At 51.2% G+C, this 440,657-nt stretch carries 309 protein-coding genes and 1 pseudogene (1 of these 310 only partly in view); 122 read left to right on the forward strand and 188 right to left on the reverse strand.

Going from position 1 to position 440,657, the window contains the following annotated elements:
- The 7 genes from ACYVH9_RS15510 to ACYVH9_RS15540 form a co-directional block, all read right to left on the reverse strand.
- On the reverse strand, positions 1 to 1,492 hold the 5' portion of the coding sequence (locus ACYVH9_RS15510) for an ABC transporter permease (RefSeq protein ID WP_460637274.1). Its footprint begins 890 nt before the window's first position; only the first 1,492 of its 2,382 coding nucleotides appear in the window; its start codon is at positions 1,490 to 1,492; the stop codon falls past the left edge of the window.
- Positions 1,493 to 1,555: 63 nt separating this feature from the next.
- Positions 1,556 to 3,973: an ABC transporter permease gene (locus tag ACYVH9_RS15515; RefSeq protein ID WP_460637275.1), complete on the reverse strand. Its 2,418-nt coding sequence runs from the start codon at positions 3,971 to 3,973 to the stop codon at positions 1,556 to 1,558.
- Between the two features lie 164 nt (positions 3,974 to 4,137).
- Entirely contained in the window at positions 4,138 to 6,489 is a 2,352-nt protein-coding gene (locus ACYVH9_RS15520; protein WP_460637276.1) for an ABC transporter permease, read from the reverse strand.
- A gap of 162 nt (positions 6,490 to 6,651) precedes the next feature.
- Positions 6,652 to 7,674 carry an OmpA family protein gene (locus ACYVH9_RS15525; protein WP_460637277.1) on the reverse strand — a complete coding sequence of 341 codons (1,023 nt, stop codon included), beginning with the start codon at positions 7,672 to 7,674 and terminating at the stop codon, positions 6,652 to 6,654.
- 166 nt (positions 7,675 to 7,840) lie between these two features.
- Positions 7,841 to 10,219 carry an ABC transporter permease gene (locus tag ACYVH9_RS15530; RefSeq protein WP_460637278.1) on the reverse strand — a complete coding sequence of 793 codons (2,379 nt, stop codon included), beginning with the start codon at positions 10,217 to 10,219 and terminating at the stop codon, positions 7,841 to 7,843.
- A 124-nt stretch (positions 10,220 to 10,343) separates the two neighbouring features.
- The gene (locus ACYVH9_RS15535) at positions 10,344 to 12,782 is read right to left on the reverse strand and encodes an ABC transporter permease (RefSeq protein WP_460637279.1); all 2,439 of its coding nucleotides are present in this window, start codon (positions 12,780 to 12,782) and stop codon (positions 10,344 to 10,346) included.
- An 11-nt stretch (positions 12,783 to 12,793) separates the two neighbouring features.
- Positions 12,794 to 13,015: a hypothetical protein gene (locus ACYVH9_RS15540; RefSeq protein WP_460637280.1), complete on the reverse strand. Its 222-nt coding sequence runs from the start codon at positions 13,013 to 13,015 to the stop codon at positions 12,794 to 12,796.
- Positions 13,016 to 13,024: 9 nt separating this feature from the next.
- Here ACYVH9_RS15540 and ACYVH9_RS15545 point away from each other — a divergent pair, with 9 nt between their 5' ends.
- A complete protein-coding gene (locus tag ACYVH9_RS15545; protein WP_460637281.1) occupies positions 13,025 to 14,323 on the forward strand; it encodes a M20/M25/M40 family metallo-hydrolase in 1,299 nt (432 codons plus the stop codon).
- 48 nt (positions 14,324 to 14,371) lie between these two features.
- Here the strand turns inward: ACYVH9_RS15545 and ACYVH9_RS15550 are convergent, their stop codons facing one another.
- The 5 genes from ACYVH9_RS15550 to ACYVH9_RS15570 all read right to left on the reverse strand — a co-directional run bounded on the left by ACYVH9_RS15550 (position 14,372) and on the right by ACYVH9_RS15570 (position 25,245).
- Positions 14,372 to 16,837 carry an ABC transporter permease gene (locus ACYVH9_RS15550; RefSeq protein WP_460637282.1) on the reverse strand — a complete coding sequence of 822 codons (2,466 nt, stop codon included), beginning with the start codon at positions 16,835 to 16,837 and terminating at the stop codon, positions 14,372 to 14,374.
- Between the two features lie 173 nt (positions 16,838 to 17,010).
- Positions 17,011 to 17,610 carry a hypothetical protein gene (locus ACYVH9_RS15555; RefSeq protein WP_460637283.1) on the reverse strand — a complete coding sequence of 200 codons (600 nt, stop codon included), beginning with the start codon at positions 17,608 to 17,610 and terminating at the stop codon, positions 17,011 to 17,013.
- Positions 17,611 to 17,712: 102 nt separating this feature from the next.
- Positions 17,713 to 20,067, reverse strand: coding sequence for an ABC transporter permease (locus ACYVH9_RS15560; RefSeq protein WP_460637284.1), 2,355 nt, complete (start codon positions 20,065 to 20,067; stop codon positions 17,713 to 17,715).
- Positions 20,068 to 20,278: 211 nt separating this feature from the next.
- Positions 20,279 to 22,684 (reverse strand): ABC transporter permease, encoded by a 2,406-nt coding sequence (locus ACYVH9_RS15565; RefSeq protein ID WP_460637285.1) that lies wholly within the window; start codon positions 22,682 to 22,684, stop codon positions 20,279 to 20,281.
- Between the two features lie 101 nt (positions 22,685 to 22,785).
- Positions 22,786 to 25,245 carry an ABC transporter permease gene (locus ACYVH9_RS15570; RefSeq protein WP_460637286.1) on the reverse strand — a complete coding sequence of 820 codons (2,460 nt, stop codon included), beginning with the start codon at positions 25,243 to 25,245 and terminating at the stop codon, positions 22,786 to 22,788.
- Between the two features lie 798 nt (positions 25,246 to 26,043).
- On the opposite strand from ACYVH9_RS15570, the gene ACYVH9_RS15575 reads away from it, so the two are divergent.
- The 5 genes from ACYVH9_RS15575 (at position 26,044) to ACYVH9_RS15595 (ending at position 36,636) form a co-directional block, all read left to right on the forward strand.
- Positions 26,044 to 29,160 (forward strand): SusC/RagA family TonB-linked outer membrane protein, encoded by a 3,117-nt coding sequence (locus ACYVH9_RS15575; RefSeq protein WP_460637287.1) that lies wholly within the window; start codon positions 26,044 to 26,046, stop codon positions 29,158 to 29,160.
- A gap of 13 nt (positions 29,161 to 29,173) precedes the next feature.
- Complete coding sequence (locus ACYVH9_RS15580) at positions 29,174 to 31,036, forward strand: RagB/SusD family nutrient uptake outer membrane protein (RefSeq protein WP_460637288.1); 1,863 nt, start codon at positions 29,174 to 29,176, stop codon at positions 31,034 to 31,036.
- Positions 31,037 to 31,127: 91 nt separating this feature from the next.
- On the forward strand, positions 31,128 to 31,835 hold the full coding sequence (locus ACYVH9_RS15585) for a hypothetical protein (RefSeq protein WP_460637289.1): 708 nt from the start codon (positions 31,128 to 31,130) through the stop codon (positions 31,833 to 31,835).
- Positions 31,836 to 31,860: 25 nt separating this feature from the next.
- Positions 31,861 to 35,229 carry a VCBS repeat-containing protein gene (locus ACYVH9_RS15590; protein WP_460637290.1) on the forward strand — a complete coding sequence of 1,123 codons (3,369 nt, stop codon included), beginning with the start codon at positions 31,861 to 31,863 and terminating at the stop codon, positions 35,227 to 35,229.
- A 108-nt stretch (positions 35,230 to 35,337) separates the two neighbouring features.
- Positions 35,338 to 36,636: a vanadium-dependent haloperoxidase gene (locus ACYVH9_RS15595; RefSeq protein ID WP_460637291.1), complete on the forward strand. Its 1,299-nt coding sequence runs from the start codon at positions 35,338 to 35,340 to the stop codon at positions 36,634 to 36,636.
- 2 nt (positions 36,637 to 36,638) lie between these two features.
- Here the strand turns inward: ACYVH9_RS15595 and ACYVH9_RS15600 are convergent, their stop codons facing one another.
- Positions 36,639 to 37,559, reverse strand: a complete 921-nt coding sequence (locus tag ACYVH9_RS15600; protein ID WP_460637292.1) for a bestrophin family protein — start codon at positions 37,557 to 37,559, stop codon at positions 36,639 to 36,641.
- A 242-nt stretch (positions 37,560 to 37,801) separates the two neighbouring features.
- Between ACYVH9_RS15600 and ACYVH9_RS15605 the strand changes: the two genes are divergently transcribed.
- The gene (locus tag ACYVH9_RS15605; RefSeq protein WP_460637293.1) at positions 37,802 to 38,815 is read left to right on the forward strand and encodes a LytTR family DNA-binding domain-containing protein; all 1,014 of its coding nucleotides are present in this window, start codon (positions 37,802 to 37,804) and stop codon (positions 38,813 to 38,815) included.
- Positions 38,816 to 39,131: 316 nt separating this feature from the next.
- On the opposite strand, the gene ACYVH9_RS15610 is transcribed toward ACYVH9_RS15605, so the two are convergent.
- The 5 genes from ACYVH9_RS15610 to ACYVH9_RS15630 all read right to left on the reverse strand — a co-directional run bounded on the left by ACYVH9_RS15610 (position 39,132) and on the right by ACYVH9_RS15630 (position 44,033).
- Positions 39,132 to 39,986, reverse strand: a complete 855-nt coding sequence (locus ACYVH9_RS15610; protein ID WP_460637294.1) for an alpha/beta fold hydrolase — start codon at positions 39,984 to 39,986, stop codon at positions 39,132 to 39,134.
- 19 nt (positions 39,987 to 40,005) lie between these two features.
- Positions 40,006 to 40,839 (reverse strand): hypothetical protein, encoded by an 834-nt coding sequence (locus tag ACYVH9_RS15615; RefSeq protein WP_460637295.1) that lies wholly within the window; start codon positions 40,837 to 40,839, stop codon positions 40,006 to 40,008.
- A 256-nt stretch (positions 40,840 to 41,095) separates the two neighbouring features.
- Positions 41,096 to 41,896, reverse strand: a complete 801-nt coding sequence (locus tag ACYVH9_RS15620) for an NYN domain-containing protein (protein WP_460637296.1) — start codon at positions 41,894 to 41,896, stop codon at positions 41,096 to 41,098.
- 198 nt (positions 41,897 to 42,094) lie between these two features.
- On the reverse strand, positions 42,095 to 43,264 hold the full coding sequence (gene lepB, locus ACYVH9_RS15625) for a signal peptidase I (RefSeq protein ID WP_460637297.1): 1,170 nt from the start codon (positions 43,262 to 43,264) through the stop codon (positions 42,095 to 42,097).
- Positions 43,265 to 43,409: 145 nt separating this feature from the next.
- Positions 43,410 to 44,033 carry an RNA polymerase sigma factor gene (locus ACYVH9_RS15630; protein WP_460637298.1) on the reverse strand — a complete coding sequence of 208 codons (624 nt, stop codon included), beginning with the start codon at positions 44,031 to 44,033 and terminating at the stop codon, positions 43,410 to 43,412.
- A 225-nt stretch (positions 44,034 to 44,258) separates the two neighbouring features.
- Between ACYVH9_RS15630 and ACYVH9_RS15635 the strand changes: the two genes are divergently transcribed.
- From ACYVH9_RS15635 to ACYVH9_RS15650, 4 genes are all read left to right on the forward strand, one after another.
- Positions 44,259 to 45,353 carry a FecR family protein gene (locus ACYVH9_RS15635; protein ID WP_460637299.1) on the forward strand — a complete coding sequence of 365 codons (1,095 nt, stop codon included), beginning with the start codon at positions 44,259 to 44,261 and terminating at the stop codon, positions 45,351 to 45,353.
- 261 nt (positions 45,354 to 45,614) lie between these two features.
- Entirely contained in the window at positions 45,615 to 48,890 is a 3,276-nt protein-coding gene (locus ACYVH9_RS15640) for a TonB-dependent receptor (protein WP_460637300.1), read from the forward strand.
- A 34-nt stretch (positions 48,891 to 48,924) separates the two neighbouring features.
- The gene (locus tag ACYVH9_RS15645; RefSeq protein WP_460637301.1) at positions 48,925 to 50,589 is read left to right on the forward strand and encodes a RagB/SusD family nutrient uptake outer membrane protein; all 1,665 of its coding nucleotides are present in this window, start codon (positions 48,925 to 48,927) and stop codon (positions 50,587 to 50,589) included.
- Positions 50,590 to 50,614: 25 nt separating this feature from the next.
- Positions 50,615 to 52,480 (forward strand): glycoside hydrolase family 97 protein, encoded by a 1,866-nt coding sequence (locus tag ACYVH9_RS15650; RefSeq protein WP_460637302.1) that lies wholly within the window; start codon positions 50,615 to 50,617, stop codon positions 52,478 to 52,480.
- Between the two features lie 64 nt (positions 52,481 to 52,544).
- Here the strand turns inward: ACYVH9_RS15650 and ACYVH9_RS15655 are convergent, their stop codons facing one another.
- The 4 genes from ACYVH9_RS15655 to ACYVH9_RS15670 form a co-directional block, all read right to left on the reverse strand.
- Positions 52,545 to 54,950 carry an ABC transporter permease gene (locus tag ACYVH9_RS15655; RefSeq protein WP_460637303.1) on the reverse strand — a complete coding sequence of 802 codons (2,406 nt, stop codon included), beginning with the start codon at positions 54,948 to 54,950 and terminating at the stop codon, positions 52,545 to 52,547.
- A 204-nt stretch (positions 54,951 to 55,154) separates the two neighbouring features.
- Positions 55,155 to 57,575, reverse strand: coding sequence for an ABC transporter permease (locus ACYVH9_RS15660; protein WP_460637304.1), 2,421 nt, complete (start codon positions 57,573 to 57,575; stop codon positions 55,155 to 55,157).
- Positions 57,576 to 57,637: 62 nt separating this feature from the next.
- The gene (locus tag ACYVH9_RS15665; RefSeq protein ID WP_460637305.1) at positions 57,638 to 58,549 is read right to left on the reverse strand and encodes a winged helix-turn-helix domain-containing protein; all 912 of its coding nucleotides are present in this window, start codon (positions 58,547 to 58,549) and stop codon (positions 57,638 to 57,640) included.
- 102 nt (positions 58,550 to 58,651) lie between these two features.
- A complete protein-coding gene (locus ACYVH9_RS15670) occupies positions 58,652 to 59,137 on the reverse strand; it encodes a hypothetical protein (protein WP_460637306.1) in 486 nt (161 codons plus the stop codon).
- 406 nt (positions 59,138 to 59,543) lie between these two features.
- Here ACYVH9_RS15670 and ACYVH9_RS15675 point away from each other — a divergent pair, with 406 nt between their 5' ends.
- Together ACYVH9_RS15675 and ACYVH9_RS15680 are read left to right on the forward strand one after the other, a co-directional pair.
- On the forward strand, positions 59,544 to 62,666 hold the full coding sequence (locus ACYVH9_RS15675; RefSeq protein WP_460637307.1) for a SusC/RagA family TonB-linked outer membrane protein: 3,123 nt from the start codon (positions 59,544 to 59,546) through the stop codon (positions 62,664 to 62,666).
- Between the two features lie 51 nt (positions 62,667 to 62,717).
- Positions 62,718 to 64,295 (forward strand): SusD/RagB family nutrient-binding outer membrane lipoprotein, encoded by a 1,578-nt coding sequence (locus tag ACYVH9_RS15680; protein WP_460637308.1) that lies wholly within the window; start codon positions 62,718 to 62,720, stop codon positions 64,293 to 64,295.
- Positions 64,296 to 64,416: 121 nt separating this feature from the next.
- On the opposite strand, the gene ACYVH9_RS15685 is transcribed toward ACYVH9_RS15680, so the two are convergent.
- From ACYVH9_RS15685 to ACYVH9_RS15770, 18 genes are all read right to left on the reverse strand, one after another.
- On the reverse strand, positions 64,417 to 64,713 hold the full coding sequence (locus ACYVH9_RS15685) for a hypothetical protein (RefSeq protein WP_460637309.1): 297 nt from the start codon (positions 64,711 to 64,713) through the stop codon (positions 64,417 to 64,419).
- Positions 64,714 to 64,811: 98 nt separating this feature from the next.
- Positions 64,812 to 67,235 carry an FtsX-like permease family protein gene (locus ACYVH9_RS15690; RefSeq protein WP_460637310.1) on the reverse strand — a complete coding sequence of 808 codons (2,424 nt, stop codon included), beginning with the start codon at positions 67,233 to 67,235 and terminating at the stop codon, positions 64,812 to 64,814.
- Between the two features lie 27 nt (positions 67,236 to 67,262).
- Positions 67,263 to 69,683: an ABC transporter permease gene (locus tag ACYVH9_RS15695; RefSeq protein WP_460637311.1), complete on the reverse strand. Its 2,421-nt coding sequence runs from the start codon at positions 69,681 to 69,683 to the stop codon at positions 67,263 to 67,265.
- 69 nt (positions 69,684 to 69,752) lie between these two features.
- Entirely contained in the window at positions 69,753 to 72,197 is a 2,445-nt protein-coding gene (locus ACYVH9_RS15700; protein WP_460637312.1) for an ABC transporter permease, read from the reverse strand.
- 54 nt (positions 72,198 to 72,251) lie between these two features.
- Entirely contained in the window at positions 72,252 to 74,705 is a 2,454-nt protein-coding gene (locus ACYVH9_RS15705) for an ABC transporter permease (protein ID WP_460637313.1), read from the reverse strand.
- 149 nt (positions 74,706 to 74,854) lie between these two features.
- On the reverse strand, positions 74,855 to 76,045 hold the full coding sequence (gene fdhA, locus ACYVH9_RS15710) for a formaldehyde dehydrogenase, glutathione-independent (RefSeq protein ID WP_460637314.1): 1,191 nt from the start codon (positions 76,043 to 76,045) through the stop codon (positions 74,855 to 74,857).
- A 254-nt stretch (positions 76,046 to 76,299) separates the two neighbouring features.
- Positions 76,300 to 78,759, reverse strand: a complete 2,460-nt coding sequence (locus tag ACYVH9_RS15715; RefSeq protein ID WP_460637315.1) for an ABC transporter permease — start codon at positions 78,757 to 78,759, stop codon at positions 76,300 to 76,302.
- A gap of 110 nt (positions 78,760 to 78,869) precedes the next feature.
- Entirely contained in the window at positions 78,870 to 81,245 is a 2,376-nt protein-coding gene (locus ACYVH9_RS15720; RefSeq protein ID WP_460637316.1) for an ABC transporter permease, read from the reverse strand.
- 81 nt (positions 81,246 to 81,326) lie between these two features.
- Positions 81,327 to 83,735, reverse strand: a complete 2,409-nt coding sequence (locus tag ACYVH9_RS15725; protein WP_460637317.1) for an ABC transporter permease — start codon at positions 83,733 to 83,735, stop codon at positions 81,327 to 81,329.
- Between the two features lie 10 nt (positions 83,736 to 83,745).
- Positions 83,746 to 86,112: an ABC transporter permease gene (locus ACYVH9_RS15730; protein WP_460637318.1), complete on the reverse strand. Its 2,367-nt coding sequence runs from the start codon at positions 86,110 to 86,112 to the stop codon at positions 83,746 to 83,748.
- A 45-nt stretch (positions 86,113 to 86,157) separates the two neighbouring features.
- Entirely contained in the window at positions 86,158 to 88,569 is a 2,412-nt protein-coding gene (locus ACYVH9_RS15735) for an ABC transporter permease (RefSeq protein ID WP_460637319.1), read from the reverse strand.
- 77 nt (positions 88,570 to 88,646) lie between these two features.
- Positions 88,647 to 91,127 carry an ABC transporter permease gene (locus ACYVH9_RS15740; RefSeq protein WP_460637320.1) on the reverse strand — a complete coding sequence of 827 codons (2,481 nt, stop codon included), beginning with the start codon at positions 91,125 to 91,127 and terminating at the stop codon, positions 88,647 to 88,649.
- 94 nt (positions 91,128 to 91,221) lie between these two features.
- Positions 91,222 to 93,594, reverse strand: a complete 2,373-nt coding sequence (locus ACYVH9_RS15745; protein ID WP_460637321.1) for an ABC transporter permease — start codon at positions 93,592 to 93,594, stop codon at positions 91,222 to 91,224.
- Positions 93,595 to 93,630: 36 nt separating this feature from the next.
- Positions 93,631 to 96,027, reverse strand: coding sequence for an ABC transporter permease (locus ACYVH9_RS15750; RefSeq protein WP_460637322.1), 2,397 nt, complete (start codon positions 96,025 to 96,027; stop codon positions 93,631 to 93,633).
- Between the two features lie 119 nt (positions 96,028 to 96,146).
- Positions 96,147 to 98,564, reverse strand: coding sequence for an ABC transporter permease (locus tag ACYVH9_RS15755; RefSeq protein ID WP_460637323.1), 2,418 nt, complete (start codon positions 98,562 to 98,564; stop codon positions 96,147 to 96,149).
- Between the two features lie 26 nt (positions 98,565 to 98,590).
- A complete protein-coding gene (locus ACYVH9_RS15760; protein WP_460637324.1) occupies positions 98,591 to 98,788 on the reverse strand; it encodes a hypothetical protein in 198 nt (65 codons plus the stop codon).
- Positions 98,789 to 98,836: 48 nt separating this feature from the next.
- Positions 98,837 to 99,514 (reverse strand): ABC transporter ATP-binding protein, encoded by a 678-nt coding sequence (locus tag ACYVH9_RS15765; RefSeq protein WP_460637325.1) that lies wholly within the window; start codon positions 99,512 to 99,514, stop codon positions 98,837 to 98,839.
- A 102-nt stretch (positions 99,515 to 99,616) separates the two neighbouring features.
- Positions 99,617 to 100,864, reverse strand: a complete 1,248-nt coding sequence (locus ACYVH9_RS15770) for an efflux RND transporter periplasmic adaptor subunit (RefSeq protein ID WP_460637326.1) — start codon at positions 100,862 to 100,864, stop codon at positions 99,617 to 99,619.
- A 333-nt stretch (positions 100,865 to 101,197) separates the two neighbouring features.
- Here ACYVH9_RS15770 and ACYVH9_RS15775 point away from each other — a divergent pair, with 333 nt between their 5' ends.
- Together ACYVH9_RS15775 and ACYVH9_RS15780 are read left to right on the forward strand one after the other, a co-directional pair.
- On the forward strand, positions 101,198 to 102,577 hold the full coding sequence (locus tag ACYVH9_RS15775) for a sigma-54-dependent transcriptional regulator (protein WP_460637327.1): 1,380 nt from the start codon (positions 101,198 to 101,200) through the stop codon (positions 102,575 to 102,577).
- A 3-nt stretch (positions 102,578 to 102,580) separates the two neighbouring features.
- Positions 102,581 to 103,909 (forward strand): sensor histidine kinase, encoded by a 1,329-nt coding sequence (locus ACYVH9_RS15780; protein ID WP_460637328.1) that lies wholly within the window; start codon positions 102,581 to 102,583, stop codon positions 103,907 to 103,909.
- 259 nt (positions 103,910 to 104,168) lie between these two features.
- Here the strand turns inward: ACYVH9_RS15780 and ACYVH9_RS15785 are convergent, their stop codons facing one another.
- From ACYVH9_RS15785 to ACYVH9_RS15810, 6 genes are all read right to left on the reverse strand, one after another.
- A complete protein-coding gene (locus ACYVH9_RS15785) occupies positions 104,169 to 104,621 on the reverse strand; it encodes a DinB family protein (protein ID WP_460637329.1) in 453 nt (150 codons plus the stop codon).
- Between the two features lie 45 nt (positions 104,622 to 104,666).
- Positions 104,667 to 107,663 carry a glycoside hydrolase family 3 N-terminal domain-containing protein gene (locus ACYVH9_RS15790; RefSeq protein WP_460637330.1) on the reverse strand — a complete coding sequence of 999 codons (2,997 nt, stop codon included), beginning with the start codon at positions 107,661 to 107,663 and terminating at the stop codon, positions 104,667 to 104,669.
- 45 nt (positions 107,664 to 107,708) lie between these two features.
- On the reverse strand, positions 107,709 to 108,869 hold the full coding sequence (locus ACYVH9_RS15795) for a trans-sulfuration enzyme family protein (protein ID WP_460637331.1): 1,161 nt from the start codon (positions 108,867 to 108,869) through the stop codon (positions 107,709 to 107,711).
- Positions 108,870 to 108,966: 97 nt separating this feature from the next.
- Positions 108,967 to 110,292, reverse strand: coding sequence for an APC family permease (locus ACYVH9_RS15800; protein WP_460637332.1), 1,326 nt, complete (start codon positions 110,290 to 110,292; stop codon positions 108,967 to 108,969).
- 12 nt (positions 110,293 to 110,304) lie between these two features.
- A complete protein-coding gene (locus tag ACYVH9_RS15805) occupies positions 110,305 to 110,475 on the reverse strand; it encodes a hypothetical protein (protein ID WP_460637333.1) in 171 nt (56 codons plus the stop codon).
- Between the two features lie 83 nt (positions 110,476 to 110,558).
- Positions 110,559 to 111,794 carry a nucleoside recognition domain-containing protein gene (locus ACYVH9_RS15810; RefSeq protein WP_460637334.1) on the reverse strand — a complete coding sequence of 412 codons (1,236 nt, stop codon included), beginning with the start codon at positions 111,792 to 111,794 and terminating at the stop codon, positions 110,559 to 110,561.
- Positions 111,795 to 111,967: 173 nt separating this feature from the next.
- Here ACYVH9_RS15810 and ACYVH9_RS15815 point away from each other — a divergent pair, with 173 nt between their 5' ends.
- Positions 111,968 to 112,633 (forward strand): M15 family metallopeptidase, encoded by a 666-nt coding sequence (locus tag ACYVH9_RS15815; RefSeq protein WP_460637335.1) that lies wholly within the window; start codon positions 111,968 to 111,970, stop codon positions 112,631 to 112,633.
- 4 nt (positions 112,634 to 112,637) lie between these two features.
- On the opposite strand, the gene ACYVH9_RS15820 is transcribed toward ACYVH9_RS15815, so the two are convergent.
- The 3 genes from ACYVH9_RS15820 to ACYVH9_RS15830 all read right to left on the reverse strand — a co-directional run bounded on the left by ACYVH9_RS15820 (position 112,638) and on the right by ACYVH9_RS15830 (position 114,690).
- On the reverse strand, positions 112,638 to 113,174 hold the full coding sequence (locus ACYVH9_RS15820; RefSeq protein WP_460637336.1) for a 3'-5' exonuclease: 537 nt from the start codon (positions 113,172 to 113,174) through the stop codon (positions 112,638 to 112,640).
- Between the two features lie 143 nt (positions 113,175 to 113,317).
- Positions 113,318 to 113,899 (reverse strand): porin family protein, encoded by a 582-nt coding sequence (locus ACYVH9_RS15825; RefSeq protein WP_460637337.1) that lies wholly within the window; start codon positions 113,897 to 113,899, stop codon positions 113,318 to 113,320.
- A gap of 233 nt (positions 113,900 to 114,132) precedes the next feature.
- The gene (locus ACYVH9_RS15830) at positions 114,133 to 114,690 is read right to left on the reverse strand and encodes a YqgE/AlgH family protein (RefSeq protein WP_460637338.1); all 558 of its coding nucleotides are present in this window, start codon (positions 114,688 to 114,690) and stop codon (positions 114,133 to 114,135) included.
- Positions 114,691 to 114,898: 208 nt separating this feature from the next.
- On the opposite strand from ACYVH9_RS15830, the gene ACYVH9_RS15835 reads away from it, so the two are divergent.
- Positions 114,899 to 116,188: a DUF5690 family protein gene (locus tag ACYVH9_RS15835; protein ID WP_460637339.1), complete on the forward strand. Its 1,290-nt coding sequence runs from the start codon at positions 114,899 to 114,901 to the stop codon at positions 116,186 to 116,188.
- An 89-nt stretch (positions 116,189 to 116,277) separates the two neighbouring features.
- Here the strand turns inward: ACYVH9_RS15835 and pyk are convergent, their stop codons facing one another.
- Both pyk and treF read right to left on the reverse strand, forming a co-directional pair.
- On the reverse strand, positions 116,278 to 117,714 hold the full coding sequence (gene pyk / locus ACYVH9_RS15840) for a pyruvate kinase (RefSeq protein ID WP_460637340.1): 1,437 nt from the start codon (positions 117,712 to 117,714) through the stop codon (positions 116,278 to 116,280).
- A 144-nt stretch (positions 117,715 to 117,858) separates the two neighbouring features.
- The gene (gene treF / locus ACYVH9_RS15845) at positions 117,859 to 119,382 is read right to left on the reverse strand and encodes an alpha,alpha-trehalase TreF (protein WP_460637341.1); all 1,524 of its coding nucleotides are present in this window, start codon (positions 119,380 to 119,382) and stop codon (positions 117,859 to 117,861) included.
- A gap of 240 nt (positions 119,383 to 119,622) precedes the next feature.
- On the opposite strand from treF, the gene treS reads away from it, so the two are divergent.
- Positions 119,623 to 122,934 (forward strand): maltose alpha-D-glucosyltransferase, encoded by a 3,312-nt coding sequence (gene treS, locus ACYVH9_RS15850; RefSeq protein WP_460637342.1) that lies wholly within the window; start codon positions 119,623 to 119,625, stop codon positions 122,932 to 122,934.
- 199 nt (positions 122,935 to 123,133) lie between these two features.
- Positions 123,134 to 125,350, forward strand: a complete 2,217-nt coding sequence (locus ACYVH9_RS15855; protein ID WP_460637343.1) for a bifunctional alpha,alpha-trehalose-phosphate synthase (UDP-forming)/trehalose-phosphatase — start codon at positions 123,134 to 123,136, stop codon at positions 125,348 to 125,350.
- A 69-nt stretch (positions 125,351 to 125,419) separates the two neighbouring features.
- Here the strand turns inward: ACYVH9_RS15855 and ACYVH9_RS15860 are convergent, their stop codons facing one another.
- Positions 125,420 to 126,124 carry an MIP family channel protein gene (locus tag ACYVH9_RS15860; RefSeq protein ID WP_460637344.1) on the reverse strand — a complete coding sequence of 235 codons (705 nt, stop codon included), beginning with the start codon at positions 126,122 to 126,124 and terminating at the stop codon, positions 125,420 to 125,422.
- Positions 126,125 to 126,301: 177 nt separating this feature from the next.
- Positions 126,302 to 126,985 carry a 3-keto-disaccharide hydrolase gene (locus tag ACYVH9_RS15865; RefSeq protein ID WP_460637345.1) on the reverse strand — a complete coding sequence of 228 codons (684 nt, stop codon included), beginning with the start codon at positions 126,983 to 126,985 and terminating at the stop codon, positions 126,302 to 126,304.
- A 51-nt stretch (positions 126,986 to 127,036) separates the two neighbouring features.
- On the opposite strand from ACYVH9_RS15865, the gene ACYVH9_RS15870 reads away from it, so the two are divergent.
- Positions 127,037 to 127,396 carry a hypothetical protein gene (locus tag ACYVH9_RS15870; protein WP_460637346.1) on the forward strand — a complete coding sequence of 120 codons (360 nt, stop codon included), beginning with the start codon at positions 127,037 to 127,039 and terminating at the stop codon, positions 127,394 to 127,396.
- Between the two features lie 59 nt (positions 127,397 to 127,455).
- Here ACYVH9_RS15870 and ACYVH9_RS15875 read toward each other — a convergent pair whose 3' ends face one another.
- Complete coding sequence (locus ACYVH9_RS15875) at positions 127,456 to 129,147, reverse strand: discoidin domain-containing protein (RefSeq protein WP_460637347.1); 1,692 nt, start codon at positions 129,145 to 129,147, stop codon at positions 127,456 to 127,458.
- Between the two features lie 547 nt (positions 129,148 to 129,694).
- Here ACYVH9_RS15875 and ACYVH9_RS15880 point away from each other — a divergent pair.
- The 4 genes from ACYVH9_RS15880 to ACYVH9_RS15895 all read left to right on the forward strand — a co-directional run bounded on the left by ACYVH9_RS15880 (position 129,695) and on the right by ACYVH9_RS15895 (position 133,277).
- Positions 129,695 to 131,323 carry a sensor histidine kinase gene (locus ACYVH9_RS15880; RefSeq protein WP_460637348.1) on the forward strand — a complete coding sequence of 543 codons (1,629 nt, stop codon included), beginning with the start codon at positions 129,695 to 129,697 and terminating at the stop codon, positions 131,321 to 131,323.
- Positions 131,320 to 131,892, forward strand: coding sequence for a Crp/Fnr family transcriptional regulator (locus tag ACYVH9_RS15885; protein ID WP_460637349.1), 573 nt, complete (start codon positions 131,320 to 131,322; stop codon positions 131,890 to 131,892). The genes ACYVH9_RS15880 and ACYVH9_RS15885 overlap by 4 nt, the downstream gene beginning before the upstream one ends.
- A 63-nt stretch (positions 131,893 to 131,955) precedes the next feature.
- A complete protein-coding gene (locus tag ACYVH9_RS15890; RefSeq protein WP_460637350.1) occupies positions 131,956 to 132,495 on the forward strand; it encodes a hypothetical protein in 540 nt (179 codons plus the stop codon).
- A 35-nt stretch (positions 132,496 to 132,530) separates the two neighbouring features.
- Entirely contained in the window at positions 132,531 to 133,277 is a 747-nt protein-coding gene (locus ACYVH9_RS15895) for an SDR family oxidoreductase (protein ID WP_460637351.1), read from the forward strand.
- Between the two features lie 31 nt (positions 133,278 to 133,308).
- On the opposite strand, the gene ACYVH9_RS15900 is transcribed toward ACYVH9_RS15895, so the two are convergent.
- Complete coding sequence (locus ACYVH9_RS15900) at positions 133,309 to 133,665, reverse strand: MmcQ/YjbR family DNA-binding protein (RefSeq protein WP_460637352.1); 357 nt, start codon at positions 133,663 to 133,665, stop codon at positions 133,309 to 133,311.
- 118 nt (positions 133,666 to 133,783) lie between these two features.
- On the opposite strand from ACYVH9_RS15900, the gene ACYVH9_RS15905 reads away from it, so the two are divergent.
- The 3 genes from ACYVH9_RS15905 (at position 133,784) to ACYVH9_RS15915 (ending at position 135,908) form a co-directional block, all read left to right on the forward strand.
- Positions 133,784 to 134,599 (forward strand): helix-turn-helix domain-containing protein, encoded by an 816-nt coding sequence (locus ACYVH9_RS15905; RefSeq protein ID WP_460637353.1) that lies wholly within the window; start codon positions 133,784 to 133,786, stop codon positions 134,597 to 134,599.
- A 75-nt stretch (positions 134,600 to 134,674) separates the two neighbouring features.
- On the forward strand, positions 134,675 to 135,301 hold the full coding sequence (locus ACYVH9_RS15910) for an NAD(P)-dependent oxidoreductase (RefSeq protein ID WP_460637354.1): 627 nt from the start codon (positions 134,675 to 134,677) through the stop codon (positions 135,299 to 135,301).
- Positions 135,302 to 135,467: 166 nt separating this feature from the next.
- A complete protein-coding gene (locus tag ACYVH9_RS15915) occupies positions 135,468 to 135,908 on the forward strand; it encodes a VOC family protein (RefSeq protein ID WP_460637355.1) in 441 nt (146 codons plus the stop codon).
- Between the two features lie 24 nt (positions 135,909 to 135,932).
- Here ACYVH9_RS15915 and ACYVH9_RS15920 read toward each other — a convergent pair whose 3' ends face one another.
- Entirely contained in the window at positions 135,933 to 136,694 is a 762-nt protein-coding gene (locus tag ACYVH9_RS15920; protein ID WP_460637356.1) for an SDR family NAD(P)-dependent oxidoreductase, read from the reverse strand.
- A gap of 93 nt (positions 136,695 to 136,787) precedes the next feature.
- A complete protein-coding gene (locus ACYVH9_RS15925; RefSeq protein ID WP_460637357.1) occupies positions 136,788 to 137,699 on the reverse strand; it encodes a helix-turn-helix domain-containing protein in 912 nt (303 codons plus the stop codon).
- Positions 137,700 to 137,933: 234 nt separating this feature from the next.
- Between ACYVH9_RS15925 and ACYVH9_RS15930 the strand changes: the two genes are divergently transcribed.
- A complete protein-coding gene (locus ACYVH9_RS15930) occupies positions 137,934 to 139,259 on the forward strand; it encodes a hypothetical protein (protein ID WP_460637358.1) in 1,326 nt (441 codons plus the stop codon).
- A 27-nt stretch (positions 139,260 to 139,286) separates the two neighbouring features.
- A complete protein-coding gene (locus ACYVH9_RS15935) occupies positions 139,287 to 139,745 on the forward strand; it encodes a GNAT family N-acetyltransferase (protein WP_460637359.1) in 459 nt (152 codons plus the stop codon).
- A 23-nt stretch (positions 139,746 to 139,768) separates the two neighbouring features.
- Here the strand turns inward: ACYVH9_RS15935 and ACYVH9_RS15940 are convergent, their stop codons facing one another.
- The 4 genes from ACYVH9_RS15940 to ACYVH9_RS15955 form a co-directional block, all read right to left on the reverse strand.
- Entirely contained in the window at positions 139,769 to 140,767 is a 999-nt protein-coding gene (locus tag ACYVH9_RS15940; RefSeq protein ID WP_460637360.1) for a dienelactone hydrolase family protein, read from the reverse strand.
- A 98-nt stretch (positions 140,768 to 140,865) separates the two neighbouring features.
- Positions 140,866 to 142,209: a Gfo/Idh/MocA family protein gene (locus tag ACYVH9_RS15945; protein ID WP_460637361.1), complete on the reverse strand. Its 1,344-nt coding sequence runs from the start codon at positions 142,207 to 142,209 to the stop codon at positions 140,866 to 140,868.
- A gap of 335 nt (positions 142,210 to 142,544) precedes the next feature.
- A complete protein-coding gene (locus tag ACYVH9_RS15950; protein ID WP_460637362.1) occupies positions 142,545 to 142,916 on the reverse strand; it encodes a hypothetical protein in 372 nt (123 codons plus the stop codon).
- A 122-nt stretch (positions 142,917 to 143,038) separates the two neighbouring features.
- Entirely contained in the window at positions 143,039 to 144,181 is a 1,143-nt protein-coding gene (locus tag ACYVH9_RS15955) for a putative sensor domain DACNV-containing protein (protein WP_460637363.1), read from the reverse strand.
- 289 nt (positions 144,182 to 144,470) lie between these two features.
- Here ACYVH9_RS15955 and ACYVH9_RS15960 point away from each other — a divergent pair, with 289 nt between their 5' ends.
- Positions 144,471 to 147,581: a PAS domain-containing sensor histidine kinase gene (locus ACYVH9_RS15960; RefSeq protein WP_460637364.1), complete on the forward strand. Its 3,111-nt coding sequence runs from the start codon at positions 144,471 to 144,473 to the stop codon at positions 147,579 to 147,581.
- A gap of 3 nt (positions 147,582 to 147,584) precedes the next feature.
- On the opposite strand, the gene ACYVH9_RS15965 is transcribed toward ACYVH9_RS15960, so the two are convergent.
- From ACYVH9_RS15965 to ACYVH9_RS16070, 22 genes are all read right to left on the reverse strand, one after another.
- Complete coding sequence (locus ACYVH9_RS15965; protein WP_460637365.1) at positions 147,585 to 147,974, reverse strand: response regulator; 390 nt, start codon at positions 147,972 to 147,974, stop codon at positions 147,585 to 147,587.
- Positions 147,975 to 148,106: 132 nt separating this feature from the next.
- Positions 148,107 to 149,648, reverse strand: coding sequence for a carboxylesterase/lipase family protein (locus ACYVH9_RS15970; RefSeq protein WP_460637366.1), 1,542 nt, complete (start codon positions 149,646 to 149,648; stop codon positions 148,107 to 148,109).
- Positions 149,649 to 149,854: 206 nt separating this feature from the next.
- Positions 149,855 to 150,202 (reverse strand): aspartate 1-decarboxylase, encoded by a 348-nt coding sequence (gene panD, locus ACYVH9_RS15975; RefSeq protein ID WP_460637367.1) that lies wholly within the window; start codon positions 150,200 to 150,202, stop codon positions 149,855 to 149,857.
- Between the two features lie 612 nt (positions 150,203 to 150,814).
- Entirely contained in the window at positions 150,815 to 156,055 is a 5,241-nt protein-coding gene (locus ACYVH9_RS15980; protein ID WP_460637368.1) for an amino acid adenylation domain-containing protein, read from the reverse strand.
- An 8-nt stretch (positions 156,056 to 156,063) separates the two neighbouring features.
- On the reverse strand, positions 156,064 to 162,717 hold the full coding sequence (locus tag ACYVH9_RS15985) for an amino acid adenylation domain-containing protein (RefSeq protein ID WP_460637369.1): 6,654 nt from the start codon (positions 162,715 to 162,717) through the stop codon (positions 156,064 to 156,066).
- A 411-nt stretch (positions 162,718 to 163,128) separates the two neighbouring features.
- A complete protein-coding gene (locus ACYVH9_RS15990) occupies positions 163,129 to 164,379 on the reverse strand; it encodes a glycosyltransferase family 4 protein (protein WP_460637370.1) in 1,251 nt (416 codons plus the stop codon).
- A 148-nt stretch (positions 164,380 to 164,527) separates the two neighbouring features.
- Positions 164,528 to 165,415 carry a glycosyltransferase family 2 protein gene (locus tag ACYVH9_RS15995; RefSeq protein ID WP_460637371.1) on the reverse strand — a complete coding sequence of 296 codons (888 nt, stop codon included), beginning with the start codon at positions 165,413 to 165,415 and terminating at the stop codon, positions 164,528 to 164,530.
- 12 nt (positions 165,416 to 165,427) lie between these two features.
- A complete protein-coding gene (locus ACYVH9_RS16000; RefSeq protein WP_460637599.1) occupies positions 165,428 to 165,952 on the reverse strand; it encodes an LbetaH domain-containing protein in 525 nt (174 codons plus the stop codon).
- Positions 165,948 to 167,078 (reverse strand): glycosyltransferase family 4 protein, encoded by a 1,131-nt coding sequence (locus ACYVH9_RS16005; RefSeq protein WP_460637372.1) that lies wholly within the window; start codon positions 167,076 to 167,078, stop codon positions 165,948 to 165,950. The genes ACYVH9_RS16000 and ACYVH9_RS16005 overlap by 5 nt, the downstream gene beginning before the upstream one ends.
- A 12-nt stretch (positions 167,079 to 167,090) precedes the next feature.
- Entirely contained in the window at positions 167,091 to 168,266 is a 1,176-nt protein-coding gene (locus ACYVH9_RS16010) for a glycosyltransferase (RefSeq protein ID WP_460637373.1), read from the reverse strand.
- A gap of 3 nt (positions 168,267 to 168,269) precedes the next feature.
- Entirely contained in the window at positions 168,270 to 169,463 is a 1,194-nt protein-coding gene (locus tag ACYVH9_RS16015; RefSeq protein WP_460637374.1) for a glycosyltransferase family 4 protein, read from the reverse strand.
- 1 nt (position 169,464) lies between these two features.
- Entirely contained in the window at positions 169,465 to 170,514 is a 1,050-nt protein-coding gene (locus tag ACYVH9_RS16020; RefSeq protein ID WP_460637375.1) for a CgeB family protein, read from the reverse strand.
- Positions 170,515 to 170,522: 8 nt separating this feature from the next.
- Complete coding sequence (locus ACYVH9_RS16025; RefSeq protein WP_460637376.1) at positions 170,523 to 172,145, reverse strand: hypothetical protein; 1,623 nt, start codon at positions 172,143 to 172,145, stop codon at positions 170,523 to 170,525.
- A 5-nt stretch (positions 172,146 to 172,150) separates the two neighbouring features.
- Entirely contained in the window at positions 172,151 to 173,305 is a 1,155-nt protein-coding gene (locus ACYVH9_RS16030; RefSeq protein ID WP_460637377.1) for a glycosyltransferase family 4 protein, read from the reverse strand.
- Between the two features lie 2 nt (positions 173,306 to 173,307).
- Entirely contained in the window at positions 173,308 to 174,852 is a 1,545-nt protein-coding gene (locus ACYVH9_RS16035) for a lipopolysaccharide biosynthesis protein (protein ID WP_460637378.1), read from the reverse strand.
- A gap of 60 nt (positions 174,853 to 174,912) precedes the next feature.
- The gene (locus tag ACYVH9_RS16040) at positions 174,913 to 175,818 is read right to left on the reverse strand and encodes a hypothetical protein (protein ID WP_460637379.1); all 906 of its coding nucleotides are present in this window, start codon (positions 175,816 to 175,818) and stop codon (positions 174,913 to 174,915) included.
- Positions 175,819 to 176,116: 298 nt separating this feature from the next.
- The gene (locus ACYVH9_RS16045) at positions 176,117 to 176,785 is read right to left on the reverse strand and encodes a sugar transferase (RefSeq protein WP_460637380.1); all 669 of its coding nucleotides are present in this window, start codon (positions 176,783 to 176,785) and stop codon (positions 176,117 to 176,119) included.
- A gap of 69 nt (positions 176,786 to 176,854) precedes the next feature.
- Positions 176,855 to 179,188, reverse strand: coding sequence for a GumC family protein (locus ACYVH9_RS16050; protein ID WP_460637381.1), 2,334 nt, complete (start codon positions 179,186 to 179,188; stop codon positions 176,855 to 176,857).
- Between the two features lie 4 nt (positions 179,189 to 179,192).
- On the reverse strand, positions 179,193 to 179,990 hold the full coding sequence (locus tag ACYVH9_RS16055) for a polysaccharide biosynthesis/export family protein (protein WP_460637382.1): 798 nt from the start codon (positions 179,988 to 179,990) through the stop codon (positions 179,193 to 179,195).
- Between the two features lie 905 nt (positions 179,991 to 180,895).
- Positions 180,896 to 184,105, reverse strand: coding sequence for a putative Ig domain-containing protein (locus ACYVH9_RS16060; protein ID WP_460637383.1), 3,210 nt, complete (start codon positions 184,103 to 184,105; stop codon positions 180,896 to 180,898).
- Between the two features lie 375 nt (positions 184,106 to 184,480).
- Entirely contained in the window at positions 184,481 to 185,167 is a 687-nt protein-coding gene (locus ACYVH9_RS16065) for a 4'-phosphopantetheinyl transferase family protein (protein ID WP_460637384.1), read from the reverse strand.
- A 44-nt stretch (positions 185,168 to 185,211) separates the two neighbouring features.
- A complete protein-coding gene (locus ACYVH9_RS16070) occupies positions 185,212 to 187,776 on the reverse strand; it encodes a glycosyl hydrolase family 28-related protein (RefSeq protein ID WP_460637385.1) in 2,565 nt (854 codons plus the stop codon).
- A 648-nt stretch (positions 187,777 to 188,424) separates the two neighbouring features.
- Between ACYVH9_RS16070 and ACYVH9_RS16075 the strand changes: the two genes are divergently transcribed.
- Both ACYVH9_RS16075 and ACYVH9_RS16080 read left to right on the forward strand, forming a co-directional pair.
- Positions 188,425 to 188,709, forward strand: a complete 285-nt coding sequence (locus ACYVH9_RS16075) for a hypothetical protein (RefSeq protein ID WP_460637386.1) — start codon at positions 188,425 to 188,427, stop codon at positions 188,707 to 188,709.
- Positions 188,709 to 189,047, forward strand: coding sequence for a LytTR family DNA-binding domain-containing protein (locus ACYVH9_RS16080; protein WP_460637387.1), 339 nt, complete (start codon positions 188,709 to 188,711; stop codon positions 189,045 to 189,047). The genes ACYVH9_RS16075 and ACYVH9_RS16080 overlap by 1 nt, the downstream gene beginning before the upstream one ends.
- A 7-nt stretch (positions 189,048 to 189,054) precedes the next feature.
- On the opposite strand, the gene ACYVH9_RS16085 is transcribed toward ACYVH9_RS16080, so the two are convergent.
- The 3 genes from ACYVH9_RS16085 to ACYVH9_RS16095 all read right to left on the reverse strand — a co-directional run bounded on the left by ACYVH9_RS16085 (position 189,055) and on the right by ACYVH9_RS16095 (position 194,069).
- Positions 189,055 to 190,206, reverse strand: a complete 1,152-nt coding sequence (locus ACYVH9_RS16085; protein ID WP_460637388.1) for an N-acetyl sugar amidotransferase — start codon at positions 190,204 to 190,206, stop codon at positions 189,055 to 189,057.
- Between the two features lie 59 nt (positions 190,207 to 190,265).
- Positions 190,266 to 191,525 carry a hypothetical protein gene (locus ACYVH9_RS16090; protein WP_460637389.1) on the reverse strand — a complete coding sequence of 420 codons (1,260 nt, stop codon included), beginning with the start codon at positions 191,523 to 191,525 and terminating at the stop codon, positions 190,266 to 190,268.
- A gap of 213 nt (positions 191,526 to 191,738) precedes the next feature.
- On the reverse strand, positions 191,739 to 194,069 hold the full coding sequence (locus tag ACYVH9_RS16095; protein ID WP_460637390.1) for a GumC family protein: 2,331 nt from the start codon (positions 194,067 to 194,069) through the stop codon (positions 191,739 to 191,741).
- A gap of 799 nt (positions 194,070 to 194,868) precedes the next feature.
- Between ACYVH9_RS16095 and ACYVH9_RS16100 the strand changes: the two genes are divergently transcribed.
- Positions 194,869 to 195,669, forward strand: a complete 801-nt coding sequence (locus tag ACYVH9_RS16100; protein WP_460637391.1) for a TerC family protein — start codon at positions 194,869 to 194,871, stop codon at positions 195,667 to 195,669.
- Between the two features lie 48 nt (positions 195,670 to 195,717).
- Here ACYVH9_RS16100 and ACYVH9_RS16105 read toward each other — a convergent pair whose 3' ends face one another.
- Positions 195,718 to 196,377 carry a hypothetical protein gene (locus ACYVH9_RS16105; RefSeq protein ID WP_460637392.1) on the reverse strand — a complete coding sequence of 220 codons (660 nt, stop codon included), beginning with the start codon at positions 196,375 to 196,377 and terminating at the stop codon, positions 195,718 to 195,720.
- A gap of 134 nt (positions 196,378 to 196,511) precedes the next feature.
- Here ACYVH9_RS16105 and ACYVH9_RS16110 point away from each other — a divergent pair, with 134 nt between their 5' ends.
- From ACYVH9_RS16110 to ACYVH9_RS16120, 3 genes are all read left to right on the forward strand, one after another.
- A complete protein-coding gene (locus tag ACYVH9_RS16110; RefSeq protein ID WP_460637393.1) occupies positions 196,512 to 198,023 on the forward strand; it encodes an NADH-quinone oxidoreductase subunit N in 1,512 nt (503 codons plus the stop codon).
- A 75-nt stretch (positions 198,024 to 198,098) separates the two neighbouring features.
- Positions 198,099 to 199,208 carry a family 20 glycosylhydrolase gene (locus ACYVH9_RS16115; protein WP_460637394.1) on the forward strand — a complete coding sequence of 370 codons (1,110 nt, stop codon included), beginning with the start codon at positions 198,099 to 198,101 and terminating at the stop codon, positions 199,206 to 199,208.
- Positions 199,209 to 199,636: 428 nt separating this feature from the next.
- A complete protein-coding gene (locus ACYVH9_RS16120; RefSeq protein WP_460637395.1) occupies positions 199,637 to 201,529 on the forward strand; it encodes an amidophosphoribosyltransferase in 1,893 nt (630 codons plus the stop codon).
- Positions 201,530 to 201,593: 64 nt separating this feature from the next.
- Here ACYVH9_RS16120 and ACYVH9_RS16125 read toward each other — a convergent pair whose 3' ends face one another.
- Positions 201,594 to 202,994: a vanadium-dependent haloperoxidase gene (locus tag ACYVH9_RS16125; RefSeq protein WP_460637396.1), complete on the reverse strand. Its 1,401-nt coding sequence runs from the start codon at positions 202,992 to 202,994 to the stop codon at positions 201,594 to 201,596.
- A 95-nt stretch (positions 202,995 to 203,089) separates the two neighbouring features.
- Here ACYVH9_RS16125 and dnaG point away from each other — a divergent pair, with 95 nt between their 5' ends.
- Positions 203,090 to 205,072, forward strand: coding sequence for a DNA primase (dnaG, locus tag ACYVH9_RS16130; RefSeq protein ID WP_460637397.1), 1,983 nt, complete (start codon positions 203,090 to 203,092; stop codon positions 205,070 to 205,072).
- 84 nt (positions 205,073 to 205,156) lie between these two features.
- Here the strand turns inward: dnaG and ACYVH9_RS16135 are convergent, their stop codons facing one another.
- Positions 205,157 to 205,582, reverse strand: coding sequence for a helix-turn-helix domain-containing protein (locus ACYVH9_RS16135; protein ID WP_460637398.1), 426 nt, complete (start codon positions 205,580 to 205,582; stop codon positions 205,157 to 205,159).
- Between the two features lie 322 nt (positions 205,583 to 205,904).
- Here ACYVH9_RS16135 and ACYVH9_RS16140 point away from each other — a divergent pair, with 322 nt between their 5' ends.
- Complete coding sequence (locus ACYVH9_RS16140) at positions 205,905 to 206,603, forward strand: LuxR C-terminal-related transcriptional regulator (RefSeq protein ID WP_460637399.1); 699 nt, start codon at positions 205,905 to 205,907, stop codon at positions 206,601 to 206,603.
- Between the two features lie 45 nt (positions 206,604 to 206,648).
- Here the strand turns inward: ACYVH9_RS16140 and ACYVH9_RS16145 are convergent, their stop codons facing one another.
- A complete protein-coding gene (locus tag ACYVH9_RS16145) occupies positions 206,649 to 207,629 on the reverse strand; it encodes a LytTR family DNA-binding domain-containing protein (RefSeq protein ID WP_460637400.1) in 981 nt (326 codons plus the stop codon).
- A 217-nt stretch (positions 207,630 to 207,846) separates the two neighbouring features.
- Here ACYVH9_RS16145 and ACYVH9_RS16150 point away from each other — a divergent pair, with 217 nt between their 5' ends.
- Positions 207,847 to 208,047, forward strand: a complete 201-nt coding sequence (locus ACYVH9_RS16150; RefSeq protein ID WP_460637401.1) for a hypothetical protein — start codon at positions 207,847 to 207,849, stop codon at positions 208,045 to 208,047.
- Positions 208,048 to 208,059: 12 nt separating this feature from the next.
- Positions 208,060 to 209,193: a lysophospholipid acyltransferase family protein gene (locus ACYVH9_RS16155; RefSeq protein WP_460637402.1), complete on the forward strand. Its 1,134-nt coding sequence runs from the start codon at positions 208,060 to 208,062 to the stop codon at positions 209,191 to 209,193.
- Positions 209,194 to 209,771: 578 nt separating this feature from the next.
- Here ACYVH9_RS16155 and ACYVH9_RS16160 read toward each other — a convergent pair.
- A complete protein-coding gene (locus tag ACYVH9_RS16160) occupies positions 209,772 to 210,101 on the reverse strand; it encodes a transposase (RefSeq protein WP_460637403.1) in 330 nt (109 codons plus the stop codon).
- A gap of 394 nt (positions 210,102 to 210,495) precedes the next feature.
- Here ACYVH9_RS16160 and ACYVH9_RS16165 point away from each other — a divergent pair, with 394 nt between their 5' ends.
- The 11 genes and pseudogenes from ACYVH9_RS16165 (at position 210,496) to ACYVH9_RS16215 (ending at position 223,455) form a co-directional block, all read left to right on the forward strand.
- Positions 210,496 to 211,284 (forward strand): polysaccharide biosynthesis/export family protein, encoded by a 789-nt coding sequence (locus tag ACYVH9_RS16165; protein ID WP_460637404.1) that lies wholly within the window; start codon positions 210,496 to 210,498, stop codon positions 211,282 to 211,284.
- A gap of 60 nt (positions 211,285 to 211,344) precedes the next feature.
- The gene (locus ACYVH9_RS16170) at positions 211,345 to 213,696 is read left to right on the forward strand and encodes a GumC family protein (RefSeq protein ID WP_460637405.1); all 2,352 of its coding nucleotides are present in this window, start codon (positions 211,345 to 211,347) and stop codon (positions 213,694 to 213,696) included.
- A gap of 68 nt (positions 213,697 to 213,764) precedes the next feature.
- Entirely contained in the window at positions 213,765 to 214,421 is a 657-nt protein-coding gene (locus ACYVH9_RS16175) for a sugar transferase (protein WP_460637406.1), read from the forward strand.
- Between the two features lie 14 nt (positions 214,422 to 214,435).
- Entirely contained in the window at positions 214,436 to 215,599 is a 1,164-nt protein-coding gene (locus ACYVH9_RS16180; RefSeq protein WP_460637407.1) for a hypothetical protein, read from the forward strand.
- Positions 215,589 to 216,845, forward strand: coding sequence for an O-antigen ligase family protein (locus ACYVH9_RS16185; protein WP_460637408.1), 1,257 nt, complete (start codon positions 215,589 to 215,591; stop codon positions 216,843 to 216,845). Before ACYVH9_RS16180 ends, ACYVH9_RS16185 begins: the two co-directional genes overlap by 11 nt.
- Positions 216,842 to 218,017 carry a glycosyltransferase family 4 protein gene (locus ACYVH9_RS16190; protein WP_460637409.1) on the forward strand — a complete coding sequence of 392 codons (1,176 nt, stop codon included), beginning with the start codon at positions 216,842 to 216,844 and terminating at the stop codon, positions 218,015 to 218,017. Before ACYVH9_RS16185 ends, ACYVH9_RS16190 begins: the two co-directional genes overlap by 4 nt.
- A 50-nt stretch (positions 218,018 to 218,067) precedes the next feature.
- Positions 218,068 to 220,296 (forward strand): polysaccharide pyruvyl transferase family protein, encoded by a 2,229-nt coding sequence (locus tag ACYVH9_RS16195; protein WP_460637410.1) that lies wholly within the window; start codon positions 218,068 to 218,070, stop codon positions 220,294 to 220,296.
- 662 nt (positions 220,297 to 220,958) lie between these two features.
- The gene (locus ACYVH9_RS16200; RefSeq protein ID WP_460637411.1) at positions 220,959 to 221,153 is read left to right on the forward strand and encodes a hypothetical protein; all 195 of its coding nucleotides are present in this window, start codon (positions 220,959 to 220,961) and stop codon (positions 221,151 to 221,153) included.
- Between the two features lie 275 nt (positions 221,154 to 221,428).
- Positions 221,429 to 221,620, forward strand: coding sequence for a transposase (locus tag ACYVH9_RS16205; protein WP_460637600.1), 192 nt, complete (start codon positions 221,429 to 221,431; stop codon positions 221,618 to 221,620).
- An 826-nt stretch (positions 221,621 to 222,446) separates the two neighbouring features.
- A complete protein-coding gene (locus ACYVH9_RS16210) occupies positions 222,447 to 222,920 on the forward strand; it encodes a winged helix-turn-helix domain-containing protein (RefSeq protein ID WP_460637412.1) in 474 nt (157 codons plus the stop codon).
- Positions 222,921 to 222,969: 49 nt separating this feature from the next.
- Positions 222,970 to 223,455, forward strand: a pseudogene (locus tag ACYVH9_RS16215) (IS630 family transposase).
- 220 nt (positions 223,456 to 223,675) lie between these two features.
- Here ACYVH9_RS16215 and ACYVH9_RS16220 read toward each other — a convergent pair.
- The 8 genes from ACYVH9_RS16220 to ACYVH9_RS16255 all read right to left on the reverse strand — a co-directional run bounded on the left by ACYVH9_RS16220 (position 223,676) and on the right by ACYVH9_RS16255 (position 232,929).
- Positions 223,676 to 225,310 carry a right-handed parallel beta-helix repeat-containing protein gene (locus ACYVH9_RS16220; RefSeq protein ID WP_460637413.1) on the reverse strand — a complete coding sequence of 545 codons (1,635 nt, stop codon included), beginning with the start codon at positions 225,308 to 225,310 and terminating at the stop codon, positions 223,676 to 223,678.
- Between the two features lie 36 nt (positions 225,311 to 225,346).
- The gene (locus ACYVH9_RS16225; protein WP_460637414.1) at positions 225,347 to 226,897 is read right to left on the reverse strand and encodes a capsule assembly Wzi family protein; all 1,551 of its coding nucleotides are present in this window, start codon (positions 226,895 to 226,897) and stop codon (positions 225,347 to 225,349) included.
- 146 nt (positions 226,898 to 227,043) lie between these two features.
- Positions 227,044 to 227,823: a WecB/TagA/CpsF family glycosyltransferase gene (locus ACYVH9_RS16230; protein ID WP_460637415.1), complete on the reverse strand. Its 780-nt coding sequence runs from the start codon at positions 227,821 to 227,823 to the stop codon at positions 227,044 to 227,046.
- A gap of 46 nt (positions 227,824 to 227,869) precedes the next feature.
- A complete protein-coding gene (gene gmd, locus ACYVH9_RS16235) occupies positions 227,870 to 228,982 on the reverse strand; it encodes a GDP-mannose 4,6-dehydratase (RefSeq protein WP_460637416.1) in 1,113 nt (370 codons plus the stop codon).
- Between the two features lie 29 nt (positions 228,983 to 229,011).
- Positions 229,012 to 229,950, reverse strand: coding sequence for a GDP-L-fucose synthase (gene fcl, locus ACYVH9_RS16240; RefSeq protein ID WP_460637417.1), 939 nt, complete (start codon positions 229,948 to 229,950; stop codon positions 229,012 to 229,014).
- 45 nt (positions 229,951 to 229,995) lie between these two features.
- Complete coding sequence (locus tag ACYVH9_RS16245) at positions 229,996 to 231,327, reverse strand: UDP-glucose dehydrogenase family protein (protein ID WP_460637418.1); 1,332 nt, start codon at positions 231,325 to 231,327, stop codon at positions 229,996 to 229,998.
- A 404-nt stretch (positions 231,328 to 231,731) separates the two neighbouring features.
- Complete coding sequence (locus tag ACYVH9_RS16250) at positions 231,732 to 232,472, reverse strand: tyrosine-protein phosphatase (RefSeq protein WP_460637419.1); 741 nt, start codon at positions 232,470 to 232,472, stop codon at positions 231,732 to 231,734.
- 31 nt (positions 232,473 to 232,503) lie between these two features.
- Positions 232,504 to 232,929 (reverse strand): helix-turn-helix domain-containing protein, encoded by a 426-nt coding sequence (locus ACYVH9_RS16255; protein WP_460637420.1) that lies wholly within the window; start codon positions 232,927 to 232,929, stop codon positions 232,504 to 232,506.
- 285 nt (positions 232,930 to 233,214) lie between these two features.
- On the opposite strand from ACYVH9_RS16255, the gene ACYVH9_RS16260 reads away from it, so the two are divergent.
- The 6 genes from ACYVH9_RS16260 (at position 233,215) to ACYVH9_RS16285 (ending at position 237,963) form a co-directional block, all read left to right on the forward strand.
- On the forward strand, positions 233,215 to 233,895 hold the full coding sequence (locus tag ACYVH9_RS16260; protein WP_460637421.1) for a hypothetical protein: 681 nt from the start codon (positions 233,215 to 233,217) through the stop codon (positions 233,893 to 233,895).
- 90 nt (positions 233,896 to 233,985) lie between these two features.
- Positions 233,986 to 234,696 carry a PD-(D/E)XK nuclease-like domain-containing protein gene (locus tag ACYVH9_RS16265; protein ID WP_460637422.1) on the forward strand — a complete coding sequence of 237 codons (711 nt, stop codon included), beginning with the start codon at positions 233,986 to 233,988 and terminating at the stop codon, positions 234,694 to 234,696.
- Between the two features lie 105 nt (positions 234,697 to 234,801).
- Entirely contained in the window at positions 234,802 to 235,164 is a 363-nt protein-coding gene (locus ACYVH9_RS16270; protein WP_460637423.1) for a hypothetical protein, read from the forward strand.
- 204 nt (positions 235,165 to 235,368) lie between these two features.
- Entirely contained in the window at positions 235,369 to 236,067 is a 699-nt protein-coding gene (locus ACYVH9_RS16275; RefSeq protein WP_460637424.1) for a pentapeptide repeat-containing protein, read from the forward strand.
- A gap of 123 nt (positions 236,068 to 236,190) precedes the next feature.
- Complete coding sequence (locus ACYVH9_RS16280) at positions 236,191 to 237,387, forward strand: DUF748 domain-containing protein (protein WP_460637425.1); 1,197 nt, start codon at positions 236,191 to 236,193, stop codon at positions 237,385 to 237,387.
- Between the two features lie 54 nt (positions 237,388 to 237,441).
- Positions 237,442 to 237,963 (forward strand): acyl-CoA thioesterase, encoded by a 522-nt coding sequence (locus tag ACYVH9_RS16285; protein ID WP_460637426.1) that lies wholly within the window; start codon positions 237,442 to 237,444, stop codon positions 237,961 to 237,963.
- 87 nt (positions 237,964 to 238,050) lie between these two features.
- Here ACYVH9_RS16285 and ACYVH9_RS16290 read toward each other — a convergent pair whose 3' ends face one another.
- Positions 238,051 to 241,602: a carboxypeptidase regulatory-like domain-containing protein gene (locus ACYVH9_RS16290; protein ID WP_460637427.1), complete on the reverse strand. Its 3,552-nt coding sequence runs from the start codon at positions 241,600 to 241,602 to the stop codon at positions 238,051 to 238,053.
- A 70-nt stretch (positions 241,603 to 241,672) separates the two neighbouring features.
- On the reverse strand, positions 241,673 to 241,972 hold the full coding sequence (locus ACYVH9_RS16295; RefSeq protein WP_460637601.1) for a putative quinol monooxygenase: 300 nt from the start codon (positions 241,970 to 241,972) through the stop codon (positions 241,673 to 241,675).
- An 86-nt stretch (positions 241,973 to 242,058) separates the two neighbouring features.
- On the opposite strand from ACYVH9_RS16295, the gene ACYVH9_RS16300 reads away from it, so the two are divergent.
- The gene (locus ACYVH9_RS16300) at positions 242,059 to 243,030 is read left to right on the forward strand and encodes an aldo/keto reductase (protein WP_460637428.1); all 972 of its coding nucleotides are present in this window, start codon (positions 242,059 to 242,061) and stop codon (positions 243,028 to 243,030) included.
- A 58-nt stretch (positions 243,031 to 243,088) separates the two neighbouring features.
- On the opposite strand, the gene ACYVH9_RS16305 is transcribed toward ACYVH9_RS16300, so the two are convergent.
- Both ACYVH9_RS16305 and ACYVH9_RS16310 read right to left on the reverse strand, forming a co-directional pair.
- A complete protein-coding gene (locus tag ACYVH9_RS16305; RefSeq protein ID WP_460637429.1) occupies positions 243,089 to 245,650 on the reverse strand; it encodes a TonB-dependent receptor in 2,562 nt (853 codons plus the stop codon).
- Positions 245,651 to 246,081: 431 nt separating this feature from the next.
- Positions 246,082 to 246,756 carry a hypothetical protein gene (locus ACYVH9_RS16310; protein ID WP_460637430.1) on the reverse strand — a complete coding sequence of 225 codons (675 nt, stop codon included), beginning with the start codon at positions 246,754 to 246,756 and terminating at the stop codon, positions 246,082 to 246,084.
- 259 nt (positions 246,757 to 247,015) lie between these two features.
- Here ACYVH9_RS16310 and ACYVH9_RS16315 point away from each other — a divergent pair, with 259 nt between their 5' ends.
- From ACYVH9_RS16315 to ACYVH9_RS16340, 6 genes are all read left to right on the forward strand, one after another.
- Entirely contained in the window at positions 247,016 to 247,579 is a 564-nt protein-coding gene (locus ACYVH9_RS16315) for a Crp/Fnr family transcriptional regulator (protein ID WP_460637431.1), read from the forward strand.
- Between the two features lie 146 nt (positions 247,580 to 247,725).
- A complete protein-coding gene (locus ACYVH9_RS16320) occupies positions 247,726 to 248,790 on the forward strand; it encodes an AI-2E family transporter (RefSeq protein ID WP_460637432.1) in 1,065 nt (354 codons plus the stop codon).
- A gap of 147 nt (positions 248,791 to 248,937) precedes the next feature.
- Positions 248,938 to 249,342 carry a hypothetical protein gene (locus ACYVH9_RS16325; protein WP_460637433.1) on the forward strand — a complete coding sequence of 135 codons (405 nt, stop codon included), beginning with the start codon at positions 248,938 to 248,940 and terminating at the stop codon, positions 249,340 to 249,342.
- 64 nt (positions 249,343 to 249,406) lie between these two features.
- The gene (locus ACYVH9_RS16330) at positions 249,407 to 250,441 is read left to right on the forward strand and encodes an efflux RND transporter periplasmic adaptor subunit (protein ID WP_460637434.1); all 1,035 of its coding nucleotides are present in this window, start codon (positions 249,407 to 249,409) and stop codon (positions 250,439 to 250,441) included.
- 8 nt (positions 250,442 to 250,449) lie between these two features.
- Positions 250,450 to 253,560: an efflux RND transporter permease subunit gene (locus tag ACYVH9_RS16335; protein WP_460637435.1), complete on the forward strand. Its 3,111-nt coding sequence runs from the start codon at positions 250,450 to 250,452 to the stop codon at positions 253,558 to 253,560.
- A complete protein-coding gene (locus tag ACYVH9_RS16340) occupies positions 253,547 to 254,902 on the forward strand; it encodes a TolC family protein (protein ID WP_460637436.1) in 1,356 nt (451 codons plus the stop codon). Before ACYVH9_RS16335 ends, ACYVH9_RS16340 begins: the two co-directional genes overlap by 14 nt.
- Positions 254,903 to 254,908: 6 nt before the next feature.
- Here ACYVH9_RS16340 and gldD read toward each other — a convergent pair whose 3' ends face one another.
- The 9 genes from gldD to ACYVH9_RS16385 all read right to left on the reverse strand — a co-directional run bounded on the left by gldD (position 254,909) and on the right by ACYVH9_RS16385 (position 263,536).
- Positions 254,909 to 255,490, reverse strand: a complete 582-nt coding sequence (gene gldD, locus ACYVH9_RS16345) for a gliding motility lipoprotein GldD (protein ID WP_460637437.1) — start codon at positions 255,488 to 255,490, stop codon at positions 254,909 to 254,911.
- Positions 255,491 to 255,603: 113 nt separating this feature from the next.
- Positions 255,604 to 255,894: a hypothetical protein gene (locus ACYVH9_RS16350; RefSeq protein ID WP_460637438.1), complete on the reverse strand. Its 291-nt coding sequence runs from the start codon at positions 255,892 to 255,894 to the stop codon at positions 255,604 to 255,606.
- 113 nt (positions 255,895 to 256,007) lie between these two features.
- On the reverse strand, positions 256,008 to 256,787 hold the full coding sequence (locus ACYVH9_RS16355) for a TIGR00266 family protein (RefSeq protein WP_460637439.1): 780 nt from the start codon (positions 256,785 to 256,787) through the stop codon (positions 256,008 to 256,010).
- Between the two features lie 49 nt (positions 256,788 to 256,836).
- The gene (locus ACYVH9_RS16360; RefSeq protein ID WP_460637440.1) at positions 256,837 to 257,076 is read right to left on the reverse strand and encodes a hypothetical protein; all 240 of its coding nucleotides are present in this window, start codon (positions 257,074 to 257,076) and stop codon (positions 256,837 to 256,839) included.
- A 93-nt stretch (positions 257,077 to 257,169) separates the two neighbouring features.
- Positions 257,170 to 258,705, reverse strand: coding sequence for a glutamate--tRNA ligase (gene gltX / locus ACYVH9_RS16365; RefSeq protein WP_460637441.1), 1,536 nt, complete (start codon positions 258,703 to 258,705; stop codon positions 257,170 to 257,172).
- An 86-nt stretch (positions 258,706 to 258,791) separates the two neighbouring features.
- Complete coding sequence (locus ACYVH9_RS16370; RefSeq protein WP_460637442.1) at positions 258,792 to 259,163, reverse strand: Rid family detoxifying hydrolase; 372 nt, start codon at positions 259,161 to 259,163, stop codon at positions 258,792 to 258,794.
- A gap of 146 nt (positions 259,164 to 259,309) precedes the next feature.
- A complete protein-coding gene (glmS, locus tag ACYVH9_RS16375) occupies positions 259,310 to 261,151 on the reverse strand; it encodes a glutamine--fructose-6-phosphate transaminase (isomerizing) (protein ID WP_460637443.1) in 1,842 nt (613 codons plus the stop codon).
- A 206-nt stretch (positions 261,152 to 261,357) separates the two neighbouring features.
- Positions 261,358 to 262,704 carry a DUF4270 family protein gene (locus ACYVH9_RS16380; RefSeq protein WP_460637444.1) on the reverse strand — a complete coding sequence of 449 codons (1,347 nt, stop codon included), beginning with the start codon at positions 262,702 to 262,704 and terminating at the stop codon, positions 261,358 to 261,360.
- Between the two features lie 22 nt (positions 262,705 to 262,726).
- Positions 262,727 to 263,536: a glycogen/starch synthase gene (locus tag ACYVH9_RS16385; RefSeq protein WP_460637445.1), complete on the reverse strand. Its 810-nt coding sequence runs from the start codon at positions 263,534 to 263,536 to the stop codon at positions 262,727 to 262,729.
- A gap of 200 nt (positions 263,537 to 263,736) precedes the next feature.
- On the opposite strand from ACYVH9_RS16385, the gene panC reads away from it, so the two are divergent.
- The 14 genes from panC (at position 263,737) to ACYVH9_RS16455 (ending at position 274,818) form a co-directional block, all read left to right on the forward strand.
- A complete protein-coding gene (gene panC, locus ACYVH9_RS16390) occupies positions 263,737 to 264,579 on the forward strand; it encodes a pantoate--beta-alanine ligase (RefSeq protein ID WP_460637446.1) in 843 nt (280 codons plus the stop codon).
- 113 nt (positions 264,580 to 264,692) lie between these two features.
- Positions 264,693 to 265,040: an aspartate 1-decarboxylase gene (gene panD, locus ACYVH9_RS16395; RefSeq protein WP_460637447.1), complete on the forward strand. Its 348-nt coding sequence runs from the start codon at positions 264,693 to 264,695 to the stop codon at positions 265,038 to 265,040.
- 97 nt (positions 265,041 to 265,137) lie between these two features.
- Entirely contained in the window at positions 265,138 to 266,175 is a 1,038-nt protein-coding gene (locus tag ACYVH9_RS16400) for a lysylphosphatidylglycerol synthase transmembrane domain-containing protein (RefSeq protein WP_460637448.1), read from the forward strand.
- A 44-nt stretch (positions 266,176 to 266,219) separates the two neighbouring features.
- On the forward strand, positions 266,220 to 266,699 hold the full coding sequence (gene rfaE2 / locus ACYVH9_RS16405) for a D-glycero-beta-D-manno-heptose 1-phosphate adenylyltransferase (RefSeq protein ID WP_460637449.1): 480 nt from the start codon (positions 266,220 to 266,222) through the stop codon (positions 266,697 to 266,699).
- Between the two features lie 154 nt (positions 266,700 to 266,853).
- Positions 266,854 to 267,540, forward strand: coding sequence for a zinc metallopeptidase (locus ACYVH9_RS16410; protein ID WP_460637450.1), 687 nt, complete (start codon positions 266,854 to 266,856; stop codon positions 267,538 to 267,540).
- A gap of 690 nt (positions 267,541 to 268,230) precedes the next feature.
- Positions 268,231 to 269,610 (forward strand): F0F1 ATP synthase subunit beta, encoded by a 1,380-nt coding sequence (gene atpD / locus ACYVH9_RS16415; protein WP_460637451.1) that lies wholly within the window; start codon positions 268,231 to 268,233, stop codon positions 269,608 to 269,610.
- 4 nt (positions 269,611 to 269,614) lie between these two features.
- The gene (locus tag ACYVH9_RS16420; RefSeq protein WP_460637452.1) at positions 269,615 to 270,013 is read left to right on the forward strand and encodes a F0F1 ATP synthase subunit epsilon; all 399 of its coding nucleotides are present in this window, start codon (positions 269,615 to 269,617) and stop codon (positions 270,011 to 270,013) included.
- A gap of 7 nt (positions 270,014 to 270,020) precedes the next feature.
- On the forward strand, positions 270,021 to 270,350 hold the full coding sequence (locus tag ACYVH9_RS16425) for an AtpZ/AtpI family protein (RefSeq protein ID WP_460637453.1): 330 nt from the start codon (positions 270,021 to 270,023) through the stop codon (positions 270,348 to 270,350).
- Positions 270,334 to 270,645, forward strand: a complete 312-nt coding sequence (locus tag ACYVH9_RS16430; protein WP_460637454.1) for an N-ATPase subunit AtpR — start codon at positions 270,334 to 270,336, stop codon at positions 270,643 to 270,645. Before ACYVH9_RS16425 ends, ACYVH9_RS16430 begins: the two co-directional genes overlap by 17 nt.
- A complete protein-coding gene (locus ACYVH9_RS16435; protein ID WP_460637455.1) occupies positions 270,629 to 271,294 on the forward strand; it encodes a F0F1 ATP synthase subunit A in 666 nt (221 codons plus the stop codon). Before ACYVH9_RS16430 ends, ACYVH9_RS16435 begins: the two co-directional genes overlap by 17 nt.
- Positions 271,295 to 271,320: 26 nt before the next feature.
- A complete protein-coding gene (locus ACYVH9_RS16440) occupies positions 271,321 to 271,590 on the forward strand; it encodes a F0F1 ATP synthase subunit C (RefSeq protein ID WP_460637456.1) in 270 nt (89 codons plus the stop codon).
- A 19-nt stretch (positions 271,591 to 271,609) separates the two neighbouring features.
- The gene (locus tag ACYVH9_RS16445; RefSeq protein ID WP_460637457.1) at positions 271,610 to 272,368 is read left to right on the forward strand and encodes a F0F1 ATP synthase subunit delta; all 759 of its coding nucleotides are present in this window, start codon (positions 271,610 to 271,612) and stop codon (positions 272,366 to 272,368) included.
- A gap of 24 nt (positions 272,369 to 272,392) precedes the next feature.
- Positions 272,393 to 273,934: an alternate F1F0 ATPase, F1 subunit alpha gene (locus ACYVH9_RS16450; RefSeq protein ID WP_460637458.1), complete on the forward strand. Its 1,542-nt coding sequence runs from the start codon at positions 272,393 to 272,395 to the stop codon at positions 273,932 to 273,934.
- Positions 273,931 to 274,818, forward strand: coding sequence for a F0F1 ATP synthase subunit gamma (locus tag ACYVH9_RS16455; RefSeq protein ID WP_460637459.1), 888 nt, complete (start codon positions 273,931 to 273,933; stop codon positions 274,816 to 274,818). Before ACYVH9_RS16450 ends, ACYVH9_RS16455 begins: the two co-directional genes overlap by 4 nt.
- Positions 274,819 to 274,827: 9 nt before the next feature.
- Here the strand turns inward: ACYVH9_RS16455 and ACYVH9_RS16460 are convergent, their stop codons facing one another.
- Positions 274,828 to 276,495, reverse strand: a complete 1,668-nt coding sequence (locus ACYVH9_RS16460; protein ID WP_460637460.1) for an amino acid permease — start codon at positions 276,493 to 276,495, stop codon at positions 274,828 to 274,830.
- 9 nt (positions 276,496 to 276,504) lie between these two features.
- Complete coding sequence (locus tag ACYVH9_RS16465) at positions 276,505 to 276,939, reverse strand: lysozyme inhibitor LprI family protein (protein ID WP_460637461.1); 435 nt, start codon at positions 276,937 to 276,939, stop codon at positions 276,505 to 276,507.
- A 220-nt stretch (positions 276,940 to 277,159) separates the two neighbouring features.
- Here ACYVH9_RS16465 and gldA point away from each other — a divergent pair, with 220 nt between their 5' ends.
- A complete protein-coding gene (gldA, locus tag ACYVH9_RS16470; protein ID WP_460637462.1) occupies positions 277,160 to 278,110 on the forward strand; it encodes a gliding motility-associated ABC transporter ATP-binding subunit GldA in 951 nt (316 codons plus the stop codon).
- Between the two features lie 54 nt (positions 278,111 to 278,164).
- Here the strand turns inward: gldA and ACYVH9_RS16475 are convergent, their stop codons facing one another.
- From ACYVH9_RS16475 to ACYVH9_RS16530, 12 genes are all read right to left on the reverse strand, one after another.
- Positions 278,165 to 278,701: a DUF4136 domain-containing protein gene (locus tag ACYVH9_RS16475; RefSeq protein WP_460637463.1), complete on the reverse strand. Its 537-nt coding sequence runs from the start codon at positions 278,699 to 278,701 to the stop codon at positions 278,165 to 278,167.
- Positions 278,702 to 278,828: 127 nt separating this feature from the next.
- A complete protein-coding gene (gene aroB, locus ACYVH9_RS16480) occupies positions 278,829 to 279,854 on the reverse strand; it encodes a 3-dehydroquinate synthase (protein ID WP_460637464.1) in 1,026 nt (341 codons plus the stop codon).
- A gap of 138 nt (positions 279,855 to 279,992) precedes the next feature.
- A complete protein-coding gene (locus tag ACYVH9_RS16485) occupies positions 279,993 to 281,141 on the reverse strand; it encodes a pyridoxal phosphate-dependent aminotransferase (protein WP_460637465.1) in 1,149 nt (382 codons plus the stop codon).
- A gap of 124 nt (positions 281,142 to 281,265) precedes the next feature.
- Positions 281,266 to 281,745 (reverse strand): hypothetical protein, encoded by a 480-nt coding sequence (locus tag ACYVH9_RS16490; protein WP_460637466.1) that lies wholly within the window; start codon positions 281,743 to 281,745, stop codon positions 281,266 to 281,268.
- Positions 281,746 to 281,782: 37 nt separating this feature from the next.
- Entirely contained in the window at positions 281,783 to 283,249 is a 1,467-nt protein-coding gene (locus ACYVH9_RS16495) for a SusD/RagB family nutrient-binding outer membrane lipoprotein (RefSeq protein ID WP_460637467.1), read from the reverse strand.
- Between the two features lie 20 nt (positions 283,250 to 283,269).
- Positions 283,270 to 286,443 (reverse strand): SusC/RagA family TonB-linked outer membrane protein, encoded by a 3,174-nt coding sequence (locus ACYVH9_RS16500; protein WP_460637468.1) that lies wholly within the window; start codon positions 286,441 to 286,443, stop codon positions 283,270 to 283,272.
- Positions 286,444 to 287,074: 631 nt separating this feature from the next.
- Positions 287,075 to 287,650 carry a DUF4870 domain-containing protein gene (locus ACYVH9_RS16505; RefSeq protein ID WP_460637469.1) on the reverse strand — a complete coding sequence of 192 codons (576 nt, stop codon included), beginning with the start codon at positions 287,648 to 287,650 and terminating at the stop codon, positions 287,075 to 287,077.
- A 168-nt stretch (positions 287,651 to 287,818) separates the two neighbouring features.
- Positions 287,819 to 290,077 carry a S9 family peptidase gene (locus ACYVH9_RS16510; protein ID WP_460637470.1) on the reverse strand — a complete coding sequence of 753 codons (2,259 nt, stop codon included), beginning with the start codon at positions 290,075 to 290,077 and terminating at the stop codon, positions 287,819 to 287,821.
- Positions 290,078 to 290,155: 78 nt separating this feature from the next.
- Positions 290,156 to 290,947, reverse strand: a complete 792-nt coding sequence (locus ACYVH9_RS16515; protein WP_460637471.1) for a molybdopterin-dependent oxidoreductase — start codon at positions 290,945 to 290,947, stop codon at positions 290,156 to 290,158.
- Between the two features lie 25 nt (positions 290,948 to 290,972).
- A complete protein-coding gene (locus ACYVH9_RS16520; protein ID WP_460637472.1) occupies positions 290,973 to 291,659 on the reverse strand; it encodes a cytochrome b/b6 domain-containing protein in 687 nt (228 codons plus the stop codon).
- Positions 291,656 to 293,818 (reverse strand): S46 family peptidase, encoded by a 2,163-nt coding sequence (locus ACYVH9_RS16525; RefSeq protein ID WP_460637473.1) that lies wholly within the window; start codon positions 293,816 to 293,818, stop codon positions 291,656 to 291,658. Before ACYVH9_RS16525 ends, ACYVH9_RS16520 begins: the two co-directional genes overlap by 4 nt.
- 138 nt (positions 293,819 to 293,956) lie before the next feature.
- A complete protein-coding gene (locus tag ACYVH9_RS16530) occupies positions 293,957 to 295,303 on the reverse strand; it encodes an NAD(P)/FAD-dependent oxidoreductase (RefSeq protein ID WP_460637474.1) in 1,347 nt (448 codons plus the stop codon).
- 129 nt (positions 295,304 to 295,432) lie between these two features.
- Between ACYVH9_RS16530 and ACYVH9_RS16535 the strand changes: the two genes are divergently transcribed.
- The 6 genes from ACYVH9_RS16535 (at position 295,433) to ACYVH9_RS16560 (ending at position 305,849) form a co-directional block, all read left to right on the forward strand.
- Positions 295,433 to 297,850 (forward strand): TonB-dependent receptor, encoded by a 2,418-nt coding sequence (locus ACYVH9_RS16535; RefSeq protein ID WP_460637475.1) that lies wholly within the window; start codon positions 295,433 to 295,435, stop codon positions 297,848 to 297,850.
- 6 nt (positions 297,851 to 297,856) lie between these two features.
- Positions 297,857 to 298,825 carry a DUF4249 domain-containing protein gene (locus ACYVH9_RS16540; RefSeq protein ID WP_460637476.1) on the forward strand — a complete coding sequence of 323 codons (969 nt, stop codon included), beginning with the start codon at positions 297,857 to 297,859 and terminating at the stop codon, positions 298,823 to 298,825.
- 105 nt (positions 298,826 to 298,930) lie between these two features.
- The gene (locus ACYVH9_RS16545; RefSeq protein WP_460637477.1) at positions 298,931 to 301,357 is read left to right on the forward strand and encodes a TonB-dependent receptor; all 2,427 of its coding nucleotides are present in this window, start codon (positions 298,931 to 298,933) and stop codon (positions 301,355 to 301,357) included.
- A 5-nt stretch (positions 301,358 to 301,362) separates the two neighbouring features.
- Entirely contained in the window at positions 301,363 to 302,337 is a 975-nt protein-coding gene (locus tag ACYVH9_RS16550; protein ID WP_460637478.1) for a DUF4249 domain-containing protein, read from the forward strand.
- 114 nt (positions 302,338 to 302,451) lie between these two features.
- Entirely contained in the window at positions 302,452 to 304,938 is a 2,487-nt protein-coding gene (locus ACYVH9_RS16555) for a TonB-dependent receptor (protein ID WP_460637479.1), read from the forward strand.
- Positions 304,939 to 304,943: 5 nt separating this feature from the next.
- On the forward strand, positions 304,944 to 305,849 hold the full coding sequence (locus tag ACYVH9_RS16560; protein WP_460637480.1) for a DUF4249 domain-containing protein: 906 nt from the start codon (positions 304,944 to 304,946) through the stop codon (positions 305,847 to 305,849).
- 54 nt (positions 305,850 to 305,903) lie between these two features.
- On the opposite strand, the gene ACYVH9_RS16565 is transcribed toward ACYVH9_RS16560, so the two are convergent.
- Complete coding sequence (locus ACYVH9_RS16565; RefSeq protein WP_460637481.1) at positions 305,904 to 307,007, reverse strand: chorismate mutase; 1,104 nt, start codon at positions 307,005 to 307,007, stop codon at positions 305,904 to 305,906.
- Positions 307,008 to 307,252: 245 nt separating this feature from the next.
- Between ACYVH9_RS16565 and ACYVH9_RS16570 the strand changes: the two genes are divergently transcribed.
- Together ACYVH9_RS16570 and ACYVH9_RS16575 are read left to right on the forward strand one after the other, a co-directional pair.
- Positions 307,253 to 308,464, forward strand: a complete 1,212-nt coding sequence (locus ACYVH9_RS16570; protein WP_460637482.1) for a proline dehydrogenase family protein — start codon at positions 307,253 to 307,255, stop codon at positions 308,462 to 308,464.
- A 97-nt stretch (positions 308,465 to 308,561) separates the two neighbouring features.
- A complete protein-coding gene (locus tag ACYVH9_RS16575) occupies positions 308,562 to 309,320 on the forward strand; it encodes a lipoprotein signal peptidase (RefSeq protein ID WP_460637483.1) in 759 nt (252 codons plus the stop codon).
- A gap of 77 nt (positions 309,321 to 309,397) precedes the next feature.
- Here the strand turns inward: ACYVH9_RS16575 and ACYVH9_RS16580 are convergent, their stop codons facing one another.
- The 10 genes from ACYVH9_RS16580 to ACYVH9_RS16625 all read right to left on the reverse strand — a co-directional run bounded on the left by ACYVH9_RS16580 (position 309,398) and on the right by ACYVH9_RS16625 (position 322,455).
- Positions 309,398 to 311,023, reverse strand: coding sequence for a hypothetical protein (locus ACYVH9_RS16580; RefSeq protein WP_460637484.1), 1,626 nt, complete (start codon positions 311,021 to 311,023; stop codon positions 309,398 to 309,400).
- Positions 311,024 to 311,252: 229 nt separating this feature from the next.
- Positions 311,253 to 311,906 (reverse strand): OmpH/Skp family outer membrane protein, encoded by a 654-nt coding sequence (locus ACYVH9_RS16585; RefSeq protein ID WP_460637485.1) that lies wholly within the window; start codon positions 311,904 to 311,906, stop codon positions 311,253 to 311,255.
- 9 nt (positions 311,907 to 311,915) lie between these two features.
- On the reverse strand, positions 311,916 to 312,557 hold the full coding sequence (locus tag ACYVH9_RS16590) for an OmpH/Skp family outer membrane protein (protein ID WP_460637486.1): 642 nt from the start codon (positions 312,555 to 312,557) through the stop codon (positions 311,916 to 311,918).
- 116 nt (positions 312,558 to 312,673) lie between these two features.
- Entirely contained in the window at positions 312,674 to 315,313 is a 2,640-nt protein-coding gene (bamA, locus tag ACYVH9_RS16595; protein WP_460637487.1) for an outer membrane protein assembly factor BamA, read from the reverse strand.
- 3 nt (positions 315,314 to 315,316) lie between these two features.
- Positions 315,317 to 316,057, reverse strand: coding sequence for an isoprenyl transferase (locus tag ACYVH9_RS16600; protein WP_460637488.1), 741 nt, complete (start codon positions 316,055 to 316,057; stop codon positions 315,317 to 315,319).
- A gap of 265 nt (positions 316,058 to 316,322) precedes the next feature.
- A complete protein-coding gene (locus ACYVH9_RS16605; protein ID WP_460637489.1) occupies positions 316,323 to 317,072 on the reverse strand; it encodes a LytR/AlgR family response regulator transcription factor in 750 nt (249 codons plus the stop codon).
- Positions 317,073 to 317,593: 521 nt separating this feature from the next.
- Entirely contained in the window at positions 317,594 to 318,361 is a 768-nt protein-coding gene (locus ACYVH9_RS16610) for a LytR/AlgR family response regulator transcription factor (RefSeq protein WP_460637490.1), read from the reverse strand.
- A gap of 11 nt (positions 318,362 to 318,372) precedes the next feature.
- A complete protein-coding gene (locus ACYVH9_RS16615; RefSeq protein WP_460637491.1) occupies positions 318,373 to 319,554 on the reverse strand; it encodes a sensor histidine kinase in 1,182 nt (393 codons plus the stop codon).
- A gap of 23 nt (positions 319,555 to 319,577) precedes the next feature.
- A complete protein-coding gene (locus tag ACYVH9_RS16620) occupies positions 319,578 to 320,222 on the reverse strand; it encodes a hypothetical protein (RefSeq protein ID WP_460637492.1) in 645 nt (214 codons plus the stop codon).
- Positions 320,223 to 320,286: 64 nt separating this feature from the next.
- The gene (locus tag ACYVH9_RS16625) at positions 320,287 to 322,455 is read right to left on the reverse strand and encodes a TonB-dependent receptor (protein WP_460637493.1); all 2,169 of its coding nucleotides are present in this window, start codon (positions 322,453 to 322,455) and stop codon (positions 320,287 to 320,289) included.
- Positions 322,456 to 323,104: 649 nt separating this feature from the next.
- Here ACYVH9_RS16625 and ACYVH9_RS16630 point away from each other — a divergent pair.
- Positions 323,105 to 326,554: a SusC/RagA family TonB-linked outer membrane protein gene (locus ACYVH9_RS16630; RefSeq protein ID WP_460637494.1), complete on the forward strand. Its 3,450-nt coding sequence runs from the start codon at positions 323,105 to 323,107 to the stop codon at positions 326,552 to 326,554.
- A gap of 18 nt (positions 326,555 to 326,572) precedes the next feature.
- Positions 326,573 to 328,135 (forward strand): SusD/RagB family nutrient-binding outer membrane lipoprotein, encoded by a 1,563-nt coding sequence (locus ACYVH9_RS16635; protein WP_460637495.1) that lies wholly within the window; start codon positions 326,573 to 326,575, stop codon positions 328,133 to 328,135.
- A 326-nt stretch (positions 328,136 to 328,461) separates the two neighbouring features.
- Here the strand turns inward: ACYVH9_RS16635 and ACYVH9_RS16640 are convergent, their stop codons facing one another.
- On the reverse strand, positions 328,462 to 329,064 hold the full coding sequence (locus ACYVH9_RS16640) for a 3-keto-disaccharide hydrolase (RefSeq protein WP_460637496.1): 603 nt from the start codon (positions 329,062 to 329,064) through the stop codon (positions 328,462 to 328,464).
- Positions 329,065 to 329,246: 182 nt separating this feature from the next.
- Here ACYVH9_RS16640 and ACYVH9_RS16645 point away from each other — a divergent pair, with 182 nt between their 5' ends.
- The 3 genes from ACYVH9_RS16645 to ACYVH9_RS16655 all read left to right on the forward strand — a co-directional run bounded on the left by ACYVH9_RS16645 (position 329,247) and on the right by ACYVH9_RS16655 (position 332,310).
- Positions 329,247 to 330,233, forward strand: a complete 987-nt coding sequence (locus ACYVH9_RS16645; protein ID WP_460637497.1) for a fasciclin domain-containing protein — start codon at positions 329,247 to 329,249, stop codon at positions 330,231 to 330,233.
- A gap of 8 nt (positions 330,234 to 330,241) precedes the next feature.
- A complete protein-coding gene (locus ACYVH9_RS16650) occupies positions 330,242 to 331,300 on the forward strand; it encodes an MBL fold metallo-hydrolase (RefSeq protein ID WP_460637498.1) in 1,059 nt (352 codons plus the stop codon).
- 146 nt (positions 331,301 to 331,446) lie between these two features.
- Positions 331,447 to 332,310 carry an FKBP-type peptidyl-prolyl cis-trans isomerase gene (locus ACYVH9_RS16655; RefSeq protein ID WP_460637499.1) on the forward strand — a complete coding sequence of 288 codons (864 nt, stop codon included), beginning with the start codon at positions 331,447 to 331,449 and terminating at the stop codon, positions 332,308 to 332,310.
- Between the two features lie 43 nt (positions 332,311 to 332,353).
- On the opposite strand, the gene ACYVH9_RS16660 is transcribed toward ACYVH9_RS16655, so the two are convergent.
- The gene (locus ACYVH9_RS16660) at positions 332,354 to 333,166 is read right to left on the reverse strand and encodes a class I SAM-dependent methyltransferase (RefSeq protein WP_460637500.1); all 813 of its coding nucleotides are present in this window, start codon (positions 333,164 to 333,166) and stop codon (positions 332,354 to 332,356) included.
- 139 nt (positions 333,167 to 333,305) lie between these two features.
- Here ACYVH9_RS16660 and ACYVH9_RS16665 point away from each other — a divergent pair, with 139 nt between their 5' ends.
- Both ACYVH9_RS16665 and trxA read left to right on the forward strand, forming a co-directional pair.
- Positions 333,306 to 333,440, forward strand: coding sequence for a hypothetical protein (locus ACYVH9_RS16665; RefSeq protein WP_460637501.1), 135 nt, complete (start codon positions 333,306 to 333,308; stop codon positions 333,438 to 333,440).
- A gap of 79 nt (positions 333,441 to 333,519) precedes the next feature.
- A complete protein-coding gene (gene trxA, locus ACYVH9_RS16670; protein ID WP_460637502.1) occupies positions 333,520 to 333,846 on the forward strand; it encodes a thioredoxin in 327 nt (108 codons plus the stop codon).
- On the opposite strand, the gene ACYVH9_RS16675 is transcribed toward trxA, so the two are convergent.
- Positions 333,843 to 334,703 (reverse strand): DMT family transporter, encoded by an 861-nt coding sequence (locus ACYVH9_RS16675; RefSeq protein WP_460637503.1) that lies wholly within the window; start codon positions 334,701 to 334,703, stop codon positions 333,843 to 333,845. The two genes, trxA and ACYVH9_RS16675, sit on opposite strands and share 4 nt — an antisense overlap.
- A 92-nt stretch (positions 334,704 to 334,795) precedes the next feature.
- Between ACYVH9_RS16675 and ACYVH9_RS16680 the strand changes: the two genes are divergently transcribed.
- Both ACYVH9_RS16680 and ACYVH9_RS16685 read left to right on the forward strand, forming a co-directional pair.
- Positions 334,796 to 336,220, forward strand: coding sequence for a glycoside hydrolase family 30 protein (locus ACYVH9_RS16680; protein ID WP_460637504.1), 1,425 nt, complete (start codon positions 334,796 to 334,798; stop codon positions 336,218 to 336,220).
- 144 nt (positions 336,221 to 336,364) lie between these two features.
- Positions 336,365 to 337,621 carry an asparagine synthetase B gene (locus ACYVH9_RS16685; protein ID WP_460637505.1) on the forward strand — a complete coding sequence of 419 codons (1,257 nt, stop codon included), beginning with the start codon at positions 336,365 to 336,367 and terminating at the stop codon, positions 337,619 to 337,621.
- Positions 337,622 to 337,702: 81 nt separating this feature from the next.
- Here the strand turns inward: ACYVH9_RS16685 and ACYVH9_RS16690 are convergent, their stop codons facing one another.
- The 4 genes from ACYVH9_RS16690 to ACYVH9_RS16705 all read right to left on the reverse strand — a co-directional run bounded on the left by ACYVH9_RS16690 (position 337,703) and on the right by ACYVH9_RS16705 (position 343,413).
- Positions 337,703 to 338,341, reverse strand: coding sequence for a carbonic anhydrase (locus tag ACYVH9_RS16690; protein ID WP_460637506.1), 639 nt, complete (start codon positions 338,339 to 338,341; stop codon positions 337,703 to 337,705).
- A gap of 239 nt (positions 338,342 to 338,580) precedes the next feature.
- On the reverse strand, positions 338,581 to 339,189 hold the full coding sequence (locus ACYVH9_RS16695; protein ID WP_460637507.1) for an RNA polymerase sigma factor: 609 nt from the start codon (positions 339,187 to 339,189) through the stop codon (positions 338,581 to 338,583).
- A gap of 503 nt (positions 339,190 to 339,692) precedes the next feature.
- A complete protein-coding gene (locus tag ACYVH9_RS16700; protein WP_460637508.1) occupies positions 339,693 to 343,142 on the reverse strand; it encodes a ThuA domain-containing protein in 3,450 nt (1,149 codons plus the stop codon).
- Positions 343,143 to 343,206: 64 nt separating this feature from the next.
- Positions 343,207 to 343,413 carry a hypothetical protein gene (locus ACYVH9_RS16705; RefSeq protein WP_460637509.1) on the reverse strand — a complete coding sequence of 69 codons (207 nt, stop codon included), beginning with the start codon at positions 343,411 to 343,413 and terminating at the stop codon, positions 343,207 to 343,209.
- A gap of 114 nt (positions 343,414 to 343,527) precedes the next feature.
- On the opposite strand from ACYVH9_RS16705, the gene gloA2 reads away from it, so the two are divergent.
- On the forward strand, positions 343,528 to 343,920 hold the full coding sequence (gene gloA2 / locus ACYVH9_RS16710) for an SMU1112c/YaeR family gloxylase I-like metalloprotein (protein WP_460637510.1): 393 nt from the start codon (positions 343,528 to 343,530) through the stop codon (positions 343,918 to 343,920).
- On the opposite strand, the gene ACYVH9_RS16715 is transcribed toward gloA2, so the two are convergent.
- From ACYVH9_RS16715 to ACYVH9_RS16740, 6 genes are all read right to left on the reverse strand, one after another.
- Positions 343,917 to 344,474 (reverse strand): hypothetical protein, encoded by a 558-nt coding sequence (locus tag ACYVH9_RS16715; protein ID WP_460637511.1) that lies wholly within the window; start codon positions 344,472 to 344,474, stop codon positions 343,917 to 343,919. The two genes, gloA2 and ACYVH9_RS16715, sit on opposite strands and share 4 nt — an antisense overlap.
- Positions 344,471 to 345,613 carry an efflux RND transporter periplasmic adaptor subunit gene (locus ACYVH9_RS16720; protein WP_460637512.1) on the reverse strand — a complete coding sequence of 381 codons (1,143 nt, stop codon included), beginning with the start codon at positions 345,611 to 345,613 and terminating at the stop codon, positions 344,471 to 344,473. The genes ACYVH9_RS16715 and ACYVH9_RS16720 overlap by 4 nt, the downstream gene beginning before the upstream one ends.
- On the reverse strand, positions 345,610 to 348,837 hold the full coding sequence (locus ACYVH9_RS16725; protein ID WP_460637513.1) for an efflux RND transporter permease subunit: 3,228 nt from the start codon (positions 348,835 to 348,837) through the stop codon (positions 345,610 to 345,612). The genes ACYVH9_RS16720 and ACYVH9_RS16725 overlap by 4 nt, the downstream gene beginning before the upstream one ends.
- 8 nt (positions 348,838 to 348,845) lie before the next feature.
- Complete coding sequence (locus tag ACYVH9_RS16730) at positions 348,846 to 350,297, reverse strand: TolC family protein (protein ID WP_460637514.1); 1,452 nt, start codon at positions 350,295 to 350,297, stop codon at positions 348,846 to 348,848.
- Positions 350,298 to 350,408: 111 nt separating this feature from the next.
- Positions 350,409 to 351,710 (reverse strand): hypothetical protein, encoded by a 1,302-nt coding sequence (locus ACYVH9_RS16735; protein ID WP_460637515.1) that lies wholly within the window; start codon positions 351,708 to 351,710, stop codon positions 350,409 to 350,411.
- 147 nt (positions 351,711 to 351,857) lie between these two features.
- The gene (locus ACYVH9_RS16740; RefSeq protein ID WP_460637516.1) at positions 351,858 to 352,451 is read right to left on the reverse strand and encodes a Crp/Fnr family transcriptional regulator; all 594 of its coding nucleotides are present in this window, start codon (positions 352,449 to 352,451) and stop codon (positions 351,858 to 351,860) included.
- Positions 352,452 to 352,612: 161 nt separating this feature from the next.
- On the opposite strand from ACYVH9_RS16740, the gene ACYVH9_RS16745 reads away from it, so the two are divergent.
- The 3 genes from ACYVH9_RS16745 to ACYVH9_RS16755 all read left to right on the forward strand — a co-directional run bounded on the left by ACYVH9_RS16745 (position 352,613) and on the right by ACYVH9_RS16755 (position 355,154).
- Positions 352,613 to 353,029 (forward strand): OsmC family protein, encoded by a 417-nt coding sequence (locus tag ACYVH9_RS16745; protein WP_460637517.1) that lies wholly within the window; start codon positions 352,613 to 352,615, stop codon positions 353,027 to 353,029.
- Between the two features lie 176 nt (positions 353,030 to 353,205).
- On the forward strand, positions 353,206 to 353,883 hold the full coding sequence (locus ACYVH9_RS16750; protein WP_460637518.1) for a response regulator transcription factor: 678 nt from the start codon (positions 353,206 to 353,208) through the stop codon (positions 353,881 to 353,883).
- Positions 353,880 to 355,154 (forward strand): sensor histidine kinase, encoded by a 1,275-nt coding sequence (locus tag ACYVH9_RS16755; RefSeq protein ID WP_460637519.1) that lies wholly within the window; start codon positions 353,880 to 353,882, stop codon positions 355,152 to 355,154. Before ACYVH9_RS16750 ends, ACYVH9_RS16755 begins: the two co-directional genes overlap by 4 nt.
- Before the next feature lie 11 nt (positions 355,155 to 355,165).
- On the opposite strand, the gene ACYVH9_RS16760 is transcribed toward ACYVH9_RS16755, so the two are convergent.
- Positions 355,166 to 356,224 carry a winged helix DNA-binding domain-containing protein gene (locus ACYVH9_RS16760; protein ID WP_460637520.1) on the reverse strand — a complete coding sequence of 353 codons (1,059 nt, stop codon included), beginning with the start codon at positions 356,222 to 356,224 and terminating at the stop codon, positions 355,166 to 355,168.
- A gap of 96 nt (positions 356,225 to 356,320) precedes the next feature.
- Entirely contained in the window at positions 356,321 to 356,848 is a 528-nt protein-coding gene (locus tag ACYVH9_RS16765; RefSeq protein WP_460637521.1) for a DinB family protein, read from the reverse strand.
- 133 nt (positions 356,849 to 356,981) lie between these two features.
- Between ACYVH9_RS16765 and ACYVH9_RS16770 the strand changes: the two genes are divergently transcribed.
- The 4 genes from ACYVH9_RS16770 to ACYVH9_RS16785 all read left to right on the forward strand — a co-directional run bounded on the left by ACYVH9_RS16770 (position 356,982) and on the right by ACYVH9_RS16785 (position 360,388).
- On the forward strand, positions 356,982 to 357,851 hold the full coding sequence (locus ACYVH9_RS16770) for an arylamine N-acetyltransferase family protein (protein ID WP_460637522.1): 870 nt from the start codon (positions 356,982 to 356,984) through the stop codon (positions 357,849 to 357,851).
- Positions 357,852 to 357,976: 125 nt separating this feature from the next.
- Complete coding sequence (locus ACYVH9_RS16775) at positions 357,977 to 358,654, forward strand: response regulator (RefSeq protein WP_460637523.1); 678 nt, start codon at positions 357,977 to 357,979, stop codon at positions 358,652 to 358,654.
- Between the two features lie 102 nt (positions 358,655 to 358,756).
- Positions 358,757 to 358,957 (forward strand): hypothetical protein, encoded by a 201-nt coding sequence (locus ACYVH9_RS16780; protein ID WP_460637524.1) that lies wholly within the window; start codon positions 358,757 to 358,759, stop codon positions 358,955 to 358,957.
- Positions 358,958 to 359,011: 54 nt separating this feature from the next.
- Entirely contained in the window at positions 359,012 to 360,388 is a 1,377-nt protein-coding gene (locus ACYVH9_RS16785) for a sensor histidine kinase (protein ID WP_460637525.1), read from the forward strand.
- 26 nt (positions 360,389 to 360,414) lie between these two features.
- On the opposite strand, the gene ACYVH9_RS16790 is transcribed toward ACYVH9_RS16785, so the two are convergent.
- Positions 360,415 to 363,081, reverse strand: coding sequence for a DUF7133 domain-containing protein (locus ACYVH9_RS16790; RefSeq protein ID WP_460637526.1), 2,667 nt, complete (start codon positions 363,079 to 363,081; stop codon positions 360,415 to 360,417).
- Between the two features lie 374 nt (positions 363,082 to 363,455).
- Here ACYVH9_RS16790 and ACYVH9_RS16795 point away from each other — a divergent pair, with 374 nt between their 5' ends.
- Together ACYVH9_RS16795 and ACYVH9_RS16800 are read left to right on the forward strand one after the other, a co-directional pair.
- Positions 363,456 to 364,844 carry a chloride channel protein gene (locus ACYVH9_RS16795; RefSeq protein WP_460637527.1) on the forward strand — a complete coding sequence of 463 codons (1,389 nt, stop codon included), beginning with the start codon at positions 363,456 to 363,458 and terminating at the stop codon, positions 364,842 to 364,844.
- Positions 364,845 to 365,110: 266 nt separating this feature from the next.
- The gene (locus ACYVH9_RS16800) at positions 365,111 to 366,817 is read left to right on the forward strand and encodes a tetratricopeptide repeat protein (protein WP_460637528.1); all 1,707 of its coding nucleotides are present in this window, start codon (positions 365,111 to 365,113) and stop codon (positions 366,815 to 366,817) included.
- A gap of 146 nt (positions 366,818 to 366,963) precedes the next feature.
- Here the strand turns inward: ACYVH9_RS16800 and ACYVH9_RS16805 are convergent, their stop codons facing one another.
- Positions 366,964 to 367,293 carry a thioredoxin family protein gene (locus ACYVH9_RS16805; RefSeq protein WP_460637529.1) on the reverse strand — a complete coding sequence of 110 codons (330 nt, stop codon included), beginning with the start codon at positions 367,291 to 367,293 and terminating at the stop codon, positions 366,964 to 366,966.
- Between the two features lie 219 nt (positions 367,294 to 367,512).
- Here ACYVH9_RS16805 and ACYVH9_RS16810 point away from each other — a divergent pair, with 219 nt between their 5' ends.
- Together ACYVH9_RS16810 and ACYVH9_RS16815 are read left to right on the forward strand one after the other, a co-directional pair.
- Positions 367,513 to 368,730, forward strand: coding sequence for a PAS domain-containing sensor histidine kinase (locus ACYVH9_RS16810; protein ID WP_460637530.1), 1,218 nt, complete (start codon positions 367,513 to 367,515; stop codon positions 368,728 to 368,730).
- On the forward strand, positions 368,708 to 369,763 hold the full coding sequence (locus ACYVH9_RS16815) for a response regulator (RefSeq protein WP_460637531.1): 1,056 nt from the start codon (positions 368,708 to 368,710) through the stop codon (positions 369,761 to 369,763). The genes ACYVH9_RS16810 and ACYVH9_RS16815 overlap by 23 nt, the downstream gene beginning before the upstream one ends.
- 13 nt (positions 369,764 to 369,776) lie before the next feature.
- Here ACYVH9_RS16815 and ACYVH9_RS16820 read toward each other — a convergent pair whose 3' ends face one another.
- From ACYVH9_RS16820 to ACYVH9_RS16865, 10 genes are all read right to left on the reverse strand, one after another.
- Positions 369,777 to 370,679: an SMP-30/gluconolactonase/LRE family protein gene (locus ACYVH9_RS16820; RefSeq protein WP_460637532.1), complete on the reverse strand. Its 903-nt coding sequence runs from the start codon at positions 370,677 to 370,679 to the stop codon at positions 369,777 to 369,779.
- Between the two features lie 56 nt (positions 370,680 to 370,735).
- Positions 370,736 to 371,842: a bile acid:sodium symporter family protein gene (locus ACYVH9_RS16825; RefSeq protein WP_460637533.1), complete on the reverse strand. Its 1,107-nt coding sequence runs from the start codon at positions 371,840 to 371,842 to the stop codon at positions 370,736 to 370,738.
- Positions 371,843 to 372,011: 169 nt separating this feature from the next.
- Positions 372,012 to 373,292 (reverse strand): amidohydrolase/deacetylase family metallohydrolase, encoded by a 1,281-nt coding sequence (locus ACYVH9_RS16830; RefSeq protein ID WP_460637534.1) that lies wholly within the window; start codon positions 373,290 to 373,292, stop codon positions 372,012 to 372,014.
- A gap of 140 nt (positions 373,293 to 373,432) precedes the next feature.
- The gene (locus ACYVH9_RS16835) at positions 373,433 to 374,896 is read right to left on the reverse strand and encodes a PQQ-dependent sugar dehydrogenase (protein ID WP_460637535.1); all 1,464 of its coding nucleotides are present in this window, start codon (positions 374,894 to 374,896) and stop codon (positions 373,433 to 373,435) included.
- Positions 374,893 to 375,333 (reverse strand): c-type cytochrome, encoded by a 441-nt coding sequence (locus tag ACYVH9_RS16840; protein ID WP_460637536.1) that lies wholly within the window; start codon positions 375,331 to 375,333, stop codon positions 374,893 to 374,895. Before ACYVH9_RS16840 ends, ACYVH9_RS16835 begins: the two co-directional genes overlap by 4 nt.
- 35 nt (positions 375,334 to 375,368) lie before the next feature.
- A complete protein-coding gene (locus ACYVH9_RS16845; protein ID WP_460637537.1) occupies positions 375,369 to 377,111 on the reverse strand; it encodes a PQQ-dependent sugar dehydrogenase in 1,743 nt (580 codons plus the stop codon).
- Positions 377,112 to 377,146: 35 nt separating this feature from the next.
- Positions 377,147 to 378,400, reverse strand: coding sequence for an amidohydrolase/deacetylase family metallohydrolase (locus tag ACYVH9_RS16850; RefSeq protein ID WP_460637538.1), 1,254 nt, complete (start codon positions 378,398 to 378,400; stop codon positions 377,147 to 377,149).
- Between the two features lie 4 nt (positions 378,401 to 378,404).
- Entirely contained in the window at positions 378,405 to 379,625 is a 1,221-nt protein-coding gene (locus ACYVH9_RS16855) for an aminotransferase class V-fold PLP-dependent enzyme (RefSeq protein ID WP_460637539.1), read from the reverse strand.
- 73 nt (positions 379,626 to 379,698) lie between these two features.
- Positions 379,699 to 380,163 (reverse strand): RidA family protein, encoded by a 465-nt coding sequence (locus ACYVH9_RS16860; protein ID WP_460637540.1) that lies wholly within the window; start codon positions 380,161 to 380,163, stop codon positions 379,699 to 379,701.
- A 159-nt stretch (positions 380,164 to 380,322) separates the two neighbouring features.
- A complete protein-coding gene (locus tag ACYVH9_RS16865; RefSeq protein WP_460637541.1) occupies positions 380,323 to 381,450 on the reverse strand; it encodes a FecR family protein in 1,128 nt (375 codons plus the stop codon).
- Between the two features lie 495 nt (positions 381,451 to 381,945).
- On the opposite strand from ACYVH9_RS16865, the gene ACYVH9_RS16870 reads away from it, so the two are divergent.
- The 3 genes from ACYVH9_RS16870 (at position 381,946) to ACYVH9_RS16880 (ending at position 385,648) form a co-directional block, all read left to right on the forward strand.
- On the forward strand, positions 381,946 to 382,722 hold the full coding sequence (locus ACYVH9_RS16870) for a ThuA domain-containing protein (RefSeq protein ID WP_460637542.1): 777 nt from the start codon (positions 381,946 to 381,948) through the stop codon (positions 382,720 to 382,722).
- Between the two features lie 73 nt (positions 382,723 to 382,795).
- Positions 382,796 to 384,007, forward strand: a complete 1,212-nt coding sequence (locus tag ACYVH9_RS16875) for a heparan-alpha-glucosaminide N-acetyltransferase domain-containing protein (RefSeq protein WP_460637543.1) — start codon at positions 382,796 to 382,798, stop codon at positions 384,005 to 384,007.
- A 114-nt stretch (positions 384,008 to 384,121) separates the two neighbouring features.
- Positions 384,122 to 385,648, forward strand: coding sequence for a T9SS type B sorting domain-containing protein (locus ACYVH9_RS16880; protein ID WP_460637544.1), 1,527 nt, complete (start codon positions 384,122 to 384,124; stop codon positions 385,646 to 385,648).
- 35 nt (positions 385,649 to 385,683) lie between these two features.
- Here ACYVH9_RS16880 and ACYVH9_RS16885 read toward each other — a convergent pair whose 3' ends face one another.
- Complete coding sequence (locus ACYVH9_RS16885) at positions 385,684 to 387,309, reverse strand: S8 family peptidase (RefSeq protein WP_460637545.1); 1,626 nt, start codon at positions 387,307 to 387,309, stop codon at positions 385,684 to 385,686.
- 373 nt (positions 387,310 to 387,682) lie between these two features.
- Between ACYVH9_RS16885 and ACYVH9_RS16890 the strand changes: the two genes are divergently transcribed.
- The 3 genes from ACYVH9_RS16890 (at position 387,683) to ACYVH9_RS16900 (ending at position 391,515) form a co-directional block, all read left to right on the forward strand.
- Positions 387,683 to 387,874: a cold-shock protein gene (locus ACYVH9_RS16890; protein ID WP_038120070.1), complete on the forward strand. Its 192-nt coding sequence runs from the start codon at positions 387,683 to 387,685 to the stop codon at positions 387,872 to 387,874.
- 236 nt (positions 387,875 to 388,110) lie between these two features.
- Positions 388,111 to 390,030: a histidinol-phosphatase gene (locus ACYVH9_RS16895; RefSeq protein ID WP_460637546.1), complete on the forward strand. Its 1,920-nt coding sequence runs from the start codon at positions 388,111 to 388,113 to the stop codon at positions 390,028 to 390,030.
- 81 nt (positions 390,031 to 390,111) lie between these two features.
- Entirely contained in the window at positions 390,112 to 391,515 is a 1,404-nt protein-coding gene (locus tag ACYVH9_RS16900; protein ID WP_460637547.1) for a cellulase family glycosylhydrolase, read from the forward strand.
- A gap of 62 nt (positions 391,516 to 391,577) precedes the next feature.
- Here the strand turns inward: ACYVH9_RS16900 and ACYVH9_RS16905 are convergent, their stop codons facing one another.
- From ACYVH9_RS16905 to ACYVH9_RS16945, 9 genes are all read right to left on the reverse strand, one after another.
- Entirely contained in the window at positions 391,578 to 393,500 is a 1,923-nt protein-coding gene (locus tag ACYVH9_RS16905; RefSeq protein WP_460637548.1) for a glycoside hydrolase family 2 protein, read from the reverse strand.
- 54 nt (positions 393,501 to 393,554) lie between these two features.
- Positions 393,555 to 396,044 (reverse strand): glutaminase family protein, encoded by a 2,490-nt coding sequence (locus tag ACYVH9_RS16910; RefSeq protein ID WP_460637549.1) that lies wholly within the window; start codon positions 396,042 to 396,044, stop codon positions 393,555 to 393,557.
- Between the two features lie 350 nt (positions 396,045 to 396,394).
- Positions 396,395 to 397,558 (reverse strand): galactonate dehydratase, encoded by a 1,164-nt coding sequence (dgoD, locus tag ACYVH9_RS16915; protein WP_460637550.1) that lies wholly within the window; start codon positions 397,556 to 397,558, stop codon positions 396,395 to 396,397.
- A gap of 17 nt (positions 397,559 to 397,575) precedes the next feature.
- Positions 397,576 to 398,328 (reverse strand): SDR family NAD(P)-dependent oxidoreductase, encoded by a 753-nt coding sequence (locus ACYVH9_RS16920; RefSeq protein ID WP_460637551.1) that lies wholly within the window; start codon positions 398,326 to 398,328, stop codon positions 397,576 to 397,578.
- Positions 398,316 to 399,608: a DUF4380 domain-containing protein gene (locus ACYVH9_RS16925; RefSeq protein WP_460637552.1), complete on the reverse strand. Its 1,293-nt coding sequence runs from the start codon at positions 399,606 to 399,608 to the stop codon at positions 398,316 to 398,318. The genes ACYVH9_RS16920 and ACYVH9_RS16925 overlap by 13 nt, the downstream gene beginning before the upstream one ends.
- Complete coding sequence (locus ACYVH9_RS16930) at positions 399,595 to 400,845, reverse strand: MFS transporter (RefSeq protein ID WP_460637553.1); 1,251 nt, start codon at positions 400,843 to 400,845, stop codon at positions 399,595 to 399,597. Before ACYVH9_RS16930 ends, ACYVH9_RS16925 begins: the two co-directional genes overlap by 14 nt.
- The gene (locus ACYVH9_RS16935) at positions 400,845 to 402,998 is read right to left on the reverse strand and encodes a DUF6259 domain-containing protein (RefSeq protein ID WP_460637554.1); all 2,154 of its coding nucleotides are present in this window, start codon (positions 402,996 to 402,998) and stop codon (positions 400,845 to 400,847) included. The genes ACYVH9_RS16930 and ACYVH9_RS16935 overlap by 1 nt, the downstream gene beginning before the upstream one ends.
- Before the next feature lie 32 nt (positions 402,999 to 403,030).
- Positions 403,031 to 404,509: a RagB/SusD family nutrient uptake outer membrane protein gene (locus ACYVH9_RS16940; RefSeq protein WP_460637555.1), complete on the reverse strand. Its 1,479-nt coding sequence runs from the start codon at positions 404,507 to 404,509 to the stop codon at positions 403,031 to 403,033.
- Positions 404,510 to 404,520: 11 nt separating this feature from the next.
- Positions 404,521 to 407,598: a SusC/RagA family TonB-linked outer membrane protein gene (locus tag ACYVH9_RS16945; protein ID WP_460637556.1), complete on the reverse strand. Its 3,078-nt coding sequence runs from the start codon at positions 407,596 to 407,598 to the stop codon at positions 404,521 to 404,523.
- Positions 407,599 to 407,793: 195 nt separating this feature from the next.
- Between ACYVH9_RS16945 and ACYVH9_RS16950 the strand changes: the two genes are divergently transcribed.
- On the forward strand, positions 407,794 to 408,828 hold the full coding sequence (locus ACYVH9_RS16950; RefSeq protein ID WP_460637557.1) for a GntR family transcriptional regulator: 1,035 nt from the start codon (positions 407,794 to 407,796) through the stop codon (positions 408,826 to 408,828).
- Positions 408,829 to 408,837: 9 nt separating this feature from the next.
- Here ACYVH9_RS16950 and ACYVH9_RS16955 read toward each other — a convergent pair whose 3' ends face one another.
- Positions 408,838 to 410,622 (reverse strand): ABC transporter ATP-binding protein, encoded by a 1,785-nt coding sequence (locus tag ACYVH9_RS16955; protein WP_460637558.1) that lies wholly within the window; start codon positions 410,620 to 410,622, stop codon positions 408,838 to 408,840.
- A 172-nt stretch (positions 410,623 to 410,794) separates the two neighbouring features.
- Here ACYVH9_RS16955 and ACYVH9_RS16960 point away from each other — a divergent pair, with 172 nt between their 5' ends.
- The 3 genes from ACYVH9_RS16960 to ACYVH9_RS16970 are packed head-to-tail and all read left to right on the forward strand — an operon-like array spanning position 410,795 to position 414,293.
- Positions 410,795 to 411,865 carry a DUF1611 domain-containing protein gene (locus ACYVH9_RS16960; RefSeq protein WP_460637559.1) on the forward strand — a complete coding sequence of 357 codons (1,071 nt, stop codon included), beginning with the start codon at positions 410,795 to 410,797 and terminating at the stop codon, positions 411,863 to 411,865.
- Positions 411,855 to 412,928 (forward strand): mandelate racemase/muconate lactonizing enzyme family protein, encoded by a 1,074-nt coding sequence (locus ACYVH9_RS16965; protein ID WP_460637560.1) that lies wholly within the window; start codon positions 411,855 to 411,857, stop codon positions 412,926 to 412,928. The genes ACYVH9_RS16960 and ACYVH9_RS16965 overlap by 11 nt, the downstream gene beginning before the upstream one ends.
- Positions 412,929 to 412,931: 3 nt before the next feature.
- Positions 412,932 to 414,293: an APC family permease gene (locus ACYVH9_RS16970; protein ID WP_460637561.1), complete on the forward strand. Its 1,362-nt coding sequence runs from the start codon at positions 412,932 to 412,934 to the stop codon at positions 414,291 to 414,293.
- Positions 414,294 to 414,378: 85 nt separating this feature from the next.
- On the opposite strand, the gene ACYVH9_RS16975 is transcribed toward ACYVH9_RS16970, so the two are convergent.
- Complete coding sequence (locus ACYVH9_RS16975) at positions 414,379 to 415,221, reverse strand: helix-turn-helix domain-containing protein (protein WP_460637562.1); 843 nt, start codon at positions 415,219 to 415,221, stop codon at positions 414,379 to 414,381.
- A 152-nt stretch (positions 415,222 to 415,373) separates the two neighbouring features.
- On the opposite strand from ACYVH9_RS16975, the gene ACYVH9_RS16980 reads away from it, so the two are divergent.
- Positions 415,374 to 416,351 (forward strand): phytanoyl-CoA dioxygenase family protein, encoded by a 978-nt coding sequence (locus ACYVH9_RS16980; protein ID WP_460637563.1) that lies wholly within the window; start codon positions 415,374 to 415,376, stop codon positions 416,349 to 416,351.
- A 188-nt stretch (positions 416,352 to 416,539) separates the two neighbouring features.
- Positions 416,540 to 417,643, forward strand: coding sequence for a 3-oxoacyl-[acyl-carrier-protein] synthase III C-terminal domain-containing protein (locus tag ACYVH9_RS16985; protein ID WP_460637564.1), 1,104 nt, complete (start codon positions 416,540 to 416,542; stop codon positions 417,641 to 417,643).
- Positions 417,644 to 417,712: 69 nt separating this feature from the next.
- On the opposite strand, the gene ACYVH9_RS16990 is transcribed toward ACYVH9_RS16985, so the two are convergent.
- Together ACYVH9_RS16990 and ACYVH9_RS16995 are read right to left on the reverse strand one after the other, a co-directional pair.
- Positions 417,713 to 418,396 (reverse strand): LytR/AlgR family response regulator transcription factor, encoded by a 684-nt coding sequence (locus ACYVH9_RS16990; protein WP_460637565.1) that lies wholly within the window; start codon positions 418,394 to 418,396, stop codon positions 417,713 to 417,715.
- A gap of 48 nt (positions 418,397 to 418,444) precedes the next feature.
- The gene (locus ACYVH9_RS16995; RefSeq protein WP_460637566.1) at positions 418,445 to 420,232 is read right to left on the reverse strand and encodes a histidine kinase; all 1,788 of its coding nucleotides are present in this window, start codon (positions 420,230 to 420,232) and stop codon (positions 418,445 to 418,447) included.
- Between the two features lie 185 nt (positions 420,233 to 420,417).
- Here ACYVH9_RS16995 and ACYVH9_RS17000 point away from each other — a divergent pair, with 185 nt between their 5' ends.
- Entirely contained in the window at positions 420,418 to 422,811 is a 2,394-nt protein-coding gene (locus tag ACYVH9_RS17000) for a mechanosensitive ion channel family protein (RefSeq protein WP_460637567.1), read from the forward strand.
- A 49-nt stretch (positions 422,812 to 422,860) separates the two neighbouring features.
- On the opposite strand, the gene ACYVH9_RS17005 is transcribed toward ACYVH9_RS17000, so the two are convergent.
- The 4 genes from ACYVH9_RS17005 to ACYVH9_RS17020 all read right to left on the reverse strand — a co-directional run bounded on the left by ACYVH9_RS17005 (position 422,861) and on the right by ACYVH9_RS17020 (position 431,253).
- Positions 422,861 to 425,485, reverse strand: coding sequence for an ABC transporter permease (locus tag ACYVH9_RS17005; protein WP_460637568.1), 2,625 nt, complete (start codon positions 425,483 to 425,485; stop codon positions 422,861 to 422,863).
- A 56-nt stretch (positions 425,486 to 425,541) separates the two neighbouring features.
- Positions 425,542 to 428,151, reverse strand: a complete 2,610-nt coding sequence (locus ACYVH9_RS17010; protein WP_460637569.1) for an ABC transporter permease — start codon at positions 428,149 to 428,151, stop codon at positions 425,542 to 425,544.
- 81 nt (positions 428,152 to 428,232) lie between these two features.
- Positions 428,233 to 430,833 carry an ABC transporter permease gene (locus ACYVH9_RS17015; RefSeq protein WP_460637570.1) on the reverse strand — a complete coding sequence of 867 codons (2,601 nt, stop codon included), beginning with the start codon at positions 430,831 to 430,833 and terminating at the stop codon, positions 428,233 to 428,235.
- Between the two features lie 84 nt (positions 430,834 to 430,917).
- Positions 430,918 to 431,253: a PadR family transcriptional regulator gene (locus ACYVH9_RS17020; protein WP_460637571.1), complete on the reverse strand. Its 336-nt coding sequence runs from the start codon at positions 431,251 to 431,253 to the stop codon at positions 430,918 to 430,920.
- 268 nt (positions 431,254 to 431,521) lie between these two features.
- Here ACYVH9_RS17020 and ACYVH9_RS17025 point away from each other — a divergent pair, with 268 nt between their 5' ends.
- Complete coding sequence (locus tag ACYVH9_RS17025) at positions 431,522 to 432,952, forward strand: glycoside hydrolase family 125 protein (protein WP_460637572.1); 1,431 nt, start codon at positions 431,522 to 431,524, stop codon at positions 432,950 to 432,952.
- A 137-nt stretch (positions 432,953 to 433,089) separates the two neighbouring features.
- Here ACYVH9_RS17025 and ACYVH9_RS17030 read toward each other — a convergent pair whose 3' ends face one another.
- From ACYVH9_RS17030 to ACYVH9_RS17055, 6 genes are all read right to left on the reverse strand, one after another.
- Entirely contained in the window at positions 433,090 to 433,659 is a 570-nt protein-coding gene (locus tag ACYVH9_RS17030) for a hypothetical protein (protein ID WP_460637573.1), read from the reverse strand.
- 101 nt (positions 433,660 to 433,760) lie between these two features.
- Positions 433,761 to 436,187 (reverse strand): TonB-dependent receptor domain-containing protein, encoded by a 2,427-nt coding sequence (locus ACYVH9_RS17035; protein ID WP_460637574.1) that lies wholly within the window; start codon positions 436,185 to 436,187, stop codon positions 433,761 to 433,763.
- Positions 436,168 to 437,511, reverse strand: a complete 1,344-nt coding sequence (locus ACYVH9_RS17040) for an HTTM domain-containing protein (RefSeq protein ID WP_460637575.1) — start codon at positions 437,509 to 437,511, stop codon at positions 436,168 to 436,170. Before ACYVH9_RS17040 ends, ACYVH9_RS17035 begins: the two co-directional genes overlap by 20 nt.
- On the reverse strand, positions 437,511 to 438,680 hold the full coding sequence (locus tag ACYVH9_RS17045) for an imelysin family protein (RefSeq protein WP_460637576.1): 1,170 nt from the start codon (positions 438,678 to 438,680) through the stop codon (positions 437,511 to 437,513). Before ACYVH9_RS17045 ends, ACYVH9_RS17040 begins: the two co-directional genes overlap by 1 nt.
- 163 nt (positions 438,681 to 438,843) lie before the next feature.
- Positions 438,844 to 440,025, reverse strand: coding sequence for a DUF4856 domain-containing protein (locus ACYVH9_RS17050; protein ID WP_460637577.1), 1,182 nt, complete (start codon positions 440,023 to 440,025; stop codon positions 438,844 to 438,846).
- 201 nt (positions 440,026 to 440,226) lie between these two features.
- Positions 440,227 to 440,657, reverse strand: a 431-nt coding sequence (locus ACYVH9_RS17055; protein WP_460637578.1) for an FG-GAP repeat domain-containing protein, incomplete at its 5' end; no start/stop codon positions are given.

A 440,657-nucleotide genomic window follows, 5' to 3' on the forward strand; every position in this document is an offset into this window, starting at 1 on the left:
TGAGTGCAAAAGCTACGTTTTTTATTTCCGGATGTTGAAGTAATTGCTGCCGCAATCGTTCCCGCAATACTGCGTTGCCCCGATCCGGTATGTCCACCGTCACAACGGCTTTTTTATCAAATCCCAGGTCGGTTTCGTAGAAATAACGAATCTGTTTAGTACCGATCAACATGCAGATGACCAGCACCTGGGCCAGCACGAATTGAGCCACTACCAGTGAGGAACGCAACGAAATACCGTTGGGCCGAGCCACCAAAAACCGCCCTCGCAACACCTTCACCGGCTGAAATCCGGAGAGCACCAGCGCCGGATAAAAGCCCGCCAAAACCGTAACAGCTACGCCCAGCAGCAGCAGAAACACGACCGTGCTGCTGTCCCAGACGTTCGATTGCGTAACCTGCGTATTCAGCATTTGGTCGGCGTAGCGAATGAGCTGGGTAGCCAGCACACTGCCCAGCCCGATGGCAACCACCACCAGAAAGGCCGTCTCGCCGAAAAACTGCGCCATTAGTTGCCTCCGACTACTGCCCAGCACTTTCCGAACGGCAATTTCACGGCTGCGCCGAACCGCCTGAACCGTAGCCAGATTGACGAAGTTGATACAGGCAATGACAATTAGAAACAGGCCGACAGCTGCCAGCGTGTTCAGCATCCACTGTGGAACAACATAATTGAACGGATCGGGGTCACTTTCCGTATTGCGATGAACCTCCGTTATGGGCAGCAGGCTATAGCTACTGATTGCCGTTTCCTTTTCGCGGTCCTGCGCCCGTTTCGTTAGGGCGGCTTCAACGGCCGCTGGCGAAGCCCCCGGTTTCAAAACCAGGTAGCCGTGGTGCATCGAGTCGCCCCCGCCCCAGTATTCTTCATTTTTGAACTCCTGCCGGATGCGTTTCAGCGTTTCGCGGGAAGACACCACCTGAAACTGGAATTCGGTATTGGTGGGCATTTTCCGGATGATGCCTGACACCACCAGATCAATCTGGCTATTCAGCCGAATGGTTTTCCCCATCGCGTTGCCAGTATTGAAAAACCGCCGGGCCGTAGGCTCGTCCAACACCACCTGACCAGGCTGGCTGAGCGATGACGTAGCCGATCCGGCAACCCATTCCACATCCATCATCTCCAGAAACTGTTCGGGCAAAAAGAAGACATTCTTTACATTAAAAATGGTTTGCCCGACCCGTAAGCCGCTGGACTCGGTACCGTAAACATTGGCCGCGTCTTCTACCCCAGGAATCTGCTCCTTCAGCGCTTTAATGACGCCCTGCGGAACATACGTGCTCTGCTCGTTGTAGCGATTCTTCGAAATGATCCGGTACAACCGATCGGCTTTTGCGTGATACCGATCAAAGCTATACTCAAACCGAACAATCCAAAACAACACAATCGCTACGCCCAGTCCCAGCGTCAGACCGGTGAGGTTGATAAGCGCATAATTCCGGTTCCGGAGCAGGCTGCGCCAGGTAGTTTTAAGGTAGTTGCGAAGCATAGACGAGCGAAACGTTAAGAATGAAGCGTTAAGAGGACTAGACACTCTTAACGCTTAACTACTTTATTCTGAGCGCAGTGAAGTCACCGGATTCATCAAGGCCGCCCGGATGCTCTGGAAGCTCACCGTCACCAGCGCAATGGTACCCGCCAGCAGACCCGCAACGCCAAACATCCACCACTGAATATCAATTTTGTACGCAAAATCCGCCAACCATTTGTCCGTGAAATACCAGGCTATAGGGGCCGCCAGCACCAGGGCCACCAGCACCAGTTTCAGAAATTGTAGGGAGAACAAGCCAAAGATGTGCGTCGCGGAAGCCCCCAGCGCTTTTCGGATCCCCACCTCTTTTGTGCGCGATTCGGCCATGAAAGCCACCACCCCGTATAAGCCCAGACAACCGATGAAGATGGCAATGCCCGACAGCAGCCGAAACAGGGCATATTGCCGCTCCTCGGTGGCATAGAAATTCGCCAGTGTTTTATCCAGGTATTCGTATTTGAACAGAAACTCCGGAAAGGTTTGCGACCAGGCCGTACCCACTTCCGCGAGCGTTTTGCTAACCTGCGCCGAACTGCCGGTTACCCGAATGCCCAGATTTCCGTACATGTTCCGGTGGGTAGTCAGCACACAGGGTTCGGTTGCTTCATGCAGCGAAAATGTGTTAAAATTTTTAACAACGCCCACAATCGGCAACCGGCGTCCGTTCACCAGAATCGTTTTATTCAGAATTTCATTCGGCTGTCGAAAACCAAGCTTGGCTACAAACCGCTCGTTCACAACCGCTTCCCGCATGGTATCGGCGGGCAGGTAGCCCCGCCCGGCCAGCAGTTTCAACCCGTACGTATGGATGTACGACGTATCGGCGGGGCGCATCACAATCGCGTACTCTTCCTCTTTCTCCCGGTTTTCGTACCGGAAGCCGGTCCACCAGTTGCCGCGCGACGAAGGCGACGAAAGTCCGAAACTCATCGACTCGACTCCGGGCAAACCGGTTAATTTGGCCCGCAGCGATTCCAACTGCCCCGGATTTTTCTCCGGAATGGGCACCATCACCACGGATTCTTTGCGAAAGCCCAGATCGGCATTCCGGAAATAATCCATCTGATTGTACACGATAACCGTACCGATAATCAACGTCTGCGAAATGGTAAACTGAAGAATGATCAGGCTCCGGCGAAGCGCCAGCTGACCGCCCCCCATGCCTTTCATTTTTCCTTTCAGGGCCAGCACCGGCTGATAGCCGGACAAAACAAGGGCCGGATAGAAACCCGCCAAAATCGTCGTAAAACCGGCCAGCGCCAGTAAAAACACCAGCACCAGCGGATCGGCAAACAGGTTCGTCGGGATTTTTACGTTCAGGAGTTCAGCCAGCGACGACAACGAGAAATTGGCGATCAGCAACGCCAGCATTACCGCCAGGCCCGTTAGAAAACCGGTTTCGCCCAGAAACTGCCGCACCAGCTGCATCCGCGAACTACCCAGCACCTTCCGGACGCCCACTTCTTTCGACCGCCGGATGGCCTGCGCCGTAGCCAGGTTCACGAAGTTTACGCAAGCTGTGATCAGCAAAAACAGTCCGATCAACGCCATCGCCCAAATCATCTGTTTGCTGATGGTTCGTTCGGCATAGTTAGTCATCTCGGTTTGGTAGTGAATTTCCGTCAGCGGTTGCAGGACGTACGCCTGATCGCGAGATCCTTCTTCGCCCACGTATTTCCGGAGAAAAGATATCAGTTTCTTTTCCATGGCTGCCGCCGTAACGGTTTTTGGCAACGTCAGATAGAGTTGCGCACCGCTGTACGACGACCCCCAATCGTCCCAGTTCGTATTAGCCCCGAATTGTTTCAGAGAAGCCAGCGAAAACAGCATTTTAAACGGCACACTGGTCGTTACGGGCGGATTCTGCACTACGCCGGTCACCATAAAATCCATTTTGTTATCCACCCGAATGGTTCTTCCCACCGGCTCCGTATCACCAAAATACTTATGCGCGATCTCGTCCGAAATGACCACCGTGCCGGGCCGGTTCAGTGCCGTTGCCGGGTTTCCGCTCACCCATTCGTAATCAAACAACCGGAAGTATTCAGGTTCGGCAAAGGCTGCGACCCCTTGCTCTTCCTGAAACCGGCGCACATTGCCTTTTACCTGTACGTCTTCCGTTGCTATGACCGGATTACGCATGTCATTGATTAACGTCACCTGCTGTTTCAGTTCAGGAAAATCGTTGCGCATTGCGGCCAGAACCGGTAACGGCACTCCTACATTGTAGCCATCTTCTGGTTTGGTGAAGTGCCGGACCAACCGATACGTCTGATCCGCATTCGCGTGGTGCCGGTCAAAACTCAGCTCGTACCGAATGACGACAAAGAGCAGCAGGCAGCACGACAAACTGAGGGTCAGGCCGATGACGTTGATGATGGAATAATTCCAGTTGCGCCGGAAGGCGCGGAAGGCTGTGAGGAGATAGCTTTTTAGCATTGTTGTTTATGGTATAGTCCTGAATGTGAATGGCACCGACCAAGGAATCACCGGCTCGCCTACCGGCAAGGATGATCGCTAACTCAATCAAAGGCGAATCTTTTATTCCCGGTTGATTCTTCAACCTGCACAATTTCACGGGGCTGCCCGGCGGTTCATCGTATTTATTCACTTCTCAAACTCTTCACCGGATTGGCCAGTGCAGCCTTAACGGACTGATAACTAACGGTTATGAAAGCGATCAGGACGGCCAATACACCCGCCGTTGCAAACAGGCTCCACGACAATTCAATGCGGTATTGGAACGTCTCCAGCCACTTTGAAATGGCCCACCACGCCAGGGGCGACGCCAGCACCAGGGCCACCAGCACCAGCTTCAGGAAATCTTTAGAAACCAGGGTCACCAGACTGGACACCGAAGCACCCAGCACTTTCCGGACCCCAATCTCCTTCATCCGCTGTTCGGCCGTGAATGCCGCCAGCGCAAACAACCCCAGACACGAAATCAGAATAGCCAGCGCGCCAAAATAGTTGATCAGCGTATTGACCTGCTGTTCGCTGCGGTACATCCGCTCATAGGCTTCATCCAGAAAACGGTATTCAAAGGGATAATCGGGGTTGAATTCCCTCGTAATCCGTTGCAGTTCCGTAATCGCTTCGTCGGTTTTCCCTTTTTCTGTACGGATGAGCAGGTAGCTGGTATTCACCGGAATCAACGTCAGTACCAGGGGCGTAATGGGGCTGTGCAGCGATTGCAGATGAAAGTCTTTCATGATGCCGATAATTGGCCCTTTGCCCATCCAGAAGCCAACCTGCTGGCCCAGCGGGTTTTTCATTCCCATCATTCTGGCCGCGGCTTCATTGATGATATACGAAGCCGAATCAGCTTTTCGATTGCTCGAAAAATCCCGGCCTTCCACCAATTTGATGTTCATGGTTTTAAGAAAGTCGTACCCTACCGACATAGTCGAGACTCCTTCGTAATGAACATTCGGTTTTTTGCCAGCCCAGGTCAGGTCGCCCGATGTTGCCTGGATGTTCATGGGAAGGCTCATCGTCACCGAAGCCGACGCAATGGAGGGTGTACGAATAAGCTCCTGCCGGAAAGCCTCCATACGGTTGTAGGTTTCGTTTTCCAGCGGTACGAACAACACATTTTCGCGGTCAATACCGAGGTTTTTGGTGCGGATATAGTCCATTTGATACGCCACGGCCAGCATACCAATGATCAGAAAAATGGACAGCGTAAACTGGAAAATCACCAATGCCCGACGGAACCAGGCGGCTCCGGCCCCAAATTTTAGCGATCCTTTCAGAATCCGGATCGGTTGTAAGGAAGACAGAAACAACGCCGGATAACTGCCCGACACGAACCCGGTCATCAAGACCAGCAGGAGAATACCAACCCACAGCCCGGGATTGGCCAGATTTAGAACGAGCTGTTTGGCAAAAACAACATTGAACGTCGGCAGAATCAATGCCACAAACCCCAGTGCCAGAAAAACCGCCAGCAGGCTCGTCAACACCGACTCACTCATAAACTGCCCGACTAATGACGACCGGAGTGCTCCAACGACTTTCCGAACGCCCACTTCCTTAGCCCGCAACGCCGATCGGGCCGTGGCCAGATTCATGAAATTGACGCAGGCAATCAGCAGAATAAACACGGCCACCAGCGCAAAAATCCGCACGTATTCGATGCGACCGCCAACCGCTTTGCCATCCTCGTATTCTGCGTATAGGTACATGTCCTTCAGTGGTTGAAGGACGGGCGTAGGAACCTCCTTCCAGTCGGTATTCCGGCGGTAAATAGTTTTCATGTTGGCTTCGGCCTTGGCAGCTATGGCCTTCGGATTTAGCCGTACGTACGTCATAAATGAATTGTTGCCCCAGTTCTTCTTCCAATCCTGCTCCTGCACATCGTAATTGATGAGCCAGTCGAACCGAATCGATGCATTGCCGGGAATGTCTTCCAGTACGGCTCCAACGGTGTAATACGTCGTGTTATCGAAATGAAGCCGCTGGCCGAGCACATCAACCCGTCCAAAAAACTTCTCCGCTACCTTCCGGGTAATAACAATCTGGTCAAGTCGCGAAAGCGCCATGATAGGGCTACCTACCAGAACCGGATAATCAAATACCAGAAAGAAGTCTTTGGTAGCGTAGAAACCGCTTTCTTTCGTTGATTTATCGCCCACCTTGACCAGCTTTTCTTCCGGAAACTGCACTTTGGTTGCGTACATTACCTCTGGCACATCGCGCTTCAGAACACCAGCCAACGGGCCGGGCGTCAGGGTACCGGTATAGGTTTTGCCTTCATACGTGCTGCTCGTCCGGACGAAATAGATATCATCCAGGTACGGAAAAAACCGGTCATAGGTCAGTTCATCGCTCACCCACAAACCAATAAGCAGACTGCACGACATCCCTAATGCCAGACCAAAAATGTTGATAAACGAAAAGAGTTTGTTTTTCAGCAAACTCCGCCAAGCTATCTTGATGTAATTTCTGAGCATAGGTTTAGAAAGATAAAAGCGACTCCCGGTATGCAACCAAATGGTATACCAGAAAAACCAACCAATTGTATACCAGCAAACTAACCAAATGTTGATAAAATAGAATGTCCGCAAACGGACGGTTTCCCGGCCATTTGCGGACAACGGTTTTCCGCCGGATTTTTAGTTCACCACAAACTCGACCCGGCGGTTTTTCGACCGGCCACTCTCGGTTGTATTCTCCGCTACGGGGCGTGTGCCCCCATAGCCTTTGGTCGTAATCCGGCGGCTTTCAATACCGTTCCGAATCAGGTAGGTTGCAATGACATTAGCCCGGTTTTCGGACAGCGCCCGGTTCAGCCGCGGATCACCCACGTTGTCGGTATGCCCGCTGATTTCGATGGTCAGCGCCGGATTCTCCTTCATAGTTCGCAGCAACCGATCCAGTTCCGCGAATGATTCCGGCAGCAATCGGTATTCGCTCTGAACAAAAAAGACCTGATTCATCACCACTTTATCTCCGGTTTTCAAGCCTTCAAACCGCTCCGGCAATTTCACGGGGGCGCTGGCTGCCACGGTATCTTTCGGCGGCTTTGAAGGTTTTGGGGCCTGCCCGATCACCACCACCCGGGGTCGGGGTTTGGCGGGCACTGGCTCTTCAAACTTTTTGACCGCAACGGTTTTGGGCAACCGAAAATCGGGTCTGAATAAAAACGTGCCATCGATAAACGCGGGGCTGGTTTCGCGGGGCGGTGTCCAAAAGAGTCGGATGCTGCCCCCCCGCACATCGTTGAAGTAATCAACCCGAAACTCGTAGTATTGCCCCCCTTTTAAGCTGATTTCGCCTTTAAACGTCTGAGAATCGTTCAGCGTCCATACATCAATTACTTTTTTGCCATCCACCCACAACCGGATACCGTCGTCTACGGTGGCGTTAAACTTATAAATCCCGGTCGTTGGCGCATACAATTTTCCAGTCCACCGAATCGAGTAAAACGAATGACCGATTCCGGGGCCTGGCGTCCCTCCCCGCTCCCAATCAAAATTGATTTGTGGGTCGATTCGGGTAAAGACTTTGCGTTCGTAATTTGTGCCTTCGTAGTAATCTCCTTTCAGCCCGTTACCGGTCTTCCCCTTCGACTGGCCGGTTGCGGTTTGGCCCACCAGCAACCCCAGGATTATTCCTATCAACCAGCGTGCCACCATATGCTATCAATTATCAGATCCGGAAGGCCTAAAGATAACGATTAGCCCGCTTTGTTGACGTTTTTTTAGGGCAAGATTGAATGCTTATGGGCGTAGGAAGAGTGATGAGAGGCTGCAACTGGTAACGACCCATTCCTCCACCCCTCTAGCCTACGCCCAATGTTTTTCACTCCGAACGTAGCGAAGTCACCGGATTTGTTAGCGCGGCTTTAATGCTTTGAAACGAAACCGTCAGCAACGCAACCAGGATAGCCAACCCACCGGCCAGTACAAATACCCAGGCATTCAGGCTGATCCGGTAGTCGAACTGCTGAAGCCAACCGTTCAGAAAATAGGCCGCCAGAGGTGATGCGAGCACACAGGCAACCACCACCAGCCCCACAAACTCGCGGGAAAGCAAGGCCCACAAATTGGTCACACTGGCACCGAGCACCTTTCGGATTCCCACTTCTTTGGTCCGCTGTTCGGCCAGAGAGGCTGACAGGCCAAACAGCCCCAGGCAGGCAATAAAAACCGCCAATACCGCAAAGATGCCCGCGAGTTCTCCAATCAGTTCCTCCTGCCTGAACTTGCGGTTGTACTCATCATTGACAAATTGATAGTCGAACGGATAGGCCGGATTAGCCTTCTGAAAAATCGGTTCAATGCGCGTCAGGGCTTCGGCGGTGTTGACGTGCGGGGCCAACCGGAAAATAAGGTAGCTTTCAAACGGAAGCCCCGTCAGCAACATCAGCGGATGAACGGGCGAATACGGCGAATCAATGATCGAATTTTCGACGACCCCCACCACCCGCAATTTCCGGCCGGGGTCCCAGACCAGGCTCATTTCCTGGTTCAGCGGTTCGTTGAGTCGCATGGCCCGCACGGCAGCTTCATTCAGAATCACCGACAACGAATCGGCACCAGTTGGACTAAAATCACGTCCACTTTTGAGCCGGATGCCCATCGTTTTCAGGTAGTCCGGCGAAGCCGAAATCAGGTTAAGCCGCATGATTTCGTCAGGTGCCCGGCCCGACCAGTCTACCCGCGTGTCGCTGGTGATGGTTGTGGCCGGACTTGATGCTTTGGTTACACTTTCAATCGCTCCTGACCGCAGCAGTTCGTTGCGCACAGCCTCGTAATTACGCTCTAAATCACCGGTCAGCTGAACCGTCAGCAAGCGATCCGGGTTATAGCCCATTGGGCGGTTTTTGGCATACCGAATCTGTTGATACACCAGAATCGCGCTAACAATAAAGGCAATACAGATGGTAAACTGCGCCACCACCAGCACTTTTCGCGGCCAGTTGGCGCTTCGTCCAACGTGGACCCGGCCCTTTAGCACACGCACGGCCTGAAAAGCGGACAGATAAAACGCCGGATAGCTCCCCGCCAACACACCTGTAAAACCCGTAAAGCCTAAGGTCAACAGCCAGAAAACGGGCTCCTGCCACGGAAAAGTAAGTTGTTTCTGGGTAAGCTGATTGAAACCCGGCAACAGAATCAGCACCAGCAGCAGCGACAGAACCAGCGCCAGGCCCGCAATCAGCAGCGATTCGCTCAAAAACTGGGCGATGAGCTGCGACCGCAACGATCCTACTGATTTTCGGACCCCGACCTCTCTGGCCCGTTTTTCGGAACGGGCTGTGGCCAGATTCATGAAATTGATGCAGGCAATCAGCAATACCGCCAGCCCCACAATCCCGAAAAGCCGAACGTACCGGATAAAGCCGCCCGTGTTTTTGCCGTTTTGAAACTCGCTGTACAAATGCCACTTCGCCACCGGATGCAGAAAAGCCTCAAAGATCGATTCCGGATTGTGGCGCTTGATAATTCCCTTTAGTTTGGCATCCACCGCGGCCGGATTAGCGTTCGGGTACAGTTCAACCCGGTACTCAATCAAATTGTTATTCCAGTCGGTGCGGCTGCTCTGCACCCAGGGAAAATTCTGTTCGAGATGCCGGAAGGGAACCAGAAAATCGAAATCCCAGGCCGTGTTGCGGGGCATTTTTTTCAAAACCCCGCTCACTTTCAGGTCAAACTGGTTGTCGAGTCGCACGATCTTGCCAACCGGATCGACTTCGTCAAAAAGCGCCAGAGCCGTTTCCTCGGTTAGCACCACCGAATTCGGGTCGTGCAGGGCCGACTTCCAGTCGCCCGACCGCATCGGCAACTGAAACATCGCCAGAAACTCCTCGCCAACGTGCTGCGCTTTCCGCATTACTTTTCGTTCGCCCACCTGGAGGGCCGTTCCATTCTGCATCCTCGCCGGCAGGCTTTCCACCACCCGTTTGATTTCCGGCACCTCGGCTCGTAACACATCCCGCAGCGGCAAGGCGGCATTGGATTGGGTCGTGGTTTCGCCGTTGGCCGTCCGGTGCTGCATGATCTGGTACAGATTGGCTTCATTTTCGTAAAACCGGTCGAAGGTTAGCTCATCCCAGACCCAAAGACCGATCAGCGTAGCCACGCTCATGCCAACGGCCAGGCCGAGAATATTGATGAAACTGAATCCTCTGTTTTTCCGCAGGCTGCGCCAGGCAATTTTCAGGTAATTTTGAAGCATGGATGTCCCTCTTGATTTGCGGTCCAAGGTACATACAACCGTCAAATCCAGGACGTTAAAAAAAGTTAAGAGTGAAGTATCCGGCAGTTGGCCGACGAGGTCTCAACGCTTCCCTCTTGACTTATCATTCTGAGCGTAGCGAGGTTACCGGATTGGCCAGGGCCGCTTTGACGCTCTGGAAGGCAATGGTAATCAGCGCTATCAGGGTAGCCAGCAGATCCGCTCCGGCAAATAGCCACCAGCTCAGGTCCGTTTTGTAAGCAAAATGTTGTAACCAGAACTGGCTCGCGTACCAGGCCAGTGGTGAAGCGATCAGAAAACCGATGACAACCAGTTTCAGAAAATCCGTTGAAAGCAACGCGACAATACTGCCTACCGAAGCGCCCAACACTTTCCGAATACCGATTTCCTTGTTGCGTTGCTCCGTCATGAACGTGGCCAAACCGAACAGCCCCAGGCAGGCAATGAAAATGGCAAGCAGTGAAGCCGCTATGAAAATGGTGCCGTACTGCTGTTCCGTCTGGTACTGCCGGTTGTAGTTTTCATCCAAAAAAAAGAATTCGAACGGATTACCCGGATAAGCCGCTTTATAAAGCCGTTCCAGTTCCGCCATGTTGGTCTGAATCTGATCCGTTGTGAGTTGAATCGTTAGCCAGCTTCCGTGATTCTGGGGCAAAAAAATAATGGGGGCAATGGTTTCCCGCAACGACTGGTGATGATAATCCTTTACAACCCCGACAATCTCAAACGGTTTTCCCCAGTTGATCGATTTCCCCACCGCGTCGGTTGCCGAGGCAAAGCCCAATTGCCGGGCTGCCGTCTCATTCACCAGCAGTTTATTATTTTTATCCCAGCCCACTTCCGCTTCAGGGGCGGTAAAATTCCGTCCAACAGCCAGCCTGATCCCGTAGGTGGCCAGAAAACGGTGATCAATAAACCCCATCGAATACAGCTTTTTGTCGTCGCCCGGCTGCGGGTTTGACCGGGTAATACCGTCGGTTGAGAAGTTGTAATACTTGCCCGGCACGGTTCCCGTAGTACAGTAGCTTTTGATGTACGAACGCTGCTCCAGTTCGTGTTCAAATGCCGCCATTCGCGACGAAAACGATGCATCTTTTCCTAACTCCGGCCCTTGAATCACCACGCGCCGTTCCAACTCCAGACCAAGCGCCTGATTTTGCATAAATTGCAACTGGCGGTACAATACAAACGTACCAATCAGAAGAACCGTAGAAATCCCAAACTGAAAGACAACCAAAGCTTTACGCAACGACCCACCTTTGGCACTTTTTCCGAAGGCCCCTTTCAGCATCTGAAGTGGCTGGAACGACGACAACGCAAAAGCGGTATAACCACCTGATGCCAAAGCGCCGAAAAGCAGCAAGACCAGCCCCACCAGCCAGAAGCGATCCGTCAGTAGTATACGCAGCGAAAGCTCTTTTTTAACCAACTCATTAAAAACCGTCTGAAAGCCGTTCACCAGCAGCAGCGCCCCGCCCAAACCGAGCCCATTCAGCAGCAGGGATTCACCCAGAAACTGCCCAATCAATTGCCCTTTTCCGGCCCCGACGACTTTGCGAACCCCAACCTCTTTGGCCCGTTTCAAAGCACCCGCCGTCGATAAGTTGATGTAGTTGAACCAGGCAATCACCAGAATCAGCCCGGCAATACCACCCAACAGGTAAATCAGACCCAGATTACCGGTAGTTGGGTACGGGTCACTCAGCGAAGCAGCCAAATGGATTTGCGCAGCCGGTTGCAGCCGCATCCGGTTTTCGTCTTCGGGCCGGGTTATTTTTTTCAACTGGTCAAACTTTTCTTCCAACGCCCGCAAATCAGTGCCTTCCGGAAGTTGCAGAAAGGTGGTCAGATAAGCCCCGTCAAAACTATCCAGCCGCGCCCAGTCATTGCCGTTGAGATTGGCCGGATTCGCCAGGGTCTGCAACGAAAACACCATCCCAAACTGTAAATCCGAATTTTGGGGCATATCGACATACACCGCCGTAATGGTATACGGTGTCTGGCCAAACTGATTGTTCAGCGTCAATACCTTACCAATAGCTTGAGTACCTCCGAAATATTTTCGGGCATAGGATTCTGATAGAGCGACGGTATTCGGGCGGATCAGAGCCGTAGCGGCATTGCCCTGAAGCAACGGGAATGTAAAGAGTTTAAAAAAACTGGCGTCGGCCAACGCGATATTGGTTTCCCGAAAAGCCTTGGGATTCTGTGGGTTATTCGGATCAGTAACACTGACGATGCCGGAGATGGAATTGTCGACAATGCGGCAGAAATCGGTCACTTCCGGAAACTCCCGTTTCATCAGCGTCGCCACCGCCGGGGGCATATCTGCCCAGGCATCGCCGGTTTTATTTTGCCACACCATCCGGTAAAGCGTTGGCAGGTTGTGGTGAAAACCGTTGACGCTTTTTTCGAAACTAATGTATTCCAGAATCAGCAGAAACGCGGCAATACCGAGCGCCAGCCCCGCCATGTTGACCCCGGAGAAAAGCTTGTTTTTCAGGAGGTTTCGGAACGCAATTTTAAAATAATTGTGAAGCATAGAACCTGGGGCTAAAGACCGATAAATGCATAGGGCAAATGGCGCACCAAAAAACGTAATTCATTCTCTTTCAAATCATTAATCACATGAACAAAACCCACAATGTCCGCCAGCGGACGGAAAGTCTCCTGCTGGCGGACAAACGCAGCAGAAACGTATACAGGTCCACCTGTTGGTATCTTTTCCGGTGAAATCGCTATTTTTAACGCTTCATCAGCTTGGCTTTTCTTCATCAAACTTTCATGACTCACCTGTTCAAATCAGCGATTTTAGGCTTACTACTGGGGTGTTTTTCAACCTCTTTCCTGTACGCTCAGGAAACCGCATCCATCGATAAACGCTACATGGACGAAATCAAGGCGCTGGCGAATCGTCCGGCGGTCAAGACGGTTTTTCAAACCTTCACGGAACTGGAACCGCAAACCAAACAGGATTTGATTACCCTTACCGAAATACCGGCTCCGCCTTTTAAGGAAGAAGCCAAAGCCCGGAAATATGCCGCTATGCTGAAAGAAGCCGGAGCGGATTCGGTCTGGATCGACGAAATTGGAAACGTGATCGGTAAACGAAAAGGCCGCTCCGGCAAGAAAGCCGTCGTGGTCGAAGCCCATTTGGACACGGTTTTTCCGGAAGGCACCGATGTGAAGGTAAAGCAAAAAGGCGACACGCTGTACGCGCCCGGCGTGGGCGACGACACCCGCGGCCTGGTGGCGCTCCTGACGGTTTTGAAAGGCCTGGAGAAAGCAAACATCGAAACCGATGCCGACGTCTGGTTTGTGGGTACGGTGGGTGAAGAAGGGTTGGGCGACCTCCGGGGCGTCAAACACCTGTTCAAAACGAACGGTTCCAAAATCAATTCCTACATCGCCGTCGATGGCGACGGCATCAGCGAAATCGTACACCGGGGGCTGGGTTCGTACCGCTACCGGATTACGTTCAAAGGGCCAGGCGGGCATTCCTACGGCGCATTCGGGATTGTCAATCCGCACAGTGCGCTGGGCAAAGCGATTCATTACTTCACCGACGAAGCCGACAAATTTACCCGCCAGGGCATCAAAACTACCTACAGCGTCAGCGTGGTTGGGGGCGGCACGTCGGTAAACGCCATTCCGTTTGAATCATGGATGGAAATTGACATGCGCTCCGAAAGCCCCGAGCGGCTCAACGGCATCGATCAATTGCTAAAAACCGCCATTCAGCGGGCTTTACAGGAAGAAAACCGATTGAAGCGCAGCGGCCCGGATTTAACGGTCGATGTCAGGAAAATCGGGGATCGGCCCTCCGGCAAAATCGAACCGACGGTTCCGCTCGTACAGCGGGCTATGGCAGTTTCTACCTTTTTGGGTGCCAAACCGCGGCTGGACGTTTCCTCGACCAACGCCAACACGCCTATTTCGCTGGGCATTCCGGCCATCACCATCGGTAGCGGAGGTACAGGCGGTAACGTTCACGCGCGCAACGAATGGTGGCTGAACGACAAAGGAGTTTTGGGCTTACAAAATGTTCTGCTGGTGCTGCTGGCCGAGGCAGGAATGAAATAAGCAAAAAGGCCATAAAGAATCAGGCCTGATTTTTTATGGCCTTTTTGCTTACTCCGCCCGCAAACTCTTCACCGGGTTCATCAGGGCCGTTCGGATGGAATGGTAACTGACAGCGGCCAGCGCCACCAGAAAGCCGAGTGCTCCCGCCAGGGCAAAGATGGTCCAGTTCAACTCGATGCGGTAGGCGAAATTAGCCAGCCAGCGATTCATCAGCCAGGTCGATAACGGAATGGCCAGGCCAAACGCCACCGCAACCAGCGTAAGCGTCCGGCGGTTCAGCAACAGCCACACCTGCCCGACCGTTGCGCCCATGACTTTCCGGATGCCCACTTCTCTGATCCGGTTGATGGCCTGAATCCCCGCAAGCCCGAACAACCCCAACGCAGCAATCAGCAGAGCGATGCCGGTGGCTAGCTGGGTCAGCGTGGTCCAGCGCTGGTAATTACGGTACCGGGCCGCCAGATCCTGATCAAGAAACGAATATTCAAACGGCTGCCCGTCGGAGAGTTGAGGCCAGTCACGGGCAATGCGGGCTACTTTATCCGACAGGTTGCCGGGACTCAGTTTCAGGTAAAATACGCCCTGATACCAAAGTCCGAGTTTGTAGTAAGCGGGCAGAATGGCTTGGGTGAGCGGTTCGATGTTGTGATCATTCACCACGCCAATAATCGTTCGTCCATTCAGCGTCTCCATCGGTTTGTTAAAGGCCATTTCGTCGCCCAGCAGCTTTGCCAATGTCTCGTTAACCACCACTGCTTTGACGTTTTTAGCCGTATCCGAGCTAAATTTTGGCAGAAAATGTCGTCCCTGCCGGAGCTTAATGCCCATGAGGTCAAAGAAGTTATAATCAACGGCCTGCTCCAGCGCCCAGTATTTTTGTCCTTTGATGGTGGTTCCGTTCCGGTTAAAACCGTCTTCGCCGTAGCCGCCGGCACTGCTGGCAACCAGCAGCACATCCGGATTGTCCACCTGATAACGCAACAACCGCTCATAAAGCGGGGTCCCGGTTTCCGAGACAACGGGCTCCATGTTTTTGATTTTGAGCACCGGATCTTTCGTCAATCCCAGGTCTTTTTCCTGCATAAACGTCAACTGCCGGTGCATCGTGATTCCCGAGATAACGAGCAGCAGGGAGAGCACAAACTGTACGCCCATCATGCCCTGAATGACCAGCGGATTGATTTTGTAGGTACGGTTTTGCCCCAGAAATAACGTGGGCCGAAACCGTGCAACTAGCAGAGCCGGGTAAATGCCGGCCAGCAGGCTCATCGCCCCGATCATGGCGAGTAAGCCCAGCAAATTGCCGGTTTGTAGCACGTCCAAAACCGTCAGGGTACGGTCGGTCAAGGCGTTGAACGTGGGCCGTAGAACAAGCGCCAGCAGCAGGCTGATCACCGCAGCCAGCCCCACCACCAGCACGGTTTCGAGCCAAAGTTGCACGGCCAGTTGCTGCGGAGCCGCCCCAACCACCTTCCGAACACCCACTTCCTGCAGCCGACTCGCCAGTTTCGACAGTGAAATAATGATGTAATTCAGGCCCGCAACGAGCAGAATCAGCAAACTGATGGAAACCAGCAGATAGACGTTCGTGGGTGAAACCGTCCGGTTCCAGCGCTCGTTGAACGAGAAATGCGTATCGGCCAGTGGCCGAACCGTGAGCACAAATGGCTGGTTGCTCAGGCGGCTTTTCTGCTCGGGCGAAGCGTATTTTAGTACAGTGGTTAGCATTTCCCTGAAAAGCTGCGGACCCACTACCGCCAGTTTGGCGTTGGCCTGCGGCAGTGAAGCCGTGGAGCTCAACTTGCCGAGCGTGTAGACATTGCTGGTGTTATACCGCCGTTCGAGCTGATCGCGGTACGACGGATCGCTCTCCAGCCGTACCACCAGTTCCCCACTCAGGGTGGTGTTCGACGGTGGATTCTGCATCACGCCCGAAACCGTATAGAGCCGCCCGTCGTAATGAATGGTTTTCCCAATGGGGTTGGCATCTGCAAACAGCTTTTGCCGCAACCGTTCCGAAATCACCGCATTGTGCAATCCGGCCAGTACCTGCTCCGGGCGGCCCAGGGTTAGCGGAAGCGAGAAGAAGGTAAAATAATTGGCGTCGGCGTGGAGAACGGTCTTTTCATACACCGACGTGATACCGTATTTGACCACACTCTCGCGCTGCCGGGTCATTCGGATAATTTCCTGAAATTCGGGCACATGCTGTTTTATTTCCAGTCCAAAAATCACTGGAAAAACAAAGCTGCGGTGCGTTTCTGCCGCAAAAAAGGGCAGGTTCAGCGGACGTTGGCCCGGTTTGCCTTCAAAATCAAATAGATCTGTGGTTTCAAACCGGTAAATCCGGTCGGCGTCGGTATGAAAACGATCGAACGAGCGTTCGTGGTTGACAAAGGCGTAGGTCAGCAAACCAAAAGCCAGCGCAACCGACAAACCGGCCAGGTGAATGGTGGAGTAAACGGGGTCGCGACGAAGGCCGCGCAACGCCACAGTAAGGTAATTTTTGAGCATGGTTCAGGAAGGGGGTTACCCGTTTTAAGAATCGTACGAAGGCAACTTTCTGAATAGACACGCTTCGGAAAGCGATGTTGCATTATGGTCTTCTCTCAAAAAAGAAAACCCCGCGGAAAGCACAACAACTTTTCCGCAGGGTTCTTCATATCAACCTGATTCGGTGTTCTTCTTTATTTACGGGCGTTCGATAAACCCAGACTTCGCTCGGTGTCAGCAATCAGCCGCTGCCGCTCGGTTTCGGATTTTCCCTCGACGTTGAGCGTTCGCTCAAAAACGTGCTCCTCGCCGTCGAGTTTGTATTCATATTTGAGCTTCAAACGGTTATTCTCCCGATCTTCAATGATGGTTTTGGTGTAAGGCGTCCCGTCCGGGGCCACAATCACATTTTTCGGCAACTGGCCATCGTCATTTTTCACATGATTGCCGGTTGTGCGGTTGTTCACGGCGACGGCCACCTCGCCCGATTCGTAGCGGGGCGGTTTGGTGTTTCGGGAAAATGCGGGGGCTTTCGGGGGGCGGGGCGGACTCACCGCTACGTGTACACCCAGCGAATCCTGGATGTGGCTCACCAGATAATCCTTCTCTTCCTTGCTCATTCCCGTGGCATCAAATTCTTCGTCGTAATGAACTTCCCGGCCGGGTTGTTCGACGTCGATCTTTATACGTACGGTCTTGCCATTATCGCTAATGCTCCGGCTGACCGACGAGCGCTCCTGCGCGACGGCCACGACACTGATTCCTAAAAGTGCGAGGGTAATTGCTGTTTTCATGTGTGTTTACTGTTATGGGAACGGTCAGAGCCTGTATGACGCAGATTAAAGGACTAACTAAGATTATTTTTCATCCTGGTTAATCCTTTGCGTCATCCAGGTTCAAGAATCTTTTATACTATTCACCGGATTCATCAACGCGGCTTTCACCGACTGGAACGATACGGTCAGCAGCGCAATTAAAACGGCCAGGCCGCCCGCCAACGCGAAAATCCATCCTTCCAACCCCACACGATACGCAAAATCCTGCAACCAGCGATCCAGTGCATACCAGGCAACCGGCGCAGCAATGAAAATAGCAATGAGAACTAACTTGAGAAAATCTTTGGAGAGCAATAATACCACGTTAACGACCGAAGCACCCAAAATCTTGCGTATCCCAATCTCTTTTGTTCGCTGTCCGGTTGTAAAGGTAACTAATCCAAACAATCCCAGGCAAGAAACCAATATGGTTAATGCTGCAAAACCGTTAAAAACCGTCGTCATCAGCCGATCTTTCGTGTATTGGGCTTCCACCGATTCGTCCAGAAACTTATAATCGAACGGTGAACCCGGATAGTGCTGCTGCCAAAGCGCTTGTACCACCGGCAGGTACTCGGGTTTGACGTTCACCATCAGGCTACTAACCGGAAACGTATTGTAAATCATCACCAGCGGCTCAACCAGGTTGTGCAAAGACCGATAATGGAAGTTCTTGACTACACCCACCACCTTGCCCTTATGACCAAATCCATCGATGCTTTGCCCCACGCCTTCTTTCCAGCCCGCCATTTTTACGAAGGCTTCGTTGACAATAAAACCGCCTTTCAGATCCGCTTTCGCATTTGACGACAGATTGCGGCCCAGTTTTAGCGGAATGTTCAGCAGCGGCAGAAACTGGTCATCCACAAACAGGTAATTGCTCATCAGTTCCCGCTTCTGTCCGTTGCTTCGAATCGTCGTGGACGCCATCGGCAACAGCCCTTCTGTCTGCAACCCCGACCCCAGCGTCACCCCGCCAATTTCGCTTCGGTTTTTCAGGCTGTTGGCCAAAGCCGTAGCCCCCGCCCGGGCCGTCGAATCATCGGGCAGGTAGAGGCTCAGGATTCGTTCTTTGGTAAAGCCCAGATCATGATTTTGCATAAAATTCATTTGCCGCCGGATCACCAGCACACCCGCAATCATTCCGACAGCCAACACGAACTGAAAAATAATCACGGATTTGCGCAGCCAGGCCCCTTTACCATACGTGCCAAGCCGTCCCTTCAGTACTTCAACGGGGCGGTAATTCGACAGGACAAAAGCCGGGTACAGCCCCCCCGCCAGCGTGATAACCACCCACGAGAAACCGACCAGTTCCATCATTTCCGCTACCGAAATCGGCAACCGGATGCCCAGCAGCTCATTGAAAAAAGGAGCCGCCGTCAACACCAGAAGCACGGCAATACCAACTGATAAGCCGCTCAGCAACCCCGACTCAAACAAAAACTGTCGGATCAGCTGGCCTCGCCTTGCTCCGTTGGCTTTTCGAACGCCCACTTCCCGGGCACGTTCGGTGGCTTTGGCGGTCAGCAGGTTTACGTAATTCAGCAGGGCAATGACCAGCACAAAAACCGCCAGAAACGCGAACAGGTAGCCGTACTGTTTGTTGCCTTTGGGCGTGTCGGCCATCTTGCCTTCGCTGTAATGCACGTCTTCCAGGCGTTCCACCGGAAAGCTGATTGTATAGCCCTCGGCCCCCATTTTTGCCAGTTCAGGATTGGCGTATTTCCGGGCAAGCTGCTCCAGCTTTTTGCTAAAAACCGGCAGATTGGGTTCATCCCGAAAAAGAACGTAGGTGTAACACGGAAAATCATCTTCCACCCACGACCGAACGCCCGGAAACTCCTTCGACAACAGGGCCTTTACCACCAGATCGGTATTGGTCGGCAGATCGGCCATCACGCCTGTCACCTGATACCGCTGCTTTTCAAACGCAACGATTTGTCCCAGCACATCCGTCTTCCCGAAGTATTTCCGGGCAAGCTGTTCGGTCAGGACAACGCTGTTCGGGTTGGCCAAGGCCGTGGCCGGATTGCCCACCAGCAAGGGGTATGAGAAAACCGCAAACACCTCTTTATCGGCGTGGTAGATACCCGGCTCTTTGAACAGCTTTTCGCCCTGCCGCACCAGGCCCTCATACGGCGTCAACCGAATGGCGTTTTCCACTTCCGGGTAGTCGCGCCTGAGCGTTGGCGCGAGCGGCACCGGACTGGAAGCCAGCACCAGGGGCGATTCCTGCGTTTTCATGATGGTGGTAATGCGCGCAATCCGGTTGGCATTGGCGTGAAAACCGTCGTACGAAAATTCGTGGTTCACATACAACGCCATCAGCAGGCAGGCCGCTAATCCAATGGCCAGCCCACCAACGTTCAAACCGGTATACAATTTATTGCGCCAAAGGGTACGCAGGGCAATGTTGAGGTAGTTGCGAAGCATGAATTATGGTGATAAGTTTGAATAAAACGCGCTGAATTACGTACTTTCCTCCCGTCAACCCTCCCTCTATTGTCAATAAAGAGGGGAGCATTGGGCACCCGCTGCACACCAACGAGTTATCGCCAAACTGACCGTTGGGCTCGGTATGCTCTTTTTACTGCGAACAAGCGATCCGCCTGAAACTTTCTATAAGCCCCAACCGTACGCCCATTTATTCGCTTCGCAAACTCCGCACCGGGTTGGCCAGGGCCGCTTTGATGCTCTGAAACGAAACCGTTGCCAGGGCCACCACAATCGCTAAACCGCCTGCCAGCCCAAACATCCACCACTGCATGGCAATTCGGTACGCAAAATCGTCCAGCCATTGGCTCATGGCATACCCCGCAATTGGCGCAGCAATTACCAGGGCAATAACCACCAGCTTCAGGAAGTCTTTCGAGAGTAGCGCAACAATGCTGGCCACCGACGCACCCAGCACCTTCCGAATACCGATTTCCTTCGTCCGCTGTACTACCACCAGCGACACCAGACCGTACAGACCCAGTCCGCAAATCAAAATGGCCAGCCCTGCGAACGTATTGACCAGCCGGAAAAGCAGGTTTTCGCTTTCGTAAAACCGGGCCAGCTGCTCATCCAGAAATTCATATTCAAAAACCTCATCGGGGTAAATTTTCTCCCAGACTTGCTGAATGCGCTGCACGGTCTGTTCCGGATTATGGCCCGAAATCCGGATGCCCACCCGCTTGTAAAGCTCGGCATAGCTGGCAATGAAACAAGGCTCAATGGGGTCGCGCAGTGAACGCATGTGAAAGTCTTTCACAACGCCCACAATCGGCAACGGAACCGGCGACAGGTGATACTGCAAGGTTTTCCCGATGGCTTTTTGCGGGTCCCGAATGTTCATTTTCCGCAACAGCGCTTCATTGACCAGATACTCCCGAATCGTGTCACTTTCGGTAATATCGCGTCCCGCAATGATCTGCAACCCGTAGGTTTTTACGTAACCAGCGTCGCCGATGCGCTCCCGGAGCGGGAAGGCCATCCATTCGGCCTGACCGCCAAATTTGAAGGAGCCACCGTTCATCATCTGCGCCGAGGGCGGGCGGTAGCTGGCACTAACGGTTTTTATGTCGGGGTATTGCAACAACTCATTCCTGAAGGTTTCCCGCAACGCTTTCTCCGGTTTGGGCAGCGGCACAACAACGACGTTCTCTTTGTTCAGTCCCAGATCGGCGTTCTGAATGTACCGCACCTGGGTAGCCACCACCAATGAGCCAATAATGAGCGCCTGACACACCACAAACTGCGTAATAACCAATGATTTCCGCACCACCGAACGCCCGCTGGATCGGGTCGCCAGGGCTCCTTTCAGAGCCGCCCAAGGACTGAACCCCGACAAAACCGCAGCCGGGTACCCGCCCGCCAGTACAACGACAACCCCCATCAGCAGGATGGTAAAACCGATCGTTGCGCCATCAAGATGCAACGATAACGGCAGGCCCGACCACCGGTTTAGCAGTGGCAGGCTCAGCAACGCCAGCAGCAGCGCAAAAACCGTCGCTGCCAGCACGATTAAGGCGGTTTCGAGCAAAAATTGGCGAACCAATTGCGTCCGCGAGCTGCCCAGTGTTTTCCGAATGCCCACTTCCTTGCTCCGGCGTAATGCCTGCGCCGTGGCCAGGTTGACAAAATTGATGCAGGCTGTCAGCATCAGAAAAACACCCACCAGACCCAGCGACCAGAGCAACGAAGGCCGGATGGCCTTGGCACCGGTCGCCAGGCGCCGAACATCGAAATGAACCTCCCGCAAAGGCTGAAAATGAAAATGGAAATAGTGTGCTCCTTCTCCAAAATGCTTTTTCGACAGAGCGGGCATAGCGGCTTCCAGATCACCGACGGTTTCTGGGTTTTTCAATGTGCAGAAAAGCCGGTAATTGCTGTTGAGCTGTCCCCAATCCGTTTGATTAAACTGCGAATCGAGCGTTTTAAGCGTCGCCATAGAAATAAACAGGTGGACATCCACGTCGGTGGTGCGGGGTGGATCGGCCAAAATACCGGTGATACGGGCGTCGGTGCGGTGATTCAGGGTCAGGGTCTGCCCCATCGGATCGGCATCACCGAAGTATTTTTTAGCCCACGATTCGGTAATAACCACGGTATTGGGTTCGTGCAGCGCGGTTTTTGGATTGCCCCGCAACCAGTGGTAATCCAGAATATCAAACAATTCCGGTTCGGCCAGCCCGGTTCCGCTATGCTCCTGAAAACGGAGGGGAACGGTTTTTCCAGGTTGCCGGTGGCTGACGATCAGGTCGCGGTTCATGATCAGAAATGCAGCCTGCTCGACCTGCGGATAATCCGTTCGCAAGGTACGGGCCATTGGCAAGGGCGCTTCCGGATAGTATTCAATTGCTCCGTCGTCGAGGTGTAAATCCGTTACGACCCGGAATATACGGTCGAATTTGGCATGGTGCCGGTCCGTACTGAGGTGATACTGAATAAACAGGAATAGCAACAAACCGCCCGCCATCCCGACCGATAAGCCGAGAAGGTTAAGGAGGGTGCTACTCCGATGCGTGGTTATATTCCGCCAGGCAATTTTGAAGTAATTTTGTAGCATAAGTTCCCGGTCTGCAACTGGTTAAGGTTGCGCCAAAGGTACTCCCTATTGCGGTTGAACGGTTTTTCAGTTCTGTTAATAAAAGTTAATCTGAACTCCTATTACTCACTGCGTAACGATTTCGCCGGATTCATCAAAGCCGCTTTGATGCTCTGGAAACTGACCGTTGCCACCGCAATCAGGAGCGCTAAAACGCCCGCCAATGCAAACACCCACCACTCGATGCTAATTTTATAGATAAATGCCGATAGCCACTGATTCATGAAGTACCAGGCAAGCGGTGAAGCGATGACAATTGAAATGGCGACCAGCTTCAGAAAGTCTTTGGAGAGTAGGGCAACAATGCTGCTCACCGATGCGCCCAAAACCTTCCGAACCCCGATTTCCTTCGTTCGCTGCTCGGCGGCAAACGTTGTCAGGCCAAACAGCCCCATACAGGCGATGAAAATGGCCAGAGCCGTAAAGGTGATAAACACCCGGCCAGTTTGCTGCTCGGTGCGGTATGCTTTCGCAAATTCATGGTCCAGAAAGGTATAATCGAAGGGAGTGTCGGGGCTAAACCGTTTCCAGTTTGCTTCGATTTTTTTCACCGCCGTTTCGGTTGCTCCGGGTCGGATGCGCACCAGCACGTTTGAACCGGGCTCCTCAAAACTTTTAGACGAGGTATGAAACAGCGCAAAAGGCTGCATGGCCGTCCGAACCGACTCCGTATCAAAGTCCTTCATCACCCCAATGACCTTAAATGCCTGCTGCCGACCGCCGGGATACACCAGCGACTGACCAATCGGTTTTTTCCAGCCAATCTGTTTCACGGCGGTTTCGTTCAGAATCACCGACAGCGAATCGGAGAATTCCGGCGAGAAATTTCGGCCCTGCGTCAAGTTAATTTTCAGCGTTGGTACCAGCTCATAATCCGTCAGAAACGAGTACATCAGCAAATCTTTCGCAATCTGTTTTTCGCCAGTCTGCACCGGATTATAGAAATCGCCAAAAGCGCCATTCAGCGGAGTACTGGTCGAAATACTGGCTTTGGCTACTTCGGCCAGCCGCACCACCTCCTGCCGAAAAGCCTCCTGGTTCTGCGCCAGACGATTAGCGTTGCGCACCACGAGCACGTTTTCCTTGGTAAGACCCAAATCTTTATTCTGAGCATACCGCAGTTGAGCAAATACGACAATGGTGCCGATGATGAGCGCCGTTGAAACCACAAACTGAAAGACCACCAGCCCATTACGCGTCAGTTGCTGCGCTAGCGAGGTTTTCAGCATCCCGCTCTTGAGCGTTTGTACCGGGTTAAATGCGGTGAGGTAAAAAGCCGGATAACTGCCAGCCAGCAAACCGATAAACAACGCCAGAACCCCGGTTATAGCCAGCACATCTGCGGTAAACAGCAAATCCACCGAGAAGGTCTTGCCAGCCAGCTGATTGAAAAACGGCAGTAGAATGGCCACCAGCCCCAGCCCTAACCCCGTAGCAATGACGCTATACAGCATCGATTCGGTCAGAAACTGCCGGATGAGCATGCTGCGATACGAACCCAGCACTTTCCGAACGCCCACTTCCTTCGCCCGTTTGACCGACCGGGCCGTAGAAAGATTCATGAAATTGACGCAGGCCAGCACTCCAATAAAAATGGCAACGATTGCGAATGTATCAATCTGGCGGTAATCGCCCAGATTCTGGTGATGGGCCGAGATCTCGGTCGAGCGCAGGTGAATGTCGGTGAGTGGCTGGAGCTGAAATTGCCAGCGCCCGCCGTTTTTCAGAAAATCCGGTTGCCCAATGCGCTGGAAGGCGGGTTCGGCGTGTTTGGCGACCATCCCGGCAAAGCGGGCTTCCAGCGCCCGGACGCGGGCGGGGTCACTGGCAACCTGTTCATTAAGCCGAATGTAAGTCGCTACGTTCAGCCACACCCAGCTCCAGTCGAAATACTGCACCACCCCGTAGTTTTTCATGGGTGTCAGAAAATCGAACTGAATTGATGATTGCGTTGGCAGATCGGCCAGCACGCCCGTGATTTTATACGGATCGTTGTTAATTTTAAGCACCTGCCCCACCACATCCGGTTTTCCAAAATACTTCCGGGCCATTTTTTCGGTCACCACCAGCGAATTGGGCTCGCGCAAACAGGTTAGCGGATCACCCGCCAGAGTTGCAAACCGGATGACTTGGAAAAAGTTCGAGTCGGCCGCCATAATGCGCTGCTCGGTAAACGAGCGATCAACCCTCCCATTCTGTTCTCGCTGCACAACCGCATCCATCGCCTTAAACATCCGCGTATACGCTTCTACTTCAGGATATTCGCGCAAAATCGTTTTGCCAACCGGAGGAGGAGTACCGCTGGTCGTAAAATCACTGCCACCGAAATTTCCGGAGGTGTTAACCTGATACAGTCGGTCGGCATCCGGTAAAAACCGGTCGAACGCCAGCTCGTCCCGCACAAACAACACAATCAGCAGGCAACTTGCTACTCCAATTGCCAGACCCAAAAGGTTGATAAACGAGTAAACCGTATGGGTACGTAGGTTACGGAATGCGATTTTGAGATAATTGAGTAGCATCGGAGTCGGGAAAAGTAGAAGACATTACTTAATAAGCAGCAACTCAGCATGATCGTATCCACCAAGGTCGTGCCATATCTATAATCAATTGATTTACAGAAAACTAATCAGGTGAACACAAAAACCTGTCCGTATGCGGACAGGTTTTTGTACGGCAGCGGACATAGACCCTTCTAGCAGCAAGTACGCTGGCACGGAAAACCGCTTCCATAACCGCGGTATTGACTACTTTTTAACTGTTTTCGACTTCCATTTAACCAATTTGTTTTAATATTTTAATAATTAATATTCTATTCTTAATTTAACGTTACGAATCTGGAAGTAGTCGCACATTTAATGGTATTATACAAAGCCTGTTCTTTAAATAATACCAACTGTACTGACTTTTTGACAAGTTTATTATTTATCAGAATTTTGGGCTAAAAAGCAGAAAGACCCGTTTATCAAGCCATTTGATAGCACGTTTGCCTAAACCGGGCAAGTACCTGCGCCACCTTGTCTGATCTTTTAGAAAACCATCTCTATTAATTTTTATGAAGAACACCTACTGTCTGCTTAATACATGTCTCAACGGCCTAATTGCAAATTCCATTTCCAGCCGTTTTTTGGTCTCCGTTGGCTAGTGAGCTACCGTTGCTATTTGTCTTTCTCGGTTCGCGTTTTCTACTGGCGAATGCTTTGTGCTGTTGAGTCAATGCCAATACAATTTCCTTAATTAAACCAATCCTTCTTATCTGTATGAAAAAGTCTACTCATCAGGTACCTCCCAACAATAGGTATCTATTAGTACTTTATCTAATGCTTGTTTCCGTAACCGGAGTACTGGCCCAATCAACCGTAAAAGGGAAAGTCACCGGCGGACAGTCGGATGTTTTACCCGGGGTCAGCATCGTGTTGAAGGGAACGACTCAGGGAACGACAACCGCAGCCGACGGTACCTACTCCCTCAATGTACCCAACAAAAATGCAACCCTAATATTTTCATTCATCGGTTATGTTACGCAGGAAGTTGCCATCGGTGGGCGGTCTAACGTAGATGTTAAACTGCTGGACGACGTTAGCCAGTTGAACGAAGTAGTGGTGGTGGGTTACGGGGTGCAAAAGAAAGAAACCGTAACGGGATCGGTTGTTTCGGTCAAAGGAACTGACTTGGTAAAATCGCCCACCACCAACCTTTCCAACTCCATCGCGGGTCGGCTGCCGGGCGTAGTGGCTGTAAACCGTTCCGGCGAACCCGGTTATGACGGCTCCGCCATTCGAATTCGGGGTACCAACACGCTGGGTAACAACAACGCGCTGGTCGTTGTCGATGGTGTACCGGCTCGTTCAGGGGGTCTGGAACGGATTAACCCGGCCGATATCGAAAACATCTCGGTTTTGAAAGATGCTTCGGCCGCTATCTACGGATCCCGGGCCGCTAACGGCGTTATTCTGATCACGACCAAACGGGGTAAAACCGGAAAACCACAATTGTCGTATTCGTTCAACCAGGGCTTTTCACAGCCAACGGTGGTGCCGAAGCTGGCCAATGCGGCCGAGTATGCCCACATGCTCAACGACCTGAATATTTACGAACTTCCGGTAGCAGAATGGGCAGCAGCCACCCAGGCGTATAAGACTACCGGTAGGTACACCCGCCCAGACGGAACCGTTCGTACGGCCCCTTACTCGCCGGACGATATTACCAAATACAGTGACGGTTCGGACCCCTGGGGACACCCGAATACCGACTGGTATAAAGCAACGCTGAAAACCTGGTCTCCGCAACAACAGCACAACCTGCAGGTGACGGGCGGTACCGAAGACTTCAAGTATGTCGCGTCAATGGGTTATCAAAACCAGGATGCTTACTACAAACGCTCGGCAACGGGCTATAAACAGTACGACTTGCGGGTTAATCTCGACGCCAATATCAACAAATACGTTCACCTGGCGGTCGGGCTGTTGGGGCGTGAAGAATTCCGGTATTACCCAACGCGGGGAGCGGGTGCTATCTTCCGGATGCAGATGCGTGGCAAACCGAACCAACCCGCATTCTGGCCCGATGGACGTCCGGGACCGGATATCGAAAACGGCGAGAACCCGGTTGTTATCACAACAAACGATACCGGTTATGACCGGGAAAAACGGGATTATTTTCAGACCAATGGCCAGTTGGACATCAAAATTCCGGGCGTTGAAGGTCTGAAATTTTCGGGAACGGCCGCCATCGATAAATACATTCGGAACCGCAAACTGTGGCAGACGCCCTGGACGCTGTACGAACGCGGCACGGGCGTTGACGCCAACGGTATTCCGAATCTGATTGCCAGCCGACGCGGCCCCGCCGAACCCCGCCTGAACCAATACAATGAAAATCAGCTCAATATTTTGTTGGGAGGTATTGCCACCTACGAACGTAAATTCGAAGACCACGGCCTTACCTTGCTGGCGGGGGTGAACCGGGAAACCATCAATAATGACAACTTTGAGGCTTTCCGCCGGTATTTTATCTCCACGGCCATCGACCAGATGGGCGCCGGGGGTGAGCTGGAAAAGAACAACAACGGAAATGCCTTCAACCGGGCGCGGATTAACTACTTCGGACGGGTTGCCTACAACTACAAGGAAAAATACCTGGCCGAGTTCCTCTGGCGGTATGACGGATCTGACATGTTCCCGGAAGAAACCCGGTATGGCTTCTTTCCTGGCTTCCTGGCAGGCTGGGTTATCTCGGAAGAGAGCTTTCTTAAAAACTCCATTCCGTCTATCAATTACCTGAAGCTGCGTGGTTCGTGGGGTCAATTGGGGAACGATCAGATTTATTTCCCAAACACCGAAACGCTGGCTACCTACCAGTACCTGCCCACCTACAACTTCAACACGTATATTATCAATGGCATCCAGCAGAAAACCCTGACGGAAGCCCGTATCCCGAATCCCAGCATTACGTGGGAAGTGGCCAACAACGCCGACATCGGTTTGGAAGGGCAGTTGTTCAACGGTAAAATCAACTTTGAATTCGACTACTTCAACAACCTGCGCACCTCGATTCTCTACCCCCGCAATGCATCCATTCCGCGGACGACGGGTCTGGTGTTGCCGCCCGAAAACATCGGGAAAGTACGAAACTCCGGCTTTGATGGTCAGATCGGTTACAACGGCCAGGTTCGGGATCTGAAGTTTACAGTCAGTGTGAACGGAGGGTACGCGCAGAACAGAATTATCTTCTGGGATGAAGCACCGGGCGCTCCCGAATGGCAGCGGACCACAGGGATGCCGATCAACGGCTACATTGCCTATCTGTACGACGGCGTATTTAAAGACCAGGCAGAAATCGACGCCAACACCCTCGACTACTCGGCCATCGTAAAAACCCTGCGTCCGGGCGATATGAAGTACAAGGACTACAACGGCGATGGTAAAATCACGCCCGACGACCGCGTTCGGAACAAACGTACGAACCTGCCGCTGTTCCAGGGAGGAATGAACATCACGGCAACGTACAAAAACTTTGACCTGACCGTGCTCTTCCAGGGCTCAGCGGGGGCTCAGCAGTATATTAGCCTGGGTGAATCGGGGAACATCGGAAACTACCTGCAAGAGTTTTACACCAACCGCTGGACGGTCGAAAACCCGAGCAGCGTGCACCCCCGAATCGCCAACCGCAGCGACCAGTACTTCTCGAATAACAACACCTACTGGTTGCGTTCGGCCGATTACATCCGGCTGAAAAACTTTGAGATCGGTTATACGCTTCCAGACAACATCGGCAAAAAGGTCGGACTCAGCAACCTCCGTATCTACGCCAATGGCCTCAACTTGTTCAACATTATCAACAAGTTGGGCTCTTTTGATCCGGAATCCAGCAACTCAACCGGACAGTATTATCCACAGGCGCGAATTATCAACACGGGTGTAACGCTTCGCTTCTAATTCATTACTTGACATGCTACGAAAATTTAAAACCATAAGTTTAGCAATCGGATTAACGGCTTTTGCCGTAACGGGTTGCAATGACGATTTCATGAATACCCAACCGCTGGATCAGGTACCTGGCTCGACTGTATGGTCGGATGCTGCCTTGGCCGAAGCCTTCGTGACGGGTATCTATGCCGGATTGGGACAGGGTGGACTGAACGAACAGCAACTCTCGTCGCTGACCGATGAAGCCCTGTTTACGCACCCCGGTCGGAACATCACGACCATCACCGAGGGCCGTTCCAACCCCGCCGATCCGGGCTGGATTAACGAAACCATTGACTGGAACCAGATGTACCTGCGCATCCGGGCCGTCAACCTGGCGCTGGATAACTTAGCCAAACCGAACTTTGCCAACTCGAATAAAATCGCGGAACGGCTGATCGGAGAAGCGAAGTTTTTGCGGGCGTATTACTACCACCAGCTGGTACGGTATTACGGTGGAGTGCCCATCATCGACCGCCAATATGAATTGGGGGAAGCCGATTACCGGGTGACGCGTAATACGATGGAAGAATGCATCAACTTTATCGTAAAAGACTGCGACGACGCAGCTGCCGCGCTAAAAGGAATTGTGATGGCCAAAGGCCGCGCCAACGAAGCGTCAGCCCTGGCCCTCAAAGCCCGTATTCTGACGTATGCCGCCAGTGATTTGTACGATGCTGCTACGGCCAAAACAAAATCAACCGTACACGCGGCCTATGCCAATCCCGCACTGCTCGGTTATGTCAGCGGCACCCGGGCCGACCGGTGGACCAAAGCGAAGAACGCAGCCAAAGCCGTACTGGATCTGACAAACTACGGTTTTCAGTTGAACCTGACCGCACCGGTTTCGAAAGAAGTGGGTACCGCCAACTACATGAATATCGCCTTGTCACGCAACGGGGGTGATGTAGACGTTTTGTTCTCGCGCTCCTTCAATAACGACAAACCGGAAGCCGGTGGGCAAGTCGGTCTGCACAACGGCCCGAACGGCTACCACAACTGGGCGGGTAATACTCCGGTTTCGCTGCTCGTCGATGACTACGAAATGATGGACGGCACCAAGTTTAGCTGGAGCGAACCGGCCAAAGCCAGCGCGCCTTACACCAATCGAGACCCGCGTCTCTACGCCACCATCATGTACGACGGTGCCCCCTGGAAACCCCGCACAGCCGACGTAGCCGCCAAAGATCCGGTTAACCAGATTCAGACGGGCACCTACGAAATTGTGAACGCATCCGGCGCCAAAACGATGATTGCTGGTCTGGATACCCGCAAGAGTTCGGTGGAAGACTGGAATGGCAGCTACACGGGTTACTACCAACGCAAGTTTACGGATCCCAACCCGGCTATTGTTGACCAAAACACGTACCAGCAGGTTCCCTGGCCGTTCTTCCGCTACACAGAAGCCGTTTTAAACTACGCCGAAGCCTGTATTGAACTGGGCCAGGATGCCGAAGCCAAAACGTGGCTGAACAAAATCCGCTTCCGGGCCGGTATGCCAGCCATTACCGAAACCGGCGATGCACTTCGGCAACGGTACCGCAACGAACGCCGAGTTGAACTGGCCTTTGAAGAACACCGCTACCACGATGCCCGGCGCTGGATGATTGCCCCAACCACCCTGGGCCGGAAAGCCAACGGTATTACCATTACAGGGATGCTTAAACCCGGCAAATCGGTTACGTTGTACAAATACGACCCAACCAGCTACGATTATACCTACAAAGTTACCGAGATTGATCCGGGGAAAGAAAACCGGAACTGGGCCGATAAGCAGTATTACCTGCCCATCCACCGGGATGAAATAAACCGGAATAGCAAGCTGGTGCAAAACCCGGGTTATTAACAGTACCTATTTTGTTACGTTCAATCAGTGATCTATGCCAGCCCGAATGGAGCTGGCATAGATTTTTTGGTGGTACTCAGCCTGCAACGTCATGAGAATTAGCCTTGTAATCCTGGGAATCGGTTTGTTCAACGTCACCCTGTTGCGGGCGCAGGATTTCGGCGTTGTTCGGATCAAGGGCGGACCGAACTGGCAGCAATCGGTTCCACTTCAGGATCGGTACCGTTACGCGCAGTTCCGCCCGGGAACTATCGCGTACGTCAACGGACAGCGGGCTACCGGGCCGCTTAACTATAACATCCTGATTGGCGAAATGCAGTTCATTGGTCCTAGGGGCGATACACTGGCGGTAGCGAATGAAAGTACCATTCGGGCAATTCAAATCGACGAAACCAGCTTTCGGTATGATCCCCGATACGGTTTTGTAGAAATCCGGGCCGATTACCCAACGGTTTTGCTGGCGTTCAAGCCCCTTTTCAAAACCGTTCGGGCCGAGAAAAACGGTGGCTACAATCAATCGTCCGGTACCTCATCCATTACCCAGTATAAATCGTTTGTGGGCAGCAGCGGCCAGCTTTCCCGGCTCGAGCAGGAAGGCGACCTGCTGTTGGAAAAGGATGTTCTCTACGGCTTGATTGACCAGAACAACCGCTTTCATAAGATCACCAAAAGCACGGTTTTAAAGCTATTCTGGAAGCACAAACCGGCCATTGAAGCCTACCTAAAAACGGAAGTGATTGATTTCAAGAAAGAAGCCGATTTAAAGAAGTTGCTTCACTTTTGCAGTACCTTGTTCTAACTACCGTCTCTTGTTCGATTCATCCATGCAATTCCCTCCCTTTTCGCTTTTCGTCCTCAACCTCTTCCTCCTTGCTCTAACCCTGACCAGTTGCCGGGATTCGTCGTCACAGGAAGCAAAAACCGCCGTCGAAAATACGGGTCCTCCGCTGTTTACCTTGCTGACTCCCGAAGAAACCCAGGTCGATTTTACCAACACCCTGATCGAAGGTCTGAACACCAACGTGTTGATGTACGAATACTTTTATAATGGCGGAGGAGTGGCCGTGGGAGACATCAACAACGACGGCCTGGACGATCTGTATTTTACCGGAAACATGGTTCCCAACAAGTTATACCTGAACCGGGGCAATCTGAAGTTTGATGACATAACCGACTCGGCAGGCGTCGCGGGCCGCGAAGGACCGTGGAAAACCGGCGTCACAATGGCCGATGTGAACGGCGACGGTTTGCTGGATATCTACGTCTGCTATTCCGGCAATTTATCTCCGGAAAAACGGGTGAACCAGTTGTTTATCAACGATGGGAAACCGGCCAACGGCATCCCGCATTTTACCGAAAAAACCGTTGAGTATGGCCTGAATCACCCGGTGAATGCAACACAGGGTTTCTTTTTCGATGTCGATAAGGACGGCGACCTGGATTTGTTTTTACTCAATCATAACCCCAAGTCGCTGCCGGTGCTGGACGAAGCCAGCACCGCCGATCTCCTGAAAAAAAACGACCCGCAAACCGGCCTTCGGCTTTTCCGGAATGAGCCCAAAAACGGAAAGCCATACTTTCTGGAAATTACCCGGCCGGCCGGACTGCGCAACACTCCGCTGTCGTACGGCCTGGGGGCGGGCATTGCGGACATCAATACCGACGGCTGGCCGGATGTATACGTTTCCAATGATTACACCATTCCCGACTATTTATACATCAACAACGGCCGGAAAAACGGGCCGAACTTTTCGGATAAAATTCAATCCAGCCTGGGCCATTTTCCGCATTTTTCGATGGGCAACGACGTGGCCGACATCAACAACGACGGATTACCCGATATTTTTGTGCTGGACATGCTGCCGGAAGATAACCGTCGCCAGAAGCTGCTTTTCGCGCCCGATAACTACGAGAAATTCGACCTCAATCTCAAAACCGGCTTTCATTACCAATACATGCGGAACATGCTGCAAATCAACAACGGCGATGGCAGTTTCAGCGAAATTGGTCAACTCGCCGGCCTTTCCAATACCGACTGGAGCTGGGCTCCGCTCCTGGCCGACTACGATAACGATGGCTGGAAAGACCTGTTTGTCACCAACGGTTTTGTGCGGGATTTCACGAACATGGACTTCATGAAGTACATGAACGATTACCTGCAAAACAACCAAAGCAACGTTCGACGCCAGAACATTCTGGAACTGGTCTACCAGATTCCGTCGTCGGAGGTGAGCAATTACGTGTTCAAAAACAACGGTAACCTGACGTTTGCGAATGTCAGCAAAGCCTGGGGCATCGCCTTGCCATCGAACAGCAACGGAGCCGCCTACGCCGATCTGGACAACGACGGCGATCTTGATCTGGTGGTTAATAACCTCAACAAACCGGCGTTCATTTACCGGAATGATGCCAACAGGCTGCTCAAAAACCATTACCTGAACGTCAAACTGGAAGGGCTGGACGCCAACCGATTTGGACTCGGCGCCAAGGTGACCGTCTACCGGAAAGGCCAACAACAGTACCTGGAACAAATGCCTTCGCGGGGGTACCAGTCGAGCGTGTCGCCCATTTTGCATTTTGGACTGGGCAAAGACCCAAACATCGATTCGCTGCGGGTGCTCTGGCCGGGCGGCAAACAGCAGCTGCTGACGAACGTCAAAACCAATCAGAAGCTAACCCTTTTCGAAAAAGATGCCCGGGCGGTCCCGAACGCGCACCCCATTGCTCCTCCCCTCTTTACCGAAACCAAATCGCCGGTGGTCTACCAGGCGGCCCGCACCGCCATCAACGATTTCAAACGCCAGCCACTGCTGATCAATCCGCAGTCGTTCGTCGGGCCGTGTCTGGCCAAAGCCGATGTGAACGGCGACGGTTTGGAAGATATTTTTGTGGGCGGTGGCAACGGTCAGGCCGGTATGTTGTACGTCCAGCAGGCGACGAACCAGTTTCTGCCCAAACCGCAACCGGCCTTTGAAGCCGATAGAACGTGCGACGATGCCGACGCGGTTTTCTTCGATGCCAACGGCGACGGTTTTACGGATTTGTACGTGTGCAGCGGTGGATACGCCAATTTCCTGCCCGATGATCCAAAACTTCAGGATCGGCTTTACCTGAACGATGGGAATGGTGCTTTTGCCAAAAGTCCGGCGGCTTTGCCCGCCATGCGCACCAGCAAGAGTTGTGTTCGGGTGGCCGATGTGAACGGCGACGGAAAACCGGACCTGTTCGTGGGTGGCCGGGTTGTTCCGGGCCGTTACCCCGAAACGCCCCCGAGTTTTCTGCTCATCAACGATGGTAAGGGTACATTCCGTGATCAAACTGCTACGTTGGCCCCGCAGCTTCAGCGCATCGGAATGGTAACTGATGCGGCCTGGGTGGATCTGAACAACGACAAAAAATCGGAACTGGTGGTCGTTGGGGAGTGGATGCCCGTAACGGTTTTCGGCAACAACGGCGGCACATGGGAAGACCAAACCAACCGCTATTTCGACAAAGCCTACCGTGGCTGGTGGAACAGCCTGCTAGTCGACGACCTGAACGGCGACGGGAAACCGGACCTGGTCATTGGCAATCAGGGCTTAAACACGCAATGTAAAGTAAGCGAAGCCGAACCCGCCGAACTGTTTTTCAAGGATTTCGACGACAACGGCTCGGTTGATCCGATCCTCTGCTTTTACATGCAGGGCAAAACCTATCCCTACGTTTCGCGCGACGAACTGCTCGACCAGCTCAGCATCATGCGGACGCGCTTTCCGGATTACAAGAGTTATGCCGACGCGACCATGAAGGATATTTTCACGGAAGAAGAGCTAAAAGATGCCCAACGGCTGGAAGCCAATTACCTCAAAACCGCTTATTTCGAAAGTACAGGCCAGGGAAAATTCCGGGCAAAAGACTTACCCATCGAGGTGCAGGCATCGCCGGTTTTCGCCCTGACGGTACTCGACTACGACCGTGACGGCCGGAAAGATTTGCTAGTGGGCGGCAACGTCAACCGGGCGCGGCTACGGTTTGGCAAGTCCGACGCCAATTATGGGATACTGCTGAAAGGCACGGGCAACGGCCAGTTTACGTACGTTCCGCAGCGCGTTTCCGGTTTCCAGCTCAAAGGCGATGTGCGGAGCATCCTGCCCGTCGGCAGCACGGTTTTGTTCGGAGTGAACCAGCTGGGAATCAAGGCGTATAAATTTTAAAAAGCGATTGTTTCGCAGAGTTAAGCGGAGAAAACCAAAGGAACGCGGAGGCTCTTCTTTCCTCCTATTATCTCCGCTTAACTCTACGAAACAACATTATTCATAAAGATGAAAAGGCTTACCTTCCTTTTTCTTTTAATCGTCATCGGTTGCAAGCCGGAAAAAACACCGGGACTCAGCAGCCGGGAGATTACGAAAGTCATTGACGAGATGACCGAAGTGATGATCCACGACGTAACGAATCCACCGCTGGCGGCCCGGTTTTTCGCCTACGCCTGTCTGTCGGGCTACGAGGTCGTAGCTCAGCACGATAAAAGCGTTCGGAGCCTGCACGGCGTGCTGAATGACTATCCGCTGATTGAAAAACCGAAAGACATTGCTGGATATTCGCCCGATCTGAGTGCGGTATTGGCGATGCTGAAAACCGCTCAGAAAATTCAGCCGTCGGGTAAACGACTGGAAACGCTGGAAAAGACGTTGCTGGACTCGTGCCGAAGCGCCGGTTTTTCCGATGATGTGATTGAACAGTCGGCGAATTACGCCCAGCAGATCAGTCAGCAAATGCTGAAATACGCCAAAACCGACCGCTACAACAAGATCAGCAACTATCCCCGCTACACGCCCTCCGGAAAAGCAGGTAGCTGGTACCCCACCCCACCGGGTTATTTCGCGCCCGTCGAGCCGTATTTCAATACCGTTCGGCCTTTTACCCTGGATTCGGCTGCGCAGTTTAAACCCGCTCCGCCGGTGCCCTTTTCCAAAGAACGGAAATCCGCGTTTTACCGGCTGCTTGTGCAGAATCACCAAAACGGTGCCAGCGCGCTCAGCGAAGAACACCGGCTGATTGCCGCTTTCTGGGACTGTAATCCCTTTGCGCTCGAAAACAACGGCCATATGCTGGTTGGGCTGAAAAAGATTTCCCCGGGTGCTCACTGGATGGGCATCACCGGGATTGCCTGCGCCAAGGCAAAGAAAAGTTTCGCGGAATCGATGCACATTCATACAGCCGTGGCGGTGGGATTGATGGACAGTTTTCTGGCCTGCTGGGATGAAAAATACCGCAGCGACCGCATCCGGCCCGAAACCGCCATCCGGCAATTGATGGACCCGACCTGGAAACCGTTCCTTCAAACACCCCCATTTCCGGAATACCTGAGCGGTCACTCCACGGTTTCGGGGGCTTCGGAAATCATTCTGACCCATTTTTTTGGCGATAACTTCGCCTATACCGATACCGTTGAGGAGCGCTACGGCCTGAAAGCCCGCTCGTTCGGCTCGTTCCGGGAAGCGTCCATCGAAGCCGGACTGTCGCGGTTTTACGGCGGCATTCACTTCATGGACGCCATCGACAACGGCCGGACGCAGGGCCTCCAGGTGGGCAAATGGGTGGTGGGCAAGCTGAAATAGCCTTAATCCAGGAACGGCGGATTGCTTATTCCGGCAGCATCGGGAGCCTTTTCTCCAATCATTTCGAGCAACGATATTTCAATAGTCCGGCACATATGGTTAAGAGCCAGGTCGTTCGGCTCAGTCCCAAACGGTTCTTCAATCTCATTACCAATGGCTTCCAGCGCAATAAACGTATAGGCAATAAAAACCACAATGAACGGAGTCATCCAGCCAATGCTGTCGACCAGCCCGAATGGCAGCAAAAAGCAATAAATGTAAACGGTTCGGTGCAACAGAACACTATATGTGTACGGAATGGGCGTATTGGCAATTCGCTCGCATCCGCCCAAAACGCCCGAGAGTTGATTCAGATTCTGGTCAAAAGCCAACAAGGTCGGCGTGTCAATGCGCCCTTCCTGCTGTCTTTTTTGTAACCAGCTACCCATTTCAACCAACAAGCGAACGGGTTTGAAGCGGGTTTCCTGCAACGGTTTTTGTAAAGACGAAGGGAGCAGCCTCTCTAAATCTGCGGCTGGTTCGGTCTGACGCAACTGATGTTTCAGGGCATAGGCAAAGGCTATCAGCAACTTAACAAAATGGGTAACCTCGGGCGAACTGGCCGGCAAACCGCTCATGGTAATAGCCTGCCGGGTCAGTGATCGCGAGTCAATCACCAGAGAGCCCCAGAGCTTACGCCCTTCCCAAAACCGTTCGTAGCTTGCATTATTCCGAAAGCCCAGGAAAATGGCCAGCGCAACACCCATGAGGGTAAAAGGTGCGGGCGTAAGCGGAATTTTGTACTCAAATACCTGTCCTCGCAGGTAAACAATCAGAAAAGACAGCAGGAATAAAGGAATAAGGCGGGGGATCAACGCGGGCAAAACCGATCCTCGCCAGACAAAAAGCATCCGAAACCAATTGTATTTAGGGCGTATAACCATTTCTGCACTGTTCCGTCTTTCCTAAAACCAAATCGGGTACAAAGTAGGAAAGGAAATCAAGAATCCCAGCGAACAGGATTCATCCTGAAGAAATGTTAAAAACGGTTTGTGGCGAAAAATAGCGCAACGGAGAATCGAATTTTGGGCCTTTTTCTTTCTTTCATGCGGTGGCGTGTAAACCAGGCTATTTGTATTTTTGTCGTCAATCGCTTGTGCGACCAATGCTCCAACCCCGACGCGTGATGCAACTTCCTTTATCACTGAGGCCCGAAACCAAAAAACCTGGGGGGCAACTCGTGCCGGTAACGTTTGAAACCGGCCGCCGATTTGGATACATGACTTTGTTGCTGGTTGCGGTCTATGTTTTCTTTGCAAGCATCTATTTCATTAGCCAATTTGAATTTAAAAAAGCATTAGCCAACCGGCTGGGAGGCTGGGACGCCCTGTTTTTCTACGAGGTATCGTCTATTCTGCCAGAACTGGTGACCCTGTTTGGGCTTCAACAACTGGTCTGGCTGGCCCACCGGCTGATGCGCCTTAACGCCATTCGGCTTACTCCGCTGGGTGTTGCTCAGTATTATTTGGCACTGCTGCCGGTTTTGCTCCTTACTTTTTTTGTCGTCAGCCCGTTTACGCAAACGGTGCGCTTCGTAATTGAAACCATCATTTTGTACGGATCAGACGCCCTCACCGTTGATCGCTACTGGCAAGCCTACATCGTGGGGCCCTACGTACGTCCGACTGTTATTGTACTTTATTTATTTCTGATTTCGGTTCTGGGGTATTGTATCATCACGGTTTCACTGGTTCGGGATTTGTTTGTCTGGCGCTCCCGGCAACCTGATCTAAAAAGCCCCGCGCCGGCACAACCCGTTGTCCGGAATTTTGCGAGCAAGCTGGCCGTGTTGTCAAACAAGGGGCAAACGGTTATCAGTACGTCCGACATTGCGTTTATTACCGTCGACAGCCCGAATTGCCTGGTCCATCACCGCCAGGGTATTTACAAAGTCTGCAATAAAAACCTGACCGAAATGGAAGCCGATCTAGAACCGGAGTTGTTTTTTCGGGTTAACCGGGGTTGCTTGGTCAATCGGGAGTTTGTGGAAGGGTACGTCCATGTCGGCAATAACAACTATATTGTTAACCTCAAAGACATTCCTCATTCCCAGACGGTTACCTTGTCACGAACACGTTTGTCGGAGTTCCGGAGCTGGCTGCAAATATCCGTCCGGACAACGGTGATCAAGACGAACTAATCCACTTGTCTGTTCGACAATTCGCCCCTATTTTTCATCATTTCATTTCGTACCCATTGCTCAGACTACCGCAATCGGTGTAACTTTAACCTATTGTTTTTACTCAAAAACGGCCTCCCTGAACCATTCAATCCGTCAGGAACCATGCCGTTGGCTGTACTGAAAATTCTCTGTCTTCTTTAACTGCATCTTTGTGCAATTACGTAGTACAGCAATCCTACCGCTCAGTTTTTACGCTACGTAAAACGGACGAGCGGTAGATTCTTTTTGGGCTGGGCCCAAGTCGCCAGCCCAAAGAGCAAGCGCAACTTTGCCGCTACGAATGGCTTCCCAGCCAGCTTATCAACTCCTGCGTAAACCGTTCAGGCTCCTCCAATTGGGGCGTGTGTGCACTTTTTTCAAAAACCGTTAGGGTCAGATTGTTAAACTGGCCTTTTACGTCATCCCACAGAAAAGGCAAACCCGTCAGGTAATCGTACCGCCCCAAAGCCAGCCAGACGGGAATCTCCAGCTTATCGAGCCCGGCGGTAATGTCAATGTCCCTAAAAACCGTTCCCCAGACGTAATCAAATACCTGCATGTTGGTGTAGACGCCCTCCCACAAGGCGCTGGCATCGTACCGGTAATCATACCAGCTCGCGGGACCGGCACACAGACATAGGTGAACAAACCGGCGCTCCGGCTCGGCGGCAATGCGTTCCGGCAGTTGCACCATGCTCGATTCAAAGGCAGCTTTGCGCTCCGGCGTGGTATCTTTTTCAAAGAAGGTCCACCGGCGTTGAGCGGTTTCCAGACTGTAATCCGGGCTCGCGCCGATCAGCACCACCCGCGAAACATACTGCGGATACCGCTTGGCGTATTCCAAAGCCAGAAATGCGTGCCCCGAATGGCCAATGACGACAAACTGCTCCAGCTTTAATGCCCGGCGAATCGTTTCTATATCGGTCAGTAACACGTCCAGCGCAAAGTTCTCATTCTTCCAATCACCGGGCGGTGGCGGCACAAACCCTCGGTGATCAATGAAAATGAGTTGCAGGTATTGCCGGACAGCGCCCGCAAACGTACGCGGATAATAAACCGTACTGCCAATTACCAGCGCCGGAAATCCGTCGCCTTCGATCCGATAACCGAGTTTAAACCCCTGAATATTGATACTGCCTTCACGTTCCATTTTCGTAAAAATCTGTATTTTATTTATAATGATATTCGACCGTCGTAGGGGGTAGTGGCTTCGTTGTGGTCACCCGCTGGGTCCTTCCGATTGGATAACCCTGGTCGTTGTACACGTACGCATAAGTCTCTTCCACCAGAATGGTTTTATCATCCGCCCCTACAGCGGTAATTTTCCCCGGATTATTGACCATAGTGTGTATTTGGGGCAGAAATGGGTAATTGACTTCCGGATGCTGCGGATTCTTCTTGTCATCATACCCTTCATAGTAAATGGTTTGCCAGGCTTTTGCAGCCGAATCGCCTATTCGTCGGGTGAATAACTGCACCCGTTGTACATTTCCGCGATTATCGTAGTCATAGCGCGACTTTAGGTACGTGGTCGGATCGGTGGTCGGTTCATCGGGATCATGAATCAGATCAAGCAGTTCAACAATCCGCCCCCCGGCATCGAAAAGATAGTTATGGGTAATCACCCGCCGACCTCTGTGGTCATATTCCTCCGCCCGATCCAGCAAATTTCCTTCATAGTAAAACTTCACGTACGGTTTTCCATTGCTGGTTATCTGGCTCAATCGATGCTGATTATCATATATCAATTCCGCATTTTGCCTGGAAACCGTACCTGCACTATCGGTATGTATCCAATACGATTGAAAATTAGCAAGTTGCCCCTGAGCGTTGTAGTCGAAACTTTGGAAGCTCTTTTCACCTGAAGTTATTTTTTGCAAACGAAGCGTTGCTGGCACCGGTTCGGGTGCTGGCAAACTATGGGTGCTGGTCTTACAAGACGAAAGGAGGCCCGCCAAAGCAAGGTTCAGCGAAAGGACTAGATAAACTACCGACTTTTTCATGTTGATTGTTATACGCATATCCGGCAGCCTCCGGAAAGACTCAACGGAATAGCTGATCGTAAAACAGCAACGTGATGAACCTGCCCAGAAATGGCACCAGATCAAAGGTATTCGCAGCGGACCGGCCGTCCAGACGGTTTTGTCATCAACAGCAAATTGGGGAGGGTGAAAGTGCAGAAAGCGTGTTTGAATAGTTGCCCTGATCCGGTCCAGGCTCATTGGAGCAATGGGGCTGCGTCAATCAATAAAGGTGCCGTTATTTTACGCGTACGTACACCAATTTCATGTTGCCTTTGCCCGTTTCCCGTTCGTCAACCTCGAATTGTCCGATACTTTTCAGCAGCGGAACCAGCTTTTTAAATCCATAATTGCGGGGATCGAAGTCAGCCTGTTTTTTGGGCAGTAGATTCCCAAGTTCGCCCAGGAACGTCCATCCGGATTCGTCGGCCAGGTCGTTGATGCTGTCGGTGATCATCTTGATTACTTCTGTCGTCAGATTTCCGATTGCTTCCGGCTCTTTTGTGGGCTTGGCAGGCACTTCAACTGGTTTGGCTGCGTTTTTTTTCTTCGAACGGGTCTTGGTCGCGGCCGGAACGAGCACCGGCACCTCTTCATTCTTTTTGAGAATTTCCAGATAAATAAATTTATTACAGGCGGAAATGAAGGGCGTTGGTGTTTTTTTCTCACCAATGCCGAATACCTTCATCCCGGCTTCGCGCAGGCGGGTGGCCAACCGGGTAAAATCACTGTCGCTTGAAACAATACAAAACCCATCGACCCGGCCGGTATACAGAATGTCCATCGCGTCGATGATCATGGCCGAGTCTGTGGCATTTTTGCCCGTCGTATAACTATACTGCTGTATGGGTGTAATGGCATTTTCCAGCAGGACGGTTTTCCAGCCGACAACCGTCGGTTTGGTCCAATCGGCATAAATCCGTTTGAACGTCGGCGTTCCGTATTTCGCAATTTCTTCCAGCATCCCCCGGACGTTGGAATACGGAACATTATCGGCATCAATCAATACCGCAAGTCTCAGATCGGTGGCGGTTTCCATATGGTTTTCGGGTAGAAAATCGGGTGGATTATCCGGCAACTTTACCGAAAATTACGCAGAACTCAATTTATCTGTTTAGAAAGCGAACCCTTCTGCAGCCAATCCCATTCCATCGGTTACGCGTTTCCTGATTGGGTTCAGCGTTGCGGATCATGGCGGCAGACTTCAACATGTGTCCCGAATGAAACTGGCACCGGGTCATTCGATTACCCGAAACAGCCGGTTCCAGCGAATTTTGGCCCAGACCGTGGCCGGGGTTGGATCGATGGACATCCAGACAAAAACCGCTTTGCCCACAATATGATCTTTGGGCACAAAACCCCAGTACCGGGAGTCGTCGGAATTGTGGCGGTTGTCGCCCATCATGAAGTAATAATCCTGCCTGAAGGTGTACGATTGAATAGCTTTTCCGTCGATTTTAACGCTCGTCGGGGTCAACTCCACGTTGTCATTCCCGTCGTAACGACTAATGATGGGACCATAAACCGCAATGGTTTGGTCATTGATCGGAATCGTCGTGCCTTCTTTCGGAATGGTAAGTGGCCCAAAATTATCGCGGTTCCAGGCGTGGGCCGCTCCACCGTAAATTCCCGGTTCCGGCTGGCTTGCGGGTTCCGTCAGCACGACCACGGTTTTGATCCAGTCGAGTTCTTTGATTCGGGCGATGGTTTCGGCGGTTGTTGTCACCTGATACCCCATCAACACCGAGGTTTTGACCGCTTCGTTGTATTCTTCAACCGGCTGCCAGTTGATAAACGGCCCTTCGGCCGACACGTAGTCATTCACGATGTTATACTTCCGGAAAAATCGTTCGTTCAATACTTCCGACGTGCGGATAAAATAGGTGGTCTGGGCGCGAGCCGGCGCTGGAAACGGCTTCCCGTTGATATAGACCATTTCCTGCCGAATCTCCAGCTGATCTCCCGGAATACCGATGCAGCGCTTGATCAGGTTGGTGCGCAGATCAACCGGATGGTCGGGTTCGCCGGGCTTGGGGGGCGGAAAATTGAACACCACAACATCACCGTTTTTAACCGTTGTAAAACCGGGCAACCGGTACGACGGCAACTGGATCAGATCGCTGTACGACGGAATTTTGGTTCCCCAGATAGTCTGGTGCGTGAGCGGGACCTGCAACGGCGTTTTGGGTGTCCGAATGCCGTAATGGAGCTTGCTGACAAACAGGAAGTCACCCACCATCAAACTATTTTCCATCGATGGTGTCGGAATGGCGTAGGCTTCAAACGTCAGAAACCGGATTAAGGTAGCAGCAACAACCGCAAACAGAAGAGAATCAAACCACTCCCGAAAAAACGACTTTTTGGTTTTTGACGGTTTGCGAACCGAATCAGACGAAGTTTTGTGCATAATCAAGGAAAACTAGATGGTCAGGAAGCCAGCCCGGCAAAAGACCGTAACCGTTCCGCAAAATAGAACTTCGTCTTGCAGCGGAAACCGAATTTTGTAGGAAAGGCCGTTGCCTATGCTGAATGGCAGGCAGCCCCCTTTTGCTTCACGGTTTAAGCAACATCCAGAGGATAAGCAACGAGTTGAGGCCCACATACCAGTAGTCTTTCAGTTCCCGCAGGGTTCGCCACAGGAGATTGGCCACTCCCTGACGACTGAGTGACATCAACTCCGCAATGGCCTGATTATCGAGGTTTTCGTAAAAACGCAGGTAAATGATTTCCTGCTGCCGCCGGGAAAGTTTGGGAATCAGCAGCTGGAGTTTGCGGATGTAATACTGGCTGGCCTCGTCTTCGATGATGGCGGTTTCGATGGGAGATGTACCCACCAGATCGGATTCAAAAGGAAGCTCTTCCCACTCTTCCATCCACTTCAGCTCGCTCCGTTTGCGCTGCATTCTCCGCCGAAGCGAAATCAGCAGATAGAGCTTTACCGAGTCCGGCACGCTCAGGTTATGGCGCTTGTCCCACAGGTCCAGAAACAAATCCTGAATGCAGTCTTTGATGAACTCCCGGTCTTTGGAGAACTTGCTGCCGTAGCCGTACAACCGTTTGTAATACCGTTCGGCCAGCATTCCAAATGCCAGTTCATCATCATCCCTGAATTGCCGCCATAGCTCCGCATCGGTCTGAAAATCAAACCCTGCATCGGAAAGTGAACGATCGGCCATACGTGCGAAAAAGAAGGAAAATTGATACCGATCGACCGGTTTAGCGATTTGCCATAAACCGGTCGATTGGTTCTTGCCAGCTCCTTTATAAAGAAACGTTAACCGTATAATATACTGCCTGCAGGCGAATAAGACCGGGTCAGTTGAAAAATAAAATGTTTTTTTTTGATTATTCCGCTTGACAACCTGTCTCTCCCTATACAAAAGGCATCGTGTTGTACAGCCATGAAGCACTACCAAAAAATAGAAGATTTTCTGCTGGATGATTCGTTTCACGCCTGGATCGAGGGCGACCCGGAAGCGGCCACCTTCTGGCAGAATTGGCGGAGACAGCATCCGGACCGGGAGGAGATGCTGAATCAGGCCAAAGCGTTGGTATATACCCTGAAAAAACAGCCTACTTCGATTTCGGATGGTGAAATGCGGCTGGAAGTGAGTAAAATGGTGCAGGAAGCCCGGCGCCGAAAAGAAACCGAGCCGCTGATCGAAACGCGCATTAACTGGGCTTCGTGGCTGGCCGTGGCGGCATCGGTTCTGCTGGTACTGGGTCTTGGTATGGGCTGGCGTTATTACCGAACCACGCAAGGACCAGCTACTAGCTATCACCAGCAGAAAGCTCAGGCACCAGTCGCGCTGCTCGAAAAAGTAAACCGCTCGTCCAGCCCCCAGACCCTCCTTCTGGCCGACGGTTCGGCCGTGCGCCTGGAAAAAAACAGCCGCATCAGCTACCCGGCGAAGTTTTCGGGTGATTTCCGGGAAGTGTACTTATCGGGAGAAGCTTTTTTTGAAGTGGCTCCCAATCCCCGAAAACCGTTCCTGATTTACGCCAACGAAACCGTTACGAAGGTATTGGGAACCAGCTTCCGGATTCGGGCTTTCGATAACGACACCAAGGTGGAAGTGGCGGTACGAACCGGCAAAGTGTCCGTTTATACCCAAAAAACCTTTCGGAAAGGACCGGCCGCCGACCACGAAGGCACGGGTGTGCTCCTGATCCCGAATCAGGAAGTGGTTTACAACCGAAAAACGGAAAGCTTACGAAAGAGCCTGGTGAAAATGCCGGAAATGGTGACCCCCAAACCGGAAGAAGCGCTGATGACCTTCGACGATCAGCCGGTGACGGAAGTGCTGCAACGACTGGAAAAAGCCTACGGCATCGATATTGTCTACAACGAAGAATTACTACGCCACTGCCCGATTACCGCCGAATTTATGGATGAGACGCTGTATCAGAAGCTCCGGTTTATCTGCCAGGCGGTGGGAGCCAGTTACGAAGTACTGGACGGGCAGATCGTCATTAGCAGCACCGGTTGCCGCTAACCAACAAACCAACTAAATCCTTAAACCCTTAACCCTTGCTTATGATCCACTAAGAGACCTCTACATTCTCCCAATTCTTCTGCAAAAGCAAGTCGGTGATGGGCCTAGCATCACCGACTCCATGCAAGCCTCCTCACCGGAGTAAGACGCCGTTGCCGGACGTCGAGAGGCTATTTTTTGCCCATTTCCCCTAGAAACGAACCAAAAACAAGCCAAGTTATGAAAAATCCAGACCGGATTTCACTCTTTCTGATTAAGCTTATGAAACTTTCACTGTTGCAGGTCCTGCTGATGGCTGGCCTGGCGAGCTTTTCCTTCGCCCGGGATAGTAAGGCGCAGGAACTACTCCATAAGAAAGTGACCATACGAATTGTCGATCAGGACGTTAAATCGACCCTGAAACACCTGAGCCGAACGGCCCAGGTTCGCTTTCTTTATAGCTCCCTGCTCATTCAGGCCGACCGCAAAGTAACCCTCAACGCCGTTGACGAACGCCTGGAAAGCGTACTGAACCGCCTTTTACTACCCTTGAAAATCAATTATAAAGTTGAAGGTCGCCAGATTATTCTGGTAACGGCTCCGTCCGAAAACTCCAAACCGTTGCTACCCGACCAATCGGCCTTACCAGCCCCCGTTGATCAGACCGTCGCCGGACAGGTTACGGATGATAAAGGGGAACCGCTGCCGGGCGTTAACGTGGTTGAAAAAGGAACCAGCCGGGGGACAACCACTGACAATAACGGTGCTTACCGGTTTCAGATTTCGAACGGCAATGTGGTGCTGGTGTTTAGCTCCATCGGCTTCACGACGCAGGAAGTAACCGTCGGCAACCGCCAGACGCTTAATGTCCGTCTGGAAGCGGATACCAAAACACTGGGCGAGATCGTCGTGGTGGGGTACGGCACGCAGGCCCGGCGCAATGTGACGGGCTCGGTGACCAAAGTGGATCTGAAAGTCACTGAAAACCTGCCAAATACCAACGTAGCCCAGTCGCTGCGGGGTCGAGTAGCCGGTGTACAGTTTATCGATAATGGCCGACCCGGTCAGGGAGGTACCATCCTGGTGCGGGGCCGACGCTCCATCAATGCCAGCAACGACCCGCTGATCGTGCTCGACGGTATTTTTTTCAACGGCAGTCTGGCCGAAATCAACCCAAACGACATTGAGTCAATGGAAATCCTGAAAGACGCCAGTGCCGCAGCCATTTACGGTTCTCGGGCGGCCAACGGGGTGATTCTGATTACGTCCAAGCGGGGAAAAAGCGAAAAACCGACCATTCGGGTGAACAGTTATTACGGCGTATCGGGCTGGAGCAACCGCATCAAACTCCTGACGCCTGAACGGTATTTGGAGAAAACACTCGACTATCGTCGGCAAAACGGACAGGAGGCCGATCCAACCCAGGTGGCAACGTACCTCCAGAATACGGAAGCCGAAAATTACCGCAACGGCAGAACCATCAACCCCTGGGACGAAATTTCACAGAAAGCCGGTATCCAATCTTACGATGTGAGTATTTCAGGACAGTCGGGCCGAACGAACTACCTGGTTTCGGGCGCTTTCGTGGATGAGCGCGGACTCATGCTCAACGACATTGCCAAGCGGATTACGCTCCGGAGTAACCTCGAAAACCGCGTCACCGATTGGCTGACCGTGGGCGTAAACGCTACCTACGCGCGCCGGGACCTGTCGGGGGCCGATGTGGCCATCAACTGGGGGTCGATGCTGAGTCCGTATGCCAAAATGTATTACGACGATGCCCAGACCGACCCGGTTCGGTTTCCGCAGGATGCCCAACTCGTTCCGAACCCCATTTTCAATACGCTCCGCCGGCAGAACGAGGAGGTCTACCACAACCTGTTTTCCAACTTTTACGCCACCATTAACTTTCCGTTCCTGAAAGGCCTGAGTTACCGGATCAACTATTCGCCCAACTACCGCTGGCAACACAACTATACGTTTGAACCAGCTTATCAACGCAACGGCGACAATATTCTGGCCAACGTTACCAAGTTCAACCGGGAGGATTTCGATTGGGTCCTGGAAAACATCGTGACCTACAGCCGACAGTTCGGGCAGGATCACTCGCTAGATGCTACGCTGCTGTACGGTCGTAACCATTTCGGCTGGGAATCAACCACGGCCACCGCTTCCAACCTGTTCAACGGAGCCAACGGCTGGAACAACCTCGGCATTGCCCAAACCCAGCAAACGCAGTCCAATGCCTCCGCCATCGAAGGGATTTCGTCGATGCTGCGGCTCAACTACCACTTCAAAAACCGGTATTTGCTCACACTGACCGCCCGCCGGGATGGTAGTTCGGTTTTTGGCGCCAACAACAAATACGCCACCTTCCCGTCGGCGGCCCTGGCCTGGATCGCGTCGGACGAAGCCTTCATGAAGTCACTCACGTTCATCGACTTGCTGAAAGTGCGCCTTTCCCACGGTTCGGTCGGTAATCAGGCCATTTCGCCCTTCCAGTCGCTGAGTCGGTCGGGAACAAACCAATACGTGTTCGGCGACGGCAGCGCCACGTACACCGGCACCTTTCCGTCGGGCATGGCCAACACCTCGTTGAAGTGGGAAACCACTACCTCGACCAATGCTGCGGTGGATTTCGAAGTGCTGAAAGGCCGCATCGGCGGTACGCTGGAGTATTACAACATGAATACCAAAAACCTGCTCCTGCTCCGGTCACTGCCGTCGGCAACGGGTTTTGCATCGGTTATCACCAACCTCGGCGCCACCAACAACCGGGGTTTCGAATTGACCCTCAACGCACTGGCGATGCAGCGGGGCGCGTTTGAGTGGAACGCCAACGTGGTTTTCTCGACCAACCGCAACCGGATCGTTCATATTTACAACCGGGATTTGAACAAGGATGGCCGCGAAGACGATGACCTCGGAAACCGCTGGTTCATTGGTCAACCCGTACAGGTGGCTTTTGACTACGTTATTGACGGTGTCTACCAGGATGGCGAACAACTGCCTACTGGCTACAAACCCGGTTTTTACCGCCTGAAAGACATCAACAACGACGGCAAAATCACCACCGACGACCGCACCATCATCGGGCAGCTCGAACCCAAATACCGCTGGGGATTTACCAACAGTTTCCGCTACGGCAATTTCAGCCTGACGGTTTTTCTGAACTCGATGCAGGGCTGGATCAAGAATTATAACCAGATGATTCCCAGCAACAACTATCCGGGCAGTGCCGCCAACTTCCCGGACAACGGCTGGTGGACGCCCGAAAACCGATCCAATACAATGGCGTCGCTGGTGTATACCAATCCGTACGGACACAGCTACTACGTTAGCCGCAATTTCGTGCGGGTGCAGGACGTGGCGCTGGCCTACGAATTTCCAAAAAACCTGCTAAACCGCTGGAAGATGGGATCGATCCGGGCTTACATCAGCGGCAAAAACCTGCTGACATTTACCAATTACCCCGGTTTTGACCCCGAAATCGGTTCGGAGGCTTCCGGCTATCCCATGCCCCGCTCGTTTACCGGCGGTTTAAATCTCAGTTTCTAATCGTGACCCCTCTATCTTGAACATAACGACAGCTATGAAAGCCATTTTCTTCTTTTTTCAACGCCGGTGGTCGGTACTGGGCAGTCTGATTTTTTTGCTGTGGAGCAGCAGTTGCAAAGAAAGCGTGCTGGACGAAAAACCGCTGGCTTTTCTGAACCCCGATGTGGTGCTGGTCGATAAAACCGGTTTTGAGACGGCCATCGTCGGTATTCACATTGCCGCCCGGGAGGAGTTGTTCGGTACTGACACGGAAAACCTACATGCCATGAACATCGGTACCGACGCCTACATGGGAGGTGGCGTTTCGCCCCTCCTCCGGGATTATAACGTCTCTCTGACCCCCACGCTGGCACCGGTCGATTACTGGTGGGAGTGGGCTTATTTAAAAATGCTTCCCCGCGCCAACAGCGTCATTGAATACGCCGAAAAACCGACGGCCAAATGGACCAGTGAAGCCGAAAAGAACACCATTGTTGCCGAAGCGCGCTTTTTCCGGGGCTATACCTACAACATCCTGGCAAATCTGTACGGCGGAGTTCCGCTGGTATCGAAAGTCGAAACTGGCCCCAAAACCGATTATACGCGGGCTAGTCGCCAGCAAGTCCTCGACTTCGCCCGGGAAGACCTGGAATTTGCCTCTCAATGGTTACCCAAAACCGCTCCGGCACCGGGCCGGATTGTCAAAGCAGCCGCCGACCATGTGCTGACGGAAGTGTACCTGGGGCTTGGCCACAACGATAAAGCCATTGAGGCTTCTTCCGCCGTGATTAACGACGGTTTGCACAAACTGATGACGGCCCGTTTCGGCAGCAAGCTGGCCCAGCCGGGCGATGTGTTTTCGGACCTTTTCCGGGATAAAAACCAGAACCTGGCAGCCAACACCGAAACCATCTGGGCCATTCAGTTTGAGTACCAGACGCCCGGCGGGGTAGCTTATTCAAACGCGACCAACCCGACGGCTTTCGGGGGCAACAGCAGCATGCGGGCCTGGGGGTCGGCCTATCACAACATCAAAGATCCGGAAGGCAAAGTCGGGATGCTGGTTTGCGACAGCCTGGGCCGTCCCGTTGGCTGGGTAATGGGCACCCCCTACGCCAGCTACGACATCTGGAAGGAAGACTGGAACGACATGCGGAATTCGTCTTACAACATCCGCCGGGCTTTTTATTACAACAACCCGGCTTCCAGCTTTTTCCAGAAGCGCGTCGATCCGGTGGCCGCCAAAATTGATACGCTTAATTCGGGTTGGTATTATCCTTACACCCGCAAGCTGGAAGGCGATCCGCTAGCGGGTAATACCGCAGGCCGGACGTTCGTCGAATTCTATAAAATCCGGCTGGCCGAAACCTATCTGCTCCGCGCCGAAGCGTACCTTCGCAAGGGCGATAGTCAGAAAGCCGCCGATGATCTGAACGTACTGCGCAGCCGGGCCAATGCCAAACCCGTAACCGCCAGCCGCGTGACGCTCGATTACATCCTGGACGAGCGGGTTCGTGAACTGATCATGGAAGAACCCCGCCGACGCACCCTGATCCGGTTCGGTTTTCTGGCCAACAAAAATTTGCTGGTGGAACGGGTGAAAAAATATAATCCTAAAACAGGCAATAACATCGTGGATAAACACGAACTTTTCCCGATTCCGCAAAAATTCATTGACGCCAACCTGGATGTTCAGATTGAACAGAATCCCGGGTATTAATTTCCGTATTGACCCTTAACCCAGTATGAAGCATCCAACACTCCGTTCGTACGTATTTCTATTGTGTTCAGTTCTTTTCAGCACCGGTTTGATCGCCCAGACGCCCGATTCGTTACAGGTTCGTTCGCCCAATGGCCGGTTGCGGTTTGCCTTTTCCATTCGGGCGGAGGGCATACCGACGTACGAGATTCAAAACCAGAATCAGCCCGTCATTCTGCCGTCTGCGCTGGGATTGAGCCCTAATCCGAACGGCCGAAATACCCGTTGGGATCAGAACCTGCGCGTCGTTTCCGTGAGCCGAAGTCGCCGGGATACCACCTGGAAACCGGTTTGGGGGGAACGCGCCAGCATTCCCGACCGGTACAACGAACTGGCCATCACGTTGCAGCATACCGACGGAGACCGGGGCCAGTTGCAGGTCATCGCCCGGGCCTACGACGAAGGCGTGGCGTTCCGGTATTTTTTCCCGGAAAACATACGGACGCAGGTGATGGATCTGGGTCAGGAGCAGACGCATTTTACCCTGCCCGCCGGTACCAAAGCTTATTTTACCAGCCACGCACAGGGAAGCTATGAAGAACGGACTCCCGAAAACTGGACGCAGGGTGCCGAACTGCCCGTAACGCTCCGGCTGAGCAACGGTTCCTGGGCGTCTATCGCGCAGGCCGAGCAAACCAATTACCCCCGCATCCGGCTGCACACGGCCAGTCCGGGGCAACTGGTTAGTCGATTGTTTGGGGAGGTAACCGAAACCTCGCCCTATGCCCTGCCCTGGCGAGTGGTGCTGGTCGGCGAACGACCGGGGGATTTGCTGGAGCGCAATTACCTGATTCAGAACCTCAATCCACCCACTGCCCTGAAAGACGTAAGCTGGATTCAGCCGGGGAAAGTGATGCGGGAAGTGACGCTTTCCACCAGCGGAGTCAAAAAGCTGGTCGATTTTGCCGTTGAACAGAACATCGACTACATCCACTTCGACGCCGGTTGGTACGGCCACGAGTACGAAGTAAGCTCGGATGCCACTACCGTTACGGTCGATCCGCGCCGGAATCCGAAAGGCGATCTGGATTTGCCGGAAGCCATCCGGTACGCGCGTTCCAAAGGCAAAAAAGTGATTCTGTACGTCAACCACCGGGCGCTCGAACGGCAGCTCGACACCCTGTTTCCGCTCTACAAAAGCTGGGGCGTCAGCGGAGTAAAGTTCGGGTTTGTGCATACCGGTTCGCATCGTTGGACGGTCTGGGTTCATGAAGCCGTTCGCAAGGCCGCTCAGCACCAACTGGTGGTGGATATTCACGACGAATACAGCCCGACCGGTTTTAGCCGGACATACCCGAACCTGCTCACGCAGGAAGGCATCCGGGGCAACGAAGAGTTTCCCAACGCAACCCTGAACACGGTTTTGCCGTTCACCCGCTTCCTGGCCGGGGCTGCCGACTACACCTTCTGCTTCAACGAACCCCGCCTGAAAAACACCAAATGCCATCAACTGGCGCTGACGGTTATTTACTTCAGTCCGCTGCAATACCTCTACTGGTACGGCAAACCCGAACACTATCCAGATCGGGAAGAAATCTCTTTCTGGAAAAACCTGCCGACGGTTTGGGATGATACGAAAGTGGTGGAAGGCACACCCGGCCAGTGGGTTTCGGTGGCCCGGCGAAAAGGGAATGACTGGTATCTGGGCACGATCACCAATACGGAAGCCCGGAAAATCTCCGTTCCGCTAACGTTTCTGGAATCCGGTAAAACGTACACGGCCGAATGCCACGAAGACGACGGTATGGGCAAGGTTCGCAAAACCGTCCGTAAGGTAACGGCGAAGGATCGGCTAACGGTTCATCTGCAAGCTTCCGGCGGCCAGGCGGTTTTTTTGAAAGTGATGCAGTAAGAGTTAACCAATAAGGAGTTGGCTGACGCAAGCTAAAAAAGAGTGCGTCAGCCAACTCATCACTCTATTCTGAGCGTAGCGATTTCACGGGGTTCATCAAGGCGGCTTTGATCGACTGAAACGAAACCGTCAGGAAAGCAATCAGCAGGGCAATAACGGCTGTACCGATAAAAACCCACGGACTGATGTTCGTCCGGTAAACAAACCCTTCCAGCCATTGAGTCATGCCCCACCACGACACCGGCGACGCCACGACCAGGGCAATAACGACCAGCCGCAGCAAGTCTTTGGAAAGCAACGCAACCAGCCCCGGCGTCGTGGCACCCAGCACCTTCCGAACTCCGATCTCTTTCGTTCGTTGTTCGGCCATAAACATCGATAAACCGAACAGCCCCAGGCAGGAAATCAGGATGGCGACCCCGGCAAAAATACCAAACAGCGTCTGCTGCGTTTGCTCGGTGGTATACAGTCGCCCAAACCGTTGATCCAGGAATTCGTACGTGAAAGGGTGCTCCGGAAAACGCCGTTTCCAGACGGATTCGATATGAGCCAGACCTTTTTGCAAACCAGCCCCGCCCGCTATGTGCACGGAGAGCCAGTTGTATTCTGGTTCCAGAAAAATAACGATGGGCGGAATGGACTGCTTAAGGGATTCAAAATGAAAATCTTTAGTAACACCGATAATGTGTCCGCGCCGTGGCCCGTAGCCAAACGCCTTGCCAATGGCCTGATCCGGATTCTTCCAGCCCAGCATGCGGGCCGCAGTTTCATTCACAACAAAGGCGGCAGTATCGTCCGTGGCATACGAGCGGGAAAAGTTACGCCCGGCGGCCATTTTCATTCCGTAGGTCGTAATAAAGTCATGATCAACCGCCAGAGATTTCAGAATTACCTTGGAAGGAGCCATGCTATCGCCCTTGGCAACATACGCATCCCAGGAGTCCAGCAAGCGCCCCGACGGCACCCGCGACGACTGCCCCACGGCCAGCACCGCGCTGTTGCGCTTCAATTCCTGCTTGATGGCTTCGTAATCGGCCGTCGAATCGCCGATTGTGCGCAGTAAAACAATCTGGTCCTTCTGGTATCCCAATTTGTAATTGCGGATATAATCCATCTGGTTGTAGACCACCACAGTGCTGATAATCAACGCAACGGCAATGGCAAACTGCGTAACCACCAGCACAGACCGAAGTTTGCCCGTCCGCATCGCCGACGCAATTTTACCTTTCAGCACACTGACAGGCTGAAACGAAGTCAGGAAGAAAGCCGGATAACTGCCCGATACCAAACCGGTCAGCAGCGTAACCCCCACTACAATACTCAGAAAAATCGGATTAGCCAGCTGAGAAACCGTCAGCTGTTTCTGCGTAAAATCATTCAAATACGGCAAACACGCCACCACCAGCACCAGCGCCAGCCCTAATGAAAAAACCACCAGCAAAAGCGATTCGCTCAGAAACTGGCCGACCAATTGTCCCCGAAATGCACCGACTACCTTCCGCATCCCAACTTCCTTGGCCCGCAGCGCCGACCGTGCCGTGGCCAGGTTCATGTAGTTGATGCAGGCAATCAGCAGAATAAACAACCCAATGGCCGAAAACAGGTATACATAGCGAATATCGCCCTCGGCATCCAGCGTATCATCCGTATCCGAACGCAGGTGAACATCCGTCAATTTTTGCAGATTCAGGACCGAATAGGTCGAGGCTTTGGGTTCGATCCGACGGTTTTGAAACGCCGGAAACGCCTTCACCAATTTATCCGGATTGGCCCCTTTCGCCAGCAATACATACGTCAGAAACGAATTATTGGCCCAATTGGTCCGTAAGCCTTCCGCTCCGTAAACGCGGTCGTCGCTGAGGGTTTTAAACGAGGCCAGAAAATCTGGATGAATATGCGACTGCGCCGGCAACGGTTCAAAAACGCCCGTCACCATAAAATCAAACTGGTTGTTTAGTCGAATACTCTTGCCCATCGGCGATTCTTTGCCGAAGTATTTCTCGGCCATTGGCTGCGACAGCAGGATCGAGAAAGGGTTGACCAGGGCCTGATCCGGATTGCCAACGACTACCCGAAAATCCAGTACCTTAAAAAGGTTTTCTTCGGCAAAAAGGACGTGTTTTTCGTTGTAAACGTGTTCGCCGTGCCTCACCAGGGTACTATAATTGAGCGTCCTGACCACCTGCTCAGCTTCCGGAAAATCCTGCTTGATCAGCGGTCCAAAAGGTGGAGCCACCGTGCCCAGTTTCAGCTCAACGGTGCCGTCGTTGGCATTTAGAAACGTCCGCATCACCCGGTACGTCCGATCGGAGTGGGTGTGAAAACGGTCGAAACTCACTTCATCACGTACGTAAAGAGCAATCAATAGGAAACACGCCAGCCCGATGGCCACACCGACAATGTTGATAAAGCCGAATGTTTTGTGTTTCAGCAGGTTCCGAAAAGCGATTTTTAAGTAATTGCGTAGCATAAGGTTCGTCGTTCACTGTCCAGTCGAGGTACGGTTTCGATGGCTCAAACAACATACCAACCTACATAACCCACTAAAATACAACCATTTAAATAAAAAGATTATCACTTATTTGTCCGCAAACGGACGGTTTTTCGTTCACTACCGGACAACAGAGCGTGAAGAAGTAAGCGTTAAAAGTGAAGAATTACAACGCTTACTTCTTCACTCCGACCGCAGAGAGGCAACCGGATTGGTAAAAGCCACTTTTGCCGATTGAATTGAAACCGTTAGCAGGGTTATTCCAACCGCGACCAAACCGGCCAGAACAAAGAGCCACCATGAAAGATCAACGCGGTACGCAAAACCCTGCAGCCAGCGGTCCATCGCCCACCCCGCCGTTGGGCCGCCCACCGCAATGGCCAGCAACACGGGTTTCAGAAAGTCTTTCGATAGCAGAGCAATAACGTTAAAAACGGTGGCGCCCAATACCTTCCGAACGCCGATCTCGCGGGTTCGTTGCTGAGCAGCCAGTCTGGCCAGGCCAAAGACGCCAAGACTGCAAATCAGGATGGCCAGCGCCGTAGCGTACCCGATAATCTGTTGCCATTTCTGCTCCTGCTCATATCCTTTGGCGTTCAGCTCGTCCAGAAAACCGTAATCCATTTCAACCGCCGGATAGGCTTTCTGATAAGCTTTCGCTAAGACAGCAACAGCCTCTTCCTGCCGGGTTTTGTCAATTTTCACCCAAATACCCGCCGACTGTTCTTCGTTCATAAACAACACCATCGGTTGTATCCGCTCCCGCAACGATCGGAAGTGGAAATCATTCACCACCCCAACAATGAGCAGCGGTTGCTGGCCAAAGTTCTCGTGCAGGCGGATCATTTTACCAACGGGTTTCTCCAGACCGGCGGCTTTCACAAACGTTTCGTTGACCAGTACGGATTCGGTTTTATCCGTCGGAAACGCAGCCGACAGATTCCGCCCGGCTTTCAGCGTGATGCCGAACACCGGCAGATAATGGTCGTCAATATAGCGGTACCAACTCTCGATTTTCCGATCTCCCACGCGCGTTTCGTACGTTCCGGCCAACTCATTACCAAACGAAAGATGCCGGATCGACGGCTCATTTGCCAGCTCGTTTCGCAGAAAGGCCTGGTCAGCTTTCAGATTTTGACTGGAAGCCATGTAGGAACCGATCACCGGGTATGGATCATAGCCCAAGTTTTTGGTCCGAACGTAGCTCATCTGATCATAAAAAACCGTGGTAGCGATCACCAGGAAAACCGATAGCGCGAACTGAATCATCACCAGCATTTTCCCAAACCAGCCTGGCCCGGCCAGATGCGGTTTTCGGTAGAGCACTTCCGTGGGTTTAAAGCGGGCCACCACAAACGCTGGGTATAGACCCGCCAGGAGGGTATTAATAATCAATAACAGCAGCAAATACAGCAGCAACTCACCATCCAGCATTTCGCCAAACACGATGGATTTCGTGGCTAGTCGGTTGAAAACCGGTAACGCCAGTCGCGACAGCAACATCGCCAGGCCAAAAGCCCCCAGGCACAGGGTAGCCGATTCGCCCAGAAACTGCGCCACAATCATCCACGGGCTACTGCCGGAAACTTTCCGAATTCCGATTTCCTTCGTCCGTTTCAACGAGCTGGCCAGACTGATGTTGATAAAATTAATGGACGCCATCAGCAAAATGAAGGCCGAAATTCCCAGAAAGAGATACGAAAAAACCGGATTGCTACCGTTGGTCACTCCGCCCTCCCGATTGCCTTCGCTCCGGTACAGCGGGTTCAGGTGCAGATCGGTGATGGGTTGCAGGCCGTAGCGGACGGAGGGATCAAATCCGTAGTTTTTCCGGTTGTCGGCCACCTGCTGCCGGGCGTGTATAGCGTAGACTTCGCCCATCTTCCGAACAACGGTTTCTGGATCAGCGCGGGGTTGCAATACCACAAACGTACTCAGGTACGCATTCAACCAGGCGGTATCGTCGAACGACGCCTGCATAAACCGGAACGGAAACAGCAAATCAAACTGAAGCGAGGAGTTTTTGGGCGGGTCCTGCACCACACCCGTGATAATCGACGCCCCCAGCCGCCGACCGGAAGGCCCGTCTTCGAGCAACGTTTTGCCAACCACATCGAGGCTGTTGAACAGTTTCCTCGCCGTCCGTTCGGTAATTACGACCGTTCCTGCGCCTTGCAAAGCGGTTTTGGGATTGCCACTCACCAACTGAAACGAAAACACGTTGAAAAAGGTGGAGTCCACAAAAAAGGGGTGCAGGATAAACGATTTGTTATTGGCCACAAACACGCCCTGAATGTCACCGCCCATGACCCGCGTATACGTCTGAATCTCGGGAATCTGGGCTTTAAAAGCGGGGCCCTGCACCTGCCCCGTGCCGCCACTGGTAGTAGCTTTTCCACCCTTAGTTTCGGTGATCGTTGTGGTAATCCGGTAGAGATCGGGACTGTTGGCGTGAAACCGGTCAAAACTTCGCTCGTCTTTGATGTAAAGGATCGCCAGCACCATACAGGCAATACCAACGGCCAGACCAGTGACGTTGATCACCGAATACAACCGGTTTTTCCACCATTGACGGAAAGCAATACGCAGGTAATTACGAAACATAGGCGTAGCGGGACAGGCTGACCTCAACCTGCTTTGAAGGATTTAGTATTGATTGAGTGATTTTACACTGATTCGGGAGAGCGGATTTCCAGCCGGTAACCGACCCCGTGCACTGCCACAATACGCACCGTTGGATCATTTTGGAGGAATTTGCGAAGCCGGGACACGAAAACGTCCACACTCCGGCCAACAATGACGCCCTCATCCTGCCAAACCATTTTGAGAATCACATCCCGTTCCAGAACCTGATTGGGATGATTGGCAAAAAAACGCAGCAGTTTGGCTTCCCGATAGGTCAGGTTGTGGGTTTGCAGGCCTACCGTCAGCGTTTGATGAGTCACGTTCAGGTTCGAATTGCCCATCATCACAGTTTCGTCCTCGTTTGGTTCGGTATCCGGCAAACTTATCCCGTTCTGAGCCTGATCAGGGCGACGCCAGGTTACCCAAACCAGCGCCGTCAGCACGCTACCGGCCGCCAGCAGCCACCATACCGCAGTGGTTGGCGTGGACCGCTCGGGCGCTGAAAACCGTACTTGCAGATCGAAGCACCCTTTCGCCTGTTCGCGACCGCGGCACGGTACCTCCTCATTTTTGGTCACATCCAAAACCGTATAGCCTAGTTGGATCGACCCATCGGTGCAGTTCAGAACTGCCACTTCGTACGGTTTTTCGATGCCGTACAGAAGTAGCGAATGGTGTAGCAGGCTGGGCAATTGGCTGTAATCGAACGCATGATTCAGGCGAATCCGGAAGGTAGTGGCATCCGGCTGCTGAACCGGTGCAATGCGAGACGTAGAATCCCCCGCCGTCTTCAGCAAATGGTGGGCCGTCCGGCGAAGCGCCAGATTTACATTATCCAAAAACCGCTGGTTTACGTCCTGCGCCGGTGCGGGAGCTGATCGATTAAATTGAATAAACAACAGAGCCGTCAGCAAAACGGCAGCGAGCGCGATCAGTCGGCTGATTCTTCCCATTATCGTTCCTGGTGTACCCATAGGCAGTAAGTTACACCCGTTTTTCCATTCTCCTTCAACATCCGGAGAATCGATTCCGGCCGGAATCGATCCAAAATTCGATCAACAGCCCTCGTCTTTACCGCTAGTAAGCGAGAGAAACCAGAAAAGTTTCAAACGAATGACACGCCGGGCCAGGGCATCTTCGCTCCGGAGCGGCTCAATCACCAGCTCATCACCCACCGCAGCCAACGCCATTACAGGCCCCAGATCAACTGTAACCCCTTGCCAATCGCAATGCTCTTTGGACGGGCGAATCACGTTTCCGCTCCGTTTCAGATAAACCTGGAACGGTATTTTGACGGATCTGGGCGAAGAAGGGTCACCTTTTACAACCGCCAGTTTTCCGCGGCTGTTGATGGAAAAAAACGCATGATCCAGCGCGATGCCGTTTAGCAAGATCGGATTCCTAAAAAACGTCTGTTCTTTTTCGCCAACCGTTATCCTTCGGCTTTCTGGAGTGTGGGTTCGTTGGGGTGTTTTTTCCCAGACAACGGCGGAAAAATTAGTATAGAACAATACGGCGAAAATACTTAATTTTGCTAACATAGTGGTTATCAGTTAAGATAAATGATAAGCCAAATGTATCCGCCCAATTCGTCCACGCCATGAATCATCGGTAAAAGATTGTAAACGAATTGTAAAGTTTTGCATTATTCTCTAAAAAACAACTTTTCTTCTCCGTTACCTACCTTTTCATAATACAACGTATTTTCAGACATCACTTGCCTGTGCTTCAAATTGTTCTATTTAGAACCATTCTTTAAAAAATTAAAAAAAGGATTATTTACACTAATATTTTTCAGAATAACCGAACTAAATACTAATTTCAGCCCGAAATGGGAAATTATATATATCAATATAACTCCCCTCAAGTACTAGTACCCTATCTGTATCCCCCCCCACTTAACGACTAACTTAACCAACAATTACCATTTCTAACTCAATTATTCTCATGCAAGAACCAGTACTCTTTTCAACCCGGAAAATGCCGAATGCCCACTGGCTGCGTCGTTGTACGCTGCTGGCGCTGGCAGCTACCAGCACGGCATTTCTAGCTCCTCATGTGCCGGCTTACGCAAAACCGGGAACGGGTGAAGTAACGGCTCCGCTCGCGAAAGACATTACGGGAACGGTTAAAGATGCAAACGGAGCCGGAGTACCCGGTGTGAACGTAGTAATTAAAGGAACCACGCGCGGCACCACCACCAACAGCGCGGGCCAGTACTCGCTCACGGTCGACAACAGTGCTACGGTATTGATTTTTTCCTTCATTGGCTCCATCACACAGGAAGTAGTAGTGGGTGATCGGTCGGTCATTGATGTTGTGCTTCAGGAAGATTCGAAGCAATTGAACGAGGTGGTTGTAACAGCCCTCGGTATCGAACGGAACGCCAAAACACTGACCTACGCCACCCAGCAGATCGACGGTAAAAAGCTGGTAGACGTGCGGGATGCCAACTTTGTCAACACGCTTTCCGGTAAAGTAGCCGGGATGGTGGTAACGCAGGGTTCGTCGGGCCCGGGGTCGGCTACGCGGGTGGTTCTGCGCGGAAACCGGTCCATTACGGGTAACAACAACGCCCTATTCGTTATTGACGGGGTGCCGGTAGATAATACGGTTCGGGGCCAGGTAACGGGTGACTTCGGGGGTATCAACGGAAGTGACGGGGCCAACAACATCAACCCGGACGACATTGAATCGATGAACGTTCTGAAAGGACCCGCAGCTTCGGCGCTGTACGGTTCGCGGGCGGCCAACGGGGTTATCATGATCACCACGAAAAAAGGGAAAGCCGGTAAAGTAGCGGTGGATGTGAACTCCGGCGTACAGATGGAAACGCCGTTCATGTTGCCCAGCCTGCAAAATACGTACGGACAGGGTGCCGGGGGCAAATCCAGCGAAAATGCCGCTGGTAGCTGGGGCGCACCCGCCACGACATACCCGAACAACATTCGGGACTTTTTCCGGGATGCGGTTTCGACCAACAACTCGGTAGGAGTAGCCGCCGGAACGGACAAAATCCAGTCGTACACGTCGTATACGCACAACTACAACCAGGGGATTTTGCCTAACAACGACCTGGTTCGCCATACGCTGAACCTGCGCCTGAACTCGCAGATCTCGAAGCGGTTCTCTACCGATGCCAAAATCACGTACATCAACCAGAAAATCGCCAACAAACCGCGGTCGGGTGAGGAAAGCTCCGCCACGATGAACCTGTACAAAGTACCGCGCAGCGTGGATCTGATCGGAAAGTACAGCACGTTTGAAGACGCGAACGGCAAACCGACTTACTGGACCAGCTCCGGGATTTACATGAATCCCTACTGGACCATCAACCGGACGTTCCAAAGCGAACAACGGAACCGGGTGACGGCTCTTGGATCAGCTAAATACAACTTTACCGACTGGCTGAATATTCAGGGCCGGATCAGCTACGACTGGTACACCGACCGGAACAGCCAGGCGTATTCCAACAACACGCTGCTATTCGCCGGAGCTGGTGGCTCGTACCAGGAGTTTACACTCGACCAACTGGAGCGCAATATGGATGTGATTGTCTCCGGGAACAACAAAGTGAGCAACGATTTTGGCATTACGTACAACGTTGGAGCGGGTCAGACCTACAACCGGTTCTCGCAGGTAGGTGCCAGCACCAACGGTTTGTCGGTCGCCAACCGGTTCGACCTTTCGTTCGCGTCGGCGCTGACCCAGATCACGGGCTTTAGCCAGAAAGAATTGCAGTACGTCTTCGGAACCGCTTCGGTTTCGTTCCGCGATTACCTGACGGTTGATGCGTCGGTTCGGAACGACTGGTCGTCTACGCTGCCGAAACCTTATTCTTACATTTACTCGGCCTTCGGTGCCAACTTTATTCTGTCGGATGCCGTAACACTGCCGACCTGGATGAGCTTTGCCAAAATTCGGGCATCCTGGGCGCAGGTGGGGAACGATGCAGCTCCTTACAGCTTGTTGCAAACTTACTCTTTCGCACAAGGTGGAACGGGCGGTTTTATTTCGCGCAGTACCCAGCGTCCGGCTGAAAACCTGAAACCCGAGATTTCATCATCTACTGAATTTGGTGCGGATCTGCGCTTCTTTGGAGGTCGGTTAGGACTTGATTTCACGTATTACAACAGCAACACGGTTAACCAGCTGCTGTCTTTGGGCCTGGCACCGGCATCGGGTTTTGCCAGCCAGTTTATCAACGCCGGGAAGATCAACAACAAAGGTTTTGAGTTGACGCTGACGGCCTCTCCGCTGAAAGGAAGCGGTTTAAGCTGGGATGCTTCGTTCAACCTGGCGCGTAACGTCAACACGATTGTTGAACTACACCCGAGCGTAAAACGGGCAACACTAGGTGGTAACACCCGGACGACGACCGCCGTTGTTGTAGAAGGCGGCTCTTATGGTGATCTGGAAGCCTACAGCTGGGCGAAAGATGAACAGGGACGTCGGCTGGTCAATGCCAACGGTTTACCAGTTGTAAGCGCATTCGGTATCATCGGAAACTTCAACCCGAAATTCACGATGGGCTTCAACAACACCTTCTCGTACAAAAACTTTGTGCTGAGCTTCCTGGTTGACGGCCGCGTGGGTGGTACGATGGTATCCGGAACGGATGGTAACCTGGCGTATGACGGAACCGCCGACTACACCCTCGAACACCGCGAAGGTGGCTGGGTATTGCCGGGTGTAACAGCAACCGGTGAAACCAACACCAAAGCCATCAACGCCGAGCAATTCTGGCAAACGGTTTCGCAGGGTCGGTATACCTGGGGTGATTTCTTCGCGTATTCAACCACCAACATCCGGTTGAGAGAATTGTCGTTTGGGTACAATATCCCCTTCCCGCAAAACTTCTTTATTAAAAATGCCCGTCTGTCGCTCACGGCCCGTAACCTGTTCTTCCTGTACCGTGGCAATGCCAACATGGACATTCCTGGTCTGAAAACTCGCAAACTGCCGTTTGACCCGGATGTCAACCTGAGCGCAGCCAACTACCAGGGTTCTGAATACGGCGCCCTGCCTTCTACCCGTACCGTAGGTCTTAACTTGAAATTAGGATTCTAAAAAATGCCGACAAGGCGTATTCTGGAATCCAAAAACGTGATTAAAAGAACCATGAAATTACCCGTAAATAAATTCATTAAATTATCGGCGGTTGGGCTACTGGTCGGTTCCGCTGGAATCTGGAGCGGTTGTACGAGCGATTTTGAAGAAATCAACACCAGCAAAACCGCTATTACCACGCTAACCCCAACCGAACTACCGTATTTGTTCGCCCGGGCTCAACAGCAGGCTTCCTACGCGGCTGGTACATACCAGACCGCCCAGAACCTGTACGCTGACTTGTTTGCGCAGTACTTCGCGACGACGACACCCAACTTCCAGTCGGATCGTTACTTTATGCACCCGACCTGGATCAACTCCCACTGGAACCCGATCTATACGCAGGTGGTGCCGCAGTTGAAGACCCTGTTCGAACAAACCGACAAGGCTTCGTCTCAGTATGCGTTGGCCAATATCTGGTGGGTATTTTCCTTCCACCGCCTGACGGATTACTACGGCCCGGTTCCCTATTTCGACGCGGGTATTCCGGCCAACAGTGTCAAGTACGATGCGCAGGACAAAATTTACGATGACTTTTTCAAGCGGCTGGCCGAAGCTACTAGCGTTCTGAAAGGAAAAACCGCCGAAAAACCGTACGGTACTTATGACATCATCTACGCTGGCGATGTCAACAAGTGGATCAAATTTGCCAACACGCTGCGGCTGCGGCTGGCGCTGCGGATTTCGAAAGTAGACCCGGCCCGGGCCAAAACCGAAGCCGAAGCTGCCATTGCCGGTGGTCTGCTGACGGCCGTTTCCGACAATGCTTACATGGTTAAAAACCTGGCCGGTGGCGATAACAACGGTTTGGCAACGATTTCGGGCTGGGGTGAGTTCCGGATGAGTGCCGCCATGGAATCGGTTCTGAAAGGCTTCGACGATCCGCGGATTGGTGTTTATTTCCAACCGGCCTTCACCACCAAAACGTACGAAGGACTGCGGAATGGACTCGGCCCCACGGAATTGACCGATCCATTGAACACCAACGACAACAACTCCAACATTGGTACGCTCTGGATCCGCAATACAGGAGCCGGTTCGGCCTGGGATCGCCAGTTGGCAGTTCGTCAGGATATTATGCACACGGCTGAGGCTTATTTCCTCCTGTCCGAAGCCGCTCTGAATGGCTGGAACACGGGCGGTGTGACGGCGCAGCAGGCGTATGAAAGTGGTATCAAAGCTTCCATGGAAGGTTGGGGCATTACCGGTGCAGCAGTCGATACGTACATCGCCAGCACCAAAACGCCTGTTGCTCCGCAGGATCAGCAGAAATCGCCCGCGTTGACCAATATTACGGTGAAATGGGGTGCTACGGCAGCGGTTCAACGGGAACAAATCGGTACGCAGAAATGGCTGGCCCTCTACCCCGACGGTATTGAAGCCTGGGCGGAAGTTCGCCGGAGCCGTTTCCCGAAGCTGTACCCGGTTGTCAACTCGGTGAACACGGATGTACCGACGACTTCGTATCCCCGCCGAATTCCATTCCTGCTGCTGGAACAACAGTCGAATACCGAAGCCACCAAAGCTGCGGTCACTTTGCTGGGTGGTCCGGACAAGGCTTCAACACCGTTGTGGTGGGATAAGAATTAAGAGACGAGAGTTGTTGTAAAAAGGGTTGTTACACAGAGTTAATCAGAGGCCATCAGGGTGATCAGAGTTTTCTCGGATTACCCCTGATAATCTCTGATTAACTCTGTGTAACAACCCTTGTTTATGATTCTTCCACCAGCAATTTCCGCTGCTTCGCCAGGTCCTCCCGCTTCACAAAGGTGATGGGCACAAATTGCTCGGTAGGCGAGCCAATGTAATAGAGCGTCCAGTCCTGATCATAACCCGCCAGCATCTGCCGGATGCAGTCCACGCGGTCGATGGTCGGAATGTTGCAGTCTTCCCAATAAAACAGCTCGACGCGGTAGTGCAACTCCTGCCGCTTGCCGTTGATGGTAACTTCAATCTCGATGTCCTGTTTGCCAGGCATCGTCGGAATGGGAATAGCAATATGTGCCATAGTTATAGGAGATTTAAGAAGATTGGTAGAAATTAAGAAGGGAGGTACGGAAGAAGGAACGAAGGCACTTTATTCCCCTGTTCTTCTCCCTTCCTTGATTATTCATTTTTCAAACTCTTTACCGGATTCATCAAAGCCGCCCGGATGCTTTGGAAGCTAACCGTCACAAACGCAATCAGAATGGCCATCGCAGCACCGGCAACAAAAATCCACCAGTCGATGTCAATCTTGTATGCAAAGTCCTGCAACCATTTGTCCGTAAAATAATACGCAACCGGCGAAGCAATCAGGATGGCAACCAGCACGAGTTTCAGGAAATCCCGGGTCAATAAGCCGACGATGCTGAGCACCGTTGCACCCAATACTTTCCGCACGCCGACCTCTTTAACCCGCTGATAGGCAATCAGGGTAGAAAGCCCGAACAGCCCCAGGCAGCTGATAATCACTGCCACCGCCGTGGCCAGGTTAATGATCCGGGCGGTATTGCGTTCGCTGGCGTACATTTCTTCCAGCGTGCTGTCATAAAACTTGTACTCAAACGGTTCGGTTGGGTAGAACGTCTTCCAGACGGGCTCCATCTGCCGGATTGCGGCCTGCCACTGCTCGGGATTCGACGATTGAAGTTTGATGTTGAACGTCCTGAGGCTTTGCTTTTCGTTGGTCAGAATGAGCGGCTCGATCTTCTTGTAAAACGTACCCGTGTGGAAATCCCGCACCACGCCCACCACCGGAATCGCTTTGCCTTCAAGTTTTTGAATAAATTTCCCAATCGCTTCCTGCGGTGACCGAAACCCGAATGCGTGCAGGGCGGCTTCGTTGAGGATGTATTCCCGAACGGTATCGGCTGCCGCCAGGTTTCGACCCGCCAGCAGCGGTATTTTATAAAGCGAAAGCAGCGTTGTATCGATGGTTTTGAAGAAAACCGATCGCTCCATAATCTGACCCTGGTTGTTTTTATACTGAAAATTATCGCTGCTAAACGAGGTATTCATCGGCGACTCCCCCAAGGCAACGCTGGCGATACCAGGTTGTTTGGCCAGTTCCTGCTGCATCGTAAACTGCCGGTCTTTGTACGCCGGATTATTCCACAGTTTCCAGGGTACCTGAACCAGCAAAACCGCTTCCCGGTCAAACCCCAGATCCTTGTTAAGCAAATAATGCAATTGCTGCCCTACCAGCAGCGTTCCGACAATGAACAACTGCGCGACCACAAACTGAAACACAATCAGGCTTTTGCGCAGGGTCAGACGGTTTTTCCCGACAGATACCGCACCACGCATAATGCTCACGGCCTGCACGCGGGTGATCAGCCAGCCTGGATACCATCCTGACAAAACCGTTACGCTCAGCATCAGTCCCAACAGAAAAACCGCCATTTTCCAATAATTTCCGTATTGCGCCATCTCTTCCGGAATCAACTCCCGAAACTCGGCCATCACCCAGATTGACAGCAGATACGACACCAGAATGGCCAAAACCGTAATGACCAGCGTTTCGCCCAGAAACTGCCGGATCAGGTGCCAGCGCGAACTACCCAGCGTCTTCCGAATGCCGATTTCCTTGGTCCGCTGCGGGACCTGCGCTGTGGTGAGGTTGATGTAATTGATGCAGGCCAGTAGCAGCAGAAAAGCCGCAATGCCCATCAAACCGTACAGCACGTTTGGGTTGGCCTTCCGCATGTTCTCGCCGTATTCCGTCGAAAAGTGAACCTCCGACAAAGGCATCATGATGTGCCACCGCTGGAAGTGGTATTTCTTCATATTTTCAGCACCGTGCCGGTACGAAATCGCGTTGATTTGCTTCAGCACCGTCTGCGGAACCACCTGCGCGGCCAATTGGAGATACAGACGATTGTTGGAGCTTACCCCGCCCCACTGCTCGTTGATATCACCTTTGGTTTCGAGCAGGAAGATTTCCTGAGCGTTGAAACTACTCGGAAAATCCAGGTCGGCCACCACCCCGGAAACTCGTACGGCCACGGTATCGTCGTACACAATCGTCCGACCCAGCACCTTCGCAGCCTCCACGCCCGGAAAATACCGTTCGGCCCGGCTTTGGGTCAGCACCACCTGGTTCGGCGCATCGAGGGCTGTGGCCGCGCTCCCCGCCAGCCACCGGTACGGCACCAGGTCAAAATACTGGCGATTGGTCACGATCTGGTTTTTCGGTTCTGAAAACTGGTCGGCACCGACTGCGGCTCCCGGTATCCGCACCGACTGTTTCCAGTGATCCCAAACCGGCACCGCCTGCTCTACCCCCGGAACCTGCTGCCGAACCGCTTCGAACAACGGTTTTGGCACCCCGGCATTGCCGCTCTCGACACCGTCGTATTTAAAGCGGCTCACCACCCTGTAAACCCGTTCGCGGTTGGGGTGTTGCTGATCAAAGCTGAACTCATAGCTCACGATCCGATAAATGACCCAGCAGCCGCTGATGCCAATCGACAGACCAAGTACATTCAAAACCGTAAACAAACGGTTCCGCCAGAGGTGGCGCAGGGTGGTTTTCAGGCAGTTATTCATCATTCATAATTCATCATTCTTAACTCTTCACTCCGAACGCAGTGAGCGAACCGGATTCATCAAGGCGGCTTTGATGCTTTGCAGTGAAACCGTTATCAATGCAATGGCAAGAGCCAGCATACCAGCGATGATAATGATCCCGACCCCGATGGACGTACGGTAGGCAAAACCACTCAGCCAATCGTTCATCAGATACCAGGCAATCGGTACGGCAACGACAATGGAAAATACCACCAGCCGGATAAAATCTTTCGTCAGCAAAAAGACAATGGCCGAAACATCGGCACCCAGCACCTTCCGAATCCCGATTTCGCGCGTCCGGCGGGCCACCGTGAACGAAATCAGCCCAAGTAGTCCCAGCGACGCAATGAAAATAGCCAGACCGGCAAACAGCCCGAAAACCGTTCCGAATTGCTCATCGGATTGGTATTGCTGGTTAAAAAATTCATCCAGAAAGAAATATTCAAACGGATTGCCCGGAAACGCCTGCAAAAACTTGCGCTCCACGGCGGCAATGGTGCGGGGCAAATCAGTCGTCCGGATTTTCAGCGAGTAATAACTCAGGTTGCGCAACCGATCCGGGCGACGGTAGACCGACAGAAAAACCATCGGATCTTTGGCCCGTCGCAGGCCCTGCTGGTGGAAGTCTTTGACCACGCCTACCACCCGTAGCGGGTTATCGCCCGATAGGATGTCTTTGTTCAGGGCATCTTCCGCCGACTTGAAACCGAAGGTACTCACGGCGGTTTCGTTCAGAATAACCGCCATCGAGTCGGTACCGAAACGAGGGCTAAAATTCCGACCAGCAGCTAGTTTAACTTTGTAGCTATCCAGAAAGTCGTTGTCAATGGAAGTGATAAACATCGTACTGACCTTTTCATCGCGCTGGTCTTTCCGCCGAAGACTGCTCGTCCAGATAATTTCAATGCCCGGCACATACGCCGAACCCGTAACACTTTCGGCCAGATTCTGCTTCACCAGCTGCTGTTTGAACGTTTCCGAGCGCGTCGAAAACGTCGCATCGGTGACGCGGGGCGCCTGCAAAACCAGCGTCTGCTCCCGGTCAAATCCTAGGTCCTGCTGCTGCATGAAACGCAGTTGCTTGTAAACCGTCAAAGTCCCGATAATGAGTGCAACCGAAGCCGCAAACTGCACCACAATCAATCCCTGCCGTAATCCCACGCCTTTTGTTGTTTGGGTGAACCGTCCCTTCAACACCGCAATGGGCTGGTAGTCGGACAGGACAAACGCGGGGTAGAGACTCGACAAAACCGTACCTGTAAACAACGCGATCAGGCCGGTTTTCCACAGATCCGTGTGAACGATTTGCACAAACTCCAACGGTTTGCCGGTCAGTTCGTTAAACAACGGCAACAGCGACCACACCAGGCTTATGGCCACACCGAATGCCAGCAGGTTCAGCAACAGCGATTCAAAAATAAACTGCCCAATCAAACCGGCCCGCAGCGCGCCCACCACTTTCCGGATGCCCACTTCCTTCGCCCGGTCGAGCGCCCGCGAGGTGGCGAGGTTGATGTAATTGATCCAGGCAATGACCAGAATGGCAAACGCCACCCACACCAGGAACTCCACGGTTCGGCCGTCGCCATTCACCTCTGCTTCCTGGTTGAGGTGCGACTCCAGGTGAATGTCGCGGACCGGTTGCAGCAACAGCACGTTCATTTTGCCCGATTTTCGGTACCAGTCGCCGTTGTACTTCATCATCATGGCGGGTAGTTTAGCTTCCAGCCCTTTCGGGTCAGCCGGTTCGCCGTTGCGACCGGGGCGCAGTTTGACGTAAGAGAAGAAATCGTACCATCCCCAGCTGGTTTGCGCGTCCGGATCTGTCAGGTACGAGAACAGAAGATCAATTTCGAGGTGGGAGTTTTTGGGATGATCCCTGAATACGCCCGTCACCACGTACGAATCCTTATCCAGTTTGATGGTCTGATTCAACGGGTCAGCCGCGCCGAAATACTTCCGGGCCGTCGATTCCGACAACACTACCTTCCTGGTTCCGACCAGCGCCGTTTTCGGATCACCCTTGAGCAGCCCCATGTTAAAAAACGACAGGGCGTTGGAATCGGCATAGAAGAAATTCGTTTCCCGAAAATGCTTGTCGCCAAAGCTCACCACGCCGTTGTTGGCATCGTACAGCCGGGTAAAATCCTCCACCTCAGGGTAGTCTTTCTTCATCGTCGGCGCGATGGCCGGAAAGGAAGTGGCCGACCGCCAGGCCAGCTTTCCGTCCTGATAAGCATCGAGCTGAATGCGGAACGTCCGGGCAGCGTCGGGCAGAAAGTTGTCGTAACTTTTCTCGAACGTCACGTACAATCCGATGATCATGCAAGCCGCCATCCCGACGGACAGCCCCAACAGATTAATGAGTGAGAAAAACCGTTGATTACGGAAGTTTCGCCAGGCGATTTTGAGGTAGCTTCGGAACATAATTTTATAGTTATGAGTGGGCTAACGCACGCTTAATTCTTCACTTTTAACCGCGCGCGCGGCCCGTCTTTATTCGGAACGAAGTGATTTTACCGGGTTCATCAAAGCCGCTTTGATGCTTTGAAAACTGACCGTCAGCAACGTTACCGCAACCGCCAGCACGCCGGCCAGTGCAAACATCCACCACTCGACGTCGACTTTATACGCAAACTCGGCCAACCATTTGTTCATGGCCCACCAGGCCAGGGGCGAAGCAATCAGCAGTGCCACAACAACCAGAATGACAAAATCCCGTGACAACAGCCCGACGATGCTGCCCACCGACGCGCCCAATACTTTCCGAATACCGATTTCTTTGATTTTCTGCTGCGTCACGAGCGCGATTAAACCGTACAGGCCCAGGCAGGAAATCAAAACCGCCAGCCCGGCAAAATAGCCGATGAGTTTGCTCAGGCGCTGCTCGCGTTCGTACAACTGGGCGATGCTCTGATCCAGAAACTCGTACGCAAAGCTTTTCTCCGGAAAGTACCGGTCCCACTCCTGCTGAATGGCTTTCAGGGTTTCAGCCTTGTTTTCCGAATTGATCTTGATGGAAAAAATCCGCAGGAGTGGCTGATCAATCGTCAGCAACATGGGTTCGATGGGTGCCTGCAACGAGCGGTTATGAAAATCCTTCATGACGCCGATGATTTTACCCTGCTTGCCTTCCAGATTAATCGATTTGCCGACGGCCTCCGACGGTTTCCAGCCCAGCAGTTTCACCCCACTTTCGTTGGCGATAAAGGCCGACGTTTTATCGGTCTGGTAGCTTTCGGAAAAATCCCGCCCGGCCACAAATTTCAGCCCGTACATATCGGCAAAATTGAAGTCAACGCCAACTGTACCGATAAAAAGCGGTTCCTGCGTACGCCCTTCCCGAACGACATTCCGCTGGACAGCACCAAACCCCATGCGCTGGGTAGCCATCGTCACCTGCCGAACGTTCGGATTTCGGAGCACGATTTCCCGGAATGTTTTCAGGCGTTGGTACGAACTATCCGTTGGAGCCGCAAAGACGTTCGTTATTTTCTCGTTGCGAATATTCGCCGTAATAATCAGGTCTTTCTGGAAACCCATCGGCCGATTCATCAGAAACTGCAATTGCCGGAAAGCAACCAACGTACCGATAATCAGGGCGATGGAAGCCACAAACTGAACCCCCAGCAGCAGTTGCCGAACGGCCCCGCCTTTCGCCTTTCCGCTCATGAAACTCCCTTTCAGCGTAGCAATGGGCTGGAATCGCGACACGAAAAAGGCCGGGTAACTTCCCGACAGCAAACCGGTGAACAGCGCAATACCGACGAACGCCAGCAAGAGCCAGCCTTCGGACAATACGTAATTAACGGTCAGATGCTTGCCAGTCAGGGTGTTCAAAACCGGTAGCAGCACGCCGATTAACAGCAGCGAAAACGTCAGGGCAATCAGACTCAGCAGCAGCGATTCGCCGAGAAACTGCGCCACCAGTTGCGCTTTCTGACTGCCCATCACTTTGCGAATGCCCACCTCCTTGGCGCGTTTCAGCGAGCGGGCGGTTGACAGGTTGACAAAATTGATGCAGGCAATCAGCAGTGTCATCACGCCAATTCCGATGAACACGTAGATATACGTCAGGCTGCCAGTAGGCTCGTAACCGCCTTCGATGTTCGGATTCAGGTGAATGTCCCGCAGCGGTTGCAGTTCATACACAATGTCCTTTGCGATGTCCTTATGGGCGTGATCGAGCAGAAATTTCGGAAACCGGGCATTGACTGTTGCCGCCGACCGACCGGGACGCAGCAGGACGTACGTCGATGAATGCGTAATGACCCAGTTCTGGGGCAGGTTTTCCCGGGCCGACTCGCTCTCGGTGGCAAACATCGTCTCGTAGCTGGACAGCAAATCGAGGTGAATGTGCGAGTTATCCGGAAACTTCTCAACCACGCCGGTCACCCGCAGCGGGTGCTTGCCTTCGTAGAGCAACGTCTGCCCCATCGGGTTCTGGTTTCCGAAATACTTGGCCGCGATTTCGTCGGTAATCACAACGGTGTATTTATCCTTCAGGGCTGTCCGGGGATTTCCTTGCCGGAACCGGAAGCTGAAAATATCGAGCAGGGTCGAATCGGCGAAGAAAAACCGTTCTTCGTCGTATTTGACCGGCGCATGCTGGCTGGTTTTTGGGACACCAATGGTGGCGCTGCTTTGGTAAATCCGGGCAGTTTTTTCAATTTCCGAAAAGGTACTGGCCATCAGGGGGCCTGCCGGGGGTGGTGTGAGGGCCAGCGGCCGGTCGATGTTGGCAAATTTGGGTAAATACGTCAGGCGGTAAATGCGGTCGGCTTTCTGCTGAAAGGTGTCGTAGCTCAGCTCGTGCCGAACGAATAGCAGAATCAGAAAGCAGCAGGTCAGGCCCACAGTCAGGCCGATGATATTGATCAACGAAAAACTCTTCTGCCGGAGCAGGTTTCGGTACGCAATTTTCAGATAATTTTTAAGCATAACTCATAGGATAGGTTTGGATAATACTTCTGAACGGGACTGTCCGCACGGATTTTATTCACTCCGCAACGACTTTACGGGATTCATCAGGGCCGCTTTAATACTTTGAAATGACACCGTCAGCAGGGCAATGCCGACCGCCAGCAGGGCCGCCAGGGCATAGACCCACCAGGCTACCTCAATGCGATAGGCAAAATCCTGCAACCAGCGATTCATGGCCCATCCCGCAATCGGAAAGGCAATCAGGACCGCAATCAGGACGAGTTGGAGGAAATCTTTCGACAGCAAAAGCACAATACTGGACGAGGTAGCGCCCATCACTTTCCGAACGCCAATTTCTTTGGTACGCTGCTCGGCGGTGAAAGTGGCCAGACCAAACAAGCCCAGGCAGGCAATTACGATGGAGATGCCCGCAAAAACCGTAAACAGCGTGCCGGTCTTTTGCTCGGCTTCATAAAGAGCCGCAAACCGATCATCCAGAAATGTATACGTAAACGGAGCCGGTGGATTGAAAGCAGCCCACTTTTCTTTCATGGCTGCAACCACGCCAGCCACATCATCGGCTTTTACTTTCACCTGAACCGCTCCCGAATTATAGCCCAGCAACAGCATCAGCGGGGCAATTTTCTGCCGGGCCGACGCGTAATGAAAATCCCGCACCACGCCCACTACCGTAAACTCTTTCCGCCCGGAACGGACAATCGTTTTACCGATCGGGTTGGTTTGCCCCCACCCCAGCTCCCGCACCGCAGCATCGTTGAGAATCACCGCCGAAGAATCGGACGGAAAGGCCGGGGAGAAATTGCGCCCCTGCCGGAGTTTGATGCCCAATGTTGGCAAATACTGGTCGTCGATGCGGTAGATCGTCGTTTGAATTTCTTTGGTCGTCTGCTTTTTGAGGGGGTCTTTGCCGTAAATCTGCGTTCCTTCCTCGGTGTCATTGCTCAGGGGGACACTCCGTGAAAGACTCGCCTGCACAATCCGGCTATCCTGCCGCAACTGCTGTTTGAAAACCGTTTCGTTTGTGCCCAGCGTGTAAGTGTCGTGAATCACCATCACCTGCTCTTTATCAAACCCCTGCGTCTTGGTTTGCATAAATTTTAACTGCTGATACGACACAAGGGTAGCAATAATCAGAATGGCGGAAACGGCAAATTGAAAAATTACCAGGCCGCTGCGCAAACTATTGCGCCGACCGGTCTGGAGAACCGACCCACCTTTCAAAACCGTTGTAATTTTCGAAAACGCCAGAAAAAAGGCCGGATAGATTCCCGCCAATAACCCCACCAGCAGGCCAAAACCGAGCAAAACCGTCAGGTTATCGCCCGTAAAGAAACCCGCCAGCTCGATCTGTTTGCCCGCCAGTGCATTGAAGAAAGGCAGCAGCGCGGTAATCAGCCCCAGCGACAGTAGCAAGGATAAAAACGTGATAACAACCGATTCAATCAGAAATTGCCCCACCAGCTGCACGCTGACCGACCCCATCACTTTGCGAATACCGATCTCCTTCGAGCGTTTGGCGGCCCCGGCGGTTGATAGATTGGTGAAGTTGACAATCGCTAACAGCAGGATAAAAACCGCCAGAATGGCGAACAGGTAGACGTAGTTGATGTTGCCGTTTGGTTCCAGTTCGTACTTGGTGGCCGAGTATAAATGAATATCGGTAAGGGGTTGCAGAAAGAACCGGAACGTATCAACCGACTTCTGCGCTTCGGACAGGCTAATGCCCATGTCGCGCTGCACCTCCGGCACAACGTGTTCGGCCACCAGCTGAGGCAATTTGGCTTCCAGCTTCTGCGAATCGGCCCCTTTCTTAAGCACCAGATACGTATACGAGCCAACATTGCTCCAGTTCTGCCGCTGCGCGAAGGCTTCTCCAACCGAAGACAGGAAGATGTCGAAGTGAAAATGGCTGTTTTTCGGAATAGCGTCGATAACGCCCGTTATCTTGCGGGCCTGCTGATCCTGCCCAAAAGTCAGAATTTTGCCCAGAGCCGGTTCGGAACCAAAAAACCGTTCGGCAAAAGCCGCTGTCACCACCATCGAATTGGGGTCCCGCAAAGCCGTTTTCGGGTCGCCTTCCCGAAACGGAATCGAGAATATTTCCAGAAAGTTTGAATCGACAATGGCCACAGATTTTTCTTTGCTGGTTTTCTCTCCGTAGCGCACAAAAATCTGATTCCACCGAAACAGGCGCGTGGAAGCCTCCACTTCGGGAAAGGCCCGCTGAATGCCCCGCCCAACGGCTACGTCGGCGTTCGGAAAATCTGTCACCGTACCGTTGCCCACCAATCGGACGCCCACCCGATAGATCTGCTCCGCCCTGGTCGGATACCGGTCGTAGCTCAACTCGTCTTTTACAAAAGCCGCAATGAGAATGCAGCAAGTGAGTCCAACCGATAAACCGACGCTGTTGATGAAAGAGAACACCTTGTTCTTCATCAAATTTCGCCAGGCGATTTTGAAGTAATTGCGGAGCATATCGACGAAAAAACGGAAAAGAGCCACGTATCACTTTTTGCCCGACCAAACGACATACCAGTTTTACAACAAATTGATAATCAATTTTATATGTACACCAAATAAAATAAAATGTCCGTAAACGGACGCCGGGCGTACATTTACGGACAAGATTTAAAAACGGTATTCTATGCCGCTCAATTCGGAATCATACCGTGCGGGTCAATCACAAATTTTTTGGCTGCTCCCTTATCAAAATCCTGATAGCCCTGGGGCGCTTTGTCCAGGCTGATCACTTCCACGTTAACGGCTTTGGCAATCTGGATTTTATCGTACAAAATGGCGTTCATCAGCTGCCGGTGGTATTTCATCACCGGACACTGACCCGTGTAGAACGAGTGCGACTTGGCCCAGCCCAGACCAATCCGGATACTAAGGCTACCTTCCTTGGCGGCATCGTCGGCGGCCCCGGGGTCGCCCGTTACGTAGAGTCCCGGAATGCCCAGTGCACCCCCAGCCCGGGTAACGCTCATGATGGCGTTCAGAACCGTAGCTGGACGCTCAACACCGGCGTCAGAACCGTGGCCGCGCGCTTCAAAACCAACGCAATCGACGGCGCAATCGACTTCTGGTACGCCCACGATGGCGGCAATCTGGTCAGCCAGTGGCGTATCTTTTCGCAAATCAACAATTTCGCAACCAAAACTTTTCGCCTGTTCCAGCCGCTCCGGAATCATATCACCGACGATGACAACAGCCGCGCCCAGCAAATGGCAGGAGGCCGCGCACGCCAGTCCTACCGGCCCTGCTCCGGCCACGTACACAATGGAACCGGGTCCGACGCCCGCCGTAACAGCACCGTGGTAGCCCGTTGGGAAAATATCCGACAGCAGTGTCAGGTCCCGGATTTTAGCCATCGCCTGGTCTTTGTCCGGAAACTTCAGCAGGTTAAAATCGGCATAAGGCACCATGACGTATTCGGCCTGGCCGCCAACCCAGCCGCCCATATCAACGTACCCGTAAGCTGCGCCAGGCCGTGACGGATTGACATTCAAACAGATGCCGGTCTGCCCCGCCTTGCAGTTGCGGCAACGTCCGCAGGCAATGTTGAATGGCACCGACACCAGATCTCCCGGTTTGATGAACTCCACATCGCGCCCGGCTTCGATCACCAGGCCGGTAATTTCGTGGCCCAGCACCAGCCCCGCCGGAGCCGTGGTTCGGCCCCGCACCATGTGCTGATCGCTGCCGCAGATGTTGGTGGATACAATTTGCAGAATAACGCCGTGTTCGCATTTGCGGTCGCCAAGCGCCAGTTTGGGGTATTCGATGGATTGTACTTCGACTACACCGGGTTTGATGTAGGCTACGCCGTGGTTTTGACACATACGATTTGAGGATTTAGGAAGTTGGAAATTCAGCACAGAAACGCATGGACGCCATATTCTGAAATCCGCGCATTCAAGAGTGAAAGGCCTATTTATACCAAAATACCATCAAATCCTAGTTTTATCCATTTTTCTTACCGTCTTGAACTTGGATTACGCGGATTAAACCGGGCCGCCGGAGCGGGATTGGCAGGATAAAAAGATTGCGGCAGTGATCTTAGTTAATCCATTAATCTGTGTAATCTAAGTTCAGACTATTCACTCTTTAAGCTCTTGACCGGATTCATCAACGCGGCTTTGATGCTCTGGAACGAAACCGTGACAAAGGCGACCCCGATGGCGGCCAGGCCGGCCACGGCGAACATCCACCATTCGACATCAATTTTGTAGGCAAAATCCTGTAACCAGCGGTTCATGCCGTACCAGGCCACTGGTGTAGCCAGTACGATGGCGACCAGAATCAGCTGGAGGAAATCTTTTGACAGCAAACCGACAATGCTGGCAATTGATGCCCCCAACACCTTCCGAACGCCAATTTCTTTGGTACGCTGGTTGGCAGCCAAGGTGATCAGTCCAAACAGGCCCAGGCAAGAAATGAAAATGGAAATGGCCGCAAAAATCCGGAACGCATCGAAGACCAGTTGCTCGATCAGGTAATTTCTCGCCAATGCTTCGTCCAGAAACGTGTACTGGTATACATCACTCGGAAAAATCTGCTTCCACGTTTTTTCAACCTCATGGAGCGCCTGCCGCAAGTTCGGTTCGGTGCCTGTGTGCGTAGCGAGTTGCAGATGAATCTGTCCGTAAAAACCGACATTCCAGCACACCATCACACAGGGCTCAATGGCGTTTTGCAATGAGCGGTTATGAAAATCTTTGACCACCCCCAGAATGGGCGCTTCTCCTTCGTTAATGGCTACGGTTTTTCCTATTGCCGTTTCGGGCGTTAACCCCAGCATTTTCACCATCGTTTCGTTGACCACAAACCCGTTGAATGGCTGACCGCTGGGCACCCTATTTGATGACGTAAACCAATGGCCGCTCACCATCCGAAGGTCAAAAAGAGATTGGTACAGCAGATCCACCACCTTCAACTCGGCTTGCCGTTTCATCTGTTCCGACTCCGATTTCAGCCGAAAATCAGTCCCCAACGTATTGGCAGTCAGAGGTGCTCCCGACGAAAAGCTAACTTCTTTCACGGCGGGATTTTGCAGCAAACGCTCCCGAAAAACCGTCATTTTGCTATCCTGCTGATTGCGCGGACTGTTGACGGTGATCACCGCGTCTTTCGTAAAACCGAGTTCCTTGTTCTGGAAAAACGCCATCTGCCGCGATACAACCAGCGTGCCGACCAGCAGCCCGTAGGTGATGCAAAACTGAAGAACAATCAATCCCTGCCGCAGCGAAAATCCACTTTTCGGAGCAGAAAACGTATTTTTCAGGGCTTTGATGGGCTGGAACCGCGCCAGCACCAACGCCGGATACGAACCCGCCAGAAGAGCAACCAGAATCACTAATCCGGCACCGAACAACCAAACCGTGTGGTCAACCTTCAGCTCGAGTTCGATCAGCGCCGACGACTGGTTGATAAGGGACAGTAAACCGCTCAGGGCACCCATCGACAGCATTCCCGCAAAAACCGCAATCAGCAGACTTTCGCCAATAAATTGCGCGAACAACTGCCCCTGCGAGCTACCTACCACCTTCCGGACGCCCACTTCTTTTCTCCGCTGAATAGACTGCGCAATGCTCAGGTTAATGAAGTTGAAAGAACCAATCAGAATTAGAAAAACCGCCAGGCTCGCCAGACCGCCCAAAACCGTACGGCTGATGGCGTAGCTACCGATATTGTCGCCATAGAGCGTTTCAGTATGCACATCCGCCAGCGCCTGCAACACGTAGGTTTTGCGCCGAATGTCCTCCGCGTTCATGTATTTCTTCTTCAGTGAAATCAGTTTGCGTTCAAACACCCTGGGATCGGCCCCAATCGGCAGGGTAACATACGTCGTGCCTTGGTAATTGCCCGACCAGTTGGTGGCCTGGTAGGGGTTGTTGGCTTTAAAAAACCGGTAATTGATGAGAATATCGAACAGCAGATTGGTGTTTCGGGGCGGATTTTCGATAACGCCCGAAACCACCAGCGGATCGGTATTATTGAGCATCAGCGTTTTGCCAATCAGCTTTTCGTATTGATTCAATGATCCGGCAAAATATCGCTCGGCCATTTTCCGGGTCAGTACCACCGCATTGGGTTGCCCAAAAGCCGTGTTGGCATTGCCCGCCAGCCAGATGCCGTCCGGCGAAATAGCTTTGAAATCGAACGTTTTCAGGTAATTTTCGTCGGCAAACATCACCCGTTTTTCGTCAAATCGGGACACATTTCCTTTTTCGTCCGTCGAGCTGATGATGCGGCTGTCGGGTCCGGCGGTTTGCGTCACGCCTACCTCCGGAAATTCCCGCCGGATGGCTTCCGCCAGCGGATACGCCGTGGCCGACCAGTGTTGCACGCCATCGGCTTTCTGGTTGTGTTCCACGATTCGGTATGTCTGCTCCGCCTTTGAATGGAAGCGATCGAAACTTACTTCATACCGGATGAACACGTAAATAACCAAACAGCACGTGATTCCCAGCGATAACCCCAGAATGTTGATCAGGCTGTACGAGCGGTTTTTCCAGACATTCCGCCAGGCTATTTTGAAATAGTTTCGTAGCATAATTTTACAGGTAAGAATGTAGAATGAAGAGTTATGAATGATGGACGATGAATGGGCTAACGCACGATTTACTCATCACTCCTAATTCTTAACTCTTAATTTTACACTGATTATTCCGAGCGTAGCGAGCGAACCGGATTCATCAAAGCCGCCCGGATGCTCTGGAAACTGACGGTTAAGGTCGCCAGCACCACGGCAAAACCGCCCGCCAGCGCAACCATCCACCACTGGATCGCAATTTTATATTCGAATTCCTGCAACCACTTGTCCATCACATACCACGCCACGGGCGCGGCAATCAGCAGCGAAATACCAATCAGTTTCAGAAAATCCTTTGACAGCAAAGCCACAATACCGGATACCGATGCCCCCAGCACCTTCCGAATCCCAATTTCTTTCGTGCGGGCTTCTACCGAGAATGTGATCAGACCCAACAGACCCAGACAGGCTACCAGCAGCGTCAGTCCCGTAAAACCGTTGAACAGTCGCATGAGCTGCTGCTCTTTGGCGTATAGTTTGTCATAAGCATCATCCAGGAAGTAGTAATCAAAGGGAGCCGGTGGTGAATGGCGGTTATAAATTGCTTTCAATTCGCCTAGAGCCTGCTCGACGTTGGTATGCGGCTGGAACCGAACCAACAGGTAATTCCCCCGCTCAACCAGTGCTTTAGCCGTATCGCTCACTACGGATAAACGCAGGGGCGACACCGGGCCGTGCAAACTACCAATGTGAAAATCGGCCACCACACCGTCGGTTTGCATGCCTGGGAAGGGGGGCGCTTGGTGCTGCGGATTGCCTTTGATGTCAGCCGCTTTCATCACGGCTTCGTTAAATATACTCAGCGGTTCGGTTACCGCTTTTTTCTCCCAGCCTACCGGTGGATATTTCCAGCGAATGCCCATCATCCGGAAAAAGTTTTTGTCGACCGTCAGCATCTGCACGATCACCTGCTTTTTGGTCTTTTCGGTATTCAAAAACCACATGGAAATGTCATTCGTAAAAAGAGCCGAGTTCGAAACCGCCACGTTTTCCGGTCCCGCCCACTGACGGATGGCATCGCGCAGCACCGGAAACCGGGACGCCATTTCGGCATCCACCGCCAGCGCAACAACCTGCGCCCGGTCGATGCCCAGATTTTTCGTCCGTAAAAACCGCATCTGGGTGTACAGCACAATGCTGCAAATCAGCAAACCAATCGAAGTTGCAAATTGTACAGTCGTAAAGAACCGTCGAACCGTGGCCCCGCTCCGTCCGGCGCTCATCGTACCTTTCAGTACCTCCTGCGGCCGGAACCGGGATAGCAACAACGCCGGATAACTGCCCGCCAGCAACGAACAGCCCAGCCATAAAGCCAGCATCAGCAGCCAGTAGGGGCCCTGACGCAACACCCGATTGTCCATGTGCAGATCCAGCGCCTGATTAGCCCACGGAAACAGGGCTTGCAAAACGCCCAGCGACAGCCCAAAAGCCACCGTTGTGGTGAGGAAGGACTCGGTGAAAAACTGACCGATCAGCTCGTTTCGCTGTCCACCCACGGCTTTCCGAACGCCCACTTCCCGGGCACGCTTGGTAGCCCGGGCGGTGGTCAGGCTGACGTAGTTGATCACGGCCAGAACCAGGATCACCAGCGCCACCGTCAGGAAAATATAAAGCGTTTGACGAGCGTTTTTCGGTGCCATCCGGCTATCGAGGTGCAGCGACGGCAATGGCTCCAGGATATAGTTCGCTGTCATGTCCTTGAACACAAGACCCGCCACTACACTCTTCAACTTCTTTTCCACCAGACTTGCGTTAGCCTCCGGACGTAATACGAGATAAGTGGTCAGAAACCCACCGGCTTTAAACATATTCTGCCGGTTCGGTCCCAACGTGGGCAGGGAGCTTACCGACACCAGGGCGCGGAATTGCAGTACGGAATTGGTCGGCAACTCCTCCAGCACGCCCGAAACCGTCAGCGGATACTGCTTATCGTATTGGATCGTACGCCCGACGGGATTGCCACTGCCAAAATACTTTTCGGCCAGCGCCCGGGTCAGAACAATGCGTCCGGGTTCACTCAGGGCGGTTTTTGCATCACCCCAACGCAACCGAATAGCCATTACCGAAAGGATCGAAGCATCCGCAAAGCCGATTTTTTCTTCTTTGAAACGGCGGTTCGCATCGGATTGCAGCACCACGTCGCCCAGCCCTTCCGACATCCGCACGGTGGCCTCCACTTCCGTAACCTGCCGCTTGGCTTCGGTGCCAAAAGCTTCGTGCAAGCCCGGAATAGAAACCTCTTCGCCCCCGTACTTGACTACCGACAGGACTCGGTACGTCCGATCCGCAAAGGGATGATGGCGGTCGTAGTGGAACTCATGCCAGACGTACAGTGCAATAAACGTACTGACAGCCAGCCCAACGGTTAATCCGAGGATGTTTAGAAAACCGAACAGCCGATTCGTCCACAACTGGCGAAAAGCGATTTTGAGATAGTTCGTTAGCATAGGGCTGGGGGTTTAGACAAAGGGATCAGGACGCAGGCAGCGGGCCATTCACTTTCCCTACATCCTGATACCTTCTTACACTTATTCCGAGCGCAGTGAGCGCACCGGGTTCATCAAGGCCGCTTTGAGGCTCTGGAAACTCACCGTCAGGAAGGCAATACCGATGGCAATGAGAGCCGCGACAGCAAACACCCACCAAACGATATCAATGCGGTAGGCAAAATCCTGTAACCATTGGTTCATGGCCCACCACGCCAGCGGTGACGCCAGCACAATGGCGACGAGCACCAGTTTCAGAAAATCCCGGGAAAGCATCAGAACAATGTTGGTCACCGAAGCGCCCAGCACTTTACGAATTCCGATTTCTTTGGTACGCTGTGCTGTTGTATACGCCGACAGGCCCAATAAACCCAGGCAGGCCAGCAAGATTGACAAAAAGGCAAACACCCCGAAAATCCGCCCCGTACGGGTTTCAGCGGAATACATGGCGTTAAATTCCTGATCCAGAAATTCGTACTCAAAGGGCCGCGATGGCACGATAGTCTTCCATTTTTCTTCCAGAAACTGAAGCGTATTGGGCAACCGGTTTCCCGATAGTTTTACCAGCAGTACGTGACCGCCGTCTTCCGGAAACAGCACCAGCGGGGCGATTTTCTGCTTCATGGAAGCAAAATGAAAATCTTCGACCACGGCCCCTACGTCTCCGAACCGACCGTAACCCAAATCCATTTTCTGACCGATTGCTTCCCGGGCCGATTTCCACCCGAGTTCTTTCACCGCCGATTCGTTCAGGATGAAGTGAAAATGCAGCAGGCTATCGCTGCCAGGCGTCGTAGCCCGTTCCAGATCGTTTGCTGTAAGGTCACGACCGGCAACAAGGCGCAGATTCATGGTTTTGACAAAGTCATCATCAATTGGCAACGCCGTAACGGATTTATACGGCTGCTGGCTTTTATCCAACCGGCGCATGCTGTACCCTCCTTGAATGAAGGTCGGGGATTCGTACGAGCGGGCTACCTGCTGCACCTCCGCATTTTGCCGGAATTCGGACTTCAACGCCCGGATTTTTTCGTTCACCTCCCGATCGGCAGGCAGCATCAGAACGTGGTCTTTATTATAGCCCAGCTTTTTATCCTGAATATAAGACAACTGTTTATTAACCAACAATGTACAGACGATCAAAAAGGCTGTAATGGCAAACTGAAATACGATTAATACCCGCCGAAACTGCCCGGCACCGCTGGTTTTCAAATGGCCTTTCAACACACGAACCGGCTCAAAACGGGCCAACACCAGAGCCGGATATCCACCCGCAATCAAACTGACCAAGGCACTAATGCCCACCAGTCCGAGTACATGGTCCGGCTCTGTCAGCACTCCAAACGAAAAGGATCGGTCAGACAGCGCATTAAAAAACGGTAAACTCAGATAAACCAGCACCAGACCCAATCCCAATGCCACGAATGTTACGATGAGCGACTCCCCCATGAATTGCCCAAACAACTGCGTCCGCTGGGCACCCATCACCTTCCGAACGCCCACCTCCTGCGCGCGCTCCACCGCCCGCGACGTGGCCAGGTTGATGTAATTGACACAGGCAATCACCAGAATCAGAATCGCTACCGAACCGAAAATGTAAATGTAGAGCAGGTCGCCGTTGGGCTCGAAGTTTCCTTCCACATCAGAATACAGATGCACTTGCCGCAAGGGTTCGAGAAAATACGTGAGGTAATTTCCGCCCGTCATTTCTTCGGCGCTGAACTGGGTTTTCATAAATCCCGGAATTTTGGCCTGCAAATTGGCAATCGACTCCGGCTTCCGCAGCAAAAGGTACGTAGCGTAGTTGGCCGAAAACCATTCTTCCTTTTTCGACGCTGAAAGGCTGGAAAAAGACGCCAGCAAGTCGTATTTGATCTGGGAGTTGGCCGGGCAATCGGCCACCACGCCAGTGATGGCATACTCCCGATCTCCGCCCCCGGCGTTGATGCGTACGGTTTTGCCCACCGGATTTTCGTCGCCAAAGTATTTTCGGGCCGCTGATTCTGACAAAACCACCAGATTAGGGCCAGCCAGTGCGGTTTTGGGATTGCCCTGCTTCAACGGAAACGAGAAGATATCAAACAACGCCGAGTCGGCATAGACGACCCGTTTTTCGCTGAATTGCCGGTCACCGTAGCTCACCACGGCCCGACGGTTTTCCAGCCGCACGCCCGATTCAACGTCCGGAAACTGCCGCCCGAACTCCGGGGCCACTTTGGTACCCGTTTGCTGCACCCGGCTCACCTGCCCTTCCATGCTGTATTCCATTACAACACGTACAATTCGGTCAGCTTTCTGGTGGAATTCATCGTAACTCAGCTCGTGCGAAATATAGATAAACAGCAGTAGGCAGGACGCCAGCCCCACGGCCAGTCCGAATACATTGATCCCGGAGAAAACCTTATTTCTCCACAAATTCCGGAAGGCTATTTTGAAGTAATTTCGTAGCATAGGATGAAAGTTATTCTCCACGTAAAACATCAGCCGGTTTAATCCTGCTGGCCCGGATCGTCTGCGACAGGACCGTTGCGCCCCCCACCAATATAACCAGCCCAAAACCAACCAGCAGACTGGCCGGGTTCAGATCAGCGCCAGTGGCCATTCGGTCGCGAAGCAGCGTACCGCAAAACCAGCCCACCGGCAGCCCCAGGCCACCCGCCCACAGCAACAGTTTCAGAAAGGCTTTTGATAAGGTCCAGATTACTTCGCTGGCGCTGGCCCCCAGTGTTCGGCGAATCCCGATTTCGCGCGTGCGTACTTCCACGGCGTAAGCCGAGATACCTAATATCCCCAAACAAGCCACCAGCATAACCAATCCGCAGAAGAAGCCAAAAAAAGTATTAATCTGGCCAAAACCATTCTGAAAATCATCCTGGATTTTCTGGTCGTACCGGTAGATTTCGGGCAAACGGTCAGGGACCTGCTGCTGCCAGATTCGGCGGCTGGCCTCCAGCACGGCGGCTTCGCTACCGGGTTCGGTTTGCAGCGCCAGCAAGGTTGCCTGATGGGGCCGGTACCGATACACCGTGGCCGATGGTGGTGACAGGTGCGCAGCCGGTTCTGCCACAACACCCGCAATGCTGACTTCGGCCGAATCGACGCGGATGCGCTGCCCCACGGCGGTTTCGGGTTTATTTCCGGATACTTGCCGCGCCAGAACCTCATTCACCAGCACATATTGCTCCTGCGTTGTCGAAAGATTGGGCGGCAGGTTTTGGCCCGCGCGTAGCGTCAACCCAAAAACGGAAAGATAATTTTCGTCGATGGCTTTTGAATACACCATCCGGGGTGAAGTGCCAGCGATCTGCAAGGTACAGGGTTGCGTAGCGGGGTAGATCGCTACCTGGCTGGATGCCGTTACCCGCCGAACTTGGCTTAGCTGCTCCAGCGGCTGTCTGAGCTTTTCCGCCGATTCGCCCCGGAGTGTGAGCAGAACCACGTTGGCTGGCAACACCGCCCGTAAGTCATCGCTCGTATGAATCCCCACATCGCGCAGAACAACCAGGAACACCATCAGCACGGTCGTAACGGCAAATTGAATCACAATCAGCACCCGGTAAAAACCAACGCTTCGAAACAGCCGGATGGTTTGCAGATTGCGCAACACCTGCACCGGCTGGAAACGGGCTAGAATCCCCGCCGGAACCGCTCCGGCGACCAAGCCGGTCAAAACCGCATAGCAAAGAAACCAGCCCATCAACTGACCACCCGGCCAGTGGGCTCTGGCTTCGGATTGGGGCAACCACCCCGAGTTAATTACCGTATACCAGACAACGAACCCAACCAGCAGCGAAAACAGGGCAATAATGGTTGATTCGGTCAGAAACTGGCTCAAAATCTGTCGGCCCAGCGCCCCGCTAGCTTTTCGAATGCCCACCTCCTTCGCCCGCGTGAGCGACCGCGCCAGCGAAAGACTCGTGTAGTTGAAAGCCGCCAGCAACGTCAGGGCCGCCACCAAAAAGAGATTGAGTCCAATCCCCTTCCAGTTGATGCCCGCGTGTAGATCATTCTGGATAGCCGGGTCCCAGGGGGTGATATTCTCAATCGGTTGAGCAGAGAACGACAGAACAGGCTGCTGCGATTCTGCTTTCCGATGGAGTCGATTCAGCAATTGTTCAAAAGCCGGCGCGTCGTTCTCCGAACGCAGCAGTGCGTAGGTGGCCGTACTTTTGTACGTTTCCCACTGATCTGACAGCACGGGAATTCGCCCAGCTTTTTCCAGGCTCCGGGCCGCTTGCAGTGAGAAAACTGCTTCGACGGGTAGGTGCGTTCGTAAGGGCGGCTGTTCTATAATACCCGCAACGGTAAACTGGCCCAAGCCATCGAACAAAATCGTTTGCCCCAATGCATTCCGGTCACCAAAAAGCCGAAGCGCAACCGACTGACTCAACAAAACCGTCTGCGGTGCCTGCAGGGCCGTGCTGGCGTTCCCCGCCAGTAGTCTAAAACCAAAGACGTTGAAAAAAGACGGCTCGGTAAAAACCGTATTGACGCTGATCTCGCCCTTGTCTTTGATGACCCGAACGGCACCGCCCTGCCGCACCTGCACTACCTCTTCCACCATGCTCATCTGTCGGATGGACGTGGCAATCGGTTGGGGGGTGGTAGCCCAGCGCGTTTTGCCTTCGGGGGCTGAGACGTCCGTCAAAATACGAAACGTACGGTCTAGATACGGATGAAAATGATCCGTATCAAAATTGGCTTTCAGGCCGGTCAGCAGCCCAATTCCGACGGCCATGCTCAACGACAATCCAATGATGTTGACCAGCGAAAAGAGCTTGTTCCGCCAGAGATTGCGGATGGCTATTTTAAGATAATTCGTTAGCATGCCTGTTCCATTAAAATGACCGACGATGAATGCGCAGCCCGCTCCTCATTCCGAACGCAGTGAAGCAACCGGATTCATCAGCGCGGCTTTGATGCTCTGGAACGAAACCGTTGCGAAAGCGATCAGAACCGCTGCGGCTCCCACAATGGCAAACACCCACCACTCAATGTCGATGCGGTAGCTAAACTCACTCAGCCAGCGTTCCATCACGTACCAGGCAATCGGCGTGGCGATGAGCAACGCGGCCAGTACTAGTTTGAGAAAATCTTTTGCCAGCAGGGTTACAATACCGGTTATCGACGCCCCCAGTACTTTCCGCACGCCGATTTCCTTCGTTCGCCGTTCAATCACGAACGACGCCAGCCCCCACAATCCCAGGCAGCAAATCACCAGAGCCAGCCCCGCAAAAACCCGCAGAAGCGTAAACTGCCGCTGTTCGTTTTCGTACAAGGCCTGTAAACTCTGATCAAGAAATTTTGCCTCGAACAGCGCGTTCGGGAAAACCTTTTTCCAGCTTTTTTCAATGGCTGCCAGCGTACCGGCATAGTCGCTCGTTCGCAGTTTTAAGCCCGCCGAATAGTAGAATGGCGGAAAATTCATCATCACCATCGCTCGCATTGGCTCCCGCAGGGAACTGGTGTGAAAATTCCGGACGACGCCAATGATTTCGCCATCGATGTCGTACAGGCCCACCCGAATTTTGCGCCCCAGCGCCTGCTCGGGCTTCGATAAGCCGAGTGCCTTGACGGTATTTTCGTTGACCACGTAGAAAAACCTCCGCTCCGCCTGCGGAATTGTATTGGCAATGGCCAGCGTATCATGATGTTCGAAAAAACGCCCCGCCAGCAACCTGAGTCCGTAGGTTTGGAGGTAATCGGCATCAGCGATCTTGAGCGAAATACCCACTTTTTTAGTCGGATCAGCCCGATCAATGTGTATGGAGGTGTTGAAGTTGTTGGTTGACGTCGGTGCTCCGATAGCAAACGAAAGCTGTTCGACGCCCGGAATCTGCCGCAACGATCGGCCCAGTTCCTGCAAACCCTTTGCTTCGGGCAACCCGACTTCCACGATGGCTTCCCGATCAAAACCGAGGTCTTTGTCCCGGAAGAAGTTCATCTGACGGTATACAACCACGACCCCCACGGCCAGCACGAGTGATATCGTAAACTGAAAAACCACCAACCCCTGCCGCAACCAGGCCGTACTGCCCCGCCCCGGTTCGGCCGCCGTTTTCAGCACCCGAATAGGCTGAAAACGCGCCAGAAAGAACGCCGGATACAACCCCGCCAACAAGCCCGTCAGCAGGGCGAAGCCCAGTAGCAAGGCTGTTGATTCACCCCAGACGAAGGCAATCTGTTTCTGCATGAAGTCATTGACCAGCGGCATGGCCTGGTACGTCAGCAGCAAAGCCAGCCCCGCCGAAAAAGCCGTTACCCAAAAAGCTTCACTCAAAAATTGCGCAACCAGTTGCCCCTGCGTAGCACCGATTACTTTCCGGACGCCCACTTCCCGGGCGCGGATCATGGCGCGGGCGGTCGACATATTGATGAAATTGACGCAGGCAATTAGCAGCACGAACAACCCCACCACCCCAAACACGTAGAGATACGTTGGCGAAATGGCCGGAGTCAAAACCGTTCCTTCAAAAGCCGGATTGAAATGAATATCACGCAGCGGCTGCATCACCAGTTCGGAAGTTTCTCCGGGCCGGTAGGAAAAGTATTTCTTCCCGGCCTGACGCAGCCGATTGGCGTACTCTTCGGGCGAACGCCCCTCGGGCAATACGGCATAGACGCTACCACCCGACCGCAAACCCCATTGTTCAATTCCAAACTGAAAATAGGTTTTCATCGACGAAAACGACACCAGCATACTGGCGGGCAGGTTCGACTGTGCCGGCACATCCTGCATGAGGCCTTTCACCACCACTGTCAGGTCATTGCCCAGACGAAGTGTTTTGCCGATGGGAGAAGCCGTACCGAAGTATTTTCGGGCTGTACGCTCGTCCAAAATCACCTGATTAGGCTGGTTCAAAATGGCCCTGCCATCACCGGTCAATAGGTTAAAATCAAACACATCCAATAGCTCCGGTTCGGCAAAAACCACCTTATCTTCCTTAAAAAGTTTTTCCGGTGAAACCACAACGGTCGCTTCTTCCTCCGCGTGAATTCGGGCAATTTTCGACCAATCGGCAAAATCCGTGCGCAGTGCCGGAGCCAAAGGATACGGCGTAACGCCCCATTGTTCCACATTTTCGCCAGCGGTTCGAATCATCCCGACGCGGTAAATACGGTCCTTTTTCGTATGATAATTGTCGTAACTGAGTTCGTTGCGAATGAACAGCCCGATCAGAAGGCAGGTTGCCAGGCCCATCGTCAACCCCGCAACATTGATGCCGGTTGTGGTCGGGTATTTGATTAAGTTACGCCAGGCGATTTTCAGATAGTTTCGTACCATATTCTTTCAGTAAGATGCAGCCTGAAGCGGTCTGAGTGAATGCCATTTTTATTTTAGTCATACCTCTTTACACTTCCCTATTCACTTTTTAAGCTCTTGACTGGATTCATCAACGCGGCTTTGATGCTTTGGAAGCTAACGGTAACGAAAGCAATGAGCAGCGCCAGTCCGCCCGCCCCCACAAACACCCACCACGGAATGGTAATTTTATAGGCAAAATCCTGTAGCCACTGATTCATGGCCCACCAGGCGATCGGCGACGCGATCAGAATGGCCACCAGAACCAGTTTTAGAAAGTCTTTGGAAAGCATCAGAACAATGGCGGTGACCGACGCGCCCAGCACTTTCCGAACGCCAATTTCTTTCGTCCGCTGCTGGGCCGCAAAAGCCGCCAGCCCAAATAATCCCAGACACGAAATCAGGATGGAAATGGCCGTAAAATAGCTCACCAGTTGCGAAGTGCGAGCTTCGGCCTGGTAGTTCTTCTGAAAATCTTCGTTCAGAAACGTATACTCAAACGGATCTTCAGGGCGCAGGCTCTTCCACTTCTGCTCCAGAAAACCGATGACGTTCGTCATATTATCGGTATTGACGTGAACAATCAGGTAATTGTAGTCTGGTCGGCTGTTGAGCAGAAATGCGTACGGCTCAATCGCCTGGTGCAGGTTTTCAAAATGAAAATCCTTCAGAACGCCCACAATTTCGTACTGATGCGTCTGGCCCTGCCAGTCAAAATTCAGTTTCTGCCCAACGGCTTTTTGCAGCGGAATCTGGAATTTTCGCAACGTGGCCTCGTTGACAACAAGTCGGTTATTGGTATCGCCCGGAAACTCGCGGGAAAACAACCGACCGGCTTTGAGTTTGAACCCCATCGTCTGGAGGTAATCAACATCAACCCAGTTGGTTTTGGTGTTGTGGCTCTGTTTTACCCCCTGCTCGGGTAAATACAATCCAAAATCGGTGGGGTTGTTGATGCCGGGATAGTACTGCGTTCCGGCGGCAGCCACCACCTGATTGTTCCGGAGGATTTCCCCCCGTAACGAGGTATAAACCGCCCGCGAATCGCTATTTCGTAACGGGATGACAACCTGTTGATTTTGCGTGAACCCCAGCGACTTGTTCCGTAAAAACCGCATCTGCTCCTGAATAACGAACGTGGCCAGTACCATTCCGATTGAAATGACAAACTGAAAAACCACCAGCCCCCGGCGCAGAGTCACCACCGAGAAGCTGTTAGAATAGTTGCCACTCGTGGCGTAGCCCTTCAGAACGTGGACCGGGTTAAACATCGACAAAAAGAACGCCGGATAACTACCCGCAAACAACCCCGTCAGCAAAGCCAGGCCCAGAAAAGCCAGAGCAACCTGCGGCTCAAGCAATTCAGAAACCGTCAATGATTTGCTGGCAATCTGATTGAAGACCGGTAGCAGCAGCGAAACCAGCGCCAACGCAATGCCCAGCGCCAGCAGCGACAACACCAGCGATTCGCCCAGAAACTGCCCGATCAAGGCCCCCCGTTCGGCACCCATTACCTTCCGTATTCCGACTTCAGCCGCCCGTTTAGCCGAACGCGCCGTGGACAGATTCATGAAATTGATGCAGGCGATCAATAAGGTAAAAACCGCGATGGAACCTAGAATGTACAGATAAGTCCGGGAGTTGGTGGGCGTTATCACACGCTTGAACGCGCTAAACAGGTGCAGGTCCGGAATCGCAACTAAAAACAGCTTTTTGTCAAAACCGACGGCTTTCAGATCGCCCCGGGCGTATTTTTCCATGAACGCAGGCAGCTTCTTCTCCAGCTGCTTCGCATCCGCGCCGGGCCTCAGCTTCAAGTATGTAGTAAACAGGTTGTTACAGCAGAAATCGAGCTTTGCCTCCCGCAGGTAATTGCCAACCCAACCAACCGACATGGGCACCAAAAACCGCGCATCGATGTGCGAGCGGGCAGTTTCGTCGCGGTATACACCGGTCACTTTAAAATCTTCTCCGTTGCCGGTGGTTCCGTTGATGCGGACCAGTTTGTTCAGCGCGGGCGTCTTGCCAAAAAGCTTCTGCGCCACCTCTTCCGACAACACCACGGCGTTTCGGTCGGTTAAGGCCGTGCGGGGATTGCCTTCGGTGAATTCATACGAAAACAGTTCAAAAAATGTTGAATCAACCTGATAACCGCGGGTTTCGTAAAACGATGTCACCACTTTACCGTCCTGCCGAACCTGCAACAGGGTTTTATCATCAAAAATGTTAAGAAATAGCCGGGTTACCTGTTCAATCTCCGGGAATTCTGATTTCAGGGCATACGCATAGGGCGCCGAAGCGCTGCTGCTCCGCTCGTTACCCGAGCCATTGTCTTTTCCGCCTATGATCAGTTCCTGTCCAACCAGGTAGAGGTTATCCGCGTGTTCCTGGTGCTTATCAAACGACAATTCGCTGCGAATGTAGAGCAATAACAGCATGCAACAGGTCATTCCAACCGATAAGCCAAGAATGTTGATCGCCGAGAATGATTTACTTCTCAGTAGATTTCGAACGGCAATTTTCAGATAGTTCGTCAGCATACTCAATCAGAGGATTATAAGTGATGAGTTGAAAATCAACTGATCCGCCAACCGATGCCCGACTGACCATGCCCCACTCATCACGTTTATTTCTTCATTCCGAACGCAGTGAGGTAACCGGATTCATCAGCGCGGCCCGGATAGACTGGAATGAAACCGTCAATAGGGCGATGGCTACCGCCAGCAAGCCCGCCAGCGCAAACACCCACCACTCCAGGTCGATCTTATACGCAAACGCCTGAAGCCACTCGCTCATCGTCCACCAGGCAATGGGCGACGCGATCAGAATCCCGATCAGCACCAGTTTCAGAAAATCCTTGGATAATAGCGCAACGATGCCTGTTACCGATGCGCCCAGCACTTTCCGTATCCCGATTTCTTTCGTTCGTTGTTGTGCGGTGAACGTTGTCAGCCCGAATAATCCCAGGCATGACACCAGAATGGCAATACTGGCAAAAAAGTTGAACAGTTGCCCCGTCCGCTGCTCCGATTTGTACATTTCGTTGTACTGCACATCCATAAACTGGTAATCGAACGGATAATCCGGGCTGTATTGTTTCCAGAGCTTTTCGGCCGCAGCCACGGCTTTGGAGGCATCGCGCCCCGTGGTTTTGATGTAAATTCGGCTAAAATTGTTGTCGGGCCGGTAATAAAAAACCGCTGGTTCAACCTTCTGCCGCAGGGAAGCAAAATGAAAATCCTTCACAACGCCAATGATAATTCCTTTGGTCTGCCCCAGTGTAAAACTCTTGCCAATTGGGTTCTTGATGCCCGTATTTTTGACGGCGGTTTCGTTCAGGATGTAATGCATCGAATCGGCTTTCGACCCTGAAAACGTGGTACCGTACGCCATTTTTAGCCCGAACGTAGAAATAAAGTCTTTTTCCACCCGCATCCGGGCCACGATAAATACGCTGTTTTTCGGCTTGTTATCCCAGTCCGTATCCCCGGTTGTGTTGCCAATGCCCAACAGGTTATTGTTGGAAGCCGTTACGCTGCGAACACTCGGCTCCCGCGACAATTCGGCTTTCAGGGCATCGTAATGCTTCGACATTTCTTCGGTCAGCCAGAAGGCAAAGGTATTTTCGCGATCGTAGCCCAGATTCCGCTCCCGCATAAACCGCAATTGGTTGCCAATGATGATCGTTCCCACAATCAGAGCCGTGGAAAAAGCAAACTGAAGCACAACCAGCGTCTGTCGGAAGTTCACACCCCGTCCGCCGGTCGTCACCTTGCCGCGCAGAATTTTCAGCGGTTCAAACGATGAAAGGACCAGAGCCGGGTAAATGCCCGCGATGACCAGTGTGAAGACCAGCGCTCCCACCAGCACCAGCCAGACCTGCGGATCGGCCAGTGAGAACGGTTGCGTCTTGCCGGTCAATTCCTGATACGTCGATTCCAGTCCCTTGATCAGACCGATGGCTACCACCAGCGCAAGCAGAAAGATCAGGAGTGATTCAGCCAGGAATTGCCCGATCAGGTGTTCACGCCCGGCCCCAACGACCTTCCGAACGCTCACCTCTTTTGCGCGTTGCGTGGCCCGGGCCGTGGCCAGGTTGACGTAATTAATACAACCGATCGCCAGCAGGATCAGCGCTACAATACCCATCATTTTTACTTCCTGCATAGTGCCCGGCGATCCGTCGGCGCGGTACAGGTGAATATCTTTCAGCGGTTGCAGCCGGTAAACCGTCACCTGATCATACTTGTTGCTGGCGTGATGCACGTCCGTCAGCATTTGGGCGATGCGATCCAGGTTGGCCCGCGGATCTACCCGAAAAAAGGTTTGGGCGTACCAATTGCCCCAATCCGAATCCATCGACTTCCAGTAATCGTTGGCCTGATAGCTTTTTGCAACGATCTCCAGCGGAAAAAACACATTGCCCCGGATGCTGGAGTTGTCCGGAAAATCGCGCACAATACCGCTTACGACGTAATTCTGTTTTTTGGGAATTGAGTAGAGCACCTTGCCTACGGCTTCGGATTGCCCGAAATATTTCAACGCGGCCGACTCGGTCAAAATCACCGATTGAAGATCGACAAACGGACGTTCGCGGTTTCCTTTGATCAGTTCAAAGTCGAAAAAGCTGAAAAACGACGGATCGACGTACACGGCCCGTTCTTCCACCAGCGTTTTATCCTGGACTTTGAAAGGCGACATGTCGTAGCTATTCACCACCCGCACAGCATCTTCCACATTTGGCATCTGCTGCCGGGCGTAGGCCGCAACCGGTGCCACAATATTCCCGGAAAAATTCTGTGAATCACCCGAGCCAAAACCGCCGTTCACGCGGTAAATCCGGTCGCTGTGCTGATGAAACCGGTCGAAACTCAATTCGTCTTTGACCCACCAGAGCAACAGGATGCCAACCCCGAGCGCCATCGCCAATCCGCCAATGTTAATGACAGAATACCCCTTGTTGCTGAGCAGTCCGCGCCAGGCGGTTTTGAAGTAGTTACGTAGCATAAGTATGGGTTTAATCTGCGTAATCTTGAACCAAGATTATTCAGTTTTCAAACTCTTCACCGGGTTTGTCAAAGCCGCTTTGATGGACTGAAACGAAACCGTCAGAAACGCGATCAGAATGGCCAGTACGCCCGCCAGTACCAGCACCCACCACTCGACGTTGATCCGGTACGCAAAGTCCTGCAACCAGGTGTCCATCGCCCACCACGCCAGCGGTGACGCCAGCATCACGGCAATCAGTACCAGTTTTAAAAAGTCTTTGGAAAGCAACAGCACAATGTTGGGCACCGACGCGCCCAGCACTTTCCGCACGCCAATTTCTTTCGTCCGCTGGGCCGTCGTGTAGGAAGTCAGGCCAAACAGCCCCAGGCAGGCAATAAAAATAGCCAGCTCCGAAAAGTAGAGAAACAGCTTGCCAAACCGTTCTTCGGCCCGGTATTGCTTATCGAAAGCCTGGTCAAGGAAATAATAATCGAATGGGCGCTGCGGCACGGCGGTTTTCCAGAAGCGCTCCACCCCCCGGATCGTTTCCGTCACATCGGCTCCTTTGACTTTCAGGGAAAAAAGCGAAAAGTCGCCCGGTTCTATGCGCAGGGTAAGCGGCCCGATTTTTTCTCGTAACGAACTGGTATGAAAATCCTTGACCACACCAATAATCCGCCCGTTTCGGCCCCACTGCGAAAACCGTTTGCCAATAATCTGATCGGGTGAATGATAACCCAGCGCTCGGGCCGCGGCTTCGTTAATAACCAATGCCTCCGTTGAGTCGGTTGCGAACTCCGGCGAGAAAACCCGTCCGGCCACCAGTTTCACTCCGTATTGCGGCAGAAAATCGAAATCGACGGAATAGAGTCCCATGTTGGCGGCCTGCATCTCGCCCAGCTTGTTTTCAATTTCGGTGTATGCGCCCAGACTCCCACCACCGGGCAAGTGCGACGAAACCGCCACGCCCTGCACACCGGGCAGGGCCGCCAGCTGGTTTCGAAGTATGCGCTGGTTTTTGGTCATAAAATCCTGATCGGGCAAACTTACCACCAGCGTCTGGTCTTTCTGAAAACCCAGCTGTTGGTTACGCATAAAATTCAACTGGCGGTAAGCCACCAGCGTCCCGATCGTTAACGCCACCGAAATCATGAACTGCACGACCACCAGCGTCCGGCGGAGTAAAATGCCCTGTGAACTGCTGACAAAACGGCCTTTCAGCACGGCAATGGGTTTGAAACTGGACAAAAACAGCGCCGGGTAGATCCCGGCAAAACCGCCCACCAAAGCCGCTAGCCCCAGCAGCGTCAGCCAATAAGTACCATCGGTAAACAGACTGTGGCTGATGACTTTGCCCGAAAGCAGGTTAAAAGCCGGCAGCAACAGTTCGCACAGAATACCGGCCAGCACAAAAGCAATGAGACTCAGCAGAACCGATTCGCTCAGAAATTGCCCCGTCAACTGACTCCGAACAGCACCCACCACTTTCCGGACGCCCACCTCTTTAGCCCGCTCCGACGACCGGGCGATCACCAGGTTCATGAAGTTGATACAGGCAATCAGCAAAATAAAACCGGCAACAATGGAGAAAATGTAGATATTGGTGATACTGCCGGCTTCGGACCCCTGCGTGTGTCGGGTGGAGCGCAGGTATACATCGGTCAGCGGTTCCAGAAACAAGGTATAGTACATTTTATTCTTCTCCATGAACGACCCGGCCCGGCGTTGGACCAAATTCGGCAATTGAGCTGTCAAGGCCGCGGAGTTGGTTCCCTCTTTCAGCAGCAAGTACGTAATTGGGCCGAAATTGCCCCATTGTTCGTCAAAGCCCGGCGCCAGCGCCTTGGTCATGGTCGACATGGAAGCCAGGATATCGAATTTAATCTGGGAGTTGTCGGGCACATCGGCCACCACTCCGGTAACGGTAGCGCTATTCCGCCCATCGAGCATCAGCGCTTTTCCAATGGGATCTTCGTTGCCGAAATATTTTAAAGCAGCCTTCTCAGTAAGAACAAGGCTAAAGGGAGCCACCAGCGCCGTTCGTGGATTGCCTTTGAGCAACGGAAAAGAGAATACCTGAAAGAAAGCCGAGTCGGCAAACACCAGGCCATCTTCCTGGAATTTGTGTTCCCCCCGTTGCACCAGCATTCCCCCGTTCAGTAGCCGAACGGCCTGTTCCACTTCGGGGAATCCGGTCTTGACGGCATTCGCCGTTGCAAAGGACGTCGACTCGGTGTTGATGGTTTCCGTTGGCGTTTTGATATCTGTAACAAGCCGGTATACGCGACTGGCTTTTTCGTGAAACCGGTCGTAACTCAGTTCATGCCGTACGTACAGACTGATGAGCAGGCAGGCCGTTACGCCAACCGTCAACCCCAACACATTAATAGCCGAGAAGCCCCAATTGCGCAGTAGGTTTCTCCAGGCGATTTTCAAATAGTTCGTTAGCATATGCCGTTGTTTTGAACGTAAGAATTAGCCGTCCTGAATCCGCCGGGTCTGGCGAGTCTTAAAAATGAACGAAAATGCTTCTGCAACCTTTGATCTTGGGTCAGCCCCACTTCAGCTGGCTACTCGGTTTTCAGACTTTTTACCGGATTCGTCAGCGCGGCCTTAATGCTTTGGAAGCTGACCGTTACAAAGGCAATCAATACCGCCAGCAAGCCCGCCAGCGCAAAAATCCACCATTCGACCGTGATCTTGAAGGCGTATTCTTCCAGCCATTGTTCCATCATCCACCAGGCAATCGGCGTAGCGAGGGCAATGGACACCAGCACCAACTTGAGAAAATCCCGCGAAAGCAGGGCCACAATACTGCCCACACTGGCGCCCAGCACTTTGCGCACGCCAATTTCTTTCGTCCGCTGTGCCATCACCATCACCGCAATGGCAAACAAGCCCATGCAGGAAAGCAAAATGGCAATGGTGGCGGCACTGATAAACATCTTCGACATCCGCTCTTCCGACTGGTACTGCCGGTCGGTATTTTCATCCAGAAAACTGCCCTGAAACTCCGATTTGGGCGCGACCTCTTCCCAGGCTTTTTTCAGCATGGCCATCGTTGCCGGAACGTTGTCGGGGGCAATTTTGACGAGGATGTAACCAATGGGCCAGTCATGACTAATCAGAAGCGTATTCGGTTGAATCGATTTTTTCAACGATTCGTGGTGGTAGTCTTTGACCACCCCGATGACCTGCATCGGAGGGGCATTTTCTTCGACGTTTAGCAGGGTGCCAACCGGGTTTTTCTCGCCCAGTTGTTTCGCCATTGTTTCGTTGATGATGACGCTAGCCGTCGTGTCTGTTGCATACTGCCGGGAGAAGTCCCGACCGGCGATCAGCTTGATGTCGAGCGTTTTCAGATAATCATAATCGACGGGTTGCCAGTGCGAACGGACCGTACGGTTTTTATGATCAAAGCCAATGATGGACGTGTAGGTCGAGCCATCCAATCCTCGCCCAAAGTTCTTATAAGCCCCCGTAATACTCAGCACACTAGGCTGTTGAACGAGTTTATCGCGAAACAGATTCAGTGCCTGCCGACCGTTGATTCGGTCGCCCACCGGAATGCTAATTACCTGACTTTCGTTGTACCCCAGCGGCATGTTCCGCAAAAAGGAAACCTGTTGCCACGCAACCAGGGTGCAGCCCATCAGAAACGTAGCGATGGCAAACTGCACGATCAGCAGGGTGTTCCGAACCACGCCGGTTTTGCCCAGCGAAACCTTGCCTTTAAGAACCTGGATCGTACTAAGCCGGGAAACAAACAGGGCCGGATAACCACCCGCGACGAAGGTAATGAGCAGAAAGATCGCCAGCATGGCAAGCGTCAGCCCGGGCGTAAATAAGTCGCCAAACGCCACCTTACTGCGAAAAATGGCGTTGAACTGGTTCAGCGTGGAGAGGGCAAGCAGACTACCCAACACCAGTGCCATCAGACACAGGATGAAGGCTTCCCCCCAGAACTGGAACACCAATTGCTGTTTCAGCGCCCCCAGTACTTTCCGCATTCCAACTTCGCGGGAGCGCGTCATGGACCGGGCCGTGGAGAGGTTGATAAAGTTGATGCAGGCAATCAGGACGATAAAACCGGCCACTATCAGCAGCAGAATCGGATACGATCGCTTGACGGGTGAACTGTTGCCCCCTCCTACTTCCGTATCGAAATGCAGATCCCGGAACGGCAACAGCCGCAAACTGGTCAGGTCACCGTTTTCATCGGGCTGTCCCCCGTCACGCTTCAGGTTCCGGATAGCGTTGTCGTAGTATTTCAACACAAACGGCCGCAATCGCTGCTCCAGGGCAGCTTCGGTTACGTTCGGATCGATCTGAACGTAGACATTATGGTACTGATTGTCCCACCGATCTTTGTTTGCCTGATATTCCGAATAGGCTTCAAACCGGGCCAGAATGTCGAACTTGATGCTGGAATTTTCCGGGGCGTCGGCCACCACACCCGCTACCACGAACGGTTTCCAGGCTTCTTCCTGGCGCAGCAACAGCGTTTTTCCGATGGGTTCGGCTTTTCCAAAAATGGCTTCGGCCGTTTTTTCGCTGATCACTACATTACTCAGGCTGTTTAGAGCTGTTGCCGGATTGCCTTTCTGCATCGGAAACGAAAACATAGCGAAGAAGTCGGTATCCACAAACTGGACGCTCTTTTCAAATTCCTGATTTTGGTACTGAACCAGACCGCCCCCGTTGACAATGCGGGTAACGTGCTGAATCTCCGGCAGCTCTTTCCGCAGCGCGGGCGTCAGCGGGGCCGGCATCGTCGCCGATTTGTTTACGGGCCCCGATTGTTCGAAGACCATGTACAACCGATCGCGGTGCACGTGGAAATCGTCAAACGTCAGCTGATTCCAGGCGGTCATAAACAGCAAAAGGCAGCTGGCAAAAGCTACCGACATGCCAATAATGTTGACCAGCGCAAACGTTTTGTGTTTCCACAGATTACGTAGCGCAATTTTGATGTAATTGAGCAACATGGAAAGAAAATCAGAGGATGAAACCGCTATGTCATCAACGAGCGGACGTACTCAATCAGCGTCCGTTTCGGAAGTCGACAAGCTGACCGAAGGGATTCCTTGCCTTTCGGCGCGTATTGTTTCACCTTTTGGTGGGCCGAAAACAGGTTATGAGGATGGCCCATTGCCGAAGCTGACAACCGTCCTGCACAAACCAACAACAAAAAAATGATCAGCTTTTTCATGGCAATTTGTCTGAACCGGGATTACGCGGATAATCCCGGTTCAGACGATTATACGTGGAAGTTCTCCGTCACAATTTTTCCGTCAAACAGGTTGACGATGCGGTGCGCAAAACCGGCATCGTACGGAGAGTGCGTTACCATGATGATGGTTGTGCCTTCCGTATTCAACTGGTTCAATAATTTCATTACTTCTTCGCCATTCGTGGAGTCGAGGTTCCCCGTCGGTTCATCGGCCAGGATCATCTTAGGTTTGGCCACCACAGCCCGGGCAATGGCTGTCCGTTGTTGTTGACCACCCGATAACTGCTGGGGGAAGTGGTTGCGACGGTGCATGATGTTCATCCGTTCCAGTACTTCCTCCACGGCCTTTTTACGATCATCGGCGGGCGTCTTCAAGTACAACAGCGGCAATTCGACGTTTTCATAAACCGTCAGTTCATCGATCAGGTTAAAGCTCTGAAAGACAAACCCAATAGAGCCTTTCCGCAACTGCGCCCGCTGGCGTTCCGACATCTTCGATACCTCAGTCCCGTAGAAGTGGTATTCGCCATCCGACGGATTATCGAGCAACCCGAGGATGTTCAGCAGGGTGGATTTCCCGCAGCCCGAAGGTCCCATCATGGCCACGAATTCGCCATCCTTCACATCCATGGAAATACCGTGCAAGGCGGTGGTTTCGACTTCTTCCGTCGCAAAAACTTTTTGTAGGTTAACAGTGCGTATCATATTGTCTTGAACTGTGATTACACGGATTAAAAAGAGGTTCTGTTTTGGTTGCTAAGAGCGAATCGTTTCCTTCATCCTTTGCGCCATCGTAGCGCACGGCGGTTAAAACTCCAGCACTTCGTTGTCACCAAAGTTTTCGTACGACGAAGTAATCACCTGATCGCCCGGCTCCAGACCGGTCAGCACTTCAAAGTATTCAGGATTTTTGCGGCCCAGCGTAATGGTCCGTTTCACCGCCCGGTTGCCGGCTTTGTCGATGACGTACACCCAGTTGCCGCCCGTATCCGAGAAGAAACCGCCCACCGGCAACAGCGTGGCTTTCGAAGCCTTGCCCAATTCCAGCTGAATCGGGGTTGACTGCCCCCGCTTGATGCCCGCCGGAGCGCCTTTGGTGAAAATCATATCGACTTCAAACCGTCCGTTACGTACTTCCGGATAGACGCGGGTAATCTGCAAAGCGTGCTGCGCGCCGTTGTATTCAAACGTTCCTTTCAACCCGGCAAAAATCCGGCTGTTGTAATGTTCATCGATGCCCACGCGCATTTTAAAACCGTTCAGGTCGTCGATCTGACCAATATTCTGACCCTGATTGATGTTGGACCCCACCTCCACGTCCATCGACGACAACTGGCCTGAGACTGGGGCTTTCACCACCAGGTTGTTCAGCGTTTGCTGCCAGAGTGCCACGTTTTTCTGCGTCCGTGCCAGGGTTTCTTCCAGTTGCTTGATCTGAATCAGGGAGTTTTCCTGCTGGTATTTCTGTGATTCCACTTCAATTTTCCGCTGCTCCACCAGCCGGTCATAATCCCGTTTGGCAGTCAGGTAATCCTGTTCGGGGATGGCTTTGTCTTTATACAGCTTGGACTGACGTTCGAAAGCGTCTTTGGCTTTATCCAATTGAAAATCCAGGTCCGATAGCGATTTTTGCAAAGTATACCGTTCTACCCGCAGCCGTTGCCGGGTGTTTTGCAGATCGTTGACCAACCGGTTGGCTTCCGTTTCCGATTGCAGAAAGTTCAGCCGCAAGTTCTGGTTTTCCAGCCGCAGCAGGGTTTCACCTTCTTTCACCATGGCACCCCCTTCCACCAGCTTATCGGTTACGTATCCGCCAGCGATGGCGTCAAGCCGGATGGTTTTCAGTGGTTGCACCACCCCGGTTACAACGATGAAGTCGTCAAATGTCCCCGTCGAAACGGTGGAAATCGTAATTTTATCCTTCTCGACATTCAGCTTCGAACGGTGATCGGCCCATATAAAATTGTACACCAGCAATCCCATAACGGCTACTCCTCCTACGGCAAGCGCAATCCGCTGGTTTGTCCAAAATCGTTTTGGTAATACGCGATCCATTACTTCAATGTAGTTGATTGGTAGAATAATAAAAAGGTGGATTTCCGGTTAGGCTGGTCATCCCTCTGCCTTCAGTAATGCCAATTGACGTGCCAGTAATTTAACCTAACTGAAAGTCAATTACTTGCGTCCACTTTATCGCAAAAATCCTGTCCACATGCGGACAAGTTTTGTCCGAAAGCGGACACGCCTAAAAATGCCGTATATTGCCACCATAAACCGTCGGCGTAAGTCACTTTGCAGCCTTGCATCGGACTGCCTATCTTTAGGCTAGAAAATGGCTGTTCTGCTATATAACCCCCTACGGTTTTTTCCACCGTTCTGACTGATTTTATGTCCAAAGTTCTGATTATTGACGACGATGTCGATGTGTTGAGCGCGGCTAAATTGCTGCTCAAACGCCATTATCCGCAGGTGGATATTGAGAAAAATCCCGAAAAGATTCCTTTCCTGATTACGAACGGAAGCTACGATCTGGTACTGCTCGATATGAATTTCCAGCGCGACAACAGCAGTGGCCGAGAGGGTTTTTTGTGGTTGGACCGGATCCTGGATATTAAACCGACCACCGCCGTTGTGCTGATTACCGCCTACGGTGACGTCGAAATGGCGGTACGAGCCATCAAATCCGGTGCGCGGGACTTTGTTCTCAAACCGTGGGAAAATGATAAACTACTGGCCACACTGCACAGCGCCCTGGAAGGAACCTCGGGACAGGCAGCAGCGGGGCCAGGGCCAAACGGTTCTGCGGGCCAACGGCCAAAACCCACCGCCCAAAGCTCTTCCTACATTGCCGTCAGCCCCGCCATGCGGCAGGTTTTTGCGACGATCGAACGCGTGGCTGAAACCGACGCAAACGTGTTGATTCTGGGTGAAAACGGAACCGGAAAAGATGTAGTGGCCCGGGCGCTGCACCAGCGGTCGCTCCGGCGCGAGAAACCGTTTGTCAGCGTCGATCTGGGGGCTTTGAGCGATAGTCTGTTCGAAAGCGAATTGTTCGGACACGTTAAGGGAGCTTTTACGGACGCTCGCGAAGACCGGGCCGGACGGTTTGAGGAAGCGCAGGGGGGCACCATTTTTCTGGATGAAATCGGAAACATTTCATTGCCCCAGCAAGCTAAACTGCTGACGGTTTTGCAGCAGCGGGTGGTAACCCGCGTCGGTTCCAATAAGTCGAAAAATATCGATGTACGCTTGATCTGCGCGACGAATTCGCCGATTTATCAGCACGTCAGCGACCGCTCGTTCCGACAGGATTTGCTGTACCGGATCAACACCATTGAAGTGCATATTCCGCCCCTGCGCGAACGCCCTGAAGATATTCTGCCGCTGGCGGAGCATTTTCTGAAGCAATACCGTAAGCAATACAACCGCAAAGTGGCCTCCATCAGCCCGGCGTTGGCACGGCAGCTCCAGCAATACCGCTGGCCGGGCAACGTACGGGAACTGCAACACGCCATCGAACGGGCGGTTATTCTGGCGCAGGGCAATGTGCTCGAACCCGAAGATTTTTATTTTGGCACCAACGCTCCCGCAGCCATTCCGACGGATCGGGATTTGCCTTTCCAGGAAAACCTGCAGATCGAGGATATGGAGAAGAAAATGATTCAACAGGCCATGCAAAAGTACCACGGCAACATCACGGACATTGCCCGGGAGCTGGGGTTATCACGGCAGGCTTTGTACCGGCGACTGGAGAAATACGGGCTTTAAGGTATGAAACGATTCTCCGCCGGGCTTTTTATACGAATTACGATTATTCTGATTACCTGTCTGCTGATTGCGTACGCGTGGTGGACCCTTCCGACCAGCCGTTCGCTGCTGGTCGGGGTCGGAATCATTATTTTGACCGCCCAGACAGCCAACCTGCACCGGTATATCACTAGCCTGAACCGCAAACTGACGCGTTTTATGGAATCGGTGCGGTATTCGGATTTTGCCGTTGCTTTCAAAGCCGACAACGAACTGGGGCCCAGTTTTAAAGAGTTGAACCAGCAGTTCAACGAAGTGCTGGAGGCCTTCCGCCAGGCCCGGGCCGAAAAAGAAGCAAACCTCCATTACCTGAATACCATTGTTCAGCAAGTGAGCGTTGGGCTAATTTCGTTCGATGTAGCCGGTAATGTCGAGATGAGCAACCAGGCGGCCCTGCGGTTGCTGGGTATTTACCGGCTTCGCAATCTGGCGGATTTGCAAACCGTTCATGCTGGTTTATACGAAATTCTGACGGCTCCCCCCAGCAGCACCCCCGCCATTTACCAGACCAGTTTCGAACAGGAACTTTCGGTCCGGTGCGCCACGGTTAGCCTGCGCGGTCGGCCAATTACGGTGGCTTCGATTCAAAACATTCGTACGGAACTCCAGCAGAAGGAACTGGAAGCCTGGCAAAACCTAACCAAGGTGTTACGGCACGAAATCATGAATTCGGTTACGCCAATTGTGTCCCTGGTGGGTACGATGCAGCAGATTGTCAACACCGAACTGGCGGGCGCCGACGAAGAAGCGGTTAATGACCTGCGGGAAGCTTTGACCACGATTGAGCACCGCGGCCGGGGTATCATGCGGTTTGTCGATGCCTACCGCAATTTTACCGCCATCCCGCAACCACGCCTGGCGGAGATTTCTGTTGAAAATCTACTACGGAACGTCATTGCACTGGTTCAGACCGAGTTGCAGCAACGGCATATCATTTTACTGGCTCCTCCTGTGCCCTCCTACCTGATGATTTTTGCCGACGCGGGTCAGATTGAAATGGTGCTGATCAACCTCATCAAAAATGCGATGGAGATTCTGGAAGGACACCGCAAACCAAAGCTCAAAATCGAGGTAAAGTCGCAGGATAACCGCCTGATTATCTACGTCATCGACAATGGACCTGGCATTGAACCAGAGGCTATTGAGAAGATTTTCATTCCGTTTTACACCACCAAAAAAACCGGCTCCGGCATTGGCCTCAGTCTTTCCCGCCAAATCATGCAACTGCACAATGGACAGTTGAAAGTGACGTCTACACCGGGGCAGGGCAGCACGTTTTCAATGATTTTCTGACAGATTTACGGTTTTATTTTCACCGTAATGATTATCGCCGGTTGGTACACTGGCCGTGTCATTGCCGATTTTAAAAAGTCCGTGCCTGCCGTTTTTATCAACAAATTCAACTACCCGCCCAACCGCAACGTCGCTGGTACGGTTTGTGACATCTGCGCTCCCGTACTACTACTCGGCTTAGGAATCGTACTATACACCAAATTACCTTATTGTACCTTTTGACTATGAGCCATTTAGCAAACGGCAAGCACAAAAACCGTTAGCTACGAGCCCAAAAAATAAAATCCGTCATGGGTACTTCGACCAGCTGGGGCCGGAGGAGTTGAATAATCTGCCCCCGATGATAGGCCGCATGGTGGCTCAATTGCGTCAGAATATCAATAGCCATACTGGTAAAAGGCTGACCACCCGAAGTTTTATACGAAATCAGCCGGTTTAAACTTTCATCCGATTCTGATGCCAGAAAATCTTTTAACCGGTGGCTATTCCGGTCGGACGTTTCGCCCATCCACGCAATCGGAACGTCCTCCCAAACCGCCACGTAACTGACCTCTCCCGTTAGCCGCGACAGCCAAACCTGTTGCGCCGACAGCACATGTCCCATCAGCGCAATAGCCCGCTGGGGTGGATTAGAAACGCGCTCGAGCGCGTCAATTACCGTTCGGTTGGCCCATTGCTCATACTCAATCAGGCGAATCAGGTAGTCTTTCATGGTAGCTAGCAACTCAGCGGGTGGCAAAAAAGTCTATTGAAAGCCTTACGGGGTTGCTAAAATACTGGCCAGATTGGACCCAGGGCCCCGGCGAATCGCTTCGTATAACACGTCAGCAACATTGGTCCGGATGTTCAGCGTTGTCAGTTTGGTGTGGGTGCGACTGGGATACACCCGGTTCGACATAAACACGTAGGAAATGTTGTACTGCGGATCAATCCAGGTAAATGTTCCGGTAAAGCCCGAGTGCCCAAAACTCTGCGGACTGGCGTATCTGGGGGCGTTTCCGGAGTATTTGAACGTGGGCTTGTCGAATCCCAACCCGCGCCGACTGCCTTTTTCCGGAAATTGATACCGCGTAAATTCGGTGATCGTCTGCGGACTAACAAACTGTTTCCCACCGTAATACCCCTTCTGCAAGTACATCTGGACCAGTTTCATGAGATCATTCGAAGAGCCGAACAAGCCAGCATGGCCCGAAACACCGCCGAGCATAGCCGCCGTTTCGTCGTGAACCCGTCCCCAGACCAGCGTCTTCCGGAATACCGAATCGTATTCCGTCGGAACCATGCGGGGCAAGGGGTAAAACCGGCGCGGATTGAACGTGAGGGTGGTTGCTCCCAACGGTTCGTAAACGTTTTTCTTCAGGTAGTCCTCAAAATCGTCATCCGTCATTTTCTCGACAATCTGCGGATACAGAATAAACGACAAATCACTGTAAACGTAATCTTTCTTGGCACTGACCGGCGAATCCCGAATCTGGTCGAAGATGGTTTTTCGGTACCGCCGGCGCATAAACAACTGATCCGTAATCTCTACCTTGTAGTTGCCGTGTTTTTCATCATCAAACGTCTTTTCCTTCCACGTTCCGTCCGGATTTTTGGTATCCATCCAGAACGCAATCGACGCTTTCAAACCCGCCTGGTGCGTCAGCACATCCCGCCAAACCAGATTGGCTTTGTTCGAGTTTTTGAAGTCCGGCAGGTAATCCGCCATGGTTTTATCGAGGTCAAATTTACCCTCATCAACCAGGCGCATTAATGCCAATGTCGAAGTACTGATTTTGGTCACCGAGGCCAGGTCAAACAAATCGTCTTCTTTGGTTGGTGTCAGTCCTTCGTAGGTATGTGTGCCGTAGGCTTTCCGGAAAATCACCTTGCCATCTTTCGCCATCTGCACAACGCCACCCGGCGTCGCTTTCTGGGTGATGGCTACCTGCATCAGCGAATCGACCTTCGCCGTCAGAAAATACGAATCCACACCCACTTCTTCCGGGATGGTGTATTTCAACCGACCAATCGATGAGGTCGCGATACCATCGTTTAGTTTATACTGTTGATTAACCGTTACGGGCAATTTGCCCTTTGCCGGAATCGCACCAAAAATCAGCTGGGCAGCCAGCTCTTCCGTGTATTGGGTTAACTGATAGGCCATTACCACACCCCGGGCCTTGTCCATTCCTTCCAGTTTTGCCAGGGCATACGGATTCCCGAATACCGAAACAATGGTTTTGCCGGTCTCGCATAGCGTTTTTAATACCGCAACGGTTTTGGGTGTGACGCCGTACTGCGTGGCCGGACGAATGTTGCTCAGATGAACGCCCACGAGCAAAACGTCGTATTCCTTCAACTCCTTCTGAATGCGTTCAAGCGTTGTATCGGCGGTAGCCGCGGAAATGTTGTAATGCTGGACCGCCGTGTAATTAGCGAGCATTTTTTGAAAGTTCGTTTCCTGGGCCGCATCCAGCGAAACGGAAGCAATCTTCTTGGTTCCCAGATTCAGCAACGGAATAAAGGGCTCACCGGATTCTTCCGGGTCGTTTTTCAAAACCGTCAGTGCTTCTTCCGTCAGCAATCGGTTGATGAGGTTGGATTCGGGTTCGTTCAAATCACGAACCAGGTTCATCAGGTTAACCGGCTGGTAACGATCCAGGCCAACCCAGGCTTTGGCCGCCAGCACTTTCCGGCAGCGAGCGTCGATATCGGCCTGCGTCATCCGCCCTTCGGCAATGGCCTGTTTCACTTCGGCAATGGCCCGCGGAATATCGAGTGTGTATTCCAGCACATCCATTCCTGCTTCGAGGCCCATGCGATCGGCTATTCCGGACGGATAGTATTTCGTCACACCCTTCATGTTCATCGCATCAGAAAAAATCAGGCCACCGAACCCCAGTTCATTTTTCAGCAGATCAGAAACGATCCGGCGGGAGAGCGTACTGGGCAGATTCGGCGTGGCATCCAGCGCCGGAATGTTCAGGTGGGCTACCATCACCCCAGCCGCTCCGGCATCGATCAGCTTCCGGAACGGATACAGTTCCAGATCGTCCAGTTGCTGACGGTTTTTGGAGATCAGTGGTAAATCATAGTGAGAATCCGTGCCGGTGTCGCCGTGGCCGGGAAAGTGTTTCAGGGAGGTCAGCAAACCGTTGTCCTGCATCCCTTTCATGTACGCCAATGCCTTGCGGGCCACCGCTTCCTTGTCTTCGCCAAACGAGCGGAAGTTGATGACCGGATTGTTGGGATTGTTGTTCACGTCGGCCACCGGAGCAAAATTGACGTGGATACCCATCCGGCGACTTTGGCGGGCCACCGAAGCACCCATTTTATAAATCAGGTCGTCACGCCCCTGAATGGCACCCATCGTCATCTGGTACGGAAACCGGACGGTGCTATCCAGCCGCATCCCCAGGCCCCACTCGCCATCAATCGCAATCAGCATCGGCACTTTGGCAACGGTTTGCAGGCGATTGACCAGCCGCGCCTGCCGAATCGGCCCGCCCTGGAAAAACACGACCCCACCCACCTGGTATTTCTGTACCATCGCCATCAGTGAATCTTCGTAGCCCCTGGTCCGGTTCGAAAACCCCGCCACCATGATCAACTGAGAAATCCGCTGATCGGGCGTCATCGCATTGAAAACCGAATCAACCCAGCGCGGATTTGCCTTCAAAAACGACGGGACGATTTGAGCGTGAGCCGTATGAAGAGACACTATAAGACCGAAGGCAAAAGCCAACTGACGCAAACGAACTGGCAAAAACATAGGTAGCAGATACAATGGTTACACAAAAATAACAAAATTGAAGGGCTAAATGTGCTCAAAAGCCTGTTTCAAATCTGCAATTAGTACGTCTGGTTCTTCCAGGCCGATGTAAAGCCGAATCAGGTTGAAGCCCGTATCACCGGGTTTTGCGGTGCCATCGGCGTAGCCCGAACTGGCCGGAAACGCCAGCGACTCATGCCCGCCCCAGGAAACGCCCAGCAAAAACCGTTTCAACGAATTGGCAAACCGGTCCACTACCTCAATCTGATCGGTTTCGAGAGAAATAGTCAGCAAACCACCACAACCCGTCATCTGCCGTTTGGCCAGTTCAAGCTGCGGATTGGTTTTCGAATACGGGAAATATACGCGCCGGACCTTCGGATGGTTTTCGAGATACGCCACCACTTCGGCGGCTGTCCGGGCCGAGCGCTCGAGCCGGAGCGGCAGCGTGCGCAGACCGCGGATCATGAGCCACGCATTCATGGGCGAAATGATGCCGCCCAGGGTCATGTATTCGGAATAGAAGATTTTCCGCATCATTTCCTTTGTACCGCAGATCACACCCGCCACCAGATCACTATGCCCGCCAATGTATTTGGAAGCCGAATACAGTACCAGGTCAATGCCCAACGCAACCGGTTTCTGATACAACGGTGTCGAGTAGCTGTTGTCGATCATTGTTACGATGCCGCGTGATTTCGCCAGCTCGGCTACTGCTTCCAAATCCTGCAACTCAAAGGTGAACGTGTTGGGCGACTCCAGAAAGATCACTTTGGTATTGGGCTGAATAGCCTTTTCAAACTGGCTCACGTCCGTGCCATCCACGAAGGTGGTTGTAACACCAAACCGGGGCAGAAAATTCTGCATCAGCTTAACCGTCCAGCTATACGGTTTAGCCACCGATATGATGTGATCGCCCTGGTTCACGTTGGCAATCACCGCCGTAGCAATGGCTGCGCTCCCACTGGCCAGCACGAGCGCATCTTCGGACCCTTCCAGCGCGGCCAGCTTTTTACGCAAAATCTCGACCGTCGGGTTATTGCCCCGCGTGTAGATCGGCAGCTCGTATTCGTGGGGAAACATCCGGCGCATCGTTTCGACGTCCGGAAACATGAAATTACTGGTTTGAACGATGGGGGGCGCAACGGCATTAAAATACTGGTTGTGCTCCTCCCCCAATTCGTTAAGAATATACGAAATGTCCACGGGCAATTGGCGTAGCTAACGTGACGAATCTGGAACGGTCCGTCGTCGCGGTTGAAATTCAAAAATAAGTAGATTCAGATTTCAAATCCGAATCCGATCAAAAAACCTTTTTGAGCAGCCAGTACAAAGGTGCACCGCTGAAAAACAGGCCCCAGCCAATAGCCGCCGGAATCGGGTCGCTCACGATCACGTTGACCGAAACCGCCAGCAGGAACAGGATAAAAATCAGCGGAACCCACGGATAAAACCGGATCTTGTAGCCGTTGTGCGGATCGTTCTCCCGAACCCGGTACCGGAACACGAAAATCGATGCGGCCGCACTCGCCAGCGCCAGACTATCAATCGACATTACGTAATTGACGATTTTTTCGAACGTGCCCAGCACCAGCAACGACGCCAGCACGATGGTGGTAATGAAGATCAGCGTAAACTCCTGCACCTGCGTCCGCTCGTTGACCTTCTTGAAAACCGGCGGCAGCACCCCGTCGTCGGCCATGGCGAAGAACACGCGAGGTAGTGACAGCAGCGTCGCGTTGATGTAGCCCAGTACCGAAATAAATATTGCGATTGAGACAAACGTAAACCCCCACTCTCCGAACAACGCCCGCGCCAGATCGGCGGCAATTAGGTTGGAATTGGCCAGGCCGCTAAATCCTAACTGATGGTAATACGCGTAATTGATGCACAGATACAGACCAATAATAATGGCCATCCCGATCAGGATTCCGCGCGGGGTATTTCGAACCGGGTCTTTGATATCCGCCCCAAAATTCAGGGTCTGTTGGTAGCCGCCATACGTATAAAAAACCGCAATCAGACTGACCGCAAAAGCCGAAAAAGCGTTAAGCATTGCGGCCTTGCCGCCAGGAGAGGGTGCGTGAAGAGCTGGCTCCGCCCTGATTTCGGGCGAAAAGAAAACACCTAGACAGAGCAGGGCCATCAGAACGATCTTCAGGCTGCTGAGGATATTTTGCAGCCGGGCGCTGGACTTGATACCGAGGTAATTGATACCGAAGAAAAAGAGCACTGTTGCAATAACCGTTCCCTGAACACCGGTTCTGGTTTGCAGCGCCACCGGCAACAAGGGATTGATGTATTCGGCCCCAATCAGGGCAACTCCGGCCAGGCCCGCGCCGTACGTCAGCACGATCACCCAGTTGAGCATGAAAGCAAAAACCGGGTGAAAAGCCGTAGAGATCAGCTTATAAAAACCGCCCGGGAAGTGATAGCGCGCCCCGATTTCGGCGTAGGTCAATGCACCACACAAACTCACAAAACCACCGGCCACCCAGGCCGCAAAGAACACACCCGCTGAACCCGCCGACTGCGCTACAATGGCCGGAGTTCGGAAAATGCCCACGCCAATGACCAGACTAACGACAATCATCGCCACGTCAAAAACTGAGAGTTTGGGCTGGATCATCGGGGCAGTTGGTTATTTTTTGCGGTTTTTAGCGGCCTGTGCCTTTTCGCGCTGCTCTTTCTCGTAGGCTTCGCGGTGGCGTTTTTCGGCGGATAAATTGCGATAAAGGCCGTTCAGAACGTAAATATCATCCACCTCGTCGATGAGTCGGTGCAGTTGTTCGCGGATTTGCTCAATGTTCATAGTAAATCGGTACGTATGATAAGCCCAACGGGCCTGACTAGGGATAACCCCGAATCTCCATGCCGGGTTTATCGAAAATGAGGTTAATGAAAAAAGAAGTACCCCAGCGCAATTCCGGCAATGACTCCCGCCAGATCAGCAATCAATCCGGCCACGATGGCGTAACGGGTCTTCTTGATCCCCACGGAGCCAAAGTACAAGGCAACGATGTAAAAGGTTGTATCAGCAGCTCCCTGAAAAATGCAGGAAAGTCGGCCGACGAACGAATCCGGCCCGAACTCTTTCATGGCGTCGATCATCAGCGCCCGCGATGCACTTCCGCTCAGGGGCCGCATCAGCGCCACCGGCAAGGCATCCGTAAAATCCGTATTAACACCCGTCAAACCAATCAGGTACTTCATGCCATCGACCACGTAGGCCATGGCGCCCGAATTTCGCAGTGCGCTGATTGCCACCAGCATTCCGACCAAATATGGAATAATCCGGATGGAGGTTTCAAAACCACCTTTCGCTCCTTCGATAAACGTGTCAAAAATATCGACTTTCTTCCGCATCGCCCCAAGCAGAAAAGCCACGATGATGACGAACAACGTAACATTGCCCACCACTTTCGACACCTGTTCAATTTCTTCTTTCGGCAGCGACGACAAATACCACAAAGCCAGTACCAGAAAAGCCGTTATGCCGCCCAACCAACCCATTACCAACCCGTTGAACAGATTGATCCGTTGTTTCAAAGCGACAATAAACATGCTAAAAACCGTGGCAACGTAGGTTCCGATCAGGCATGGAATAAAAATATCCGATGGGTCTTTTGCCCCCAGGATGGCCCGTTGCGCCATAATTCCGAGCGGTATGATGGTCAGCCCCGAAGTGTGTAACACCAGAAACATAATCTGGGCATTGGAAGCCGTCTCTTTTTGCGGATTGAGTTCCTGCAAACTCTGCATGGCTTTCAGACCAAACGGGGTGGCCGCGTTATCCAGCCCGAGCATGTTGGCCGAGAAATTCATAATCATCTGCCCGTTGGCGGGATGATCTTTGGGTACCTCCGGAAACAATTTATTGAAAAACGGCCCGATGATCCGGGCCAGGAAATTGATGGCACCGGCTTTTTCGCCAATATTGAGCAAACCCAGGAAGAACGTCATCACACCCGCCAACGGCAGGGCAATATCCATAACGGCCACTTTCGAGGAATCAAACAAGCCCTCAACGATGGTCTTGAAGATTTCGGTATCGCCCAGAAAAATCAGTTTAAAGAGCGCAATTAGAAAGGCAATCAGAAAGAAAGCTACCCAGATGTAGTTAAGGGCCATGTTACGGACACACGTTATTCGTAGCAAAATAGCGGGTTTTTCGTTATTTCGCAACGAACCAGGCTACTCTCCGCTCAACGGAGCTTTATCTTCGCTCAACTCCGCAAAACAACAAAACGAGTTGGCTCAGGGAGTTGAGCGGAGGACTTTAGAGTTCAGCAGCCATTTATGCCATGAAATATACCCTTTTATTCTTTTTTGTCTGGCCGCAACTTCTTTGCGCGCAGGGAAAACTGGAACAGGCCATGATCCGGCAGGGATTGGTAGATGTTCAGCAAGTTGACCCGACGGTTTTGGTGGAACTGAAATACTCGACCACGGATAATTTCGTCGGCAAGGATGTGTACGGCGATCTGACACGGGCGTATTTGCAACCGATGGCGGCCCGTAAACTGGCCAAGGCCAGCACATTGCTTCGGCAAAAGCACCCCGAACTCCGACTGCTGGTGTACGACGCCACCCGGCCCCGGTCGGTGCAGTGGGATTTGTGGAATACACTGAAGCATTTACCGCCCGCAGAGCGCGGTAAGTATGTTTCCAATCCGCGCAACGGCTCAGTACACAATTACGGCTGTGCTGTCGACCTGACGCTGGCGATGCCGGACGGAAAACCGCTGGATATGGGTACAAAATTTGATTATTTTGGTGAGCTGGCGTATCCCGAAAAAGAAGATCAGCTGCTCCGACAAGGAAAACTAACCCAAAAACAGGTCGGAAACCGGCGGTTGTTGCGTTCGGTGATGCAGAAGGCCGGATTTTCGTATTTAAAAGCGGAGTGGTGGCATTTCAACGCCGTATCGCGGGCCGAAGCCAAACGGTTGTATCCAATTGTCGAATAACAGGCTATTCGTGCAGGTCTATTTTTCGGGTTCCAATCAGCCCTTGCGAATCATTTCTCAACAGCCGTTCGAAAAGTTGTACGGTGGCAGCGGCATCGCCGTGAGCGCGGTGGCGGTTATCGAGCGGAATTTGCAGGGAGCGGCATAACTTGCCCAGGCTGTACGACGGTAATCCCGGAAAAATCCGGCGGCTCAGCTGAACCGTACAAAGGCGGTGGCGCTCGAAAGGCAGCCCAATCCAGGAAAATTCTTTTTTCAGAAAACCGTAGTCAAAGGGCGCGTTGTGAGCAACAAAAACGGCACCTTCCGTGACCCGGGCAATGGCGTCGGCAACATCGGCAAAATCGGGCGCCGATTGCACCATTTCATCCGAAATACCGGTCATCCGGGCTATAAAGGGAGGAATGGGACAGTGTGGATTCAGCAGCGAGTGAAAACTATCCACCACCTGCACACCATCAAACCGAAAAACCGCTACTTCCGTCAGACGGGTTTGTCCACCGATTCCCCCCGTCGTTTCTACGTCAACAATCGAAAACATCGTTTTGCAAGATACGGTTTTTTCCCTGTCCAGTACGTTTTTGCGGGAAAATAACGTTCTCTGGGTGAGCGGCCTGCTGGTAGGGCAACCGCCAAGCGACCTCTGCAAAATGCCCTGGTGAAGTCCCTTAGTGGTTCTGCCCGTTACTTCTTTTTGTAGAAATTATAAATAATCGATACCTGAAACGTACGGTTTCGGTACTCCACAATGGGATTGCTGGAGACGTTGTTTAAACCGTGGATGTAGCGCAGGTGTAAGCTGAACTGTTCGGCCATGTCCAGAAAATCGTAATGAGCACCGACGGCAATACCAGTATCCTGTTTTTTGCCGGGTCCATACGGGGTCTCGATAGCGTAGCTGAATTCGGGGCCCGCCTGCAATACCAATCCTTCCGTCGGAACCCACCCCAGCATGATCGGTAAACTGATGTAATTGAAGTTTTGCCGAAGGGTTTGTTCATTCGCGCCCAGTCGCCGGAGCGATCCGCCTTTTACCGAATACAGCAATTCGGGCTGAGCAACGAAGTTTTTGTAGCGTAGCCGATAAATACCTCCAAAGTGGAAAGCCGTTTTAAAACGTTCCAGAGAATACGGCGTAACGCCTTCCTGGGCGGTTTTGGACGTACTAGCCCCGGCTTTAAGGCCAAATACTCCCTGAATCTGAGCAAACGAAGAGAACGATGCGCACAAAAACGCTACGAGTAGAACTAATTTAACTTTCAACATGCCTATTGGGGTAAAAAACCGTGCGGTTCGTTAGCGTAACTACGAACCGGCAGACAAATAACGGGAGAATTTGGGTTATCTTACGGCTGCCCCCCAAAGTTTCAGAGGATTTTCACAAAAATTAAGAGAAAAGACAAAAGAGCTTAGACAAGCGAATTAAGACTTTTGTCGTTTAGCTACCGGTATACAACTTGCCTGTTTTCTCTTGTCTACGCTCTCTCGTCTACACAAAATCAATTCAGCCGCGGATCAACGGGGTAGTGCGAAAGAACCCGGTACTGGCCGCCCATCTGGCGAAGGATTCCCCGCCAGAACTGGTCCGATGGTGTATCAAAAATGTAGTTCGAATCAGCCTGGCTCACAATCCAAGCATTCTGGGCCATTTCATCGGCCAATTGTCCGCCCGACCAGCCAGAATAACCAACAAAGAAACGAACATCGTTTTCTTTCACCGCGCCGGCATTGATCAACTGCCGCAGCCGGTCAAAATTACCACTCCAGAAAAGTCCATTCGGCAACTCGATGGATTCTTCCAGAGCATGGCCCAGTCGGTGAATGTAATGCAGGGTATTTTGCTGAACGGGTCCGCCGACATACAGTGAATAATCGTGGTACATCTCATCGGTCAGCACATCATTGAGTTTAACCTGGGCAATTTGATTCAGCACCAGGCCGAACGTCCCTTCCTCGTTATGATCGCACACCAGCACGACGCTTCGTTCAAAATTGGGATCGCCCAAAAACGGCTCCGCGATCAACAGACATCCATTGGTGATAGTATGTGCGCTCATATCGGTTGTATTCGGGTTATGGTAAACATAAATTTAAGTGACTCGTACGAACGCACATCCTGTTCGCACGAATTGTACTCTATTTCCGTAACACAATCTTAATACCAAAAGTCTACTTTTATAAGGAAACCGTTTCGAAATTTGATTTTTAGGGCCTCGCGTACATCCTATTCCTAAAACTGTGTAATTTGTAAGCAAACCGACACAAATGCCAAACAAATCTATCCTGCGCAACCCCATTATCTTTGTAATCTTCGGTGCAGTAGCCGCATTTTGTACATATGCCTGTATGTACGCATTTCGCAAAGGCATCACCGCCGTTGTTTTTGAAGGCATGAGTTACGCCGGAATCAACTATAAAATCTGGCTCATCACCGCGCAGGTGCTCGGTTATGCGGTTTCCAAGCGAATCGGAGTCAAAGTGGTATCGGAGATGAAACCGGGTCAACGGGCCATGTATGTGTTGCTGTTCATCGGTTTGTCCGAACTGGCCCTGCTCGGTTTTGCGGTGGTGCCTCCGCCCTACAACATTGCCTTTTTATTCTTAAACGGTTTACCGCTGGGGATGGTGTACGGCATTATGCTGGGATTTCTGGAAGGCCGACGGCAGACCGACGCGCTGGTGGCCGGGCTGACGGCTTCGTTTATCTTCGCGTCGGGATTTGTAAAAACCGTTGCCCTGACCGTTCGCAGCGCCTGGGGTGTTTCGGAATTCTGGCTTCCTTTTGTCACAGGCCTTCTGTTTGTCATTCCGTTGCTGATTTCAGTCTGTATGATGACCCTGTTGCCTCCGCCCTCTGCGGAAGACCAGCGGCTCCGCACCCAGCGCCGACCCATGAATCAAACCGAGCGCCGGCATTTTTTGCGTACGTTCTCCGCCGGCCTGACCACCCTGATTATCTCTTACGTCCTGCTTTCGGCCTTCCGGGATTTCCGTGACAATTTTGCGCCCGAAATTCTCTCAGCCGTCGGCATTGCTAACCCGGCGGTTTTTACCAAAACGGAAACGACCGTGGCCGTCGGCATTCTCATCGTGATGGGAGCCCTGCAACTGGTGAAAGACAACTTCCTGGCGTTCCGGCTGATCAACGTCGTGATGCTGCTGTCGGCGGTGTTGATCGGCATCAGTACCTGGTTTTTTCAACAGGGCGTTCTGGCACCGGGCACCTGGTTTACGCTCGTCGGCCTGGGGTTGTACGGTGCCTACGTACCCTGCAACGGCTTGTATTTCGAACGGTTGGTGGCTTCGTTCCGGTACGTCAGCACGGTCGGTTTTATTGTCACGCTGGCCGATTATTACGGCTATATGGGCAGCGTGGCCGTGGTGCTTTATAAGAATTTTGGTCAGCCCAACATCAGTTTTCTCGACTTTTTCGTGTACTCGGCCTATGTAATTTCCATCGCCTACAGTGCACTGGTCATCGCGTCGTTCGGCTATTTTCAGCGGGAGTACAAACGGATAACGTCGCAGCGTTTAGCGGAGCGAATCAGTGCTTAGCCGCTTTCTTTAAAAGAAAAAGCGTTGAACAGAATTCTCTGCTCAACGCTTTTTCTGTTGTGTTTCTGCGCGAAACAAACTATTTTTTCTTATACCACACTCAACTTCACGGTATTCGTATGCAGGTGTTCTATCAACGGCATGCTGAGCGTGTTGATGAAAATGTCACCTGGCTCCAGCACTCCCTGCTTCACCAGCAGATCTTTGATCTCCGACACGGTTTGATCAACGGTGTTCGCCGGATTGGGTTCGTACGGTAACACATTCACTCCCCAGTACAACGCCAGCGTACGCATCATCGCCTTGTTGGCCGTAAAGACGTACAATCCTGCTTTCGGACGGTGGTGTGACAGACGGAAGGCCGTATAACCTGATGTGGTAATTCCGATAATGGCTTTGGCCCTGGTATCCCGTGCCAACCGACAGGCGCTCATCACCACGTTGTCATTCAGGACGTTCTTACCCGGATTTTCGTTGACGTAAGCGTGGTAACGGTAGTAAATCGTATTGCTCAGTTCTTCAACTTTCTGAATGGTATGCGTCATGTTTTCGACCGCCAGGATGGGGTATTTTCCTGACGCCGTTTCGGCGCTGAGCATCACAGCATCGGCCCCATCCAACACGGAATTGGCAATGTCGTTGATTTCGGCACGAGTCGGGCGAGGGGCATCGATCATGCTTTCGAGCATCTGCGTTGCTACAATAACCGGTTTGGCGGCTTTGTTGGACTTCTCCACGATCATCTTCTGAATCATTGGAACATCCTCGGCGGGCAACTCAACGCCCAGGTCACCACGGGCCACCATCACGCCGTCTGTAGCGGCAACGATTTCGTCAATGTTCAGAATGGCTTCGGGCTTCTCGAGTTTGGCAATCACCCGGGTCGATTTCCCCCGTGCCCGAATGTATTCCTTGATTTCCAGAATCTCGGATGCCTGCCGGACGAACGACAATGCAATCCAGTCGACATTCTGTTCCAGACCGAAATCCAGATCATTGAAGTCTTTCTCGGTTACCGAAGGCATCGAAACCTTCGTGTTGGGCAGGTTGACACCTTTTTTGGATTTCAACGGACCACCGTACACGACTTCCGTAATGACATCGGTTCCTTCCGTTCCGATCACCTTCACTTCCAGTTTGCCATCATCCAGCAAAATACGTTCACCGTTCCGTACGTCGCGGTACATGCCTTTGTAGGGCGTACTGACGCGCTCCGCCGTTCCGACAACCTCTTCGTTAGTAAAGATCAGCTTGTTGCCGGGCAGAATCATCACCCCGTTATCATCTTCAACTTTACCAATTCGGATTTTCGGGCCCTGCAAATCCTGCAAAATAGCGATATTCAGGCCGTATTCATCGTTTATCTCCCGGATGCGCTGAATGCGAACCAGGTGTTCTTCGTGGGAGCCGTGGGAAAAATTCAGCCGGAAAACATTGACACCGGCACGAGCTAAGGCCAACAGTTTTTCTTTGCTCTCGGACGCCGGACCGACCGTGGCAACAATCTTGGTTTTTTTCAATGACATAAATTTTGACAGAAGTCGGTAGACCAAACAGGTGCAAAATAAGCAACCCTTTCCGACATATCAGCAAATTTTCTGTAAAGAGTTGTTTAATTATCCGTAAAACATCACTTTTCAGCAACTCATTTTGTCAATATAATCAGCTGGTTAAGCTTTTTTACCTTCTTTTTCGGCCATCAGTTGCAGATAAACCCCGTTGGTCCAGCCAAAACCGTCCTGATTCGGGTAAGCGCCCCCGCTCGCGGTCAGCGTATCATCCATAACATTATATTTTTCCGTCAGCTTACCCGTTGCCCGAAAAATCCGATCGTTCAGCGCCAGCCAGCGGTCACGGCCCTCATGGGCGGTTGCCGTAAATCCGTAATTCATCAATCCTTTGTAGACAATCCACTGCAAAGGCGCCCAGCCGTTGGGTGCATCCCACTGCTGGCCGGAACGAATCAGCGTGGTGACCCAGCCCCCCGGTTTCAAAAAATCTTCGCGCAGCCGATTATGAACCTGCTCCGCCTGCTCAGGGGTAGCCAGCCCGGCAAACAACGGAAAGGCGGCCGCCAGCGTGAGTGAAGTCGTGGGCCGGCTGGTTACCAGATCATGGTCAAAATAAAAATTTCGGTGGCTATCCCAGAAAACCGCATCGATGGCTTTTCGGCGGGCCAGCGCCAGTTCTTCAAACCGTTGCTCCTCCACCCGATTGCCCGCCTGTTGGTAAGCCGCCTGTAATGTCGTTTCCAGGATATACATCAGGCAATTCAGGTCGACCGGCAAAATATGCCCGGCGCTGGTGGTAACCAAGGACTCCCCGTCGCGAAACCAGCGGCTGCTGAAATCCCAACCCGATTCACAAGCCGCCCGCAGATGGCCGTACAACTCGACGGCTTCAATACCGACGGCATGGGCTACCTCGGTCAACTCCACTTCCTTTAGGTAGGCTTCAGGCCGGGGTCGGGGCGTCGGATCGTAGTACCGGTTCAGAACCTCTCCTTCCGGCAATCGCACTGCCCGGCTTTCGGCTCCCTCCTTTTCCCTCATCCAGAACGTGTACTCCTGCCGCAACTGGGGCAAATAATGCGACAAAACCGCCGGCCCATCGATTTCGGCCAGCAATTGGACCATGAGTGCAAAAAAAGGTGGCTGCGATCGACACAGAAAATAGGTACGGTTGCCATTCGGGATAAAACCGTATGTATCAATGAGGTACGAAAAATTGTCGACCATATTCCGAACCAGATTGACCCGCCCAGCCTGCTTCAGGCCCAGCAATGTGAAATAGCTATCCCAGTAAAAAATCTCGCGAAAACGCCCCCCCGGCACGATGTACGGATACGGCAGGGGCAAGCGTGAACTGCCTTCCACCGGCGAATCCGCAGCCCGCGTCAGCACATCCCACAACGTGTCGATGTGCGCCGTCGTGGTCATGGAAGAATCGCTCGAAAAACCAGACGCGGGCGAGTCTGGCAGTGTAAAATGCTGGCTAACAAACGCTTTTAGAAAAAAATCGGGTTTATCTTTTTGCGCTTCGTACAAGGCCAAAATCGCCTTGGGGGCCATGCGGGGCACACAATCAACGAAGGTTTTTGAATCAGGAAAAATGCGGCTCAATTGAACTTCCAGAAAAAAATCGCCGAACAGCTCATCCGGCGCCAAGGGGGCCTGATAGACGGGTGGGTGCATTTTACGGTTTTTTACAAGGTTATCTCTTTTCAACTCCGGAAGCACCCCGGAGGTTTCGCGAACTTCCGCCCAGTCCGTATTCGCCCCAACGTACCGGTTGCCGGTTTTTTCGGGTTTCCTATCTACGGTGCCATTTGCCGGATTCCTAAACATCTGGCAACAATCCGCGTTAGAATTAATAACGACTCATCCAAATTGCGATAGAACCCTTCATTGGCCCGGAATTTTGACGAACGAATTATGGCAACGAAGAAAATAGCCTTAGACGATAACCTCCACTGGTACAAAGATGCCATCATCTACGAATTACACATCAAAGCCTTCCGCGATCACAATGGTGACGGTATTGGCGATTTTCAGGGACTGTTAGAGAAGCTGGACTACCTCCAGGACTTGGGCGTTACGGCCATCTGGGTCCTGCCGTTCTATCCGTCTCCGCTGCGCGACGACGGGTACGACATCGCCGATTATTACAGCATCAACCCCTCTTACGGCAACGTTGAGCAATTTCAGGAATTCCTGCAGGAAGCCCACAAACGGAATCTGAAAGTCATTACCGAGTTGGTGATCAACCATACCTCCGATCAGCATCCGTGGTTTCAACGCGCTCGCAAAGCGCCCAAAGGATCGCCGGAGCGGGATTATTACGTCTGGACCGACGATCCGAATCAGTACAAGGATGTTCGGATTATTTTTCAGGATTTTGAAGCCTCCAACTGGACCTGGGACCCTGTGGCCCAGCAGTATTACTGGCACCGTTTTTTCCACCATCAGCCCGATCTGAATTACGACAATCCATTGGTGCAGGAAGAGATTTATAAAATTCTGGACTACTGGTGCGAGATGGGCGTCGACGGTTTCCGGCTTGATGCGGTTCCGTATCTCTACGAACGCGAAGGGACCAACGGTGAAAACTTGCCCGAAACCCACGCCTTTTTGAAAAAACTCCGCAAACATGTCGATAAGAAATTTCCGGGAACGGTTTTTCTGGCCGAAGCCAACATGTGGCCCGAAGATTCGGCGTCGTATTTCGGCGACGGCGACGAGTGCCACATGAACTACCATTTTCCGGTTATGCCGCGTATGTTCATGGCCGTTCAGATGGAGGATCGCTACCCGATTACGGATATCTTCGACCAGACGCCCGAAATTCCTGAAACCTGCCAGTGGGCCATTTTCCTGCGCAACCACGACGAGCTGACCCTCGAAATGGTGACCGACGATGAGCGGGATTACATGTACAAGATGTACGCCAAGAACCCGAAAGCGCGCATCAACCTCGGTATCCGGCACCGGCTGGCTCCACTCATGGACAACGACCGCCGGAAAATTGAGCTGCTCAACAGCCTGCTGTTTTCGCTGGCCGGCACCCCGGTACTCTACTACGGTGACGAAATCGGGATGGGTGACAACGTGTACCTTGGCGATCGCGACGGGGTTCGGACCCCAATGCAGTGGTCGCCCGACCGGAACGCGGGATTTTCCACAACCAATCCGCAGAAATTATACCTGCCCGTCATCCTGGACCCGGCTTACCATTATGAAGCCGTCAACGTCGAAACGCAGTGGCAGAATACGTCCTCGCTGCTGTGGTTTACCAAGCGAATGATCAACATGCGGAAACGGCACAAAGCGTTCGGGCGGGGCGATCTGAAGTTTCTGAATGTTGAGAATCCCAAGGTGCTGGCATTTACCCGAACCTACGAAGAAGAGACGCTGCTGATAATCGTCAATTTGTCTAAGCATTCGCAACCGGCAGAAGTCAATCTGGCCGATTACAGCGGCTACCGGCCCGTTGAAATGTTCAGCAAAAACCGCTTCCCACCCATCAAAGATAATAGCACCTACCCATTTACGCTGGCGCCGTATGATTACCAGTGGTTTACGCTTCAAAAGACGCATCCAAACGTTGATCCGGCCAGCGAATTGCCACTGTTGAAAATAGCGAAATGGGAAGATTTGCTTCAATCCAAAACGCGAAACATTCTCGAAAGCGAGGTTCTGCCGAATTACATCACCAAAGAAAACTGGTTTATCGGCAAAGGCCGGGAAGTCGAGAGTTTTGCGATTGCGGATCAGGGCGTCATCGATCTGGATGCAAAAAAAGGTCTGTTGCTGCTGGTGGAAGTAACGTATGAGCAAGGACAGCCCGAATTGTATCAGGTACCGGTAACGTTCGTGCAGGGGGATCGTGCCAATGAGATCAGCCAAAGCCATCCGCAGGCCATCCTGGCCCAGATGCAGCTGGGCAACGAAATTGGGTTGCTCTGCGATGCCTTTTTTACCGACCGTCTGCACCAGCTGCTGTTTGCCAAACTGGTCGGCAACCAGTCGATCAAGGCGGCTAATGGTAAACTGGTTTTCACGAGCGACCAATCCCTCCAGGAATACCATCAAGAAGTCAGTGAGATCAAATCCAAAGTACACACCGCCGACCGGGACTACACGTCGATCACCTACGGCAATCGGTTCTTCCTGAAAATGTACCGGAAGATCGACTGGAATATCAATCCGGATATTGAATTAAGCCGCTACCTCAGCAAGGAAGCTCAGTTTGAATACATTCCGGAATTTCTGGGTACCATCGAATGGCAATCGGAGAAAGGCACCATTGCACTCGGTATGCTGGAAGCTATGATCGAAAACCACGGCGACGGCCATAGCTTCATGCTCGAACGGATTCATAATTACATCGAGCGTATTCTGGCCCGCAGTAAGGAAACGCTGGCCACCATTTGTCGTCAGGGCAGCCTGGGCGATCCGAAAGGATTTGATGAATTATCGCCCAATTGCCGCGAATTGCTCGGCGGTTCGGCATCGGAAGAGGCTCGCCTGCTCGGTATCCGAACGGGGCAGATGCACCTGGCGCTGGCAGCATCTAATCACAAGGATTTTGCCCCCGAAGAGTTTTCCCTGCACTACCAGCGCTCGCTGTTTGCCGGCATGCAGTCGCTCGTTCGCGAAAGCTACCAGCGTCTGGATCGAAACATGGAAACTCTGCCGACGGAAATCCAGTCGGAGATTAAGGACATTGTCGGCAAAAAACAGGCGGTCTTAGATGCGTTGAAACGGATTTACGACCATAAACTGGATGCCCTGAAAATCCGAATTCACGGCAATTATCATTTGGGGCAAATTCTGCTTACGGGCAAAGATATCGCGATTCAGGATTTTGGCGGCAATCCGTTGCGGACGTTCAGCACCCGGCGCATCAAAAGATCGCCGTTGCGGGATGTAGCCGCCATGATTCGTTCGTTTTATTACGTTGCCTACGACGGTTTTCAGTCGACCAGCCAGGTGCCCAAAGAAGACGTTTCCGGTCTGTTGTCGTTCGCTGATTTGTGGGCTTATCAGATGGGTGAAATCTTCCTGAAAGCCTACCTTGAAACCGTTTCAGAAAAGGAATTCTACCCAAAAAAGGAATCGGATTTGCAGCTTATGCTGGAAACGTACTTACTGGAAAGAGCCATTTTTGATCTCAACTATGAACTTTCTAACCGTCCGGATCGGGTTCTGGCCCCCGTCCGAATCATAAAAACAATTGTCGATTAATGCGCCGGAATTTGGTATACAGTTATGTCAGAAAAGTTCGCTCACAGGGCTGTATACCAAAAACTTAAAAACAGATTAACGCTATACTTTTCACCGTCAAAAATGGCATTAGTTTTTTCAAATTCCATTTTTATCCGAACCATTCTCCACCAAATGGTCTTGTTTAATTACCCAAGGTGATTAGTATAAACCATTCGTCATGAAGAATAATAGACTTGTCATCGTATCGTATCGTTTACCATTTTCCTTCGAAACCGTAGCTGGCAATACGACCGTAAAAGCCTCGGCCGGTGGTTTGGTAACCGCCATGAAATCGCTGGATTTTAGTGGAGCCAAGCAGAAGCCCGTTTGGATTGGCTGCGCCGATTTCTCCCGCCGAACGTGGGAAAAAAACCAACACCTGGTCAACGAAGATTTCGAGTATGTACCGGTTTTTCTGGAACGTAAAATTCAACAGGATTTTTACAACGGTTTTTCGAACTCCGTACTGTGGCCCCTTTTTCACTACTTTTCTACGTACGTTGATTACCAGGAGCGCGATTTTATAGCCTATCAGAAAGCTAATGAAGCCGTTAGCGAAGCCGTTGCGCAACTGTTGCAACCCCAGGATATCGTCTGGGTGCACGATTACCACTTTATGGGATTACCCAAACTGATTCGTGAAAAACAGCCAGCGGCTACTATCGGTTTTTTCCTGCACATTCCGTTTCCTTCTTACGAAATCCTTCGAATTCTTCCCCAAAAATGCAAGGAATATCTACTAACGGGCTTACTAGGAGCTGATCTAGTCGGTTTTCATACCAATGACTACAACATCCACTTTTTGCAATCCATCCAGATTAATCTTGGCGTGCAACACAAAATCTGGAAGATCAGTTACCAGGACCGGCTGATTCAGTCGGATTCATTTCCTGTTGGCATCAATTATTCCCTGTATCACGACGCTTACGATGACCCGGACGTGGTTACGGAGCGGGAAGCATTGCTGGAAGCGTATAAAAACAACAAAATCATTTTCTCCGTCGACCGGCTGGACTACACCAAAGGGGTCATGCAACGGCTTGACGCACTGGAGGCTTTTTTCAAGAAATACCCCGAATGGGCTGAGCGACTGACGTTTATTCTGGTGGTGGTGCCTTCCCGGGATGAAATCCTGAAGTACGGCGAACGCAAGGTCATGATCGAACAAGCCGTTGGACGCATCAACGGCAAGTATGGTACGCTCATTTGGCGGCCAATTGTTTACCGGTACGGATCGGTGCCGTTTCCGCAATTACTTGCGCTTTATACCGCCTGTGACGTTGCCCTCATTACCCCCATCCGCGATGGCATGAACCTGGTAGCGAAAGAGTTTGTGGCTGCTCGCAAAGACCATCAGGGTGTGCTGATTCTCAGCGAAATGACCGGAGCTGCCAACGAACTCAGTACCGCGCTGCACATCAACCCAATGGACGAAAATGAAGTGGCGGACAAAATGAAACTGGCGCTCGAGATGGAACCCGAAGAGCAAGCCCGCCGGATCGCCATCATGCAGCGCCGACTCAAGGATTATGATGTCAAACAATGGGCGAACAGCTTTGTCGAATCCCTACTGAATATGCAGAATACACAACATAAAGAACCTACCCCGCTGGTCTCCCTGCTAAAACCAGGCATTGATTTCTCACTTCAGGAACGGTATGCCCAGGCCCGCTCCCGTTTGTTACTGCTCGATTACGACGGGACTTTGGTTAATTATAAAACCAAACCTGACCAGGCTTCCCCTACTCCGGAAGTTATCAATGTGCTGGGCCGGTTGGCCAGCCGCCGGGAAAATTATGTCGTGATCATCAGCGGCCGCGATCAACAGACACTCGATGAATGGCTGGGCTTCCTGCCCATCGACATGGTGGCCGAACACGGTTCGTACATCAAACAGCAGGGGTTGTGGCGACGTGATATTCTGGACGACGGTTCCTGGAAACAGATTGTCAACCCCGTTCTGGTCGATTTCGTCACCCGTTGTCCGGGTTCGTTTATTGAGGAGAAAAGCCACTCGCTGGCCTGGCATTACCGTAGCGCCGAATCGGAAACCGGTTTTGTGCGCTCCCGCGAGTTGATCAATACGCTGGAAAATCTGTTGCCCTACCAATTGCGGGTTATTGATGGCAATTGCGTTGTCGAAATCAAGAGTACCGAAACCGACAAGGGCAAAGTTGCCAAGCAACTCTCTCTGGCGCGGCCCTACGATTTTGTGCTGGCAATTGGCGATGACCGCACGGACGAAGACATGTTTTCGGCACTGACCCTCGAAAATCAGTATACCGTCAAAGTTGGCCCCGGTACCACCAATGCAGCCTACCGGCTCGAAAATGTCCAGGATGTATTGAGTTTGTTGAAAGACTTTTCCGCAGATTCTGCCAACGCTCCCTGGTAATTTTAGCCACTAGCTTATAAACAACGGGGGCGGATGTCAATATCCGCCCCCGTTGTTTATAACTAAATTTTATACCGTTACTGCATCTTCAAAAACGCCTTTCCAAACCAAAGCGGCTACAATTCCGCCCAGAACGGGCGCTACAATGAACAGCCACAGCTGCTGCATCGCCAATCCTCCCGCAAAAATTGCGGGTCCAAAACTACGCGCTGGATTCACCGACGTTCCGGTAATAGGGATAGCTACCAGGTGAATCAGCACGAGCGTCAACCCAATGGCTAAACCGGCCATCGTGCCATTGCCCCATTTAGCGGTTGTTTTGAAAATGACTAGTAAAAACAGAAACGTCAGCACGGCTTCCGTCACAAACGCTGAAGTCGTATTATAGGCTGCCAGATACCCCGGCCCCCAGCCATTGGCTCCCAACGCCCATTCTTTCATCATAAAACCAGGCGCTCCACTTTCGATCAGGTATAACACCCCGGCCGCCAGCGTAGCCCCCACAAACTGGGCCACGATGTACTGAACAGCCTCGCCGGTTTTTATCTTACCAGCCACCAGCATCGAAATCGTAATTGCCGGATTGATGTGGCAACCCGAAATCGGGCCGATGGCATAGGCCATCACAACCACGGCTAGTCCAAACGCCAGCGAGATGCCCAGAAGGCCGATCCCTGCCGGGCCGGTTGCCGAAATACCCGAAATACCGGCAGCTCCGCATCCAAAGAGTACTAGAGAGAACGTGCCGATCAACTCGGCCAATGACTTTTTCATACGTAGCTTTTTTAGTTGAAGAGAAAGGGTTTGTTTTCCCTCTCTTTTGACCGGAAAAACCGTACAAAGTCACAGGTAAGAATGTCGTCAGTTCAAGAAGCGGTTCCGGACTTGAACGAGGTCGCCGGCACTCCGAAACCAAACAGCCCGAAATTTAACGTTCCGGGCAGCGTGCGGCTATTTCAGCTCCTTAATTTTCATATTCCTGAAGTAGATCGGAGCACCCGCGTGTTTGCCCTGAAACCCAACATGGCCTTCATTCGGCAGGGTTGCCCACGGTTTATTGAGCCAGTTCGGAATGGCCGAACCATCAGGATTTTGACTGCCGGACGTCCACTGGCTCATATCGATTTCGTTGACCACTTGGCCGTTCAGCACCACCTTGATGTGTTTTCCCTGGCAGGTGATGGTATACCGGTTCCATTCGCCAGCTGGCTTGACGATTTTGGGCGCCAGCGCGGGTTTGTGGCCAAAAAATGCGCCACACTGCCACGAAGCCGGCGCTTTTGACCATTGATCGCTGTAATCGTCCGCAATCTGAATTTCTACTGAATTCGGGATAAAGTTGGCCGTATCGCTGCAATACACAAAAACTCCGCTGTTGGTGCCGGCAGCATTCTTGAACTCCAGATCCAACACAAAATTTTTGTACGTTTTTTTCGTCCAGATCGGAATATCCTGCGTAGCCGTCAGGATACCGTTTTCAGCGTACCAGATGCCTTGCGGAAAACCGGCATCGGATAAATCGGCCGCAAAAAGCGGTTTCCAGTCTTTTCCAGACGTGTTGGGATGTTTCTGGGGGGATTGGGCCAAAGCCAGGCTGGTCAGCAAACAGCCGACCAGAAAGAGAATCTTGTTCATAAAATGGACTCGTTTCAAAATAGATTAGCACTGCGAAGTTGCCGGACTTTTATGAAAAAGAAAAGCTTTTCGCAAACCATCCAGGCTGGTCCTTGTTTACTTACTAACCAATCAACGTTTGAAAACATGGACAAGGCACAGAAATTTGATTTGATGAATAAAATTGTTCGTGAATTGGAAGACCTTCAGAACAGCCAGACGGCGCTGATCAACAAAATCAGTCAAATTGAGGTCGACAATATGAACCTGAACGATTCATACCTGGAAAAACAACTCGGCGACATGCACGCTAAAATTGCGGACAATGTTGATGCTGTGAATGATATTTTTAGCCATTTTGAAGGAACTCGCGACGATTTTGCAAAAGCCAACAACCTCGGCGTGGAAACAGAAACTGAGGACATCAGCTAGTTAACCTAAAGTGAGCCAACCGACAACGAGCCGCCCCGAGTAAGGGCGGCTCGTTGTTTTTACCGGGCACCCACAACCTCGCTCACCGTTGAAACCCCGTTTTCATTGAAGGCTTCGATCGCGAAATAGTACGGAACGCCTACATTCAATGCCCGCAATTCCAGTTGGTTTGGCTGGTCGTGCCAGATTTGGTAGGTTTGATAGAGCTTGTCTTTGGCAATACCCCAAAGAATATTGTAGCCGATGGCGCCCGGTACTTTCTGCCAGTTAATATCGGCATTTCGCTGGTCTTTCTGACGAACGACGGTCAGTTTGGCGGGTGTGGCCGGGATCTTTCCCAGACCGTTGCCAAATACCCGAAAACCGTTGATGGCTACGTAGGGTCCGGCCGTATACACATGCTCATAGCGAACATACCTGGCCCGAACGGGTGCAGGCAGCTCCACATACGCACAGGCCCGGTCGCGCCGGGGCTCGGTGGTCAGATCGGCGATTTTATCCCACTTCCTGCCGTCTTTCGATGCGTACAACCGAAACTGGGTATAAACCGTCGAATCACTGTCAAAAACGGTATTTTTGTAATCGACATAATTCACCTGCACCGCCCGAACGTTCTGCTCAGCGCCCAGATCCGACGTCAGGGTTTCACCGGTTTTGTTGCGGGTTGGAACCCAAAAGGTGCGCGGGTTTTCGTCAACCGTCAGCTCAGCCCGCAGGGTGTCGAGCGTCGACGAAGCGGTAACGGGTTTCTTGTAATTCAGCAGCATCCAGCCCGTAAAGAGCTCGTTGCTGTTCTCCCATTTCTGCGTCGGCAAATGATGCGGAAAATCCCCGAAACGGGTGTTGGCATAAAGCTGATCGTCTTTGTCAAACCCAGCCGGATGCATCACAATCCGGCGTTCCATCCCCCAGACGATGCCCAGCCAGGTTGTGCCCGTGTTCCAGTAATTGCCAAAATTATCCTGAAACGTATTTCCATGACCGGTACCGGTTGCGTACCCTCCCGGTTTGTAAGCAATCGGATTGTAGGGAGCGTATTCAAAGGGGCCCAACGGGTCCTTTCCCACATACGTCCCATTGGCGTAAACGTTGAATTCGGTGCCCGGAGCCCCGTACTGAAGATAATATTTACCGTTGTATTTGGTCATCCACGCCCCTTCCGTGAACGGTTTGATGGGGTCCGAATGGTTAGGACCAAACCGTTCCCAGCCGTGTTGCCAGGGATCGAGCCAGAACATGGGCTGGTACGCTTTCGACGGTTCCGGATTTTTATACGTCAACCGGCGACTATGGTCGAGTTCGGCCCCAAAAATCGGGTAGACATTCGAAGAACCCCAGTACATATACCACTTATCCATATCAGCATCGTGAAAAAGCGCCGGGTCCCAGGGACCAATATCTTTCGGCAGCCGGGGCAACCAACGGTTGTAGAATTTCAGCTTCCCCTTTCCCGGTTCGGTGGAATAGAAAATGGGGCGTTGTTCAAACGTCGACTGAAACAAAAACAACGTGTCGCGCACCGATAGCGCGGCTGGCGCGCACATGTCCTCCATAGGCCATTTGTCCGGCACCACATACTGCCAGCTCACCAGATCTTTTGATTTCCACCACCCGCCCGAAATGGTCACAAAGAGAAAGTACTCGCCCGGTTGATTACCGACCTTATGATTGATGATCACCGGATCGGCACCGGAGCGGTATGAAATTCGCTCGTTTAGTTGCTCGAAATTGTATCGATAACTGATATCCATGGGATTGCAGTATGTCCGCTGCTGTGCGTAGGCTGACGTAACCGCCAGAAGAGCCAACCAGCACCCTACTGTATTTTTTAACCAACGCGTCGTCATGTATGTCTTTATTTTATTTTTTTCGATAAGTCAGGCTTTATTTTTCAACCCAAAGATTTGAATGCAAAATCACGGCGTGCAGCCAAACCAGCGCCATAACGAACACGCAAAGGCTTCTCCAATTCACAAAAAAAGAAAAATAGTTTCAAATATATTCCTATCCGCACTAATCTTCCTTTCGGGTCCTTGCATGGTGGAAATCAGAACAAAGCCTATCTTTGCATTGTTTTAACAGACATAAAATACATATATCAGTACATTAATATTTTCATAACTTTTCTTTTTTGGCCTTCAGAAAAGATAGCCCCGGTTGGTAACGCCTGGTTGCTAAACCCAACTGCTAAGGGACTGGCTCTCGCCAAGTTGATGAAATTCAGGAACGTGTTGTTAGTAGTAGGGTGCTATGTACGAACTGGCTAATCTGTCCTTAGATACCGAACAAAGCCTACTCATGGCCCACAAAAAGGCTATGAAGCTAGGCGAAATGGTGGGTCTTTCGCTGGCAGCTCAATCCACGTTTGCCACGGCGGTTTCGGAGGTTCTGCGAACAGTTGTTCAGCAAGGCACCCCGGTTTCACTAACCCTTGGCATCAGTTGCAGCAATGAGCCACACCAATGCCTGATGGCAAAAGTCAGAAACTGCCGGGCCAAAATTATCAGACACCTAAACGAAACGTTTAAGTCGGTCAGCCAGTTGGTCGACGATTTCAACGTTTCGGAATCGGAAATAAGCCTGGGAGTTCGATTTCCGTTCAACCAGCGCGTCAGTAATGCCAGAATGGAAGAATGGAAAAATCAGTTCGGCGCAGAATCTGCCGAATCACCTTACGATGAAATCATCCGTAAAAACCATCAATTGCAGGAACTAACCAACCAGCTTCGTGTCCAGGAACAGCAGTATCAAATGCTGGTCAGTTCGCTGCCGCTTATGATTTTTACGGCCTCCAGCGAAGGCTTGCTCTTGTACGCCAATGATTGGTTGACCCAGTATACCGGGCAGTCACTCGAGGCCCTGAACCAAACCCGATGGGCACCCGTTTTTCACCCGGACGATGCGGCCTCCTACTGGGAACACTGGCAGACGAACGTGCCCACAGAAAAACCTTTCCGGCACCAGCTCCGCATCCGCAACGCCGAGACCGGGCAGTATGTCTGGCACCTGATTACCGCCACCGCCCTGCGTGACGAAAAAAATAAAATCTTGTGCTGGAGCGGTTTTTTCGTAAATATCCAGGCGCAAAAAACCGCCGAGCAAACGCTCCAAGCTCAACAGGAACTAACGGAAGCCAAACAGCAACTCGAACAATACCAGCACGAACTGAAGATGAACATTGGGGAGCTTCACCGGAGCAATCAGGAGCTGTCTGAATTTGCCTACATGGCCTCCCACGACTTGCAGGAACCCCTCCGGAAAATTCAGTCAATCAGTATTCTTCTCCAGGAACAGTTTGCGGCTGAAATGCCCCCGAAAGCCTACGACATGGTTCAGCGAATGCAGACCGCTGCCGAACGGATGCACGTGCTGATCCGGGATCTGCTCTCCTACTCCCGTCTGAATACCCAGCATTCTTTCCGCCCCGTCGACCTCAATAAGCTGGTTGGCGAAGTGCTGGAAGATATGGATACAACCCGTGAAAAAGGGGGTGCCCAGATCCAGATCCAGTTGCTTCCGACGCTGAACGGCAACCCGCTGCAACTGCGCCAGTTATTCCAGAACCTGCTCTCCAACGCCCTCAAATTCATTCATCCGGGGCAAACTCCCCACGTACAGATCCGTTCACAAATTGTGAATATCTTTGATATTCCGGTTCCGGTTCGTAACCGGGCCCCTTCCTACCTCGCCATCAGCGTGGAAGACAATGGCATTGGTTTCGACGAGCGGTATCACGACCGCATTTTCCAGTTGTTTCAACGGTTGCACAGCCGGGATCAATACGCTGGCACGGGCATTGGTTTAACGATTTGCAAGAAAGTGGCGGAGATGCACGGCGGAGCCATCGCGGCCCGCAGCCTTCCCGGTCAGGGTGCTACCTTCACAGTTTATCTGCCCATGAATGTGGTGAAGGAGAAAGCCCGATGAACCTGACCCGCCATGCAGCCGCCCTGCTGCCCGACCTGACCGAAGAAGACCTGTCTGTCGGACAAGCCCTGTTCACGGCTCATGCATACAAAGCGGGCGAAACCCTCTTGCAGCGTGGCCAGATTTGCCGGTCGTTGTTCTTTCTGGAAGAAGGCCTGGTTCGCTGCCACGCTTTTGAAGATGACCGGACGCTCTGGTGCGAGTTTGAAAACACGTTCTTTCTAAGTCCCCGGAGCTTTTTTCAGCAAATTCCTTCCCGGGAAGTGCTTACCTTTCTCGAACCCAGCCGGGTGTATGCCATCAGCCATCAGGATTTAAACCGCCTTTACCGAACAAATCCGCGCTGGGCGCTGTGGGGCATTCGATTTATGGAAGCTGAATACCTCAAACTGGAGTCGATCTACCAGGCGCTACTTTACAGCGATGCGTCCGAACGATATGAACAATTACTGGCGGCCCGGCCCGATGTAACCCAGCGCGTTCCGCTGCACTACATCGCTTCTTTTCTGGGCGTAACCCCTATTTCGCTGAGCCGAATCCGGGCGGGTCGGCAGAAAAAGCGAATTTAACATTTGTTAAGGCGTTTTTCCGTTTTCAGAGCCAGTTTTGCCCAAACCAACTGAGCTACTGCGATGGCGACTTTTCCGGCCCCCAAAACGGTTTCCGTTCCTACCTTTCTGCACAAACTTCACGGCGAAAAAACCACCCTGCCCGTTCTGACACTCACCTACCTGGCGGCATTGCTGCTGGCCTTCGTTACGGTTTCTGATTATTCCGCCTGGAGCTGGAAAACCGCGCTGCTGGCACTCCTGGCTTTCGACATTGGCGGGGGCGTGGTTGCCAACCTGAGCGAAGGGACATCAGCTTATTACCGTACGCACCCCAACCGACGATGGGCTTTCGTGGGTATTCACAGCCTGCAACCCGCTCTGCTCACGCTGGTTTTTCCGGCCCAAACCGGCGTCATTCTGCTTCTTGGTTTCTTTCTGCTGGCCACAACGGGTTGGGTCAATCTGATCTCGACGGTCGCCTGGCAACGGGTTGTGGCCGGTTTTACCACGGTTCTGATGCTACTTTTGAGTTATATTCTGGTCCCGGAACCTATGATTCGTTTACTAATCAATTTACTAACGATTAAATTACTGCTCGCCTTTGCCATCCGATGGGCGTAATTCAACGGCAAAAACCGTTAGACTCTCTTTCAGCCATGCAAAAAACCGTATTGATTACCGGCGGTAGCCGGGGTATTGGAGCCGCCACCGCCCGGCTGGCGGCCCAAAAAGGATACACGGTCTGTATCAACTACCTAAGTAACCAACAAGCTGCCGAAACGGTGGTCGGTTCGATCCGGCAAGCGGGGGGAAAAGCCGCAGCTTACCAGGCCGACGTTTCGCAGGAATCGGACGTCACGGAGCTATTCCGGGCCATCGACCGGGATTTTGGGCCGCTACACGGTTTGGTCAATAATGTAGGTATTCTGGAAACCCAAATGCGGGTGGTAGACATGGATGCAGACCGGTTGCAGCGCATTTTCACCACCAACATTGTAAGCAGCTTTCTTTGCGCCCGGGAAGCCGTCAAACGCATGTCGACCAAACGCGGGGGCGCGGGTGGAGCGATCGTGAACGTTTCGTCCATTGCTTCCCGAACCGGCTCGCCCGGCGAATACGTCGATTACGCGGCTTCCAAAGGCGCGATTGACAGCCTGACACTAGGATTATCGAAAGAAGTGGCCGAAGAAGGCATCCGGGTCAATGCGGTCCGACCGGCTTTTATCTACACCGATATTCACGCCAGCGGTGGCGAACCCGGACGGGTTGATCGGGTGAAAGCAAGCGTGCCACTGCAACGAGGAGGGCAACCGGAAGAAGTGGCACACGCCATTTTGTGGCTATTGTCCGACGAATCGTCGTATTCAACCGGTATTTTTATCGACGTGACGGGCGGGCGTTAAAACCGTATCAGCCGATTGACAAAATGAATAATCAGCTGTTCGTCACAGGAGCTGGCCGAACCAGCCCGGCCAGCCGCTTCGGAGCCACGGCACAGTAGGCCGCGGTTAGTGCGTCGCGCAGCATTTCCTCGGGCACTTTCTGAAGTTCAATGAATGTCCAGCCTTGCTTGCCCCATTTGTTAGGAACTGGGTAAATAACGGTTTTATCGAAGACCGAAAAAAGGTCCTGATCGCTTTCCGACAGTTTCAAACAAGCCCGCAGATTGGGCTCATCGAGCGTCGCTACAATCTTCCTGGCCACCCGAAAGGACGTTTTTTCAAAATGCGGCTGTTCCACCGCTTCAGGAAGTGCAAGAGCTAGTTGCCGGAACGTTTCGACTGCAACCATCGTACGAAAGTTTATAAAACTGAAAAATACGCCAAACGTCCGAAAATTCCCGTTCAACAACTATTCATTGCACGAACGGTTTGGCTGAGGTAGTTTTGGAAAGATAGAGAGAGAAACCATGCTTCCGACCCTCCTCAACCGCCATCCGGCTCTACGACCGTACCTGAAAAATATTCTGGTGCTGGAAGGTTGTGAGCAGGTTCTTTCGTCCAATTCCTTCCGCTTTTTTGCCGACGGCTGCCCGGGCATCATTTTCCACCAATCGGTGCAGGGAATCCTGTTGAACGAGCATCCCTATCCGGACACATCGGTTTTTCTGTACGGCCAAACCCTCAAACCGGTTCAGATTACCACCGGCAAACGGTTTCGGATCATCGTTTTTATGCTGTACCCACATGCCATCCGGCCCTTGCTGGGCATCAACGCCGATGCGCTGACCGAAACGTGTTTTGATCTGAGTCCGCTGCCGACGCTAGCCGGTCTTCCTCTGCTGGATCAGCTTTTCAATTCCGATTCGGTCACCGAGCAAGCCGACTTGGTCTGTTCCTGTTTGCTCCGGCTGCTGCAATTGAATTATCCCAAAGCCGACTCCATGCTGGACTTCGCCGTGAACCGGATACTGACCAACCACGGCGCCGTTTCGCTGGGCGAATTGCAACGAACCCTGCACATCTCTGAACGCACGTTCGAACGACGGTTTGAGCAATACGTAGGTATCTCACCCCGGCTGCTGGCGCGGATTTGCCGGTTTCAGTCTACGCTGGAGCAGTTGAAACGCCGGAATTACAGCAAACTGTCCGATGTTGCCTTCGACAATGGCTACGCCGATCAATCGCATTTTATCCGCAACTTTAAGGAATTCACCGGTTTTTCCCCGCTCAAACTGCATCGTCTTCCGGATCCTTTTGTTGAAAACCGGGCCTGGGTTTATTAATGAGCCCGTGTCGGTTTCATTCTATTTTCGCCCCTGCGGTGCCCGTAGTTTTGTCTCAACAAAAAGACAACAACTATGAAGCTCATCATTTTTGGTTCAACAGGAAGTATTGGACGCCCGCTTGTTGCGCAGGCTCTGGCCGAAGGCCACACCGTAACCGCTTTTGCCCGCCAGCCGGACGCCTTTCGAGATTTGCCCCACGAACGGCTGCAGGTTCACCAGGGCGATGTTTTAGACCCGCTTTCGGTCGAAAAGGCCGTCCGTGAACACGATACGGTTCTGGTGGTGCTCGGCGCCGGGAGCAAGGGCACGGTTCGTTCCCAGGGGACCCGCAACATCATTTGTGCGATGGAAAAAACCGGTGTAAAACGCCTGATTTGCCAGTCGACGCTGGGGGCTGGCGATAGCAAAGGCAATTTGAATTTCTTCTGGAAATACATCATGTTCGGGCTTCTGCTGAAAAACGCCATGAAAGACCACGAGTTGCAGGAACAATTTGTCCGACAAAGTAACCTCGACTGGACCATCGTGCGTCCGGCAGCTTTCACCGACGGGGTTGCAACGGGCCGTTACCGGCACGGTTTTTCAGCGGATGCGCAAGCCCTGACGTTGAAGATTTCCCGGGCCGATGTTGCCGGATTTCTGCTACGGCAATTATCGACGAACGAATACCTCAAAAAAACGCCGGGACTTTCGTACTGAGCATGAGCAAACGGCTGGCATTCGTCGGGCTTTGGGGTTCCTGAAAAAGCCAGCAAATGCCAAGCCGTTCGCTCATTACCGCAAATGAGCAGCCACAAAGGAGTGCATCTGTCGGCGGATCCCGTTAACTTCACGCGTTACTGGTTTTCCCGTTACCAACAAACTGATGGAACAACGACTAAGCGTTTTTACCCTCGCAGCGGATAATCTGGCCGCCATGCGCACGTTCTACGTGGATGCCCTGGGCTGGCAACCCATTGCCGAAAACAAGGACATCATTTTTTTCCAATGCAACGGTTTTCTCTTCAGCATCGGAAAGAAAGAACAACTCGCCCCCATGATTGGCGTCAAGCCCGATGGCAGCGGTTTTCGCTCGTTCACTTTTGGGTACAATGTACCGACCAAAGATGAAGTTGATGCGTGGTTTGGAAAGCTAAACACGAAGGGCGTAACGATCCTTCAACCGCCGACGGAAACCGCTTTTGGCGGGTACTTTTTCTACTTTTCCGATGTGGAAGGAAATATTCTGGAAATCGCCTATAATCCATACACCCCGTTGGATGAAGCGGGTAATGTCATAACACACCACAACATTGATAATTTGTAACGCGCTACTGAACAAACATCCGGCTTACAGATTCATGCCACCCGATACTTCAATACGCTGTCCATTGATCCAGCGGGCGTCGTCCGTACACAGAAACGCAACCACCCCGCCAATATCGTCTGGCTGGCCGGTTCGTCCCAAGGCCGTAACACTGGCGATAGCCTGGTTGTACTGCGGATTGTCACGCACTACACCACCACCAAAATCGGTTTCGATCGCACCGGGTGCTACCACGTTGGCAGTAATGCCGCGTTTGCCCAATTCCTTCGCCTGATACCGGGTCAGGGTTTCGATGGCTCCTTTCATGGCCGCATACACCGCGTAACCAGGACTTGAAAAACGGGCCAGGCCGGTTGATAGGTTAATGATTCGCCCTCCGTCGTTGAGCAATGGCAGGGCTTTTTGCGTCAGGAAAAAGACCCCTTTCAAGTGAATATTCACCAGCAGGTCAAACTGCTCTTCGGTAGTCTGCTCAATGGGAGCGTGAATGCCGATTCCGGCATTGTTGATCAGGAAATCAAACCGTTCCTGTCTGAATACCTCCTGTAAAACCGTGGTAAGCCGGGTAACAAATGCGTCGAAGGTGGTTACCTCGGCGGTATTGAGTTGCAGGGCTACGGCTTTCTGCCCCAGTTGCTCGATCTGTTCAACGACGGCCAGCGCGTCGTCTTTCTGGTTGTTGTAGGTTAAAATGACATCAATACCTTTCCGGGCCAGACTCAGCGCCATATTTTTACCCAGGCCACGGCTGCCACCGGTTACAATTGCAATTTTACTAGTGCTCATCGTTGTGTTGATTTGTGATGAGACAAAAGTAGCGCGTTGACTCGCCGGACGGTTTGCAAGCATCAATCCATCCTTTGCAAAAATCAAATTATTCTATCCCCGAAAAGCCAGGGGAGTCAATGAGGTCTGTTTTTTGAAGAAATTCGAAAAGTGAGCCACCTCCTCAAATCCGAGGGAATAGGCAATCTCCGAAATATTCCAATCCGTTTGTTTGAGCAGAATTTTCGCTTCCTGCACAATCCGCCTGCCAATCAGGTCGGTGGTGGTTTTACCGGTGTTTTCCTTGAGCACTTTGTTGAGGTGGTTCACGTGCACGGCCAGCCGATCCGCAAAATCCCTGGCGGTCCGAAGCCCTAGCTTCTGATGGGGCGATTCGATGGGGAATTGCCGCTCGAGTAATTCAATGAATAACGACGACACCCGCGCTGATGCGGTATGCGCGGGATACAAAGCCGTTGCGGGTTGTAGCTTTTGACCGTAATGAATCAACTCCAGCACGTAATTGCGCAACAGATCGTACTTATAGGCATAATTGGAGGCCAATTCCCGGTACATTTTTCGGAAGATGTACGTAATTTCTTCGGCTTCTTCGTCAGACAGCTGAAAGATCGGGTAGCCGCCGGGATGATAAATCGGGAGTTCATCCAGCACCACGCCACTTTTGCTCGGCACCAGAAAATCACCCGTAAAAATGCAGAAATAGCCAAACTGATTATCGTCCTGCGGAACGTAATGGTAAGGAATTTTGGGCGTTGCAAACAACAGGGCGTTCTTCTCGATGTCAATCACTTTATCGGCGTACTCCGCCCGGTTTCGCCCGCTGATCAGGCTGATTTTGTAGTACGCCCGGCGGTTGTAGGGCATCTCCGGCTTGGGATTTTTCCGATTCTGCGCGTGCAGCTCATCAATTTTGAACACGTTGAAATGCCCGATTTCCCGATTGATGCCTTCGGGCACCAGCGTAGCGGTTTCCTGATAGAACCGTTCCAGCGTAGTGATTTCCATAACCGATGTGATTTGTAAAATTCAAATGTAGGCAAATTTAATACAGTTGGCGCAGAAACGAATGCCAAACAGATTCAACCCAGCCCGCACTTACAAATCGCGTCGCTGCTGACGCAGTTCGTACGGAGATTTCTGCAACCCGGTCATCTTCTGGTAGTAAACGCGACAAGGGCGACGCAACTTTGTCGCAACGGGTAGCCAATCCCGACACGCTACACAACAGTAAACAACATCATGAAACTACATCGTTACCTGCTGATCGGCTGGGGGCTGGCCCTTTGCCTGACGTCCTGCAAGAAAGACCCCGAAACCGTTACGCCCGAGCCGGTTGTCGAACAACCCGACGAATCCGGAACCGCTACGAAAGTGGGCCAAGCACAGGGTGCAGCCACCCGCAAAACCATCGGCCCCGAAGGCGGCACCATCAGCACGCCCGACGGCAACGTACAACTGGTGTTGCCCGCCGGAGCAGTCAGCAAAGCAACCGAAATTTCCATTCAGCCAATCACAAACGAAAATCCGCACGGGCTGGCGCAGGCTTACCGGTTTTCGCCCGAAGGACTGAAGTTCAATAAACCGGCCACGCTGACGTTTCAGTACGACCCCCAAACCGTATCGGTTCCAAACGCCGAAAATTTTGGCATCGCCTACCAGCGGGAAAACGCCGTCTGGTACGATGTAGCCGGGGCTTCGGTCAATACCAGCAAGCACGAAATCAGCGTTCCGATGGAACACTTCAGCGACTGGACGCCCTACGAACTGGCGCAATTTGATTTTGCCGTCATCAACCCGGGCGGTAGCTTGAGCAAAGGGTTTACGGTGCAATGCGGAGAGTCGATCGACCTGTACGCCGGGCTGCTCACCTATAATTCAAACTACCCGAAAGACGCTAAAGAAAAACCGCTCAAACAAACCAAAGGCTTCGGCAAAAACTGGCAATTGATTGGGGAAGGAAAATTGGTAGAACGTCCCAGTAACGGCGCAACTTACACGGCCCCGGGCAAGGTACCGAAGCAAAATCCGGTGCTGGTCACCACGGAACTCACCTTTGAAGGGAAAAAATTTAAACTGATTCTGACGCAGAAAATTTTCATTGGCCTCGAAACGTACTTCGATCTGTCGGTCCACAACATCCCCCAGGAAACAACCGCTTTTGCCTGCGCCCGGATTGCGGGTAAAACCTACCTGACCTGCGGTGCCGGCAACAACGCCCTATCGCTTCAGGTCAACACGGATGAGCTGGCGCCCGGCAAATACGTTTTCTTCAGCGGCAATTCGAAAGAAGGCGAAAAGGATAAAGTGGTCGGCGTCTACGGCTCGGCCGACCCGAATGTTGCCAAACGCTGGCTGAGCTATTACCACGATAGTTGTACTGGCAAAGCGATGGCCTCGCCCGGCAGTGTGCAGATCAAAACCGTGGAAATTAAAAACGGCATCAAATACGTAGAAGGGACCTTTGTCGCCCAGGTTTACATGACCGAAGGCGTCTGCAACAAAGGCTGGAAGCTCGAAAGCATGCCCATAACCGGTTCTTTCCGAATGGAAGTATTGAAACCGTAAGGTATATTGCCGGAAAAACCGCTACCGATGGCACTCACATACCGACTCGCAACCGAAAATGACCTGGTTGAAATGATCAGGATGCTCGCTGACGACAAACTGGGCGCTCAACGGGAAAACTTTCAGCTACCGTTGCCGGATTCGTACCGGAAAGCCTTTCAGATTATTGCTGACGATCCGCATCAGGAGTTGACGGTTGCCGAGTCGAATGGCGAAATAGTGGGAACGTTTCAACTGAGTTTTATCCAGTACCTGACTTATCAGGGCGGTATCCGGGCCCAGATTGAAGCTGTACGCGTTAAATCGACTTACCGAAACCAGGGGCTTGGGAGGGAAATCTTTCAGTATGCCATCGAACGGGCCCGGGCCAAAGGCGCGCATCTTCTTCAATTGACAACCGACAAAAAACGCCCGGAAGCAAAGCGGTTTTACGAAGCCCTTGGTTTTGTTGATTCGCACGAAGGGATGAAGTTACACTTGGCGTAACTCCCTTAAACCGTTTGGATCGCCTAAAGATGTTGGGCAAAAAACGCTTTCGCGCGCTCCCACATGGCCGGTGTCAGCACATGTCCCTGCCCCGGTTCGATAAATGAGGTGAATTTGTCGGCGGCTCCGGCTTGCTGATAAGCAGCTGCGATGCGCGGCAAGCCCGCCCGGACAAAGTCGATGGGCGAGCCCGAATCCAGCTCACCGAAATTCAGGTGCAAGGCGCGCGGAGCAATCAAGGCGGCAATGTCGGGGGTATCCCCAAACTGCAGCCAGCCCGGCACAAAGTTCGGAAAGCAATGCAGGAGGTGTTCGTGTTCAATGGCGGCATAAGTAGGCAGACAACAATTGCCAACGATGCATTTCAGCCGCGGTTCCAGCGGCCCCGCCAGCCAGGCATGCGTTGAACCCATCGAATGGCCATAACAGCCAATTCGGTCGGGAACTACTTCCGGCCGGGAACAGAGAAGGTCAACGGCACGACGCATTTCCAGGACATTTTTCCAGGCCATACTCCGCCCCCGCACCACCTGACGCAGAAACTCAAACCGTTCATACTCGCCTTTTTTCAGCTTTCCGGTCGGGTCCTGACGTTCTTCAAAACAGAGCGCATCGGGGCAGAGCACTACGTATCCCTCGCGTACCAGCGCCACGGCGGTATGATGCATGGGATTTCCGGCCAGCCCCGCCGGTTCCGACTTCCCCAGATGGTACTCGCCATTGTGCTGGTGCCAGACCGCAATGGCCGGAGCGGGTCGTTGGGCCGTTGCCATATCCGGAATCAGCAACAAAGCCGGAACGCGGTCGCCCGGTTCGGCTTCGTAGGTGAGCGACTCAATCCGGTAGCCGTCTTTCCGAATGGTTTCCCGCCGTTGCGGCTGGAGCGGAGCAGCGTTTGGAAACGGACCACCCAGGCAGGTCTGGTAGTGGGACCGCAAGGTTTCGGGCGCAGACGGGTCCGGTTGAAATGCGGTACCGGCACTAGCCAGCGCCCCCAGTCCCCCCATCAGTTGCGTCTTCATGAAGCGTCGTCGATTGTGTTTCATTGCTCCGAAAAAGCGTCCGGTTCGTTATAAATTTCCTTCGGGTGTTTTGCAAAACACCCGAAGGAAGTAAAAAATCAAATCGGTGGCTCCCAGCCTTTTTCGTACTCACGGGTCCAGAGTTTCATCGCTTCCTTGTCGCGGATATGGCCGTTTTTCGTATCAATGTCCAGCGACTTATTGGTGCGGTAAGCAATGTTAGCCAGGTGGCACAATAGCGTGCTTTTGGCACCTTCGTCGATGGTCGAGTTCTGTTTTTCTTTACCGCGAATTGCATTAAAGAAGTTGACCACGTGCCGGGTCGACATATCACCCCCTCCGCCCAGGGCGGTTCCGCCTTCGGAGCCCTGCGATTTGCTGTCCTTGATCATTTTGCCTTCGCGGTTGAAGAGCTTGTAACCGTCGCGGTCGACGTACACCGTTCCCGTGCTGCCGTAAATAACCGTGCCCCGGTCCGTGCCGTAGGTTTTATAACCGCTCCGGCTTTTGCCGTCCCACTTGATGATTTTGTTGCCTGGGAAACGGAAGGTAGCGTCCATTGTATCGTACATGGTCCAGCCGTCATCCAGGAAATGGCGCTTGGCGGCTTCCACCGAAACCTGCTCCGGAAACTCGACCTGCAAGGCCCAACGCGCAACGTCTAGCTCGTGGGTGGCGTTGTTGCCACTTTCAGCCGTACCGTAGTTCCAGCCGTACCAGTGCCAGTTGTAATCCCAGGTATCGTGCATGTAAGGCGTGCGGGGGGCCGGTCCCTGAAACAGGTCCCAATCCAATCCGGTTGGCACAGGTGCTTTCTTCGGAATGGGCACTTCGCCCCGGGTAGCGCTGTAGAACGCCACGGCTTTGTAGGGCGTTCCGATGGCCCCGTTATGAATCTGCTTGATGATGTCAATGGACTCCAGCGCCGAACGTTGCTGGTTGCCCATCTGAATCACCTTACCGTATTTTTTCTGGATCTCCACCAGGATTTCGCCCTCGCGTGGATTCTGGCTACACGGTTTTTCAACGTATACGTGTTTGCCCCCCAGCACCGCCAGCCAGGTTCCCGGCGCATGCCAGTGATCAGGTGTGGCATTGATCAGTACATCCACGTTTTTATCGGCAATGACTTTGCGGATGTCGTTTTCCAGCTTTGGTTTGTAGTCGATAAACTTCGAAAATTTCTTCAGCGCTTCTTCCCGCTGTTTTTGCATGACATCACACAAATACACCAGTTCTACGTTGCTATCTTTCTTCGCAATCGGATCGTAGTAGGCCCCCAGCCGCCGACCCAGCCCCGCAATAGCCACATTCAGACGTTCGTTGGCACCCACGATTTTGGCGTAGCTTTTCGCCGACATACCCGTCGCCAGCCCGCCAAACGTAATTCCAGCCGTACTTAAAGCGGCTTTTTTGATAAAATCTCTTCTGCTGTTTTCCATTGAAAATAGATTACGAAAGGGTTTCCCGATGCTAATTTCCCTATCAACTGCCCTGCGACGACGCCATTGCCGTCGGGTATTGGAAGAAGCAAAATCGCGGATAAAAATACTGTCGCCGACACCAATTTTCAGCAAATGGCAGGCGATTTCCGGTGTGGTTGGCTCAATGGCAAAAGCAGGGCATTGCACGAGCACCAAGCCCGGAAATTCAAAACCGTACGGGAAGAAGTGAGAACCGTTAGCCGTAGTTATCCCTTTCCCTTAACAGAAAGAGCACGGAGGACGGTTTTGAAATGGATGCAGAAGTTACGGTGAGTACGGATGCCGGTGCGGTGTTAAACAACCGGCTTCGAATGATTCATGCGAACGGTCGGCAGGTAAATTTTGGACGGTTCCGTACGCAACTGTAATTCGGTGTACTGATATTCTTCTTCAAACAAATCCTGAAGCTCGTGAACATACTGGATATAACGCCGGGTCTGTACGCACAACCAGCAATTCATGCCCGGAACCAGCCGGGACTCTTCATACGTCCAGGAGTTAGCCGATGGATCCGGCCAGTAACCGAAAGCCAGTAACCAGGGCTTTGTCAGCTTAATGGGCTGCGGTCGATTGGGCGCTTGAAGTGTCTTTAAAAGATGTTCGGTTAGTAGAACAGGCTCGTTGTGGATGAGGTAATAGCGATTTGGTTTAAATTGACGGTACATTGTGCGGATATAAAAGGGTTTTACTAAAATACAGACGAAAAATAAAATGCAAGCAGTTGTCTTGTAAATCCGCACAGAAGTTTAGTTACCGGTACATAATCATGGTAACATCGCCATTTTTTTTATAACAAAAGCGCATCAACCCGATGGGCATGAACCATTTGGTCGATTGCTGACCAGGCAAAAATGGTGAACCGACCGTCCTGGGAAGCGACCAGCGCCACGGCATCACGCTGATCAAATACAAACTGGGCAGCCGACAGATGCCGGGTACCACCGGTTTGGGCCGGATGTACTACCAGCGCTTCGTTTCCAACCACCGGCTCGGTTACGATAATCTGCTCGACCCGATTGCTGGCATCGGAGCGGCCAATTTTGGCACCAAACGCCAGCACTTCATATTGATCGTTGATAATCGTGGCCCCATCCACCGCCGTCAGCCCGGCCACCGCTTCCACGGCCAGATTGACGCCCCCACGCCATACATTCTGTTCAACCTTATCCGTTATGCGCTGCACCAATTCCGTTAGCTGCGAAAAGACGGGCACCACCGGATACGAAATCGGTTGAATGATCGACTCCCGCCAGGCCTGACTCCCCGACGGAACTACCAGCAACGAACCGCCCCGCCCGTGAGCGCGCATGGATACTGCCAGCTGAACCAGAATATTCATGGAGTTATTCCAGAAGGAAGGCAGTCTAAAACCCAGCATGGAAGTAACCACAAACGGGCAGTCGGGAGTGCGCGCCATGCCCTCGTCAACAATCTTGACCTGATCGCCTTTCAGGATCGCTACATTGACAAATTTACCAAAACCGTCCATCCGGCGGTGTTTGACCACGAGCAAACCCGGCTCAATGACTTCCAGTACAAAACAGTTGACCGGAATATCCCGGGTTGTACCCCAGATGTACAACGCATCCTGATCGTACCAGACCCCGAGGTGAATCCCGGGCCGTTCAACGGCGGGTGCCAGTTTGGTCAGTGTCGTGGGCGTCAATCGCAACGGGTGGCCAAAAAGCAGCGGACTTCCGGCCTGTTCCGGTGGTAAAAGCGCCAGCGAAACGTTCGGAGATACGCCTTCTTCGTGCCGCAGACTCGCCCAAAAAGCCGTATCGATTACGGCTTCAATGATGGGCGCGTGCGGTTGATGCGCTGTATCAGGCTCACCGTTCAGCGTGGCCGTCGCAAAATGGTGAGCAAAATATTCTTCCACGGTTCCGGCCACCGCCCGGGCCGCCTGATAGGTTGATGCAACGTACATAGTGAAGTAAGCCAACGCGTTTGTATTGGTAAAGGAAAGTCGCCCCGCTTTAAGTTCCACGATCCGATCGTGGTTTGCAGCTTTCTGTTTGTGGCTGTGCCTATAATGGCAATTAGTACAACTACAAATACCTAACTACCAACTCGTTAACTCACCACACCAGCATACTCAATAAAACCGTAACCTGTTAGCCCCTGCTATCCTCTTGCTTCTTCTGGCACACTAATTTTCTTATTGACATTCAATTGGGTTTCATTATTTTTAAAGTTGCATTGTAGTAGGACAGCCTGTGAATACGGATTTAGGAAAGGCCAACGAGTTATTTGATTTACTGACCAAGGCAACCCGGGATGCCGTCTGGAACTGGGACCTGGAAACCAGTACGGTCTGGTGGAGCCAGGGCTATACCATTTTGTTCGGGCACGAAATTCCTCCGGAGGGTTTTGGGCCGGAATCCTGGTACGACCACATCCACCCAGACGACAAGGACCATATTTTAGAAAGCATCCATCACACCATCGACCAGGCGGGTACCAACTGGTCGGCCGAATACCGGTTTCGCCGGGCAAATGGGTCATACGCCACCGTTTTTGATCGGGGCTACATCCTGCACCGCGACGGGAAAGCGATCCGGATGGTTGGTGCTATGCAGGACATCTCCGAACGGGTTGCGTTGCAGAAAGCCCGGACCGAGAGTGAAGAGCGGCTCCGGCTCGCCCTCCAGTCTGCTCAGCTAGGAACCTGGGATTTTGACCCTGTTCAACAGGTTGTCAACTGGGATTCCCGCGCCCAAATGCTCTTTGGGCTGACGGATGAAAAGCAAGTGACTTATGCACAAACGCTCGACCTCATTCACCCGGATGATCAGGATCGGGTGCACCAATCCGTCCAGTGGGCGCTGAACCCACAATCGGGAGGAAATTACGACATCAGCTTCCGAACCATCGGCGCCAATGACCAGAAGTTACGCTGGGTGCGTTTCATCGGGCAGGCTTATTTTACCGAAACCGGGCAGCCTTACCGGTTTTCCGGCGTCGCCCACGATAGTACCGCCGAAGTCCTGAACCGGGAGAAATCTGCCCTGTTCGAGCAACAAGCCCGTCTGGCGCTCGAAGGCTCTGGCTCCGGCTCGTTTTCGGTTGACTTCAAAACCGACGCTATTGTATACTCACCGTCACTGGCCCGCATTCTGACCGGCCAAGAAAACGTGAGCCTAACGCGAGATGACTTTGTCAAGCATCTTCACCCGGAAGATCATTTGATCCGTAACCAGGCATACCGCGAAGCCCTGCGCACCGGTACCCTGAGCTTCGAAGCCCGTTTCATCTGGTTGAATCAGGAAGTTCACTGGATCAAAGTTCTGGGGCAATACTTGTACAGCACCACCGGCGAACCGCTTTCGTTTTCGGGCATCGCTCTGGACATCACCCAACAGCGGGAACAGGAAACCGTAAAACGAAGGGCCGACGAGCGTTTTGGAAACATGATTGCCCAGGCCCCGGTAGCCATCGGCCTCCTGAACAGCCAGACCCTGGTGGTGGAAACCGCCAACCGGGCCATGCTGGAACTGTGGGGCAAAGATGCCTCGATCATCGGGTTACCGATCCTGGAAGCGCTGCCCGAGATTGAGCAACAAGGCTTTGTAGAAGAGCTGATTAAGGTGCGCGAGACCGGTAGTTCGTATTATGGTTTTGAAAGCCTGGCCCGCCTATACCGCAACGGCCAACTGGAAGACGCTTATTTTAACTTCATTTATGCACCCGTGCGGGAACACGGCAATACCATCACCGACATTATGGTCATTGCCACCGAAGTGACGTCGCAGGTACACGCCAAACTGGCACTGGCAGAAAGCGAACAACGGTTTCGGAACCTCATCGAGGAAGCTCCGGCGGCCATGTCGCTGTTCATCGGCCCGGATATGATCGTTGAATTGCCCAACGAAACGATGCTAAAATTCTGGGGAAAAGACGATTCTGTGATCGGAAAACCGTTGCGCGAAGCCGTTCCTGAACTGGTCGGGCAACCCTTCCTGCAAATTCTGGATGAGGTATATGCTACCGGTGTTTCGTATTCGTCGCAGGAATCACAGGCAGAACTGGAAGTGAATGGCAAACTGCAGACTTACTACTTCAATTTTACGTATAAACCGTTGTTCAACGCAGAGGGCGAAGTTTACGCCATTCTGGACGTTGCCATAGATGTGACAGAACAGGTGCTGGCCCGCCGGAAAATCGAAGAAAGTGAAGCCCAGTTCCGAACGCTCCTGGAAGCCATCTCGCCCATGACCTGGACGCATACCCCGGAGGGCGAAATCAATTTTTATAACCAGCGCTGGTACACGTACACCGGACTGGATTACGAGCTAAGTAAACAACTAGGCTGGCAGGCTGTCGTTCATCCTGATGACCTGCCCGCCATGCTGGGAGCTTATGCCAGCGCCCTGGAAGCCGGGGACGTTTTTGTGGCCGAAACCCGCTATAAACGAGGCTCTGATGGCCTGTATCGCTGGCACCTGAACCGCGTGATTCCCGTTCGGGACGAAACAGGTGCGATAACGCTTTGGGTCGGAACGGCTACCGATATTCACGAGCAAAAGCGAATTGAAGCCGAACTGGAAAGCCAGGTACAGGCCCGGACGCAGGAATTGAACGAATCAAATCAGGAACTACGCCGATCCAATGAACACCTGACACGTTTTGCTTACGTAGCCTCCCATGATTTGCAGGAGCCTTTGCGCAAAATTCAGTCGTTTGGCAGCATCCTGCAAAACCAATATGCTCCGGGGCTGGGCGAGGTCGGCGCAGACCTGATCAGCCGAATGCAGTCGTCGGCCGAACGCATGTCAGATCTGATCAAGGATTTGTTAGCTTATTCGCGGATTTCTACCCGGCAGCAGGTGTTCGATCCGGTTTCCCTGACCGAGGTAGTGACCAAAGTTCTTGAAACACTTGAACTCCAAATTCAGCAGTCGGGTACAACCATCCAAGCCGACGAGTTACCCACCATCAACGGCGACCGGTCGCAACTGGGACAACTTTTCCAGAATTTATTGTCCAACGCCATTAAATTCCGACGTCCCGATGTACCTCCAATGATTCAGCTTACCTACGATAAACTGGCGGCCAGGCAGCTTCCCGAGTCGGCCCGAGCCGTACGGCCAGCCAGTTATTACCACCTGATTAGTATTACTGATAACGGCATCGGTTTCGACGAAAAATACGCCGAACGCATCTTTGAAGTGTTTCAACGGTTGCACGGAAAATCGACCTACAGTGGTACAGGAGTGGGACTGGCCATTTGTCAGAAAGCTGCCGAAAACCACGGAGGCATCATCACCGCCCACAGCCAGCCAGGAAAAGGCAGCACCTTTAAAATCTATCTGCCAGCGGAGAAATAGGGCTCACGGTATCATTGCTTTGCAGAGCCGATCCATGAACGATTGCCAGTCCGTATAATTATTAGGTTTGATCCAGCACCAGGCAACATCCAATTCGCGGCAATGTGACTCCCAGGCGGGATCGATTTCGGAACTCATCCAGGCCACCGGAACCGTCCGGAAAGTCGGTTTGGCTCGAAGACTTGTGGTTACTTCAAGGCCATCCATACGGGGCAGGTGGTAATCGATCACAATCAAACTGGGAATAATCCCGGAACTGTCGAGATGACGCATTAAACTGGCTCCATCGCTGAACGGATTAAGCTCGCACATTCCCCCGATTTGTAACATGGCCTTCTGCATGAGCCACAAATCATCCTCATCGTCGTCTACTACCAATATAAGTGGCTTCATAATAACTGTTAACGGGCTAGAGCCTGTAAAACAGGGCTGTATTCTGTATGTTCGGACAGAGCAAGGCTGTTCTGCTATAAACATTGTTAGCGCCCGTTTGTTTGAAATTACGAAGAAAAGGCCCACTGGTGCCTAGTTAGTTCGGTAATATGCTTCCCAGAACGCCAGTTGTGGCTTGGTTGGCAATGGACGGTTTTCAATCGCTTTATCAATCACCTGAACGGTTTCGGCCTGCGGTTGGTAAGCCTTCCAGACCGGGAGACTCGTACCGTTCGGATCGCCGGTGCGGACGAAATTGACCCAATACGACGACATCGCTTCCGCGATCTGCCAATCGACGGGTTCCCAGGGCCGGTCTACGGTATGCAGGTTCTGGTAGGCATACGGCACCTCTCCGGTATGAAAAGCTCCGAATTGGGTCTGGGGGGTATGGGCGGGCACTTTTCGATTGAAATTGTACAGAAAAACCGGTGCGCGCCCGGTTTGGCTTTGCAGGCGGGCCCAGGTATAATTCTGAATGGCAAATAGTTCATCCCGATTGCTGTAGCCCTGCGACCGGGCGGCCTCCTCTTCTGAACGGGCCGGATACAGGGCCAGAAAAGCCTCAGCCCGGCTGCCAAACCGCTTGGCAACCTGCTCCCGAAACTCCTCGGCTTTGACCGGCGCTCCCGTCACTTTATCGTCTTCGTTCCAACCCATCAGCAGCGGAACGTCGTTTTGGCGGGCTTTTGCGTACAGCTGGTCAATGCTTTCGGGCAGCAAATATCCATCAACAATGGGAGCGCTCAGCCCTCCACTGGCGTTTAGAATTTCTTCGGCGGGTCTGGCCCGCAATTCACGCAGAGAACTTGCACCAAGTTGTTGGGCAAAAGCCGCGCCCTGCTGTTCGGCCATTGACAGCGTCAATCGGGGCCGCAGCGAACTCGCCAGCACACTTCCTCCGCTTTCGGCAATGGCGCGGTGAAAAAGACCTTTGGCCAGCGGAGAAGCCGTCAAAAAGTTCACGGCGAAGGCCCCGGCTGATTGACCGGCAATCGTAACCAGCTCCGGATCACCGCCGAAAGCTACGATGTTTTTCTGCACCCATTTCAGGGCAGCAATCATATCCAGTAGCGCATAATTCCCCGAAGCCTTATAGCCCGATTCCCGGGATAATTCGGGGTGGGCCAGAAATCCGAACACGCCAACCCGGTAATTGATGGTGACAAAAACGATCCCTTTTTTCGCCATCGCTTCCCCGTCATAAATCGGGCAGGCTCCTCCCCCACTCCGAAACCCTCCCCCGTGAATAAAAACCAGCACCGGGCGTTTCTCGGCTGCCGATTTCGCTCCCGTCCAGACGTTCAGGTACAGACAATCTTCGCTGATGGGCTGCGCAGGAATCAGAAACTCCGACGACCAGTACATAAACGGTGCCGGTTTGGCCTGCATCGCACTCGGTCCGAACGCAACGGATTTTCGCACGCCCTGCCAGCTTTTTACGGGTTGTGGTGCTTTCCAGCGGAGACTCCCAACGGGTGGGGCGGCAAACGGAATTCCTTTAAAAACCCGTACATCGCCGGTTTTATTCATCGTTCCTTCAAGACTTCCGGATGCGGTTTTGACCAGCAACGATTGTCCGACGGCGGTATGTGCAACGGCCAAGAGCAGAAAAAAAGCAACGAAATTTTTCAACGGAAAAGCGATTTGGGATGATGACGGAAATCGTTTAAAAATAGCTATTTCCCGTTACATTCCTGCCATCCAGCAAAACCATTCCAGCCTGCTCCATGCGCTCGTTGGCCCAAAAGGCATAAAAAAGCCCCGGCAAGACGGACTTGCCGGGGCATCATATAGCTCATTAAAAACCGTGGCAGCCGGATGGAAAGAATCACCCCGGGTTACACCAGCCGGTTGTTGCCATCCGGAAAAACCACCACGGGTTTATGCGTCTTTGCTTCATCGGCCACCAGCATACCATAAGCAATGATAATAATAATGTCGCCCACCTGCGCACGCCGGGCAGCCGCTCCGTTCAGGCAGATAATGCCGGAGCCGCGTTCTCCTTTGATCACATAAGTGATAATGCGTTCACCATTGTTATTGTTGACGATGTGAACCTGCTCGTTTTCGAGCATACCGGCGGCATCCATCAGGTCCTCATCAATGGTGATGCTGCCGACATAATTCAGCTCGGCCTGCGTTACCCGGACCCGGTGAATCTTGGACTTCATTAGAGTAAGAAACATACGTTGAACGATTAGATAGGATGAGAGTCTATTGTTTTTAGATAAGAGGGTAGGACAGATTATTAAAACAAGATTTCGCTAAACCTAATTTTTCAAAACAATCTATTTTCAAAATTCCTAAATGAAGGATTTTGGAAAATATAACAAATAAAATGGGTGGCTATTACTTGACACACCAGTAAAACGCATCGGAACTATTCCGTATTAATCAAAACATTCGATACGTCTTTATTATAATCTTTGTGTGCCTATAAGAGAAGAAATCTGAATCCAAAAATAAGGTTAAATTCTCGAACCAAGAAAAAAAGTAACAAAAAAAAAAAAAAACAATAAAATATTCTCAGTTACAAATTACTGATGGAGACTTTATTGCCTATACAATTTAAATTTATTAGCAATTCCTTCTATAATCTTTAAAAAATTGATTACATTAAAATAAATAACCTTAGATCGCTCGTATTATTTGCCTTCTTTACGATCAGAATAGACAAAGATCGCGTTCGACGAAAAACAAAAAGCTGATTGAACGCCAATTATGTAATCAATCGGCATACAATCAGCTTTTATCACTCAAAACAATACAGTCTACTTTCAGACTAGATCAATTTCTTTTTAAGAACAATTATCTAGCACTTGCTGCAGTATTCTCGCAAACTCCTTATCATTCGGAGCGGTAAACAAGTTAAAGTGATCTCCAGGAACTTCATGGATATTTACACCTTTTAGCGCTAACGGTTTCCAGCCAAGAAACTCAAAATCTTTCTTGTAAGCTACCTGTTTTTTAGCCCGAAAAAGTGTAACTGTAATATCTTGTGGCTCCAGACGGTATTTCTGGGCCGCTATAATATTCATCTCGTTCACCTTATAATAGTTACCATGAAATACTTTAAGATAATCTTCATTGTAACGGATCCGGCGGTATAACTGGTTTACTTTTTGCTTTACTGAGTTCACTTTTTCCCGAATTGTATCGCCCGGATACTTGCGTAATAAAGTGAATATATACAACCGCTCTTTCAGCAACATTGTCGAGTCGCTCCACACACGTTTCAGCCACGGATCATAAGCATTAGACTGGTCGGCGTAGGAATCGAACATGGCCAGCATTTTCACCTCTTTGCCCTTTGCCTTGAGCTGTTTACTCATCTCATACGCGATGGTTCCGCCAAACGAGTAACCCGCCAGTGCGTAAGGTCCATCCGGATTTTTAGCCATGATGGCGTCGATGTAATAAGCGGCAATGGCCTCAATGCTGTCCAGCGGCTCGTCATCGCTATTGATCCCCTTCGCCTGGAGTCCGTATACCGGCTGATCGGGGTGCATGTTGATGGCCAGCGTGTTAAACAGCAGCACGTGCAGCCCCGCACCGTGGACGATATACAACGGCGTTTTGGTTCCCTGCGGCTTGATCGGCACCAGCGAATCCCAGGTAACCGACCGGCCATTCATGTGCAGCGTCGACGCCAGCTTTTCAACGGTGGGGTATTCAAACAGCATCGAGAGCGGCAGGCGTTTTCCGGTTTTTTTCTCCAGACGGGTCATTACCTGAACCGCGATCAGGGAGTGCCCGCCCAATTCAAAGAAGTTGTCGAGCACACTGATTTTCTCCAGCCGTAAACACTCCATCCAGATATCGGCAACCAGTTTTTCAACATCGGTCCGGGGAGCCATGAAACCGTTGCGGTTTTCGTCGGCTTCCAGCATCGGATCAGGCAGGGCTTTGCGGTCGATTTTTCCATTGGGCGTCAACGGCAGTTTCGCCATCACCACAAAATTGCTCGGAACCATGTAGTCCGGCAGGTGCTGCCGGATGTGATTTTTCCATTCCTGCAGCTGTTCGGCGGGCACCACCAGGTTATGCTTGAACGGATTGCGCGCAAAGTCATTCAGCGAAGCGTTCTCCAGCGTGATGGCCGCTGGTCGGGCTGGCACTTGCTGACTGCGGCTGTTCGGAATAAAGACAACATCCAGCAGGTTGTCGGCCCCGTCACTCGCCCAGCGTACGTGGGCGTTGAAGTTGTGCTTTTCGCCAACAGCCCACAACGTTGCCGGATTTACGTTAATCGGAGTAGCCGGTATACGGAACTTGGCATCCTTTAAAAGCGTCTCATCGCTCAGTCCGTCGATCATCTGGATCAGCGTGTGGTCGTCGGCTGTGCGGCTGTTGAATACGCTGCGCAGCTGCAAAACCGCCTGGGGCTGCTCAGCCAGTTTCCGCTCCAGGGCTTCCGGGGTCAGATCGGGCCGCCAGTCAATAACGATATCGGCTTCGGCAACTTCGGGCGACTGCCCAACATACAGCCAGATATCGTAGTGGTGCTTGGTCGTTTCGTTCAGGTATTTACCCTCCCGCAGCTGAATATCGACGCCAGAAATGGCAGGAATCGCTTGTGGCAGCGCGTAGAAGTAAGCCGGATCGGCCATGAATTCGTCCTCAATAAAGAGACGCCGGTCGACAATTTTTTTGAAATCAGCTACGGTATTTTCCGGTGATGAGCGCGGGAATTGATCGAAGGTATGGTGCATCCGGAGCGTACCTTTCCCTTGCATGTCACCAATGAAAATACAGCCACCGGGGGCCACCACCTTAACGGCTTCCTCAATTACCCGCTGCAAATAAGCGGTATCCGGAAAATACTGCGCCACACTGTGAATCAGCACCAGATCCAGCGACCCCGCCGGCACAGCGCTGAAGTCGTCGGCATTAGCCACGGCGGTTTTTACATTCCGCCATTTGGTTTTGTTCAACGCCAGCTTTTCCCGCAGGTTTTCAATGGCCGTCGGTGAATAATCGGACCCCACGTACAGGCTGGCTTCCGGAGCCAGTTCAAAAAGTAGCTGCCCCGCTCCGCAGCCCACTTCCATAATGCGCTGGGGCCGTAAGCGTTTGATCCGCCGGATGGACTGCTGAACCCAGTCATCAATCTCATCTTTGACGTCTTTTTTACCGCTCAACTGCTCGGCAATGGCCAGTTCCAGTACCTGCTCCGACGTTTCGCTGTCGTGGTCCACACCCACGTTGTAAATCATATCCCAGCGTTCCTGCCAGCTGGGGGCTTTATCGTTTGTGGCAATGGCTTCGGGAACCACATACGCCACCAGGACATTATCACCCGACCGGGTTTCGCGGGCAATCACCGCGGTTTCCTTGATGTCTGGAATGGTGCCAATGGCGTTTTCAATTTCACCCAGTTCAATCCGATGGCCCCGAACTTTCACCTGATGATCAATCCGGCCCAGGCACTGGATTTCGCCATTTTCCAAAAACCGTCCCAAGTCGCCGGTACGATACATCCGGCTGCCGGACGTTTGGCTGAACGGATTCTTCAAAAACCGCTCTTCGGTCAGATCCGGTCGATTCATATACCCCCGAGCCACCCCGTCACCGGCAATGAAGATTTCGCCCACCGTGCCGACCGACACGGGTTTCAGAAACTCATCCAGAATATAAACCTGCGTGTTGTGAACCGGCCGGCCTACCGTGATGAGTTCGCCCTTCGTAACCTTTTTAATCGTCGACCAAACCGTTGTTTCCGTCGGGCCGTATACATTCCACAACTCCGCGCATTTGGTCGTTAGTTTATCCGCCAGATCATCCGAAAGGGCTTCACCACCGGTCAATGCCTTTAGGGGCAAGGGTTGATCCCAGCCAATATCAAGCAACATCCGCCAGGTCGAAGGTGTCGCCTGCAACATGCTCACGTTTTCGGACCGAACCAGATCCAGCAACAGACGACCATCGCGGGTTACGGTCAGATCCACCAGCAGGATGCTGGCTCCAGCAATCAGGGGGAGGTATAGTTCCAGTCCCGCAATATCGAACGAAATCGTAGAAACCGCCAGCAACACATCGTTCTTGTCGATACCGGGTGCCACCTGCATACTCCACAGGAAGTTGATCAGGTTCCGGTGTTCGATCATCACCCCTTTCGGTTTTCCGGTCGATCCAGACGTGTACAGCACATACGCCAGATCCTGGCCCGAAACCCGGGTATCGGGTTGTTCAGCCGACTCGCCTTCCGACTCCTTGAGGGCTTTTTCAATCAACATTTCGGACGCCTGTCCCCGTAAGCGCCCTTTGTATTTTTCCGAGGTAATCAGCAGGTTGGCCGACGCATCGTTCAGCATAAAGGTAACGCGCTCCTGCGGATAAGCCGGATCCAGCGGCAGGTAAGCGGCCCCAGCTTTCAGAATCGCCAGCAGCGTAATGAGCATTTCCGGCGTACGATCCAGGGAAATTCCAACGATATCGCCTTTCTTGACGCCACTCCGGATCAGGTGATGAGCCAGCTGGTTCGCCGTTGCGTCCAGGGTCCGGTAACTGATCTCTTGTTTATAAAACCGTACCGCTGTTTTGTCCGGATACGTGGCAACGGTTTGGCTAATCAGTTCATGCAGCGGAATGTGCGCAGGATACGTAGCTTTCGTATCGTTCCACTGCGCCAGTTTCTCGGAAAGGCTATTCTCCGACGCAAATTTGATTTCACTAATCACCACCGCAGGATCAGCGACAACGGTTTTCAGGAGATTCATAAAATCGCCCATCATCCGGTTGATCGTCTCGGCGCTGAACAGCTGCGTATTGTAAGCACACTCCAGCGTCAGGGCTTTCTCCGAACCGGTGGCATTGAAGAAAATTTCGAAGTTTTCGTACTCTTTGGGGTGGCTGATCAGCTCGTGCGTCAACCCGTGAAACTGAACACCGTCGTTCATCCCCATATCAATGTTGAACACAATCGGCACCAGCGGAATTCGCGAAGCGTCGCGTGGGATATTCAATTTTCGCACCAAGTCGCTGAACGTTAGCCGCTGGTGTTCATAAGCATCAAACACCGATTGACGGCATATTTTCAAAAAGTCAGCAAACTTTTGGTTTGGCTCCAGATGGCTCCGCAACGGCAACAGGTTGACGCAGTGCCCCACCAGCCGGTTGTTGCCCGTGATGGATTGGCCAGCCGCCGGTAAGCCCACCACAATATCCTCCTGTCCAGACAACCGGTGCAGCAGCACTTCAAAAGCCCCCAATAAGGTTGTCACAAAACTGCACCCCGCCTTCAAGCCCATTTTTTTGATGGCCTGCACAAATTCGCTGTCCATCGGAAAATCCAGGCGCTGGCTCTTGAAAGTGCGGGCTGCGGGCCGCGGAAAGTCCGTCGGAAGGTCAAAAACCGGTATATTATCCTTGTATTTGTTGATCCAGAAGTTTTCAACGCGCTGGTATTCGGCACTCTGGGCAAACTGGAGTTGCTCAACGGCATAATCCGCGTAAGAAGGCGCGTCGGGCAACAAGACGGGCAGGTTCTGGGCATATGCTGAATACAATGCACTTAAATCGAGCAATATGGCTCCCATCGACCAGCCATCCCGCGTGCTGTGGTGCGACGTTAAAACCAGCCGAAACTCGTCTTCCGCCAGCTTAAACAAGGCCGTCCGCAACAGGGGACCGTTTTGCAGATCAAATACATAACCCGTTTCCTGTTGTACATACTCGGCTATCAGGGTTTCTTTTTCCGTAATCGTTTGGGCAGAGAGATCCTGATAGGCCAGCTTGATGGGCAGTTCTTTCAGAATGCAGAGGCTTTCACCGTCGGCACTGAATAGCATCCGCAGCGATTCGTGCCGATTCACCAGCGTCTGGATAGCTCGCTCCAGCGCGGTCCGGTCAAGAGCACCCCGGAAGCGCAACGAGGTAAGCATGTTATACGACCGGGTGGCCTTATCGCCCCCCAGCAAACAGGCTGTCCATATTTCTTTTTGCGGCTCCGTAGAGGGAGCAACACGGACTATTTCCGGTCCGGCAAAGGGATCAAAATCAACGGTTGTTGCGTTGGGGATAGGTAGAGTTTCAAGCATCACATCTATTATCGTTTTAACTGTAAATATTTCCCCGGCTGTTCGGGATCAGCAATGAACCAGGCCGGATTACCATCCCGGTCGCGGCCCAATCGAGCATCCGGTACAGGTGGTTCGTTAAAAGAATACGAAACGTTGGGGGTCTCGTTGACAGGTATGGCTTTGGGTATTGATGTAAAGATTTCGGCCTCGATCATTTCCTGAATGCTCTCGTAGAACAATTTGATGACCAGCTCTACTTCTGCATCCGTGTGGGCTTCGGTGATGAAACACGGAAAACCGTCCCAGATGTGAATGCCTTTTTCGCGCATCAGTACGAAGATCAGCTCACTATACGGTATTTCTTCCTTTGGTTTAATTTTCCAGAGAGAACCAAACTGGGCCACATACAACGGGATCTGGTGCCGTTCGAACTCGGCGTTCAGGGCGTTGGCAATTCGTTCGGCTTTGCGGGTAAGCCCTTTCTGCAATTCCGGGCCCGCTTCTTTCAGGTGAAGCAGCGACGCTTTGGCCGTGGCCAGCGCCAACGGATGCCGCACAAACGTACCGGCAAAATAGGTCACACCTTTTTCGGGAAACGAATTATCGCCGTATTGCCAGAAACCGCCGTCGAGCACATCCAGATAGTCTTTGTCACCGGCAATGATGCCAATGGGAATTCCACCGCCTACCACTTTTCCGTAGGATGCCAGATCGGCTTTGATGCCAAACATGGCCTGCGTACCACCGGGGTGCATCCGGAAACCCGTGATCACCTCGTCAAAGATCAGGGCTGTACCGGCAGCCGCCGTAATTTTCCGGACTTCTTTCAGAAACTCAACTGGCACAAATTCCGGCCGACGGCTTTGGACGGGTTCAACCAGCACAGCGGCTAATTCGTGCGCCCGCTCCCGGATAATTCGCAAGCTTTCATCCGTCCCGTAATCCAGAATCAGCATGTTCTGCACCGACTCCGGCATGATGCCCGGAGCAGCCGGGAACGACTTCAGTTTCTTGGTTCCACGCACGATAACTTCATCCACAATACCGTGGTAGGAGCCCGTAAATGCCACAATCAGCGACCGGCCCGTTACCGTTCGGGCAATCCGCATGGCCCCCAGCACAGCCTCCGATCCCGTGCTGCACAAAGCCGCCCGCTCGAAGCCGGTAAACTCACAGATCAAGCGGCTCACCTCGCCCGCCAGCACATGCTGCGGCCCGATTTCGAACCCGTTTTCGATCTGGTTGTATAGGGCTTCTTTGACAAATTCGGGCTGGTAGCCGAACATGTTTGAGCCAAAACCGTTGAGCATGTCGATGTATTCGTTGCCATCGAGGTCCCACAGGCGGCTGCCTTTTGATTTATTGATAACAATGGAGTAAACCAGTTCTTTGGTCAACGGTTTGAAGCCCGTGACCACCCGTGGGTCGGCCATGTGGGCCCGGTTTTCCTGCGTATAGTTTTTGCTGCCGGCGGTTTTCTGATTGTACCGTTTCGTGAGTTGTTCCAAAAACGCTTTTTGTTTCGGGCTCATCTCAGTAACCTGCCGTTCGATCCGGGCGCTGGCTCCAAACGGTTTTTTGATTTCAACCTCTTCTTCCGGCGTTAAATCCGGTTTTTTGATGGCAACGGTTTTGCCATTGACAGCGGCCGGAACCGTCGCTGGGGCACTAACCGGCAGGCTCGCTGGTTGCCCATCCTGCATCAGCGCAATCTGTTTGGCCAGAATCTGCACCTGCTGAGCCATCAGATCCAGCACCGATGCGTTCGTAACATTCCCCATCGCAACAACGGGCGGAGCTGCAACAACGGGCATCGGTTGCGGGGCTACGGGCTGGGGCTGGGCTGCGGGTTGCGGCTCGTAAGCACCGGCGGGCAGGTTCTGATCGAGATACCCCACAACCGCATCAATCGTTGCGTATTCTTCGTTCAACTGCCGGAACGTAATGGGTAACCCGAACTCTTTCTTCAGCGTCAGCGATACTTGCGTCAACAGCAACGAATCAAGTCCCATTTCCAGGAAGCTCATGTCGGGCGTTACACCCTCCATCTCAACGCCGGAAGCATCTTCCAGCATTTCTCTGACTTTATTCAGCAGGACCTCTTTTCTCATGATACGATTAATAGGATGGGGAAGACTCTCGGCCGCCCTCTCAGGCACGTCCTGAGCCACCGGCGCATGTAATGGATAGGAATTTGACGCCACCGGAACGATCGGATCGACCCAGTAACGTTTTCGGTCAAAAGCGTAGGTTGGCAGCGTCAGCTTAACGCGGGGCTGGTCTTTGTGAAGCGCTTTCCAGTCTGGCGTCAGGCCGCTGATCCATAGCTGCCCCAGGGCATTCAGCACGGCCTCGTATTCGGTCTGAGCTCCTTTTTTATCCAGACTCGTTACGATATTCGCCGACCGAGACGCAACCTGCTGGCGCGCAAACGTCGTTGTGGCATTACCGGGTCCAACCTCCATCAAAATCGGTTGATGGTGCGCAGCGATGGTTTCCAGTGCATCGGCAAACCGCACGGTCAACCGCAGGTGTCGTGCCCAGTAATTCGGCTCCGTCGCCTGTACTTCGGTCATCAATTCACCACTAACGGTTGACACTATACGCATAGACGGTTTTGCCAGGCTGACCTCCTCGACCACCTTCTTGAACTCCGCTACAATAGGCTCCATCATCACCGAATGGAAGGCATGGCTCGTCATCAACACCCGGTTCGGAATGCCTTGGGCGTCCAGCACGGATGCGAAGGCCGCAATGTCTTCATCATGTCCGGCCACCACGCACAACTTCTGGCTGTTGATGGCCGCAATGGACAGCGGTTCGGGCATCAGCGCCCCAATTTTTTCGGCTTCCAGCCGGACGGAAAGCATGCTTCCGCGCGGTAGCTCGCTCACCAGCCGCCCCCGAACGGCGATCAGTTTCAGCGCATCGGCCAAGGAAAAAACACCCGCCAAATGAGCCGCCACAAATTCACCAATGCTGTGCCCTACCAAGATGGTGGGCCTAACACCCCAGCTCATCCACAATTTCGCCAGCGCATATTCTGTAACGAACAGAGCCGGTTGCGTAAAGCGCGTATTCTTTAAAATTTCTTCGGCTTTAAAATTGGTATCTTCCGGATAGATGATCTGCCGAATGTCGGCTTCGAGGTGCGTAGTGAGCAATTGGGCACATTCATCAATCGCCTGTCGGTAAACGGGTTCCTTTTCATAAAGCTCACGGCCCATGTTCAGGTACTGCGATCCCTGTCCAGGAAACATGAAAACCACCTCACCTGGCAAGTCCCGAATTGATTTGGCTTCCGCTGCGCCCCCTTTGTCAACCCCTAATTTTTCTACCAACCCTTCCGGCGTGGAGGACACGGCAAACCGTCGGTGGGCAAAAGCGGCCCGCGTTGTTTGCAGTGTAAAGGCAACGTCGGCCAAGTCCAGCTGGCGGTTTTGCGCCACATGATTCGCCAACAACCGCGCGTATTGCTCCCGGCTGGTTGTCGACTTGGCCGACCAGGTAATCAATTGGGGAACACGGTTTTCTGACCCTGTCATCTCAACGGCCTCGGCAACCGGATATTCTTCCAGCACGACATGGACATTGGTACCGCCCACACCGAAAGAACTGACGCCCGCCCGGCGCAGACTAGCCGTTGATGACCAGTCGGTTAGCTCCGTGTTAACAAAAAACGGACTGTTCCCAAAATCAATTGCGGGGTTCGGCGCGGAATAGTGGATCGAAGCCGGAAGCTGCCGATGATGCAGGGACAACACGGTTTTAATGAATCCAGCCACCCCAGCCGCCGTGGTTAAATGCCCCATGTTGCTTTTAACGGAACCAATGGCGCAAAACTGCTGCGTAGCCTGGTCACCAAACGCTATTTTCAATCCTTCGATTTCGATGGGATCTCCGATGGGGGTGGCCGTTCCGTGGGCTTCCACGTAGCTGATGGTCGACGGAGCTACCTGCGCATCCTGAAGCGCCATCGCAATGGCACCGGCCTGCCCTTCGGCATTCGGCGCGGTAAAACTGCCTTTGCCGCTGCCATCGTTATTGACGCCGACCCCCCGGATGATGGCATAAATGGTATCGCCATCCTGCTGGGCAGCCTCCAGGCTTTTCAGCAACACAATGCCAGCTCCATCGCTGAACACTGTTCCCCTGGCATCAGCACTGAAGGGACGGCAATGCCCGTCGTTACTCAGCATGGCTCCTTCCTGATACAGATAGCCGCTGTTGATCGGTTGTGCAATGGCTACACCACCGGCCAGCGCCATATCACACTGCCCACTCCGAATGCTATCAACCGCCTGCGCAATAGCCAACAGTGAGGTTGAACAAGCGGATTGAACCGTTACTGCCGGCCCACGCAGGTTGAGCGCATAAGCTGTACGGGAAGCAACGTAATCTTTCTCGTTGGCGGTCATCACCTGAAAGGCGCCCACCTTTTCAATCCGTTCAGTATGGGGTAAAACGTTGGTATAATAGTAGGTGTTATTGCGACAGCCGCCGAAAACGCCAATTGAACCATCGTAGGTCTGTGGCTCATACCCAGCGCTTTCCAACGCTTCCCAGGCAATTTCCAGAAAAATCCGGTGTTGCGGATCCATCAGTTCCGCCAGGCGAGGGTTGATCGAAAAAAATGCCGGATCAAACTCAGCGGCATTATTGATGATTCCCCGCGCTTTTACGTAATCCGGATCATGGCGCAAACCGTTCGGAATGGATTGATCCAATTCCTCTTCTGTGAAAAAATGTGTGGTTTCGCGGCCATTTTTCAGAATGTTCCAGAACGCGTCAATCGAATCGGCACCCGGAAAACGACCCGCCATGCCGATTACCGCAATCTCCTGGTTACCTATTCCTTCTTTCACTTTCAACGGTTTTCGAACCGTCTGATTTTCCGTTCCCAGAAAAGCAGCCAATCTTTTTACGGTGGGTTGTTGATACAATTGGGTGATCGAGATCGTATAACCAAACCGTCTCTTCAAAATCGTGATGGCTGAAATTGCCAGTAACGAATTACCACCTAGTTCGAAGAAATTGTCCTCCGCTCCTACTTTGTCCAGTTGCAGCAATTCAGCCCAGACTCCCGCTATATTTCTTTCGGTCTGTGAGGTCGGCGCCAGGTACAATGTTGACAGTGATGACCGCTCAATTTCCGGTTTCACCAAAGCTTGCCGGTCAATTTTGCCGTTGGCAGTTAAGGGCAGTTCCGGCAATTGAACCAGCAACGAAGGCAGCATGTACTCCGGCAACCGGGCGGCCAGGTAACCCTTTAAAACCGCTTGGTCAACCTCTTTATCGACCACTACATAAGCGATCAGCCGTTGCCCCGCATTCTGGTCGTCCTGCGCCAGCACAACACCCTGACGAACGAGCGGGTGCGTTTCCAAAACCGTTTCAATTTCACTGAGCTCAATCCGATGTCCCCTGATTTTTACCTGGTTATCCAGCCGCCCAATGAATTCGATGTTGCCATCGGCCAGGTACTTGCCCGAGTCGCCGGTTTTGTACAATCGGTCACCGGGCAGCTTGCTGAACGGATTGGCCATAAATTTCTCCGCCGTTAACTGCGGATTATTAAGATAGCCCCGGGCGACGCCCACACCACCAATGCAAATTTCGCCGGTAATGCCGGTGGGTGTCTGGCTCCCGTTTTCGTCTACGATGTACACCTGTGCGTTGCCAATGGGCTTTCCGATCGGCACGGGTTGTTCGGGGGCCAGCTCTTTCGAGTACCGGTATTGAACCGCGCTTATTGTAGCTTCCGTTGGGCCATATTTGTTATAAAACTGCACCAGCGGAGCCCAGGCTTTTGCCAGTTCGGGCGGGCAGGTTTCGCCGGCGGCTACTACACGCTTCAAAAATCCGTACTGAGCGGCCGGAATAAACCGCAACAGGCTGGGCGTTGTATGAAGGTGTGTTATGTTTTGTGTTTGCAGCAAGTCGGCCACTTCATCCGGATTGAACAAAGCCTCTTTCCGAATCAATACCAGGGCAGAACCGTTACAGAGTGCCAGAAAAATCTGCTCCGTGGCGGGGTCAAAGGCATAATTGCTCGTCTGAAGGATGGCGTCGTTCGGCTGAATGTCAAATTCCTTCGACTGATGTTGGATATAATTGCTTAGGCTGTGGTGCTCAATCATCACCCCTTTCGGGCGGCCCGTCGACCCCGACGTGTAGATCACATAAGCCAGGCTATCGGGAGCAATCAAATCAGCTACGGGCATCTTCGATTCGCGGTCAATCAGCGCCCAATCATCGGACAGGCAGATCAAAGTCTGGCCATCGGCTATTCCAGCCAGCATCTTTTTAGTCTGACTGTCTGTAACCGCTACCCGGCTCCCAACGTCCGACAACATATACCGAATTCGATCAGCGGGATATTCAGGATCAATGGGAACGTACGCTCCACCAGCTTTCAGGATGGCCAGAATCCCGATAATCATTTCCAGTGAGCGATTGACGCAAATGGGAACGAGCACTTCCCTATGGACCCCACGGTTTTTCAGATAGTGCGCCAACTGATTCGCCTTCTCGTCGAGCTGTTGGTAGCTAATCTGCTCACCATTAAAAGTAATGGCTACCCGTTCAGGGTTCTGCTGGACCTGCTCCGTAAACAAGCCAATTACGGATTTGTCGGTCCAAACCGATTGGGTATTCGTATCGTATATCGTTCCCATCATGATCAATTCTTCGTACCCGTAACGATACGTTTATTAATGCTATTGAAACCTAAAAAAGCTATTACGCTGAAATAAATTTAAAAAGTTTCAATACTAACGTTGGAGTATATACGACTCTGTTTTAAAATACCTTTTGGAATACTAATCAGTAGCTGGCGCCAGTAATAAGCAGCATCTTCAAGTTTGTATAGCTTAGCAAAATAAAGAATGTCTGCTAAACGTAGTATTGTTCACAAGTAGGTAATCTTAATAGAGCATCTAAATATACGCTACAATCCAACATTATTTACTTAAGAGACACAACTTTGTTTTCTTAATTTAGTAAATGGTAGAAACCAAGTAATTATTTAAGAATTATTTACCAACACAGCGCTTTACCAGTGAGTTAACTTCTATGTCAACCCACTATTCTCACGCTGTTACAGTCTGATAAACACCTTCAAAAAATAACTCGTTTATTTCGTGAAACAAGGCTCCTAACACAACTTCGCGATCGAATTGATGCACATAAGCAACCGCATTTGCTTCGTACTGGGCAAACCGTGTTTTGTCCTGTAAATAAGAATCTAATAGGGTCTGCATCAGACCGATATCCGTAATATCCGATGACATCCCCAATTCATTCTCCGTGACGACTTTATAAATTTCCGATTCACTACCCGCAGCAACGAAGATCAATTTCCGTTTTGCCATTATACCCAGTAATTTTGACGGAAAATAAGCATCGCCGGAATCTTTTTTCTGCGATAGAAAAACAATGTCAACATCGCACAGAAAGCTATAATAATCGTCCTGAGATAAAAAATCAATGAATTGGACATTTGTAGCTCCTTTCTGTTTCGCGTATGATTTCAGATTATTACGGTCGCCCCCTGAACCGATAATTAGAAAAATAACATCCTCTCTATCCTTGTATTTTTCGCTTAGATCAACCAAGGACGACAGACTTTGCTTAACCCCCACATTGCCCGCATATCCTATGATTGTCTTGCCTTTATACTGAGGAAACTTCCGGTAAAAATCTCCGGGAATACCTTTACTTTTGGCATCTTTAACATCAATCCAGTTAGGCCATAAGTACACTTTGTTTTCAGAAGCGTCTTTTTGCTTAATAATGTCAACCATTGCCGTTGATATGGAAGTTACCAAATCGGCTTCCCGGTAAGTATACCGCTCGGCTTTATCCATGATCTTAAAGATTGGTGATTTACTAAGCATGCCCAATGATTGGGCGGCATCCAGTTGTAAATCCTGAACGTTAATAATTAGTTTACTTTTCCATATTTTCTGAAAAAGTACACCGATAAGGCCTAGGTTAATTGGGGTCGTAAACAACACAATAACATCGTGGCGGCCTGCACGCAAAAAATTAAAGAAAACAAAAATTAAAAAGGTTATTTCCTGCAGTATTCTGGTTAGAGCCGTTACCTTTTTAGGGATGTACAAATAACCCCTCAGTACTTTTATATTTTTGTAAAAATCCGTTCGGAATAATTTGCCTTTATCTTCTGGTCTTTTTTCCCATTTTGGATACCACGAAAAGCCGGTAACCACAGTAACTTCATGCCCCTGTTCTGCGGCATAGGTAGCAAAATCGGTTGAGTATAACGAAATACCACTATGATCGGGGGCAAAGGTCATACTGCTTACTAATACTTTCATGGTCTTGCAATTAAGATTATGGGACACAACTCACTGCCTGTACAAAGCACGTATTGGAAAGCCGATGATTGAATGTCACCCATCAGCTCCGTTTGGTTAGTAAAAATTGAATTTATTGCCGAAGAGCCGGACCCTGATCCGATCAGGATTACTCCAGCACCTCCGATGTTTCTGGGTTTGGCAACGGCAAAACGGTATTTTTCTCCGCCTGCATCTCCCGGATTTTACAATACATCTGGGTAAAATAGGACATCTTTAGAATAGCAAACGCGAGTCCCCGGCTGCCATCCCGAAAACCACCCATGAGAAAAAAGCTGACGAAAAAATAGATGGGTCCCAGAAAGGGCGTACGCATTAACCCGTATTTAATCCGTTGCATCCAGGTCCATTGCTGGACGGATTTTGTGTCACTCGTCAGCTTCAGAAAGCGGGCCGCTTCCCAACTTGAATACTCATTGTGTTTCGTAACGTAATACGAAACTCCCCGATAATCCTGGTGATCGATTTTGCTCCGGATGGTGCCGATTGGCCCGTTCAAAACCGGATGTTCGTGCACTTCCATATCCAGTTTGCTCCACTGCTCCTCGTCTATTTTTTCGTATTCACCCGCCCCCACCTGAAACAACGCCAGCTTGTGCAGAAAATAGCCGCCTTTATTTTCTTTGCCCATGAAGTAGATGGTGTACCGCAGCCAATAACCGACGGTGCCGTCGTTCTGCTGCAGTTTTTGCCGCAGCTCTTCCTTAAAAGCAGGAGTCAGAAACTCGTCGGCATCCAGAAACAACACCCATTGCGTAGTAGGCGTATGATTCCGAAGGTACCAGTTTCGCTTCTTGGGAAATCGTCCATTCCAATCAAAGGTAATGACTTCTGCCCCGTAGGTCTGCGCAATTTCCTGGGTGCGGTCGGTGCTGCCCGAATCGATGACGACCACGTGTTTTGCCAGATCAGAGCCAATGGCAGCCAGACAGGTCGGCAGGTTTTTCTCTTCGTTCCGAACGGGAATAGCGATGGTTAAATCAAGAGGCATTGTCATGATACGAACAGATTAGTGGGCCGGATTACCTTTGACAACTGTGTGAGCGGCTACATTTTTGGTTACTACACTGCACGCACCGACGATGGCATGTTCGCCAATTGTAACGCCCGGCATCAGGAAGGCACGTGCTCCGATAAAAGCATGCGCATCAATGGTTATGGGCATCGTTATCAGGTTTTTTGCGGGTTGGTCAAACGCATGGGTGCCGGTGCAGATATACACTTCCTGCGCTACCGTGGCATGCTCTTTTATTTCGATTTTCCCCAGCGAATACGCGTTGGCGCGATCCCCCAAACAGGCCCGGTCGTGCATAATCAGATTCCAGGGAATCTGAATGCGGGCCCGCTGGTGAACAAAGGGACGACCCGTTAGCCGAGCACCGAAAGCTTTCAGCCAGAAAAGCCGCCAGGGGTTGGCAGGTTTGGGGGTCCATGAACACAAGATAAGCCAGCAGTATTCCCAAACGAGCAGCTTGATCCGGTCGCTCAACGCCCAGGGACTATCGTATGCTGATGCCTGTTTATGAATGCTAATCATTTTCCTGAAAAGACAGTTTATTGAAATCCCCTAAAAGCTGCCGGGCCACTACCGGCAGCGAGTAATCGACCGAAACTCCTTTCGCTTCCTGCGACAGTGATTGCAGCAAGTCGTCGTTCATCATCAGTTTCGCAAGCGATTGCCGCAATTCATCCGTCTGATCAACCGCTTCGTGATCATAACAAAGCCCGTTCTTTCCATCGACGATAAAATCATTGAAGCAGTCCAGTTTCGACACCACCGGGACAGCCCCGTACGCCATTGCTTCTCTGGGTGCAACCGGGGCGGCATCGCCACTGCCCTGCTGAGCCGGATAGCAGAATACGCTCGCCCGGGCGTAGTAATCCTTTAGCTCGTCTTCATCATAAACAGAGCCTACGAACTCAACAGCCGAATTTTTCGCCAGATTCAGTAATTGGTTATAATACCCCTCTCCTCCGCCCCCGGCTTTGTATTCAAACGGCCCGACAATCACCAATTTCCAGTCGGCAGTCAGCGTCTGATCCATTGCCAGGAAGGCTTCGATCAAGACGTGGACACCTTTTTCGGGGTGAATTCGTCCAACAAAAAGAACCATTTTTTCCCGCCGGGCCGGAATTGCTTTTATGGTGAATGGAATTGGATTAGGGATGTAGGAAACGTTAGCGTGAAAAGCAGCCGGAATTTCCTCCTTTATAGCGTGACAAATGGCTGGCGAACATCCTCGTAACAGTCCTACTCCCGCTTTTACATAAAATTTCATTTGCCCTTTCGGCACCCGCTGCACGTCGATGTACGTTTTTTTACGCCGACTAGTGGGCAACAATAAGGGGGCCCAGAAGGTATTCGTAACGATCACGTCGATATCGCGGGGAATTTTCTGCACCGCCCGCAGGGAATACAGCAAATCCAGGTATTTCAGCTTCAGAAGCGAAGCCGGTGTATCATATCCCGGAATCCGAACATAATTAACGCCTTTTTGCTCTTCGCGATCCGGTAAATCGGCGTGCGAACGGCTGATATGAGTAACCTCGTGCCCCATCTCCGCAAACTCCTGCCCGATCTGATACCAGATTTTTTCAACGGCTCCCCCCTGGATAGCCGGAACCGGCAGAAAGGCTCCCTGTATAATGGCAATGCGCATCTTGAAAACTAGCTAGTTGGTAATCGGTGTAGATTGAGAAAAAACGCTTACCATGTTTTCGGCGGCCTGCGATACCGTAAAATAATGGTCGAATGTTCGTCGTGCCCGTTCGCTCATTCGCTCCTTTTGCAGGGTAGTTCGCGAAACCCACTGTTTCAGCAGTTGATAAGCACCTTCCTCCGTATCCTTTTCGACGAGCCCGGCGTTTTCCTGGACAATTTCCCGCCAGATATTGACCTGATTTGAAATCAGAACCGGCTTCCCACAAGCCAGGGCCTCAACCACGGCAATTCCGAAATTTTCCTGATGACTGGGCAGCACAAAGGCTTCACTGGAATAGAATGCACCCCATTTTGCATCGCCACTCAGCATTCCCGGAAACAGAATATTCTGATCGGCAGCAGCCAGCGTCACAACGTCCTGTCCAAAAGGGGTCTCCAGTTCCGGACCGGCAATCACCAGTTGGGGTAGATTTACGCCTTCCGCCTTTAGCCGGAGATAAGCTTTTACCAGCAAATCCACTCCTTTCTTTACGTGGATTCGGCTGATAAACAACAGAAAAGGTCCGGTTAACCCCGGGCACTTTTGCAAAAAAGCCTCCTGCATCCCGGCAGTAAAAACCGGAGGATTTTCAACTCCGAGACCAACTACTTTTTCTGATTTGGGCGCATACGGCTTAAACGGTTCGCGCGCCAGCCGCTTTTCAGTTTCCGACGTAAACAGCAACCCATCGGCACTGTTTACGATCCGGCGCTCGGCAAACCGCCAGAAAAACCGATTCCGGAGGGCTTTCAGCCGACGCCCGGTCGCCCGCTGAAACCACGGGTCCAGCATCCCGTGGGGCATAACGTACAGCATCGGCTTCTCGGTTTTCAATTCGTTCCAGACGTTGTAAACCGCGTACGTATGGTAGTGCCAGAGACCGTGCACCACAACCGCATCGTACTGATGCAGGTGCGCTTTCAGCCAGGTCCACAGAGCCGGTGAATATTGCCAGGGCGTTTTGGCAGGCCCGGTTGCATAAACCGGAAAAGGGAGCTCGCGCAGATAATCCGCTTCAGGATCGGCTAGGCACACCACCTCGTTCACTACGGCCCGCTGCGAAAGCCCTTCTATGATGGTTTTGAGTGCCTGACTCGTTCCCCCAATTTTCGGATCCAGACCGGATATAACGTGTAGGATACGCATCGCTTAAATAATTATCGCCCTATTCCTGATGACATGCTGATTTACAATGGATTCATATATTTTTTCAATACGATCCGTTGTCATCTCGATGTTATATTTTTTTGCGGTTTCCAATCCTTCCAAAAGGAAAGCATCCCGTTCTGCTGCCGACTCATTCATGATCTTCTCGACCGACGCTGCGGCCTCCGTAGCCCATTGCTGACCGGCCAGGTCCACCGACGGTTTCCGGGGAATAAAGGCAGCGGCCTTACCGGCAATTTCCGTCATGGGTGCCTCATTGGTGGTGACGACCCGGCAACCGCAGGCCATAGCTTCGATGATGGGCCAGCCGAACCCTTCGGCCAAAGAGGGAAACAGAAAGACGGCCGCACCCTGATAAGCTTGAACAACCTGCTGATCGCTAACGCCAGAAAGAAAATGAATATCCGCCCTGAAAGCCGATGACGCGGCCAACTGCGCCAGTTCAGCCGACGGTTTTTCACCGATTAGCAGCAATGGCATCGGATGGTGATACAACTTCCGCCAGGCATCGTACACTTCAATAACGCCCTTGCGGTTTTTGTACCACTGATTTCCGCCGACGTGCAACCAATAACCCTTTTCCAGCTTAATCCCGAATTGCTCGGTCAAAAACCGTCGTGCGCATTCACCGTCTCCCGGTGTATACATCGGATTGAGCCCGTTATACACAACGTCAGAGAACGAGGGGGCGGTTTTCAGAAAAGTGTGCAGGTCGTTCTGCGTTTTTTGAGAAACGGATATGAAGTTTTTACCTTTCGAGTACCCCCACCGAATGTAGCCTTGGTACTGTTTCCCAGTCCAGCCCGTTAGGTTCTCCGGTATGTCGCCCAACGCAGACCGTTGTGCCAGAAAGTCGTGGCAGTGAATGACGTGCGGTTTTCCGGTCGTTAGCGGAACCCAGGGGCCCAACGCGTGATCCGTAAAAACGAAGAGCGTTCGCTGGGGCAATGTTTTTATTTTCCGTCGGGCCTGCCAGGCAAACAACACATATTGATCAATATAACCCAGCCATTTTTTCAGGCTGTTGAATACGGGCAGACTGAACAGAACCGCTTTCGGTTTCCACAATTCCACCTCATGGCCGCGCGCGCGCATGCCATCCGCCAGCCAGGAAGCATAACGGGGCATGCTCGGAGAAACCGTGAAGTCGGGATGAGAAAAAAAGACAATTCGCATACTACACCAGCTGATAACTCCCTAATTCTTCGATGATGGCATGGCAGATATCTTCATTGCCCACTTTGTTAGCGCGCACCCGTTTCATACCCGCCAGCCGAATTCGCTCCCTTGTCGACTCATCAGCCAGTAACGCCCTGCATTTTTCCGCACACTCGTTGGCATCCTTCCAAAAAACCGCTTCTTCGTCTTCGATGTACAGCGCTGCGTGCTCAACTGTGCGCTCGGCGCAGAACAACCCACCGATATAGGGTATTTCCAGCGACCGTTGCGTATGCTGATCCCGGTTGCCTTTGGAAAGCATTCCGAGGCAAATTTTAGCGCCCTGAATAGCTGCTACGTAGTCTCTGCCCCCCAGCGCTCCTCCCCGATGGTGCGATTTCAACTCGTTCCAATACGGTGATTTATGCCAGCGGTCTCCCCAAATGCTAACCGGCAGGCCTTTCCGAATGAGGGTCAACAAAAACTCATCGCGTTTTTCGTGCCGCATCCAGGTACCAATAAAGGCGATGTCAGATAAAAACGGCGACGGCACCTCGTTGCGGGTGGGATACGGTTCGTGGGCTTCTTCGTCATAGCTACGGTACACCAACAAGGTCCGGGCGGCCCCGAGTTTTGTGTATTCCTGCGCCGTCTCCGGCCGAACGGCAACCACCAGATCATAAAAAGGCAGGGCTTTCAACAAGGATTTAAAGCGGTTTCCGTCCCGGTTGCCCGTAGGATCATCGACGTTATACAGAACCACCGGAACATGGAGAGCTTTTACGATTTCGAGGCATTTTTTCCCAAGCAGTTCGCCACTATCCACCCAAACCATATCCGGCTTATCAGGACCGGCCAGGATATCCATTAACCACTTTTCAACGTTTCCCTGCAAAAACCGGTAGCCGGTTTCAAAGTGTAGTTTATTCAATACCGGATTCCGCAACTGCCCACGACAAGCAAGAAAAGGATCCTGTACAGTTACAGCATGCCCCAACCGCTTCAACGCCAGGGCGCGGTGAAAGGAGGTGCTTGAGGGAGCGCTATCTCCAATGTATAGAATCTGCATACCTGACATTAAAAACTCAATTTGCGCGTAACAAAAAAGACGACCCAGTATAAAGCAACGGACTGAATCCAACCTCTGATCAGATACATGTAAATGTTTATTACGCTTTCCGAATCGTTGGAAACAGAAAAGAAAGTAAAGTAGGAAGTAATTGAAATAAGACCCGCCAGACTCAAATAGGTGCTTTTATTACCGGCTAAGTAGAGGACGAACAGATCAACCGAAAAAAAGAAGGGAATGACACCGACTCCTAAAATCAATAAATACCACCAGCCGAAGGCCGCCATACCGGTTCCGGCAAACTGACCCGTTCGAAAGGCTCCTAACGCATTTTCCCCGCCCGAACGGTAATACATGTAATCACCAAAAGAAAAAGAGCTTACCAGTAATTTATCGACTTTAACATTGAAAAAATCCAGGACCGGTTTGGGAAACGTTGCCCAGAATTTATTAACCGTATACTGGTACACATTTTTGTCGACTTTCCCCAATTTATGGGCAATCTCCAAGCTAATGTCATTGTACTTCAAATTGCAAAACCGGGACAGGAAGATATTATCAAAATATTCTTCATCCCAATCTTCAGTGGGTTCGGCATTGTCGACTTTATGTTTCTGAATCGCCTTCTTATTCTGATACGTAATTAATGTCTGCGATAACAGTTCTGAACCTGACGCCTGACTACGCTGGGAACGAACAATAACCATAGCCGTACCAAGATCCGATAAAGGGCCTGTAATGATCCATAAACCGATAATGGCCAGAAAAACATTCTTCGCATTAAAGATTTTATAATCAAATTTACCCAATAATAAACCCACAAAATAAGCAATACCAATAGCCGTCAACCCCCGCATAAATAAACCACGGCTATTGCTGGCTACCCCAATACCGAGTAAAAGAAAGATATAAAGAACAACTTTAATGGTTGTATTACGGGAAAACCGAATACGGTTTGACGAAAACAAAGGTTTCAGCAACAGAAACAACGGCGCATTTGCATAAGGCACCAATCCCTGTAAAAACTTCACAAACGAGCTCCTGTACTCGGCCGTTCCATCGTGGTAATTTCCAGTTAGGTAAGTAACAACCATCCCGGCAACACCTACCAGACCAATCAACCAAATCTGGAAATCAGTGGGTGGAGTAAAAAACTGAAACCGCATTAATAAACCCCATACCTTATTAAAGATTTTACCGCCCCACCCTTGCCGAAACACTACGTATAAATAGTGTGCGATGATAAAAACAAACAGAGCCAGTGCGGAATGAATAAAAACGCGATACGGAAGGTTTAAATTATAAGTTAATGCTTTCCCTTCCAGAAGAGTAAAAATGATAGGGAGGCAATATTGCGTTATCGAGTACCCTACAATGATCAGTGTCGAAAGCGTGTACTCGGCTAAGTTGGCGGGCGTCATGATGACTCTTTCCGTTAGCCGCCAGCAAAACAGCACGCAGACCACCGCAAAGATATTCTCCGGCGTAAAAAAGAAAGCGCACTGAAGAAACGCTGCTACCAGAACAGCTGTCCACATCCAGCGTTTAAAAACATCCAGAAATTGGTATTGCTGTGGCACCTGATACCAATGCAGGATATCCTGATAAGCTTGTTTCTGCTTGAAAACCATACTAACTAGGATAGGCTAGTGATTAGTTTTTTGAATCCTTCGCCGTACTTATTCCAGCCCCCGATTGCTTTAACTCTATCCATCGCAGCCAAAGACATCTTTTCTCTCAAGGCAGGTTCATCCGCCAATTGCTGGAGCCGGTCCGTAATTGTTGCCGAATCACGTATGGGCACGATAAACCCTTCTTTGTTATTTTCAAAAAGATCTTCTGCTCCCGTATTCACGCTGGCAATGACCGGGCATCCACAAGCCAGTGCTTCACCTTGTACCATCGCTAGGCCTTCTTCCAAACTTGGTATAATGAAAACCGTTGCCGTACTGTATTTACTAGGCAAATCGGCATTAGGTAGTATACCGGAAAAGTTTATACCATCCAGGTTTTTGCCAATCAATAAACGCTTTATGCTAGCATCGACTGCACCAATCACTAAAAATTCTTTATTCGGATGCTTGAGCTTTTGAAACGCTTCTAACGCATACATAAAACCCTTGCGTATACTGACTTGCCCGACCCATAAAACCGTAAATTTATTAGCAACAGGATCAGCCATTTTGTAAAACCGTTCCAGACGTGCTCCGTACGGTATCTTCGAAAGTTTACTTTCTGGAATTCCTTTATCAACAAATGTTTTTTTTACGAATTCAGAAGGAACGGTTATTCGATCTGCCTGTTGATACTCGGCTTCTTCTTTTTGAATAACCCTCGGATCGATTCCTTTAAAACTTATTCCCCAGCGCTGATACTCCTCCAACAATATTTCATTTTGAAATTGAATGTGAGACGAACCTCTGTCACATACATATAATCCATCGCGTTCTTTTGCTTTCTTACCAGCATATAAACCCGTACCGGATAGCGCTATTAAAATCGTAGGTTGCTTTATGCGAGAAGCTACATAACGGTCTATCGACTGGATATCAACCCACTCCCACTCTTTATCAAACCAATCCCAATTATCCAGTCCAAGTAGTCCCCTTTTCATAAATAGAGTATGAATCCAGGGGAAAGTCTTTACTTTATCTTTCGGAATACCCTGCTCATCTTTTAGTTTAAACTTGGGGTAACCGGTATAAATGTTATCCAATAGCTTGAAGCGTTCTAGTTGGCGGGCTAGATGAAAGTGGTGAAATCGGCCGATTGATAACTGAGTAACTTTCATATTTACGCAGTTTTATCGTAATATAATTTACCTAAAAATGGCACATAACGGATAAAAGAAGCCACTTTTTCAATAGAAACGATGGATAGTGTTTTCCAGTACTGCGTTATATTCCAGACGAGCACAATAAGGCATACAAGTAAGGTTAACCATTGATAAAGGGGAAAAGTAGTCATTACAACCATACCAACAGCCGTTATAAGGATAGATCTGACTGCAATCATAAATGAAGTGTGCGGCCAATCCATCCCATGAGAGTACAGCCATTTTTTTGCGTAATATTGAAATCCAAATGTTGCAGCTATTTCTGCTATTAATAATGCAATCCCGGCTCCTACAATCGATATATAAGGAACAAGAAAAAATATGCCTGATACCACAATCAAAGATGACAATAATGAAATCATCATTTGTACTTTAAGCAAATTATTGCCCGTGGCAATAGCCGTTGCAGGTTGAGCGATCCCATAGACCAGAACGCCCAATGAAAGGGAGGCAAATAAGTACGGGTCATAGGTAATTTTACCTTTTGTCCACAACGTAAATAGATAGGGAGCAACTGCCTGGAGAAACAACACACAAGGTGAAAGTATAGCGACCACAACCAACCAAATACTATCGAATGCCATTTGCATTTTTTGCTGCTCTTTTTGATGCAAAAAACGCATCAACTCAGGCATTAAGGGATTGGTTATCGTCGATAATCCCTGCAGTGCAACATTAGCCCCTGTGCGGGTTGTAACAAATGCCGCTAAACTAACCGCTCCTACGAGTGGGGCCAGTAATAATCGAACGCCTTGCTGCTTGAAGTTTTCCAGAAAATACCGCGCCGATAAAGTAATAGATGTAATATAGGCCTTAACTCCCTCCTTAATTGAAATTGAGTACGTATTTAAACGCTCTTTATTCATGGCTCTGTGTATACCTATGTACTGAATAAGCATCAATGAAGAATACACGATTAATGAGCTAATATTTACACCTAACAGCCCCGCACCATTACTAATAACAATAACTGTAGCAACAGAGCTAATTATTCCTTGCGCAACATTCCACCATTCCATTCTTGGATAGTACCCAAAGGGACATAAGGCACGATAAAAGAGACCAATGATGTTCGCAAATATCCAGATGACCCATTGAATCATCAATGACCATGCAACTTCCTGTCTGAAAAGCTCATTGCTAATATTTTCAGTATCAAACAGGGAGTTGATATTTGAATGAAAAGCGATAAAATATAAGATGATTAACTCAAGCAAACTGATGATTACCACCACACTCATTCCAGACCAGAGCAAAGACGCCACCTTCTTCCGGTTTGTAACGCCTAATTTTAAAAATTCAAACTGTAAATAATCGCTATATCCCCTGTCCAATGTGCTCAATACATTCACCAAGGCCTGAATAGCAATCCACATACCATAAACGCCTATATTCCAGTAACTTAACACAATAGGCACCAATGCTATTTGCGTAAGCATGGTTACTCCAATTCGTGCCCACGAAGCTGCTGTACCAGAAATTAGCCGTTTAGTTGTTGACATTTTTAATTAAAGAATTACTTTACCGAATCATCGGTTTTATTTACGTTCTATCTATAATGATTATAGTTTTAATCCCTTTTGAATTAAAGGCAATAAATCCCCCGCTATTGCTTTCTGACCTTTAGTATTTAAATGAATTTCATCATCGAAACAGGAATAATCTAATTTGTTAACCGTTACAGGAATATTCCGTTTTTTGCAAAATTCCACAATCATTTTACCTCCTAAGTCTATTTGATTTTTTGCTAGTTCAGATTGAGCCTGATGCAAATAGATATAAAAAGGGATTCCTAGCTTTTGCGACAAACTGTCTAATTCGGCAAAGCCATTAATAAATGAATAAGTCTTTTTATCCGGCTCTGGAATAGACGAAGAAGTGGACTCTATAAGTGAAAATTTATCTTCGATGATTGGCCAAGCCTTTTCAATAATTTTCTCCCAGGCAAATACAGCATTCTTACTGGGATGGGTTGAAGCAACACCAACAATTGGTTTAAAAGTCATTGGGTCGAATGCATCTCCACTATTTGCAACCAACAGAAACATATCTGCGTTGAAAACCCCAAACTTTTTCAGATAGGCAACAATATTATCAGGTGACCACGTCTTATCACTTATATTCAGTACCCTAATGGGTTTATGATATGTATTCAATAGCTCCTTCTCCAGTATGGTGGATGCCAAACTATCCTGATCTATCAAATTCCCACCGTTTAATACTGAATCACCTAGTAATAAAACTATTATTGTATCGCGGGCAGAAATTGGTGCACTCCGCATCGAAAATGCATTTGTAACAAAATGATTTCTATATATTCTAACATCTTGGTTTGGCTTCAATAAATACTCAAATTCATCACTAGAGTTATACAGTGGAAAATCCGTTAATCCGTAATAACGACCAACCAACTCTCCCATTAGAATAACACCAGTGAATACCAGTAAGAGTATTTTTATTTTTTTCATTTATAGAATTGAAAACTGATTATTTTCCGCCAACATCTGGTATGTTTCTGGCATAATAATTGCTACAATTATAGTAATTCCTTTTCACGGCTTCGCCCTTTCAGTCCCATTATTAGAAGACTTATAAGGAAAAATACAGACTGTCTATTTTTTCAGGCAATAAGAACCCTTACCCAACCACCATGCCGATGGTTTATTGAAGGCTGTATCTGTATAAATTGCCCGAAATACGCTGGAATTAATTTATACGATTGTAGTTATAAGTGTAGTCAATGCTGACTTTTTGACACGTACTATTTTACCAAACGTTTTCATTCCCACCAAGCATTGCTTTTATGGTCATCCAGCAAATCCACATATCAAATTGAACTGACTTTTTTCTGCAATAAAACCGATCATATTTGACACGATGACGCATTTGCATAATATGATCAATTTCCCCCCGATAACCACTCACCTGAGCCAAACCGGTAATTCCCGGCTTGACCCGATAGCGTTTTCGGTATTCTGGCATTGTATTCCAGTATTTGGCACTGTGTTGAATGGCATGGGGCCGCGGTCCTACAATACTCATGTCGCCAATCAGTACGTTCAAAAACTGAGGCATTTCATCCAGATTCGTTTTGCGAAGAAACCGACCTACTGGCGTAACCCGCTTGTCATTCCGCGAAGCTTGTTTGAAGGGCGCATCGGGGTTGTGCGTCATAGTCCGGAACTTCAGGCAATTGAATGTGTTACCCCGAAAACCGGTACGCTTTTGGATGAATAAGATTGGCCCCCGGGAAGAGAGTCGAATTACTATCCCAATTAATGGAATCAACCAGATCAAAATGCATGTGATAACCAGCAAGCTTACGCAAATATCAATAATTCGCTTTCCGACGTATGTATAAGCAGAATCATTGCGCAGCTTCCTTTCGTCAGAATACACATAGACAGTCTGGTATTGTGAGTTAAGGCTTAGCATAATCTTCAGTATAAACTAATTCGACTTCAATCGGTAGAACGGGGTCTCACTCCCATTCAGGTAAACTCCCTACACCCTTTTACTCGCTTTGAGCCCTTTGACATCCGGGGCTCCGTAATACTCTCCGTAACTATAATTGTAGTAATGGGCTTCTCCTTCACCAATTGCATTCAGTACAATGCTTAAGTTTTGGAAACGCTGTTCTCTGTATAATGCGTCCACCATTTTAAGCTTGTTTTTGGGTGTATGATCATGCCGTATCATGAACAGCGTCACGTCCGCAAACGGAGCAATTAACTGTGAATCAGTCACTAATCCTACCGGCGGAGAGTCAACCAAAATGCAGTCAAAACGCTGGCGTAATTCGGCAAAAAGCCGCCCCAGCTGAGGTGAACTCAATAATTCTGCGGGGTTTGGCAGGATGGGGCCAGCCGTGATGATGAAGTAATTGGTATAACCCAGGATCGGTTGCAGTATTTCATCGAGCGTTACCTCACCCATCAGATAATTGCTAATACCCAACTGGTTTTCGATATGGAGGCTTTTGTGCAACTGAGGTCTACGAAGGTCCATCTCCAGAATAACCGTAGGCCGGTCAACCATGGCCATACTGGCTCCCAGATTCAGGGATATAAAGGATTTCCCCTCGCCACTGATACAGGAAGTAAAGAGCATGACCTGGCTTTTCTGCGTCTCCTCCCGCAGAAAAGCCAGGTTTGTGCGCAGGGCCCGGATTTGTTCACCAATTACAGAGCGAAGCCTTGGTTTAAAAACCAGGTTATCCGTCGTTACCTGATTCCCCTTGACAATTTCTCCCACAATCGGAATCTGCGTTGCATCTTCTACATCAGCCCGGCGCATCACCCGATCATTGAATGCATCTTTCAGTTCCACAAATCCGATGGGCAATAGCAAACCCAGGCAGCCAAAAATGAGGAAAATAGTGGTTTTGACGGGAGCAACGGGTCTTTCATCGGTACGTGCTACGTCAACGACACGGCTATCCGTAACGGTGGAAGCTGCCGACAAAGCAGCCTCTTCCCTTTTTTGAAGCAAATAAGTATACAGGCCATTTTTGATCGCCTGCTGCCGGGTTATATCGAGCAACGTCCGTTCTTTACCCGGCACGGTACGGATCATGTTTTCCATCCGCCGGTTATTGGCCTGCAAATGCTCCCGGCTGCTGATCAATTGCTGCCGCATCGTTTGAATATTCTCACCAATGCTTCCTTTGATGGTTCGGATCTGGCTGTCAACCGACTGGAGCATTGGGCTATTGCCGGCCATAATCCGCGACATTTCGTCCCGCTTCAGTTCAAGTTCCGACATTTTGGCCAGCAACCCGTTTAAGGTAGGGTCATTCAATCCAATTGTTGCCGGGGCTACGCTTTTATCACCCGGTTGTTTAGCCAGATACTTTTCGATATCCGCCAAACCGCTCAATCGAATGTTGACTTCATTCAGTTGAGCGTCGTTTTCTTTAACCGTCATCAGAAAGGTCTGGGCCTGCGTGCTTAAGTCCGTGATCCCCTGAGTCGATTTATAAGACTCCACTTCCTGCTCCACTTTCGACAGCTCTCCTGCAATCAGGCTAAGCCGTTCTTCAATAAAGTTGAGCATATTGACGGCATCTTTATTTTTGTCAAAAACCGCTTCCTTACTGTAAACATTGACCAGCTGGTTCAACAGCGCTTCGCCCTTGTCGGGCACGTTTTCTTCCAGACTTAATTCCAGAACATTTGATTCCTTGGCAGCGGGTTCTACGTTTAATTTCTCCAGGTAGCTGTTAACGGCTCTTGAGTGGGTAGCTACTTTTACCAGAAGCGGCTCGGTAGAAGGTGACAAGGATGTAAGGGAGAAAAACCGCAAAATCCCGTACGGGGTCTTGACACTCTGGTTAAACGGATAGGTGTAGCCGTTTAACAACACGGTTTTGTTATCGACAAAGGTGAAATTCAGATCGGTCGTATATAGGTTCGGATTGGCCTTCTCAATCATCAAACGGATGGGCGACTCCCCGTATATTTCCTGCTTGTACGTCTTTGTCTGATGAAAGTACTGCACATCCAGTCCCAGGTTTTTCACCACCCGATCCATCAAGGTGTAGGACTTGAGGATTTCGATCTGATCATCGACACTGACATTTTTGTTAAAAAGGTAGAGCTCCTTCATCAGGTTCTCGGCAGACAAGCCTCCTTTTTTCTCATCCTTGATCAGCAAACTGGCATGAACCCGGTACACGGGGGCCTGGTATTGCAGGTACACGTACGCGGCAACAACCGTTATAACCACTGAAAGCAGGAACCAGGGCCAGAACCTCAGATAACGCAGCAGCATCGTCTTCAGATTCGGCTGTGGAGCTATTTCATAAGCCTGATAAGGCGTGTATGAGTTATTTGCCATAACATTAGCGGGTTACAATAATTGCGACAATAGAAAGCGCACTCATGATTATAGGAACCAACTGAAAGGTGCGGTCAGCGTTGGCGATCCGGGCCTTACCCGGTTCAACGTACACAATATCGTTTGGATGAAGATAATAGTAAGGCGACCGAAACACATCGCGTTTGGTTAGATCAACCTGGTTGAAGGTGCGCTGCCCGTTTTCTTCCCGAATCACCAGGATATTTTTACGTTCCCCAAAAATGGTAATATCACCCGCCAGGCCCAGTGCCTCGGGCAACGTAATTCGCTCATTGGGAATGGAGAAAAGCGAAGGACGAGTTACTTCACCCGTGACGGTTATCTGGAAGTTTAAATTCCGGACATTCACCGTTGGTTCTTTCAGGTAACTCAGGAGTTTTTGCCGGACCTGTTTGGCCGCCTGTGAATTGGTCAATCCCTGAACGGCAACCTTTCCAATCAGGGGCAACTCAATATTTCCTTCTTCATCCACCTGATAACCAACAATCGACGGAAGAGGAGTGGTGGAGGTATTCAGATTTACATTGGCCGTACTCGCATTGAGGGCCGTATAAGGGTTAAATAGCGCCGTTGCTTCCGCACTTAGACTGCCCACCTGCACCGATAAAACATCGCCGGATTTGATAGTCGGGATATACCGCTCAGCAACCTTAATCGCATTTGCACCATCTTTATCTTTCTGATAAAGGACAAGCTCTTTACTCGAAATGCAACCCGTCAGATAGACACAAAAACCAATAAACCAAATCCCCCCCCGGGTAAACAGTGTACCAAGATTCATACTATTATTTCAATAATTTAATGATCCCGATCCTGCAGTTCTTATGTAGTCTACTACCGGATAGCGGATACGGTTTAACAGGTAATTATGGAGGCTTAACTGACGTTTCCGGTTGATAAGTAATTTTACTCAGCAAAAAAAGTAAAATTATTCTATATAAACAAAAGAACTACGTTGTCAAAATGGACTTCATTTTATATCAAGTTGAGATATTAACTATAAAAAAAGGGCCAAAACAACGTGACTACAGGGCAAAAATAATACTTACTGGGGTAATCAAAAATAGAATTTAATTCTGCAAACCTGGTAAGTAATCATTACAACGGCATTATCAGACAACTGTTCAAAAAAAAACCGAAATTGGTAGCTATTTAATGCAGAATCTACTTTTTATTATAGTAATCCAACGGCCCGCCCAAGTTTTCAGGAGAATATAATTTCTAACAATTGTACTAATCAAGGCACTATATACAGCTTACGTTATGTTTTTGTTTTTTTGTACAAAAAAACATTATAAATCTATTTCTTGTCTGTTAACTTCACATTTAACAGACACAAAACAGTAGAGGTTTAAAAGGCTGGTTTCAGGGTTATTTTATTATATGGTGGCAAAACTTTTGCCAGACAAAACCCTTAAATGTTGACAATAGCGATTCGGGCCTGTTTGGGTTCTGCCTGCGGGGGCGGGTCATCTGGGGAAGTGGGCGACAGAATAAGGACTGGTGCGACGGATAGCCAGGAGCTCCCCTGCCGGACAATTCATGGCCTCCTTAATCTAAAAACAGCCAAGAAATTTGAGCATCAACTTATTAGGGTAAAGAGTAGCCTGGTCCGGCAAAACTGTCACTTATTCCTTATGTCTGGTAACAACTAATTTACCACTCTACGCCTGGGTGACACCCCAATCACTTCGCAGCCATCACTTTCACCGTTTTGAATTGTGTATCCGTGTTCACGCGAAGCCATAACATTCCAGTTGGCCGTTTATTGACCGACAACCGCAGCTGTTCTGCCGAACCAGCTTGCTGAACGGATTGCTCGGCAAGCATACGGCCTTGAGCATCGATTAACTGAATCCACACGGGTTGCCCCTCTGCCCCTCTAATTTCAATTTCTACCACATCATTAACGATAGGATTACCTAGCACAATTACGTCAAATTTTAAGTCGTCTTGGGCTGCCTGGCGAGCCTTTGCACACTGATAAGCTTTCGGAGACCCCATCAGAACGTATGCACTTCCCAACACGCGTGCACGCACCATTGTCCCATTTTTTAAACTGGATGGAGCCGCAAAATTGTAAGCGTGGATGCCATTGCCCTTTTGTGCATCCTTTAAATCCTGCCGATAGATGTTTGCTTCTGCACGGCCTAAAACCGTAACCGTGGCAGGAGATCCGGTTTCCAGGTAAAACTCAACGGTGAACGGGGTATTGGGCTTGTTTCGATCCCACACCCAGCCTCGGATACTCCCGCACTCCAACTTATCCAGAAACCCTTCAAAATTACCATTTACAGCGGGTGGAACGGGAGCTGATGGCGCTGCGCTGACCGTTATTGTAAAGTTGACGCTGCCAGTTGCCCCTTGGTTGTCCGTAGCGGAATACGTTATCACAAATGTTCCTGCCTTGGTCGGTGTCCCTTTAAGGACAGGCCCGGGCACCGAAACGCCCTGACCAGCAGTCGTCCAGCTTAGACCCGCCGGTAATTCACTCACTTTATAGGTTAGTACCCCTCCTTCCGGATCGGTAAATGCCACCAATGTCCCCGAAAAAGGCATGCCCACCTGAGCCGCCAGGGGAGCAAGCAGAACAGGCGGAGCCGGAGGCTGAGGTGGCTTGTTGGCGGGGGCCGCCACGTTACACAGCGATGTGGCAACGGAAGCGTGATTGACTCGCTCCAGGTACGCTTCTTTTACAGCATTGGGGGTCTTTTCCAAACGCATATTACACACCAGGGTGTTGTAGGAACCCGTGTTCAGATACAGCCCGTTGTCACAGTTGATGGCGGTATTGTTTTCGAAGATGCTGCCCAGCACTGCCGGAATCTGTTCATCCTGGTAAAACTTCATCTGATGGTATTCCAGGTAATTTAGGTACCCCTCCGGGAAATCCGCATCCACCACCGCAGGTACGTTCGGCGTTCCCCCCCGAACCGTGTTGCCTCGAACCTCTAACCCGATCACCGCCGTCCCAAACGTCCGCTCCTGCACGTGCTGGACGGGATGAACCCCAATAAAAACGCCATTGCGGCCATCGGTATTCGACACCGAGTTATTGAGGATCTGGTTGTTGTACATGGGAATAAACTGCTGACGGCCATTGTACTGCTGCTGAATCGGTGTCAGATCAATCGAGCCACTGTTGACCAGCGTGTTGCTCACAATCGCCACCTGAGTGCTGGCCGTGTGGTACAACGTGATGCCCCGCCGGTTGCCCTCCATGCGGTTGCCCTGCACCAGCCAATTCTCGGCCCCCCAGTTGAAAACCGCATAGTGACTGCCCACGCCCGGCTCCACCTCCCACGCCCGATCCACCTCCAGGGTGTTACCCTGCTGACGCACCACCCGACGCCATTGCCCCATGCCCTTCCCACTCACAATGGCCACCACCGGCTGACGGCGGAAGCCCTGCCAAGCCCTGGGCGCATCCTGCAAGGTCGTCGCGGTGGCGGCACTCACCGTCCCGGTTTCCTCATCGATCCGATCCGTCCCGCCCCCTTCACTAATGATCGTTTCTCCATCGTTGCTGTTCTGGGCGGGTCCGTTGACGACCCGAAACTCGTTGTTGAGCACGGCCAGGTTGCGGGCAAAGTTGACGATCAACACATGGTGAATGGTGTTGGTGGGGTAGCGCGCCGAACCGTCCCGGTTCACCCGGTTGTTCTCGAAAACGCTTTCGTGGGTATCATTGAGATTCAGTCCATCAACGGCATAGTTGACGACATTGTCACGCAGCACCAAATTGCGACACCCGTTAAGCTGCAAGGGTCCCCGATACCCAAACTCGCTATCAACTCCCTGATTGATCTCGGAGTTGGCAATGACCAGCTTGTCGCTGTTGGCCAGCCACAGCCAGTCACTGCGGTTGAGCCCCAAGCGCACCCGCTGCAAAAACAGTTCGGTGCCCTGCCCCCGGCTGTTGTTGAGCTGGCTACTGCCGGTTTCGTCAATATTGAGCAGCGACAAATCGGCCAGCCCCGTCTGGCGAACTCCTTCGGGCCAGTAAAGACCCAGGTGAGAAACCGTCGGTTCGTAACCGTACTGGATTTTGGTCTGGTCTTTTCCGGCCCCCTGCAGCACCACCCGGTTTCGCAACCGCAGGTACTCAAAATAATGGTAAAGCATCTTATAATTTCCGGCGGGTAGATACACAATGCCACCCCCGGCGGCAGCCGCTCGGTCAATGGCCTCCTGAATAGCAGGCTGGTCATTGGCCACTCCGTCGCCGACGGCCTTCACCCGCAGCCGGGTATCGGTTTTGACGTTGTAGACATTGCGGTAAAAGTCCAGCTTGGCACCCCAGCCCACGCCCAGCTGAAAGTAGTCGGTACCGGGCGCAATGGCCGCCAGCGTTAGCGCCATACGACTCTCGCCCAGGGAGCCACCAAAACCGTTGGATATCCAAACCTGATAAACTGTCCCCGGCTGGAGAGTCGTAGGTAGGGTCAGGCTTATTTTGTACGCATCACTCTGATTTACATTAACCTGCGCCTGGTGAACGGTATTGGAGCCTTGAGCAACCAGCCTTACACGGGGAGTGGCCCCAGGCAGCAGCAGGTTCCGGCCAAAGATGCGAACCGAGCCCCCCGCACTCACCTCCGGCGAATCGAAATGCAGCCCCTGCGCCTGATTGATAAACACCACTGGGCTTTTTTGGCCCTGATCCTCCACCCACACCCGGTACACATCCAAACTCAGTTGACCCGGCAGCTGAACCGTGGCGTGGTTGGCGCTCTGCACCAGGATGGGCAACACCGTTGAGGCCCCCGCATCACCTTTCGAGCAGTAGATTTTCGCATTGGCGCTAAAATGCCCCTGCACATTCACCGCTTCGCCCGGCCGCACCGAAGCACTGGCGTTGAAAATACGAACCTGAGCAATAGCGGTATGCTGCATACCTACCAGAAGAAGTACAGCAAAAAGTAAACGATGGATCATAAAACCGGCTATAATACAATGACTTATTTCAGTAAACCGGACAGAACCATCTCGCAAGCGACATTCGATCAGCACCAATTGATCGCTCTGGCGTAACTAGCCATCTGCTAAATCTGTGCCAACTCATGAAAATGTTAGTTTTTAAGAATTGTAAAACCGCTCATGCCACCGGCAGACAATCTTACTGTGAATTGGGAGGAGAATGACCCGGCAAGAACTAAACTTTGGGATGCCAGCGCATCAACCGATGGTACCGAACGGTTTTAAGAATAACGAGAAGATGAAAATGAAAGCGGTAGAAGGATGTAAAAACCGCATCAAAGCTAAAATCCGTTACGGGCAGGAGAATGAATCGTCAAACCGGAGCTCTTCAAAGCGAATGTCGTCCCTACCCACCAACTGGCTGCCAGCCATAAAGCCAGAGTAGCCTTTCCAACGGGTTAATTCGGTAACATACCAACGGCGCTGATCGAGCTGGGCCACGGTCGCATCAATTGTGATTTGGTCAAGTGGCAATCCTATACCCCGGCCATCGGCCTTGGCAATGGCCTCTTTGACAGTCCAGAAACGCCAGAATTCGGCTAGTGGGTCCGCCGAGCTGTTGATCTGACGCCATTGTACAGATGACATAACGGATTCAAAATCGGCAAAATCAACCTGTTTCCGGTACTCAATGTCAATCCCGACTTCGATTGTCCGGCTCCCTACACACACAATCTGATGCGCCGAATGAGCAATATTGAAATAAAAATCGTGTTCAATGTACGGTTTTCCGTACCGTCCCGCTTTGACATGGTGCAGTGTTTCCTTCGAAAAACCGTACCGACGTAAGACATGGCCTAGCAGTAAGCGCCCAACTACGGAACGCTGCTTATCTTCCCAGTTCCGGTAAGCATTCAACCGGGTGTGCAACGTGTCGGGAATTTGCGCCATATACAACTGGCAAGTTTGATCCGACCAGCGTTGGCCCAGGGCGGCTGAAGCCACCAATACAAGCGGTTCTTTTTCCCAATAACTCATAAAACGGGGACTACGTTTTTGGACCGGTCAACGATAGTAAGCGCTCAAAATTTAATAAAACACTCGCTAACCACCTCTCCCAGATCGGATTCGACTCGCAGAAGGTAAGGCCCAATGGGTAACCGTTGCAGATCCAGACGAGCTTCGTTTGCAGCGGTGCGTGTATCCAGCAACAAAGCCCCAATGATTGAAAAAACCTTAAGGCGCGCCCCAGCTGCCGACAACAGAACATGCAATTCCGTACTAACCGGATTGGGGTAGATTTTTACCACAACCTGCGACTGCCCGCTGCCCTCGTCGAGGCACGAAGACGTTGCTACGGAGGCATGGTTCACCTGCTCCAATCGGTCATCTTTTACGGCATTGGGTGTATTGTCCAAACGCATATTGCACACCAGGGTGTTGTAGGAACCCGTGTTCAGATAAAGCCCGTTGTCACAGTTGATGGCGGTGTTGTTTTCGAAAATGCTGCCCAATATCACCGGAATCTGCTCGTTGCGGTAATTTCTGGTCGGGTGGTATTCTAAATAGTTCAGGTAGCCCTCCGGGAAATTCGCATCCACCACCGCAGGCACGTTCGGCGTGCCCCCCCGAACCGTGTTGCCTCGAACCTCCAAGCCGATCACCGCCGTCCCAAACGTCCGCTCCTGACGGTGCTGCACCGAATGAACTCCGATGAACACACCGTTCGAATTATCGGTATTCGACACCGAGTTATTGAGGATCTGGTTGTTGTACATGGGAATAAACTGCTGACGGCCATTGTACTGCTGCTGAATCGGTGTCAGATCAATCGAGCCACTGTTGACCAGCGTGTTGCTCACAATCGCCACCTGAGTGCTGGCCGTGTGGTACAACGTGATGCCCCGCCGGTTGCCCTCCATGCGGTTGCCCTGCACCAGCCAATTCTCGGCACCCCAGTTGAAAACCGCATAGTGACTGCCCACGCCCGGCTCCACCTCCCACGCCCGATCCACCTCCAGGGTGTTGCCCTGCTGACGCACCACCCGACGCCATTGCCCCATGCCCTTCCCACTCACAATGGCCACCACCGGCTGACGGCGGAAGCCCTGCCAAGCCCTGGGCGCATCCTGCAAGGTCGTCGCGGTGGCGGCACTCACCGTCCCGGTTTCCTCATCGATTCGATCCGTCCCGCCCCCTTCACTAATGATCGTTTCTCCGTCGTTGCTGTTCTGGGCGGGTCCGTTGACGACCCGAAACTCGTTGTTGAGCACGGCCAGGTTGCGGGCAAAGTTGACGATCAACACATGGTGAATGGTGTTGGTGGGGTAGCGCGCCGAACCGTCCCGGTTCACCCGGTTGTTCTCGAAAACGCTTTCGTGGGTATCATTGAGATTCAGTCCATCAACGGCATAGTTGACGACATTGTCACGCAGCACCAAATTGCGACACCCGTTAAGCTGCAAGGGTCCCCGATACCCAAACTCGCTATCAACTCCCTGATTGATCTCGGAGTTGGCAATGACCAGCTTGTCGCTGTTGGCCAGCCACAGCCAGTCACTGCGGTTGAGCCCCAAGCGCACCCGCTGCAAAAACAGTTCGGTGCCCTGCCCTCGGCTGTTGTTGAGCTGGCGGCTGCCGGTTTCGTCAATATTGAGCAGCGACAAATCGGCCAGCCCCGTCTGGCGAACTCCTTCGGGCCAGTAAAGACCCAGGTGAGAAACCGTCGGTTCGTAACCGTACTGGATTTTGGTCTGGTCTTTTCCGGCTCCTTGAAGCACTACCCGGTTTCGCAACCGCAGGTACTCAAAGTTTGAATGCAATAATTTATAGGTACCGGCGGGCAGGTACACAACTCCCCCGCCATCGGCAAAAACCCGTTCAATGGCCTCCTGAATAGCAGGCTGGTCATTGGCCACTCCGTCGCCGACGGCCTTCACCCGCAGCCGGGTATCGGTTTTGACGTTGTAGACATTGCGGTAAAAGTCCAGCTTGACGCCCCAGCCCACCCCCAGCTGAAAGTAGTCGGTACCGGGCGCAATGGCCGCCAGCGTTAGCGCCATACGACTCTCGCCCAAGGAGCCACCAAAACCGTTGGTCAGAAGCACTGAATAAGCAACGCCCGGTTGCAGCGTTGCTGGCACTTTAATACTCAATTTGTAAGCATCACTTTTGGCAAGGTCGATTTCTGCTTCGTGAACCGCTTCAGAACCCTGGGTCATTAGCCTTACACGGGGAGTGGCCCCAGGCAGCAGCAGGTTCCGGCCAAAGATGCGAACCGAGCCCCCCGCACTCACCTCCGGCGAATCGAAATGCAGCCCCTGCGCCTGATTGATAAACACCACCGGGCTTTTTTGACCCTGATCCTCCACCCACACCCGGTACACATCCAAACCCAGTTGACCTGGCAGCTGAACCGTGGCATGGTTGGCGCTCTGCACCAGGATGGGCAACACCGTTGAGGCCCCCGCATCACCTTTCGAGCAGTAGATTTTCGCATTGGCGCTAAAATGCCCCTGCACATTCACCGCTTCGCCCGGCCGCGCCGAAGCACTGGCGTTGAAAATACAGGGTTGCGCAGTGGCAGTTTGTAGACTCGAAAAGCTACTCAGCAGAACAGAAAACCAGAAGAGAAAACGGTGGATCATCGAGTTTAGTTTAAGTAAGCTCACTTATCCAACGAGCTTATAAATGTAATTTATAATTCCTTAAAATGCTACCGCTCTTCACAAAGCAGTCCGTCTGCTTGCACACACGAAATTTACTCATAAACAAGCAATTGAGCGCAAATACCGTCACTCCTACAGCCAATGACACCAAGCGTTTCAAGTCAGCACCCGGCTAAAGCGCTTCCCAAACGCCCTTTTCTTTTCGGAGCAGCCCACTGGACAATTACTGTGCCAAAGGTTCTATTTTTTTGCTGAAACCGTCAGAGTGATTATTCGGTAACCGATTTCAGCGAATTGGTAACCAATTCCCCGTTTTTTAAGAAAAATTCATCAATAGAACTATTTGGCCCATAAAATGGCATTGAAATTGGATGAATATAGCTGTACGTTAATTCCTCACGAGTTATTATTCATCTGGTTGGTCTTCCGGGACGCATAAGGTGGCTTTGTACGAGTGAGTTAGCTCCCCTGAAAATGTCTTTCTGGTTTACTCAACGCCACCAAATTCAAACCGAAGTTGCAGTACCTTCTAACCGGATCCTTCCCTCTCCTGGTTATGAAACTGCCAACATTCCTATTACAACCATTCAAAACCATGTTCGGGCATGGGAGCAGCAACGGCTTTCTGTGTCACAGATCATGGCGCAGGCTCGGTGGTTTATCCTCTGGCATCAGCCTTCAAATAATTTTACGCCCTACGGTTTTGCCGTACTGGCCGAGTGTCCTAATGCGGTTTACGGCTACAGCTTATGGGCTCGCCAGAGTGGTCGGGTTCAGGCCATTGCCACCGCAACCGCGAAGCCCCTCTTGGATGATTTTTTACAAGCCGAACAGTGTGAATTGACAACGGAACCCGCCCGCGTTCGCTTGTTTTTACAAAACGTTACCCAACAACTGATGATTGCCTCCTAATGCACCAAAAAACTGGGTCTTTACAAATAAGAGGCTATAAAGTTCCCCTGGTACTCTCCGACCTTATTTGGCTGGAGGGAAATAGTAATTACAGTCTATTGCACCGGCACAATGCTCCTAACCTGATGACTGCCAGAACGCTGGTTCGGTGGCAAAAACTTCTTCCTGGATTTATTCGCATCAGCCGGGGTGCCCTCGTCAACCCGATTCATATTACCCGTATGCAACGACTTTCGACGTATCAGGTCGAAATTACACTAACCAATGGGACGGTTTTGCAAGTGGCCCGCCGTCGCATCGCGGAAGTCTTCCGAGCGCTCAAGTCAACCGAAAATTAAGACGCTGCTAACTGGCGTATTTCAGGTAAAGAATGTGCGGTAAAATACGCAATTGGCAAGCCAGCCAGATCGGCAAACGCAGGAACCGGATCAATGGCAAATAAGTCTTGAAATCCTTGTGTGATCGGGGAGGCCGGTAGTACAGGTTTTCCCATTCTTCCAGTGTCCAGCCCAATTTCGAAATAGCGTACGTTACCACCGACCGGTCGTACTGGTACGAACCCGCAGCCAGCTCCGCTATAGCCTCCTCCCGGCTTACTTGTCCCGAACGAACCAGCGCTGACAATTCCGTTTTTCGCTTGTCAATATTGAATTTATTGGGCAACAAAAACGATTGGAAGAATTTGGTATACAGATTTTTATGGTGATATCCACCGTAATACTCCCAATCTAAATCGTGGATCAGCACTTTATCTACGCTCTTCTTGTCATATTCAATGTATTCCGGCAACCGAACCTCTTTGATTCTTTTTACAAAAACACAATAGAGCAGATACGACAGGCTCATTATTTTAAAGCTTTTAATCCTGCCGCTACCAAACCGCCGGTGGACATCCCGGATGTAGCGCCCGTCCATGTAAGTCCAGCTGATGGGGGAAGTGCCTTCGGTCCGGAACGAGTGCCCGTGCAGAATATAGCCAATATTTTTCTCGGCGGCTGTTTCATACAATGCCGACTGGACGGCATAAACCGTGGGAATATCAGCGTCGGATACCGATGCTTTCAGAAACGCGCGCTGCAAATCCTTAAATTCTTCGGGATCAGCCACGACCGTGCGCAAGTCTACCCGCAACAGCTCCGTTGCTTTCCGGATGTTTGAAATCGCGATTTCGGTATTCCAGCCATTATCGAAGTAAACGGCCAGGGGACGCAACCCCATCTTACGCGCCAGATAGAGCGTATAGATGCTATCCCGGCCTCCACTGACACCTATCACACAATCATGGGCTTTGTTTCGGCCCTCTTGTTTTATTTTTTTGAAAATCTTGCGCAAACTTTCTTCCTTGTCCTTCAAAGGATGAAGCCGCTCCATTTCATCGTGAATGTAACAATATTTACAGACGCCCTTCTCATCGAACCAAATATCTCCTACGGTTGTGTCGAACACACAGCGAGTGCATCGCTGATAATCGGTCATTGCCGTGAACTTCAAAGGCATCGTCATCATTTCTAGTTAGGACAGCGTATTCGTACGTAATAAACCTTCAGTAATTCTGGCTATACTTTGCTGCGGCTCAGGCGAACCCGCGGCCGTCTGATGTTCTTCTCCGAAAACGTACCGGTCAACCGATCGGCCAGAAAAAGCAACGCCAGCAAAACCGGGCGATCGAAAATAGTCTGCGAAAAACCGGACAATAACACGGATAAAAAAGCAAAAACCGCAAACAGTGTGGCAAAACCGTAAAATTGGCAATAGAACCAGAAAAATAAGAAAAGCATGGCTAGATACAGCAACGCAGCCGGAATACCATACGTGACCAGCAAAGCAATAATGCCGTTATTTCCCTGAATGAATGGGGCCTGATTACGCCCTGCTTGCCCGACACCAACCAGTGGACTTTTTAACAACATGCTCAGATCGAGGTATGCGCTGTTCAAACGGGGATTTTCGTCGGGCTGTGTAAGGCTGATGCTTTCCTGCAGGGGCATTCCTGCCCGGTTCATCTGCACAACAACCAGCAACGCAGCAAAAAGTACGGCCAGCAAACTCGTTTGCCGGATCCGCCTGGCCGTCACCTGCTCGGTCAGCAAATACCCCAAACAAATAAGGAGCAATGTTACGCTGCCGACGGTTGAGAAGGTGGTGATCTGCACCACAGCCAGCCAGGCGTTTCGCTTGTTAATCATTGTTTTTTTCCGGATGATGTTAAAAACCAGTGCCAGATTGATCAGCGCAGCAAAAGTATCTGGCCCCCAGAAAGGCCCGCAATTTCGATTAAGCAGGAAACCGCCCAGCTGATCGACGGCAAACGGATTAAACGTATACACCAGTATCGTTGGACTGGCGAGTCCCTCTCCGATTGAAAACAAAGGCTTGAAATAGACTTGGGCGACGTTCTGAACCAAAAACCGTTCTGCCTCCGGAATATACGTCAAGAAATAAATTGGCAGGCTGATTACAGCGGAGTAGAAAATAATTTCGACGAACCACTTAATGGTGTTTAAACCGCAGATATGCGTGATCAGGTAAACAACGGCTAGCCGGGTGAGGAGGGGTAGCAACGATGCCGGCACAAAATTATTAAACTGGATGGCCTGAAGCAGTTGCAGTAAGAAAACCACCAGAATAATCACCAGCGGGCCGAATGTAAAGCGGGTTTTTCGAACGATAGCGACTAGACAGGCCGCCAGCAACAGCACGATGACATACTCCTGGTTATGGTAAAAGTATTCTATTCCCGATACCGCAATCAAACCGTAAACGAGTAGACGCTCCGGCCAGAATGTTGGTTGAGAAACGGTATTCATCTTTTCCATGCTTCTAAATCGCCCACCGGTGCGCCCCTGCTCTGCTATCACTTGTCCCTATCGGCGCGAACCGAAATATCCTTTTTGCTGCGATACATACCGAGGAACAATGACCCTATTTATTCTAAAACGATCCGCTCAACGTCCAGCGCGTCGTCACCGGTCATACAGGCTATTGTTTATAGCCGGACCGACTAGTTCAAACGGCGAATAGCGGTTACGTCAATGGAGCAAATACTTTCGCAATAGATTTGGCTTGTCGTTCTTTGAACTCCGGTAGTAGTAGTACCGGTAATCGTACGAAAACCGGTTTTTGACGGAATTCAGGACGATGTTCAAGTTGGGAAAGCGTTTGTCCCGGTATAGTTGATCGACAAATTTGAGGTGAGCCCGATTCGTAATATTATGCCGAACCGCATAAATCGTCACATCGGAATACGCCCCCACCAGTTGCGCATCGGTCACCAACCCGATCGGTGGTGCGTCAATGATAATATTATCGAAGCGGGCCCGCAGTTCTTCAACCATCTCACCCAGGCGGGGGCCGCTGAGTAATTCCGATGGATTGAGCGGAATCGGGCCGCAGGAAATAATAAAAAGGTTATCAAAACCGGGCACCTGCTGCAATACATCATCCAGGTTTGCCTCGTTTTTCAGGTAACTGCTACTGCCCCGGAAATTAAGCATATTAAGGGCTTTGTGCAGCTTGGGCCGGCGCAGGTCCATATCAACAATAACCGTAGGCCGACCAACCAGAGCGATACTCACCGCCGTGTTGAGTGACAAAAACGATTTTCCTTCGCCACTCAGGCTAGAGGTAAACAGCAACACCTGCGTATCTTCGGGTTTGTCGCGCATGAACTGCAGATTGGTGCGCAGCGCCCGGATTTGTTCAGCCGCTACCGAGCGTTTTCTGCCATTGACGATAATCGGGAATTCGTGCCGCACGTAAGCAATCTCCCCAATAACGGGCGTAGCGGTTGCTTCATTGATTTCGGCCCGGCTGGAAACGCGTTCGTTAAAGAACTTCCGCACCCGGATCACCAGGATCGGAATCAGCAAACCAATTATTCCAAATACCGACAAGATCAGCAGCTTAATGGGTTTCACCGGCTCCGGACTTCCGCTGGCTGTATCAATGACCTGGCTATTGGTATCCACCGAAGCGTACGAGAGCGTAGTCTCTTCCTGCTTTTGTAATAAATAGGTATACAGATTGTTTTTGATGGCCTGCTGACGCGTAATGTTCACCAATTCACGCTCCCGGGCCGGTACCGCCCGAACCTGAGCCTCATACTGCTTATTCGTTGCCAGCAATTGGTTGCGCGACCGGATCAAAACACTACGCTGCGTAGCAACGGCCTGCGCAATACCCCCTCTGATGGCCGCAATCTGATCGTCGATAGAACGGAGCATGGGAGCTGAGTCCGACGAAGAGCGGAGCAGTTGAGTCCGTTGCTGATCCAGATCCGCCAATTTAGTGATGAGCGTCGTCAGAGCCGGATCGTCAAACCGTGTGATCGCCGGTACTGCCCCCCGGTTTCCGGGCTGGGCACGAACGTATTTTTCCACATCAACCAGCGTGCTGAGCTGGATGGCTACCTGGTTGAGTTGTGCATCGTTGGATTGCAGCTTGTTCAGCAGTGTCTGCGCCCACGCGCCAACCCCCGAAATCCGGTTGGTGGTTTTGTACTCCTCGATGCTTTTTTCCAGCGCGGCCAGTTCGCCAGACACCAGTTTCAAACGTGACCGGATACCATTCAGGGCGCTCGTAACCTGGCGGTTTTTCGCATCGGTGGCGGCTGAATTGTAATTGGCAATAATCTGATTCAGAATAGCTTCGCCTTTTGAAGGAACGGCATCCTCAATGGTCATCACCAAAACCGTCGACGCCTTGCTGCTCGGTTCTACGGTAAGCTGGCTCAGATAATAGCGAATGGCCTGTGCTTCGGTCATCACCTGTACCACCAGGGGTTCGTTTGAGTAGACCACCGGCTGCTTGATAAAAACCTGCAACCGTCCAAAGGGCGTGTTGATCAGCTGATTGGCCGGATACACCCAATCGTTCAACCGAATTGTTGTTGGGCTGATAATGCCAATTTCCAGATCAGCCCGGTACAAATTGGGCGTCGGTTCATTCAGCACAATCCGGATTGGCGACTCTTCGTAAATTTCCCGCTTGCCAAAAGGGGTGCTACGGAAGTAGCGAACCGTCAGATCGAGCGAATCGACCACCTTTTTCATCAAGGTGTTCGACTTCAGAATTTCGATCTCATTTTCGACTACTTTACTCGGGCTGTACAAATTCAGCTCTTTCAGGACGCCATTATCTGCAGTGCCCTTTGGCTCGTCTTTCACCAGTAGGCTGGCCTGAACCTGGTAGATGGGTTCCGTAAACCAGATATAAACAAAGCCGGCCACAATCATCGCGATCAGCGATATCAAAAACCATTTCCAATATTTAAGGTAGTCCCGCAACGCTCCTTTCGTATCGGAAGGATTAATTTCCCCCTGAGGATACGTAGGATAAGTATACATGTTCGATGACTTCATAAAGCAAACAATAGGACTAGATATATATGGGCACTCGTATTCGTTGCTTACGACGGCTTTTCGCTACCAATTTACGAGATTCGCCAAAAAGCCGTAGCAAGTTAGCACTTATTCACCGTCATTCTGGAATGATCAAAAGAGGAGGTAGTAACGACAAGCAGTATAACTGAGTATTTTTACTTTTTTTTCATAGTTTCAATGCCTTTTATGGAACGTATATAGCACCTCTACGCATATGTAAAATGTACAAAAAAACTCGGACTATAATGCCTCCCACGCGCACCATTAACTAAAAACTTTAATTTAACAACAGCAAATCTACTATAAATAGGCCGTATCAAACAAACTGATAACACTAAACTTATTATGTGGCAGCAAAAATAATTTACAATTTCTTTTTGAGCATACAAATATTTATTTTCTTTACAACGAAGAAATGGCCGTTTTCTTTAACCTGCCGGAGAATGAGAAAATGAGCGACGCAAAACACAAGCATCGTATTGTCAGCACGTTATCAAAGACCCGGAACGGAGTACCTTTTCTTATCCAGCGCCAAACAGCCCGGCTCCTATTTGCTAATTGCGACTCGTCATAATTTAATAGCTACCCGTTTGTTTCTACCTAACATGAGTAAAATCATTCAGGAAAAATTTTGCCTTTTGCCCGGAAGGGTTTTCAAGCCAATCAACTGGTCTGCAAACCTTTTGTCCATGCTGTAGTTCATTCTGATAAAATTTTACGTTGACCTGCCGCAAAGCAGATAAATTCGACCCATTCAACTCCAATTATCACACGCAGAATGGCACACCTGTTTTCCGCTGAAAGCCTGATCAGTTTGCTTACATTGACCTTCCTGGAAATCGTTCTGGGAATCGACAACATTATTTTTATCTCCATCGCAGCCAATAAACTTCCTTTGTCCGAACAGCCCCGGGCCCGCAACATGGGCTTGATTCTGGCCATGATTTTTCGCGTATTGCTTCTATTTGGCATTTCCATCCTGATTTCACTCAGCAAGCCGTTCATGCATTACGAAAGTGATTGGTTCGATGCGGCTTTTACCGGGCAAAGTATTATTCTGATTATTGGAGGGCTATTTCTGCTATACAAGGCAACGTCGGAAATTCACCACAAACTGGAAGGGGGGCCGGAAGACACGGCTTCGACGACCGGGAAAGCAACGCTGATGGGCGTAGTGACACAAATCGCCATCATCAATATCGTTTTCTCCATCGACTCTATTCTAACCGCCGTCGGGTTGACGCAGAACATAACCGTGATGATTATTGCGGTGGTGCTGTCGGTCCTGATTATGATGTTCTTTGCCGGGCCGGTGGGCAAATTTGTCAATGAGCACCCCAGTATTCAGATCCTGGGGCTGGCATTTCTCATTATGATTGGCTTTATGCTCATCGCCGAAGGGGCCCATCTCGCCGAAATTGTGATCTTCGAAACCGAAATTGGGGCCGTTCCCAAAGGTTATCTTTATTTTGCCATTGCCTTCTCGCTACTAGTGGAGTTTCTGAATATGCGCCTGCGGAAGAAGAAACAACCTGTGCAGCTCCGGGGCTATGAAGAGCGGACCAAACAGGTATACTAGTTTGATAAGCGGCCATCGGGGAATCAGGTCGTACCGATTCCCCGATGCTCATTTCGCATTATAGCCTTCCAGCAGCGTAATCAGGCTCGCTTCGTTGCTCAGATTTAAATCCTGCTCCTTGATGAGTTTCTCCACCCGATCCTTTTGATCGGCCAAAGCAGCCAGCACCGATTTCTTATTTTTCTGAATTCGTTGCAGGCTACCGTCCGCTTTAGCAATAAAGTAATAGTCCTGTTTTTGAAATTCTTTCGTAACCGTTGCCGAATTAAACGGTTTATTTTCCATTATATTGATTTTCATCTGTTTTAATAGCTTGGTGGGACCATCCACCAACACTTGATAAAAGGTTGTCGGCGTGTTATTGTTGACCGCAGCAAAACCGTTCCGGAATATCATCTCGCCGTTGTCGACAATCCGAAACTCCTTCATCGCGGCCGGGCTCAGGCGATAAGGTTGGTTGTTTTGCATATACTCCAGTTCACCGGCGTACACATCGTAGCGCACTTTTAAATTCGGGTACGATTTGCTGTTGGCCGCCGTTACCGTTCCCTCCTTCCACGCTTCATTTAAGTAAGGAGATCCCTGCACATCGACGTACTTGTTGGCCCGGATAATCTGACCATTGACATCCGTCAAAAACACACCCTGAGCACGGGCACAGGTCATCAGCCCCAAAACGAGAAGATTCAAGATAAAAATCGCTTTCATTAGAAGTTATTGTTTAAAGCGTCTACTAGTCAGTCATATGACTTACAATTGTACAAGATAACGAAGCAATCCAAAAACCAGTACGCTTTTTTTGTACCTTTACCGCCATCAAAATACGCCTATCCGTTTTTGCTTTGCAGCTCATTGATCAACTAACTGATAGCATAACGAGTATATCCGGCTTCTGGCCGGAGATTGCACTGGTTTTAGCCATCTTTCTAATTGTTATATCGGATTTACTGTTCCGGCCCCGATCAGGGCCGCTACAACGCACGGCGCTTTCCGATGTCGACCCGGCCGCTTTGGCCAAAAACCGTTCGATTCAATACGGTCTCTCCCTGCTGGCCATTCTGGGTACAGGCCTTTTCGTGATCGGGCAATGGACGCAGGAAAAGGGATTTCTTTTCAACGCCATGCTCTTGCTGGACAACCAGGCCGTCTTTTATAAGCTCATTGCAACGTTGGCGGCCTTTCTTGCCGTGCTACATGCCTGGCTGGTCAATCGTTCACAAGACGGGTTGCCCCTCGACTGGCTTCCCATTTTGCTTGGGCTCCTGCTGGGCCTTTACCTAATGACGATGTCGGTCAACTTGCTGACCATTTACCTGAGCATTGAACTGGTGTCAATCAGCTCGTACCTGCTGACGGCCCTCTCGACGGACCGTAAAGCATCCGAAGGCGGCCTCAAATACCTTCTTTTTGGGGCGGTTAGTTCGGCCATCATGCTCTACGGGATGTCACTTCTCTATGGTTTGGTGGGTACACTTTCCCTCTCCGACTCCTTTGAGCAACTAACCCGAAACGATTCGTTTGTTCTCTACGTAGCGGGCTTTCTGACCCTGGCCGGAATCCTGTTTAAGTTATCACTGGTGCCTTTTCACATCTGGACACCCGATGCCTACGAAGCCGCCCCCACACCCGTTGTTGCCTTTTTTTCCGTAGCGCCCAAAGCCGCAGCCTTACTCGTTTTGATGCGCGTACTCACGGTTTTACCGTCTGATTTTCAGACTCCACTGGCGGTTATTGCAATAGCCAGTATTACACTTGGTAATCTGTCGGCACTTTGGCAGACCAACGCCAAACGGCTGCTGGCCTACTCATCGATTGCCCACGCCGGTTTTCTGCTGGTAGGCGTTGTGTCCTTCAACGAAACGGGCTTTGAGGCCGCAACTTTTTACGTGGCCACGTATGTGTTCATCAACATGGCAGCCTTCCTGCTCATCGACCTCCTGTCGCACCAACGCAATGATACACTCACGCTCAGCGATTTCAGCGGTTTAGGTACTAGCCAGCCTTTCCTGGCAGCCGCCATCACCGCCGTTATGATTGCTCTGACGGGGTTACCGCCGACGGTAGGTTTTACGGCCAAACTTCTGGCATTCTCGGCCCTGCTCGAAGCGCACCAGACCAACGGAAATCCCTGGTTACTGGCGCTCTTTGCCATCGGCTTGTTAAACGCCGTTATTTCCCTCTTTTACTACCTCCGGATTCCTTTCCTGCTGTATTTCCGTCCGGCCCCCGCCGTCAACTACCCAGACAAAAATCTCAGCAATCCCCAGCTTATTCTGGCCACGGTTCTGACCGCTCCCGTACTCCTGCTTTTTTTTAAACCGGACTGGGTGCTGCGCTGGATCGAGGGGTTGTAAAACTTCCTATAGCCGACATTGAGCGTCCTTTTGTACATTTGTTCATAGCATGCTGATCACCTTTTCCGTTCACCTATGAAAAATGTCTTTTCTACACTCCGCCTTTTCTGTTTACTTCTCTTTTTTACGCCGTCAATGGCGCAGATGCCGCTCGATAGCCTGATGCCGGTCCGCGGTTTCTGCATCGGTTCACCCAAGCCTGATCGGGTTGACGAATTTGTAACCTTCATTGAGAAAGAGCTTGCTCCCCGACAGGTTAACACCCTGATTCTCCGCGTTGATTTCAATTACGAATTCAAAAGCCATCCCGAACTGCGCGATAGCGTTGCCTTATCAAAACGTGATGTACGGAAAATGCTGAAGGCCTGTCAGAAGAACAACATCCGGCTAATTCCGCAAATCAATTTGCTGGGCCATCAGTCGTGGGCTAGTCAAACCCATAACCTCCTGCGCGTTTACCCCCAATTTGACGAAACGCCCCAGGTCAAGATGCCGGAAAAATACCAGTGGCCCAATGCCGACGGTTTGTATTGCAAAAGCTACTGCCCGCTCCATCCAGACGTTCACAAAATCGTTTTCGAACTGGTTGACGAAATCTGCGATGTTTTTGAAGCAGATGCTTTTCACGCCGGAATGGACGAAGTATTTTACATCGGCCACGAAAAATGCCCCCGTTGTTCGGGGCATGACAAAGCGGAATTATTTGCCGGTGAGGTAAAAGTAATTCGCGATCACCTGGCCCAGAAAAACCGTACGCTCTGGATCTGGGGCGACCGGTTGCTGGACGGCAAAACCACCGGCCTGGGCATGTGGGAAGCCAGCATGAACAACACGCACCGGGCCATTGATCTCATTCCGAAAGATGTGCTGATTTGTGACTGGCACTATGAACGACCGGACCAAACGCCGGTTTATTTTGCAATGAAAGGCTTAAAAGTGATGACCTGTCCGTGGCGAATGCCCAAAAACGCGGTTTTGCAGGCTCAGGATATGGTTAAGTTCCGCACAACGGCCACCAAAGCCATGAAAGACAATTTTCACGGAATGATTCAAACCGTCTGGTCGGATGCCGGTTCGTTTCTGGATGAATACTACGGTCGGAAAAAAGCCGATGAATCGGGTAATACCGCTTCCAATTGCTTCCGCGCCCTGTACGACGAAATCAATAAAACCGCTTCCCGCTGATCAATAAAACCGTGCCTGGGGTACAGGCACGGTTTTATCTGATTCCAAAAAGCCTTTTCCAGGTCGGAAATCACGGCATAATCCCGTCTTTCTAGCCTTTGCATTCCTCATTGTTCGCCATCCAATGTCAGCAAAGACGCAGGTCAAATTTGCACTAAACAAATAATCTCTTCACCCAGCCAATTGGAAGTTCAAGTCTGTCAACAAGGCCCAAAGTCCTGATCTAAAGCAATTATCACCTAAACTAAAAACCGGATAATATCATTACGTTTACTGCGTTATCGATAGAAAGTAGATTGGACTGCGGGGATGAATAAAAAAGTCTTGTGAACGATAGAGCTTCACCTTTTTCCTTTTCGTAACTTTGTCTTGAATTGAACGAAAAGCATTCTTCGGAAGTTACCTTCATAACAACTAAAGCACCAGGCATGAGCGACGCCATTAAGCACGAGTGCGGTATTGCCCTGATAAGGCTCCGCAAGCCATACCAACATTATATCGATAAGTATGGCACTCATTTATACGGCATCAATAAATTGTACCTGCTGATGGAGAAACAGGTAAACCGGGGTCAGGATGGCGCCGGGGTTGCCAACATCAAAATTGACGTACCACCGGGCCACCGTTACATCAGCCGCTACCGCTCGGTAGCCAGCCAACCCGTCGCCGACATCTTCCAGAAGATCAACAAGAAATTCCGCAAAGCACTCAAAAACAACAAGGAAAAAGCCCGCGATGCCCGCTGGCTTCAGGAAAACCTTGCGTTTACGGGTGAGGTTCTGATGGGGCACCTGCGTTACGGCACCCACGGAGCCAACGAGATTGAAAACTGCCATCCGATGCTCCGCCAGAACAACTGGCGCAGTCGCAACCTGGTGATTGCCGGCAACTTCAACATGACGAATGTTGATGAGCTGTTTAAAAAGCTCGTTTCGCTGGGGCAGCACCCGAAAGATGAAGTCGATACCGTGACGGTAATGGAAAAAATCGGCCACTTTCTGGACGAAGAAAACCAACGCGTGTTCGACCGCTTCAAGGGAATCTACGAAAATCCGGACCTGTCGGACATCATTGAAGATAACATGGACCTGCAACGGGTTCTGCACCGCTCCTGCCGGGATTTTGACGGTGGGTACGCCATGGTGGGCATGACGGGTTTTGGGGCTTCTTTTGTGGCCCGCGACCCGGCCGGAATTCGCCCGGCTTATTATTACGCCGACGATGAGGTGGTGGTAGTCGCTTCCGAAAAACCCGCTATCAAAACGGCATTCAACGTTGAGTACGATCAGATTCAGGAGGTAAAACCCGGTCACGCCCTGATCATTGACAAATACGGTGAATATGGCGAACATGAGTTCGTCCAACCGATCGAAAAGCGCTCCTGTTCCTTCGAACGGATTTATTTCTCCCGGGCTTCTGACCCCGATATTTACAACGAGCGTAAACAGCTCGGTAAATTGCTGATTCCACAAATTCTTCAGGAAATCGACTACGATCTGGAAAATACGGTTTTCTCCTACATTCCTAATACCGCCGAAACCGCTTTCTTCGGCATGGTGGAGGGAATTGAAGAGCACCTGGCAAAACAGCGGAAAAAGGCCATCATGGAGGGCATTCTGTTTGAACAGGATCTGGATCGCCTTCTATCGTTCCGCCCCCGAATCGAGAAGTTGGTTTCCAAAGACGTCAAGCTTCGGACGTTTATTGCCGACGATTCCCAACGGGATGAGATGGTTTCGCACGTGTATGACACGACGTTTGAAGTCATTCGGAAAGGCGTCGATAACGTAGTGGTCATTGATGATTCCATTGTCCGGGGAACGACGCTTGAAAAAAGCATTTTGAAAATGCTCGACCGACTGGGTCCGAAGAAAATCATTATCGTCTCATCGGCTCCCCAAATTCGGTTCCCCGACTGCTACGGGATTGATATGTCGAAAATGAAGGAGTTTGTGGCATTCCGGGCAACCCTGCAACTGCTCAAGGAAAGTGGTCTGGACAACCGGGTTGATGAAATTTACGCCCAGTGCGTCGCTTCCATCGAGTCGGGCAATGCGGCCAGTACCAATTACGTTAAAGCCCTGTACGAGCCATTTACGCACGAGCAGATTTCTGAGAAAGTAGCGGAGATTGTGACGCCGAAAGATCTGAAAGCCGACGTATCCGTGATCTTCCAGACGGTTGAAAACCTGCGCGTAGCCTGTCCGAACCATTCTGGCGACTGGTACTTTACCGGTAACTACCCAACTCCGGGGGGCAACAAAGTCGTCAATAAGTCTTTCGTCAATTTTATGGAAGGCAAAGGCGTTCGGGCTTATTAAACGAGTTAAGAGTTTACCGATAAGTAGAAGCCGCCTGGTTGGGTTATTCCTGCCGGGCGGCTTTTTATTTTGCCCAATTGAGTTCGTTAATGTTCTGGCCAACGGTTTTTCCGGTGCTCAAACCAATCTCGTTATCCTGACGGGTATGAATTCCGCCCAGGTAGCGGGAATAAGCCGACTCCTCCGCGGCTTCCCAGAAGGATTTGAAATGCCGGGCTTTGAAATCGGTTCTCCGTTTTTCATCCCGCACGCGATTGAGGTGTGAATCGTCCGTAAAGGCAAACGCATCGCCGTAAACCTCATTCAATACAATAGCCGCAGCCGCCGACTGGGTAGAGTGGCCAGAACTATACCCCGGAAAAGGCGGAGCGGGCCAAAACGGTATCCAGGACGGATCAATGGTCCGGCGCACAAAGGTGTACGGTCGTTCGTTATTGAAGATGTATTTGCATTTCCAGCAAATCGTAAAGGCATCGGCAACGGCAATGCCCGTGCGCGCCAGGGCTTCAGCCGCTTTTCCCAGATCAGCCTTCGCCACGCCCGTCGCAATTCGGGCTATGTTGTAGGAATGGCCCGGCGGGGTAAAGGTATCACTCGGATCGTCGGCCCACCAGATTGAAATTTCTTTCTCCGTCTGCGTTAGCGATTTATTTTTCGTATAAACTTCCAGATACTGCGAAAAATACTGCGATTTCACATCGGCCGAAATCGGCAGCGGCTTCGGAATGGGCATGCTCGAATTGCTGGCGACAAACGTACGGTTTTTACCCCAGTAAGGCTGCATCGGTATTTTTCGCCCATTTTCAGTCGTTTGCCAGCAACCATTAAAAAGTGGCACTTTGTAATCTGTCGGAAAATTTCGATTGTACCCCTCGTGGCCCCCGTCGGTTTTCGACCATTCAAAGATGGCATCCGCTATTTGTTTACCAAACGCCACCGATCGGTCCAGCACGTCGCTGGCAACGGATTCAGTGGCAAAGCTCGCCCGGATGCGGTTTTCCAGTGAGTCAATTTTTGCCTTGTTAGCCTCACTGGTGTTGGCGTAAAGCTTCCGCAGAATCTGGGCCTCGGCCGCATTGGCTGAGGCAGGCCAATGGTAGGCATCCTTTGCATTGATACGGGGCAAACTGGTGAGCCCATTCAACTGCCCGGCCAACGACCGACGCGTCGGTATACCGGGTACGACGGCTTCGTACAGTGCCACTCCACCATAGCCCAAAGCACGGGAAGCCACCGGTGGTGTAAAACCGTTCGTATGCTGAATTAAATACAATTGCATGCCAGACCATTGCAGTGCTACCTCCGCACTGAACCGATCGGCGGTTTTACCGTGGGGCTGAACGCTTCCTTCTTCCGACGGTTTTGTACAGGCCTCCAGCGCAGCCACCAGCGAAAGAAAAAAGATTGCATTCGTTGCTTTTACAAGCAACTTTTGTAGTAATTCCTGGGTAGTTATATCGATCATAATCTGAACTTTTCAACCTGAAAAACAGGGAACGTTGCGTAATTCCTCTTGCAAAAACGTTGCCAAAAGCGGGCGGAGTTATGTACCTTTGAAGTATGCGTATTCCCGAGGAAACCATTGACCGCATCCGCCAATCCGCCGATATTATCGACGTGGTCAGCGATTATGTTTCGCTTAAAAAGCGGGGACAAAACTGGATTGCCTGCTGCCCGTTCCACAACGAAAAAACGCCCTCGTTTAACGTCTCTCCCGTTCGCCAGATCTACAAGTGTTTTGGCTGCGGCAAGGCGGGTGACCCGGTGCGTTTTGTCATGGATATCGAAAACATCGGCTATCCGGAAGCCTTACGGCATCTGGCCAAAAAATACGGTATCGAAATTGCCGAAGAACAGCTCACGCCCGAGGAATTGATTAAGCAGAATGAGCGCGAGAGCCTGTTCATTGTGCTGAACTTTGCCAAGGATTACTACCACTCCCATTTATTGACTTCTGACGAAGGGCAGAGTATCGGATTGAGTTATTTCCGCGAACGCGGCTTTTTGGATAATACCGTTCAGTCCTTCGAACTAGGGCACAGCCCGGACCAGTGGGATGCCCTGTTGCAGGAAGCCAGTCGGCGGGGCTATCGCTCCGAGCTGCTGGAAAAAGCCGGGTTAGCCTTATCCAAAGAAGGAGGCAAACCGTACGACCGTTTTCGGGGCCGGGTTATTTTCCCGATTCATAACGTAGCGGGCCGCGTTATTGCGTTTGGAGCACGGATTCTGAAAGCAGATAAGAACCAACCCAAATACATCAACTCGCCCGAAACCGAGGTTTACCACAAAAGTCAGGTTCTCTACGGTATTTTTCAGGCCAAAAACGCCATCCGCCACGAAGACATCTGCTACCTCACCGAGGGCTATACCGACGTCATATCCCTGCACCAGGCTGGCATCAAAAACGTAGTGGCCTCGTCGGGCACCTCATTAACAATTGAACAGATCCGTTTGATCAGCCGATTTACGCAGAATGTCACCATTCTGTACGACGGCGATGCGGCCGGGATCAAAGCTGCTCTGCGCGGTCTGGATATGGTGCTGGAAGAAGGGCTCAACGTCAGTGTTGCCACCTTTCCGGACGGCGACGATCCCGACAGCTACGTTCGTAAAGTGGGCGCGGAGGCCTTCAAGGCCTATCTTAGCCAGCACTCCAACGATTTTATTACCTTCAAAACCGACATTTTGCTGAAAGATGCCGGTGACAATCCGTTCAAGCGGGCCGAAATCATCACGGAAATTATCCAGAGTATTTCCAAAATACCGGATCCGATCAAACGACAGGTGTTTTTCCAGAAAACCGCCCGCCAACTCCAGGTCGATGAACAAACCCTGATTTCGGAAAGCAACCGGATGGTGCTGAATCAGCAGAAACAGCAACTCAAACAGCAGTCTGAAAAGACAAAACCAGCCGCAGCTCACCCAGAGTACCCCTCCTTTCCGGAGGAGCTAACAGAAATTTTAAACGATTTTCCGGTTGCTGCCCCGTCGGCAGAACGGGCTCCCGGGCAGCGCACTCCGCAAACCCGCACCCCACTTTTTTATCAAGAGGAAGAATGCGTTCGGCTACTGGTCAACTACGGAGCGCACGAACTGGAACCAGATATCTCCGTTTGTCATTATATGCTTAGCGAACTGGGCACAATGGAATTTGAAACACCGGTGCTCAACCAAATGCTGACGGAGATTAGGGAAGGATTTCTGGCCAATGAAATTCGTACAGCCGATTATTTTTTGCGGCATGCGAACCAGGAATACCAACATCAGACAATTGGCCTGGTAACGGTTCGTCACCAGTTGAGCGAAAACTGGCAGAAACACGAGATTTACGTGCCTACGGAGGTGGATAAGCTGGCCGATGCCGCTTACACGAATATACTGCGCCTGAAAAAGCTGGTAGCCGAACAGCAGATGAAGGACTTGAAGCAATTGATCAGTCAAACGACGGACCCGGAAGAGAGTGATCGGCTAATGATGGATTACATGCACTATAAAAAAATAGATATCGAAATCGGGCGACTATTAGGAACCGTTATTTCCTAAGAATAGCCAGAAAGGGAAATGACGAGTTAGCTTAAAACGCCCTGGAGGTGACATCACTAAGTTAACTCGTCATGTTTATGAGTGTCAGGCAGCCAGGCTGTCCATTCTCGATATTTTCTTTACAAAGCGACGCAGAGTATCCTGACTGATAGGCTGTGGCAGCTGATGGTTGATCTGCTTCAGTGCCTGACGCGGTTCTTTCGGATAGGTCATCATGGCTTTCATGACCTTTTCAACGTGCTGTTTGTTTTCTGGATTCAGTTTTGGCTTCAGGCCGCGACCGGGTTTATCCTGTAAACCTTGAACGCCATCTTCCTGCCAGCGATTCATCCAGTTATAAATACTACGACGATCTACGGCGAACATTTCCATGAGTTCACTGACGGTCAATCCATAGTAACTGTAAAGTACACATTGGCAACGTTTCTTTAAAACACTGCTCTGGCTTTCCCGAATTGTCTGACGGAGTAGTTCGACTTGTTGTACAGTTAAGTTTTTAACGTTCCGCATTGTTATTGAAATTAATAGTTCTGTTCCTTGTTTTCTCGTGTATTACAAGTGAAAACTACATCGCTATTTTCTATCAAAAAAGTCATTTTGCGCAGAATAACTACTTTTTCGTGTGAAATAACCAAATTTGCAGTATCTAGCGTTCGATTTTCTCAGTCCACTTCTACGTGTTTCTCGATTACAATGTTTCCTGGAAAGGAAGGCACTGAGCTATTTCCTATTTTGGTTATTTCACACCAAAAAGTATTGATTTCAATTCACTCCATGGATCAACAGGCAAACTATAGTGTAGCTTTAAAAGTGAGAGCTACCATCCATTAACATGAACAACACAAATTTGAAATCGGAATCGTCTGCATCCTCGTTTTCCCTGCGACGGAAAGACTTTTCTATCCTGGTAGCTCAGGCAGAATTGTTCACCTGTGAAGTCCTATGTCAGTTACTGAAGCAGCAAGGATATAATGTAGTTGGGAAAGCCGTTGAGATGGAAGACACCATTCAACAGATTCGGATCAAGCAGCCACAGTGTGTTATTCTGGAATCTGAAATTTCGGGAAGGCGGAGCGTCGATATCGTTCAGCAGGCTCGCGCCGATAACCAGCGGACCAAGTTTATCCTCTACACGAGTAAACCGGATCTGAAACTGGTGGCCAATGCCATGCAGCAGGGCTTCTACGGTTTTCTGTACGCGAACGACGGCCTGGATGAACTGTACAAATGCTTTCAGACCATCAGCAATGGCGGTTATTATTACAGTCCCGGCTTTTTGTTGTTGCTGAAGAATTACGGAATGAACGTCATGTCCGACGAGACGAAGGAGCAACTCGGTCGGCTCACCGGACGTGAGCTTGAAATCCTGCGGTTGATTGCCCAAGGCGTGACAGGGCACGAAATCGCGGATCAGTTGCACATCAGTTACCGGACACTGGCCAATCATAAAACCAATATCGCGCAGAAGCTGGAGCTAGGAAGTTGCCGGAATCTGGCCCGGTACGGGATTTCGGTTAAAGATTACTTATAAATGTATTTGAAGCAGCAATACGAAACCCAGCTTGGTTCGTAGATTTTACAGAATCTCGCTTTTGGGAGGAGAGGTGTATTCAACCTCCTGGACCGAGAAGCGAACCAGACGGTTTTTGAAGTCCTGCAAACGGGCGCGCGGCATGTCCGTTTCGTCGTTGTTAGGAGTCTGCATCCGAATGCTGTATTTGCCATTTTCCCAGTAGGCATAACTCGCCACAAAGCTGAGGTTGATGATGCAGTTGCGCTTGGTTCGGAAAAAGAGTTCCGGATTCAGCTCATTGGCCAGCTCATTCATCGTCTTGCTAATGGCCAGGCGGCCCGTGGGGTGAACCGCGTAGTAATACCGGTCTTCGGTTTCGAACCAGTAGCAGTCCTGAACGGCAATGATCGTTTCGCCAAATGCATTTTTGACTTTCAGGTGAGTCAGGTAAGAACCCGGCTGTGGCTCCAGTGATTGAAAGGGTTTGGCGGCTTCCGCATTCTTTTTCCGTTGCCGGCGCTGCTCCAGAATATCAACCAACAGAGAACCGTTGACGGCACCATAACCCATGATCAGGACCGGAATCAAATAAAAAAAATAGAGTCGAAGGGTATACGTGCCCTGGATGTACTTTTCAAGGTACACTTCCAGGTCATAATGCGGAAACTGAACCAGCAAGTAACGAACGGTTTGTGTGACCGGATTGAACAAGAAGAAGGCCAGCAGCATGACGGGTAAAATTTTTACCTCGTAATTCATGATGTTCTTTGGCGTGAGTTCAATCTGTTTGATTCGGCAGGCTTCGTGGTAAATATTCAGAAGCATCAGCAGGATAATAAGGGTACAGATCTCCGGCAGAATACCGCCCCGGAACAGGATCCAGATGTACCCCAACACTCCACCGTACTCCTTTACTTTCAGGATTTTCTTTTCAAACGCAAAAAGCCAGTTGAACGCTTCGAAAGTCAATACCGCCAATAGCAATATACTCAGACTCTTGAAGGGCCTTTTTATATACTTCAGATTTAGCGATACTTCAGTCATTGCTACTCCATTCACTCTTCAACTTCTTGAACTGTGCTAAGTTACTAACAAAAAATAGTAATTAGTTACTAAAGCTGCATAATATTTTAGACAAAAGTTGCCATTCTTTTGGCGGGTGCCGGCCGGTAATTTTGTATCAGTCAATCGGCAGTAATAACCCCGGGCAAAAGCGATCGATTGATGACCAACTAATATCATTCAAACATCATCTATCGTCATGAAAAAGAACTTTGTTATCAGCTCTGCAAAACAATTGTTGAATTCTGCTACTACCAACCTGAACGTAATAGCAAAAAACGAAATCAATGACAACGCTCGTCTGGCAAAAGGCAAAGACGACACCAAAGAGTGCTGTGACTGGTGGCCATCCTTCCACGGTTTGCAACCCAACAGTCTGGATCAACTGGCTCTTTCTTAAGCTAACTATTTTATGAGCAACTTTGTGCATCACTATCAAAGAGAATTGGATCGTTGTCGTCAACAATTCGAGTCTCTGGATCTTCGGAAAGAAAAAGGATACCTCTTCAAGTTCACGACGTTCTCGGCGAGTGTCCAGAACATTCTCCCCGAGATCCCGATCGAGAAGCACGAGGACCTCTTCCGGAAATTGCTACTTCAGCAGGTTTATACCACGTTTGACCAGCAATTTCTGACCGCTAATGACCTGATTCAAACCAAAGGTCCGGTTAAGGAACTGATAAACAGCCCACAACCGAACATCTATTGCACTTTTCATCTGGGATCTTACCGCCTGCTGACCACGTATCTGTATCGAAACGGTGTCGATGTAGCTCTACTGGTCAGCAGGGGTACCTACCAGGAACAGGGGCCTTCCATTATGGCCACGATCCAGGGGCTCCAGAAGAAACACAAGCTCACCAATTCGTTCCAGTTATTGGATGCCGAGCAGACGTCGTCGACGCTCCACGTCCTCCGCGAATTACGGGCGGGTACCTCTTTGGTTATCTTTCTGGATGGCGTCACCAGCACGACGGGCATTGATCGTCAGGAGAATAAAGAAGTTCAGGTGCGTTTTGGCACAAAAAATGTATGGGCCCGCAAAGGTGCCGGCTTCCTGTCGTATGTCACCAAAACGCCGATTATTCCGGTAATCGGTTACCGCGACCGTAACCTGAACAACGTTTTATCTTTCCTCGATCCCATTGCCCCGCAGGCTAGTAATGATCGCGAAACCTACTGCCAATACAGTCTTCAACGAATTTATGACTCCTTTTGGCAGTACCTCAATCAGTACCCCGAGCAGTGGGAAGGCTGGAATTACATCCACAAATTTCTGGATCAGCACGAGCTGGAACAGCAAGCTGTCCAGCCCCTCCCCCACCGGCAGCGGCCCCAAAAAAGAATTGCATTCAACCAAGAACGCTATTCAATTTGCGACCTGGAAGATGCTCCCATCCTTTTTGATCGCCGACTGTACGTTACTTACGAAATTTCACCTGATCTGCGCGATTTTCTGCTGCAGCTCGGCACAATCGAGTCACCTGAAGATGTTTTAGGCACCGACATGTACCTCGATTTATTATCCAAACAAATTATTGCCTAACGATTTAGGCAGTAAGAAGTTGAGTTCAATTTTGTTTTCTCTGTATTTCGAGTCGGATCACGGAACATCTGTTCTGATCCGACTTTTTTATTGCATTATACCCACAATACGCTGTATTTAAACGTTGGTGGCATAAATTTTGCGTTTATCTATCCGGCCAATTATCGAACAAAGTGTCTGATAATATGGCGCATGAATTTAAGATGAATATTTAATTATATAGAGGTTAAATAATAAAAATCCAATTTACCATTTATTTTACGTGCAGTGTTCTTGTTTTATAACAATTTAATTTATCTTTGAATTATCGTTTTCAGGCAGTCCTCCAGGGGAGTGCCCAAATTTTTGACTGATAATTCGGGCACTCCAAGGCAAAAAGGGTGTAAACTGTATGAAATAGCTTAGGAATGTCCTTTTATCATTTCCGTAACTTCTTCTTAGCCTCTCTGTCACATCTAAAAATACTCCAACACGAGTGAGCTGGAGTAATGAAAAGGAAGTAACTGTTTTAGCGCATGGCTTAAACGCCGTCAATCAACACACGGCGCGGCTTGTCTACCCGGTTTGCTGGGTCTGGCTTACGATGAGCTAACGGTTGACATACTTTGCTCCGCCGTGATCGGAGTATAATTTTCGGAGGCTGTTACAGCGGGGAAATTTAATTGCAAAAGGGTTAAGATTTTTGCTAACGTTCCATCCCGCTGCCAACGACGAAAACGATCATAAATGGTTTTCCAGGAACCGTACCGCTCGGGCAGATCACGCCAGGGAGCGCCGGAATTTAGTATCCAGAGAATACCATTGATGGATTGACGATGGGAGCGCCACGGGCGACCGGGACGGTTGTTGGAAGGCATCATATCCTTTAGCTTCTCCCATTGTGAGTCGGTTAATTCATACTTACGCATGGCAAAATAGAACAGCGATAGAAGGTAAAAATTAGTTAATTTAACTTAAGTAATTGCAAAAATAAATTCAAAATCGGTTGATCAGTGCGATGATTTTAGGAAGAGCAGTCCTCTTTCAAAAGTGGGTAAGAAGTCTGATAACTAAATCGCTGGCGAAAAATGAGAAAATATTTTTGCAATTCCTACAGAATCCGACAATTATTTAGAATCCGGTACCAATTTTAGTGAAAATCGCGAATGATTAAATGTGAAATTATTTATGCAACTCGTTAAAAACCGTGAATAGATCCATGAAAAACCGCTTATTTTTCACACCAGGCAGACCATACTTATCATAATCCTTGTCGAATAACTCTGTCTAGCTAGTCATCTGTATACTCTTATATTGCATCACATGAAGATTTGGAATTGGGTCGCATTTTGCATCGTAGCCATTGGTTTTTCATCCTGTATTTCGCAAAAGCAGATTACGTATTTTCAAACACCTACCCCCGACAGTACGGTTGTAGCCGAAACCATTACCAATCGATTCACTCCCACCATTCAGCCGAATGACATATTAAGTATCAATGTCAATAGTTTGAATCCGGAAGCCAGTGCATTTTTTAACCCATTCACTGGCATGGATCGTGTTGCTACTTTCCAAACTTTCCAGGGACAGGTTCCAGTAACGTCGGCCATTGGATACCTTGTTGACTCGGCCGGTACCATCCAGTTGCCGATGGTTGGGAAAATAAAAGTATCCGGTCTGACATCCGTAGCTGCCCGGGACGTTATTCAGGAAAAATTGAAAAACTATTTAAAAGAACCGACCGTAGCAGTCCGATTCCTGAATTTTAAAGTATCTGTATTGGGAGAAGTAGTTCGCCCATCTATGTTTAGCATTCCGAATGAGCAGATGACTATTACGGAAGCTCTCAGCTTGGCTGGTGATATTACGATTTATGGTCGCCGGGATAATGTATTAATCATCCGGGAAACCAACGGTAAGCGTGAATTCGGCCGGATCAATATGAACCAGCGCGACCTATTTAAGTCCGCCTATTACTACTTACATCCGAATGATGTAGTCTATGTAGAACCTGGTCGGGCACGAGTTGCGTCATCCGATAATTTTTACCGGATTGCTCCGCTGATTATCAGCACGCTCTCTATCCTTGCTTTAGCCTTGTCTCGACTCTGATAGTAAAACCATTTCTATATTTTATTAATAAATAGTTATACAATACAGCAATTACTCATTATGATCAACAATCCGTACGTATACGCTCAACAAGAGGAAAAAGAGCCCGATCTGCGGGTCATTCTCTTCCGCTATCTGAAAAACTGGAAATGGTTTTTGCTTTCGCTGGTCATTGCGTTGGCACTGGGGTACGCGTACTTACAGTATCAGGTGCCGCAGTACAAAGTGCAGTCAAGCATTCTGATCAAAGACGAGAAGAAGGGTATCTCGGGGGAAAGTATGCTGAAAGAAATGGATTTGTTCACCTCCTCTAAAGTGGTAGAAAACGAGGCCGAAATCCTGAAATCATATTCGCTCATGGAGAAAGTGGTCGGTGAGCTGGATCTTGATGTTACCTACTTCCATGATACCAAAGTAGGCGAACGCGAAATCTACACCGAATCGCCCATCCGGCTCATTGTCGAAAAGGCCCAACCTCTCCTTTACGAAGAAGGCATGACGGTGGAATTTGCCGATGCCAAAACTGTTCGGGTCAACGGGAAAACCTACCAAGTCAACCAAAGCCTGGACACTCCTTTCGGGCGACTGCGATTTTTCCCCAAGCAGCCTATCAATGCAGCAACCGAACCAGTCATTGTTCATGCATTACCGGCTCAAGAAGTGGCACAGGAGTATTTGGAAAAGCTCAAAGTAGAACCCACCAGCAAGCAGTCAACGGTGCTCCAGCTGGCACTGGAAGAACCCGTTCCGCAAAAAGGGAAAGACATTCTAAATAAGCTGGTCGAAGCTTACAACGCAGCGTCCATCAACGACAAGAACTTGGTGGCATCGAATACCCTGAAATTTATTGAGGACCGGTTAGAATTAATCTCCGGCGAACTGGCTTCGGTAGAAAAAAATGTTGAATCGTATAAGTCAACGCAGGGTATTACCGACATCAGCACGGAATCGCAAATATTTCTGCAAAGTGTTCAACAGAATGACACCCAATTGAGCCAGGTCAACATTCAACTGGGTGCGCTGGAAGACGTAGAACGGTACATCCGCCGGAAGGCAGGAGAAACCGGTGCGACACCCTCTACTCTCGGACTAAATGACCCCACCCTGCTGGGCCTGATTACGAAGGTATCGGAGCTGGAACTCCAACGGGAAAACCTGGTGAAAACAACCTCGGAAAATAACCCGATGCTCCGCTCGGTCGATGATCAGATCCGATCGACCAAAGCCAATATTTCCGACAACATTCAGACGATGAAAAGCATTCTGACCGGTACTCGTCAGAAATTAGTGGGGCAGAACCGAAAATTTGAATCGATGATCCGTTCCGTTCCTCGCAAAGAGCGCGCCTTGCTCGACATTACGCGTCAGCAGGCTATCAAAAATAATTTGTACACCTACTTGCTCGCCAAACGAGAAGAGACCGCCCTTTCCTACGCGTCGGCTATTTCCGACAGCCGGACCATCGATGCGGCCCGAAGTACTAGCAAACCGGTAAAACCTAAAAAGCCGTTGATTTTCATATTATTTGGAGCAATTGGTTTACTGATACCTATCGGCGTAATTGCTGGGCGTGATTTGATGAACAACCGCATTGCTAAGCGCACCGATATTGAGGAATTGACCAGTACACCAATTATCGGTGAAATTGCGTACGCGAAGCATAAATATCCATTGGTTGTCACATCCAACAGTCGTTCGATTGTGGCGGAGCAGGTGCGTGCGCTCCGGACTAACCTGCAGTTCCTGCGTTCGAACAACGAGAGCCTGGCCATCCTGTTCACATCCAGTATCAGTGGAGAAGGTAAATCGTTTATCTCCATGAACCTGGGAGCTAGCTTGGCGCTCATTGACCGCCCCACGGTTATTCTAGAGATGGACTTACGCCGACCCAAACTTCATTCCATGCTCGACATCCCCAATACCGTAGGTATCAGTAACTACCTGGTAGGCCAAGTCACGCTGGATGAAATCATTCAACCCGTACCAGGTATGGATAACTACTTCATACTAACCAGCGGCCCCATCCCTCCGAATCCGGCGGAGCTGCTATTGAGTGATAAAGTCGATGACCTATTCCATCAATTGCGGGAGCGCTTTCAATACATCATCGTAGATTCTCCGCCAGTCGGTCTGGTAACCGACGCCCAAATTCTGGCCGAAAAAACAGATGCTACCATGTACGTAGTTCGGCATGAGGTGACGCCCAAATTGCACATGAAAATGGTGGATAACTTATACAAAGAGCAGCGCTTTCGGAAACTAAGTCTTGTTCTTAATTCTATCAACGAAAGTGGTGCTTATGGGTATGAATACGGCTACGGATATGGATATGGATACGGTTCAGGAGGCTATTATGATCAAGCTTCTGATAAGAAAAAACCGTTTTTCAAAAAAATGCTACCTGGTTCGTAGTACATAAATAGCCCCGAAAAAATTCGGGGCTATTCTAAAGCTTTTCTTTTAAGATATACTCAACTGATATGCTCAACCTGTTACAACCGAACTCCACGTACTACGAAGTACAGGAGCCCGCTAAAGGTATATCCTATTCCATAACGAAGCGGGCAACAGACCTCATTATATCGATAATAATAACAATTCTTGTGCTGTCCTGGCTAATTCCATTAATCGGTTTATTAATTCGATTGGAATCCAGAGGTCCCATTCTCTTTATTCAGCTTCGGAGTGGAAAGCATGGTCGTCATTTTCCATGCTTAAAATTTCGAACTATGAAATATCAAAAGGAAGACATTTTTAAACAAGCTCAAAGACATGATCCACGCGTCACACGTATAGGTAGAATATTACGTAAAACGAACCTAGACGAGTTACCGCAATTTATAAATGTTATTGCAGGCCATATGAGCATAGTAGGCCCACGGCCACACCCTATACCACTAGATGCAAAATATTTATCTATCATCCCAGAATATAAATATCGATTTGCTGTGAAACCAGGCATTACTGGATTAGCACAATCGAAAGGTCTAAGAGGTGAAACATCAGAATTGAGCCAAATGAGACATAGAGTACGATATGATGTATGGTATTCCAAGTATAACTCAGTATATCTTGACTTGAAAATATGCTGGTGGACCGCACAAAATATGTTAAATGGAAATAAGAACGCGTGGTGATGATTTTAAAAATTATGTTCAATACAGTTCCAACTTTAGAAAAAAAAATTGGAATAAACAATTTAAAGAACAAAGTAATAAATTTTTCTGAATTTGGCTTATTCTCGCTACAAAGCTTTTTGGTTGGAATTATATTATCCTTTAAACTAAGTGAAGAAGATTACGCATCATTCAGTGTATTTCAAAGCCTAAACAACTTATTTTCAGCTATATACTCAGTAGGAATAGTAGATGCAATAATTTATAAAAATAAAGAAAACTTAAACATTAAAGTCAATAGAGATGATTTCAATGTAATTTCAATATTATATATACTATTTATCTTCCTTGTGATGCTAATATTTAAAGACTCTGAAATCACATCTTTAAATAAATTACTAATAGGAATAAGCTTATGTATTTATCAAAATGTTTATTACTTAAGGAGGAAAAATTTATTTTTGAATACACAGAAAAACACAATCGTTTATTCTATTGTAAGTTTTATAATATTATTAATTGTATTGTTTGTAATTCCAAACCAGTATTATATATTTTTTTTAATTGTTGGCCTATATCCTATTTGCATTTTAATAAAAGATTATTATCCAACAAAAAGCTTGAAAAATAACATAAACTACTCTACTTATTTTTTCTCAAGCATTTTGTTTTGGTTACCTATAAATTCAGCACCATTGCTATTTTACTTGAATGGACAAACAGACAATACGGTAACATATAGATATATCTTAAACGTATACTCTCCTATTCATCAAATTAGTTCAGCTATGTGTGCATTCTATTTTATACCTATGTTAAAAATAGGTAATAGTGCCGACAGATTAAAATACTTTAAAGCGAGTATTACAGGAAATGAATCAAAAGTATTACTAGGACTATGCCTAATTTGCTCAATAGTTGGTTACTTTTATGTAGCTAGTCTAACAAATATAAGTATACCTAAATATATACTTATATGTATTCCTTTAATACTATACACATATATACCATTCTTTAACAATTATAATAAATCAAGAAACTCATTAAAAGAAAGTATACTAATATATTTTATATCATTTATTCCTGCAATTTTAGTATACATTTTCAGTACCTCTATATATAATTCTTTATTTATTTTTATGGTATTTATTTTTTCAATTTTCGTTTTTAAGATAATGTCTGCGTCAAATGAAAACTAAAATTTTTAATTGGTTAACATTTGTTTGTATTGGCTTATTAGTACTTGATAAGACATTTGCATATTTAGGTGTAACAGGAGCTTACATCACAGAAATAACTGTACTAGTGTCATTAACTTTATTTCTACCTAATGTATTATATCAAAAAAAGGGATTCGGCGAGTATCTTATATTATTAATATGGGTATATACATTATTAGGAGTGACATTGATTGATTCTTTTCGATACATACCAACTGAAATACTTAGAGATGTATTGATTGTTTTATACCCTGCAATTTACATTATCATACAACGTAACAAATATATTGACCAACAAACTATAGTTGTAAGTTTATCGAATATACTCAAGTATCTAACTATATTCAATTTTTTATATCCAATACTATTTGTAGTTTTTAGAGTATTTCAATCTTATTTACCCGAAATCAATGGAGTAAAACTCTTTCATTTAAAGCCTGGAGATGTTGCTGTAACTTTGTCAATATACATTATTTTAAGAAGTTGTTTAAATAGAGCAAAAAACAATTCACTAGAAAATATATTTTTAACTATAAATATCATTCTATTATTGTCGATTAGTAGAGCAAGTATATTAGTTGTTGGCATTGCTCTATTTTATGTCTTTGGAAATAAAATAACACAAAAAAAGTTGGCTTTTAGTGTGTTATCAATTATATTATTAATTACAGCTTCTTATTTTTTAAACAATGTTGAAATTAATTTGGGTTTAAATCGTACTATAAGTATAAATCAAATTACGGATAACATTATATCAATTTTTATAGATAATAATAAAGAAGGATTAAGCGGATCTAGGGCTTGGAGAATAGAATGGTGGACACAAATTATCAATAATAAATTATCAATAAGCCGATTATTTTATGGTGATGGTTTTGGTATCAGTTTAGCAGAGTTGGATGGCTTCCAAGTATTAGAAGATAATAGTCTGAGAAGTCCGCATAATTTTGTTTTAAATATACTAAGTAGAGGTGGTATTGTGTATACAACTCTTTGGCTCATTTTATTTATGTATTTGCTAACTAAAAAACCAAAATCTGAAATTTCAAAATCTATATATGTTATATTGGTAGTATTTATAATAAATTCATTATTTGATGTGTATTTTGAAGGGCCAATGGGTGCTTATCCTTTTTGGTATTTTGCTGGGCTTTACAATAAAATGATATTAACGAAAGTTAAAGAAATCAATTCATATAGTATGCAATTTGCTTTGGAAAAATGAAGGTACTAATTATACATAATCAATATAAATATAAGGGTGGTGAAGACAGTGTTGTAAACAATGAGGCAGCACTTTTAAAGTCAAAAGGAATTACAGTTGAAATTCTTCTTTTTTCAAATGAATCGTTTAAGAATTCGTCTTCTAACATCTTTAAAACAATTACTAACACAGTTTACAATTTAGATTCAAAAAAAGAAATTGAAAAAAAGATCGAGTCTTTTAATCCTGATGTTATACATGTTCATAACTTATTTTATTATGCCTCACCATCTATTTTATTTCCAGCGAAAAAAGCAAATATTCCTGTAGTTATGACTATACATAATTTCAGATTGATATGTATTGGATCAACCTTATTAAGAAATAATGAGATATGCGAAATATGTGTCAACAAAATAATACCTTTAGGCGGAATAATTAATAAATGTTTTCAAAACTCCTTATTAAAATCGTTTCAGCTTACATTAGTAATTTCATTACACAAATATTTTAAGACATGGAATCTTTATATTGATCGGTATATATTTTTAACAGATTTCACAAAAAGGAAATTTATTGACTCAGCACTTAAAATTAGCCCAAAAACTGTAACTGTTAAACCAAATTTCATTGAAGATTTGGGATGTAATATTGACAGAAAACGGGAAAACTTCTTTTTATTTGTTGGAAGATTAAGTAAGGAAAAAGGAATTGAATTACTCATTGAAAGTCTGAAAAAGAGAACTTATAATATTGAAATCATAGGCGATGGGCCATTGGCTTCTGATATAGAAAAAATAAGTAATGAACTGCCAAACGTAAAATATCTTGGTAAAAGAGATCTAAAATTTATAAGAGAAAAAATGATGGTTTGTCAAGCTTTGTTATTTACCTCAATTTGGTATGAAGGTATGCCTATGACCATACTGGAATCATTCTCGACAGCAACTCCAGTTATTGCAACTGATTTAGACAACATTAATGAGATAGTAGTTGATGGATTCAATGGACTGTTATTCACTAAAAATAAGCCTGAAGATTTAAATGAAAAAATTAAAAAGTTTTTAAAATTAGACAAAACAGAAATGTATAAAAACGCCAGACTCGACTATGAAAATAAATACAACTCTGAGGCTAACTTTCATCAATTATATACTATATATAATGATGCTATTTCAAATAAAAATAACTAGTTTTTTGTTTGAATTTTGAATATAATTTTCCTCATCAGAATTTTGTAACCATGAAAGAACTGAAATACATTGCAAACTACTATTTCAAAAGAAGTCGTTTTTGGGGTCAAGTCTCTTTACCTGAAAATGTAAATTTCCCTGTTACCGACAATTGCAATTCTCAATGCGTGATGTGTGATGTTTGGAAAGAAAGCAGTGAAAATGACATGAGTATCTCAGAAATAGAACAACTTTTTTCAAGTAAACTGTTTAGCAAAGTAAAGCACATCGGCTTAAGTGGAGGAGAACCTACTTTGAGAAAAGATTTAGTTGAAATAGTTGAGATTCTTAAACAACAACTTCATAAGTTACAAACTTTAAGTATAACCACACATGGATATCACAGCGATAGATGGGCTCAGTTTTTGCCTAAAATTTTAGAAATTCTTGACAAAAAGAATATACATTTTACCTTAAATGTATCAATTGATGGTAAAAGAGATATACATAATCTTAACAGGGGAATTTCCACTGCCTATGATAAGGCTACTGAAACAATTAAAATCGCTAAAGCCCTTGGAATTAATGTTCAAGTACAACACACTGTTACACCTTTGAATTTTAATTATCTTAATTCATCATTTAAAACCTTATCAAATTTAAGTAATAATTTTATTGTCAGAAGATCTGTTGAAGTTGCTAGGTTAGACAATAAAGAAACAATAAACAAATTAGGCAGCTATGAAAGGTTAGATTCTGTAATGAGTGACTTTTTAAGTTACAGTGATCTTAAACAGTCAACTCTTAATCCCGCCAGACGACTCTTTTATAAAGATTTAGCAAATAGATTAGCTAACAATACTGAAAGAAAAGCTCCTTGCTACTATAAAAATGAGGGTATTGTCGTTTCAGCATCTGGTGATTTATTTCATTGCAGTATTAGCTATCAAAGTATTGGTAACGGACTAAAAGTAGACCCTATTGATCTATACTTCAGCAAAACCAGTATGGATATAAGAGAAAAAATTATTGAAACACAATGCCCTATATGCTTGCATGACCAAAGTGGAGCTTGGTCACCTTTCGCTCTATTTTGGGAAACATTTAATTCTAAATTCCCTTCTTTTGTAAAAAATTATAAGAAAATTAGTAAACTCTTACAGGTATTTAACAGCTATGTTAAGTCAGAATTTAAAATTTTATTTGATAAGAAGAAAACTTTTGAAAATATTTCACCTGAATTAGGTGTAATTGTGGGTGCATACGGTGGAGAGCATGTTGGAGATAGTGCCATATTAGGAGGTGTTATTCTGAGGACTAAAGAGAAATATGGAACTAAAAACTTCGTTGTTTTATCTTCACGCCCAGATAGGACTAAAATCTGGATAAAGGGCTTAAAGTTTAGTTCGGATATAAATATATCAGTTGTTCATAGAGAAAAATATAATATTGTTTCTAAGCACTCCTTGTTCCATAAATCTGCTGTAATTTATGGAGGTGGCCCAATAATGGAGTTGTTTGAGGATATGATGTTTAATCTTAAAATTATTAACTATTTTATCAAAAATAAATTACCTTTTTTCATTGAAGGATGTGGTTTCGGTCCATTTAATTCGAAGTTAGGCAGATATTTAGGTAAAGAATTTTTCCGAAAAGCTGATCAAATAACTTTAAGACAAAATGTCAAAATTGATAAACCTTATATTTTGAAAGTTGATCCTGCTTTTGACTATTTATTTGCAAATAAACCGCTTCAAAAAGTTATACCTAACGAATTAGTTAATTTCACTTCAAAATATGAAAAAATAGTCATTTTAAATTTAAGACCTTTATGGTCCAAATATGCTAAAGGTGCTAACCTTAAATCACTCCATGATAATGTAATTGCCGCTCTTAGTATGCTAATTAAAAGCAATTCAAACATTGGCTTTTTATACATCCCTTTTAATTTCGATCACTATGGATTTTCTGATGTTAATCCTGCTTTGGATATTTTGGATAAGGTTGAATCAGCAGAAAACTATTGTATCGTTGAAAAAGAACTTACATTTAAAGAGATAATTAATTATATAACTCTGGCTGAAAGCGCTATTTGTATGAGGTTTCATGCTTGTATTTTCGCTTCTGCTCTTGGACTGAAGACAATGGGAATAGATTATTCAGGTAGTGGAAAAGGAAAAGTTAATGGTTTATATGAAATGGGTTTGATAAATGCATCTCTGAATTTAAACAATATTAACATTGACATTCTCAACAATTTTGTTTCATCAGCAGATGTTAGTACAGTAGGCATTTCTTAACTGACTCTCATAAATAGAAAGGTTAACTACAAGCCTCAACCTTCGAGCGGCACGTTTTAGGAGTAATTTTTAAGATGTGGTTTATCTCAGATAACAACTTGCGAATAACTTAATTGTTCCCGCTTGAAAATCATCTAATGAAAATTCATTTAACAACATTCTTTATTATTAAATGAATAAATAATGCTACCCGTCAATAAGTTTATTTGTATAAGTAGATCAGTTAATTTGCTTATATCACATTTAGAAAGGAGACTATTATATTAATTGTGTCAGATGTAAGGCAAATGTTTGCCTTACATCTGATAGCTATAGTTTAAAGACTGGAGACCGTTTATTAGGCTGTGATGGCGTCTTATATGATTCCAGAGTTCAAGATCTTTTTAGAACAGAAATTGAAAGATAAATTACACTAATCAGTAAAAAGACTGCGACTAAATTAGGTGTTTTCGTTTTCTTTACTTCTGATGCTAGTGACCTTAACCGATAACTAATGCCATTTATTGCGCCAACTCCAACTCACGGAGCCGGCCAAGCGACTATGTTAAAATCACTATCATCCTTATGCTTGATTAAGGGTTCGACCCCGATCAGGTAGAAGCGGTTTTGGGCATCGACCACACGACGGTGTACTGCTATGACCATAATTTTGTAGCCTAGGTATGAAGGATTCCTGGGCAGTGCCTACGCAGGCTGGTGGAGATGGACTCTACTCGGTACAATTGGGGCAACTCCAGGCTCAACTTTGCCTAGGCTTCTACCACTCAGCGACCGAGATAGCCGCCTGTATTCAAACTACCTTTGCCGTTAGCTATCACCCGCAGGGACTCGTCAAACTCTTATACCAGTTGGGCTAGGCTTACAAGAAAACCACGCTGGTAGCCCCCAGGCGGATGCTGACCAGCAATGCGCCTTCGTAGCGGGCTTACACCGGCAGGTTGATCAACTACCAGCCGATGAAGTAGTTTATTTTGCTGATGTGGTCCATGCCCATTAGAATATGCGCTCCGCTACGGCTGGATCGAACGCGGTCAGCAGCGCTCCACAGCCTGTAATTCGGCCCGCTACTGTGTCAACATCAATGCTGCACGCCCTAAACTCCTGTGAGGTCATCGCCCGCTAGGATGTCACCATCAACTCCGACTCGACGATTGCGCTGCTGGAACAGGTGCAATCAGCTAATCCAGGCAAATGGTTGATTCACGTTTACTTTGAATCGGCCCTCTATTATGGCAGCCGACAGGTCAAGGCCTGGCTGGCAGAAAAACCCTTACAACTACACTTTTTTCCGCCTTATTCGCGCAATCTTAACCCCATTGAGTGACTATGGAAATTTATGCGGTAGAAGGTTGTTGATGCGATTTACTACTCCACAGCGTCTCAATTTCGGCAAGCCGTGCTGAGTTCCTTAAGCCAGCTTAAGCCTTATCGTAACCAGTTAGAGCGCCTGCTGGTGCTCAAATTTTCGATTCTCCAAAATCGCCATTTATTCGCGATTTAAAGAAACTCGAGTATAGAAGCTCATCTTCAATAATACGAAGATTCAAATCGCAAGAATGACAAAAAAAGTCATAAACTTCGCTATGACCTGTCGAAATGGCCACTTCCCGCGACCTTGATGGTAATCTTCAGCAAGAATATGTATGTGCTGGAAGCTTCAAAGACTACTATTAGCCGAGTTACTAACAAAATTTTGCAGCTGATCCATGAATGTTGTAGTCGACCACTCGAACGCATTTATTTCTTTGTATAGTTAGATGCTATCCATAGAAAAAACCGAGTGGTATTTGGATCAATTGGAAAGTAATTGGGCTTACGGTATCCCAAAGTCATTGAGTCCTGGCGTCGCAATTGCCGCACCTGTCGAACTACTTTCAGTATAACTATAACAAGGAGATCACAAATCATATATACCAATAATACTATTGAAGTAGTGCACCGCTAGATCCGTACAGTTACTAAATCAAAAGGCACTTCTCAATCCGAGTATGTCTTAATGAAATTGCTGCTTTTAGGGCAAGAGCCATTCAATATTGAATAGAATAAACCCACGCAGAACCAGATATTGGCTCAACTTCCATTATCTTTGGTGATCAGTTTAAACTTATTGATTCGTGAGTAGGCTTGTAAAGTTTGATTCTTTGCCAATCATGGCAACTTACAAACCATCTGACTATGAACTACTGCGGAAGCGATGTGCAGCCCTAAAAGATCAGGGCTGGAAACAAACCAAGATTGCTCAGGCATTGGGCCTAACGGAGGGCTGGGTTAGTCGAACCCTGAAAAAATATCGTCAGGATGGCCAAGCCGCTTTAGTTTGGCGTAAGCCCACTGGACCAGCCTGCCGCTTAACCGACGTGCAACTGACTCAGTTAATTGAGAAATTGAATAAAGGAGCTGAATATCAAGGATTTCCAGGTCATATCTGGACAAGGCCTCGTGTCAATGAAGTTATTAAGCGACTCTTTGGTGTTAGTTACGATCCCTCACAAGTGGGACGTTTACTGAAAAAGGTCGAGTGGACTCGCCAGAAACCCCAACCCAAAGCGCGCCAGCAGAATCCCCAACGGGTTGAGCAATGGCGAAACGAGCGTTTACCCGAACTCAAAAAAAGCGCAAGTTGAGCAACGGGTAATTCTGTATGTCGATGAGTCGGCCTGTTACTTGTTGCCCATGCTAGGTTTAACTTGGGCACCACGAGGTCAAACGCCTGTGTTAGTAGAACAGGCAGGTCGGGATCATCTCAGCTTGATTGCTGCGATTGCGCCCAATGGCCGCATTTATGTGGCTGGTCAGGATCAATCTTTCACTGGGGAAGATGTAGTCTGGTTTTTAGGCAAACTGTGCAGCCGTTACCGCAAACGCGATTTGCTTATTATCTAGGATGGGGCTTCGATTCACCGTGGAGAAGCCGTTAAAGCGTTCTTAACAGAGCGTCCGGGTCGCGTTCATTTAGAACGTTTGCCAGCTTATAGTCCAGGGCTAAATCCTACGGAGTTAGTGTGGAATCAGATCAAACAGCGATTGAAAAATCGCGTGTTTCTTTCACTGGACGATCTAACCTTAGCGATTTTAGAGCATATTAGTTTATTAGAGGCTAATCGCAAACTTGTTCAGGTCTTCTTCCATAAGAAGGAAGTAGCTTTCTTTACGGATTAATTCACGGGTCAATAATTTACAACCTTGAAACACTTATTATGATACATCCTAAAAAAGGAATTATAAAAACTTCAAATACTATCAATTTATTTTTCATAATAACAACTAAAACTTATGGACTATTTCTGCTTAAATTTTATATATTTTAATAAATAGAACTTCGGCAGCTTGAATTTTTACCTAAAAAAGTCAAATTTTAGAAAAACTATTCTCAAAATTATTAGAAATTATCTTTGAAAACTGTACTGGTGATATTATATTTTACACCTCCCGTATTTAGGCCTACATTCTTTGAATTATTATTGTAAATTTTACAATAATTACTTCCTATTGTAGGAGAATCAATTGCATATTTCAAATAGTTACTTATAAAATTATGGCTAATAAACCCTTCTGATTTATTACCTACATATATACAGCTAGCATTCATCGGCTCTAAAGTTAACGCTTTTCTTCCATCAAATTTATTTCCGCTAATTGTAAAATTATTAGATAAATCTACCCACACTCCCATCACTCCGAAATCTCGATTTTTTTCTGATATCTTAGGCATACATACATTATTTTTAATGGTAACTTTTGTGGTTTTATATAAGTATACGCATATCATATTGCCATATTGCGTTCCAACAATAAAACGACAATTACTAATCATACCTCTATTTCCTCCATTATTGTAAAAGATAGCGCGCTCGCCTGAATTCTCAAATATCACACTATCTATAATTACTAGCTTTCCATTAATTGCTTCTACACCATATACAGATTTGTATGAAGACGCTTTTGCTACCACTCCCTTTTTTATACTTATATTATATGTTCGGTTTTTTGAAATTGAATAACCTCTTTTTGTGTATCCAAAAGCATAGTTGTTTTTAAATATAATATTTTTGCAAGCAGCTGCCTCATAGGCATATTTTACACCATATTTTACTTTATTATCTATCACTAGAGTTTCATCTGTATTATCCAAAGATATACCCCATATGTCCGCAGACCCAATTACTTTGCTCCCAATAACTGTATTACCACGAATAAGATGATTATTTGACAAACTCTCTGGATATAAGTCACCGCGCCAAATCTCAATACCTAGACATTCTTTTTCTAATTTAACATCAGAAAAATCGATAATGTTATCAACAATTGTTATATTCCTAGAAGCAGAATTTTTAATCACCCCATCATGGCTATGTACTTTTATTCCATCTTTTAATGACTTTTTAATTTCGTTTCTTTCTATTATGAAATTATTGCACCCGCCATGTAGGAAAATACTTTCTCCATTTATATTTCTGAATACACAATTTTTAATTTTTCCATTGTTTGATCTTTTTACATAAATAGCATTACAATCGGCATTCAAAAATTTAACACTAATAATTTTTATTGAATCATAATCAACAATATTTAGACAACCATATCCAAATGCCGACTTATTGTTATTATAGTCTAAAGTAATATTCTTAATTACAATATTACTTTTAGCAACTTTTAACATAATATTATCTTGATTTTCAGCAAATTTAATTATACCATCTCCGTATATATCAGAAATAACATTAATACTTTTAATTTTATATACTTTACCCTTTAAAATTATTACTTTTTTCGATTTGCTTCCAGCATAAATAATTGCTTTCTGAATTGGGTCAGTATCATCTATTAAGCCATCACCAACTGCTCCGAAATCTTCTGGATACACATTGTCATCTTCGTTAATTTCACACTTTTTCAATTCAATTAAAGTCTTGCATTTATCATCAATATCTTTATTTTTTAAAAAAAATTTTTCACAATTTACATTAAGGTTGTTGATTAACGTTAAAATAGAAAAAATAACAATCGTGACCATTAATAAATTCCATTTAGTTGCTAGATATTATATTTATTACTTAAACCAATCTTTCTTAATTATACTAATCGCACCAGCTACTCCAGGCTTTAACCAATCTCCTTTATCTATCGACATACTCAATTTAAATTCTAAACCATTTATTCGATTAATTGGTATTGTCGCGCTTGTTAAACTCGAAAATTGCTTAATCGAATTTTTGGGTTCTTTGCTGCGAGGTCTTCCATAATTCCAACTTTGTGATAGCAAAATTTCAATCTTAACTCCTGATTGAAAAGAGCCGTACATCCCCATATGTATTAGCTTTAATTTATTGTTACTAATCATTGAAAAATTGTTAAATGGCCCTCTTAATCCATACCACTTTGGATCGGCATCCATCCAGCGGGTGATAAATGGTGTACCAATTACGCGTCTCTGATGGGTCCACCCATCAATATATTGGTAATTATGAAAATAGTCGTCATTACCTCTCGGATAGTTTGGGCCGCTTTGATTCATGGTACTCATCAACTCCATAGTGAATTGCAAAATTCGGAAACTATGATAGGGTTCGGTAGAGCGATTTTGCCAACGAAAACCGTAGGTACCATCTGGCATATTTCCTCCATCAAGACCTGACTGATCTTCCCAAGGATGCTGATAGTAAAGAAGGACGTTGTTTTTTTTCAGCTTTATTTCCATTGCAAAATCAATTGATCCTAAATGATTACCATATCTATTGATTGTATCGAAAGGAGTAAATTGACCATTGTTTGATGCTTTTCCTGGTAACACTACTTTTGAATAAGCCAACCATGAAACTGGAATTCTACCATTGAAAGAATGATTATTTGTAAGATATTTTGAGTATCCTCCCCATTGTACATAATGTGATACACCTCCGTAAAAGCGTATTTTCCAGGATGGTTTGCCAATGCGTAAGTACAGTGCTTTGGCATGTAAATAAGAGTTTTTCATCGAATCAGTATCCGTAAACCATCCGTGGCTATAAAAAGCCGAAACCGCCAATAAGTTTTTCGTAAACTTCAGGGGAGCGAAATCACGAGTTCCTAATCGGATCTGGGTAATCGGTACGGCATTCCCGGACCAGGCGTAGGAACCTGATGTTAATAAGGTATCCGTTATTCCCGTTATCTCACGCCGACGTCCTACCATCAACTCACCATGTCCTAACCGCACCGCTGCGTAGGCTTCCGGTAAAACCAATCTTGAAGCACGGGTTGCATTACCAACCACCTGTACACCCGCTCGGATATACGGTTTTCGGTTTTGCGTGGCATCTCCCCAGAGGCCAGATGCGCTTAGGCTGGCAATACCGGCGGGGGCCTCCAGGGGAATGGCTCCAAATTGATTCGACCGCAACCAGAATGGTGTTCGGTTACTGCTTGAAACAATTCCTCCCAGACTAGCTTGGTAATACACCCCCCTCGTTATAAGTGTATCTGTGGTAGGACGGTCAAATTGGGCTACTGTCCGCTGTTGGAATAAGAGCACAAAGAGAGGTACCATAATAACCTGCCAACTTAATGATTGACGATTGTACCAGTCAGGAATTCGTTTGTTAAGAGCTAGCCGAGTAATCATAGAAATTAAGACGATTCTACTATAAAAGAATTGCTTTGAGATAAACGGATTCTGTTTATCTCAAAGCAACTACGCTAAGAATGCTATTTTCTGGTTATAATTTATCAGTCTTCCGGTATTCTGAAGTTTAAGACAGCTGGTTCCATCTAGGAAGTCGTCTCAATTCGAGCTTTTTCCACAGGGCTTATCAACTGTTTCAGCAAATACCAGGTATACAGACTGTTCGTCACCGCATACCGCTTGAACAGGCGTTTGGGTTCCTGGGCAAACCGGAATAACCATTCCAGTCCGGCCCGCTGCATCCATTCCGGCGATCGTTTCACATCACCCGCCAATACCGGTAATGCTCCACCAATGCCTAACAAAACCGCGGGAATACGCCCTCGCATTTTACCCATCCAGAGCTCCTGTTTCGGGCAGCCTAGCGAGACAAATACCAACCCAGCTCCCGATTGGTTAATCGCTTCAATTACCTGTTCGTCTTCTTCTGGGGTCAACGCTCTGAAAGGAGGAGATAATGTTCCGGCGATGGCTAGCTTCGGGTACTTCTGAGCACATACCTCAGTCGTCTGTTGAAGGATTTCGGGCGTGGAACCGTAAAAGAACACCGAAACACCAGCCTCTTCGGCGGATTTCAGTAAATCCGGTAGCATATCCAGACCGGTAGCCCGGTTTTGCTTCACACCGTATAACCACCGTAGGCTCCACAATAAGGGCACTCCATCGCACAACACCCAATCAGCGCCATTAACGGCCTGGGAAATGCTGGCGTTAAATTTTGACTCGATGGTCATGTGAACATTGGCAAAACAGACGGATCCCGCCTGTTTTACCTTTGCTGCGGCCATAATTTCTTCTTGAAATTGCTGGTAATTACCCAACGAAAGATCAAGGCTAATAACCGTAGCACGTTGTTTCAAGGTCATGTTGCAAAAACTGAATGATTGATTTATACTACCAGTCCGCTTATTTTTATTCAAAATAATTCAGCACCAGATGCCCTCCCTCAGCCAGCAACTGATCGCGCCGGAACAGATCGATATCGGCATTCATCATGTCTTTTACCAAAGCGGCCAGGTCATATTTCGGCTTCCAGTTCAGTTTGGTCATGGCCTTGGTTGGATCACCCAACAGCAAATCCACTTCCGTCGGGCGGAAATACCGTTCGTCGATGCTCAGCACTTCTTTGCCGACTTCAACCGGGAAATCAGGATTCGAGGCACTCACCACGTACGCTTTTTCGTCAACGCCCTCACCCCGGAACTCGAGTTCAACGCCGATCTCCCCAAACGCCATTTTCACAAAGTCGCGGATTGTCGTCGTTACGCCGGTCGCAATCACAAAATCTTCCGGTTTTTCCTGTTGTAGAATCAGCCACATGGCTTCTACGTAATCTTTGGCGTGGCCCCAGTCGCGGAGCGAATCAATGTTTCCCAAGAAGACTTTGTCCTGCAAACCCAGACCAATCCGGGCGACGGCCCGCGTGATTTTCCGGGTTACAAAGGTCTCACCCCGCAGCGGTGATTCATGATTGAACAGAATACCGTTGCAGGCATACATGTTGTAGGCTTCGCGGTAGTTCACCGTGATCCAGTAACCGTATAATTTGGCCACCGCGTACGGAGAGCGCGGATAGAAAGGCGTGGTTTCAGACTGCGCGTGGCCCTGCACCCCACCGTACAATTCGGAAGTGGATGCCTGGTAAATCCGCGTTTTTTCGGTCAGGCCCAAAAGCCGTACGGCTTCCAGAATGCGCAGCGTTCCAATCCCGTCCACCTGAGCGGTGTATTCCGGTTCGTCAAAGCTCACCCGTACGTGCGACATAGCACCGAGGTTGTAAATCTCGTCGGGTTGCACTTCCTGAATAATCCGGATGATGTTGGTTGAGTCGGAAAGATCACCGAAATGGAGTTTGAACCGCACATTTTTTTCGTGCGGATCTTCGTATAGATTATCGATTCGTTGGGTATTGAATAAAGAACTCCGGCGCTTGATGCCGTGCACTTCGTATCCTTTTTCTAATAATAATTCGGCCAGATAAGCGCCGTCCTGACCGGTAATCCCAGTAATAAGTGCTTTTTTCATAACTATTGATTACAATATTTTTATTTCTTTTAAACGTATACTTCCTGATTGCTTAAGAAATCCTGGTAAGTGGCCGCAACACCCGCCGACAGCTCCGTCTGATGTTTCCACCCGAGTTGGTGCAAGCGCGAAACATCCATCAGCTTGCGTGGAGTGCCATCGGGTTTGTCGGTATTCCAGCGAAGTTCTCCTTCAAAACCCACGGTTTCTTTGACCAATTCCGCCAGTTCGCGAATGGTCACATCCTCGCCCGTGCCAATGTTGACAAAACCCTCGTCGTTGTAGTTTTCCATCAAATACACACAGGCGTCGGCCAGGTCGTCGGCATGCAGAAACTCCCGGCGGGGTGAACCTGTACCCCATACTTCAACCACCGGTTGGTTCTCGATTTTGGCCTCGTGAAATTTCCGGATCAGAGCCGGTAGCACGTGTGATCCCTGCAGGTCGTAGTTGTCATTCGGTCCGTATAGGTTGGTCGGCATGGCCGAGATAAAATTGCAACCATACTGGCTGCGGTACGCTTCGCACAGCTTTATCCCAGCAATTTTGGCAATGGCATACGGTTCGTTGGTGGCTTCCAGATAACCGCTCAACAGGTATTCTTCCTTCAGGGGTTGCGGAGCCAGTTTTGGATAGATGCAGGACGAGCCCAGAAACAGCAACTTTTCCACTTTTTGCTGGTAGGCACTGTGGATAATGTTCGCTTCAATCAGCAGGTTATCGTATAAGAATTCGGCCCGGTAGATGTTGTTGGCCCAAATCCCTCCTACTTTGGCAGCCGCCAGAAAAACGTAGTCCGGGCGCTCGTCAGCAAAAAAATCTGCTACCGCAGCCTGATTTCGCAGGTCCAGTTCAGACGATGTCCGGGTGATGATGTTTTGATACCCTTTGGCCTGCAAGGCCCGAACGAGGGCAGAGCCTACCATACCCCGATGGCCAGCCACGTAGATTTTAGAAGTTTGATTCACAACAATAGAGCGTTTTTCTGAAGACGTTTTATGAAGCTACATTGGTTAAGCCAGTTGATTAATCTCAGCCCCAATCGTCTCCCGACCAATGCTGTAGTAGGTGTAGCCGAGCTCTTTCATCTGCTCCAGTTCGTAGAGGTTCCGACCGTCGAAGATGACTTTGTTTTTCAGCAGCAGGTTCATTTTGCTGAATTCCGGGGTGCGGAACATCGGCCACTCGGTCATGATCACCAGCGCATCAGCATCGTCCAGGGCCGCGTACGAAGTGTGGGCGTACGTAATTTTGTTGCCCAGTACGTTTTTCACGTTGTCCATCGCTTCCGGATCGTACGCCGTTACTTTCGCACCGGCGTCCAGCAACGCCTGAATATTTTCCAGCGCCGGGGCTTCCCGAATGTCATCCGTGTACGGTTTAAACGCCAACCCCCAAACCGCGATGGTTTTTCCTTTCAACTCACCGTTGAAATGCTGGTTGATCACCGGCAGCAACTTGGTTTTCTGTTTGGCGTTTACGTCCATCACCGATTTCAGGATCTTGAAATCGTAGGCGTATTCTTCGGCGGTTTTCGCCAGTGCCTGTACATCTTTCGGGAAGCAGCTTCCGCCGTAACCGATTCCGGCGAACAAAAACCGTTTGCCAATCCGGCTGTCGGTTCCGATGCCTTTCCGAATGTCATCCACATCGGCCCCCGCTTTTTCGCACAGGTTGGCAATTTCGTTCATGAACGAAATCTTCACCGCCAGAAAAGCATTGGCGGCATATTTGGTCATCTCGGCCGAGCGTTCGTCCATGAAAATCACCGGATTACCCTGCCGTACCAGCGGAGCATACAGCTTGCTCATGACGGTTTTGGCCCGTTCGGATTTGGTACCCACCACCACGCGGTCGGGCTTCATGAAGTCTTCGATAGCAACGCCTTCACGCAGGAATTCCGGATTCGATACCACATCGAATTCGACCTGTGCACCCAGGGAAATATAGTCCCGTACTTTTTCGGCGGTACCCACCGGCACGGTGCTTTTGTCGACGATGACTGCGTACTGTTTAAGGAGCTGGCCCAGATCACCGGCCACTTTGAGAATGTATTTCAGGTCGGCAGAGCCGTCTTCGCCAGGAGGGGTAGGCAACGCCAGGAAAATAACCTCGGCCCCTTCGATACCTTCGGCCAGGCTGGTCGTAAACTTCAGGCGACCTTCGGCGGTATTCCGGTTGAAAAGCACATCCAGACCGGGCTCGTAGATGGGAATAATACCATTAATCAGCTTCTGCACTTTGCGCTCATCCACATCAACGCAAGTAACCTGGTTACCGGTTTCGGCAAAACAAGTTCCCGTTACGAGCCCAACGTAACCGGTACCAACAACAGCAATTTTCATAACGTCAGGTATGTAATAATGATCAAAACCTATTTATCGCTTTATTTCAAATACTTACTAACTAATTTCAATCTGGCTAGAGTAGCCGGGAGCTAAGGATACTAAAATAGAAATCGTTATATAAAATAGACAGAGAGCGTCTCTTTCGGGAGATTAGGAGTTAAACCTAAAAAATTGAAAGAACATAAACTATACATTCTTCAATCTTTCTTTGTGTAAGCGGCAGAAATTCTTTAAAAAATTCAATAAATACTACCTAAGCGTCTACTCTACTCCTATTCCCGGCAAAGTTATTTTCACTTTTATCAGACAAACCAGCAAATAGTATGCCGAAGGGAGCTCGGTTGCATAAAGCATTCAGCATGACCGTGCTACCAATCGCCACCAAGTAGCACAGGGGTGTGTTACAGCAACGAAGCGTTTTGAAACTGGTGCTGATCCAGCAGGGCCATCTCTTTTGATTCCAGCAAGTGGGTCAGTTTCTCGGCATCCCGGATTCGGTGGAGATCTGATCCGAGGAAATCAATAATGGATGCATCCAGCAATTGCTTGGCCTGCTGCTGGACCCGGCCGCCGTATTGGCCCATCAGCGAGAGCAGGTTCAACTGAAACAGGCACCCTTTTTCTTTCAACTGCTGGAGTCGTTCGGTCTGATCTCTCAGGTAGCCATACCGCTCGGGATGCGCCAGAATGGGCCGGTAGCCCTTTGTCTGGATTTGAAAGATGATCTCGTCGAGGTTCAGCGGGGCATTGGCAAAAGACAATTCAATCAGCAGGTAGTTCGGCCCAAACGTCAACAGATCGTTGGTTTCCAGCAAAGTCACAAAATGGTCGTCGATGAGGTACTCGGCGGCAGCTTCCACCTGGATGGTCAGGTCGGTTTCAGCTACGGCCTGGCGCAACTCGGCCAGCCCCTGGCGAATCGACTCGCTGGTGTTGGGATAATAATCCCGCAGCACGTGGGGCGTCGTGATGATTTTCTTATACCCCAGTTCTTCAAAAGACCGTAGGCAGGTCAATGCGGTTTCCATATCCGGAACACCGTCGTCGATGCCCGGTATCAGGTGAGAATGAATATCTACGCCCAGAAATCCGTAATCCGTATGGGAGGATTTTTCCTGGCGACGCTTAAAAAATGAGAACATAGGTTACAAGGAGGTCGTAAGCCCTGAGCCGTCAGCCTTTTGAAGATATATCGGAACGGCGACTGACGGATGCAAGACGGATGACCTTTTTTTGTCCAACGGCTTCTTCCAGTTCCTGCCGGAGCAAGTCATTGGTTTGTTGCAGTAAAGCTACACGTTCATTTAACTGAAACAAAAGAAACTCCATATTTCGCAACCGCTCGTCTAAGGTGGTGGCCGCCAATGGCGTTTGCGGCAAGGTACGAAACATCATTCCTTCTCCCCGCAACAACCAGTCGGCGTTGACGCTTGGATACGTCTGGACGATCTTTTGCAGGGTTTCGTAGCGCGGCTTCAGGCGACCGTGCAAAATATGATATACTTTTTCACCCCGCTTCTCCCCCAATTGCCGGGCAAACTCCAGAACACTGATATCCAGGGCTTCAATTAGCTGCTGCAAACGGGCTCCGATGGACATAGAAACGAAATCATTTACACAAAACTATGTATTTTTTGAATACGTATCTTTTAGTTCCAATAGTAAATCTCCGATTTAACACCCCGATTCCCGAAGATAACGTAGTAAAAAAGTGCGCAAACAACGGAATCGGCAGGGTACGCTAACTTTTCGGAAATCTTTTTATGTACGATTTTGTATCATACACAAAAGTGAGTATATTTAAACTCAAATACAAACCCCCATAAAAAGGCAAAAGGGATCGCATAGCGGTCCCCCTGTCCGAACAGTAAACAACAAATACTAATGAACACACAAAAAAACAACACTGACACAACAAATCAAAATGGTTTGGAACTGAAACTTTCCCAGAACGTTACCGAAACGCCGGACGAAGTCACGACAACACGGGCGTCCGGTCGCTTTAAATACCTGGAAGGCCATCCGCGCCAATACCGTTTTGACGCAAAGGAGGGCATTTTTAACATCAACGGCACCGAAAAACTGGGGGGTTCCCAGAATGGTCGGTCCCTGACGTTCCAGCCCATTGCGTGGCGTATTTTCACCGATAATATTTTGAACATGGGCACCAAAAATTGGGCCGAGATCTTTTTTATCGATGATAAAAACTGCGTTTCGGCCATTTTGTTCCACGGTTATTCGGTCGATAACATCTTCCGCCTAATCGAGCCCCTGTTTTACGACGACCTCACGTTGGCCGATGTGGTGATTACCGCCGTGGCCGAAAAAAAGGAAAATACCAAAATTCAACCCAAAGGGGTTTATTACATTGCCACCTTCAGCTACCAGCTGGCCGACCCCGAACACTCGAAAGTGCTGAAAGCGTTTGGGCAGGAAAACCGGATCTTCCGCCAGGAAACGCTGACCGACATCGCCAACGTGAAAACCGCCTATAACTATTACAACCCGTTTAACAATCCCAGCGAAGAATCGCTGACCGAAAACGGCATTCATCTTCTGCATTAAACCCGCGTTCCTTCTCCCAAAGAGACTTCGCTACAGCCTTCGAAGCGCTCTTGGGGGATGGGGCCGGTTTTCATCAAACGTCTCTTCGTTATGGTTACCGAACTCATCGATTATCGTTCCATTCCGCGGGTTTCCAACTCGGATCTGACCCGCCTGAAAGAAGAATGCCTGGGATACTCCTCATCCTCCCGGTTTATTCCGCAGCGGGCTATGCAGTTTGGCCGGGCGTTTCACTCCCACCTGCTGGAACCCGAAAGCGTGGGCAGCATCATCGAGCAGCTACTGCCCGACATGAAACCGGTTGAATCCGGACGGCTTGAGTACCTGACCGAACAGGTCCGGCGCGACTCTTTCTGCAACCGCTATCTTCGGAAATCGGAGCGCGAGCGCGTGGTGCTGTTTACCGACCCAGCTACCGAGCTGGCCTGCAAAGCCCGGCTGGACGTGGTGTATACCAGCCCCAAAAACCGCAATGCCCTGATTCTGGACTTCAAAACGACGTCGGCACGCACGCAGAGTCAGTTTTTGCAAAGCTGCTACGACTATGATTACGACCGCCAGGTTGCTTTTTATATCGATAGCCTGCGCCATGCCGAAAGTGCCGAGTGGGCCGACACCCACCGATTCCGCTTCGTGCTGATCGGCGTCCAGAAACAAAAACCGCACCGGCTCTTTGCCGTCGATGCCACTTCCATTCCGGACTTTGTCGAATACGGTCGAAAAAAATACCGTTTCTGGTTGCGCAAGTGGAAAGAACAACAGACCGAAAATACCGGCTTCTGGTTGCGGCAGGCATCGTAAGAGCTAAACCTGCCCCGTCTGGGCGACCCCGAAGATCTGGCAGGTTTAAAACCGCACTAACCCGGAACAACTTACTTGTGATCAACGTTTTACTAATGTATGATGATGACTCACCCCAACAAGTTAACAAACCCTTCTGACCGCCCATCTGCCCTGCCGTTATTCGACTGGGGAACCGATGGGCTGGTCGTCTGGATCGAAGAATTAGATGGTTTTGGTAGCCTGATGGCGTATATCGACGAAGCCCTGGCGCAGATTGCGTTCGCCATCGAACTGCAGACGGGCTGGGATCACCGCACTGATAGCCATACCTACCATCCGCTATACGGTTACCGGCTGTTGCTCCGCGACGCAACGGGGCTGTGGTATGCCATCCGTCTGGACGAAGCCGGGAAGTTCGCCGATTTCGTTCCACTGGAAGAATTTGATTACGATACAGCTTACGAAAAAGCCCTCTGGATTCCCTGATGTAACCCCGGATTTTAGTCCGTGCATAATTGCCTGCTAAGTCAATTTCTAAAACACGGACTAAAATCCGTGGGTACGTCGGTGCAACCTTTGGCGCTTGTTTTTCATCTTTAGGAAAAACAACTCCTATCTTCCGATGAAAACCGTATTGACCGCCCTGTTGCTCCTGGTTGCCTTTCTCCCCTAGCCCGTGCACAACGTACGGTGGATGCCGCCGACATTCTGGCCAAAATCAATCGAAAAGAGGTCATTTCGTACCAGAACGCCACCATCACCGGTACGCTGGACTTAACGGAGCTTTCTAACAAAAAACGCGTCAGCGATAACCGCTGGGCCGACGGCGAAGCGTACGAAAGCGTGGTTGAGACGCCAGTCACGTTTCAAAACTGCGTTTTCAAAGGCGATGTGATTGCTTACAAAAACGTGGAGGTTAAAAACCGCCGGTGGAACGGTGTGACGTACGTAGCCCATTTTTCCGAAACCGTAACGTTTGAAAACTGCACGTTCGAACGGAAATCGGAATTCAAATATTCTGACTTTAAACAACGGGCGGTTTTTGCCGGTAGCGGTTTTCGGGACGAAGCGAATTTCAAGTACGCCAAATTCCGGGCAGCCGCCAACTTTGGCAGTGCTCGATTTGGGCAACTCGGCAATTTCAAATACGCGCAATTTGGGGAAGAGATTGCCTTTCAGAAAGCCCGCTTCGACCAGTATGCCGACTTCAAATACACGAAATTTAGCGAAGGGGTAAATTTTCGCAGTGCCCGCTTCGACGGAATGGCCGATTTTAAATACACCCACCTGCCGAGCAAATCCAGTTTTGAAGAAACGGTTTTTGACGGCCCAACTGATTTTAAATACGCCACCCTCGACGGACGGAAATTCTCACCCTCCCGGCGGTAAGGGACCGGCCAAACAGAACAGAATACGCCCGGATCAACCTCCTTTTAATCAGTTTCAGACAATAACAACGTATAACCCTTGCCGCATTTTTCAGTTGTATAAGCAGCATTAACTCTTGTTGCTTTGAAACGATCCACAAAAATTATTCTGGCGATTGTCGTTGTTATCATCGTCGCCAGGTTATTGCTGCCGTACTTTGTTCTGCGCTATGTCAATAAACTGATGGCCGACATGGGGTCGTATACCGGCCACGTGGAGGATGTAAACATTGCCCTGATTCGAGGCTCGTACCAGATCAAGGATTTGCGCATCCGTAAGATCAACGGTAAAATCAAAGAACCGTTCCTGTCCGTGCCGACCATCGATCTGTCGGTTGAATGGCGGTCGTTGTTCAAGGGTGCACTGGTAGCCGAAGTCGAGTGTTACCGCCCTGAGTTGAACTTCGCATTCAGCAATAACGAACAGGCCAGCCAAACCGGTAAAGAGCTTGACTGGACCCAGCTGGTCAAGGATTTATTGCCCATCAAGATTAACCGGTTTGCGGCTTATGACGGGAAAGTGGATTTGGTCAACCTTTTCGAAGCCACCAAAACGGACCTTTCGCTGCAAAATTTTGCCGTTGATATTCGCAACATCCGGAATGTGGAGGACAAACAAAGCCGCCTGCCATCACCCGTGACGGCTTCGGGCAATGTGCCGGGCTGGGGCGGCACCATGAAGTTTGAAGCGGGCATGTTTCTGCTGAAGCAGATTCCGGATTTTAATTACAACCTGAGTTTTAACGATCTACAACTGGTCAAACTCAACGATCTGGCGCGCAAGTACGGCAACGTCGATTTCGAGCGCGGCACGGTCAGCGTGATCAGCGAAATGGCCATGTACGATGGTCGGCTGGTGGGTTATTTCAAACCCCTGACCAAGAACATGAAGATTTTCAAGCTGGAAGAACCCGGCGAGAAACGAACCATCAGCCGTTTTTTCACGGAACTGCTGGCCGAAGCCGGTAAAGAACTCCTCAAAAACCACAAGCGTGATCAGGTCGCTACCCGCATTCCGTTGCGCGGCACGGTCGAAAACACCAAAACGGAGGTATGGCCCATCATTATCGGTGTGCTGCGCAATGCGTACGTCGAAGCCTTTACCAAAGAATTTGACAATACCGTCACGTTTAAGGATGCGGTTGAAGTCTTGAAAGAGGATTACAAGGAAAAGCGGGCGGAAAAGAAAGCAGAACGAAAAGAACGACGTCAGAAGCGCAAAGAAGAGCGCCAGCAGAAACGGGAAGAACGAAAGAAAGAGAAACAAAATGCAGGAAAGTAGCAAAAACCGTAGTTTAGCACCGTTATGGAACAATTCCACCGCTTCTGACTCACTATGCCGCAACCCAAATACGCCCGCGAATCCTTAACGACCATGACGGAGATGGTCTTGCCCAACGATACCAACACCCTCAACAACCTGATGGGGGGACGCCTGCTGCACTGGATGGACATTTGTGCCGCCATTGCCGCCCAAAAGCACTCAAACCGTATTGTAGTGACGGCTTCGGTCGATAATGTGTCGTTCTCGGAACCGATCAAACTCGGCAACATTGTAACGATGCAGGCCAAAGTGACGCGCGGCTTCAATTCGTCGATGGAGGTCAACATTGAAGTTTGGGCTGAAGATATTCCGGCGGGAACGCGGGTCAGCACCAACCGGGCATTTTATACGTTCGTTGCCGTCGATCAAAATGGCCGCCCGATTGAAGTGCCGCCGGTTGTAGCCGAAACTGCCGAAGAACAACAGTTATTTGAAAGTGCCCTGCGTCGTCGGCAACTCCGCCTGGTCCTGGCCGGACGAATGAAACCGCAGGAGGCCAAGGAACTGCGCGCGTTATTCGGTGACGCAGCGTAAAACGGTGCACGGTTTTGGGTTTACGGTTGCTGACGCAGGGGAATAAGAATGTGTTAGCCAATTGCACCAAAAACCGTAACTGAAGACTTACTGCACGCTGATTTTTGCGATGCCCACGACGGGGCGCCCTTCGGTTGTAATACCCTGCACCACGACCCGGATGGTCCGCACCACATCCGACAGCGGAAAAGCCAGGTCGGTAGCGCCTTTCGAATCGGTCTGCATCAGTGGTTTCCAGTACAATACATCCCGTCGGTCAATGGGTGCGTTCGCTTCGATCGATTCTTCGTAGCGGGGAACGTAAAAGGTACGCTGGGGCAGAAAACCGATAAACGGCAGCTGATTCAACCCCGGACTGGGGGCGGTTTTGCGCTGATTAAACCCGCGCTTGGTGTATAACGCAATGACGCCATTTCCCCCGCGTGCCCCGTAAATGGCAGCTGTACTGGCATTTTTTAATACTTCAATGCGTTCAATATCATTTGGACTGATGTTGAGCAGGGCCATGCCGTCAGGATCGGGGTAATACGATCCGTCTAGGATGTACAGGGGCGGCTGACTTTCGACCGAATTCCCAGCCCCGAATGCAAAAGAACCCCGGATGTTGACGACATACCCTCCCTGGTTTTGCACCACATTAACGCCAGCCACCTTGCCCCGAATCATCTCGTATACATTCGGATACGGCATCGAGTTGTTATCAAACGTAATCACCGCATCGGGCTCGCCGTGCAGGCTCATTCGCCGGACGTGCTCCGGGCGGCTATCATTGCGTTGCCCTCTGACGGTTACTTCTTTCAACAGTTTGGTTTGTCGATCGCGGTAGATGCCCGGATCAGCTTCCTGGCGTTGCCGGGCCGCTTCGAGTTGCTGCTGAAACCGATTCCAGTCAGGCGATGAGCTGATTGTATTCGTTGCCTGTTGCCAAACCCGACCGGCGGTATCGGGTTCAACTTTTCCTTTGATCGCTTTGAATTGGTTGTTCATGACCTGCACCAGCAATTGCAGGGTATCCGTCACGCTTAGGCCCGCCATCCGAAACCGTCCGTACCGATCCGTGCCAATGGAGTGCGGCATGGCCTGGGTCGAAGTCGGGGCCGCAACCAGCAGCTCGGCATACGGAATTGGCTGGCGCTTTTCATCCACCACGCGCCCGCTGAAGACGATCCCACCCAACGTATCCGCCCGGGATTCTGGCTGACGCAGGCCGATCCGACGCCAGCCTTGCGTCAACAGCAGATCGTCAAGCGCCCGGCGGGTTGCCTGCGTGGTGTCTTTGAAGAAAAAACCGGGCTGCTCAACGCGCCCGCGCAAGTCGCCCGTCAGCAGCAGGTGCGTCCGAATGTCCGCAGCCGTCGAATCGTCCGGAACCTGATCGGCATCCGTAACCGCAGCCGACAAGGTTGCTACGGGCGGTATTTCCGGCTGATCGGTTAGTTTCAGGTTCAGCACAACGCGCTCCCGGGACTTATACCTTTGTTTTTCGCTGGTGATCGCCAGCCGAACCGGAGCAAGCGGCTCCCGGACATACACCAGTCGCTCGGCACGCGGTTTTCCGTAGGCATCGTAAAGCGTCACCTGACAAAGACCAGGCGGCAATACCGTCATGGGCAAATTCAAACGGGCTTTGCCATTCTGTAACTTCATTTTCATCCGCTGCACCAGCTGACCATAACTCTGGAACGTCAGGTACACGACCGATTCGGGGGCGGGGCCATTGGCCAGTACCCGCACCGTCAGTTCGGTGGTATCGCTCACCGCGTCGGCTGTCAGCACAAAGCCCTCCGGTTCAACCGGGGGCAAAGCGATCCGCTGTGTTTGTCCGCGGTAAGCCACCTCCGCCCGATACACCTGCCCAACTTGCGGATTGAGCACAACGCTACCCATGCCCAACGCATTGCCCGCAAAGCGAGCCACCTCCTGCCCTTTCCCATCAACAAGTCGGCCCGATACCGCCTGCCCCCGCCCATCCGGCCCAACGGCTTTAAAGGCAACCCGGTTTGGTACGCCAGCCACCCAATAACCGCCCTCCGGCAAAAACTGAACATCCAGTTCCGCGGCACGATCGGGACCCTGTTCCTGCGTGCCACGCAGCAGGTTATAAACCGTTACCGGGCGTTCGAAAGCAGGCCGGGTCGACGCGTAATCCTCATCCGTATACGCCCGCAGGCGGTAGACGCCCGTGGCCAGGGTGTCCGAAAACCGAAAATCCCCCATTGCCCGCCCATCCCGGATTCGTACCCACTGGTGCTGAATTACCTTGCCACCCGGCGTCAGCAGATCGACATGCAGCGCCCCTTCGCCAAACAAAACCTGCGTAGTCGTTGGCTCCAGCACATAGGCACTTAGCCAAAGCCGGTCGCCCGTCAGGTAAAACGGTTTATCAATCTGCGCAAAAACCGTTGGCGCCTGATACGGATGCGCCTTTTTCCAGTGCCGAACCAGGGAATCGAGCCGGTAGTCTGCGGCCAGAATCTGCCCTTCCGTTGGAGCGGTCAGTACAGAATCCGGTTTTCCGGCAGCGGTACTCACTTGCCAGTCGGCGGGGAGCAACACCGAAAACCGGTCATTGCCCAGATACCCCAGCGCCAGCATCCCCAACGGAACCGTCACCCGGCCATCGACGGTGATTTCGCTCAACCCCTGCGGGAAACGGAATTCGGTATACGCATACGGCGCATCCCGGTACGGAGAGGTGTTTGACGAAATTGTCCGGCTGTACAAAACTTTTAAAGGCATTGCCGTAATGAGCTTCCGTTCAAACGGCAGAAGTCCCGGCCGAATCAGAGAATCGGTATCAATGGGTAGTAAATGCCGACCCAGATCCGAATACAGGTCGGCGTTGGCACTCATAGGATATTCCGGATTGACCCGGTACACCATAAAACCTTCCTTTTCATAGGTTCCGGCCACCAGACTGGCCATTAGATGACGCGTCGATCCCTGGTAAGCCCGCTGCCGGTTGCTTCGCCAGCGTTCCGCCTGTCGGTTGTCCGTTGGTTTCAGCTCTTCAAAGCGAGTAGTGCCGGCGTAATACAAAGCACCATTATGGGTCACTTCAAAAAACTGCATATCGTACCGAATCCGGTAGCCCAGCGCCCGGTTTTCGATGATCACCGGCTCAGTTGCCGTGGCCCGAAGTCGGTGGTTCTCATTCGTAAACTGCAACACATTTGGGTTGACGACACTGCACTGATTGCGGAAGGGCGTGTTGCCGAGCAGCTCCCGCTGAAACGTTCGGAAGTGACGCTCCCAGGTTTTATCCCGCTTCGCTTTTACGGTCACATCGGCGAGTGTCACTTCCGAGTTCTTCAATTGCAGATTGACAACGCGCGGCTGATCGTTTTCGAGCCGAATCGACTGGCGGGCGGGCTGGTAGCCCACAAAAGAAGCCACCAGTTCAATGGTTCCCAACGGAACGTGGGTCAGACGATAGTGCCCTTTTTCGTCGGTGGTGGTGCCCTGGGTGGAGTTGTTGAGGTAAACGTTGGTGTAGGGCATTGGCTGGCCCGTTCGCTGCTCGGTCACCCGGCCCGTTATTGTCGTATGCCGCTGCGCAACGACAGCGGTGGTGAAAGCGTTCATGAAAAGCACAAGAACGATCACCTGGCAGGTACGGACACGAAACAGGGCATTCATAAGGTTCGGTCGAGGAATCCTTAAAAATACCAAATTCTTAGTAAAATGCTACAAAATACGTAAGATATCCCTACCCTTCCACCGTTTCCAGGCGCTCTACCGAAAACGCAAGGGGCCGATCCGAAAACAACGGTTTGGTAACCGCCCAGGTAGTTTTGAAAAGCTCTGAATGACGGTACCGTTCCAGCGACTCCGGCGAATCCCAGTGGCTATACGTTACATAAACCGCTGGCTGGTCGAGATCGCGCAGCAACTCCAGATGAAGACAACCCGGAAAGGCCCGAATCTGTTGTTTGGACTGCTCAAAAACCGTCAGGAAATCAGCCACCTTCCCGGCCGCAAACGTCATTCGAACCACACGGATTAACATTTTAATCAAAAGTGAAGAGTTAAAAGTTAAAAGTACAGTAATTCGCAGCTACTTTATAATTGTTCATTTTTAACTCTTAATTGACTATGCAATACCGTACGTTTGGCCGGACTGGCTGGCAAGTGAGTGAAATAGGTTACGGCATGTGGGGACTGGCCGGCTGGACAGGCTCCGAACGGCAGGAAGTCGATCAGGCGCTGGATCGTTCCGTCGAACTGGGCTGCAATTTTTACGATACGGCCTGGGGCTACGGCGAGGGGCTGAGCGAGCGAATCCTGGGTGATCTGCTGAAGCGTTACAGCGACAAACGGTTATACGTTGCGACCAAAATACCGCCTAAAAACCGGAAATGGCCGTCCAAACCGGAGTTTTCACTGAACGACGTTTTCCCGGCTGACTACATTGTGGAATACACCGAAAAAAGCCTCAAAAATCTGGGCGTTGAAACGATTGACTTGCAGCAGTTTCACGTTTGGGAAGACGGTTGGGCCGAACGCGACGAGTGGCAGGAAGCGATTACGAAGCTGACGAAAGAAGGCAAAGTACAGGCCTGGGGCATTTCGGTTAACCGCTGGGAGCCCGACAATTGCCTGAATACGTTGCGGACCAATCTGATTGATGCCGTGCAGGTGATCTACAACATTTTCGATCAGGCTCCGGAAGATAATTTGTTTCCGCTCTGCCGTGAACTGAACATCGGCGTTATTGCCCGCGTTCCGTTTGATGAAGGCACGTTGACCGGGACACTGACTAAGGACACGACTTTTCCGGCTGATGACTGGCGCTCGACGTACTTTGTTCCGGAAAACCTCAACGCCAGTGTCGATCACGCTGAAGCGCTGAAACCGGTGATTCCGGCGGGCATGACGATGCCCGAAATGGCTTTGCGGTTTATCCTGGAAAACCCCGACGTTGCCACGACTATTCCTGGCATGCGCAAGCTCCGCAACGTAGAAGCCAACATGACCGCCAGCGACGGCAAGCGCCTATCGAAGGAAGTACTGGACGAACTGAAAGGACACCGCTGGGACCGCACGCCAACCGAGTGGAGCCAGTAGGGAGTTTTGAATTAGGAGTTAAGGGTTGGCGGACACCCCTAACTCCTGATTCATCATTCTAGTAAGTGAACCGGACGGTTACACCGTAAGTACGCTGATCACCTACAATACCGGCGTATTGTCCGTAGCTTCCGGGAGCCGCCAGGAGCTGCTCGTAGTAATCCGTGTTGAGGATATTTCTTCCCCACAAGAAGAAGGTTAATCCGTTCGAAGCCCGGAAGCCCAGTCGGGCGTTGGTCAGCCCATATCCGTCAATGTTCAGGTACTGTGACGGTGAAGGACTGGATGAGAATTCGGACCGGAAAAACTGATCAAGACTGAGGAAGTAATTTCCCTTGAGGCCAATGAAAGTTCCCTTGGTGGTAACTTCACCGCCCACGGAGCCCGACCATTTCGAAATACCGGGCAGTCTTCCGCCCGAAACATCCTTGAACGCCTGCGGGCCACCTACTTCTTCCAACGGCACCGGTGCATTGGTAAACCGCACGTATTTGCCATCGGTATAAGCCACAGCCGCATTCAAAACCAGGTTTGTAAAGCGGACATTCCCATCCAGCTCGATGCCCTGCACACGCACTTTTTCCGCATTGGCCAGGTAGCCCCGGTTTACACCCGGCTCCGGCGTTTGTACCTGGGTTTGATAATCCCTGATGTCAGACCGGTAAAAGGTTAGATTCAGGATCGAATTACCCGACGGTTTGGTTTTCACGCCAAACTCCTTGTGGTCTACGTATTCGGGTTTCACATTGGCCAGATCAATCAGAACCTGGCCATTGGCGGTGGGCAAACCGCCAACGTTTACACCAATTGGCTTGAAACCAACGGAATACGTTGCATAGGCATTAAAATTCGTGTTAGCCCGGTACTGCGCCGACAGCTGCCCGGAGAAATTTCCTTTCGCGTATTCCGTGTTGAAAGCCTGGTTGGTATACACCCCGTTTTTCAAGGCAATCAGGGCCGGGTCAGTGGTTTGCAGTCCGCCATAGGTTACCCGGCTGTAATCAACGACTTTTTTGTCGTAGTTATAGCGCACGCCCGGCAACACATGGAGTTTATCCGTCACGGCCCAGTCAGCCTGTGCAAATACAGCCAGACTCGTGCTCTTGATCTCGTTGGTGGTGCGAATACCGAAGTTGTCAAATAAGCCGGGGGTTCTCCACAATGCACTGGTCGAACTCTGGGCAAACCGCCATTGGGCCGACCCGGCTTCTTCGGTTTGCACCGGATCAGATTTCAGATCCTGCCAAAGGCCAAATACCCCCACAACACCACTCAGGTTCGAAGCGACCTTCCCGGAATAACGGATTTCCTGCGACCACTGATCGTGCACCGAGTTACCCGAAGAAATCGTAAAAACCGGCAAGCCAATGTAATCGCGGTCATTCAAAGGCACCCATTTCCAGTAACGCCACGCGGTCGTAGCGGTCAGGGTTCCGTTCCCAATTTTAATGTCGGCATTGGCCGAAACACCCCCCAGTTGGTTATCAGCCTTGGAAGGCGTATCCAGATCCAGCTTACGTTCGAACGCACTCTGGTAGGGAAGTGTGTATCCCAAGTCGGCAATAATGGCGTTGAACTGGCGATAACCGGCCCGCTTCGTCGTCACCACACCCGCTACTGGCCAGCCATAACCCGTGGGCTTCTGGTCAGAAATGTCGCCGATTAGCGTGATTTTTACGTTATCGTTGGGTGTATACAGAAGTTGCCCTCTGACACCGATGTTATTGATGTCATTGATGGGCAGTTGCGTATGAACATTGAAAAACGTTCCGTTACGCTGAGTCCCCGTGAAAGATACACGAGCGGCCAGTTTTTTGCTCAATGGCCCCGTTAACGAGCCTTTGGCCTGGATAAAGCCTAAGTTCCCGTAGCTCAGTTCGAAGTTGGCACCGGTTGTGAAGCCAGGGGCCCGCGTTGTAATGTTGAACGCACCTGCCGTGGTGTTTTTCCCGAAAAGCGTTCCCTGTGGCCCCCGCAATACCTCAACGCGTTCGATATCAATAAAATCGAGTGCGGTAGCCGCCGGACGCGCGTAGTAAACCCCGTCTACATAAAAACCCACACCCGGATCAACGCCATCGTTGGTCAAGCCGTACGTAGACCCCAACCCACGAATGTTCAGCGTGGTATTACGGGCATTTGATGCATATAACTGAACTGTCGGCACCAGTTCTTTGAGACGGTTTACGGTAAAAGCTCCCGCATCTTCGGCCCGTTGCCCCCCGATTACCGAAATGGGAATGGGCACTTCCTGAGCCGATTCCTGACGACGACGGGAGGAAATCACGACATCTTCCAGTTGAGTGGTATTTGGATCGAGCTTGATTTCGATCGTACTGCCGCTGACTAAGACTTCCTTTTTGACGTATCCAATATAAGTAACAATCAGGGTAAACGGCAATCGTTGGCCCGTAACGAGATTGAATTCCCCATTTGCATCCGTTGCATCGCCGTTGGTGGTTCCTTTGATGGTAACCGTTGCACCGACCAATGGCTCGTTGTTGCTGGCATCCAATACTTTTCCGGAAATCGTTGCATTAATTGTGGGATCCTGTGCAGACGCGACTAAGGGGAATGCAAATACCCCTATCAGAAATATAAACTTGAAAATTTGTTTCATTGTAAACCGTGTTTGGTATTGGTTCGCTTGAGCCTTCCTAAGCATTTTGTTGAATTGCGTTAGTTGTAATATTAATCCTATAGATATAATAGGTATTTATTCACTATTAATTCAGCTTTTGATGAAGGCAATTAATAACAATCAGGAGGGTAAATAGACGGCAAGACCGTCAAGAGGAGGTTTGACAGCAGAAAGTAGATCGTGAATTTCTCATTGGTGGTTGATTAATTGACAGTTAACTAACTACTCAAGCAGATAGACTATAGGGAATTGTACTATTTAAAATCTATTGATTTAGTAGTTTTTTGAGCAAAAAAAATGTGCCACCTGTCGATTTCCAACAAATGGCACAAAAAGTTTTTTTAAAAACCGTATATTCTTTAAAATATCCTATTCAACAACCTATTGAATCCAAACTAAACAGATTTACGTTAGGCAACTTTCTTTACCTGCGTACGGCGTGGCTTGCGAAGCGAATCGTTTTTCGCATCTTCCAAAACCGCATCCGAGATGATTTCAAGTTGGTGCGCCCGCTTCAAGACCGATTCAAACGGCAGATTGAAATAGTTGGCAACATCCATCCGGAAGCTGTCCGGAAAGCGCGATAACCGCACGCCAAAGAAACTCCGGATTTCAGTTTTGGGCAATAAAGCCGCCAACGCTACTTTTTCCGCTTCAATCAGCAGGTCACTGCGATTAGGATATAGATGATCCAGCCCCATTGCCGCCGTCAGGATGTGCAGATAAAGCTGTTTGTAGGCACCCGCCAGCTCGTTAGGCAGAATCACCCACCCTTGCTCCCGAAATTTAGCCGCAAAACCCGTCAGGCCCGGCACTCCGCGCAGATCGCCCGCAACCAGCTCGTCGGGAAACTGCAACCGGTCATCGGTTTTCATTAGTCGATACACCACGGCTTCGACTGGGCTTTTCTGAAACAGCAGATCCGCCGGTAGCTGCTGGTTGTTCTCCCACTGATCGCTCAGCTTGACAAAAATCGTTTCATTAACGAGCGAATTCTGGGAATCTCCTAAACTAACAAGCATACGCCGAAACGCAGCCAGAAAGTCGATCTGAAATTGATTCGGATTAAATTTTGTGCGTCTCATCGTAGCGTAAAAGCCATCCGGCAATCGGGTCGCCGGGATTCGTGAATATCAAGGAGTTAAAACCCCGGAAAAGGATTATAAAAATACAAAACCCTGAACAGATTTACAATGTTTTCAGACGTATTCCTGCCCTGAATCCAGCCAACAGAAGCTTATTGCACGTTCCCACTTGCCAAATGGCGGTTTTTTGTTTCTTTGCGCCTGCTAACCAGACTATCCGGCCGCTTTGGTCGCATTTCCTGGTCATTTTCTGACGCTGATGGAGCTTCTTTCTTTCTTAAAACAACGGGTTACGGTTTTGCCCGACATGGAAACCGTGCTGGATCAGGCCTTCAAACGGGAGGAATACCCGAAACACCACAAAGTGCTGCAACCGGGAAACCGCTCCCAGAAAGTATTTTTCATAGAGAAAGGGCTAGCCCGCACTTATTATTTGAAAGATGACGGCAAGGATATAACGCATTTCTTTTTTGCCGAGAATTCGTTTTCCATGCCCATTGAAAGTGTTTTTTATGATAATGATTCTCCATACGGCCTGGAGCTGCTGGAGCCCAGCATTATACGGTCCATTACTTATGCGGACCTGGAAAAATACATCGAGCAGTCTGACGCGCTGGAAAAGCTCATGCGTTTGTTGCTGATTGATGTATTGAGGGCCTTTTCGGATCGGTTCAATGCGCTCCAGTTTCAAACGGCCCAGGAACGCTACCGGATTATGCTTGAAACCTACCCCGACATTCTGCTACGCGCCCCGCTTGGCCACATTGCTTCTTACCTGGGTATCACGCAGCAAACCCTGAGTGTCATTCGGGCGCAGCGGTGATTTTTCGGGGTCTAGTCGGCCTAGACGGTTTTAGGAATGCGAAGGAACAGTCTCTTCTCCGTGGCTCATTAACAATCCAGAGGCAATGCTGTTAAATATAAAGAGGCCCGGTTGAATGATCGAGCTATTTGCTTTTTGCAGCCTTTATGAAAGACCCGTTTACCACCACCAGTAATGAGACTTTTGCGGAACGTGTTTCCATTTTCGTCGGAATCACCATCCTGTTTTTAGCCCTTGTGGGCATATTTCTTGTCAGCTTTGAAATTTTCCTGCTGATCATTGCCGCCCTATTAGTTGCCTTGCCGTTACGGGCGGGTGCCCGCAAATTGCACGACAAATTCGGCTTGAAGGAAAGCCTCAGTCTACTGCTGGTTATTCTGGGCGTGCTGGCAGTGTTAACGGGTATGATCTGGTTGCTGGCAGATCGAATTAGTAGCCAAATTGTTCAGTTTCAGAAGCAGGCGCCGGATGCCATCGAAAGTGCCCAACGGCAATTATCCGCTTCCGGTTTTGGCCGACAACTGCTGAACAACCTACCGTCTGCCGATGAAATCAGGCAGGATAGCTCAAAACTGATGTCGCATGCCTCCGGGATCTTATCTGGCACGTTTGGAACACTGAGCAACCTGTATGTGGTGGTATTCATGGCGGCCTTTATTGTAGTCAACCCTGCCATGTATCGCTCGGGGATCATCACGCTGGTACCGAAGTCCGGTCGAAAGCGCACCGGGGAAATACTGGACAATCTGAATCAAATTCTGGTGAGCTGGCTGCTGGGTCAGCTGTTTTCAATGCTCGTTGTGGGGGTTCTAACCTTTATTGGTCTGTGGATATTGGACGTTCAGCTAGCGGGTGTGCTGGCGCTGTTTGCCGGCCTGATCTCCTTTATTCCCAACCTCGGACCGATCATCGCATTGGTCCCCGCCCTGCTGTTTGCCTCGCTCGACGGCTTTGACCAGGTGCTTTATGTGTTAATACTGTATCTTGCGGTGCAAACCATCGAAAGTAGCGTAGCCACGCCCTTGGTTCAAAAAAAGATGATTAACATGCCGCCCGCGCTGGTTTTTGGCTCTCAGTTGGTTATTGGTGCATTTGGTGGATTGCTGGGGTTAACGCTGGCTACGCCGATTATGGCCATGCTGATGGTGCTGGTCAAAATGATTTATGTGCAGGACATTCTTGACGACGATTCCGTACAAATTCAATCCTAGCATTTTCTCAATCGTTAAAACCTGAATAGACTGCTTACCAGATTCTTAGTATTCTTAAAATTTAGGAATAGCATCTGCATTTTTTAAGATAGATGAAAAGAAAGCCTCCCCAGCTTCCGGTCCTTTGCATGGTAAATTTTAGTAGCCATGCAGAACAATCATCTAACCCCAACATTCCATTATCTTTTCATCACCGATGAAGTAGGAATCGGTGAGGTTTTTCCGCGGCTGAAAGCCCGACTGGTTGAGCAACCGACCAATCACGTTTCGCTCATCTACTTTTCTGCTGCCGGAAAATATGTATTTCGGCGGGAGTTGGACATTCTACGTCTGCACTTTCCGGCGCAGTTCATCCCTTTTTACGAGTCTAGGCAAACCGATCTTTCGGCTTTTGTGCCGCAGGAAACCATCGAAGTCATCCTGAACGAAAACACCCGCGACCAGCTTCATATCTCCCTGGACGGTAGCGACGATTTTGTGCTTTCGGCTCAGGAACAACTACACTTTCTGGGCGTCGAAAAAGACGCCATTCACCCGCATTTTTTAAGATAGATGAAAAGAAAGGCCGTTACAACCGGCCAATTTTGCGCTGTCATTCTACTAAACACCAACAGCAATGATACGGAGAAATTTATATTCCATACTAGCATTGGGTCTATTCCTGGGCAGTTGCCAGCCGAAAAATACAGAAACTGAAGTAACGGAAACGGCTTTGCCAGTCGTTGCGGAGCCAGTGCATAAATTAGCCACCAACCGCGACATTTCGATCAGCGGAAATATTGAAGGCAGCAGAACGGTCCGGTTAGGTTTTATGGTCGGGGGCAAGATCAATTTCATTGCTGCCGACGAAGGCCAGTTTGTACGCAAAGGCCAATTGCTGTCGAGCCTCGACCCAACCAACTACGGCATCGCCAAAGAAATCGCCGACGTGCAGGTCAACCAGGTTACCGACGAGTTCAACCGGTTGAAGCTCCTGCGCGACCGGAACAGCCTCAGCGAAAGCGATTTTGCCAAGGTCAACTTTGGCTTGCAGCAGGCGAAAGCGCAGCAGAAACTACAGGGCAAAAACCTATCCGACACAAAATTATACGCGCCGATCAGTGGAGTTCTGCTGAAAAAGATGGCCGAAGTCGGCGAGATTACGGGCGTTGGCACACCGCTCTTTGTCGTTTCAGACATCAACACGGTGAATGTCAACGCCTTTATTCCCGAAAACGAACTGCATAACATCAAACTTGGGCAATCGGCTTCGGTGCTGGTGTCGTCTTTGAATGAGACGTTTATCGGCAAAGTGACTGAAGTGGGTTCGGCGGCTGACGCCAGTTCACGGGCATTTACGGTCAAAATCCAGCTGAAAAATCCCAAACAACTGATCCGCCCCGGCATGATTGCCGAAGTGAAGCTGGCTTCGAACCAGAAAGCTGACCTGCTGGCCCTCCCCGCCGAAGCGGTGCTGCACGATCTGGATAACCAGAGCTACGTTTTCGTGGTCGATTCGGCCCAGCAAAAAGCGTTCAAACGCAAAGTCAGCGTTGGTCAACTCATTAACAATCAGATTGAAATTACGTCGGGATTAAACGCCAAGGAACTGGTCGTAACCGGCGGGCAGCAAAAGCTCAGCGACGGCGCTCTGATTTCACTTTCTAAATAACCACAGCGATGAATTTTGTTCAGGCATCTTTAAAATACAAGCAGGTCACCCTGTCGGTGTTGCTGTTGCTCTTCGCGGTGGGCGTCAACTCGCTGTTGACCATGCCACGCCGGGAAGACCCGAAAATCACGGTTCGTCAGGGGCTGGTGCTGGCCTTTTACCCCGGTGCCAACTCGGCCCAGGTTGAAGATCAGGTGACCAAAAAGCTGGAGCGATACCTGTTTCAGTTTGAGGAAGTTCGTAAAGACAAAACCTATTCGACCACGCAGGACGGGATGGTTGTCGTGAATGTCGAGCTGGGCGAGAACGTCAAAAATCCCGACGTGTTCTGGAGCAAATTGCGCCACCAGTTGCTGGTGGTCAAAACGCTGGATTTGCCGCAGGGCGTACGCGGACCGATTGTCAATTCCGACTTTGGCGATACCGAAGCGCTGGTCATCGGGATCGAAAGCGATCAGGCCAGTTATGCCCAACTGAAAGATTATACCCAAAAACTGGAAGATAACCTGCGGACGATCAAGGCAGTATCGAAAATTAAACGCATTGGTGAGCAGAAAGAGCAGATCACCGTTTCGTCCAATTCGGAGAAATTATCGCAGTACGGTGTCAACCTGCAACAAGTGGTGAAACTGCTGCAATCGCAGAACACCATCGGTGCCACGGGCGATCTGAAAACCGAAAACAGCCGGACCCCGCTTTACACCAGTGGCTACTACAATACCGAAAAAGAAATTGCCAACCAGATTGTCGGCGCTTCGCGCTCCGGGGCAATTGTGCGGCTGGGCGATGTGGCTACCGTTCGCCGGGAATATGCCGAGCCAACGAGCAAAATCAGCGTCAACGGGCACAAAGCCATGATCCTGACGGTCCAGATGCACGAAGGCAACAACATTGTGCAATTTGGTCAGGAAGTAAACCAGAAGATTGCGGAAGTATCGAAACTGTTACCGGCCAACGTGAAACTGACTACAATTGTGAACCAGCCGCAAATGGTTGATGCCAATGTGTCGCACTTTATCGGGGAGTTTTTCCTGGCTATTTTCTCGGTTGTGGTGGTGGTCATTTTGCTGCTGCCGTTCCGCATTGCCGCCGTAGCTGCGATGGCGATTCCGATGACGGTGGCCGTGACGTTTGCGCTGATGCACGCGTTTGGCATTGAGTTGCACCAGGTTTCACTGGCCGCCCTGATTGTGGTGCTGGGCATGGTGGTGGACGATGCCATTGTAATTGCTGACAACTACGTCGAACTGCTGGACGAAGGGCTGGACCGCTGGACAGCCGCCTGGCGCAGCGCGAGCGATCTGGTCATTCCGGTGCTGGCGGCAACCGTGACGATCATTGCTTCCTTCATGCCGATGGTGCTTCTGACCGGAGCCGTTGGGGAGTTTATCAACGCTCTGCCGTGGACGGTAGCGATTGCGCTGGCTTCCTCGTTCATCGTGGCGATGGTGCTGACGCCGTTGCTGTGTTACACCTTCATTAAAAAAGGGCTACACGATCCGAGCGCCGAAACCAACCGCAAGAAGAAATTTTCGTTGCTCGACCGGATGCAGAACGGCTACAATGCCGCGCTGGAATGGTCGGTTAAAAACCCGGCCCCGGTGGTGGGTATTAGCCTGGTAACCATTGTTTTGGCGGGCTTACTTTACTTCGGCGGGGTGCGCCAGAAATTCTTTCCGGCAGCCGAGCGCAATCAGTTTGTGGTGGAACTCTGGATGCCAACGGGCACGAAACTGGAAAAAACCGAAAAAGCCATCCAGAAGGTGGAACATCTAGTCAGAAAGGATCAGCGGGTCACGTCGTTTGCCACGTTTGTCGGCACCAGCGCACCGCGTTTTTACTACAACTTTTCGCCGGAAGTACCCGTCAGTAATTACGCCCAGATTCTGATCAATACAACTTCGGAGCAAACCACCGAAGCCTTGTCGGATGAACTGGCGCAGAAAGTCGGTCAATTGATTCCCGAAGGAATGCCGCAGGTAAAACTGATGCAACAGGGCCAGCCTCTGAAAGCGCCGGTCGAGGTTCGGATTGTGGGCGAAGACATTAATCGCCTGAAACAAATTGGGCAGCAGGTACAGGCGATTGTGACAAAAGCGCACGGCAGCGCCCTGGTTCGGAATGACTTCCGGGAGGACTACTACGGCATCAGCATCCAACTGAAAGACGAAGCCAACCGCCTGGGATTCACCACGTCCAGCATTGCGCAAATGGTGTACACCGGCTTTAGCGGGGCACCCGTTTCAACACTTTATGAAGGCAATAATGGCGTAGATATCGTGTTGCGCCTGAACGAGCAGAACCGGCAGACCACCAACGATTTACAGAATACGTATCTCGAATCGCCAGTGACGCAGGCCCGCGTGCCGCTTCGTCAGATTGCCGATATTCAACCGGAATGGCAGACGGGCAAAATCATGCACCGCAATGGTGTTCGGACGCTGACCGTTCAGAGCGAAACCCGCCACGGAGTCCTGGCCGCCGAACTACTGAAACAGATTCAACCCGACGTTGCCAAAATCCAACTCCCGGCGGGTTACCGCATCGAATACGGCGGGGAGTTTGCCAACAAGCAGGAAACCTTCAGCCAGATGATTACGGTCCTGGTCATCAGTCTGGTACTGATCTTTTTCATCCTTCTGTTCCAGTTCCGCAACCTGAAAGAAGCCGCCATTGTGATGCTCACCATCCCGCTGAGTCTATTCGGCGCCCTGTTTGGGCTTTTCATCACCGGCAACAATTTCGGATTTACGGCTTTCGTCGGCCTGATCAGTTTGTCGGGAATTGTGGTCCGCAATGCCATCATCCTGGTCGATCATACCAACGAACTGCTGCGGCACGGAATGGACATTCGGACGGCGGCCATCGAGTCCGGCAAGCGACGCCTGCGGCCCATTTTCCTGACGGCGATGGCCGCTGCGATTGGTGTTCTGCCCATGATTTTGTCCGGTTCGCCGATGTGGAGTCCGCTGGCCAGTGTAATTGCCGTCGGGGTGGTTTGGTCCATGATCATGGCGCTCCTGACCGTGCCGGTTTTATACATCGCCTGGATCAAACCCCGCGATAAGCAAGAAAGTCCAATTGTTGTGAATAACGCAGCGCACCATGAAATCGACTAATCAATTGATAAAAAACACCGCCACTGCCCTATTGGTAATGGTGGCAACGCTGGCTCAGGCGCAGCAATCCGAACCGCTGAGCTTGCCGAAAGCCATTGATATGGCTCTGGAAAACAACCGCTCCCTCCACATTAAAAAATTACAGGTAGAGGAAAAACGGGCGAAAGTTCGGGAAGATGAAACGAGAAAATATCCGTCCGTGACGGTCAATTCAACCTATCAATACAATGCCAATCTGGGTCGACTGGTCATTCCCGAAGGATCGTTTGGAGCGCTGCCCGTAAACCAGACTACTATAGTTCCGCTACCGAACGAGACAAAAACCTTCAATCTGGGCGAACACCATACGTTCAACGCGGGGGCCACGGCTTACCAGCCAATCACTCAATTGGGCAAAATAAAAACCGGCATTGCCATCGACCAGACTGATGTACAGATTTCAGAGCAGGAACAAGCCAAAGTGGCGCTGCAAATCCGGCAGGGGGTCGAGCGGCTGTATTACGGAATGCTGATTACCCAAAAGCATCAAGAAGAGGCCACCGCTAAACTGGAACTGGCTAAGCTTAAGTTGTACGATGTGGAAAGCGCTTTGCAGTCCGGCAAAACCATTGACGCTAGCAAGGCGGGATTGCAGGCCAGCATTGCCGATGAAGAACAAAATCTGCTGAAACTGACCATTCAGATGGACGATTACCTGGCCGATTTGAAGTACCTGACGGGGTTGACAGCGGATCAGGTTACGCTGGAGGGCGTCGATCTGTCGGCCCTGCCAACCGCCAACCTGGAAGAAACCAAGGCTATCGCCAGCAAAAATAACGTTGATCTGAAACTAGCAACACTGAGTCGCGACAAATCCGAACTGGCCATCAAAGCCGCGCAGCAAAGTTACCGCCCCGACGTGGGGCTGGTGGCTGGTTATTCGTATCAGGTGGGAAATTTACTGTATCCGACGCATAACCCGTTTGCGGGAGTGAATCTGAAGTGGAATATTCAGGATTTATTCGCTAACAAACAGGTCCTGAACCAGCGCCTTTTTTTGCGGCAGCAGGCCCAGGAAAATATCGCCAACACGCAGGAGCAGGTGAACAACAGCATCGAAAAAGCGTATCGCAAAATCAATCAGGCAACGGCTTTGATCAACGTGGCGCAACGCGCGGTGCAGTATCGAACGGAAGAGCTGAAAGTACAGAACGACCGCAAGGCCGCCGGGCTCAATCTCCCGTCTGACATTCTGGCCACGCAATCGCAGTTGGCCAAAGCGCAGGCCGATTTGCTGTCTGCCCAGTTGAATTACCGGCTGGCGCAGTCGGAGTTGAAAATCCTGACGGGCGAGATAAAGTAACGGGATTTACTTCCAGCGCAACGTTTTGAGCAAATGCAGCACGTCTTTGCGGACGTAATCGATCACCGGTGCCAGCGAATCGTTACGGGTTGCCGTGTTGAAATACAACGCTCCACGCAGGAAGTGCGTGGTGGTATCGGTCGTGAAAAACTGCAACTGGCTGGGTACCTCGCCGGTAATCGACAGGACATCGGCTTTCAGACCACTGGGAAGCTGAACGACCTCCTCCTTAAAAGCGTAGGCTTTTTCGTTGTGCATGGCCGCCAGCTTGTACGAGTCGGCAATCATACCCGCTAGTCGCTTTTCGCTGTTTTGCACGGGGTGATAGGTCAACTGAACACTGGCTTTGAAGGCCGGATAATTGATAAAGATCCAGTGCGGCTGCGCCCCCCGGAAGGTGTCCGGCAAAATCCGGGCTTCTCTGGAATACTCAAACGCATACGGATGCGCTTCGGTCAGCGGCTGGTAACGATGTGGAGGCAGGTCGATGCGGTTGTAACCCTTAGGCTTGGGAACATAGTTGTCAGCATTGCGACTCCCGCAGGCAGCCAGCAAAACCGTCAGCAAAACGAAAAGAGAGATTCTCACGGAAGAAAGCGAAGTTACTACCAGTAGGTAACGAAGAAGCCCGGCAATTTCGTGCCGGGCGTATCTTACAACACTTGTAAAGTGTTCAGAATCGTGCAGGTATGACCGGTTTTTTACGAATTGATCATTTCCAGTTCTTCCTGCCGGACAGGCTGCCCCAGCAAGGTCCGGAAGCGGTTTATGTTGAAAGTTGGTTCGAACCAGACCTCACCCAGTACCGGATGCTTCACTGGTACATCGGGATTCTGAATTTCGCCCAGCAGCACGCCCGTTTCCCCGTTCGTGTGACGTTTCACCATCCGAACCGTATACATCTGATCTTCCTTAGGGATCTGAACGCCAAATTCGGCATAAAATGCCAGTACCGGCGCTGGAAAGTTGTCGTTTACGCAAATAATTTCCATACTAATAACGTCTTTCTTGAACTTGGATTCCGCAAGTTAACGGATTGACTAAGACAAGCTAAAGCCCGCTCCGGCGGCCCAGTTTAATCCGCGGATTCCAAGTTCAAGACAATTTAATCCTCAAATAAATTCCCCAGACCGCCCAGTACAGAACCGCCTTCTTTACGAGCCTGCGGACTGCTGGTCGATAAGCGGTCAACCAGTTTGGAGATCGGCATCGACTGAATCCAGACTTTGCCCGTTCCACGCAACGTAGCCAGGAAAAGACCTTCTCCGCCAAAAATCATGGATTTCAAACCGCCGGAACGCTGAATATCAAAGCTGATCGATGGCTCAAAACCAACCACGCAGCCTGTATCGACCCGGAGCATTTCGTTGTTCAACTGGCGCTCCATCACCACGCCCCCGGCATGAATGAAGGCCAGTCCGTCGCCCTGAAGCTTTTGAAGAATGAAGCCTTCGCCCCCAAACAGACCACTGCCGATCCGCTGGTTAAAATGAACGGCCATTTGCGTACCGAGAGCCGCGCACAGAAACGAATCCTTCTGAACGATCAGTTGATTGCCGTAAATTTTGCCTAAATCGATGGGCATCACCGTGCCGGGATAAGGAGCTGCAAAAGCCACTTTCCGTTTACCATAGCCTCGATTGGTAAAATGCGTCATAAACAACGATTCGCCGGTCAGCATCCGTGAACCGGCCTGAAACAGTTTTCCCATAAAACCCTGGTTGGGCTGAGAACCGTCGCCCATTTTGGTTTCAAACTGAATCCCGTCTTCCATGAACAACATGGCACCGGCTTCGGCAATAACTGTTTCGTTCGGGTCCAGTTCGATTTCAACGACCTGAATATCTTCGCCGATGATTTTGTAATCGATTTCGTGAGAACGCATGCAATGTGTGATTTTAGGCTAACTAATAACGTAGTATTTCAAATCGACTCTATTCTTCTTCGTCGCTATACTCGTCTTCTTCGCCGGTCTCCCCCTCTTTCAAATCTTTACGGTTCCGAAGCTTCTTGTCATCAACGGTTTTGTTCAGAAACGCATTGATTTTATCAATATCGTAGCTGGTTGTGATTTCACCGAACGTGTTGATTTTGATATCAAAACCTTCCAGCTCTTTATGAACCCGCGGTTTGTCACTCGACTGATCCTCCGGTTTTGCGTTTTTCTTTGCCATTACTTTTTCAGTTATGAGTTAAGAATTAGGAATGAAGAGTTAGCTCCGCAACTCGGTATCGATTCAGCAGCGCCAACTCTTCACTCATACCTTCTAACTCTTAATTTCCAACTCTGTTAATGCTTTCTGCAGCCGGTCAATGGTTTCCTGCCTGCCGATAATTTCCAGGGTCATCATCAGGTCTGGGCCAGCCCCAACACCGGTAATCGCCAGCCGAAGTACCTGCATGATTTTTCCCTGTTTGATGCCTATTGCGGACAGACTCTCCGCCAGCGTTGCTTTCGCTCCCTCAACCGTCAACGGTTCTTCTACCGAAGTTAAAGCATCTTTAAATGCGGTCAAAGCCCGAACAGCATCGTCGTTCCATTTGGATGAGGCAACGGCCGGATCGTAACTTTGGGGTGCCTGAAAGAACGTTCCTGCCTCGGCGTAAATCTCCCCGGCAAAGTTGACGCGTTCTTTGAGCAAACCGGCAATTTTGGCGGCTTTTTCCGGGGAGCAGTCCAAACCGTCGGCGGTAGCCTGGGCAACAATCGTTTCAGCCAGTTGCTCATTGGGCTGCTGCCGCAGGTATTCGTGGTTAAACCACTTCGCTTTCTGAATATCGAACCGCGCACCCGCTTTGTTGATTTGTTCCAGACTGAACGCCTGAATCAGTTCGTCCATCGTAAACATTTCCTGCTCCGTACCGGGGTTCCAGCCCAGAAACGCCAGAAAGTTCACCAGGGCTTCGGGCAAATAACCGTCTTCGCGAAAACCACGCGCGACGGTTTCTGAAAACGGATCTTTCCATTCGAGCGGAAAAACCGGAAACCCGCCCAGATCGGCGTCACGCTTGCTCAGTTTGCCGTTTCCATCGGGCTTCAGCAGCAACGGCAGGTGCGCAAATTGCGGCATGGTGCTTTCCCAACCCAGAAACCGGTAGAGCAACACGTGCAACGGTGCCGATGGCAACCACTCTTCGCCCCGGATAACGTGGGTAATGCCCATCAAATGGTCATCCACGATATTGGCCAGGTGATACGTCGGCATACCGTCTGATTTCAGCAGTACCTTATCATCAATTTGCGACGAATGGACCACTACCCAGCCCCGAATCAGGTCGTTCAGCCGAATGTCTTCCTTGCGCGGCACTTTCAGCCGAATAACGTACGGTGCACCCGACTCGATCAGGGCCGTCACCTCCTCGGGCTTCAGCGTCAGGGAGTTTTTCATCTGAAGCCGGGTAATTGAATTATACTGCGCCGACGGTGCATTGGCCTCTTCCATTCGTTTCCGCATGGCATCCAATTCGTCGGATGTGTCAAAAGCGTAGTAGGCTTTGCCTTCGGCGACCAGCCGCTCGGCGTGTTCACGGTAAATGTCCTTGCGTTCTGATTGACGATACGGTGCGTGGGGGCCGCCCGTCGTTATCCCTTCATCAATTTCAATTCCAACCCATTTCAGTGATTCCACAATGTACGCTTCGGCACCGGGCACAAAACGGTTCTGGTCTGTATCCTCAATGCGGAGCAGCATTTTTCCGCCGTGTTTCCGGGCGAACAGGTAGTTATACAAAGCCGTCCGCACCCCACCAATGTGGAGCGGGCCGGTAGGACTGGGAGCAAAACGAACGCGTATTTCGGACATAAAATAGAAAAGAGGTAGAAAGAAAAAGAGGTAAAAGAAAAAGCGATACCCAATCACTCGTCCTTTTTCCTCTTATCCCGGTAAACTTATTGAACGGCAATCACTGAAATTTCGACGTTTACGTCTTTCGGCAGACGCGCTACTTCGACGGTTTCGCGGGCGGGCGGATCAGCGGTAAAAAAGCTGCCGTACACCTCATTGATAGCCCCGAAATTATTGAGATCCTTCACAAAAATAGTAGCTTTTACAACGTTTTCGAACGTCATCCCGGCCACCTTCAGGATCGCGCCAATGTTTTCCATCACTTTGCGGGCTTCGGCCTGAATATCGCCGGATGACGCCACATCAAGGGCAATCTGGCCAGAAACATACAGCGTTTCGTTTACCATCACTGCCTGATTGTAGGGTCCGATGGGTGCTGGAGCGTCGGGGGAAAATATGATTTTTTTAGTTGCCATACGAAAGAGGATTTTGTGCAAATCGCGCTGCAAGTTAGCAATCAAAACCGTCGTATGACAAATAAAAACCGCAGACCCGCAAGGTTTTGAAAACGGGGATGCCTAGTCCCTTTGCGTCTTTGCTGACGTGTTCGAAAAACACCGGATTACTCCACCGTCACCGATTTGGCCAGATTGCGCGGCTGGTCGACGTTCCGGCCCCGCATCACGGCAATGTAGTACGACAGCAATTGCAACGGAATCACCGAAATCAGCGGCATCAGCATGTCGTGTACTTTCGGAATTTCAATCACAAAGTCAACCATGCTCCGAATCTGCTCGTCGCCTTCCGTCACAACGGCAATTACACGGCCTTTTCGGGCCTTCACCTCCTGAATATTGGAAACCACTTTTTCGTACGAGCTGTCTTTTGTGGCAATTACCACCACCGGCATATCTTCATCGATGAGTGCAATCGGCCCGTGTTTCATCTCGGCGGCCGGGTAGCCCTCGGCGTGGATGTACGAGATTTCTTTCAGTTTTAAGGCCCCTTCCAGCGCAACCGGAAAGTTAAGCCCCCGGCCCAAATAAATAAAATTCTTGGCGTACGTGAAGATGTAGGCGATTTCTTTTACTTTTTCGGCCTTTTGCAACACCTGATCCACCAGCGTGGGAATGTGCTCCAGTTCGGTCAGCAGTTGCCGGAAAAGCGTTTCCGAAAGGGTTCCTTTTTTGTGAGCCGCCGTAATGGCCATGAGCGTCAGCACCGTCACCTGGGCCGTAAATGCCTTGGTGCTGGCCACCCCGATTTCCGGACCGGCGTGGGTGTAAGCCCCCGCGTGTGTAGCCCGGGCGATGGACGAACCAACGACGTTACAGACCCCAAAAATGGTCGCTCCTTTCGATTTTGCCAGCTCAATGGCCGCCAGCGTATCGGCGGTTTCGCCCGATTGCGAAATGGCAATTACAATGTCGCGCTCCTTGATGATTGGGTTACGGTACCGAAATTCGGAGGCATATTCCACCTCGACCGGAATGCGGGCCAATTCTTCAAAAATGTATTCGGCCACCAGCCCGGCGTGCCAGGACGTGCCGCAGCCAACAATGACAATCCGTTCCGATGCCGCCAGCCGCTCGACATAATCCCGCAAACCGCCTAACTGCAGATGCCCATCTTCCGCCCGCACGCGTCCCCGCATGCTGTCGGCAATGGAACGCGGTTGTTCGAAAATTTCTTTCAGCATAAAATGCTCAAAGCCGCCTTTTTCGATGGCTTCCAGTTCCAGTTCCACCTTCTGAATGTACGGCGTTGCGGGGCTATTTTCGAGGGTTATTAATTTCAATTCACCCGCGCGGACAACGGCAATTTCGTGGTCGTTGAGGTACACCACATCTTTGGTATATTCAATGATGGGCGTGGCATCCGACGCAAAAAAGTATTCGTCGTCGCCCACACCAATCACCAGCGGACTGCCTTTTCGGGCCGCAATCAACTGCGTTGGATCTCCTTCCGAAAGAATAACGATGGCGTACGCTCCCACTACCTCCGACAGCGCCTGCCGAACGGCTTCTTCCAGCGAGGAACCGGTCTCTTTTCGGATATCTTCAATGAATTGGATCAACACTTCCGAATCGGTTTCCGAGCGGAAAACATGGCCTTTCCGAATCAGATTCTGCTTGATCGTTGCGTAATTCTCGATAATACCGTTGTGGATGATGGCCAGCTTTCGATCGTGGGAATAGTGGGGGTGCGCATTTACGTCATTCGGTGCCCCATGAGTTGCCCACCGTGTATGACCGATCCCGATCCGGGCCGCTACTTCTTTCCCGGCCAACTCCTGTTCCAGGTCAACGACTTTTCCTTTCTTTTTGTAAATCTTCAGTTCGCCCTCTGCACCGAGCAGCGCAAGCCCTGCACTATCATAGCCCCGGTATTCCAGGCGTTTGAGCCCTTTCAGAATCAACGGAGAAGCATCGCGATGACCAACGTAAGCGACAATTCCACACATAGGCTTTCAATTTAAATGGTGTTGTAGAGATAAGTTTTTAAGTTTTTTTACAAAGCCCAAACCCATTCCTAAATGTTTATCAGAAAAGGGGTTCGTCTCGGGGAAGATACAAATAAAACCATTGATCCTCATGCTGTTCAGCAAAAGCACACAAACAAAAAAGGCCAGCCCTGGATGGGCTGGCCCTGAATTTTGTGGTATAGACGCTACGGGGTATATGTGTAAAATACCACCAGTTTTGCGTTGACCGGAGCATTCAATACGGCTCCGTTCAATTGATTATTGATATACGGCTCCGCCTGGTACGTAAGTTGTCTGGCGTTATTCTCCTGCACGATTACACTTGCTGGAGCCAACGTTGGCAACAGGACCAAACCGTTGTTAGCCTGAAACCCTACCAATATGGCCTGGAGATACGTCGTAACATCAAAAGCGTACGTTTTCAGGCGGCTGCTGTAGCCTACCACCTGCGGGTAATACCACTTGTACGACGTCTGGAAGGTTCCGGTTTTAGTCTGCACCAGGTGAAATAACTGCTGTCCGGTACTGGCTTCGTTTGTGTACAAAATCCGGTTGTTGTTGTCCGTTTGGGCAAGCGCCAGATAGAAAGGTACGTCTCCACCAGGACTACTGCCTTTCACAAACAATTGCAGTTCTGCCCGGTTGATAGCAATCCGACCGGATTTATTTTTCAGATTTTCGATGGTCGGAAACTGAATCTTCGTGGTTAACCCCGTCGCACTCTGAACGAACACTTCTCCATTTGTTGCCGAGCTCGGCAACGGTTTGCCAACAGTCAAACCAGCTAGTTTCGTCGCAGATCGGTCCACCTTAACCTGGTTAAACAATTGCTTTGCCGTCGTTGTGTAGAACTCTTTTAGGGTTGAAACCGTATCTCCGGATTTGTGATAGTACAACTGCATCCGAATGTCTTGAGGAGAAAACCCAAAAACCGTTGTATTATTCGCGCCGGGAACAATAGCTATCCCCTTGAAGAACTGCTGGAAATCCGTATGAGTAATGCCCGCTCCTTTCGATTTTTCAAGGAGTTCACGGCCCAAAGCATCGGGAATGCGAGTGGTTCGTGTACCCCCAGCCGCCGTTGGCGTAATACGTACTTTTCCAAGTGGCTCGGCAGCATAAGCTGCCGAAGAGGTAATGGTATATTTTTTCGTCGAATCCAGATCTTCCGTTAACCGGTGAAAAAAGAGTTCCTGAACTTTCGTCGTATCCCCATACCAATACGAGTAGCCAACACCGGCCCGCAGAGAATCGTAAATAACTTCACCCTCCGTTTTAAATGAGCCACCAAACGGATACAACTGTCCAAAGGTTTTGGCCGTTACTTTGCCAAAAATAGGATCATTGTATTGACCGGCCAGTTGCCGGGCGTTGCGACTGCTCACCACTGAATCCAGCTGAACCGTCGAGGTTTGAATCGTCAGCGTATCGGTATGCAACACCCCGATTTCCGTGTTGGGGGGCAAACCGATGTCTTTCGGCTCTTCACAGGCTACTAATACCGCAACCAGCGAAGCCAGCCCCGCCAGCATGGTAAAACGTACCGGGTTCAAATTAGCCTGCCAAGTCCGTGTAAAGATTGTAGTATTGGTCAGCCACTTCCTGGCCTTCTTCGGTGAGTTCAACTTTTTTGTCGGACAAATCATTCAAAATACTATTTAAACTCTCGCTATAATCTTCGTGGGCTTTCACAACTACGTCGGCGTAGGTACATCCCATGCGAATAAAGCCGTCGAAATCAGCCGATTTCAGGTATTTCAACATATCATCGTCCACATCCATTGCTTTGGCTTTTTCAACCAACCCGTCGTCGAAACGGTACGAAAAGGAGCTGTTATAGACCGAAAACACCGATTTGGTGTCCTTAAACATCGGGTCGTTTTTGTACGTTGTTTTCAGATACAGCGGAATCAACGCCGTCATCCAGTCGTTACAGTGGACAATATCGGGCGACCAACCCAGTTTCTTTACGGTTTCCAGTACGCCTTTGCAGAAGAAAATCGTCCGCTCGTCGTTGTCTTCGTAGAATCGGTCATCCTTGTCAAGAAAAACGTGTTTCCGCTGAAAATAGTCTTCATTGTCAATAAAATAGACTTGAAGTTTCGCATTGGGAATCGAGGCTACCTTGATAATCAGTGGCTTCTCCTCGTCGCCTACCGTAATATTGATACCCGATAAACGGACTACCTCGTGGAGCCGGTTTTTGCGCTCATTAATCAGCCCGAAACGTGGTACCAGAATGCGAATTTCCATCCCTCGCTCCTGCATGGCCTGGGGAAGTTTCCGGACGAAATCGGCCACTTCTGAGGTCTGTAAAAACGGGTTGATTTCACTGGCAACGTAGAGAATCCGAAGTTTGCTCATAACACGATTGGGGGGCTTTAGTGAAATACACCGCCGTAGCGGAATAAATTAAAAATCTGCAAAATTATACATTTTTTTCTGGTATTTCAATAGAAATTTGCCAGAAAAACTCCTGTTTTGTCAATAAAAACCGTCGAAAGCCGTTCCCATAGATTTTCAGGCAACGCTTTCGGATCGGCCTAACGCATCGAAAAAGCAGTATGCAACTTCATACAACCATTGCCAGTATTCGGCAAACACTTGATAATCAACGCAAAGCTGGCAAATCAATCGGTTTTGTTGCCACCATGGGCGCTCTACACGCGGGGCATATGGCCCTGGTCGACGCTAGCAAAGCCGATAACGACCTGACGGTCTGTAGCATTTTTGTTAACCCCACGCAGTTCAACAACCCCGACGACCTCGCCCGCTACCCGCACACCCTGGAAGCCGACTGCCAGCTCCTGGAAGCCGCCGGTTGCGATCTGGTGTTTGCGCCTTCCGTCGACGAAATTTACCCGGCCAGCCCCGTACTAAAACTTAACTTTGGCGAGCTGGAAACCGTGCTGGAGGGCGCCTTCCGTCCGGGCCACTTCAATGGGGTCGGGATTGTGGTTGCCAAGCTGTTTAACATCATTCAGCCCGACCGGGCTTATTTTGGCCAGAAAGACCTGCAACAGGTGGCCGTGGTGAAGCGACTGATGCGGGATCTGGGCTTTCAGCTGGAATTGGTCCGGATGCCGATTGTGCGCGAAGAAGACGGACTAGCGATGTCGTCGCGGAACCGGAATCTGTCGCCCGACGAGCGCCGGGAAGCGCCCGCCCTGTTCCAGGCACTGAATCAGGCCGGACTCATTTTACAAAACGAAGGCTCCATCGAAACTGCTAAGAGGGCCGTTGCAAGCCACTTGCAAAGACACCCGGCGTTCCGGCTTGAGTATTTTGAAGTTGCCAACGCCGACACACTTCAAGCGGTTGAACAGCTCCAGGCACCGGGCGCCACGGCCTTGTGCATTGCCGCTCACCTCGGCAAAACCCGACTTATTGATAACCTCATTCTCTAATCAAACCGGCTGAACTAACTCCTGGCACCCGCTGTTTTTGCGGTGACGGCAACAGATGGGTGGTTTTTCACTATTTTTGGTAGCCCGTTTTGAATCGTGCAGCTTTTATACTTATGTTTCTTACCGTAATGAAATCCAAAATCCACCGGGTCCGGGTGACGCAGGCCGAGCTGAATTATGTCGGCAGCATCACCATCGACGAAGACCTGATGGATGCCGCCGGATTGCTCGAAAATGAGCAGGTTCATATTGTGAACAACAACAACGGCGAACGCCTGATTACCTATGTGATCAAAGGAGAACGCGGCTCCGGCATCATCTGCCTGAACGGAGCAGCCGCCCGGCGCGCCCAGGTCGGCGACATTATCATTATCATCGCGTACGGTATGATGACAACCGAGGAGGCCCGCTCGCACAAACCGCAGGTTGTTTTTCCCGACGGCAATAATCGCCTGGTATAAACGGTTTTGGTGGTTAGCTGATTAACTACCCCTATCTTTAACCAGCTAACCCTTTTCCAACTTCCTTCCGATCCATCCATTTCAACCTGTTGATACTTTGAAAAACATCCTGAAATACGGCATTTCACTCGGTATTGCCGCCCTGCTGCTCTGGTACGTGTTTAAAGACATTGATCGGGCGGCCATGTTCGACGCCTTCAGCAAAGCCGATTACCGCTGGATTGCCGTGTCGGGTTTACTGACCGTAGTGGCTCATTGGAGTCGGGCGTCCCGCTGGGGTCTCCTGCTGGAACCGGTTGTGGGCTACCGGCCCGCGCCCGCGAATACCACCCTGGCGGTGCTGACTGGCTACTTCGCCAACCTCGTCGTTCCCCGGATGGGTGAGGTAACCCGTTGTGGAACGCTCAATCGGCTGGAAGGTGTGCCCGTCAACGTAAGCTTTGGGACCGTGGTGGCCGAACGGATTTTTGATGTGGTGATGCTATTGCTGCTCACCAGCGCGACCTTTCTGATCGAGTTCAACCGGTTGAGTACTTTTCTGGCGGATTTTTTCGCGTCAAAAATCAACACGAACGGTTTGGCCAATAACTCAGGATTGCTCATTCTTCTCGTCGCCTGTCTGCTTGGCTCCGTGGCGATGGCCTGGTTTTTCTTCAACCGATACAAAGATGTACTCCGCCAAAAACCGTTCTACCAACGGATTGAAACGTTCTTAGCCGGTCTGTTCGACGGTTTACTGAGCATCCGTAAACTCAAAAACCCCGGCGGTTTTATTTTCCATACGATTTTGATCTGGACGATGTACTACTTCATGTCGTACGTGCTGTTCTTTGCCATGCCTCAAACCGCTGACCTGGGTTGGCGGGCTGGTCTGACCATCCTCATCATGGGGGCCGTGGGCATGGCCGCTCCCGTGCAGGGTGGAGCCGGAGCGTTCAACATTCTGGTCGGAGCCGCTCTGGCGCTCTACGGGCTAAGCAATCAGGACGGGGCAACGTTGGCCACACTGATGCTGTTTTCCCAGTGGTTCTACGTTGTTTTGCTCGGTGCGCTGAGTTTTCTGATCGTCATGCTCAAAGGTCGCAACGCCCAAACCAATACCGAAGCGCAGCCTGCCATCAAAGCGGAACCTTGATTTGTTCTGAAGGTATAGCGTGATACGAATTGAAAAAGCACCGCATGACCGAATCCAAAATTCTTTCCCGGCAACAAGCCATTGAACAGGCCGCGCAATGGCACACGGACGGAAAACGCCTTGTTTTCACCAACGGCTGTTTCGATATCCTGCACCTGGGTCACATTGATTACCTTGAAAAAGCCCGCCAAACTGGCGACAAACTCATTCTGGGGTTAAACACCGATTCGTCCGTGAGCCGGATCAAGGGACCGTTGCGGCCCGTAGTCAATGAGTACGCCCGCGCCCGGTTGATGGCTTCGCTGGCGTTTGTTGATGCCGTCGTGCTTTTCGATGAGCCCACGCCCCTGGCCCTGATTCAAGCCGTCAAACCGGATGTACTGGTGAAAGGCGACGATTATGCGGTTGCTGACATCGTTGGGGCCGACTTTGTGCTCCACAATGGCGGGCAAGTTCAAACCATTCCGCTCGTGTCAGGTTATTCCACCACAGCCCTGATCGAAAAAATCCGGGCCGCTTATTAAATGACCAATACCCCAAAACCGTGATCAGCGGTTGCAGGTATTGATAAACAATGAACTGTTTTTTTTACAATATTTGTTTATCAAATAGAGTATTCCACATTCGTGTTTAACCATCAACCTTAATTGCGCCGGTAACCCCGGTCTTTCTTACATTATGCCTGGTATTTGGATTATTTTCATCATTTTCGCACTCCTCAGCGCCGGTGTCAGCTGGCGGTTGAGAAGCAAGTTTAACGAGTATTCGCAAATTGGACTGAGCAACGGTCTGAGCGGTAAGGAAATTGCCGAACGGATGCTCCAAGAAAACAACATCTATGACGTTCGCGTCCTGTCAGTTGAAGGAATGCTGACCGACCACTATAACCCGCAGGATAAAACCGTTAACCTGAGTGCCGATGTCTACTACGGTCGAAGCGTCGCGGCTGCGGCTGTTGCGGCCCACGAATGCGGCCACGCCGTGCAACACGCAACGGCTTATGGCCCGCTCAAGTTTCGCTCGGCGATGGTACCGTTCCTGACGATTTCATCGAGCTATTTGCAATGGATTATTTTGATTGGTATTCTGCTGATCAACACCACAATTATTCCATTGGCCGTTGGTGTAGCCCTGTTTGCGGTAACCACTTTGTTCAGCTTCGTGACGCTGCCCGTCGAGTTCGACGCCAGCCGTCGGGCGCTGGCTTGGGTCCAAAATCGGAATATTGTTAACCAACGCGAATATGGCTTTGCTAAAGATGCCCTCTGGTGGGCTGCCATGACGTACGTAGTGGCGGCCCTTGGTTCGCTGGCCACCCTGCTCTACTACGCCAGTCTGCTGATGGGCGGTCGTCGGAGCGACTAAGATAATTTTCTATTGCCCTCAAAAGGCGCTGTAACGGACTGTTGCAGCGCCTTTTGTTTTACCGTTTGTAAATAAAAAAGCCTGCCGGGAATCCCTGCGGGCTTTCTGTACTATTGCGAGATGTAATAAAATCAAACAAGCTGATTGATTGCGCTGTAATAAGTGCGCAAAAACTATTTATAGTCGCTAAACTATTTATTAATAATTGTATATACAAACCAAAATTTAAATTTATCTGAAAATGCTTTGAGTAGAAGAAGTTCGTCTGTTGTTAGTAAGGCGAGTAGTTGCTTCTGCACCGCCCTTCCTCAGCAGACTTATCTACTGATGAATGAGTCAATTACGTCGCAGGGCGGCAGTCCTTTGCTGTCTGATTAAGTCATCCGTTTTATACGAATTCAAACAGTTCGGTTAGTTGATTAGTTGTTAAGATAATGAGCTCTTACTGGTGATTTATCACTCGGAACGCAGGAGCCACTATCACACACAAGAACGACCTGTATCGCGCTCCCGGCGCATTTATTTTACAGGCACCTATCAATATTACCCCAGAAAGAAGGGTAAAACCGACTGCCCGGCGATGGGCAACGGGCTATTCCGTTAGGAACAATCAACCATACACAAAAGACTTGCGTTAGTCCTGACCCGGGCTAAGTGGCTCTTTATTGTGCTAAAAAACAGGGAACGACGATGTCCGAAAGTTTAACTCGTGGAAAAGTGATTTCTGTGCGTGGAAGTGTGGTGGATGTGCATTTCACCGATTCTATTCCGTCCATCCAGACTTTGCTGCAAACCGAAAGTGATGGCACCCGGATTGCCATTGAAGTGATGACGCAACTGGATAAAAACCGGATTCGGGGCATTGCGCTTACGCCAACGGAGGGCTTAACACGCGGTACTCCCGTGGTCAGTACTGGTAAACCGCTGGCCGTGATGGTAGGGCCGGATACCCTGGGCCACATGTTTAATGTGTTTGGTGAGCCACTCGACGACTATAAACTGCCCGAAAATGCGCCCAAGCGCAGTATCCACCAGGACCCACCCGCGCTGAGTCGTTTATCCACCCAGACAGAAGTATTCGAAACGGGCATCAAGGCCATCGATGTTCTGGTTCCGCTGGAAAAAGGTGGTAAGGCTGGGTTGTTCGGCGGAGCCGGCGTGGGCAAAACCGTATTACTCACCGAGATGATTCACAACATGGTCAGTCAACACCAGGGGGTTAGCTTGTTTTGCGGCATTGGTGAACGCAGCCGCGAAGGCTACGAGCTTTACCACGAGATGGAAGAAGCGGGCGTTTTGTCCAACATGGCCATGTATTTCGGGCAGATGAACGAACCACCGGGCGCCCGGTTTCGGGTGGGCAATACGGCATTGTCGGTGGCCGAGTACTTCCGGGATGAAGAGAAACGCGATGTTCTCCTGCTGGTCGACAATGTGTTTCGTTTCATTCAGGCCGGAATGGAAGTATCAGGTTTAATGGGCAAAATGCCTTCCCGGCTCGGTTACCAATCCACGATGGCCACCGAATTGTCCAAGCTTCAGGAACGGATTGCCAACACTGATACGGGAGCTATTACGTCCATTCAGGCGGTGTATGTTCCGGCTGATGACATGACTGATCCGGCGGCTGTACACACGTTTTCGCACCTTTCGGCTTCCATCGTGCTATCCCGAAAACGCGCCAGCGAAGGGCTGTATCCGGCGGTTGATCTACTGCAATCCAACTCCCGTATGGCCACCCGCAGCATGATTGGCGAACGGCATTACTCGCTGGCACGCGAGATTCGGTCGACCCTGGCCCAGTACGAAGAGCTCAAGGATATTATTTCAATGCTCGGCATGGAACAGCTCTCACCGGATGACGTGAATCTGGTGAACCGGGCGCGGAAACTAGAACGGTTTTTAACCCAACCCTTTGTTACAACTGAGCAATTCAGCGGTACGGAAGGGAAAGTGGTTTCGCTGGAACAGGCGCTTGACGGCTGCGAACGAATCCTGCGGGACGAATTTAAAGACCTCTCCGAGAGTGCTTTTTACATGATTGGATCGATTGACGAACTCAAGAAATAATGTCATGGAAAACCTTATGCAATTAAAAATACTCCTTCCCCACCGCATTTTTCTGGAACAAGAAGGTATTCACCGTGTGCAGGTAGAAACCGCTACCGGTTCATACGGTTTTCTGCCCCAGCGTCTGGACTGCGTAGCCACGCTCCCACCGGGTTTACTGACCTACGCGGGTCAGGACGGAAAGGATCACTACGTAGCCGTCGATCAGGGGGTATTTGTCAAAGCCGGGCAAACCATCTTGGTCGCGGTGCGCAACGCCATCGGGGGCACGGATTTGGGCGAACTTCATAAAAAGGTAAATGAAGAGTTTCGAAACCTCGACGATGACGAACAGGAGGTTCGGCGGGTGATGTCGCACCTGGAAACGGGTTTTGTGCGAAGTTTTGAAAAACTCATCAACTAATAAGCGCATGAGCCAATCGCAGGAAGATAAAGGATTTGGTAGCCTGATCCAACGCATCGAAGAACGCAAGCTCAGGGAAAAGGCCCGGCCCCGGCGAAGTGTCTGGATGGGTTTGGGAGTCATGGGGATGGTGGGCTGGGCAATTGCGCTGCCCACCATGCTGGGAACAGCCCTGGGAATCTGGCTCGACCGGATTTCGCCCCAGTCGTTCTCCTGGACCCTGACCCTGCTGATTGGCGGGTTGATGCTGGGTTGTGGGCTCGCTTACCAATGGCTGATTGATGAAGAAAGTGCAATTAACGACAAAAAGAAAAAACGGCATGAACAACTGGATTGATATACTGCTGGCGGGGATAGCGGGGCTGGTGAGCGGAGTGGTTTTTTACGGTGGCCTGTGGCTGACGGTAAAAAAAGCCCTGAACAATAAATACGCTTCTTTGCTCTTTTTTAGCAGCTTTTTACTCCGGACGGCCTTCACTTTAACGGTTTTTTATTTCGCGGCCGCCGGACGCTGGGAACGTATGCTGGTGTGCATGGCCGGCTTTCTGATCGCCCGGCTGGCCGTGATTTACTTTACAAAAGAGAAAAAAGGGGCCATGCCCGCACCGACGAACCATGAACATTACACCTGACCAGACCATCTATTGGCAGTACGGTTTTCTGACCCTGAACAACACCATCGTCACCACCTGGGCGATTATGGCGGTGCTGGCGGGCGGATCGTGGCTCATCACACGAAACCTGAGCCCCACCGCTTCGGTAACCGGAAAACAGGGCGTGCTGGAAATCATCGTGCTGACGATCAATGCCCAGATCGAAGAAATCGGCCTGAAAAATCCCGCCCGATACATCAGCTTTATCGGGACGCTTTTTCTGTTCATCATTGTGGCAAATCTGGCCGTTATTTTCCCCGGCTACCGCCCGCCAACGGGCTCCCTGTCTACCACGGCTGCGCTGGCCGTCTGTGTTTTCACGGCGGTGCCCGTATACAGCATTTCCAAAATGGGCCTGGGCGAATACGTGGCCAGCTATGCGCGCCCCAATGCCTTCATGATTCCTTTTAACATCATCGGAGAGCTTTCCCGGACGCTGGCCCTGGCCTTCCGCCTTTTCGGAAATATCATGAGTGGCGAAATGATTGTGAGCATTTTGCTGACACTTACACCCTTTTTCTTTCCCATCGTCATGAACCTTTTTGGCATGCTGACCGGAACCATTCAAGCATACATTTTCAGTATCCTGGCCACGGTCTATATCGCTGCCGCCGAAGACAACGATTAACTTTTAAACCTCAACAATTTATCATTATGGATGCCTTATCACTCGTTGCCATTGCTTCAATTTTCATTGCCGGACTGACCACCAGCATCGGTGTCATTGCTCCGTCGCTGGGACAGGGCCGGGCCGTTGCCTCTGCGCTAAACTCCATTGCTCAGCAACCCGACTCCTCCTCCACCATTACCCGGACGTTGTTTGTGGGTCTGGCCATGATCGAATCATCGGGAATTTACTGTTTCGTCATTTCGATGATCCTGATTTTTGCTAATCCTTTCTGGAATCATTTCGTATCGAATTAACCATTAAACCCTGTCAGCTATGTTAATCGATTGGTTTACGGTGGCCGCCCAGGTGGTCAACTTCATCATTCTGGTGCTGCTGCTCAGACGGTTTCTTTACCGGCCCATTCTGAACGCCATTGAAGCCCGGAAGGAGAAAATTGCCCAGGAAATGGATGAAGCCAAAAAGCAGAAAAAAGAAGCCGAAGACATCAAGGCCGAGTACGAAAAAAAGAACCGGGAGTTCGATCAGGAGCGTTCTGAAAAAATTGCCAAGGCGATGGAAGAAGTGAAGGCAGAACGCAAACGGCGCATGAAAGAAGTGAAGGAAGAAACCGAAGCCCAACGGGAACGGCTGGTCAAATCGTTTGAAGACGAACAGAAAAACATTCAGAACCAGATCACCCGAAAGGCGCGGGAAGAAGTGTTGTCGCTGGCCCAGAAAACCCTGAACGACCTCGCTTCGGAGCAACTGGAAAGCCACGTCATCGACGAGTTCCTGAAGCAACTGAAGGAGGCCGAACCACTGGCGTCGGAACAACGGGCCAAATTTCTGAACAGTGCGGGCAACGACCGCTTCATTGTTCGCACGGCCTTTGAGCTGTCGGCGAAGCAACAGCAGGAGATCACCAGGGTACTGGCTAAAATCCTCGACCGTCCGAAAATAGAACCGGAGTTTGAGGTAAAACCGCACCTGATTTGCGGTGTTGAAGTGCAGATTAATCAACACAAGCTGGATTGGAATTTTTCGGGTTACCTGGAAGCCATCGAACAGGAGGTGGAGCCGCAAAACGCCTAATCCTATCCTATTTTCACTTTGATGATGGAAGAAAGCTTACAAATCGACATAGATCAAACCTTTGAGCAATTTCGTAAACGCAGAGAATCGGTAAAACCGTCGCTTTTTCTGCGCGAAATCGGAATCGTCACCCACGTGTCAGCGGGTATTGCCACGGTGACGGGCTTACCCAGAGCGGGCTATCAGGAACTGTTGCAGTTTCCATCCGAGGTTTACGGCATTGCCATGAACCTGGATGAAAACGAGATTGGGGTGGTCTTGCTGGGTGACGATGCGCTGCTCAACGTGGGCGATGAGGTCCGACGAACCGGGCGGACACTCGACGTGCCGGTCGGCGATGCCCTCCTGGGGCGCGTGGTCAATCCAATCGGGAAACCGCTGGATGGCAAAGGCGAAATCAACACCACAGAGCGGCTGCCGGTAGAACGCCCGGCACCCGCCATCATGGATCGGTCAGCCATCAATGTTCCGCTGCAAACGGGCATTAAAGTCGTTGACTCCATGATTCCGGTGGGGCGGGGCCAGCGGGAGTTGATTCTGGGTGATCGGCAGACGGGTAAAACCGCCATCGGGATCGACACCATTCTCAATCAGCACGATCAGGATGTTATCTGCGTGTATTGCTCGATCGGACAACGGGCCGCGTCGGTGGCCCGGTCCGTCGCCCAGTTGGAAAAACAGGGTGCTATCGAATACACGGTGGTTGTCGTGACCGAGGGCAATGATCCCAGCGGACTGCAATACATCGCTCCGTATGCCGCCACCAGCATTGCCGAATATTTTATGGAAAAGGGCCGGGACGTTTTGATCGTATATGACGACCTGACCAAGCACGCCCGCTCCTACCGGGAAATGTCGTTGCTGCTGGAGCGCCCGCCCGGCCGGGAAGCTTTTCCCGGCGATATTTTTTACCTGCATTCCCGGCTCCTGGAACGGTCTACTCACCTCAACAAAGAGCTCGGGGGCGGTTCCCTGACGGCTTTGCCCATTGTCGAAACGGAAGCGCAAAATATGTCGGCGTACATTCCGACCAATCTGATTTCCATCACCGATGGGCAAATTTACCTGTCGCCCAAACTGTTCGGATTAGGAATCCTTCCGGCGGTGGATGTGGGCCAGTCGGTCTCTCGGGTGGGCGGAAAAGCGCAGCGGAAAGTGTTTCAGAAAGTATCCGGCAAACTGAAGCTGACCTACGCCCAGTTTGAGGAACTGGAATCATTTGCGCGTTTTGGCGCCCGGCTGGACGATGATACCAAAAAGCGGATGACGCACGGGGAACGAATTCGGCAGAGCCTGATTCAGCCGGAGTTTAGCCCGCTGTCGGTAGCCGAACAGATTCTGGTTCTGGTTGCTCTCAAGCATCATTTGCTGGATGAGATTCCGGAAGACCAGATGCCCGACGCCCAGGATGCCTTGTATGAGGAAGCCAAAAATCTGCCCGCTGACTTCACCGAACGGATTTTTGAAACGGACCAGTTTGAGGATACAGATGAAGACCAATTACTTGAGCATGCCAAAACCGCCCTGAAACGTTTGCGGGATCAGGAGAAGCCCCAAAAAGAATGAGCACAACGCCGGAAAAAATACAGCGAAAAATCAAGCAGGCCACGGATCTGGGCTCGGTTGTAAAAACGATGAAGGCAATTACTTCGTCAAAAATCGGGGAGTATCAGAAAGCCGTCGAAGCGCTGGATGCGTACTACGAGACGCTGGTTTTGGGAATGCACGCTTACCTGCGCCATCATTCGCCAGCTCAACCAGTGTCCAACGGTTCCGGGCCGGAAAAACAAAATGCGCTTTTGATCATCTTTGGATCGGATCAGGGGCTGGTAGGGCCTTTCAACAACGCCATCGCGGATTTCTTCCGCGAAAACCGTCCCGACACCAGCGGAGAAGACCAGGTCTGGGCGGTTGGCGAACGGGTGCAGTTTATCCTGGAAGACGCGGGCGTATCGGTCAGCCACACCTTTCCGATTCCGCATTCGGTCAACGCCATCACCCCGCTGGTGGGGCAGATTTTACTGAAAATTAATCAGGTAAAAAGCGAAAATCAGATTACGGAAATTTATTCCTTCTTCAACCGGCCCAAGCAGGTCGAAGGCTATGAACCCAGTCTGAAAAAACTGCTGCCGTTTGAAGACGAATGGCGCAAAAAGGCGAGGGAGCTAACCTGGCCTTCGAACCGTCTGCCCCAAACGCTCGGCAACGCTGAAACGGTTTTCTCAACGCTTTTTCAGGAATACCTGTTTACCTCGCTCTATCGCTCCTGCGCCTTTTCGCTCACCAGTGAGAACACGAGTCGGCTCAACGCCATGCACCGGGCCGAAAAAAACATCGAAGAACTCAGTGAACAACTCCAGTCTGATTATCATCAACTGCGTCAGAACGCCATTGATGCGGAACTGTTCGATGTAACGGCGGGGTTCAATTCGCTCAAAAAAATGGCGTAACGGTATGGCTTACGAAAGGTTAGCCGCAGCCAGCTTACTTTTCCGGTAACCGTAAGAGAAGTAGATCACGAGACCAATCACCAGCCAGATCAGAAAAATCAGCCAGTTGCTGACGCCCAGCTCGGTCATCAGGTACAGGTTGGTCAGAATACCCAGTACCGGCAGCAGCGAGAAATGATAACGGAACGCCAGCACAGCTAACCCCGCCCAGGCAAACCAGAAGAAAACCAGCAGCGGTTTTTCTTCAATCCCGGTCATCAACTCGCCAGCCTGCGCTACCAGAAAGAGAGTTACTACCAACAGCAGCCCAATGATGTATTGGCCGTTGATGTAGGGTACCTTGAATTTCGAATGCCGGGAAAGGCCTTTAACGTCCATGTACAGGATGCCGGCACAAACCAAAATGAAGGCAAAAAACGTCCCAACACTGGTAAGGTCGATGAAAAACTGCATATCCATAAACAACGACGGTAGGGCCACCAGAATCCCGGCCACAATTGTGGCAAACGAGGGCGTCCGGTATCGGGGGTGAATTGTCGAAAAGCGGGGCCACAGCAGACCGTCGCGGCTCATAGTCATCCAGATGCGGGGCTGACCCAACTGAAACACCAGCAAGGCACTCGTAATAGCCACTACAGCGCTCACCGAAATCACGCCCGCAACGAAGTTCAGATCGACTTTCTGAAACACGTATGCCAACGGATCGTCAACGCCCAGCTCTTTGTAGTTGACCATTCCCGTCAGCACCAGCGTAATCAGAACGTACAAAACCGTACAGATAATCAGGCAGTAAATCATGGCCCGGGGCAGGTCGCGCTGCGGGTTTCGGCACTCTTCTGCGGTGGTGGAAATGGAGTCAAAACCGATGAACGCGAAGAACACGGAAGCCACCCCGCTCAATACACCGCCAATGCCATTGGGGGCAAACGGCGACCAGTTTTCGGGTTTGACGTAAAAGGCACCCGCACCAATCACCAGGCCAATAACGGCCAGTTTCAGGACCACCAGAATGTTGCTGGCCACCCGGGATTCCTTGATACCAATGTACACCAGCGCCGTGATTAAAACCGTAATAACGCCTGCGGGTAAATCCGCAATCAGCTTTATGCCGCCCACCAGCGGGGCCTGTTCAAACGCCTGCGCCAGGGCCTGCGTATTGCCCGGCAAACTGCCCGGCGATGTACTGGCCTGCACCTCTGCATACGCCCGGGCGGCCGATCCGTAATCTGTAGCCCAGTAAGCTGGAAAATGCACCCCAAACCCTTCGAGCATGGACGTAAAGTATTCCGACCACGAAATGGCCACCACCATGTTACTGACCGCGTATTCCAGGATGAGCGCCCACCCGATAATCCAGGCAAAAATCTCTCCGAAGGAGACGTACGCGTACGTGTACGCACTGCCGCTCACCGGAACGGTTGACGCAAACTGAGCGTAACTGAGCGCCGTAAAAACGCAGGCAATCGCCGTAAACACAAACAGCAGCGAAACCGCCGGCCCCCCGTTGACACTCGCCCTTCCGATGGTACTAAAAATCCCGGCACCGATAATAGCCGCAATGCCAAATGAAGTCAGATCGCGAACGCCCAGTACTTTGTTCATGTGCGGAGTATCCCCCTGGTTGAGATCGGCGACGGCTTTAACAACTGATTTTTTTCGGAATACAGAATCACTCATACGGATGGGCTATTGTCTTAGTTTGCGTTCGGCTATTAGTTCTTTTAACTCGTTGATCCGGCTTAGGGTCGTGGTTTCTTTACAAGTAAAAAGCACCATGTTCAGCATGGAGCCGCCCGCGTACATTTTCTCGTAAATTTTGCAGTGTGCATCCCGGTAGGCAATCCATTGACGTTGCGCTTCAATAACCGTTGCTTTGTCGTCTTTCGATAGCAGCCCAAGTAATTGCTTATAAACAGCATTCAATTCCTGATCAGCCTTTTGAAACCGCATCTGCGCGCACAAATTCAGCTCAGTCTGCGTCTGGGCATTATCGCAGTTGGTCAAAACATCCGGCGGATGGTCGGTGTTTGTTCTCGGTGGATTCAGAACACCCGGCTGCTGCGCCCACGTTACCATTGCCATCAGGCAGCCCACGATCGTACTGATGTACCTCGTCTTCATTGCAGCGATTTCAACTCATAGGATGTAAAACAAGGTTAAAAATAAAAATTGTTTTTGGTATTAAAAGCGGTTTTGCGAAAACGCCGTTAATACAATGATCAGGGTAGCAACCAGTCTGAAGCCAATCAGGACGACTTGCCGGAAACAATCCGGCGGGATATCCGCAAGTATTCAGGGGGTTTTGTACCTTGCATGTTATCTTTTGTTTTCGTTTCGATTCATGTCCATTTTAGTACAAAATCTGACTAAAATCTACACCCGCAGCGGGGCCTCAGCCCAGCGGGCGGTCGACGCCATCTCCTTTGCCGTCCAGCCGGGCGAAATCGTCGGCTTTCTGGGTCCAAACGGAGCCGGGAAGTCTACCACCATGAAAATTGCCACCGCTTATCTGCCGCCTACCGAGGGCACCGTAGCGGTGAACGGTTTTGACGTACGAACGCAGTCCCTCGACGTTCGGCGGAGCCTGGGCTATTTGCCCGAACACAATCCGCTGTACCTGGATATGTACGTCAAAGAGTTTCTTCAGTTTGCGGGCTCGTTGCACGGGTTGCGCGGTTCGGCTTTGCGCCAGCGGATGACGGAGATGATCGAGCTGGTTGGACTCGAATTGGAGCAGCGCAAAAAGATCGGTCAATTATCAAAAGGATACCGGCAACGCGTTGGGCTGGCCCAGGCGCTGATTCACAACCCACCGGTCTTGATTCTGGATGAACCCACCACCGGCCTGGACCCCAACCAGCTCACGGAGATTCGCCAGGTGATCCGGACAATTGGGCGTGAAAAAACCGTCTTGTTCTCAACCCATATCATGCAGGAGGTAGAAGCGCTCTGTGAGCGGGTCATTATCATCAACCGGGGCCGAATTGTGGCAGATGGACAGCTGAACCAACTGCGCGAAACCTCGGATGGCACCGTGGCCGTAGTGGCTGAATTTGAGCAGGAACTGGCGGAGGCAACGGTGTTGGAGCAGCTCCCCGGCATTCGACGGGTTGAAGCGCTCGGTGAGAACCGTTACCGGCTGATCGCCAGCAAAGACAGCGACGTACGTGCGGCTATTTTTCGGTTGGCCGCCGACAAAAACCTGACTCTGGTGGGACTCAAACAGCAGGAAAGCAGTTTGGAAGGAATTTTCCGGGAATTGACCGCCCAGAAAGCCACAAATGAACAATGAGCAACGAAAGCCTGACAAAACCGCCGACTTTCCCTGCTCATTGCTGGTACTCATTTATTTTCTCGCGGAAGCCATCAACGGGTACTGATCGAAGATGGATCGGACGATGCCCTTAAAGTAGTTGTTTTTAAAGTTCGGATTACGGGTTACGCGCGACGCATATCCTTTCCAGATTACCTGATAGGATTCGGCGTCGATCAGTGAAATCATCAGAGTTCCTTCGTCTAGGTTGTAGTCAATCCGTTTGTAAGTAGCATCGCCGTCTTCGCTCACCACCCAGTCTTTAATAACGGGTTGCTGATATCCCCGGAAACGCAGATCATTGCGGAAAATATTGTATGAGATAAGCAGGTTGGGAGCACGGTTGGCTACTTTATAACCCCGAGCTTCCATTTGATGCCGGATAGCTTCCTGAATGTCTGAGCAAAGTAAAGTGGAGTCAATGTACTCGCATTCCAGAAAATTGAACGATTCGTAATTTTTAAAATGCCCTTCGTAGCTGTAGTCGTGCTCAACAAATAGCTTTCCGGGCATGCAACCGGCCAGCGAGACGACTGCCAGCAACACAAGGACGCCGATAAAATGTTTCATAAACGGACTGTTTAACGGGGTTGTAAAATTGACACTTATAGACAAACTGGTTAGGTACTAATGCTAACTTCAATAATATCTTTCTGCCTGTAAGGTTCAAAAAACCGTGTAAACGGCCCCGTACAGTTTAGGTTCGGTAATACTCCAAAGCCCGGTGCATTTCAGCTTTTGTGACCGGCACATCGTAAGTACAGCTTCCGGGTCCGTCCAGCAACGCCATCCGCACTTCACCCGCCCGGTTTTTTTTGTCCTGCAACGTCAGCGACAGCACGGGCTCCAGGTCGGCGTCTGTGATGGTCACCCGACCGTATATGGAAAAAAGATACTCTTCAATCTGTTCCAGCAACCCCGTTTGAATCAGGCCCTTCTGTTCGGCCATGAAAGCTTCGGCAATCATTCCGGCGGTAATGGCCTCACCATGCAACAACCGCCGTTTGGGGTCCGCCAGAAAATGGGTTTCCAGCGCATGGCCCAGTGTGTGGCCGAAGTTTAATATTTTACGAATTCCCTGCTCTTTTGGATCTTGTTCAACGATATTTTTTTTGATTTCGACCGAATGCGCTACCAGATCATTCCAATCCTGCTGCTCCAGGTCCCGGCGCCGAATCACGTTCCACTTGGCTGCGTCGGCAATCAGGCAATGCTTGATGATTTCGGCAAAACCCGACCGCAATTCCCGACCTGGTAATGTTTGGAAAAAAACCGTATCGATAAGAACTGCTTCCGGCAAATTAAAGACCCCAATATGGTTCTTAAATCCGTGAAAGTCAATACCCAACTTCCCGCCCACACTCGCATCAACCTGCGACAGTAAGGTGGTCGGAATCTGAATAAAATCAATGCCTCTTTTGTAGGTAGCGGCACAAAAACCGCCTAAATCACCGATTACGCCCCCTCCTAGATTAATCAGCAGGGCATGACGGTCAAATTTCGCATCGGTAAGGGCCTGCCAGACGGTTTCGCAGGTGGCAATATTCTTAAATTGCTCCCCGGCCGGAATCGTAATAATCTTATGTTTCGGTATTATTTTTTTTATTGCCGGATAGCAAAAACGCTTCGTATTTGAATCGGTTAGAACCGCAATAGCCGAATAATTATGCTGTTTTAAAAAGGCAGGCAAACTTTCGTTCAGGGGAGAAATCACAACGGACATAAGCAGTTATAAAAAAATCGCTCCCAAAGGTAAAACTTCGGAAGCGATTTCTATCACCTACCCACGGACTTTAGTCCGTGATGTTCCAAACACAACGCGAGGTTCGGTTCGTACGGTATTGCCCAATCTGTGGGGTAGTTACGAAATAACTTTCAGCGCATCGGCGAAGTACTTCATCTGATCCATCGTTCCCAGACTCACGCGGCACCAGAACTGTCCGTCGAATTTCCACTGCCGGACGCTTACACCGTTGTCCATCATTTTCTTCGTGAAATCATCACCCTTCATCCGGATCGGGAACAGCACAAAATTGGTACCGGACGGCAAATATGTATAGCCGTTCTGTTTCAGCGTGGTATACAGAAACTCGCGGGCTTCGAGCCCTTTGCTCAGCGAGTACTTGATGAATTCGTCGTCTTTGAAACAAGCCAGGGCGGCCCGCAGCGTTGTCATACTCAGATTACCGGTACCCCCACCCCATTTCGAGATGGCCTTCAGCGTATCCGGCTGGCCCACCATATACCCCATCCGCAAACCGGCCATGCCGTAGATTTTGGAGAATGTCTTGGCCACCATTACATTCTGGCCTTTCTTGATGTTTTCAATCACCGAGAACTTTTTCGGATCGCCCGTGTAGTGAATGTAGGCTTCGTCGACAAACACCGGTTTCTTGGCCGAAACCCGGTCCACAAATGCCCGCAGGCTTTCCGGATTCATCGTCACGCCCGTCGGGTTGTTTGGGTTGCAGAGATAAACCAGGCCCGTTTTGTCGTTCACGCGCTTCTCCATTTCTTCCAGGTTATGGTCGTACGTGCCCGACGTCAGCGGCACCTTGTCCCAGGCCATTCCGTGCATTACGGCCGCCCGCACAAGCTGTTCGTAGGTCGGATCGGCCGACAAAACACTACTGCCCGGATTCTTATGCGCAAACTCCAGCGCGGTCGCGTGTAGCAACGAACCCGAACCCGCCGAAAGCAGAATTTGCTCCGGTGCCACACCTTCTTCTTCCGCAATCATTTTCTGCAACTGCATTCCGTACTGAAACGGATACAGGAACCCTTCCGGCGCAGCTTCGGCAATGGCTTTCAATGCTTTGGGCGACGGACCGTACGGATTTTCGTTGGACGACAGACGGGCTTTCAGCGCGCCTTTCGGAGTGGTCGGCGGCAGGGCAAGGCCCAACTCAGGTTTGTCCAGCCAGGGTTCACAATAAGCGGCTGGAGCAGCGGCTAAACCGACACCGGCCAACAAGCCGGACCGGAGCCATTCGCGACGATTCAGAGACATAGTGCTTCGAAGTGTTAGATGTTTGGTTTCCTTTTTGTTTTATAAGATCCGTGCGTCAGTCGTTCATTTTGAGCTGGTTACGCAACTGCTTTCCGAAAATAACTGACTGATGGTAGTTGAACAATCAATTGACACCCTGTACCCGCGACAACCGGGAAAAAGCCTGGCCTTTGTATTCGCCCCGCCAGGTAAGCGGAATACTACTTCCGGCCGCCGGAGCAGCAATACCGAGCTCCGCCCAGGTTTTGGTCAGCGTAGCTTTGCCAGATGCATCGGTGGTCAGGTCGGCAATCGCCGTTCCATCCCGCTTGGTTAGTTTAATCGCCAGTGAAGTCACCGGAATGGAATCAATGCCAACTTTGTAGTCCAGAATACCGCTTTTGTCGAGTTCAAAAATTTTGACGGTCATCGTAACCGGCGCGGAAATTTTCTGCGTCACCACCGGTTCGGCGGTTTGCCCGCCCCCATCGGCGGCTCCATCCACCACTACCAGTACCGGCGCCACAACGCGGTCCACAAACGGGTCCTCTTTCTTCTCACACCCAGCGAGTAAAGCGCCTGTAAGAAATAAAGCGCTCATTATATACTGCTTATAAATCTTCATAGGAATTGTTTTTTAATGCTTAACCCTTACCTACTCACTACTTCTCGGCCCACCATAATTTGGACTTCATATCGTCGGCTCCGCCGAGCAGGGAAACGCCCTTATCCAGACTGCCCTTGTTCAATGAATACTCCGATGTAGGGTATTTCAAACGCGTGGGCAACACGCCGTCGTTCGAGAAAACCGAGCGGGAGTCTTTGGCTGGCAGTACCGGTAAACCCGTCCGGCGGTATTCGGTCCAGGCTTCGATGGCCTGCCCAAACAGGGCAATCCATTTTTGCTCCATGATCGTCGCTTTGGTAGCCGTGCCAACTTTGGCCAGATACCCCGCCGGAACCGGTAAGCCGTATTGATCGAACGAAGCCGCGATGCCTTTATCCATATACGTTTGCGCACTGCCTGCGATGTCACCGTCGGCAGCTGCTTCGGCCAGAATCAGGTTCAGTTCGGCAAACGTCATGATTACGCTGGGCGCCGTGGGCTGCGTAAAATAGGTTCCGAGTACGGAGCTGGAGCCCAGGTAGGTGGTGGCCACAGCATCCGGCAAACCGTTCGCGTGGCCTTCGTATTTACCGGCTTTGTTTGCCTGCGCATACACCGTGAGCCGCGTGTCGCCCAATTCGTTGAGCCGGTCAGCAATCGTTTTACTGATGTTCCAGTCGGTCCGCCCGTCCTGGATCATCACCTGATGCCATTCGTTATTGCTGGGCAACACCGCCGAGTTGGTCAACCTGGCGTTATCGGCATTGCTTGTAAAAACGGGAAATTTGGTCGCGTCGCCCAGGATTTCGGCCATGATGGCTTTCGACTCTGCTGGTTTCTTAACGGCCTGCCGGTTGGCCAGCCGCAGGCGCAGGGAGTTGGCAAACTTTTTCCATTTCAGAATGTCACCGCTGTAGAGGATATCCCCGGAAATGGCGGGGCCGCCCACCGCTAGCTTTTCATTGGCGGTTTTCAAATCGTTCAGCAACCCGGCATACACCGTTTCAACGGGGTCGTACGTTGGCGTATAATTTGGTGATTCCGCCGTTCCTTTCAGGGCTTCGGTGTACGGAATGGGACCGTAGGTGTCTGCCAGCAGCGAAAAAACCCACGAGCGCATCACCAGGGCCACGCCCTCGTAGTTCGTGTTTTCAAACCGGCCACCGGGCCCGGCCAGCGTAATAATTCGCTGGTAGTTGACCTGCGCATCGTTGAAAAAACCTTTCCAGTTGTTGGTGTAAAACCCCACCGAAACCTCGTAGTTGTCGCCTTCGTTGGAGTAAATATTCCGCGTCAGGTACTGCATCCAACACATGGCCCCGTCGAGGTTCAGCCGTTCGAAGCGGGTGCGGACGCCCCAATACCGATCGATCGAGGTTTCCAGCGCATACGGGAGCAGATACTGGGGGCTGATGGCAGTCGGGTTGTTCGGATCGATGTTCATTTCGTCGAATTTCGACGTGCAGGCCCCCGCCAGCGTTATCAAACCGATACCCAGAAATAATCCTTTTATGATCTTCATCGTAAAATCTTTTTTCGGTATTAAAATGACAGACTCAGGTTGGCTCCAACACTGCGTGAGCTGGGCAATTCGCCGTACGCAAAACCTTGCTGATTGGCTCCAAAACGATCTACTTCCGGATCGACATGAGTCGTGTTTTTGAAGAGCATAATCAGGTTCCGACCTACCAGGGAGACTTTCGCCGAACGGATTTTGAACCGGTTCAGAAAAGTGGCCGGAAGCTGGTAGCCAATCGTAGCTTCGCGGAGTTTGACATAACTTCCGTCGTAAATGGAGGCTTCGTGGTAGCTACGCGGGTTGTTGTAGGCAATGAGCGTTTTTGCCGGTACAATTACGGTGTTGGGAACATAGTTCGGGCTTTCGACCGTGCCGGCATTGTAAACCCCTTTGCCGATCACGCCTTCTTCGCGACCAACAGCGGTTTCTTCGTACTGACCGGTCCAGCGGGCCGTTCCGGTTCCTTCGTCGAAGAAATCACCACCCCATTTGACATCCACCAGGGCCGAAACCGAAAATCCTCTAAAAGTCAGGCTGTTCAACCAGCCGCCCGTCCATTTTGGCTGAACGTTCCCCAGCGTGCGGGGTGTGGTCGAGACTACCGGCAACCCGTTGGCGTTATAAATCCGCTGCCCATCGGGACTTTTCTCAAAACCGGTGCCGAAGAAGCTGCCGTAGGGCTGCCCGACGCGGGCTTCTGTAATCAAACCCTGCCGTGTAGCGAGCGTATACGTGGTCAGGCCCTCGGCCAGCTCGAGTACTTTGTTACGGTTCCGGGAGAAATTCACCGTGGTCTCCCAGCTAAAACCGTTCGTTGATTTAACCGGCGTTCCGGTCAGCACCACTTCAAGCCCCTTGTTGGAAATTTTGCCCGCATTCAGGACGCGGGAATTATACCCGCTTGATTTCGAAATTTCAACGGCCAGGATTTGATCGCGCGACACCTGATCGTAATACGTCACGTCCAGCCCCACCCGACCTTTCAGAAAGCGAACATCCAGGCCCAGTTCCGTTCCGGTCGTAATTTCGGGCTTCAGGGTTGAGTTGGCAATCTGGGTGTTTTCGTAAAACTCCGGCGTTGACCCCGCCCAGGATGTACCGGCTACGAACGTTTGCAGCAACTGGTACGGCAACGCGTCATTCCCCACCTGTGCCCAGCTCGCCCGGACTTTGCCAAACGAAAGAAGGTTGCTCTGCACGTTCAGCAGATCCGTGATAACCGCGCTGGCCGACACCGAAGGATAGAAATACGAACGGTTGTTGGAAGGCAGCGTGCTTGACCAGTCGTTCCGCGCCGTTGCGTTCAGAAAGAGGGCATTTTTATAACTTAGTTCAAACGAGCCGAATAAGCTGTTTACCTGCGATTTTTCGATCCGGCTTTGGGCCGTGTTTCGGCTCGGGTTGGCATTGGAAGCGTTATACAACCCATCGACGACCAGTTCGCCGACACTGAGGTAGTTGCGTTTGTAGTAGTTGGTCCGTGAGATGCCTCCCACCTGAATATTCGTTGAGAAGTCGGCAGTAAGCGCCTTATTGAAGGTCAGGATGGCATCGTGGTTGGTTTCCTGACGGCGCAGAACTTCTTCCGTAAACGCGCCGGGCGTCCGGTTTCCGTTTCGAACCCGCTCAAAGTTGGTAATGCTGATGCGGGTATCCGTCCAGAGGTCCGTTCCGCTCCGGACCATCAGGCTCAGGGAAGGCAGAATTTTGTAATTCAGCGCGATGTTGCCAACAACGCGATCTTTTTCGTTGTCGGAGGGCAACATTTCCGAAGAGAAATACGGATTCGTGAAGAAGGTATGCTGCCAGTTCGGCGGATCGCTGTCGGCAGGTTTGCCAGGCAGGGCCCGCTGAATGTGAACACCGGTGTAATCACGCCAGTTACGGAGCTTCGCCCAGTCGGTTTGCCGGTGCGACCAGATGAATTCCTGGCCACTGCTGTAGCTCCGGTTGCCGCCCGATTTGACGTATTCTGCCGAGATAGTAGCGCTGAAGTTGGAGGTAAAATTATACGCGGAGTTGAACTTGAAGTTGTTCCGGTAGAAATCGTTGTAATAAATTAACCCCTTTTGATCGAGCCGCCCAACCGATAGCCGGAAGCTGCCCTTGTCGTTCCCGCCTGAAAGAGCCACGCTGTTGGTGATCGTCTGGCCCGTTTGCCAGAAATCCTCCCAGTTGTTCGGATTCGGCGTCAACGGAGCCACCTCTTTGCCCGACCACCAGTGCCGAACCAGCCGACCATCCAGCGGCCCACCCCAGCTTTCGTCCGTCCCTTCCGTACCGGTCAGCGGGGCCGTCGGACCATAAGCCGCGCGGTACTGCTCGATTTCCAGCGGATCGGTAATGGCCCCCGACCAGCCATCATTGTACCAGGTCCGGTAGCCGTTGCCGCCCCCGTACGTATTCTGGAATTTAGGTTTGATCCACGGGCGTTCGAAGGACACGTTTGAGTTGATTTCCACCCCAATTCCCTTGGTTCCGGCCCCGTTTTTCGTCGTAATGAGAATAACGCCGTTGGCCGCCCGTGATCCGTAAAGAGCGGCAGCATTCGGACCTTTCAGCACGCTCATTTCCTTGATATTATCGGGATTTACCTCCGAAATGCCTGAACCGTAGGTTTTATCAAACGACTGCTGGATGGGCACCCCGTCGATTACAATTAGCGGCTGATTATTCCCCGATACTGACGAAGCTCCCCGAATCTGGATTGTTGACCCACTTCCCGGCCCGCCGTTGGAACTCACCCGCAAACCGGCCACCTTTCCGGATAAGGCATTGACCACGTTCGTAGCGCGGGCTTCGGTCAGTTGTGAACCTTTGATTTCCTGGACACCGTAGCCCAATGATTTGACATCTTTTTCAACCCCGAAGGCCGTTACCACCACCTCTGCCAGTGACTTCACATCGGTTTTCAGCGTCAAGTCGATGGAAGAACGGTTTCCAACGAGAATTTCCTCCGTCAGAAAACCGATGGAACTGATAATAAGCGTTACATTTTCGTTGGGAATCTTCAGGCTGAATTTGCCCTGATTATCGGTTGTTGTACCGACCGTACTGCCTTTAATAACAACGTTTGCGCCGGGGAGAGGTCCTTCTTCGGCTGCCAGAATGGTACCAGTAAGCGTGCGCGTCTGGGCGGTAGCAACTGCCATGGAAAGCCAAATCACCCCTACTATCAGAAGTAGTGTTCTCCTCATAAATCAGTTAGGTTAAAAAAGTATAAAGATGGATAGTCGTTATCCTTGTCATGCAGACCCGGTGCGTCAGACGGCCGGACACTGGCCGCTTCGCCGGCTATCCTCCGCAACCGGGCGCATGGCAATGACTGATTACCGGAGAGAGTCCGGCTTCAGTATCGTTCCGACACTACTGTACGGTTGGGTCACGAAAGACAATAGCAGCCCAACCAGCTAAGTAGCCGGCAATTTGTCGTACATAAGGGTAAGCGGAACACATCTGCGCTGGCTTGTTTCAGGCAGATGATCCGGATCAGGCTTGCTTCCTGTCAGAACACCGAAATCCGGTCGGGATGATCCGGTAGTGCGGCCAGCGGATCAGCCCAGAAGAAAGATGAGTTACTGTGGTTTGTTGATAACCAAAATTAAGCAAAACAATATATACACCAAATTTAATTACCAATTTTTTGAGTATTACGGTACAAAATTTTTAAAAATTTACATTTAACCAAATCATTACATTGATTTGGCCTAATTATTTCCTTTTAAAATCCAAGTTCACCCGTTTTGAAAGATCATTCGATAAGCCTGCAGACAAAGAAGTGGTCGAAGCGGCCTTTTCACGGGCTTATATTGCAAAACGGACACACGGTTAACGAAGAATGGGAAAACCGATGGAATACACTTTTTCACCACCCCGCCGAATCTGAAAGTTAGCGACCAGAATGAGGACCGAATTAAGAAAATACAAAGAGAGGCTAACGGGAATAACCAAAAACCCTGGAAACACGAACGAAAAATTCCTGAGAAAATCGAACATTATGATGAACGCAAAACTGTAGACAATCAGCGTCCAGGTAATCTGAAAATTGATAATTCGTCGGCCCAGTTCGTTCGCCCCCTTTATTTTATCGCGTTTCAATACCCAAAGCGCCAGTGGGAGAAAAATATTGCCCAGCGGAATCAACCAAAAGGAGAGCGCCGATAAATTCAGCAGTTGCAAAAAACCGGTGTCTTCTTCCTGCGTAAAATCCAGAAACTCCTCGATCGGGGTGTTGAGTGCTTTGGCGATCAGGCGCAGCGTTTGCCCGCGCGGTTCGGTTTTTCCGGTTTCAATTCGTTGCACCGTCCGCAGGTTGATGGATGCGCTCTCGGCGAGTTCTTCCTGCGAGAGTCCTTTGCTTCGGCGCAGTCCCCCGATTTTTGCGGCTAATAATCCTTTGCTCATGATTGTATTGGTTTTGATCAAAGGTAGTTTTGCAGTACGCTGGGTCTACCGGTTTTAGCCCGGCATTTCTACGGCATTGGTGTCATCAGGACTATTCCATACGGAAAATGCTGTTGAGAGGCACTTTCCGTACGGACAAAAACCTTTCCATCTTACTTGAATACGGGCCTACTGCCGGGGATTCCGCTCGCCTATATACCGTTCAAAGAATTCATAAATCCGCAGCATTCGGTCAATTCGCTGGCGAACGTTGCCGGTCCGGCTCAGCTCGTGCGTTCCACCGGGCATCCGTACGTATTCGACCGGGCGCCCCAGTACCTTCAGGCTCTTGTACATCATCTCACTCTGGATTACGCCCGTCCGCAGGTCGTTTTCACCGTGCTTGATTAGCAGCGGAGTCCGGATGTTTTCAACAAATGTATACGGCGAATTAGCCTCCATCACGTCTCTGGCCTGCGCCTGCCACGGATACCCCCCGAAATAATTCGGCACCAGGCGCCAGGCGTTCCCCTCCCCCATAAACGTAGTCAGGTCATACACGCCCCGCTGCGCAAAAGCGGCCTTAAACCGGTTGTCATGCGCCACAATCCAGGCTGTCAGATACCCCGCGTACGAACCACCCGTAATCACCTGCCGACTCGTATCCACCCAGGCTTCTTTAGCCGCGTCAGTGGCGGCTGCCAGTACATCCTCGGTCGGGCCGGTTCCCCAGTCTTTGGTGTTCGCACGCTGAAACGCAATGCCGTAGCCCCCCGATCCGCGTGGATTGGCATAGACAATGCCGTAGCCCTGCGCACAGAAATATTGAAACTCATGCCACATCGACGATTCTCCGGGACCCCACATGGCCGTTGGCCCACCGTGCATATTGAGCAACAACGGATACTTTTTACCCGTCGCCGAAGCGCCATTGGCCGCAATCGCCGTTGGCTTCATAATCCAGTATTCCACCGTCTGTCCTTTTGAATTCGGGTACGTTCGCTTTTCCGGAAAGCTCAATGATTTGCTGGCCACCCAATCGTTGTGATTGCTCAGCTTAACGGCTTTTTTGGTAACCGGCTGCTGAACGGTTGCGCCCATTACGTCCGCAACGTACAATTCCGATGGATTTGCCACCTCGGTTTTGGCAAAAATCACCTGATTTCCCGCCAGATCGAAGGCGGTGATGCCGCTGTCAAAATCCGACAGCTGCCTGACCTGCTTCGTTGCCGGATCGAGCTGGTACAACGGAAAACCGCCGTTTGACGGAGCCGTGAAAAATACCGCATAGCTCGTGGTTGCTTTTTTCCTTTTCGACCCCACCGCTGGCACGGCGCTCCATTTCAGGCTTCCCGCCGAACGGTCAAAGGCAACGGGCTGCAAACCCGAAACCGTTGTTCCGTTCAGACTGGCCACGGCCAGCTGCCCCATATTGACGCCCTGCGCCGAACTCGTCAGCAGAGCCAGATGCCGCCCATCGGGCGATACGGATGGCGAAAAATAGGTTTTTCCCGCTTCGGACAGCAACGTTATTCGCTTGCCCGAACCATCGGCAGACATCCAGATCAGGGCCGCATTCTGTTCGCGATCGGGGTGTTGGAGTGAGTCCCGGTCGGTTACCGCTAATATGCCTTCGCCCTGCGGTATCCAGACCGGTGCCTGAAATGAGTAAAAACCGCGCGTCAACGGTTTAGGCGTCGCGCTGGGGTTTACCTCAACCGTATACAGGTGCGTAAAGCTCAATTCCGGCTCGGTTGCTGCTTCGCCCTGGAAATTCAGCCGGTTAATCACCTTCGCTTTTTTGTCCTCAACATCCTTGTTCAGATACGCCCGGATTTCGGCCAGAGAACCGTCGGGATTGGCCTTGACGGTTTTATCCGGCTTTATAAACTCGTTTGACGTGAAACCCGGTTTTTCCAGCGACCAGGCCGGAACGGTTTTTCCGGGATTCAGCAGCGAATCTTTCAGAATCTCGGACATTGAAGCGCTGGCGGTAAACAAAATCCGCTTGCCATCCGGCGACCATTGCGGGTTGGAAGCGCCGTAGCTCAGCCGGGTCAGTTGCCAGGCTTCTCCCCCATCGAGCGGCATCACGAAGATCTGCGATTTCCCTTTGACGGTCCGGGCAAACGCAATGAATTTCCCGTCGGGCGACCAATCCGGCTGGCGGGCGCTTTCGCTACCGCGCGTCAACGCTTTCTCGGTGCCGGGCTTCAATCCGGAAACGTAGAGGTGCGTTTTGTACTCATATTCGTCTTTCTTGTCGGCATCGGGAACAATCGTGGTCAATGTGTAGACAAATTGCTGACCATTGGGTGACGTTTTGATGCCGCTTGCCTGCTTAATGCGGGTCAGGTCGGTAACCAGAATCTTTTGGTTGGTGGTTTGGGCGTGCGCAAGCGGCAACAGCAGCCCGAAAATCATTGCCAGCGGGAGTATTCTCTTCATGTACTAGTTTGCTTCAGAATAAATGCCGAAGATAACAAAAAGAGAAGGTTGTTGGTAAGGTAATGAACACCCGAGGGATTACAGGCCGACGTGGTAGTCATACCCCCGCTCGGCCCAGAAATCACGCGGGCGTTCGTCGCTAAACCAGAGGCTGCCGATGCGTTTCAGATTTTTGACGCCGTATTTAACCGGAATGATCAGCCGCAGCGGAGCACCGTGTACATCCGTCAACGGTTCGTCATTCATTTCGTAGGCCAGCAGAGTTTGTGGATGCAGGGCGCTGGGTGTATCAATGCCTACGTAATAGCCCCCATCGGGCGTTTTCATACCGACGTAAGCGAACCATTCGCCGGAATCGTCTTTCCGACCTAGCTGGTATTTTTTAACAAACTCCCCGAAGTTCACCCCGCCCCAGTGCTGAATCTGGCTCCAGCCCTCGATGCATTTAAACTGAAAAACGATTTCCTGTTTTGGCAATGTTTTCAATTCATCCAGCGAAACCGACAGGGGCTGGCGTCCGGGTTGGGCAATTTGCAACCGCCAGGCTGCTTTATCGAGCGGAGTTCGTAACCCGTCTTTCCCGTTCACCCGAACCTGTTTGGCAGCCCTTTCTTTCGGAAAGGTGGGGGCCAGACTAGCGTGACTGAAATAACCGTCGGCTATCTTTTCATTGGCTTGAAGGACTTGACGAAAAACCGCTGACAGCCCGGCTGCTTTTTTTTGCCCCACGATCCAGCGGTAGACGCCGTACGGCACCAGACTGGCGGCACCGAACCAGGCAAACGCTTTTAACGTTCGTCGCCGAATTTGTTGCTCCGACGTTAATTCCTCGCGTTGTATATGTTTGTTCGGACCGTCCTCGGGAGCCATAACCAGAACATTATTTTAGCGTCGTTTAGTGTGCCGTTTCGGAGAACGGTTTTTCGGGCTGCTCCGGTTTTACCTCGAATCCGGTAATCATACCCCGGAAGTTGTTCCAGCCCGCCCGAATCACCTGCAAAACATGAATAACGAAAAACACAACGTAACCGATGGTCAACGCAAAGTGCCACAACCGGGCGGATTCGTAACCACCCAGCAGGCTCGTCAACCCGGCAACCTGCGTCGGTTTATAAATGGCAAACCCGGTTACCAGCGATCCTATCCCCATCAAAATGACGGTGGTGTAGGCAATCCGCTGTGCGCCGTTGTATTTCTGCTGGGGAGGCACGGTTTTACGGATTCCCAGATCATGCAGCAACACCTGCCAGGCTTCCCGAAACGAATTCCGATCGGGCACCAACAGCCGCCATTCCCCGGAAAAAACCGTATACAATACGTATAAAAAACCGTTGATTGCAAACAGCCACATGAAGACAAAATGCCACGCCATGCCCTCGGCCAGCCGACGGCGCAGTTTCAATGCCTGATAAAAGGAATCCGGGAAAAACTGCACTAAAACCGTCTCCCCGATTTGAATTTTGTAAGGGTCCCAGGCCCAATAGATGAGCAGTCCGCTCCAGATCATCACGAACAGCAACGGAACGTTGATCCAGTGAAACCAGCGAATCGCTAAGGGGTGTTTGTGAACAACACGTCTCATTTTCCCACCAGCTCCTGCACCAGCCGGTTTGCTTTGTAAATGTACCGCATGGAGGCCACAATGGCACCGGTATGAACCGAAACCGTGCGGTTTTTGTCGGGCACAAAAATAAAACTGCCCGGCAGGCTATCCATGTTTCCGTCGAATGCCAGCCCGACGGCTTCCCGGTTTTTGTTGATCAGTGGGCTACCGGAGTTACCGCCAATGATGTCATTCGTCGATACAAAACACATCGGCTGGCGCAGCAATTCGGCAGGTGGATTTAGCCAGCGTTTGGGCAGCGACCACGGAAACTTGCCGTTGAACGAATAATACCGATCGTACAAGCCCGCGAAGGTCGTCTGATACGGAGCCACCGTTCCGTTGTACGGAAATCCTTTCACCACTCCGTCGTTGATCCGCAGTGAAAATGTGGCATCAGGCGGAATGGCCGTTCCGTAAACCTCGTACAGCAAACGCCCCAAATTACTCCGCAAAACCGTTTGCCGCCGGTTGATCTGCTGCACGGCAGAAGCCGCCCGCTGGTAACGCGGTACGCCAATTCGGGCGAGCGCCAGCAACGGATCGTTGTCGCCACTGATGGCAGCCGGTCCTTTCGTGATCAGGTCGTTGATATAGCCCTGGTCGTTCATTTTGGTGTTGTTGAGTAAATAGGCTGCGGCTTCTTTCGGCGTTTTGCCGTTTAGGGCCGCCTTAACGTACGGATCGTCGTTGCCCAGCGCGACCTGGGCTTCGCTCAGGTGAGCAGCGAGGTAGGCTTCTTCCAGTGCACGGTCGGTTAGCTTCGGCGTCTCCAACAATTCCTTGAGCTGCTCCGCGCGGCCCGGATTCTGACGGGCCACATCAGCGTACGTAACCAGCAAATGCGCAAAAACCATCAAATCACCACGGGCCAACTCACTGGGCGACAGATACGTATTGTCGTTAAAATATTTCCGCAGATCAGCAACGTTGGTTGCCAGATCATCCCAAAGCTTTAGATTGATATCGACCCGGGCCGTATTTCCGGCGGCTGTTGCATTGGCCGGGTCCGCCGTATTTCGTCCGGAACCCGTACTGACTTTCGATTGCCCACGTCCCCCTTCCAGACGTTGTGCATCGGCCTTGAACTGCCGTTCAAAAGCGGCTTTTCGAGCCAAAAGGTACGGGTCGCGCAACCCTTCTAGCTGGCCGCCATAAGCTTTCAGGCTATTTTCGAGGCTAAAGATTTCGTTCTGGATGCTGTCGTTTTTGGCTTTCGCATTATACACTTTCAAGGCTTCGGCCCGGCTGCGGAGCAATTGCAGGATATAGGGCAGTTTCAGGTCGCGGTCGTATTCCAGCTCGGACACGGTTTTCAGCCGTTCGGTGCTGCCCGGATTGCCGGTCACAAAAACCGGCTCGTTTTCCTTGATTCCATTGGGATTGAACTTGAAATAATGCGTCGTTTTTAGCGGTTTGCCGTTGTCGTACACCCGGAAAAACGAAAAATCCAGGGCGTAACGCGGATACGTAAAATTGTCGGGATCACCGCCAAAAAAGCCCAGTTGCAATTCCGGCATCAACACCAGCCGAACGTCGTTGTAGCGCTTAAAACCGTACAACGCGTACCGGCCACCGTTGTAAAATGTGATGGTTTGCAGCTCCAGTCCTTTCCATTCGGGCTGATTGCCGTACTCCTGCTTGATGGTTGCAAATTCCCGCTCACGCAGTTGCAGTTGTTCGGCTTCCGACTTCCCGGCGGCCATTGTGGCCTGCACGCGCGTGGTGATATCCGCAATCTTAAGCAGCTGATCGACGTACAGATTAGGTACTTTGCGCTCTTCGGCCAGAGTTTTGGCAAAAAAACCGGTACTGTTCAAATCCTCCCCTTTGCGCTGTACGCCCGTTCCCGATTCGCGGGCGCAATGGTGGTTGGTCATCACCAGGCCGCTGGCTGACACAAACGAGGCCGAGCAGTAATCGGCAAACCGCAACGATGCCAGCCGCACCTCATCAAACCATTTCTGGTCGGGCGTAAAACCGTACGTTGTCTGAAAATACTCGTTTGGGGGCGTATCGAACGTCCACATCTTGCCCATATCAAACCGACCGGCTTTAACGGTATCGGGATTCAACGTAGGCTGGCCCGAAACGACAAATGTTTCGATCAGAAGCAGGGCGGTTAACAGAAACTTCATCTGAACAGGGATTATCTTGAGTCTTGAACTGGGATTACACAGATTAAAGGATTAACTCGGATGGCTACGGCAATCATGTTTACTCTTCTATCCCTTTTAATCTGTGTAATCCCAGTTCAAGACAATTCAGTTCAATGACTAGGACATTTCATTTTTAACCACAAACTCGTGGGTTTCTTTATCGTCTTTTCGGACAAAAGGCCGAATGATCAGCCGGGTGCCGCGTTCGTACGTAAACAGCCGGTAAATCCAGTTGCTCAGCACCACCAGCTTACTGCGGAAACCGATTAGGTAATAAATGTGCACGAAAAGCCAGGCAACCCAGGCAACGAAACCGCCAAGGTGCATATTTCCCGGCAGATCGGCAACGGCCCGGGCGCGGCCAATGATGGCCAGCGAGCCTTTATCGAAGTATTCAAACTTGGTCATGGCTTCGTTCTTGATCAGCCGACGCAGGTTCTTCGCCAGGTGTTTGCCCTGCTGAATGGCCGGTTGCGCAACCCCGGGGTGCCCGTTCGGGTATTTATCGGTTTTCATAAAAGCAATATCGCCGATGGCAAAGATATCAGTGTAGCCCTGAATCTGGTTGAATTCGTTTACCGCAATGCGGCCCCCGCGTACAATCAGCTCCTTCGGCAAACCGTCGATGAGCGCTCCCGTTACGCCAGCGGCCCAAACCACCGTCTGCGACCGGATCTGTTCTCCGCCTTTGAACGTCACGGTATCCCCATCGTACGATTCAACCAGCGTCTTGAGCTTGACAACCACGCCCAGTTCTTCCAGGTATTTCTGGGTCTTTTCACTGGATTCGGGCGACATCGGCGGCAAAACCCGGTCGAGCCCTTCCACCAGGTAAATATTCATCTTGCTGAAGTCAAGGCCCGGATAGTCGCCCGGCAAAACGTGTTTCCGCATTTCAGCCAGCGACCCGGCCATCTCAACGCCCGTTGGCCCCGCACCCACTACGACAAAATTCAGCAGCCCTTCCCGAATCTGCGGATCGACCGTAATGCTGGCCTGCTCGAACGATTGCAGAAACTGGCTTCGGAGATTCAGCGCTTCGGGTATGGTTTTGAGCGAAAATGAATATTTCTGCACCTGATCGTTGCCGAAGAAATTAGCTTTCGTTCCGGTTGCAATGACCAGATAATCGTAACGTAGATCACCAATCAGGGTTTTTACGGTTTTGGTTTGTGGATCAACCCCCAGCACCCGCACCAACCGAAAGTGGAAATCATCGTATTCTTCATCAAACATTTTGCGGAGCGGTTCGGCAATAGCGTCGGGTTCCAGCCCTGCGGTGGCAACCTGATAGAGCAGTGGCCAAAAACCGTGATAATTCTGTTTATCAAACATCACAATCTGAAAATCCTTATTGTTCAGGCTCTTCACCAGATTGATTCCTCCGAACCCGCCACCGATGACCACTACCCGCGGCTTGGTCGTTTCGGGAATATTAAGCGAAAGTTTATCAAAATTCAGCATGGCTGTTGCGTGTTAATCAGGTCGTTGCTATGATAACTCTACAAGGACCGAACTGTTAAGTTCTTCCTCCGTATACTTTTTAAACGTCCTCTAGCGTAATAACAAAGAATACGTCAAATGAATGCCTGAATGAAGTACTTCTTCCTGTCTTGTTTCGTGTTTTTACTGATGTGGTCTCCGGCGCTGAGCCAGTCTGCTCCGGCACGCGCCACCGTAACGGTCAGCGGCTACGTTCGCGAGCAGGGCAGCCAGGAAGTCCTCATCGGCGTGAACGTCTACCTGCCCGGCTCTCCCACCGGGACCACCACCAACACCTACGGATTTTACTCCCTGACGCTGCCCCAGCAAGACAGCCTCACGCTGGCCTTCTCCTTTGTGGGCTACCAAACCGTTCAGCAAACCGTACCCTTCCAGCGCAATGCCGAATTGAACATTCTGCTGACACCGGGCCGCCTGCTGTCGGAAGTAACCGTAACCGGCAATCGTGCGGAAGAAAAAGTGAGCGACAGCCCCCAAATGAGCCGCATTGACGTACCCATCAATCAGATCAAGAAAATACCGGCTTTTCTGGGCGAGAAAGATGTGCTGAAAGTGCTTCAGCTGATGCCCGGAGTGCAGAAAGGCTCTGAAGGCAGCACTGGCATCTACGTGCGCGGGGGTGGGCCCGACCAAAACCTCATTATTCTGGACGACGCCATCGTTTACAATGCCAATCACTTGTTTGGCTTTTTCTCGGTCTTCAACGGTGATGCGCTCAAGAGTGTGGAGCTGATCAAGGGCGGTTTTCCGGCTCGGTACGGAGGGCGGCTGTCGTCGGTGATCGAGATGAACATGAAGGAGGGCAACAAGGAGAAGCTTCAGGGCGAAGGGGGCATTGGCCTGATTGCCTCCCGGCTGACGCTGGAAGGGCCGATTCAGAAGGGCAAATCGTCCTTTCTGGTGTCGGGCCGCCGGACCTACCTCGACGTGCTGGCCCGACCCCTCATCAAGCAGCAAACCGACGGACAAACCGTAGCCGGTTACTATTTCTACGACCTGAACGCCAAAGCCAATTACGATTTTGGCCCCAGGAACAAACTATACCTAAGCGGTTATTTTGGACAGGATCGGTTTTACGCCGACGATCAGGAATCGGCCACCAACATCAACCTCGACTGGGGCAATGCTACGGCCACCCTTCGCTGGAACCACCTGTTTTCGCAACGGCTTTTTTCCAACCTCTCACTGATTTTCAGCAATTACAAATTCCAGATTTCGTCGGACGAAGAAGATGCCGTATCAAACGATCGGTTCGCGCTGCGGTACAGTTCGGGCATCCGGGATTTTTCGCTCAAGTACGATGTGGATTTTTATCCGTCTCCGCAACACTCGCTGCGGTTTGGAATTCAGAGCATTGCGCACCGGTTTACGCCCAGCGCCGTGGTGCTGCAAAATACATTGATCAACCAGTTTACAACCCAAATTGACGCCATCGATGTGGTCGAATCCGGCCTGTATGCCGAAGATAACTGGCGGCCTAACGCCCGCTGGCGGGTCAACGCGGGCATCCGACTGAGCCATTTCATTCAGAAACAGGTGAATTACCTGCGTCCTGAACCGCGCATTTCGGCCGCCTACGTGCTCAAACCGTCGCTATCGGTCAAGGCCTCGTACGCGCTGATGAACCAGTATGTACACCTGTTGTCGAACACTGGCATTGGGCTGCCTACGGATCTGTGGGTGCCCACCACCGATCAGGTGAAACCGCAGCAATCGCAGCAGGTCGCCGTGGGGATTGCCAAAGATTTTGCGGACCGGGGTGCCACCCGGGGCCTGACGCTGACCGTCGAGGGATACTATAAAACCATGAACAGCATCATCAACTACCGCGAAGGAGCCAGTTTCCTGCTAATCAACGATCCGACATCGGCCAACCAGGTGCGCTGGGAAGACAATGTCACGGCGGGCAAAGGCTGGTCGTACGGCGCAGAAGTGTTGTTGCAGAAAAAAACAGGACGGTTTACGGGCTGGACCGGCTACACGCTGTCGTGGACGCAGTGGCAGTTTCCCGAGCTGAATTTTGGTCAGAAGTTTTTCCCGCGCTACGACCGCCGACACGATATTTCGCTGGTGGGCATTTACGAACTCAGCCCGGGCATCACGCTCTCGGGCACCTGGGTGTATGGCACGGGCAACGCCCTGACGGTGCCGCTGGCGAAATACCAGTCGGCAACGCACCAGCCCAATCCAATCATCAACAACGACAATTCATTTATTAACCAGTTTTTCAGCTACGGTCGGGCAGTCAACGACTACAGCGCTAAAAACAGCTTCCGGGCCGAAGCCTACCACCGCATGGACTTCGGGGTGCAGTTCCATAAGAAAAAACGACGTCACGAGCGCACCTGGGAGTTCAGCGTTTACAATTTATACAACCGCCGGAATCCGTTTTTCTACCAGTTGACTACCCAAACCAACGAGCAGACCAACCAACCGACCCGCACGATTTTCCAGCGGTATTCGGTTTTTCCCATTGTTCCATCCGTTACCTACGGTTTTAAATTTTAAGCAGCCATGCGATTCCGATTGTCATCCCTGTTCGCGCTGATGCTGATGGGTACCGTAGCCTGCCAGAATCTGGTCACCGAAATCGACCCGTCAACGCTGCCTCAACTCGATCGCAAGCTGGTGGTAAACGGTTATTTATCTCCGCAGGACACGGTCCTGACGGTTTCGGTTTCCAGTTCTCAGACGGTGCTGGGCGACTACGTCAGCGATTCGATCAATACTGTTCGCGAGGCTACGGTGGTGCTGAGCAGCGAAGGCAAAACCGTCACACTCTCCTACGATCCGCAACAACGGGTGTATGCCATCGACGCCCGCCAGTTTCCGATTCAGGCCGGGAAAAGCTACGCGCTGTGGGTCGACGCGCCGGGTTTTGAAGCCGTTGGCAGTTCCTGTACGGTTCCGCAAGCCGTCCCGATTACGGAATTGCGGTTTGACTCCGTCCGGACGTATAGCGGTTTTAGTAACGACCCTTTCTGGACGTACCAGTTCCGGGCGGTATGGCAGGACCCACCGGGCGAAACCAATTTTTACCGCGTTTCGGGCTACGGCGAGTGTATGAACTGGCCTCCCCGGTTTCCAGCGGCTTATATTGACACCACCGGCCCTAAAGTGGTGATGCGGGGCGTTGTTGGCTTTGGCCGACAGGAGCAGTTTATTTCCGATCTGAATCAGGATGGACAGTTGCTGGTTTCGGCCCGGGGCGAACTACCGCGCTTTTTCGATTTCTATTTTTACGACAGTATCCAGCAAATGAGTTATGCCGGTGAGCATCCGTACACCAAGCCGCTAACCATTCAGGTTTCCGTCTTGCAAACCGACCAGAATTACTACAATTACCACCGGGCACGTCAGCAACAGCGCCAGTCGCAAAACAATCCGTTTGCCGAGCCGGTCCTGATGCCGTCCAATATTCAGGGTGGTCTGGGTTGCTTTGCCGCTTATAACCGGTCGACGGTCACCAAACGCATTGAATGACGGCAGCTAACGGTTCTATTAAAAACTGTTAATTTCCAACCTTTTCACACTTTTCCAACTCCTTTGTCGTATACGAATCAAAGGCTATTCATTCGTATATACTTTATGAAACAACCGCTACTGTTTCTCTCTGTCCTGCTGGTTTTTAGTTTATCGGTTTCGGCACAGAATCCGCCCAAGCGCTATACCGTCAGCGGCTACGTTCGCGAGCAGGGCAGCCAGGAAGCCCTCATCGGCGTGAACATCTACCTGCCCGGCTCCCCCACCGGGACCACCACCAACACCTACGGATTTTACTCCCTGACGCTGCCCCAGCAAGACAGCCTCACGCTGGCCTTCTCCTTTGTGGGCTACCAAACCATCCAGCAAACCGTACCCTTCCAGCGCAATGCCGAATTGAACATTCTGCTGACACCGGGCCGCCTGCTGTCGGAAGTAACCGTAACCGGCAATCGTGCGGAAGAAAAAGTGAGCGACAGCCCCCAAATGAGCCGCATTGACGTACCCATCAATCAGATCAAGAAAATACCGGCTTTTCTGGGCGAGAAAGATGTGCTGAAAGTGCTTCAGCTGATGCCCGGGGTGCAGAAAGGCTCTGAAGGCAGCACTGGCATCTACGTGCGCGGGGGTGGGCCCGACCAAAATCTGGTCATTCTGGATGATGCCGTTGTTTATAACGCCAACCACTTGTTTGGCTTTTTCTCGGTCTTCAACGGGGATGCGCTCAAGAGTGTGGAGCTGATCAAGGGCGGTTTTCCGGCTCGGTACGGAGGTCGGCTGTCGTCGGTGATCGAGATGAACATGAAGGAGGGCAACAAGGAAAAGCTCCACGGCGAAGGGGGCATTGGCCTGATTGCCTCCCGGCTGACGCTGGAAGGGCCGATTCAGAAGGGCAAATCGTCATTTCTGGTGTCGGGCCGCCGGACTTACCTCGACGTGCTAGCGCGCCCCCTCATCCGGGCCAGTTCGAACGGCGAAGCGATGGCGGGCTACTATTTCTACGACCTGAACGCCAAAGTCAATTACGATTTTGGGCGGAAAGACAAAGTTTACCTGAGTGGTTATTTTGGGCGCGACCGGTTTTTCGCCCGCGAAACGCCGGATCGCGAGTTCTCGACCAAAACCAGCGCCGGTCTGTTCTGGGGCAACGGCACAGGAACGCTCCGCTGGAACCATCTTTTCTCGGATAAACTGTTTGCCAACACATCCCTGATTTTCAGCAATTACACTTTTCAGATTTTTGCGGACGAAGAATCGCGTCGGCGCACGGGAACGGACGTCGAAACCAGCTTATACCAGCTCCGTTACAATTCGGGCATCCGGGATGTGTCCTTTAAATATGACCTGGATTTTTACCCCAATCCTTACCATTCCATTCGGTTCGGTGTTCAGACGACCCACCATAAATTTACCCCCAGCGCCATCGTACTGAAAGATACCGAATCCGACCAGTTCCGTACGGAGGTAGAAGCCATTCGGGTGCAGGAGTCGGGCCTTTACGCCGAAGATACCTGGAAACCCACCAATCGCTGGCGCGTCAACGCGGGCTTCCGGCTCAGCCATTTTCAGCAAAAAGCCGTTAGCTACATTCGTCCCGAACCCCGGCTTTCGGCGGCTTATGTGCTCAAACCGGATTTATCGATCAAAGCCTCCTACGCGCTGATGAACCAGTATGTGCATTTGCTGTCCAACACCGGCATTGGGTTGCCCACGGATCTGTGGGTGCCCACCACCGACCGGATCAGACCCCAGCAATCGGAACAGATTGCGGCCGGTTTTGCCAAAGATTTCACGAAGGCAGGCAGCCTGTTTCAGGGGCTAACGCTGACGGTGGAAGGGTATTTCAAAACGATGAAGAACATCGTCAATTACCGCGAGGGAGCCAGTTTTCTGCTGGTGGGTAACCCCGAATCGGCCAATGAAGTTCGGTGGGAAGACAACATCACGGCGGGCAAAGGCTGGTCGTACGGCGGAGAATTTTTGCTGCAAAAGAAAGTAGGGCGGTTTTCGGGCTGGGCGGGCTACACGCTGTCGTGGACGCAGTGGCAGTTTCCCGAGCTGAATTTCGGCAAAACGTTTTTCCCGCGTTACGACCGGCGGCACGACATTTCGCTGGTGGGCATTTACGAACTCAGTCCGCGCATCACGCTCTCGGGCACCTGGGTGTACGGCACGGGCAACGCCCTGACGGTGCCGTTGGCCAGTTATTCTTCCCGCCCGCACCAGCCCCTTACGAACCGCTCGAACAGCTATTTTCCGGGCGGGTATCCTTTTTCCGGCGGCTCTGCGAACGACTACGGCGAAAAGAACAGCTTCCGCGCCGAACCCTATCACCGCATGGATTTCGGAATCCAGTTTCACAAAAAGAAAAAACACCACGAACGAACCTGGGAATTTAGCTTTTACAATCTGTACAACCGTCGGAATCCGTTCTTCTACGCCCTCCAGAACAATGAGCAGGGCCGAGCCCAATTGAAGCGCTATTCCGTTTTTCCGATTGTTCCGTCGTTTAGCTATAATTTCAAGTTCTAAACCGTATGCGACTTACTCTATTCTTTCTGGTTGGCTTTCTGGTTTCCTTAACGGCCTGTGATAGCCTTATCAACGATGTCGACCCGGATCGGTTGCCTTCAACGGAGGGCAAGCTGGTTGTTCAATGCTACCTTTCTCCGCAGGATACCCTGCTGCGGGCCGCAATCAGCCTTTCACGGCCCGTGCTCGGTACGGGCAACGCGGCTCCCTGGAATCTGGATGATTGGAAAGTGGTTCTGTCGGAAGGAAACCGTTCCATTGAACTGAAATATGACCCCCTTCTTTATACCTTTATTGCCGATCCCCGGCAGTTTCCCATTGAAGCGGGTAAAACCTACCAGCTACGGGTGCAGGCAGGCACACAGTCCGTCACCGCTTCCTGTACCGTTCCGAAACCGATCTCAATTGCCTCCGCCCGGCTGGATTCTTCCCGCGAACAGACGCCTTTTAACAACAACCAGCCCTGGATTTACGACGTTCGGTTAACCTGGCAGGACCCCGTGGGGCAGGAAAATTATTACCGGGTAGCGGGCGAAGTTTCCACCAACCAGTGGGTAACACTCACAACATTTACCCCCAATGGTCCCCTAAGAGATACGATTCAGCGCTACCTGCCCTTGCAATCGCTTATTTTCTTTGGGAATACCGAGCAGCACATCAGCGACCGCAACCGGGATGGGCAAGTGATCACGTCGCCGAAGGGAACCATACCGAATTACCTTACCTATTCGTATGTAGATACGACCAGCAAAATGAGCTATTCCGGCAATGCCCCCATCACCAAACGTCCGGTTGCGGTTACCGTCATGCTGCTGCACGTAGACCGCCATTATTACGAATATCACCGAACGCTGCAACAGCAGAATGATATTGATGGAAATCCGTTTGCCGAACCGGTGTTGATTTCTACCAACATCGAGGGTGGCCTGGGTTGCTTCGGCGCTTATAACCGCACAATCAATACCGTTACCCTTCCCTAAAAATCGTTTCAATCCAGCATCCAAAACCGTTCGTTTTTCGTAAAGTTTACATATTGAGTCAATTCAGCTACACCCGTATCTTAGGTAACGTATTCATCATCAACCGGCTTTGGAATGAAACGCCTGTTTGCGGTACTGGGTTTGCTACTCGTTGGCTTTTGCAGTCAGGGGCAGAACTCGTATACCGTTACGGGTTCGGTTTTTGACGCAGGCACCAACGGTGTGTTAGCGGGTGTCTACGTATACACACCCGGCAAAACCGTTGGTACGGTTACCGACTCAAACGGTCTTTTTACGCTAACGCTTTCCGCCCGCGACAGCCTGACGCTTCTTTTTTCCTACGTCGGTTACCAAACCGTCCGGCGAACCATTCCTTTCCGAAGTGATCAACGAATCACGATTGCTTTATCCGCCGGCCAGTTGCTGGATGAGTTAACGGTTCGTCCGATTGATCGCCCGGAACTCGTTAGCCGAAAGCCGCAAATGAGCCAGATTCGCCTTTCTGCCGAACAACTCACCAAGCTGCCTGCGCTGCTGGGCGAGAAAGATGTGTTGCGGGTGTTGCAATTGCTACCGGGCGTCCAGAAAGGTGCTGAAGGGAATACCGGTATTTATGTACGCGGGGGCGGGCCCGACCAAAACCTGATTCTGCTGGACGGGGCGGTTCTGTACAATTCTGGGCATTTGCTGGGATTCTTTTCTGCGTTCAACGGCAGTGCGATCCAACACGTCGAACTGACGAAAGGCGGTTTTCCGGCCCGGTTTGGCGGTCGGCTGTCATCCGTAATCGAGGTGAGTACCAAAGACGGCAACGCCGAAAAACTGTCCGGCGAAGCCGGGTTAGGGCTGATTTCATCGCGACTTGTGTTGCAAGGCCCCCTGGGTAAAAAACGAGTGTCCCAGCCAGCGACGTTTCTGATAGCCGGCCGCCGAACCTACGTTGATCTGGTAACCCGGCCGTTTGCCGTTTCCGACAATCCGGATGCCGTTCAGACCAATACCTTCTTTTATGACCTGAATTCCCGCGTGAGCTACCCCATCGGCTCTAATGACAAACTGTTCCTCAGCGCTTTTCGAAGCAGGGATGCGTTTGTTAACCGGTCGCAAACCGACAACCGACCGTTGCAGGGTAGCTTGAACTGGCAAAATACAGTCGGAACACTACGCTGGCATCACCGGTTTTCTGATGACGCCTTTGTCAACCTGTCGCTGATCTACAGCCAGTATCACCTGAATGTGGCCAATGACGGTTTCGGGCTTCGCGACACGACCCGTTCACCCTATGCCCTCCGGTACCGTTCCGGTATTCGGGATCTGGGTCTTAACTACGCCCTCGAATTTGCCCAGCATGATCATCAGTTCCGATTCGGTTTGCAAAGCACCCACCACCGGTTTACGCCCGGTGCTGCCGTTACAACCGGCGACCTTGCCACCGCTCCATCACCCCGGTTCTTTATTGATGCCCTCGAAACGGGGCTGTACGCCGAAGATACCTGGCAACCCGGCCCGTGCTGGCACCTGAATGCCGGTTTCCGACTCAGCCACTTTTTATTGCTCCGATCCGGGATGTTATCGACCGACTCCGGCGGGCAAACCGGTTCACCATCCGACGGTCCGCCCCGGCCCACCGGGCGACCAATTCAGTATCTGCGCCCCGAACCGCGCCTGTCCATCGCCTACCAAATTGACAGTTCGTTCTCCATCAAAGCTTCGTATGCGCTGATGAATCAGTATGCGCATTTGTTGTCGAATAACGGGCTGGGCCTGCCCGCCGATTTGTGGATTCCGACCACCGGACGCATTCGTCCGCAACAGGCCCGGCAGGTTGCAATCGGTTTAGCCAAAGATTTCGTTAACACGGGCAACCCGTCGCGCAGCCTGGCGATAACGCTGGAAGGTTATTACAAAACCCTTGGCAACAGCATCAGTTACGCCGAAGGCACCAGTTTTCTGAGCACCCAACCTGCCACCGATGCCCAACTCTGGGAGAACAACATTACAACCGGGCGCGGCTGGTCGTACGGCAGTGAACTTTTTGTGCAGAAAAAAGCGGGACGGCTTTCCGGCTGGATGGGTTACACGCTCTCCTGGACCTGGTGGCAGTTTCCGGCGCTGAACGGTGGTCGAAAGTTTTTTCCGCGCTACGACCGGCGACATGATGCTTCGGTAGTCGGTATTTACGAATTCAAACCGGGCATTACGTTTTCCGGCACCTGGGTGTACGGCACCGGCCAGGCCCTAACGCTGCCGATTTCCCGGTTTTCCGGTTACGAAAACCGTCCTCCCGCTTCGGTTGGTTCCGGCCGGCCGTCGGAACAGCTCTTTGGCCCCGCCCCCAACGTGAAGGAATACGGCCCCCGAAACGGTTTCCGGGCGCAGGCGTATCATCGGCTGGATATCGGTTTTCAGTTTCGCAAAAAGCGGAAACACGTTGTCCGCACCTGGGAGGTTGGCGTTTACAACCTGTATAACCGCCGAAACCCGTTTTATTATTCATTGGAAGGAAAAGAGCAGGGCGTCGGCAAACATTCTAAAACCGTACTCTACAAGTATTCACTTTTTCCGGCCATACCGTCGGTTAGTTACACCATTTCATTTTAAGGGATATGAGGCATTTAAGTTGGTTAATCGGTATTTTGGGACTGGCCGCCTGTCAGCCGGTACGGCAGGAAATTGCTCCGGAGCAATTGACGGGGCAAGCGGCTAAGCTGGTGGTGGCTTGCTTTATTTCTCCGCAGGATACAGTGCTGGCAGCCCGGGTTGCCCGTTCGCGGCCGCTGCTGAACGACGAAACCGTTACGAATCTTGAGATTCAGAATGCAAGGGTGACCCTGCGAACGGATTCCCGCAGCATCGAATTGCGCTATCATAACCGGTTGCGGTATTACCGGGCTACGCCCGACCAGTTTCCCATTCGGGCCGGAGAAACGTACCGGTTAATTGTGCAAACGCCTGAGGGACAACGGGTCGAAGCCCGAACGGCCGTTCCGGCTGGCGTCGAACTACAACGCGTCCGGCTCGACTCCGAAGCAGTCCGGGAAAATGGGGAACTTCGTAAACGGCTTTTCACTCGTTACACCTGGACAGATCCACCCGCCGAAACCAATTTTTACCAGACTGAAGGCCTCTTCACGTACCGCTGCACCGGTTGTTCATCGGGGCAAACCGCGCACGAACCCATTCAATTTGTATCCGCCCAGGCCGGACGTGCCATCTACAGCGATGTTGAAACCAACGGTAAAGCCATGAATTCCGAAAAAGGGTATTTGGGTCCTTCGATAGCCGCCGACCAGTCGTTTTTCCCGACGGTTTTTCAAAAACCATTTAGTTTATCAGCGTCCTTGCTGCACCTGAACGGTGATTTCTACCGGTACCACGAAGCGCTATCACGGCAGCAACAAACCGACAGTAATCCGTTTGCCGAACCTGTTTCCATCCCAACCAATATCCAGAACGGTCTCGGCTGCTTCGGAGCTTATAACCGCTCGACGGTTTCGATCACGTTGAAATAAAAAGCCCCGCAACGTTGAACCGTTGCGGGGCCTTATAATCCGAACAGGTGTGCGTTACGCGCTCTGCGTGTTGCTGTTCATCACTTCCGTTTGCTTCCGGATGGATTCCATGTGGACGATTTTGAAGATTTCTTCCACCAGCTCCGGATACAGACCCATTTTCTGGCCCTGCTTCGCACGGGTTTCGTGTACTTCTTTCCAGCGATCCGGCTGGAAGACAGTTACGTTATTTTCGCGTTTGTATTCGGCCAGTTTCTCAACCAGCGCCATGCGGGCGGCCAGTACTTCGACCAGTTGCCGGTCTACGTTATCGATTTTGCTCCGGATTTGCTCAAGTGCACTCTGGAACTCAATATTTTGCGATTCTACTTTCCGGATGTGCAGGTGCTCCAGCATTTCGCCAAAAGCCGCCGGCGTCAATTGCTGAGCGGCATCGCTCCACGCATTGTCCGGATCGATGTGCGATTCTACGATCAAACCGTCGTAGTTCAGGTCCATCTGCATCTGGGCCAGTTCCTGCAGGTAAGCGCGCTTGCCCGCCATGTGGCTTGGATCGCCGATGATCGGCAGATTCGGGAAAGTCGACTTCAGTTCGATGGCCATCTGCCACAGCGGCACGTTACGGTATTTGGAAGCCTCACCCGTTGAAAAACCCCGGTGGATCGCACCTAATTTTGTAATACCAGCGCCAGCAATCCGCTCAAAAGCACCAATCCAGAGGGCCAGATCCGGGTTTACCGGGTTTTTGACCAACACCGGAACATCCACCCCACGCAGGGCATCGGCGATTTCCTGAACATTGAACGGGTTCACCGTGGTACGAGCGCCCACCCACAAGATATCGATACCGTGTTTCAGCGCCAGCTCAATGTGTTCAGGCGTGGCCACTTCAACGGCAAAAGGCAGTCCGGTTTCTTCTTTGGCGCGCTGAATCCACGGCAAAGCCGCTTTCCCCATGCCTTCAAAGCTACCGGGACGCGTACGGGGTTTCCATACCCCGGCACGAATCACATGAACCGCACCCAGTTGGCTCAACTGGCGGGCGGTTTCCACTAATTGCTCTTCCGTTTCAGCACTACAGGGTCCTGAAATGATGAGCGGTTTTCCATTCGTCTCTATCCAGCTATTGAGCGGCAGGACTTCTAAACTTGGCTTCATACTGGTACTCTATACGGGTGATTACTTCTACTACTCTATCGGAAACTTTTTTTAATTTTTTTTAGTATATCCACTGTAGATACAACTGTTTTTCAACTAAATTTGCATCCTTTTGCGCTGACAACAAAACGAAGGTAAAACAAGTTTATTTATCAGGGTATAGGATTACCGAAAACAAGTTTTAACTTTCGGACCTTAAGTTGGTGCATCAGGCAGTGATTATGTCAAACCGAAGTCCATCTTCTATGCCAACGATCGTTCAACGGGCCACTACTTTTCAGTCCATCTCGTTTGAAGACACGTCGATTGCCTTCTCTTCCCAGTCCAACGGGAAACTTCGTAAAACGTACTGGTTATTTGCGTTGATGAATCAGGGTTGGCTGGTAAATTTAGGTACTTTTTTTATCAAACTGGCATTTAAACTACAACTTCCTGTAAAAAAACTCATTAAGCGTACGATTTTCGAGCAATTCTGCGGGGGCGAGACCATTCGCGATTGCGAAAAAACAATCCAAAAACTGCATACAGGCCGTATCGGAACGATTTTGGATTATTCCGTGGAAGGAGAAGACAGTGAAGTTTCTTTTGATGAAACCGTTCTTGAAATTTTACGCACCATTGAACGGGCCAGTGAATCCAATGCCATTCCTTTCTCCGTTTTCAAAGTCACCGGCGTTGCTTCCACCGAATTACTGGAAAAAGTACAGACCGGCGACCGCCTGACGCAGGAAGAACAGGAAGCTTTTGAGCGAGTCCGGCAACGGATTGATACGCTCTGCCGCCGAGCCAGCGAACGCCATATCCGCATTTTTATTGATGCCGAAGAAAGCTGGATTCAGGATACCATCGACCGACTGGCGTATGAGATGATGGACCGTTATAACCATCAGGAATGTATTGTATACAATACGTACCAGTTGTACCGGTCGGATATTCTGGAAAATCTGAAAAAATGTACCGAAACAGCCCGCGCTAAGGGGTATTTTCTGGGCGCTAAGCTAGTTCGGGGCGCTTATATCGAAAAAGAGCGCATCCGGGCTCACGAGGGCGAATACCTTGATCCGATTCATACGACGAAAGCGGAAACCGACCGCGACTTCAATGAAGCGGTTGAGTTCAGCCTTGTCAATCGCGATACCGTATCGATTTGCCTGGGAACGCACAACGAGTATAGTTGTCAGTATTGCCTCAATCGGATGCAGGAACTGCGCATTGCCCCGAATGATACCCACATCTGGTTTGCCCAATTACTGGGAATGAGCGACAACATTTCATACAACCTGGCACATGCTGGCTACAACGTGGCCAAATATGTACCGTATGGACCTGTGGAAGCGGTCATGCCGTATTTGTTCCGCCGGGCCGCCGAAAACAAATCAATTGCCGGGCAAAGTAGCCGGGAGTATCTGTTGGTGAAGAAGGAACTACTGCGCCGGAAAGGGTGCCCAAATAAGTAGATTGGTCCGTTTTAGGAGCTTTACACTCCAAAACCGTCACCCGGCTGGGCGGGCTATTATCCAAGTCTGACCAACCGGGTGATTCATAATACACATCATGGTAAAGAAGAGTCCACTGAAGTTTTTTGTCTTGAGTCTACTCCTGATCGCTTTGGATCAGGCGGTTAAATTGCTGGTTCATTTTAACATGGAACCCGGTTTCGCCGGACAGATTCGGCTTCTTGGTGATTGGCTTAAGCTACATTACGTCCTGAACCCCGGAATGGCGTTCGGCATGCAATTGGGTCACGAGTACGGCAAATTACTTCTGAGCCTATTCCGATTGGTAGCCATGGCTGGTATTGGCTGGTATCTGGTTCACCTGGCCCACCGGGGAGCTCCCAACGGTTTGCTGTGGGCGATGTCCATGATTCTGGCGGGTGCTGTGGGTAATGTCATCGATAGCACCTTCTACGGTGTTTTTCTCGATAATGCGCCCTACGGATCAACGACTCCCTGGTTTCACGGGCAGGTGATTGATATGATTTTTGTGGATGTCTGGGAAGGTTTTTTGCCCGACTGGATTCCGCTCTGGGGAGGGCAGTATTATTCGACTCCCATTTTTAATATTGCCGACTCCTGCATCTTTGTTGGCGTTTGTATTATCCTGTTTTTCCAGCGCCGGTTTTTTCGCGAACAGTCTGATGAAGACATGCTGTTGCCCGATGACCCATCTCCAGCGGATGCATCGGTTTTGCCAGCGAGTGAACTTGACGATACCCTCTCAACGGATTCAACCGACCCTGAAGCGGATACCGTTTCAACGAATGATCCAAAAGCCAGTCTGCCGCATCCCCGCAGTACACCGGAGGACTAAAGCATCTATTATGGCTCCAAACAAAAAAGCACTGCTTACCGCAGTGCTTTTTTGTTTCCATCAGCTAACCAACGATTTCACTGCCGTCGGCTCGTTGTCTGGGCTGTTTCTTCCATAGGCGAAAAGTCTTTGAACATCCGTTTGAGGGCCTTGTCGGTAGCCTCGGTTTTGCTTTGCCAGGCTGCGTCCAGCTCCAGCGCTACAAGTCCTGAAAGGCTCATAGCCGCCCGGAAATCATCCAGCTTCTTAACAAAATCTTTGTTCTGCCGCGTGGCCTTCAGCGCAAATTCGCGGGCAAACACATCGCCTTTATTCTGCAACTCGCTTTTCTTGCTCATCACGTAGTTAAACCGATCGAGCAGATCTTTCATCGATTTACCAATCACCTCCGTAGCTTCGAGCGTTCCCATCGTCAATACAGCCGTCCCGCCAACCGCTGAGACGTACCGCATATTGGTCTGCACTTTGGTATTCTGGTTGTTAGCCACAATGGCGGGTGTTACACCCGTCACGGCTCCTAAACCAGCGTTTGCTACTGAACGGTTCCGCTTCCCGGTTTTAGCTTTCCGGTAGCTTTTCTTCAATTCCTCTTCCTTCTCGCCCAGCTGGGTCAGCAGATTCCAGGCCGTTACCAGCGATTGCCGGTATTGGGCGTAGAGATAACGGTCTTTTTCATCTTGGTTTTCGGCATTATATACCGTAAACTTTATTTTCCGCTCAGCGCGGTTCTGTCCTTTATCCAGTGCAAAAAACACAATGTCAAAGGTCAGTGAATCATACGGATCTTTGACAAAATCGTAGCCGGGCCGCCAGATAAACTCATAGTTGGTTTCCGTATTCTTCCGTAAAGCTTCCCGAGGTACCTCCTGACTTTCCGACAAGAAATCAAAAGTTTTGATGTCATCATCCCCATTGGGGTCGCTCAGGTAAAACTTCAAGTTGACCGTGGCATCCTCTTTAATTCGAACTTGTGGATTTTCAGGAACCACAGTAATATCGGGCGGTACGTCCATCTGTGTTACTTCAATCTTCAAGCGGCCTTTGGTGCGAGACTTGCCCGGCTGATCTTCAACATAAAATTCGATATATTGCCCCTTGCTATTTTTTAAGTGATTGAATTGATTGAGCGATGGCTGCCAGGTCAGCTCCCCTTGAGCAGTCATTTTAACTCCTTCCGGCATCTGATCCGGGATCGGGATAAACACGACCGGGTCATTATCTTCATCCCGAACCGCAGCCGCATCGATCTTGTATACGTTTTGCGTTTTATTGCGGATGTAGAAAGGCCGTAAATCGCTAACCACCGGCGGACGATTTACGTGCTGCACCTTAAAATCGACGGATTGGGTAGCGGTTTCCCCCTGCTTGTTTCGGGCTTCAAAAATAACGGGAATCGTTCGGGTCGTATTGATCCGGTCGGCAATGTCAAAACCAGGAGTCCAGCGGAAATGACCGGTTGAATCCAACGTCATGCCTTCCATCTGTCCTTGCTTGATTGTATACGTCACCGAGTCGGCCCGAGCACCCGACGCCCTGATCATCACATCAATGGTCTGCCCTTCCGCAATCTGATTCCAGCCCGCATTCTGCCGATCTGACTGATTGGGTAGGATTATTTGAAGAGACTTAGAATCCTGGCCAAAAACCGTTAGCTTGGTTAAGAATAGGAATAAAGTAACTATACTCGCTATTTTTTGCAGCATGAGGAATCGTCACCAAATGGTTTTTAATGTGTAACGCAAAAATACCAGATAGATTTTACGGAAGCAGCAAACATCTTATTTTATTGAACCTGTCTTTTCGTAAATACAAGGCAATTTGTATTTATTTAATAAAAAGTTTAAGGTGTTTTCTGGTCCATTTAGAGCTATCCGGAGCAAAAGCAAAGAGCCGCCCATCCCTGAGCGGCTCTCCATACGCTTATTCGTCTGATCAGTTCTTTTTCGGAGTCGCTGTCTTGGGGGCAGGAGTTGCCGGTTTGTTTTGAGCAGGGGCGGTGCTTTGCTGAGCAGCCTGCTTAGACGGAACCGGAACACCCATCTTCTTAAATACCAACTCCGTCATGTCGTTTTCTTCGGGAGCCACCAGCAGTACCGGAATGGTTCCAGACCCTGCATCCAGGTTGAAGACGAAGTTAAAGCCGGCTTCTTTCGCAACGGCGTCAATATTCGTCTGGATTTTCTGCATCACCGGATTGACCAGTTGGTTGTATTTATTCTGCAACTGTGATGATGAGCTAGCCTGAAACTCCTGAATCCGTTGTTGCAGTCCCTGCAATTCTTTTTCTTTATCGGCCCGAATCAGATCTGACATCTGCGTCTGACCTTTTTCGTAAGCACCTAATTTATCCTGGAACTCTTTCGACATATCCTGGAATTGTTTTTCCAACTGCGAACGCTGAATCGTAAGCTGGTTTTGAATATCCTTGAATTCCGGCACATTTTGCAGGATGTACTCCATGTTCGTGTAACCAATCTTCACAGAAGCTGTCGGGGCCGCTGTCGTGGCCGGTTGTTGCGCCTGTGCCCACACCTGGCTACCTCCTAATAGCAGAGTTACTGCCAGTGCAATGAGTTTGTTTTTCATTCTAACTTGTTATTTTGGTTGTTTTGTCGGTTTACTTGTATTTGATTTAGAATTATTCGCAGGGTTTAATTCTTTATCGGTCGGTGTGGCAGTAGAAGGGTCAGTGGACGTAACGTTTTTAGCTTTCTGATCGATCGTCAATCCCAGCTCCTCCATAACATAATCGGTATAATCGTGCCGCGGATTGGTAAACAAGAGCACAACGCCCTCGCTGGCTTTGTCCAGTATCATATCCAATCGTTTCTGGCTGGCTACTTTATCAATGGCCCGCATGACCGTTTCCGTCACGGGTTTCATCAACTCCTTCTTTTTCTGAAACAAAAAGCCTTCGTAGCCAAAAACCTTGTTATTGTACTCACGGGCCTCACGCTCTTTATCACTAATGATCCGCAACCGCTCGCGTTTCATGTCCTCGGTCAACAGGATTTCTTCGGCCTGATAGGTTTTTTGCAACTTATCAATCTCCGTGTATTTATCCTGAATGTCCTTCGACCACTTTTCGGCAAACTTGTCGATCTCCGTCAGCGCCTTCTGGTATTCGGGCATTTTGCTGGTGATAAACTCCGAGTCAACATACCCCAGTTTTTGCGCCTTTACTGATCCAGTGACTAAAAAGGAGAGCAAAGTTACAAAAATTAGTCCTTTTCTCATGACATTTTTTGAAACAAAACCGGAACGATTCCGCATTACTCTATTCTGCGTGAATCAATTACAGTCAGATGGTTCCTTGTTATGTATCTACAAATAACGTTGAAGGAAACGATTTCTTATCTGATCTGCTGCCCAATGGTAAAGTGGAACTGACCACCCGGTCCTGTACGAGTTGTAGAGCCCGGCATTGAGTCGAAACCGTATCCGTAGTCAATCCCGATCAAACCAAAGGCCGGCATGAAGATCCGCGCTCCTACCCCGGCGGCCCGCTTCAGGTCAAATGGATTGTAGCTCTTGAAGCTTCCCCAGTTGTTTCCGGCTTCCAGAAATGTGAGAACAAAAATGGTTGCCGACGGGTTCAGCGATACCGGATACCGTAGTTCCATCACGTATTTGCTGAAGGCCAAACCGCCCCGTGAACGCTCGATTGGAGTTGGCGAAATACCGTTCAGACCCGTGTAGACATCCCGGTCGTTGTAACCCCGCAAACCAATGATATCCTGCGCGAGTGCAAACTGCCCTGTACCGGCCAGACCGGAACCACCCAATACAAACCGTTCAAACGGGCTGAACTCCGTCCGGGAATTGTACCGGCCCAGGAAACCCATGTGCGCGCGGGCATTCAACACCAGCTTGCCCGTTACGGTTGCAAACCAACTGGCATCGAACATCCATTTGTGGTACTCGACCCACTTGTAGCGATCGCGGATATCGACATTGGTACTTGCGGTTCTGTCCGAGAAAATCGAATACGGCGGAGTTAGGGACGCTTGCAGGGAGATCGAGGCCCCTCCGCGCGGGAACTGCGGGTTGTCGATGCTGTTTCGGGCCAGCGTGGTATTGAACGTGATGCTGTTCGACGTTCCGTTATTCAAGCCAATTCCGAAAATATCGTAGTTGTTCAACTCGTATCGCTGATAGGTTAACGAATTGCTCAACTGGAAGAAGTCATCCGGGAAACGCAACCGGCGTCCCAAGCCTACCGATAACATCGTGTTACCATACGAGCCCAGGAAGTTCCGTCCAAAAGCGCCCGGATTGGTATAAATCTGGCTGTAATCCGAAACCCGGAAGATGGTACGCGACAAGCTAACAGAAAGTGCATTCGGTTTCCGACCACCCAGCCAGGGTTCGGTAAATGTTAACGAATACGTCTGGAATTGCCGTCCGTTGGCCTGAAACCGCAACGCGAGTTTCTGCCCGTCACCCGCTGGCAACGGCCGCCATGCTTTCATATTGGTAATGTTACGGGCCGAGAAGTTGTTGAACACCAGACCCAGCGTACCAACAAACCCGACGTAACCACCCCAACCACCAGATAATTCAATCTGGTCACTGGGCTTTTCTTCAACGGTATATTCAATATCCACGGTTCCGTCCGGTTGCGGAACGGGATTAATGCCAATTTTTTCCGGGTCAAAGTAGCCGAGGGTTGCCAATTCGCGCTGGGTCCGGATGATGTCCGTTTTGCTGAATTTCTGCCCCGGCAGGGTCCGGATTTCCCGCAACACCACGTGGTCGCTGGTTTTGGTATTTCCGTTCAGAATGATCCGATTGATGGTAGCCTGCTTGCCTTCAAAAATCCGGAATTCCAGATCCAACGAATCCCCGTCAACGCTTTTAATGACGTCTTCAGCGTTGAAATAAAGATACCCTTTGTCCATATAAGCCGAACTCAGGTCACCACCGGGAATACCGTTCTTCTGTTTTTCGATGGCTTCTTTGCTGTACACATCGCCTTTCTTAAGACCGAGTACCTGCGTCAATTGCTCATCGGTATACAGGTAGTTGCCTTCCCAGGTAATGTTACGGATGTAGTATTTCTGGCCTTCATCGATATCCATGATGATGTTCACCGTTCGGCCATCGTGGGCATATACCGAGTCGAAGGTGATGGCTGCATCGCGGTAGCCCTCCTTGTTGTAATAGTCAATAACTTTTTGCTTGTCTTCCTCAAATTTCTTCGGAATAAACTTGGAAGGTGTAAACAAACGACCAAAGCGCATTTGCTTGGTTCCTTTCATTTTCAGCCGAAGCTTCGACTCATCGACCAGCTCGCGGCCCCGAATCTCAATATTGTTGATTTTGACCTTACTGCCTTTATCAATAGACACCCGCATGGTGGCCTGGTTGCGGGTACTATCGGTCGGCACCGAAATGATTTTGACTTTGGTGTTCAGATAGCCCTTCTCAACGAAATATTTTTTAACGCTGAGCTGCGTATTCTTGATCAATGTGTTCGAGATCAGCCGACCCAGGTTCAGTTTGACCTTGTCCTTGAGCGCATCCTGTTCCGATTTACGAATCCCCACAAACGTTACCTTATACAAACGCGGCTGCTCCTTGATCAAAACGTTCAGCGTAATCTGATCCCCTTCGACCTTCGTCGCCATAATCTCGACATCTTCGAGCAATCCCTGCGCCATGAGCCGTTTGATGGCTCCGTTGATACTTTCACCCGGAATCCGAACTTTATCCCCGACTTTCAATCCCGTCAATGAGAGCAGGGAGTTGGGATCAAGGTATTTGTTACCGGTTACGGTTAACCCGGCAATTTCGTATTCTTTCGGATCGGCGTAGTTCAAATCAAAAGCAGAAGATGAACTGGGAGTCGGGGTGGTCGTAATGCGCCCCCCTCCAAATCCTGGCCGAACCTGCGCCTGGCCCGATAGCGCGACGAGCAGCATCAGCGAACTGACACCCGCCAGAATCAATTTACTATTGAGGGATACCAAGTTGGTAAGAGTTAATTTCATACGTCACTTTACGAGTTGTTCGCTAATCTTGCCAAAACGTCGTTCACGATTCTGATAGGTCAGAATGGCTTCCCATAAATGAGGTTTACGGAAATCAGGCCACAACACGTCATTCATAATATATAGTTCTGCGTAAGCCAACTGCCAGAGCATAAAATTGCTGATGCGGTGGTCTCCGCCCGTCCGGATCATCAGATCGACCTCATCAACTCCCTGAGTCGCCAGCGCATTGGAAAACACCTCTTCATCAATTTGGTCGGGCTTCAGGCTCCCTTCCTGAACCTGCCGGGCCAGTTTTTTAGTGGCCTCCATAATATCCCATTTTCCGCTATAGCTCAAGGCCAGAATTAGCTGCAAACCAGTGTTATTTTCGGTCAACCGCATCGCTTCCATAAGCTCCGCCCGGCAGTCTTTGGGCAATGTTTCGGTGCTCCCGATGGTCGACAGCCGAACGTTATTGTCCATCAACGTGGGCACTTCGGCCCGGATCGTGTGCACCAGCAAATGCATCAGGGCGTCGATCTCCAGTTTAGGGCGGCTCCAGTTTTCTGTTGAAAATGTATACAGTGTCAGGTATTTCACGCCCAATTCTGCACATCCTTCGGTTACTTCCCTGACCGCTTTAATTGCATTTCGGTGGCCGAATACCCGCGCAGCTCCCTGCTTTTTGGCCCAGCGTCCGTTTCCGTCCATAATAACGGCCACATGTCGGGGCAGATTGCTCAGGTCAATGAGTTCTTTCATTCAGCCGGATTCGTTTTAACAAACTTTAACAAAAAGACGGCCCGACAAGGTGGGCCGTTCAAAATCAGGCTGCAAGTTACTAAAAAGCGTAGGGATTTAAAAGGAGTGGAACGTGAAGGCATGAAGGAAAGATTATATTTTTAATCTTTCCGCTACGCACACAACAGGCACTTAATTTTGCACCAAACGAGGGAGTTGTAAGGGACTATTCAACTCACTTTTTTTGATTTTATTCAAAATGCTGAAACGGTTTTTGCCGTCGTCATTATTCGCCTTCTTTTTTGCCGAGCAGACTCAGAAACCCTTGAAACCGTTCCCGATAGGCCGCTCCCAGTGGAAGTTCGTGGGGTCCCACTGAAATGCTTCGGTACGAATACCCCGTAACTTTAGAAAGATTGACGATGTATGATTTGTGGATTCGTAGAAACTGTTGACTGGGTAACACCTGCTCCAGCCGGGAAATTGTGTCGTTCACAACCTCCATTTTCCCCGCTCCGTTTATTTTACAATAAATGCCATAGGCCTGTATGTAGTCGATATGATCGTGATCGAAACGCTGGAAGGTATGGCCTTTTTTAAGAAAAAGAAAAGGATGCTCTTCCGGAATACTGGCGGAAGCATGGACGGTCAGCGCTCGGTTTACAGCGCGGATAAAGCGCAGAAAGGTAAAGGGTTTGAGCAAGTAATCAGCTACGCCTGCCTCAAAACCATCAACGGCCAGATCGGCACTGGTTGACGAAACGATCACCGGTACATCTTTTGCCAATGACCGCAGGTGTTCTAATTCATACTGGGGAGTAAGGGAAACATCCAGCCAGATCATACTGTACGGCTTGCTGCGGGACAATTCCCGCGCTTCTTCCAACGAACCACATGCATCGGAAGGTAAGAAAAAAGGTAACTGATTAAGGAACTCTGTCAAATAGTTACCAGCAATCGCTACATTTCCAACAACAAGACATTGACGTTGTTTGCTCAATCCGCCCTTCATCGGACTGTTGTACAAAGGATCCATACAACTAAAAATTTATGGCAATCAGATAACTCACGTAATGAAAGAAATCAAACACAGTATGGCCGATGGGTACAATCGATTGCTTCACTAATCACATCTCTTCACCACTGCCATAACCTACCAATCGGTAAGATATGAATACATGTGCTATTGACGCCTTATTTTTCCTGTTATTAAAATAATATTTCCATTTCGTGATAGCGGCTAGCCTTCAAGCTATTGCTATTTGAAGAAATAACATAAATATGATACTTTTAGCATAGCAAGTATTATTAGCACCACATTACATTAGTTTATACAATCAAATATAGATAAACAATGGATACAAAAATGAAATACTGAGCTTAGTCTATTATACGGTCTCTCAGTCAGCTTGCTGGAATCCCAAGTCACTCAATCCAGGCTGACTGACCGTAAATAGTTATAATACAATCTGAGGCTGTTGTGAATGCACCGTGGGTAGGCAAAAAAGGCGTCCGACTTCGCCCTGACCAGCGAATTCGGCAATCAAACAGCGGTAATTATAACTCCAGCAAACTTTTCAGGTTATCGTGGTAACTGCTACCCGTAGTCAGGTGTGTCGCTTTTTTGTTGCGCATGATGATGACGTACCTCCCATTAAAATGCCGCTGAATCTCCTGGATATGACGCGTGTTAAGCAACACCGAGCGGCTAATTCGAAGAAAGGAATCCGGCAACTTTTCTTCCAGAGCTGTGATCGTGTAAGTCGTTAAAAATTGCTGACCATCCAGGGTGTGCAGCAAAACGTATTTTTCCTCGGCTTCAAAATACGCAATACTGGCCAGCGGAATCAGCAAAATCCGGTCGCCGGTTTTGACCGAAATGGAATGCAGCTCTTTTTTGGGCTTCAGTAGTTCCAGCACATGCCGCAAATCTGGTCCCGAACCGGATTTGGTTGAACGTGATTTCCGAATGCGCTCAACGGTTTTTTCCAGCCGCTCCGGTTCGATGGGTTTCAGCAGGTAATCGATGGAGTTTTCTTCAAACGCACGAACGGCGTAATCGTCATAGGCTGTGGCAAAAACCACAATGGGCAGGTAGGGTAGCTTCGCCAGCATTTCAAACCCGTTCAGCCCCGGCATTTCGATGTCGAGAAAGATCAGATCAGGTTGCAAGGCTTCAACGGCTTTAAGCCCTTCTAGGCCGTTGACGGCTTCGCCCACAATCTCAAAGGTATCTTCGTACCGAATCAGCAGGCGCCGGAGCCGATTGATCGCCAGCGGCTCATCGTCTACCAGTAAGGTCCGAAGCGGAAATGAAGTTGTCATGCTTCCAGTTTTTAATTAGCCAATCCACCTGCGTTTGATTGCTGCTTTTCGGCTGGCAACGACGGATGGCCCGTTTCCGAACCAATCGTGAGTCGCTCTTTTTTAATCTGAACGACCACTTCCTTCAGCGGTTTGTTTTCAACCAGCAGTCTGGCATCGTTGGCGTACAGGAGCTTCAGCTTATCCTGAATACTTTGCAGGCCATAACCCGCCACCAGCTCTTCCGGAAAAACCGGTCCGTTATCGTGGATCCGGCAGGTCAGCCAGCCTTTTTCTTCCGTAATCCGGAGCAGAATTGCGCCCGGACCAGCGACCTTCGAAATACCGTGCTTGATGGCATTCTCGACCAGCGGTTGCAGCAAAAACTGCGGAATCTGAATTTCATTCAACGACGGATCGGTCAGGTCAATGCGGTAGCTTAACCGGTCGCCGAAACGCACCTGCTCCACGTCCAGGTACGTCCGTACCATTTCCAGCTCATCGCCAACGGTATTGAAGTAGCGGTTTTTCATCCCGGTTGTATACCGAAACAGCTTCGACAACAACAGCACCATTTGTTCGGCCCGGTCGGGTTCATCGTGCACCAGGCTGGCAATAGAATTCAGCGAATTATACAAAAAATGGGGGTTGATCTTGGCTTGCAGCGCTTCCAGTTCGGCCCGGGTTTTCTGCTGTTCGAGGTGGAGCAACTGGTACTCCTGCTCGGTAATTTTCCGGGTGTAGGTGCGCGCCCGTTGCTGGAAGTAGAAAAACAGATTTCCCACGATGATGGGCCCCAGAAGGTAAAACGCCGACGTGTTATTGCCACTGTTCTGGATAAGCGTAACCTGGAATCCATCAAAATATTGCAGTATAATTCCTCGCCAGATCAACGCATTAACTACCCCGACCGTGCTCATAAAAATCAGCGTCAGGACCAGGTGCTGCACCCAGATCGATGGGAAGCGATGCGCCACCAGACCAAACAGCGAACAAATGACCAACACCAAGACTGCACTGATCAGATTACTGATGCAAATCATGATGGTGATGCCGATGTACTCTCCGGTTGGATTGACCAATTCCAGCGTGAAATAAATAATCCCACTCAGCCCATAAACCATCATCGCGCAAACCGCAATCGAAATCATCCAGTCGCGCAAGCTGTTTTGCACAAATAATTTTCTGGTTTTCAGACCTTCAAAAGAATTCATTGAAGTTTATGGCTTGGGATCCTTTACTGGCCACACTGAGCCAGCAAGTACTGATTGGTGTCCATTCCCCAGCTAGGATGAATGGACGATGCAGGTTTGAAGGTAGCAAATTTTTCGGCGGCTTGTTTCAAGAAGGGCAAAGCCACGGTTTTTCCACCCCCCACTTGTTCGGGTGTATAAAACAGGGATTGCCCCTTTAAAAAATAAATTCGGGGATTTTCGGGATTTTTCTGTTTGGCCTTGTCCAGGTTTGCCTGGAAAATGGCTCCGTACTCCTGCCAGCGGTTATCGGGATCGACCGCCAGCCGGGCCGAGGCTAACGCAGCCGCCAATACCATCAATTCGTCGTTATCAGCCTGTTGGCTGGCAATTCGCTTGTAGAATTCTTCCGCCTTGTCCAATACCGCATCTTGTTTGACGGGGTCGTTTTCCTTGATCGATAACAGCATGTTGGTATAAGCCGCCCAGTAAGCCGGTAGCCATTCGGTGGCTTCGGCGTTGGCGATCCGCTCCAACTTACCGGCGGCTTGCTGCAATTCCGGCATTGGCGTCAGGTATTTCACGTTGGCAATAGCGCTTTCCATGGCTTTGATGTACTTCTCATTCTGGGCGTACGCGTGGGTAAAAACCGATAGCGCAAAGACGACTAAAAAGGTTACTTTTTTCATGGCTAAATTGTCTATAGAGTTGACACGGGCAGCCTCCGCCCTACTTCCGGCGGTCTGCGAATACTTAATTTTGGTTAGTAATCAATTCGGGATCAATGGCTTTTCGGGTCAGGTTAAGCACCACGCCAAAGAAGAAAAACCGGTAAAACGGCGGCACAATCGCAAACTTCTGCCTTCCATCGGGCGTGTAACGGTATCCGTAACTATTTTTCGTTCCCAGAATATTTTCCGCCGACGCGAAGAGAACCAGAAATTTGCGGGGTAGTATTTTAATGTAACTCATGTTCATACTCAGACTGCTGTATGCACGGGTTCGATCACCCAGAAACCGGTCACCGCCCGGATTGTAGTAAGGCCGTCCGCTGGCCAGCGAATACGTAGCCCCAGTATTGATGCCCAGCGCCGGGAAGTATTTTTTGAAAATGAGATTCAGCGTGTGGGTAGCCGCAAAGGTCGGCATGGCTTCGATCGGGTAATTCCGGAAAAGCCTTTTAGTATCCAGCAACGAGTAAGAGACCCAGTAATCGACGTTTTTCAAGGTTTTCCGGTCGCGCCAGAACACATCAAACCCCTGCGCATAGCCAAACCCACTGTTGTCGGTCCGGCCGGTTGGAAAGCGGTATATGTTCGGATCGTAAAAACCGCTGGTGTGTTCCCGTACCAGGCTCCGGTAATCCTTGTAGAAGGTCTCGATACGGAACGTCCGGTTGTTATGAACACGCTGGTAATTCAGAATAACGTGATTGGCCTGTTCAAAACCCAGATTCGGGTTGGTCAATACATAAACCTGCTCCGGAGTCTGGTAAAACTGACCAGCCGCCAGCGCAATCTGCCCGTAGGCATCGGTTTTGTAGGCCATCGACAGACGTGGAGACACGTTACCCCGCCCCAATACCGACGTCTGCTCCCCGCGCAGCCCCGCCCGAACGGCCAGCTTGCGGGTAAAAAACACTTCTGTCTCCACAAAAACCGCAGAATACCAGTCGGCCAGCGAACCGCCCCAACTCCCATACCGGTTGGTGTAGGTATACCGGTGAAGTTCCGCGCCGGTCAGCAACGAAACCTTATCAGTCAGCGAACGGGTCAATACCACACGTCCCTGCATTCGCTGCTCCTGCGTCCGGGCCTGCACGGTGTCGATGCCCAGCCGATCCCGGTTGTAGTTGTAATTAACGCCAGCCTGCAAGCTCCAGCGTCCCTCGTCCCAGGTAGTCTGAAACGTCGTCATCGAAAACGCATTATGGTTCCGAACCGTGAACGGCGATGCCCGAAAGTCGCCGGTAAAGTTGCGGAACTCAATCCCCTGGTAGGCCATCGACACATCCGTGTAGTGTTTGAGCAGACTGTGCTTTCCAATGGGTTGCGTCAGAATGATTGACGTACCGCCCGCTTCCGGAGCATGAATCCACTTGATGTTCTGTCTTAGAAGGCTAAAAAGTGGATTGAGGTTGGTGTAGTTTAGCGAGAATGTAATCCGTTCTTTTTTGAAAGCCGACAGATTGACTCCGGCGGCATGAAACCCGACGCTGACCCCATCATTATCTTCGGCCCGGTCTTTCGTATTAAGCGTCAGCACCGACGACAGCGCCTGGCCGTACTGCGCGGAGTAGCCACCGGTACTGAAAGCCGTTCCCTTAAACAAAAACGGCGAAAACCGGCTGCGCTGGGCCACATCTGGTCCTCCGCTCGTAAACGGATTCTGCACCGCCATTCCATCGATCAGGGTGCGGGTTTCAGAAGCGGCCCCGCCCCGCACAAACAACCCGGTCTGGTCGCCAACCCGCTGAGCCCCGGGCAACAGCTGCATCACCGCCGGAATATCAGCTCCCCCGCTGGCCGTTGTGACAATATCCAGTGGTTTCAAAATCGTCTGGCGTTTCTCATCGCTGGCTTCAAAGGCCCCTGCCGTAATGACAACGGTATTGAGCACCGTGGCCGACTCCTGTAGTTTGGCCGTAAAGCGAACCGTTGGCGCCCCTAGCGTGATTTTTTGGACGAATGGTTCGTAGCCAATAAAACTGACGGCAATGGTAGCCGTATCCCGCTGATCGGTCTGGAAGCTGAACGCTCCGGTGGAATCGGTAATTACGCCATCGTATGAGCCCTTGATGAAGACATTGGCTCCGGGTAGCCCTCCTCCCCGGCGGTCGGTAATTTTGCCGACCAGCGTAGTTTGCGCCCAGGCCGACACCGGCAAGAGCAAAGCGCAGCAGAACAATAGATGACGTATCATGGGGAATTGCTTCGAACACACGTTCAAAGCTATCCACTTGGTGACCGGGGAAAGAGCCGTTTCCGACAAACGACAATTTTGCCGGAATAAACCGGGGTGATTGCCCGATGATTGAAACGGTTTTAGTCTTTCGGAACGTCAAAAGCCACTGTCTTTTCCACCAACTCCTTACCCAGCCATAGGTTATTTTAGGTTTCTAAAAAAATTCCAAAAAAAATTTCACTGAAAAGAGTATCGACTACCTGTTCCTGCATCTTTACCCCAAATCCGCAATACTATATAGTTTTCCACACTTTTCGAAGCGTACGGTTTTCAAGTTTACGGTGTTTTGCTGACGAATGTCGCCGGTGCGATGGGCCGACAGACGGCAACAAAACAGAAGTAGCCAATCCTAGCAGCTGTCGCACCCGCTATTCGGCTAAACTGTAAATCAACCAGCCAACGAAAATTAACTAACCAACCTAACGAACTCATTTGTGAAAAAACTATGGAAGCCTATGACAACGCTCATGACGGACGACGCCACCAAGCCAATAATGCTGCAATCGTAACGGTTCATTGATCCCTTTAACCCGTTTGCTTTCTTCGCTACATCCTTTCAGGGATGGATTGGGAATCATTATGCCGATCTTAACCGACAAACCATATTATGTCAAAAAACCTACAATTTCATCATGCTTTGCAGACTCTGATGCGCCTGGTGCTTTGTCAAATCCTGCTAGCCATCTCTATTAACGCTTCTGCGCATGTCCGGGACACGCGCGGCCCGAAAGTACTTGAACAAAAGGTTACGCTCCAGATTGCCAATGCTGATGTTGAAAAGGTACTGGATAAACTGGAGAACATGACGAAAGTCAAATTCATGTACAATCCACAGATTTTCAGTACGCAGAAATCCAACTTTAAATTTCAGGAAGAAGCGTTGTCCGAAATTCTGGACAAAGTGCTGACTCCGCACAAAGTCACGTACGAAGTTGTTCAGAACCGGATTATTCTGAAACGGATTCCGTTGCAACCCGAAACCGTTCCGGCACCTGCTTCCACCAAAGAAGCTCCTAAACGGAACGTCACGGGAAAGGTAACCGACGAAACTGGTTCTGGAATGCCTGGTGTCAGTGTCCTGGTTAAAGGGACGCAGCGCGGAACATCTTCAGACGCCGAGGGTAATTTCCGGCTGGACATTCCGGATCAGGGCATTGAGTCGGCGGTACTCATTTTCAGTTTCGTCGGTTACCTATCGCAGGAAGTGACCGTAGGCAATCAGTCCACAATTTCCATCCAGATGGCCCCCGAAGCCAAATCGCTGAACGAAGTGGTGGTCACAGCCCTTGGTATTGCCCGGGAGAAAAAAGCGCTGGCGTACTCGGTTTCGGAAGTAAAAGGAACGGAGTTCACGCAGGCCCGGGAAACCAACGTGGCCAACGCTCTGACCGGTAAAATTGCCGGGGTCAATGCAACGGGTATGGCTACGGGTCCTGGTGGATCGAGCCGCGTAATCATTCGCGGAAACGGTTCGCTGAACGGCAACAACCAGCCGCTGTATGTGATCAACGGGATGCCGATGGACAACAGCATTCCCGGCGGGGGCACGGCCGCCGACGGGAACGGGATGAACGTTGACCGCGGTGACGGGATTGGCGGTATCAACCCCGACGATATCGAATCCATCAGCGTTTTGAAAGGTGGGCCGGCTGCGGCCCTTTACGGTGCCCGCGCTTCCAACGGGGTTATTTTGATTACTACAAAAAAAGGTCGGGGCCAGAAAGGCATCGGGGTTGAAATCAACAGCAACACCACGTTCGAAAACATTGCCGTGATTCCGAACTGGCAATACGAATACGGTCAGGGCGTAGACGGTAAAAAACCGACGACTTTAACCGAAGCCAAAAGCACAGGTCGGCTTTCGTACGGTGCCCGCATGGACGGCCAGCCCACCATTCAGGTTGATGGCCAGCTGCACCCGTACTCGCCCCAGAAAGACAATCTGAAGAACTTTTACCGGACCGGAACCAACTACATCAACTCGGTTGCGTTTACGGGCGGGAATGAATCCGTGAACTTCCGGTTGGGCTTGAACAATACCGCGTCTAACAGCATTGTTCCGAATTCGTCGTTTGCCCGGCGCATTGCCAACCTGAACCTGAACGCATTTCTGGGCAAAAAACTGAGCATCGAAACCGTATTTCAGTACAACCAGGAAGAAGGCAAAAACCGCCCGAAAGTTGGGTATGCCGATATGAACCCGCACTGGGCAACGTATCTGGTGGCCAACGTGGTGGATATCCGCAGCCTGTCGCCGGGTTACGATCCTGTAACGGGCAAAGAGATGGAGTGGAACCCGGTTCCGGCAGCTCCAAACCCGTATTTTGTCGTCAACAAATTCAAAAACGACGATAGCAAACACCGGTTTTTGAGCCAGGGAAGCATCCGGTACGACATTCTGGACAACCTGTACATCAAAGGAAGCGTGAGCCAGGATTACTACAGCTTCCAGTCGGAATACGTACAACCGACCAACAACGCTTACCAGCCATTGGGTACGTACGACGCCCGCAAGGTGACGTCCTCCGAAACCAACGGCATGCTGACGCTGAACTACAACACGAACTTCCTGAACGACAACCTGAGTTTTTCAGCGCTGCTGGGGGGCAATATACAGCGTTCCATCTACGATCAGACGGTCATTGCCGGAAGCGAATTCACGGTGCCGTATTTTTACAGCTACACCAACCTGGCAACCTCCACCACAACGCCAACCTATATGAAGAGCGCCATCAACTCGGTGTTTGGCTCGGTGGATTTTGGGTACAAAAACGTAGCGTACCTCACCCTCTCGGGCCGTCAGGACTGGTTCTCGGTGCTGAATCCGAAGAGCAACAGCATTTTCTATCCATCCATCGGTGGATCGCTGATTCTGTCGGATGCTTTCCGGCTGCCCAAAGCCATCAGTTTTGCCAAACTGCGGGCTTCGTGGGCGCAGGTAGGGGGTGCTACGGTCAACGCGTACCAGATTTATCAGTATTATTCGATGCAGCAGGGTGGTCACAACGGTCGGCCGGTGCAGGTGCTGTCTTCGTCGCAGGTTCCTAACCCGGATCTGAAACCGTTGACGTCTACCACATCGGAGGTCGGTATCGAAGGTAAATTTCTGAATAACCGGTTAGGTATTGACCTGACATTCTACGACCGGAGAACCACGGACGATATCGTAACCACCAATATTGCGGTTTCATCGGGGTATACATCGGCCCTGCTGAACGTGGGAGAGCTGAGCAACAAAGGAATTGAGTTGCTGCTCACCGGAACGCCCGTGACCAACGGTAATTTCAGCTGGGATGTAAGCTACAATATGGCCTACAACCAAAGCAAAATTGAGCGCCTGGCTGAAGGGTTGACGGGTATCGACATCGGCTCCGGTGTAGGTGGCGGTCTGGTTCGGAACGTACTCGGACGGCCTTACGGAACGGTTTGGGGATACCGCAAAAAAACCGATGCCGCCGGCAACGTCGTTTACAACACCGCCAGCGGCTATGCCGTGCGGGGCGACCTGGAAGAAATCGGCCAGGGAACTCCTCCGCTAACGATGGGGATTACCAACAACTTCCGGTACAAAAACTTCTCCCTGAACGTGCTGCTCGATGGCAAATTTGGTAGCATCGTTTACTCGAACCTCTATCAGTACGCCTACCGGTTCGGTCTGCCGCAGGAAACGCTGCCGGGTCGGGAAACCGGGGTAACGGTAACGGGGGTAACGCCGGAAGGCAATCCCTTCACCAAAACCTGGGCGAAACAAGATGTCGATACTTACTACGACAACGATAAAAATTACACGGCCATGTTCATGTTCAACAACGATTTCGTGAAACTGCGTCAGGTGGTGCTGAGCTACAACCTACCCGTCAGCAAGGTGGCGTTCCTGAAACTACAGGGAGCTTCGATTTCACTGGTTGCTCGTAACCTGGCCATTCTTTACAAAGACAAAAAGAACCAGTATTTCGATCCGGAGTCGGGCTACACTAGCACCAACGCACAGGGCTTAGAGGCTTTTGGGGTACCGCGGACCCGCAGCCTTGGCGTGAACTTAATGGTGAAATTCTAATCTACTAACTTTCTCACGATGAAGCGTCTGATTCAAAAAATACTCTGTGCGGCACCGTTGTTTCTGCTCCTGTCGTCCTGCGACAAAGGGTTTGAAGAAATGAACGTCGATCCGAACAAATACTCCGAGGTTGTTCCCGAATACCTGTTTACCCGGGCACTGCTCGACGGTGTCAGCACCAACTTTACAGGAGCAGCTTACCTGACCATTGGTCAATCAATGCAGCATTTTGCTACCTACAAGGAAGTTCCGGCCGCTGGCGACAAATACTTTAACTTCAGTTATTCAACCGGTAACTGGAACGCTTACGCCGGTACCGGCGCGGGGCAGGGAGCGGTTATTTCGACGCGCCAGGTAATTGAAAAGGTGTCGATGAACCCCAACGATGTCAACAAACTGTCGGCAGCCCGCATCTGGAAAGCGTATATTTTTCACCGGCTGACTGATCTCTACGGCGATATTCCGTATTTCGACGCGGGGAAAGCGCTGGCCGATAAAAACTACGGCCCAAAGTACGATACACAACAAGCCATCTACGCCGATTTGCTGAAAGAGCTGGACGAGTCGATTCTGGCTTTCGATGCGACCAAACCCACCTTCGGTGCGGCTGATCTGATGTACGGTGGCGATGTTACCAAATGGAAGAAGTTCGCTTACTCGCTGATGCTCCGGCTGGGCATGCGTCTGACGCAGGTTGAGCCCGCCCTGTCGAAAACCTGGGTGGAGAAAGCCATTGCCGGGGGCGTTATTCTGGACGATGCCGACCGGGCCGTGATCAACTACGTAGATGGATCTCAGGTTGCCAGCCGGAATTTTATCGCCAACGGTTTGCTGAGTACCGACTATATTACCCCCGGTGGTGATAATGTAGAAGGCGGAAAACTAGCCAAAACTCTCATCGATCACCTGAAGACGACGAAAGACCCACGTTTGAACGTTATTTCCATTGTCTGGACGACCACCGATGGCAGAACGTTTACCGCCGACACCACAACCGCTCTGCAAAGCGGAATGCCCAACGCGGCTTATAACAGCTTGCCTGCTAACTTCAATTCGTTTTCGGAACCCAATCCAAGCACGTTACTGCGCTACAGCGCTCCGGTGATTGTCATGGGCAATGCCGAAATGAACCTGTTGCTGGCCGAAGCCGCTGTGCGTGGCTGGGCCAGCGGAACCACCGCTCCAACGGCTTATTCCAACGCGGTGAAAGCCGGTATGCGGCAATGGTCGCTGTTCGGAACGGGTGGAGTTATTTCCGAAGCAAAAATAAATGCGTATCTTGCGGCTAATCCGTATAAAGCTACCGGAACCGTTGCTCAACAAATGGAGCAGATTCATACTCAAAAATGGGTATCTTTGTTCCTGGAAGACGAATACGAGATCTTCGCCAACTGGCGTCGGACGGGTTATCCTGTTTTAACCCCAACCAACTACCCCGGAAATCTCACGGGCGGCAAAATTCCTACCCGTTTTGTGATTCCGGATTCGGAAGAAACCTACAACCGAACGAATTTTATCGAAGCCCGAACTCGTCAGGGCGGCACCAATACGCTTTCCAGCGTTGTGTGGTGGGATAAATAAAGCATTAAAAATATACCGGTGTGTTCCGGGGACAATTGAATTGCGGAAAAGCACTGGGGTATCCCTGGTGCTTTTTTTGTTTTATGACTACATTATCATTAGATAATACAGAAATAAGTTAATACAAACCAAACAAGGTCTGGAAAAGCCCCCTCCCGTATCCAGAATGCCCAGTTGATAGCTTCTGCTCCTTTGCAACGCCTGCTGCATCGCCTGTCGCTTGACAGCTAAGATCCAGCCAGTGGAATCGCGATAGACTGAATGGAAGACAAAAAAATAGGGACGGCATAAACCGTCCCTATCAATAACAAGGAATGTCGACTTACTTACAGCGTCTTCAACTCCAGGTTTTTCCAGCGGACCTTGATGCCTCCTCCGTCGTGGATTTGCAGCGCCACTCCACCTTCACCTTTACCAATTTTTTCGTCTTTCAGATCAACCATTGCCTGGCCGTTGAGCCACGTTTGAACCCGGTCTCCTTCGGCCCGAATACGCAATTTATTCCACTCGCCGGGTTTTAAAATGGTTTCTTTTTCGTCCGGAATCTGAACCAGCCAGCCCCGTCCATAGGACTCATAAATACCGCCGGTGTCGTGGTTTGGCGGAGCAACTTCCACCTGCCAGCCACTTACTTTGGTTCCTTCTACCGTTGAGCGAATAAAAACCCCACTGTTTCCGTTGGCCTCCTGCTTAAACTCTACCGACAGGTCAAAATTTTTGTAAAACTTGTCTGTTGCCAGATAACCGTATCCTTTATCCGGGCCACTTTCACAAATCAGTTCCCCGTTTTCGACGTACCATTTCTCAGTACCGTAAATTTTCCAGCCCGTCAGATCTTTTCCGTTGAAGAGACGAACCTTCTTTGTAGGAGCCATAAAGCCAAGGGTCACCGCAGCCAGCAGAACCAATACCAGCAATTTTTGTTTCATGGAATTAGTAATCAAATAAGTTTAACAAAGGATTTGATAGTTTTGCAAAAGGTGTAACCAGTCCTTCCATTCAATAAACGTTGGATCGGATTCGTTTTTGCCAGTACTGGCATAAAGATAACAAGCCAGACCGTCAGTCCGACCGCAAAACGCACTTAATCTTCAATAATTGATAGCTTTACATGAAAAAAATGTTCTTTTCCGCATTCCGATCCCGTACGCTGACGTTAGCGGTTTTGGCCCTGTTTTCGGTGTTCACAACCAGCTGCGGCAACGAGGACGAAAGCGGCCCCGCCCAGCCCAAAACAATAGCCGACTATATCGTTGAAAACGACGATTTTACCATCCTGGAAGCAGCTATTCGCCAGGCGGGTCAGCTCGATGCCTTCAAAAATCCGAACCTGACATTTTTTGCCCCCAATGATGCAGCCTTTCGGGCATCCGGTTTTGCAGACGCTTCGGCGCTGGCCACACTTACCAAAGAGCAGCTAACGGCGATTTTACAATACCACGTTCTGAAAGCGGCAGTGAAGGTGTCGGGCTTTCCAACTGAAAACAACAGAGCGGTTCAGACCTCCCTGACTATCAATAACCAACCGGCGGTTGTATACATCTCAAATAATCAAACTCGCCTGACTGTCAATGGCACTCCCGTATCGACCCCCGATATACAAGTTGCCAACGGTATTATTCACATCATCGACCGTATTCTGTTGCCGCCCCCCTTGGGTACGGGTGGCGGAACGCTGGTCGGCGTGGTAGCCACTGACACCAGTTTGTCATTGCTGGGTACGGCCGCCCTACGGGTAGCCGCCGTGAACCCGACGCTGGCTGGTGTGCTGACCGGTACCGATCCCTACACGGCTTTTGCCCCTACGAATAATGCATTCCGGGCGCTGAAACTCAGTACCCCCGATACAATTAATAAAGTACCAGCCACTACGTTGGCCACATTGCTGGCCAACCACGTTGTAGCCGGACGCCTTTACAGCAGTGACCTGAAATCCGGCGTTGTGACGGCCTACGGGACCGGAAAACTGACGGTAAATGCCGACAGCACCGTGATGACGGTAAAAAGCAACGGTATTGCTACACCCGCCAGAATTGTTCAGGCCAACCTGACTGCCACCAACGGCGTTGTCCACAAGATCGATAAAGTACTGCTATAACCAAGCGTATGCTCCCTAAAATTCTGCTGGGTGTGCTGATCGTTGCCGTCACCGTTCTGGTCGTTTTGCTGGCAATCGGTTATTTTATTTCTGCTCCCGGCTACCAAGGCCCGGTTTCCGACCATTTCGATGGCAAGCAGTTTCATAACTACAATGGCGCGAAAGCCAAAGGATTCGGCGATGTTCTGCGGTGGATGCTTTTTGATCAGAACAAAAAACCGTGGGGAGCTTTTCATCCCCTCCCGCCGGGTCCTCCCCCGCCCGCCCGCGTAACCAACTCACAGGTCCGCGTTACGTTTGTCAATCATTCAACGGTTTTGCTGCAGTTTGACAGCCTGAACGTAGTGACCGACCCGGTTTGGTACAACCGAACCAGTCCTTTTCAGTGGATTGGTCCGGAACGGCATCGCCCGCCCGGCATCCGGCTTGAGGATGTTCCTGCAATCGATATTTTACTGATCAGCCACAACCACTGGGACCACCTCGATATCAAAACCGTCCAGAAGATTTGCCAACGGGACCAGCCCAGGGTCTACTGCCCGCTGGGAGTCAAAGCCTTCCTGGAAGAACAGGGTTGCAAAAATGTGACGGAAATGGACTGGCACGGGTCGCTGGCTTACAACAACCAAACCACCATCCGCTGCGTACCCGCCCAGCACTTCTCGGGCCGGGGTATGTTCGACCGCGATGCCACGCTCTGGTGCGGTTTTATTGTAGAGAGTCAGGTTGCCGGTAAATTGTATTTTGTTGGGGATACGGGATACGGTTCTTTCTTCAAAAAAATCGGCGAACAATACGGGCCGATGCGGCTTTCCCTGGTTCCGGTTGGTGCTTTTCGCCCGACCTGGTTCATGTCGCCCATCCATTGCTCCCCCGAAGAAGCCGTTCGGATTCACGATGATATCCGTTCGCAACAAAGCGTTGCCATTCATTACGGCACCTTTCCGCTGGCCGACGATGGCGAAACCGAACCCATCGACGAACTCCACAAAATTTTCCAAAAACAACCGCAGCTAGCCGAGCGATTTTGGATAATACCGGAAGGCGAAGGTCGGATGGTGCCGTAAATTTTCCTGCCATTGCAACGCTTCGGTGAACCCGGGGGTCCATAGATACAGTTACTACTTTATCAATTCTTTTTATCGCAAGTATGAAGTCTAAAAAGCTAAGCCTCTTTAGTGCCTTGCTGCTGGTAGTTGGGTTAACCTCATGTATGAATAATTTCAACGATGAAGGCGCCGGCAAAGCAGAGGAAAACGTTCAACGCATCCGGAATTACCTCAACGCTAATCAACTACAGGACCTGGCAACTGCTTCGCCAACGGGATTGCATTCCATCATTACTCCAGCAAATTCGACGGCGAAACAAACCAAAATGGGCGAAGAACTGGAGTTTACCTACACCTTGTCGTACATCAACAGCATGGGTCAGCTTATTCTGCTGGATAGTACCAACAAGTCTAAACCGGCGTACCTTCCTTTCCTGCCCGGCATTGTTATCCTCGGTCTGGAAGAAGGCTTGTCTATGCTGAAAGAAGGCCAGAAAGGACGGTTTTTTATTCCGTCTAATATCGCTTTCGGAAGCGATAATCGTCAGGGCAAAATGGAACCTTACAGTCCCGCGGTGTTCGATGTGGAGATGAAACGTTCGCGGACGGAACTGCAACAAATGGATGATTACGCCAGCATCAAAAAATTGGGCAAACCCACGCTGACTGAATCCGCGATCTCGAATGATACCGCTAACGTGGTCCGGATTTATAAACTTTCCTCCGGAACCGGACCCGCAATTTCACTCGGACAAACCGTTACCGTTGCGTACATCGCCAACACGTTTCGGGGTAGTCAGCCATTCGATAAAGGAGACTCGTTATCCTTCCGGATCGGAAGCCGACAAGTAATCGACGGTTTTGATATGGGCATTAGAAAATTGAATGTCGGCGATAAAGCCATCCTGGTGTTTCCATCGACACTGGGCTATGGTACTCAGGGTTCGTTCGATCAGGCAAAAAGGGAATATATCGTACCCCCTTATACTCCTTTATCTTTTGAAGTGACCGTAAAATCCGCGAAATAGGCACTATGGAGCATTCCGGCGAACAAAACCGGAATGCTTTTTTTTAGTTCTGGGCCTTTTTACCTTCTACAGCCAGCAAGTATAATTGCATGGATTCGCCGGCTGTGGCAATCCACTCGTCGTATTCGTCAATCGCACGAAGCCGTTCTTCCTCCAACACATAACCGTCTTTTACCAGCTGCGGTCCACGAATTTCCGCTACTTCCGACCAGATTCGGCTGGTTACCGAAAACGCGGCTTCTTCTTTCCGGCTTAGTTCAAACTGCGGTTCTACCGTTACATCTTCCAGACCATGTTTCTCAAAAAGTGTTTTTAGATGATCGGCGATGGCGTTATCGAAACCAGCTTCCTGCCGCCATTTCAGAAATGCGCCGTAGAATTTTTTCATGCTTTCGGGTGGCTCGGGCTTCCATTCCACCTTTTCGTGGTTGTAGTCCAGCACGGCCAGCACTCCGCCCGGTTTTACCAGTTTCATCATCCGAACCAACGCTTCTTCCGGCCGGGCCAGCCACTGCAATACGCGGGCGCAGGTAACCACATCGAATTGCTCGGTGGTGTCAAACGTGTAAACATCTGCCTGCTCGAACGCCAGTTGCGGTAAGTCAACCGCCTGTTGTCGGGCCTCCTGAATCAGTTTCTCGCCAGGATCAATGCCCAGCACGCGCCCCTGTGAGCCGACCCGCTCAGCCATACCGCGGGTTATGGCTCCGGCCCCACAGCCCACATCCAGCACCGAACGCCCCGGCAGTAGGTACTTCAACAGATTACGGTTGCTCGTTTCGACCGTTCGGCGCGCCAGAATCGGATTGGCGACATTGGGCATGGCGGCCCGTTGGGTTGCGGTTTCATTTTTCATCGAACTGAAAATAAACATTCCTTCCCGTATTACACATACGACAACTTATAATACAAAATATTATTTGATTATTGCAAACACATTCCTTATCGTCAGCAGATACCATCCCTGATACGATCATGAAAAAGCTAATTATTTTATGCGTGGTTCTGGAAAAACCGATTCCAAAGCATCACGCGTGGTTGAAAAAATTGGCAGAAAATGGAAGATCATTCACGTCTGTGCCCTGACGAATCTCAATACGCTGGCGAATCAGGCCAGTATCAGCAAGTGATTCCGTCAGACGGACCAAACTTCCGGACGAATGCGGTTGTTATGGTAGTGCCGGTGTCTCTTTTGCCCGGCACCACCCCATGAGCAATACCAATGCAAATGCCCAGACCGAATCCTTCCACGATATTATTCGCGGAGACACCCCCGTACTGGTTGATTTTTATGCCGACTGGTGTGGCCCCTGTAAAGTGCTGGCTCCGACGCTGAAGCAACTCGCCGAACGCAAAGGCGACAAACTGCGCGTCATCAAAGTTGACGTTGACAAAAGCCGCTGGGCCTCCAGCACGTACCAGATTCAGAGTGTGCCGACCATGATTTTATTCCATAAAGGCAAAATCGTCTGGCGGCAATCGGGAGTGCTTTCGCTTCAGCAACTGGAATCGATGGTCAGGCAGGTAACGGGTTAGTTTTCCACGGAACGAGTGCGTCGGAACGTGACAGCAATGCCTGCCAGAATGACGATACCGCCCAGAACCATCTGAAATGTAATCTGTTCGTCGATCAGTAGCCAGGCCAGAAAACCGGTCACGATGGCCTGGCTCAATAAACTCAGTGCCACCCGCTGTGCTGCAATGGTGCGCAGGGCGTGGCTGACTGCAAACCAACCCAATAGCTGACAAAGCAGCGCCTGAAGAAGCAGCGAGCCCCAAACCTGCCTATCGAACCCCCACAACGGCTCCCCCAGCAGCAGACAAACGACGAGCAGGTACAGGCTCGAAACGGTCATGCTACACGTCATAAAGCTCAGAATTGACACCTTGCTCAACACCGTTTTGCTGACCACAATGTAACCGGCGTAAAAGAACCCCGATAATACGGCCAGGAAAAAACTTTTGTCGAACCGCATGGTTAGAACCGTATCGATACCCATTAGCAGCACCATGCCCACTAGTGCCAGGATGGCCCCCAGCCAGAAATAGACATTCGGTTTTTCGGACGAAAAAAGGAAAGCGCCCAAACCGACCCAGATGGGCGACAGATTGGTAAGCAGGCTGGCCTGCGTTGTCGATGAATACTGTATCGAGAGATTCCAGACCGCAATATCCGACGCAAAAAAAAGACCGCAGAGTGTGATCGGTTTCCAGTAGCGAAGTACGCTCCGGTTCCATTTTTTACGAATCAAAACATACGGCCAGATTAATACGGTTGCCAGGCTCATGCGATAAAAGGCATCACTAACACCAGATATAGGCGTAATTTTTACCAAAATCGGGAAAATGCTGATGCAAAGAATGCCAATAATAAGACTCAGGCGGGCCGACATTGACGTGTAGACTAATTGTCAGAAGAAGATCAAAGGTAACCAGCCGCTCCTGTTCTGCCAACGCCATAACCAACAAAACCACGCGAAGCTTCATGAAAACATTTTGTTCAAAAACCGTACTGAAGAGTTGTATCGTATTTATTTTGGGGATAACTCAAGTCGGCTGCCAACGGCAAACTACGAATCAGCAGGGTGACGTAACATTTTGGCTTATCGACCCGGACCGTTCGGTTTTGTTTCAAAAACAGGATACCACCCTCGCCTTCAGCGAAACGACCAGCCCCCACCCCATCATTGCTGTTGACGAAGCCCAGTCGTTCCAGACCATCGACGGTTTTGGTTACACACTGACGGGCGGCAGCGCCATGCTCATCAACCGGATGGACACGAACCAGCGAGCCGCCCTGCTGAAAGAGTTGTTTGCGACGGACGGCAACAGCATTGGTGTAAGCTACCTGCGGGTCAGTATTGGGGCTTCGGACCTCGACGACCGTGTTTTTTCCTACAATGATTTGCCCGAAGGCCAAACCGATCCGGAACTGAAGCAATTCAGTCTGAAACCCGACCGGGATCACTTGATTCCGGTTCTGAAACAGATTTTGGCCATTAATCCAACCATCCAGATTTTAGGCTCACCGTGGTCGCCCCCGACCTGGATGAAAACCAATGGCCAATCGAAAGGCGGCAGCCTGAAACCGGAATTTTACGACGCTTACGCCCGGTATTTCGTCAAATACATTCAGGAGATGAAAGCGGAAGGAATCCGGATTGATGCCATCACGATCCAGAACGAGCCCTTACATCCGGGCAACAATCCGAGCCTGCTGATGCAGGCCGAAGAACAGGCGGCCTTCATTAAAAAGAGCCTGGGACCCGCGTTTAAAACCGCCGGCATCGACACCAAAATTGTGCTGTACGATCACAACGCCGACCGGCCCGATTACCCCATCACGGTGTTGAATGATCCGGAAGCCCGTCAGTATGTTGATGGTTCGGCGTTTCATTTGTACGGGGGCGAAATTGAAGCGCTATCGGAGGTACACCAGGCGTACCCGGACAAAAATCTTTACTTCACGGAGCAGTGGATCGGCGCGCCCGGCAATTTGAAGGGCGATCTGAACTGGCACGTCAAAAACTTGATTATCGGCGCCACCCGCAACTGGGCCCGCACGGTTCTGGAATGGAACCTGGCCGCCGATCCGCAGCAAAAACCGCATACCGTCGGGGGCTGCGACCGCTGCCTGGGCGCACTTACCATCGATGGCAATACCGTTACGCGAAATCCGGCCTATTACATCATTGCCTGCGCTTCCAAAGCCGTGCGGCCCGGTTCCGTACGGATTGCTTCGAATGAAGTAGCTAACCTGCCTAACGTCGCTTTCCGAACATCGGATAACCGCCGGGTGCTGATTGTGCTGAACGAACGCAACCGTTTGCAATGGTTCTCGGTCCGGTCGCAGGATAAACTCATGACAACAAGTTTACCGGCGGGAGCAGTCGGAACGTATAGCTGGTGAGCCGTTAAGGTACGGTTTCGTTCAATAGGTTTCTTGCATAAATTCGCCGGACAGTGGCCGTTTTTGAACAAAGTTAAAGTAACTTAGGTAACTGAAATACAGTGAGTTTTTTGCGTTTTGATTGTACCTGGAAACTGTTCCGTTATGAAACGATATCTCACGCTGTTGCTGCTGGTGTTGTCGCTGGCCACCCGGGCTAACTCCATCCTGATTCCGATGGATGACCGCCAGAAAAACCATCTCAAATCGTACGGTATTGCCTATTTTGTTTTGAAAGCTGGGCTCGAACTGGACTGGCTGCTCAATTACCGGGGTGGCAGCTTTCTGATCAAACACAGTTCGATGGTGGAAACCGAATGCCGGGTACGCGGGATTTCGTTTGAGATCATTTCGGATTCCGACGCCAACACCATTCAGCAGCAAATTGCCGATCCGGATTTGAACATGGCGTCGGTCAAGCTAGTCACCGCAGCCAAAATTGTGGTCTACTCCCCGATCAAGGTCAGCCCGTCTGAGTTTGAAAACACCGACGCGGTTTTGCTCGTGCTGAAGTACGCCGAAATACCGTTTGAAGTGGTGTATGACGAAGAAATTCTGAAAGGCGACCTGGTAAAATACGATTGGCTTCACCTGCACCATGAAGATTTTACGGGTCAGTACGGACGCAATACCCGCCGGATGTCGACGGAAGACATCAAAGCTCAGGAAGACATTGCGCGGAAATTCAATTTTCCGAAAGTATCGCAGATGAAGCTGGCCGTTGCCAAAAAAATCCGGGATTTCTGCGCTGGGGGAGGTTATCTGTTCGCCATGTGTTCGGGGGCGGAGACCTTCGATATTGCCCTGGCAGCCGAAGGGGTTGATATTGTTGGCAGCACCTACGACGGCGACGGTGTTGACCCGAACGCCCAATCCAAACTCGATTTCAACAAAACCGTTGCCTTTCAAAACTTCACCCTGGAGCTCGACAACGGATACGGGGGCATGGCGTTTTCCGATATCAACAGTTCGGCGGGGCGCTTCGGCGGCTGGGATCAGCAGACGGGTTTTTTCAGTTTGTTCAACTTCTCGGCCAAATGGGATATGATTCCGGCGATGCTGGTCCAGAATCACGAATCGAATATCAAGGAATTTCACGGCCAGACAACGGCTTTCCGCAAAAATACCGTCAAGCCGAACGTCCTGGTGATGGGCACCAGCCCCTCTTCCGACCGCTACATTTACGGCGAATGCGGCATTGGCCAATGGACGTTTTACGGTGGCCACGACCCGGAAGGAACGCGGGGGGGCGGCTGGCGAATGGCCACCGACCTGAACCTGCATCCCAACTCACCCGGTTACCGGCTGATTCTGAATAACGTGCTGTTCCCGTCGGCTAAGAAGAAAAAACGCAAAACCTGATTGGCTTCCCGCTAGATAAAGCAACAGGCCGGAATCGTTGTGATTTCGGCCTGTTGCTGCTTCATAACCCGCTATTAACCGTTACAGAATCGGCTCATTGAGGTTATAAATTTCCTTGATGTATTTCAATTTCTCCTGAAAATCAATTTTCAGATCAATCAGTCTTCCAGTACTGATGTCAAATACCCAGCCGTGGACCGTAAGACCCCGATCGCGAACGGCTTCCTGAATGGCGGCTGTTTTCAGCAAGTTTACACACTGCTCTTCCACATTCAATTCCACCAGACGGTTGTAACGGGCGTCCATATCCTCAATGGCATTCAACTCATCGCGGTGCAACCGGTATACATCCCGAATATTGCGTAACCAGGGATTCAAAATACCCATATCGACGGGTTGCATGGCCGCCTTGACGCCCCCGCAATTGTAGTGTCCGCAGACCACTACATGGTTGACTTTCAGATGCCGAACGGCGTAATTCAACACCGACATTACGTTCAGATCGACGTTGTTGACCAGGTTGGCAATGTTTCGGTGGACAAATGCCTCACCGGGCTGAATACCCATCAGGTCTTCAGCCGTCACGCGACTATCCGAACAGCCAATGTAGAGTATTTCGGGTTGTTGCCCTTTCGACAGGTCACGAAAGTAATTTTCATTATTCGCCAGTCTTTCGGCAATCCACTTTTCGTTGTTTTTGAAGATGCTTTCAATATGCATGGAACAGGATGTTAAATGACGCTAGAATAAAGACATCGTTAAGCAAATTCTAATATCTTCTTAACACGCTTCTAAGAAAGTTCCGGTTAGTTTGTATCCAACGGTTGAACACCAACTCTGAACTGGAGTGCTGGATGATCCGTACCCATCATCTTTCTACCGTATAGTGCGTTTTTAGGTTTGTCTAACAAGACCCGATAGCCATCGAACCTCTTCGATGGCTATTTTGTTTCGGTCTCTTACTGAAGGAAACATAACACAATCAACCAATATTTAAAAAAGGCAATCTGACTTTTAAGGGAAGATAAGGCTTTGTACAGCAAATTGGCCACGGATTGTCGGTTGATTTCCATAAGTTCGGCAATTTGCTCATTTTCCAGGCCCTTGTAAAATTTCAAGAAAACCACCTCCTGCTGCCGCTTCGGAAGCGACTCAATGGCTTCCCGCACCTTACGCTGGCTCTCCGAATCCGCTTCATTCCGTTCGATGGTTGTCTCCACGGTTTCCCAATCGGAAAGCTGGCTGATTTCCTGAAAATAAGGCACCGAAACCGCGTGCTTGCTCCGGCGAAATTCCTGAAGCACCTGGTTGCGGAGCGATTTGAAGAGATAAATGGAAACGTACTGAATGGAGATGGTCTGGCGTTTCTCCCAGATGTTGATAAAAATTTCCTGAATGGAGTCTTTAATGAATTCGCGATCAGTCGTAAAGTTGGTTGCGTAATTAAAAAGAGAACGGTATTGCGATTCGGCTAATTGGCAAAAAGCCAGCTTGTCTCCGGCTTTTGATCGATGCCAGAGTTCCAGTAAATAGCTGTTCTCTTCGACTATACGTTTCCGTTGTTCCAACTTACTTAATAACGATTGAAAAGTAAAATAACAGCATTAACAATTAAAACATAAATAAAAAACCGACGATTGGCGATATATGCAACGAAAAACTGCTAAAATGCCATATCACCAAAATAATATTACGCACACCGTCCCCTTGTTTATTAACCGTACATCAGCCAAAAGGCTCCCAAATAATCAGGCATCCGTTTATTTTCAAGCCGGAAGTTAGCTTTTCACCTTCTGCTATACCTTCAGGCCCTGCAACTTTTACGACCGGAATCGCCCGGCATTCGACAATAGCTAAATATAAAAATGCAATTTAATGCACAAATAATTTAATTCTTAAATTTATCGCTCTGTACATCGAATCAATGAGGTCATTTGGAGTCCTTTTTTCATTTTTAGCCCTTACTCCCATGAAAAAGCTCAAGGACCTGTAAAATACGAAAGGCAGAAAACGGTTTTCTGCCTTTCGTGATGAGTGAGGTATTGCGCGCCGACACGGGAGTGCAACGCTATTACTCCCGAAATTCAACGCTGGTCAGCTTCAGAACCGAATCGTTGGGTTTGGTGCGTTTGATGGCAAAAAAGTAGACATCATGCCGCCCACTGACGGGTTTGTCCACCTTACCGGTGAGCACTTTCAACTTGCTCCAGTCTCCGCTGGGGGTGTAGCTGGTTCGGCTAATCACCGGCCCGGCCTGCGAATCAATCCGGACTTCAATTTCACCCGCGTTGTCCGAAGACGCATATTCGTAGACGAACTGCCTGATATTCGTCAAGTCGATGTTTTTGAGCAGAATATACGCTTTGTGTCCACCTTGTGAAAGGTTCTTGCCAAACCGGGAAAAACCGGGGTGTGCATCGGCATAAATCGACATTACTTTGGCATTCCGCAACGTAACGGTTTCCGTTCCGGTCAACGGGCCAACCACCTGCCCGCCTTTATCGGTATACGACGCCAGCAGGGTATATTGCCCGTTGGCTTCGTCTTTCTGATGATCGTTCAAAGTCAGGGAGCCTTGCAGCGGAACGGTTTTGGGTTCGCGGGGCTTATCGGTCAGCGAGAAGATATAACGAACCATTTCCTGCGCATCAGCTACAGCGATCTGCGGATGGGCGCTCATCACGTGTATTTTTCCCCAGTTGCCCCCACCGCCGTTGATGATTTTGGTTGCCAGCTGTTCCAGCGCGCCCGTTTCGTTTTTATACCGCTGGGCCACTGCCAGCAACGAGGGCCCTACCGATACTTTATCGATCGTATGGCAGGCTTTGCAATCACTGGCGTCCATCAGCACCTTGCCCGGTGGATTACTCACCATCACCGATGTGGGTGATTTGGGGGCGTTCGGATCGAGCGTGCTCGGCTGCGGATTGTAGATATACGCTACCTTGATGCGTTTCGGGTCTATTTTGCCATCTTCCTTATCCTGCACCTTCACGGCATAGGCAAACGGTTTTCCTTCCCAGAAAAACGACTTGTTCTGGGCACTGGCAATAGCAACCGACGGTTTGGCATTACCGACTTTCACGATAACAGTATCGCGACCCACCAGGCCTGCGCGGTCAGTTACGTTCAGAATGGCTTTGTAAACACCGGGCTTCGTAAACGTATAGCTTGCGTTCGGTGTCGTAGCCCCCACGTTTTTGCCATTGAACAGCCATTGGTACGTCACCTCATTATCGTCATCCAGATCACGGCTTCCGCGGCTGCTGAACATTACCCGCAACGGTGCCGGACCGGCGGCTTCGCGTAAAATCGGAAAATTCCGGCGTTCGGACGTTAAAAAAACCGTTCGATCCAGAAGGTTCTCGACCGCCGTATCCTGAACACTGGCCTGCGCAATGGGAGCCCGGTTGCCAGTGTTGTATTCAATTTTCACCAGCCGCGCATCTTCGTTGTCGGCTCCATACACCGACCCGTATTCCAGCATGTACATGACGCCATCCGGTCCAAAATCCAGGTCAATCGGGCGTCGAAAATCACCATTGGCGGGCATGAAGGGTTCGCTACGCACGTAATTTTCCTGCTCATCGAACGTCAGCGCCAGCACCCAGTTGCGCATCCAGTCGAACACAAATAGCTTTCCGTCGTAATAATCCGGGAATTTATTCACCGACGATCCGGCTTTATTGTACGTATAAAACGAACCCGCCATAGCACTGCGCCCCCCAAAGCCCAGCTCCGGAAATTCCTCCGAAGGCGTGTACGGATACCAGATCATGGCTGGCATGGCGGGTGGCAACTGGTTCAGCCCTGTATTATTCGGCGAGTTGTTGACGGGTGCCGCCGGATCGAATTTGGAACCAGCGGTTTTGGTTGCAAAGTCCCATTTTACGTAGGCGTAATTGTTGCCCACAAAGTACGGCCAGCCAAAATTTCCGGCTTTTTTAGCCTGGTTGAATTCATCATAACCGCGTGGGCCCTGCTCGCCTTCCTTGCCCGCGTCGGGGCCAATTTCGCCCCAGTACAAAACCGAAGTTTTGGGATTAACCGCAATGCGGTACGGATTTCGGCACCCCATCGTGTAGATTTCGGGGCGGGTTTTAGCCGTGCCTTTGGGGAACAAGTTTCCGGCCGGAATCGTGTAAGAGCCATCAGCTTCGGGATGGATGCGAAGCACCTTGCCTTTGAAATCGTTCGTGTTGGCCGACGAGCGTTGGGCGTCCAGGCTGTAAAACTCTTTCCCCGGGCGTTCATCCATCGGCGAATAACCGTCGGATGGAAACGGGCTGGAGCTATCACCGGTTGATAAGTACAAATTCCCGTCCTTGTCCCAGGCCAGCGAACCGCCGTGGTGCGAACCACTGACTTTTTCCACGGGCACTTTCAGCAAAATCTTTTCCGACGCCAGATCGAGGGTGTTGTTGGCCCGAACGGTAAATCGCGAAAGCTGGAAATTGATTGGCTCCTCCGTCTGACCGCCGGGGGCGTAATACACAAAAATGTGTCCATTTTTGGCGAAGTTCGGATCGACGGTCACCCCAATCAGGCCCGTGCCTCCGGCGTAGGTGATCGGAAACTTGTGGACCAGCGCGTGTTTCCGGGTTTTGGTATCGTACACCGAGAGGTTGCCCTGCAATTCGGTAAAAAAGATACGGCCGTCGGACGTCAGTGCCAATTCCATGGGCGAAGCCAGGTCATTAACCAGGATGGTTTTCACGAAACGGTTGGGCTCCGGGGTTATTTTGGCGTAGGCCTTCTTATAATCCAGCGCCTTTCCTTCCCCGATGGCGTATTTGATGCCGCCTAACAAATGTTGGAGAAACAAGGGTTCGCTAAAGCTCTCGTCGGTATGGCCGTGGCCGGTATAAAAAGCCCGCCCGCCGTCAAACTCGTGGTACCAGCTGATTGGATGATTGGCACCGTTGGTTCCGCCTTCATAACTGTTTTCGTCGAGATAAGTCAGCGTTTTGATGCCCGTGTAAAACGAGCGGTAGTTGTACCATTCGTCGGTTCGCTCCCAACGATCCGGCAGTAATGCAGTGGATGCGTGGCGTTTATTGGTGACCTCAACGGTGGCCTTCCGGACGTTCGGATTGTGCGGGTGGCTGGCAAAATGCGCCCCCATCAGTTTGCCATACCAAGGCCAGTCATATTCAGTATCAGCGGCTGCATGAATGCCGACATAACCGCCACCGGCCTGAATGTATCGTTCGAAAGCGGCCTGCTGCTCGCCGTTCAAAATGTTACCGGTTGTGTTGTTGAAAATAACCGTTGCGTATTTTTTCAGGTTTTCATCCGTAAACCAGGCGGCATCTTTGGTCGTATCCACCAAAAAATTGTTCTCCTTCCCCAGCTTCTGAATGGCCGTAATGCCGAACGGAATCGAGGTATGTTTCCAGCCTTTGGTCTTCGAAAACACCAAAACCCGAACCGAGTCAGCCACCCGGACGGTCATGCTGGAATGCAGGAAGAATGTGATACTGAGAATAAAAAGTGAGCTAATTCGCATTATGAATGACATAACTTAGACCGTAGGTTATTGGTTTTTCAATTCGGGATCAAACGTTGTTATAAATTTTTCTTTTTCAATTCGTTAACCGCATGGTCGGGGTATCGGTTTGGGGAATGATCGTGTCCACAACATCCGTCAGCACACGATCCAATTGGGGAGTTAAAAAAATGGGTACGGTTTTTACCGCAGCCGGATTCCAACGGCTGGCCCAGGCCGGAAGCACCAGCAAACCGCTAGTGGCCGTTGCCAGATTTTTAAGGGCAATTCTTCGCTTCATCATAGTACATTTGGGTTCAGAAAACCCTGATTATACGTATAAAGCAACACGTGCCACAAATCTGCTTTATAGTTATAAAAAATGTTACTATTTTCTTACTGAAACACCCCTGTTTATATGCTGCAACTCAAGCACGTTCACCACATTGCCATTATCTGCTCCGATTATGAACGGTCGAAGCATTTTTACACGGAAATACTTGGCTTGGAAATCATGCAGGAGATATACCGTGCCGCGCGCGATTCGTACAAGCTGGACCTGGCGCTGAACGGACGGTATGTCATCGAGCTATTTTCGTTTCCCAGCCCGCCCGCGCGCCCTTCGCGGCCCGAAGCCTTGGGGTTGCGGCATCTGGCGTTTGCGGTTGCAGATGTAGAAAAAGCAAAAGCCGCACTGGAAGCGGCTGGCGTGGCGGTGGAACCCATCCGGGTCGATGAACATACCGGGCGACGGTTTACGTTCTTCAGCGATCCGGATGGGTTGCCTCTGGAGTTTTACGAAGAAAATTAGTGGCCTGTCGACCGTTGCTGGAGTGCCGTTTGCTGGCGGCAATGCTCGTAGGCTTCGATCAGTCGGTTGTGATGCTGACGGGTTTTGAGCCAGGTACGGGCGGACGTTTGCTGAATCACGTCCTGCATACACGGATATTTAACAAAAGCCGCTTCCAGGTTATGCCGGTTTAAGGACAGCACCGGTTCGTCGGGCGTCACACTGAAAAAGTAGTGTTCCGTGGCGCCCTCCCCAAACTCCGACTGGCGGTAGAGCGTCAGCGTTTTTTCCTCGACCACTTCGTAGGTTTTGCCCAGATACAACCGGAATAGCCTTCCATTGGTCTGCTGATACCCCCAAAGCTGCTCGGTGGGTGCGACCTTTTTCTGGCCCGCGTCCGTCGTGACCTGAACCTGATACGGATGCCAGTGGACTTTCACCGCCCGCACATCCGGCGTCTGAAGCTGGTAGCCCCCCGCGTCGGTACGGTACACCAGTTGGTAATGATCCCGGTGGGGGCGGCAGCCCTGAGCCAGGAACACAACCGCCCACAAGAAAAATAAGTACCTTTTCATTTCCGACTGGTGTTTACAACCTGACCATCGCGGATTTCTTCCGATGCAATCCGGACAATGGGTTCACCGGCGCGCAGTCCGCCAAATACTTCCACCAGACTGTCGAGCGTGTTGCCTTTTTCGACGGTCACCCACTCGGCTTTGTTGTTGTTGACCCGAATGACAAACGTTTTCTCGCTGGAGCTGACCACGGCGGTTTTCGGAACAAACAGCGTGGAAGCCGTCCGTTCAACCGGCAGCCGAACCTCGGCGTACATGCCGGGCTTGAGCAGATTGGTCTTGTTGTCCACATCGAACTCGGCCATCATCGCCCGGTTGGCTTCCACCAGACTCTGGGCGCTCCGGGCCAGTTTTGCGTTGAACTGCTGCTCCGGCATGGCGCTGACGCTAAACGAAACCGTGCTTTTGTTGGGCAATTGGTTTGCAAACGTTTCTGGAACGGCTACCGTCAAGCGCAGCGTCCGGCTATCTTCCAGTACAAACAGCGGTTTGGCGTTGCTGTCCCCCGCGCCCACCAGCGCCCCGGCGCTGACGTTCCGTTCGGTGATGACGCCGTCGAAGGGAGCCGTGATGGTCAGGTACTGCCGCAGTTCCTTTTTGGTCTGGTAATTGGACCGGCTGGCCTGAATCGTGCCCGTGGCAACGGCTACCGTCGCGCTGTCGGCCAGCATCCGGGCTTCGGCCTGATCAAGTTCGTGCAGCGAAACGGCCCCTTCCACTTTGCTGGTTTGCAGCAGGCGGTTATACGTGAGCCGACTGGCGCGGAACCGGGCCTTCTGCTCGTTGATGGCGGCTTCCTGAGCCTGCAACTGGGCCTGGGCCTGCGCCAGTTCCGACAGTACTTCCGGCGCGTCGAGCACCGCCAGTACCTGCCCTTTGCGAACAACCGAACCCCGGTCGACGCGCACATCGCGGATAAACCCTTTCACTTTGGCGTACAGGCTCACCCGGTTCCAGGGCTTCAGTTCGCCCGGCAGAACAATCTGTTTGCTGGGGCGTAGGGTTTGCACTTCCGCCGTAGCCACCTGTTGCACTTCGGGTGACTTGACGGTTTTCTTTTCTTCACTGGAGGCTGTGGTGCAGGCCGCCATACCGGCTGCGGCAACAACGGGCCAAACAAGGTTTAAAAGCGGTTTCATGCGACAGTACTCAAGGGTTGGTGATAAAATTTGCTTTCCGGATCTTCCGGATCGAGGGATACCGATTGGAGGGCGGCTTTGGTCTGGAACTGCGTAAATACACAGGGCAGAATCAGCAGGGCCGCCAGCGTGGAGGCAATCAAACCGCCGATCACGGCCTGACCGAGCGGGGCAATCTGGTCACCACCTTCGCCCATGCCCGATGCCATCGGCACCATCCCGGCAATCATGGCGATGCTGGTCATCAGAATCGGACGAATCCGGCTGTTGGCCGCCAAGACCACGGCTTTGCGCGTATCGCCAATCTCCAGCCGCAAGTTTTCGGCGTTCGTCACCATCAGAATGGCGTTGGCCACCGACACGCCCACGGACATAATCAGGCCCATGTACGATTGCAGGTTGAGCGTTGCTCCGCAGGCCAGCAGCATCAGTAGGGCTCCGGCTACCACCGCCGGAATGGCCGCCAGAATCACCAGCGACAGTTTAAATGATTGATAATTAGCCGCCAGCAGCAAAAAGATAATCACGATGGCGACGAGCAGACCAGTTTGCAGACTGCTAAGGGTTTCCGTCAGCAGGTTGGTTTGACCGCCCATCTCGACCAGGACGCCCCGGGGTGGTTCGCCCGCATTTTTGATGGCTTGTTCAACGGCTTTCTGGGCCGAACCCAGGTCTTTTTCCTGCAAGTTGGCCGTGATCGTCACCAGCCGGTTCGGGCCAGCGCGGTCGTATTCACCGGGGGCCGTGCCTTCTGTGAAGGTGGCAACGTCCGACAGCAAGGGGTGCATTTCGCCACTTTTCAACGGGATATTGCCGATGTCGCTGGCGCTGCTCATTTTGTATTCCGGAATCTGCACCTGTACCTGATAGGCCAGCCCCTTCGATTCGTCGAGCCAGAGGTTTTTATCAGTAAACCGGCTGGAGGAGGTAGCCGCCACCATCGACCGGGCCACCTGCGTGGACGTAACACCCAGTTGTCCGGCGCGTTCGCGGTTCAGGGTAACGTTCAGGACGGGGTATTGCAGCGGTTGGGCAATCTGCACATCGCGCAGAAAATCAATTTTCGCCATTTCGGTCCGGATCTTGTTCGCAAACCGTCCGGCTTCGGCTAGGTCCTTGGCGGCAACCGTCACCTCGATTGGCGTGGACGCACCCTGGCTCATGATTTTTTCGGTCAGCTCGATGGGTTCGAACGAAATAGCCGCCGTGGGCAGGGCTTTGGCGATGCGCCCCCGCAGGTCTTCTTTCAGATCGTCCATCTTTACCGGATGTTCTTCGTTGAGCGAAACCTGCAAAACCGCTTCGTGGGGGCCGCTGTTGAACACGAAGATGTTGGACGTACCGTAGCTGGATGGCACCGTGCCGACGTAAGCTGACGAAATTTCGACATTGTCCGCCCCAACGGCTTCCTTGATAATATTCAGTACCTTCAGCGTCGCCATCTCGGTGCGTTCTACCCGCGTTCCGTCCGGAATTCGCAGGCGCATCTGGAATTGGTGGCTGTTGCCGTGCGGCAGAATGTCCGTTCCGATGACCATGAAACAGACGACAATAACCGCCAGACTGCCCACCAGATAACCACCTACCACCAGCCCCCGGCGATTCAAGACTTTTTCAAGGACAGCCGAGTACCGTTGCTTGAACTTGTCAAAACCGGTTGGATTCTTGGTCGGGTGGGCGGCTTCATCGAGGATGGAATGACGTTCGGCCGCATCCAGCGCCAGCGTTGGCGCTTCATGTTCCGGGTGGCTTTTTAGCAGCCAGTTGGCTAATACCGGCACGAAGGTCTGCGAGAGCAAGAACGAAACGATCATGGCAAACCCCACCGACAGCGACAGCGGCAGAAACATCGAGCGCGGCACCCCACTCATCACGAACGCGGGCGCAAAAACCGCCAGAATCGCCAGTAGAATCAGAAATTCCGGGAAAACGATTTCCTTACAGGCATCCCAGATGGCCACGGCTTTGGGCTTGCCCATTTCCAGGTGCTGGTGAATGTTTTCGATGGTTACCGTCGCCTGATCGACCAGAATCCCGATGGCCAGCGCCAGTCCGGAAAGCGTCATGATGTTGATGGTTTGCCCGAACAGATTGAGCATCAGTACAGCCGCCAGAATGGATATCGGGATGGTCGTGATTACGATGATCACGCTCCGCCAGTCGCGCAGGAACAGCAGCACCATCAAACCCGTCAGTGCCGCGCCCAGAATCCCTTCCGTGACCAGGCTTTTGAGGGCGTTGGTCACGTAAACCGACTGGTCGAATTCGTAGGAAATCTTCACGTCTTCCGGGACGGCCGCGCGCAGTTCGGGCAGGGCTTTGCGGATGTTGTTGACCACATCGAGCGTCGAAGCATCCGACTTTTTGACCACCGGAATGTAAACCGCCCGCCGTCCATTGACCAGCGCGTAACTCACCGTTACGTCGGCTCCGTCTTCCACCGTGCCAATGTCGCGCACAAACACCGTCGGGCCGGCCCCCACGCGGATCGGAATGTTCAGGAAGTCTTCGGGCCGCTTCACCAGCGAATTCACCGGCGTCATCAGGGCTTTGTCGCCAATCCGGATGTTACCGGCGGGCGAGGGCTGGTTGTTGGTGACAATCGACTTGATGACTTCTTCGGGTGTGAGTTGGTAACTGCGCACGAGTTGCGGATCGACCTTGATAATGACCGTTCGCTGGTTACCCCCGAACGGCGGGGGGCTGGATACGCCCGGAATCCGGGAGAACATCGGCCGCACCCGCGACGACGCGTAATCCTGAATTTCGTTCAGTGAACGGCTCTGGCTTTCAAAAACCAACTGCCCCACCGGCACCGAACTGGCATCGAACCGCACCACCTGGGGCGGCACGGTTCCTTCCGGCATGTAAGCCTTGGCCCTGGAAACGTTGTTGGCGACTTCGGCAGCCGCCTGCGCCATGTCGGTACCCGGGTAGAACGAAAGTTTGATCAGCGATAATCCCTGAATGGTTTTAACGTCGATGTCGCGGATACCGGAAACGTACAGAAAGTGGTCCTGGTAACGGGTAGCAATAAAGCCGTCCATCTGGTCGGGGGCCATCCCGCCGTAGGGCTGGACGACATAAATGGTGGGTAAATCCAGATTCGGGAAGATATCCACCGGAATGGTTACCAGCGACAGCCCCGAAAAAAACAGGATACCGAGCACCAATACCACCACCGAAATGGGTTTCCGCAGGGCAGATCGAATGATTTGATACATAGAATGGACTAGTTAAGCTGGTTCATGAAGATTGATAAGTCGCCCTCGGCCGCAGCCTTCAGGAGCAGAAACCGCCAGACGTTGCTGGTGGCAACGTAGCCATCGGTTTCGGCCCGGTTGAGGGTGACAAAACTTTGCAGGAGCGTGGGCAGATCGGCCAGACCGTTTTGGTAGCGGGCCTGGGCCTGATTGTAGGCCTGCCGGGCCGCCCGGAGCTGAACGGGGGCCTGCCGGGCCTGTTCCAGACCAACCGAAAGCTGGGTTTCGGCTTCCCGGTTTTGGCGGGTGATGCGCAGTTGCTGGTCGTTGTAGAGTTGCCGAAACCGCTCGACCTGAAACTGCTCACTACGGTAATCGTGCTTGAGCCGCAGGGTATTGGTCAGGTTCCAGCGGGCCACTACCCCAAATAGGTAGTTCGAGGCTTGATACCCCAGGCCCCGGTTGAAATCCATGCGGAACGATTCGTCGTCATTCGCGAAACCTGACCCCCGCGCCCAACCCGCCCCGACGAGCGAAATAGACGGCAGCATGGCCCGTTGCAAGGCCGTGCTCCGGGCAGACGATAAATCCATTTGCGATTGGAAAAGCCGCAGAACCGGATTTTTCGGCGAAATAGAATCGGATTGAAAACGGGTTTGGGGCAGCGTCGTGTAAAACCGCATGCTATCGACCCGCAAATCGGTCTGCACCTGGCCGACCAGTTCCGACAGCCGCAGCCGCTGCACCTGTTCGCGCTGCTCGCTTTCCAGCAGTTGCAGCCGGGCACGAACGGCCTCGGCGGTGGCCAGCGAGCTATCGACACCCGCCCGCATCCCGGAGTTAACGCCGGCATCAACCACGTTTTTAAACGTCTGCGCCCGTTCGAAGTTAGCGCGCTGCACATCCACGAGTTTCTGGCTCACCAGCAGTGTCAGGTAGGCGTCGATGACCCGTACCTGGTGCTGAAATAGCTCGTTCTCGTAATCGAATTGCGAACGGTTGAGATCTGCTTCGGCGGCTTTGACATTGGCCTTCACCCGCCCGAAGTTGACAATTCGCCAGTCGATAACGGCGCTGACGAAGCTGCCGGTGGTACCCTGGTAAATGTTGTCGGGCCGGATGCCGCCGGACGTGGAAATGGCCGTTCCTTCGTTGGGGAAAAACGAACCGTTCAGGGCGTTGCTGGTGGCGTAGGTATACTGATCCTGAACGATCATGCTGGGCAGGAATTCCGTTCGGCTGGCCTGAACCCGCTTTTCGGCGCTCTTGACTTCGGCCTGCTTGGATTTCAGAAACGGATACGCCTGTGTACCCTGATCAATGGCCTGCGTTAAGGTCAGCGTTTGCGCCCGGGCGTCGGCATACCAAAGGCTGATTATACATAGTAGCACCGCCAGCACCTTTTGACGGTACTGGCGGGCGTTCGGTGAAGCAGCGGCTTTCCCATGAGGCTTACCACCAAAAAACGAAGCGTGTGTCATCGGAATAAATGGATTGGTTCTGGCAAGAATCGCGACCAATTATTCCACAAAGCAATCGTTCAATTCTGGAAACATTTGGGAAAGTACCCCCAGACCGATGCTTTCCTATTTTTAACGAAGTCGTTTCACGCGAAATTTACAGGTAATTGTTTTTCCGCCCCGGCCGCATTCGCCCTTGGGATACAACATTGCATTGAAATTGCCTTCTACGTACTCACCGGGTTTCGCGGCCCATTTCGTGATCTGAACGGCGCCGTCTGAGTTGACGGTGTTGTAAGGAGATTGGCAACTGCCATAGCCGTCGACATAAATTGTGGAACCGGGACCCATGCTGAATTCAAGGCCCGCCAAATCGAGATTAAAGGCATATTGGCCCGTTCTGGCGGGAAAATTCTTGATGGTGATGTCCAGCACCCGGCGATTGGGAGCGGTGGCGCGGAGGAAAAATTTGCCGTCAAATTCCCCGGTGATGCAGCCCGTCACGCAATCGCCATTGATGTCAAAGGTCTGCTCGCCAAAGGTAAATTTGACGTATTGGTCCGTTACAATTTCAATCGGAACAGGAAAGATCATCTTCATAGGACTCCGGCCAGCAATTTCGCGCGTGACGGGGTCTGTAGCATACTGAAAATTAGCAAACGTAAGGTTAACAAAAACCGGGTTCTTAGCGGGCGTTTGGTTAGGAGCCGTATACGTACAGACCGTTCCGGCGGGTGCCAGCTTTCCTTCGCCGTCTAGCTCCCAGCTCGCTTTCTCGCCATTTTTGCCCGGATAATCTTTCCAAACACTATCCACTAAGCCAAGCTCCACCCCGTCAATGATTTCCAGGTTTCCAATCTGCTGCAATTTCAGAATCGCCTTCTCCCCGACTTTCAGCGTCGTTCGGTCGGCCACCACGCGATAGTATTCGCAGATCTGCCAGTCACTGAAGTGGGTGGTTGTCACTGTCAGCGTTTTTTCAGTGGTATTAAGCGTGGTTTTCGTCACTAGCCGGTACTGGCCATTGGCGTTCTGGTAAGCCAGAAAAAGGGCTTCCGGCACGGTACCTTCCAGCGGGAGATTCGCGTACGAAAGGCGGAGCGTCAGCGGTTTTTCAAACGTCGTTCCTTCGGGCAGCAGCCGGAACGATTCGGAGCGGGCACCAGGCAGGGTGTTTTCAACGGGCTGGATCGAAAATTCCGTTGCTTTGGTAACGGCTCCGGCCGGAACGGTCAACGCAACGCGGCCATCGGTCGTCGCCAGGGTTCCTCCTTCCGCACCGATGGTTTTGGTAATGGCCTGCCCTTTGGGAGCGCCGTGGGGATACGCAGACTGAGTACCCGGTTGGGGAGCTTCGGAAGCGTCTTTCTGGCAGGATACGCAAAACAGGACGCCCAAAAACGCAGCCGTTTTAAAGAAATAATTCAAAAGCATTGTTGTTTCTACGAGTTAATGAGGCAAGTTATCTCCCGAATCATGTGCTCAAAACTCATAAAAGCCTGGATTGCGGCTAGTGCGGTATGAAGTGGACCGAACGACCGCTGAATTGGGCGACTCAATCCTTCCGGATGGCATCAATGATCACCGCCGGGCCACCTGCGCCCGGATGCGGCTCAGGGAGGGGCCTTTGATGCCCAGGTAAGAAGAAATGTGACCGAGTGAAACCCGGTTTAGAATGTTCGGGAAGGCGTCCAGCAAATCCGTGTAGCGTTCCTCGGCGCTCCGCGTCAGCAAACTTTCCGACCGGCTCTGGTTGAACATGAAGTACTGCTCGGCCAGCAACCGCCCGAAGCGCTCCCAGCCGTGCGACTGCCCGTATAAAAGTTGCAGATGGTCACGATCGATCACCATCAGCTCCGCATCCTCCAGGGCTTCAATAAGATACGGGCAGGTCATTTGCGTCAGTAATCCTTTCAGGGAAGTCAGAAAAGCATGTTCCGGAATAAAGTAGAGATTGTGTTCCTGCTCGGTTTTGGGGTCCACATAATACACCCGAAAGAGCCCCTTCAAAATGAAGCCCACCTGCCGACAGACCGAATTCTGAAAATTGAAATAGTCGTGCCGGGCCATCGTCCGGACGTGCCAGAACTTTCGGGCCAGTTGCCAGTCAGCTTCTGAAATACCGGCAAACTGCTGTAAATGGTGGTGTAAGATGGCCTGTTTCGACGAAATCATCTTCTTTAAAATGGGATTGCCCGCCAACAAGTTCCTTGCACGCGTCGCAAAAAATTTAGGTACCTCAGATGCTTTTTAACCTAGGTGAAAAATAAGCCAAAAACCGCCGTCTACCTTTGAATCATCAAAAATAAATCACGAACAACTAAATCAGACTAGCCATGAAAATTACACGCAATGCCTCCGCACACTGGGCCGGAACCGGCAAAGATGGAAAAGGAACCCTGACCACCGCCAGCACCGTTCTGAATCAGACGCAATATTCCTTCAACACCCGCTTTGCCGACGGCATCGGCACCAACCCCGAAGAACTGGTGGCGGCTGCCCACGCGGGCTGCTTCGCCATGCAACTGGCCTTCAACATTCAGCAGGCCGGTTTTGCCGCCGATTCGCTGGACGTAAGCTGCGCCATAACGCTGGAAGACGGCGGAATTACGAGTTCGAAGCTGACGCTGAAAGCGGGCGTACCGGGACTGGATCAGGCAAAATTTGACGAACTGGTTGATCATGCCGAGCACAACTGCCCGATTTCGAAACTGTTCAACACCACCATCAGCGTGGACGCGACCCTGGTATAAACGATTAAATAGCGATTAAAACGGCGGAAGAGGGCTCAACTTCTCCGCCGTTTTTGTTTATCAATCGGTAGCAGTCAGGGAGATACGATTTCTCCCAAAACCGAATGGAATTCAAAATCTCCCAAATCTTTCCAACATTGGCTTCTACTTTAGCGACTTCAAAAAGCGATGACGCAATGAAAGTACTGGTGGTAGAAGACGAAAAAGGGCTGGCCGAAAGCATCACCGATTACATGAGCAAGGAGGGGTATCTTTGCGAAACGGCGAGTACCTTCAGGGAAGCCGACGAGCGGATTTATCTGTATGACTATGATTGCGTGATCGTGGATCTGACGCTGCCCGACGGCAACGGTTTTCAGCTCATCGAAACCCTGAAAAAACTGCTGGCCACCACCGGCGTCATCATCATTTCGGCCCGGAACGCACTGGAAGACAAAATCCGGGGGCTGGAAATCGGCTCGGATGATTATTTGACCAAACCGTTTCACCTCTCGGAGCTGAACGCCCGGGTGAAGTCGCTGATCCGACGGCGGAATTTTAACGGCCATACCGAAATCCGTTTCCGGGAAATTGTGGTCAATCCGTCGGCCCGAAAAGTGTACGTCAACGGCCAACTGACGGTTTTGTCACGGAAAGAATACGATTTGTTGCTATATTTTCTGTCGAACATCGACGTAGTACTGACCAAAGTGTCGATTGCCGAACATTTGTGGGGCGACAACATCGATTCAGCGGATTCGCTGGACATGGTGTATTCGCACATTAAAAACCTGCGCCGGAAGTTGCTGGAAAAAGGCGGGTCGGACTACCTGCGTTCGGTGTACGGAATCGGGTACAAATTTGGAGAATCTTGAAACTACTGGCCAAAACAAACCGTATTTACCTGGCGTTTTCGCTGGTTGTCTACCTCTTCGCCGGGCTGGCCTTTTATCAGGTCGTCCGGTTTCTGATTTACAAAGAAGTGGAAAGCCGCCTGCGGGTGGAGCGACTCGATTTTGAGAATTACCTCAAGACGCATAAAAACTGGTCGGACACCACCTATTTTGTCGAAAACAAGATTGACGTTGACCCAGTTAGCCCGCACACGCGGCAAACGGAGACATTTATCGATACGCTGATCCAAAACCGGTACGACAACGAGCTGATGCCGTTTCGGCAACTTACTTTTTACGTGCCCATTCAAGGCGTCACGCACCGGGTTGCTATCCGGAAGTCACTCATTCAATCGTACCAGCTTATTGAAGTCATCACGGTAACAATGGCGGCCTGTCTGGGGCTGCTGTTGCTGGGTACATTCTGGTTTCAGGGCAAGCTGTCGGGGCGGCTCTGGCATCCTTTTTACGAAACGTTGGCCCGCATCAAACGCTTCAACCTGGCGAGCACGACGCCCCTGGATCTGGATAAGCCCGAGATTAACGAGTTTCGCGAGTTGAACGAGGTCCTGCAAAAGATGGGCGATAAAATGCAGCAGGATTACCGCAGTTTGAAAGAGTTTACCGAAAATGCCTCCCACGAAATCCAGACCCCGCTGGCGCTGATCAACGCCAAAGTGGAGCAGCTCATTCAATCGGAGAAACTCACCGAAACCCAAACCCGCTGGATCGAAGACATCTACCAGGCATCCCGGCGCATGGCCCGCCTGAATCAGGGACTACTTCTGCTGGCCAAAATCGAAAACCAGCAGTTTACCGACAATCACCCCGTCAACCTGACGGCTTTGCTGGCCGAGAAACTGAATGCGATGGAGGAAGTGCTGCTTCATAAACAGATTACCGTTCAGCTTCAAATCAAAAAACCGTTGGAGGTGCAATTGCCCACGGCCCTGGCCGAAAGCCTGGTAACGAACCTGGTCAATAATGCCATCAAGCACAACCATACCGCTGGCCGGGTCGAATTAACCTCGGATGGCGAGCAGCTCTGGATCAGCAATACCGGCAATCCGCTGACAGCGGCTCCGGAACGGTTATTCGAGCGGTTTAAGAAAGAAGGAACGGGCCCTGACTCGGTGGGGCTGGGCCTGGCCATCATCAAGGAAATCTGCGAAAATTACGGATTACGAGTGCGATACCAGGAAGAATACGGCTGGCACCGGTTTTGCATTTCCCGAAAGCCCGACGAGGAATAAACCGTTCATTGTCACCCCCAAAACGCCTGATACCGATCCATAGCGGCCAGCAGTGCCTCTTGTTGCGCGCTGTTTAAGGAAACAAATAAATTGGTTTCTACCAAAAACGAATGCTTCGTTTTCTTCCGGTTCCAGGTTCCCACAACCCGCCCGTCAGCCACAATTACTGGACTAAAAATACCGTTTCCGGCTTTGGCAACCTGCGTTGGACTCAGTCCACTGAGCGGAGCACTGCGGTTTTTGTAAGCCACTAAATACTCATCGTAAACCGGCAACAGAAAAACCGTCGTTGTCTCCCTTGCCAAATCGGGCGTTGCGGCTGGCATCCAATAGGTTTGACCGTCGACCTCCGCCGACAGAAAATCCGCTTTCACTAATTCAATGGCGGTTTTAATCTCCGTCAGCGTCAGACTCGACCACCAGCCGAAATCTGCCAGCGTGGCCGGACCGTGGCTGGCAAAATACCGCCGGGTTAGTTTGGCCAGTGCTTCTTCGCGCGACAGGCTACCAGTTTTAGGAACCCATTCGTCGAGCAACGCAAACGTAAACTCGTTACCACTTCGAATACCGTGGCAAATCAGCCGGTCGTACGAAGCCCGACCGAGCAGAAGGCCCAGCCGGTTTTCGTTCGTTGGAATTCCGGCTTCGTCCAGCAATTTTTTTAGCTCGCTGCGTTTCCGTTCTTTCCCGCCTTCCAGCGCTTTGGTCATCACGCTGTAGCTTTTCGCAATGACGGTTTCCGCCAGCTCATTTCGGCGCAGGTAACCAGCGTATAGGGCGTGCGAGCGCGGGTGAATCAGTTCCAGCAACCAGTGAATATCGGTGGCTGCCACCCAATGCAGGGTTCCACGCATCGGCCAGGTCCGGATGATGGTTCGATGGGCCAACGCCCGTTCTATATCTGCTTCCGTGCTGCCGGGTAGCCGATTTCCCAGCGCCCATTTTGCGGGGGCGTACTCCTGCCCCTGAACCGCCCCAAACCAAGCCACCACCTCGGCGGGCGTCGCCAGTGTTGGCTGCGCCAATTGCTGGCTATACAGCCGGTATCGAATGATGTCCGCGTGCGTCATTTCGTGTAGAGAGGTTAGACCAGAGACGAAAGAAACGAAATTGTTACTGTCTTTTTTCCCTCTCGTCTAACTTCTCTTATCTAGTTATTCATCTGTTTACTTCATCAAAAAATAAAAACTGTAATCGGTCATGGGTGCATCCGTCAGACCCAGATTGCGCCCGATCGTGACCACCTGTCCGCGGTGATACGTGCTGTGATTCAGGCAATGGTGCGCAAACTCAAGCCGTGACCGAACTCCTTCGGCCCAGGGAGAGGAGAAGATCACCTCTTCCTGCAATTCGGCTTCGGTCAGCGACTGGAGGTAATCCGCCAGCTCAACCGATTGGTCCACAATCCCCTCGAAAACATCTTCCACGGTTCCTTCAAAACCGACCCAGATAAACGACGTCGGGGCTGGCACCTGCTGTAGCACCGACAGCCAGAACCGCTGTGTATCCCAGATGTGCAACAACGTCTGTTTCAGGCTGGGGTAGCTCGACGGAACGGTTTGCTCCATCAGCGCAATGGGTTTCGCTTTCAGCCAATCGACCAGTTGCTGATTGGCCCACAGGTTGTAAATTGCATAGTCGGTGACGAAAGATGCCAACGTCAGTTCGGTTTTTTCTGCCAATGCGTGTGCCATGATGCTTTTGGTTTTCGTGTGACACAAAGAAACAATCAACTTGTGACAGCCCTATGTCAGCAGCAAAACCGTGTTTTTCAATTTATTGAAAAATTTACTACGTTATTTTTCACGCCAGATCGTTTTTCCAGCTATGACCCAACAACCTCAGCCACAGACCACGGCACCACCACCTTCCGAAATCCACCTCGACGCTTATTTTCGTCGTATCGGGTATACGGGAGAACACAGGGCGACCCTCGAAACGCTCCAGGAAATCCAGCGTCTGCACACGGCGACCATCCCGTTTGAAAACCTCAATCCGTTGCTTGGCCTGCCGGTTTTACTCGACCTCGAATCGCTGCAACAGAAAATGGTGTACGGACGCCGGGGTGGGTACTGTTTCGAACAGAATCAGTTGCTGCGCCACGTGCTGCTCGCCTTGGGCTTCCGGGTGCAGGGCCTGGCCGCCCGCGTTCTGTGGAACGTTCCGGAAGGCGTTGTCAAAGCCATCAGTCACAAACTTTTGAAGGTAACCGTGGGTGACGACTGGTACCTGGCCGATGTGGGTTTTGGCGGTCTATCGCCCACCGGGCCTATCAAGCTCGAACTGAATACCGTGCAGGCCACACCCCACGAACCATTTCGGCTGATCGAGGTCAACAACGAACTGGTATTACAGGCTCAGGTGAAAGACGAATGGCGGCCCCTATACGGTTTTACATTGCGCGAACACCTGGCTCCCGATTATGAAATGTTCAGCTGGTATTTGTGCCACCATCCCGAATCCTATTTCCGCACAAACCTGGCCGTAGCCCGCTCCACCGCCGACCGCCGGTATGGTTTGCGCAATACCGTTTTTACAACTCACCACCTGGGCAGAGAATCGGAACAACGCAACGTGGCCAGCGTTGCCGAAATCCGAGCGATTCTCGATGAGATTTTTTGGATTACCTTGCCCGAAACCGCCCACCTCGACGCCACGCTGCAACGGCTGATCGACGAAGCGATTGATGTCCGGTAGTGGTCCGATGGATTTTGTACCGCAACCCATTAAGGGATTATTTTTGCCCTTTCTGTCGGCAGCCCGGTTGCTGTAACAATCCGGTTCGCGAACCGTTAGATAACTGAATAACTGGTTTTTGTAGCATGAAAATACTCGTAGTTGAAGATGAGCCCAAAACCCTGCAAGCCATTCGGCAGGGCCTGGAAGAAACCCAGTATGAGGTAGACATTGCGTATGATGGCCTGATTGCCAAACGGCTGGCATTGAAAAATACGTATGCCGCCATCATTACCGACGTCATTATTCCGGGCCTGAACGGTTTTGAGCTAATTCGGCAACTGCGGGCCGAAGGCATCACCACACCGATTTTACTACTGACGGCTTTGGGCGAAACCGCCGATAAAATAACGGGCTTCGATGCCGGAACGGATCAGTACCTGACCAAACCGTTTCAGTTTTCCGAATTGCTGGCGCGCGTTCGGGCTCTGACCAAACGCGGTACCCACGTAGCCATAACCGCCCAGACGTTGCGGTTTGCAGGTATTGAAATGAACCTGGACGCCAAAACCGTGAGCCGCGACGATCAGCCAATCGACCTGACAGCCCGCGAATTTGCCCTGCTCGAATACCTCATGCGCAACCAGGGCCGGGTGTTGTCAAAAGTCGATATTGCCGAACAGGTGTGGGACCTAAACTTCGACGCCGGAACGAACATCGTTGAAGTGTATATCAATTACTTACGCAAAAAAATCGACAAGGATTTCCCGAAAAAACTGATCCATACGCAGTTTGGGATGGGCTACGTTCTCCGGGAAGAATAAATGACATATGAATGATTTCTAAGTGAATTCTAAGGAATTACTTAACCCTGTTTAAGAACTTTAGGCCTGTTTTGTAGTCAAGCGTGTTTTTTGCGACACAATATGACTTCTAATCGACGGTATAGCCACTCATTCGAAAATAGCCCGGGCCACCTGACACGCTCCCACAAGCGTGTGTCCCCTTCGAATCCGGCACCACGGGAGCCCTGGCAACCCGACTGGTTGATGATTCTGATGGTGGGTCTGTTCGTCCTGACGCTGATGATTGCCTGGCTGGTCGATATTCCCGCTTTGCTGCGGTAAACGGTTTTTAGGTCACCGTTTCTGGTACGACAACACGCTATTGAACGCAACGGTATGACCATCCGCACCCGTCTGACACTCCGCTTCACTGGTCTGGTTTCGGCTATTCTGGCCCTGGCTTTTACCTGTCTTTATGCTTTCTGCTGGTACTTTATCTCGTCTGATTTTTACCGGCGGCTCGACCGAAAAGCCAATACCGTCGGGGAATTGTTGATCCGGCAGAAAATGGGCCCGGATCTGCTGAAACAGCTCACCCAGGTTCGCAAAGACCAGCTCCCAGCGCAGAAAATAGCCGTATACGACGGGCACAACACGCCGATTTTTATCACCAATGAGCGGGCTCCGCTTGCGGTTTCTACCAAAGAACTGGATGCTATTCGGAAGAAAACCAACAAACGGTTTCGGCAGGATGCGGCTTACGTCATCGGGGTGCGGTACGAAACGGCGTCGGAGCAATATGTTGTATTGGCCAGTGCCGAAAACCTGTACGGCGACCAGTTTCTGCTCCGAATGCTGGGCGTTCTGATGGGTTTATTCAGCGTCATCATCGGGCTGGTGGCACTCGCGGGCTGGCTTTACGCGGGCGAAGCGCTACGCCCCATGCAACGGATGGAGCAGCAATTGAACCACATTTTTCCGAATACGCTGCAAGGACGCTTGCCGGTCAGCCATGAAAATGATGAAATCAGTCGTTTGTCAATCACCGTCAACCGACTGCTCGACCGCATCGACGAATCGTTTCGGCTCCAGCGCATGTTTGTGGCCAATGTTTCGCACGAACTTAAAAATCCGCTGACACAAATCAGCTCCCAACTGGAAGTAGCGCTGCTCAACCGGCGGGAATCAGCCGTTTACGAAAAAACCATCCGTTCTGTACTGGACGATGTCGGCGAGCTATCCACGCTTACGCGGGAACTGTTGCAGCTTTCCAAGATTAGCCAGGAGTCGGCCACGGATTTGCTGACGGACTCGGTGCGGCTGGACGAAGTTGTCTGGGACATTCGGGAAGAAGTCAAGGCCATCCATACCCATTACAATGTGAGTGTCCATTTTGAGGAGCTGCCCGACGATTTTAACCAACTGACCGTGCCGGGCAATACCGCACTTTTGCGCACTGCCTTAAAAAACCTGACGGAGAATGCCTGCAAATTTTCGGACGATGGGCAAGCCCGAATTGAGGTTCGCTTCAACGAAACGTCGGTCCTGATCAGCGTAGAAAACAACGGTGCGCCCATCCCCGCCGACGACTTACCGTACATTTTTGAGCCTTTCTACCGCAGCCGTCAAACCGCCGAAACCCGGGGCTACGGCGTTGGTCTTTCCCTGGTCGAACGCATTGTCCGGCTCCACCAGGGAACTCTATCTGTCACATCCGGCCAAGGCCAGCCCACGGTTTTCCGGCTGGAACTGATGCGTGAAATCAGCGCGTAAACAAACGCCGACCTCCCGCCAATAAGTTACTTTTTCTGCTGAGACAGGAAGGTAATCAGCGAAGCAAATTCTTCGTACGATAAGGCATTGGCCAGACCTGACGGCATCATGGAGGTTTCTAGTTCTTTGCGTGCAATGATGTCACTCGCTTTGATGGTGTAAACCTGTCCGGCAATATCCCGCAGCACCAGGCGCGTGGAGCTTTCTTCGGTTACAAAGCCCATGTAGGTTTTATTTCCTTTTGCCGTAATCTGTACCGTAGCAAAGCCTTGGGAAATCGACGCATTCGGTTTTAGAATTGACTCGGCAATTTGCTCCCGGTTCATAATCGAACCAATTTGCCCCATGAACGGCCCTTTCATCGGCTCGCTCTTGCTGAGGCTGTGGCAGGCAATACATCCTTGCTGGGTAAACAGTTTGCGGCCCAGCGCCGGATCGCCCGGAATCTTCGCCATGGCCAGCATAACGTCCTCAATCGACGCTTTGCCCACTTGCCCTTTCTGGTTCCGGATTTTCTCCAGATCGACTTTCGTTTCTTCTTTGACCGCCACGACCTCTTCGCCCCCGAACTCCGTAATTTCCATGCGGTGCCGCTCATTCAGGTCCGCAAAAAATGGTTTTTCAGCCTCACTCGCTTTTTTCCATTCGTTCATCAGAAATTCCCTGATCGCGGGCGAAGACTCCCATGTAATGCCTTTGTAGTACGGACCGTGGGTATCGGGTCGGGTGCTCCACCACCACGAACCGTCGTAATCTGCTTCCTTCTTATAAAGCCGCGACAACGTCGTCAGAATCTGCTTTTTCAGGTTTCCATCGGACGTTTTCCCATAAGCTACCAGTAAACCGTTCACCGCTTTGGTATCGTGCATGTACCGCAATGCCCACAGCGCCAGGGCCGATTGTTCGGTTCCAATGGCATTGATACAGGCATCAACCGCATTCAGGCTCACTAGCGCCCGCACCGCCATATGGCCCGGCACAATGGCCGCATTGGGTGTTGCGTGTGGTCCTTCCGTGCCTTTCGCCGGGGCCACAAACGAAGCCGGAACGCGCACCTGCAACAAGGCCGGAGCGGCTTCTAGACGACCCAAACGCCCCAAACCAATCGTTGCAGCCAGCCGCACGCGTTCAGAAGGGTCTTTCAACCCCTGAAAAAATGGCTCCATCGGTACGGTTTTGAGGTACGGTTTTCGGTCGGACAACGCCCGCAGGGCATACTCCCGAACGTCATTTTCAGCGGCTAGTTTTACTAGCTTGGGCGTTCCTTCTTCACCAACGAGCTGCGCGTAGGTATACATGCCCGCGATCCGGACCGGCAGCGACAAACTTTTGTCTTCCGCAACGGCCCAGGCGGCCTGGGCCGCATTTTTGGCGGGACGCGTCAGCAATTCCTGCTGGGCCGCCAGTCGAGCCACGGAACTTCCTGACTTCAGCAAGGATACCAGTTCCTTAACGGACGATTTTTTAAGATTCGGAAAGGCTTTATACGTCCAGCTTTTCGGAACAACCCGTACGACGTACCCTTTGGCCGGATTGCCGGAGTACCCCGCCCCATCCCAGGCCGACAGATACATCCGTCCTGACGCATCGACATCGACATCCGTAATCTGGGGCAATTTGATGAATTCTTCCTCTTTCTGGGTAAACGTCGGACCGTCCGGCGTCACGCGGTGAATATAAAGCTGGCTTCGTCCCCAATCGGCCATCATCGGAACGTTGTTGTACTTTGCCGGCCAGGTAGCATCGTCCATAAACAGCGAACCTGTGCCGGAACCGCCCCCCAAATCAACCAGCGCCGGAATGATTTCGTCGGTAAAATGCTTGAACAATACCGGATAACCGTATTCGCCCGATTGAATCTGGTGGCTGAACCGGATGTTCCAGCCGCCCCCGTCGTTGGTATTATCCCGTGTAAAAACGTTCATATAGGGGTCGATGGCCACGTCGTAGATATTCCGCAAACCGTGCGAGAAAACCTCCATTTCGGTGCCGTCTGGCCGCACCCGCACAATGCCTCCGCCGAGCTGCGTCATTTTTTTTCCGGAACGATCCACGGCACCGTGGAAACCGAAATCCCCGACGGCGATGTAAATCCAGCCGTCAATTCCCATCCGAATCCCGTTGGTAGCATGGTCGGTGCCCCGGCTTTGCAGAAATTTAGGCGAGCTAATGTTCTGAATTAACGGTTTGGGTGTTCCGTCGGCCACGCCATCCCCGTTTTTATCCTCAAAAACCACCAGATCCATCCCGCTGGCTTTGCCAGTTTCCTTCGAAAAGGTGGTATGAAGGACAAAAACCTGATCCCCGCTGGCAATGATTCCGCGCGGATTGTCCACCATCGCAAATTGGGTGTGCTGGTCAATTTTACCGTCGTTGTTACGATCCACCAGCTTGATTACATAGCCCTTCCCCGGCGTTTTGCCCAGCGACCCGATCATATCAACCCCAACGAACACTTCGCCGGTGGGCGCTACGGCCAGACAGGCCGGGCTGGGTGTCAGATCAGGCCCGGCAAAGTTGGTAATTACCAGTTCTTCAGGATCGGCGGCAGGCGAAAAACCGCTCCGTTCGGATTCAGGATTTGTCTGCGCCCGAAAATCGGTCAGCACTTGCGTTTCAGAAGTGCCCAGATTCCCGATAAGCCCGATCAGGAGCAGGAAAACATAAACAAAACTCAGGTAAATTTTCAGCATGATTACGTACAGATAAGACTACTCGCTGGCCCGTCCACCAACCCTACACGAAATAAGTTTACTTTACGGACAAATAAAAATTGGTTTATTCTAGGATAAACCCCGACAAAATGCTGGTTGTAATCATTTCATCCGTTGGCATAAGCCTCCAAACTAGCCTTTGCCAGACGACACCAAGCATTAAGTGAATTCTAATCGTATATTAAGCCCTACCTAAGGTATTCATTACAGTTTGGTGCTACTACGTTTTGCGTTTTTTCCGGCTTATCCAGGTATCTGTCTATCAATGATTGAAGGCAGAGCGCCCCAACGAATTTGAAAGCGGTTTCGTTGCAAATACCCGTTCATTCATTGCTAAGTTCTTTTATAGTTTGATGAAAAATAAACCTTCTCTGTACCAAAGGATCTTAACCCGGTTTGATAATCGGTACGTCCGATTGGTTTATAATGATCGTGTACGCCGAACTACCCTGCAATCCATTCCTTTCTGGATTGCTTCACTTTTGACCGGGCTGGTAACTGTTGGATACGAGCGTTTATTCGCCTGGTCCGAAGCGTCCTTTCAACGTTGGTTTCACCAACTCCCGGCGTGGGCTTTTCTGCTGACTCCAGTTTGTTTTTTACTTTCCTGGGGGCTGGTGCGTTTTCTGGCTCCGGCTGCCCGGGGAAGCGGTATTCCGCAGCTTATGGCCGCCATCGAACTGGCCACTCCCACTCATCACGCTAAAATTTCGCACCTGCTCAGCGCCCGCATTGCCATCGTTAAAGTGCTGAGTAGCGGGATTTTGCTTTTAGGTGGCGGGGCTATCGGCCGGGAAGGGCCCACCATCCAGATATCGGCCTCACTCTTCCAGATGATCAACCGTTTGCAACCCAAAGGCTGGCCTCAGATTTCGCGCCAGATTGCGCTCGTTACGGGCGGAGCCGCCGGACTCGCGGCTGCTTTTAATACACCTTTGGGTGGAATTGTTTTCGTGGTGGAGGAGCTTACGCAGACGCATATCACCTTCTACCGCACGGCCGTCTTCACAGCGGTAATTATTGCCGGTATGACCGCACAAGCCTTACTGGGCTCCTATCTCTACCTGGGCTATCCGACAGTTCCAACCACCGGCTTACCTTTTCTAGGGGTAGCTTTTGTCACCGCCCTGCTAGCCGGATTGGCGGGCGCCCTATTCGGGAAAGTGCTCGTTTTGATCAATCAATACCGAAAACGCTGGCAAACCGTACCCCAGCAGTTGCTTTGGGTTGTTGGTTGTGGTCTGTTGTTCGCTAGTCTGATCTATTGGGGTGGCATCGATGCCGCCGGAACCGGAAAACCGCTGATCAATCATTTGCTGTTTCATCATCCTGGCGAACTGCCCTGGTATGTTTTTCCCGCGCGGATCGCGGGCATGGTACTAAGCTACAGCAGCGGTGGTGCAGGGGGTATTTTCGCTACTTCACTGAGTGCGGGTGCTGTTTTGGGCGATCAGATTGCGCATATGCTCGCCATCGATCAAAGCGAATCCACCGTAGTGATCCTGGTTGGAATGGTCAGCTTTTTAACGGGTGTGGTGCGATCTCCCTTTACAGCCGCCATTCTGGTTCTGGAAATGACCGATCGACATTCGGCCATCTTTCCGCTGCTATTGGGTGGCTTAACAGCCCAGCTGGTTGCTTCGCTCGTTGACCATCGCTCCCTGTATGAGCATCTGAAAGAAGGCTTTTTGCTGGAGACACAACAGCTTACAGCTCATCGCTCCAATCCGGATAAGACCTAGCGCAAATCTGCCTCCAACAGGCGATGAAGGCCGCTTCAGGCAAGCTAATCCTCCCATATCTAGCTGATTACCAAATCATATACCTACCGAATCCAATAGTATACGAACCTGATTAGTTGCGATTTCTTACTTGGCCGTCTCAATTTTTGGCGTTCTAAGGCAATTCTAAGTTTTTCTTAAGTCCGTTTTTAGCTTTTGGTTGCTATTTGCCGGTCACACCCTTCCAGATTTCGGTTGGAATCGATTCCACGCAACCTGCTAACGGTATGAAAAAGCATTTCATTTTTTCTTTTCTGATTGCCCTTTGTATTACTCAACGCTCCAAAACTGCATCGGCCCAAAACGTTGATGTGCTGACGCGCCAGGCCATGATTCACTACGAGTCGCAACGCCCCGAACAGGCGGGTGACCTGCTCCGTCAATCGGTTTCGAGCCAGCCGTCGCCTGATTCGTACTTTTTCCTGGGACGTTACTTTCTACTAATCACTGAGCCCGATTCGGCCCAATTAGCTTTTCAGCAAGGACTGGATTTAGACACCAAAAATTACCTGAATAAAATTGGTTTGGGTGGGGTTGCGCTGCTGCGCGGCCAATCCGAAGAAGCAAAAATCGTCTGGGCCGAAGTCGAGAAAAAGGCCAAGCGCAAACACCCCGACTGGCTGCACCGGCTGGCCGAAATGAATATCCTCATCGATGGGAAACAAGACCCCGACGAGGCTATACGACTCATTGACAAAGTATTGCGCGACGAAAAAGTAGACAAAAAAGCCGAGTATTATACGGTAAAAGGTGACGCGTTACGGCTGAAAAACCAGAGCGCTGCGGCCGTATCAGCTTACGAATCGGCCCTCCTGATCAACACCCAAAAACCGCACGACCTGACGGGAATCGGTTTGGTTTTCAAAAAATCAAGAAACTACAAGAAGGCGTACGATTATTTTGTCAGAGCGCTGAGTGTTGATTCGACGTACACCCCGGCCTATGAAAACCTGGGTGACTTGTACATGCTTGGGCCTAACTACCGCTTGGCGGCTTTTAACTACAAAAAAATGGTTGACAATTCGGAACCGACTGATTCAACCCTTTTGCGTTACACGAAGCTGGCGTTTCTGAGTGAAGATTATACAAACATGATCGACTACCTGGAAAAAGTCAGGGATCAATCGACACTGCAAAACAGCAACGAAACCTGGCGGATGCGCGCCTACGCTTACCTAAGCGACGATTTTAAAAAATACGACGAAGCCCTAACGCTGATGCAGGATGTGCTGCGCTCGACGAAGGAAGAGGAACGGTTAGCGATGGACTATGCCGCGCTGGGTCGCGCGTATGCCAACCGGAACGATACCACCACGGTTAGTGACTCCCTGGCGCTGATTTATCTGACCAAAGCTGCGGCAGACACCTCCCGGAACTATTACGACGAAATTGCCCAGATTCATTACAAAGACTTTAAAAACTACCGCGATGCGGCACTGACTTACGAGCAAAGTATCCGGTGGAAAGAAAACCATCATCAGCGGATTATGGGACAAGACTATTACAACCTGGGGCGTAGCGCGTATTTAGGGTATGCCATTGGTAAAGACAGCGCCATGCTGCCGAAAGCCGATGCGGCTTTTGCCCGGCTCACGGAGGTGAATCCGTCGTTCGACCGGGGAACGTTCTGGCGCGCACGGGTCAACCGCTACATGCCCGACGACGGTGCGGGTCGGCGGGCGATTACGTATTACCAGTCATTTATTGCCAACGCCGACACCTCTAAAATTACGAAGCAAGACCTGGTGGAAGCCCATAGCTTCATCGGTTATCAGTATTACCGCGAAAAAGAAATTGCGCAGGCTATTCCGTATTTGCAGAAAACGCTGGAGCTAGACCCTACCAACCACAACGTGCAGCAACTGCTGGACTACATCGACAAACGCGAGTTGGTAGCAGACACTAAAAAAGAAACGACGGCGGATTCGGAATAATCGGACGCCGGGAAGATAATTAGTGTGTTGAGTAAGTTTGAGTAAGATGGTAGCTGGGAACCCTGCCGGGGCGGTTTAGACCACGGCAGGGTTTTGTTTTACACGTTTTACGTTTCCGAACAGCAAGTCAATTGGCACTATACTTATTAACTTTCCCAGCCCGCAGCATCCTGCAAACGCTCGTTCAGGAGTTGAAGCAACTCCGCAGCACTCAGCAGCCCGTTATGCCGCCAGATTTCTATTCCCTGTTTCAGTAATACGAATGACGGCAGTTGCTGAACACCAAAACTTCTGACCACTTCGGGGTGTACCACCTGGTCGACACGGGTAATTCGAATCCGTTCACCCAATTCTGATCCGACCCGCTTCAGCAATTGATTCAACACGACCTGCTGCGTCGCCAAATCAGGCACAAAAACCAGCAAAACTGCGGTTTTGGCTGGAACAATCAGCGGTCGGAAAAAAGTTGTTTCCATAAAACAGATGGATAATTGACAATCAACGGATTAATAATTTCTGATTTACGGCTTTCTGTTTACGTCAGTATCGGTAAAATTGCGCCTTTTCCAATTGCCCCCCTATGAGATAGGTTGGTTCCGCAACTGACATTTGTCAGTCGGTCGCTCTTTTTTCGCATCTATCTTGCAACAAATTCCGGCAGAAGCCTTTCTTTGCAGCAAACCGGACAAAACCGTATGATTACTGACCTGTTTTCTGCCGTTTTTGCCAATGCCACCATCGGCATCATTCTCTCCGACCACCGGGGAAAGATGTTGTCGGTTAGCCAGTTTGCGCTCAAATTATTTGGATATACCGAATCCGAAATGGTCGGACAAACCATCGAGCTGCTGGTTCCGGACTCCATTGCGCCCCTTCACAAAGACCTGCGGATGTCGTTCAATGCGAATCCGGAAGTCCGCCCGATGGGCCACGGGCGCGATCTGTACGCCAAACGCAAAGATGGTTCAACGTTTCCGGCCGAAATCAGCCTGAGTTATTTTCACCGCAACGAAGAATTGTACGTGGTGGCTTACGTCATCGACATTACGTATAAAAAGGAAGCCGAGCGGGCGCTGATCGAGCAAAAAAACCGCGTGCAGCAACTGAATGCCGAGCTGGAACAAAAAGTAGCCGACCGGACCAATGCGCTCATGGTAACGCTGCATCAGTTGGAAGTATCGAAAGACGAACTGTCTAAGGCGCTGGCCACCGAACGCGAACTGGGCGAGCTAAAATCGCGGTTTGTATCCATGGCATCGCACGAATTCCGCACCCCACTGAGTGCCATTCTGACGTCAGCCGACCTGTTGAACCGGTATACCACCACCGAGCAGCAGGATAAACGAAGCCGCCATATTCAACGAATCAAAGCATCGGTCAACCACCTTAACGACATTCTGGAAGAATTTCTTTCCGTTGGGAGGTTGGAAGAAGGAAAAATTGAAGCGTCCTATTCGCTGTTTGATCTCAACGAACTGACCAACAGCGTCGTCAACGACATTCAGGGCATGTTGAAAACCGGTCAGACGATTCGGATCGAACAGGATTGCCGTGAAAAAGCCTGGCTTGACCCTTCGCTGGTGCGTAAAATGCTGACCAACCTCCTGTCGAACGCCATCAAATATTCCGGCGACAACAAACCAATCCGAATCAGTCTCCGGTGCCGGGACGAAACGGTTCGAATTGCCATTCAGGACGAAGGCATTGGTATGTCGGAAGAGGACCAGAAGCACCTCTTCGAACGGTTTTACCGGGCCAAAAATGCCAATGCCATTCAGGGAACCGGACTGGGGCTGCACATTGTGGCCCAGTACCTCAAGCTGCTGAACGGCACCATCGATTTTCAAAGTCACCTCAACCAGGGCACCACCGTAATTCTCTCATTCCGTCATGAAAACGATTCTGCTCATTGAAGATAACGACGATATTCGGGAAAACACCGCCGAAATCCTGGAACTGGCTAACTACCACGTTCTGACGGCCGAAAACGGCAAAGTTGGCGTCGAAAAAGCGCTTGAAACCAAGCCGGATCTGGTCATCTGCGACATCATGATGCCTGTTTTGGATGGATACGGTGTGCTCCATATTTTCAATAAAAACCCGGATTTGTCGGGTATCCCGTTCATCTTTCTGACGGCCAAAACCGAGCGGGCCGACTTCCGCAAGGGCATGGAAATGGGGGCCGACGATTACCTGACCAAACCATTCGATGAGATTGAACTGCTGAGCGCGGTGGAAGGCCGTCTGAAACGATTCGATCAGATGCGTCCCATGTATGAACCGACCAAAGCGGGGCTGGTTCAGTTTTTGGATGATGCCCAGACCGTTACTGGCATTGACTCGCTTACCGTTGATCGGAAAGGACATCTCGTCAAGAAAAAACAGTATGTTTATTCGGAAGGCGACGAACCGATGCGGCTTTATTTTGTGCAAGCTGGTCGGGTAAAAACCGTTAAGACGAACGCTGACGGCAAAGAATTTATCACGGGCTTATACCAGCCGGGCGATTTCTTCGGCTACGTAAGCCTGCTGGAGCAAACCGATCAAACGGATTCGGCCGTTGCGCTGGAAGATTCGGAGTTGATCTACATTCCAAAAGCGACTTTTATGGATCTGCTCTCGCGCGATGGCGAAGTGGCCCGGCGGTTTGTTCAATTGCTCGCCAACCGCGTCACCGACCGCGAACAGCAATTGCTGGGCATGGCGTACAACTCGCTGCGCCGTCGGGTGGCCGACACACTACTACGGCTGCACTTTAGCCTGCAAAGTGACAATAGCCAGCCCATTATCCCCTTTTCGCGCGATGACCTGGCAGCCATGGTCGGAACCGCTACCGAATCGCTGATCCGGACGCTGAGCGAATTCAAAGGAGATGGCCTGATTGATGTGAGCGGCACCAACATCCGCGTGCTCCAGCCCGAAAAGCTGAAGCAATCGCGGTGGTGATTTCAAAGTAGCGTTATTTCTTGCGCATGGCCCACTCCCGGCCCGGCTTATCGACCCGGAAACTTTCGAGATTGCCCTGATCCTGTAGGGTGACGTAGGCCGTGCGCCCGTCTTTGCCGCCGAAACAGATGTTTGTGGGCCGTTTGCCAACCAGTTGAATCTCCTGGATGACTTTGCCGTCGGGCGACACCTTGGCAACGGTTCCTTTGCCGAAGCGGGTGATGTACAGATTACCGTCGGCATCACAGCGCATACCGTCCATCCCGAAGTCTGAAAACTCGATCAGCAGACGCTTGTTACTCACCTGCCCGCTGGCCGACAGATCGTAGACCCAGACTTTCCGCTGGTTGGATTCGTTGACGTACAGCCGCTTATCGTCGGGACTCACTTCAATACCGTTTGTTGTGCCCATGTTCTCTTCCAGCAGTGTGACCTTGCCGTCGGTATCGATGCGCCAGATGTTTCCGGTATTATTTTTCCAGCTTGGATCACTTGCATACAGCCGGTCTTTCCCATCAATGGCAATGTCGTTGGGCTGGTTCATGCGTGGTTCGTTGGCAAAAACGCTCAGCGTTTTGGTCCCCGCGGCCACTTTCAGGATGTTGTGTTTGGGGTAATCGGCAATGAACATATCGCCCTTCTTATTGAAGCGGATTCCGTTGCCAATGCTTCCTTCGGGCAGTTCAACAAACACGCTGGCTTCACCGCCCGGTGTGACCTGCCCGATTGTTCCCTGTTTGCCGAAATTAACGGCGTAAACCGTCCCCGACTTATCCACCGCCGGGCCTTCAACCCCGGACGTAAAACCGTTGGCGGGCGTAAACACACTGGATTTGAACAAGTCTTCGGCAGAGTTGGCAGCCATCATAACCAGGCCCGTTAATGTTGCAGCAAAGGCAAGCGTCGTTGTAGTCATTCGTCAGGTTTTGTTAAGACTCGGCCCCGCATAGCGGGGCCGAACGTACAGTTTTATTAATGCCGGCGGTATTCCATTTCCTGCACAGCGTCCCGCTCCTCTTTCGGCATGCGGCTATGCCACCAGGAAGCCAGAATAGACCCCGTAATGTTCATCAATGGTCCGAAAATGGCGGGAGCCAGGCCCACCGTGGCCATCTTCCCCATTTCTTTGGCAATACCAGACGCCAGACCGCCGTTCTGCATGCCCACCTCAATGGCCATCGTACGGCAATCGCGCTCGCTCATCTTGAAGAGACGTCCAGACCAGTAGCCCAGGAAGTAACCCGACAAATTATGAATCAACACCAGCCCCAACAACAGCGGCCCGATAGTCAGCAGGCTATCGCGACCGGCTGCCGTGATGATGACAATGATAAACGCAATGCCGAACATCGAAACGTACGGCATCAGGTTGTCGAGCCAGACGGCCCGGCCACTGAGAAACTTGTTGAACAGAAGGCCCGCGCCAATGGGAATGATCACCATTTTCGCGATGTCGATCATCATATCCACCGTATCGATTTCAACGAAAGCCCCGGCCAGCATTTTCATCAGCAAAGGCGTAACGAAGGGGGCCATCATGGTTGAAACCGCCGTGATCGTGATCGACAGCGCCAGGTTGGCTTTGGCCAGGTATGAGATTACGTTGGACGCCATTCCGTTGGGCGAACAGCCGATCAGAATGATCCCCGCGGCAATTTCGGGGGGCAGCCCGCTGATACTGGCCAGAAAGTAACCAATACTGGGCATGATCAAAAAGTGACTTACCACGCCGATCAAAACGCCTTTTGGCATTCGGATGACCCCCACAAAATCGTCGAAACTCATGGAGGTACCCATCCCGAACATGATCAGCTGAATCAGGGGTGTTATTAAGGTACTGAACTTGAAATCGCCCGCTGAAACAAAGTATTGCGGATAATATAAGGCCGTGGTAACAGCCGAAAAGATAATGACTGTGTAGGAAAAGCCTTTCAGGTTCTTGTAACCCTGAAACCCAATCGCTACGGACAAAAAGAAGGCAATCAGGAAAGGACCGGCCATCGGCATATTACCGCTAACCATCAGCGCAAGGGCGACCAGCAAACACACACCCGCCAGACCCAAAATGAATTTATGCATGATAATTTCTCTGTAGGTTTAGGAAATACATTCCCAAATATAACGGTTTACGGTATTCGGTTTTCAGCGGATCGATTCATTCTTCCTTCGAAGCCTAAATCCGGAGCGCCGTTTCTAAAACGCACCATCCCGCCGAAAACCGTAAACTGAAAACCGACCTAAAAAAACGTTATTGTGGCCGCTGGCGAACCACGACCGGTTCGGCGATTCCATTCAGATCGTAAACGATGCGACCTTTCCGAATCGTCATTTCACAACCCAGTTTTTGCTTTCCTTCGATTTTGTGGCCGGTATAGTCGAAAAAGCCAAAATGCCCCACGTCCCGAACGGCAAATTTGCCGTCGATCAGGTCGAGAATGGCCACATCGGCTTCCGATCCTTCGGTCAGGCTACCCAACTCAGGCCGTTTGATAGCCTGCGCCGGAGCCCAGGTGCTGGCTTTGATGACGCTTTTCAGGTCCATGCCCATCGCCAGAAATTTCGACATCACGTTCAGCATGTCTTTCATGGCATTGTTCATGCTACCCGTGTGAATATCCGTGCTGATGGTATTCGGGTAAAAACCGCTTTTTAACGCCGGAATTGCCTGTGAGAACGCAAAGCTGATGCCACCGTAGCCCACGTCGAAAAGGATGCCTTTTTTTTGAGCTTCCCAAACGAACGGTTTCACTTTATTGGTTGTCACGTCCAGAATCGGCTCACGCGTTCCCAATTGCCCGAAGCAGTGCGTAAAAATGTCGCCCGGACGCAGGTGTTTCAGGTACAGCTCTTCAATCGAAAGGGTCGGTTTGCTGCCCCCAAAGTCGATCATGACCGGTTTATCCGCGAGTTTACCGGCTTCTACGGCCCGGTCGGTGGGGGTCCAGTCGTAGCCGTTGAAGTGCGCCAGTTTGACGCCCACAATCTGATCTGGGTATTTCTTAGCCATCTCGGCTGTTGCCTTGGGGTCCATGTCTTCGATGTTCTGCTCAAACTTGCCACCCCGCATCCCGCTGCCAACAATATTGAGCAAAGCCAGCACCCGCGTTTGCGACGCATCAATGGTTTGTTTCTTGAACGCTTCGAAATCACGCCAACCCGAGCAGCCCGCATCCACGATGGTCGTTACGCCATTCCGAAACGTAAAACCGTCGGGCGGCAGGGCATTTGGCCCGTTGCTGTACGTTTGGTCCATGTTGGTGCCAAAAAAAACGTGCGTATGAATGTCGATCAGGCCGGGCGTCACATACAGCCCTTTAGCGTTGACCACCTGACGGGCACCGGTTGCGTCGATGGATTTGGCCACTTTCGCAATTTTGCCATCCTGAATAGCGATGTCCATCACCGCATCAATGTTGTTTTTCGGGTCAATAACGTGTCCGTTTTTGATCACGATATGATACGGCTGTGCCAGGGCCAGCTGGCTAATGGCCAGGCATACGGTAAAAGCGAAAAGCAATAACTTCTTCATGAATGTCAGACTATTACAAAACTTTTTCTTTAATCCGGCTTAACTTTTGATCCGCTAAACTCAGCGTTCCGTTCGAACAAGTACCCCACTTCGGGTTTGCCCGCGTTTCGTCCTTTTCTCACTGCCTCCGGGCAGTGCATCTATGTTTTTCTCCGGCGGCTTTTTTTGACGGCCTTCGGATCGGCAGGCAACGTAATCTTCCAGATGTTGCCCCCTTTACCGCCGTATTCAATGATATATACGGTATTATCCACCAGCAACGCATCGGTTGGCTCCGTAAAACCGTCAACCAAGCGTGTGGTTTTTACCGTATAATTGTCGGTAGTTTTGTTGTACGTCATGTCAAGATGCAATAAGTCGCGGCCCTGTTTTTTCAGCGGGTTGACAATGGTCGAGTTTCGGCGCGGTCCCGAATACCGGATGACAAAACCGTCGCCCTTAAACTCATCCGCCAATACTTTTTTCGTATCGAAAAACAACCCCAGCGGTGAACTGTGCGCGTTGAACGTTCCGACGCCGATACCCGTTGAATCACCATCCATCACCAGCCCCGTTTTCGGGTCCCGGTATTCGTTGGCATCCGGCCCCATGTTCAGTACCGGCCCGGTAAACCTGACCCCGGCGGGCTTCTTCGGGAACTCCGGATCGTTCCGGAAATAGCGCATCAGCCACGCGTGGGCAAACTTGCTGATAAAGGGATCTTTTTCCGGATCGGGCTGCCAGTCAGGATATTGCTGCGGATTATCAACACCGCCCCCCATCACCCACGGAAAGCCGTAATGATGCCCCTGCCGCACCCAAAACATATCCTCAGCATGGTCATAATCGCCCGAATTGGAAACCGCAAAGAGCTTTCCATCGGCATCGAACGCCATGTCGTACGCATTCCGGATGCCGTCCGCGTAGATATAACCGTCGGCTTTTAGTTTGGCTTCGTCGTCGGGTAACTCCAGGTCTTTCACGCCTACCGGGAATCGAAAAATTTTGGCCGTCAAGGCATTGTCGCGGGCGTTCGGATACACCCCGCCGTTGTCCTGTACCTCGCCGTGGTCGGTCCGGGCACCGGTATTGACGTAAATGTATTTTCCGTCCGGGCTGATTTCCAGGGCGTTCCAGCCGTGATCGAACGTGGTTTTGTTCGTGCCGTATTCCACCGTATTAAACACCACCGTCATCGCGGGTTTGTCGCCCGAGGCCAGGTCATAACGCACCATGCGGCCTTTGGTGCCTTTGTTGTTGTTGACGCTGATATTTCCCGCCAGAAACAGCGTGTTTTTCAGGAAAGCCGCCCCCTGCAAACGCGTAATCCCGTGATCTTCCGCCGAAAAAACCTTCTCGGATACCGGAGCTTGCCCGTTCATCTTCACCCGAAACACGTCGCCCGTGAAGGTTGTATAGTACAGATCGCCGGTCACCGGCTGCTGAATCAATCGCACGGCTTCGGGGCCAACGGTCAGGAAGTGCTCGACTTTGATATCCGGGCGCAGGGCGTTGGGCGGTACGGGGGCCTTCGCGTCGGGTCCCTGGGCATACAGCATCATCGGACAGCATACAGCCGCTGTCATGACCCGTAAAGAGTTCAGGAATGCAGAAAATATTCTCATTTGGTGTCGGTCTTGGGAGCGGATAAATTGCGGAGGTAAGCGACTAACTGCCAGCGCTGTTCTTCCGAAAAGACGTCTTTAAAAGGCGGCATGTTGTCCCGTCCGTTCGACAGTTTCCAGAAGAGCGAGCCATCGGTTTGCTTCACCACATCCGGGGCATGAAAATCGGCCGGTTTGGCTCCCAAGGCCCGGCCAGCTGCTCCGTCGCCGTGGCCGGTTTCACCGTGGCACGACGAGCAGAATTCCATGAAAAGCTCTTCGCCCTGCGCCAGCGTCAGTGGCTCGGTTGGGTAATGGCTTTTCAGTGTGTCGGCCCAGGCGGGTGCTTTCCACTTCTCCTGTTTGGGGTCGTCCGCCTTTCGGTCAGCCGTAAACCCCACGACACCCAGGCAGCCCAGCACGCAAAAACCGGCCATCAATAACTTATAAGAATGCATTTAGTGAACAAAGAATAAGGGTAAAGAATAGCAACTTATTTTTTCAGCGACTCCCGAACGGCTTTTACTTCGTCGGCGGTGATGCCGCTGGCCGAATTGCCAAAGTTTTGTCGGATGAACGTCAGCACTTCGGAAATTTCATCATCCTTCAGAAAATCGTGTTGCGGCATGACGTTGTTGTACGACTGACCTTTGACTTCAATCGGTCCTTCCAAACCTTTCAGCAGCACTTCAATCAGGCGTTTTTTGTCGCCCACCACCCATTCCGATTCCGACAGGGGCGGAAACCGTTGCGAGTCGCCCAGGCCATTCCGCTGGTGGCAGGCCCGGCAGTAAATTCCATAGATTTTGCTTCCCAGTACCGGTTTGTCTTTGTCGAGGTTATCCTTGACTTCGTCGGGCGTCCGAACGTGCGATAGCGTTTTGCGTTTCTCCATTTGCGCCAGCTGCGCCGGACCAAATTTCTTCCTGTCGCCTTTGTACGTCACCTTCCAGATTTTACCCTTTTCCGTTTCGGCTAAGTAAATCGATCCATCCGGACCCATCGCAATCCCCATCGGGCGATAAACCGCATCACTGACGTTTACCACCGGATCGACACCGGCAAAACCGTCGGCGAAGATTTCCCAGGCCGACGAAGGAACGCCTTTTTTGGAAGGAACGAACGCAATGAAGTACCCCGCCTGCGGATAAGGCGCCCGGTTGGTTGAGCCGTGGAAGGCAATGAATGCCCCATTTTTATACCGATCAGGAAACTGGTTACCCTGATAAAACAGGATGTCGTTTGGCGCCCAGTGCCCCGGAAACCCAATGATCGGTTTTTCGTACTGATCGCCTTTCCCGATCGTTTCACCGTCTCCACCGTATTCCGGATTCAGGACTTTTTTGCCCTGCATCTGGTCGTAGTAGTAATACGGCCAGCCCGCATCCGCACCATCCTTAATTCGCAGAAATTCCTCCGACGGCAGCACCGCACTTTGCCAGGGTGAATAAATTCCGGCCCAAAGCATGAGTAAGTCATCGCGGCCGTGTTGAAGGGCATACAAGGTCTGGTCGGCGTGATTCCAGTCCATCGCCACGACACTCCGCAAACCGGTTGCGTACCGATGGCCGTCTTTCTGCGTCTGCCCGATTTTATTGGCGTCAAACCGCCAAATGCCTCCGTGGTCTTCGAGCATGGCGCAGGGCGTCATTCCCGGCGAGCTCGGAATCCGGTTCCGTTCCTGACAGGCGTTGGAGGGCGCGCCGTAGGCGACGTAAATGTTGCCTTTGTTGTCGAACGTCAACGGTTTGGCAATGTGCTCGTGCATGCCGTGCGGATGGTCATCCTTCACAATGATTTCCTCGGCTCCTTCCGGCACCAGTTTGCCCGGTGTCAGTTTGTAGCGGTACACGAATAGTTCAGAGCTGAAATACAGATACCCGTTGTGAATCCGCATGCCGGTTCCGTACGCCCGTTCGCGAGCCTGACCACCAAATTTTTTGATGACATCCGCCCGTCCGTCACCGTTGGTATCGCGCAGGGCAATCACCGACTCGCCCGGCTCCCGGACAAACCGGGCTTTCACGTAAATATCACCGTTGTCGTTAATGGCCAGATGCCGGGCACGACCGGGCAAGCTATCCACAACAACCGTGGCTTCGAAGCCTTCGGGTAAAAAAAGTCCGCCATTATCCGCCGTTCGAGCGGGTAACTGGTTCGCCGTATCCGTGCGCGGAATAAAGCCGACAGCTGCCAGCAGCGCCAGCGCCAGGCCTTTTTTATAAAAGTTTGACATTCAATAAGTCAGGAAGCTACAGTGAGATATCGGAATCAATTTTGTCGTATCACGATCGGGTTGGCAATACCGTTGAGATCGTACACAATTCGCCCTCCCTTGATGGTCATTTCACACTCAAACTTTTTCTTTCCCTCCATTCGGTACCCAGTTTTGTCGTAAAAACCGAAATTACCTTCCCGCATATTCAGAATAGCCACGTCAGCCAGCGCACCTACGGACAAATGGCCCAGGATTTCACGCTTGATCACCTGCGCCGGCGTCCAGGTGCTGGCTTTGATCACATCCGCCACCGGAACGCCCATAACGACAAACTTGGACATCACGCTCAGGATGTCTTTCATCGAGCCGTTCATGCTGCCGGTGTGCAAATCGGTGCTGATCGTGGTCGGATAAAAACCCGCCTTGATGGCCGGAATCGCCTGCGAATAATTAAAACTGGCGCCCCCATAACCGACATCGAACACAATCCCTTTTTTGCGGGCTTCCCAGACAAACGGTTTTACCTTGCCGGTGGCCTCATCCACAATCGTTTCGCGAACGTTGCCTTCCAGCAACGTGTACGTATGCGTAAAAATATCGCCGGGGCGTAGGTACTTCATGAACAATTCTTCGAGGGAGAGCGGAGGATTATGCCCGCCGAAATCGATCATCACCGGCATGTTGGCCAGCTTTCCGGCTTCGACTACCCGTTTGACGGGCGTCCAGGTACCGCCCATGTAGTGCGCCACTTTGAAGCCGACCACATCGTTGGGATTGCCCAGCGCCATCGCAGCAGCCAGCTTGGGGTCCATATCGGTTGTATCCTGTTCCCAGTCGCCCCCCCGCATGCCTTCGCCGACGATATTCAGAAACGAAAGGACGCGCGTTCTCGACGAAAGAATAATGTTTTTCTTAAAGGTTGGAAATGACTGCCAACCCGCCCCGCCCGCATCGACGATGGTCGTTACGCCCACGCGGAACGTAAAACCGTCGGGAACAACCGCTGTTAAACCGTTGCTCAGGTAGTGGTTGGGTTCGGTGCCAAAATAAACGTGACCGTGCAGATCGATCAGACCGGGCGTCACATACATGCCTTTGGCGTTAACCACCTGTTTGGCCTGCCGCGCATCGATGTTTTTGGCAACGAGTGCAATCTTACCCTCGCTGATGGCCACATCCATCACCGCGTTGATGTTATTCTTCGGGTCGATAACCTGGCCTCCTTTGATGACAATGCTATAGGTCTGCGCCTGCGACAGACCACTGATCAGGCAGGCGATGAGTAAAGCGAACAATGACTTCTGCATACGCTTAAACCGCTGCTTTGGATAATTCTTCTTTCAGGCGTTTGGCCACGATTTTCTCTTCACCGGGCTTCAGCATCCAGGTTGTCAGGCTGATACCGTTCTGCTCGCCCACGATTTCAATCGACGGATTGCCGTTCCGCAGGCTCTCCTGCAAACTTTTTACAGTCAGGTTCACTTTGGCGGGTTCCCAGGTGATCCGGAGTGTGGGCGTGTGATTACCCAGCTCGGGCCGGAAGGTTTCGGTCTGTACGCCATTCACTTTTTTAACTGCATCGGAAATACGGGCCACGCGGTCTTCCCACATCTGCCACTCTTTTTTCTGATCCTGATTGATGAATTTTTCGAGGGCTACGTACATGCCCAGTATTTCTTCTTTGTTGACTTTCATACCCCGGCCAATGGTCGAACCACGCGGTGGCATGCTTAAGCGGGCGGCATCGATCAGGTGTTTTTTCCCCATCAGAATACCAGCACTCTGGGGGCCACGCATTGCTTTTCCGCCCGACACACAAACCAGATCGAAGCCCATTTCGTGGAAGCGCCAGAGGTTTTCGACCGGTGGTACGTCAGCCGCAATATCAATCATCGTTGGAACAGTGTGCTTTTTGGCCAGATTGACCCACTCCTGGTGCATGATCTTGCCTTTGTCTGACTGAATGTGCAGAAACCACATCATAGCGGTTTTTTCGTTGATGGCCTTCTCTACGTCCTCAACGGTTTCAACAAACACCACTTTACAGCCCGTATTCGTCAGTGCCTGCGAATAGCCTACATTATGACCTTTCTGAATAATCACTTCCGATTTCATCCCGTTGGCTTCGAGCTGCGGAAGCTGAGCAGCTTTTTTGGAATCCAGCCCTGTCAATACGCCCGCCAAACCGAGCGTCATGGCCGAAAAACAGCCCGCCGTAACGACCGCGGATTCTGCCCGGACCAGGCCCGCAATTTTCTCCCCCACTTTGGTTTGCACATCATCCAGCATCATGAACTCTTTCGATGCTGCCTGAATGGTTTCCATCACTTCATCCTGCATCAATGAGCCCGTCATGGCGGTGTAGGTACCGGCGGCATTGATGAACGTCCGGATTCCTAATTCCTTTACCAGATTTCGGGCCGCAGCATTGGGAGCAGCCAGCGCCGTTTGCAGGGGAGCAGCGCTGCCGACCAGCCCCCCCAGCAGAGGCATTGTTGATAATCGTTTAAGTATAGTTCTTCTGCTGATCATGGGTGATGGGTTAGTTATGATTTGGAAAAAAATCCCTCCCCATTGATGGTGAGGAGGGAAAATCTATGCATAATTAGATGTAGGCAATGCAATCCATTTCGACCAGCGAATCGCCCGGCACACCACCGTAAACCGCCACCGTTGTACGCACCGGGGGCTTGCTGCCAAACCGGCCTTTGTATACTTCGTTCATGCCTTTGTAATCATTGAGGTCGTGCAGGAATACGCTTACCTTCAGCACTTTTTCCATCGAAGAACCCGCCTTGATCAGTTCTTTTTCCAGTTCTTTCAGTACTTCGTCGGTATGTACTTTAATATCACCTTCCTTGTGGTACCCTTTCCCGGCAACAAAAACCAGGTTACCTAGTTTGGTTGAACCTGAGAACAGCGGCACATCCTGCTCGTTAACCACGTTGAACACTTCTTTCTGAGGAGCCGCTACGCTGGCTTCTGCTTTGGAGGCAGCTACCCCCAGGCCTGTTACACCGGCAACAGAGGCAAAAAGTCGTTTTAAAATGGATCGGCGTTGTGGTTTCATTAGAAAATTAAAGAATTGATGGACGATTAATTAAATATTGAACAAACTGTAAATCAAGCGTATTTTTCTTACCCTTCCACATTTTGCAGCAAAAAAGTGCTGACCTATAAGCGCTTTATAAAATTTCCTACGGCTTCTTATTCCCTACAAACCAGCTGGTTACTGACCCTGACACCCTTTACTACTAATGATAATATGAGCATCCAGTTGTTCATACTGTGCGTTGATCGTATTACAAATCAAATCCAGCTTCTCAAACAGCGGTTCGTCATCCAGCGAAGCCGTCAGAAAACACGCTTTCATGACTTCTTCGTCGAAGACAATCTTGACACCGTACGCTTTCTCGAGGGTGGCAAAAACCTCCGAAATGGGGGTTCGCTTGAACCGGAAGGGTTGGCTCTGTGCGATGCCACTCAACAAGGCTGGTTGTTCGACCAGGCTCTTGATAATGCGCGTATTGGTTGGCAAAAAAACCACTTGCTGATTGGGAGTCAGCACAATTCCGCCGAGATTATCATCTGTTTTATGCTGCGTTAACTCGGTCTGGTTGCGCGTAAAAACTGAAACTTTACCGGTCTTAACCACTACTTTAACTTTCTGCTCGTTTTCGAAAGCCTGGATGGTAAAACTAGTACCTAAAACTTTCGTCACCAGGCCTTTTGCGTACACATAAAAAGGCTTTACCGGATCTTTATGAACTTCAAAAAAAGCTTCGCCATCTAGATATACTTCCCGTATTTTGGCGTCAAAATCTGTAGCATAACTAATGCGGGCATTGGGTTTTAACAAAAGGGTACTTCCGTCTGGCAATTTAACTAATTTAGAACTGGAAGCAGTATTGACCACTTCCTGAAGTGGCCTGGACGATTCTGTAATCAACTCACTATACGTCACATTTACCTTTGTGCAGGGCTGATGAATAAACAAACGCCAGAATAAACCCAGCATCACCACAAAGCTGGCGGCAATTCCGTACCGCATTGGGGAGAACTGGTACCATTTCACCGACGGTTTCTCCTCGTCATCCAGAGCCTGATGTAACCGCTGAATTTCGTGTTGAATTTCCCGGTCGGAAATTGGAATCCGGTCGCTTGGAATCTGGGCATATGCGCTGTTCAGCGTACTCAGCAGCTGATGGGCTTTGTCAACGAGTTCTTTCTTATCAGGATTCTGAACCAGCCAATTCTTCCAAAAATCGCTTTCAACCGGATCATTAAACAGTTTCCAACGCTGAAAAGACAGATCAATGGCTAATTCTTCAGGTTCGTAATTCCGATAATCTTGCATACAAAAGGGCAATACTTTGCTATTTCTACGTAAAGATGCAAGAGTGTGCGGCCAATACTCTTCTTTCCAGAATTTTATTTCGAAATGACCGGAATTAGTCATGGTAAAGGCTAATTCAGAGTAAAGTCAAGACTGCCAGCACCCTAGACAGGAACGGTGAAAACCACACCCGTTCTGATCAATTATATACAAAATAATAGCTTTAAAAAAATAAAATGCATTCCTTTTCAGCAATCTAAACGGCAATTTTAGTACGTTTTTATGTATTATAGTAACGAATAAAGTATATTCACCTTTTTTCAGCATTCTACCTAACTAATTCTTTTAATTACGTTCCTCAACGAGCAAAAACGTAATTAAAAGAACAACTAGTCATACCAAACAATGCGCTGCTTACCTATACGATACGCAAAAATTCCCGGCCATCGCTCAACGCGAATTAACGCATCGTTACTAACCTAAAATAAATTGTATTAATATCAGTGCTCAATCATGATGAAAAGCTACGCACACCTAGCCATCTTGCTGTTATACGCTCTGACTAATAACGCCTTTGGCCAAAATAAAAAAACCGCTTTTCGTGTTGTCGCGATCGCGGAAAAAGACGGCGGGGTTCATGCGCCTTTTGTTGCAGCGGCCAAAGAATGGCTTCAACAGATGGCCACAGACCATCATTTCACCATTGATTACATTGAAAATACCGATCCTATCAATGCCGCATTTCTGACAAAATACCAGCTCTTTATCCAATTGAATTATCCACCCTACCGCTGGACCGATACTGCGAAAGCGGCTTTCATCCAATACATCCGGGATGGCAAGGGCGGGGGCTGGATCGGTTTTCACCATGCCGCCCTGCTGGGTGAGTTCGACGGCTATCCGATGTGGCCCTGGTTTTCGGAGTTCATGGGTGGCATCCAATACAAAAACTACATTCCCAACTTTGCCCGGGCAACGGTTCACGTAGAGGCTTCCGCTCATCCGGTCATGCAGGGCGTTCCGGCCTCTTTTGAAGTGGAAAAAGAAGAATGGTATACGTACACCAAAAATCCCCGTCCGAACGTCAAGGTGCTGGCTACCGTCGATGAAGCAACGTACGTTCCAGATTCCGAGATCAAAATGGGTGGAGACCATCCGGTGATCTGGTCCAACGAGCGCATGAAAGCCCGGAACATTTACATCTTCATGGGCCACCATCCGGATCTGTTCAAAAACGAAGCCTATAAAACGATCTTCCGAAACGCAATCCTCTGGGCTTCCGGCCAGAAATGAATCCGTGGGTGATCCAGCAATGCAGCTACCCTGACTCAGTACCCTTTTTAGCTATTCAATTGTAACACAGTTCATGAACAAGTTTGAAGCCCTCCCCCTCTCCACCAGCCAACACACGCTGAATCCGGCGCGGGTCAGCGCGATCGACATCCTGCGGGCTCTGACGATGGTATTGATGATTTTCGTGAACGATCTCTGGTCGCTGAAAGACATTCCGGCCTGGCTCGAACACGTACCGCACGGAGTCGATGGCATTGGATTAGCGGATGTGGTGTTTCCGGCGTTTCTGTTCATTGTCGGCCTGTCGTTGCCCTTCGCCATCGATAACCGGCGAAAAGGTCTTCAACTGGTTGGGCACGTTTTGATGCGGTCGATGGCCCTGCTGACGATGGGCCTTTTTCTGGTCAACGGCGAATCCATCAATGCCGAAGCAACGGGTATCTCCCGGCTTTTGTGGAACGTTCTCTCGTGTACTTCTTTCATTCTGATTTGGAATGCCTATCCGAAAACCGCCCCAGGCTGGCTCACGATCGGATTAAAAACAATCGGTTTGTTGACGTTACTGGTACTGGCTTTGGTATACCGCGGTGGCGATGCCGAAACAACCACACGTTTCGAAACACATTGGTGGGGTATTTTGGGACTGATTGGCTGGTCGTATCTGGTGGCAGCTCTGGTAACGGTTTTAGCGAAAAACCGCGTTAGCGTACTGGCTACTGCCTGGGGCGCTTTTGCGGTCCTGAGTATGGTTGCCCAGGCCGGGCTGCTGCCCGATGCCGTCCATTTTATTCCCGGTGCTATCCGAAACGGTACCCTGGTGGGACTCAGCATGGGCGGTGTCGTCATTGCAACGCTCTTTCGGCATTACCGCCAACAAGCAGACAACCAGCGCATGATTCTGCTTTTCTTTGTCATCGCCATTGTGCTCGTCGGTTTATCCATCATGACCCGGCCTTACTGGGGCATTTCCAAACTAGACGAAACCCCGGCCTGGCTGTTCCTGTGCAGTGCCTTCACGCTCCTGGCGTTTATCGTCATTTATTGGCTGGCAGATATCCGGAAACAAAGCTCCTGGTTCACGTTCATCAAACCGGCCGGTACCGACACGCTGCTCTGCTACCTGATCCCGTATTTTTCGTATGCCACAACGGCTTTCCTAGGTATTCGCATTCCGGAGATGCTACTAACCGGCAGTGTGGGCCTGCTCAAATCGTTTCTGTTCGCTTTGCTGTGCGTCTGGATTACGGGCCTGTTGAGCAAGGTGGGGGTTCGGCTGAAACTGTAACACTGCCAGGTTGAAGTACAGCCCTCGCTTGAATAACTACAAAAGATTCGCAAAAAGATCGTATATTTCCTCCCTTCAGCGTCCCAGAAATCATAGCCCTGATCAAAGGAGAAAATGTTCAAAAAAACCGTCAGGATGTTTTTTTGGCTGGCCTTGTTCCTGCCCGGAATCGGCATGGCGCAGAATCTCATTCCGAACGGCGGTTTTGAAGAATACCGCAACTGTCCCCAACTGGATAACCTGCTCAAAGAAGCGGCTCCCTGGTACAATCCCAACGGAGCCTCGCCCGACTTTTACCACCGATGTTACCCCACGATTCAGATGGAATTACCGCCCCATTCCGGCCAGGGGCTGGCGCGGTTGTTTCTGGACATGAACTGGTCGGAATACCTCGCGGTGCCGCTCACCAAACCGCTGGAAGCCAATGAGTGTTACTTTTTCGAACTGTATGTGGCGACCCCAACGCCCGCCCGGTACATTCCCGGAAATTTGGGCGCTTATTTTTCCGACCAACCGATTACGGCTACGGACAAAGGCCTTTTTCCGGTCGATCCGCAAGTCCTTGACAAAGCCCTGAGCCCCGGCATTCCGCGGTTGCAGTGGGAGAAGGTTTCCGGTTACGTCAAAGCCCGGGGCGGAGAGCGGTACGCCACCATCGGCGCTTTCAGCGAATTTCCCAAGATGCTCGGTTTCTACTACCTGTTCATCGACGATGTTTCGCTCTTACCAATTACGATGGATCTGGGTAAAGACACCACACTTTGCGGCCGAAAAAGTACTCTTTTGCTAAATGCTACCACACCGGGGGCCACCGGCTATCGATGGCAGAATGGCAGCGATTCACCTACCTTTTTAGTGGACAAACCCGGCACGTATTCCGTTACGGTTACAACGCCCTGCAAAATCCTGAAAGATACCATTACGGTAGCGTACGCCCTTGATTTTGACCTGGGCCGCGACACTACGCTCTGCGAAGGCCAAACCCTGACGTTAAGCGCACCCCCAGACCTCCCTCCCACCTTCCGCTGGCAGAATGGATCGACGGCCCCCACGCAGCAAATCACCCGGGCCGGAACCTACAGCCTGCGGGTCGAACAGGACCGCTGCGTGGCTACCGACAGCGTTCAGGTGCAGTATGTCTTACCTCCGCGGTTAAACCTGGGTCCCGACCAGAACCTGTGCGGAGCCGATGTTTTTACCATTCGGCCCGATTATGCAGAGGGCACCTTTCGCTGGCAGGACCAAACCGAAACCGTTGAACGAACGATTGGCTATTCCGGCCTGTTTCGAGCCACGGTTAGCAACGCCTGCGCCACCGTAAGCGACACCCTGGTGGTTTCGTACGGCGACTGCGGCTGCATCATCCACACGCCCGACAGCTTTACGCCCAACAACGATGGTAACAACGATGTTTTCCAGCCGATTGCCTGCGGAGATATTGAGATTACCACCTTCTCGGTATTCAATCGCTGGGGTGAACTGATTTTTCACACCAGCGAGCCGCCCTTTGAATGGAACGGGCAATACCAGGACACACGGTGCCCAACCGGCGTCTACGGCTGGCAAATCAAGTACCGGCTTCGGCAGGGCACCGGTTTTATAGCCCACCAAAAAAACGGGGCACTCAGTCTGTTTCGCTGAGTGCCCCGTTGAGGATTTAATTATAGGTAGCTCACTCACCCCTTCTTCTCGGCGGCAGCGGCTTCTTCGGCCTGTGCGAGTTTCACGGCTTCGTACAGGTTCACAATCGCGCCGGTTTTCGACAAGTCCGCAAAATCGACCAGATCCGTGGATTCGGGTCGCAGTACTTTGCGGTTTTGCGCCACGGCCGACTTTTCAATAATCCGCTTTAAATCACTGTATGTCAGTTTGGGAAAATACGATTTTAAAACCGCAGCAATTCCGGTCACAACGGGGGCTGCCATGCTCGTACCGCTCAGGTTATCGTAACCGTTTTTGGGCGTTGTCGAGTAAATCGCCATACCCGGGGCAAACACGTCAACGGTTTTCCGACCGTAATTGGAAAACGGAGCCACCAGATTCTCGTTGTTTTTCGACGTAGTGGCCCCCACCGTGATCAGGTTCGGAATGGCCGAGCCATCCATAAACCGGTCAGCCGGGAAGCTCGCCGTTGTATCCAGCAGTTTGTTATCATTACCGGCCGCGTGAATCAGCAGCACGCCTTTGGAAAGCGCATACCGCATGGCATCATCCACCGCTTTACGCTGGGGCGACACATCTTTTCCAAAGCTCATATTGATAATCTGGGCACCGTTATTAACCGCATACCGAATCGCATTGGCCACGTCTTTATCCCGCTCGTCGCCATCCGGCACCGCCCGAATCGCCATAATCCGAACCTGATCAGCCACGCCCAGCACGCCAAGATCGTTGGCCCGATCGGCCGCAATGATACCGGCAACGTGCGTACCGTGCAGGGCATCCGGACCCGTAATATCGGCATTACCGTAACTCGTTTCCGTCAGATCGTTGGGATTGTCTCCCACTATCGAACGGCTTTCAAAAGCGGGGTTGTAGGCATAGTCGGCCTTGGCTTTCAGATCCTCCAGCCCCCGTTCCAGCTCGTTTTGAATATCTTCCGCCTTCCCATACCCCTGGGCAGAGGTCATTTCGTACAAGGCAGCGGCTGCTTTTTTCACAAAATCGTTGTCTGTACCCGGGTTGCGCAGAATGTTCGTATCCAGGCTGGAAACGCCCAACGCTTTCTTCAACCCATCAACGATGGTCACCAGTTGGTTGCTGAACGTGCTGTAAGACTGATATTGCTCCTGGTATTCGGCCCGTTTCTGTTCTACCTCCGTTTTGTATTTCACATACAGGTCGTATTCTTTCTGCTGCGCCGGTTTGAGCGACGACCGTTTTTTCCCTTCGTACAGAGGGCGCAGCCGGACGTACTGCCGGGTCACTTCGGCGGTTTCGTAGCGGACGTTGCGTCCGTCTTTTCCACCGATGAAATTCCAGCCGTGAATATCGTCGACATAGCCATTTTTATCGTCATCGATGCCATTGCCCGGAATCTCCTTTGGATTGGTCCACAAAATGCGCTTTAAATCCTCGTGCGTTGAATCGATTCCTCCATCAATAACGGCCACAACGACCGGTGTTGGTTTACGATTGCTCAGTAATTCACGGTACGTTCGGTCGGTGCTGATTCCCCAGACACTGTCGGCCTTTGAATCCAGGTGAAACCATTGCGCGGACTGTGTCTGACTAAAAGCAGAGCCGGAAATAAGGATTGTATAAAGACTAAACAGTCGGAATACAAACTTTTTGAACGTCATAAAAAGGTTTTTTATCGGTTAATTCTCCGTTAACAACAATCGAAATCGAATCTATGTTCGGGTTGATAACAGGGTAATATAACGAATCGCAACCGAATCGACGTATACTATGTTGATTATTTGGTCACAAGGGTGCTATTTCGCGCGTTCAGGGGTATAAACGCGATATTGGGTAGCTCCGCACCAAAAAGTTGACCCGAAGAGGACCACCTCGCTACGCTGTCTTGGCAACCCTATTTTTTTGATCGGCCTGGTAGTCAGAACCGCAGAAATGAAGCAAATGGACGATCCGGCAATAATAAATGGAATACTTTGTGCAATCCTGACTTATTTTCGTTAGATTTGAAAGATTATTTAAATACAATACAATATAATGCAAACAGGAACTGTTAAATTTTTTAATGAACTCAAAGGTTTTGGGTTTATTACCCCTTCGGATTCAGACAAAGACATCTTCGTTCACGTATCCGGTTTGATCGATGAAATTCGCGAGAATGACAAAGTTCAATTCGAAGTTGAGCAAGGCAAAAAAGGTCTGAACGCCGTTAACGTAGAAGTTATTTAATCGAAAGATATAATAATGAAGCGATTGAGAACATGTCCACCGGGCATGTTCTTTTTTGTTTACAGGGTTTCGATACACGGTTTACCGTTGTTGGGGCGGTTCTTATTGGGGCAGTATGGAATGCGTCAACTAACCGAAAACGGTAATCCATATGCCAAAACCGTAACCTCAAACCGTATATCAGTTAGAAACCTGGCCATTTCCCCTTTTTGAGTTGCATCCTCTTCTCCGCTGCCATGCGACTCCTCTTTTTTCTCATTTTCCTGTCTTTTCTCACCCCGGTCCAGGCTCAGAACTGGTACAAAGGCAACCTGCACACACACTCGCTCTGGAGCGACGGCGATGATTATCCCGAAATGATCATGGACTGGTACAAGGCCAATGGCTACCATTTCGTAGGATTGTCGGATCATAACACGTTTCAGGAAGGCGAACGGTGGATTAAAGTTCCGCGCGCGCCCGAACGCCGACGCACCTTTGAACGGTATTTGCGGACGTTCGGCCCCGACTGGGTCAAGTACCAAACCGGCTCCAATGATTCGCTAAAAGTCCGGCTGAAGCCCCTGAGTGAATACCGTCGTTATTTTGAAGAGCCGGAAAGATTCCTGATTCTGAAAAGTGAAGAAGTTTCGACGGGATTTCAGGGCAAACCGATTCACATCAACATGACCAACGTGCAGAACCTGCTGCGCCCGCTGCCGGGTAATAGTGTAGCGGAGGTCATGCAGAACAACATCGACGCGCTGGTAGCACAACGACGGCAAACCGGTCAGCCCATGTTCCCGCACATCAATCACCCCAATTTTTACTACGCCATCACGGCCAACGACCTGATGCAGCTCCGGCACGAGCGCTTCTTTGAAGTCTTCAACGGCCATCCGCTCGTGCATAACTACGGCGATAGCACCCGCGAAGGCACCGAATCGATGTGGGACAAAATCAACCTGCATTTTCTCCGGCAGGGCCGCCCGCTGATGCTCGGGCTGGCTACCGATGATAGCCACCATTATACGTTCTTCGGTCCCACGTTCAGCAATTCCGGGCGCGGCTGGGTGATGGTCAACGCGCCCAATCTGAAGCCGAACACGATTGTCGAAGCACTGGAAGCCGGACGGTTTTACGCCACCACGGGCGTGACGCTGGAAAGCCTGACCCAAACCGCTTCGACACTGGCGTTTAAAATCAAAGCCGAACCGGAGATTACTTACCGCATCCAGTTTATTGGTATTCGCAAAGGGCAGGAAAAAGCCGAAATACTCCGGGAAGTAACGGGCACGGAAGCCCGGTATGACATCACCGACGAATGGCTCGTGCGAGCCAAAATCATTTCCAGCAAACCAAAATACAACCCGTTTGCGCCCGGCGACGTCGAAACCGCCTGGACGCAACCCATCGCGCAGTTGCAGGCTCCGCAGCCGTTCGCCAACGTAAAACCGTTGCCCAACGCCCACGCCCACAACGACTATGAACAATCAAGACCGCTCTGGGATGCCCTCGACCACGGTTTTACCAGCGTTGAAGCGGATGTGTATGCGAAGGGCGACTCGCTCTACGTTTCGCACAACCGCCCGGCGTTCTGGAACGCGGAACGGACGCTCGAGCAGCTGTATCTGCGCCCGCTGACCGAACGAATCCGGCAAAACGGCGGCAAAGTCTATCCGAATTACAACGGTCCAGTATACTTGATGATTGATTTTAAAACCGGGGCCGACAGCACTTACAAGGCGTTGGAAAACGTGCTGCAACGCTACCGCTCCATCCTGACCACCTGCCGGGGAAACCGCTGCCAGCCGGGGGCCGTGACGGTTTTTATTTCTGGCAACCGACCGATCGAAACCCTGAAAAAATCCCGGCAACGACTGGCGGGACTTGACGGTCGGCCTACCGATCTGGGCAAAGGATTCAGCCGCGACCTGATGCCGGTGGTGAGTGATTCGTACGGCAATCAGCTCAGCTGGCGGGGCCAGGGACCAATGCCGGACGAGCAATTTCAGAAACTTCGGCAACTGGTGCAGCGCGTTCATGCGGAGGGCAAGAAACTTCGGCTTTGGGCTTGCCCCGAAGATCCGGCGGTTTGGGCCAAACTCCGCGAAGCCGGGGCCGATTTTCTGAGTACCGACCAACTGGAACTCGTGCGGGATTTTTTGCTGAAATAGAGAAATAAAGAGGATAGACAAAAGAGTAAAAATGGTTGCGCCTTTATCTTGTATTCCTGGAAATTATGCCCACTATTTCTCATGCAAACCCGGTTTTTAGCAATACTTGTACTGATTTGCCTAAGCAGCTGGCTTTCGGCTCAACCGATCCGGCTCCACCCCAACAACTCGCATTATTTCAGCTACCAGGGTAAACCAACGGTTTTGATCACATCGGGTGAACATTACGGGGCCGTACTGAACCTGGATTTTGACTTTGTCACGTACCTCAACACGCTTCAGAAAGACGGCCTGAATCTGACCCGGACATTCACGGGCGCTTACCGCGAAGCGCCCGGCGATTTTGGCATCGAACACAATACGATGGCTCCGGAAACAGGAAAATACAGCTGTCCCTGGCCCCGGAGCGAACAGGCCGGCTACGCCCTGGGAGGCAACAAATTCGATCTTTCGCGCTGGGATGACGCCTATTTCAACCGTTTGAAGGAATATATGTCGGCGGCTCAACAACGCGGTATTATCGTCGAACTGGTGCTGTTCTGCCCCTTTTACGAAGAGAAAATGTGGACCATTTCGCCAATGAACGGGGCAAACAACGTCAACAAGGTCGGGAGCGTCGACCGGAATGACGTTTACACCCTCGACAAAAACGGCGGTTTGCTGGCGATCCAGGAAGCCCTGGTACGGAAGATCGTGACGGAGCTGAACGGTTTTGATAACCTCCTGTTCGAAATCTGCAACGAGCCCTATTTCGGCGGGGTTCAGATGACCTGGCAACACCGCATGGTAGACCTGATTGTCAAAACCGAGAAGTCGTTACCCAATAAGCACCTGATTACCCAAAACATTGCCAACGGCGCGGCCCGCATCACGGACCCACATCCGGCGGTATCGGTGTTTAATTTTCACTACGCCACCCCACCCAAAACCGTACCGCTTAATTACGGCCTGAATAAAGCGATCGGTGACAACGAAACCGGTTTCCGGGGCACGGCGGATTCTACGTACCGCAAAGAAGGCTGGGAGTTTCTGCTGGCTGGGGGCAGTTTGTACAACAACCTCGATTATTCCTTCACCTCAGTGGCCCCCGACGGCACTTACAAACCGGGGCCTAAATCGCCCGGCGGAGGCAGTCCGGCCTTCCGGCAACAACTAAGTTATTTGAAGGATTTCATGGACCATCTGAACTTCATCAACATGAAGCCGGATACGGTTTTGGTAAGCGGTCCGCTGCCCGAACGGGTTCGGGTGCACGTGCTCAGCGAACCGGGTAAACAATACGCTTTTTACATATACAACGGCAATCATCCGAAACAACCCGAACCATTAACCGTGGCCCTGAATCTTCCCGCCGGGCGGTATACGATCACGTACGTCGATCCTGAAACAGGTCAAAAACAGACCATAAAACTCCGGCATTCGGGCGGTTCGGCCACGCTGACCACCCCGGCATTTGGCGCTGATCTGGCGGTTATGATTCGGTAAAACAAGAACCGCCACGCGTTTGAATGCGTGGCGGCTTTTTAAAATAATGGATGTAACGTGCCTTATTTAAACAACGGCGCGTGAATGTCCCGAAGGGTTTCAATCGGAATTTTGATCACTTCCCGGTCGTAGGTCAGCAAACCGTTTACTTCGCCTTCTACGTCGGTGGTCTGGGTATAGACCGCAGCCGACACCCCGTTTTTCTGGTACATCTCCACCATTTTGGCGTACTTGGTTCGGTACGCTTTCAATACGGCGTCTTTGTCCTGATAGGTCTGGTAACCCCAGTTACGTTTGTTCGGGTCCCATAGATGTCCCGTAATGGGCCAGCCGATTCCGCCAAATTCACCCACTACAATCACCCGATCTTTCTTGGCTTCCGGAATGTTCGGAACTTCCTGGTACGTGTGAATATCGAAGAAATCACCCGCGCCCAAATCGGTCCAGCCGCTGGCGGCATTGATCAGGCGGCTCGGATCGAGCGCCTTCGTCCAATCGGCCAGCCGAACGTTGTCGTACTGCCCCCAGCCCTCGTTGTGTACTACCCAGGTAACAATGCTCGGGTGATTGTGCAACCGGTTCATCATCCGACGCAGTTCCAGCTCAAACTGTTCCTTGCCTTTCGACCGGCGCAGGGGTTCTACGCTTTCCGAAGGATGCATGTCCTGACCACTCAGAAAACCCGACGGCATGTCCTGCCACACCAGCATACCCAGCCGGTCGCAGTGGTAATAATACCGGGCGGGTTCTACCTTAATGTGCTTCCGCAGCATGTTGAAGCCCGATTTTTTCAGAAAATCGATTTCAAAAACCATGGCGTCGTCCGACGGGGGCGTCAGCAAACTACCCGGCCACCAGCCCTGATCGAGCGGGCCGTTCTGAAACAACGGTTTGTTGTTCAAGAGCATCACCGGTTGCCCGGCAACCTTGCCGGGCCCCATCGAAATTTTCCGCATGGCGAAATAATTCGTCACGGCGTCGATGGCGTTGCCCGTCACCTCTGCTTTGGCGTACGCCGAGCGCTCAGCGTCGTTGTGCATCGGGCGTTTGCGGTTCTCGGTGCCCGGAAACGGATCTTTCACCGTTACCAGTTCCACTTTCAGATTGTACAGAAACGGGCTATCGGGTGTCCATAGTTTCGGATTTTTAATTGAGACATACGCCGTGCGGCCCGACCGGACCACCAGGCTCGATACGGTTTGTGTTCCGTCCAAGGCCGTCAGCCGAACCGCAGCCGTCGGGCTGGTCATCGGTGTTTTCGACAGTACATCCACCCGAATCCGGCTCGAATCCAGTTCCGGCGTAATGCGGACTTCCTCGATGTAATTCGGATTCGGAACCGGCTCCAGCCAGACGGTTTGCCAAATGCCCGAAACCGGCGTATACCAGATGCCGTGGGGGTTGTTGATCTGCTTGCCCCGGGGTTGTTCGTCTTTGTCCGTGGGGTCTGTTACGCCCAGCACCAGTTGGTTCTGGCCCGATTTCAGAAAGTCGGTGATATCGAATTCGAAGGCATCCGAACCGCCCGTGTGCGACCCGACCAGACCGCCATTCACCCACAGATTGCACTCGTAATCCACCGCTCCGAAGTGCAGCAAAACCCGTTGCCCGTTCCAGGCCGCCGGAATGGTGACGTTTCGGCGGTACCACAGCCGCTGGTCGGCGGTTAAGCCTTTCGTAACTTTTGAAAGCGTCGATTCGACGCAGAACGGCACCAGAATCTGGCCGTCAAACTTCGTGGGCTGCCCTTCGGTTTTGGGCCGGATAGCGTATTCCCACATTCCGTTCAGATTTTGCCAATTGGCCCGCACCATCTGTGGACGGGGGTATTCACGCCAGGCATTTTCGGGCGTTACCTGCTTTTCCCAACGGCTCAGAATGGCGGCTTTAGCCGGTGTCTGCGCGGTATTCTGCGCCAGAACCGGCGAAATCAAGGGCGTCGTTAAAAGGAAAAGAGTGGATAGATGCTTAAACAGTTTTTTCATAAGGTTACTAGATAATCAAGCCGCAAGGTCCAAAAATCCGGCGGTTGCGTCCCACTATTTCGCTAGTTTTTTCTCCAGGAGTTTAATAAAGTACCCTCCAACTACACTACGGGCCTGAAATCCGACCTGTTTGCCATTAGTGGTTTCGTGCCAGTCGCCCAACGGTACGCGGCTGGGTGTTTTGTCAACGTACTCGTAAACCGGCTGCACGAGCTTTTCAAAATCCGCCTGGTTGTCGGCAATGGTGGCCGTCCACAGAATCCAGTCGGATTTGGTGTAGGTTTTCCGGCTATCCAGCGGCAACCCGAAGCGCTGCTGTTTGGTCAGGTAATACTTGATTTCTTTCGGGGCCACTTCTTTCGGGAAGATATTCAGATCCAGCAGTTTGTCCCACACCAGGTTGTATTTCTGGCTCCAGCTTCCCTGCGGTTTGTCAAACGTCAGGGCGTAATGATCACCGTCCTGCGCCATTTGTGTCCATTTCTGCGCCAGGTCTTTCGCCAGTTGCAGGTGCTGCTGCCCGATATCGGTTTTCCCGAGCTGATTCGCCAGTTGCCCGTAAGACGCAATCCCCATGATGGCCTTGATACTCAGGTTGGCATTGCGTGCCAGATGCCCGGCAAAATCGTCCGTGCAGAGCTGGTTGGCCGGATCAAATCCATCTTTTTTCAGGTACTCGACCCAGGTGCTCAGCGTTTGCCAGTGTTGTTTCGCGTACTCCGCGTTGCCTTCCACTTTGGCAATGGCCGCCGTCAGAATCAACATATTTCCGCTTTCCTCCACCGGCATATCTTCGCCGTAGGTCTGGCCGTTGGCCAGCGGATACGTCCCGACATCGTGGGCCGCGAACGGTTTGGTCCATTTGCCGCTTTCCGAATACATGAAGATGGGTTCCATCATTCCTTTCAGCAGGGTCGGGTTGTATACCAGAAATTGCGGGGCCGACGGATAGGTTATGTCCACCGTTCCAATGGAGCCGTTGCTGAAGTTTTCTTTTGAGAAAAACAAAACTTCACCTTTCGGCCCGACCACGGCTTTGTGAGCCGCAATGGCCTGACGATAGGCCAGCTGGCACAGGTCAGCATACGCTTTTCCGCCCGCTTTTTCGGCATCGGCGTACAATTGCTGATCGAACTGACGGCATTTCTGCATCAGCGATTCGTAATCGTTTTCGGCGTTAGCCAGCATTTTTTCGCCGGTCATGCTTTCATCACGACGCCACCAGCCGCGCAGGTTCTGCCCGAAGAGCTGCACAGAATAAATGTCGTCGTAGCCCACCGTCACGTGGCTCGTTTTGGCCGTTCCGCCCACCGATCCCAGCGATTGCACAACCGCCATCGCCCGGCTGTCGGCGTGGGCAGGCTGGTTTTGGTCCGCCAGCTTTGCGCCCGTCGCGAACGCTTTCAGTAAGGCCGCGGGTTGCCCAAAACCCGTCTGGGTCGAGGCAACGGTGGGGGCAGCCAGCAGCGCGTAACCCCAGTCGATCCGCACATCGTCACCTTTTTTACCCAGAATTTTTTGTTCCGTAGTCCCCATCGACAAAACCGTCAGCCTCTCCGCCGACGAACGTTTTCCCGTTACTTCCTGCATGGGCAGATCGGTGCTCAACAGACCAGAAACCGCCGTGTAGAATTGCACCGTATGCGGTTTTCCATCGGTCGAGCGCGCCGAATAGGTGATGTACGAAGCCGGTCGGGTCGCAATGTCCAGGTTATCCAGCAGCATAGGGGTTGTAAACGTAACGGTCAGATCGACGGGCCCGGCGCTAAAACCGTATTCCGTTTGTGTTGCTTTTACCTGCACGCTTTTCTGGTTGGCCAGCGCAACGGTTGCCCCGGCGCTCACCAGCCGCTCGTCGACCAGGCCCGCGTCAATGTAGGCGCCCCCGCCCGTATTTTTGCAGGTGACGGCCAGTACATTCTGCCCTTTTTTCAGGGTGGCTTTGGCCGCTGGCGCAATCGGAAACGTCTGATAGCCGCCAATGTAGCCTGGCCCCGTATCATAGGCCTTCACCCCATTCAGGTACACGATGGCGTCGTTGTCGTAGCTCAGGTAGAGCACCAGTTTTTCGAAGTTCAGGTCGGTTAGCGTAAAGGTGCGCCGAAACCAGACATCTTTTGTTTTCCACTCTGTGGCTGGTTTGACCGGATTGCTCGTAGCGCCGTCGCCGATGGGCGCTTTACCGCTCTGCCAGCCCGTGGTTTTAAAGTCTGGTTTTTCCCAGCCAGCCGCCGGTGTTTCAAACGTGTACACCAGCGGGTACGCTTCGGTCTGGGCCGTGCTGGCAACGGTTTTCAGGGTGGTCATCGGAGCACCCAAAAACCGATACGTCTTGCCGTCCACGCGCACCAAACCGTCGATCGGGTGGTTTTTACCGGTCCAGTGACGGGTCGGCGAGTCGGTTAATTTGTCGTTGAAAGACCAGATGCTGGTGTACGGATCAATCGTAATTAACGGATAGGCCGGTGGTCGCTGAGCCACACTTGTCAAGCCTACTGAAAGCAGACAGCAAACAAAAAAAAGATGGATGAAACGCTTTTGCATTCGATTGGATGAAATAGGTTAGAATTAGCACTTCGCGGTCGATTGAATGGCCGGCGATCACGCGTGCCTAACGTTACAAGGCAGCAAGTTCTGCTAAGCCCAAAAACCGTCCCATCAGGATTAAAGAAACCGCTACTACTTTGCTTAAAAGCAGTGGATTTCCTTTTTATCCTGATGGGACGGTTTGTATTTTTTTAGTGACCGAAATGCCGGCCCGCCCTTTCTTCTTACCGCCCGCAAGCGTGGTCGGTTTCTCTCAATCGGCTCGTGCTGTTTAAATCCATCAGAAACGGGAGCATGATTTCAAGACTCATAACGGTTTTGCGCTCCCATTCCTGGAATCCCAGTTCCTAAAAATAGCTTTTCGCGTTGGCGGGCCGAATATCCGTTAAAGACCCCTGATAATGGCGAAGGCTGCGGGCCTGATACGGATGTTTTTTGATCACCTCCTCCCGAATATCGATTCCCAAGCCGGGCTTATCCGGGATTTGCATGGCTCCGTTTTCAAAAATCACCTGCTCGTCCGTCACCTCAGCGCGCCAGGGCACGTCGCTACTCATGGTTTCCAGCAGATAAAAATTAGGAATGCAGGCTGCCAGCTGCAACGTAGCCGCATTCGCTACCGGCCCGCTGGGGTTGTGTGGGCAAACCGGAATGTGGTAGGCTTCTGCCGTGGCGGCAATTTTTTTCAGCTCTGCAATCCCGCCCGCGTGGCTCACATCCGGCTGGATAAAATCGGCCGCTTGCAGTTCGAACAACGGGCGAAAATCCCAACGATTATACAACCGTTCGCCCGCCGAAACCGGCACCGAAATCCGGCGTTTTACCTCGGCCAGCCCTTCCAGGTTCTGCGGAGGAATGGGTTCTTCGTACCATAAGATATCGAACTCGCCCAGTGCCTGCCCCACCCGGACCGCCGTCGGAATATCAAACCGGCCGTGTGCTTCAATAATCAGGTCGGCTTTGTCCTTGACAGCATCGAAAACCGCTCCCACGCAGGCCACCGCTTCGTTCAGCTGCTGGCGGCTGATTTGCAAATACGAAGAACCGAAGGGGTCCCACTTGATGGCCTTAAAACCCTGATCAATGGCAATCCGGGCTTTGGCGGCAAACTCGTCGGGCGTTTTGGCGGGCGCAAACCAGCCGTTGGCGTAGCAGGGCACGGATTCGCGTACTTTGCCACCTAGCAACTGGTAAACCGGTACCCCCAAATCTTTGCCTTTGATGTCCCACAGTGCCATTTCAAGGGCTGATAGCGCACTCATCAGCACCGGTCCACCCCGCCAATACGCGTCGCGGTAAGCTTGGTGCCAGAACTCCTCGATCCGATGAGGATCTTTACCAACCAGCAAACTTTCCAGATCGTGGCAGGCCTGCGCCACGGTATGTTCTTTGTATTCGAGGGTAGCCTCACCAACGCCGTACAAACCGTCTATGCTGGTTAGCACTTTTACAAACACCCAGTTGGTCCGGTACGCGTGGCAGATAAACGTCTGTATTCCTGTTACTTTCATAATTTAGCTTCTCTCTCTTATCGCAAATACATACCGCCGTTGACATCGAGCGTTGTGCCGGTAATGTACCGGGCTTCATCGCTGCACAAAAACGCTACCGCATTGCCTACATCGGCGGGTTTGCCCAGCCCCAGCGGTACCGTAGCGGCCAGTTCGCCAACACCATCGGCACCGTGGGTGTTGAACAACAGTTCGGTTTCGATGATGCCGGGGGCAACGGCATTGACAGTAATGCCCAGCGGAGCACCGGTTCGGGCCAGCGTTTTCACCATGCCTAACTGGCCGCTTTTGCTGGCGGCATAGTGGACGTGGCCGAACAAAGCGCCCTGGTGCGACACCACCGAACTGATGAAGACAATACGGCCATAATGCTGCGCTCGCATCATTTCCATCGCGCGTTTGGAGCAATAAAATCCGCTCGTCAGGTTGGTATCGATGATGTGCTGCCAGTCGGCCGATTCTATTTCAAAAATGTCTTTCGGCTGCGACGTTCCGGCGTTGTTGACCAAAATATCCAGCCGCCCGTACTGTTCGGTAATTTGCTGGAACAGCCGCTGCACACTGTCATCCTGACACACATCGGCTTCCAGCGCCACTGCTCGTCCGCCCAGCGATCGAATCTCTTCCAGCACACAATCCGGACGGTTTTCGAACGGCGGATAGTTGATGATGACCTCCGCGCCATGCCGGGCCAGCGTCAGGGCAATTCCTCTTCCCAGCCCCCGGCTTGCGCCGGTCACCAGCGCGATTTTATTCGTTAAACTCTGCATAAAATAGTATGGCTCAATTCGCCCGACAAGGCGGTATCTTCTGCTTCAAAATGGAGTAAAATGCGGACGTTTTCGGCACTAGACAACCTTTCAGCGGGCAGAAGGAAATCAAGGACAAATCCCGTTTGTGGCTCCGCTTTCCAGTGGTAAAAACCGCTCAGCGGTTGAATGGACTGTCCTGTTTCGTCGATAAACGCCAGGTGTAATTGTCCCCGCGCGAACACGCCAAACTGCCCCGTCATCCGAACAGAATCCCCTTCAAAAAAAGCGTGTAGCGGTTTGGCTACCACGCCAACTTCCGTTGCGGTTTTCACGCTGCTTCCGGCCGGAATGGTGCAAGTTCGCATCCGGTACGTAAATTGAATTTGGCCACCGGGCGAAATCGTTTGCAAAGGCGACAGGAGTTCCAATTCCAGGTAAGGCGGATTCCGCGCCGGATCGTTCGGAAAATCGTTGAGCTGCTGGCGGGAATAAATCTGGCCCCGGCCCTGCGTCCAGACCTGCACCGACGTATTTTCGGGGTAGGTCGCCTGTGGATCGTACGGCGCCGACGCCACCAGTACTTTGCCCGTTTTTTGATCACAAAATGCTACCCAGTTTCCGGCGCTGTCCAGCCCTACCTTCCCCACCAGATACTGGTAATTTACCACCAGGTTGCCGGACTCGTCTCGCGTAAACTGGGGATTGTTTGCCAACCCGTGCAGCACCCGAAAACCATCTTCAAACCGGCTGTCGGGATTGATCGGACTGGTGACCTGATACCGGCCTTCCTCTTCGAAACCGGGTGTATTGAGCTGCAAAACCGGCCATACCGACCACGCTCGGGGTGTTGTGCTTTGGTTGGTAAACGTTGCATCTACCACCACTTCCGACCGGTTTTCGGTCAGCGAAATGGCTTTCGCCAATTGCAGCCCGGTGTAGGGATCAACCGGGCTAACCAATGTAAGCCGATTTGGCTGCGGCTCGTCGGTGGACAAAACCGTAAACACCCCGCTGTCCAGTACGGGATCGGGCGGCCCCGGCCAGGCTTCCGGCGAGCCCCAGCCCTGGGGTGCAGGCCAGATTTTCTCTCCGCCGAAATTGAGCCAGGCCCCGTTCTCGCCCAGTCGGCTTTCGTTGGGTTCGACTCCTTCGAGCGCCGGGTTGACAAAGAAAAAACCGTAGTTGTCCAGGGTTAGCTGCATGATCCTGCCGCCCAACTGCGGGAGCAGGTGGATTGTTACCAGCGAATTGGCGATGGTGTAGGCTTCCCAGCCTTTGTAGGAATCAGGGGACGGCATAGATTCGTTCCTGTTGAAATTTTGCATAATCTTTCTGGAAATAAAACCGGTACGCTACCAGCATCAGTCCGCCAGCCACTACCCAGACGCCCGCCAGCATGGAAATGCCAAACGACAGCCCCACAATCGGTTTCAGATAGCCCAATACCACCGGCGAAAGCGAACCGACGGCAAATCCGGTCATCATCATACTACCTGACGCCGACGCCTGGTAGCGCTCCGGAATCACATCGTAAAGCACAGAATATGTACCCGCGTCGAAAAAGGCGCGCCCAAACCCAAAACCGGCAAAACCGATGTACACGGCCAGTTGGGATTCGGCGTTGCCCATCAGAACAATGAACGGCACGGCACCCAACAAGCCCAGTGCCTGCACCAGCAACCGGTTGGCAGGCTTTACTTTAGCTACTCTATCCGACAGCGGCCCCGCCAGCAGAATACCGGCAAAAGCCGCCATATGGGTATAAAACATGGAGTGGAAACCGGCTTTGGAAAGACTCATGTTGAAATGCTCGTAAAGGTACGTTGGCGTCCAGGTCAGGTAGCCTACCACCACGAAAATCAAGCCACTGAAGGACAGCGTCAACAGCAGGGCCGTCGGCGTGGTAAAGAGTACCCGGATGCCGTCCGTAAACCGAACCGCCGAACGGTTTTCGGGTTGCGGTTCCGGTGCTTTGTCTTTCAACCGGACGGCCAGCACAAAACCGTGTACAATCCCAACGGCCCCAAAAACGTAGAAAGCATTCTTCCAGCCCCAGTGCTCACCGATGTAGGCAGCCACGTAACCGCTGAGAATGATCCCGATGTAATAGGCCGTCTGGTGCAACGACATGGCCAGCGCGCGGGTATCTTTGTGGTAGCTCGCCAGCAGGGTATAATTGGCTGGCCCGAAGAATGCCTCTCCCCCGCCGGTAGCCACACTCCGGAACAGAATCAGCATCAGAACACCGTTGCTAAAACCGGTCAGCATGGTTGCCAGGCTCCAGAACAGGATACTGGCGACCACGATCCATTTCCGGCTGAACACATCGCCCGCGTAGCCGGAGAGCGGCACCAGCAGCGCAAAGACCAGATTGAAGATGGTGGCAATGGAACCCACCTGCACATCCGTTAGCTGAAGGTCGGCTTTCACCAGCGGCAGTACGACGTTGAACACCTGCCGGTCGGCCTGGTTGATAAAATACGCCACCCAAAGCAGCGCCAGCACTTCCCACTTGTAGCCGGTTTTCGCGCTCATCAATTCTGCTTTTTATAAACCGCCACCAGCACCTGCTGCGGCTGCATCGTTTCCGGCAATTTGGACGTGCTGCCGCTAATACCTGCCACTTCGGCTAACCGGTATCCGGGCACCTGTACATTCACTTTTTGCGCGGTCGAGTGGTCGTTCCACAGCACCACCGCCAGCGAATCCTGCGTCTGGTAGGCTTTGGTAATGACGGTTGGGTTGCCGTTGGTCAGCAGCTCTTCGTCGATAAATTTACCGTAGCCCAGGATGTTCCAATACTTTTTCCGAAGCGCCGTAAGGGCCGACGCGTATTTTTTCCACTCCGGCATCTGGTTTTCCTGCACATACGTAACATCGTCCAGATACCGCAATTCCATTTCGTAGCGCAGTCCGAAGGTCAGCGCGTAATTGGCCACCTGCGGGCGGATGTACGGAAACGCATTCCGGATGGTGATGACCGTGTTGGGGAAACAATATCGGTACAGTTCCGGGTAATTGATGGTGGCTGGCGTTTGGGCACTCACCAGCTTCTGCCGGGTTCCGACGGCATCTGGATACGTCCGCATTCCGTGCAGACAATCTACAAACTGGGCGTACACATCGGTAATGTGTTCGGTGAAAAAGGCGTACTCGCTGTTGATTTTTTTGGTCTCTTTCTGAATCCTGTCGAGCAACCCCAACCGGCCATTCGTGTACGATAATGACGGTTTTCCGTGCGGATGCGGATGGCTTTCGTCAAAGCACGGATTGGGAATCATACCGCCGATCTGGTCGTACAGAATCCCGTTGGGTCCCAGAGCCGCCACTTCGTTGGCTTTTTCGGCCATCAGATCGTGCCATTGTGTACAGGACGGGCATACCGTCGAGAAGGTTTTAGAGGTAAATGAATTCAGGAAATCGCTCTGGTTGAATTTGTTGTATTTCTCGTAATACGGAACACCCCAGAACGACTTCGACTCCAGTTTGTGGCCCGTCGTTTTATAGTACGGCGCATTCACGTCCATCAAGTGCCCCTGCGAGTAAAGCGTGACGTGGCCACCGCTTTGCTGCACTTTCCGGATGTTGTCGCGGAGGGCGTTTGCCCCACCGAGCGTCGGACTGGCCTGAATATCGGGGTACATGTTATCGTGCCCGCTGTCGTACCAGCCAAACAAACCCAGCACATCGCAGCCGTGTTCCTTAGCCCGTTCGTACAGTTCCGGCAGTTTGTCATAGCGCCACATCTCGTCGCCGTACTGCTGCTTGTTGATGACCAGAAAATAGCCCATCATGTCCTGCACCCATTTCGGCGGTTTTTCCGGCTTGCGCCAGGTCGACGCCCACTGCCGGTATTCGTCGGCCCCTTTGCGCCACGAACCCGTGTACAGCATCAGCATAGAACCGGGGCATTTCCAGCGCTCGTTCGGTTTAACAAACGACAGCCGGTTAAGCGACAGGCTGATAGCACCCGCATTGTGGCGACTGCCCACCACCCGCAGCACGCTGGAATAAAAATCGGCATCCCGTCCGGAGAAATACAAACACTGATCCCGGTCCACCAGCGCCATCCACTGCATACTCGCATTGCCGGGATAGTTGATCGTTTTCATGTTGGCCGCCTGCCGACTTTCAGGCATCTGGGTGAGCATATCGCCGATGTTGGTGAACCACTCGCCCGACTGATTGGGCCAGAGCAAACCGGGTTTTCCACCACCGAGCGTTTTCACGACGCCCACCTGCGGATAGATAAAATCGGTGACCATCAAACCGGGCTGACGGTTATCGATTTCAGCCTCAAACGCCAGCTTTCCGTTGGCCAGGCTAACCGTCATCACGATGCCGACCTGGCTCGTGGCATCCCGCGTCACCACCTGATTGACGGCCACCTTAATCACATTGCCGGTTTTCGTGACGGTATACTTCTGCTTCTGCGCAAAAACCACATCTTCCCAGTTTTCGCCCCGCTTGCAGACCATCTTGAACAGTCCTTCGGGCGACGCAATGACGTTGCCTTGCCTGGCGGTTTTGTTTTCCAGATGCACGATCCGGCCGGAGGCATCGATCACCACTTTCAGCAAACCGTCTTCCAGCGTCCAGGTCGAAGCCGCCGGTGCCTCCTTTCCACACACCAGCCCAGTGACAACTACCGAACACAGCAGAAAAAGAACGAAACGATACATTTTCATAGTTATCAGGGGTTTAGGAATTAACGACCGAATCAATAGCCTTCATTTTGGTCGGCAGCGGTCAGTGCCGAATTGGCGTTAATTTCGGCCTGGGGAATGGGAAAAAGCTTCGCCCGTTCGTTGATGGTTTTGCCCTGCGTTTTCAGAATGGCCGGAAACTGGCCGGTCCGCATCAGGTCGAACAGCCGTTTGTTTTCGATCACAAATTCCAAGCTTCGCTCCCGAATCACAGCCTCCCGGAATTGCGCTGGGCTCAAGCCCGCCAGAAGATCGACCCGCGAAACCGTATTGATCGGCAGCTGATACGCCCGACGCCGAATCTGGTTAACGGCCTGGTAAGCCATCTGATCCGGTCCGCCCCCAGCCTGGGAAGCCGCTTCGGCATAGATCAGCAGCACATCGGCATACCGGTGGGCAATCGGATTGATCGGGCATTTGTTCTGAGCCGACTCGTTGGGTGAATTGTATTTTCCAAACGCCGGAAATGGCCGGGCCGTATTGCGCAGGTTGATCAGTCGGCCAGCCCGGCTGACAAATTCGGTATAAACCGTGAAGGCTTTCCGGCTATCCTCCGCATTCCAGTTTTTCCACATATCCGACTGCTCCTCCACCGACCAGACCTGCGCGCCCAGGGCGGTATTCGGATTATCGGCCCCACCGCCGTGGGCGTAAGCGGCATAGCTGGTTCCGATGATGGGTCCGTCAAATTGAATTGAGAAAATGATCTCCTGATTGCGTTCGTTATCAGCCGCAAAAATCCGTTTAAAGTCAGGCAGGAGCGCATATTGCCCCGAATCTATCACCTCTTTGGCTTTGCTGGCGGCTTCCGGCCAACGTTCCAGCGTCAGGTACACTTCGGCCAGCAGCGTCTGGGCCGCGCCTTTGGTGATGCGGCCCACCTGGGCACCGGTGCGGGAAAGCGGCAGACTTTTTTCGGCCTCCGTCAGATCGTTGATAATCTGCTGGTACACCTGCTCTTTTGTGGCTTTGGGTGTATTGGTCTGACCGGGCGTGCCGATTTCGCCAACCGTCAGCGGAACCCCGCCGAAAAGCCGAACCAGGTTGAAGTAATTGTACGCCCGGATAAAATAGCACTCGCCAATCAGCGCGGCCCGGCGGCTGGCGTCCATATCAATGGCCGGAATCCGCTGAATGGCGGTATTCGCCCGGTTGATGCAGAGGTACATCTGCCGCCAGGAATTGTTGACAAAGGCATGGTCGGCATTCAGGTTAAAATTATCAACCGCCTGAAAAACCGGGTTACGGCCAATAGTTACCTGGTCGTCGGCCAGCAGGCACAAATTATAGTATTCATACCCAAAATAGGCATTGGCCAGAAACGGTTCGTACGCAGCGTAAACGGCGGCTTCGGCATCGGCTGGAGTCTTGTAAAAGTTATCGGTTGATACAAAGCTGAAAACTTCTTCCTGTAGGGTTTCCTGGCAACTGATCAGCAGACTACCGCAGAATAACCCGGTCAGCAGTACGGTTTTAGAAGCGATCTTTTTCATGTTATTTCTGATTAAAACCCGAGTTTAATGCCCATCGTAACGGTTTTGGCCGACGGATACGCACCCACATCCACGCCTTTTCGCAGATCAGACCCGCCGGTTGAACTCACCTCCGGATCGTACCCGGAGTACTTCGTCCAGGTCAGCAGATTCTGGCCGCTCACGTAGACTCGGGCTTCCCGAAGCCAGTTTAGCGTGCCAACGGGCAGGTTATACCCCACCTGAATGTTGCGTAGCCGGAGGTAGGAAGCGTCTTCAAAAAACCGATCAGAAACCAGCGGATTTACGCTGGAAGGGCGCGGGTATTGCGCCTGCGGATTCGCGTTTTCCGCCGTCCACCGGTTGCTCACTTCGGCCAGCTGGTTGGCCCCGCGCGCAAAGGCGTCGCCAATGGTGTATTTGTTGGCGTTGAACACCATCGCGCCCTGCACGCCCTGAAACAGAAAGGAAAGGTCAAAAGGACCGTAACTGACCTGAGAGGTGAGTCCGTAAATGAAGTCGGGATTGGGTTTGCCCAGAATCGTGCGGTCTTCGGCGGTAATGACGCCATCGCCGTTGAGATCTTTGTACCGCTGGTCGCCCGCTCTGGCGTTGGGCATCAGGCCGGTACCGTTCTGGTTTGTTTCCCAAAGCCCGTCGGTCACGTAGCCGTAAAACGCCGACAGTGGCTGGCCTTCCCGTATGATATTGACTGGCGTGTCGATGGGCGAACCGAAGTTTGGCGCTAAAAACTGACCACCCGTTACGGCCACCTTCTGCACCTCGTTGCGATTGGTGGAGAAATTCACCCCGGCGTTCCAGCGGAAACGATTTTTGTCCAGCACCCTCGCGTCGGCGCTCAGTTCAAATCCCTGGTTGCGGATGGAACCGGAATTGAGCAGGATGCTGCTGAAGCCTGAAGAAATCGCAACCGGTACCTGCGCCAGCAAATCGGTGGTGTTTTTGACGTAATAATCCAGACTCAGGTTCAGTTTGCCGTTCCACAGGCTGGCGTCAATACCCGCATCGTATTGCGTGGTGGTCTCCCAACGCAGTTCGGAGTTGGGCATCGTGGTCACGCCGTACCCGATCACCCGGCTCTGATCAGCGCCAAAAATGGCCGAAACCGCACTCAGACGCGCCAGCGAATTGTAGTTACCAATTTCCTGATTACCGGTTTTCCCGACACTGGCCCGGAGTTTTAAGTCATTGATCCAGCGAATCTGGCTGATGGCTTTTTCTTCGGAAAGCCGCCAGGCCACAGCCGCCGACGGAAAGAATCCCCACTTGTTGCCCGTTCCAAAGCGCGACGAGCCGTCGGCGCGGGCCGAAACCGTAAACAGGTATTTGTCGTGGAAGGTGTAGTTGACCCGGCCCAGCCAGGAGAGCAGCGTGCTTTTGCTCCGGTCAGAATCGGGAGCATTAATCAGACCGCCCGCGCCCAGGTTGTCGGTTCCGAACAAGTCGCTGGCGTAATTCTGCGAGCCCGCCGAAACCAGCGTGTTCACGTCCTGCTGCCAGGTAAAACCGCCCATGGCATCGATGGAATGCTGCGTCGCCAGTTGTTTCTTATAGGTCAGAATGTTCTCGTTCAGGTAGCTGGTCCGTTCCGACGACACGATTGAAGCCTGCCCGTCGGAGCCGATCAGCACTTTGGAAAGATACTGATCCTGCCGCGCATTGGTATTGTCGATGCCCGCCCGAATATTGAACGTCAGCTCCGGCGTGATGGCGTACGTCAAGTTCGTATTGGCCAGAATTCGGTTGAGCGTGCGGTTGCGCACAAAACCGTTGACCAGCGCAACGGGGTTGTTCCACTGCGGTTCGGCGGTAGGCACGTTGCCGAGGGCGTAATAGCTGCCATCCGGATTATACACCGGAGCCACCGGCGGTGCCGCCAGCGCCATGTACATCACTCCGTTCCAGGTGCCGATGCTGCTGCGGGCCATCTGCTCGTTCGTCCGCGAAGCGGTGATGCTGGTTGACAAGCTCAGTCGGGAGTTGATCTTGTTGTCGAGGTTGGCACGAATGGAACCGCGCTGGAAGCCCGAATTCTTGACAATTCCTTGCTGATCGAACCAGTTGCCCGAAACACTGTAGCGACTGGCTTCCGTGCCCCCCGAAAACGTCAGCGCATAATTGCTAATGGGAGCCGCCCGAAAAATTTCGTCCTGCCAGTCGGTGTTGGCCGTCCACTGGCTGGGGTTGGGGAAAGGCACCGTGGCACTGCCAATGTTGCGGGCTTTTTCGTTGGCCAGCTCCATGTATTGTTGCGCATTGAGCATCGGAATTTTGTGCCGCACGGTCTGAACGCCGTAGTATGCATCAAAATCAATCCGGCCCGCCCCCGCCTTGCCGCGCCGGGTGGTAATGATCACAACGCCGTTGGCCCCACGCGCGCCGTAGATGGCGGTTGCGGAAGCATCTTTGAGGACTTCCATCGACACGATATCATTCGGATTGATGGACGCCAGCGGGTTGGAGGGCTGCGTCTGCCCATCGTTGTTGCCCACCGAATTGTAAACCGGAAAACCGTCGATCACGTACAGCGGTTCATTGCCGCCCATCACCGAATTACCCCCGCGCACCCGGATGCTGATGGCGCCACCCGGTGCCGAATTTCCCTGAATCACCTGCACCCCGGATACACGGCCCTGCAAGCCCTGCTCGGCGGAGGTGATGGGCATTTCCTTGATGGCCTGAGCGGCTACCGACGCAATGGAGCCGGTTAGATCGCGCCGTTTCTGCGTTCCGTAACCGACTACAACCACCTCATCCAGTTTCGTATCCTCTTCCTGGAGCGTAATTGTAGAAGGGAAATTGCTGGTTACGGCTACTTCTTGCGTTTTCATGCCCACAAATGAGAACACGAGCGTGGCACCAGCCGGAACGTTCGCCAGCGAAAACATTCCTTCCGCGGAGGTGGTGGTACCGTTGGAAGTTCCCTTCAGAACCACCGTTACCCCGGGCATGGGTTCACCCGATGCGTAGGTAACTTTTCCGGAAATACTCCGGCTCTGCGCCCATCCATCGTTCGCTACACGGATCAGAAATAGCAGGAAAAGCAGAACAAACCAGAACCGTTTCCTGGGTTGGACATTTTGTTCCATTTCTTTTTGGTTAAGGGTAAAGGAGTCTATTTTTGCATCACACCACACCTCAGCAAAGCAATAAACATAAGTGTGGTGTAGTGTGGTACAAAAATAGAAATTAAGACTTTTTACGCAAAAAATAGTGTATATTATTCCGTAAAAAATCCAATACCATAACCACAACCTTCTGTCAGACAGGCAGATAATTTTTGTATGAATTCAGGAATTTCGGTCGATAGCGCGCTTCAAGTGCCAGTCTATAAGCAATTGATTCAGTCTATTCAGCAACTCATCCAGGAAGGGCGCTATCAGGAGGGCGACTTTCTGCCGTCGATGAACGAGCTGAGTGCCTCACTCGCCATTTCCAAGGAAACCGTCAAAAAGGCGTATTCCATTTTACGGGAGAAAGGCATCATTGAATCGGCGCAGGGCAAGGGCTTTTACGTTGCGGGGCAACGTAACGCGGGGAAGATCAAGGTGCTGATGCTCTTCGACAAACTCAGCACGTACAAGTTTGTCCTGTACCGATCTTTCATCGAAAACGTGAGCGATCATGTTCAGGTCACCATCCACCTGCACAATCAGGAGGTTACGCTCTTTGAAAATCTGCTGGAGGAAAATCTGGGCAACTTCGATTACTACATCATTACAGCCCATTTTCCGCTGGAAAAAACCGTACAGGACCGGGTGCTCCGGCTGTTGAAAAAAATCCCAAACCGCAAGCTGATTCTGCTCGACCGCCATCTGGACCAGCTTTCGGGTAATTTTGGTTCGATCTACCAGGATTTCGAACCGGATGTGTACAGCGGTTTGCTGGAGGGCATGCCGTATTTGAAAAAGTACCAAAAACTCCACCTGATTTCCTCGTCTGGCAGCTTGTACCGTTCGCTGATCAAAGAAGGAGTTCGGAAGTTTTGCCGGGATCAGCATGTTGCCCACGCGTTTCACGATACCATCGACGAAACCGCCATCACGGTCGGTAATGTGTACGTCATTGTGAACAGCCAGCTCGATAACGAACTCATCGAAATCATCCGCATTGCCAAGGCCAAAGGATTCAAGATTGGCGACGATATCGGCATCATTTCGTACAACGAAGCGCCCATCAATGAGATTATTCTGGACGGTTTGACGGTTTTATCGACTGATTTCCGGGAAATGGGCCGCCTGGCCGCTGAGATGGTTAAATCCGGCAAACTGGCGAAGCAAAAAAACCGCTTTGGCCTCATTGTCCGCAAAACGTTGTAAAACCGCCCATCAGGGCGTTTCCGATACCTGCCGGTTTTCTTCCGGTTTTTCCTGCCGACGCTCGCCAATCTGCTGGCGCCACATGGCGTAATACAATCCTTTCTGATCGAGCAGCTCGGCGTGGGTACCGGTTTCGGCAATTTTTCCGCGTTCCAGCACAATGATTCGGTCGGCGTGCAGAATAGTCGACAGGCGGTGGGCAATCAGGATGGTGATCTGTTCGCGCCGGGCCGAAATGCTGCGGACGGTATCGGAAATGGCTTCTTCGGTCAACGAGTCCAGGGCCGAGGTCGCTTCATCGAAAATCAGGAGACGTGGATTTCGGATCAGGGCGCGGGCAATGGAAATCCGCTGTTTTTCGCCCCCCGACAATTTCATGCCGCCTTCGCCCAAAACCGTATCGATCCCTTTGTCGGAACGCGCAATGAGCTGATCACAGGATGCCTTGTGCAGGGCTTCGCGGATTTCCTCATCGGTTGCGTCGGGTTTGACAAACAGCAGATTTTCCTTGATCGTACCGGCAAACAACTGCGTATCCTGTGTCACAAAACCGATCTGCCGACGCATCGGGTTGTAGCGAATCTGGCTCGCCGGAACGTCGTTGAAGTAAATTTCGCCCGAAACCGGTTTGTACAGCCCCAGCAGCAGTTTCACCAGCGTCGACTTGCCCGAACCCGACGGACCCACAAACGCCACGGTTTCGCCCATACCAATCCGGAAGGAAATGCCATCCATCGCGTTTTGTTTAGCCGTTTGATGCCGGAACACGACATTCTCAAACCGCAGATGCTCCAGCACCCCAAAGTCAATGGAATCGTCGGGCCGGCGCTCGATGGGCTTCTGCATCAGGTTGTCGAACGAGTTGAGCGAGGCTTCGGCTTCGCGGTAAAACAGAATGATGTTGCCCAGATCCTGCAAGGGTGCAAAAATGGCGGTCGAGATGAATTGCATCGAAATCAGTTCGCCGGTCGTTAGTACATCCCGGAAAATAAGCCAGAGCAGGGCAAACAGAATAGATTGTTTCAGCACGTTCAGGGTGGTTCCCTGGAAAAACGAGAGTTGGCGCACCTGCCGCGTTTTCTCCATTTCGAGGTCGTAGATTTTCTGCGTGTATTGCTTCAGCCGCCGGATTTCCGGGAAGGTCAGCCCCAGGCTACGGACCAGTTCGATGTTACGCAGCGATTCGGTGATGGCCCCCGACAGCTTCACGGTTTGCCGGTTAACCGCCCGCTGTACGGTTTTGATCTGTTTGCTCAACAGGCCGGTCAGTCCGCCCAACACCAGAATACCGATAATAAAAACGGGAATCAACGCCCAATGCTTGGTAATGGCGTACCAGATCAGAAAGCCCATGCCAACGATGGACGAAAACAGGACGTTGATGAAGGCGTTGATAAACTTTTCGGTATCAGTCCGGACTTTTTGCAGGAGTGCAACAGTTTCGCCACTCCGTTGTTCTTCAAACTCCTGAAACGTCAGCCGGAGCGTTTGCTTCAATCCATCATTAAATACCTGCGTACCAAACTTTTGCACCACCTGCCGCGTAAAGTATTCCTGAAACGATTTGGCGAGCCGCGCCAGCGTAGCGATTCCGACGGCTGCCAACAGCCAGAACAGAACCCCACGAACCAGTTCTTTTTCGGGCCGAATTGCCGGTTTGGTTGCGTATTCGTCAATGATTTTTCCGAAGATCAACGGATCAATCATCGTCAGGATCTGGCTGATCCCCGCCAGCCCCAGCGCAACAACCACCTTCCCCCGGTGCGGTTTGAGATAAGACCAAAGAATATGCATAAGGGTAGGACACGAAATAAACCGGTTTTGTTCTGCATCCAGGTAGTACGGAATAAACTGGAGATAAAACTGGAATTTTCAGCTATTTTATCAAGAAAGTACGGTCAATATTAAAATATTAGCCATGATGACTAAGAATACGCTTTCTTTGCCGATTCATTCCTATAAGAAAATGAACAACCGCGCACTGATATTAACAAATGGCTTATTGGCTACCCCGAACGCCAAAACCGCCCACGGACTCATTCGGGACAGTGAACGTTACAGCATTGTAGGAGTCATTGATCCGCCTACGGCGGGCCGGGATGCGGGCGAGGTGCTGGACGGTAAAAACCGCCAGATTCCGGTTTTTGCTTCGCTGGAAGATGCGCTGGCGCAGGTTGGACCCGTGCACTACGGGATTGTGGGTGTGGCCACAACAGGCGGGATTCTGCCGCTGGAGGTCCTGTTTTTGATTGAAACCTGCCTGCAAAACGGCATCTCGGTCGTTAACGGCCTGCATGATTTACTGAACGACCGCCCCCCGCTGGTCCAGCTGGCAGCCGAACATAAGGCGGAATTGATTGATATCCGGCGACCCAAGCCCCGCGCCGAACTGCACTTCTGGTCAGGCGACGTTTTCAATATTACGGCCCCGATCATTGCGGTTCTGGGTATGGATTGCGCCATGGGCAAACGGACTACCACCCGTCTTTTGACCCAGGCCTGTCAGGCGGCTGGCCTGAACGCCCAGATGATTTATACGGGCCAGACCGGCTGGTTGCAGGGCGGGAAATACGGTTTTATTTTCGACTCTACCCTGAACGATTTTATTTCCGGCGAAATCGAACACGCCCTGGTGTCGTGCTGGCAGGAAACCGGTGCCGATGTGCTACTCATTGAAGGCCAGTCGGCCCTGCGGAATCCCAGCGGACCGTGTGGACTGGAGTTCATCGTTTCCGGCAACGCCCGGCACGTGGTACTCATGCACGCGCCCAAACGCCGGTATTTCGACTACGAACCGCATTGGGGCGAAATTCCGTCGGTGGAATCAGAAATTGAAATCATCCAGAAGTTCGGCGCGGAAGTTATTGCACTGGCGCTCAACACAGAGGATTGTACGCCCGAAGAAGCCAACCAGTTTCAGCAGGAGTATACCGAGCGGCTGGGCATTCCGGTGCTGTTGCCGCTGGAAGAAGGCCTGGCTCCGGTGGTGCCGCAAATCCGTCAGGTAATCGAAAAAACCGTTCATCATGCAGATTAAATCCATTCGCGCCTTCCGCCGGGACCTGGCTCTAACCAAACCGTACACGATTGCTTACCAAACCATTTCTGCCGTTGAAAACATCTTCCTGACTGTTGAACTAGCCAACGGAATCATTGGCGTTGGAGCGGCCAACCCGTCGCCGGAAGTAGTGGGCGAATCACCGGACCAGACGCTGATCAATCTGCAAAGTGACGCTATCCAGCAGTTTATCGGGCGCGACATCCGGCACGCGCTCCAGCTGATCGACGAAGCACAAATTCTTTTTCCGAATTTACCCGGCACGCTGGCGGCTTTCGACATTGCGCTACACGACGCCCTTGGGCAGTTTCTGGGCATTCCGGTGGTTGAATTATACGGGCAGAAAGTGAAAGCATTGCCTACGTCGGTGACGATTGGCATCATGAACGTAGCCGAAACCCTGGAAGCCGCCCGCAACTATATGGAGCAGGGCTTTCGGGTGTTGAAAGTGAAAACCGGCCTCGACGTGACCGAAGACATCGGACGGATTCGGACCCTGCGCGAACAATTTGGCCCGGACCTCGTGCTGCGCGTCGATGCCAATCAGGGGTACAATGCCGATCAGTTGATTCGCTTCATCGGCCAGACCGAGGACGCCAATGTGGAGCTGATCGAACAACCGCTGACCGTGGGTACGGAGGACGAACTCCGGGCATTACCCCAAGCGATCCGACAACGGCTGGCGGCTGATGAATCGTTGAAAGGTGGTGAAGCTGCGCTGAAACTGGCGCAGCAGCCGCAACCTTTCGGTATTTTCAATATCAAGCTTATGAAATGTGGCGGTATCCGGGGCGCTTTCGACATTGCGACGGTGGCCCGTTTGAGCCAGATTGAGCTGTTCTGGGGCTGCAACGACGAGAGCATTGTCAGCATTACAGCGGCCTTGCACGCGGCTTTTGCCTGCCCGAACACGCGCTACATTGACCTCGACGGTAGCCTTGATCTCGCCGAGGATATTGTCAAAGGCGGTTTTATCATCGAAGACGGTTTAATGCGGCCCAACGGTTTGCCGGGTCTAGGCGTCACTGATCTAACGCTGTAGCCCATGAAGCCCGTTGCCCAACTGGCCCGCGTCCTGAACTTACCGACGGCCATCATCCTGGTCATCAGTACGATGGTTGGGTCGGGTGTGTTCAAGAAAGTGGCGCCGATGGCCGCCGAATTGCAGTCGCCCGGCCTGATTCTGCTCTGCTGGCTACTGGCCGGCCTGGTGAGCCTGGCGGGTGCGCTGACCAATGCCGAAATGGCCGGGATGTTTCCGCAGTCGGGCGGGGAGTATGCGTACTACCAGAAGGTTTACAACCGGTTTTTTGCTTTTCTCTACGGCTGGAGCAACTTTACGGTGGTCCGGACGGCCTCCATTGCGGCATTGGCCCACATTTTCGCCCAGTCGCTGATCGGCTTACTGGCGTTGTACGATGACAACGGTTTTCTGACCAAGGGTGTCGCTTCGCTGCTGATCGTTTTGTTGAGCCTGATCAATTACCGGGGCATCCGTTTTGCGGGCGGGGTTAGTTGGGCGCTGACCTGCGCCATTTTACTGACCATTCTTGGACTGAGCCTAACCGGTTTCAGTTCACCGCTGGGAAGTCTGGCTAACCTGAGTCATAACAGCCCCGGGTTCGACGGTGGTGCCATTACGGGGATGGTTCTGGTGAAAGCCATGTTCGTGGCCTCGCTGGGGGCATTCTGGGGGTACGATGGCTGGAACAACATTGCGTTTATTGGCGAAGAAATCAAGAATCCACAGCGAAATCTGCCACTGGCGCTCGGCTTCGGAACCTTCTTTGTTATGGCTATCTACCTGCTGTTGAACGCCATGTATGTGTATGTAATACCCATTGAAGAATTGATGGCCCTCAGTCGGACGCCGGAGAAAATTGCCGCCGTTGAAGTTATCCGGCGGATTAGCGGAGCCACCGGGGCCACGCTGGTATCGGTTCTGATTTTGTGCACGACCTTCAATGCCACGAACAGCACCATCCTGACTTCGGCCCGGATTTACTACGCGATGGCCCGCGACGGGTTATTTTTCCGCTCCGTCTCCCGAATTCATGCCCAGTTCCAGACGCCCTCGGTCTCGATCGTCTGGCAGGCCGTTCTGTCGGTGGTGCTGGTGTGGTCCGGTACGTTCGATCAACTGACGGATATGCTGGTCTTTGCGTCCTTTATCTTCTATGGTGCCACCGCGATAGGGGTTATGCTTTACCGTCGCTCTCACCCAGACCTACACCGCCCCTATCGGGTCATTGGTTATCCGGTGTTGCCCATCGTTTTCTGTCTGTTCTGCCTGACACTGGTGATCATCACCCTTATTGAACAACCGCGCGAAGCCCTGATGGGCCTGGGATTGATTGCTACCGGTATTCCATTCTACTTTTTCTGGCAGCGGCAGAGCCGTGCATAAGCCCCACCCCTGCCCCGGGTTATACCCGAAATCATCCCCAGTCAACTCTTCCGGGGTTGGGTACTAGGAAACAGGCTGACTGCCACTACCGGTGCTGCTTCTTAAATTCCATTGGGTTCTGTCCGGTTAACTTTCTGAAAATCCGGTTGAAGTACGACAGGCTCTCGAAACCACTGGCAAAGCAGGCTTCCGTGACGGTTTGCCCAGCCAGCAACAACCGCTTGGCTTCCCGGACGCGGTGCTGATTGACAAATTCCGTAAACGTGGTGCGCGTCATTTTCTTGAAATACCGGCAAAACGCCGGAACGGTCAGGTGCGTTAGGTCGGCGAGTTCGGCCACCTCGATCTTTCGCCCGTAATGTTCATCGATAAACCGGTACACACGCTGGAGCCGCTGCTGCTCCTTGAGGTTATAGGGCGACTCAACCGGGCGGCTGTTGAGCAGGGTGTATTCGGGCGACATTGCCAGCAGTTGAAAAATTTCCAGCAACTCAATCAACTGCCGAAAATGCGATAGCTGGTGAAACCGTACCAGCCGTCTGCCCACCTGCCGCTTCGTGCTGCCGTGAAACGCAATGCCTCGACGCGCCTGTTCAAAAAGCCGGGCGATGTCGGCCAGCTCCGGCATCCTCTGAAAATTATCGCGCAGAAAATCCTCACGCATCTGGATCACCACCTTCCGATAATCCGTCCGAACCCCGTAGTCGAAGTTGAGGTGCGGAATATAGGAACCGATAAAAACGAGGTCGCTGCCTTCGTAGCGTGAAAGATGGTCGCCCACATGCCGGGGGCCATCGGCGTTTTCAATAAAAACCAGCTCGTATTCCGGATGAAAATGCCACAGGAAAAAATCATTCAGGTGCGGAGTCAGCAGCAACCGGAACGAGCTGTCGGTATCGGCTTGTATTTCTTCCAGATAAGCTTTCATAGCGAAACGGATTTGCACAAATTTATACAACGGCACCGTTATAATTACCCATAAATATCAATATTGTTCAACTAGTGGCAAGTCCAGTTGTAGTTCTCAGCGGTCCCGGGCCACTACCTTTGTCCTATTCAATCTTAAACCAATACCATCTTATGGAAACGATGACGCCGACAATGAATCCAACCATGATTCCGAACAATGCCCACACGGAGATTCCGGGAAACCCATCGACGGCCACCAGCAGTCATCTCAACCTCAACGACCGCTCGAACGGAAAACCGTTGCGCGTGCTGTCGGAAGACGACTGGACATTCTGGATTGAAAACGGGTACATCGTCATCAAAAATGCCGTGCCGAAAGAACAGGCCGAACGGCTGGCTCAACTGCTCTGGGAGTTTGAAGAGAAGAATCCCAACGATCCCGAAACCTGGTATGCGCCTGCCCGGGCCGAGATGAAAATGAAGGAATTGACCAACAGCGGCATGGTCGAAATCTACAACCACCAATACCTCTGGGACAACCGGCAGTATCCGCGCATTTACGACGCGTTTGTGGATATCTGGGGCACCGAAAAACTCTGGGTTACCATCGACCGCGCTAACCTGAACCTGCCCGCCCGGCCCGGCTTTGAGTTCAAAGGGTTCATTCACTGGGATTACGATCCGGAAACCAAACCGCAGAACGTGCAGGGTGTGCTGGCGCTGGCCGATCAGACCGACGAGAACATGGGCGGTTTTCAGTGCATTCCCGAGCTGTACCGCACCTACGATACCTGGAAACTCACCCAACCCGCCGACCGCGATCATTTCAAACCCGACATCACTGGTTTCGGATTGGTGAAGGTGAAACTGGAAGCCGGTGACTTACTGATTTTCAACAGTACACAACCGCACGGTATCCGCCCGAACCAATCGGGCAACAAAGTCCGGATTGCACAGTACATTTCGATGATGCCCGCGCAGGAAGACAACGAAGCCCTGCGGCAATGGCGCATCACGTCCTGGCGCGAACGCAAAGCCCCCGAAGGTTACGCTTTCCCCGGCGACCCGCGCGGCTGGGAACAGACCCGGTATTCAACCGCCGAACTAAGCGAGCTGGGCAAAAAACTGCTGGGCCTTGAAAAGTGGTAATCCATCCGCGGTTTTCCGGCATAAACCGGTGGCTATTTCAAAGGCGGTTTTAACCGGTTCAGATAAACGATCCGGCACTTTGCATAAAATGACTGAGGATGCCCCCCGCTTGTTGTTACTTTCACGGTAAGAAGAAAAGCCAGCGAAGCAAGGCTGGCTTTCTCCTGCCCGATAACAACAAACTACTGATGTCCTCTTTACCATCTCAACCGCCGGTGCGACCGGTTCAGTTGGCCATTGCCGGTTTGAGCAGCTACGTTGCCACACCCACGCCCATCGCCGAATGGGCCGAATCCTTTCAGGTGCCGGATCGCCGTGATCCCGCAAAGTTTCTGGACGGACCGATGGTGGAAAAAGTGCTGGGCGTCCGGTCGAAAAGCTGGGCTCCTGAGGTTTTTCAGAACCAGGACGTGGTTACGGAAGTGGCCCGGGAAGCACTGGCGAATGCGCAGATTTCGGCCCGTCAGGTGGATGCTGCGATCATTGTCACGTGTTCGCCCTATCAGGTCCTGCTCGACCAGGATGCATTTTATTTCCTGAAACGGTTACAGATTCCGGATTCAGTGGTTCCGATTCAATTGGGGGCGGGTTGTGCCGGAATGGCCCGTGCCATGCAGCTTGCCACGCAGCTTTCGGCCGAAAACATTCTGATTGTGGCCTATAGCCTAAGCAGTCTGTACACCCAGACGCCCCTTTACAAACAGAATCCAGTGCATCCGCTGGGCCGGTCGCTCTGGATGTCGTCGGCACTTTTTTCCGATGGCGCTTCGGCGCTGGTACTGCGTAAAAATGGGTATCGGGGCGGCCTGGCCTTCTACTCCCGCGATTCGCTGTCGTTTGGTGCCGAAGACGGTTTCGACGATCCCCTGATTCATTACATGGGCGGGGGCGCGCTGAATCCGCCGGGTCAGGCCCAATCCGAGGAGCTTTCCTGCTTCGGGATGGCGGGCGACCGCGTAAAGGAATACTACATGAAGGGCATGATGCTGAACCACCAGACGCTGATTCACAACCGCCCGGATTACCTGACCGAAGTCCGGAAGATTTATACGCACCAGGCCAGTCCGGTACTCACCAACGGTTTTCTGAATCATCTGATTGAAACCTGCGGTATTCCTCGCTCCAAATTTGGTGTCAATGTGGAATTGTACGGTAACCTGGTAGCGACCAGCACCGTTAAGCTCCTCCACGACGACCTGACCAACGGCCTGGTCCAGACGGGTGATGAGGTTTGTATCTCCGTGGTGGGGGCCGGACCAGAACGGGGCGCTTTTATCACCCGAATTACTTGAGTTTTATTTGTCTAACCTATGAGAGAGTAACGGGCCTTCGTTTGTTCAGAAGGCTCGTTTTTTTAGGCGTCACCCCCGGTCATGCAGCCAGCGGGCCAGCTGATCCCGGTAAGCGGGCCCGATCGGAATGGTTCGATGCGGCAATTGAAGGTGTGCCCGGCCCACCCGCTGGATCTGCTGCGTATTGACGGCAAACGAACGATGTACCCGCATGAATTGCCCGGCGGGCAGCAACGCGAGTAGTTCCGGCAAGGTGGTTCGCACCAAAACCGGCTTACCATCCTGGTGAACTTTCACGTAGTTATCGGCGGCTTCCAGATAACCGATGGCCTGGGGTTGCAATCCGATCCACTCGTAGCCATCTTTCACAAAAACCGGTTCAGCCACCGATGGGCGAACTTGAAGCCGCTCCTGAGCCTTGCGGCAACTTTGCACAAACCGGTCGAAGGCAATGGGCTTGAGCAGGTAATCCAGCACATTCAGTTCATAACTCCGGAGCGCGTGTTCGGGATAGGCGGTGGTGAACACAACGAGCGACTGATTTCCCAGCGATTGCGCGAAATCCAGCCCCGTTAGCACCGGCATGTTGATATCCAAAAACACCAGATCAACCGAATCCGTCCGCAGGTAATCGAGGGCTAGATTGGGGTTGGTGAAGGTTTGCTGTAACTGCACGTACGGAATCCGCTGCGCAAAGGTGCGAATGACATCGAGTGCTACTGGTTCATCATCAACAGCAAGGCAACGGAGCATAACCAGCGGGTTTAGAAAGGACTTTTTATGAATTCGAAAGATACGGTTTCAGACGGAAAGTTGGAGTTTCAGTTCAACCCGGAATACGCCGTCAGCTTCGCCGGTCGTCAGCGTATGCTGGTTGGGATACAGCAACGCCAGGCGCTTTCGGACGTTGAGTAAGCCAATACCGCTGCTTTGGCGAAAAACCGTTTTGGGAACCAAACTGTTGAGCAGTAACATGGTCAGCATCCGGTTTTCGACGTCCAGTTGCAAATCCACAAAGCAGGGGCCGTCGGTCCGAATACCGTACTGAAAGGCATTCTCCACGAACGGAATCAACAGCATCGGGGCAATCTGGGCGGTCTGCCCGTCGGTACGGATCTGGAAATCAATCAGAATCAGGGGGTGCTCGGGAACCCGCTTCCGCTGAAAGGCCACGTAATCCCGCAGAAATTGCAGTTCATCCGCCACCGGCACCTGTTCGTTGGCACCGCTCTGGGTCACATACCGCATCAGGTCGGTTACCTGGGTTAAACTTCGGGCCGCTACGGACTGCGCTGGCAACGCGGAAGAATCAGCCAGTTGTTGCAATTGAGCCGTCAGGTTTTGGGCTTCGGCCTCCTGATGCCGGTCGGCCCGTTGCTGGTGCCGCTGCAACGCCCGGTTTTCAACCAGCTCCTGAACCGTCTGGTACAGCCAGCCGCTCAGCAAATAGATGATCCCGAACAGCCCCAGCATTTGTCCTCCTCCGCTGCGCCGACTCCAGATACGTTCCCAGATTTGCAAACCCGTGGAATCTAGGCTCAATTGCCAGATTTTCTGATTAGCATCTCCGAAGCCATGACCGGGAAAGTCGTGTAAACTCAAATAGATTGAAAAGTACATCCGGACCAATCCTAACATCCAGTGAACCGCCAGCAGCAGCGCCAGGCCAATCAGATAAAGCCCGTACCGTTTTGCCAGAAAATAAGGACGGTAAGCGAAGCGGTAATGCGCCCAGGTCAGGAAGGCAAAAATCAGGCTGCGAAAAAAAGCACCCGATGGATTAATTAGAACTTTATACCCCAAAAACTCCCAGACGGTTTGCCGGGCAGAATCATAGTAGAAATTAAAGTGGTCCAGCGTGTAATACAGGAAATTGATACCCGCAATCAGGCAGGCCGTTAACCGGGCCGTGCGCCAGACGTCTGGTTTAAGAACGGTTTCGGCAACGGGCGGCCGGTTCATCTCCCGCGCCCGGGTGGCCAACTCCTGCAAGCGGTCGGCCAACTCGTTGAACCCTTCCATCAACGCCTGCCCGTAGACGGTATTCAAGGCATTGAAGAAAAAATGAGGACTCATCTGGGCCTGCAAAGCCGCCAGCTCGGCCTGCCGATTGGCCCGGCGTCGGGTACGAATCTCGAAGAAAACGTAGATAAGCGCCAGAAAGCTCGTCAACAGAAACTGGCCAACCAATACAAAATAAATGCTAACTCCTTTTGATTCCATGACGCTCAGGAAGTGTTCTTTCCACTGCGGCCAGTAATAAGCCAGCGAGGTGATATGGCGCAGATACGTCGGCAAGTCGCGGGCGCTTTCATCGGTCCAGGTGATGCCGAAAAGGAGAAACCCCGCTAACAGGAGCAGAAACAACGGTATTCGGCCCAGATAAGCCCTGTAGCGTCCGGCGAGTAAGTACGGATAAATCAGGTAGCGGTAGTTGATCCAGATCACGGCAGAAAAGGTCAGTGTGATCAGCATTCCCTGCGTCAGCCGCTGTGCGAGAGAAGGAGATTCCGCTTCGGAAAACAACAGGATCAATAGGACCAGAAACTGCCCGGTGAAGATCAAGTAATTGCGTCGGATCGCTAGCATGGAGACGAAAATGGAAAAAGTTGCAACAAAACAAATTCCAAACGTGCCGCCCTGCAAAAAAAAGGGGCGAATGCTAACTATGACGGGGTGAAGATGCTCTGATTGATAACAATTCTGGAATTTCGGTAGTATTAAAGAATAGTGACTGCGTGAATGAGGAGTTCGATTTACTAAAAATGAGCATGATGAATTGGAATAAAATCCATGTAAAATACCGCAACACCACCATCAATTATCTGGTTTTCAGTCGTCTTTTTTTTCTCTTCTTTTTTTTAACCTCAACCCTTTTTGCCCAGACTACCGCTGAAACTTCGCCAGACAGTTTGCCCATCATCCCGCAGCCGGGCATTCCGGTTGACAGCATCATTGCGCGCATTGAAAAAGGCCATACGGCCCTGAACGACATCACGAACCGCACCCGGCGGGGTTTCAGTACCTGGCAGATGGAGGACCGGCTGCCCGAAGTGCAAGCGCACGTCCAAACGATCCGAACGAATCTGCGGATTTACAGCAAGGTAAACGACATGAAGAATATGCTCATGTTCCAGGTCTTGCTGCAGGATATGCAAACGCAGTTTAAAGCCTGGCGGGAAACCCTTTCGGGCTATGAAAAGCAATTGTCCGGGATGAATGGCCAGCTGATTTCGCTGGCGCAGGATTCGCTGCTGGTGCTGCCCAACGACACCAATGCCCGCGCCGTGTATTTCAATTCACTCAAGGATTTACGGCAGCAATGGATTCAGGCCAGTGAATCGACGAATAAAAATCTGACCAAGATCAATAAGCTCCAGGCCACGGTTTCCGACGGTTTTTTCGAAACTGCCGAGCTCACCAATGTGGTCAATGAGCGGATTCGGGAGTTTAACGCCAAAATAACCGGCAAGGAGACGGATTATATCTGGGCCATTCCTAAAAGCGCGGGCACCGACGAACACCTGAACGCGCTAGTGGCGCGCTCGTACGAAGGCCAGCGGGATATGCTGGTGTACTATTTCAACCGCAGTGCCGGAAACTGGATTTATATGCTGGTCATCGGGGCGGCCTTTTTTGCCTGGGTCTACCGCAGTTTTTCCATCATCGACAAACACGGGAAACGCGAGGTTGTCCACCAGGAGTTGAAACTGAAATACCTCCGGTCGCTGCCGTTTTTCTCGACCCTCGTGGTCGTGTTCAACTTCGCCCCGCTGTTCGACCTTCGCCCGCCCGCAGTCTACGTCGAACTCATGCAGTTTGTGCTCCTGCTGGCCCTGACGGCGCTCTTTTTCCGCAGTTGGCCGCGGCAACTCTTCCGCAACTGGCTGGCCATTTTTGCCCTTTACCTGCTGGTGATTGTGACCCGCTCGTCCATCATCGACCCCGGCATTGGTTTTCGACTCTGGCTGCTGGTGCTCAACGGCGTCTCCGTGCTGTTTGGTTTGCTCTTTCTGTTTCGCATCCGGCGGCTGCTGGCGTTGGCGGGTTTTGTCAAGCAGGTTTCCGTGCTGTACATCATCCTGAACGGGCTGGCGATCATCTGCAACATTTTTGGCCGCATGAGCCTGGCTAAAATATTCACCACGGCTTCCATTTACGGACTGACGCAGGCCATTGGGCTTTTCACGATGGTTCAGATCATCAATGAGGCCTTTGGGCTCCAGGTCATGAGCGGCAAACTGTCGGACGGCATCACGTCCCGGTTTAATTATAAAAAACTGGAAGTCGGACTACACCGGTTTCTGGGCGTCATTGCCATCATTGCCTGGATCACTATTTTCACCAACAATATTTACGTTTATAATACGGTTTATGACACTTTAGCCAACTTCCTCTCTACGGAACGGAGCATTGGCAGTACCTCGTTTACCTGGGGTAATATCGTCCTGTTTTTTATTGTTCTGTATTTATCCGGCGTTCTGCGGAAATACATCGGTTATTTCTTCGGTGAAATCGACGACGAGATTGGTGGTAACATCAGCCAGACCGACTCGCGACTGGTCATGATCCGGCTGTTTATGCTCGTCGGCGGTTTTTTGTTCGCCATTGTCGCGTCGGGTATCGGGCTGGATAAGGTTACGGTGATTGTCGGAGCGTTGGGCGTCGGAATCGGTTTGGGGCTTCAGAACATCGTCAATAACCTGGTTTCCGGCATCATTCTGATTTTCGACAAACCATTCCAGATCGGTGATTTCATCGAGATCACCAACAAAAAAGGCCGGGTTAAAAACATCGGCATCCGCTCCAGCCGCCTGCTCACGACCGAAGGGTCGGAAGTCATCATTCCCAACGGCGATCTGCTATCGGGACAGGTGATCAACTGGACGATCAACCACAAAGCCAAGCGCATTGAACTGACAATCAAAGCCGACGCCGATCATGATCTGAACATGCTCAAAACCGTTATTCGGGAAGAGATTTCCAAACACCCAAACGCCGTCAAGCGCCAAAAGCCGGAAATTTTCCTGTCTACCATCACCAACGACGCCATCGAACTGAAAGTACGAACCTGGATTAACTCCGTGAATCGGGAAGATCAATTCCGCAGCGAAGTTTTACTGAACATCTACCGCCGGTTCAAGGAAGCGGGCATCAAGATGATGTAAGAATGATGAGTAATGAATTACTCATCATTCTTACTTTCTAACTCTTCTTTCACTCCGAGCGCAGTGACTTCACCGGATTCAGTAAAGCCGCTTTGATGCTCTGGAAACTGATGGTCAACAGCGTAACAGCCAAGGCTCCCAGGCCCGAAGCGATAAAAATCCACCACGATAATTCCGTTCGGTATTCGTATTTCTGAAGCCAATTGTTCAGGTAATAGTAGGCAATGGGCGTTGCGATTCCGAAGGCAATAGCAACCAGCGTAACAAACTCGCGGGATAGCAGCTGCCAGAGGCTGAACACCGATGCACCCAGCACTTTACGGACGCCAATCTCTTTGGTTCGTTGTTCGGCCACAAACGACGACAGTCCGAACAAACCCAGGCAACTGATAAAAATTGCCAGCACAGCAAAGACCGAAGCCAACTTGCCAATCTGCTCCTCAGCCCGGAACTTCAGCGCGTATTGCTCATCCGAAAACTTGTAATCAAACGGGCTACCAGGATTCAATCGACGGAATACGGTTTCGATGTCGGCTAACGATGCACTGACACGGCGCTCGGGATTGAGTTTGATGTTGATCACGTTTGCCCAGCCATAATTCAGCATAAAAACCGTTTGGTAAACCGGTTTGAACGGCGAGTCCATCACCATGTCTTTGACAACACCCACCACCTGAAAAGGCTGACCATGCCACTTGACGGTTTTACCGATTGGATCTTTCAAACCCATGTAACGAGCCGCCGTTTCGTTCAACACCATGCCGGAAGAATCCGTCGAAAATTGCCGCGAAAAGTCACGTCCGGCCACAAACTGCCAGCCTACGGTTTTACCAAAGTCATGCGTAACGGCAATGGTTCCAAAATTTTCTTTGAAATTAGGATCTTTTCCCTCCCAGTCGAATCCGCCGTTATTTGAGTTCAGGCTCGTTGCCGGAGCCGACGACGTGGACATATCCACCACGGCACCGGTTCGTAACAACTCGTTCCGCAGGACATTGTACTGCTGGCGTAGTTCGGGGGTATTTATTTCAACGGTTATTAAACCGCTACGGTCGTAGCCAACCGCTCGATTCTTCGCGTGCTGGATTTGGCGGAAAACGATGATCGTACCAATGATGAGCGTTACCGAAACCGTAAACTGCACCACCACCAGTACTTTTCGCGGAAGGGAAGCAAACCGCCCCACGCGAAAAGTCCCTTTCAACACCTTGACGGGTTGAAAGGACGATAAATACAGTGCCGGATAACTGCCCGCCAGCAAACCGGTCAGCAGACTGAATCCCAGACCCGCCAGCCAGAAAAACGGATTGACCCACGGCATCCCGATTTGTTTGTCGGCCACCTCGTTAAACAACGGCAGCATGAGCAACACCAGCAACAACGCAACGCCAAATGAAAGGGCCGCAACCAAGAGGGATTCACTGAAAAACTGCGAGATCAACTGAGTACGAACCGATCCCAACACTTTCCGAATTCCCACCTCCCTGGCACGCTTCTCACTGCGGGCCGTCGAAAGATTCATGAAATTGATGCAGGCCAGCAACAACACAAATCCCCCGATGATCCCGAACAGCCAGACAAATTGAATCCGGCCGTTTTCGCTACCGATTTTGTTCCCGGAACGGTATAAATGCCAGTCACTCATCGGATGCAAAAAAACTTCCGGCTTCATATAAGCCGTTTCCGGAACATGCTTCAGCCGCAGGTCCTTGATTTTGGCCGAAACCGTTTTAAAATCCGATTTCGGGGCCATTTGCACCAGAATATGCCAGGAATTGTTGTCCCATTCCACGTTATCCTGTGCCTTTTTTACCCAGTTTTCTGAGGCAACATACAAATCCCAGGGCGCGATGAAGGTCAGGTCCCGAAACTCGGTATTATACGGCAAATCCTCGTATACACCCGTCACCCTGACGTTTAGCCTGTTATCAATTTTCACCGTTTTGTCCAACGGATCCACGTCTCCGAAAAGGTTCTTCGCTACGGACGCCGACAACAAAACCGAAGCAGGGTCGGTCAAACCAGCCCGCGTCCCCCGGAGCATTTTCAGGGAAAGCATCTCCGGAGCGTCGGGACTCAGATAACGGCCCGATTTGGTAAACTTATTCTCACCGTAAGCCAGAATATGTTCGTCCGATGAGGACGACATAACGATATGCTGAAAATCGGCCGAAAACTCCGTACGCAGGGTACTTCCCAGCGGGAGCGGCATGTATTCGCCACTGAAAACTTCACCGTTAATGGTGGCACTCTGCATGACTTTCGCAATTCGGTCGTAGTTTCGAAAATGCCTGTTGAACGACAGTTCGTCGTACATCCAGAGCCCAATGAGCATCGCTACGGCCATCCCCGTGGCCAGCCCGGCGATGTTGATGAACGAATATCCCTTGTGTTTTGCCAGGTTTCGAAACGCAATTTTAAAATAGTTACTCAACATGTCCGTATGGGTTGATTTGGGGTAGTTGTCAGGTTGTCGTCGGATAAAAGCCGGTCGCAGGTAAGCCAGCGTACCGCACCAATACCGTTGCCGGGCCCGTTTTTCGCCCAGTCGCTGCACCTGCAGCGCAAACCGCTCGTGCAGGTCACCCAACACCTCTTCGCGCAGGTGCGGAGCCACCAGCCAGTTTAGCAGCCGGTCAGCCAGACGGGGCGGAGTTATAGGGCTTCTTTGCATAGGAAAAAACAGGAGAAGACAGAAGCGGGCAGTAACGAGCCTACAATCCGATGCCATTACTCGCTCCGCAGGGACTTCACAGGATTAATCAAAGCCGCTTTAATACTCTGGAAGCTGATGGTAAGCAGCGTAATGGCTAGGGCTCCCAGGCCCGCTGCGGCAAAGATCCACCACGACAGCTCCGTGCGGTATTCATAGTTCTGGAGCCAATCCGATAGCACATAATAGGCTACCGGAGCCGCCAGACAGAAACCGATCAGCAATAGCAGGACAAACTCTTTGGATAACAGTCCCCAGACGTTGAAAACCGATGCACCCAGCACCTTGCGGATACCGATTTCTTTGGTGCGCTGTTCGGCCATGAACGAGGCCAGCCCAAATAATCCCAGGCAACTGATCAGGATGGTCAGCCCCGCAAATCCGGCCGCCAGTTTGCCAATCCGTACTTCAAAACCAAACTTTTGGGCGTATTGATCATCCACAAATTTGTAGTCGAACGGAGCAGCCGGGTTGTACTTCCGAAGCACCTGCTCGACTTTGGCCAATGCTTCGCTCGTGGCCAGGCCAGTGGCCAGTTTGAGGTTCATTACGTTGACGTTTTTGTAATCGGTCTGAAAAAAAGAGGGATTAACGGGTTTGAAAGGGTCTTCCTTGATCATGTCCCGGATCACCCCAATCACCTGGTATTCCTTGCCGCCCCGCCGGATCACTTCGCCAACGGGATTTTTGAATCCCATCAGTTTCACCGCAGCTTCATTCAGAATCACCGAAGCCGAATCCGTCGAAAAATCTCGGGAAAAATCACGGCCTTCTTTTAGCTGCCAGCCTACGGTTTTGCCGTAATCGTGCGTAACCAGATTCGACATCACCAGCGGAGATGTATTCGGTTCTTTTCCTTTCCACGAAAAATCCGTTGTTCCGCCGTATTGCACCGTTACCGAACCAAACGACGCCGACATTTCCGCCACCGCCCCCGTGTTGCGCAAGTCGTTGCGCAGGGACTCGTAATGCCCGGATAATTCAGGAGGCATCCGGATTTCAATCAGACCACTGCGGTTGTATCCCACCGACCGGGTTTTAGCGTGTTCGATCTGCCGAAAGACGATGATCGTGCCAATCATCAGCGAAACCGAAACCGTAAACTGCACCACCACCAGCGCCTTGCGCGGAACGGCAGCCAATCGGCCAATTCCCATCCGTAGCGCCGAACCGGCTCCTTTCAACACTTTAACGGGCTGAAACGAGGATAAGTAAAGCGCGGGATAACTACCGGCAATCACCCCCGTTAACAGCGTGAACGCCAGACCGGAAAGCCAGAATCCGGGGGTCGTCCACAAAATTTCGACTTTTTTGTCGGCCACCTCGTTGAAAAACGGCAACGCCAGCAGAACGAACAGAATCGACAGAAAAAACGAGAGGAACGACAAGACCATCGATTCGCTGAAAAACTGCAAAATCAACTGAATCCGCACGGAGCCCAGCGCTTTCCGAATGCCCACTTCCTTGGCGCGTTTTTCGCTGCGGGCGGTCGCCAGATTCATGAAATTGATGCAGGCCAGCAACAGCACAAAAAAACCGATGATGCCAAACAACCAGACAAAAACAATCGTCCCGCCCGTGTTAACGCCGTTTTTAAAATCGCGGTACAGGTGCCATTTGCTCATCGGATGCAGGAAAAACTCGGGTTTGTAAGCCGGTGGGTTCTCCCGTTTCATCCGAATGTCCTTGATTTTCGCTGACACCTGATCCAAATCCGCCCCCGGTTTGAGCTGAACAAATACCTGGTACGAATTGGAGTCCCACTCGTGTAAATCGCGCTTTGCCCCTGCGTCGGTGGCCAAAAACAAACGCCAGGGAGCCAGAAACTGTACGTCGCGGAAAGCGCTGTTGTCCGGAAAATCTTCGTAAACACCCGCTACGTTGACCGTCTGTTTATTGTCTATTTTCAGGAGTTTGCCAACCGGATTTTCTGCTCCAAAAATGGAATTCGCCACGGATTCGGACAGCAAAACCGTATTGACATCTTTATCCTGAAATCGGCTCCCCGACAACAGATTCACCGACATGATATCGGTAAAGGAAGGTTCGATGTAATTTCCGCTTTTGGTAAACTTCCGGTCGCCAGCGGCCAGAACCACCGGCCGAAAAACCGACAGACTAACCGATTCAAAATCCGGGTAATTAGTTCGCAATTCGCTCGCCAGCGGAATGGGCAATACATCGTACGGCGACTTCTCCGGCCCGAACGAAACAAACTGCCAGAGCTGGGCAATGCGGTCGTAGTTTTTGTGATGCCGATCGTACGACAGCTCGTCGTAAATCCACAATCCGATGAGCATCGCCACCGCCATACCCGTAGCCAGCCCGAAGATGTTGATGAACGAATACACCCGGTTTTTGGCCAGGTTCCGAAAGGCGATTTTAAAGTAATTCCGTAACATATCCGTATTGGTTGGTTCAGGATATTCCGTTGATTTCCGTTTGATCATTGAAAGCCGCACATACGCCAGCGCACCGCGCCAGTACCTTTGCCGGGCGCGGGCCAGACCGATTCGCTGCACCTGCAGGGTAAACCGCTCGTGCATGTCGCCCAACACCTCTTCGCGCAGGTGCGGAGCCACCAGCCAGTTCAACAGGCGATCAGCAAAACGGGGCGGAAGGGGCATAGAATTATGAGTAATTAATTTACAGTATGTCAGGAGGTTGCGCACCCCTACCGTCGGGCGGCTCCCTTTTATTTTCCCTCTTCACTCCGACCGCAGAGAGGTCACCGGGTTCATCAGAGCGGCTTTAACCGATTGAAAACTCACCGTCAGCAGCGCAATACCAATCGCCAGGATTCCGGACCACGCAAACATCCAGCCATCCAGCGCAATTTTATAGGCAAAATCATCCAGCCAGTGGCGCATACTGTACCAGGATACGGGAGTGGCAATCAGAATAGCGATGGCAACCAGCTTCAGAAAGTCCTTGCTCAGCAACGCCACCACACTGAATACGGGTGCGCCCAGCACTTTCCGAATCCCGATTTCTTTGGTGCGCTGCTCGGCGGTAAAAGCCGCCAGCCCAAACAACCCCAGGCAGGAGATGGCAATGGCGATGACCGCAAAAAGGTTAAATAGATCCCCGATCCGTTGCTCCGTCCGGTATAGCTGGTCGTAGGTCTGATCCAGGAAAGTGTATTCAAAAGGATAATCCGGACGGTATTGCTTCCAGAGTTGTTCGGCAGCGGCCAACGCCTGTGGAACCTGCGCCTGGGTCGTTTTGACGTTGACAACGGTATTGTATTGCGGGTAGCTGTACAGCACGACGGGCTTGATTCGGGACCGGATAGATTCAGTATCAAAGTCTTTGACCACACCGATGATTTGCGCTTTGGTGCCCTGCACTTCAAACCGGCGGCCAATGGGATTCTGAATACCCATTTCTTTGACGGCCGTTTCGTTTAGAATAACCGCCGTCGAGTCGGCCAGGGTGCCCGTAAAGTTCTGCCCGGCCACCAGCCGCATACCGAACGTGGAAATAAAGTCTTTATCAACGCCCAGCATTCCAATTGAAAACGTGCGTTTAGGATCTTTTCCATCCCAATCGGTGCTGGTGGTACTGCCCCCAATTCCCAACAGGTTGTCAGACGAGGTTGTTACAGCCAGAACATGCCGGTCTTTGGCGAGTTCGCGCTGAAATTGCGGGGTAAACGATCCGCCCGGAAAGGTAAAGGTATATGCCTTATCGAAGCCCAGATCCCGTTGCTGAATGTAACGAAGCTGCCGACCCACCACCAGCGTTCCAGTAATCAGTCCCGTGGCCAGAGCAAACTGCGTTACCACCAGCGCCTGACGCAATCCGGCTTTTCCGGGCTCGGCTCCGCCCCGCAAAAACCGCAACGGATGAAACGAAGCCATCATGATGGCCGGATACAGCCCGGCTAACAGCAGCGTCAAAATCAGCGTTCCGACCAAAATCAGCCACAGTTGCGGGTCAAAAACCGAGAGGGCTAGCGGTTTGCCCGTTATGTTCTGGTAGTACGGAGCCAGAACGTACATCAGCCCCACAGCCAGCCCCAGCGACAAGCCCAACGTCAGGACGGATTCGGTCAGCAATTGCCCCAGCAGGTAGCGGGATGTGGCACCGATGATTTTTCGAACACCCACCTCGCGTGCCCGGCGAACGGTTCGGGCTGTGGTCAGGTTGACGTAATTGATACAGCCGATACTCAGCAGAAAAAAGGCAATGACACCCAGAATACGCACTTGCTGCATCCCGGTATCTTTGCCTCCGGGTTGGTAAAGGTGAATGGAAGACAGTGCTTGCGCCTGAAACTCCGCCAGGTTTTCAGGATTGGCGTTTGGCCGTAGTGCGGTATGAATCCGGTTCAGCGTTTGCTCGATGGATTTGCTATCGGCACCGGGGGCGACTTTTACGTAGGTCGTAAAGAAAAAGTTACCCCAGTCTTCGTTCATGGCCTTCCATTCTCCATTTCCTTTAAAATCCCGCTCGGTCAGGCTCATGGGAAAATAGAGCGTGTAACGGATCGACGAGTTTTCGGGAATCGTGGCCAAAACAGCACCAACCGTGAATACCTGTTTCGAGTCAACGGCGGTAAATGTTCGGCCAACGGCGTCGGCTGTCCCAAAAAACCTGCGAGCAACGTCCTCGGTCATCACTACGGAATAAGGCGTTGGAAACGGATTGGCCGCGTTACCGTAAAGGATGGTAAAGCCCGTGAAAACCGTTAGAAACTCCGGATCGACGTAGCTCATGAATTCATTTTTCTCCGAAATCAGCTGCGCTCCCACCCGGAAGGTGTTAAACTCCCACTGTCCAGTCAACCGCACAGCCTGTTCCACCCCCGGAATCTTGTTTTTGCTCACAACGGCGACCGGCGCCGGGGTCAGCCAGGAGTCGCGTTGATCAAGGCCTTTGCCCATGCGGGAATTGACGCGGTAAATTCGGTCCGCATCAGCATGAAAACGGTCGTAACTCAGCTCGTCCTTGATCCACCACGTCAGTAGTACGCTCACCGCCAGAACAATAGCCAGCCCGCCAATATTGGATACCGAATACCATCCTCCACTCCGCAGGTTTCGCCAGGCAATTTTGAGGTAATTGTTGATCATAGCCGTACTCAGGAAAAAAGGTTGTTTGAAATCCGAAGGTTGTCGTTTGATAAAAGCCGGTCGCACATAGGCCAGCGTGTCTCGCCAATACCGCTGCCGGGCCCGCTTTTCGCCCAGCCGCTGGGCCCGCAACTGAAACCGTTCGTGCAGGTCGCCCAGCACCTCTTCGCGCAGGTGCGGAGCCACCAGCCAGCTCAACAGGCGATCAGCAAAACGGGGCGGTGTGGGCATAGTTATGAGTTATGAATAACGAATCGTAGAGTTTCATCACAGTATCTCAGGAGTTAAAGCATTTCAACTCTTAACGCCAACGGCTCAGCTCCATTTCAGGATCGTCTGCGGTACGATGCGGTCCCAGAATCGGTTGCGAACCGAACGAACTTCCTGCAAAACCCGTCCGCCCAGCGCCGTTACGGTGAACAGTCGCTTCCGACGCCCTCCCCGTTCGGCGGTGGCTTCACCCAGGACGGAGGTCACGTAGCCCTTTTGCTCCAGCCGTTGCAGAGCCGCGTGGACCGCACCGGTGCTAACGGTTTGGCCCGTTTCCCGTTCGAGTTCCTCGGCAATAACCACCGAATAAGCCGTTGGGACCAGCACCGCCACCGCCAGCAAAACCACTTCTTCAAATTCGCCTAGATCACTCCGTCGCATGCGTTGAAAATCAGTAGGATTAAACGTCTGATTGATTTCTTCTATTTCCGTATATCAAATCCTTTGCCAAACGCAAGAATGGCCTTTCTGGGGCTTTCTGAGGCTTTTTCGAAAACAGGCCTGTCCGTTAGTGGACAATTCCTGTACGCATCTGGACACGGTGGAGAGCTTGTAGCGAGTCCATCGGTTCGACGCAATTAATTCCTACTTTTGGTGAATCAAAATCCGGATCTGGCTATGGTCGGTCGCGGAGAACTACCAACTACCTATGAATCGTCGCCAATTTCTCCAACAGTCGGCCGCAGCCAGCGCCGGCCTAACTCTGGGTGCTCCTGCGGTTTTTGCAAGCAGCAAGTCTTCTTTCCCGACCGTCCGGGTGGCCCCCGATAAACGCAATTTTACCAGTGCCGCCGTTGAGCGGGCCATTGAACGCGTGAAGAAAACCGTCAAGGACCCCGAGCTGGCCTGGTTGTTCGAAAACTGCTTTCCGAATACGCTCGACACCACCGTTCAGTTCAGCGAAGCGGGTGGCAAACCCGATACCTTCGTCATCACGGGCGATATTGACGCCATGTGGCTGCGCGACAGCACCGCCCAGGTCTGGCCGTATCTGCCGCTGACCAAAGCGGATGAACCGCTGCGAAAACTGATTGCGGGCGTTATCCGGCGGCAAACGCAATGCATCCGGCTCGATCCGTACGCCAACGCCTTTTACGCAGACCCGACCAAGGAGGGCGAATGGAAGAAGGACATTACCGCCATGAAACCGGGCCTGCACGAACGGAAGTGGGAACTGGACTCGCTTTGTTACGCGATCCGGCTGGCGTACCACTATTGGCAAACTACGGGCGACACCAGCCCGTTTGATGCCGACTGGACCGACGCCATGCGACTGGTGGTCAAAACCTGCCGCGAACAGCAACGCAAAACCGACCGGGGACCCTACAAATTTGGCCGCACCACTGCCTGGTCGACCGACACCGTCCCGGGCAACGGCTACGGCAACCCAACCCGCCCCGTTGGTCTGATTCACAGTATTTTCCGCCCCTCAGACGATGCCACGGTTTTTCCGTTCCTGGTTCCTTCCAACTGGTTTGCGGTGGTCTCGCTGCGGCAGGTCGCCACGATGACCGACAAAATCCGGCCCGACGCAGCGCTGGCGAAAGAATGCCGCGCGCTGGCCGACGAGGTGGAAAAAGCCCTGAAACAATACGCCGTTTACACCCACCCGAAATACGGCAAGCTGTATGCGCTGGAAGTCGACGGTTTTGGCAATCACCTCTTGCAGGACGACGCCAACGTACCGAATCTGATCTCATTACCGTATCTGGGCTCGATGTCGGCCAGTGACCCGATTTACCGTAATACCCGCCGGTTTTCGCTCAGCGCCGATAATCCGTACTATTTCAAAGGCAAAGCCGCCGAAGGCATCGGTAGTCCGCACACACTGGTAAACAACATCTGGACGATGAGCCTGACCATGCGGGCGCTGACTTCCACCGATGATCAGGAGATTCTGGCGCAACTCCGCCAGCTGAAGAAGACCCACGCGGGTACGGGTTTCATGCACGAATCATTCGATAAAGACGATCCGGCCAAATTTACGCGCAAATGGTTTGCCTGGGCCAACACGCTGTTCGGCGAACTGGTCCTGAAAGTAGTCAACGAAAAACCGCAACTGGTGAGCAAACCGTTGTAATTAAAACCAGTTTCGGTTTCTACAGCAAAAAGCCGTATGAATTTCCACAAAGACGGGAAGTTCTTACGGCTTTTTGTACTCCTGGAATCTGGAGGTAGTCTTAAATCAGAAACTGGCACGACGTTCAATTCCAAAACCTAAACGCTCAGTTTCTCAGCCAACGGTTTTCGCATCATCAACCGAACCAGTCCGTAAATCGCCAGAACCAGCGTAACCCCGAAGCTGGCCCACTTCATATTGGTAGCAATCACACAACCTACTGCCAGGGTAGGCAATGGTGTCGGATACCCGTTGAGGAGGGTGATGATCAAGGCATTCTCCACCAGGTCCAGCACCAGAACCACGAGCGGAAAGATGTTGAACAACGGCCCGGAACCCGTTGCGCGTCGACGGTGCAGCAGCGACAGAATGATGCAGAAAAAAAACGTGTAGACAATCGGGTAAATCGTGTCATCGATCAGGGCTCCCTGGGCGTAAACGGCACGGCCTTCCGGGCCATAATCGGCCACCATTTGCTGGATTTTAGCCGGGTTAACTTCACCAATCAGCAGATCGATGGGCCCGATTTCGTAACCGGCATACGTGTTCAGCTGTTTTTCCAGCGGCCCCAGAATGAGCAGTGGAATGGGTACGTACAACAGAACAGCAAGCAACAATGTTTTCCAGGAAGCAATCCGGTAAAAAAGAGCCGATAGCGAGCGAATCATACTGAATAGAGAATGGTAAGGGTATTGATTATCAACGAAAGACCGTAAATAAACGGAGCACCTTGCCACTTTTCCAACTTCTATTTAGCCAACGGCTTTCGTCACCATTTTACGCCAACGGTCAGGAAGAATGCGCGCCCGTCGGACGGCAGAATGCCCGGACCGGGGTACCCCGTGGCCCGGCGCGTGTAGTAAAATTCGTTCGTCAGGTTGTTGACACTGCCTTCCAGTTTGAGCCAGCGATAGGTCCAGGCCAGCGAAAAGTCCATGATGTGATACGACGGGATTCGCCCGACCACCGCCGAAAAACCGCCATCGACGGCGTTGGTCGCGTCGGAAAACTGGTCCGTCAGGTACGTAAACTGAAACGATGCTTTCAGATTGCGGTAACCCCAGCGCATCCCTGACTTGAGATTGACCGCCGGAACGAACTCCACCTCATTACCCTGCACCCCCGGAATCTGGCTTTTGACGTATTCGGAGCGAATCAGCGCCAGATTCCCAAAAACTGACCAACCCCAGTGCTCCGGCTTGCTGTTCATTGCTTGCAGCAATTCCACTTCACCGTAAGACTCCAGCCCGACAATCAGCGCTCGACCCACGTTGGTGCGTTTGCGCAGAACCCGGTCGTTCTGATCGTAAAACTGTACTTCGCCAATGCGGTTTCCGTAGTTGAGTGCAAACAAACTTAGATCGTAGTTCAGCACCTGATTCTTCTCGCCCCGCACGCCCAGATCGGCCGAAAAACCGCGTTCGTCCTGCAAATTCGGATCAATCACCGCCGACGGGTTGGCAATCCGCATATCGCTGAACGTGATCGACCGGTAATTCTGGGAAATGTTGCCGTAGACCTCCACAGCTGCCGACGGCTTATAACTCAGCCCAAGCCCGGCAATCAGAAAACCGCGCGGATTCACGCGCTTCTCCGGCGTTTTCGTAATCGTGATGATGTTTCCGGCCAGATCGCGGACGATGTTTCCGTAAAAACCGTCTGCCGTGGTGCGGATGTATTCGTAGCGTAAACCAGGAGTTACCGAAAATTGGGGAGAGAGAAACAAGACGTTTTCGGCAAACAGTGAGACATTCCGGTTCGGAAACCGGTAGTCGGACGACATCAGTTGATCCGGCTCCACGAAGGTAAAATTGGCCGCCTTGCCCGTTGGACCTACGCCTTGCTGGCTGTGGTTAAAACCGTGGTAAAACCGGGTTCCGACCAGAAAAACACCGTCTTTCGGCCCTAATTTGTAGCGGTTTAGAAACCGTCCTTCAAAGCCCCAGTTGCGGAAATCCCCGGCGATCAGATCCCGCTCAATGGCTTCATTATCGACCGTTGCCACGCGATTGGGACGGAATCCAAGCGAATACCGTGAAGCCAGAACGCCGAAACCGATCAGGTTGATGTCTGAGCGCGGGCTGACTTTCCAATCGTAATGCAGATTGAACAGATTCCAGTTGACCTTGAACCAGTTACGCTCCCGGTTCGACTGCCGTGGATTCTGCCGAAACATCTCATCACTCAAACCACCCGGCTGTTGGGCCAGGTAATCCATGTGCGTCACTTCCAGGCCCACCCGGGCGTCATCGCTGAGTTGATAATGCACATCGGCGTAAGCGGTTTTGCTGTCGAAATGCGAATTAGGTCGCCAGCCATCCCCGCGCTTATACTGAAAAAAGGCGTAATAACTCAGCTTTTTCGCCGTGCCGCTCACGCTGTTGAATGAGTTGAAAAAGCCAAACGAACCTACGGTTTGCCGCGAAGTCACTTCGAATGTTCGGTCGGTGACGGGTTGGCGCATTTCAAAATTCAGCAGACCGCCAAACTGCGTGCCGTACTGGAGCGAAGCCGCTCCGCGCACGATTTTGATGCGTTTGAGGGCTTCAATCGGCGGAGTGTAATAACTTTCGGGATACCCCAGCGCGTCGGCGCTGATGTCGTACCCGTTTTGCCGGACATTGAAATTGGACGTTCGGTTGGGATCAAGTCCACGTCCCCCGACGCTCAGCTGCAAACCGCCCCCATCGTTTTCCCAGATATTTAGTCCGGCGACTCGGGCATACACTTGCCGGGCGTTGTTCGTAGCCAGGTTGGCCACCAGATTTTCGGGCAGAATGACTTCCGATTTTTTGGCCGCAAAAATGGCCGTGCCCTCCACCTCGCGCAGCCGGGTCATGCCGAAGCTACCCTGAGGAGCGGTCACCGTCACCTCCCGGAGCGTTTTTTCGGAACTTTCCAGTGCAACCTGTAAAGTCGTCTTTTCCGCATCAATGGTAACGTCGGTTTTGAACGGTTTGTGATTTAGGGAAAAAAATTGAAGCTGGTACGTACCGATTTTGAGGTTGGGGATGAAAAACCGCCCCAGGCTATCTGTGGTAAAAATGGTTCGGGAGCCTTTCAGATAAACGTTGCACCCGTCAACCGGCTGATTGCTGATCTGCTCCCGAACGACACCCTGCAGGGTATGTTGAGCCAGCCCAACGGTTGCCATCAGAAAAAAAAGAACCCCGAAACTATAAACCTTTAATTTCATCGTCAAACGGTAAAATCCATTTTTTGGGCTTAAATGAGTCGGTTTCCTGCGCCAGATTGACCGTCGGATCGATGTACGGTTTTCCGAGACGCCCGTTCAGGCTGACGTAGGTATCGGCGTACACTTTCGGATTTCGGAACCCCTGCCGGGCGTAATAATCCCGCAGGTAATGCGCAAACTGAAGCAGCATATCCGGCTGCGTTGCCATCATTTTTTCCTGCAAAACCGTCAGGTGCTTTTCAGTATTGACAATAACCTGTCGCCCCGTTTCATCCACAACCTTGAATTGCACAGTGCCCATTTTCTCCATCAGCATGACCCGCCATGAAAACCGGTAGCCTTCTTCCGACCAGAACAATTCGTTGGGATAAAGTCCGTAGCGGAAGGGAAAAATAAGCTGAAACACAAAAAATACTACCAGGCCAAGCAGCAACCCCTTTTCTTGCAGACCGCTGTAAACCAACGGCTTTCTGACAATCACCTCCGGAAGTTGCAGCCAACGGGTTAGTGTCGCCAGAATCCGTTGATGAAACTCCGCAGGGAAGAAAATCAGCGCAGCTACAATCATGATGTACGGAAACATGCCGATGGGGAACAAAACCGCCGTCAGCACATGAAACGTCACGACCGCAACGTACGCAAATGGGCGCGCAGACCGGTTGAGCAGCAGAAACGGAATGCTCAAATCATACACCATACCCAGCCAGCTGAAGGCAAACGCCGTTTCGCGGTAATTGAATAAAAAACCGATGACGGGTAAATCGTTGCGCCCCGGTAGCCAGATGCGGAGCGGCAGGGCTTCCAGCAGCCAGTCGGAATTGAGTTTGGCCAGACCGGCGTAAACATACACAATACCCATCAGCAGCCGCAGGCAATCGACCGTCCAGCGGGGCACCTGGTCGTACGCAGCCTGCCTGTTTTGGGACGCATCCACCGAAAAACAGGCATTGGCGGGCAAAAAAATCAGGAGAAAAGCCACCAGACTCACAAAATAATAGTGGTTCAGGTACGTGCTTTTGTCCATCAGTTCGATGTACGTAAAGCTGAGAAACAGCCCCACCGACGCCCAGCGATACCGCCAGCCAACGGCCACCAGCAGGGCACTCAACCCGCACACGCCAAACAGCAGGTACGTGAAGCTCCCGAGCGGTTTGACGAACTCAAAACCGTAGTATGGAAAGAAAAACGACGGTTTGATGTACAGTTCTTCAATCCAGCCTTTCGCCCAGAACCGAACGACGCTGCCCGCGATCATTAGCCCGAACGCCAGCCGGAAAACCGCCAGCGGAGCCGCCGGGATGTATGTTCGAACGTAAGTCCGCATCAGTCACCGTCCGTATCCACATACGTGATCGTAATGCTCATCGCCGAGGTCATGTCTACTTTCAGCATCCGGACGGCTTTCTGCATTTCGGTGTAGACCGCCGTAACGGCTGCGTTGTTGGTCTTTACTTCGTCGTACAGATTGGGTTTCAACGCGTTCAGCTTCGCTTTTGAGGCTTCAAACTGCGCATTGATCATTTCCGTCAGCAACTTACCACTTTGGCTGTCTTTGGCGCCCAGCGCATTCAGATAGGTTTTGAAGCCAGGCCCCTCCTGCCCGGTTTTTACATCTTTGCCATTGAAGAAATCAACCGCAGCCTGGTGGGCCGTTTTAGCCAGTGTCACCGACAAATCTTTTTTGTAAAACGCTTCCACTTTTTCCGGAGCCGCCACGCCGTTGGTCATCGCTCCCGACGGAATCCCGAACTTACCCGACCGAATATAGCGCTCGTAATGAAGCACATACCCGTTGACTAGTTTGGATGTTGAGCCGCCCACATCGATTCCTGTGCTGTTGATAAACTTATCCCGGTAGGTAGTGGTCCATTCGGTCATGACGGATGTAAAAACCGTTTTCATCTGATTGGTAATCAGCTTCAGGTAGGTAATCCGTTTGGCCGCATCGGTGGCTGTAGTGTAACGCAGAATAATCGCATCGTCGGTAGCTGCCAGCCCGTTGATCAGGTAATCGAGAGCAGGAAAGCCCTGCCGGGGATAGGCCGACGGCAAATCCAGCACAGTTGTTCCCGATACAATATTTTCTTCAATACCAGCGGCATTGGCGGGGTAGATGTTGAAAAAATACCGCAAAGTGTGCGATTCGGCCGGGCCAACATCGAACAGTTCCACTTTCTGCCACTCCACGTATGCATCCGCCCAGGCTTGCCGGAACTCGGTCAGCGTTGTTTGATCAGGTTTAGCCGCAAACGCATCCGATTTAGTCAGCATCAGGTCCAACTTCGTCTTGAAGCTGGCATAGCTGGGCAAAATGATATTGTCGGCCAGGTGCGTCAACATGGCTTTCCGGTCAGTACCAACCGGGTTCGTAGGATTCGGGTCGGGCTTGGGATCGGGAGTTGGATCCGCATCATCCTTACCAGACGAACAGGCCCAGATAATGCCCACAAATGCGCAGAGAAACGCAACGGTTTTCCAGCTGAAGTGTGTCATAGTTTGAAAAAGAGGAAGAATGCAAAAACCTGTAAGGTCTTGGGGACCTTACAGGTTTGATCACCAATTTACGGTATACGGTTTTCGGAGCGGAGCAGACGCAAACGACTCATTAACGCGTCAGCCAACTGTAAACCAAAACACATGAACCGTAAACTATAATTTACTGAGGCATTTTAAACTGCGTGCGGATGGCCGTAGCAGCTGCGTCGATCTTGGTGTTGGTCAGGCCCCAGAAACCGTTCGGCGTGGTATAAATCAGGTTCGCCAGGATACCGTCGGAGAATGCCGCGGTTCCGCCGTTCACTTTGGCGTAACGCAACGAGTAAATGAACCCTAAGCCTTCGCCAATGGCGTGGGCGCGGGCGGCATCGTTCGTTGCGTTGGTTTTCCATTTGCCCAGATAGCCCAGAGCCGCCCCGGCAATTGCTTTTTCCATGGCAGGACGCAGAATAGCCACCTGTGCTTTAAGGGTTGCCGGGTCATTGTTGACAATGGCAGCCCGACCTTTCAGCAGCGCCATGTGGATTTTAGGAAAGTCATCTTTATTGTATTCCCACAGGTAAGATCCCAGAAAGCTTTCGCCAGACGAGGTAGCCGTTGCTTTGCCGCCGTACACCGGATTGGCCGTCAACAAGCCGAAAATCTGATCCCAGCTGTGCTCCAGTTCGGTGTATTTTTTACCAGAAACCACTTTGGAGTTGTCCAGTGCCAGTTTGGCATCGCTCAGCAACACGTTGCTGATGTAATCCAGTTGCACACCGCCGATCATCGATTTCTGAATGATCTGGCCCCATTCGATTCCTTTCGCATCCACTAAATAACCGCTGGTTCCGTTTACGAGCTTACCGGCCTTGCCGTCAGCCGCTGTAGCGGTTACAGATTTACTGGCGGTGGCAATAGCCGGAAAACCAGCTTCCAGCGTTTTGCGCTCTTTTTCGGCCTCAGCAGTGGGCAGCGACGACGCAAAAATCGATCGCAGATTCACGCCCGAAGTATTCAGAGCAGCATCCGTAAAAGCGTTGTTGGTGTTGGCAAACATATTTTTCAGCACTGTCGAATCCAGCGTTGCGCCGGTTCCAACGGCGGTTCCGTTGTACGTATTGATGGCTCGGAACATCAGCAATTGCGTGCTGCCCGGCGCCAGATCGACGGTTTTGTTGCCGTCAACATCTTTGAAAAAGTTGGCGTACGATGTGGTATCCGACAGTTTGGTGTAATCAATAGCCGAACGTAGATTGGCAGGCGGGGTAAACGCTTCTTCGTCGTCTTTGTTACAGGACATCAAACTTCCGACCAGCAGCGCAACGGGCAGAAGCCGGCAAAGTACATTTATCTTGATCATACAAGTTGATAAAAAGGTTATTGTGCCGTAAATGTATGCACTATTTAGAATCATTATAAAATCATTCCTTAAAATCAATCAAAATAACCTTTCAACGTATTGATTTCCAGTACATTAAAATTCCATTAAAAGAGGGCCACTTGTAGCATGTGTACACATGCTACAAGTGGCCCTCTTTTAACTTGCTGATTAGTATCTTATTTACTTTTTCGATTGTTCAAATACATGGACGCCTTTTTTGTTGCCGACGATGATGTCTGGCCGCTTGTCCCCGTTGATGTCTTCGACCGTCACGTGCAGCCCCACCCCCGAGTCATTGTCAATCTGGTGGGGCAGCCAACTGGGACTCTTGCCCGGCTTGAACTCAAACCAGTACAACACCGCCGGATCATCCTCGGCCGGGTCCGCCTTCCCGTTGTGGGCGTAATACCGCTTGCCCGTCACCAGGTCCGGCTGCTTATCCCCGTTCATATCCACCAACGCCAGCCCGTGACTCTGCGAAAAGCCTTTGTAGATCTCGTGCGTCGTCCAGGTGGGCTTGCCTTCGGCGTCCTTGCCCTGCTCGTGCCACCAGATGCCGTACTTGTGCGCCGATGAACTGATCACATCGTTCAAGCCGTCCCCGTTCACAT

It is taken from the genome of Larkinella harenae (genome assembly GCF_054780515.1).

Excerpts from the sequence above, each read along its gene's own strand:
- ACYVH9_RS16160 (WP_460637403.1), bottom strand. The coding sequence starts at position 210,101 with ATGCGTAAGTATGAATTAACCGACTCACAATGGGAGAAGCTAAAGGAT.
- ACYVH9_RS16870 (WP_460637542.1), top strand. The coding sequence starts at position 381,946 with ATGAAAAGCTACGCACACCTAGCCATCTTGCTGTTATACGCTCTGACT.
- ACYVH9_RS16640 (WP_460637496.1), bottom strand. The coding sequence starts at position 329,064 with ATGAAACAAAAATTGCTGGTATTGGTTCTGCTGGCTGCGGTGACCCTT.
- ACYVH9_RS16035 (WP_460637378.1), bottom strand. The coding sequence starts at position 174,852 with ATGTCAACAACTAAACGGCTAATTTCTGGTACAGCAGCTTCGTGGGCA.
- ACYVH9_RS16370 (WP_460637442.1), bottom strand. The coding sequence starts at position 259,163 with ATGGCAACTAAAAAAATCATATTTTCCCCCGACGCTCCAGCACCCATC.
- ACYVH9_RS16920 (WP_460637551.1), bottom strand. The coding sequence starts at position 398,328 with ATGCAGAGTTTAACGAATAAAATCGCGCTGGTGACCGGCGCAAGCCGG.
- ACYVH9_RS15750 (WP_460637322.1), bottom strand. The coding sequence starts at position 96,027 with ATGCTAACGAACTATTTGAAAATCGCCTGGAGAAACCTACTGCGCAAT.
- ACYVH9_RS16745 (WP_460637517.1), top strand. The coding sequence starts at position 352,613 with ATGAAAATTACACGCAATGCCTCCGCACACTGGGCCGGAACCGGCAAA.
- ACYVH9_RS16445 (WP_460637457.1), top strand. The coding sequence starts at position 271,610 with ATGTTAATCGATTGGTTTACGGTGGCCGCCCAGGTGGTCAACTTCATC.
- trxA (WP_460637502.1), top strand. The coding sequence starts at position 333,520 with ATGAGCAATACCAATGCAAATGCCCAGACCGAATCCTTCCACGATATT.
- ACYVH9_RS16060 (WP_460637383.1), bottom strand. The coding sequence starts at position 184,105 with ATGCAGCATACCGCTATTGCTCAGGTTCGTATTTTCAACGCCAGTGCT.
- ACYVH9_RS16895 (WP_460637546.1), top strand. The coding sequence starts at position 388,111 with ATGCGACTCCTCTTTTTTCTCATTTTCCTGTCTTTTCTCACCCCGGTC.
- ACYVH9_RS15865 (WP_460637345.1), bottom strand. The coding sequence starts at position 126,985 with ATGAACAAGATTCTCTTTCTGGTCGGCTGTTTGCTGACCAGCCTGGCT.
- ACYVH9_RS16155 (WP_460637402.1), top strand. The coding sequence starts at position 208,060 with ATGAGCAACTTTGTGCATCACTATCAAAGAGAATTGGATCGTTGTCGT.
- ACYVH9_RS15660 (WP_460637304.1), bottom strand. The coding sequence starts at position 57,575 with ATGTTTCGTAATTACCTGCGTATTGCTTTCCGTCAATGGTGGAAAAAC.
- gltX (WP_460637441.1), bottom strand. The coding sequence starts at position 258,705 with ATGTCCGAAATACGCGTTCGTTTTGCTCCCAGTCCTACCGGCCCGCTC.
- ACYVH9_RS15685 (WP_460637309.1), bottom strand. The coding sequence starts at position 64,713 with ATGGCACATATTGCTATTCCCATTCCGACGATGCCTGGCAAACAGGAC.
- ACYVH9_RS15890 (WP_460637350.1), top strand. The coding sequence starts at position 131,956 with ATGGCGACTTTTCCGGCCCCCAAAACGGTTTCCGTTCCTACCTTTCTG.
- ACYVH9_RS16450 (WP_460637458.1), top strand. The coding sequence starts at position 272,393 with ATGGAAGAAAGCTTACAAATCGACATAGATCAAACCTTTGAGCAATTT.
- ACYVH9_RS15935 (WP_460637359.1), top strand. The coding sequence starts at position 139,287 with ATGGCACTCACATACCGACTCGCAACCGAAAATGACCTGGTTGAAATG.
- ACYVH9_RS16760 (WP_460637520.1), bottom strand. The coding sequence starts at position 356,224 with ATGACGCACGCGGACATCATTCGATACCGGCTGTATAGCCAGCAATTG.
- ACYVH9_RS16145 (WP_460637400.1), bottom strand. The coding sequence starts at position 207,629 with ATGACTGAAGTATCGCTAAATCTGAAGTATATAAAAAGGCCCTTCAAG.
- ACYVH9_RS16835 (WP_460637535.1), bottom strand. The coding sequence starts at position 374,896 with ATGAGAATATTTTCTGCATTCCTGAACTCTTTACGGGTCATGACAGCG.
- ACYVH9_RS15515 (WP_460637275.1), bottom strand. The coding sequence starts at position 3,973 with ATGCTAAAAAGCTATCTCCTCACAGCCTTCCGCGCCTTCCGGCGCAAC.
- ACYVH9_RS15870 (WP_460637346.1), top strand. The coding sequence starts at position 127,037 with ATGAAAAAGAAAAGCTTTTCGCAAACCATCCAGGCTGGTCCTTGTTTA.
- aroB (WP_460637464.1), bottom strand. The coding sequence starts at position 279,854 with ATGTCCGTTGTGATTTCTCCCCTGAACGAAAGTTTGCCTGCCTTTTTA.
- ACYVH9_RS16260 (WP_460637421.1), top strand. The coding sequence starts at position 233,215 with ATGAACACACAAAAAAACAACACTGACACAACAAATCAAAATGGTTTG.
- ACYVH9_RS16600 (WP_460637488.1), bottom strand. The coding sequence starts at position 316,057 with ATGAAAGAACTCATTGACCTGAGCAATCTGCCCCGACATGTGGCCGTT.
- ACYVH9_RS15545 (WP_460637281.1), top strand. The coding sequence starts at position 13,025 with ATGACTCACCTGTTCAAATCAGCGATTTTAGGCTTACTACTGGGGTGT.
- ACYVH9_RS16560 (WP_460637480.1), top strand. The coding sequence starts at position 304,944 with ATGAGGCATTTAAGTTGGTTAATCGGTATTTTGGGACTGGCCGCCTGT.
- ACYVH9_RS16830 (WP_460637534.1), bottom strand. The coding sequence starts at position 373,292 with ATGAAGAAGTTATTGCTTTTCGCTTTTACCGTATGCCTGGCCATTAGC.
- ACYVH9_RS16270 (WP_460637423.1), top strand. The coding sequence starts at position 234,802 with ATGACTCACCCCAACAAGTTAACAAACCCTTCTGACCGCCCATCTGCC.
- ACYVH9_RS16975 (WP_460637562.1), bottom strand. The coding sequence starts at position 415,221 with ATGAAAGCTTATCTGGAAGAAATACAAGCCGATACCGACAGCTCGTTC.
- ACYVH9_RS15985 (WP_460637369.1), bottom strand. The coding sequence starts at position 162,717 with ATGATGGGAACGATATACGATACGAATACCCAATCGGTTTGGACCGAC.
- ACYVH9_RS16945 (WP_460637556.1), bottom strand. The coding sequence starts at position 407,598 with ATGGAACAAAATGTCCAACCCAGGAAACGGTTCTGGTTTGTTCTGCTT.
- ACYVH9_RS16095 (WP_460637390.1), bottom strand. The coding sequence starts at position 194,069 with ATGAAGTCATCGAACATGTATACTTATCCTACGTATCCTCAGGGGGAA.
- ACYVH9_RS15945 (WP_460637361.1), bottom strand. The coding sequence starts at position 142,209 with ATGGAAAACAGCAGAAGAGATTTTATCAAAAAAGCCGCTTTAAGTACG.
- gldA (WP_460637462.1), top strand. The coding sequence starts at position 277,160 with ATGTCCATTTTAGTACAAAATCTGACTAAAATCTACACCCGCAGCGGG.
- ACYVH9_RS16845 (WP_460637537.1), bottom strand. The coding sequence starts at position 377,111 with ATGTCAAACTTTTATAAAAAAGGCCTGGCGCTGGCGCTGCTGGCAGCT.
- ACYVH9_RS15535 (WP_460637279.1), bottom strand. The coding sequence starts at position 12,782 with ATGCTTCACAATTATTTTAAAATTGCGTTCCGAAACCTCCTGAAAAAC.
- ACYVH9_RS15745 (WP_460637321.1), bottom strand. The coding sequence starts at position 93,594 with ATGCTACGTAACTACTTCAAAACCGCCTGGCGCGGACTGCTCAGCAAC.
- ACYVH9_RS16030 (WP_460637377.1), bottom strand. The coding sequence starts at position 173,305 with ATGAAAGTTACTCAGTTATCAATCGGCCGATTTCACCACTTTCATCTA.
- ACYVH9_RS16360 (WP_460637440.1), bottom strand. The coding sequence starts at position 257,076 with ATGGCAAAGAAAAACGCAAAACCGGAGGATCAGTCGAGTGACAAACCG.
- ACYVH9_RS16725 (WP_460637513.1), bottom strand. The coding sequence starts at position 348,837 with ATGTATCAAATCATTCGATCTGCCCTGCGGAAACCCATTTCGGTGGTG.
- ACYVH9_RS16540 (WP_460637476.1), top strand. The coding sequence starts at position 297,857 with ATGCGATTCCGATTGTCATCCCTGTTCGCGCTGATGCTGATGGGTACC.
- ACYVH9_RS16510 (WP_460637470.1), bottom strand. The coding sequence starts at position 290,077 with ATGAAGAGAATACTCCCGCTGGCAATGATTTTCGGGCTGCTGTTGCCG.
- ACYVH9_RS17020 (WP_460637571.1), bottom strand. The coding sequence starts at position 431,253 with ATGCGACGGAGTGATCTAGGCGAATTTGAAGAAGTGGTTTTGCTGGCG.
- ACYVH9_RS17015 (WP_460637570.1), bottom strand. The coding sequence starts at position 430,833 with ATGCCCACACCGCCCCGTTTTGCTGATCGCCTGTTGAGCTGGCTGGTG.
- ACYVH9_RS16795 (WP_460637527.1), top strand. The coding sequence starts at position 363,456 with ATGAAAAATAAACCTTCTCTGTACCAAAGGATCTTAACCCGGTTTGAT.
- ACYVH9_RS16300 (WP_460637428.1), top strand. The coding sequence starts at position 242,059 with ATGCAATACCGTACGTTTGGCCGGACTGGCTGGCAAGTGAGTGAAATA.
- ACYVH9_RS15570 (WP_460637286.1), bottom strand. The coding sequence starts at position 25,245 with ATGCTACTCAATTATCTCAAAATCGCATTCCGTAACCTACGTACCCAT.
- ACYVH9_RS16150 (WP_460637401.1), top strand. The coding sequence starts at position 207,847 with ATGAAAAAGAACTTTGTTATCAGCTCTGCAAAACAATTGTTGAATTCT.
- ACYVH9_RS16135 (WP_460637398.1), bottom strand. The coding sequence starts at position 205,582 with ATGCGGAACGTTAAAAACTTAACTGTACAACAAGTCGAACTACTCCGT.
- ACYVH9_RS15915 (WP_460637355.1), top strand. The coding sequence starts at position 135,468 with ATGGAACAACGACTAAGCGTTTTTACCCTCGCAGCGGATAATCTGGCC.
- ACYVH9_RS16315 (WP_460637431.1), top strand. The coding sequence starts at position 247,016 with ATGGAGCTTCTTTCTTTCTTAAAACAACGGGTTACGGTTTTGCCCGAC.
- ACYVH9_RS16955 (WP_460637558.1), bottom strand. The coding sequence starts at position 410,622 with ATGCATATTCTTTGGTCTTATCTCAAACCGCACCGGGGGAAGGTGGTT.
- ACYVH9_RS16610 (WP_460637490.1), bottom strand. The coding sequence starts at position 318,361 with ATGACAACTTCATTTCCGCTTCGGACCTTACTGGTAGACGATGAGCCG.
- ACYVH9_RS15720 (WP_460637316.1), bottom strand. The coding sequence starts at position 81,245 with ATGCTAACGAACTATCTCAAAATCGCTTTTCGCCAGTTGTGGACGAAT.
- ACYVH9_RS16890 (WP_038120070.1), top strand. The coding sequence starts at position 387,683 with ATGCAAACAGGAACTGTTAAATTTTTTAATGAACTCAAAGGTTTTGGG.
- ACYVH9_RS15575 (WP_460637287.1), top strand. The coding sequence starts at position 26,044 with ATGCTTGTTTCCGTAACCGGAGTACTGGCCCAATCAACCGTAAAAGGG.
- ACYVH9_RS16905 (WP_460637548.1), bottom strand. The coding sequence starts at position 393,500 with ATGAAAAAACTGTTTAAGCATCTATCCACTCTTTTCCTTTTAACGACG.
- ACYVH9_RS16775 (WP_460637523.1), top strand. The coding sequence starts at position 357,977 with ATGAAAATACTCGTAGTTGAAGATGAGCCCAAAACCCTGCAAGCCATT.
- ACYVH9_RS16530 (WP_460637474.1), bottom strand. The coding sequence starts at position 295,303 with ATGCTGAATTTTGATAAACTTTCGCTTAATATTCCCGAAACGACCAAG.
- ACYVH9_RS15565 (WP_460637285.1), bottom strand. The coding sequence starts at position 22,684 with ATGCTACAAAATTACTTCAAAATTGCCTGGCGGAATATAACCACGCAT.
- ACYVH9_RS16330 (WP_460637434.1), top strand. The coding sequence starts at position 249,407 with ATGATACGGAGAAATTTATATTCCATACTAGCATTGGGTCTATTCCTG.
- ACYVH9_RS16430 (WP_460637454.1), top strand. The coding sequence starts at position 270,334 with ATGAACAACTGGATTGATATACTGCTGGCGGGGATAGCGGGGCTGGTG.
- ACYVH9_RS15670 (WP_460637306.1), bottom strand. The coding sequence starts at position 59,137 with ATGTTAGCAAAATTAAGTATTTTCGCCGTATTGTTCTATACTAATTTT.
- ACYVH9_RS15800 (WP_460637332.1), bottom strand. The coding sequence starts at position 110,292 with ATGATCCAGCCCAAACTCTCAGTTTTTGACGTGGCGATGATTGTCGTT.
- ACYVH9_RS16900 (WP_460637547.1), top strand. The coding sequence starts at position 390,112 with ATGCAAACCCGGTTTTTAGCAATACTTGTACTGATTTGCCTAAGCAGC.
- rfaE2 (WP_460637449.1), top strand. The coding sequence starts at position 266,220 with ATGACCGAATCCAAAATTCTTTCCCGGCAACAAGCCATTGAACAGGCC.
- ACYVH9_RS16735 (WP_460637515.1), bottom strand. The coding sequence starts at position 351,710 with ATGCTTTTGAATTATTTCTTTAAAACGGCTGCGTTTTTGGGCGTCCTG.
- ACYVH9_RS16585 (WP_460637485.1), bottom strand. The coding sequence starts at position 311,906 with ATGAAAAACAAACTCATTGCACTGGCAGTAACTCTGCTATTAGGAGGT.
- ACYVH9_RS15830 (WP_460637338.1), bottom strand. The coding sequence starts at position 114,690 with ATGAGCGCACATACTATCACCAATGGATGTCTGTTGATCGCGGAGCCG.
- bamA (WP_460637487.1), bottom strand. The coding sequence starts at position 315,313 with ATGAAATTAACTCTTACCAACTTGGTATCCCTCAATAGTAAATTGATT.
- ACYVH9_RS16190 (WP_460637409.1), top strand. The coding sequence starts at position 216,842 with ATGAAGGTACTAATTATACATAATCAATATAAATATAAGGGTGGTGAA.
- ACYVH9_RS16325 (WP_460637433.1), top strand. The coding sequence starts at position 248,938 with ATGCAGAACAATCATCTAACCCCAACATTCCATTATCTTTTCATCACC.
- lepB (WP_460637297.1), bottom strand. The coding sequence starts at position 43,264 with ATGCACAAAACTTCGTCTGATTCGGTTCGCAAACCGTCAAAAACCAAA.
- ACYVH9_RS15730 (WP_460637318.1), bottom strand. The coding sequence starts at position 86,112 with ATGCTAACGAATTATCTTAAAATAGCCATCCGCAATCTCTGGCGGAAC.
- ACYVH9_RS16340 (WP_460637436.1), top strand. The coding sequence starts at position 253,547 with ATGAAATCGACTAATCAATTGATAAAAAACACCGCCACTGCCCTATTG.
- ACYVH9_RS16310 (WP_460637430.1), bottom strand. The coding sequence starts at position 246,756 with ATGAGACGCACAAAATTTAATCCGAATCAATTTCAGATCGACTTTCTG.
- ACYVH9_RS15895 (WP_460637351.1), top strand. The coding sequence starts at position 132,531 with ATGCAAAAAACCGTATTGATTACCGGCGGTAGCCGGGGTATTGGAGCC.
- ACYVH9_RS16820 (WP_460637532.1), bottom strand. The coding sequence starts at position 370,679 with ATGACTACAACGACGCTTGCCTTTGCTGCAACATTAACGGGCCTGGTT.
- ACYVH9_RS15940 (WP_460637360.1), bottom strand. The coding sequence starts at position 140,767 with ATGAAGACGCAACTGATGGGGGGACTGGGGGCGCTGGCTAGTGCCGGT.
- ACYVH9_RS16055 (WP_460637382.1), bottom strand. The coding sequence starts at position 179,990 with ATGAATCTTGGTACACTGTTTACCCGGGGGGGGATTTGGTTTATTGGT.
- ACYVH9_RS16410 (WP_460637450.1), top strand. The coding sequence starts at position 266,854 with ATGCCTGGTATTTGGATTATTTTCATCATTTTCGCACTCCTCAGCGCC.
- ACYVH9_RS16245 (WP_460637418.1), bottom strand. The coding sequence starts at position 231,327 with ATGAAAATTGCTGTTGTTGGTACCGGTTACGTTGGGCTCGTAACGGGA.
- ACYVH9_RS15550 (WP_460637282.1), bottom strand. The coding sequence starts at position 16,837 with ATGCTCAAAAATTACCTTACTGTGGCGTTGCGCGGCCTTCGTCGCGAC.
- ACYVH9_RS17005 (WP_460637568.1), bottom strand. The coding sequence starts at position 425,485 with ATGCAAAGAAGCCCTATAACTCCGCCCCGTCTGGCTGACCGGCTGCTA.
- ACYVH9_RS16025 (WP_460637376.1), bottom strand. The coding sequence starts at position 172,145 with ATGGTTTTCAAGCAGAAACAAGCTTATCAGGATATCCTGCATTGGTAT.
- ACYVH9_RS15635 (WP_460637299.1), top strand. The coding sequence starts at position 44,259 with ATGAAGCACTACCAAAAAATAGAAGATTTTCTGCTGGATGATTCGTTT.
- ACYVH9_RS16080 (WP_460637387.1), top strand. The coding sequence starts at position 188,709 with ATGCACCAAAAAACTGGGTCTTTACAAATAAGAGGCTATAAAGTTCCC.
- ACYVH9_RS16675 (WP_460637503.1), bottom strand. The coding sequence starts at position 334,703 with ATGTCGGCCCGCCTGAGTCTTATTATTGGCATTCTTTGCATCAGCATT.
- ACYVH9_RS16465 (WP_460637461.1), bottom strand. The coding sequence starts at position 276,939 with ATGAAGACGAGGTACATCAGTACGATCGTGGGCTGCCTGATGGCAATG.
- ACYVH9_RS16010 (WP_460637373.1), bottom strand. The coding sequence starts at position 168,266 with ATGCGTATCCTACACGTTATATCCGGTCTGGATCCGAAAATTGGGGGA.
- ACYVH9_RS15875 (WP_460637347.1), bottom strand. The coding sequence starts at position 129,147 with ATGGATATCAGTTATCGATACAATTTCGAGCAACTAAACGAGCGAATT.
- ACYVH9_RS16555 (WP_460637479.1), top strand. The coding sequence starts at position 302,452 with ATGAAACGCCTGTTTGCGGTACTGGGTTTGCTACTCGTTGGCTTTTGC.
- ACYVH9_RS16380 (WP_460637444.1), bottom strand. The coding sequence starts at position 262,704 with ATGCTGGCGGGGCTGGCTTCGCTGGTTGCGGTATTAGTAGCCTGTGAA.
- ACYVH9_RS17025 (WP_460637572.1), top strand. The coding sequence starts at position 431,522 with ATGAATCGTCGCCAATTTCTCCAACAGTCGGCCGCAGCCAGCGCCGGC.
- ACYVH9_RS16740 (WP_460637516.1), bottom strand. The coding sequence starts at position 352,451 with ATGATTTCGTCGAAACAGGCCATCTTACACCACCATTTACAGCAGTTT.
- ACYVH9_RS16825 (WP_460637533.1), bottom strand. The coding sequence starts at position 371,842 with ATGCATAAATTCATTTTGGGTCTGGCGGGTGTGTGTTTGCTGGTCGCC.
- ACYVH9_RS15630 (WP_460637298.1), bottom strand. The coding sequence starts at position 44,033 with ATGGCCGATCGTTCACTTTCCGATGCAGGGTTTGATTTTCAGACCGAT.
- ACYVH9_RS15615 (WP_460637295.1), bottom strand. The coding sequence starts at position 40,839 with ATGAAAAAGTCGGTAGTTTATCTAGTCCTTTCGCTGAACCTTGCTTTG.
- ACYVH9_RS15910 (WP_460637354.1), top strand. The coding sequence starts at position 134,675 with ATGAAGCTCATCATTTTTGGTTCAACAGGAAGTATTGGACGCCCGCTT.
- ACYVH9_RS16880 (WP_460637544.1), top strand. The coding sequence starts at position 384,122 with ATGTTCAAAAAAACCGTCAGGATGTTTTTTTGGCTGGCCTTGTTCCTG.
- ACYVH9_RS16180 (WP_460637407.1), top strand. The coding sequence starts at position 214,436 with ATGTTCAATACAGTTCCAACTTTAGAAAAAAAAATTGGAATAAACAAT.
- ACYVH9_RS17035 (WP_460637574.1), bottom strand. The coding sequence starts at position 436,187 with ATGAAATTAAAGGTTTATAGTTTCGGGGTTCTTTTTTTTCTGATGGCA.
- ACYVH9_RS15725 (WP_460637317.1), bottom strand. The coding sequence starts at position 83,735 with ATGCTACGAAATTACTTCAAAATAGCCTTCCGGAATTTGTGGAGAAAT.
- ACYVH9_RS16715 (WP_460637511.1), bottom strand. The coding sequence starts at position 344,474 with ATGAAAAGGTACTTATTTTTCTTGTGGGCGGTTGTGTTCCTGGCTCAG.
- ACYVH9_RS15740 (WP_460637320.1), bottom strand. The coding sequence starts at position 91,127 with ATGCTGACGAACTATCTGAAAATTGCCGTTCGAAATCTACTGAGAAGT.
- ACYVH9_RS16550 (WP_460637478.1), top strand. The coding sequence starts at position 301,363 with ATGCGACTTACTCTATTCTTTCTGGTTGGCTTTCTGGTTTCCTTAACG.
- ACYVH9_RS16045 (WP_460637380.1), bottom strand. The coding sequence starts at position 176,785 with ATGCTAAGCCTTAACTCACAATACCAGACTGTCTATGTGTATTCTGAC.
- ACYVH9_RS15695 (WP_460637311.1), bottom strand. The coding sequence starts at position 69,683 with ATGTTCCGAAGCTACCTCAAAATCGCCTGGCGAAACTTCCGTAATCAA.
- treS (WP_460637342.1), top strand. The coding sequence starts at position 119,623 with ATGGCAACGAAGAAAATAGCCTTAGACGATAACCTCCACTGGTACAAA.
- ACYVH9_RS15620 (WP_460637296.1), bottom strand. The coding sequence starts at position 41,896 with ATGGAAACCGCCACCGATCTGAGACTTGCGGTATTGATTGATGCCGAT.
- ACYVH9_RS15775 (WP_460637327.1), top strand. The coding sequence starts at position 101,198 with ATGTCCAAAGTTCTGATTATTGACGACGATGTCGATGTGTTGAGCGCG.
- treF (WP_460637341.1), bottom strand. The coding sequence starts at position 119,382 with ATGCACCCACCCGTCTATCAGGCCCCCTTGGCGCCGGATGAGCTGTTC.
- dnaG (WP_460637397.1), top strand. The coding sequence starts at position 203,090 with ATGCGTATTCCCGAGGAAACCATTGACCGCATCCGCCAATCCGCCGAT.
- ACYVH9_RS15805 (WP_460637333.1), bottom strand. The coding sequence starts at position 110,475 with ATGAACATTGAGCAAATCCGCGAACAACTGCACCGACTCATCGACGAG.
- ACYVH9_RS15640 (WP_460637300.1), top strand. The coding sequence starts at position 45,615 with ATGAAACTTTCACTGTTGCAGGTCCTGCTGATGGCTGGCCTGGCGAGC.
- ACYVH9_RS16855 (WP_460637539.1), bottom strand. The coding sequence starts at position 379,625 with ATGATCAGCAGAAGAACTATACTTAAACGATTATCAACAATGCCTCTG.
- ACYVH9_RS15820 (WP_460637336.1), bottom strand. The coding sequence starts at position 113,174 with ATGTTTTCGATTGTTGACGTAGAAACGACGGGGGGAATCGGTGGACAA.
- ACYVH9_RS17000 (WP_460637567.1), top strand. The coding sequence starts at position 420,418 with ATGAATTGGAATAAAATCCATGTAAAATACCGCAACACCACCATCAAT.
- ACYVH9_RS16195 (WP_460637410.1), top strand. The coding sequence starts at position 218,068 with ATGAAAGAACTGAAATACATTGCAAACTACTATTTCAAAAGAAGTCGT.
- ACYVH9_RS15825 (WP_460637337.1), bottom strand. The coding sequence starts at position 113,899 with ATGTTGAAAGTTAAATTAGTTCTACTCGTAGCGTTTTTGTGCGCATCG.
- ACYVH9_RS15665 (WP_460637305.1), bottom strand. The coding sequence starts at position 58,549 with ATGGGAAGAATCAGCCGACTGATCGCGCTCGCTGCCGTTTTGCTGACG.
- ACYVH9_RS16440 (WP_460637456.1), top strand. The coding sequence starts at position 271,321 with ATGGATGCCTTATCACTCGTTGCCATTGCTTCAATTTTCATTGCCGGA.
- ACYVH9_RS16965 (WP_460637560.1), top strand. The coding sequence starts at position 411,855 with ATGCAGATTAAATCCATTCGCGCCTTCCGCCGGGACCTGGCTCTAACC.
- ACYVH9_RS16220 (WP_460637413.1), bottom strand. The coding sequence starts at position 225,310 with ATGGTCACGATTGTTATTTTTTCTATTTTAACGTTAATCAACAACCTT.
- ACYVH9_RS16910 (WP_460637549.1), bottom strand. The coding sequence starts at position 396,044 with ATGCAAAAGCGTTTCATCCATCTTTTTTTTGTTTGCTGTCTGCTTTCA.
- ACYVH9_RS15980 (WP_460637368.1), bottom strand. The coding sequence starts at position 156,055 with ATGCTTGAAACTCTACCTATCCCCAACGCAACAACCGTTGATTTTGAT.
- ACYVH9_RS15900 (WP_460637352.1), bottom strand. The coding sequence starts at position 133,665 with ATGGTTGCAGTCGAAACGTTCCGGCAACTAGCTCTTGCACTTCCTGAA.
- ACYVH9_RS16865 (WP_460637541.1), bottom strand. The coding sequence starts at position 381,450 with ATGCAAGATTATCGGAATTACGAACCTGAAGAATTAGCCATTGATCTG.
- ACYVH9_RS16990 (WP_460637565.1), bottom strand. The coding sequence starts at position 418,396 with ATGCTCCGTTGCCTTGCTGTTGATGATGAACCAGTAGCACTCGATGTC.
- ACYVH9_RS16525 (WP_460637473.1), bottom strand. The coding sequence starts at position 293,818 with ATGAAGTTTCTGTTAACCGCCCTGCTTCTGATCGAAACATTTGTCGTT.
- ACYVH9_RS16535 (WP_460637475.1), top strand. The coding sequence starts at position 295,433 with ATGAAGTACTTCTTCCTGTCTTGTTTCGTGTTTTTACTGATGTGGTCT.
- ACYVH9_RS15920 (WP_460637356.1), bottom strand. The coding sequence starts at position 136,694 with ATGAGCACTAGTAAAATTGCAATTGTAACCGGTGGCAGCCGTGGCCTG.
- ACYVH9_RS16840 (WP_460637536.1), bottom strand. The coding sequence starts at position 375,333 with ATGCATTCTTATAAGTTATTGATGGCCGGTTTTTGCGTGCTGGGCTGC.
- ACYVH9_RS16005 (WP_460637372.1), bottom strand. The coding sequence starts at position 167,078 with ATGCGCATTGCCATTATACAGGGAGCCTTTCTGCCGGTTCCGGCTATC.
- ACYVH9_RS15600 (WP_460637292.1), bottom strand. The coding sequence starts at position 37,559 with ATGGTTATACGCCCTAAATACAATTGGTTTCGGATGCTTTTTGTCTGG.
- ACYVH9_RS16290 (WP_460637427.1), bottom strand. The coding sequence starts at position 241,602 with ATGAATGCCCTGTTTCGTGTCCGTACCTGCCAGGTGATCGTTCTTGTG.
- ACYVH9_RS16580 (WP_460637484.1), bottom strand. The coding sequence starts at position 311,023 with ATGCTGCAAAAAATAGCGAGTATAGTTACTTTATTCCTATTCTTAACC.
- ACYVH9_RS16020 (WP_460637375.1), bottom strand. The coding sequence starts at position 170,514 with ATGCAGATTCTATACATTGGAGATAGCGCTCCCTCAAGCACCTCCTTT.
- ACYVH9_RS17030 (WP_460637573.1), bottom strand. The coding sequence starts at position 433,659 with ATGATTCGCTCGCTATCGGCTCTTTTTTACCGGATTGCTTCCTGGAAA.
- ACYVH9_RS16970 (WP_460637561.1), top strand. The coding sequence starts at position 412,932 with ATGAAGCCCGTTGCCCAACTGGCCCGCGTCCTGAACTTACCGACGGCC.
- ACYVH9_RS16925 (WP_460637552.1), bottom strand. The coding sequence starts at position 399,608 with ATGCCGTCCCCTGATTCCTACAAAGGCTGGGAAGCCTACACCATCGCC.
- atpD (WP_460637451.1), top strand. The coding sequence starts at position 268,231 with ATGTCCGAAAGTTTAACTCGTGGAAAAGTGATTTCTGTGCGTGGAAGT.
- ACYVH9_RS16980 (WP_460637563.1), top strand. The coding sequence starts at position 415,374 with ATGGAAACGATGACGCCGACAATGAATCCAACCATGATTCCGAACAAT.
- ACYVH9_RS16050 (WP_460637381.1), bottom strand. The coding sequence starts at position 179,188 with ATGGCAAATAACTCATACACGCCTTATCAGGCTTATGAAATAGCTCCA.
- ACYVH9_RS16385 (WP_460637445.1), bottom strand. The coding sequence starts at position 263,536 with ATGAGCAAACTTCGGATTCTCTACGTTGCCAGTGAAATCAACCCGTTT.
- ACYVH9_RS16255 (WP_460637420.1), bottom strand. The coding sequence starts at position 232,929 with ATGTCCATCGGAGCCCGTTTGCAGCAGCTAATTGAAGCCCTGGATATC.
- ACYVH9_RS16950 (WP_460637557.1), top strand. The coding sequence starts at position 407,794 with ATGAATTCAGGAATTTCGGTCGATAGCGCGCTTCAAGTGCCAGTCTAT.
- ACYVH9_RS16565 (WP_460637481.1), bottom strand. The coding sequence starts at position 307,007 with ATGAAGCCAAGTTTAGAAGTCCTGCCGCTCAATAGCTGGATAGAGACG.
- panD (WP_460637447.1), top strand. The coding sequence starts at position 264,693 with ATGTTTCTTACCGTAATGAAATCCAAAATCCACCGGGTCCGGGTGACG.
- dgoD (WP_460637550.1), bottom strand. The coding sequence starts at position 397,558 with ATGAAAGTAACAGGAATACAGACGTTTATCTGCCACGCGTACCGGACC.
- ACYVH9_RS15650 (WP_460637302.1), top strand. The coding sequence starts at position 50,615 with ATGAAGCATCCAACACTCCGTTCGTACGTATTTCTATTGTGTTCAGTT.
- ACYVH9_RS15540 (WP_460637280.1), bottom strand. The coding sequence starts at position 13,015 with ATGAAGAAAAGCCAAGCTGATGAAGCGTTAAAAATAGCGATTTCACCG.
- ACYVH9_RS16940 (WP_460637555.1), bottom strand. The coding sequence starts at position 404,509 with ATGAAAAAGATCGCTTCTAAAACCGTACTGCTGACCGGGTTATTCTGC.
- ACYVH9_RS16115 (WP_460637394.1), top strand. The coding sequence starts at position 198,099 with ATGAAAAATGTCTTTTCTACACTCCGCCTTTTCTGTTTACTTCTCTTT.
- ACYVH9_RS16520 (WP_460637472.1), bottom strand. The coding sequence starts at position 291,659 with ATGAGACGTGTTGTTCACAAACACCCCTTAGCGATTCGCTGGTTTCAC.
- ACYVH9_RS16720 (WP_460637512.1), bottom strand. The coding sequence starts at position 345,613 with ATGAAACCGCTTTTAAACCTTGTTTGGCCCGTTGTTGCCGCAGCCGGT.
- ACYVH9_RS16100 (WP_460637391.1), top strand. The coding sequence starts at position 194,869 with ATGGCACACCTGTTTTCCGCTGAAAGCCTGATCAGTTTGCTTACATTG.
- ACYVH9_RS15780 (WP_460637328.1), top strand. The coding sequence starts at position 102,581 with ATGAAACGATTCTCCGCCGGGCTTTTTATACGAATTACGATTATTCTG.
- ACYVH9_RS15735 (WP_460637319.1), bottom strand. The coding sequence starts at position 88,569 with ATGGTACGAAACTATCTGAAAATCGCCTGGCGTAACTTAATCAAATAC.
- ACYVH9_RS15770 (WP_460637326.1), bottom strand. The coding sequence starts at position 100,864 with ATGGATCGCGTATTACCAAAACGATTTTGGACAAACCAGCGGATTGCG.
- ACYVH9_RS16490 (WP_460637466.1), bottom strand. The coding sequence starts at position 281,745 with ATGAAGATTTATAAGCAGTATATAATGAGCGCTTTATTTCTTACAGGC.
- ACYVH9_RS16295 (WP_460637601.1), bottom strand. The coding sequence starts at position 241,972 with ATGTTAATCCGTGTGGTTCGAATGACGTTTGCGGCCGGGAAGGTGGCT.
- ACYVH9_RS15925 (WP_460637357.1), bottom strand. The coding sequence starts at position 137,699 with ATGGAAATCACTACGCTGGAACGGTTCTATCAGGAAACCGCTACGCTG.
- ACYVH9_RS16805 (WP_460637529.1), bottom strand. The coding sequence starts at position 367,293 with ATGGAAACAACTTTTTTCCGACCGCTGATTGTTCCAGCCAAAACCGCA.
- ACYVH9_RS16810 (WP_460637530.1), top strand. The coding sequence starts at position 367,513 with ATGATTACTGACCTGTTTTCTGCCGTTTTTGCCAATGCCACCATCGGC.
- ACYVH9_RS16320 (WP_460637432.1), top strand. The coding sequence starts at position 247,726 with ATGAAAGACCCGTTTACCACCACCAGTAATGAGACTTTTGCGGAACGT.
- pyk (WP_460637340.1), bottom strand. The coding sequence starts at position 117,714 with ATGTCATTGAAAAAAACCAAGATTGTTGCCACGGTCGGTCCGGCGTCC.
- ACYVH9_RS16435 (WP_460637455.1), top strand. The coding sequence starts at position 270,629 with ATGAACATTACACCTGACCAGACCATCTATTGGCAGTACGGTTTTCTG.
- ACYVH9_RS16765 (WP_460637521.1), bottom strand. The coding sequence starts at position 356,848 with ATGGCACACGCATTGGCAGAAAAAACCGAACTGACGTTGGCATCTTTC.
- ACYVH9_RS16620 (WP_460637492.1), bottom strand. The coding sequence starts at position 320,222 with ATGAAAAAAGTAACCTTTTTAGTCGTCTTTGCGCTATCGGTTTTTACC.
- ACYVH9_RS16885 (WP_460637545.1), bottom strand. The coding sequence starts at position 387,309 with ATGACGTTCAAAAAGTTTGTATTCCGACTGTTTAGTCTTTATACAATC.
- ACYVH9_RS16995 (WP_460637566.1), bottom strand. The coding sequence starts at position 420,232 with ATGCTAGCGATCCGACGCAATTACTTGATCTTCACCGGGCAGTTTCTG.
- ACYVH9_RS15930 (WP_460637358.1), top strand. The coding sequence starts at position 137,934 with ATGAAACTACATCGTTACCTGCTGATCGGCTGGGGGCTGGCCCTTTGC.
- ACYVH9_RS16355 (WP_460637439.1), bottom strand. The coding sequence starts at position 256,787 with ATGCGTTCTCACGAAATCGATTACAAAATCATCGGCGAAGATATTCAG.
- ACYVH9_RS16875 (WP_460637543.1), top strand. The coding sequence starts at position 382,796 with ATGAACAAGTTTGAAGCCCTCCCCCTCTCCACCAGCCAACACACGCTG.
- ACYVH9_RS16070 (WP_460637385.1), bottom strand. The coding sequence starts at position 187,776 with ATGATCCACCGTTTTCTCTTCTGGTTTTCTGTTCTGCTGAGTAGCTTT.
- gmd (WP_460637416.1), bottom strand. The coding sequence starts at position 228,982 with ATGAAAAAAGCACTTATTACTGGGATTACCGGTCAGGACGGCGCTTAT.
- ACYVH9_RS16935 (WP_460637554.1), bottom strand. The coding sequence starts at position 402,998 with ATGAAAATGTATCGTTTCGTTCTTTTTCTGCTGTGTTCGGTAGTTGTC.
- ACYVH9_RS16105 (WP_460637392.1), bottom strand. The coding sequence starts at position 196,377 with ATGAAAGCGATTTTTATCTTGAATCTTCTCGTTTTGGGGCTGATGACC.
- ACYVH9_RS16615 (WP_460637491.1), bottom strand. The coding sequence starts at position 319,554 with ATGAATTCTTTTGAAGGTCTGAAAACCAGAAAATTATTTGTGCAAAAC.
- ACYVH9_RS15860 (WP_460637344.1), bottom strand. The coding sequence starts at position 126,124 with ATGAAAAAGTCATTGGCCGAGTTGATCGGCACGTTCTCTCTAGTACTC.
- fdhA (WP_460637314.1), bottom strand. The coding sequence starts at position 76,045 with ATGTGTCAAAACCACGGCGTAGCCTACATCAAACCCGGTGTAGTCGAA.
- ACYVH9_RS15675 (WP_460637307.1), top strand. The coding sequence starts at position 59,544 with ATGCAAGAACCAGTACTCTTTTCAACCCGGAAAATGCCGAATGCCCAC.
- ACYVH9_RS16730 (WP_460637514.1), bottom strand. The coding sequence starts at position 350,297 with ATGACACACGCTTCGTTTTTTGGTGGTAAGCCTCATGGGAAAGCCGCT.
- ACYVH9_RS15955 (WP_460637363.1), bottom strand. The coding sequence starts at position 144,181 with ATGTACGTTGCATCAACCTATCAGGCGGCCCGGGCGGTGGCCGGAACC.
- ACYVH9_RS16140 (WP_460637399.1), top strand. The coding sequence starts at position 205,905 with ATGAACAACACAAATTTGAAATCGGAATCGTCTGCATCCTCGTTTTCC.
- ACYVH9_RS15995 (WP_460637371.1), bottom strand. The coding sequence starts at position 165,415 with ATGACAATGCCTCTTGATTTAACCATCGCTATTCCCGTTCGGAACGAA.
- ACYVH9_RS15885 (WP_460637349.1), top strand. The coding sequence starts at position 131,320 with ATGAACCTGACCCGCCATGCAGCCGCCCTGCTGCCCGACCTGACCGAA.
- ACYVH9_RS16960 (WP_460637559.1), top strand. The coding sequence starts at position 410,795 with ATGAACAACCGCGCACTGATATTAACAAATGGCTTATTGGCTACCCCG.
- ACYVH9_RS17040 (WP_460637575.1), bottom strand. The coding sequence starts at position 437,511 with ATGCGGACTTACGTTCGAACATACATCCCGGCGGCTCCGCTGGCGGTT.
- ACYVH9_RS16685 (WP_460637505.1), top strand. The coding sequence starts at position 336,365 with ATGAAACGATATCTCACGCTGTTGCTGCTGGTGTTGTCGCTGGCCACC.
- ACYVH9_RS16635 (WP_460637495.1), top strand. The coding sequence starts at position 326,573 with ATGAAGCGTCTGATTCAAAAAATACTCTGTGCGGCACCGTTGTTTCTG.
- ACYVH9_RS15585 (WP_460637289.1), top strand. The coding sequence starts at position 31,128 with ATGAGAATTAGCCTTGTAATCCTGGGAATCGGTTTGTTCAACGTCACC.
- ACYVH9_RS16170 (WP_460637405.1), top strand. The coding sequence starts at position 211,345 with ATGATCAACAATCCGTACGTATACGCTCAACAAGAGGAAAAAGAGCCC.
- ACYVH9_RS15525 (WP_460637277.1), bottom strand. The coding sequence starts at position 7,674 with ATGGTGGCACGCTGGTTGATAGGAATAATCCTGGGGTTGCTGGTGGGC.
- ACYVH9_RS15835 (WP_460637339.1), top strand. The coding sequence starts at position 114,899 with ATGCCAAACAAATCTATCCTGCGCAACCCCATTATCTTTGTAATCTTC.
- ACYVH9_RS16200 (WP_460637411.1), top strand. The coding sequence starts at position 220,959 with ATGAAGGATTCCTGGGCAGTGCCTACGCAGGCTGGTGGAGATGGACTC.
- ACYVH9_RS16455 (WP_460637459.1), top strand. The coding sequence starts at position 273,931 with ATGAGCACAACGCCGGAAAAAATACAGCGAAAAATCAAGCAGGCCACG.
- ACYVH9_RS16505 (WP_460637469.1), bottom strand. The coding sequence starts at position 287,650 with ATGAGCAAAGGATTATTAGCCGCAAAAATCGGGGGACTGCGCCGAAGC.
- ACYVH9_RS15755 (WP_460637323.1), bottom strand. The coding sequence starts at position 98,564 with ATGTTGCTCAATTACATCAAAATTGCGCTACGTAATCTGTGGAAACAC.
- ACYVH9_RS16800 (WP_460637528.1), top strand. The coding sequence starts at position 365,111 with ATGAAAAAGCATTTCATTTTTTCTTTTCTGATTGCCCTTTGTATTACT.
- ACYVH9_RS15765 (WP_460637325.1), bottom strand. The coding sequence starts at position 99,514 with ATGATACGCACTGTTAACCTACAAAAAGTTTTTGCGACGGAAGAAGTC.
- ACYVH9_RS16305 (WP_460637429.1), bottom strand. The coding sequence starts at position 245,650 with ATGAAACAAATTTTCAAGTTTATATTTCTGATAGGGGTATTTGCATTC.
- ACYVH9_RS16860 (WP_460637540.1), bottom strand. The coding sequence starts at position 380,163 with ATGAAACCACAACGCCGATCCATTTTAAAACGACTTTTTGCCTCTGTT.
- ACYVH9_RS16230 (WP_460637415.1), bottom strand. The coding sequence starts at position 227,823 with ATGACCTTGAAACAACGTGCTACGGTTATTAGCCTTGATCTTTCGTTG.
- ACYVH9_RS16690 (WP_460637506.1), bottom strand. The coding sequence starts at position 338,341 with ATGCATATTGAAAGCATCTTCAAAAACAACGAAAAGTGGATTGCCGAA.
- ACYVH9_RS16680 (WP_460637504.1), top strand. The coding sequence starts at position 334,796 with ATGAAAACATTTTGTTCAAAAACCGTACTGAAGAGTTGTATCGTATTT.
- ACYVH9_RS16815 (WP_460637531.1), top strand. The coding sequence starts at position 368,708 with ATGAAAACGATTCTGCTCATTGAAGATAACGACGATATTCGGGAAAAC.
- ACYVH9_RS15560 (WP_460637284.1), bottom strand. The coding sequence starts at position 20,067 with ATGCTTCGCAACTACCTCAACATTGCCCTGCGTACCCTTTGGCGCAAT.
- ACYVH9_RS15700 (WP_460637312.1), bottom strand. The coding sequence starts at position 72,197 with ATGCTTAAAAATTATCTGAAAATTGCGTACCGAAACCTGCTCCGGCAG.
- ACYVH9_RS16210 (WP_460637412.1), top strand. The coding sequence starts at position 222,447 with ATGGCAACTTACAAACCATCTGACTATGAACTACTGCGGAAGCGATGT.
- ACYVH9_RS16660 (WP_460637500.1), bottom strand. The coding sequence starts at position 333,166 with ATGAAAAATGAAACCGCAACCCAACGGGCCGCCATGCCCAATGTCGCC.
- ACYVH9_RS16850 (WP_460637538.1), bottom strand. The coding sequence starts at position 378,400 with ATGCAGAAGTCATTGTTCGCTTTACTCATCGCCTGCCTGATCAGTGGT.
- ACYVH9_RS17050 (WP_460637577.1), bottom strand. The coding sequence starts at position 440,025 with ATGATCAAGATAAATGTACTTTGCCGGCTTCTGCCCGTTGCGCTGCTG.
- ACYVH9_RS16790 (WP_460637526.1), bottom strand. The coding sequence starts at position 363,081 with ATGCTGAAAATTTACCTGAGTTTTGTTTATGTTTTCCTGCTCCTGATC.
- ACYVH9_RS16575 (WP_460637483.1), top strand. The coding sequence starts at position 308,562 with ATGGTAAAGAAGAGTCCACTGAAGTTTTTTGTCTTGAGTCTACTCCTG.
- ACYVH9_RS16655 (WP_460637499.1), top strand. The coding sequence starts at position 331,447 with ATGAATAATTTCAACGATGAAGGCGCCGGCAAAGCAGAGGAAAACGTT.
- ACYVH9_RS15655 (WP_460637303.1), bottom strand. The coding sequence starts at position 54,950 with ATGCTACGCAATTACTTAAAAATCGCTTTTCGGAACCTGCTGAAACAC.
- ACYVH9_RS16420 (WP_460637452.1), top strand. The coding sequence starts at position 269,615 with ATGGAAAACCTTATGCAATTAAAAATACTCCTTCCCCACCGCATTTTT.
- panD (WP_460637367.1), bottom strand. The coding sequence starts at position 150,202 with ATGTTTCTTACTCTAATGAAGTCCAAGATTCACCGGGTCCGGGTAACG.
- ACYVH9_RS16770 (WP_460637522.1), top strand. The coding sequence starts at position 356,982 with ATGACCCAACAACCTCAGCCACAGACCACGGCACCACCACCTTCCGAA.
- ACYVH9_RS15950 (WP_460637362.1), bottom strand. The coding sequence starts at position 142,916 with ATGTACCGTCAATTTAAACCAAATCGCTATTACCTCATCCACAACGAG.
- ACYVH9_RS15520 (WP_460637276.1), bottom strand. The coding sequence starts at position 6,489 with ATGCTCAGAAATTACATCAAGATAGCTTGGCGGAGTTTGCTGAAAAAC.
- ACYVH9_RS16785 (WP_460637525.1), top strand. The coding sequence starts at position 359,012 with ATGACCATCCGCACCCGTCTGACACTCCGCTTCACTGGTCTGGTTTCG.
- ACYVH9_RS15530 (WP_460637278.1), bottom strand. The coding sequence starts at position 10,219 with ATGCTTCAAAATTACCTGAAAATTGCCTGGCGCAGCCTGCGGAAAAAC.
- ACYVH9_RS16930 (WP_460637553.1), bottom strand. The coding sequence starts at position 400,845 with ATGAGCGCGAAAACCGGCTACAAGTGGGAAGTGCTGGCGCTGCTTTGG.
- ACYVH9_RS15785 (WP_460637329.1), bottom strand. The coding sequence starts at position 104,621 with ATGAAAGACTACCTGATTCGCCTGATTGAGTATGAGCAATGGGCCAAC.
- ACYVH9_RS15595 (WP_460637291.1), top strand. The coding sequence starts at position 35,338 with ATGAAAAGGCTTACCTTCCTTTTTCTTTTAATCGTCATCGGTTGCAAG.
- ACYVH9_RS16425 (WP_460637453.1), top strand. The coding sequence starts at position 270,021 with ATGAGCCAATCGCAGGAAGATAAAGGATTTGGTAGCCTGATCCAACGC.
- ACYVH9_RS15810 (WP_460637334.1), bottom strand. The coding sequence starts at position 111,794 with ATGGCCCTTAACTACATCTGGGTAGCTTTCTTTCTGATTGCCTTTCTA.
- ACYVH9_RS16780 (WP_460637524.1), top strand. The coding sequence starts at position 358,757 with ATGACTTCTAATCGACGGTATAGCCACTCATTCGAAAATAGCCCGGGC.
- ACYVH9_RS16040 (WP_460637379.1), bottom strand. The coding sequence starts at position 175,818 with ATGAAAAAAATAAAAATACTCTTACTGGTATTCACTGGTGTTATTCTA.
- ACYVH9_RS16175 (WP_460637406.1), top strand. The coding sequence starts at position 213,765 with ATGCTCAACCTGTTACAACCGAACTCCACGTACTACGAAGTACAGGAG.
- ACYVH9_RS16185 (WP_460637408.1), top strand. The coding sequence starts at position 215,589 with ATGAAAACTAAAATTTTTAATTGGTTAACATTTGTTTGTATTGGCTTA.
- ACYVH9_RS16250 (WP_460637419.1), bottom strand. The coding sequence starts at position 232,472 with ATGTTCTCATTTTTTAAGCGTCGCCAGGAAAAATCCTCCCATACGGAT.
- ACYVH9_RS17010 (WP_460637569.1), bottom strand. The coding sequence starts at position 428,151 with ATGCCCCTTCCGCCCCGTTTTGCTGATCGCCTGTTGAACTGGCTGGTG.
- ACYVH9_RS16665 (WP_460637501.1), top strand. The coding sequence starts at position 333,306 with ATGCGTGGTTCTGGAAAAACCGATTCCAAAGCATCACGCGTGGTTGAA.
- ACYVH9_RS16985 (WP_460637564.1), top strand. The coding sequence starts at position 416,540 with ATGTCCTCTTTACCATCTCAACCGCCGGTGCGACCGGTTCAGTTGGCC.
- ACYVH9_RS15990 (WP_460637370.1), bottom strand. The coding sequence starts at position 164,379 with ATGAAAGTATTAGTAAGCAGTATGACCTTTGCCCCCGATCATAGTGGT.
- ACYVH9_RS16120 (WP_460637395.1), top strand. The coding sequence starts at position 199,637 with ATGAGCGACGCCATTAAGCACGAGTGCGGTATTGCCCTGATAAGGCTC.
- ACYVH9_RS16515 (WP_460637471.1), bottom strand. The coding sequence starts at position 290,947 with ATGGCTCCCGAGGACGGTCCGAACAAACATATACAACGCGAGGAATTA.
- ACYVH9_RS16460 (WP_460637460.1), bottom strand. The coding sequence starts at position 276,495 with ATGAGTGATTCTGTATTCCGAAAAAAATCAGTTGTTAAAGCCGTCGCC.
- ACYVH9_RS15855 (WP_460637343.1), top strand. The coding sequence starts at position 123,134 with ATGAAGAATAATAGACTTGTCATCGTATCGTATCGTTTACCATTTTCC.
- ACYVH9_RS16570 (WP_460637482.1), top strand. The coding sequence starts at position 307,253 with ATGCCAACGATCGTTCAACGGGCCACTACTTTTCAGTCCATCTCGTTT.
- glmS (WP_460637443.1), bottom strand. The coding sequence starts at position 261,151 with ATGTGTGGAATTGTCGCTTACGTTGGTCATCGCGATGCTTCTCCGTTG.
- ACYVH9_RS16645 (WP_460637497.1), top strand. The coding sequence starts at position 329,247 with ATGAAAAAAATGTTCTTTTCCGCATTCCGATCCCGTACGCTGACGTTA.
- ACYVH9_RS16650 (WP_460637498.1), top strand. The coding sequence starts at position 330,242 with ATGCTCCCTAAAATTCTGCTGGGTGTGCTGATCGTTGCCGTCACCGTT.
- ACYVH9_RS16545 (WP_460637477.1), top strand. The coding sequence starts at position 298,931 with ATGAAACAACCGCTACTGTTTCTCTCTGTCCTGCTGGTTTTTAGTTTA.
- ACYVH9_RS15690 (WP_460637310.1), bottom strand. The coding sequence starts at position 67,235 with ATGAATAACTGCCTGAAAACCACCCTGCGCCACCTCTGGCGGAACCGT.
- ACYVH9_RS16265 (WP_460637422.1), top strand. The coding sequence starts at position 233,986 with ATGGTTACCGAACTCATCGATTATCGTTCCATTCCGCGGGTTTCCAAC.
- ACYVH9_RS16495 (WP_460637467.1), bottom strand. The coding sequence starts at position 283,249 with ATGAAGATCATAAAAGGATTATTTCTGGGTATCGGTTTGATAACGCTG.
- ACYVH9_RS15880 (WP_460637348.1), top strand. The coding sequence starts at position 129,695 with ATGGCCCACAAAAAGGCTATGAAGCTAGGCGAAATGGTGGGTCTTTCG.
- ACYVH9_RS15605 (WP_460637293.1), top strand. The coding sequence starts at position 37,802 with ATGCAACTTCCTTTATCACTGAGGCCCGAAACCAAAAAACCTGGGGGG.
- ACYVH9_RS16125 (WP_460637396.1), bottom strand. The coding sequence starts at position 202,994 with ATGATCGATATAACTACCCAGGAATTACTACAAAAGTTGCTTGTAAAA.
- gloA2 (WP_460637510.1), top strand. The coding sequence starts at position 343,528 with ATGCTGCAACTCAAGCACGTTCACCACATTGCCATTATCTGCTCCGAT.
- ACYVH9_RS15815 (WP_460637335.1), top strand. The coding sequence starts at position 111,968 with ATGAAATATACCCTTTTATTCTTTTTTGTCTGGCCGCAACTTCTTTGC.
- ACYVH9_RS16090 (WP_460637389.1), bottom strand. The coding sequence starts at position 191,525 with ATGGAAAAGATGAATACCGTTTCTCAACCAACATTCTGGCCGGAGCGT.
- ACYVH9_RS15555 (WP_460637283.1), bottom strand. The coding sequence starts at position 17,610 with ATGAAAACAGCAATTACCCTCGCACTTTTAGGAATCAGTGTCGTGGCC.
- ACYVH9_RS17045 (WP_460637576.1), bottom strand. The coding sequence starts at position 438,680 with ATGACACACTTCAGCTGGAAAACCGTTGCGTTTCTCTGCGCATTTGTG.
- ACYVH9_RS15905 (WP_460637353.1), top strand. The coding sequence starts at position 133,784 with ATGCTTCCGACCCTCCTCAACCGCCATCCGGCTCTACGACCGTACCTG.
- ACYVH9_RS15790 (WP_460637330.1), bottom strand. The coding sequence starts at position 107,663 with ATGTTTTTGCCAGTTCGTTTGCGTCAGTTGGCTTTTGCCTTCGGTCTT.
- ACYVH9_RS16225 (WP_460637414.1), bottom strand. The coding sequence starts at position 226,897 with ATGATTACTCGGCTAGCTCTTAACAAACGAATTCCTGACTGGTACAAT.
- ACYVH9_RS15965 (WP_460637365.1), bottom strand. The coding sequence starts at position 147,974 with ATGAAGCCACTTATATTGGTAGTAGACGACGATGAGGATGATTTGTGG.
- ACYVH9_RS16590 (WP_460637486.1), bottom strand. The coding sequence starts at position 312,557 with ATGAGAAAAGGACTAATTTTTGTAACTTTGCTCTCCTTTTTAGTCACT.
- ACYVH9_RS16625 (WP_460637493.1), bottom strand. The coding sequence starts at position 322,455 with ATGATACGTCATCTATTGTTCTGCTGCGCTTTGCTCTTGCCGGTGTCG.
- ACYVH9_RS16700 (WP_460637508.1), bottom strand. The coding sequence starts at position 343,142 with ATGTCATTCATAATGCGAATTAGCTCACTTTTTATTCTCAGTATCACA.
- ACYVH9_RS16630 (WP_460637494.1), top strand. The coding sequence starts at position 323,105 with ATGTCAAAAAACCTACAATTTCATCATGCTTTGCAGACTCTGATGCGC.
- ACYVH9_RS15760 (WP_460637324.1), bottom strand. The coding sequence starts at position 98,788 with ATGAAAAAGCTGATCATTTTTTTGTTGTTGGTTTGTGCAGGACGGTTG.
- ACYVH9_RS15580 (WP_460637288.1), top strand. The coding sequence starts at position 29,174 with ATGCTACGAAAATTTAAAACCATAAGTTTAGCAATCGGATTAACGGCT.
- ACYVH9_RS16500 (WP_460637468.1), bottom strand. The coding sequence starts at position 286,443 with ATGAGGAGAACACTACTTCTGATAGTAGGGGTGATTTGGCTTTCCATG.
- ACYVH9_RS16335 (WP_460637435.1), top strand. The coding sequence starts at position 250,450 with ATGAATTTTGTTCAGGCATCTTTAAAATACAAGCAGGTCACCCTGTCG.
- ACYVH9_RS16165 (WP_460637404.1), top strand. The coding sequence starts at position 210,496 with ATGAAGATTTGGAATTGGGTCGCATTTTGCATCGTAGCCATTGGTTTT.
- ACYVH9_RS16705 (WP_460637509.1), bottom strand. The coding sequence starts at position 343,413 with ATGATGAAGCGAAGAATTGCCCTTAAAAATCTGGCAACGGCCACTAGC.
- ACYVH9_RS16485 (WP_460637465.1), bottom strand. The coding sequence starts at position 281,141 with ATGTCTCTGAATCGTCGCGAATGGCTCCGGTCCGGCTTGTTGGCCGGT.
- ACYVH9_RS16065 (WP_460637384.1), bottom strand. The coding sequence starts at position 185,167 with ATGAGTTATTGGGAAAAAGAACCGCTTGTATTGGTGGCTTCAGCCGCC.
- ACYVH9_RS16285 (WP_460637426.1), top strand. The coding sequence starts at position 237,442 with ATGCCGCAACCCAAATACGCCCGCGAATCCTTAACGACCATGACGGAG.
- ACYVH9_RS15645 (WP_460637301.1), top strand. The coding sequence starts at position 48,925 with ATGAAAGCCATTTTCTTCTTTTTTCAACGCCGGTGGTCGGTACTGGGC.
- ACYVH9_RS15715 (WP_460637315.1), bottom strand. The coding sequence starts at position 78,759 with ATGCTACGAAACTATTTCAAAATAGCCTGGCGGAATGTCTGGAAAAAC.
- ACYVH9_RS16015 (WP_460637374.1), bottom strand. The coding sequence starts at position 169,463 with ATGCGAATTGTCTTTTTTTCTCATCCCGACTTCACGGTTTCTCCGAGC.
- ACYVH9_RS15610 (WP_460637294.1), bottom strand. The coding sequence starts at position 39,986 with ATGGAACGTGAAGGCAGTATCAATATTCAGGGGTTTAAACTCGGTTAT.
- ACYVH9_RS15680 (WP_460637308.1), top strand. The coding sequence starts at position 62,718 with ATGAAATTACCCGTAAATAAATTCATTAAATTATCGGCGGTTGGGCTA.
- ACYVH9_RS16475 (WP_460637463.1), bottom strand. The coding sequence starts at position 278,701 with ATGAAACATTTTATCGGCGTCCTTGTGTTGCTGGCAGTCGTCTCGCTG.
- ACYVH9_RS16085 (WP_460637388.1), bottom strand. The coding sequence starts at position 190,206 with ATGCCTTTGAAGTTCACGGCAATGACCGATTATCAGCGATGCACTCGC.
- panC (WP_460637446.1), top strand. The coding sequence starts at position 263,737 with ATGCAACTTCATACAACCATTGCCAGTATTCGGCAAACACTTGATAAT.
- ACYVH9_RS15590 (WP_460637290.1), top strand. The coding sequence starts at position 31,861 with ATGCAATTCCCTCCCTTTTCGCTTTTCGTCCTCAACCTCTTCCTCCTT.
- ACYVH9_RS16350 (WP_460637438.1), bottom strand. The coding sequence starts at position 255,894 with ATGGAAATTATTTGCGTAAACGACAACTTTCCAGCGCCGGTACTGGCA.
- ACYVH9_RS16750 (WP_460637518.1), top strand. The coding sequence starts at position 353,206 with ATGAAAGTACTGGTGGTAGAAGACGAAAAAGGGCTGGCCGAAAGCATC.
- ACYVH9_RS16605 (WP_460637489.1), bottom strand. The coding sequence starts at position 317,072 with ATGGATCCTTTGTACAACAGTCCGATGAAGGGCGGATTGAGCAAACAA.